This is a genomic window from Thalassobacter sp. HA4-2 (assembly GCF_055693705.1).
In genome coordinates, this window is sequence record NZ_JBVFUK010000001.1 from 900,558 (window position 1) to 1,350,001 (window position 449,444).

The 449,444-nt window shown below is 63.7% G+C and carries 409 protein-coding genes, 7 tRNA genes, 1 other RNA gene and 37 pseudogenes (2 of these 454 cut by a window edge); 217 read left to right on the forward strand and 237 right to left on the reverse strand.

From position 1 onward, the window contains the following. Both ACZ1G0_RS04625 and ACZ1G0_RS04630 read right to left on the reverse strand, forming a co-directional pair. Positions 1-9, reverse strand: partial view of a hypothetical protein gene (locus ACZ1G0_RS04625; protein WP_472735873.1) — the start only. It extends 480 nt beyond the left edge of the window; only the first 9 of its 489 coding nucleotides appear in the window; the start codon lies at positions 7-9; the stop codon falls past the left edge of the window. Positions 10-46: 37 nt separating this feature from the next. Next, positions 47-526: a hypothetical protein gene (locus ACZ1G0_RS04630; RefSeq protein WP_472735874.1), complete on the reverse strand. Its 480-nt coding sequence runs from the start codon at positions 524-526 to the stop codon at positions 47-49. Positions 527-678: 152 nt separating this feature from the next. On the opposite strand from ACZ1G0_RS04630, the gene ACZ1G0_RS04635 reads away from it, so the two are divergent. Both ACZ1G0_RS04635 and ACZ1G0_RS04640 read left to right on the forward strand, forming a co-directional pair. Then, positions 679-1,428: a sulfite exporter TauE/SafE family protein gene (locus ACZ1G0_RS04635; RefSeq protein WP_472735875.1), complete on the forward strand. Its 750-nt coding sequence runs from the start codon at positions 679-681 to the stop codon at positions 1,426-1,428. Positions 1,429-1,492: 64 nt separating this feature from the next. Continuing rightward, on the forward strand, positions 1,493-1,840 hold the full coding sequence (locus tag ACZ1G0_RS04640; RefSeq protein WP_472735876.1) for an Mth938-like domain-containing protein: 348 nt from the start codon (positions 1,493-1,495) through the stop codon (positions 1,838-1,840). A gap of 22 nt (positions 1,841-1,862) precedes the next feature. Here ACZ1G0_RS04640 and ACZ1G0_RS04645 read toward each other — a convergent pair whose 3' ends face one another. The 5 genes from ACZ1G0_RS04645 to ACZ1G0_RS04665 all read right to left on the reverse strand — a co-directional run bounded on the left by ACZ1G0_RS04645 (position 1,863) and on the right by ACZ1G0_RS04665 (position 4,957). Continuing rightward, positions 1,863-2,351: a hypothetical protein gene (locus ACZ1G0_RS04645; RefSeq protein WP_472735877.1), complete on the reverse strand. Its 489-nt coding sequence runs from the start codon at positions 2,349-2,351 to the stop codon at positions 1,863-1,865. Between the two features lie 83 nt (positions 2,352-2,434). After that, positions 2,435-3,133: a DUF1194 domain-containing protein gene (locus ACZ1G0_RS04650; RefSeq protein ID WP_472735878.1), complete on the reverse strand. Its 699-nt coding sequence runs from the start codon at positions 3,131-3,133 to the stop codon at positions 2,435-2,437. Further along, positions 3,130-3,819 (reverse strand): DUF1194 domain-containing protein, encoded by a 690-nt coding sequence (locus ACZ1G0_RS04655; protein WP_472735879.1) that lies wholly within the window; start codon positions 3,817-3,819, stop codon positions 3,130-3,132. Before ACZ1G0_RS04655 ends, ACZ1G0_RS04650 begins: the two co-directional genes overlap by 4 nt. Then, positions 3,816-4,556, reverse strand: a complete 741-nt coding sequence (locus tag ACZ1G0_RS04660) for a DUF1194 domain-containing protein (protein WP_472735880.1) — start codon at positions 4,554-4,556, stop codon at positions 3,816-3,818. Before ACZ1G0_RS04660 ends, ACZ1G0_RS04655 begins: the two co-directional genes overlap by 4 nt. Next, a complete protein-coding gene (locus ACZ1G0_RS04665; RefSeq protein ID WP_472735881.1) occupies positions 4,523-4,957 on the reverse strand; it encodes a VOC family protein in 435 nt (144 codons plus the stop codon). Before ACZ1G0_RS04665 ends, ACZ1G0_RS04660 begins: the two co-directional genes overlap by 34 nt. 126 nt (positions 4,958-5,083) lie before the next feature. Here ACZ1G0_RS04665 and thyX point away from each other — a divergent pair, with 126 nt between their 5' ends. Continuing rightward, positions 5,084-5,998 carry an FAD-dependent thymidylate synthase gene (gene thyX / locus ACZ1G0_RS04670; RefSeq protein WP_472735882.1) on the forward strand — a complete coding sequence of 305 codons (915 nt, stop codon included), beginning with the start codon at positions 5,084-5,086 and terminating at the stop codon, positions 5,996-5,998. A 459-nt stretch (positions 5,999-6,457) separates the two neighbouring features. Here thyX and ACZ1G0_RS04675 read toward each other — a convergent pair. The 7 genes and pseudogenes from ACZ1G0_RS04675 to ACZ1G0_RS04705 form a co-directional block, all read right to left on the reverse strand. Then, positions 6,458-7,647 (reverse strand): annotated as a pseudogene (locus ACZ1G0_RS04675) (DegT/DnrJ/EryC1/StrS family aminotransferase). Between the two features lie 65 nt (positions 7,648-7,712). Further along, on the reverse strand, positions 7,713-8,981 hold the full coding sequence (locus ACZ1G0_RS04680) for an NAD(P)/FAD-dependent oxidoreductase (protein WP_472735883.1): 1,269 nt from the start codon (positions 8,979-8,981) through the stop codon (positions 7,713-7,715). Positions 8,982-9,047: 66 nt separating this feature from the next. Beyond that, a pseudogene (locus ACZ1G0_RS04685) lies at positions 9,048-10,414 on the reverse strand (glutamine synthetase family protein). Beyond that, positions 10,407-11,093 (reverse strand): type 1 glutamine amidotransferase, encoded by a 687-nt coding sequence (locus ACZ1G0_RS04690; protein WP_472735884.1) that lies wholly within the window; start codon positions 11,091-11,093, stop codon positions 10,407-10,409. Before ACZ1G0_RS04690 ends, ACZ1G0_RS04685 begins: the two are co-directional and overlap by 8 nt. Positions 11,094-11,211: 118 nt before the next feature. Continuing rightward, positions 11,212-12,201, reverse strand: coding sequence for a P1 family peptidase (locus tag ACZ1G0_RS04695; protein ID WP_472735885.1), 990 nt, complete (start codon positions 12,199-12,201; stop codon positions 11,212-11,214). Continuing rightward, positions 12,198-12,410, reverse strand: coding sequence for a hypothetical protein (locus ACZ1G0_RS04700; protein WP_472735886.1), 213 nt, complete (start codon positions 12,408-12,410; stop codon positions 12,198-12,200). Before ACZ1G0_RS04700 ends, ACZ1G0_RS04695 begins: the two co-directional genes overlap by 4 nt. A gap of 91 nt (positions 12,411-12,501) precedes the next feature. Further along, a complete protein-coding gene (locus ACZ1G0_RS04705) occupies positions 12,502-13,242 on the reverse strand; it encodes an SDR family oxidoreductase (RefSeq protein WP_472735887.1) in 741 nt (246 codons plus the stop codon). A 347-nt stretch (positions 13,243-13,589) separates the two neighbouring features. Between ACZ1G0_RS04705 and ACZ1G0_RS04710 the strand changes: the two genes are divergently transcribed. Beyond that, entirely contained in the window at positions 13,590-14,471 is an 882-nt protein-coding gene (locus tag ACZ1G0_RS04710) for an SNIPE associated domain-containing protein (protein WP_472735888.1), read from the forward strand. Positions 14,472-14,483: 12 nt separating this feature from the next. Here ACZ1G0_RS04710 and ACZ1G0_RS04715 read toward each other — a convergent pair whose 3' ends face one another. The 6 genes and pseudogenes from ACZ1G0_RS04715 to ACZ1G0_RS04740 form a co-directional block, all read right to left on the reverse strand. Continuing rightward, on the reverse strand, positions 14,484-14,996 hold the full coding sequence (locus tag ACZ1G0_RS04715; protein WP_472735889.1) for a hypothetical protein: 513 nt from the start codon (positions 14,994-14,996) through the stop codon (positions 14,484-14,486). Positions 14,997-15,037: 41 nt separating this feature from the next. Continuing rightward, positions 15,038-16,487 (reverse strand): annotated as a pseudogene (locus tag ACZ1G0_RS04720) (aldehyde dehydrogenase family protein). A 142-nt stretch (positions 16,488-16,629) separates the two neighbouring features. After that, entirely contained in the window at positions 16,630-18,207 is a 1,578-nt protein-coding gene (locus ACZ1G0_RS04725) for an ABC transporter ATP-binding protein (protein ID WP_472735890.1), read from the reverse strand. Then, a complete protein-coding gene (locus ACZ1G0_RS04730) occupies positions 18,204-19,019 on the reverse strand; it encodes an ABC transporter permease (RefSeq protein WP_472735891.1) in 816 nt (271 codons plus the stop codon). The genes ACZ1G0_RS04725 and ACZ1G0_RS04730 overlap by 4 nt, the downstream gene beginning before the upstream one ends. Further along, positions 19,016-19,957 (reverse strand): ABC transporter permease, encoded by a 942-nt coding sequence (locus ACZ1G0_RS04735; RefSeq protein ID WP_472735892.1) that lies wholly within the window; start codon positions 19,955-19,957, stop codon positions 19,016-19,018. Before ACZ1G0_RS04735 ends, ACZ1G0_RS04730 begins: the two co-directional genes overlap by 4 nt. Positions 19,958-20,197: 240 nt before the next feature. Then, entirely contained in the window at positions 20,198-21,481 is a 1,284-nt protein-coding gene (locus tag ACZ1G0_RS04740; protein ID WP_472735893.1) for a DUF3422 family protein, read from the reverse strand. Between the two features lie 376 nt (positions 21,482-21,857). On the opposite strand from ACZ1G0_RS04740, the pseudogene ACZ1G0_RS04745 reads away from it, so the two are divergent. After that, positions 21,858-23,434 (forward strand): annotated as a pseudogene (locus ACZ1G0_RS04745) (Re/Si-specific NAD(P)(+) transhydrogenase subunit alpha). 13 nt (positions 23,435-23,447) lie between these two features. Then, on the forward strand, positions 23,448-24,944 hold the full coding sequence (locus tag ACZ1G0_RS04750; protein ID WP_472735894.1) for an NAD(P)(+) transhydrogenase (Re/Si-specific) subunit beta: 1,497 nt from the start codon (positions 23,448-23,450) through the stop codon (positions 24,942-24,944). A 23-nt stretch (positions 24,945-24,967) separates the two neighbouring features. On the opposite strand, the gene ACZ1G0_RS04755 is transcribed toward ACZ1G0_RS04750, so the two are convergent. Next, entirely contained in the window at positions 24,968-25,501 is a 534-nt protein-coding gene (locus ACZ1G0_RS04755) for a hypothetical protein (RefSeq protein ID WP_472735895.1), read from the reverse strand. A gap of 127 nt (positions 25,502-25,628) precedes the next feature. On the opposite strand from ACZ1G0_RS04755, the gene ACZ1G0_RS04760 reads away from it, so the two are divergent. Next, on the forward strand, positions 25,629-26,825 hold the full coding sequence (locus tag ACZ1G0_RS04760) for an NAD(P)/FAD-dependent oxidoreductase (protein WP_472735896.1): 1,197 nt from the start codon (positions 25,629-25,631) through the stop codon (positions 26,823-26,825). A 5-nt stretch (positions 26,826-26,830) separates the two neighbouring features. Here the strand turns inward: ACZ1G0_RS04760 and ACZ1G0_RS04765 are convergent, their stop codons facing one another. Further along, positions 26,831-27,436, reverse strand: coding sequence for a nucleoside/nucleotide kinase family protein (locus ACZ1G0_RS04765; RefSeq protein WP_472735897.1), 606 nt, complete (start codon positions 27,434-27,436; stop codon positions 26,831-26,833). A gap of 109 nt (positions 27,437-27,545) precedes the next feature. Here ACZ1G0_RS04765 and ACZ1G0_RS04770 point away from each other — a divergent pair, with 109 nt between their 5' ends. From ACZ1G0_RS04770 to ACZ1G0_RS04825, 12 genes and pseudogenes are all read left to right on the forward strand, one after another. Then, a complete protein-coding gene (locus ACZ1G0_RS04770) occupies positions 27,546-28,580 on the forward strand; it encodes a LacI family DNA-binding transcriptional regulator (protein WP_472735898.1) in 1,035 nt (344 codons plus the stop codon). 97 nt (positions 28,581-28,677) lie between these two features. After that, on the forward strand, positions 28,678-29,991 hold the full coding sequence (locus ACZ1G0_RS04775) for an ABC transporter substrate-binding protein (protein ID WP_472735899.1): 1,314 nt from the start codon (positions 28,678-28,680) through the stop codon (positions 29,989-29,991). Between the two features lie 118 nt (positions 29,992-30,109). Further along, positions 30,110-31,015: a carbohydrate ABC transporter permease gene (locus tag ACZ1G0_RS04780; protein WP_472735900.1), complete on the forward strand. Its 906-nt coding sequence runs from the start codon at positions 30,110-30,112 to the stop codon at positions 31,013-31,015. Positions 31,016-31,017: 2 nt separating this feature from the next. Next, a complete protein-coding gene (locus tag ACZ1G0_RS04785) occupies positions 31,018-31,848 on the forward strand; it encodes a carbohydrate ABC transporter permease (protein WP_472735901.1) in 831 nt (276 codons plus the stop codon). 26 nt (positions 31,849-31,874) lie between these two features. Then, positions 31,875-32,879: an ABC transporter ATP-binding protein gene (locus ACZ1G0_RS04790; RefSeq protein ID WP_472735902.1), complete on the forward strand. Its 1,005-nt coding sequence runs from the start codon at positions 31,875-31,877 to the stop codon at positions 32,877-32,879. Continuing rightward, a complete protein-coding gene (locus tag ACZ1G0_RS04795) occupies positions 32,876-33,643 on the forward strand; it encodes an L-iditol 2-dehydrogenase (RefSeq protein WP_472735903.1) in 768 nt (255 codons plus the stop codon). The genes ACZ1G0_RS04790 and ACZ1G0_RS04795 overlap by 4 nt, the downstream gene beginning before the upstream one ends. Before the next feature lie 20 nt (positions 33,644-33,663). Next, positions 33,664-35,130, forward strand: a complete 1,467-nt coding sequence (locus ACZ1G0_RS04800) for a mannitol dehydrogenase family protein (protein WP_472735904.1) — start codon at positions 33,664-33,666, stop codon at positions 35,128-35,130. Between the two features lie 74 nt (positions 35,131-35,204). Beyond that, positions 35,205-37,642: pseudogene (locus ACZ1G0_RS04805) on the forward strand (heavy metal translocating P-type ATPase). Positions 37,643-37,666: 24 nt separating this feature from the next. Next, positions 37,667-38,599, forward strand: a complete 933-nt coding sequence (locus ACZ1G0_RS04810) for an aldo/keto reductase (RefSeq protein ID WP_472735905.1) — start codon at positions 37,667-37,669, stop codon at positions 38,597-38,599. 45 nt (positions 38,600-38,644) lie between these two features. Next, positions 38,645-39,241 (forward strand): histidine phosphatase family protein, encoded by a 597-nt coding sequence (locus tag ACZ1G0_RS04815; RefSeq protein WP_472735906.1) that lies wholly within the window; start codon positions 38,645-38,647, stop codon positions 39,239-39,241. A 12-nt stretch (positions 39,242-39,253) separates the two neighbouring features. Next, entirely contained in the window at positions 39,254-39,742 is a 489-nt protein-coding gene (locus ACZ1G0_RS04820) for an aggregation factor core (RefSeq protein ID WP_472735907.1), read from the forward strand. A 54-nt stretch (positions 39,743-39,796) separates the two neighbouring features. Continuing rightward, positions 39,797-39,872, forward strand: a tRNA-Val gene (locus ACZ1G0_RS04825). 139 nt (positions 39,873-40,011) lie between these two features. Here ACZ1G0_RS04825 and ACZ1G0_RS04830 read toward each other — a convergent pair. Beyond that, positions 40,012-40,095, reverse strand: a tRNA-Tyr gene (locus tag ACZ1G0_RS04830). 112 nt (positions 40,096-40,207) lie between these two features. Between ACZ1G0_RS04830 and rlmB the strand changes: the two genes are divergently transcribed. From rlmB to ACZ1G0_RS04845, 3 genes are all read left to right on the forward strand, one after another. Then, the gene (gene rlmB, locus ACZ1G0_RS04835; RefSeq protein WP_472735908.1) at positions 40,208-40,987 is read left to right on the forward strand and encodes a 23S rRNA (guanosine(2251)-2'-O)-methyltransferase RlmB; all 780 of its coding nucleotides are present in this window, start codon (positions 40,208-40,210) and stop codon (positions 40,985-40,987) included. A gap of 3 nt (positions 40,988-40,990) precedes the next feature. Continuing rightward, a complete protein-coding gene (locus tag ACZ1G0_RS04840) occupies positions 40,991-41,272 on the forward strand; it encodes a hypothetical protein (protein ID WP_472735909.1) in 282 nt (93 codons plus the stop codon). A 180-nt stretch (positions 41,273-41,452) separates the two neighbouring features. Next, entirely contained in the window at positions 41,453-41,926 is a 474-nt protein-coding gene (locus tag ACZ1G0_RS04845) for a CoA-binding protein (RefSeq protein ID WP_472735910.1), read from the forward strand. A 74-nt stretch (positions 41,927-42,000) separates the two neighbouring features. Here the strand turns inward: ACZ1G0_RS04845 and ACZ1G0_RS04850 are convergent, their stop codons facing one another. Then, the gene (locus ACZ1G0_RS04850; protein ID WP_472735911.1) at positions 42,001-42,801 is read right to left on the reverse strand and encodes an ABC transporter permease; all 801 of its coding nucleotides are present in this window, start codon (positions 42,799-42,801) and stop codon (positions 42,001-42,003) included. Further along, a complete protein-coding gene (locus ACZ1G0_RS04855) occupies positions 42,798-43,679 on the reverse strand; it encodes an ABC transporter permease (protein WP_472735912.1) in 882 nt (293 codons plus the stop codon). The genes ACZ1G0_RS04850 and ACZ1G0_RS04855 overlap by 4 nt, the downstream gene beginning before the upstream one ends. Before the next feature lie 75 nt (positions 43,680-43,754). Here ACZ1G0_RS04855 and ACZ1G0_RS04860 point away from each other — a divergent pair, with 75 nt between their 5' ends. Next, on the forward strand, positions 43,755-44,810 hold the full coding sequence (locus ACZ1G0_RS04860; RefSeq protein ID WP_472735913.1) for an NAD(P)/FAD-dependent oxidoreductase: 1,056 nt from the start codon (positions 43,755-43,757) through the stop codon (positions 44,808-44,810). A 57-nt stretch (positions 44,811-44,867) separates the two neighbouring features. Here the strand turns inward: ACZ1G0_RS04860 and ACZ1G0_RS04865 are convergent, their stop codons facing one another. The 7 genes from ACZ1G0_RS04865 to ACZ1G0_RS04895 form a co-directional block, all read right to left on the reverse strand. After that, on the reverse strand, positions 44,868-45,599 hold the full coding sequence (locus tag ACZ1G0_RS04865) for a transporter substrate-binding domain-containing protein (protein WP_472735914.1): 732 nt from the start codon (positions 45,597-45,599) through the stop codon (positions 44,868-44,870). A gap of 24 nt (positions 45,600-45,623) precedes the next feature. Further along, complete coding sequence (locus ACZ1G0_RS04870) at positions 45,624-46,400, reverse strand: ABC transporter ATP-binding protein (RefSeq protein WP_472735915.1); 777 nt, start codon at positions 46,398-46,400, stop codon at positions 45,624-45,626. A gap of 79 nt (positions 46,401-46,479) precedes the next feature. Then, on the reverse strand, positions 46,480-46,956 hold the full coding sequence (locus ACZ1G0_RS04875; protein ID WP_472735916.1) for a hypothetical protein: 477 nt from the start codon (positions 46,954-46,956) through the stop codon (positions 46,480-46,482). Beyond that, entirely contained in the window at positions 46,953-47,231 is a 279-nt protein-coding gene (locus ACZ1G0_RS04880) for a glycosyltransferase family 2 protein (RefSeq protein WP_472735917.1), read from the reverse strand. Before ACZ1G0_RS04880 ends, ACZ1G0_RS04875 begins: the two co-directional genes overlap by 4 nt. Before the next feature lie 49 nt (positions 47,232-47,280). Further along, positions 47,281-47,991, reverse strand: coding sequence for a phosphate/phosphite/phosphonate ABC transporter substrate-binding protein (locus ACZ1G0_RS04885; RefSeq protein WP_472735918.1), 711 nt, complete (start codon positions 47,989-47,991; stop codon positions 47,281-47,283). Positions 47,992-47,998: 7 nt separating this feature from the next. Continuing rightward, a complete protein-coding gene (locus ACZ1G0_RS04890; RefSeq protein WP_472735919.1) occupies positions 47,999-48,439 on the reverse strand; it encodes a tellurite resistance TerB family protein in 441 nt (146 codons plus the stop codon). 80 nt (positions 48,440-48,519) lie between these two features. Next, positions 48,520-49,809 (reverse strand): O-acetylhomoserine aminocarboxypropyltransferase/cysteine synthase family protein, encoded by a 1,290-nt coding sequence (locus ACZ1G0_RS04895; RefSeq protein ID WP_472735920.1) that lies wholly within the window; start codon positions 49,807-49,809, stop codon positions 48,520-48,522. 142 nt (positions 49,810-49,951) lie between these two features. Here ACZ1G0_RS04895 and ACZ1G0_RS04900 point away from each other — a divergent pair, with 142 nt between their 5' ends. Genes ACZ1G0_RS04900 through ACZ1G0_RS04910 form a run of 3 tightly spaced genes read left to right on the forward strand, consistent with a single transcriptional unit; the run spans position 49,952 to position 51,163 of the window. Beyond that, a complete protein-coding gene (locus tag ACZ1G0_RS04900) occupies positions 49,952-50,329 on the forward strand; it encodes an NADH:ubiquinone oxidoreductase subunit NDUFA12 (protein ID WP_472735921.1) in 378 nt (125 codons plus the stop codon). A gap of 19 nt (positions 50,330-50,348) precedes the next feature. Further along, complete coding sequence (locus ACZ1G0_RS04905; protein ID WP_472735922.1) at positions 50,349-50,798, forward strand: MlaD family protein; 450 nt, start codon at positions 50,349-50,351, stop codon at positions 50,796-50,798. Further along, positions 50,795-51,163 carry a DUF2155 domain-containing protein gene (locus ACZ1G0_RS04910; RefSeq protein ID WP_472735923.1) on the forward strand — a complete coding sequence of 123 codons (369 nt, stop codon included), beginning with the start codon at positions 50,795-50,797 and terminating at the stop codon, positions 51,161-51,163. Before ACZ1G0_RS04905 ends, ACZ1G0_RS04910 begins: the two co-directional genes overlap by 4 nt. Here the strand turns inward: ACZ1G0_RS04910 and aat are convergent. The 4 genes from aat to ACZ1G0_RS04930 form a co-directional block, all read right to left on the reverse strand. Beyond that, positions 51,127-51,783 (reverse strand): leucyl/phenylalanyl-tRNA--protein transferase, encoded by a 657-nt coding sequence (gene aat, locus ACZ1G0_RS04915; protein ID WP_472735924.1) that lies wholly within the window; start codon positions 51,781-51,783, stop codon positions 51,127-51,129. The two genes, ACZ1G0_RS04910 and aat, sit on opposite strands and share 37 nt — an antisense overlap. A gap of 3 nt (positions 51,784-51,786) precedes the next feature. Next, positions 51,787-53,007, reverse strand: a complete 1,221-nt coding sequence (locus ACZ1G0_RS04920) for a multidrug effflux MFS transporter (protein ID WP_472735925.1) — start codon at positions 53,005-53,007, stop codon at positions 51,787-51,789. After that, entirely contained in the window at positions 53,000-53,647 is a 648-nt protein-coding gene (locus tag ACZ1G0_RS04925; RefSeq protein ID WP_472735926.1) for a DsbA family oxidoreductase, read from the reverse strand. Before ACZ1G0_RS04925 ends, ACZ1G0_RS04920 begins: the two co-directional genes overlap by 8 nt. An 84-nt stretch (positions 53,648-53,731) precedes the next feature. Then, on the reverse strand, positions 53,732-55,228 hold the full coding sequence (locus tag ACZ1G0_RS04930; protein WP_472735927.1) for a class I adenylate-forming enzyme family protein: 1,497 nt from the start codon (positions 55,226-55,228) through the stop codon (positions 53,732-53,734). A gap of 64 nt (positions 55,229-55,292) precedes the next feature. On the opposite strand from ACZ1G0_RS04930, the gene ACZ1G0_RS04935 reads away from it, so the two are divergent. From ACZ1G0_RS04935 to ACZ1G0_RS04950, 4 genes are all read left to right on the forward strand, one after another. Beyond that, positions 55,293-55,913, forward strand: coding sequence for a helix-turn-helix domain-containing protein (locus ACZ1G0_RS04935; protein ID WP_472735928.1), 621 nt, complete (start codon positions 55,293-55,295; stop codon positions 55,911-55,913). Positions 55,914-56,083: 170 nt separating this feature from the next. Next, the gene (locus ACZ1G0_RS04940) at positions 56,084-57,001 is read left to right on the forward strand and encodes an NAD(P)-dependent oxidoreductase (protein WP_472735929.1); all 918 of its coding nucleotides are present in this window, start codon (positions 56,084-56,086) and stop codon (positions 56,999-57,001) included. After that, positions 56,998-57,957: an aldose epimerase family protein gene (locus ACZ1G0_RS04945; protein WP_472735930.1), complete on the forward strand. Its 960-nt coding sequence runs from the start codon at positions 56,998-57,000 to the stop codon at positions 57,955-57,957. The genes ACZ1G0_RS04940 and ACZ1G0_RS04945 overlap by 4 nt, the downstream gene beginning before the upstream one ends. Beyond that, the gene (locus ACZ1G0_RS04950) at positions 57,957-59,402 is read left to right on the forward strand and encodes an NAD-dependent succinate-semialdehyde dehydrogenase (protein ID WP_472735931.1); all 1,446 of its coding nucleotides are present in this window, start codon (positions 57,957-57,959) and stop codon (positions 59,400-59,402) included. The genes ACZ1G0_RS04945 and ACZ1G0_RS04950 overlap by 1 nt, the downstream gene beginning before the upstream one ends. 98 nt (positions 59,403-59,500) lie before the next feature. Here ACZ1G0_RS04950 and ACZ1G0_RS04955 read toward each other — a convergent pair whose 3' ends face one another. The 15 genes and pseudogenes from ACZ1G0_RS04955 to ACZ1G0_RS05025 form a co-directional block, all read right to left on the reverse strand. After that, on the reverse strand, positions 59,501-60,838 hold the full coding sequence (locus ACZ1G0_RS04955) for a 3'-5' exonuclease (RefSeq protein ID WP_472735932.1): 1,338 nt from the start codon (positions 60,836-60,838) through the stop codon (positions 59,501-59,503). A 3-nt stretch (positions 60,839-60,841) separates the two neighbouring features. Beyond that, positions 60,842-61,342 carry a hypothetical protein gene (locus tag ACZ1G0_RS04960; protein ID WP_472735933.1) on the reverse strand — a complete coding sequence of 167 codons (501 nt, stop codon included), beginning with the start codon at positions 61,340-61,342 and terminating at the stop codon, positions 60,842-60,844. 9 nt (positions 61,343-61,351) lie between these two features. Further along, complete coding sequence (locus ACZ1G0_RS04965) at positions 61,352-63,178, reverse strand: DUF294 nucleotidyltransferase-like domain-containing protein (protein WP_472735934.1); 1,827 nt, start codon at positions 63,176-63,178, stop codon at positions 61,352-61,354. A 71-nt stretch (positions 63,179-63,249) separates the two neighbouring features. Continuing rightward, positions 63,250-65,017: pseudogene (locus ACZ1G0_RS04970) on the reverse strand (sodium:solute symporter family protein). 4 nt (positions 65,018-65,021) lie between these two features. Then, complete coding sequence (locus ACZ1G0_RS04975) at positions 65,022-65,282, reverse strand: DUF4212 domain-containing protein (protein WP_472735935.1); 261 nt, start codon at positions 65,280-65,282, stop codon at positions 65,022-65,024. A gap of 67 nt (positions 65,283-65,349) precedes the next feature. Further along, positions 65,350-66,039, reverse strand: a complete 690-nt coding sequence (locus ACZ1G0_RS04980) for an adenylate kinase (RefSeq protein ID WP_472735936.1) — start codon at positions 66,037-66,039, stop codon at positions 65,350-65,352. Between the two features lie 10 nt (positions 66,040-66,049). After that, positions 66,050-67,996 carry an acetate--CoA ligase gene (acs, locus tag ACZ1G0_RS04985; protein WP_472735937.1) on the reverse strand — a complete coding sequence of 649 codons (1,947 nt, stop codon included), beginning with the start codon at positions 67,994-67,996 and terminating at the stop codon, positions 66,050-66,052. A gap of 393 nt (positions 67,997-68,389) precedes the next feature. After that, positions 68,390-68,722 (reverse strand): monovalent cation/H(+) antiporter subunit G, encoded by a 333-nt coding sequence (mnhG, locus tag ACZ1G0_RS04990; protein WP_472735938.1) that lies wholly within the window; start codon positions 68,720-68,722, stop codon positions 68,390-68,392. Then, positions 68,719-69,048: an MrpF/PhaF family protein gene (locus ACZ1G0_RS04995; protein ID WP_472735939.1), complete on the reverse strand. Its 330-nt coding sequence runs from the start codon at positions 69,046-69,048 to the stop codon at positions 68,719-68,721. The genes mnhG and ACZ1G0_RS04995 overlap by 4 nt, the downstream gene beginning before the upstream one ends. Then, the gene (locus ACZ1G0_RS05000) at positions 69,045-69,527 is read right to left on the reverse strand and encodes a Na+/H+ antiporter subunit E (RefSeq protein ID WP_472735940.1); all 483 of its coding nucleotides are present in this window, start codon (positions 69,525-69,527) and stop codon (positions 69,045-69,047) included. The genes ACZ1G0_RS04995 and ACZ1G0_RS05000 overlap by 4 nt, the downstream gene beginning before the upstream one ends. After that, on the reverse strand, positions 69,524-71,026 hold the full coding sequence (locus tag ACZ1G0_RS05005) for a Na+/H+ antiporter subunit D (protein WP_472735941.1): 1,503 nt from the start codon (positions 71,024-71,026) through the stop codon (positions 69,524-69,526). Before ACZ1G0_RS05005 ends, ACZ1G0_RS05000 begins: the two co-directional genes overlap by 4 nt. Next, complete coding sequence (locus ACZ1G0_RS05010; RefSeq protein WP_472735942.1) at positions 71,023-71,229, reverse strand: NADH-quinone oxidoreductase subunit K; 207 nt, start codon at positions 71,227-71,229, stop codon at positions 71,023-71,025. Before ACZ1G0_RS05010 ends, ACZ1G0_RS05005 begins: the two co-directional genes overlap by 4 nt. A 59-nt stretch (positions 71,230-71,288) precedes the next feature. Then, positions 71,289-71,456 (reverse strand): NADH-quinone oxidoreductase subunit K, encoded by a 168-nt coding sequence (locus tag ACZ1G0_RS05015; RefSeq protein WP_472735943.1) that lies wholly within the window; start codon positions 71,454-71,456, stop codon positions 71,289-71,291. After that, positions 71,457-71,876, reverse strand: a complete 420-nt coding sequence (locus tag ACZ1G0_RS05020; RefSeq protein ID WP_472735944.1) for a Na+/H+ antiporter subunit B — start codon at positions 71,874-71,876, stop codon at positions 71,457-71,459. Further along, positions 71,873-74,143 (reverse strand): putative monovalent cation/H+ antiporter subunit A, encoded by a 2,271-nt coding sequence (locus ACZ1G0_RS05025; RefSeq protein WP_472735945.1) that lies wholly within the window; start codon positions 74,141-74,143, stop codon positions 71,873-71,875. The genes ACZ1G0_RS05020 and ACZ1G0_RS05025 overlap by 4 nt, the downstream gene beginning before the upstream one ends. Positions 74,144-74,274: 131 nt before the next feature. Between ACZ1G0_RS05025 and ACZ1G0_RS05030 the strand changes: the two genes are divergently transcribed. Both ACZ1G0_RS05030 and ACZ1G0_RS05035 read left to right on the forward strand, forming a co-directional pair. Beyond that, on the forward strand, positions 74,275-75,204 hold the full coding sequence (locus tag ACZ1G0_RS05030) for a LysR substrate-binding domain-containing protein (protein WP_472735946.1): 930 nt from the start codon (positions 74,275-74,277) through the stop codon (positions 75,202-75,204). A gap of 31 nt (positions 75,205-75,235) precedes the next feature. After that, a complete protein-coding gene (locus tag ACZ1G0_RS05035) occupies positions 75,236-76,036 on the forward strand; it encodes an alpha/beta fold hydrolase (RefSeq protein ID WP_472735947.1) in 801 nt (266 codons plus the stop codon). On the opposite strand, the gene ACZ1G0_RS05040 is transcribed toward ACZ1G0_RS05035, so the two are convergent. Next, positions 76,033-78,561, reverse strand: coding sequence for an ABC transporter permease (locus tag ACZ1G0_RS05040; RefSeq protein ID WP_472735948.1), 2,529 nt, complete (start codon positions 78,559-78,561; stop codon positions 76,033-76,035). The genes ACZ1G0_RS05035 and ACZ1G0_RS05040 overlap by 4 nt on opposite strands. Then, complete coding sequence (locus tag ACZ1G0_RS05045; protein ID WP_472735949.1) at positions 78,558-79,253, reverse strand: ABC transporter ATP-binding protein; 696 nt, start codon at positions 79,251-79,253, stop codon at positions 78,558-78,560. Before ACZ1G0_RS05045 ends, ACZ1G0_RS05040 begins: the two co-directional genes overlap by 4 nt. Here ACZ1G0_RS05045 and ACZ1G0_RS05050 point away from each other — a divergent pair. Next, on the forward strand, positions 79,252-79,914 hold the full coding sequence (locus tag ACZ1G0_RS05050) for an arylesterase (RefSeq protein ID WP_472735950.1): 663 nt from the start codon (positions 79,252-79,254) through the stop codon (positions 79,912-79,914). The genes ACZ1G0_RS05045 and ACZ1G0_RS05050 overlap by 2 nt on opposite strands. Here ACZ1G0_RS05050 and ACZ1G0_RS05055 read toward each other — a convergent pair. Next, entirely contained in the window at positions 79,898-80,644 is a 747-nt protein-coding gene (locus ACZ1G0_RS05055) for a DeoR/GlpR family DNA-binding transcription regulator (protein ID WP_472735951.1), read from the reverse strand. The genes ACZ1G0_RS05050 and ACZ1G0_RS05055 overlap by 17 nt on opposite strands. A 73-nt stretch (positions 80,645-80,717) precedes the next feature. Between ACZ1G0_RS05055 and glpD the strand changes: the two are divergent. Next, positions 80,718-82,273: pseudogene (gene glpD, locus ACZ1G0_RS05060) on the forward strand (glycerol-3-phosphate dehydrogenase). A gap of 19 nt (positions 82,274-82,292) precedes the next feature. Then, positions 82,293-83,789 (forward strand): glycerol kinase GlpK, encoded by a 1,497-nt coding sequence (gene glpK / locus ACZ1G0_RS05065; RefSeq protein ID WP_472735952.1) that lies wholly within the window; start codon positions 82,293-82,295, stop codon positions 83,787-83,789. On the opposite strand, the pseudogene ribD reads toward glpK, so the two are convergent. The 15 genes and pseudogenes from ribD to ACZ1G0_RS05140 all read right to left on the reverse strand — a co-directional run bounded on the left by ribD (position 83,786) and on the right by ACZ1G0_RS05140 (position 100,084). Next, positions 83,786-84,846 (reverse strand): annotated as a pseudogene (gene ribD, locus ACZ1G0_RS05070) (bifunctional diaminohydroxyphosphoribosylaminopyrimidine deaminase/5-amino-6-(5-phosphoribosylamino)uracil reductase RibD). The gene glpK and the pseudogene ribD sit on opposite strands and share 4 nt — an antisense overlap. A gap of 27 nt (positions 84,847-84,873) precedes the next feature. Continuing rightward, positions 84,874-85,341, reverse strand: a complete 468-nt coding sequence (nrdR, locus tag ACZ1G0_RS05075) for a transcriptional regulator NrdR (protein WP_472735953.1) — start codon at positions 85,339-85,341, stop codon at positions 84,874-84,876. A gap of 248 nt (positions 85,342-85,589) precedes the next feature. Beyond that, on the reverse strand, positions 85,590-85,865 hold the full coding sequence (locus ACZ1G0_RS05080) for an HlyU family transcriptional regulator (protein WP_472735954.1): 276 nt from the start codon (positions 85,863-85,865) through the stop codon (positions 85,590-85,592). 129 nt (positions 85,866-85,994) lie between these two features. Beyond that, a complete protein-coding gene (locus tag ACZ1G0_RS05085; protein WP_472735955.1) occupies positions 85,995-86,438 on the reverse strand; it encodes a hypothetical protein in 444 nt (147 codons plus the stop codon). Between the two features lie 212 nt (positions 86,439-86,650). Further along, a complete protein-coding gene (rpoD, locus tag ACZ1G0_RS05090) occupies positions 86,651-88,636 on the reverse strand; it encodes an RNA polymerase sigma factor RpoD (protein ID WP_472735956.1) in 1,986 nt (661 codons plus the stop codon). Between the two features lie 87 nt (positions 88,637-88,723). Beyond that, the gene (locus ACZ1G0_RS05095; protein ID WP_472735957.1) at positions 88,724-89,263 is read right to left on the reverse strand and encodes a hypothetical protein; all 540 of its coding nucleotides are present in this window, start codon (positions 89,261-89,263) and stop codon (positions 88,724-88,726) included. 68 nt (positions 89,264-89,331) lie between these two features. After that, positions 89,332-90,648 (reverse strand): annotated as a pseudogene (dnaG, locus tag ACZ1G0_RS05100) (DNA primase); the annotation flags it as partial. Between the two features lie 604 nt (positions 90,649-91,252). Continuing rightward, a pseudogene (locus tag ACZ1G0_RS05105) lies at positions 91,253-94,188 on the reverse strand (sarcosine oxidase subunit alpha family protein); the annotation flags it as partial. Next, positions 94,185-94,445 carry a sarcosine oxidase subunit delta gene (locus ACZ1G0_RS05110; protein ID WP_472735958.1) on the reverse strand — a complete coding sequence of 87 codons (261 nt, stop codon included), beginning with the start codon at positions 94,443-94,445 and terminating at the stop codon, positions 94,185-94,187. The gene ACZ1G0_RS05110 and the pseudogene ACZ1G0_RS05105, both read right to left, overlap by 4 nt. An 11-nt stretch (positions 94,446-94,456) precedes the next feature. After that, positions 94,457-95,707: a sarcosine oxidase subunit beta family protein gene (locus ACZ1G0_RS05115; RefSeq protein ID WP_472735959.1), complete on the reverse strand. Its 1,251-nt coding sequence runs from the start codon at positions 95,705-95,707 to the stop codon at positions 94,457-94,459. A gap of 87 nt (positions 95,708-95,794) precedes the next feature. Next, positions 95,795-96,334, reverse strand: coding sequence for a TadE/TadG family type IV pilus assembly protein (locus ACZ1G0_RS05120; protein ID WP_472735960.1), 540 nt, complete (start codon positions 96,332-96,334; stop codon positions 95,795-95,797). A gap of 31 nt (positions 96,335-96,365) precedes the next feature. Next, the gene (locus ACZ1G0_RS05125) at positions 96,366-96,854 is read right to left on the reverse strand and encodes a TadE/TadG family type IV pilus assembly protein (protein ID WP_472735961.1); all 489 of its coding nucleotides are present in this window, start codon (positions 96,852-96,854) and stop codon (positions 96,366-96,368) included. Then, positions 96,851-98,395 carry a TadE/TadG family type IV pilus assembly protein gene (locus ACZ1G0_RS05130; RefSeq protein ID WP_472735962.1) on the reverse strand — a complete coding sequence of 515 codons (1,545 nt, stop codon included), beginning with the start codon at positions 98,393-98,395 and terminating at the stop codon, positions 96,851-96,853. The genes ACZ1G0_RS05125 and ACZ1G0_RS05130 overlap by 4 nt, the downstream gene beginning before the upstream one ends. Positions 98,396-98,599: 204 nt before the next feature. Beyond that, a complete protein-coding gene (locus ACZ1G0_RS05135) occupies positions 98,600-99,106 on the reverse strand; it encodes a hypothetical protein (RefSeq protein ID WP_472735963.1) in 507 nt (168 codons plus the stop codon). Positions 99,107-99,127: 21 nt separating this feature from the next. Continuing rightward, complete coding sequence (locus tag ACZ1G0_RS05140) at positions 99,128-100,084, reverse strand: NAD(P)-dependent oxidoreductase (protein ID WP_472735964.1); 957 nt, start codon at positions 100,082-100,084, stop codon at positions 99,128-99,130. A gap of 160 nt (positions 100,085-100,244) precedes the next feature. On the opposite strand from ACZ1G0_RS05140, the gene ACZ1G0_RS05145 reads away from it, so the two are divergent. Next, entirely contained in the window at positions 100,245-101,159 is a 915-nt protein-coding gene (locus tag ACZ1G0_RS05145; protein WP_472735965.1) for a pirin family protein, read from the forward strand. Positions 101,160-101,366: 207 nt separating this feature from the next. Continuing rightward, positions 101,367-101,510 (forward strand): annotated as a pseudogene (locus ACZ1G0_RS05150) (pilus assembly protein); the annotation flags it as partial. A 469-nt stretch (positions 101,511-101,979) separates the two neighbouring features. On the opposite strand, the gene guaD reads toward ACZ1G0_RS05150, so the two are convergent. Further along, positions 101,980-103,257, reverse strand: a complete 1,278-nt coding sequence (gene guaD, locus ACZ1G0_RS05155) for a guanine deaminase (protein ID WP_472735966.1) — start codon at positions 103,255-103,257, stop codon at positions 101,980-101,982. A 91-nt stretch (positions 103,258-103,348) separates the two neighbouring features. On the opposite strand from guaD, the gene mgtE reads away from it, so the two are divergent. Then, the gene (gene mgtE / locus ACZ1G0_RS05160; protein ID WP_472735967.1) at positions 103,349-104,725 is read left to right on the forward strand and encodes a magnesium transporter; all 1,377 of its coding nucleotides are present in this window, start codon (positions 103,349-103,351) and stop codon (positions 104,723-104,725) included. A 94-nt stretch (positions 104,726-104,819) separates the two neighbouring features. Here the strand turns inward: mgtE and ACZ1G0_RS05165 are convergent, their stop codons facing one another. Continuing rightward, positions 104,820-107,030 carry a hypothetical protein gene (locus ACZ1G0_RS05165; RefSeq protein ID WP_472735968.1) on the reverse strand — a complete coding sequence of 737 codons (2,211 nt, stop codon included), beginning with the start codon at positions 107,028-107,030 and terminating at the stop codon, positions 104,820-104,822. A 154-nt stretch (positions 107,031-107,184) separates the two neighbouring features. Here ACZ1G0_RS05165 and ACZ1G0_RS05170 point away from each other — a divergent pair, with 154 nt between their 5' ends. Continuing rightward, complete coding sequence (locus tag ACZ1G0_RS05170; RefSeq protein WP_472735969.1) at positions 107,185-107,871, forward strand: SIMPL domain-containing protein; 687 nt, start codon at positions 107,185-107,187, stop codon at positions 107,869-107,871. Positions 107,872-107,878: 7 nt separating this feature from the next. Here the strand turns inward: ACZ1G0_RS05170 and ACZ1G0_RS05175 are convergent, their stop codons facing one another. The 6 genes and pseudogenes from ACZ1G0_RS05175 to secG form a co-directional block, all read right to left on the reverse strand. Beyond that, on the reverse strand, positions 107,879-108,172 hold the full coding sequence (locus ACZ1G0_RS05175; protein ID WP_472735970.1) for a DUF1330 domain-containing protein: 294 nt from the start codon (positions 108,170-108,172) through the stop codon (positions 107,879-107,881). Between the two features lie 12 nt (positions 108,173-108,184). Continuing rightward, positions 108,185-108,961, reverse strand: a complete 777-nt coding sequence (locus ACZ1G0_RS05180; protein ID WP_472735971.1) for a 23S rRNA (adenine(2030)-N(6))-methyltransferase RlmJ — start codon at positions 108,959-108,961, stop codon at positions 108,185-108,187. Continuing rightward, positions 108,955-109,811 (reverse strand): annotated as a pseudogene (locus ACZ1G0_RS05185) (PhzF family phenazine biosynthesis protein). Before ACZ1G0_RS05185 ends, ACZ1G0_RS05180 begins: the two are co-directional and overlap by 7 nt. Next, positions 109,808-110,254, reverse strand: a complete 447-nt coding sequence (locus ACZ1G0_RS05190; protein WP_472735972.1) for a tellurite resistance TerB family protein — start codon at positions 110,252-110,254, stop codon at positions 109,808-109,810. The pseudogene ACZ1G0_RS05185 and the gene ACZ1G0_RS05190 overlap by 4 nt, the downstream one beginning before the upstream one ends. 114 nt (positions 110,255-110,368) lie before the next feature. Further along, a complete protein-coding gene (locus tag ACZ1G0_RS05195; RefSeq protein WP_472735973.1) occupies positions 110,369-112,012 on the reverse strand; it encodes a CTP synthase in 1,644 nt (547 codons plus the stop codon). A gap of 138 nt (positions 112,013-112,150) precedes the next feature. Then, positions 112,151-112,513 carry a preprotein translocase subunit SecG gene (secG, locus tag ACZ1G0_RS05200; RefSeq protein ID WP_472735974.1) on the reverse strand — a complete coding sequence of 121 codons (363 nt, stop codon included), beginning with the start codon at positions 112,511-112,513 and terminating at the stop codon, positions 112,151-112,153. 275 nt (positions 112,514-112,788) lie between these two features. Between secG and ACZ1G0_RS05205 the strand changes: the two genes are divergently transcribed. Together ACZ1G0_RS05205 and ACZ1G0_RS05210 are read left to right on the forward strand one after the other, a co-directional pair. Beyond that, on the forward strand, positions 112,789-114,084 hold the full coding sequence (locus ACZ1G0_RS05205; protein ID WP_472735975.1) for an adenylosuccinate synthase: 1,296 nt from the start codon (positions 112,789-112,791) through the stop codon (positions 114,082-114,084). 6 nt (positions 114,085-114,090) lie between these two features. Then, entirely contained in the window at positions 114,091-114,327 is a 237-nt protein-coding gene (locus ACZ1G0_RS05210; protein ID WP_472735976.1) for a DUF2842 domain-containing protein, read from the forward strand. Between the two features lie 169 nt (positions 114,328-114,496). On the opposite strand, the gene ACZ1G0_RS05215 is transcribed toward ACZ1G0_RS05210, so the two are convergent. After that, positions 114,497-116,362 carry a hypothetical protein gene (locus ACZ1G0_RS05215; protein WP_472735977.1) on the reverse strand — a complete coding sequence of 622 codons (1,866 nt, stop codon included), beginning with the start codon at positions 116,360-116,362 and terminating at the stop codon, positions 114,497-114,499. A 151-nt stretch (positions 116,363-116,513) separates the two neighbouring features. Here ACZ1G0_RS05215 and ACZ1G0_RS05220 point away from each other — a divergent pair, with 151 nt between their 5' ends. The 7 genes and pseudogenes from ACZ1G0_RS05220 (at position 116,514) to ACZ1G0_RS05250 (ending at position 123,424) form a co-directional block, all read left to right on the forward strand. Next, on the forward strand, positions 116,514-117,182 hold the full coding sequence (locus ACZ1G0_RS05220) for a thiamine diphosphokinase (protein WP_472735978.1): 669 nt from the start codon (positions 116,514-116,516) through the stop codon (positions 117,180-117,182). Between the two features lie 28 nt (positions 117,183-117,210). Then, positions 117,211-117,999 (forward strand): ribose-5-phosphate isomerase RpiA, encoded by a 789-nt coding sequence (gene rpiA, locus ACZ1G0_RS05225; protein WP_472735979.1) that lies wholly within the window; start codon positions 117,211-117,213, stop codon positions 117,997-117,999. Positions 118,000-118,029: 30 nt separating this feature from the next. Further along, positions 118,030-119,453, forward strand: a pseudogene (gene gorA / locus ACZ1G0_RS05230) (glutathione-disulfide reductase). A gap of 91 nt (positions 119,454-119,544) precedes the next feature. Beyond that, the gene (gene hflK / locus ACZ1G0_RS05235; protein ID WP_472735980.1) at positions 119,545-120,708 is read left to right on the forward strand and encodes an FtsH protease activity modulator HflK; all 1,164 of its coding nucleotides are present in this window, start codon (positions 119,545-119,547) and stop codon (positions 120,706-120,708) included. After that, entirely contained in the window at positions 120,708-121,577 is an 870-nt protein-coding gene (gene hflC, locus ACZ1G0_RS05240; protein WP_472735981.1) for a protease modulator HflC, read from the forward strand. The genes hflK and hflC overlap by 1 nt, the downstream gene beginning before the upstream one ends. Next, entirely contained in the window at positions 121,577-121,774 is a 198-nt protein-coding gene (locus ACZ1G0_RS05245) for a DUF2065 domain-containing protein (RefSeq protein ID WP_472735982.1), read from the forward strand. Before hflC ends, ACZ1G0_RS05245 begins: the two co-directional genes overlap by 1 nt. 232 nt (positions 121,775-122,006) lie before the next feature. Next, a pseudogene (locus tag ACZ1G0_RS05250) lies at positions 122,007-123,424 on the forward strand (Do family serine endopeptidase). A gap of 85 nt (positions 123,425-123,509) precedes the next feature. Here ACZ1G0_RS05250 and ACZ1G0_RS05255 read toward each other — a convergent pair. The 3 genes from ACZ1G0_RS05255 to ACZ1G0_RS05265 form a co-directional block, all read right to left on the reverse strand. Beyond that, positions 123,510-123,935, reverse strand: a complete 426-nt coding sequence (locus tag ACZ1G0_RS05255) for a T6SS immunity protein Tdi1 domain-containing protein (protein ID WP_472737769.1) — start codon at positions 123,933-123,935, stop codon at positions 123,510-123,512. 5 nt (positions 123,936-123,940) lie between these two features. After that, complete coding sequence (locus ACZ1G0_RS05260) at positions 123,941-124,471, reverse strand: peptidoglycan-binding domain-containing protein (RefSeq protein ID WP_472735983.1); 531 nt, start codon at positions 124,469-124,471, stop codon at positions 123,941-123,943. 75 nt (positions 124,472-124,546) lie between these two features. Then, positions 124,547-124,936, reverse strand: a complete 390-nt coding sequence (locus ACZ1G0_RS05265; RefSeq protein ID WP_472735984.1) for an OB-fold nucleic acid binding domain-containing protein — start codon at positions 124,934-124,936, stop codon at positions 124,547-124,549. Between the two features lie 80 nt (positions 124,937-125,016). On the opposite strand from ACZ1G0_RS05265, the gene ACZ1G0_RS05270 reads away from it, so the two are divergent. Both ACZ1G0_RS05270 and ACZ1G0_RS05275 read left to right on the forward strand, forming a co-directional pair. Then, positions 125,017-125,337: a 2Fe-2S iron-sulfur cluster-binding protein gene (locus ACZ1G0_RS05270; RefSeq protein ID WP_472735985.1), complete on the forward strand. Its 321-nt coding sequence runs from the start codon at positions 125,017-125,019 to the stop codon at positions 125,335-125,337. Between the two features lie 92 nt (positions 125,338-125,429). Next, on the forward strand, positions 125,430-126,116 hold the full coding sequence (locus ACZ1G0_RS05275) for an FG-GAP repeat domain-containing protein (RefSeq protein WP_472735986.1): 687 nt from the start codon (positions 125,430-125,432) through the stop codon (positions 126,114-126,116). A gap of 86 nt (positions 126,117-126,202) precedes the next feature. Here the strand turns inward: ACZ1G0_RS05275 and ACZ1G0_RS05280 are convergent, their stop codons facing one another. The 3 genes from ACZ1G0_RS05280 to ACZ1G0_RS05290 are packed head-to-tail and all read right to left on the reverse strand — an operon-like array spanning position 126,203 to position 129,366. Further along, positions 126,203-126,667 carry a CoxG family protein gene (locus tag ACZ1G0_RS05280; protein ID WP_472735987.1) on the reverse strand — a complete coding sequence of 155 codons (465 nt, stop codon included), beginning with the start codon at positions 126,665-126,667 and terminating at the stop codon, positions 126,203-126,205. A gap of 10 nt (positions 126,668-126,677) precedes the next feature. Next, complete coding sequence (locus tag ACZ1G0_RS05285) at positions 126,678-128,096, reverse strand: helix-turn-helix domain-containing protein (protein ID WP_472735988.1); 1,419 nt, start codon at positions 128,094-128,096, stop codon at positions 126,678-126,680. A gap of 46 nt (positions 128,097-128,142) precedes the next feature. Then, positions 128,143-129,366: a multidrug effflux MFS transporter gene (locus tag ACZ1G0_RS05290; protein ID WP_472735989.1), complete on the reverse strand. Its 1,224-nt coding sequence runs from the start codon at positions 129,364-129,366 to the stop codon at positions 128,143-128,145. A gap of 195 nt (positions 129,367-129,561) precedes the next feature. Between ACZ1G0_RS05290 and ACZ1G0_RS05295 the strand changes: the two genes are divergently transcribed. The 7 genes and pseudogenes from ACZ1G0_RS05295 to ACZ1G0_RS05325 all read left to right on the forward strand — a co-directional run bounded on the left by ACZ1G0_RS05295 (position 129,562) and on the right by ACZ1G0_RS05325 (position 136,270). After that, positions 129,562-131,094 (forward strand): acyl-CoA carboxylase subunit beta, encoded by a 1,533-nt coding sequence (locus tag ACZ1G0_RS05295; protein ID WP_472735990.1) that lies wholly within the window; start codon positions 129,562-129,564, stop codon positions 131,092-131,094. A 6-nt stretch (positions 131,095-131,100) separates the two neighbouring features. Next, positions 131,101-131,883: a hypothetical protein gene (locus ACZ1G0_RS05300; RefSeq protein ID WP_472735991.1), complete on the forward strand. Its 783-nt coding sequence runs from the start codon at positions 131,101-131,103 to the stop codon at positions 131,881-131,883. Beyond that, positions 131,865-132,245, forward strand: a complete 381-nt coding sequence (locus ACZ1G0_RS05305) for a DUF6497 family protein (RefSeq protein ID WP_472735992.1) — start codon at positions 131,865-131,867, stop codon at positions 132,243-132,245. The genes ACZ1G0_RS05300 and ACZ1G0_RS05305 overlap by 19 nt, the downstream gene beginning before the upstream one ends. A 205-nt stretch (positions 132,246-132,450) precedes the next feature. Then, a complete protein-coding gene (locus ACZ1G0_RS05310) occupies positions 132,451-132,594 on the forward strand; it encodes a hypothetical protein (protein ID WP_472735993.1) in 144 nt (47 codons plus the stop codon). Positions 132,595-132,672: 78 nt separating this feature from the next. After that, positions 132,673-133,017: pseudogene (locus ACZ1G0_RS05315) on the forward strand (hypothetical protein); the annotation flags it as partial. Between the two features lie 441 nt (positions 133,018-133,458). After that, a complete protein-coding gene (locus tag ACZ1G0_RS05320) occupies positions 133,459-135,456 on the forward strand; it encodes an acetyl-CoA carboxylase biotin carboxylase subunit (protein ID WP_472735994.1) in 1,998 nt (665 codons plus the stop codon). A gap of 4 nt (positions 135,457-135,460) precedes the next feature. Next, positions 135,461-136,270 (forward strand): hypothetical protein, encoded by an 810-nt coding sequence (locus ACZ1G0_RS05325; RefSeq protein ID WP_472735995.1) that lies wholly within the window; start codon positions 135,461-135,463, stop codon positions 136,268-136,270. 91 nt (positions 136,271-136,361) lie between these two features. Here the strand turns inward: ACZ1G0_RS05325 and ACZ1G0_RS05330 are convergent, their stop codons facing one another. Beyond that, the gene (locus ACZ1G0_RS05330; protein WP_472735996.1) at positions 136,362-136,808 is read right to left on the reverse strand and encodes a DUF4174 domain-containing protein; all 447 of its coding nucleotides are present in this window, start codon (positions 136,806-136,808) and stop codon (positions 136,362-136,364) included. A 126-nt stretch (positions 136,809-136,934) separates the two neighbouring features. Here ACZ1G0_RS05330 and scpA point away from each other — a divergent pair, with 126 nt between their 5' ends. From scpA to proS, 6 genes are all read left to right on the forward strand, one after another. Then, complete coding sequence (gene scpA, locus ACZ1G0_RS05335) at positions 136,935-139,061, forward strand: methylmalonyl-CoA mutase (RefSeq protein ID WP_472735997.1); 2,127 nt, start codon at positions 136,935-136,937, stop codon at positions 139,059-139,061. A 152-nt stretch (positions 139,062-139,213) separates the two neighbouring features. Further along, positions 139,214-140,287, forward strand: a complete 1,074-nt coding sequence (locus tag ACZ1G0_RS05340; RefSeq protein ID WP_472735998.1) for an AI-2E family transporter — start codon at positions 139,214-139,216, stop codon at positions 140,285-140,287. Next, positions 140,284-140,955, forward strand: a complete 672-nt coding sequence (locus ACZ1G0_RS05345) for an HdaA/DnaA family protein (RefSeq protein ID WP_472735999.1) — start codon at positions 140,284-140,286, stop codon at positions 140,953-140,955. The genes ACZ1G0_RS05340 and ACZ1G0_RS05345 overlap by 4 nt, the downstream gene beginning before the upstream one ends. A gap of 49 nt (positions 140,956-141,004) precedes the next feature. After that, positions 141,005-143,194 carry an RNA degradosome polyphosphate kinase gene (locus tag ACZ1G0_RS05350; RefSeq protein WP_472736000.1) on the forward strand — a complete coding sequence of 730 codons (2,190 nt, stop codon included), beginning with the start codon at positions 141,005-141,007 and terminating at the stop codon, positions 143,192-143,194. 103 nt (positions 143,195-143,297) lie between these two features. After that, complete coding sequence (locus ACZ1G0_RS05355; RefSeq protein WP_472736001.1) at positions 143,298-144,794, forward strand: Ppx/GppA phosphatase family protein; 1,497 nt, start codon at positions 143,298-143,300, stop codon at positions 144,792-144,794. A 95-nt stretch (positions 144,795-144,889) separates the two neighbouring features. Then, a complete protein-coding gene (proS, locus tag ACZ1G0_RS05360) occupies positions 144,890-146,227 on the forward strand; it encodes a proline--tRNA ligase (RefSeq protein WP_472736002.1) in 1,338 nt (445 codons plus the stop codon). Positions 146,228-146,279: 52 nt separating this feature from the next. Here the strand turns inward: proS and ACZ1G0_RS05365 are convergent, their stop codons facing one another. The 5 genes from ACZ1G0_RS05365 to ccmA are packed head-to-tail and all read right to left on the reverse strand — an operon-like array spanning position 146,280 to position 149,081. Next, positions 146,280-146,795 carry a DsbE family thiol:disulfide interchange protein gene (locus ACZ1G0_RS05365; protein WP_472737770.1) on the reverse strand — a complete coding sequence of 172 codons (516 nt, stop codon included), beginning with the start codon at positions 146,793-146,795 and terminating at the stop codon, positions 146,280-146,282. 58 nt (positions 146,796-146,853) lie between these two features. Continuing rightward, positions 146,854-147,018, reverse strand: coding sequence for a heme exporter protein CcmD (gene ccmD / locus ACZ1G0_RS05370; RefSeq protein WP_472736003.1), 165 nt, complete (start codon positions 147,016-147,018; stop codon positions 146,854-146,856). After that, positions 147,015-147,746: a heme ABC transporter permease gene (locus ACZ1G0_RS05375; RefSeq protein WP_472736004.1), complete on the reverse strand. Its 732-nt coding sequence runs from the start codon at positions 147,744-147,746 to the stop codon at positions 147,015-147,017. Before ACZ1G0_RS05375 ends, ccmD begins: the two co-directional genes overlap by 4 nt. Before the next feature lie 55 nt (positions 147,747-147,801). Then, entirely contained in the window at positions 147,802-148,458 is a 657-nt protein-coding gene (gene ccmB / locus ACZ1G0_RS05380; RefSeq protein WP_472736005.1) for a heme exporter protein CcmB, read from the reverse strand. Then, positions 148,455-149,081 (reverse strand): heme ABC exporter ATP-binding protein CcmA, encoded by a 627-nt coding sequence (ccmA, locus tag ACZ1G0_RS05385; protein WP_472736006.1) that lies wholly within the window; start codon positions 149,079-149,081, stop codon positions 148,455-148,457. The genes ccmB and ccmA overlap by 4 nt, the downstream gene beginning before the upstream one ends. 355 nt (positions 149,082-149,436) lie before the next feature. Here ccmA and acnA point away from each other — a divergent pair, with 355 nt between their 5' ends. The 3 genes from acnA to ACZ1G0_RS05400 all read left to right on the forward strand — a co-directional run bounded on the left by acnA (position 149,437) and on the right by ACZ1G0_RS05400 (position 153,482). Beyond that, entirely contained in the window at positions 149,437-152,142 is a 2,706-nt protein-coding gene (acnA, locus tag ACZ1G0_RS05390; protein ID WP_472736007.1) for an aconitate hydratase AcnA, read from the forward strand. A gap of 112 nt (positions 152,143-152,254) precedes the next feature. Beyond that, complete coding sequence (locus ACZ1G0_RS05395; protein WP_472736008.1) at positions 152,255-152,704, forward strand: methyltransferase family protein; 450 nt, start codon at positions 152,255-152,257, stop codon at positions 152,702-152,704. Between the two features lie 58 nt (positions 152,705-152,762). After that, the gene (locus tag ACZ1G0_RS05400; RefSeq protein WP_472736009.1) at positions 152,763-153,482 is read left to right on the forward strand and encodes a DUF1223 domain-containing protein; all 720 of its coding nucleotides are present in this window, start codon (positions 152,763-152,765) and stop codon (positions 153,480-153,482) included. On the opposite strand, the gene nthA is transcribed toward ACZ1G0_RS05400, so the two are convergent. The 7 genes from nthA to ACZ1G0_RS05435 form a co-directional block, all read right to left on the reverse strand. Then, entirely contained in the window at positions 153,479-154,144 is a 666-nt protein-coding gene (gene nthA, locus ACZ1G0_RS05405; protein WP_472736010.1) for a nitrile hydratase subunit alpha, read from the reverse strand. The two genes, ACZ1G0_RS05400 and nthA, sit on opposite strands and share 4 nt — an antisense overlap. A 77-nt stretch (positions 154,145-154,221) precedes the next feature. Next, a complete protein-coding gene (locus ACZ1G0_RS05410; RefSeq protein WP_472736011.1) occupies positions 154,222-155,412 on the reverse strand; it encodes a FliM/FliN family flagellar motor switch protein in 1,191 nt (396 codons plus the stop codon). Between the two features lie 73 nt (positions 155,413-155,485). Next, positions 155,486-158,164 (reverse strand): ATP-binding protein, encoded by a 2,679-nt coding sequence (locus ACZ1G0_RS05415; RefSeq protein ID WP_472736012.1) that lies wholly within the window; start codon positions 158,162-158,164, stop codon positions 155,486-155,488. A 4-nt stretch (positions 158,165-158,168) separates the two neighbouring features. After that, positions 158,169-158,423, reverse strand: a complete 255-nt coding sequence (locus ACZ1G0_RS05420; RefSeq protein ID WP_472736013.1) for a hypothetical protein — start codon at positions 158,421-158,423, stop codon at positions 158,169-158,171. Next, complete coding sequence (locus ACZ1G0_RS05425) at positions 158,420-158,797, reverse strand: response regulator transcription factor (protein ID WP_472736014.1); 378 nt, start codon at positions 158,795-158,797, stop codon at positions 158,420-158,422. Before ACZ1G0_RS05425 ends, ACZ1G0_RS05420 begins: the two co-directional genes overlap by 4 nt. A 98-nt stretch (positions 158,798-158,895) precedes the next feature. Beyond that, positions 158,896-159,867, reverse strand: a complete 972-nt coding sequence (locus ACZ1G0_RS05430; RefSeq protein WP_472736015.1) for a short-chain fatty acyl-CoA regulator family protein — start codon at positions 159,865-159,867, stop codon at positions 158,896-158,898. Beyond that, positions 159,864-160,184, reverse strand: coding sequence for a helix-turn-helix domain-containing protein (locus ACZ1G0_RS05435; protein WP_472736016.1), 321 nt, complete (start codon positions 160,182-160,184; stop codon positions 159,864-159,866). Before ACZ1G0_RS05435 ends, ACZ1G0_RS05430 begins: the two co-directional genes overlap by 4 nt. Positions 160,185-160,418: 234 nt before the next feature. Here ACZ1G0_RS05435 and ACZ1G0_RS05440 point away from each other — a divergent pair, with 234 nt between their 5' ends. The 6 genes from ACZ1G0_RS05440 to acs (ACZ1G0_RS05465) all read left to right on the forward strand — a co-directional run bounded on the left by ACZ1G0_RS05440 (position 160,419) and on the right by acs (ACZ1G0_RS05465) (position 167,776). Further along, positions 160,419-161,768, forward strand: a complete 1,350-nt coding sequence (locus tag ACZ1G0_RS05440; protein ID WP_472736017.1) for a substrate-binding protein — start codon at positions 160,419-160,421, stop codon at positions 161,766-161,768. Positions 161,769-161,887: 119 nt separating this feature from the next. Then, complete coding sequence (locus ACZ1G0_RS05445) at positions 161,888-162,919, forward strand: branched-chain amino acid ABC transporter permease (RefSeq protein ID WP_472736018.1); 1,032 nt, start codon at positions 161,888-161,890, stop codon at positions 162,917-162,919. A 3-nt stretch (positions 162,920-162,922) separates the two neighbouring features. After that, a complete protein-coding gene (locus ACZ1G0_RS05450) occupies positions 162,923-164,167 on the forward strand; it encodes a branched-chain amino acid ABC transporter permease (RefSeq protein WP_472736019.1) in 1,245 nt (414 codons plus the stop codon). A gap of 12 nt (positions 164,168-164,179) precedes the next feature. After that, a complete protein-coding gene (locus tag ACZ1G0_RS05455) occupies positions 164,180-164,941 on the forward strand; it encodes an ABC transporter ATP-binding protein (RefSeq protein WP_472736020.1) in 762 nt (253 codons plus the stop codon). A gap of 66 nt (positions 164,942-165,007) precedes the next feature. Further along, positions 165,008-165,763, forward strand: coding sequence for an ABC transporter ATP-binding protein (locus ACZ1G0_RS05460; RefSeq protein ID WP_472736021.1), 756 nt, complete (start codon positions 165,008-165,010; stop codon positions 165,761-165,763). Between the two features lie 66 nt (positions 165,764-165,829). Beyond that, the gene (acs, locus tag ACZ1G0_RS05465) at positions 165,830-167,776 is read left to right on the forward strand and encodes an acetate--CoA ligase (protein WP_472736022.1); all 1,947 of its coding nucleotides are present in this window, start codon (positions 165,830-165,832) and stop codon (positions 167,774-167,776) included. A 36-nt stretch (positions 167,777-167,812) separates the two neighbouring features. On the opposite strand, the gene ACZ1G0_RS05470 is transcribed toward acs (ACZ1G0_RS05465), so the two are convergent. From ACZ1G0_RS05470 to ACZ1G0_RS05480, 3 genes are all read right to left on the reverse strand, one after another. Next, the gene (locus ACZ1G0_RS05470) at positions 167,813-168,469 is read right to left on the reverse strand and encodes a hypothetical protein (RefSeq protein ID WP_472736023.1); all 657 of its coding nucleotides are present in this window, start codon (positions 168,467-168,469) and stop codon (positions 167,813-167,815) included. 187 nt (positions 168,470-168,656) lie between these two features. Further along, positions 168,657-172,079 carry a transcription-repair coupling factor gene (gene mfd, locus ACZ1G0_RS05475; protein ID WP_472736024.1) on the reverse strand — a complete coding sequence of 1,141 codons (3,423 nt, stop codon included), beginning with the start codon at positions 172,077-172,079 and terminating at the stop codon, positions 168,657-168,659. Between the two features lie 32 nt (positions 172,080-172,111). Continuing rightward, positions 172,112-172,639 (reverse strand): component of SufBCD complex, encoded by a 528-nt coding sequence (locus tag ACZ1G0_RS05480; protein ID WP_472736025.1) that lies wholly within the window; start codon positions 172,637-172,639, stop codon positions 172,112-172,114. Between the two features lie 189 nt (positions 172,640-172,828). On the opposite strand from ACZ1G0_RS05480, the gene hemB reads away from it, so the two are divergent. Next, a complete protein-coding gene (gene hemB / locus ACZ1G0_RS05485) occupies positions 172,829-173,839 on the forward strand; it encodes a porphobilinogen synthase (protein WP_472736026.1) in 1,011 nt (336 codons plus the stop codon). Continuing rightward, positions 173,832-174,113 carry a DUF5665 domain-containing protein gene (locus ACZ1G0_RS05490; protein WP_472736027.1) on the forward strand — a complete coding sequence of 94 codons (282 nt, stop codon included), beginning with the start codon at positions 173,832-173,834 and terminating at the stop codon, positions 174,111-174,113. Before hemB ends, ACZ1G0_RS05490 begins: the two co-directional genes overlap by 8 nt. Positions 174,114-174,150: 37 nt before the next feature. Here the strand turns inward: ACZ1G0_RS05490 and ACZ1G0_RS05495 are convergent. Beyond that, positions 174,151-176,609 (reverse strand): annotated as a pseudogene (locus ACZ1G0_RS05495) (penicillin acylase family protein). A 77-nt stretch (positions 176,610-176,686) separates the two neighbouring features. On the opposite strand from ACZ1G0_RS05495, the gene ACZ1G0_RS05500 reads away from it, so the two are divergent. After that, complete coding sequence (locus ACZ1G0_RS05500) at positions 176,687-177,559, forward strand: NAD(P)-dependent oxidoreductase (RefSeq protein ID WP_472736028.1); 873 nt, start codon at positions 176,687-176,689, stop codon at positions 177,557-177,559. Here the strand turns inward: ACZ1G0_RS05500 and ACZ1G0_RS05505 are convergent. The 3 genes and pseudogenes from ACZ1G0_RS05505 to ACZ1G0_RS05515 all read right to left on the reverse strand — a co-directional run bounded on the left by ACZ1G0_RS05505 (position 177,556) and on the right by ACZ1G0_RS05515 (position 182,130). Further along, positions 177,556-179,504 (reverse strand): annotated as a pseudogene (locus ACZ1G0_RS05505) (capsular polysaccharide biosynthesis protein). The gene ACZ1G0_RS05500 and the pseudogene ACZ1G0_RS05505 overlap by 4 nt on opposite strands. Positions 179,505-179,583: 79 nt before the next feature. Beyond that, positions 179,584-180,717, reverse strand: a complete 1,134-nt coding sequence (locus tag ACZ1G0_RS05510; protein WP_472736029.1) for a polysaccharide biosynthesis/export family protein — start codon at positions 180,715-180,717, stop codon at positions 179,584-179,586. 135 nt (positions 180,718-180,852) lie between these two features. Further along, positions 180,853-182,130, reverse strand: coding sequence for a capsule biosynthesis protein (locus ACZ1G0_RS05515; protein WP_472736030.1), 1,278 nt, complete (start codon positions 182,128-182,130; stop codon positions 180,853-180,855). 114 nt (positions 182,131-182,244) lie between these two features. On the opposite strand from ACZ1G0_RS05515, the gene ACZ1G0_RS05520 reads away from it, so the two are divergent. Next, positions 182,245-182,844: a riboflavin synthase gene (locus ACZ1G0_RS05520; RefSeq protein WP_472736031.1), complete on the forward strand. Its 600-nt coding sequence runs from the start codon at positions 182,245-182,247 to the stop codon at positions 182,842-182,844. A gap of 21 nt (positions 182,845-182,865) precedes the next feature. Here ACZ1G0_RS05520 and ACZ1G0_RS05525 read toward each other — a convergent pair whose 3' ends face one another. Together ACZ1G0_RS05525 and ACZ1G0_RS05530 are read right to left on the reverse strand one after the other, a co-directional pair. Beyond that, positions 182,866-183,003, reverse strand: coding sequence for a hypothetical protein (locus ACZ1G0_RS05525; RefSeq protein ID WP_472736032.1), 138 nt, complete (start codon positions 183,001-183,003; stop codon positions 182,866-182,868). A gap of 118 nt (positions 183,004-183,121) precedes the next feature. Beyond that, entirely contained in the window at positions 183,122-184,258 is a 1,137-nt protein-coding gene (locus tag ACZ1G0_RS05530) for a lytic murein transglycosylase (RefSeq protein WP_472736033.1), read from the reverse strand. 184 nt (positions 184,259-184,442) lie between these two features. Between ACZ1G0_RS05530 and ribB the strand changes: the two genes are divergently transcribed. From ribB to ACZ1G0_RS05550, 4 genes are all read left to right on the forward strand, one after another. After that, positions 184,443-185,564, forward strand: coding sequence for a 3,4-dihydroxy-2-butanone-4-phosphate synthase (gene ribB, locus ACZ1G0_RS05535; RefSeq protein ID WP_472736034.1), 1,122 nt, complete (start codon positions 184,443-184,445; stop codon positions 185,562-185,564). 3 nt (positions 185,565-185,567) lie between these two features. Next, the gene (locus ACZ1G0_RS05540) at positions 185,568-186,089 is read left to right on the forward strand and encodes a 6,7-dimethyl-8-ribityllumazine synthase (RefSeq protein WP_472736035.1); all 522 of its coding nucleotides are present in this window, start codon (positions 185,568-185,570) and stop codon (positions 186,087-186,089) included. A gap of 8 nt (positions 186,090-186,097) precedes the next feature. Further along, a complete protein-coding gene (gene nusB / locus ACZ1G0_RS05545; protein ID WP_472736036.1) occupies positions 186,098-186,574 on the forward strand; it encodes a transcription antitermination factor NusB in 477 nt (158 codons plus the stop codon). A 224-nt stretch (positions 186,575-186,798) separates the two neighbouring features. Further along, the gene (locus tag ACZ1G0_RS05550) at positions 186,799-187,113 is read left to right on the forward strand and encodes a hypothetical protein (RefSeq protein WP_472736037.1); all 315 of its coding nucleotides are present in this window, start codon (positions 186,799-186,801) and stop codon (positions 187,111-187,113) included. Here ACZ1G0_RS05550 and ACZ1G0_RS05555 read toward each other — a convergent pair. From ACZ1G0_RS05555 to ACZ1G0_RS05565, 3 genes are all read right to left on the reverse strand, one after another. Continuing rightward, on the reverse strand, positions 187,082-188,995 hold the full coding sequence (locus ACZ1G0_RS05555) for a cation:proton antiporter domain-containing protein (protein WP_472736038.1): 1,914 nt from the start codon (positions 188,993-188,995) through the stop codon (positions 187,082-187,084). The two genes, ACZ1G0_RS05550 and ACZ1G0_RS05555, sit on opposite strands and share 32 nt — an antisense overlap. Positions 188,996-189,156: 161 nt before the next feature. After that, positions 189,157-190,764 carry an AMP-binding protein gene (locus tag ACZ1G0_RS05560; protein WP_472736039.1) on the reverse strand — a complete coding sequence of 536 codons (1,608 nt, stop codon included), beginning with the start codon at positions 190,762-190,764 and terminating at the stop codon, positions 189,157-189,159. Further along, positions 190,761-191,213 (reverse strand): D-galactarate dehydratase, encoded by a 453-nt coding sequence (locus ACZ1G0_RS05565; RefSeq protein WP_472736040.1) that lies wholly within the window; start codon positions 191,211-191,213, stop codon positions 190,761-190,763. Before ACZ1G0_RS05565 ends, ACZ1G0_RS05560 begins: the two co-directional genes overlap by 4 nt. 64 nt (positions 191,214-191,277) lie before the next feature. Here ACZ1G0_RS05565 and moaA point away from each other — a divergent pair, with 64 nt between their 5' ends. Then, positions 191,278-192,288, forward strand: coding sequence for a GTP 3',8-cyclase MoaA (moaA, locus tag ACZ1G0_RS05570; protein WP_472736041.1), 1,011 nt, complete (start codon positions 191,278-191,280; stop codon positions 192,286-192,288). 238 nt (positions 192,289-192,526) lie between these two features. On the opposite strand, the gene ACZ1G0_RS05575 is transcribed toward moaA, so the two are convergent. Further along, on the reverse strand, positions 192,527-193,993 hold the full coding sequence (locus ACZ1G0_RS05575; RefSeq protein WP_472736042.1) for an ABC transporter substrate-binding protein: 1,467 nt from the start codon (positions 193,991-193,993) through the stop codon (positions 192,527-192,529). 202 nt (positions 193,994-194,195) lie between these two features. Between ACZ1G0_RS05575 and ACZ1G0_RS05580 the strand changes: the two genes are divergently transcribed. Further along, positions 194,196-194,456 carry a hypothetical protein gene (locus ACZ1G0_RS05580; RefSeq protein ID WP_472736043.1) on the forward strand — a complete coding sequence of 87 codons (261 nt, stop codon included), beginning with the start codon at positions 194,196-194,198 and terminating at the stop codon, positions 194,454-194,456. 22 nt (positions 194,457-194,478) lie between these two features. On the opposite strand, the pseudogene ACZ1G0_RS05585 reads toward ACZ1G0_RS05580, so the two are convergent. Together ACZ1G0_RS05585 and deoC are read right to left on the reverse strand one after the other, a co-directional pair. Then, positions 194,479-196,796 (reverse strand): annotated as a pseudogene (locus ACZ1G0_RS05585) (aldehyde dehydrogenase family protein). 5 nt (positions 196,797-196,801) lie between these two features. Beyond that, a complete protein-coding gene (deoC, locus tag ACZ1G0_RS05590; protein ID WP_472737771.1) occupies positions 196,802-197,809 on the reverse strand; it encodes a deoxyribose-phosphate aldolase in 1,008 nt (335 codons plus the stop codon). A gap of 614 nt (positions 197,810-198,423) precedes the next feature. Between deoC and ACZ1G0_RS05595 the strand changes: the two genes are divergently transcribed. Both ACZ1G0_RS05595 and rpe read left to right on the forward strand, forming a co-directional pair. Further along, positions 198,424-198,903 (forward strand): hypothetical protein, encoded by a 480-nt coding sequence (locus tag ACZ1G0_RS05595; RefSeq protein ID WP_472736044.1) that lies wholly within the window; start codon positions 198,424-198,426, stop codon positions 198,901-198,903. Positions 198,904-198,998: 95 nt separating this feature from the next. Continuing rightward, positions 198,999-199,704, forward strand: a pseudogene (gene rpe / locus ACZ1G0_RS05600) (ribulose-phosphate 3-epimerase). 76 nt (positions 199,705-199,780) lie between these two features. Here rpe and ACZ1G0_RS05605 read toward each other — a convergent pair. From ACZ1G0_RS05605 to ACZ1G0_RS05620, 4 genes are all read right to left on the reverse strand, one after another. Continuing rightward, entirely contained in the window at positions 199,781-200,101 is a 321-nt protein-coding gene (locus ACZ1G0_RS05605) for a hypothetical protein (protein WP_472736045.1), read from the reverse strand. Between the two features lie 113 nt (positions 200,102-200,214). Next, positions 200,215-200,871, reverse strand: a complete 657-nt coding sequence (locus ACZ1G0_RS05610; RefSeq protein ID WP_472736046.1) for a GntR family transcriptional regulator — start codon at positions 200,869-200,871, stop codon at positions 200,215-200,217. Then, positions 200,868-201,887: a Gfo/Idh/MocA family protein gene (locus tag ACZ1G0_RS05615; RefSeq protein ID WP_472736047.1), complete on the reverse strand. Its 1,020-nt coding sequence runs from the start codon at positions 201,885-201,887 to the stop codon at positions 200,868-200,870. The genes ACZ1G0_RS05610 and ACZ1G0_RS05615 overlap by 4 nt, the downstream gene beginning before the upstream one ends. Further along, positions 201,884-202,957, reverse strand: coding sequence for an isocitrate/isopropylmalate dehydrogenase family protein (locus ACZ1G0_RS05620; protein ID WP_472736048.1), 1,074 nt, complete (start codon positions 202,955-202,957; stop codon positions 201,884-201,886). Before ACZ1G0_RS05620 ends, ACZ1G0_RS05615 begins: the two co-directional genes overlap by 4 nt. A gap of 63 nt (positions 202,958-203,020) precedes the next feature. Between ACZ1G0_RS05620 and ACZ1G0_RS05625 the strand changes: the two genes are divergently transcribed. The 7 genes and pseudogenes from ACZ1G0_RS05625 to ACZ1G0_RS05655 all read left to right on the forward strand — a co-directional run bounded on the left by ACZ1G0_RS05625 (position 203,021) and on the right by ACZ1G0_RS05655 (position 209,263). Next, entirely contained in the window at positions 203,021-203,311 is a 291-nt protein-coding gene (locus tag ACZ1G0_RS05625) for a putative quinol monooxygenase (protein WP_472736049.1), read from the forward strand. Beyond that, positions 203,308-204,126: an N-acyl homoserine lactonase family protein gene (locus ACZ1G0_RS05630; protein WP_472736050.1), complete on the forward strand. Its 819-nt coding sequence runs from the start codon at positions 203,308-203,310 to the stop codon at positions 204,124-204,126. The genes ACZ1G0_RS05625 and ACZ1G0_RS05630 overlap by 4 nt, the downstream gene beginning before the upstream one ends. 327 nt (positions 204,127-204,453) lie before the next feature. Continuing rightward, positions 204,454-205,500 (forward strand): TRAP transporter substrate-binding protein, encoded by a 1,047-nt coding sequence (locus ACZ1G0_RS05635; RefSeq protein WP_472736051.1) that lies wholly within the window; start codon positions 204,454-204,456, stop codon positions 205,498-205,500. A gap of 128 nt (positions 205,501-205,628) precedes the next feature. Continuing rightward, positions 205,629-206,447: a TRAP transporter small permease subunit gene (locus tag ACZ1G0_RS05640; RefSeq protein WP_472736052.1), complete on the forward strand. Its 819-nt coding sequence runs from the start codon at positions 205,629-205,631 to the stop codon at positions 206,445-206,447. 3 nt (positions 206,448-206,450) lie between these two features. Next, positions 206,451-207,898 (forward strand): annotated as a pseudogene (locus ACZ1G0_RS05645) (TRAP transporter large permease). A 178-nt stretch (positions 207,899-208,076) separates the two neighbouring features. Beyond that, on the forward strand, positions 208,077-208,652 hold the full coding sequence (locus ACZ1G0_RS05650) for a copper chaperone PCu(A)C (RefSeq protein ID WP_472736053.1): 576 nt from the start codon (positions 208,077-208,079) through the stop codon (positions 208,650-208,652). A 2-nt stretch (positions 208,653-208,654) separates the two neighbouring features. Further along, positions 208,655-209,263: an SCO family protein gene (locus tag ACZ1G0_RS05655; protein WP_472736054.1), complete on the forward strand. Its 609-nt coding sequence runs from the start codon at positions 208,655-208,657 to the stop codon at positions 209,261-209,263. A 26-nt stretch (positions 209,264-209,289) separates the two neighbouring features. On the opposite strand, the gene ACZ1G0_RS05660 is transcribed toward ACZ1G0_RS05655, so the two are convergent. From ACZ1G0_RS05660 to ACZ1G0_RS05700, 9 genes and pseudogenes are all read right to left on the reverse strand, one after another. Next, on the reverse strand, positions 209,290-209,466 hold the full coding sequence (locus ACZ1G0_RS05660) for a hypothetical protein (protein WP_472736055.1): 177 nt from the start codon (positions 209,464-209,466) through the stop codon (positions 209,290-209,292). A 78-nt stretch (positions 209,467-209,544) separates the two neighbouring features. Then, positions 209,545-209,724, reverse strand: coding sequence for a hypothetical protein (locus tag ACZ1G0_RS05665; RefSeq protein ID WP_472736056.1), 180 nt, complete (start codon positions 209,722-209,724; stop codon positions 209,545-209,547). A 108-nt stretch (positions 209,725-209,832) separates the two neighbouring features. Further along, positions 209,833-210,632 (reverse strand): annotated as a pseudogene (locus ACZ1G0_RS05670) (TatD family hydrolase). A gap of 6 nt (positions 210,633-210,638) precedes the next feature. Continuing rightward, the gene (locus ACZ1G0_RS05675) at positions 210,639-211,763 is read right to left on the reverse strand and encodes a DNA polymerase III subunit delta' (RefSeq protein ID WP_472736057.1); all 1,125 of its coding nucleotides are present in this window, start codon (positions 211,761-211,763) and stop codon (positions 210,639-210,641) included. A gap of 102 nt (positions 211,764-211,865) precedes the next feature. Then, positions 211,866-212,480: a dTMP kinase gene (gene tmk / locus ACZ1G0_RS05680; RefSeq protein WP_472736058.1), complete on the reverse strand. Its 615-nt coding sequence runs from the start codon at positions 212,478-212,480 to the stop codon at positions 211,866-211,868. Positions 212,481-212,487: 7 nt separating this feature from the next. Beyond that, positions 212,488-213,642: a D-alanyl-D-alanine carboxypeptidase family protein gene (locus ACZ1G0_RS05685; RefSeq protein WP_472736059.1), complete on the reverse strand. Its 1,155-nt coding sequence runs from the start codon at positions 213,640-213,642 to the stop codon at positions 212,488-212,490. 12 nt (positions 213,643-213,654) lie between these two features. Next, positions 213,655-214,581: an SPOR domain-containing protein gene (locus tag ACZ1G0_RS05690; RefSeq protein WP_472736060.1), complete on the reverse strand. Its 927-nt coding sequence runs from the start codon at positions 214,579-214,581 to the stop codon at positions 213,655-213,657. Between the two features lie 126 nt (positions 214,582-214,707). Further along, positions 214,708-215,949, reverse strand: a complete 1,242-nt coding sequence (locus ACZ1G0_RS05695) for an FAD-binding domain-containing protein (RefSeq protein ID WP_472736061.1) — start codon at positions 215,947-215,949, stop codon at positions 214,708-214,710. Positions 215,950-215,957: 8 nt separating this feature from the next. Next, complete coding sequence (locus ACZ1G0_RS05700; RefSeq protein WP_472736062.1) at positions 215,958-216,779, reverse strand: ArsR/SmtB family transcription factor; 822 nt, start codon at positions 216,777-216,779, stop codon at positions 215,958-215,960. Positions 216,780-216,981: 202 nt separating this feature from the next. Between ACZ1G0_RS05700 and ACZ1G0_RS05705 the strand changes: the two genes are divergently transcribed. From ACZ1G0_RS05705 to ACZ1G0_RS05715, 3 genes and pseudogenes are all read left to right on the forward strand, one after another. Beyond that, entirely contained in the window at positions 216,982-217,605 is a 624-nt protein-coding gene (locus tag ACZ1G0_RS05705; RefSeq protein WP_472736063.1) for an ATP-dependent Clp protease proteolytic subunit, read from the forward strand. Between the two features lie 153 nt (positions 217,606-217,758). Continuing rightward, positions 217,759-219,011, forward strand: a pseudogene (gene clpX / locus ACZ1G0_RS05710) (ATP-dependent Clp protease ATP-binding subunit ClpX). A gap of 123 nt (positions 219,012-219,134) precedes the next feature. After that, positions 219,135-221,102, forward strand: coding sequence for an enoyl-CoA hydratase-related protein (locus ACZ1G0_RS05715; RefSeq protein WP_472736064.1), 1,968 nt, complete (start codon positions 219,135-219,137; stop codon positions 221,100-221,102). On the opposite strand, the gene ACZ1G0_RS05720 is transcribed toward ACZ1G0_RS05715, so the two are convergent. Further along, positions 221,099-221,314, reverse strand: coding sequence for a hypothetical protein (locus ACZ1G0_RS05720; RefSeq protein WP_472736065.1), 216 nt, complete (start codon positions 221,312-221,314; stop codon positions 221,099-221,101). The genes ACZ1G0_RS05715 and ACZ1G0_RS05720 overlap by 4 nt on opposite strands. A 97-nt stretch (positions 221,315-221,411) precedes the next feature. On the opposite strand from ACZ1G0_RS05720, the gene ACZ1G0_RS05725 reads away from it, so the two are divergent. Further along, a complete protein-coding gene (locus tag ACZ1G0_RS05725; RefSeq protein WP_472736066.1) occupies positions 221,412-221,681 on the forward strand; it encodes a DUF2312 domain-containing protein in 270 nt (89 codons plus the stop codon). A 21-nt stretch (positions 221,682-221,702) separates the two neighbouring features. On the opposite strand, the gene ACZ1G0_RS05730 is transcribed toward ACZ1G0_RS05725, so the two are convergent. After that, the gene (locus tag ACZ1G0_RS05730; RefSeq protein WP_472736067.1) at positions 221,703-222,551 is read right to left on the reverse strand and encodes a hypothetical protein; all 849 of its coding nucleotides are present in this window, start codon (positions 222,549-222,551) and stop codon (positions 221,703-221,705) included. Positions 222,552-222,651: 100 nt separating this feature from the next. Here ACZ1G0_RS05730 and ACZ1G0_RS05735 point away from each other — a divergent pair, with 100 nt between their 5' ends. Next, on the forward strand, positions 222,652-223,902 hold the full coding sequence (locus tag ACZ1G0_RS05735) for an aminotransferase class V-fold PLP-dependent enzyme (RefSeq protein ID WP_472736068.1): 1,251 nt from the start codon (positions 222,652-222,654) through the stop codon (positions 223,900-223,902). An 82-nt stretch (positions 223,903-223,984) separates the two neighbouring features. On the opposite strand, the gene ACZ1G0_RS05740 is transcribed toward ACZ1G0_RS05735, so the two are convergent. Beyond that, positions 223,985-224,749, reverse strand: coding sequence for a LamB/YcsF family protein (locus ACZ1G0_RS05740; protein WP_472736069.1), 765 nt, complete (start codon positions 224,747-224,749; stop codon positions 223,985-223,987). Between the two features lie 12 nt (positions 224,750-224,761). Continuing rightward, positions 224,762-226,030: a phosphoribosylamine--glycine ligase gene (purD, locus tag ACZ1G0_RS05745; RefSeq protein ID WP_472736070.1), complete on the reverse strand. Its 1,269-nt coding sequence runs from the start codon at positions 226,028-226,030 to the stop codon at positions 224,762-224,764. A gap of 79 nt (positions 226,031-226,109) precedes the next feature. On the opposite strand from purD, the gene xseA reads away from it, so the two are divergent. Further along, a complete protein-coding gene (xseA, locus tag ACZ1G0_RS05750) occupies positions 226,110-227,651 on the forward strand; it encodes an exodeoxyribonuclease VII large subunit (protein ID WP_472736071.1) in 1,542 nt (513 codons plus the stop codon). A gap of 25 nt (positions 227,652-227,676) precedes the next feature. Here xseA and ACZ1G0_RS05755 read toward each other — a convergent pair whose 3' ends face one another. The 5 genes from ACZ1G0_RS05755 to ACZ1G0_RS05775 all read right to left on the reverse strand — a co-directional run bounded on the left by ACZ1G0_RS05755 (position 227,677) and on the right by ACZ1G0_RS05775 (position 231,815). Further along, entirely contained in the window at positions 227,677-228,396 is a 720-nt protein-coding gene (locus ACZ1G0_RS05755; RefSeq protein ID WP_472736072.1) for a DUF502 domain-containing protein, read from the reverse strand. An 89-nt stretch (positions 228,397-228,485) separates the two neighbouring features. Next, positions 228,486-229,403 carry a pseudouridine-5'-phosphate glycosidase gene (locus ACZ1G0_RS05760; protein ID WP_472736073.1) on the reverse strand — a complete coding sequence of 306 codons (918 nt, stop codon included), beginning with the start codon at positions 229,401-229,403 and terminating at the stop codon, positions 228,486-228,488. A 41-nt stretch (positions 229,404-229,444) separates the two neighbouring features. Next, complete coding sequence (locus ACZ1G0_RS05765; protein ID WP_472736074.1) at positions 229,445-230,317, reverse strand: PfkB family carbohydrate kinase; 873 nt, start codon at positions 230,315-230,317, stop codon at positions 229,445-229,447. A gap of 1 nt (position 230,318) precedes the next feature. Further along, positions 230,319-230,717 carry a hypothetical protein gene (locus tag ACZ1G0_RS05770; protein ID WP_472736075.1) on the reverse strand — a complete coding sequence of 133 codons (399 nt, stop codon included), beginning with the start codon at positions 230,715-230,717 and terminating at the stop codon, positions 230,319-230,321. A 54-nt stretch (positions 230,718-230,771) separates the two neighbouring features. Beyond that, positions 230,772-231,815 carry an alkane 1-monooxygenase gene (locus tag ACZ1G0_RS05775; RefSeq protein WP_472736076.1) on the reverse strand — a complete coding sequence of 348 codons (1,044 nt, stop codon included), beginning with the start codon at positions 231,813-231,815 and terminating at the stop codon, positions 230,772-230,774. A 155-nt stretch (positions 231,816-231,970) separates the two neighbouring features. Here ACZ1G0_RS05775 and ACZ1G0_RS05780 point away from each other — a divergent pair, with 155 nt between their 5' ends. After that, positions 231,971-233,659, forward strand: coding sequence for an NAD(P)H-dependent oxidoreductase subunit E (locus ACZ1G0_RS05780; RefSeq protein WP_472736077.1), 1,689 nt, complete (start codon positions 231,971-231,973; stop codon positions 233,657-233,659). On the opposite strand, the gene ACZ1G0_RS05785 is transcribed toward ACZ1G0_RS05780, so the two are convergent. Beyond that, positions 233,656-234,522, reverse strand: a complete 867-nt coding sequence (locus ACZ1G0_RS05785) for a lytic transglycosylase domain-containing protein (RefSeq protein WP_472736078.1) — start codon at positions 234,520-234,522, stop codon at positions 233,656-233,658. The two genes, ACZ1G0_RS05780 and ACZ1G0_RS05785, sit on opposite strands and share 4 nt — an antisense overlap. A 95-nt stretch (positions 234,523-234,617) precedes the next feature. Here ACZ1G0_RS05785 and ftsY point away from each other — a divergent pair, with 95 nt between their 5' ends. From ftsY to ACZ1G0_RS05800, 3 genes are read left to right on the forward strand one after another with little or no spacing between them, the layout of a single operon-like run. Next, positions 234,618-235,730 (forward strand): signal recognition particle-docking protein FtsY, encoded by a 1,113-nt coding sequence (gene ftsY, locus ACZ1G0_RS05790; RefSeq protein ID WP_472736079.1) that lies wholly within the window; start codon positions 234,618-234,620, stop codon positions 235,728-235,730. Between the two features lie 34 nt (positions 235,731-235,764). Continuing rightward, positions 235,765-236,673 carry an EamA family transporter gene (locus ACZ1G0_RS05795; protein WP_472736080.1) on the forward strand — a complete coding sequence of 303 codons (909 nt, stop codon included), beginning with the start codon at positions 235,765-235,767 and terminating at the stop codon, positions 236,671-236,673. A 44-nt stretch (positions 236,674-236,717) separates the two neighbouring features. Further along, the gene (locus ACZ1G0_RS05800; RefSeq protein WP_472736081.1) at positions 236,718-237,326 is read left to right on the forward strand and encodes an inner membrane-spanning protein YciB; all 609 of its coding nucleotides are present in this window, start codon (positions 236,718-236,720) and stop codon (positions 237,324-237,326) included. Between the two features lie 91 nt (positions 237,327-237,417). Here ACZ1G0_RS05800 and ACZ1G0_RS05805 read toward each other — a convergent pair whose 3' ends face one another. Continuing rightward, positions 237,418-238,752: a pseudouridine synthase gene (locus ACZ1G0_RS05805; RefSeq protein WP_472736082.1), complete on the reverse strand. Its 1,335-nt coding sequence runs from the start codon at positions 238,750-238,752 to the stop codon at positions 237,418-237,420. Positions 238,753-238,815: 63 nt separating this feature from the next. Between ACZ1G0_RS05805 and ACZ1G0_RS05810 the strand changes: the two genes are divergently transcribed. Continuing rightward, positions 238,816-239,265 carry a nucleoside deaminase gene (locus tag ACZ1G0_RS05810; RefSeq protein ID WP_472736083.1) on the forward strand — a complete coding sequence of 150 codons (450 nt, stop codon included), beginning with the start codon at positions 238,816-238,818 and terminating at the stop codon, positions 239,263-239,265. Here ACZ1G0_RS05810 and ACZ1G0_RS05815 read toward each other — a convergent pair. Beyond that, positions 239,262-239,426, reverse strand: coding sequence for a hypothetical protein (locus tag ACZ1G0_RS05815; RefSeq protein WP_472736084.1), 165 nt, complete (start codon positions 239,424-239,426; stop codon positions 239,262-239,264). The two genes, ACZ1G0_RS05810 and ACZ1G0_RS05815, sit on opposite strands and share 4 nt — an antisense overlap. A 286-nt stretch (positions 239,427-239,712) precedes the next feature. Between ACZ1G0_RS05815 and ACZ1G0_RS05820 the strand changes: the two genes are divergently transcribed. From ACZ1G0_RS05820 to ACZ1G0_RS05840, 5 genes are all read left to right on the forward strand, one after another. Beyond that, a complete protein-coding gene (locus tag ACZ1G0_RS05820) occupies positions 239,713-240,927 on the forward strand; it encodes an MFS transporter (protein ID WP_472736085.1) in 1,215 nt (404 codons plus the stop codon). A gap of 169 nt (positions 240,928-241,096) precedes the next feature. Continuing rightward, on the forward strand, positions 241,097-242,800 hold the full coding sequence (gene metG, locus ACZ1G0_RS05825; RefSeq protein ID WP_472736086.1) for a methionine--tRNA ligase: 1,704 nt from the start codon (positions 241,097-241,099) through the stop codon (positions 242,798-242,800). Positions 242,801-242,958: 158 nt separating this feature from the next. Continuing rightward, a complete protein-coding gene (locus ACZ1G0_RS05830; protein ID WP_472736087.1) occupies positions 242,959-243,489 on the forward strand; it encodes a tetratricopeptide repeat protein in 531 nt (176 codons plus the stop codon). Positions 243,490-243,524: 35 nt separating this feature from the next. Continuing rightward, positions 243,525-243,610: transfer RNA gene (locus tag ACZ1G0_RS05835), tRNA-Leu, on the forward strand. Positions 243,611-243,728: 118 nt separating this feature from the next. After that, positions 243,729-243,926, forward strand: a complete 198-nt coding sequence (locus tag ACZ1G0_RS05840; protein WP_472736088.1) for a hypothetical protein — start codon at positions 243,729-243,731, stop codon at positions 243,924-243,926. Positions 243,927-243,929: 3 nt separating this feature from the next. Here ACZ1G0_RS05840 and ACZ1G0_RS05845 read toward each other — a convergent pair whose 3' ends face one another. Further along, positions 243,930-245,381 (reverse strand): cobyric acid synthase, encoded by a 1,452-nt coding sequence (locus ACZ1G0_RS05845; protein WP_472736089.1) that lies wholly within the window; start codon positions 245,379-245,381, stop codon positions 243,930-243,932. 120 nt (positions 245,382-245,501) lie between these two features. Between ACZ1G0_RS05845 and ACZ1G0_RS05850 the strand changes: the two genes are divergently transcribed. Then, positions 245,502-246,071: a cobalamin biosynthesis protein CobQ gene (locus tag ACZ1G0_RS05850; RefSeq protein ID WP_472736090.1), complete on the forward strand. Its 570-nt coding sequence runs from the start codon at positions 245,502-245,504 to the stop codon at positions 246,069-246,071. Then, positions 246,061-246,795, forward strand: coding sequence for a rhomboid family intramembrane serine protease (locus tag ACZ1G0_RS05855; protein ID WP_472736091.1), 735 nt, complete (start codon positions 246,061-246,063; stop codon positions 246,793-246,795). Before ACZ1G0_RS05850 ends, ACZ1G0_RS05855 begins: the two co-directional genes overlap by 11 nt. Positions 246,796-246,801: 6 nt before the next feature. Here the strand turns inward: ACZ1G0_RS05855 and efp are convergent, their stop codons facing one another. Next, entirely contained in the window at positions 246,802-247,365 is a 564-nt protein-coding gene (gene efp / locus ACZ1G0_RS05860; protein WP_472736092.1) for an elongation factor P, read from the reverse strand. 204 nt (positions 247,366-247,569) lie between these two features. On the opposite strand from efp, the pseudogene ACZ1G0_RS05865 reads away from it, so the two are divergent. Continuing rightward, positions 247,570-247,889, forward strand: a pseudogene (locus ACZ1G0_RS05865) (DUF6280 family protein). Between the two features lie 113 nt (positions 247,890-248,002). Here the strand turns inward: ACZ1G0_RS05865 and ACZ1G0_RS05870 are convergent. The 3 genes from ACZ1G0_RS05870 to ACZ1G0_RS05880 form a co-directional block, all read right to left on the reverse strand. Then, positions 248,003-248,746 carry a hypothetical protein gene (locus ACZ1G0_RS05870; RefSeq protein ID WP_472736093.1) on the reverse strand — a complete coding sequence of 248 codons (744 nt, stop codon included), beginning with the start codon at positions 248,744-248,746 and terminating at the stop codon, positions 248,003-248,005. Positions 248,747-248,824: 78 nt separating this feature from the next. Next, positions 248,825-250,216: a TolC family outer membrane protein gene (locus tag ACZ1G0_RS05875; RefSeq protein ID WP_472736094.1), complete on the reverse strand. Its 1,392-nt coding sequence runs from the start codon at positions 250,214-250,216 to the stop codon at positions 248,825-248,827. 30 nt (positions 250,217-250,246) lie between these two features. Further along, positions 250,247-250,900 (reverse strand): protein-L-isoaspartate O-methyltransferase family protein, encoded by a 654-nt coding sequence (locus ACZ1G0_RS05880; RefSeq protein ID WP_472736095.1) that lies wholly within the window; start codon positions 250,898-250,900, stop codon positions 250,247-250,249. 120 nt (positions 250,901-251,020) lie between these two features. Between ACZ1G0_RS05880 and ACZ1G0_RS05885 the strand changes: the two genes are divergently transcribed. Beyond that, positions 251,021-251,094: transfer RNA gene (locus tag ACZ1G0_RS05885), tRNA-Cys, on the forward strand. 68 nt (positions 251,095-251,162) lie between these two features. Here the strand turns inward: ACZ1G0_RS05885 and ACZ1G0_RS05890 are convergent. From ACZ1G0_RS05890 to ACZ1G0_RS05900, 3 genes are read right to left on the reverse strand one after another with little or no spacing between them, the layout of a single operon-like run. Then, positions 251,163-252,110 carry a site-specific integrase gene (locus tag ACZ1G0_RS05890; protein WP_472736096.1) on the reverse strand — a complete coding sequence of 316 codons (948 nt, stop codon included), beginning with the start codon at positions 252,108-252,110 and terminating at the stop codon, positions 251,163-251,165. Then, the gene (locus tag ACZ1G0_RS05895; protein WP_472736097.1) at positions 252,107-252,382 is read right to left on the reverse strand and encodes a hypothetical protein; all 276 of its coding nucleotides are present in this window, start codon (positions 252,380-252,382) and stop codon (positions 252,107-252,109) included. The genes ACZ1G0_RS05890 and ACZ1G0_RS05895 overlap by 4 nt, the downstream gene beginning before the upstream one ends. 23 nt (positions 252,383-252,405) lie before the next feature. Further along, the gene (locus tag ACZ1G0_RS05900) at positions 252,406-252,624 is read right to left on the reverse strand and encodes an Arc family DNA-binding protein (RefSeq protein WP_472736098.1); all 219 of its coding nucleotides are present in this window, start codon (positions 252,622-252,624) and stop codon (positions 252,406-252,408) included. A 60-nt stretch (positions 252,625-252,684) separates the two neighbouring features. On the opposite strand from ACZ1G0_RS05900, the gene ACZ1G0_RS05905 reads away from it, so the two are divergent. Then, positions 252,685-252,999 (forward strand): Arc family DNA-binding protein, encoded by a 315-nt coding sequence (locus tag ACZ1G0_RS05905; protein ID WP_472736099.1) that lies wholly within the window; start codon positions 252,685-252,687, stop codon positions 252,997-252,999. A gap of 802 nt (positions 253,000-253,801) precedes the next feature. Next, positions 253,802-254,014, forward strand: coding sequence for a helix-turn-helix domain-containing protein (locus tag ACZ1G0_RS05910; protein ID WP_472736100.1), 213 nt, complete (start codon positions 253,802-253,804; stop codon positions 254,012-254,014). 441 nt (positions 254,015-254,455) lie between these two features. On the opposite strand, the gene ACZ1G0_RS05915 is transcribed toward ACZ1G0_RS05910, so the two are convergent. Further along, complete coding sequence (locus ACZ1G0_RS05915) at positions 254,456-255,241, reverse strand: MauE/DoxX family redox-associated membrane protein (RefSeq protein ID WP_472736101.1); 786 nt, start codon at positions 255,239-255,241, stop codon at positions 254,456-254,458. Positions 255,242-255,358: 117 nt separating this feature from the next. On the opposite strand from ACZ1G0_RS05915, the gene ACZ1G0_RS05920 reads away from it, so the two are divergent. After that, positions 255,359-255,646, forward strand: a complete 288-nt coding sequence (locus ACZ1G0_RS05920) for a metal-sensitive transcriptional regulator (protein ID WP_472736102.1) — start codon at positions 255,359-255,361, stop codon at positions 255,644-255,646. A gap of 4 nt (positions 255,647-255,650) precedes the next feature. On the opposite strand, the gene ACZ1G0_RS05925 is transcribed toward ACZ1G0_RS05920, so the two are convergent. The 6 genes from ACZ1G0_RS05925 to ACZ1G0_RS05950 all read right to left on the reverse strand — a co-directional run bounded on the left by ACZ1G0_RS05925 (position 255,651) and on the right by ACZ1G0_RS05950 (position 258,857). Next, a complete protein-coding gene (locus ACZ1G0_RS05925; protein ID WP_472736103.1) occupies positions 255,651-256,529 on the reverse strand; it encodes a CopD family protein in 879 nt (292 codons plus the stop codon). Beyond that, positions 256,526-256,870 (reverse strand): copper resistance CopC family protein, encoded by a 345-nt coding sequence (locus ACZ1G0_RS05930; RefSeq protein WP_472736104.1) that lies wholly within the window; start codon positions 256,868-256,870, stop codon positions 256,526-256,528. The genes ACZ1G0_RS05925 and ACZ1G0_RS05930 overlap by 4 nt, the downstream gene beginning before the upstream one ends. Before the next feature lie 12 nt (positions 256,871-256,882). After that, the gene (locus ACZ1G0_RS05935; RefSeq protein ID WP_472736105.1) at positions 256,883-257,347 is read right to left on the reverse strand and encodes a c-type cytochrome; all 465 of its coding nucleotides are present in this window, start codon (positions 257,345-257,347) and stop codon (positions 256,883-256,885) included. After that, positions 257,347-257,814, reverse strand: a complete 468-nt coding sequence (locus ACZ1G0_RS05940; protein WP_472736106.1) for a DUF411 domain-containing protein — start codon at positions 257,812-257,814, stop codon at positions 257,347-257,349. Before ACZ1G0_RS05940 ends, ACZ1G0_RS05935 begins: the two co-directional genes overlap by 1 nt. Positions 257,815-257,872: 58 nt before the next feature. Further along, positions 257,873-258,208 carry a hypothetical protein gene (locus tag ACZ1G0_RS05945; RefSeq protein ID WP_472736107.1) on the reverse strand — a complete coding sequence of 112 codons (336 nt, stop codon included), beginning with the start codon at positions 258,206-258,208 and terminating at the stop codon, positions 257,873-257,875. A gap of 64 nt (positions 258,209-258,272) precedes the next feature. Next, complete coding sequence (locus ACZ1G0_RS05950; protein WP_472736108.1) at positions 258,273-258,857, reverse strand: Spy/CpxP family protein refolding chaperone; 585 nt, start codon at positions 258,855-258,857, stop codon at positions 258,273-258,275. 65 nt (positions 258,858-258,922) lie between these two features. Between ACZ1G0_RS05950 and ACZ1G0_RS05955 the strand changes: the two genes are divergently transcribed. The 14 genes and pseudogenes from ACZ1G0_RS05955 to ACZ1G0_RS06020 all read left to right on the forward strand — a co-directional run bounded on the left by ACZ1G0_RS05955 (position 258,923) and on the right by ACZ1G0_RS06020 (position 269,676). After that, a complete protein-coding gene (locus tag ACZ1G0_RS05955; RefSeq protein ID WP_472736109.1) occupies positions 258,923-259,486 on the forward strand; it encodes a Crp/Fnr family transcriptional regulator in 564 nt (187 codons plus the stop codon). Positions 259,487-259,702: 216 nt separating this feature from the next. After that, positions 259,703-260,275, forward strand: a complete 573-nt coding sequence (locus tag ACZ1G0_RS05960) for a tyrosine-type recombinase/integrase (protein ID WP_472737772.1) — start codon at positions 259,703-259,705, stop codon at positions 260,273-260,275. Positions 260,276-260,556: 281 nt separating this feature from the next. Next, positions 260,557-260,955 carry a BLUF domain-containing protein gene (locus ACZ1G0_RS05965; RefSeq protein WP_340426176.1) on the forward strand — a complete coding sequence of 133 codons (399 nt, stop codon included), beginning with the start codon at positions 260,557-260,559 and terminating at the stop codon, positions 260,953-260,955. 58 nt (positions 260,956-261,013) lie between these two features. Next, positions 261,014-261,565, forward strand: coding sequence for a 2OG-Fe(II) oxygenase (locus ACZ1G0_RS05970; protein ID WP_472737773.1), 552 nt, complete (start codon positions 261,014-261,016; stop codon positions 261,563-261,565). A gap of 411 nt (positions 261,566-261,976) precedes the next feature. Next, positions 261,977-262,330, forward strand: coding sequence for a hypothetical protein (locus tag ACZ1G0_RS05975; RefSeq protein WP_472736110.1), 354 nt, complete (start codon positions 261,977-261,979; stop codon positions 262,328-262,330). A gap of 124 nt (positions 262,331-262,454) precedes the next feature. Next, positions 262,455-263,138 carry a hypothetical protein gene (locus ACZ1G0_RS05980; protein WP_472736111.1) on the forward strand — a complete coding sequence of 228 codons (684 nt, stop codon included), beginning with the start codon at positions 262,455-262,457 and terminating at the stop codon, positions 263,136-263,138. A gap of 133 nt (positions 263,139-263,271) precedes the next feature. After that, the gene (locus tag ACZ1G0_RS05985; protein WP_472736112.1) at positions 263,272-264,396 is read left to right on the forward strand and encodes a DUF1611 domain-containing protein; all 1,125 of its coding nucleotides are present in this window, start codon (positions 263,272-263,274) and stop codon (positions 264,394-264,396) included. Next, positions 264,393-265,514 carry an alanine racemase gene (locus ACZ1G0_RS05990; protein ID WP_472736113.1) on the forward strand — a complete coding sequence of 374 codons (1,122 nt, stop codon included), beginning with the start codon at positions 264,393-264,395 and terminating at the stop codon, positions 265,512-265,514. The genes ACZ1G0_RS05985 and ACZ1G0_RS05990 overlap by 4 nt, the downstream gene beginning before the upstream one ends. Before the next feature lie 382 nt (positions 265,515-265,896). Next, complete coding sequence (locus tag ACZ1G0_RS05995) at positions 265,897-266,178, forward strand: hypothetical protein (protein WP_472736114.1); 282 nt, start codon at positions 265,897-265,899, stop codon at positions 266,176-266,178. A 321-nt stretch (positions 266,179-266,499) separates the two neighbouring features. Further along, on the forward strand, positions 266,500-266,859 hold the full coding sequence (locus ACZ1G0_RS06000) for a hypothetical protein (protein WP_472736115.1): 360 nt from the start codon (positions 266,500-266,502) through the stop codon (positions 266,857-266,859). 267 nt (positions 266,860-267,126) lie between these two features. Next, positions 267,127-267,468, forward strand: a pseudogene (locus ACZ1G0_RS06005) (tyrosine-type recombinase/integrase); the annotation flags it as partial. A gap of 65 nt (positions 267,469-267,533) precedes the next feature. Continuing rightward, on the forward strand, positions 267,534-267,740 hold the full coding sequence (locus ACZ1G0_RS06010) for a tyrosine-type recombinase/integrase (protein ID WP_472737774.1): 207 nt from the start codon (positions 267,534-267,536) through the stop codon (positions 267,738-267,740). Beyond that, entirely contained in the window at positions 267,737-268,681 is a 945-nt protein-coding gene (locus ACZ1G0_RS06015; RefSeq protein WP_472736116.1) for a tyrosine-type recombinase/integrase, read from the forward strand. Before ACZ1G0_RS06010 ends, ACZ1G0_RS06015 begins: the two co-directional genes overlap by 4 nt. Then, entirely contained in the window at positions 268,678-269,676 is a 999-nt protein-coding gene (locus ACZ1G0_RS06020; RefSeq protein ID WP_472736117.1) for a tyrosine-type recombinase/integrase, read from the forward strand. Before ACZ1G0_RS06015 ends, ACZ1G0_RS06020 begins: the two co-directional genes overlap by 4 nt. A gap of 28 nt (positions 269,677-269,704) precedes the next feature. Here ACZ1G0_RS06020 and ACZ1G0_RS06025 read toward each other — a convergent pair whose 3' ends face one another. Both ACZ1G0_RS06025 and ACZ1G0_RS06030 read right to left on the reverse strand, forming a co-directional pair. Then, entirely contained in the window at positions 269,705-269,983 is a 279-nt protein-coding gene (locus ACZ1G0_RS06025; protein ID WP_472736118.1) for a zincin-like metallopeptidase domain-containing protein, read from the reverse strand. Positions 269,984-269,992: 9 nt separating this feature from the next. Further along, positions 269,993-270,361 carry an ArdC-like ssDNA-binding domain-containing protein gene (locus ACZ1G0_RS06030; protein WP_472736119.1) on the reverse strand — a complete coding sequence of 123 codons (369 nt, stop codon included), beginning with the start codon at positions 270,359-270,361 and terminating at the stop codon, positions 269,993-269,995. A 593-nt stretch (positions 270,362-270,954) separates the two neighbouring features. Here ACZ1G0_RS06030 and ACZ1G0_RS06035 point away from each other — a divergent pair. The 5 genes from ACZ1G0_RS06035 to ACZ1G0_RS06055 are packed head-to-tail and all read left to right on the forward strand — an operon-like array spanning position 270,955 to position 281,090. Further along, a complete protein-coding gene (locus tag ACZ1G0_RS06035) occupies positions 270,955-274,227 on the forward strand; it encodes a helicase-related protein (protein WP_472736120.1) in 3,273 nt (1,090 codons plus the stop codon). Beyond that, a complete protein-coding gene (locus ACZ1G0_RS06040) occupies positions 274,224-274,892 on the forward strand; it encodes a DUF4391 domain-containing protein (protein WP_472736121.1) in 669 nt (222 codons plus the stop codon). Before ACZ1G0_RS06035 ends, ACZ1G0_RS06040 begins: the two co-directional genes overlap by 4 nt. Before the next feature lie 27 nt (positions 274,893-274,919). Next, complete coding sequence (locus tag ACZ1G0_RS06045) at positions 274,920-276,863, forward strand: site-specific DNA-methyltransferase (RefSeq protein WP_472736122.1); 1,944 nt, start codon at positions 274,920-274,922, stop codon at positions 276,861-276,863. 4 nt (positions 276,864-276,867) lie between these two features. Further along, on the forward strand, positions 276,868-279,942 hold the full coding sequence (locus tag ACZ1G0_RS06050) for a type III restriction-modification system endonuclease (RefSeq protein ID WP_472736123.1): 3,075 nt from the start codon (positions 276,868-276,870) through the stop codon (positions 279,940-279,942). A gap of 20 nt (positions 279,943-279,962) precedes the next feature. After that, positions 279,963-281,090 (forward strand): DUF4268 domain-containing protein, encoded by a 1,128-nt coding sequence (locus tag ACZ1G0_RS06055; RefSeq protein WP_472736124.1) that lies wholly within the window; start codon positions 279,963-279,965, stop codon positions 281,088-281,090. Positions 281,091-281,152: 62 nt separating this feature from the next. On the opposite strand, the gene ACZ1G0_RS06060 is transcribed toward ACZ1G0_RS06055, so the two are convergent. The 8 genes from ACZ1G0_RS06060 to ACZ1G0_RS06095 form a co-directional block, all read right to left on the reverse strand. Further along, the gene (locus ACZ1G0_RS06060) at positions 281,153-281,350 is read right to left on the reverse strand and encodes a hypothetical protein (protein WP_472736125.1); all 198 of its coding nucleotides are present in this window, start codon (positions 281,348-281,350) and stop codon (positions 281,153-281,155) included. Positions 281,351-281,599: 249 nt separating this feature from the next. Continuing rightward, positions 281,600-282,673, reverse strand: a complete 1,074-nt coding sequence (locus ACZ1G0_RS06065) for a hypothetical protein (protein WP_472736126.1) — start codon at positions 282,671-282,673, stop codon at positions 281,600-281,602. 73 nt (positions 282,674-282,746) lie between these two features. Then, positions 282,747-284,048, reverse strand: coding sequence for a type II toxin-antitoxin system HipA family toxin (locus ACZ1G0_RS06070; protein WP_472736127.1), 1,302 nt, complete (start codon positions 284,046-284,048; stop codon positions 282,747-282,749). A gap of 1 nt (position 284,049) precedes the next feature. Next, the gene (locus ACZ1G0_RS06075) at positions 284,050-284,301 is read right to left on the reverse strand and encodes a helix-turn-helix transcriptional regulator (RefSeq protein WP_024096522.1); all 252 of its coding nucleotides are present in this window, start codon (positions 284,299-284,301) and stop codon (positions 284,050-284,052) included. Positions 284,302-284,440: 139 nt separating this feature from the next. Then, positions 284,441-285,304, reverse strand: a complete 864-nt coding sequence (locus ACZ1G0_RS06080) for a hypothetical protein (RefSeq protein ID WP_472736128.1) — start codon at positions 285,302-285,304, stop codon at positions 284,441-284,443. A gap of 563 nt (positions 285,305-285,867) precedes the next feature. Next, entirely contained in the window at positions 285,868-288,366 is a 2,499-nt protein-coding gene (locus tag ACZ1G0_RS06085; RefSeq protein WP_472736129.1) for an ATP-binding protein, read from the reverse strand. Between the two features lie 37 nt (positions 288,367-288,403). Beyond that, positions 288,404-288,919 carry a putative pterin-binding protein gene (locus ACZ1G0_RS06090; protein WP_472736130.1) on the reverse strand — a complete coding sequence of 172 codons (516 nt, stop codon included), beginning with the start codon at positions 288,917-288,919 and terminating at the stop codon, positions 288,404-288,406. Positions 288,920-289,017: 98 nt separating this feature from the next. Then, positions 289,018-289,905, reverse strand: a complete 888-nt coding sequence (locus ACZ1G0_RS06095) for a UTP--glucose-1-phosphate uridylyltransferase (protein ID WP_472736131.1) — start codon at positions 289,903-289,905, stop codon at positions 289,018-289,020. Positions 289,906-290,133: 228 nt separating this feature from the next. Here ACZ1G0_RS06095 and ACZ1G0_RS06100 point away from each other — a divergent pair, with 228 nt between their 5' ends. The 12 genes from ACZ1G0_RS06100 to ACZ1G0_RS06155 all read left to right on the forward strand — a co-directional run bounded on the left by ACZ1G0_RS06100 (position 290,134) and on the right by ACZ1G0_RS06155 (position 302,309). Further along, complete coding sequence (locus ACZ1G0_RS06100) at positions 290,134-290,748, forward strand: response regulator transcription factor (protein ID WP_472736132.1); 615 nt, start codon at positions 290,134-290,136, stop codon at positions 290,746-290,748. Between the two features lie 198 nt (positions 290,749-290,946). After that, positions 290,947-292,185 carry a SpoIIE family protein phosphatase gene (locus ACZ1G0_RS06105; protein WP_472736133.1) on the forward strand — a complete coding sequence of 413 codons (1,239 nt, stop codon included), beginning with the start codon at positions 290,947-290,949 and terminating at the stop codon, positions 292,183-292,185. Then, positions 292,182-292,526, forward strand: a complete 345-nt coding sequence (locus ACZ1G0_RS06110) for an STAS domain-containing protein (protein WP_472736134.1) — start codon at positions 292,182-292,184, stop codon at positions 292,524-292,526. Before ACZ1G0_RS06105 ends, ACZ1G0_RS06110 begins: the two co-directional genes overlap by 4 nt. A 17-nt stretch (positions 292,527-292,543) precedes the next feature. Further along, complete coding sequence (locus ACZ1G0_RS06115; RefSeq protein ID WP_472736135.1) at positions 292,544-292,939, forward strand: ATP-binding protein; 396 nt, start codon at positions 292,544-292,546, stop codon at positions 292,937-292,939. Between the two features lie 281 nt (positions 292,940-293,220). Beyond that, on the forward strand, positions 293,221-294,687 hold the full coding sequence (locus ACZ1G0_RS06120) for a DUF3131 domain-containing protein (protein WP_472736136.1): 1,467 nt from the start codon (positions 293,221-293,223) through the stop codon (positions 294,685-294,687). Next, the gene (locus ACZ1G0_RS06125) at positions 294,684-295,835 is read left to right on the forward strand and encodes an acyltransferase (RefSeq protein WP_472736137.1); all 1,152 of its coding nucleotides are present in this window, start codon (positions 294,684-294,686) and stop codon (positions 295,833-295,835) included. The genes ACZ1G0_RS06120 and ACZ1G0_RS06125 overlap by 4 nt, the downstream gene beginning before the upstream one ends. A gap of 1 nt (position 295,836) precedes the next feature. Next, positions 295,837-296,784, forward strand: a complete 948-nt coding sequence (locus tag ACZ1G0_RS06130; RefSeq protein ID WP_472736138.1) for a glycosyltransferase — start codon at positions 295,837-295,839, stop codon at positions 296,782-296,784. A gap of 872 nt (positions 296,785-297,656) precedes the next feature. Then, positions 297,657-298,922, forward strand: a complete 1,266-nt coding sequence (locus ACZ1G0_RS06135; protein ID WP_472736139.1) for a DUF3131 domain-containing protein — start codon at positions 297,657-297,659, stop codon at positions 298,920-298,922. After that, on the forward strand, positions 298,880-298,993 hold the full coding sequence (locus ACZ1G0_RS06140) for a hypothetical protein (protein ID WP_472737775.1): 114 nt from the start codon (positions 298,880-298,882) through the stop codon (positions 298,991-298,993). Before ACZ1G0_RS06135 ends, ACZ1G0_RS06140 begins: the two co-directional genes overlap by 43 nt. Further along, positions 298,990-299,646 (forward strand): peptidoglycan-binding domain-containing protein, encoded by a 657-nt coding sequence (locus tag ACZ1G0_RS06145; RefSeq protein ID WP_472736140.1) that lies wholly within the window; start codon positions 298,990-298,992, stop codon positions 299,644-299,646. Before ACZ1G0_RS06140 ends, ACZ1G0_RS06145 begins: the two co-directional genes overlap by 4 nt. 216 nt (positions 299,647-299,862) lie before the next feature. Next, on the forward strand, positions 299,863-300,693 hold the full coding sequence (locus ACZ1G0_RS06150; RefSeq protein ID WP_472736141.1) for a calcium-binding protein: 831 nt from the start codon (positions 299,863-299,865) through the stop codon (positions 300,691-300,693). Further along, a complete protein-coding gene (locus tag ACZ1G0_RS06155) occupies positions 300,609-302,309 on the forward strand; it encodes a calcium-binding protein (protein WP_472736142.1) in 1,701 nt (566 codons plus the stop codon). The genes ACZ1G0_RS06150 and ACZ1G0_RS06155 overlap by 85 nt, the downstream gene beginning before the upstream one ends. A gap of 128 nt (positions 302,310-302,437) precedes the next feature. On the opposite strand, the gene ACZ1G0_RS06160 is transcribed toward ACZ1G0_RS06155, so the two are convergent. From ACZ1G0_RS06160 to ACZ1G0_RS06170, 3 genes and pseudogenes are all read right to left on the reverse strand, one after another. Next, positions 302,438-303,172 carry a proteasome-type protease gene (locus tag ACZ1G0_RS06160; RefSeq protein ID WP_472736143.1) on the reverse strand — a complete coding sequence of 245 codons (735 nt, stop codon included), beginning with the start codon at positions 303,170-303,172 and terminating at the stop codon, positions 302,438-302,440. A 64-nt stretch (positions 303,173-303,236) separates the two neighbouring features. Beyond that, the gene (locus ACZ1G0_RS06165; RefSeq protein WP_472736144.1) at positions 303,237-304,220 is read right to left on the reverse strand and encodes an alpha-E domain-containing protein; all 984 of its coding nucleotides are present in this window, start codon (positions 304,218-304,220) and stop codon (positions 303,237-303,239) included. After that, positions 304,213-305,645: pseudogene (locus ACZ1G0_RS06170) on the reverse strand (circularly permuted type 2 ATP-grasp protein). The gene ACZ1G0_RS06165 and the pseudogene ACZ1G0_RS06170 overlap by 8 nt, the downstream one beginning before the upstream one ends. Before the next feature lie 134 nt (positions 305,646-305,779). Between ACZ1G0_RS06170 and ACZ1G0_RS06175 the strand changes: the two are divergent. Further along, positions 305,780-309,148 (forward strand): transglutaminase family protein, encoded by a 3,369-nt coding sequence (locus tag ACZ1G0_RS06175; RefSeq protein ID WP_472736145.1) that lies wholly within the window; start codon positions 305,780-305,782, stop codon positions 309,146-309,148. Here ACZ1G0_RS06175 and ACZ1G0_RS06180 read toward each other — a convergent pair. Together ACZ1G0_RS06180 and ACZ1G0_RS06185 are read right to left on the reverse strand one after the other, a co-directional pair. Next, positions 309,134-310,279, reverse strand: coding sequence for a CaiB/BaiF CoA transferase family protein (locus tag ACZ1G0_RS06180; protein WP_472736146.1), 1,146 nt, complete (start codon positions 310,277-310,279; stop codon positions 309,134-309,136). The genes ACZ1G0_RS06175 and ACZ1G0_RS06180 overlap by 15 nt on opposite strands. After that, a complete protein-coding gene (locus ACZ1G0_RS06185) occupies positions 310,276-311,202 on the reverse strand; it encodes a hydroxymethylglutaryl-CoA lyase (RefSeq protein WP_472736147.1) in 927 nt (308 codons plus the stop codon). Before ACZ1G0_RS06185 ends, ACZ1G0_RS06180 begins: the two co-directional genes overlap by 4 nt. A gap of 114 nt (positions 311,203-311,316) precedes the next feature. Here ACZ1G0_RS06185 and ACZ1G0_RS06190 point away from each other — a divergent pair, with 114 nt between their 5' ends. Genes ACZ1G0_RS06190 through ACZ1G0_RS06200 form a run of 3 tightly spaced genes read left to right on the forward strand, consistent with a single transcriptional unit; the run spans position 311,317 to position 314,240 of the window. Beyond that, positions 311,317-312,291: a Bug family tripartite tricarboxylate transporter substrate binding protein gene (locus ACZ1G0_RS06190; protein ID WP_472736148.1), complete on the forward strand. Its 975-nt coding sequence runs from the start codon at positions 311,317-311,319 to the stop codon at positions 312,289-312,291. Beyond that, the gene (locus ACZ1G0_RS06195) at positions 312,291-312,728 is read left to right on the forward strand and encodes a tripartite tricarboxylate transporter TctB family protein (RefSeq protein ID WP_472736149.1); all 438 of its coding nucleotides are present in this window, start codon (positions 312,291-312,293) and stop codon (positions 312,726-312,728) included. Before ACZ1G0_RS06190 ends, ACZ1G0_RS06195 begins: the two co-directional genes overlap by 1 nt. After that, positions 312,729-314,240: a tripartite tricarboxylate transporter permease gene (locus tag ACZ1G0_RS06200; protein WP_472736150.1), complete on the forward strand. Its 1,512-nt coding sequence runs from the start codon at positions 312,729-312,731 to the stop codon at positions 314,238-314,240. Positions 314,241-314,308: 68 nt separating this feature from the next. Here ACZ1G0_RS06200 and ACZ1G0_RS06205 read toward each other — a convergent pair. The 3 genes and pseudogenes from ACZ1G0_RS06205 to ACZ1G0_RS06215 form a co-directional block, all read right to left on the reverse strand. Further along, positions 314,309-315,576, reverse strand: a pseudogene (locus ACZ1G0_RS06205) (ABC transporter permease). After that, on the reverse strand, positions 315,573-316,379 hold the full coding sequence (locus ACZ1G0_RS06210) for a taurine ABC transporter ATP-binding protein (protein ID WP_472736151.1): 807 nt from the start codon (positions 316,377-316,379) through the stop codon (positions 315,573-315,575). Before ACZ1G0_RS06210 ends, ACZ1G0_RS06205 begins: the two are co-directional and overlap by 4 nt. An 86-nt stretch (positions 316,380-316,465) precedes the next feature. Further along, on the reverse strand, positions 316,466-317,464 hold the full coding sequence (locus ACZ1G0_RS06215) for a taurine ABC transporter substrate-binding protein (RefSeq protein WP_472736152.1): 999 nt from the start codon (positions 317,462-317,464) through the stop codon (positions 316,466-316,468). Here ACZ1G0_RS06215 and ACZ1G0_RS06220 point away from each other — a divergent pair. After that, positions 317,463-317,891 carry a hypothetical protein gene (locus ACZ1G0_RS06220; protein WP_472736153.1) on the forward strand — a complete coding sequence of 143 codons (429 nt, stop codon included), beginning with the start codon at positions 317,463-317,465 and terminating at the stop codon, positions 317,889-317,891. The genes ACZ1G0_RS06215 and ACZ1G0_RS06220 overlap by 2 nt on opposite strands. 154 nt (positions 317,892-318,045) lie before the next feature. On the opposite strand, the gene ACZ1G0_RS06225 is transcribed toward ACZ1G0_RS06220, so the two are convergent. From ACZ1G0_RS06225 to ACZ1G0_RS06245, 5 genes are all read right to left on the reverse strand, one after another. Beyond that, a tRNA-Gly gene (locus ACZ1G0_RS06225) sits at positions 318,046-318,120 on the reverse strand. Between the two features lie 96 nt (positions 318,121-318,216). Beyond that, complete coding sequence (locus ACZ1G0_RS06230; protein ID WP_472736154.1) at positions 318,217-318,447, reverse strand: hypothetical protein; 231 nt, start codon at positions 318,445-318,447, stop codon at positions 318,217-318,219. Further along, positions 318,444-318,902, reverse strand: a complete 459-nt coding sequence (locus ACZ1G0_RS06235; protein WP_472736155.1) for a hypothetical protein — start codon at positions 318,900-318,902, stop codon at positions 318,444-318,446. The genes ACZ1G0_RS06230 and ACZ1G0_RS06235 overlap by 4 nt, the downstream gene beginning before the upstream one ends. A gap of 97 nt (positions 318,903-318,999) precedes the next feature. Then, a complete protein-coding gene (locus ACZ1G0_RS06240) occupies positions 319,000-319,740 on the reverse strand; it encodes a metallophosphoesterase (RefSeq protein WP_472736156.1) in 741 nt (246 codons plus the stop codon). A gap of 245 nt (positions 319,741-319,985) precedes the next feature. Next, positions 319,986-323,429, reverse strand: a complete 3,444-nt coding sequence (locus ACZ1G0_RS06245; protein WP_472736157.1) for a pyruvate carboxylase — start codon at positions 323,427-323,429, stop codon at positions 319,986-319,988. Positions 323,430-323,636: 207 nt separating this feature from the next. Here ACZ1G0_RS06245 and ACZ1G0_RS06250 point away from each other — a divergent pair, with 207 nt between their 5' ends. Then, on the forward strand, positions 323,637-324,518 hold the full coding sequence (locus ACZ1G0_RS06250; protein WP_472736158.1) for a calcium-binding protein: 882 nt from the start codon (positions 323,637-323,639) through the stop codon (positions 324,516-324,518). Here ACZ1G0_RS06250 and ACZ1G0_RS06255 read toward each other — a convergent pair. Both ACZ1G0_RS06255 and ACZ1G0_RS06260 read right to left on the reverse strand, forming a co-directional pair. Beyond that, positions 324,515-325,567 (reverse strand): quinone-dependent dihydroorotate dehydrogenase, encoded by a 1,053-nt coding sequence (locus ACZ1G0_RS06255; RefSeq protein ID WP_472736159.1) that lies wholly within the window; start codon positions 325,565-325,567, stop codon positions 324,515-324,517. The genes ACZ1G0_RS06250 and ACZ1G0_RS06255 overlap by 4 nt on opposite strands. Beyond that, positions 325,564-325,902 (reverse strand): DUF952 domain-containing protein, encoded by a 339-nt coding sequence (locus tag ACZ1G0_RS06260; protein WP_472736160.1) that lies wholly within the window; start codon positions 325,900-325,902, stop codon positions 325,564-325,566. The genes ACZ1G0_RS06255 and ACZ1G0_RS06260 overlap by 4 nt, the downstream gene beginning before the upstream one ends. 241 nt (positions 325,903-326,143) lie before the next feature. Between ACZ1G0_RS06260 and ACZ1G0_RS06265 the strand changes: the two genes are divergently transcribed. Next, on the forward strand, positions 326,144-327,706 hold the full coding sequence (locus tag ACZ1G0_RS06265) for a bifunctional metallophosphatase/5'-nucleotidase (RefSeq protein ID WP_472736161.1): 1,563 nt from the start codon (positions 326,144-326,146) through the stop codon (positions 327,704-327,706). A gap of 47 nt (positions 327,707-327,753) precedes the next feature. On the opposite strand, the gene ACZ1G0_RS06270 is transcribed toward ACZ1G0_RS06265, so the two are convergent. Next, positions 327,754-328,809 (reverse strand): SEL1-like repeat protein, encoded by a 1,056-nt coding sequence (locus ACZ1G0_RS06270; protein WP_472736162.1) that lies wholly within the window; start codon positions 328,807-328,809, stop codon positions 327,754-327,756. A gap of 68 nt (positions 328,810-328,877) precedes the next feature. Here ACZ1G0_RS06270 and ACZ1G0_RS06275 point away from each other — a divergent pair. From ACZ1G0_RS06275 to ACZ1G0_RS06290, 4 genes and pseudogenes are all read left to right on the forward strand, one after another. Further along, positions 328,878-329,557: pseudogene (locus ACZ1G0_RS06275) on the forward strand (SOS response-associated peptidase). A gap of 242 nt (positions 329,558-329,799) precedes the next feature. Continuing rightward, positions 329,800-329,873: transfer RNA gene (locus ACZ1G0_RS06280), tRNA-Gly, on the forward strand. Positions 329,874-329,928: 55 nt separating this feature from the next. Next, positions 329,929-331,731, forward strand: a complete 1,803-nt coding sequence (locus tag ACZ1G0_RS06285; protein ID WP_472736163.1) for an ABC transporter transmembrane domain-containing protein — start codon at positions 329,929-329,931, stop codon at positions 331,729-331,731. Positions 331,732-331,822: 91 nt separating this feature from the next. Then, positions 331,823-333,709, forward strand: coding sequence for an acyl-CoA synthetase (locus tag ACZ1G0_RS06290; protein WP_472736164.1), 1,887 nt, complete (start codon positions 331,823-331,825; stop codon positions 333,707-333,709). 39 nt (positions 333,710-333,748) lie between these two features. On the opposite strand, the gene ACZ1G0_RS06295 is transcribed toward ACZ1G0_RS06290, so the two are convergent. Next, the gene (locus tag ACZ1G0_RS06295) at positions 333,749-333,955 is read right to left on the reverse strand and encodes a cold-shock protein (RefSeq protein WP_472736165.1); all 207 of its coding nucleotides are present in this window, start codon (positions 333,953-333,955) and stop codon (positions 333,749-333,751) included. 122 nt (positions 333,956-334,077) lie between these two features. On the opposite strand from ACZ1G0_RS06295, the gene ACZ1G0_RS06300 reads away from it, so the two are divergent. Further along, positions 334,078-334,401, forward strand: a complete 324-nt coding sequence (locus ACZ1G0_RS06300; protein WP_472736166.1) for an ArsC/Spx/MgsR family protein — start codon at positions 334,078-334,080, stop codon at positions 334,399-334,401. Between the two features lie 95 nt (positions 334,402-334,496). On the opposite strand, the gene thrS is transcribed toward ACZ1G0_RS06300, so the two are convergent. Continuing rightward, positions 334,497-336,446, reverse strand: coding sequence for a threonine--tRNA ligase (thrS, locus tag ACZ1G0_RS06305; RefSeq protein WP_472736167.1), 1,950 nt, complete (start codon positions 336,444-336,446; stop codon positions 334,497-334,499). A gap of 242 nt (positions 336,447-336,688) precedes the next feature. On the opposite strand from thrS, the gene ACZ1G0_RS06310 reads away from it, so the two are divergent. The 6 genes from ACZ1G0_RS06310 (at position 336,689) to ACZ1G0_RS06335 (ending at position 341,658) form a co-directional block, all read left to right on the forward strand. Further along, complete coding sequence (locus tag ACZ1G0_RS06310; protein ID WP_472736168.1) at positions 336,689-336,895, forward strand: hypothetical protein; 207 nt, start codon at positions 336,689-336,691, stop codon at positions 336,893-336,895. Positions 336,896-337,050: 155 nt separating this feature from the next. Continuing rightward, complete coding sequence (locus ACZ1G0_RS06315; protein ID WP_472736169.1) at positions 337,051-337,740, forward strand: alpha/beta hydrolase; 690 nt, start codon at positions 337,051-337,053, stop codon at positions 337,738-337,740. A gap of 53 nt (positions 337,741-337,793) precedes the next feature. After that, positions 337,794-338,771 carry an alpha/beta hydrolase gene (locus tag ACZ1G0_RS06320; protein WP_472736170.1) on the forward strand — a complete coding sequence of 326 codons (978 nt, stop codon included), beginning with the start codon at positions 337,794-337,796 and terminating at the stop codon, positions 338,769-338,771. Positions 338,772-338,785: 14 nt separating this feature from the next. Continuing rightward, positions 338,786-339,406, forward strand: coding sequence for a hypothetical protein (locus tag ACZ1G0_RS06325; protein WP_472736171.1), 621 nt, complete (start codon positions 338,786-338,788; stop codon positions 339,404-339,406). Between the two features lie 172 nt (positions 339,407-339,578). Continuing rightward, positions 339,579-340,598 (forward strand): LysM peptidoglycan-binding domain-containing protein, encoded by a 1,020-nt coding sequence (locus ACZ1G0_RS06330; protein ID WP_472736172.1) that lies wholly within the window; start codon positions 339,579-339,581, stop codon positions 340,596-340,598. Positions 340,599-340,608: 10 nt separating this feature from the next. Then, positions 340,609-341,658 (forward strand): transporter substrate-binding domain-containing protein, encoded by a 1,050-nt coding sequence (locus tag ACZ1G0_RS06335; RefSeq protein WP_472736173.1) that lies wholly within the window; start codon positions 340,609-340,611, stop codon positions 341,656-341,658. A 66-nt stretch (positions 341,659-341,724) separates the two neighbouring features. Here the strand turns inward: ACZ1G0_RS06335 and ACZ1G0_RS06340 are convergent, their stop codons facing one another. The 6 genes from ACZ1G0_RS06340 to ACZ1G0_RS06365 form a co-directional block, all read right to left on the reverse strand. Further along, positions 341,725-342,066 carry a DUF427 domain-containing protein gene (locus ACZ1G0_RS06340; RefSeq protein ID WP_472736174.1) on the reverse strand — a complete coding sequence of 114 codons (342 nt, stop codon included), beginning with the start codon at positions 342,064-342,066 and terminating at the stop codon, positions 341,725-341,727. A 67-nt stretch (positions 342,067-342,133) separates the two neighbouring features. Continuing rightward, complete coding sequence (locus ACZ1G0_RS06345) at positions 342,134-343,930, reverse strand: aminopeptidase P family protein (protein WP_472736175.1); 1,797 nt, start codon at positions 343,928-343,930, stop codon at positions 342,134-342,136. A gap of 79 nt (positions 343,931-344,009) precedes the next feature. Next, on the reverse strand, positions 344,010-345,881 hold the full coding sequence (cobT, locus tag ACZ1G0_RS06350; RefSeq protein ID WP_472736176.1) for a cobaltochelatase subunit CobT: 1,872 nt from the start codon (positions 345,879-345,881) through the stop codon (positions 344,010-344,012). A gap of 48 nt (positions 345,882-345,929) precedes the next feature. Beyond that, positions 345,930-346,916, reverse strand: coding sequence for a cobaltochelatase subunit CobS (cobS, locus tag ACZ1G0_RS06355; protein WP_472736177.1), 987 nt, complete (start codon positions 346,914-346,916; stop codon positions 345,930-345,932). A 314-nt stretch (positions 346,917-347,230) separates the two neighbouring features. After that, positions 347,231-347,587 carry a hypothetical protein gene (locus ACZ1G0_RS06360; RefSeq protein ID WP_472736178.1) on the reverse strand — a complete coding sequence of 119 codons (357 nt, stop codon included), beginning with the start codon at positions 347,585-347,587 and terminating at the stop codon, positions 347,231-347,233. 210 nt (positions 347,588-347,797) lie between these two features. Further along, positions 347,798-348,424, reverse strand: a complete 627-nt coding sequence (locus tag ACZ1G0_RS06365) for a DnaJ domain-containing protein (RefSeq protein WP_472736179.1) — start codon at positions 348,422-348,424, stop codon at positions 347,798-347,800. A 77-nt stretch (positions 348,425-348,501) separates the two neighbouring features. Here ACZ1G0_RS06365 and ACZ1G0_RS06370 point away from each other — a divergent pair, with 77 nt between their 5' ends. Beyond that, a complete protein-coding gene (locus ACZ1G0_RS06370; protein ID WP_472736180.1) occupies positions 348,502-348,759 on the forward strand; it encodes a BolA family protein in 258 nt (85 codons plus the stop codon). 4 nt (positions 348,760-348,763) lie between these two features. On the opposite strand, the gene ACZ1G0_RS06375 is transcribed toward ACZ1G0_RS06370, so the two are convergent. The 4 genes from ACZ1G0_RS06375 to ACZ1G0_RS06390 all read right to left on the reverse strand — a co-directional run bounded on the left by ACZ1G0_RS06375 (position 348,764) and on the right by ACZ1G0_RS06390 (position 352,757). Next, positions 348,764-349,255, reverse strand: coding sequence for a DUF4177 domain-containing protein (locus ACZ1G0_RS06375; RefSeq protein ID WP_472736181.1), 492 nt, complete (start codon positions 349,253-349,255; stop codon positions 348,764-348,766). A gap of 96 nt (positions 349,256-349,351) precedes the next feature. Then, a complete protein-coding gene (locus ACZ1G0_RS06380; protein ID WP_472736182.1) occupies positions 349,352-350,191 on the reverse strand; it encodes a hypothetical protein in 840 nt (279 codons plus the stop codon). Between the two features lie 252 nt (positions 350,192-350,443). Continuing rightward, a complete protein-coding gene (gene gatB / locus ACZ1G0_RS06385) occupies positions 350,444-351,961 on the reverse strand; it encodes an Asp-tRNA(Asn)/Glu-tRNA(Gln) amidotransferase subunit GatB (protein ID WP_472736183.1) in 1,518 nt (505 codons plus the stop codon). Positions 351,962-352,031: 70 nt separating this feature from the next. Further along, the gene (locus tag ACZ1G0_RS06390) at positions 352,032-352,757 is read right to left on the reverse strand and encodes a hypothetical protein (protein WP_472737834.1); all 726 of its coding nucleotides are present in this window, start codon (positions 352,755-352,757) and stop codon (positions 352,032-352,034) included. A gap of 272 nt (positions 352,758-353,029) precedes the next feature. Between ACZ1G0_RS06390 and ACZ1G0_RS06395 the strand changes: the two genes are divergently transcribed. Next, on the forward strand, positions 353,030-353,887 hold the full coding sequence (locus tag ACZ1G0_RS06395) for a lytic transglycosylase domain-containing protein (protein ID WP_472736184.1): 858 nt from the start codon (positions 353,030-353,032) through the stop codon (positions 353,885-353,887). Here ACZ1G0_RS06395 and ACZ1G0_RS06400 read toward each other — a convergent pair. Together ACZ1G0_RS06400 and ACZ1G0_RS06405 are read right to left on the reverse strand one after the other, a co-directional pair. Further along, complete coding sequence (locus ACZ1G0_RS06400; RefSeq protein WP_472736185.1) at positions 353,884-354,816, reverse strand: AEC family transporter; 933 nt, start codon at positions 354,814-354,816, stop codon at positions 353,884-353,886. The two genes, ACZ1G0_RS06395 and ACZ1G0_RS06400, sit on opposite strands and share 4 nt — an antisense overlap. 3 nt (positions 354,817-354,819) lie before the next feature. Then, a complete protein-coding gene (locus ACZ1G0_RS06405; RefSeq protein ID WP_472736186.1) occupies positions 354,820-355,620 on the reverse strand; it encodes an MBL fold metallo-hydrolase in 801 nt (266 codons plus the stop codon). A gap of 263 nt (positions 355,621-355,883) precedes the next feature. Between ACZ1G0_RS06405 and ACZ1G0_RS06410 the strand changes: the two genes are divergently transcribed. After that, positions 355,884-356,063 (forward strand): hypothetical protein, encoded by a 180-nt coding sequence (locus ACZ1G0_RS06410; protein ID WP_472736187.1) that lies wholly within the window; start codon positions 355,884-355,886, stop codon positions 356,061-356,063. Here ACZ1G0_RS06410 and gltX read toward each other — a convergent pair. Further along, a complete protein-coding gene (gene gltX / locus ACZ1G0_RS06415; protein WP_472736188.1) occupies positions 356,060-357,379 on the reverse strand; it encodes a glutamate--tRNA ligase in 1,320 nt (439 codons plus the stop codon). The genes ACZ1G0_RS06410 and gltX overlap by 4 nt on opposite strands. A gap of 105 nt (positions 357,380-357,484) precedes the next feature. On the opposite strand from gltX, the pseudogene ACZ1G0_RS06420 reads away from it, so the two are divergent. Further along, positions 357,485-358,397 (forward strand): annotated as a pseudogene (locus ACZ1G0_RS06420) (MBL fold metallo-hydrolase). Between the two features lie 50 nt (positions 358,398-358,447). Here the strand turns inward: ACZ1G0_RS06420 and ACZ1G0_RS06425 are convergent. Together ACZ1G0_RS06425 and ACZ1G0_RS06430 are read right to left on the reverse strand one after the other, a co-directional pair. Continuing rightward, on the reverse strand, positions 358,448-358,912 hold the full coding sequence (locus tag ACZ1G0_RS06425) for a YHS domain-containing (seleno)protein (protein WP_472736189.1): 465 nt from the start codon (positions 358,910-358,912) through the stop codon (positions 358,448-358,450). A gap of 163 nt (positions 358,913-359,075) precedes the next feature. Beyond that, on the reverse strand, positions 359,076-362,144 hold the full coding sequence (locus ACZ1G0_RS06430; RefSeq protein WP_472736190.1) for a valine--tRNA ligase: 3,069 nt from the start codon (positions 362,142-362,144) through the stop codon (positions 359,076-359,078). A 117-nt stretch (positions 362,145-362,261) separates the two neighbouring features. Here ACZ1G0_RS06430 and ACZ1G0_RS06435 point away from each other — a divergent pair, with 117 nt between their 5' ends. The 12 genes and pseudogenes from ACZ1G0_RS06435 (at position 362,262) to ACZ1G0_RS06490 (ending at position 372,637) form a co-directional block, all read left to right on the forward strand. After that, the gene (locus ACZ1G0_RS06435; RefSeq protein ID WP_472736191.1) at positions 362,262-363,509 is read left to right on the forward strand and encodes a glycosyltransferase family 4 protein; all 1,248 of its coding nucleotides are present in this window, start codon (positions 362,262-362,264) and stop codon (positions 363,507-363,509) included. A gap of 134 nt (positions 363,510-363,643) precedes the next feature. Continuing rightward, positions 363,644-365,945 (forward strand): annotated as a pseudogene (locus ACZ1G0_RS06440) (xanthine dehydrogenase family protein molybdopterin-binding subunit). A 79-nt stretch (positions 365,946-366,024) separates the two neighbouring features. Further along, positions 366,025-366,927: pseudogene (locus ACZ1G0_RS06445) on the forward strand (DUF2235 domain-containing protein); the annotation flags it as partial. After that, the gene (locus tag ACZ1G0_RS06450; protein WP_472736192.1) at positions 366,928-367,569 is read left to right on the forward strand and encodes a hypothetical protein; all 642 of its coding nucleotides are present in this window, start codon (positions 366,928-366,930) and stop codon (positions 367,567-367,569) included. A gap of 27 nt (positions 367,570-367,596) precedes the next feature. After that, positions 367,597-367,884: an Asp-tRNA(Asn)/Glu-tRNA(Gln) amidotransferase subunit GatC gene (gene gatC, locus ACZ1G0_RS06455; protein WP_472736193.1), complete on the forward strand. Its 288-nt coding sequence runs from the start codon at positions 367,597-367,599 to the stop codon at positions 367,882-367,884. Next, a complete protein-coding gene (gene gatA / locus ACZ1G0_RS06460; RefSeq protein WP_472736194.1) occupies positions 367,884-369,359 on the forward strand; it encodes an Asp-tRNA(Asn)/Glu-tRNA(Gln) amidotransferase subunit GatA in 1,476 nt (491 codons plus the stop codon). Before gatC ends, gatA begins: the two co-directional genes overlap by 1 nt. A gap of 25 nt (positions 369,360-369,384) precedes the next feature. Further along, positions 369,385-370,059: a hypothetical protein gene (locus tag ACZ1G0_RS06465; RefSeq protein WP_472736195.1), complete on the forward strand. Its 675-nt coding sequence runs from the start codon at positions 369,385-369,387 to the stop codon at positions 370,057-370,059. 71 nt (positions 370,060-370,130) lie between these two features. Continuing rightward, positions 370,131-370,717: pseudogene (locus ACZ1G0_RS06470) on the forward strand (N-acetylmuramoyl-L-alanine amidase). Between the two features lie 12 nt (positions 370,718-370,729). After that, positions 370,730-371,195: RNase P RNA component class A (gene rnpB / locus ACZ1G0_RS06475), an RNA gene on the forward strand. 78 nt (positions 371,196-371,273) lie between these two features. After that, positions 371,274-371,690, forward strand: a complete 417-nt coding sequence (locus ACZ1G0_RS06480) for a hypothetical protein (RefSeq protein ID WP_472736196.1) — start codon at positions 371,274-371,276, stop codon at positions 371,688-371,690. A gap of 133 nt (positions 371,691-371,823) precedes the next feature. Then, entirely contained in the window at positions 371,824-371,991 is a 168-nt protein-coding gene (gene rpmG, locus ACZ1G0_RS06485; protein ID WP_011454349.1) for a 50S ribosomal protein L33, read from the forward strand. A gap of 121 nt (positions 371,992-372,112) precedes the next feature. Then, positions 372,113-372,637: a GNAT family N-acetyltransferase gene (locus ACZ1G0_RS06490; protein WP_472736197.1), complete on the forward strand. Its 525-nt coding sequence runs from the start codon at positions 372,113-372,115 to the stop codon at positions 372,635-372,637. A 4-nt stretch (positions 372,638-372,641) separates the two neighbouring features. Here ACZ1G0_RS06490 and ACZ1G0_RS06495 read toward each other — a convergent pair whose 3' ends face one another. Genes ACZ1G0_RS06495 through ACZ1G0_RS06505 form a run of 3 tightly spaced genes read right to left on the reverse strand, consistent with a single transcriptional unit; the run spans position 372,642 to position 375,719 of the window. Continuing rightward, positions 372,642-373,229: a retropepsin-like aspartic protease family protein gene (locus ACZ1G0_RS06495; RefSeq protein WP_472736198.1), complete on the reverse strand. Its 588-nt coding sequence runs from the start codon at positions 373,227-373,229 to the stop codon at positions 372,642-372,644. Between the two features lie 31 nt (positions 373,230-373,260). After that, a complete protein-coding gene (locus tag ACZ1G0_RS06500) occupies positions 373,261-373,875 on the reverse strand; it encodes a MarC family protein (RefSeq protein ID WP_472736199.1) in 615 nt (204 codons plus the stop codon). Beyond that, a complete protein-coding gene (locus ACZ1G0_RS06505) occupies positions 373,872-375,719 on the reverse strand; it encodes an ABC-F family ATP-binding cassette domain-containing protein (protein WP_472736200.1) in 1,848 nt (615 codons plus the stop codon). Before ACZ1G0_RS06505 ends, ACZ1G0_RS06500 begins: the two co-directional genes overlap by 4 nt. 104 nt (positions 375,720-375,823) lie before the next feature. On the opposite strand from ACZ1G0_RS06505, the gene ndk reads away from it, so the two are divergent. Further along, complete coding sequence (gene ndk, locus ACZ1G0_RS06510) at positions 375,824-376,246, forward strand: nucleoside-diphosphate kinase (RefSeq protein ID WP_472736201.1); 423 nt, start codon at positions 375,824-375,826, stop codon at positions 376,244-376,246. A gap of 28 nt (positions 376,247-376,274) precedes the next feature. Here ndk and ACZ1G0_RS06515 read toward each other — a convergent pair whose 3' ends face one another. The 6 genes from ACZ1G0_RS06515 to bhcR form a co-directional block, all read right to left on the reverse strand. Then, entirely contained in the window at positions 376,275-376,613 is a 339-nt protein-coding gene (locus ACZ1G0_RS06515) for a TfoX/Sxy family protein (protein WP_472736202.1), read from the reverse strand. Positions 376,614-377,112: 499 nt separating this feature from the next. After that, positions 377,113-377,949, reverse strand: a complete 837-nt coding sequence (locus ACZ1G0_RS06520; protein ID WP_472736203.1) for a metal ABC transporter permease — start codon at positions 377,947-377,949, stop codon at positions 377,113-377,115. Beyond that, entirely contained in the window at positions 377,946-378,785 is an 840-nt protein-coding gene (locus ACZ1G0_RS06525; RefSeq protein ID WP_472736204.1) for a metal ABC transporter permease, read from the reverse strand. The genes ACZ1G0_RS06520 and ACZ1G0_RS06525 overlap by 4 nt, the downstream gene beginning before the upstream one ends. Next, positions 378,769-379,662 (reverse strand): manganese/iron ABC transporter ATP-binding protein, encoded by an 894-nt coding sequence (locus ACZ1G0_RS06530; RefSeq protein WP_472736205.1) that lies wholly within the window; start codon positions 379,660-379,662, stop codon positions 378,769-378,771. Before ACZ1G0_RS06530 ends, ACZ1G0_RS06525 begins: the two co-directional genes overlap by 17 nt. Next, complete coding sequence (locus ACZ1G0_RS06535) at positions 379,659-380,576, reverse strand: metal ABC transporter substrate-binding protein (protein WP_472736206.1); 918 nt, start codon at positions 380,574-380,576, stop codon at positions 379,659-379,661. The genes ACZ1G0_RS06530 and ACZ1G0_RS06535 overlap by 4 nt, the downstream gene beginning before the upstream one ends. A gap of 159 nt (positions 380,577-380,735) precedes the next feature. Beyond that, on the reverse strand, positions 380,736-381,548 hold the full coding sequence (gene bhcR, locus ACZ1G0_RS06540; RefSeq protein WP_472736207.1) for an HTH-type transcriptional regulator BhcR: 813 nt from the start codon (positions 381,546-381,548) through the stop codon (positions 380,736-380,738). A 164-nt stretch (positions 381,549-381,712) separates the two neighbouring features. Here bhcR and bhcA point away from each other — a divergent pair, with 164 nt between their 5' ends. The 4 genes from bhcA (at position 381,713) to bhcD (ending at position 386,171) form a co-directional block, all read left to right on the forward strand. Beyond that, complete coding sequence (bhcA, locus tag ACZ1G0_RS06545) at positions 381,713-382,894, forward strand: L-aspartate--glyoxylate aminotransferase BhcA (protein WP_472736208.1); 1,182 nt, start codon at positions 381,713-381,715, stop codon at positions 382,892-382,894. Positions 382,895-382,899: 5 nt separating this feature from the next. Continuing rightward, the gene (gene bhcB / locus ACZ1G0_RS06550; protein WP_472736209.1) at positions 382,900-383,865 is read left to right on the forward strand and encodes a beta-hydroxyaspartate dehydratase BhcB; all 966 of its coding nucleotides are present in this window, start codon (positions 382,900-382,902) and stop codon (positions 383,863-383,865) included. Between the two features lie 109 nt (positions 383,866-383,974). After that, positions 383,975-385,138: a 3-hydroxy-D-aspartate aldolase BhcC gene (gene bhcC, locus ACZ1G0_RS06555; protein ID WP_472736210.1), complete on the forward strand. Its 1,164-nt coding sequence runs from the start codon at positions 383,975-383,977 to the stop codon at positions 385,136-385,138. A 67-nt stretch (positions 385,139-385,205) separates the two neighbouring features. Continuing rightward, complete coding sequence (gene bhcD / locus ACZ1G0_RS06560; RefSeq protein WP_472736211.1) at positions 385,206-386,171, forward strand: iminosuccinate reductase BhcD; 966 nt, start codon at positions 385,206-385,208, stop codon at positions 386,169-386,171. Here the strand turns inward: bhcD and ACZ1G0_RS06565 are convergent. The 5 genes from ACZ1G0_RS06565 to ACZ1G0_RS06585 all read right to left on the reverse strand — a co-directional run bounded on the left by ACZ1G0_RS06565 (position 386,168) and on the right by ACZ1G0_RS06585 (position 389,374). Then, positions 386,168-386,524: a hypothetical protein gene (locus tag ACZ1G0_RS06565; RefSeq protein ID WP_472736212.1), complete on the reverse strand. Its 357-nt coding sequence runs from the start codon at positions 386,522-386,524 to the stop codon at positions 386,168-386,170. The two genes, bhcD and ACZ1G0_RS06565, sit on opposite strands and share 4 nt — an antisense overlap. A gap of 23 nt (positions 386,525-386,547) precedes the next feature. After that, on the reverse strand, positions 386,548-387,540 hold the full coding sequence (locus ACZ1G0_RS06570; protein WP_472736213.1) for an endonuclease/exonuclease/phosphatase family protein: 993 nt from the start codon (positions 387,538-387,540) through the stop codon (positions 386,548-386,550). Between the two features lies 1 nt (position 387,541). After that, entirely contained in the window at positions 387,542-388,222 is a 681-nt protein-coding gene (locus ACZ1G0_RS06575) for a TerB family tellurite resistance protein (RefSeq protein WP_472736214.1), read from the reverse strand. A gap of 76 nt (positions 388,223-388,298) precedes the next feature. Next, positions 388,299-388,787: a GNAT family N-acetyltransferase gene (locus ACZ1G0_RS06580; RefSeq protein ID WP_472736215.1), complete on the reverse strand. Its 489-nt coding sequence runs from the start codon at positions 388,785-388,787 to the stop codon at positions 388,299-388,301. Next, positions 388,784-389,374 (reverse strand): VOC family protein, encoded by a 591-nt coding sequence (locus ACZ1G0_RS06585; protein ID WP_472736216.1) that lies wholly within the window; start codon positions 389,372-389,374, stop codon positions 388,784-388,786. Before ACZ1G0_RS06585 ends, ACZ1G0_RS06580 begins: the two co-directional genes overlap by 4 nt. Positions 389,375-389,460: 86 nt before the next feature. Between ACZ1G0_RS06585 and ACZ1G0_RS06590 the strand changes: the two genes are divergently transcribed. The 5 genes and pseudogenes from ACZ1G0_RS06590 (at position 389,461) to ACZ1G0_RS06610 (ending at position 394,010) form a co-directional block, all read left to right on the forward strand. Then, positions 389,461-390,012 carry a 5-formyltetrahydrofolate cyclo-ligase gene (locus ACZ1G0_RS06590; protein ID WP_472736217.1) on the forward strand — a complete coding sequence of 184 codons (552 nt, stop codon included), beginning with the start codon at positions 389,461-389,463 and terminating at the stop codon, positions 390,010-390,012. Between the two features lie 39 nt (positions 390,013-390,051). Further along, positions 390,052-390,870 (forward strand): TIGR00282 family metallophosphoesterase, encoded by an 819-nt coding sequence (locus tag ACZ1G0_RS06595; RefSeq protein WP_472736218.1) that lies wholly within the window; start codon positions 390,052-390,054, stop codon positions 390,868-390,870. Beyond that, complete coding sequence (locus ACZ1G0_RS06600) at positions 390,870-391,775, forward strand: DMT family transporter (RefSeq protein WP_472736219.1); 906 nt, start codon at positions 390,870-390,872, stop codon at positions 391,773-391,775. The genes ACZ1G0_RS06595 and ACZ1G0_RS06600 overlap by 1 nt, the downstream gene beginning before the upstream one ends. A gap of 15 nt (positions 391,776-391,790) precedes the next feature. Further along, positions 391,791-393,573 (forward strand): annotated as a pseudogene (locus tag ACZ1G0_RS06605) (SLC13 family permease). Between the two features lie 11 nt (positions 393,574-393,584). Further along, on the forward strand, positions 393,585-394,010 hold the full coding sequence (locus ACZ1G0_RS06610; RefSeq protein ID WP_472736220.1) for a hypothetical protein: 426 nt from the start codon (positions 393,585-393,587) through the stop codon (positions 394,008-394,010). Positions 394,011-394,142: 132 nt separating this feature from the next. Here ACZ1G0_RS06610 and ACZ1G0_RS06615 read toward each other — a convergent pair whose 3' ends face one another. Continuing rightward, complete coding sequence (locus ACZ1G0_RS06615; protein ID WP_472736221.1) at positions 394,143-395,921, reverse strand: SLC13 family permease; 1,779 nt, start codon at positions 395,919-395,921, stop codon at positions 394,143-394,145. A 21-nt stretch (positions 395,922-395,942) separates the two neighbouring features. On the opposite strand from ACZ1G0_RS06615, the gene ACZ1G0_RS06620 reads away from it, so the two are divergent. From ACZ1G0_RS06620 to grxD, 6 genes are all read left to right on the forward strand, one after another. Next, a complete protein-coding gene (locus ACZ1G0_RS06620) occupies positions 395,943-396,509 on the forward strand; it encodes a YdeI/OmpD-associated family protein (RefSeq protein WP_472736222.1) in 567 nt (188 codons plus the stop codon). Between the two features lie 115 nt (positions 396,510-396,624). After that, entirely contained in the window at positions 396,625-397,365 is a 741-nt protein-coding gene (locus ACZ1G0_RS06625; RefSeq protein WP_472736223.1) for a YebC/PmpR family DNA-binding transcriptional regulator, read from the forward strand. A 152-nt stretch (positions 397,366-397,517) separates the two neighbouring features. Beyond that, on the forward strand, positions 397,518-399,677 hold the full coding sequence (gene purL, locus ACZ1G0_RS06630) for a phosphoribosylformylglycinamidine synthase subunit PurL (protein ID WP_472736225.1): 2,160 nt from the start codon (positions 397,518-397,520) through the stop codon (positions 399,675-399,677). Between the two features lie 127 nt (positions 399,678-399,804). Further along, entirely contained in the window at positions 399,805-400,041 is a 237-nt protein-coding gene (locus ACZ1G0_RS06635; RefSeq protein ID WP_472736226.1) for a BolA family protein, read from the forward strand. Further along, on the forward strand, positions 400,041-400,310 hold the full coding sequence (locus ACZ1G0_RS06640) for a hypothetical protein (RefSeq protein ID WP_472736227.1): 270 nt from the start codon (positions 400,041-400,043) through the stop codon (positions 400,308-400,310). Before ACZ1G0_RS06635 ends, ACZ1G0_RS06640 begins: the two co-directional genes overlap by 1 nt. Beyond that, positions 400,303-400,665, forward strand: a complete 363-nt coding sequence (gene grxD / locus ACZ1G0_RS06645; RefSeq protein WP_472736228.1) for a Grx4 family monothiol glutaredoxin — start codon at positions 400,303-400,305, stop codon at positions 400,663-400,665. Before ACZ1G0_RS06640 ends, grxD begins: the two co-directional genes overlap by 8 nt. Before the next feature lie 76 nt (positions 400,666-400,741). On the opposite strand, the gene ACZ1G0_RS06650 is transcribed toward grxD, so the two are convergent. Beyond that, on the reverse strand, positions 400,742-401,188 hold the full coding sequence (locus ACZ1G0_RS06650) for a hypothetical protein (RefSeq protein ID WP_472736229.1): 447 nt from the start codon (positions 401,186-401,188) through the stop codon (positions 400,742-400,744). Positions 401,189-401,365: 177 nt separating this feature from the next. Between ACZ1G0_RS06650 and ACZ1G0_RS06655 the strand changes: the two genes are divergently transcribed. From ACZ1G0_RS06655 to ACZ1G0_RS06670, 4 genes and pseudogenes are all read left to right on the forward strand, one after another. Then, entirely contained in the window at positions 401,366-401,965 is a 600-nt protein-coding gene (locus ACZ1G0_RS06655; RefSeq protein ID WP_472736230.1) for a LysE/ArgO family amino acid transporter, read from the forward strand. 62 nt (positions 401,966-402,027) lie between these two features. Further along, positions 402,028-402,863: pseudogene (locus ACZ1G0_RS06660) on the forward strand (DMT family transporter). 126 nt (positions 402,864-402,989) lie between these two features. Next, positions 402,990-403,574, forward strand: a complete 585-nt coding sequence (locus ACZ1G0_RS06665) for a thermonuclease family protein (protein WP_472736231.1) — start codon at positions 402,990-402,992, stop codon at positions 403,572-403,574. 91 nt (positions 403,575-403,665) lie between these two features. Continuing rightward, a complete protein-coding gene (locus ACZ1G0_RS06670; protein WP_472736232.1) occupies positions 403,666-403,896 on the forward strand; it encodes a YdcH family protein in 231 nt (76 codons plus the stop codon). 129 nt (positions 403,897-404,025) lie between these two features. On the opposite strand, the gene ACZ1G0_RS06675 is transcribed toward ACZ1G0_RS06670, so the two are convergent. The 8 genes from ACZ1G0_RS06675 to ACZ1G0_RS06710 all read right to left on the reverse strand — a co-directional run bounded on the left by ACZ1G0_RS06675 (position 404,026) and on the right by ACZ1G0_RS06710 (position 411,655). Continuing rightward, positions 404,026-404,100 (reverse strand) — tRNA-Glu (locus ACZ1G0_RS06675). A gap of 106 nt (positions 404,101-404,206) precedes the next feature. Beyond that, positions 404,207-405,952, reverse strand: coding sequence for a single-stranded-DNA-specific exonuclease RecJ (recJ, locus tag ACZ1G0_RS06680; protein ID WP_472736233.1), 1,746 nt, complete (start codon positions 405,950-405,952; stop codon positions 404,207-404,209). Next, entirely contained in the window at positions 405,952-406,911 is a 960-nt protein-coding gene (glpX, locus tag ACZ1G0_RS06685; protein ID WP_472736234.1) for a class II fructose-bisphosphatase, read from the reverse strand. Before glpX ends, recJ begins: the two co-directional genes overlap by 1 nt. Positions 406,912-406,939: 28 nt before the next feature. After that, positions 406,940-408,226 carry a homoserine dehydrogenase gene (locus ACZ1G0_RS06690; RefSeq protein WP_472736235.1) on the reverse strand — a complete coding sequence of 429 codons (1,287 nt, stop codon included), beginning with the start codon at positions 408,224-408,226 and terminating at the stop codon, positions 406,940-406,942. Positions 408,227-408,722: 496 nt separating this feature from the next. Further along, positions 408,723-409,433: an HNH endonuclease gene (locus ACZ1G0_RS06695; RefSeq protein WP_472736236.1), complete on the reverse strand. Its 711-nt coding sequence runs from the start codon at positions 409,431-409,433 to the stop codon at positions 408,723-408,725. Between the two features lie 182 nt (positions 409,434-409,615). Then, a complete protein-coding gene (gene glyA / locus ACZ1G0_RS06700) occupies positions 409,616-410,911 on the reverse strand; it encodes a serine hydroxymethyltransferase (protein ID WP_472736237.1) in 1,296 nt (431 codons plus the stop codon). 157 nt (positions 410,912-411,068) lie between these two features. Beyond that, the gene (locus tag ACZ1G0_RS06705; RefSeq protein ID WP_472737835.1) at positions 411,069-411,512 is read right to left on the reverse strand and encodes a hypothetical protein; all 444 of its coding nucleotides are present in this window, start codon (positions 411,510-411,512) and stop codon (positions 411,069-411,071) included. Further along, positions 411,473-411,655, reverse strand: a complete 183-nt coding sequence (locus ACZ1G0_RS06710; protein ID WP_472736238.1) for a hypothetical protein — start codon at positions 411,653-411,655, stop codon at positions 411,473-411,475. Before ACZ1G0_RS06710 ends, ACZ1G0_RS06705 begins: the two co-directional genes overlap by 40 nt. A 144-nt stretch (positions 411,656-411,799) precedes the next feature. Here ACZ1G0_RS06710 and ACZ1G0_RS06715 point away from each other — a divergent pair. Next, positions 411,800-412,565, forward strand: a pseudogene (locus ACZ1G0_RS06715) (NAD kinase). A gap of 72 nt (positions 412,566-412,637) precedes the next feature. On the opposite strand, the gene ACZ1G0_RS06720 reads toward ACZ1G0_RS06715, so the two are convergent. Both ACZ1G0_RS06720 and ACZ1G0_RS06725 read right to left on the reverse strand, forming a co-directional pair. Further along, positions 412,638-413,381 (reverse strand): laminin B domain-containing protein, encoded by a 744-nt coding sequence (locus tag ACZ1G0_RS06720; protein WP_472736239.1) that lies wholly within the window; start codon positions 413,379-413,381, stop codon positions 412,638-412,640. After that, complete coding sequence (locus ACZ1G0_RS06725) at positions 413,356-413,853, reverse strand: hypothetical protein (RefSeq protein ID WP_472736240.1); 498 nt, start codon at positions 413,851-413,853, stop codon at positions 413,356-413,358. The genes ACZ1G0_RS06720 and ACZ1G0_RS06725 overlap by 26 nt, the downstream gene beginning before the upstream one ends. Positions 413,854-414,141: 288 nt before the next feature. Here ACZ1G0_RS06725 and ACZ1G0_RS06730 point away from each other — a divergent pair, with 288 nt between their 5' ends. From ACZ1G0_RS06730 to murC, 7 genes are all read left to right on the forward strand, one after another. Then, the gene (locus ACZ1G0_RS06730) at positions 414,142-416,415 is read left to right on the forward strand and encodes an NADP-dependent malic enzyme (RefSeq protein ID WP_472736241.1); all 2,274 of its coding nucleotides are present in this window, start codon (positions 414,142-414,144) and stop codon (positions 416,413-416,415) included. Between the two features lie 83 nt (positions 416,416-416,498). Further along, positions 416,499-417,845 (forward strand): 3-phosphoshikimate 1-carboxyvinyltransferase, encoded by a 1,347-nt coding sequence (aroA, locus tag ACZ1G0_RS06735; protein WP_472736242.1) that lies wholly within the window; start codon positions 416,499-416,501, stop codon positions 417,843-417,845. Beyond that, entirely contained in the window at positions 417,842-418,465 is a 624-nt protein-coding gene (gene cmk / locus ACZ1G0_RS06740) for a (d)CMP kinase (protein ID WP_472736243.1), read from the forward strand. The genes aroA and cmk overlap by 4 nt, the downstream gene beginning before the upstream one ends. A 51-nt stretch (positions 418,466-418,516) precedes the next feature. Continuing rightward, on the forward strand, positions 418,517-419,047 hold the full coding sequence (locus tag ACZ1G0_RS06745) for a hypothetical protein (RefSeq protein ID WP_472736244.1): 531 nt from the start codon (positions 418,517-418,519) through the stop codon (positions 419,045-419,047). Positions 419,048-419,178: 131 nt separating this feature from the next. Then, a complete protein-coding gene (locus ACZ1G0_RS06750; RefSeq protein WP_472736245.1) occupies positions 419,179-420,339 on the forward strand; it encodes a peptidoglycan glycosyltransferase FtsW in 1,161 nt (386 codons plus the stop codon). 16 nt (positions 420,340-420,355) lie between these two features. Next, the gene (murG, locus tag ACZ1G0_RS06755) at positions 420,356-421,456 is read left to right on the forward strand and encodes an undecaprenyldiphospho-muramoylpentapeptide beta-N-acetylglucosaminyltransferase (RefSeq protein ID WP_472736246.1); all 1,101 of its coding nucleotides are present in this window, start codon (positions 420,356-420,358) and stop codon (positions 421,454-421,456) included. Continuing rightward, positions 421,453-422,853, forward strand: coding sequence for a UDP-N-acetylmuramate--L-alanine ligase (gene murC, locus ACZ1G0_RS06760; protein ID WP_472736247.1), 1,401 nt, complete (start codon positions 421,453-421,455; stop codon positions 422,851-422,853). The genes murG and murC overlap by 4 nt, the downstream gene beginning before the upstream one ends. A 269-nt stretch (positions 422,854-423,122) precedes the next feature. On the opposite strand, the pseudogene recN reads toward murC, so the two are convergent. The 10 genes and pseudogenes from recN to ACZ1G0_RS06810 form a co-directional block, all read right to left on the reverse strand. Further along, a pseudogene (gene recN, locus ACZ1G0_RS06765) lies at positions 423,123-424,777 on the reverse strand (DNA repair protein RecN). 41 nt (positions 424,778-424,818) lie between these two features. Continuing rightward, positions 424,819-425,643, reverse strand: a complete 825-nt coding sequence (locus tag ACZ1G0_RS06770; RefSeq protein ID WP_472736248.1) for an outer membrane protein assembly factor BamD — start codon at positions 425,641-425,643, stop codon at positions 424,819-424,821. 90 nt (positions 425,644-425,733) lie between these two features. After that, positions 425,734-426,657, reverse strand: coding sequence for a UDP-3-O-acyl-N-acetylglucosamine deacetylase (gene lpxC, locus ACZ1G0_RS06775; RefSeq protein ID WP_472736249.1), 924 nt, complete (start codon positions 426,655-426,657; stop codon positions 425,734-425,736). 211 nt (positions 426,658-426,868) lie between these two features. Beyond that, the gene (gene ftsZ, locus ACZ1G0_RS06780; RefSeq protein WP_472736250.1) at positions 426,869-428,539 is read right to left on the reverse strand and encodes a cell division protein FtsZ; all 1,671 of its coding nucleotides are present in this window, start codon (positions 428,537-428,539) and stop codon (positions 426,869-426,871) included. Between the two features lie 186 nt (positions 428,540-428,725). Further along, on the reverse strand, positions 428,726-430,057 hold the full coding sequence (gene ftsA, locus ACZ1G0_RS06785) for a cell division protein FtsA (RefSeq protein WP_472736251.1): 1,332 nt from the start codon (positions 430,055-430,057) through the stop codon (positions 428,726-428,728). Further along, on the reverse strand, positions 430,054-430,947 hold the full coding sequence (locus ACZ1G0_RS06790) for a cell division protein FtsQ/DivIB (protein ID WP_472736252.1): 894 nt from the start codon (positions 430,945-430,947) through the stop codon (positions 430,054-430,056). Before ACZ1G0_RS06790 ends, ftsA begins: the two co-directional genes overlap by 4 nt. Further along, on the reverse strand, positions 430,935-431,855 hold the full coding sequence (locus tag ACZ1G0_RS06795; protein WP_472736253.1) for a D-alanine--D-alanine ligase: 921 nt from the start codon (positions 431,853-431,855) through the stop codon (positions 430,935-430,937). The genes ACZ1G0_RS06790 and ACZ1G0_RS06795 overlap by 13 nt, the downstream gene beginning before the upstream one ends. 79 nt (positions 431,856-431,934) lie before the next feature. Next, a complete protein-coding gene (gene murB, locus ACZ1G0_RS06800) occupies positions 431,935-432,864 on the reverse strand; it encodes a UDP-N-acetylmuramate dehydrogenase (protein WP_472736254.1) in 930 nt (309 codons plus the stop codon). Next, positions 432,861-433,106, reverse strand: a complete 246-nt coding sequence (locus ACZ1G0_RS06805; protein WP_472736255.1) for a DUF2484 family protein — start codon at positions 433,104-433,106, stop codon at positions 432,861-432,863. Before ACZ1G0_RS06805 ends, murB begins: the two co-directional genes overlap by 4 nt. A gap of 151 nt (positions 433,107-433,257) precedes the next feature. Beyond that, entirely contained in the window at positions 433,258-434,631 is a 1,374-nt protein-coding gene (locus ACZ1G0_RS06810; RefSeq protein ID WP_472736256.1) for an FAD-binding oxidoreductase, read from the reverse strand. Positions 434,632-434,966: 335 nt separating this feature from the next. Here ACZ1G0_RS06810 and ACZ1G0_RS06815 point away from each other — a divergent pair. Next, positions 434,967-435,949, forward strand: a pseudogene (locus ACZ1G0_RS06815) (chloride channel protein); the annotation flags it as partial. Between the two features lie 601 nt (positions 435,950-436,550). On the opposite strand, the gene ACZ1G0_RS06820 reads toward ACZ1G0_RS06815, so the two are convergent. Further along, complete coding sequence (locus ACZ1G0_RS06820) at positions 436,551-437,531, reverse strand: hypothetical protein (RefSeq protein WP_472736257.1); 981 nt, start codon at positions 437,529-437,531, stop codon at positions 436,551-436,553. Between the two features lie 100 nt (positions 437,532-437,631). Here ACZ1G0_RS06820 and ACZ1G0_RS06825 point away from each other — a divergent pair, with 100 nt between their 5' ends. Further along, on the forward strand, positions 437,632-438,261 hold the full coding sequence (locus ACZ1G0_RS06825) for a hypothetical protein (RefSeq protein WP_472736258.1): 630 nt from the start codon (positions 437,632-437,634) through the stop codon (positions 438,259-438,261). 121 nt (positions 438,262-438,382) lie between these two features. Continuing rightward, positions 438,383-439,408: an aldo/keto reductase gene (locus tag ACZ1G0_RS06830; protein WP_472736259.1), complete on the forward strand. Its 1,026-nt coding sequence runs from the start codon at positions 438,383-438,385 to the stop codon at positions 439,406-439,408. 26 nt (positions 439,409-439,434) lie between these two features. On the opposite strand, the gene ACZ1G0_RS06835 is transcribed toward ACZ1G0_RS06830, so the two are convergent. Beyond that, a complete protein-coding gene (locus tag ACZ1G0_RS06835) occupies positions 439,435-440,193 on the reverse strand; it encodes a hydroxypyruvate isomerase family protein (RefSeq protein WP_472736260.1) in 759 nt (252 codons plus the stop codon). Next, complete coding sequence (gene xth / locus ACZ1G0_RS06840) at positions 440,190-440,969, reverse strand: exodeoxyribonuclease III (RefSeq protein ID WP_472736261.1); 780 nt, start codon at positions 440,967-440,969, stop codon at positions 440,190-440,192. The genes ACZ1G0_RS06835 and xth overlap by 4 nt, the downstream gene beginning before the upstream one ends. Positions 440,970-441,100: 131 nt before the next feature. Between xth and ACZ1G0_RS06845 the strand changes: the two genes are divergently transcribed. Continuing rightward, the gene (locus ACZ1G0_RS06845; protein ID WP_472736262.1) at positions 441,101-441,388 is read left to right on the forward strand and encodes a hypothetical protein; all 288 of its coding nucleotides are present in this window, start codon (positions 441,101-441,103) and stop codon (positions 441,386-441,388) included. A gap of 198 nt (positions 441,389-441,586) precedes the next feature. On the opposite strand, the gene ACZ1G0_RS06850 is transcribed toward ACZ1G0_RS06845, so the two are convergent. Then, positions 441,587-441,910 (reverse strand): HesB/IscA family protein, encoded by a 324-nt coding sequence (locus ACZ1G0_RS06850; RefSeq protein ID WP_472737776.1) that lies wholly within the window; start codon positions 441,908-441,910, stop codon positions 441,587-441,589. Positions 441,911-441,991: 81 nt separating this feature from the next. Between ACZ1G0_RS06850 and ACZ1G0_RS06855 the strand changes: the two genes are divergently transcribed. The 6 genes and pseudogenes from ACZ1G0_RS06855 to scpB all read left to right on the forward strand — a co-directional run bounded on the left by ACZ1G0_RS06855 (position 441,992) and on the right by scpB (position 448,437). Then, positions 441,992-443,143, forward strand: coding sequence for a deoxyguanosinetriphosphate triphosphohydrolase (locus ACZ1G0_RS06855; RefSeq protein WP_472736264.1), 1,152 nt, complete (start codon positions 441,992-441,994; stop codon positions 443,141-443,143). 111 nt (positions 443,144-443,254) lie between these two features. Continuing rightward, on the forward strand, positions 443,255-444,997 hold the full coding sequence (gene argS / locus ACZ1G0_RS06860; protein ID WP_472736265.1) for an arginine--tRNA ligase: 1,743 nt from the start codon (positions 443,255-443,257) through the stop codon (positions 444,995-444,997). An 81-nt stretch (positions 444,998-445,078) separates the two neighbouring features. Further along, entirely contained in the window at positions 445,079-445,984 is a 906-nt protein-coding gene (locus ACZ1G0_RS06865) for an SPOR domain-containing protein (RefSeq protein WP_472736266.1), read from the forward strand. A 246-nt stretch (positions 445,985-446,230) separates the two neighbouring features. Then, positions 446,231-446,986 (forward strand): glycoside hydrolase family 3 N-terminal domain-containing protein, encoded by a 756-nt coding sequence (locus ACZ1G0_RS06870; protein WP_472736267.1) that lies wholly within the window; start codon positions 446,231-446,233, stop codon positions 446,984-446,986. A gap of 20 nt (positions 446,987-447,006) precedes the next feature. Then, entirely contained in the window at positions 447,007-447,810 is an 804-nt protein-coding gene (locus ACZ1G0_RS06875) for a segregation and condensation protein A (protein ID WP_472736268.1), read from the forward strand. Beyond that, a pseudogene (scpB, locus tag ACZ1G0_RS06880) lies at positions 447,807-448,437 on the forward strand (SMC-Scp complex subunit ScpB). The gene ACZ1G0_RS06875 and the pseudogene scpB overlap by 4 nt, the downstream one beginning before the upstream one ends. Here the strand turns inward: scpB and ACZ1G0_RS06885 are convergent. Then, on the reverse strand, positions 448,434-448,688 hold the full coding sequence (locus ACZ1G0_RS06885; RefSeq protein ID WP_472736269.1) for a hypothetical protein: 255 nt from the start codon (positions 448,686-448,688) through the stop codon (positions 448,434-448,436). The pseudogene scpB and the gene ACZ1G0_RS06885 overlap by 4 nt on opposite strands. A 159-nt stretch (positions 448,689-448,847) precedes the next feature. Then, positions 448,848-449,444, reverse strand: partial view of a type I glutamate--ammonia ligase gene (gene glnA / locus ACZ1G0_RS06890; RefSeq protein WP_472736270.1) — the 3' end only. The gene runs 810 nt beyond the window's last position; the window shows 597 of its 1,407 coding nt (coding positions 811-1,407); its start codon lies off the right edge, out of view; its stop codon occupies positions 448,848-448,850.

The window sequence follows — 449,444 nt, forward strand, 5'->3', positions numbered from 1 at the left end:
ATGTGTCATGGAATTCTTCCTTTCTTGAGGGGCAGGAACGCTATGGTCACGTGCCGCTTGCGTTGATCGGGCCATATTTCTTTTCGTAGGCTTCCAGAAACTCTGCCGCGTCGATTTTCACCGAACCGCCATAGTTGATCTTGTGCGCCTGCTGTTGGATCAGGATCAGGTTGTCCAGTTCCCCGCCGGTCAGGGTTGCGTTTGCCCCCTCCAGCGCAATCTGGAAATCGCCAACTTCCTGTTCCCAAAGCTTGATCAAGGCGGTGTCTGTGGTGATGGCTGCGATCTCTGAGACGGCATTGTCCCATGACGCGGAATTCAGCGGTGTCCAGGTCGCAAAGGGCAGCCCCGGAAACGCGGTGGAGATGCGGGTGCCTGTCAATTCCGCAGAGATGTCCTTGGACAGGTTTTCCAACCCGTCCGACACGACGGATATCGTCGCAAGGCCCATGCCTGCGACGGCTGCTGTCAGCACAACCCAGTCAACGGTGACTGCGCCGGACTCGTCTGTAACAAAATGAACCATACACCTACCTTTATCTTACCGGGCAGTGCTAACGCCGCAGTACGGCGGATTTATGGCAGGGGCGGGCTAAATTGGTGCTGATTTATGTCTAAATGATGGGTTTCAAGGCGTCCTGATCCGGGCCATGGTCAGGGCGCTGAAAGGGGCCGTTTATGGACCATATCCTTGCACTTGCGCTGTTTCCGGGCTGGCCCGTTGTCGTCGCGGCGGCGGTGGTGGCGGGCCTTGTGCGCGGGTTTTCGGGGTTTGGCACGGCGCTGATCTTCATGCCCGTGGCCAGCACCGTGATGCCGCCCCTGCACGCGCTGATCGTGCTGACGATCATGGACCTGATCGGCCCCATCCCCCAAGTGCCCAGTGCCCTGCGCACGGGTCATCCGCGCGATGTGGCGCGGATCGGGGTGGGGCTGGTGGTGGGGCTGCCCTTGGGCCTGTCTGCCATGGCCGTGCTGGCCCCGGACACGGTGCGCTGGATCATCAGTGCGCTGGCCCTTGGCATGCTGGCTGCCCTGATCACCGGCTGGCGCTATCAAGGCGTGGTGGGGCCGCGCGCGGTTTACGGCATCGGGGCGGCGGCGGGTCTGACGGGTGGGATCGCGGGTCTGCCCGGTCCGCCCCTGATCCTGTCCTACATGGCGCGGCCCTTGCCACCCGCGGTGATCCGGGCGTCCCTGATGCTGGCGCTGTTGATGTTTGACGTGGTCTTTGCCGTGACCCTGACCTTGCGGGGGGACTGGGTGCTGGGCCCTGTCGCCTTTGGTGCCTTGATGACGCCGGTGTTTCTGGTGGCCATCTGGGCCGGCGCACGCCTATTCAACCCTGCGCAAGAGGGGGCCTATCGCCGGGTTGGCTACCTGTTGATCGCCGGGGCGGCCCTGCTGGGACTGCCGATTTGGGGCTAGCGGGTTTTGCTTTGCCCGCGCCCCGGCTATATCCAAGCCGAACCACCCCGCAGGAGGCGCGACGATGAAACTGGTAGATGTTCAATTCGACGAAGGCACCCCGGTCGAGGGCTACGGCCCTGGGTTTTTCCGCGTGGGATCCAATGTGATCGAAGGTGCGCTGCTGCTGACGCCCGAGGCGGTATCGGTCTGGGATGGCGGTACAGAGGCTCTGCTGGCGCTGGCGGGGGACATTGACGTGATCTTTCTGGGTACAGGTGCCGAGATCGCCCATGCGGACCCGGCCTTGCGCGCCGCTGTAGAAGAGGCGGGCATGGGGTTGGAGGTCATGAACTCCCCTGCGGCATGCCGCACGTATAACGTCTTGCTGGGCGAGGGGCGGCGCGTCGCGCTGGCAGCGCGCCCGGTGTAGGGGTGCTGGCAGCGAAAATGGATCAGCTGTTGCGCTTTTTGTAGTCTGCAAGAAGCGCGTCGAATTTCTGCTGTTGCTCGCTGGCGTCGAAATCGTGTGGCTGGGCGTTGATCCAGTCGAGCGAGGCTTGGGCCTTGCCCATGGCGGCTGCGGCGGCCTGCATGCTGTCCGTCTCGGCGAGGAAGCCCTCCGCTTGTTTCAGCGATGCCGCCAGTTCGTCGTAAGCCGTGCTTTTCGGGTCCTGGGCTGCGGCGATGGCGGTGGTGACCTTGTCGTAGCCGTCGTCAAAGTTGGTGCTGTGCACACCGAACTGGCGCGCGATCGCAGAGGCGAAGGATGCTTTGATGATACCGTCCGCTTTCAGTTCGGTTTGAACGTCGGTTGACAGATCTTTCACGCCGCCCGACACCACGCCCATGGTGGCAAGGCCAAGGCCCACGAGGGCTGCGGTCAGGACGACCCAGTCCACGGTGACCGCGCCGGAGTCGGATGTCAGGAAGGAATCAGTCATGGTTGTACCCTTTCGTTGTCAGCGCCGGATGTAACGGTGGATCAGGGCACAATCGTGGCAGCTTTGCGGAGTTCTCGGGCCGTTCAACGCGCGCCAAACACCATGGTCTGCACCTCGCGCAGCAGTTTGCGGGCCATGGCGCGGGCGTAGTCGTCGTAGCCCAGGGCGACCTCGACAAAGGCCCCGGGGCCTTGAATCACGCCACGCCTGTAGTAGGCGGACAGTTCGGCCACGTGGACCTGCCGTTCGTCGCCAGCGCGCAAGGGATCGGCCCCGATGGTCAGGGCATTGATCGTCACGCCGGGCAGGCGGTCACGCCCCCGGGACACGCTGGGCGCGTCGTTGTTCTTGCCATCGGCACTGATGTCCAGCGTGCGCATGGGGCAGTCGGGGCCGCGCGCAAACAGGTCCGCCGCATAGGCCATCGCCCCGCCCAAGGCGGTCGAGCGGCTGTCGGGCCGCCCCCGTGCCGTGGCAAGGGTGGTGGCGATTGCGGGCAGCGTCGCCTCGGTCACGGGGGTCCAGTCGATAACCAGCGTTTGATCCACGGCCCCCGCCCATTCGAACACGGCGATGTGCACGGGAAAGGCCGGGGTGGACAACAGCGCCGCGCGCACCTCGGGTGTGGTCAGGGCGGCGGCCAGCCCTTCGCGTTGCAGGCGGTATTCGGCGGTGTCCACGCTGCCCGATACGTCCAGGGCGAGGACCAGCGCTTGGCGGCAGGTCTGTGCCTGGGCCGCACCGGTCAGCAGCGCCGCGCCAAGGGCCAGTGCGCGGATCATTCCGCCAGCCGCCCAACCACCTGCGTTGCCGTTTCGCGGATCAGTTTGCGGGCCATGACGGCCGGAAAATCCGCAAAGGTCTCGGCCACTTCCAGAAAGGCCAGCGGGCCGTGCAGGACGTTTTCGCGGTAGTACTCCATCAGCCATGCGTCATAGACCAGACTGTCCTGCGCCCCGAGGATCACCAGCCCGTTCACTGTGGCCAGACGCAGGGCACCGGTGCCGTAGACGGCGGGCGGTTCGCGCCCCTCGTTCTGGATGCCATCGCCGGACAGGTCGAGGGTCTGGAACGAACAGGCGGGCGCGCGGGCCAACAGGGCGTCGGCGTAGGACAGCGCCTCGCCCACGGCCGTGGGGAAATCGGCATAGCTGCGGGTGCTGCCCGCGATGATCCCGGCGGCGCGTTCGATATCGGCGGGGCTGGTCAGCATCATCCAGTCCAGCACCAGATCCTGTTGCCAGCGGCCCGACCATTCAAACACCGCCAGCGCGATGGGGTCGCCGCCCAGGATCGCGGCCTGCACGTCCGGCTGGCGCAGCGCCCATGCGATGCCTTGGCGTTGCAGGTCATCCTCTTGCGCGTTCACCGACGACGAGATGTCGAACCCAAGGGCAAGGGCCAGACGACAGGCCTGGGCGGGGGCGGTGGCCAAGGCCAGCAGCAGGGCAAGGACAAGCACTCTCATCTCAGGTCTCCGATCACTTGGACAGACAATTCGCGCAGCAGTTTGCGCTGGAAGGCGTCGGCGAAATCCGTGAACCCGTCGGCGGTTTCCACAAAGGCGCCGGGGCCCTTGATTACCTGGCCTTCGTAAAACCCGATCAGGTCGCGGTCATAGCTGGCCGAGATCATGGGCGTCCCCATGGTGCGGGTGCCAAGGATGGTCAGGGCGTTGACCGTGGCAAAGGACAGCGCCCCTGTGGCGTAGACCTGCGCCACGGCGCGCCCTTCGTTCTGGACACCGTCGCCGCTGATATCGACGGTCTGGTACAGGCATCCGGGGTTGCGGGCCAGCAGGCGGTCGGCGTGGGCCAAGGCCTCGCCCACCGCTGTGGGAAATTCCCGGAAGCGGCGGGGGCTGGCGGCGATGGTGTCGGCGGCGCGGGTGATGGAGGCGGGACTGTCAAGCAGGGTCCAATCCAGGATCGTCACCTGATGGTAGGTGCCTGACCATTCAAACGCCGCCAGGGCCACCGGTTCCTCGGGGCGGGCCAGCAGGGTGGCGATCACGTCAGGGTTGCGCAGCGCCGCCGCCATCCCGTCGCGCTGGATGCGATCCTCTGCGGGTTCCACCGAGGAAGAGACGTCGAAGGCCAGCACCAGCGCAAGGCGGCAGGCCTGCACCGGGCTGCCGCCCCAAAGGGTGAGGGCAATCAGTAAGGCACGGCTTACCAATGGCCCGTGTTTTCCATGGAGGCCCAAGGCTCTGCCGGGGGCAACCGGTCGCCCTTTTGCAACAACTCGATCGAGATGTTGTCGGGGCTGCGCACAAACGCCATGTGCCCATCGCGGGGCGGGCGGTTGATGGTCACGCCGTTGTCCATCAGGTGCTGGCAAGTGTCATAGATGTTGTCGACCGTGTAGGCCAGGTGGCCGAAGTGGCGGCTGTCGCTGGGCAGCGCGTCGTCGCCGTCCCAGTTGTAGGTCAGCTCCACATCCGCGGTGCCGTCCTGACGGCCCGGCGGGCACAGGAACACCAGTGTGAAACGCCCGCCTTCGTGATCCGTGCGGCGTCGTTCCACCAACCCCAGCAATTTGTAGAACGCGATCGAGGCGTCGAGGTCTTTGACCCGCACCATGGTGTGTAGATATTCGATGGGCATGTCGGCTCCTTATATGTCTTAATGGATGGTAGGCCGTTGGTCGCAGGGCGCAAGCACGGGCTTTAGACATGTGCCAAGGGGGGTAGGGTCTCAAGATATTGTGATTCCGAATCTGGAGATCTGCCGATGTCGATGACCGAAGACCAACAGGCCGAGATTGCCGCGCTGCGCGCCGAGACGCAGCCGACCTTACGCGCCGTGGCCCCGGGCATGGAGCAGCATTTGTACACGCCGATCCCCGTGCTGGATCATGGGTTCGTGCGGGTCATCGACTACATGGGCGATGATGCCGCCATCACGCAGGCCGCTAGGGTCTCCTATGGCAAGGGCACCAAGTCGGTGCAGAACGACGAGGGGCTGATCCGCTATCTGATGCGGCACTGGCATTCGACCCCGTTCGAGATGTGCGAGATCAAGCTGCACGTCAAATTGCCCGTGTTCGTGGCCCGCCAGTGGATCCGCCACCGCACGGCGAACGTAAACGAATACTCCGCCCGCTATTCGATCCTGGACCGGGAATTCTACATCCCCGCCATGGACGATTTGCAGGCCCAGTCCGTGGTGAACAACCAAGGGCGCGGCCAGACCCTGCAGGGCGAGGAGGCCGCCCGGGTGCTGGAGATCCTGAAGGCCGACAGCAACCGCGCCTACGACAACTACGAGGCGATGATCAGCCAGGAGGGTCAGGACGGCCTTGCCCGGGAGCTGGCGCGGATGAACCTGCCCGCCAATGTCTACACCCAGTGGTATTGGAAGGTGGACCTGCACAACCTGTTCCACTTCCTGCGGCTGCGCGCCGACTCCCATGCGCAATATGAAATCCGGGTCTATGCAGACGCGATCTGCAACGTGGTCAAGGATTGGGTGCCCGCGGCCTATGGCGCGTTCGAGGATTACCGCATGGACGCCGCCAGCGTGTCAGGACGCGGCGTCGCGGCGCTCAAACGTCTGATCGCGGGCGAGACAGTCACCCAAGAGGACAGCGGCATGTCCAAAGGCGAATGGCGCGAGTTCGCGGCGCAGTGGGGGTTGGACGCCTAGCGCGGGCGCGAAGCGGTCCTGAACCACAGGCGTTCTGGTTTTGTCGTGTGCAAAAGCAGGGCGACTAGGGCTTCAAAATACGTGACCCAGTGAGCAGTGGTTTTGACCCAGCGGACGGCGTAATACCTCTATGGGCACAGCAATGGCCTGTGTTGGGCATTGCGCTCGGGGCGTGGTGCTGTTTCCCTATGGTGACTGAATTGTTTCCGAATCGAGAACTGTGTGGGGAGGGTATCGCATGCCTTTTAAACTAATCGCTGCCTTAGCTTTGATCGCTGCATTGGCGGGATGTGCGCAATTGGGCGAGTTTCGCCGCAGCGCGGATGCGGGCGCTGCCTTCACCGTGATGGCCGTCTAAATTCGGCGGCCTCGGGTGTTGTCTGGGGCGTTGTCTGGGGCGACGTACTTCGCCCCAGCCCGGTTAGCGGTCGTCGACTGTGCCGTTGTGATCGTCAGGCTCTAGGCCGCCTGTGTGGCGCTGCAGGCAGCGTCTAGGGACGCGAGCAAGGTCTGTGCGATGGTGTCACATTCCGTCAAAGTCAGACGGACAGGCAGCCGTACGTCACAGGCGCGCGAGAGCATGGCCCGGGTTTGAGGCAGATCCGGTAGATCCTGCAAGAACTGCCAGTTCCAGAAGGCGCGGGCGTTGTCCTTGGACAGACCGAACACCTGCACCGGCACGCCCCTTTGGGCCGAGGCCGTCTGGAATGCGATGACCTGTGCATCCGACAGGTCCACCAGATTGAATTGGATCGAATCCGGTGCCCTTGTTTCGGGCGGCAGGGCGGCGGGGACATCGATATTGGGATGGCCCTGAAGGTGCGCGGCCACGTGGTTGTGGTTTCGCAGCCCATCGCGCACCCGGCGTGCGAGTTGCGACAACTGGGGCTGGATCACTGCCGCCGAAAGGTTCTGCATCCGGGTGTTGTACAGCGGCAGGCGGTTTTGCCACGCCGCAAAGGCGGCGCGAAGGGGGGCATCAACGCAATCGTGTTTGGCCCAATTATGCTCATATGCGCCGGACATGATCACCATCTGGGCATATAGATCGGGGTCATCGGTGACCAGAATGCCGCCCTCTCCGGCGTTTAGCATCTTGTAGGATTGAAAGCTAAAGCACCCCACCGCGCCCAAGGTTCCGATTTTGCGGTCATGCCAAAGGGTGCCCAGGGAATGGGCAGCATCCTCGAGCACCGGCACGCCGGCGGCGGTGCAGGCGGCAAGGATCGCATCCATGTCACTGGTATGGCCGCGCATGTGGCTGATCAGGACCGCGTCGACACTGCTCAACTTGGCGTGAAAATCAGCCAGATCAATGCGGTAGTCCGCGCCCACTTCGCATAGTACCGGCGTGCAGCCCCCATGGACCACCGCCGAGGGGACGGCGGCAAAGGTAAAGGCGGGGATCAGAACCCGCCCGCCCCGGGGCAGCAGCGCGCGTAAGGACAAAAACAGCGCCGCCGAGCAGGAGGCCACCGCAAGTGCGTAGCGGCTGCCCATCATCTGGGCGAACGCCCGCTCCAACAGAGCGACGGGCGCGTCTTGCGGGGCGGTGTAGCGGAACAAGTCGCCCGAGGTCAGGAGGCGATCAATCTCTGCGCGGGCCGCGGGGGGATGGCCTCGGCGGCGTGTAGGTCAGGTGGGTTCATGAGACGTTCCAACATTGCAAGCTCCCGCCCTGTGTAGGACGGCTCCATGTCGGTTTTGTAACAGATCAGCGCAGGCGGTCCAATGCGGCGGCGCCCGCCATTCCCAAAGTGGTCCATATCCCGCCCAGGGTTCGACCCCCCGGCAGGGGCGGGGCGGGCAGACTGGCCAGCGTGGTCAGGGTGGTGTTGTCCCCTTGGCAGGCGTCTGCGATGGCTTTGCCCGCGATTGCGGTCAAGGCCAAGCCGTGTCCCGAATACCCGCCTGCGCTGAACACACCCGGTGCCACCTCGGCCACGTACGGCAGGCGCGTTGCGGTCACGGCGAGCGTGCCGCCCCAAGCATGGGTAAAGCGGACGTCGGCAAGCTCCGGGTAGACCTGTGCAAGGTTGGCGCGGACCTTGGCGCGGATATCCGTAGGAAAGCGTTTGCCGTAGCTTTCGCCCCCGTAGACCAGCCGCCCGTCTGTCGTCTGCCAAAAGTAGTTCACCACAAACCGGTCGTCCGCCACAGCCACGGGGCGGGCCATGGGGGGCAGGGCTAGGGGTTCGGTGACCGCGATGTAGTTGTTGATGGGCAGGACCCGGGCCGCGGTTTTGACCGTCAGATGCGGGGACAGCCCGTTGGTGGCGTGCAGAATGTGCCGGGCGCGGACACGCCCGTGGTTCGCCCGCACCAGACCGGGAGTAATCCGATGCACCAGTGTTTGTTCGTGGATCGTCACTCCGGCGGCGATACAGGCGCGGGCAAGGCCCCGCGTATAGGCCAAAGGGTTGCAGACGGCGCCCGTCGGGTCCAGCACGCCGCCAGCGTAGGCGGTGCTTCCGATGCGGGCGGATATCTCCTCCGCCCCCAATGCTTGCAGCGGCCAGTCCCATGCGTCCTGCATCCGCGCGGCATAGGCGCCGTGGTCTTGGGCCTTGCGGCTGGCGTACAGGATGCCGGGGCGTAGGCCTGCCTCGGGCGCATGGGTCTGGATCAGGCTGTGGGTCAGGGTTTTGGCTTGGGTGGCCAGGTCCCACAGGGCGCGCGCCCTTGCCGCGCCAAGCCGGGCCGACAGTTTGTCCGGGTCCCAGTTGAAGCCTGTGCCTATCTGCCCGCCGTTGCGCCCCGATGCGCCCCAGCCCACGCGCGCCGCCTCCAGCACGATCACCCGTTGGCCCGCTTGCGCCGCGTGCAGTGCTGCCGACAACCCGGTCAGCCCCGCGCCCACAATACACAGGTCCGCCCCGTGCTGGCCGCGCAAGGGCGGCAGGGGTGCCAGGGGCGGCGTGATGTCGGCGTAGTAGCTGGGCGCGTGGTCGGTCAGCGGGCCGTTGGCATGCAGCCAGGTCATGGGACCTCTGGGGGCGCTGCCCCCAGACCCCCGGGCGTATTTTTGACCCAATGAAGGGGCGGCGTTTTACACATTGAGCAGCAGATGTTCCCGTTCCCACGGGGAGATTTCGGTCAGAAAGCCCGAATACTCCATTTCCTTGACCGCCGTGTAGATTTCGCAGAACCGGGGGTGCAGCACTTCGTGGATGGCCTCGCCGCGTTTGAACCGTTCAATGGCCGCCGTCATGTCCCGGGGGATGCCTGCGCGGCTGTCGTAGGCGTCGCCGATGAACTGGGTGTCGGGGTCGATCTGGTGGATCAGGCCGAGGTAGCCGCAGGCCAGGCTGCCCGCGATGGCGAGGTAGGGGTTGCTGTCCATGCCCGCGATCCTGTTTTCGATCCGCTTGCCCTTGGCGTCCGAGACTGGCACCCGCAGCCCCGTGGTCCTGTTGTCCCGGCCCCATTCGAGATTGATCGGTGCGGCGAAATCGGGGACGTAGCGGCGGTAGCTGTTCACGTAAGGGGCCAGCAGGGCGATCACCTCGGGCAGGTGACGTTGCAGCCCCCCGATGAAGTGGGCAAACGCCGGGGTCTCGGTGCCGTCTGCGGTGGCAAAGATGTTGTCGCCCGTGGCGCTGTCCACCACCGAATGGTGGATGTGCATGGCGCTGCCCGGTTGATCCTGGATCGGTTTTGCCATGAAGGTAGCATAGCAATCGTGGCGCAGGGCGGCTTCGCGGATCATGCGTTTGAAGTAGAAGATCTCGTCGGCCAGTTTCACCGGATCGCCGTGGCGCAGGTTCATCTCGATCTGGCCCGAGCCACCCTCTTGCAGGATGCCGTCAATCTCCAGGCCCATGGCCTCGGCGAAGTCATAGATGTCGTCGATCACGGGGCCGTATTCGTCCACAGCGGACATGGAGTAGGCCTGGCGTGCGGCAGCCGGCCTGCCGGACCGCCCGATGGGGGGACGACGGGCTGGCGCGGGTCGGTGTTGCGGGCGACCAGATAGAACTCCATCTCTGGGGCCACGACCGGGGTCCAGCCGCGTTCGTGATACAGGTCCACCACACGTTTGAGCACATTGCGCGGGGCCACGGGGTAGGGCGCGCCGTCCTTGCCCTTCATGTCGTGGATCACCTGCAACGTCCAATCGGCGGTCCAGGGGGCGGCGCAGGCGGTGTCCCAGTCCGGTTCCAGCACCATGTCAGGCTCCAGAAACGGCTCGTCCCCGTCGTCGGCCCAATCGCCAGTGATGGTCTGCTGAAAGATAGAGGAGGGCAGGTAGAAATGGGTCTGCTTGGCGAACTTGCCCGCAGGCATGGCCTTGCCCCGCGCGATGCCGGACAAGTCCGCGACGACGCATTCCACCTCGTCCAGCTTGCGCCCCTGAAGGTAGTCCTGCGCGTGATCGGGCAGGGAGGTGATCCAGTCTTGGGTGTGGTCAGGCATGTGTTTTGGCCTTTAGGGTGAGAGCAAGGCGGTCCGCCATGGCAGCGCGGTCCAGGGGCGCGTCGGCATGGGCCAGGGCCGCATCGATGCGGTCGTCCTCGTAGTCGAGGGTGCCGCGCCGGGTGCGGGCATAGTCGGCCACAATCGCGCCCGAGAATTCGGGGTGCGGCTGTGTGGTCAGAATGTGGTCGCCGTAGGACAGGATCGCGTAGGGACAGTGATCGTTGCCCCCCAGCACCCTTGCGTCCGGTGGAAGGTCGGTCACTTGGTCTTGATGCCATGCGTTCAGGGCGATGGAACCTTGGTCGGTCTCGTAGGTTTGGCGCCCAAGACCCCATCCCTTGGGCGACTTTTCAACCCGCCCGCCGAGGGCCTGGGCAATGATCTGGTGGCCAAAGCAGATGCCGATCATGGGGATCCGGGCGGCATGGGTGGCGCGGATGAATTCTTCCAGCGGCGGAATGAAGGCATGGTCCTCGTAGGCGCCATGTTTGGACCCAGTAATCAGCCACCCCTGTTGGCTGTGAGGGCTGTCTGGGAACACCATGTTTTCAACATCATAGCTTGTAAATTCAAAGGCATGGTCCGCGAAAAGCCTCTGGAACATATGGTCGAAATCGCCGTGGGTCTGGGCGATATCGGGCGTGGTATGGCCGCACTGCAGGATGCCGATGCGCATGAGGACTCCCCCTGATTTGGCGCGACGGTACGCCTGCGCGCATGCCGGGACAAGTCCTGCTTTCACGGGATCGGGGGTATCAACGCGCCTAACTGCGGGTCGGGTTTTTGGGGTATTTTCAACCCGATGAAGCAGGCAGATCGCGCCAACAGGGCAGTGTGTCGCCCGGGGCAGGGCTCGCGGCATGCACCCCGCGCGCAATGGCGCGGGCCAGCGTGCAGGCGGCAGCGTGGCCAAGGCGCAGCGGGTCCCAAACTGGGTCGGGCAGGGGGCGTGCGCCGGTGCTGGCCGCAAAGATCAGGTCCCCGTCCATGGGCGTATGCGCCGGTATCAGGGCACGGGCCATGCCATCGTGGGCTGTGGTGGCAAGGCGCTGGCATTGCGCTTGGGTCAGATCCGCGTCCGTTGCGATGATGGCGATGGTCGTGGCCTCGCCCATCCGTTTCTCGGGGGCGGGTTCGTGGGCCGGGTCCGGCATTGCGGGGCCAAGGCCACCGAACTCCGCCCCAAATTCCCACGGGGCGGCGTAGAACTGGCGCCCTTGGGTGGCACTGCCGAGCGCGTTGACGGCCACCAGCGCGCCTACGGTGATGCCGTTGTCCAGCGTGGTGGAGGCCGTGCCGAGCCCGCCTTTCAACGTGGCCGTTGTGGCCCCTGTGCCCGCGCCGACGGTGCCCACGGGGCAGGTGGGAGCGGCGGCGGCAAGGGCGGCTTGGCCGAGGGATTTGTAGGGGTTGTCGCCCCACGCTTTGTCACCGCCGTTCAGCAGGTCAAACAGGATCGCACCGGGCACAATCGGCACCTTTTGCCCGCCCACGTCAAAGCCACGGCCCATGGCGCGCAGGGCGTCTGCCACCCCGGAGGCGGCATCAAGGCCAAAGGCGGAACCGCCGGAAAGTGTAATGGCATCAACCTGTTGCACCATCTTGTCGGGGGCCAGCAGGTCGGTCTCCCGCGTGCCGGGGGCGCCGCCCATGATGTGCACGGCGGCGGTGAAGGGCGTGTCGCCCACCACAACCGTGCAACCGGATTTCAACCGGTCATCTTGTGCGTGACCAACGCGCAGCCCCAATATATCGGTGATGGAATTGGTGGGGCCGGGCTTCATGGCAGGGCTGCTCTGGTGATGGTAGCTGGGAAAGTACCAACTTTTTCAAGGTGTTGAGTGGGCGCGATGGGGCCGCCGGACGCGGGCAGGAACGCCACAAGGGTGCCTTGGGGCGTGGCCTCTAGGGTTTGGATGGCTTTGGGGGTTAACCATTGGGCCAAACGGGGCGCAAAGGGGCGAAACAGGACCTCGATGTGGTCGAAATCCAACTGGCTCGAATGATCTAAAAGATGTGCGAAAACAAGAGGTTGGCTGGCGAAATCGCCGCTCATGAAGTGGATGTCGCAGGCTAGTTTCACGTCAGATACACCGCCCGCCGTCAACCTCTAGGCCGACACCGGTGATCATGCTAGCCTCGTCCGAACACAGAAAACATGCAGCGTTTCCAAGGTCTTGCGGGGTCGAGAAGCGCCCCAAGGGGATGGTGGACAGGAACTGCGCGCGCCGCTCGGGCGTGTCTTCGCCCATGAAGCTGGCCAGCAAGGGGGTGTCACCGGCGACCGGATTGAGGCAATTCACCCGTATGTTGTGGGGGGCAAGCTCTACGGCCATAGTTCTTGTGGCTGTGATCATCCAACCCTTGGAGGCGTTATACCAGTTCAGATTGGGCCGCGGGGAGACGCCAGCGGTGCTGGCCACGTTCAGGATATTGCCGTAACCTCTTGATTTCATGTGGGGAACCACGACGCGGGCCGACAGGTAAACGGATTTGGCATTGACGGCGAGGACGCGGTCAAAATCGGCTTCGGAAATATCTTCGAGGGGGCCGGGCATATGGGTGACGCCTGCGTTGTTCACGAGTATGTCCAGATGGCCCCATTCTTGCGTGATCTGGTCCAGAAGGGACGTCCAATACTCGCCCTTGGCGACATCGGCGCGGGCGTGTATCCCGTTGATCTCGTGGGCTATTTCAGCGGCGCCCTCGGCGTTCAGATCGGCCACGAGGACCCGCGCGCCCTCGGCCGCGAACTTGCGCGCGATCCCTGCGCCAAAGCCCGATGCGCCCCCTGTGACGATGGCTGTTTTACCGTCTAATCGCATGTGAAATCCCCCTTATACGCAGCATCAGTATGGTCCCCTTTTCCGCCGTGTTAAAGGAAATTTCGATTGCGTTAATTCGCGTATTTTCGGGCGGTTTTGGCCCGAGTTTGGCGCAAAACAGCGCCGCGACCCGTGCATGAACCCGCACGGGTCGGCCAAAACCCGTGCACGATCCGGCGCAGGTCGGATTTCCCGGCGTACGCATAGGCGCAAAACCCTTGGGCCGTTAAGGATTTCGCGCAGGCGTTTACCAAGTGTTAGGATTTAGCGCTGGGATCCGAGGCTTTTGGTGTGACAAAGGTTTTCGTGTCGGTCTTTCTGATCGGCTTTCCATTATTCTTGGTGCTTTGGTTTTTGGCCCGGCGGCGGGCCAAGGCGGCGGAGGTGGCGCGGGCAGGTGCGAGGCGGCGATTGCGAACACGCGGTGGAACAACGTCGTGGCGATGGAGCGACGGGTTCTAGCAGCGGCCAAGGCGATCAACAAAGAAAACACCTCGATGGGGTTGGAGATTGCGGACAACTTTGTCGTGATGAAAATCGAAGAGCTGCGCCTGACCCATGAGTATCGAGAGCAGCAGAAGGCGGAACGCGAAGAGCGGGTCGAGATGAAGCGTGCGGAACGCGAAGAAGCGCGTCTTGTGGCCGAAGCCGTCAAGGCCGAGAAGGCAGAGACCGAATACCAACGGCTGTTGGACAAGGCGCGGCAAGAGGCGGGCGGTGATGTGCAAACCGATGAAATGCGCGCCCGAATCGCAGACCTTGAGGCCAAGCTGGAGGCTGCGGACAGTGAGGCAGAACGCGCCCGCGCCATGGCCGAGATGACCAAGTCCGGCTATGTCTATGTGATTTCAAATGTCGGGTCCTTTGGTGAGGAGATCGTCAAGATTGGTCTGACCCGGCGGGTTGATCCACTGGACCGTGTGAAGGAATTGGGCGATGCCTCTGTCCCGTTTGGCTTTGATGTACACGCGATGATCTACAGTGACGAAGCCCCGGCGTTGGAACGGGCGTTGCACACGGAATTTGCGAGTGAACGGGTCAATATGTCCAACATGCGCAAGGCGTTTTTCCGCGTCTCGTTGGAGGCCGTTGAAGATGCGGTGGAGCGATTGGCCCCGGAGGCGTCCTTTTTCAAGGATCGAGAGGCGCAGGAATGGTTCGAGACCATGGCGCGGCGCAACGCCATCCTGCGGGACGTGGCACCCGATCGGTTGCCCGACATGATCTAGTGCCGCGCCCGCCTACCCCCGCGTGGCGCGGTGCATAGGCCAGAAGGCGAGGGCCGCGCCCAGCAGGCCTCCGAAGTAGGTCGCGTCGTGCATGGCACCTGCGCGGACGTAGTGTTCGGGGTTGACCGTGGCGGGGATCGTGAAGGGCAGGTCGAGGTCGAAGGCCATCGCCGCCATGCCCACCGCCAGCCCGCCAAAGGCCGCCATGGTGGCCACCAGGATCACCGTGCCGATCGCGCCCAGGCCCCCGGCCCACAGGGCGCTGCCCGTGGCCGCGCGCACCAAACCATAGAGCATCACGGGCACCCCCGCGATCAGGCCCATCCACCAGCTGGCCTGCCAGCCCACGAGGGCCGCTCCGACGCGCGGGGGGCTGTCACCTGCGATGTCGAACTGGGCGAATTTGAAGCCGGTGAAGTACTCTGGCCCGATGGAGTAGCTGAGTTGGTTGTGCAGCGCGCCGAACAGCCCTGCGGCCAGAACCGACAGGGCCAGCAGCAGGGGGAGGGTGGCGATCTTGGACATGTGTCTGCTCCGGCTGACAGGATTGATGTCCAGTATGCCTGCTAGCCGTGGTGTGCCGCAACCGTCTTGAGGGTGGAAAAGCCGTAGAGGGCCTCGAACCCCTTTTCGCGGCCGTGGCCCGATTTGCCGACCCCGCCGAAGGGCAGCTCCACGCCGCCTGCGGCCCCGTAGTTGTTCAGGAACACCTGGCCCGCCTTGATCGCGCGGGCCAGCCGCATCTGCCGCGCCCCGTCCCGGGTCCAGACGCCCGCCACAAGGCCGTATTCCGTGCCGTTGGCGATGGCGATGGCCTCGGCCTCGGTGTCGAAGGGGATGATGACCTGCACGGGGCCGAAGATTTCCTGCTGGGCCAGGGGGTGGTCGGGTGGCACATCGGCCAGCAGGGTGGGGGCGATGTAGGCGCCGCCCTCGGGCAGGGTGTCGGGCAGGGGGGCGGTGGCGGCGATGCGCAGGTCGTGGGCTTGGGCAAGGAAGCCCTCGACGATCTGTTTCTGGCGCTGGCTGACGAGGGGGCCCACGGCTGCGTCTTGGGTCGCCGGGGCGATGGTCAGGGCGCGGTAGCGGTCGGCCATGCGGGCCACTACGTCGTCATAAATGCCCCGCTGCACCAGGATGCGCGAAGCCGCCGAGCAGGTCTGGCCCGCGTTCTGGATGCCCGCGTTCACAAGGAACGGCAGGGCCGCGTCGAGGTCCGCGTCGTCAAACACCAGTTGCGGGGATTTGCCCCCCAGTTCCAGCGTGACGGGGGCGACGTTGCGGGCCGCCCCCTCTTGGATCATCTGGCCCGTGGCCACGGACCCGGTGAACGACATGTGGTGCACGCCGGGGTGGGTGGTCAGGGCCGCCCCCGCCTCGGCCCCCAGACCGGGGATGATGTTCAGGGCACCGGGGGGAAGCCCGCCTCTTGCGCCAGATGGCCGATGGCCAGCGCCGTGAGGGCGGCGTCCTCGGCGGGTTTCAGGACGCAGGCGTTGCCCATGGCGAGGGCCGCGCCGACGCTGCGCCCGATGATCTGCATGGGGTAGTTCCACGGCACGATGTGGCCCGTGACGCCGTGCGGCTCCCGCAATGTGTAGACGGTGAAGCCGTTTTGAAAGGGGATCGTTTCGCCGGTGATTTTGTCGGCGGCCCCGGCGTAGAATTCGCAGTAACGGGCAAGGGCGATGACGTCGTTGCGGGCCTGGGTCAGGGGTTTGCCCACATCCGTCGCCTCCAGCAGGGTCAGTTGGTCGGCGCGATCGAGAACCAGTTGCCCCAGTCTGCCCAGCAGTCGGCCCCGATCCAATGCTGGCAGCTGGCCCCAATCGCCGTCGAGGGCGGCTTGGGCGGCGGTAACGGCGGCGTCCACGTCCGCCGCGCTGGCGCGGGGGATGCGCGCGACCTCGGTGCCATGGCTGGGGTCGATGACGGGGTGCGTTTGATCGGGGGGGGCCATTGGCCACCGATCAGCATTTGGGCGGGGTCGAACCAGAGGGCGGTTTGGAAGGTCATGGGCGTGGTCCTTTTGGCGGGTGGGGAGGGGCCTCTGCCCCCCGGCCTTTGGCCGGATTGATTTATGAGAGGGGGCTCTGCCCCCGGCCTTTGGCCTCCCCCGAGGGTATTTGTGGAACAATGAGGGGCGGTAGGGTGGGATTTATCCCACCGTCCCGGTGCGGGTCCAGTGGGGCGGGATGCGCGGCGCGGCGGCGATCAGGGTTTTGGTGTAGTTGTGGGACGGGGATTGAAAGACTTGTTCCGTGGCGCCCTCCTCGACGATTTTGCCCGACTGCATGACCATCACCCGGTCGGTGATGGCGCGCACCACCGTCAGGTCGTGGGAGATGAACAGGTAGGCCAGCCCGTGACGTTGTTGCAGATCCTCCAACAGGGCAAGGATCTGTGCACGCACGCGGACATCGAGGGCCGAGACCGCCTCGTCCAGGATCAGGACGTCGGGCTTGGTGATCAGGGCGCGGGCGATGGCGATGCGCTGGCGCTGGCCACCGGAAAAGGCGTGGGGGTATTTGGCGGCGTCCTGTGGCGACAGGCCCACGTCCGTCAGGGCCGTGGCCACCCGGGCCTGCCAGTCCGCCGGGCGCCCGGTCAGGTGGAAGGGTTCGGCAATCAGGTCGCGCACCCGCCAGCGGGGGTTGAAGCTGCCGTAGGGGTCCTGAAACACCACCTGTGCGCGGGCCCGTGCGGCGGCGGGCATCTGGGGCGACACCGGGGTGTCGAACAGGTGGATCGTGCCCCCTTGGGTGGGGTCAAGGCCCAGCAGTGCGCGGGTCAGTGTGGATTTCCCGCACCCGGATTCCCCCACAAGGCCCAGGCTCTCCCCCTTGTGGAGGGTGAAAGAGACGCCGTCCACCGCCGTCACCGGAGCCGCGCGCCGCAGGCCTTGGCGCGCGCCGGGATACTGGCGGATGACGCCCCGCGCGGTCAGGACCGGGGCGTGGGGCACCTGTCGCGCGGGGCGCGGGGCGGGGGTGGAGGCCGCCAGCAACGCCCGCGTATAGGGGTGTGCCATGGTGCGGAACAGCGCTTCGGTCGTGCCGGTTTCCACCACCGCGCCGTCCTTCATCACCGCCACCCGGTCCGCCATGCCTGCCACCACGCCCAGATCATGGGTGATCAGCAACAGGGCCATGCCCTCTGCCCGGACAAGGTCGCCCAGCAGGTCGAGGATCTGCGCCTGTGTCGTCACGTCCAGCGCCGTGGTCGGTTCATCCGCGATCAACAGGCGCGGGCGCAGGGCGATGGCCATCGCGATGCAGACCCTCTGACGCTGACCGCCCGACAGCTCGTGGGGGTAGCGGTCCATGGCGATGTGGGGCAGGCCCACGCGGTCGAGCCGGTCGCGGGCCGTGGCCAAGGCCGCGCGCGCGGTGCCGCGGCGATGGATGCGGATGGTCTCGGCCACCTGGGCGCCAATGGTTTTCACGGGGTTCAGGGCGGTCATGGGTTCCTGAAAGATCATGCCGATGTCCTGGCCGCGCAGGGCGCAATACGCGGCGTCCGTCAGGCCCGTCAGGTCGCGTCCGTCCAGCGTGACTGTGCCGGTTGTGGTGGACCCGGGCGGCAACAGGCCCATCAGGGCGAGGGCGGTCATGGATTTGCCCGACCCGGATTCGCCCACCAGCCCCAGCACCTGCCCCGGGGCAATCGTCAGGTCCACGTCGTGCAGGATCGGCGTGCCGTGGATCGACAGGGACAAGCGGTCCAGGGCGATCATTGCGCCACCCGTCGCAGGCGCGGGTCCAGCGCATCGCGCAGCCCGTCGCCCAGCAGGTTCAGCCCCAGCACCAGCAGCACAATCGCCAAGCCCGGCAGGATGGCCAGCTGCGGCTCGGTATAGATCATGGTCTGGGCGTCCGCCAGCATCCGCCCCCAGCTGGCGGTGGGGGGCTGGGCGCCCAGACCCACGTAGGACAGGGCGGCCTCGGCCAGAATGCCAAGGCTGAACTGGATGGTGCCCTGCACGATCAGCAGGTTGGCGATGTTGGGCAGGATGTGTTGTGCGCTGATCCGCGCGCGGCCCTTGCCCGCCACCCGGGCGGCCAGCACGTAGTCCAGCGTCCACAGGGGCAACGCCCCCCGGGCCACGCGCGCGAACACGGGGATGTTGAAGATGCCGATGGCCAGGATCGCGTTGAAGGCGGAGGGGCCGAACACGGCGGTAATAAGGATCGCAATGACCAACGACGGGAAGGCAAAGATCAGGTCGTTGCCGCGCATGATCACCTCGTCCAGCAGGGACCCGCGCGCGGCCGCCGCCGCCAGCCCCAGGGGCACGCCGAACACGATGCCGATGCCCACCGCCACCAGGGCAACGGCGATCGAGGTCTGGGCCCCCTCCATCAACATCGACAGCATGTCCCGGCCAAAGTGGTCCGTGCCCAAGGGGTGCCCGGCAGAGGGGGGCAGCAGGCGTTGCGAGATGTCCAGAACGGTCGTGTCGTGGGGCACCCACACCAGCGAGACCAGCGCGCCCAGCAGTGCCAGCGCCGCAAGGGCGGCCCCGATGATCAGGGGAATGCGCTTCATGGGCGGCGCAACCTCGGGTCAGCGGCGGCATAGGCCAGATCCACCAAAAACGTCACCAAGATCACCGCAAACACCAGCAGCATGGTGACCGATTGCACCACGATCAGGTCGCGCTGTGTGATGCCTTGGAAAATCAAGCGCCCCAACCCGGGCAGAAAGAACACGTTTTCAATGATGATCGCGCCTGCCAGCAGAAAGCTGAATTGCAGCCCCAGGATCGTCAGGACCGGGATCGCGGCGTTGCGCAGGGTGTGGCGCAGGGTGACCTGGGCGCGCGACAGACCCTTGGCCCGCGCCGTGCGCACGTAATCGGCGTCCATCGTGTCCAACAGGGCCGAGCGCAGCACGCGGGCCAGGATCGACGCCTGGGGCAGGGCCAGGGCGATGGCAGGCAGGGTCAGGGACTTCATTGCGGCCAAGGGATCGTCCCAGCCGGCGAACCCTCCGGCCGAAAACCAGCGCAGGTTCACCGCAAAGACCAGCACCAGCAACATGGCGAACCAGAAGTTCGGGATGGCGATGCCCAGCTGCGTGCCCCCCATCACTCCCCAGTCGGCCAGACTGCCCCGGGTGCTGGCCGCCAGCAGGCCCACGGGCACCGCGATCAGGGTCGACAGCAACAGCGCATAAAGAGCCAGGGGCGCGGACACTGCAATCCGGTCCGCCACCAGATCGGCCACGGGCACACGGTAGGTGTAGGACGTCCCCAAATCCCCCGTCAGCATCCCAGCGACCCAGCCGCCATAGCGCTCCAACATCCCGCCCGACAACCCCAGCTCCGCGCGCAGGGCCGCGATCGCCTCCTCCGAGGCATTCAACCCCAACATGAACGCCGCCGGGTCGCCCGGCACCACTTGCAACATGGCGAAAATCACCACGCTTGCCACCCAAAGGGACAGGCCAAGGGACACCGCGCGTCGAAGGACAAACCATATCATGGGCAAAGGCTACCCCTATGGGACGTCCGGGGAAAGGGGGCGCGGAGCGATAGACTCCACCCCAAACGCACCCGGCCCCCAACCCCGGCCATCCCGCGCGCCCCCGCTTCATTGGGTCAAAAATACCCCAACACACCGCCCGCAACAGGCGCGCCACCGGCATGATGCGATAGGGTCCAACAGGGCCAAGGGGGTCCGGGGCGCAGCCCCGGCGCCGCGACGCGCGTCAGCGCGGCGCAATCACTCCATGGACCGGCGGATCCGGCGCACGATGGCCCAGACCCCCAGCACCACGGGCAGAACCGCAATGGCAAACACCCACTCCTTGGTCAGCCCGACCCGGGACGCCACCGGATAGACGAAGGACGCCACAAGGTTCAGGGCGTAGTAGCTGATGGCCACGACGGACAGCCCCTCCACGGTCTTTTGCAGACGCAGCTGCAGGGCGGCGCGCTCGTCCATGCTTTCCAGCAGCTTCTGGTTCTGCTCTGACCGTTCCACGTTGACCCGGGTGGACAGCAGGTCGCCCGCGCGGCGCGCCCGCTCGGCCATGGTTTCCATCCGGCGCTCTACGGACACACAGGTGCGCATGGCAGGCTCGAACCGGCGCATCATGAACTCTGCCAGGGTCTGGCGGCCCATGAACCGATCCTCGCGCAGGACCTCGATCCGTTGCTTGACCAGCGCCGCATAGGCCCCGCGCGCCCCAAAGCGAAAGGCGTTGCGGGCCAGCATCGTCTCCAACTCCGAGGCGATTTCCAGCAGACCGTCCAGGGTTTCCTCGGACTTCGCGCCGCCCCCGCGCATGTTGCCCACCAGATCCGACAGCTGTTGGTCCATATCCCCCAGCGTGCCCCCAAGGGCCCGCACGCGTGGAAGGGTCAGCATGGCCATGGATTTATAGGTCTCGATCTCGCACAGGCGCTGCACGATGCGGCCCACCCGGCTGCGCCCGGTGTCGGCGCGGGTGAAGACGGCGAACCGCATGTGCCCGCCGGAATCAATGCGGAAATCCCCCGCGACAATGGCCGACCCGTCCAGAACGTAACTACAGGCAAGGCTTTCGGGCACGAACCAGTCCTGGACCCGTTTCACCACATCTTCCTCGCCGCCCGGCAGGGGTTCGATCCGGATCAGGGCAGAGGTGATCCGCACGCCGGGGGCGGTGGCCAGCCAATCCTCGGGAAAGACGTCAAAGCCGTCCGCATCATAGGGCCGGCCTTCGGGGATCGGGGCAAAGATGGTGTAGGTCACAAACTCCGTATGGCTTTCCCACTTCAGCATGTGCTTGCCCAACTGCCCGAAGAAGTGCGTGGCGTCCGGGGCCGGGTGATCCGCGCCGAACCGGTCCAGCAGGTCCACAAGGTGGGCCCGGTCGAGGGAGCGGTCACGGTTGGCGGCGTCTACGGGTTGCTTGATCGCCAGATAGGCGGCCTGACACGGGGTCTCGAGGGCCGGGAAGGGGCGGGCGTGCAGCTCGTTCGCAAGGGCATAGCGGTTGGGGTGATCAACAAGGGGTGGCATGGCGAAAGGGTCCAATGCAAAAGTTCTTTCCCCATCAGCTAGCGCGGAAAAGCTAAGGCATAAAGGTATTTAGCGGAATACTTCGGTATGCTGTCTTTGTCAGCGCTATCATCCTTGCGCGTGGTGCATATCTGCCGTGCATTTGCGGCGCGCGGGTCGGAATCTTTGGCGGTTTGGGGCTGAAAAGGCCCTTTGACGGGTGGTGAATCGGCCATTCTTTCGTCATATGTCGCCGCGTGGGCCTTGTGCCTAATTTCGTTTCGTCTGCAATTTGCCTGCGACCGGGGGGCCGATTGTTCAACTTTTGTGCACGGAGTAAACCCGTGCCAATGGCGCGCGGCCTTGGGTCGTGCGCGGTGTCAGAAGGGGAAAGCTCGTGAAAATCGGAGCACCAAAAGAGACTTATGAGGGCGAGGCGCGGGTCGCGATCACGCCTGATTCAGCTCTGCAATTGCAAAAGCTGGGATATGACGTCGCGGTTGAAACCAAGGCCGGGGCGGCTGCGGGCTTTACCGACGCCGCCTACGAGGCTGCGGGCGTCGAGATCGTGAAAACAGGCGCCGCCCTGTTCAAAGAGGTGGACGTGGTTGCCAAGGTGCGCCCCCCAAGCGAGGCCGAGGCCAAGCGTCTGCGCCAGGGGCAGTTGTTGATCAGCTTCTTCTATCCCGCCGCCAACGAGGCGCTGATGGAATTGGCCAAGTCCAAGGGCGCGAATGTCATCGCCATGGACATGGTGCCGCGTATCTCCCGCGCGCAGAAAATGGACGCCCTGTCGTCCATGGCCAATATCGCAGGCTACCGTGCTGTGATCGAGGCGGGCAACAACTTTGGCCGCTTCTTCACCGGTCAAGTGACCGCCGCCGGTAAGGTGCCACCTGCCAAGGTTCTGGTTGTGGGCGCTGGCGTGGCCGGTCTGGCCGCCATCGGAACCTCCACGTCCCTGGGTGCGATCACCTATGCCTTTGACGTGCGCCCCGAAGTGGCCGAGCAGGTCGAGAGCATGGGCGCGGAATTCGTCTTCCTCGATTTCGAAGAGGAGCAACAAGACGGTGCCGCCACCGGTGGTTACGCCGCTGTCTCCTCGCCCGAGTTCGCCGCCGCACAGTTGGCCAAGTTCCGGGAGCTGGCCCCCGACATGGACATCGTCATCACCACGGCGCTGATCCCCAACCGCGAAGCGCCCGAGCTGTGGACCAAGGACATGGTGGACGCCATGAAGCCCGGGTCCGTGATCGTGGACCTTGCGGCGGAAAAGGGTGGCAACTGCAAGCTGACGGTGATGGATGAAAAGATCGTCACCGACAACGGTGTGACGATCATCGGCTACACCGACTTCCCCAGCCGGATGGCGCAGCAGTCGTCGAACCTGTACGGCAACAACATCCGCCACATGATGTCCGACCTGACCCCCGAAAAGGACGGTCAAGTCGTGCACAACATGGAAGACGACGTGATCCGGGGCGCGACCATCGCGTATCAAGGCGAGATCACCTTCCCGCCCCCTCCCCAAAGGTCGCGGCCATTGCCGCCAAGCCCAAGGAAGTGGTGCCAGAGAAGACCCCCGAAGAGAAACGCGCCGAAGAGGTCGCGGCCTTCAAGGCGCAGACCAAGCAGCAGGTCATCCTGCTGGGCGCGGGCGGTGCGCTGCTGCTGGGGCTGGGCATGATCCCGGGCATGCCCGCCAGCTTCATGCAGCACTTCATCGTGTTCCTGCTGTCGGTGTTCATCGGGTTCCAGGTGATCTGGAACGTGGCACACTCGCTGCACACGCCGCTGATGGCGGTGACCAATGCGATCTCGTCCATCGTGATCCTTGGCGCGCTGATCCAGGTGGGGTCCAGCAGTTACCTGATCACCCTGCTGGCTGCCCTTGGCATCTTCATGTGTGCCGTCAACATCTTTGGCGGCTTCCTCGTGACACGGCGCATGCTCGCCATGTTCCAGAAATCGTAAGGAGACGAGGATTATGGAATTCGGATTTACGATTGCGGCCTATGCGGTCGCGGCAGTCCTCTTCATCCTGAGCCTCGGCGGTTTGTCGGGACAGGAAAGCGCCAAGCGCGCCGTGTGGTACGGCATTGTCGGCATGGGTCTGGCGGTTGCCGCCACCCTGATCGGCCCTGCATCCGGCCTGTGGTTCATCAGCCTCGTGTTGATGGCGATGGGGGGCTTTGTGGGCTACCAACTGGCCACCAAGGTCGAAATGACCCAGATGCCGGAACTGGTTGCCATCATGCACTCCCTCGTCGGTCTGGCGGCGGTCTTTGTGGGCTTCAACGCCGACATCATGATCAACGCCATGTCCGCGCTTTATGCAGAAAACGGTGGGGTGCTGGGGGCCGTGGGTCCCGATGGCTACACCGCCATTGGCCTGCCGAAAGAGGCCTATGACGGCCTGTCCACCTTTGGCGCGCTGATTGCCAAGAAATCCGCCGTCGAGATCGGCATCCTGCGGGTGGAACTGGTGCTGGGCATCTGGATCGGTGCCGTGACCTTCACAGGGTCCGTCATCGCCTATGGCAAGCTGGCGGGCAAGATCGACAGTGGTGCGAACAAGCTGCCCGGGGGGCACATGCTGAACATCGCGGCGGCTGCCGGGTCGGTTCTGTTTGCTGCCATGTATCTGGGCGGTGCCGGGTCCTGGACGCTGGTTCTGCTGACACTGCTGGCGCTGTTCATCGGCTATCACCTGATCAACGGTATCGGCGGGGCGGACATGCCCGTGGTGGTGTCCATGCTGAACTCGTACTCGGGTTGGGCAGCGGCGGCCATTGGCTTTAGCCTTGGCAATGACCTGCTGATCGTGGTGGGCGCGCTTGTGGGCTCCTCCGGGGCGATCCTGTCCTACATCATGTGTAAGGCGATGAACCGGTCGTTCGTGTCCGTGATCCTGGGTGGCTTCGGTGGCCCGGCGGGCGAACAGATGGCTGTGGAGGGTGAACAAGTCGCCATCGACAGCGACGGCGTGGCCGCGGCCTTGAACGAGGCCGACAGCGTGGTCATCATCCCCGGCTACGGCATGGCGGTGGCCCAGGCCCAAACGGCGGTGGCCGAACTGGTCCGCAAGCTGCGCGCCCAGGGCAAAGAGGTGCGTTTTGCGATCCACCCCGTTGCCGGTCGTCTGCCCGGGCACATGAACGTGCTGCTGGCCGAGGCCAAGGTGCCCTACGACATCGTGCTGGAGATGGACGAGATCAACGACGATTTCCCCGATACGGACGTCGCCATCGTGATCGGGTCCAACGACATCGTGAACCCCGCCGCCCAAGAGGACCCCAACAGCCCCATCGCCGGTATGCCGGTGCTGGAATGCTGGAAGGCGAAACAGGTGTTCGTGTCCAAGCGCGGTCAGGGCACCGGGTATTCGGGCATCGAGAACCCGCTGTTCTACAAAGAGAACACGCGCATGTTCTACGGCGACGCCAAGAAGTCGCTGGACGAGTTGTTGCCCAAGATCGACTAGGGGGCGGTGGGACAAGTCCCACCCTACCGACACACGAAAAAACGCCCCGCCCGTTGGTGGGGCGTTTTTGTTTGGGTATTTGGGACCCAATGAAGACGGGGGTCAGTTGCGAAATTGCCCGGGCGGCATTTGCAGGCTGATCCGCTCGACCCGGTTGGGGGGCTGCCCGCGTCCGCGCAGTTTGCCGGTGTTGCGGCGATCCGTGCCTCGGTCGGGGCGACGGCGAAGAAGCTGAGGTCCGTCAGGACCGTGCGCCCATCGAACTGGATCTCGGCCTCTTTGATGCGGCGCTGTTCGATTTGGCGCAATTGGGCGTTGGTATAGGCAATGGTGCCACAAATCAGGATGGCGTTGTTCGGCCCGGCCACGGGGGTCCAGCGCAGGGTGTAGCCGCCCGGCAAGCCCGTCCATTTGGATTTGATTTCGTTGAAATCGTCGGTCACGGGGACCTGCTGCACCACGCGGCTGTCTGCCTGGGTCGCGGGATCGCCCGTGGGTGTGCAGGCCGCAAGGCCTACGGCAAGGCCTGCCGCAAGGTAGGGGAGTATGTGTGGCATGGGATCTCCTTTCGGGTTTGGTCAGCATGCATGGTAGCGGCCACGGCATCGCTTGCAACAGGCACTTGCGCGGCAGGGGGGCGGGGCGCTAACGGTTTGCGGCACATCCTTTGCCGTGAGAGACGCCATGACAGCACCTGCCCACACCCAGTACGACGTCGTGATCATCGGCGGGGCCATCATGGGATCGTCGGTGGCGTGGTTTCTGACGGACACCGCGGATTTTGACGGGCGGGTCCTGGTGATTGACCGGGACCTGTCCTATGCCAACAGCTCGACCGCGCACACGAATTCGTGCATGCGGCAGCAGTTTTCCACCGCGCTGAACGTGCGCATCAGCCAGTTCGCCGCCGCATTCGTCAAGACCCTGCCCGAACGGATCGGGGACCCGCGCGTGCCGGCCCAGACGATCCAGAATTTTGGCTATCTGTATCTGGCGGACACCCCGGGCTTTGCCGACACCCTGCGCCGCAACTGGCAGGTGCAGCGCGCCGCGGGGGCCGAGACGGAGTTGTTGTCACCGGACGACATCGCCGCCCGCTATCCGTTCTATGCGTTGGATGATATCCAGCTGGGCTCGATCAACCGCCGGGACGAGGGGTATTGGGACGGGGGCACGGTGTTTGACTGGTGGCGCCGGTCCGCCCGGGCGCGCGGCGTGGAGTATGTCCAGAACACGGTCGTGGCCATCAACCGCAAGGGCGCGCGCGTGGACAGCGTGACCCTTGCCAGCGGCGAGGTCATCAGCTGCGGTCAGCTGGTCAATGCCTCTGGCCCCCGGGCGGCCCAGACCGCGCGCATGGCGGGGATTGACCTGCCGGTGGAGCCGCGCAAACGCTTCACCTATATCTTCACGGCCGAGCGGCCCCTGGACCGGGAGTTGCCCCTGACCATCGACCCCTCTGGCGTGCATTTCCGGCAGGACGGGCCCACGACCTACATGGCCGGGGCCGCGCCGCTGGTGGATGTGGCGGTGGATCCCACGGATTTCGCCATGGATCACGACCTGTGGGAAAGCCACGTCTGGCCCACTATCGCCACCCGCATCCCCCAGTTCGAGGCGATCCGCGTGACCACCGAGTGGACCGGGCACTATGCCTACAACGTCTTTGACCAGAACGCGATCGTGGGCCCCCATACGGAGCTTGCGAATTTCATCTTCCTCAACGGGTTTTCCGGCCACGGGTTGCAGCAATCGCCTGCCATGGGACGCGGGGTGGCGGAATGGCTGACCTACGGGGGCTACCGCACGCTGGACCTGTCGCCCTTTGGGTTCGACCGGCTGGCCGCCCAAGGCCGGGTGGTGGAGCAGGCGGTGATCTGACACCCCTAGCCCTGTTCGATGGTGATATCCGCCGGGCGGCTGTGGGCGGCGCAGGTTTCGGCATTGGGCAGGTCGTTGCCCGTGGCCTTGGCCAGCGCATCGGCGGGCGAGAACCCGTGATCCGCCCAGCGTTGCAGCAGCCGCGCGCGCAACTCTACCATGGGGACCTGTAGCTGGATCGTCAGGTCCCAGTGCGGGGCCAGCCCGTCCCAAGGGGCCTGATCCAACAGCAGGTAATTGCCCTCTACGATGATCTTGGTGATCTCGGGTCCGACCTCGCCCGCCCCTGCGATGGCCGCGTCCCGGGCACGGTCGAACAGGGGGTAGATCACGCGCGGTTCGCGCCGCAGACGTCCGATCAGGTGGGACAGGCCCGCCACGTCAAAGGTCGCGGGCGATCCTTTGCGCGCCCGCAGACCGCGCGCCTCTAGCAGGGCATTGTCCAAATGAAACCCGTCCATGGGCACCACGGCGCAGGACGGATCACAGGCCGCGATCTGCTGGGCCAGGGTGGATTTCCCGCTGGCGGGCGCGCCGGCCAAGGCCACGATCCGGCGCAGCCCGCTGTGGGGCAGGGCGGCTATTTCTTGCGCTATGTCGCTGGGGGTCATGGCCGGTCCTTCCAGGAAAACAACTTTTGTTGGTAATTTTGCCCATATCTTGTAAATATTGACGCGCGGCAATGCTTTCTTTGCCGGTAGTAAACGTCAAGGCCCCCTTATGTCTACCGATGTCCCCACCAAGATCCGCAACATGGAGGAGTTCGCCGCCGTCAGTGGGATTTCGCGCCCGACCGTGTCGAAATACTTCAACGACCCCAATTCGGTCCGGGTCAGCACCCGCCAACGGATCGAGGCGGCGCTAGAGACCTATGACTACCGCCCTAACGTCTATGCGGTGAACCAGAACCGCAAACTGACCAAGAACATCGGGATCGTGGTGCCGTTTCTGGCAGACCCGGTGTTTGGGGAGTTTGCGCGCAGTATCGAACAGATCTGTCTTGATGCCGGTTATCGACCAACGGTGTTTTCCGCCCACGGCGATCCGGCGACCGAGGTGGACATTCTGGAAACCCTGCGATCCATGAAGCCTGCCGGGGTGCTGATCGCGCCACTGGGGCGGGCCTCCGACCGGCGCGCCATCGAAAAGTTCACCAAGAAAGTGCCCACAGTCCTGTTCGACAGCGAACTGGCGGACCTTGGGCTGTCTTTCGTCGGGGCGGACAACCCGCAGTTTACCCGGCTGATGGTGGACTTTTTGTGCCGCACCGGCCAGCCGCCGTGCTTTTTCGAAATGGAAACCCCCGCCAACCCTAACGCCCGCAAGCGGCGTCACAGCTACATCGAGACGATGGAACGTCTGGGTCATGTACCGCAAATCGTCCGGGTGCCCGGCACCGGGTGGGGGTTTGAGCACATTGGCCTGACCGAAGGGGCGCGGGCCTTTGACACCGGTGCCTTCACCTCGCGCACGATCTTGTGCAGTAACGACCGGCTGGCCATCGGTCTTTTGACGGCCGCATTCGAGCGCGGGATCAAGGTCGGGCGCGACGAAGGGGATGGGATTCGTATCGCGGGGCAGGATGATCACCCTTTTTCGCGATATACCTGCCCCCCTCTGACCACCATCGGTCAAGATTTTGACGCAATTTCCCGACAGGCCGCCGAGATTTTGTTTTCCGTGTTGGACGGGGCGCAAACCCCTGTGGAAAAAAGATATATTCCGGGAAACCTGATCATGCGTGCGTCTGCTTGATCGCTAAAAACTTTACGCCCGTAAATATAATAGTTGACGCTTGAAGTGATATAGCTTTACCCAAGCTACAGGCATTCAGACCTAAGGGAGGAATAGAATGTACTTTGGGAACGCACTTCGTGCGGCGACCGCTGTATCTTTGATTGCAGCAACCGGCGCTTATGCAGATGGCCACAGCAAAACGATCACCATCGCCACCGTGAACAACGGCGACATGATCCGTATGCAGGGCTACACAGACAACTTCACCGAAGCCACCGGCATCAACGTGGAGTGGGTCACGCTGGAAGAAAACGTGCTGCGCCAGCGCGTCACAACGGACATCACCACCAAAGGTGGTCAGTTCGACATCATGACCATCGGCATGTATGAAACCCCGATCTGGGGTTCGAACGGCTGGCTGGTGGCGCTGGACGATCTGTCCGCCGAATACGACGCGGCTGACATCCTGCCCGCAATGGCGGGTGGCCTGTCCCATGACGGCACGCTTTATGCGGCACCGTTCTACGGTGAATCCTCCATGGTCATGTATCGCACGGACCTGATGGAAGCTGCCGGTCTGGAAATGCCTGACGCGCCAACATGGACCTTCATCCGCGAAGCCGCGGCTGCCATGACCGACCGCGAGAACGAGATCAACGGCATCTGCCTGCGCGGCAAGGCCGGTTGGGGCGAGGGTGGTGCATTCATCACGGCCATGTCCAACTCCTTCGGCGCGCGCTGGTTCGACATGGACTGGAACGCACAGTTCGACACCGAAGCCTGGGCCAACACACTGAACTTCTTCAAGGGTATGATGGACGAATCCGGTCCTGCCGGTTACGCCACCAACGGCTTCAACGAGAACCTGTCGCTGTTCAACCAAGGCAAATGCGGCATGTGGATTGACGCCACCGTTGCGGCGTCCTTCGTGACTGGCGATGACAGCACTGTGGCAGACAGCGTTGGCTTCGCACTGGCCCCCGACAACGGTTTGGGCAAACGCTCCAACTGGCTGTGGGCCTGGGCACTGGCAATCCCCGCCGGTACGCAGCAGGAAGCCGAAGCAAAACAGTTCATCGAGTGGGCCACCTCCAAGGACTACATCGAGCTGGTTGCAGCCAACGAAGGTTGGGCAAACGTGCCTCCGGGTGCCCGTACATCCCTGTACGAAAACCCCGAATACCAAGCCGTGCCTTTCGCACAAATGACCCTGGACTCGATCCTGTCGGCTGACCCGAACAACTCCACCGTAGAGCCTAGCCCCTACGTCGGTATTCAGTTCGCCGCGATCCCTGAATTCGCTGGCATCGCCACCGAAGTCAGCCAAGAGTTCTCGGCCGCTTACGCCGGTCAGCAGACCGTCGAAGAAGCGCTGGCGAAGGCGCAAGCCATCACCAACGAAGCTATGGAAGCCGCTGGCTACCGCTAAGCGTCTCTCCGAGGGCGGCCTGACCGGGGCCGCCCTCACCTTAACGACCCATCCGAAATTGCTATACATCTGAAGATGGGCCCATCCGTGCTGCCCGTCCATAGGAGAGGTACATCCAATGGCAACCAAAGCGTCCCGCACCGCCGCCCGGATCATGATGGCCCCCGCGGTCTTTGTGCTTCTGGTCTGGATGTTGGTGCCTCTGACCCTGACCCTGATCTTTTCTTTCAAGAAGTTCCTGCCCCTGCGCGGTGACCGGATCGAAAGCGGCTGGGAATGGTTCACCCTTTTTCCGAATTTTGACTGGGTCGGCTTTGACAACTATCGCCGCTTTGTCACCTCCAGCGCATTTTGGCCTGCGGTGCAGACCACGCTGATCATCGTGCTGGGCGTTCTTGCGATCACCATTGTTCTGGGCATCTTCATCGCCATGCTGCTGGACCAGCCCATGTGGGGCCAAGGTGTCGTGCGGATCCTTGTCATCGCCCCCTTCTTCGTGATGCCCACCGTTTCCGCGCTGGTTTGGAAAAACATGTTCATGGACCCCGTGAACGGCCTGTTTTCCCACCTGTGGCGCTTTTTCGGGGCGGAACCTGTCAGCTGGCTGTCCGACGCCTCGCTGCCGTCGATCATCATGATCGTGTCGTGGCAGTGGCTGCCCTTTGCCACGCTGATCCTGCTGACGGCGATCCAGTCGCTGGACAGCGAACAGTTGGAAGCCGCCGAGATGGACGGCGCGCCATGGCACAAGCGGTTCTGGTTCATCGTCCTGCCGCACCTGTCGCGGGCCATCACCATCGTGCTGCTGATCCAGACGATCTTCCTGCTGGCTGTCTTTGCCGAGATCTTTGTGACCACGGGCGGCGCATTTGGCACCCGGACATTGTCCTACCTGATCTTCCAACGTGTGCTGGAAAGCCAGAACGTTGGCCTCGGGTCCGCCGGTGGCGTCTATGCCATCATCCTTGCAAACATCGTCGCGATTTTCCTGATGCGGATCGTCGGCAAGAACCTGGATAACTGATCATGGCGCGCGCTGTTACATCCCGCCGCAAGGCAATCAACACCACGATCGCGTGGGCCATTGGTCTGCTGATCTTCTTCCCGATCCTTTGGACCATCCTGACGTCCTTCAAGACCGAGGGCCAAGCCATCGCCAGCCCGCCCATCTTTCTGGGCTTTGACTGGACGCTGGAAAACTACGCCACGGTGCTGGAGCGGTCCAACTACGGCCGGTTCCTGTGGAACTCGATCTTTCTGGCGGGGGGCTCCACGCTGCTGGGTCTGATTATCGCGGTGCCTGCGGCATGGTCCATGGCCTTTGTGCCTTCGCACCGAACCAAGGACATCCTGCTGTGGATGCTCTCCACCAAGATGCTGCCGGCGGTGGGTGTGCTCTACCCCATCTACCTGCTGTTCATCGAGCTGGGCCTGCTGGACAGCCGCATTGGCCTGATGATCGTGCTGATGCTGATCAACCTGCCGATCATTGTGTGGATGCTGTACACCTACTTCCGCGAAATCCCCGGGGAGATCCTGGAGGCCGCGCGGATGGACGGGGCCACCCTGGGCCAAGAGATCCTCTATGTTCTGACCCCCATGGCCGTGCCCGGGATCGCCTCCACCATGTTGTTGAACTTCATTCTTGCATGGAACGAGGCCTTCTGGACCCTGAACCTGACAAGTGTGAACGCAGCCCCGCTGACGGCCTTTATCGCCAGCTACTCGTCCCCCGAAGGCCTGTTCTTCGCGAAACTCTCGGCGGCCTCCACCATGGCCATCGCACCGATCCTCATCCTTGGCTGGTTCAGCCAAAAGCAACTTGTCCGCGGCCTCACCTTCGGCGCCGTCAAATAAGACAAACGAAATAAGGAACCTGATCCATGGGACAAATCCAACTCAAACAGGTCACCAAAAGCTTTGGCGAGACCCAAGTCATCCCCCCACTGGACCTGACCATCGAAGACGGTGAGTTCACGGTCTTCGTCGGCCCCTCGGGCTGCGGGAAATCCACCCTGCTGCGTCTGATCGCGGGGCTGGAGGATATCACCACCGGCCATATCGAGATCGACGGCAAGGACGCCACCGATCTGGTCCCCGCCAAACGCGGTCTGGCCATGGTGTTCCAATCCTACGCCCTGTATCCCCACATGACCGTGCGCAAGAACATCGCGTTTCCAATGCGCATGGCCAAGATGGATCAGGCCGAACAGGACCGCCGGATCGAGGCCGCGGCCAAGGCCCTGAACCTGACCGACTATCTGGACCGTCGCCCGGGCCAACTGTCGGGTGGTCAACGCCAGCGGGTCGCCATCGGCCGCGCGATTGTGCGCGAACCCTCGGCCTTCTTGTTTGACGAGCCTTTGTCGAACCTTGACGCCGCCCTGCGGGTCGGGATGCGCATGGAAATCAGCGAGCTGCACAAGAAACTCGACACCACCATGATCTATGTGACCCATGATCAGGTGGAGGCCATGACCATGGCCGACAAGATCGTCGTGCTGCGCGCCGGTTACATCGAACAGGTCGGCAGCCCGCTGGAGCTATACAAGGCTCCGCGCAACACCTTTGTGGCCGGTTTCATCGGCTCGCCCAAGATGAACCTGATCGAGGGGCCAGAGGCCGCCAAGCACGGCGCGCACACCATTGGCGTGCGGCCCGAACACTTGACGATCTCGGCCACCGAAGGGCCGTGGACAGGTAAGGTCGGCGTGTCCGAACACCTGGGCTCCGACACCTTCTTCCACATCCACGACACCGGGCTTGCCGACACCATCACTGTGCGTGCAGACGGCGAAGTGGACTTCAAATACGGCGACACGGTGCACCTGACCCCGCGCGCGGACGTGATCCACAAATTCGGCGCCGACGGTCTGAGGATCGAGTGATGCGACTGACCGGAAAGACCGCCCTGATCACCGGGGCCGCCCGCGGTATCGGGTTGGAATTTGCCAAACGCTACATCGCCGAAGGGGCGCGCGTGGCCATCGCGGATATCAACATCGACCGGGCGCGCGCGGCGGCGGCTGACATCGGTGCCGTCGCCATCGAGATGGACGTGACATTGCAAGACAGCATCGACGCGGGCGTGACACAGGCCGTGGCCGCGTTGGGCCAGATCGACATTCTGATCAACAACGCCGCCCTGTTCACCGCCGCCCCGATCGTCGAGATCGACCGTGCGGATTTCCAGCGCGTCTTTGATATCAACGTCGCAGGCACCCTGTTCACGTTGCAGGCCGTGGCGCGGCACATGATCGACCGGGGCATTCGGGGCCATATCATCAATATGGCCAGCCAGGCGGGCCGCCGGGGCGAGCCGCTTGTGGCGGTCTATTGCGCCACCAAGGCGGCGGTGATTTCGATCACCCAATCCGCCGGGCTGGACCTGATCCGCCACGGGATCAACGTGAACGCAGTCTCTCCGGGGGTTGTGGACGGGGAACACTGGGACGGGGTGGATGCCTTCTTTGCCAAGCACGAGGGCAAGGCCCCGGGCCAGAAAAAGGCCGAAGTGGGCGCCGCCGTCCCCCATGGCCGCATGGGCACGGCACAGGACCTGACCGGCATGGCCGTGTTTCTGGCAAGCGATGACGCCGACTACATCGTGGCCCAGACCTATAACGTAGACGGCGGAAACTGGATGAACTGATGGCAGATGGGACCAACACTATGACCACGACACCCCTGTCGAATGCGACACTGTCCGACATGCCGCAGGACGTCCGCGTCCCCACCTACGACCGCGCGGCCCTGACACCGGGCATCGTGCACATCGGCCTTGGCAACTTTCACCGCGCGCACCAGGCGTGGTATCTGCACCGCCTGATGGAACAGGGCAAGGCCCACGACTGGGCGATCATCGGCGCGGGCGTGCGCGCGGGCGATGCGGCCATGCGCGACCGCCTGCTGGCCCAGGACTGCCTGACGACCCTGATCGAACTGGACCCATCCGGCACCCGAGCCGAGGTCTGCGGCTCCATGATCGACTTTCTGCCCGTGCAGGACGGCAACGGCCCCCTGATCGCGCAAATGGCCGACCCCGCTATCCGCATCGTCGCCCTGACCGTGACCGAGGGCGGTTATTTCATCGACCCAGCCACCGGGGCCATGGACGTGGATCACGCGGACATCCAGCACGACGTGGCCCATCCGCAAAGCCCCCGCACCGCCTTTGGCGCCATGGTCGAGGCCCTGCGCCTGCGCCGCCTCGCCGGGCACCCGCCCTTCACAGGGCAAAGCTGTGACAACCTGCAAGGCAACGGCGACCGCCTGCGCGACACCATCGTGACGCTGGCCCGCATGACCGACCCGGATCTGGCGGACTGGATCGCCGGGCAGGGGGCCTTCCCCAACGCGATGGTCGATTGCATCGTGCCCGCCACCGGCCCGGATGAACTGGCGCTGGTCAAAACCTTCGGCATCGACGATCAGGCCCCCGTGACCCACGAGAACTTTCGCCAATGGGTGATCGAGGATCACTTTTGCGCCGGTCGCCCCGCATGGGAAGACGCGGGCGCAACCCTGACCGACGACGTCCACCCCTTCGAGGCGATGAAGATCCGCATCCTGAACGGCGGGCACCAGGTCATCGCCGTCCCCGGTGAATTGCTGGGCACCGAGACGATTGCCGACACCATGGCGCACCCGCTGATCGACGCCTTCTTGCGCAAGGTCATCACCACCGAGGTGGCGCCCCATGTGGCCGCCGTGCCCGGCACCGATCCGGCCGCCTATTTAAATCTGGTTGTCAGCCGCTTTGCCAACCCCAAGATCAAGGATACCACCCGCCGCGTGGCCTTTGACGGGTCGTCCCGCCAGCCGGGCTTTGTCCTGCCTTCGGTGCTGGATGGTCTGGCGGCCGGGGTGCCGGTCGAGGGCCTCGCCCTCGCCTCTGCCCTGTGGGCGCGGTATTGCCAAGGCACCCGCGAGGATGGCACCCCCATCGCGCCCAATGACCCCTTCTGGGACGATCTGACGGCGATTGCGCAACAGGGGCCCAAGGCATGGCTGGGGATGGCGCATATCTACGGCGATCTGGCCCACCAGCCCACCTTTGCCGATGCCTTCACCCAGTGGCACGGGCATATCGTGGCCCACGGCGTCACCTCGGCCCTGACAGCCTACACCAGCGCCTAGCCTAGGACCAAAGCACGCAGTTACAATTCCCCTGGCCCGGGCCTATGTCGAGGTCAGCCAAGAAGGAGCGTGCCATGCCAACCGTAACCTTGCCCCTGACGGGTTTGAACTGCGGGTCCTGCGTGGGCCGTGTGGATGCCATGCTGCGCGCCCGCGCAGACGTGGCCGACGTGGCCGTGAACCTTGCGACTGAAAGCGCGACCTTGACCACCGATGACGTAGCCCCCGTGGCCGCTGCCTTGGCCGATCTGGGCTATCCTGTGCGCGCCGAGACCACGACACTGGTGGTCGAGGGCCTCAGCTGCGCGTCCTGCGTGGCCCGGGCAGAGGCGGCCCTGCGCGCCCAACCGGGCGTCACCGCGGCCAGCGTGAACCTTGCCACCGAGACGGCGACCGTGACTCATCTGGGCGGCGTCACCACGCCCGCGCGCGTGGCGCTGGCCCTTGCGGACGCGGGCTATCCCGCGCACCCCAAGACCGACAGTGCCCCCGTGGACCGCAAGGCCGACGAGGCCCGGGCGCTGGCCCGCCAGACGATCATGGCCGCCTGCCTTGGCGTGCCTGTGTTCGTGCTGGAAATGGGCGGGCATATGATCCCGGCGTTTCATCACGTCATCATGGGCACAATCGGGATGCAGGCGTCCTGGGTGATCCAGATGGTCCTGACCACCGCGCTGCTGCTGGGGCCGGGGCGGACCTTTTTGCGCGCGGGGTGCCGGCCCTTGTGAAAGGCGCGCCGGATATGAACAGCCTTGTGGCCTTGGGCACCGGAGCGGCCTGGGGCTACTCCATTGTCGCCACCCTTGCCCCGCAGGCCCTGCCCGAAGGGTCCCGCGCCGTGTATTTCGAGGCGGCGGCGGTGATCGTCATGCTGATCCTGCTGGGCCGCACCCTGGAGGCGCGCGCCAAGGGCCGCACAGGGGCCGCCATCCGCGCGCTGGTGGGCTTGCAACCGCGCACGGCGCGACTGCTGCGGGACGGCACGGCGCAAGACGTGGACATCGCGGCCCTCGTGACCGGGGACACCGTGCTGGTCCGCCCGGGCGAACGGATCCCCACAGACGCCGAAGTGACCGAAGGCTCCAGCAACGTGGACGAGGCCATGATCACCGGCGAACCCCTGCCCGTGGCCAAGGCCCCGGGCGACGCGGTGACGGGCGGCACGATCAACGGCACAGGTGCCCTGACCCTGCGTGTGACCCGCACGGGCGAGGATACGACACTGGCCCAGATCATCCGCATGGTGGAACAGGCCCAAGGGGCCAAGCTGCCGATTCAGGCGCTGGTGGACCGCGTGACGCTTTGGTTCGTGCCGGTGGTGCTGGTGGTGGCGGCGCTGACGGTGCTGGTGTGGGTGACGGTGGGGCCCGGCGGGACGCTGGCACTGGTGGCGGGGGTGTCGGTCCTGATCATCGCCTGCCCCTGCGCCATGGGTCTGGCCACGCCGACCTCGATCATGGTGGGCACCGGCCGCGCGGCAGAGCTGGGGGTGTTGTTCCGCAAGGGCGACGCCCTGCAATCGCTGGCGGGCGTGGATGTCATCGCCTTTGACAAGACCGGCACGATCACCGAAGGCAAGCCGCAAGTGACACAGGTTGTCCCCATGGGGACACGCTCCGTGGCCGAGATCCTGACCCTTGCCGCCGCCGTAGAGGCCCTGTCCGAACACCCCATCGCCCACGCCATCGTGCAGGCCGCCCCGGGGTCAGTTTCGGGGGATGTGCCCGAGGCCGCAGATTTCATATCTACCACCGGCCAAGGCATATCCGCGCGCGTCGAAGGCCAGACGGTAGTCATCGGGGCCGCGCGCCAGATGCAGGCTCATGGCATCGACACGACCCCGTTGGAGGGCCAAGCCAGTTCCCTCGCCGCCCAAGGACAGACGGTGGTGTTCATGGCGGTGGACGGCGCACTGGCCGCCCTGATCGCCGTGGCCGACCCGATCAAACCCTCCAGCGCGGCGGCCATCCGCGCCCTGACGGATCGCGGCCTGCGCGTCGCCATGATCTCGGGCGATGCGGAGCCCACCGCCCATGCCATCGCCGCCCAGCTTGGCATCACGGATGTCGTGGCCGGTGTCCTGCCGGACGGCAAGGTCGCGGCCCTCGATGATCTGCGCCGGGGGGGCACCATCGCCTTTGTCGGGGACGGGATCAACGACGCCCCGGCGCTGGCCCATGCGGATGTCGGCATCGCCATCGGCACGGGCACCGATGTCGCCATCGAAAGTGCCGATGTGGTCTTGATGTCGGGCGACCTGCTGCATGTTGTGCACGGGTTGGCCGTGTCTCGTGCGACTTTGCGCAACATTCGCCAGAACCTCGGCTGGGCCTTCGGCTACAACGCCGCGCTGATTCCCGTGGCGGCCGGTGCATTGTACCCGGCGTTCGGCTGGATGCTGTCCCCGGGGTTCGCGGCGGGTGCCATGGCCCTGTCGTCCGTGTCGGTCCTGACCAACGCCCTGCGCCTGCGCAAGCTGCGCGCTTCGCATCCTGGCGCGCCTGTGGCATAACCTGCGCACCAGTCAGGAGCGGACATGACACAGATCACCTCCCCCAACGGCGCCGCCCTGTCGCGCCTGTGTTTCGGCACCATGCAGTTCGGCGGAACGGCGGACGCCCAGGCCAGCCGCGCCATGTACGACGCCTCTCGCGCGGCCGGGATCAACTTCTTCGACACGGCCTATGTCTACACCGATGGGGCGTCGGAAACCCTGCTGGGCCAATGCGCAGCGCCTGAACGTGACGACCTGATCATCGCCACCAAGGCCGCTTACACCGGTGGCAGCAGCCGGGATAACATCCTGAAATCATTTGATATCAGCCGTAAGCGCCTGGGCATGGACATGGTGGACGTGCTGTACCTGCACCGCTGGGACGGGGACACGCCGTTGGCGGAAACCTTCGAAACCCTTGCCAACCTGCAAGCCTCTGGCGCGGTGCGGTTCATCGGCGTGTCCAACTTTGCGGCGTGGCAGGTGGTCAAGGCCCAAGGGGTCGCGGCAACCTTCGACACCCGGATCGACCTGCTCCAGCCCATGTACTCGCTGGTCAAACGACAGGCAGAGGTCGAGATCCTGCCCATGGCCCAATCCGAGGGGATCGCCGTCGCCCCCTATTCGCCCCTTGGCGGTGGTCTGCTGACGGGCAAATACGCGCAAGGCGGGCAGGGGCGGTTGTCCAGCGACCCCCGCTACAAGGCGCGCTACAACCCCGACTGGATGCACGCGGCGGCGGGACAACTGTCTGATATTGCAGTGGATTTGGGCGTGCACCCCGCAACGCTGGCGGTGGCCTGGGCCGCGGCAAATCCGGGCGTTACGGCCCCGATCATCAGCGCCCGGGATGCGGATCAACTGGCCCCGTCGCTGGCGGCCATGGCCTACGATCTGGATGCGCTGACCTACGCCCGCCTGACCGCCCTGACCCCAACGCCTGCCCCCGCCACGGACCGTCTGGAAGAGGCCTAGCCCGCCGCGCCTTCGCGGTGTATCCGATGGGGAAAGGAGCCGCCCATGCCATATCCCACGATCTACGTCCTGCGCCACGGCGAGACGGAATGGAACGCCGAGGGGCGCTTTCAGGGGGCACTGAACTCTCCGTTAACGGCTCTTGGCCGCGATCAAGCCGCCGCACAGGGGCGCGCCTTGGCGGCCTTGCCCCTCGATCAGATCGAGGTGCGCGTCAGCCCCCAAGGCCGCGCCTTCGAGACCGCAGCAATTGCTTTGGCAAGGCAAGTCAGTCACTTACGCACCGATGACCGCCTGCGCGAGATCGAGGTGGGCGCGTGGTCGGGACAGTTGCGCGCGGGGCTATCGGCCCCCGGCGTGACGCTTCAAGACACCCCTGACGGCCCGCTGGCCCTGTACGAACACGCACCGGGCGGGGAAGGGTTCGCCGCCCTGCGGGCCCGGTGCACGGACCTGTTGGACAGCTTGACCGGCCCCACGATCCTCGTGACCCACGGCATCACGTCACGGATGCTGCGCGCGGTGGCCTTGGGCTTGCCGTCCTCGGATCTGGGCGATCTGCCGGGCGGGCAGGGGGTTGTCTATGTCATTGAAAACGGGTCTCAATCTGCCTTGCCCACCGTACCTGAGGGGGCACTTTAGCTGCGCTTTTTCATGATCGCCATGGCCCTTTGCGTTGCCACGCCCGCCGTGGCGCAGATCCGCGTCGCTTTCGACGAAGGCGCCCCAACCGACCGATTTACGATCACAAACACGGGCGCTTGCGCAGTGTCTGAGGTAGAGATCACCATTGATCTGACCCCTTCCATCGGTGGATTGATTTTCGACACCACCGATCAGGGCGCCGGTGTGCAAGTGTTTCAGCCTTTAAGGGTCATCGCAGGCGCGCAGGCGCTTGCCGCCGTGCCAACGGTCAGCGATGGCGACCGCAGCGTCACGTTGGCTTTGACGCAGCTGGAGGCGGGCGCAGAGGTCGCGTTTACCACCGATGTGGATGACACCCTCGGCCGGCGTACGATCACGGCCTCAGGTTCCGAAATCGAGGGTACGGCGATCGTTGTGCGCAAAGGCGATGCTGTTTTGTGGCGCGGGTCTTTGGATAGGCAGGGCCGCGGGCAAACGTCGGGCACAACGTGCAACTAAAAGGACGCGAAGGGTCTTGCAAAGGGGGCGTTGCTGGACTATGACGCCCTCGTCGGGTCGTTAGCTCAGTTGGTAGAGCGCTTCGTTTACACCGAAGATGTCGGGAGTTCGAGCCTCTCACGACCCACCATTCCTCCCTCGCAAATGATGCCAGCACTGCCGCGGCAAGCGCCGTGAACAGGCCATGTCAGTCCCGGTGAACCGCTGTATATCCAAGCAACGTCTGGCGGCAGCGTAGTATGCCAACGACCATTAACGAATTTGTGAAGTGGTGGGCGACCCTGGAATCGAACCAGGCGTGCGTCTCCGCGAGGGAGTTACAGTCCCCTGCCACACCTTGCGGCCTGTCGCCCACTGAGCGGCTGATTATCTGGCCCCCCTAACCCCGTCAACCGCAAAAATCACCCAGCCGCTTGCGCATAGCCCGCCCGTGCCGCAAGAGAGAGGGAACGTCAGGAGCCTGCCATGAAAAAGCCCAAGTGGATCGTCGAAAAAGAACAAGCCAAGCGCGCCGCCGCCAATCATACGGTCTGGCTGTTTGGCCTTCATGCCGTGCGCGATGCCCTTGAAAACCCAGCCCGCGAGAAGCTGCGGCTGGTGCTGACCAAGAACGCCGCCGACAAGCTGGGCGAGGCGATCCGGGCCAGAGGTGTGGTTCCCGAAATGGCCGACCCGCGCAAGTTTCCTGTGCCCCTTGATCCCGGGTCTGTACATCAGGGTGCCGCGTTGGAGGTCAAGCCGCTGGACTGGGGCAAGTTGCGCGATGTCTGCCTGCCGGGCCGGGGCCAGACTCCGCGCGTTGTCCTGCTGGACCGGGTGACGGACCCCCACAACGTGGGCGCGATCTTGCGCTCCGCCGAGGTGTTTGGCGCCCGGGCCGTGGTCGCGCCGACGCGCCATGCCGCCCCCGAGACGGGCGCGCTGGCCAAGACCGCGTCCGGCGCGCTGGAACGGCAACCCTACCTGCGCATAGGCAACCTAGGCGACGGGATGGAGGCGCTGCGGGAGCTCGGTTACACCCTGATAGGCATGGATGGCGAGGCCGAGGAAACCCTGACCGAGGTCGCCGCCCGCCTGACCGACCGTCCTGTGGCGATCGCCCTTGGGGCCGAGGGTCCGGGCCTGCGCCAGCGCACCAAAGAGCTGTGCGATCATCTGGTGCGTATCGACCCGGCGGGCGGTTTTGGGTCGCTCAACGTCTCGAATGCGGCCGCAGTGTCCCTATATGGGTTGGGAAAGGGGTAACCGATGGCCCACCAGACCAAGATCGCGACTTGCTGTTATTGCGGCAAACGCACCACGCTGCGCCTGACCGCCCGCCATGGGCACGAGCTGGCCTGCGGGGCCTGCGGCGCGCCCTTGCACGAGATGAAGCCCCTACGCATGGCCCCGGTCAAAGCGCCCAAAGCCCAGCCCACAAGTGCCCCCGCCGCCCGCCCGCCGAAAAAGAAAAAGGTCAAAAAGCGCAAGCCGCTCTGGAAAAAGGCTTTGGGCGAGGCGTTTGACGTCATCGAGGACATTTTTGACTGACCTGCATCGGCACCTTTTTGCCGACGCATTCGGCCCCTCTTTTCTGGCGGCCAATCGTTCCCATTTAACTCCTACGGGCTTGCGGATGTCGGAACCGCCGCGCGGCCCTCACTGTCCCTCGTTCCGCACTTCGCGCCCGTGGCCCTTGCTGCGGGCGTTTTTTTCTGGCCCAATCTGGCCATGACGTTCAATCCTTCTGACGCCCTGCTGCGCGATATCCTGACCCGGCCCAAGACGTTTGCCTGTGTTGGCGTCTCGCCAAATCCGATCCGTCCCAGCCACTACGTGGCGCGATATCTGACGCAAAGGGGCTTTCGGGTGATCCCGGTGAACCCCGGTCATGCGGGTAAAACCCTGTTCGGCGAAACCATCCATGCTGATCTATCGGACATCACGGAGCCAGTGGACATCGTCGACATCTTTCGCCGGCCCGAAGCTGTGCCGCAAATCGTCGAAGACACCCTGACCCATCTGTCCGGTGTCAGCTGCATCTGGATGCAAATCGGCGTGACGCACCCAAAGGCGGCTGCAAAGGCGCAGACGGCCGGCCTGACCGTGATCCAAAACCGCTGTCCCAAGATCGAATATCAGCGCCTGTTCGGAGAGTTGCGCATGGGCGGCTTCAACACTGGCATCATCAGCTCGAAACTCTAACGCCCGTTAAGGTTAACGCGCCCGCCCCTCATTGTTCCCAAAATACCCTCGGGGGTGTGGGGGCTGGCCCCCACTCATCGGATCAGGTTGGGCCGAATTTTCAGTTTCGGGGCCGTCCCCAGATGCCGGTTCAACCGCCGGTTGGCCCAGCCAAACACGGCAATGATCAGCAGGGTCACCAAGATGAAATACATCGCCAGGATCGGGTAGGGCACGAAGGGGTTGAACGTCTTGTCTGCGAAATAGCTGGCGTAATACAGCGCGTCGCCCTGTTGCTGGCGTGCTGGAAAGCCAGTGATGAACACCAGTGTCGTGGAATGGAACAGAAAGATCGCCTCGTTGGTATAGGCGGGCCATGCCAGACGCAGCATGGTGGGGAAGGTGATGCGGCGGAACTTGGCCCAGCCGAACATGCCGTAGGCGTCCGCGGCCTCCATGTCGCCTCTTGGGATGGACCGCAACGCGCCGTAGAAAATCTCGCCCGTGTAGGCGGCCGTGTTCAGGAACAACACGATCAGCGCCCCAAGCCACGCCGCGGAAAACGCATCAAAAACCGGCGAGACGGATTTCAGGGACAGAAAGGTGAAATAGGCAAAGAAGAACTGGATGAACAAGGGCGAGCCCCGGAACACAAAGATGAACCACGCGGATGGGCGCTGCACCCACGGGTTGGACGCGGATTTGCCCACGCCCACCGCCACGGCCAGAAAGAACCCAAGGCACAGGGCGATCAGGCCGAAGTAGATGTTCCAGATCATGCCCGACCCGATCAGGGTGAATTGCTGACACAGGGTGAAATCTGTGCGCGGCAGCAACCGCTCTCCGTATCCGATGGACCGCAGGCCGTAGTCGGTGATCGTTTGCCAACAGCTCATGCCGCTTTCCTTTGCGCGTCACCGCCCGTGGTGGCTTGACCGTGGGACAAGCGCAGCATCAGGCGGTCCAACATCACTTCGGACACGCGGGTGAAGGCCAGATAGAACACCAGCAAAAACAGGAAGTACCACATGCGCCAGTCCCCGTGGGGATAGTCGGTGAAGCGGGGGTTGGCTGTGCCGCCCAACTCTCGCGCCCAATAGACGATGTCCTCCACCCCCAGCAGGAACAGCAAGGGCGTGGCCTTTATCAATACCATCCACAGGTTCGACAGGCCGGGCAGGGCGTAGACCCACATCTGCGGCACGAGGATCCGCCAAAAGATCTGGCGTGTGGTCATGCCATAAGCCTCGGCGGTTTCCAGTTGCGCGCGCGGCACCGCCCGCATGGCCCCGTACAACACGTTGGACGCGAACGCCCCGAACACGATGGCAAAGGTCAGCACGGCCAGCATGAAGCCATAGCTTTCGTGCACCCACTGCGGGGCATTGCCCAAGGGCAGCTTGGCGGCTTGGCACACGATAAAGTCGTTGCCCTGCCGGATCGGTTCGTCCCAGTCGGGGCACTTGACCTTGTGGCGCAGGTACTCGAATGCCTGATCCAGCGCGATGACGAAGAACAGGAAGAACGCGATGTCCGGCACGCCGCGCACCACAGCGATGTAGCCCTTGCCGAACCACCGCACGGGCCAAACCCGAGACCGCGCCGCCGATGCCCCGGCAAAGCCGAAGGCCAAGGCAAGGGGAGCCGTGATCGCCAGCAACAACAGCACCGTGCCGAAGCTGATGTAGAAGTTCATGTGCTTGCCCGTGGTCAGATAGCACGCAAACCACCGCAGGGTGTCCAGGGTCGATGGGTCGGTGCAGAAACTGAACAACGGGTGGCTCTCCTTGTTGCTCCACTTTCCTGCTTGGGGCAGTGTTGTCAACGGACCAAGGGGGCGGGACAGGCGATGGCACAGAAAATCATCATTGTGGGCGGCGGTGTGATCGGTGCGGCGGCCGCCTACCGGCTGGCGCAGGCAGGGGCGGATGTGACCGTTCTGGCGGCGGATGCCGGGGCGACGCCGGCATCGTTTGGATGGATCAATGCCTCCTTCGCGTTGAACGCGGATCACTATCGGCTACGCCTTGCGGGGATGCAGGCCTATGACCGGTTGGCGCGGGATCTGGATATTCCTTTGGTGCAAACGGGGTGCCTGAGTTGGGAGTTTCAGGGCGACGCCCTGCACGACACCGCCCGCGCCCTGACCGAACAGGACTATCCGGTCGATATCCTGACCCGCGCACAGGTCCAAGCCTTGGAACCGGCGGTGGCCGGGTTGCCGGAAGAGGTGCTGCTGTTCCCGACCGAGGCCGCGGCAGAGTCGTCCGAACTGGTCACAGCCTTGTTGTCCGGGGTGCGGGTCGTGTCTGGCACGCGGGTCACCGGGTTTGAAGCCAAGGCGGACACGATCACGGGGGTGCACACGGACGCGGGCATCTTGCATGCCGACGAGGTGCTGGTGGCCGCAGGTACGGGCACCGAAGGACTTTTGGCGACGCTGGATATCCCGCTGCCCATGGTGCCCCGCCCGGCCTACGTCATGGAAACCAGACCCGTCGCACCTGTGTTGTCACACGTGCTGGCCACGGACACCGGCGAAGTCCGTCAACGCCCCGACGGCGTGCTGGTCATGCCGACCGCAGCCTCGCATCAAGGGGACACGTCCGAGGCTTTGGACATCACAGGCCCAGTGGCGGCGGCGGATGCGATCAAACGCCTGCGGGCCCTGTTGCCCGGTCACGATCTGGATTGGGCACGGGTCACACGCGCGGCCCGCCCCGTGCCCGCCGATGGCCTGCCAGCAGTGGGGCGCCTGCGCCCGGGGCTGACCGTGGCCACCATGCACTCCGGCCTGACGTTGGCCGCTGTCATGGGCGAGCTTTTGGCACGTGAGATCAGCATGGGACCCAGCAACGAGAGCACGGCGCTGTTGGCTCCGTTTCGGCCCGGGCGTTTCCAATAGGCCTGCGCAAAAAAAGGGCCGCCCGAGGCGACCCTTTTCCAGTTTATGAAGCGGACCTTAGAAAGGTTCGCCCACGCCCCATTTTGCGATCAGCGCGTTCAGACTGCCGTCTTCCTTCATAGAGGTGATGGCCATGTCGAACTTGGCTTTCAATTCGGTATCAGACTCGCGCAGGCCCATGCCGACGCCGCCGCCGATCAACTCGTTCTGCTCCAACATGGCCAGCTCTGCGTCCGCCTCGACGATCGGGTCAAGGAAAGATTTGTCGGCCAGAACCGCATCCGCTTCGCCCGCTTTCACAGCCGCCACGGTTTCTTCCGGGGTAGCGAATTCGATCAGGGTCGCGCCCATGCTGGCCACGAAGGAGGCCTGAATGGTGCTGGTCTGCGCGGCTATCACGGCCGTTTTCACATCCAGACCTTCGTTGCCAGCGGCCACGACGTAGGACGAGGGGTCAGGCTGGGTGTAGTTCTGGGTGAAGTCGATGACCTCATCGCGCTCGGCGGTGATGGACATGCCTGCGATGATCGTGTCGTAGTTGCCGGACACCAGGTTTGGGATGATGCTGTCCCATTCGTTGGTGACCCACTCGCAGGTCAGCTCGGCCCGCAGGCACAGCTCGTCGCCCAGCTCGCGCTCGAACCCGTCAACCTCGCCGTCATCGTTCAGAAAGTTGTAGGGAGGGTAGGCGCCCTCGGTCCCCATGCGCACGACGGAGTGGCCGTCTGCAAAGGCCATGCCCGCAGTGAAGGCAAAGGCAGCTGTGGTCAGCAGTAGTGTTTTTTTCATTTAAACTCTCCCGGAGTGTTGGGGTCAGTGCCCGCTTGTGGCGTTGAGGAACTGTTGCAGGCGCGTCGATTTTGGCGCGCCAAACAGGGCCGTTGGTGGCCCTTCTTCTTCGATCTTCCCTTGGTGCAGGAAAATCACATGGTCCGAGACGTCCCGGGCCAAATTCATGTCGTGTGTCACGATCAGCATCGTGCGCCCCTCGGCGGCCAGGTCCTTGATCACGCGGATCACCTCTTGCTCCAACTCTGGGTCAAGGGCGCTGGTCGGCTCATCAAACAAAAGGGCCTTGGGTTCCATCGCCAGCCCACGCGCGATGGCGGCGCGCTGTTGCTGGCCGCCGGACAGTTGCGCGGGGTAGACGTCGCACTTGTCGCCGATGCCGACCTTGTCCAGCAGTTTGCGGGCCCGCGCCTCGACCTCTGCCCGGTCCTGTTTGAGGACGGTTAGGGGTGCCTCCATGACGTTTTCAAGGATCGTCATATGGGCCCACAGGTTGAATTGCTGAAACACCATGGACAGGTTGGTGCGGATGCGCCGGACCTGATCGCGGTCGCCGGGGCGGCGGTTGGCCCCGGTTCCGGCCCAGGTCACCGGTTCTCCGCAAAACAGGACCTCGCCCTGTTGGCTGTCCTCCAGAAGGTTGCAACAGCGCAGCAGTGTGGATTTGCCCGACCCAGAAGAGCCGATCAGAGAGATCACGTGCCCCTGCGGGGCCGCCACATCCACGCCTTTCAACACCTCCAACGCGCCATAGGCTTTGTGCAGGTTACGCATTTCAATCACAGGTGTGGAATCGGTCATTCAAATGTCCGCTGGCAGTCGGTTGGCTGGTACTAAGCGCGGGATATTGCGGAATTGCAAGTTCTGTTGGCGTGTTTCCTCAAAGGGCTTTGATCCACTGGCGCAGATATTGAAGGCGGTCGCCCAATTGATCGCCATGCCCATGCTTGGCCCGCATTTGGCGCAGCTCTGCCCGGCGCAGGGCTTTGGTGACACCGGCACTGACCTGACCGTCATGGATGTGATTACCCACAAGCGTTTGCGGCAGGATAGCTGGTGGGCCGTGGGTCAGAGTGAGCGCGCGATAGACGTCCACGTCCATCAACCATTCCAAACCCTCGTCAAACCGCAGGTCGGTCGTGGCGCGGAAGGCCAAGACGGAGGGGCTGCCAACCTTATTCTTGCCGTAGTGCAGGCCGGGGCACAGGTGCGGGACAATTGGATTGGTGACTTGCGTGTCTGGCAGGCGGATGACGCCGGATCCGCAGACCAACCAGTCTGCCGTGGCCAACCCGGCCACAATCTGCGCCAGCGCGTCTGACGTCAGGAGCAGGTCATCTTGGAACAGGGTTTTCACAAGGGGGCAGCCGCCTGTGCGATGGCCGTGTTCGTATTGGCCGAGGCCTGTCTGGCGGCGGACCTACCGTCAACGACACGAATGGCAAGTCGGTCGGCCCATTGTGCGCAGACAGTCCGAATGCTGTCGTCTTTGGCTTGGTCGGACACCACCACCTCGCACGAGACGCCACGCTGCGCGGCCACACTTTCGAGGCATTGGTTCAGAAAACGGTCCCCGGTTCCGTGCATCTCGTAGGCTGGTATGCAGACGCTGATCTCGGGGGGTGCGGTCATTCGGGTCGCCTCGATCTGCGCTTGGGTCTTCGCCTTGGCCACACGAGCCTTAGGAGGGCGTGGGCGGTAGCGGTTCTGCCATGTAATCTGCGTGCGGGATATCTACGAGGCCCTTGATTTGCAAGATATCCCGTTCCGCGGGCGGCAGGGTTGCGATGCCGCGTTTCAGGGCGTCTTGCAGGGCGGGGGCCAGCCCGGGCCGGTTCGTGATCAGGGGCAGGCCCGGTGTAGGCCGAGTGTAGGCCACGATCCGCAGGGGGATGCCGGGGCCGATCATGCGCCAGGTGACGGCATCCACGGCCGCCACATCCGCCGTGCCCGTGGCCACCGCCCGGGCACTGATCGCGTGAGAGCCGCTGAGGAAATGCTTGCCCTGCATGCTGATCCCCTCGGCCATGACCCATTCGTAAAGGGCAGCCCAGCCGGATTGGCTATCAAGTGAGTTTACCGCAAGGCGGGGATGATCCGGCAAGGGGCCGCGCCGGGCCACGATCACCGAATTGTAGTACCCCGGCGGCACGTCAGGCAGGCCAAAGTCCAGCGCGCCCACAAGGTTTGTGCTGATGTGCAGGCGTTTGCGATAGGGCAGACCGCAGGACTGGCTTAGGACGAGTTCGCGATCCCGCCAGTGTTTGGACAGATCCCGCGGCGTGCTCAGCACTTCTGGCCCCATGCCCAGATGAAACCGGGTGCGCGTCCACAGCCGCTGCCACGCAGGGGCGGTGTCCTCGGTCCAGTACATGGGCAGGCTTGCGATCATGGGCTGTCTAGGACGCGTCTTCGGCGCGTTGGCGCGCAAGGTTGCTGTCGCGGTCATTGACGCCCAGCAGGTTTGCCACCAGCCGCATCAGGGTGTTCTCGTCATGGTCCCGGGTGCCATCGGCCAGGACGACGGCCCATAGCGCCTCCATCACCGAAGCGCGGTCTTCCAGCGCCACGGCGTCCTTGATGGCGCGGGTAAAACGCACGGTATCCGGTGCCTCCGCCTCCAGCGCTTCGGCCTGAGCGCGCAGCTTGGCAGCCTCGAACGGGGACAACCCGTGACGCGCGGCCAGCACCTTGTCGATGCGGTCAATTTCGACCTGCGCGTAGTCATCATCACTGCGCGCAATGCGGACCAAAAGCGCGGCCAGCGCCAGCTTTGCATCTGGTTCCGGCAGGCGGGTGGGGTTCGGGGCCGTCAGGCGATTTATCAAATCTTGAAACATGATTAACGATTTAGGAGCCGGGGCAGAGATTTACAGCATCTCTGCCCCAAACGCCTTAACAATCGCTTTAAGCGGCCAAATTATGCGGTCGCTTTTGACAGGGCCTGATCGAGGTCGGCGATCAGGTCGTTTGCATCCTCAAGGCCGATGGACACCCGCACCACGTTGGGGGCGGCGCCTGCGGCCTCTTGCTGCTCGGGTGTCAGTTGGCGGTGGGTGGTCGAGGCGGAGTGGATGATCAGCGACCGCGCATCGCCAAGGTTGGCCACGTGGCTGAAGATCTCCAGGTTATCCACCAGTTTCACGCAAGCCTCGTACCCGCCTTTGACCGCGAAGGTGAACAGGCTGCTGGCCCCTTTGGGACAGATTGTCTTCACACGTTCAAAGTAGGGCGAGGATTCCAACCCGGCGTAGGTGACGTAGTCCACGCGGTCGTCCGCCTCCAACCACTTGGCGATCTTGGTGGCATTTTCCACGTGGCGGTCCATGCGCAGGGACAGGGTTTCAATGCCCATCAGCGTGTAATGCGCCGCCTGTGGGTTCATGGTCATGCCCAGATCCCGCAGACCGATGGCGATGCCGTGGAAGGTGAAGGCCAGCGCGCCAAAGGTCTCGTGGAACTTCATGCCGTGGTAGGCAGGCTCGGGCGCAGAGAGGCTGGGGAACTTGTCCGAGGCGGACCAGTCGAACTTGCCCGAATCCACAACACAGCCGCCCGTGACCGTGCCGTTGCCGGTCAGGTACTTGGTGGTCGAATGGACGACCAGCGTCGCCCCGTGTTCAATCGGGCGGCACAGGTAGGGGGTGGCGGTGGTGTTGTCGACGATCAGGGGAATGCCCGCATCATCCGCGATGGCGGCGATCGTAGGCAGGTCGGTGATGTAGCCGCCGGGGTTGGCCACGGCCTCGCAGAAAACGGCGCGGGTGTCGTCGTTGATGGCGGCCTTGACCGCATCCGTATCGTCGAAATCCACAAAGGTCGCGGACCAGCCAAAGCGCTTGATCGTCTGGCTGAACTGGGTCACCGTTCCGCCGTACAGGCGGGTCGAGACGACCACGTTGCGCCCCGGCTCCATCAGCGGGAACAACGCCATGATCTGGGCCGCGTGCCCCGAAGAGCAGCAGACCGCGCCCACGCCGCCCTCGAGCGTTGCGATGCGCTCTTGCAAAACGGCCACGGTCGGGTTGGTCAGGCGCGAATAGATGTAGCCGACCTCTTGCAGGTTAAAAAGGGCGGCGGCGTGTTCGGCATCGCGGAACACAAAGGCGGTGGATTGGTAGATCGGGGTGTTGCGCGCACCGGTTGCGGGGTCGGGGCGGGCACCTGCGTGGATTTGCAGGGTGTCAAAGCCGTAGGTGGGGTCAGACATGGGTCTCTCCTTGGGATGTGCGTTGGCGCGTTGATAAGCGGTGGCGTTCCGCGCGTCCAGCCGAAGGGGGCGCAGGGTCGCACTGGACCTGCGCGGGCGGGTGGTGCATATGGGTGCCAACCCCTGACCGGAGGAATGAACGATGGCCAATATGATCAAACGCGCCTTGACATGGTGGAACAGCCAAACGTGGGGCACGCAACTGTTCACGTGGCGCAAGGGCGTGCGCGTGGGCGAGGATGATCTGGGCAACGTGTACTACGAAACCAAGGATGGCGTGCGGCGTTGGGTGATCTTCAATGGCGAAGCAGAGGCCAGCCGGGTTGGCCCCGAATGGCACGGGTGGCTGCACCACACCTTCAAGGAACCGCCCACCGAGGCCCCCTTCGTCCATAAGGATTGGGAAAAGCCCCACGACATGAACCTGACCGGCACGGCGCAAGCCTATGTGCCCGCTGGCAGCCTGCGCCGCGCCAAACCGGCGGAGCGTCAGGATTACGAGGCGTGGCAGCCCGAGTGAGACTGGCCGGAGCCCTGTGATGTCCGAGAACCGCGTCGAAGTTTTGGTGGGAGCAGCCGTGCTGGCCGTTGCGGTCGGTTTCTTCGTGTTCGTTGCCCAAGCCACGGGGCTGGGTGGGCAGGGCGGCGCACAGGTGACCTATCAGGCGTCCTTCCGGGCCGCAGACGGGATCGCCGTGGGCACGGATGTGCGCATGGCGGGCGTCAAACTGGGCACGGTTACCGGATTGGACCTGAACACCGAAACCTTCCGGGCAGATGCGCAGATCACGGTGCCGGCGGATCTGGAGGTGCCGGACGACTCGGCGCTGGTGATTTCATCCGAGGGCTTGCTGGGCGGCAACTTCGTCGAGATCGTGCCCGGCGGCTCGCCTTTCGTGTTGGAACCGAACGGACAGTTCGTGGACACCCAAGGGTCGGTCTCTTTGGTGTCGCTGCTGATGAAATTCGTAACCGGGGCAGGCGAATGATCCGCGCGCTGGTTCTGGTCGCAGCGTTGATCGGTGCGCAAGCGCAGGCGCAAGCGGTGTCTGTGCGCACCGAAGACGCGCAGGCGGCGTTACTGCGGACTTTGGACAAAGTGTCGGGCAATGTGATCGACGTGGAAATGGCTGTGGGACAGACCATGGCCTATGGCCCGTTGCAGATCACCCTGACCGCCTGCAAGTACCCGACCAACAACCCCGCAGGTGACGCTTTCGCCCATCTGGTGGTGGTCGACACGCGCGATGCGGTGGATATCTTTCAAGGCTGGATGCTGGCATCTTCCCCGGCGCTGATGGCGCTGGATCATCCGCGCTATGACGTTTGGCTGTTGCGCTGCAAGACTTCGTGAACCGGCGGCATATCCGGGGCTGCGCCGAATTCGGCCTTGATCCGTAGGGCGTCTTCCAACAGGTCGTGATAGGTGGATCGTGGGATTTCCTCGGCCCCAAGGCTTTCGAGGTGATCGGTGATGAACTGCGTGTCGAACAGGGTGAACCCGCCCGCGCGCAGACGGTGGGTGGCATAGGCCAGCGCCACCTTGGATGCGTCCGTGGCCCGGCTGAACATGCTTTCGCCAAAGAACGCGCCCCCCAGACAGACGCCGTAGACCCCGCCGACCAAATCATCGCCGCACCAGACCTCGACCGAATGGGCAAAGCCCGCCCGGTGCAACTGGTTATACAGGGCTGCGATTTCGTCGTTGATCCACGTCTCGTCCCGGTCCGCGCAGCCTTCCACGACGGCCCCAAACGCCTGGTCCGTGGTGACGGTATATACGCCCGATCGCAACCGCTTGGCCAAGGACCGCGAGATGTGGAACCCGTCGAGGGGCAGTACCCCGCGCAACTGTGGATCGACCCAGAAAATCTCCTCCGCGTCGCGCCCCTCGGCCATGGGAAAGATGCCCGACGCATAGGCGCGCAGCAGGGTCTCAGGGGTCAGACGGGGTTGGCGATAGCGCGCAGACATGCCCTAAGGGTAGTCCGCCGCCCCCTCGGGGGGAAGGGCCAGAAACACGATTGCACCCACAAGCGAGCACAGGGCGACCGAGATCATCAGGGGCAGGGGCGTGCCGTCGAACGCCAGCCCGATGGGGGCGGCCAACAGGGCACCGCCCACCGTGGAAAGTGACGTGATGACCGAGGCGGCAAGACCCGCGATATGGCCCATAGGCTGCATCGACAGGGCCGTCAGGTTGCCCAGCAGGGGGGCCGCTTGGTAAAAGATCGAGATTTGCCACAGGACAAACATGGCGAACAGGGCTTGCGGCCCCAACAGGCCCGATGCCCAAAGGCCCGCGCAAAGGGTCGAAAAGATCACTTGGGCGCGCAGGGCAAAGGTGATGATTGCCCGCATCCCAAAGACCCCGACATAGCGTGCGTTCAGCAGGCTTGCGGACATGGAGATCACCGCCACGACCCCGAACCAGATCGCAAAGCTGTCGGCCCGGTCGAATGTGATCTCGTAGATCGGCTGCACGGAGGACAGGGTGCCGAACAACATGGCCGAGGCAAGGATCTGCACCAGGATCGCGAGGGCGACCGTCCGGCTGCTCAGGACTTCGCGGATCGCCGCCCAGATTTCGCGCAGGTTCACGGGGCGGCGTTTGTCCGGCAACAGGGTTTCCGGCTGGCGCAGGCCCAGCCACAGGCTGAAGGTGATGGCGAACAGGATGAAGGCCACGAAGATCGCGCGCCAGTCCGCCACGGCGATGATCTGTTCGCCTATCAACGGGGCGAGGGCTGGTACGAGGGCGAAAATCATCATCACGAAGGACTGGATCTTGGCCATCTCCCGGCCTTCGTAAAGGTCGCGGATAATCGCCATGACCACCACGCGCGGCCCGGCGCCGCCCAACCCTTGGATCAGGCGGGCCAGCAACAGGGTTTCCAGCGTCGGTGCGACATAGGCAAGGGCCGAGCCTGCGCAGAACAGCGCGGCAAAGCCGATCACCACAGGCTTGCGCCCCACGGCATCGGACAGGGGCCCTGCAACCAAGGTGCCAAGACCCAGGCCCAACACAAAGAACAGGATCACGCCCATGGCCAGATTGGGCGCATCGGGCGAAAGCTCTGTCCCGATGTCCGGAAGGCTGGGCAGCATGGCGTCGATGGAAAAGGCTATGTTGGCCGTGATCATCGCCATCAGGGCGATAAACTCGACGCGGCTGAGGGCGCGTAGGTGTCTAGCCATTTTGCGCGGCCAGCTGCGCCGCAAGATCGTCGATGACTTGCAACCACAGCTCGGAGGGTTGCGCGCCGGGCACGACGTGCTGGTTTGCGATCACAAACGTGGGGACAGAATTCACACCGCGTTCCCGGGCATGGGTGTCGCGGGCACGGATTTCCTCGGCATCCTCCTCGGTGGCCAGAAGGCGGCGCACAAGGGCCGGGTCCATCTCGGCCCGTTCGGCCACGCCAACCAGAACCTCTGTATCACCAATGTCCTGGCCGTTGGTGAAATAGGCGTCGAACAGGAATTGCACGACCGGGGTCTGCCGCCCCTCTAGCCCCGCCCAGTGGATCAGGCGGTGGGAGTTCAGGGTGTTCGGCGTGCGGGTGATCTTGTCAAGGTGCATGGGCAGGCCCATCTCCTCGGCGGTTTGGTAGATCGGCGCATAGGCGCGTACCGCGGCGTCCCGGCCCCCGAACTTGCCTTCAAGATAGGCGCGGCGTTCCATTCCGTCTGCGGGCATATCGGGGTTCAGCTGGAACGGGTGCCACTGGATGTCGAACGGATGCTCAGGCCTTTGTTCGAGGGCTGCGAACAGGCGAGACTTGCCGATAAAACACCAGGGGCAAATAGGGTCGGAGAATATGTCGAGCGTTATCATGGCCCCCGATTGGCAGGTGTCGTGTGGGATGGCAAGCCCCGGGGCGCAGCCCCGGACACCGGGGTACGTCCGAAGCCATATGGATCAGGGGCGGCGCAGGAACGCCCGCCACGTGTCGCCCGCCCGCAGGGCACGGCGGTTCACCTTGCCATTGGCGTTGCGGGGCAGGGTGTCCGTGGGCACGTAGATGTGAGGGCGTTTGTAGGGCGCGAGGGTGTTTTCGGCTTGGGCGCGCAGATCCGCCTCGGTGGCGCCTGCGTAAAAACAAGCGATCAAGCGGGCTCCCGTGGGCGTGGCCACTTCGGTCACCGCGATATCCGCGAGGCCGAGGGTGGTGCGTAGCTTGTCCTCCACCTCCAGCGGCGAGACGCGGAACCCGCCTGCGTTCATCATGTCGTCGCGGCGGGCGAGATATGTGACCGCACCGTCCGGGGCCATGACCACCTCGTCCCCCGTTTCGAACCACTCGGGCACAGGGGCGGGGCCGTCGCCGTGCCAGTAGCCCAGCATCAGGCCCGGATCGGTCCGGTGAATGGCCATGACGCCCGGGGTGCCCCTTGGCACCGGCATCCCGTCTTCCAGCACGGCAAGGGTTCGCCCTTGTTGGGGATAGCCTTGGGTGCCCTCGGGCGCGGGGCGGTCGGGACTGCTGGACAGGTAGGTGGAACATTCGGACATGCCCAAAGCCTCGTGGACCTTGGTTCCCGTTGCAACGGTCCAGGCGGCGTGGGTGGCGGGGGCCATCGCCTCGCCAGCGGACAACCCGTGGCGCAGGGCGGGCAGGGGTGGCATGGGTGCGCGCAGCATTTGCCGATAGACACCGGGGGCGGCGGCAAAGATCGTGGCCTTGGCGCAGGCCAGCAGCCTAGGCAGATCGCCGGGTGCTGTGCCCTGCGCAGGGATCAGGGCGGTGGCCCCCCGTGCCCAAGGGTCCATCAGTCCGGTGCCCAAGGTGTAGGTCCAGTTGAAGGCCCCCGCGTGCAGCACGCGGTCCTGACCCGTCAAGCCGTACCATCCGTCCCACATCATCCGCCGTGCCCAAACCGCCCGGTGCGCGTGGCATACGGCGCGCGGTCTGCCAGAGGAGCCTGAGGTGTAGACAATATAGGCCAGCCGGTTGGGGTGCCCTTGGTCCGGGGGCGGGGCGGGACGGTCGTGCATGGCGGCCAGCGCCGCAGCCTCCATCACCGCTCCGCCGCCCGTGGATAGGCCCGCGCTGGCCACGGTCAGGGCTGGGCGCAGCTCTGTCACCATGGCGGCGACCTCGGACGCGGTCAGTCCGGCGGCGGTGGGCACGGGCACAAGGCCCGCCCAGATGCAGGCCAGAAAGGTGATGGGAAAGTCCACGGTGTTGTCCAAACGCATCAGAACGCGGTCCCCGGGGGACACCCCGTGATCCAGCAGACCGCGCGCCACACCGGCCACGGCGCGGCGAAGCTGCCCATAGGTCCACGTCACATCCAGTGCGGCGTCAAGCAGAACAAGGGCGGCTGTGTCATCTGCTCCGGCCGCCAACACATACTCGGCCATGTTGAAGGGCTGGGGCGGTGGGGTCGGGGTGCCGTGTACGATGCTGTCCATCGTCCTGCGCTAGCGGTCTGACGGGGCGCTTGCAAGGCGGCCCACAGACGCGGTATTGGACCCCATGTCCGACGCAGAACCCAGCCTGATCCGCCTTGCCCGTGAAAACGGCGACACCGCCCCCGTGGAACCGTTGGACCTGTCCGCGCGGGTTCGGGACCTTCGGAAATCCAAGGGCTGGACGCTGGAACAGGCCGCGACCCAAGCGGGGCTGGCCCGGTCCACGCTGTCCAAGATCGAGAACGGCCAGATGTCCCCTACGTGGGAGGCGTTGAAGAAACTGGCCACGGGGCTGGAAATCAGCGTCCCGCAGCTGTTCACGCCCCCCAAGGACAACAAGGTGAACGGACGGCGCACGATCACCAAGGCGGGCGAAGGCCAAGCGCATATCACCGCCACCTACGAGCACGAGATGCTGGCCGGCGCCCTGACCAACACCCGCATGATGCCCTACCGCGCGCGCATCCGGGCGCGGTCTTTCGATGAATTCGAAGGTTGGGTGCGCCACGATGGCGAGGAATTTCTGCTGGTCCTGACCGGTGCCATCCAACTGTTCACGGAGTTCTATGAACCCGTGGAGATGCGTCGTGGCGACTCGGCCTATTACGACGCAAGCATGGGGCACAACGTCGTGTCCATTTCCGAGGATGATGCCACGATCCTGTGGGTTACATCCCTGTCGTAAGCCCGTCGCGCCTATTTCTGGTGTCGTGAACGTTTCCGTAACTTGCCTGTGTCAAGGCAAGGACCACCGGAGGTTTGGTCTGCGGATGGGGATCCATCCCATGATAACGATACGAGGGCAGAGCGGTCCGCGCTTTCCGGTCAAGGGACTGATTTGAAGGGAAAGCATCCATGATCCTGATCACTGAAACGATGGACGCGACTTGGGTCGATTGGCTGCGCGGGCGGGCCGAGGTGACTTACGCGCCGGACCTGACCGACCAACCCGAACAATTGGATGGGCTTGCGGGTCGGGCGGATGCCCTGATCGTCGGCAGCCGGACGCAGGTGCACGGCGACCTGCTGGATGCGGGGTTTTCCTGCGTTGGGGTTTTGGGCGAAAGCCTTGATAACATTGATCTTGTCGGGTGCAAGGATGCAGGGATCGAGGTCTTTCCCGCCCATGGGTGCGACACCCGCTCGGTCGCGGAATATGTGGTCACCACCGCCGCGATGTTGCTGCGCGGGGCCTATGACATGCGCGGCGGGATGGAGGCAGGCGCATGGCCCCGTGGCTTGGCCGGGCAGGGCCGCGAGATGGGCGGCAAGACCATGGGCTTGATTGGGTTCGGCCGCATCGCCCGTGTCACGGCGGATATCGCGCGGGCCATGGGAGTGACGGTGATCGCCCATGATCCCAATGTGCCTGCCAGTGATCCGGCATGGGGTGCCACGAAGTCGGTGTCTTTGGCCGAGTTATTTGCACAATCGGACATGGTATCGCTTCATATCCCTTTGACAGAGGCGAACCACTACTTGATCTGCGCGGATACAATCGCAAAGATGAAGAAGGGCGCGGTCCTGATCAACGCGGCGCGTGGTGGGATTGTGGATGAATACGCGCTGGCCTATGGGTTGCGCAGCGGGCACTTGGCGGGGGCTGCTTTGGACACGTTTGAACATGAACCACTGGTGCGCACGGATCGCTTTATCGGCGTGCCGAACTTGATCCTGACACCGCACATCGGGGGAGCGACGGTGGACGCGCGCGCCCGGGTTTCGGAAATGGCGGCGCGCCGAGTGGCCGCGCATCTGGGCTTGCCGGAATGACAGTGCTGAGCCTGTCGGGCCATGGCCTGACGGCGCGGATTATGACATGGGGCGCGGTTTTGATGGACCTGCGCTTGGCAGGGCACGACGCGCCCTTGGTGCTGGGGTTTGACGCGCCCGCACTTTATCCCGACCATTCCCCGTATTTCGGCGCAACCGCGGGACGGTGCGCCAACCGGATCGGCAAGGGGCAGTGGTCCTTGGATGGTGTGACGTATCACACGGACAGAAACTTTCTGGGAAAACATACACTTCATGGGGGGCGGCAGGGTATCGGCAGACGCGATTGGAGCCTGTTGACCGCCAGTGCAGACCGCGCGGTGTTTCACCTGACCGACCCAGACGGGGCCATGGGGTTCCCGGGCAATCTGCAGATCTGGTACGAGGTGCGGATCAAGCCCGGCGCGTGCCTGTCCCTGCGCTACACCGCCAAAACCGATGCGCCCACGCTGGTCAATCTGGCGCACCATTCCTATTGGAGCCTAGATGACACCGGGGGCCTGGATCACCACCACCTTCAGGTCGACGCAGCCCACTATCTGCCCGTGGACGACGAACTGATCCCGACCGGCGACATCGCAGATGTCACCGGCACACGGTTCGATTTTCGGGCCGGTCGACCCGTGCAGGATTCCGCACGCATCGACCATAACCTGTGCATATCCTCGCACAGGTCGCCCCTGCGGCCTATCGGTCGGCTGTGGTCCACGCAGTCGGGGGTGGCGATGGACATCGCCTCGACGGAAAGCGGCTTGCAGGTCTATGACGGGGCCCATGTCGCGCCGAAAGTGCCCGGCTTGGACGGGCGCACCTACGGGGCCTTTGCGGGGGTTGCGTTGGAACCCCAAGGCTGGCCAGATGCGCCGAACCACCCTAGCTTTCCCAGTGCGGTCCTGCGCCCGGGGCAGACCTATGAACAGATCACGGAATTCAGCTTTACCAAGGAAGACACCTGATGAGCTTTGAGACCTACATGCGCCAGTCCAACCTTGTTGCGGGCGAATGGATCACCTCCGACAGCGGCAAGACCATCGACGTGACCAACCCCGCAACGGGCGAGGTCATCGGCACGGTCCCCGCCAGCGGCACCGCCGAGACGGAGCGTGCGATTGCCGCCGCCGCCGCCGCCTTCCCGGATTTCGCGGCCACGTCCCTGATGGACCGCTGCAACATGCTGTGGAAGTTGCACGATGCGCTGATGGACAACCAAAAGTCCCTTGCGGAACTGCTGACGGTCGAGATGGGCAAACCCCTAGCCGAGGCCATGGGCGAGATCGCCATCGGCGCGCAATACGTCCGCTGGTTCGCCGAGGAAGCCCGGCGCGCCAAAGGGGAAATCGTCCCCGCCGGTGTGAACGGGCGGCGCATCCTTGTCACCAAACACCCCGTGGGCGTGGTGGGCATGATCACGCCCTGGAACTTTCCCAGCAGCATGCTGGCCCGCAAGGTGGCCCCGGCGCTGGCCGTGGGCTGTACCATCGTGGCCAAACCCGCGACCGCGACACCCTATTCCGGTCTGGCTTGGGGGGCATTGGCCGAGGAGGTCGGCTATCCCGCCGGTGTGGTCAACATCCTGACCGGATCTGCCCGCGACATCGGCGGCGCGATCATGGCCGCGCCCGAGGTGCGCAAAGTGACCTTCACCGGGTCCACGGACGTGGGCAAAGAGCTGATCCGCCAATCGGCGGACACGGTCAAAAAGGTCAGCATGGAGCTGGGCGGCAACGCGCCCTTCATCGTGTTTGACGACGCCGATCTGGACCGCGCGGTGGAGGGGGCCATGGTCTCCAAGTTCCGCAATGCGGGCCAAACCTGTGTCTGTGCCAACCGCATCTATGTGCAGGCCGGCATCCACGACGCCTTTGTGGCCAAGCTGAAGGCCGCCACCGAGGCCATGAAAGTCGGCAACGGTCTGGAAGAGGGCGTGGAACAGGGCCCGATGATCGACATGGACGCGGTGGAAAAGGTCGAAGAATTCATCGCAGACGCCACCGCCAAGGGCGGCACCATCGTCACAGGTGGCGCGCGGCACGGCAAGGGCGGTACCTATTTCCAGCCCACGGTGATCACCGGGGCCACGCAAGATATGGCCTTTGCCACCGGTGAGATTTTTGGCCCCCTTGCGCCCGTGTTCAAGTTCGACAGCGAGGCGGAGGTGATCGCCATGGCGAACGCCACGGACTTTGGCCTGGCCTGCTATGCCTACACGTCCGACGTGGGGCGCAGCTATCGTCTGACGGACGGGTTGCAATACGGGATGGTGGGGATCAACTCGGGCCTGATCACGACCGTCGAGGCGCCTTTTGGCGGCGTTAAGGAATCCGGTCTGGGCAAGGAGGGCGGCAGCCAGGGCCTGGAGGATTATTTGGACACGAAATACACCTGTGTGGATGGCATCTGAGGGATTGCGCTGCGCGTCGCGCATCGCCGGGGTGGGGGCGCTGCCCCCCGTCGCCTTCGGCGCCTCCCCCCGGGGGTATTGGGGACCCAATGAAGGGGTTAGCCCAGGCGCTTGATCAGCTTGTGGTGCCTGGCGCAGGCGGCGACAACTTTGCCGAATGTGTCGAGGCCTTTGCCTTCTAGGACGGGGATCAGGCGTTCCAGTGCGAGGGCTGTGGCGCGGGCATCGCCCAGGGCCGTGTGGCGCTGGTCTTCGGGGATGGTGAGGTTGAGCCGCTGACACAGGGCGTCAAGCGTGTGGGTTTCCGTGTCGCCATAGACGACCGCCGACAGCAGCACCGTATCCAGCACCGGATGGTCGAATTGTGCGCCGATGTCGCCCTCGCGGCGGCGCAGGAAGGCCATGTCGAAGGGCGCGTTATGGGCCAGCAGGACGGAGCCTTGGGCGTAGCGGTGAAAGCGCGCGAGGGTGGCGGTGACGCTGGGGGCATCTATCACATCGGTGTCGCTGATGCCGTGGACGGCGGTGGAGGAGGCGGGGATCTTGCGGCCCGGGTTGACGAGGGTGTCGAACGCCTCCTCCCGCAGGTGGCCGCCGACGACGCGCAGGGCGCCCAGTTGGACGATCTCGTCCCCGCTGGCGGGGGACAGGCCCGTGGTTTCGGTGTCAAAGACGGTGAAACACAGGTCGCGCAGTTTGGTGGCGGCGAGGTCGGGGCTGGCGATGCGGTGCAGCAGGCTGAAATCGCGTAAGATTTCGGGGTGTTGTGCCTTGGGCAGGTCCACGAAGGTCGCAAGGCGGGCGGGGGTATCCAGCTCGATCGGTTCGACCTTGACCCTTGTGGTGGCGCCGTCCGGCAGGGTGAGTGTATCCGCCGCCAGCCCGTCCAGCGGGCGGCCAAGGCAGACGTGTTCGGGGCCAAGGGCATCGCGAAGGCCGGTGGTATACAGGGCAAGGCGGCCATCCTGGGACAGTACGGCGACCGGGTGGGGCAGGGTGGCCAGCAGCCGTTCCAACTGTGCGATGTCGCTAGACAGGCGGGCGGTTTCGCGTTGGATCGCTTCCGTCAAAGCGGCCTCGCTGTCGGACAGGCGGCCGGCCATGGCCTGGGCCGCGGGGGCCAGATCGCCGAGGTATTTGGCGGCCTCCGGGTCCAGGGTTGCCCCTGCGTCCGTGTGGGCCCGGGCGCGCAGGTGGGCGGCCAGGGCATCGACGGGTTTGGCCACGTGGTCGTCGAACAGGGTCCAGATCCATGTGGTCAGCCCGATGATGGCCACGCAGCCCACCAGTCCCGCGATGATGAACCCGGTGAGGGCGGCCGGGTCGTGCAGGCGGCCGTAGCCCAACCACAGCGCCACCATGAACAGGCCCGCGCCGCCAAACCCCATCAGCGCGAAGAACAAGAAGATGCGCACACGAAGGGAGAGGTGGGCCATGGATCAGTCCTGACAGGCCAGTGCGAGGGTCGGATCGTCGCCCGGCAGGGTGCGCCATGCGGTGTCGGGCGGCAGGCTCAGGTCGCCGGGCACTTGGGCGCGGGCGCCCTTGGCGCAATCGAACAGGGCGGGTATCGGTTGCGGCGGCGCGTGGCGGCCATAGACGAACAGGGGTACAAGGCGTACGTCCGGCGCGTCCTCGCGGGTTTGGATGTTGAAGCGGTCCACCACGATGAACCCGTCCACGAAGGGCCGCGCAAAGGTCCAGGGCCGGAACCATGCGGTGTTTTCGCGGGTGACGGCGACCTCGAACCCCTCGGGCAGGGTGGCGGATTGGCGGGCGAACCAGCTGTATTCGTTGTAGATCGTCATGGCGATCATGCAGGCGGCGACCATTGCGGGGGTGAACCAGCCCGGCAGGCCCGCGATCCAGCGTTTGGCGATGATGGCGAACAGTGCCCCCGCGCCCCCGGCTACGACTGTTGCGATAAGATCCCAGAACATGGCGTCCCCCTAGATGGCCAGGCCGCGTGCCGATTGCAGCGCGCCTTGCATTGTTTTGACCACAACGAAGGCGTCGCGCAAATGGGCGCGTTCCAGATCGGGCAGGTCTTTGGGTGGCAGAAAGTTGTCGGGGGCCGTGCCCGCCTTGATCTGGTTGACCTGGTGGATCAGGCGGGTGTCGGCGATCATGTCGTAGGCGGCCAGCAGGTCGCGGCCCCCCTCGCCCGAGATGACCTGCGCGCTGATGGCGGCCTCCAGCCGGGCGCGGGTGTTGGTGACGGCCAGCTGTCCGGTCAGGGCATAGACGCGGCCAAGGTCCACCACGGGCACCACGCCTGCGTGTTTCATGTCCAGCGTGTTGCGGTGTTCCCCGGACCGGATGGTGGCCAGCCCCCGGATCAGGCCGAGCGGCGGCGTGTGACCCACGGCATTCTTGATCATCTGCGTCACAAAGATCGAGTTCCGGGCCGCCAGCGCAAGGCTGTCGCCCACCATGGCATCAAACAGGGTGGGGTCCCCGCCGATCGGGCGCAGGTCGAACATGACCGAGGCCAACAGCTGCGCGTCGCCATCGGGGGTGTTGATCCAGCCCTCGAAATACTGGCGCCACGTGGACAGGGGCTGTCGCCAGCGGTCGGCCGTGGCCATCATGTCGCCCGGGCAATAGACATAGCCCGTTCGGTCCAGCCCGTCGCAGACGAAGGTGGCGAGGGCCTTGAAATAGGCGTCCATGTCCGGGGTGGCATCGTCGGACAGGATCAGCACGTTGTCCTGATCGCTGACGCCGGTCTGTTCTTGCCGCCCCTGAGACCCGCAGGCGGCCCAGACGTATGGCACGGGGGCCGGGCCCAGTTTCACCTCGGCCAGGGCCAACAGGCGGCGGGTGGTGGCGTCGGCCACGTCGGTGATCAGGCGCGTGGTGATCTGGTGGGGGTGGCCCGCCGTGACCAGTTGCACCAACAGGTCGGGGATGCGGGCAGTAGCGGTGGCAATCTCGGCCGCGCTGGCGGCGTCACGGATGTCTGCGATCAGCCCGCCTGACGACAGGGCCAGCCAGCGCACCAGATCGGTTTGCGTGACGATCCCCGTGGCCAGCCCGCCCGGTCCCGTGATGGGCAGGTGGCTGATGCCCCGTTCCACCATCAGGTGCAGCACGTCCGACACCAGCGCCGTTTCCGGGAGGGTGACGGGGTCGGCGGTCATGATCTGGGCCACGGGGGTGTCACCGGGCACGCCGCCCGCCAGCGCCTTGAAGGTCATGTCGCGCACGGTCAGGATGCCAAGGGGCGCGGCCCCATCCGCCACCAACAATGCACCCACGCGGGCCTTGGCCATCTGCCGGGCGGCGGTTTGTACCGTGTCGTCGGGCGCGCAGGCCATGGGGTTGGGCGTCATCACCGAGGCCACGGGCTGCGCGGCTACATCATCGCGGGGGCGCTCCGTGGCGCGGTCACGGGCATAGAAGCGGGCCACATCCACGTGATCGGCGCGTAGGGCGTCAAACGCGGGCGCGGGGATGCAGAACAGGGTGCAATCGCTGGCAGCCACGGCGCGGGTGACGGCCAGACCGTCGCGCAGCAAACCACGTTCACCAAACTGGTTGCCGTCCGACAGGTGGGACAGCAGATCGCCTGCGGGGTCGAACACATCGACCGCACCGCTTTGGATCAGGTAGAGGCCCTCCAGCGCCTCGCCCACGTCATAGACCGTGGACCCGGCGGCGAACTGCATCACCAGGGTCTGGTCTGCCACGTCCGCGCGCAGCTTGGCGGGCAGGCCCGCAAAGGGCTGCGTTGCGGCCAGCGCGCGTTGCGCAAGATGGGGGGCATGGGGCATGAATTTCGGGTCCGGGTTTAGGACAAAGGGGCCCCGCCGTGGCGGGACCCCCTTGTTTTTCAGGCAGATCGTTAGTGATCGGCGGCGGCTGCACCGGCCCCTTTGGGGACGCGCACGCTTTCGACCAGTTCCACGATCTCGCGCGGGGGCTGCGGTGACGCGGCTGATGCCGATGGCCACTGCAAAGTTCACCATCGCACCGACGGCCCCGAAGGATGTCGATTTGATCGACAGCAGCAGGGGATCCGCATCCGTGAAGGTGTTGGTACCGGGGATGAAGAACCAGCCCTTGTGCAGGAAGATGTAGACCAGGGTCACGATCAGACCTGCCAGCATACCCGCCACAGCGCCCGAGTTGTTGATGCGTTTGGAGAAGATCCCCATCATCAACGCCGGGAAGATGGACGCCGCCGCCAGACCGAAGGCCAGCGCCACGGTTTGTGCGGCAAAGCCCGGGGGATTCAGCCCCAAGATCACGGCCACGACGATGGCCACCGCCATGGAGATCCGCGCCGCCATCAGTTCCGATTTCTCGGACATGTTCGGCATCAGCTGACCCTTCAGCAAGTCATGGGACACCGCCGACGAGATCGCCAACAGCAGACCCGCCGCCGTGGACAGGGCCGCCGCAAGGCCACCTGCCGCCACCAGCGCAATCACCCAGCCCGGAAGCTGTGCAATCTCGGGGTTGGCCAGCACAAGGATGTCGCGGTTCACCACCAGTTCCGACCCGGACCAGCCGTTGGCTGTTGCGGTTGCGGCAAAGGTGTCGGACCCGTCATTGTACCACTGGATCAGGCCGTCGCCGTTCTTGTCCTCGAAGGACAGCAGGCCGGTTTTTTCCCATGTGGCCATCCAGTCAGGACGTTCTTCATAGGCGATGGGGGCAGAGGCCGTGCCCTCGGGGTAGACGGTTGTGATCAGGTTCAGGCGCGCCATGGCACCCACGGCGGGGGCCGTCAGGTACAGCAGGGCAATGAACACCAGCGTCCAGCCTGCGGACCACCGTGCGTCAGACACCGTGGGCACGGTGAAGAAGCGCATGATGACGTGGGGCAGACCGGCGGTGCCGATCATCAGGGACAGGGTGAACAGCACCATGTTCAGCGTATCGGCGTGGTGGCCGGTGTAGCTGTTGAAGCCCAGCTCTACGACCATGCTGTCGAGTTTCTGCAACAGCGGCTCGCCCGAGGCGGTATGCTCGCCCAACAGGCCCAAGGCCGGGATCGGGTTGCCCGTCAGCTGCAGGCTGATGAAGATCGCGGGGATCGTATAGGCGGTGATCAGCACGACGTACTGGGCCACCTGGGTGTAGGTCACGCCCTTCATCCCGCCGAATACGGCATAGGCAAACACCACGCAGGCCCCGATCAGCAGACCGGTTGTGGCGGACACCTCAAGGAAACGGCCAAAGGCAATGCCCACACCCTGCATCTGGCCGATGACATAGGTGATGGAGGCCACCAGCAGACAGATCACGGCGACCATGCGGGCCGTGGGGCTGTAGAACCGGTCCCCGATGAATTCGGATACGGTGAACTTGCCGAACTTGCGCAGGTAGGGGGCCAGCAACAGGGCCAGCAGGACGTAGCCGCCCGTCCAACCCATCAGGAAGGTCGAGTTGTCGTAACCCGTGAAGGCGATCAGACCGGCCATGGAGATGAACGAGGCCGCCGACATCCAGTCCGCGCCCGTGGCCATCCCGTTGGTGACGGGGTGCACACCGCGCCCGGCGGCATAGAATTCAGACGTCGAACCCGCGCGGGCCCAGACGGCGATCCCGATATACAGCAGGAACGAGGCCCCGATGAAGATCCAGTTGAGCGTAAATTGGTCCATCAGATCAGTCCTCCTCTACGCCGTGTTCAGCGTCGAGTTTGTTCATACGCCAAGCGTAGAAAAAGATGATGCCGAGGAACACGAGGATCGAGCCTTGCTGGGCGAACCAGAAGCCAAGATCGGACCCGCCGACAGAAATACCGGCCAGCATGGGCCGCAGTAGTATGCCAAAGCCGAACGACACAAGCGCCCACAATACGAGACACCAGGTCACGATGCGGATGTTGGCCGACCAGTAGGCGTTGTTATCGGATTTATCAGACATATCCGTAACTCCCTTAGGTTGAGGATGGTGCGCCCCTCCTCCGGGGCTGCACCGGGGTGAGTGGTCCCTAAGCGGGGACCGTTACCTTTGCGACGATGGCCGACAGGTCGTTCGCGATCTGATCGATCGCCCCCATCGCCGGAACGCTCGTCAAGGTGCCTTGCGCCTCGTAAAAGGCGATCAGGGGCGCGGTGGAGGCGTGGTAGGCCTCCAGCCGGGACCGGACGGTCTGGGCGTTGTCGTCCGCGCGCCGTTTCATCTGCGTGGACCCGCAGGCATCGCAGGTGTCCGCCGTGGCAGTGGGCTTGAAGGTGTCGTGATACCCCTCGCCGCAATCGCCGCAGGTAAAGCGGCCCGCCACGCGGTCCACCATCGCTTCGTCGTCCACCACCAGCGAGATGGCGGCGTCGATGCGCAGGCCCTTCGCGCCCAGTAGCCCGTCCAGCGCCTGGGCCTGGGCCGTGGTGCGGGGAAAGCCGTCCAGGATCACACCGGCGGCGCAATCGGGCTGGCCCAGACGGTCGGACAGGATGGCGATGACGATGTCATCGCTGACCAGATCGCCCGCTTCCATCACGGCCTTTGCGGCCTTGCCCGCGTCTGTGCCTGCGGCCACCGCCTCGCGCAGCAGGTCGCCCGTGGACAGTTGCACAAGGCCAAAGCGGTCCATCAGCAGGCGCGCCTGGGTGCCCTTGCCAGCACCCGGAGGCCCCAGCAGGATCAGTGTGACGGGGCGGGTCAGGGTTTCGGTTACCATTGGTTCGCCCTCACTTACCGGCGCGGTTGGCGATCAGATCGTCAACAACGGATGGATCGGCCAAGGTCGAGGTGTCGCCGAGGCTGCCAAAATCGTTCTCGGCAATCTTGCGCAGGATGCGGCGCATGATCTTGCCGGACCGGGTTTTCGGCAGGCCGGGGGCCCATTGAATGACGTCCGGTTTGGCGATGGGGCCGATTTCCTTACGGACCCATGTTTGCAGTTCCTTCAGCAGATCGTCGGACGGGTCCTGCCCGTTCATCAGGGTGACATAGCAGTAGATGCCTTGCCCCTTCAGGTCGTGCGGATAGCCAACGACGGCGGCCTCGGCCACGGCCTCGTGGGCGACAAGGGCCGACTCGACCTCGGCCGTGCCCATGCGGTGGCCGGACACGTTGATCACGTCATCCACGCGCCCCGTGATCCAATAGTTGCCCTCGGCGTCGCGGCGGCAGCCGTCGCCGGTGAAGTAGTAGCCCTTGTAATCGTCAAAATAGGCCGACACGTAGCGGTCCGGGTCGCCCCAAAGGGTGCGCATGATCCCGGGCCAGGCGTCGCGCATGCACAGAACGCCTTCGGTCTCTGTCTCGGTCTTTTCCTCGCCCGTGGTGGGGTCCAGGATCACCGGTTGCACGCCAAAGAAGGGCTTGGTGGCGGATCCGGGGTGCAGGGTGGTCGCACCGGGCAGGGGGGTGATCAGGTGGCCGCCGGTTTCCGTCTGCCAGAAGGTGTCGACGATGGGGCATTGGCCCTTGCCCACGACTTCGTTGTACCAATTCCACGCCTCGGGGTTGATGGGCTCGCCCACGGACCCCAGCACCTTGAGGTCGGACAGGTCGTATTTGGTGACGAATTCATCGTCCTGCCCCATCAGCAAGCGGATGGCGGTGGGGGCGGTGTAGAACTGGTTGACCTTGTGCTTTTCACACACGGCCCAGAACCGGCCCGCATCGGGGTAGGTGGGGACCCCTTCGAACATGATGGTGGTGGCACCATTGGCCAGGGGCCCATAGACGATATAGCTGTGCCCCGTGACCCAGCCCACGTCGGCGGTGCACCAGAACACATCCCCGTCTTGGTAGTCGAAGGTGTATTGGTGGGTAATCCCCGCATACAGCAGATAGCCCGCCGTGGTGTGTACCACGCCCTTGGGTTTCCCGGTCGAGCCGGAGGTGTACAGGATGAACAGCGGGTCTTCCGCGCCCACTTCTGCGGGCTCACAGACGGGCGAGGCATCGGCGGCCAGATCGTGATACCACAGATCGCGGTCCTCGACCCAGGCGACCTGCTGGCCCGTGCGTTTGACGACGACGACCTGCACATGGTCATCGCAGTGCAGCATGGCCTTGTTGACGTTGTCCTTGAGTTCGGTGTTGCGGCCCCCACGTGGGGCACCATCGGCGGTCACGACAACCTTGGCACCGCTGTCATTGACCCGGGAGGCCAGCGCATCGGGTGAGAAGCCCGCAAAGACGACCGAGTGCACCGCACCCAGACGCGCACAGGCCAGCATGGCGTAGGCGGCCTCGGGGATCATGGGCAGGTACAGGACGACGCGGTCGCCTTTTTTCACGCCCAGGCCTTTCAGGACGTTGGCGAATTTCCCGACCTCATCGGCCAGCTGACGGTAGGTGATGTGCTGGGCCGCTTCTTCGGTGCTGTCCGGCTCGAAGATGATCGCGGTCTGGTCGGCGCGGGTGGCCAAGTGGCGGTCGATACAGTTGGCGGCCACGTTCAGGGTGCCGTCCTCGAACCATTTCACATGGACGTCGCCGGGGGCGAAGGAGGTGTCTTTGACCTTGGTAAAGGGTTTGATCCAGTCCAGCCGCGCGCGGCCCTGTTCACCCCAAAACCCCTCGGGGTCGGTGACGGAGCGGTCGTACATCGCGTCATAGGTGGCGGTGTCGATATGGGCACCGGGCAGCAGGGGTGGATTGGTTTGAGTGTCTTTCGGCATGGGTCCCTCTTCCCTTTGAAAGGCAAGCCGGTGGCGGTGCGGGACACGCAGGTGTCCAGCCCAGGCGACACCGTGTTGCCCGAGAGCGCGATTGCGCAAATTTTTTCGGATAATCCGCCCCAGTCTCCTACGAGGGCGATCCCTGCCTTACTTTACACCCTGTCAGAGTGGACTGAACAATGTGGCGAAATGAAACCAGTATTTTGTAAAATAATTCGTCAGGTTTGGGTTAATTCTGTAAACAGACTTGACTGTATGCGAAAATATACAATGAAAACAGGGCGCTCACGATTTTGTGAGCGCCCTGTTGGAGGTGTAAAGTGGGTCTGACAGTGCTCCGTAGAACTGGGTAGCGCGTCGGTTGCGCCAGCATGTCGCAGCGGGTGCTGCGACTCACAGACCCAGTTTGTCGCGCGCCTCGGGGTCGATCTTGGTCTTCCACAGGGGCACGCCCGCCCGGAACGCCGCGCGCCCGATCATATGGGCGCCCACGGGGGCGGTGATCAGCAGAAACACAACGATGGCACCGGCCTTGGCCACGGTTGCGATATCGCCGAACTCGATGGCGACCACAGCCATGATCAGACCGGAGGCAAGCGTGCCCGCCTTGGTCGAGGCGTGCATACGGATCAACACGTCCGGCAGGCGTACGATGCCAAGGGCCGCGACGAAGGCGAAAAAGCCCGCAAGGATGATCACGGCGGCAAGGATGTAGTCGACGATCATGGCTTGTCCTCCTGCGCGGCGGCGACTTTGAGTTGTTCGGCCAGCCGTGTCGTGCCCGCCCGCACCACGCGGCGTTCGATGAACCGGGCCAAGGCCACGGTGGCCAGAAAGCCGATCAGGGCCAGCACGATCGCCACGTCCAGGAAGGCTGTGACCCCGCTGTCCAGGGCATACAGGCCGCAGAAGGTGACGATCAGCACTGTCATCAGGTCCAGCGCCACGACCCGGTCGGCCAAGGTCGGTCCCTTGATCAGGCGGATGAACGCAAGGGCCACGGCCAGCATCACCAGCACGAAAGAGATATGGATTGCAGTTTCGATAATCATTCTTCAAAGGCCTCCCGCACCCATTTTTCCATGCCGTTCTCGATGTCCGCGCGGATCTTGTCCGCGTCGTCCGAGAACATGGCGTGTACGTAGAGCGTGTTGCAATCGTCCGTGACGTCCAGCGACAGCGTGCCGGGCGTCAGGGAGATCAGGTTGGTGACCAGCAGCACCTCTGCCTCTCCCTTGGCCTGCAGGGGCACCGCGATGATCCCGGGGCGGGACCGGTGCGTGGGTGTCAGCACGTCGATCACCACCGCAATGGAGCTTGCGACAAGTTCGTAATGGAACAGGACGATCAGCTTGGTCCATTTGCGCACCCGTTTGAAATAGCCCGACCCCTGCGCCTCGAACAGCGGGGAGGCGACCCAGAGCGCGGCAAAGCCCAAGGCGTGCCCGATGGCCAGATTGGTCAGGGTAAAGCTGCCCGTCAGGGCCGACCAACTGACCGCGAGGATGATGTTCACAAGAAACAGGTTCATGGGCGGCGATCTCCCAGCACGGCTTCGATATAGGGTTCGGGGTTCAGCAGTTGATCGGCGGCGGTTTCCGCCAGCACCACGAAGGGCTGTGGGAAGACGCCGATGATGACGGTCAGGGTTGCGAGGAACGCGATGGGCAACAGCAGGGCCCAGCGATCCGTCAAGGGCAGGTCCGACAGGCGCGGCTCTACCCCGTGCGGATGGGGTTTCCAGAACGCCCGGCCCCAGATCTTGGTCATGGAATAGATCGTCAGCAGGCCGACGATCAGGGCGGCGGCGGCGATCCACCACATCTCGACCTCCAGCGCGGCATAGACCAGCACGTATTTCGCCCAGAACCCGGACAGGGGCGGGAAGCCCGCCAGCGAGAACGCGGGGATCAGGAACAAGAAGCCAAGGAAGGGCGCGTATTTGTACAGGCCCCCGATCTTGTCCAGCTCTGTGTCGCCCGCGATCCGCTTGGCCACGCCGGCCACGAGGAACAGGTTGGCCTTCACCACGATGTGGTGGACCAGATAGAACACCGCACCGACGATGGCCAAGGGGGTATAGAGCGCAAGGCCAAGGATCATGTAGCCGATCTGGCTGACGATGTGGAACGACAGGATCTTGCGGAAATCGGTTTGCGCCGCAGCCCCCAAAACCCCGGTGACCATGGTCGCCACGGCTATCCACAGCAGCAGGGTATGGGTAAAGGCAAGGTCCGTCACAAAGACCAGCGTGAACATCCGCAACAGGGCATAGACCCCCACCTTGGTCAGCAGCCCCGCAAAGACCGCCGAGACCGCGAAGGACGGCGTGTGGTAGGACGCGGGCAGCCAGAAAAACAGCGGGAACACCGCCGCCTTGACCCCGAAGCCCACGATGAACATCGTGGCGATCACGGTCACAAGGCCCTGATTTTCCACCTGCGGGATCAGGACCGCCAGCTCCGCCATGTTCAGCGTTCCGGTCAGCCCGTACAGGAACCCGATGCCCGACAGGAAAAGGATCGTCGAGATCAGGTTCAGCGTGACGTATTTGATGCCTGCATCCATCTGTTCCTTGCGGTTGCCAAGGACCAGCAGGCCGAAGGACGAGATCAGCATGACCTCGAACCAGACATACAGGTTGAACAGGTCGCCGGTCAGAAACGCGCCGACAACGCCCGCGATCAGGACTTGGAACAGGGCGTGATAGCCCAGCTCTTCCATGTCGGGGGTGATGTCGGACAGGGCATAGATCGACACGGCCAGGGCGGTGATGGCGGTGATGACAACCATGACCGCCGACAGGGTGTCGGCCACCAGCGTGATGCCAAAGGGTGCAGCCCAGCCGCCCGATTGCATGGCGACGACGCCTTGGTCCATGACGGCGACCATCAGAACGCCCGACGCGATCAACAGGGCAAAGGATCCGATCACACTGATCCACTTGCCCTCGGGCGTGTTGCGGAACAGGTAGGCGATGACCCCGGTGATGAAGGGGATGATCAGGGGGGTGGCAAGCATCCAGCTCATTTGCTCGGCTCCCTTGCGTCTAGGCTTACGTCTGGGCTTGCGTCTGGGCCCGCAACGGGCCCAGCTTTCGGGCCTACACCGGGGCGCGGTTCTGCGATGCGCATCTGATCTGTGTCCAGCGTGCCAAGGCTGCCGTAGCTGCGGAACACCAGCGACAGGGCAAAGGCGAACAGGCCAAAGCCGATCACGATGGCCGTCAGCACCAGCGCCTGGGGCAGGGCGTTGGCGACCAGACCGATGGGGGCATCGGCGCCTTCGGGGATCAGGGGCGGCGCTTGGGGGTCAGGCCCCCGGCGGCAAAGATCACAAGGTTCGCGGCGTTGGACAACAGCACCAGCCCAAAGATGAACCGCAGCACGTTGCGCGCCAGCATCAGATAGACAGAGGCCGCGACCAGAAAGCCCACCATGATTGCGATAAGGGTTTCCATTTACGCCTCCTCTTCCAGGGCGAAGACAAGGGTCAGGATCGACCCCAGCACCACCATGTAGACGCCGATGTCAAAGATCAGGACCGAGGACAGGGGCAGGCCCTTTTCCGTCTCGGTCGCGCCGATGAACAGCCATTGACCCACAAAGAAACCATCCCCAAAGGCCACGGGCATCACACCCGCGAACAGGGCAATGCCAAGGCCAAGTGCGGCAATGGTCTGGGGTTGCAGGCGCAGGGCAATCGCCGCCGAGGCCTGGCCATGGGCCATGGCGTACAGCACGAACCCCGTGGCCCCGATCAGCCCGCCGATGAACCCGCCGCCGGGTTCATTGTGACCCCGCAACAGCATGTAGATCGAGAACACCAGCAACAGGGCCACTAGCAGGCGGGTGGCGGCGCGGACGATGAGGGAGTTCATTGGTCATCCTCTTTGCGTTTGTAGTTGGCCCCGCGCAGCAGCGCATAGGACGACAGGGCGGCGATCAGGACCACGGCAATTTCGCCGAAGGTGTCCAGCGCGCGGAAGTCCACGAGGATCACGTTGACGATGTTGCGCCCGTAGGCCTCGGGCCATGAGGTCAGCTCGAAGTAGTCGGTCAGGCGACGGTCCACCGGCATCTCCATCACGCCCAGCAGGACGATGGCCGTGGTGGTGCCCACGACGATGGCCACAAAGGCGTCGGCCCAGCGGACGGTGCGCACGTTTTCGGTGCTCATGTAGGGCAGGCGCAGCATGGCCAGCGCCACCAGCACGACGACCAGCGTTTCCACCAGCAACTGGGTGATCGCCACGTCCGGCGCGCCGAAGATGATGAAGATCAGGGCCACGGCGATCCCCACCACCCCAAGGGCCGCAACAGCCGTCATGCGGGAGTTGGTCACGGTGGTCGCCGCCGCCCCCACGACGATCAGGATCAGGACGGTCCAGTGCTTGAATTCCAGATCGTGCATGGGCAGGGGCACCTGCCACGCGCCGGTGGCATAAAGCGCATAGCTGACCGTGGCCGCCAAAAACGCGAAGACCACAAAAATGTACCGCCGCAGCACCCCGTGTTGCAAGATGCCGGTCTGCCACTTGGCCAAGGCCGCCACCAGATCCAGGGTCCGGTCCCAGCCGTTGTCGAAATGGATCGGGTTCCGCACCTCGATCGCCGCCAGCAGCGCGCGCAGCTTGCGGTGGCCCAGGTACAGGACGATGCCCACGGCAAAGGTCACCAGCGACAGGATCAGCGCCGTGTTGACGCCGCCCCACAGGTACAGGTCCACCTTCACCGGCGCGCCGAACACGGCGGTGGTAGAGGCGCCGACCAAGGGCTCGATCAGGTCGGGCAGCAGGCCGAAGGCAAGGCCCAGACCCGCCAGCAGGACGGGGCCGACCAACATGGCCAACGGCCCCTCGCGCGGGGCCTTGGGCGTGTCGCCCAGTGCGCCAAAGAAGGGGCGCAGGGCCACGATCCCGCCCACGGCGAACATAAGGGCCGAGGCGGCAAAGGCCGTGCCCGTGACCCAGACCATGGCTTGGGGCAACTCAAGGGAGGCTTTGTACAGGAACTCCTTGCCGATGAACCCCACCAGCGGCGGGATGCCCGCCATGGACAGGGCCGCCAGAACCGCCGCCAGCGCGGTGATCGGCATGGCGCGGGACAGGCCCGACAGCACCTCCGCCTCGCGGGTGCCGGTGCGCAGGTCCACGATCCCGATCATCAGGAACAAGGCGGCCTTGTACAGCGAATGTACGATCAGGAACAGCATCGCCCCCTTGATTGCCGCATCCGTGCCCGCCCCGATGAACAGGGTCAGGGTGCCAAGCGCCATCAGGGTCGTGTAGGCCAGCACCTGCTTGATATCCGTCTGACGCATGGCAAGGATCGACGCGAAAACTGCCGTGAAGCCCCCCGCGATGGTCAGCGCCCAGAACCACAGGTCCGTGCCCCCCAGTGTCGGGTTCATCCGCGCCATCAGGTAGACGCCCGCCTTCACCATGGTGGCAGAGTGCAGGTAGGCCGACACCGGTGTCGGCGCGGCCATGGCACCGGGCAGCCAGAAATGGAACGGAAACTGTGCGGATTTGGTAAAGGCCCCGGCCAGAAACAGGATCGAAATGCCCACGATCCACGGGTGGTCGCGCATCTCGATCTGGCGGATTTCCGACAGCTCGAACGATCCGGCGGCCACGCCCAGCAGGATGATCCCTGCCAGAAACGCCAACCCGCCCGTGCCCGTGACCAGCAGCGCCTGCAGGGCGTTGCGGCGGGACTTGGCCTCGTCCGCGTTGAACCCGATCAACAGGTAGCTGGAGATCGTCGTGACCTCCCAGAACACGAACAGGCCCAGCAGGTTGTCCGACAGAACCAGCCCCAGCATCCCCGTCATGAACGCCATCAGGTACAGGACAAACCGGGGGTAGTGCAGGTGGCGGCCAAGGTATTCAGCGGAATAAAGCGTGACCAAAGTGCCGATGCCCGTGATCAGCAGGGCAAAGGTCAGGGACAGGCCGTCAACCCAGAACGACAGGGCCACGTCCAGCGATGGCACCCACATCATGGACCAGCGCAGCGTCTCGCCCGCGCCTATGGCTGGTAAAAACGTACAAAACCATGCAAAAAGCGTTGCAGGGATGGCGATTGACACCCATCCCGCTGGCCCTCCGAAGGTGCGATCCACCTGCGGTCCCGTGTCTGCCATGACTGTCCCTCGCCGTTGTCTTTCGCGTCTGTGACGATTTAGCATTGAATTTTGATTGTTCAACACTTTCAAAGCGTGACTTTTGATAGTGACACCCTATTTTTGGAGTTGACCTTGGATCGGAGGCCGTCATGCCCACCTTGCAACAGTTTCGCTACCTCGTGGCGGTCGCCGAGACGCTGAATTTTCGGCGTGCGGCAGAGCGCACTCATGTGACCCAACCGACCCTGTCGGCACAGCTGCGGGAGTTGGAGGGCAAACTGGGCGCGCACCTTGTGGAACGCTCCCGCTCCCGCGTGATCCTGACGCCCCTGGGGGCCGAAATCGCGCGCCGGGCCAAGGGCGTGCTGCGCGACGTCGAAGAGATCACGGCCCTGGCCCGCCAAGGCGAGAACCCCCTTGCGGGCACCGTGCGCGTCGGCTTGGTGCAATCGCTTGGCAGCTATTTCCTGCCCCTTGTGATCCCGGCCCTGCACGCGGCCTTCCCTGATCTGAAGTTCTACGTCCGCGAAGGCACCGCCGAGGATCTGCAGTCGCGCCTGAAGGAAGGGACGCTGGACATCCTGTTCTTTCCCATGCCGCTGGACGGCCCGGACCTGCGGTCCGAACCCCTGTTCGAGGAACCGCTCTTGTGCGTGGTGGCCGCCGATCATCGGCTGGCCGGGCAAGACGTGATCCAACGCGCGGATCTGGCCGGAGAGACGGTGATGACCCTTGAACCCGGCCACCGCCTGCACGGTCAAGTGGCCGATATCGCGGCGACGGCGGGGGCAGAGGTGTCGTTGGATTACGCGGGCACCTCCCTCGATACCCTGCGCCAGATGGTGGCCACGGGGCTGGGCATTTCCCTGCTGCCCGCCCTCTATGTCCGATCCGAGGTGGAGCGGGAGGCGATCGTAGTCGCCCGGCCCCTTGCGGGTCTCGCCCCCTCGCGCACCATCGGCATGGTCTGGCGCACAACGGCGGCGCGGGACGAGGCGTTCCAGACCTTGGCCCGGGCGATCCGGGCGGCCCTGCATGACGTAGCGCCCGAGGTGCGGATTTTATCCGACGCGGGTTGAGCACGCGCGCGGTTCAGGCCAACACTGGGCCATGACTGATTTCGCAACCAGTGCTGACGGCACCCGCATCGCCTTTGACGTGTCCGGCCCCGACGAGGGCCGACCGATCCTGTTGATTCACGGCTGGGCGCAGGCGCGCCTGTGCTGGCAGTATCAAGCGCCGCTGGCCGCGCGCCACCGCTTGATCACCATGGACCTGCGCGGCCACGGCGACAGCGACGGGACCGAAGACTACGTCAGCGCACAGGTCTGGGCCGACGACGTGGCAGCGGTGCTGCGGGCCACGGGGTCGCGGGATGCGGTGCTGGTGGGCTGGTCCTACGGTGCCCGGGTCATCGCGTCGTATCTGGCCTGCGGCGGGCACGCGGCGGCGGTGGCGCTGGCCGGGGGCACGCTGGTCATCGGGCAGGGGAGAGAGCCGTGGATGGCCGCCCCCGACAGCCCCGGCTTGAACCGCGCGCTGTATTCCGATGACGACGCGGTGCGGGCCGAGGCGACCGAGGGCTTTGTCCGCGCCTGCACCCACCACCCGCTGGACGCGGGCTTTGCCGAACGGTTGGTCGCGGCGAACCACCGGGTGCCTGCCCATGTGCGGCGCGCCCTGTTTAAGGGGGACATGGATGCGCGCCCGGTGTGGCAGGCGTTTCAGGGGCCCGCCTTGGTCGTGCACGGGGCCCAGGACACCGTGGTGCCCCCCGCCGTGGGGCAGGTGGCGGCAGGGCTGTTTCCCCGTGGGGACCTCGCCCTCTACGATCAAGTCGCCCACGCCCCCTTTGCCGAGGTGCCGGCGCGGTTCAATGCCGACCTGGATGCCCTGATCGCGCGGATCTAATCCGCCGACCGCAGCACCCGGGCAGGGCGCGCGGCCAAGGGGCGCAGGGCAAAGGCCAGACCGGCCAGCAGGGTGGCCAGGGCACCGCCCAGAATGATCGCCGTGGCCGAGACAGGCTCGAACCTGTAGGTCCCCTCCATGACAAAGGTCATCACGCCCCATCCCGCCAGACTGCCCGCAAAGATCGCCACCAACCCGGCGGCCCCCCCAAGGATGGCAGAGCGCAGTGCAAAGGACGTCAGGATCGTGCGCCGGGTTGCGCCCAGGGTTTTCAGGACGGCCGCCTCGAACACCCGGCCCCGTTCGCCCGCAGCGGCCGCCCCGATCAGCACGATGAACCCGGTCAGCAAGGTGGCCCCCGCGCCATAGCTGGTGGCGGCGGCCAGACCCGACAGCGCCTCTGACACCATGGCGATGCCGTCGCGCACGCGGATGGCGGTGACGTTGGGGGCGGCCACGGCCACATCGCGCAGGATTGCGGCCTCTGCCGCCTCTTCGGCGTAGATGGTGGCGATATGGGTGTGGGGGGCGCCCGCCAGCGCATTGGGCGACATGGTCAGGATGAACCCGATGCCAGCGGTGGAAAAGTCCACCTCCTGGAAACTGGTGATGGTGCCCTCGACATCGCGCCCAAGGATGTTGATGGTCAGGGTGTCCCCAAGGGACAGGCCCATCTCCAGCGCCTCTTCGGTGGCAAAGCTGATCTCATTGGGGCCGGTGTGATCGGGGTCCCACCATGTGCCTTCGGTCAGTGTGGCCCCCTCGGGCGGGGTGGCGGCGTAGGTCACGCCCCGGTCCCCGCGCAGGACCCAGTGATCGCCCGCCACCTCGCGCGCGGGGTCGCCGTTGATCCGCGTGATCACCCCGCGCAACATGGGCGCGCTTTGCACACGGGACACGGCGGGGTCGTTCTGCACCCGGTCCAGAAAGGCCGGCAGTTGGGCGTTCTGGATGTCCACGAAGAAATAGCTGGGCGCCTCTTGCGGCAGGTCCTGTTCGATGGCGGCGCGCAGGTTGCTGTCGATCTGACCCACGGCGGCCAGCACGGTCAGCCCAAGGCCCAAGGACAGCACCACGGATGTGGCGTCCCCACGGGGACCGCCCACTGCCCCCAAGGCCATGCGCAGGGCGACGCGGCCCCGCATGATGCGCGCCCGGGCAAGGCGGCGGGCCAGCGTGCGCACGGCCCAAGCGGCCATGGACAGCAGCGCAAGGGCAGCGATGATGCCGCCCGCTGCCCACAGGGCCAGCGTGGGGATGCCCGACAGCCATGCCGCACTTGCGATCAGGGCCACGGACAGGCCCGCAATCAGCGCCATGGCCCAGACGGGCGGGCGGCCCCGCTGCGGGCCACTGCCGTCCCGGTAGAGCGCGGCGGCCCGCACCTCTGCCGTGCGGGCAAGGGGCCACAGGGTAAAGATCAGGGCCGTGAGCGCGCCGTAGAGAGCGGCCTCCAGCAAGGGGGACCCGTGCACGGACACGGCAAGGGGCACGGGCAATTGTCCCTCGATCAGGGGGGCAAGGGCGAAGGGCACCAGCGCGCCCAGGATCAGGCCCAGGGTGATCCCCACGGCCGCCAGCACCCCGATCTGGATCAGGTAGGCGGCAAAGATCACGCGTGCCTCGGCCCCCAAGGTCTTGAGCGTGGCAATCACCGGCAGCTTGCGTTCCAGATAGGCGCGCACGGCGGCGGACACGCCGACGCCCCCCACGGCCAAGCCCGCCAGCCCGACCAGCACCAGAAAGGACCCGATCCGGTCTACAAAGCGCTGGATGCCCGGTGCGGCCCGGCGGCTGTCCCGCCAGCGCATGCCGGTGTCGCGAAAGGCGGCCTCCGCCTCTGCGCGCAGGACACCAAGATCTGTCCCCATGGGGACGGTCATGCGATATTCGCTGTCAAACAGGGTGCCCTCGGTCAACAGGCCCGATCCCTCTAACGACGTCAGCGCCACAATGGACCGGGGTCCAAGCCCAAAGCCAGAGGAGGCCGCATCCGGTTCGCGTACAATGGCGGCGGTCAGGGTCAGGTCGGCGGTGCCAAGACGCACCGCGTCGCCAATCTGCAGCCCCATACGCGCGATCAGGACCGGGTCCATGACGATGCCGCCATTGGCGAGGGCCTGCGCCACGGGCAAAGGCGGGTCCAGTTCTAGCGTGCCGGTCAGGGGGTAGAGGTCATCGACCCCGCGCACTTGTGTCAGGCCCCGATCCTCGCCGCGCACCACCATGGACCGGAAGTCCACGGTTTCGGAAACGCGGGTGGCGATTTGGTCCATGAACGCGCGTTCGGCCGCGTCTGCAAAGCGGTACGTGAAGGACATCTGCGCGTCCCCGCCCAGGATCACCGCCCCCTCGCGCGACAGCCCGTCCTGGATCGACACGCGCACGGACCCCACAGCGGCGATGGCCGCGACGCCCAAGGCCAGACAGGCCAGAAAGATGCGAAAGCCCGCAAGGCCGCCGCGCAACTCACGCCGCGCGATGCGCCCCGAATTGGTCAGTGCATTGGTCAGTGCGCTGATCATTCCGCAGCCTCCGCCACCGTGCCGCTGTCCAGCCGCCCGTCGCGCAGGCGCACGGTGCGGTCACAGCGCGCGGCCAGCTCCGGCGCGTGGGTCACAAGGACCAGCGTGGCCCCGTGGCGGTCGCGCAATCCAAACAGCAGGTCCATGATCGCCTGGCCCGAGGCACCGTCGAGGTTGCCCGTGGGTTCATCGGCCAACAGGATATCGGGGCGCGGGGCGGCGGCGCGGGCCAGGGCCACGCGTTGCTGTTCGCCCCCGGACATTTGGGCGGGGTAGTGGTGGATACGGTGGGACAGGCCCACGGCCTGCAACTCCGCCTCGGCGCGGTCAAAGGCGTCCTTGTGCCCGGCCAGTTCCAGCGGGGTCGCCACGTTTTCCAGCGCGGTCATGGTCGGAATAAGGTGGAAGGATTGGAACACCACCCCCATATGTGCCCTGCGAAAGCGCGCAAGCTGGTCCTCGTTCATGGCGGTCAGGTCTTGGCCCAAGGCCAGCACCTGTCCCCCGGTGGCCCGTTCCAGCCCGCCCATCAGCATCAGGAGAGATGACTTGCCAGACCCAGACGGACCCACCAGCCCCACCGTTTCCCGTGCGCCCACGTCCAGCGTGATGCCGTGCAAGATGTCCACGGGGCCAGCGTTGCCCATCAACGACAGCTTGGTGTCCGACAGGGACAGGACGGGATCGGGCATGGCTAAACTCCTTGGTTCACTTGTTTCGTCATATGGGGCGGTTGTGGTGGCTGCCAAGGGGGCCTTGGTCGCGATGATCGGCATGGCCGCGGCGGATACCGTGACCGTGGCGGCCTTGGGCGACAGTCTGACCCAGGGGTACGGACTTGTGCAGGAACAGGGCTTCGTCCCGCAGCTGGAAAGCTGGCTGGAGGGGCAGGGATTGGACGTGGACGTATTGAACGCGGGCGTGTCCGGGGACACCACCGCCGGGGGACTGGCGCGCGTGGCGTGGACCCTGACGCCCGAGGTAGATGCCCTGATCGTGGCCCTTGGGGGCAATGACCTGTTGCGCGGCATAGACCCGGCGGTCAGCCGCGCGAACCTTGACGGGATTTTGGCCGAGGCGACGGGGCGCGGGTTGCCGGTGCTGTTGGTGGGTCTGCCCGCGCCGGGGAACTACGGCCCGGAGTATCAAGCCGCCTTTGACGCCATGTACCCGGAGTTAGCCGCCGCTTACGGAACCTTGATCGAGCCGAATTTTCTGGCCCCCATCTCCCAATCCGACACCGTCACAGCGCTGATGCAGGGCGACGGCATCCACCCCAACGCGGACGGTGTGAGCGCCGTGGTGGAGCACCTGGGCCCAAAGGTAGCGGAGTTGGTCAGCCTGGTAGAATAACTTGGGTTTTCGCATCCCGCAGGGCGGGTAAGTCGGGGCTTACGTCTGTGTAAAAGGCGTCAAGCTCCGTCAGAGGGCACAGGCGCACGGGGGCCGTGCGGGTCCATTTGACGTGATCGGCCACCAGCACCCGGCGGCGGGCATGGGCCAGCGCGCCGCGGTTCACGTGCACCTCTTGCCGGTCGAAATCCAGCAGATCCCCCGTACCCGACAGACCCGAGGTGCCAAGGATGCACAGGTCCAGATTGAACCGGCCCACGGCCTCTGCCGCTTCCCAGCCTACAAGGCCCCCGTCCGCTGGGCGCAGGGTGCCGCCGGTCACAAACACCTCGGCGTCGGGGTGGGCGGTCAGGATGGTGGCCACGTTCAGGTTGTTGGTCACGACGAACAGGCCCGTACGCTTGGTCAGGTGGCGGGCGACGGCCTCGGTCGTGGTGCCGATGCCAAGGAACAGCGAGGTGCCGTTGGGGATGTCCGCCACGCAGGCGCCTGCAATCGCCTCTTTTGCGGGGGCGCTGGCGGTCTGGCGGTCGCGGTAGGCCAGATTGCGCACGCCCGAGGCCAGCACCGCCCCGCCGTGCACCCGCTCCAACAGTCCCCGGTCGCACAGGTCGGCAAGGTCCCGGCGGATGGTCTGCACGGTCACGCCCAGCCGGTGGGCGAGGTCCTCGACTCCCACGCGGCCTGTGTCTCGCGCCAATGTGATGATCTGATCTTGCCGTTCGCTCACAATTCGCGCCCTCATGATTGACAAAGCGAACCTAAAACGCACAAAAGCGAACCGCAAGGGAAAGGATGTGGATATGAGTCGGACCTACGATCTGTTTGTCATTGGTGGCGGCATCAACGGCTGTGGCATCGCACGGGATGCGGCGGGGCGCGGCCTGTCGGTCGGTCTGGCCGAGATGCACGATCTGGGCCATGGCACCTCCTCTGCCTCGACCAAGCTGTTCCACGGGGGGCTGCGCTATCTGGAGTTCTTCGAGTTCCGGCTGGTGCGCGAGGCCCTGCTCGAGCGCGAGACCCTGCTGCGGGCCATGCCCCATATCAGTTGGCCCATGCGGTTCGTGCTGCCCCTGTCCCCGGACATGCGGTTTGACAGCGAAACGCCCACGTCGCGCCTGTTGTCCCGCGTCATGCCGTGGATGCGCGGGCGGCGGCCCGACTGGTTGATCCGGCTGGGCCTGTTTCTGTACGACAATATGGGGGGCGCAAAATCCTGCCCGGAACGCGGACGCTGGACCTGACAGGCCCCGAGGGCGCGCCTTTGCAGGACCGTTTTGCCAAGGCTTATGAATATAGCGACTGTTGGGTCGAGGATTCCCGGCTGGTCGTCCTGAACGCCCGGGATGCCCAGGCGCGCGGGGCCGACATCATGGTCCGCACCAAGGTCGTTTCTGCCACCCGCACCGATGATCTGTGGCAGGTCGTGACCGAAGGCCCCGAGGGCCGCGCGACCCACCATGCCCGGGCGCTGGTCAACGCCGGTGGTCCATGGGTCGAGGATGTGATCCGGGGCGTCACCCGCCAGAACACGACCGAGGGCGTGCGGCTTGTGCGCGGGTCCCACATCGTGACCAAGCGTCTGTTTGATCACGACAAGGCGTATTTCTTTCAAGGCACAGACGGGCGCATCATCTTTGCGATTCCTTACGAACAGGACTTTACCCTGATCGGCACCACGGATGCGGATCACGACGGTGCACCGGGCACCGCAACCTGCACCCCAGAGGAGGCGGCCTATCTGCGCGCCTTCGCCAGCCAGTATTTCAAGCAAAAGATCGAAGCGGAGGATATCGTCTGGACGTACTCCGGCGTGCGCCCCCTGTACGATGACGGGGCCAAATCCGCCACGGCGGCCACCCGGGACTACACTCTGTCGTTGGATACAAACGGCGCGCCGGTGCTGAACATCTTTGGCGGAAAGATCACCACGTACCGCAAGCTGGCCGATGCTGCCATGGCCAAGCTGGCCCCCCATTTCGACGGGCTTGGGGATAGCTGGACCGCCGGAGTGGCCCTGCCCGGCGGGGATTTCCCCGTGGACGGTGTGGCCGACCTGACACAGCGTTTGCGCGCCCAGTACCCTTTTTTGACCAAGGCTTGGGCGGGCCGCCTGATCCGCGGCTATGGGACCGAAGCCTTTGATATCATGGGCGATGCCCAGACCGCTGCCGACCTTGGCGCGGACTATGGCGCGACCCTGACCACGGCCGAGCTGACATGGCTGCGCGACCGCGAATGGGCGCGGGAGGCGGCGGATGTCGTTTGGCGGCGCAGCAAGCTGGGTCTGCGCCTGACGCCCGATCAAATTGCAACGATTGACGGTTTCTTTGCCGGGGCACAGGCGGCAGAGTAAGACAAAAGGGGAGGGGCATATGACCCACATTCTGGCCATTGACCAAGGCACCACGTCCAGCCGCGCCATCATCTACGACGCCGCGATGCACCCGATTGCCAGCGCGCAGGAGGAATTTACCCAGCATTTCCCAAACTCTGGCTGGGTTGAACACGACGCCGAGGAGATCTGGTCCACGGTCGCGGCCACCTGTCGCGGGGCCATGGAAAAGGCCGGTGTCACCGCCACTCAGATCGCCGGCATCGGCATCACCAACCAGCGCGAGACGACCCTGATCTGGGACCGGAAGACCGGCAAACCCATTCACAATGCCATCGTCTGGCAGGACCGCCGCACCGCCGACACCTGTGCCGCGTTGCGCGGGACTGGGTTGGAACCGATGGTGACCGAGAAAACCGGCCTGCTGCTGGACCCCTATTTCAGCGGCACCAAGGTGAAATGGTTGCTGGATCACGTGGACGGTGCCCGGGGCCGGGCCGCGCGGGGTGAGTTGGCCTTTGGCACCATGGACAGCTATCTGATCTGGCGTCTGACCGGGGGCAAATCCCATGTGACCGACGCCACAAATGCTGCCAGAACCATGCTTTACAACATCCGCGATGGGGTCTGGGACACCGAGATCTGCGAGCTGTTGGACATCCCCATGGACCTGCTGCCCGAGGTGCGCGACTGCGCCAGCCACTTTGGCATGGCGCGGGCGGATCTGTTCGGGTCCGAGCTGCCAATCTTGGGCGTGGCGGGGGACCAACAGGCCGCGACCATCGGGCAGGCCTGTTTCCAACCGGGCATGTTGAAATCGACCTATGGCACCGGGTGCTTTGCCCTGCTCAACACCGGCGACACGCTGGTGCGGTCGCAAAACCGCCTGTTGGGAACTGTGGCTTATCAGTTGGGCGGTAAGACCACTTATGCGCTGGAAGGCTCGATCTTCATCGCGGGGGCCGTGGTGCAATGGCTGCGGGACGGGTTGAAGATCATCCGCGATGCCTCCGAGACGCAAGCGCTGGCCGAGGCGGCGGATCCTGCCCAGCAGCTTTACATGGTGCCTGCCTTCACCGGCCTCGGCGCGCCCTATTGGGACGCAGAGGCGCGGGGGGCGATCTATGGGCTGACGCGTGGGTCTGGCCCGGCAGAGTTCGCAAAGGCCGCGCTGCAATCCGTAGGCTATCAGACCCGCGACCTGCTGGATGCCATGCGTGCAGACTGGGACGGGGCTGGCGACGGGGGCGGGGACGCGGTGCTGCGGGTGGACGGGGGCATGACAGCCAGCGACTACACGATGCAGTTCCTGTCCGACATTATCGGCGCGCCCGTGGACCGGCCCGACAACCTGGAAACCACGGCGCTCGGGGCTGCGTGGTTGGCGGGGATGCAAGCGGGCGTCTACCCGGATATGGACGGGTTTTCAAAGGATTGGGCCCTGCAACGCCGGTTTGAACCGGCGATGGCGCGCGCGCGGGCCGACGCGCTTTATGCAGGCTGGCAGGACGCGGTGAAGCGCACCTTGACCGCCTAGGCCGGCACCCAGCGGTGGAACAGGTCGCCCCCTACGGGGCGGCTTTCAGCCAGATGGAACCGGGGCGCTGCGCCCAGATCGGTAATGCCCAGCGAGGCCAGACCGGGTGTGCCGTCCGCGCCGATGGCAAGGCCTGCGGTGTAGCCGTGCACCTCGTCCACCAGCCCCGCGCGCAGCAGGCTGGCAGCCAGCGCGCCGCCCCCTTCGCAGTAGATGCGGGTCAGACCCCGGGCGGCCAATTCGGTCAGCACGGCGGTGGGGTCCACCTGGCCATTGGTCAGTGTGATGGGCAGCAGGGTGACGTCCAAGGCTGTGAAACGCTCGGGCTGTGCCTGCGCCCCATGGCACAGCCACAGGGGCGCTTGATCCAGGGTTTCGGTCAGCGCCGATGGAACGGGCAGGTTCAGGTCGCTGGACACGACAATGCGCACAGGCTGTCGCCGCGCACCCATGCCGCGCACGGTCAGCGTCGGATTATCTGCCCGGGCCGTGCCCGCGCCCACCATCACTGCATCATGGCGGGCCCTTTGGGCGTGCACATGGGCACGGGCGGCGGGGCCGGTGATCCACTGGGAGTGGCCCGTGCGCGTGGCGATGCGGCCGTCGAAACTGCTGGCCAGCTTGAGGGTCACGTGGGGCCGTCCGCGGGTGATGCGGGACAGGAAGCCTGCGTTCAATTGGCGGGCGGCGTCCTCGCAAACCCCGGTTCTGACTTGGATATCTGCGGCGCGCAGCATGTCTGTCCCGCCCCCGTTCACACGTGGGTCGGGGTCGGTCAGGGCACAGACGACGCGGGCCACGCCTGCGTCGATCAAGGCGCGGGTACAGGGGGCGTTTGGCCGTGGTGGGCGCAGGGTTCAAGGGTAACATAGGCCGTGGCCCCGCGCGCGGCAGTGCCGGCTTGGGCAAGGGCTTGAGGTTCCGCATGGGGCCTGCCGCCGGGGGCGGTCCAACCGCGTCCGACCACGCGGGCATTTTGAACGATCACACAGCCCACTGCAGGGTTCGGCCACGTCTGGCCCAGTCCCCGCGCGGCCAAGGCCAGCGCGTGGCGCATCCACTGTGCGTCGTTGGTCATGGGGGCCTAGTCTTCGGTCGGGGCAGGCGGGCGCAGTTCGGAGACAAAGCTTTCAAAATCGTCTGCCGCCTGGAAGTTCTTATAAACACTGGCAAAACGGACATAGGCGACGGTGTCGATGGCGGCCAGACGCTCCATCACGATGGCGCCGATATCCTTGGAGGCGATGTCGGTTTCGCCCATGGATTCCAACCGCCGCACGATGCCCGAGATCATCTGGTCGATGCGTTCAGGTTCTACAGGGCGTTTTTGCATGGAAATCCGGATCGAGCGTTCCAGCTTGTCGCGGTCGAAATCCTCGCGCTTGCCATTGGATTTTATGACCACCAGATCGCGCAATTGGACCCGTTCGTAGGTGGTGAACCGGCCCGCGCAAGCGGGGCAAAAGCGGCGGCGTCGGATGGCTACGTGATCTTCGGCAGGGCGGCTGTCTTTGACCTGGGTGTCTACGTTTCCGCAAAATGGGCAGCGCATGGGCGTGTCTCTCTTTGGTTCTGCTCGGGATGGCCCTTGGGGCTCTGATTAGGTTATCCACAGGTACTATAGGCAGAACCCCATGACTTGGGTAGGGGGAATTGACCCCGCCAAATGTGCCTGTGCCCCCGGCCTACGCCCCCTTTACTGCCCTTGGACGTGTGGGGGCGCTGCCCCCGGCGCTCCGCGCCTCCCCCGAGGGTATTTGTGGAACAATGAGGGGCGGACGCGTTAACGTTAATGATGGGTTAGAAGAGGCGGTCGCCCATCTGGTCGATCAGCTGCATGGCCTTGGCAATCGCAGCCTCGTTCGCGGTGTCGGCATCGTTCAGTGTGTCGGCGCGGATCAGGTGGTGGCGCTGACCCTCTTTTTCGATGATTGCGGACAACCTGTAGGTCGCGCCCTCTTTCATAAGATGGGGCGTGATGGTGAAGCCGTTGTACTTGGTGGAGGTGGGTTTGGGCGGGTCTTTGGGGCCGCCGAACAGTTTGGACAGCAGGGACATGGGGGCTCCATTGGTCATAGATGTAAAGGATAAGCTATTCTGAAAGAAGGTCCAGTCGCGCGGCGCGGCTGATGATTTGTTTGGCACAAGGCCGGCGTCATGGATGCAACAGATCAGGTCGTTTGATCAACAGCGACTAGATGTCGGTCAAAGCGTTGTGACATCTGGAAAAACATGGTGGATGAAAGGCGTGAGTGCATGCGTGCTGGGCAGGCCCAATGCGGCGTCCGCCTTCTCAAAAGCCGTGCGCCAGGTGTCAGCATCGGTTGGGCCGCTCATGTCGGTATCATTGATAAAATCCACAAAGAGTAAATGTGCGTTCACGTTGTGTTGGCGGAGAAAAAACAGATGCGCGATGCGGTTTGCATATTGGTAATACTTTTGATCCCACGGAGGTGCGGTGTTTATTCCCAGAAAAGCGCGGGTTTGATCGAACGCTCGTTTGATTTTTGCTCTGGACGCGGGTCTGGCTTGTGAACCGGGGGATATAAATTCGCTGAGATGTGCCTTTGCCTCTGCCAAGACGACGCCGCCATCAAACACGGCCAGTGCATCCCATTGCGGTCCACGTTGCGGCCAGAACTCTGCCAAGTGACATGATAGATGCGCAAGGTTCAGGGCGTCTAGAGCATCTGCATCCCGATACTCGGAATAGTTGTCGGACGCGCGTGGCGAGACCCAAGTGAGATGGGGTAAAGCCGGGGGCTGCAGCGCCTTAGGACACTCGTTTGCGCAGTGCTGCATCCACTTGACCGAACCACGCGCGCCTATTTTCGATTGTGGGTGGCGGGACAAGTCCCGCCCTACTGGTCCAAGAACGACCGCAGCTTTCGGCTACGGCTGGGGTGTTTCAGCTTGCGCAGGGCTTTCGCTTCGATCTGGCGGATGCGTTCGCGGGTCACGCTGAACTGTTGGCCGACTTCCTCTAGGGTGTGGTCGGTGTTCATGCCGATGCCAAAGCGCATGCGCAGGACGCGTTCCTCGCGCGGCGTCAGGCTGGCCAGCACGCGGGTGGTGGTTTCCTTGAGGTTTTCTTGAATGGCGCTATCCAGCGGCAGGACCGCGTTCTTGTCCTCGATGAAATCGCCCAGCTGGCTGTCTTCCTCGTCCCCGATGGGGGTTTCGAGGCTGATCGGTTCCTTGGCGATTTTCATCACCTTGCGGACCTTTTCCAGCGGCATCTGCAGCTTGGCGGCCAGTTCTTCGGGGGTGGGTTCGCGGCCGATTTCGTGCAGCATCTGGCGGCCTGTGCGCACCAGCTTGTTGATCGTCTCGATCATGTGCACGGGAATACGGATCGTACGGGCCTGATCCGCGATGGACCGGGTGATCGCCTGACGGATCCACCATGTGGCGTAGGTGCTGAACTTGTAGCCGCGCCGGTATTCGAATTTGTCCACGGCCTTCATCAGGCCGATGTTGCCTTCCTGGATCAGGTCGAGGAATTGCAGGCCGCGGTTGGTGTATTTCTTGGCGATGGAGATCACGAGGCGCAGGTTCGCCTCGACCATTTCCTTCTTGGCTTGGCGGGCCTCTTTTTCGCCCTTTTGAACCTGACCCACGATGCGGCGGAATTCGTTGATGTCAACGCCCACGTATTGGCCGACCTGGGCCATGTCGGCGCGCAGTTCCTCGACCTTGTCGCGGCTGCGTTCGAACAGGGCCTGCCAGCCCCGGCCAGAGCGTTCGGCCATGCGGTCCACCCAGCCGGGATCAAGCTCGTGCCCGCGGTACGCCTCGATGAATTCGCGGCGGTTGATACGCGCTTGGTCGGCCAATTTCACAAGGCCGCTGTCGATGGACATGATCCGGCGGTTGATGCCGTAAAGCTGGTCGATCAGCGCCTCGATGCGGTTGTTGTGCAGGTGCAATTCATTGACCAGCAGGACCAGTTCGGCGCGGGTTTCCTGATATTCCTTTTCCTCGGAGGCACTGAAGGTGTCGTCGTGGTTCAAGGTGGCCGAGATCCGCAGGTCCTGCATTTCGGACAGGCGCGAAAAGTCTTGGCTGATCCGGTCCAACATTTCCAGCACGCGCGGTTTCAGCGCGGCTTCCATGGCGGCCAGCGACATGTTGGCGGCCTCGTCGTCGTCATCATCGTCATCGTCGGCGATGGGGTTGCCGTCGGCGTCCAGTTCTTGCGGTTTTTCCGCGGCGGGCGCGTCGGTCGAATTGGCGGCGGGGGCGACAACGGGCTCTTCCTCGTCGTCGTCATCCATCGCGTTGCCAAAGGTGGTTTCAAGGTCGATGACATCGCGCAGCAGGATGTCTTCGTTCAGGAGTTCCTCGTGCCAGATGGTGATCGCCTGGAAAGTCAGGGGCGACTCGCACAGGCCCGCGATCATGGTGTTGCGGCCGGCCTCGATGCGTTTGGCGATGGCAATCTCGCCCTCGCGGGACAGCAATTCGACGCTGCCCATTTCGCGCAGGTACATGCGCACGGGGTCGTCCGTGCGGTCCAGTTTTTCGGAAGTACCGGAGCCGAGCGCCACTTCGCGCGTGCCGCCGACGGTGACAAGGTCGGTGGGGCCTTTGTCTTCCTCGGCCTCCGCCTCTTCGTCCTCGACGATGTTCACGCCCATCTCGGACAGCATCGACATGACGTCCTCGATCTGCTCGGAGGACACCTGTTCGGGTGGCAGGACCTTGTTCAACTGGTCGTAAGTGATATAGCCCTTGGCCCGCCCTTCGGCGATCATCTTCTTGACCTGAGCCTGGCTTACATCCAGACCGATCTCGCCCTCTTCGCCTTCGGGTTTACGGTCGTCGTTGGTGTCTTTGGCGGCCATGCATGGTCTCCTACGCGCGGGGGCGTGATTCGGTCGATTTCGTTTAATCCGAATCATTAGCGCGAATCAGTCGCGTTGCCACCCGGATCATCTCTCTTTCTTTTCCCAAATCTTACGGTCTAGCAAGCTTTGGAGGTAGTCGGACAAGGCCGCCGCATCCTCGCTGTCGGGGCCAGCGGCGTTCGGAATGGCCCGCTCCGCGCGGCTGCGGGTGGCATTTGCCTCGCGCAGACGTCGGGTCAGGGCTTCGTCCGAACCCAGTCCTGCGGACATGCGCAGGTCTTCAATGGCGTCCATCACCTCTCTGCGATGGCCTCGTCTTGCGTCCAGCTTGGTCAATGCATCGGCGATGCAGGGGGCGGCGTCTGTGGCCGTGGCCCCCGGGCGAAGTGCTGGCGTGATGCGGATGTGGCGTGCCTGACACAAGGTTTCAAGGGCCTGCGCGCCGATAACATCCTCGGGCGTGTCTGGCGGCGTCATATACAGCAGCGCAGCCGCCATGCGCCCGTGATCGGGGCCGGTCCATTCCATCCCTTCCAGCAGGGCGCTGTGCGTCTCGATCAGGTCGGGGTGGCGGGCGAGGGCGGCCAGAATGACGCCCTCCAGGATGGTTTCGGTATCTTCCATGGTGGCAGAGGCCAGCGGAGAGTTCTTGACCGCCGCGGACGGGGCCATGGGGGTGTCCACTTGCGGCCCCCACCCCGATACGGGCCGCCAAAACCACGTGGGTCGGATCCGCCTTGGCCGCCAGTGCCGAACCCCGTGCCAAACAGTTCCCCGCGCAGGCGCGCGATCTCGTCGCCATAGTGCCGCCGGATGTTTGGGTCCTGGATCAGGCGCAGGGTGGCGCGCAGGTCGTGGTCCAGTTTTGCGCGACGTTCGGGGCTGTCCAGCACGCGACCTTCAAGGGCGCGGGACCACAGCAGGCTGACCATGGGGATGGCCCCTTTGATCAGGGTGTCCATCGCCTCGCGCCCCTCGGACCGCAGTACGTCGTCGGGGTCCTTGCCGCTGGGCATCATGGCAAAGCGTACGGATTTGCCCGCCTGCAACAGGGGCAGGGCAAGGTCGATGACCTTATGGGCGGCGCGCACACCGGCGGCGTCACCGTCCAGCGCAAAGATCGGCTCGTCACAAAAGCGCCATAGCATTTGCAGGTGTTGCTCGGTCACGGCCGTCCCCAGAGCGGCCACGGTCCCCTCAAACCCCCCTTGGTGCAGGGCGATCACGTCCATGTACCCTTCGGCCACCAGCACATCCGCGCCCTTGCCTGCCGCCGTGCGCGCGGGGCCTTGATTGTAGAGCGTGTAGGTTTTCTTGAACAACTCCGTTTCGGGAGAGTTCAGGTACTTCGCCGGTTGGTCCGGGTCCAGCGCGCGGCCCCCGAACGCAATGCAGCGCCCGCGGGGGTCGCGGATCGGGAACATGATGCGGCCCCGGAACACGTCATAGGGGCGGCCACCATCGCGGGTCTTCGACAGGCCAGAGGCGGCGATCAGGTCCGGCGACACGCCCTTAGCCGCCAGCGCCTCTTGGAGGGCGGTATAGCTGTTGGGGGCAAAGCCGATCTCGAACCGGTCTTGGGTGGCGGGGTCAAGGCCGCGTCGGTCCAGGTATCCGCGCGCCTCCGCAGCCGCGCCCGTGCCCAGTTGCAGGCGGAACCAGCGGCACGCCAGGTCCATCACCTCGGCCAGTTGGGTGGCGCGGTCCTGCTTGGCCTTGGCCTGGGGATCGGGGGCGGGCATGGGCAAACCCGCCTCGCCCGCCAGGATTTCGACAGCTTCCATGAAGCCTACGTTTTCGCTTTCGCGCACAAAGGTGATCATGTCCCCCTTCGCCTGACAACCAAAGCAGTAGTAGTACCCCTGGCGGTCGTCCACGTGGAAGCTGGCGGATTTTTCCTGATGGAACGGGCAGGGGGCCCACCAGTCGCCCTTGCCCTGATTGGACTTGCGCGTGTCCCACATGACCTTGCGGCCCACAACGTCGGCGATCGACAGTCGGGTGCGCAGTTCGTCAAGGAATCCGGGGGTAGGGCCATTGCGCCAATATCTGTCGCCCGGAGCGGGAAGTCTAGGATTCGCGGATCCAGCGGCTTCGCGCGGCGACCCGGCGCATGGCGTGGTCCAAATCATGCACGGCGGTCGCGGTCATGGATCGGAACACAAAGATCTCCATCCGCGTAGGCGACACCCGGTAGTACAGCGCGTTCATATGGCCCAGCAGGCTGCGCGCGGTGGTGCCGGGTTTGAACACGCCCGCGTTCAGGTCCAGCGGGCACAGGCGGGCCAGCACGTCCGCCATATCGGCGCCCTCCAGGATCAGATGCGCCCAGGCGTCGGACTGATCGGTGACGGCGGCCCCCGGTACGGGTGGGCATTTGCCCAAGACAAAGGCTTGGCCCCGCGCGGACCACAGGATCACCTGGCCCGTGGTGGTGGTCAGGGCCTGGCCGGGTTTCGGGAACCCGCCCAAGGCCATGGATACATCCGCCCCCTTGAACGGCGCGACCGAGGTGATCTGCGTCACCTCTTCGGTCAGGGACACCGTACCGTGGGTGAGGGGCAACAGGCCGTGGCCTGCGGATTTTGCGATCAGACTAGCCACGGGTGCGGCCCCCTCTGGGTCTAGGAATACCGGGTGGCACAGCTCGACCTGCGTGGTCACACCGCGCAGATGATCCACAAGGTCCATGCGTTCGCCGTGCCGGGCGTGGCCATTCCGCACGAAGCCGAGGGCCAGATAGCCGTCCAATGTGGGCGAGTAGCACACAGAGGTCAGATACCCCTGATCATTCGCCCGCGTGGGCGCGTCGCCTGCGGTGAACACATGGGCGCCTGCGTCGATCTTGGTGGCGGGGTCCACGGGGCGGATGCCCACCAGCTCCTCTCGGTTCTCGATCATTCCGGGGCGCGCGGCCATGTCGCGGCCCACGCAGTCCTTCTTGGCGCTGATCATCCGCCCCATGCCGATGTCATGGGCAGTGATGCGCCCGTGGATTTCGGCGTGGGTGATAAAGCCCTTTTCGATCCGCAGGACGTTCAGCGCTTCCATCCCATAGGCGCCGCCGCCCATGGCCTCGGCCCGGGCGACCAGATCACGGAACAGAGCATCGCCATAGCGGGCGGGCACCGCGACCTCGTAGGCGTGTTCGCCGCTGAAACTGATGCGGAACAGACGACCCGGGGTGCCGTGGATGGACACCGGGCCACAGGCCATGAACGGAAAGCTGTCGTTGTCGATGGGCGCATCCAGCAGCCCGTTCAACAGGTCCCGCGACTTGGGGCCGGCGACCGCGAACTGCGCCCATTGTTCGGTGCCCGAGATGATCTGCACGTCCCATTCGGGGTGCAGGCACTGGGTCACAAACTCCATATGCCGCATGACTTGGCCCGCAGCGGCCGTGGTGGTGGTCACCACGTAGTGATCCGGCCCCCAGTGCGCGCAGGTGCCGTCATCCATTACATGCCCATCCTCGCGCAGCATCAGGCCATAGCGCACGCGGTTTGGCTTCAGGGTCGACATCATGCCGGTGTAGACGAAATCCAGCAGCTTGGTCGCGTCGGGGCCTTGGATGTCGATCTTGCCAAGGGTGGAGACATCGCAGACGCCCACGGCCTGTCGCACCATCGTGACCTCTCGGTCGCAGCTGTCGCGCCATGTCGCCTCGCCCGCGCGGGGGAAGTAGCTGGGGCGGTACCACAAACCCGCCTCGATCAGGGGCGCACCGCGTTCCACGGTGGCGGCGTGGCTGGTGGTCAGCCGCTCAGGGGCAAAGCCCTTGCCCGTGGCCCCCGCGCCCATACTCTCGATCGGGACGGGGATGAAGGGGGGCGAAAGGTGGTGGTGCCCGTCTCTGGGATGCCGCGCCCGGTGGCGTCCGCCAGAATGGCCAGCGCGCCCACGTTGGAGGATTTGCCCTGATCCGTGGCCATGCCTTGGGTGGTGTAGCGTTTCATGTGTTCGACGGATTGGTAGTTTTCGCGCGCCGCTTGCCGCACATCCTTGGTGGTCACGTCGTTCTGAAAATCCAGCCACGCGCGGTTGCGCGCATCGGCAAAAGGGCCGCGACCGGGTACGTCCACCGCCCACAAGGGCGTAAGCGAGGACTTACTGTCGTCTGCCTGCGGGATCGCGATGTCGGGCGCGGTCGCCCCAAGCTCTTGCAGCGCTGCGCGGGCCCGGTCGTACCCTTCGGCAAGCGCGCCGTGGGTCGAAAACGCGCCGTTCGCGGCCCCCGCCACGTCCAGCCCGGGCACGGCCCCGGGGGTGGGGACAAAGGCCTGTAGTTCGGCGTTCCACGTGGGCCGCCCACCGGTGTGGCAGGTCAGGTGAAGGGTTGGGTTCCAGCCCCCCGACAGGCCCAACACCTGTGCGGCGACTTCGAATTCCGTGCTGCCCTTGCGCACGGTCAGGGCGTGCAGGCCCAACCGGCCCTTGGTGCCGATGACCTGTGCGCCTGCGTGCAAGGTGTAATCCCCTTGGGCGGCCGCCTCTGCCCGGCTGTCGATCACGGTGGTGTCGATGCCTGCGGCGACAAGATCCAGTGCGACCTTGTGGGCACCGTCATTGTTGGCAAACAGCGCCACCTTCTGCCCAGCCACAACGCCCCAGCGGTTCAGGTAGGACTGGACCGCGCTGGCCAGCATGATGCCGGGGCGGTCGTTCCCCGGGTGGGCGATGGGCCGTTCCAGTGCGCCTGCGCACAGAATCGCGCGGCGCGCGGCGATGCGCCAGAAACAGGTTGTGGGCAGGTCGGGGGAGGAGGGGTCGGCCCCCGGGGCCACCACTTGTTCCAGAGCGCCAAAGGTGCCGCCGTCATAGGCCCCGGCCACGGTGGTGCGGGTCATGATGCGCACGCCGGCCTCCACCAGCTGGGCGACCATCCCGTCCACCCAAGCGGGGGCGGGGGTGCCGTCGAGGTCTTCGGTCGAGGACAAAAGCCGCCCACCGACCCGGTCCCCCTCGTCCGCGAGGATCACGTCCGCGCCGCCCTTGGCCGCTGTCAGGGCCGCCATCAGCCCCGCAGGGCCTGCGCCGATCACAAGCACATCGCAGTGGGCATAGGCGGTTTCTGCAGTATCGCGGGACGCCGCACCGGACAACGCGCCCAGCCCCGCCGCCTTGCGGATCACGGGTTCATAGAGCTTTTCCCAGAACGCCTTGGGCCACATGAAGGTCTTGTAATAGAACCCGGCCCCCAGAAACGGCGACACCAGGTCGGTGACCTGCATCAGGTCGTATTTCAGCGACCCCAAGTGGTTCTGGCTGCGCGCGTCCAGCCCGTCGTAGATCGGCAGGGTGGTGGCGCGGACGTTGGGATCCTGGGTCGCGCCGTGCCCCACTGTGACCAGGGCGTTGGGTTCGGCGCTGTCGGCGGTCAGGGGGCCCCGGGGACGGTGATACTTGAAGCTGCGCCCCATCAGGCGGTGCCCGTTGGCCATCAGGGCCGAGGCCAGCGTGTCACCCGCGTATCCCTGCATCCGCTGCCCGTTGAAGGTAAAGCCGATCTGCGTGGATCGGTCGATCAGACCCTTGCCGTCGATCCTCATGGCCGGTCCCCTGCAAGTGCTGCGCCAAAGACTTCGTGGGTCGTGGTGTCCCGGTCCACGACGATCCAGGCACCGCACCCGGCCTCGTGCTGCCACAGGTCGCGGACGCGGCCCGCCACGTTGTCGCGCAGGTGCAGATAGTCGTCCCATTCTGCCACGGGCGCGCCGCCTACGGGGCGGTTCAGGTAGGTCTCGTGGCCCATGTAGTAGAACTCGCGCCGGTCGCGGGAGCCGCAGAGGGGGCAGGGGATGCGCATGTCGGTCTTCCCTAGTGCAAGTTGTGCTGAGAGCCAGTGGACTCTTCGTCCATCACATGGCCCGTGCGGAAGCGGTCCAGACGGTGGCGCGCAGTGGTTTCGTGGGGGTTCCCGGTGGCCATCAGATGGGCGAAGGCGAACCCTGACCCCGGCACCGCCTTGAACCCGCCATAGCACCAGCCCGCGTTGATGAACAAACCGTCGATATGGGTCTTGTCGTGGATGAAGGACCCGTCCGGCGTCATGTCCATGATCCCGCCCCAGCTGCGCAACAGCTTGGCCTTGCCGATCATGGGCATCAGGGCCATCCCGGCCTCTAGCACATGTTCGGCCATGGGCAGATTGCCGCGCGCCGCATAAGAGGCGTAGAAATCCAGATCGCCGCCGAACACCAGCCCGCCCTTGTCGGATTGGCTGATATAGAAATGCCCCATGCCAAAGGTGACCACGTTGTCGATGACGGGTTTCAGCCCCTCGGTCACGAAGGCCTGCAGGACATGGCTTTCAATCGGCAGGCGCAGGCCCGCCATGGCCGCCACCTGGCCGGACCGCCCCGCGGTCACAATGCCGACCTTGCGGGCCTTGATCGCCCCGCGCGTGGTTTGCACGCCGGTGACGCGGCCGCCCTCGATGTCGATGCCCGTCACCTCGCACTGTTGGATGATGTCCACGCCGCGCTGATCGGCCCCGCGCGCATAGCCCCAAGCCACCGCGTCGTGTCGGGCCGTGCCCCCGCGCGGGTGGTACAGGCCGCCATAGATCGGGAACCGTGCGTTGTCGTGGTCCAGATAGGGCAGCATGTCGCGTACGCCCGCCCGGTCCAAAAGGATCGCGTCGTCGCCCTGGTTGATCATGGTGTTGCCGCGCCGGGCATAGGCGTCGCGCTGCCCGTCGGAATGGAACAGGTTGATGATGCCCCGCTGGCTCATCATGGCGTTAAAGTTGAAATCCTGTTCCATGTTTTCCCACAGTTTCAGGGACATGGAATAGAATTCAGAGTTGCCGGGCATCCCGTAGTTGGCGCGCACGATGGTGGTGTTGCGGCCCACGTTGCCGCCGCCGATGTAGCCCTTTTCCACCACGGCGATATTGGTGATCCCGTGTTCCTTGGCCAGATAGTACGCTGTGGCCAGCCCGTGGCCGCCGCCGCCAATGATGATCATGTCATACTCGGCCTTAGGTTCTGGACTGCGCCAGTGGGGCGTCCAGCCCTTGTTGCCGGTCAGCCCCTCTTTCAGGATACGGAATGCGGAAAAGCCCATGGTGCCCCCTTGCGTCGCGCCCACCTTAGCCAGCGGTATCCAGATGTGCACTGGCAATCCGCGACACCCCCGGGCCAAGGGGCGACGTCAGTCGCACCCGTTGCAGGGCAGCTGTCCGGCAAAGCGGGGGCGCGTGACAACAAGGGACTCTTCGATCCGGGGTTGCAGGCCTACGTTGAACGCGGGGGTGAAGGGCAGGTAGGTCTGCACCACGATCACCCGTTCCGCCAAGGCCAGCGTTGGCAATTCATCGTCAAGATCCAGCACGTCCTGCACCGTCAGATCCGGGTTGCCATCGGTGGCGTAGGACCAGTTCACCCGCATCCCCGCCGCCACCCGCTGGACCGAACTGACCCGGATCCACGCGGCATCCCCGGAGAACGACAGGTATTCAAACACATCCTCCAGCCCGTCGATATCCGCGGTGGAGATGGTGCGGGTCTGGCGGGACAGGATGTCCCCGATGGTGTAGCTGGCCTTGGTCGCCATGTTCTTGCTTTGGTACGCGTCATAGAACACGAAACTGCCCACGTAGACGAAGGCCAGCGCGGGCATGATGATCACCGTTTCCACGGAAATCGCGCCGCCCTCGTCGGCGAGGAACTGGGACAGGCTGGGCATCTTCATATCGGTTCGTTCACAAAGGCAGAGGCGGCCATCATGAACAGCTCCCCCCGGTGTTTTCTGTCAACTCCAATGCGAGGCCAGAGGTGGGGAACATCGGGTCCACCACGAAACAGGCGCGTACGATCATCAGGTCGTTGACGTTGCCCTGATTGAAGGTGGTGACCGGGGTGATGGCGTTGGTGCGGTCCACGCAAGGTGTCTGGTGGCTGGGCAAGACATAGGTGTCCTGAGGCACGATCATCAGCTCAAGCACCAGATTATTCGCGCAATCGGGCAGCATGCTGGTGCGGTTGCAGATGTCGTTCTTGACCATGGTGTGGGTCATCGTGCGGCCTGTGCCAAGGCGCAACTCGCGCACTGTCAGGTCAAGGGTGCGCTCTAGCATGGCCTGCCGGATCAAGAGCATGGACCCCTCGAAGGTGGACAGGAAGATCCCGATGAACACCGGGAACAGGATCACGAACTCCACCGAGGCGGAGCCGCGCACGCGGCGGGTGAATGTGGTCAGACGGTGCATCATTGGGTCAGCTTCAACTGGTTGATGGTGCTGGCAATCTCGCGGAACGCCGTGGCAATCTCGATCCCCGAGACGTCGTAGTAGTCCGCCGGGGTCGAGGCACAGTCCCGCATCAGGTTTTGCCCGCGTGTGGGGGCCTCGAACCCGATGGCGAAAATCCGCAGGTTGGTGCCCGTGGTTTTGGCCGCATTGCAGATCGCCCGGGTGTTGGCATCCGCCCGGGTGGAATTGGCGTAGTTCCACCGTGCGTTGGCAATCGCATTGCGGTCGGCCACCGGGGCATCTTTATACAACTTGTCCCTGACGTAGCTGTGGTTGAAGGTCGCCCACAGCTGCGGATAGGACAGCTGAATGGCATTGGGGAACCCGTGCGGCGTGGTGTATTGCGTGCCCGGAACCGGATCATCCACACGGGTGTAGATGTTGGATGAGGGGCTGAAGATCGAATAGTGCACGTCACCCGCCGGATCAGAATAGACCCAGACGTTTGATGGCCCCGATTTGAAGGCATCGGGCGTGTCATATTGCAGATGGTTCTGACCGTCTGTCATCAGAACGACCACCTTAAGGGTCTCATCATCGGAATACAGCGACGGACGCCCGCGAAACGCATCTGCGACGACTGCATCGTCGGCCATCTCGATCAACTGGGGTGCGGTGGACGGGTCCAGCAGCAGGGACGCCCATTTCATACCCAGATCAATCGCCGTGGACCCGTTGGCGCGCAGGCTGTCGATCTGGGTGCGCAGCGCTGTTGCGTTGTTGGACCACGGGACGATTGCGCCATAGTCGCTGCGTGCGCACAGGGGACTGCGGTTGGCAGAGTTGGAAGAGCCGGAGTAGACGTCAATATTCGAAATCCGCGTCAGGACGGTGCCTGCCAGAAGGTTTGTAGACAGGAAATCGGCGTCGTCAAACCGGGCGCAGCTGGAGGATGTGTGTTCGGTGGTCAGATCGAAATAATTGTCCACGACACTGCCAAGGTTCACAGTGCCGTTGTAGGGGATCAGCGATATGCTGACGAGGTTGACGTGGCTGGGCGGCAACATGGTGTCCACGAATTCCTTGGCCGCATCGCGCAGCAGGGCAATCTTTGTGCTGCCCCCGGATCGTCCACCCATGGAGCCGGAGATATCCAGCACCAAGGAGATTTCAACCCGCAGGATCTTTTCCTCGGCCTGAGAGCGCGAGGGCGCATAGAGCCGCTCGATGCCGACCATGTTCAGGAACATGCTGTCGATGCCGATGCGGGTCTCGGCGCTGACCTGGCGAAAATTCAGGGTTTCGGTCACGTCGATATCAAGGCCGATCGTTTCCAGCCCCGCTTTGGAAAAGTAATCGCGGACCACGTCCTCGGGCGTCGCGGTCTGGTTCAGGGAGGCGGCGGCAAGGACGGCCCGGTCCAGGGTGTATTGGGCCTTCACCCGTTTGGCCTCGTAGCGCATGACGTCGAGGGCGGTGCCCACGGCGGCGATCATGAGGATCAGAATGAACAGGCCAAAAATCATCATGGCCCCGGTCTCGTCACGGACGAAACGGGTCAAACGATCCTGAACTGGTGCACCACTGTGCGTCACTGAAACATCCCACGGCTGCGCCCCATGCGCACCCTTTACCAAGGATCGTGATAGCCTCGGCAGGCGTCAGAAGTTGGACAGACAAATGGCGCAAATATGTGCAATTAAGGGTGTTCGAAGCAGTAAAGAACCGACGGACCTTACACTGTTTCTAAGTAGGTGCCCAATTAACTAGAAATTAGGCGTGCCGTTGCGGGTTGCGACCATCATCGCAAGGGCGTCGGCCACGATCTTGGTCTGCGCGCCAGAGGTGACACCTCCGATGCCGACACGCCGCCCGATCCGCCAATACATCCCCGGCGCCCAGGCACGGCCCAACGGACGCTTCATTTTGATCGAAAACCCGTTGGACGGCTTGTTGGAAAACAGCGCCCGGTCCACCTTTTCGATCTCGTCCAGTGGGGCAATCGCCACACCATCTTGATCGAACAGACCATCCTCTCGCAGGATGATGGCCCCCTCGGTGGCATTCCACGCGCGCACAGTGTTGAACAGGGTCAAGGCCCCCAGCCCGATCAGAAACAGCTGCCACCCGAGGCTGGGCGGTTCTGCAAAGGCGATGTAGACCAGCAAAAGCCCCAGCAAAAGCTGCACGCCGACCCCCATGACCCGCCGCACGGCCGAGGGGCGGATGGTATAAATCGGGTCATCGAAATCGGTCGGGGGCGGTGTGAACATCATGACAACCGCGTAGCGCGCCTAGGCGCGGCGCACAACCACTTCGGCCCCTTTGGCCTCTGGCTCTTCGTCGGCCATTTCTGGCGGGAAACCGGGGGCCGTGACGGATAGGCCGGTGGCATCCTCTAGCCGTTTGATGATGTTGGGCGACAATTCGCGCGGCCCGTATCGGTCTATGCCATCGGCAAAAATACGGTTGATCAGCGGAGAGATTTCGAGGGGCACGCCATGATCCTCGGCCAGTGCCTGGAACAGGCCGATGTCCTTGGCCACAAGATCCATGGTAAAGCTGATGTCCCGCGACCCGTTCAATATCACTTGGCTTTCCGTCTCGTGGACAAAGGACGTGCCGGACGAAATCGCAATCGCCTCATAGGCCGTCGCCAGATCAAGGTTCGCCGCCTTGCATGTCACCAGCGCCTCGGCGCAGGCCACGAGATTGGCGGTGGCCAGATAGTTCGTAACGACCTTCAGCTGGCTGGCGGTGCCGATGGGGCCGGTGTGCAGGACGCGGCGGCCAAGGATCGTCAACAGGGGCAGCATCGTCTCAAATGTCGCTCGGTCACAGCCTGCAAAGATCGAGATGTTGCCGGTATCCGCCCGGTGGCAGCCACCGGACACGGGGCAATCCACGGCCCGGCCCCCGGCGGCCTTCACTAATGCGCCAAGCCGGGTGATCTCGTTCGCGTCGGTGGTGGACATTTCGGCCCAGATCTTGGTGTCCGACATGCCCTGCAACACGCCATCGGGGCCTTCAACCGTGGCGGCACTGATGCTGGGATGGGGCAGGCAGGTGATAATCACGTCCGCATCTCGGGTCATTTGCGCGGGCGTTGTGCCCCGTTTTGCGCCCTGGCCCACAAATGTCTGACATTTGGCGTCATCCAGATCGAGGACGGTCAAATCCACCCCATTGCGCAGCAAACTGCCCGCCAGCTTGCCGCCGACATTGCCCAAGCCGATAAAGCCTACCTTCATGATATTCCTCCCGTTTTCGGGACGTTAACCCATTGGAAACTATTTGGCCCGCCCGTTTGCGACCTGTGCGTGCGTGCACGGATAGCGCGCAGCCTTGCGCAGTTGTGCGGATTGGGCCCGCGCCCTATTTTTCGTGCAACACACTCATCAGGAGACTGCCATGTCCATCCGCCCCGTTCTGGAACACCGCACCGCCCAACCCACCATGGAAGGGGCTGGCGTCCACCTGCACCGCGCCTTCGGGTTCAACGACCCGTCGGAACTGGACCCGTTCCTTTTGTTCGATGATTTCCGCAACGACATCCCGGCCCATTTCGAAAAGGGTTTTCCGTGGCACCCGCACCGGGGAATCGAGACGATCACCTATGTCTTGAATGGCACTGTGGATCACGGCGACAGCCTAGGCAACACGGGCACCTTGGGCGCGGGGGACGTGCAGTGGATGACCGCAGGCTCCGGCATCCTGCACCAGGAAATGCCCCACGGAAACGCCGCCGGGCAGATGCACGGGTTCCAGCTTTGGGGTAACCTGCCCAGCAGCCAAAAGATGACCGCGCCCCGCTATCAGGATGTCAAAGGCACTGATATCCCTGAAGTAATCGATGACGACGGCACCCGCGTCAAAGTCATTGTGGGCGAGTTCTGGGGCAAGCGCGGCCCCGTGGACGGCATTGCCGCCGACCCCCAGTACCTTGACATCTACGTGCCTGCAGGCGTGCGCAAGACGTTCAAGATCGACACCTACCGCCGGGCCTTCGCCTATGTGTTCGAGGGGGCGGCGGCCTTTGCGGATGCCTCCAAACCCAGTGGCGTTCTGCTGGAAAAAGAAGTCATGGGCGAAGAGGTCAACATCCGCGACCTATCCGGCGACCGCACTCTGATCCGGTTCGGCACCGGCGACGAAGTGACCGTGCAGGCGGGCGAGGACGGCGTGCGGTTCCTGCTGATCTCCGGCGCGCCGATCGAGGAGCCCGTGGCTTGGCACGGTCCCATCGTCATGAACACCCAAGAGGAGTTGATGCAGGCCATGCGCGAGCTGCGCAACGGTACCTTCATCAAGCCTGCGGGGCACTGAACCGGCGTGCAGGGGCAGGGGGCGTAAAGGCTAACAGGCGGGAATAACTGCGAAAATATACATAGATTCGCCGTCCACCCGCTGTACCTATGAATTGGCGGAAACCTTTTGGGCCGGGGTGCGCCAAGATGGGTCATTTTTGCTTAACGCCCTAAATTTGCCGCAAACCACGTTCATCCTTGCCTGAATGAACAAAGGAGCGAGCACATGACATTCTTGCGCGACGAGACCGGTGCCGTGACCGTGGACTGGGTGGTGCTGACGGCGGCCCTTGTGGGCCTTGGCCTTGCGGTCATGGGCGTTGTGTCCGGCGGGGTCGAGGACCTGTCCGGGGACATTGACGGCCAGTTGAAAAATGACTTCATCATCCGCAGCTCTTTCGGCTGTCAAAGCGGCGAACCGGGCTGCACCTATTTCTTTCCGCCGCAGCCCGAGGAGGATTGTACCGACGCCATTGCCCAAGGCATTCAGGATTGCGGCGTGAACTGGACGCCGTGGTTGGCCGGCAGCTACACGGCCCCCGATGGAACATCGTATTCTGTGAACGCCGATGACGTGATTATTGATCCGGCGACGGGCGATCCGTTGCCGCTTAGCGCGACGGAGTGTCCAGCAGGCGCGACCGACTGCACGGCCGGTGTGTTTGATGCAGCCGGACGCGAAGTGGGTATGGACGGTGTGCCGCTGACCTAGGAAGCGGCCACAGTGTTTAAGCTTTGGTAAACATTAGGTCAGCGGTTCTGCCGCTGATCTGTGCGTTGCTGCACAGAACCCGTTTCTGGGTTTCCCCCCGAAAGTACCCCCGAAACCCACCCCTATTTTATTGTGCACGGCGGCCCGCCACCCATGTGGCGGCCACGGCGCGGTCGTCGCCCATCATGATGGTCGGGAAGACCGCCTCCCAAAGGTCCTCTGCCCGCGCGGTGCGTTGGGCGATGGCGGGGGTCGAGGCCAGATCGAGGATGCACAGGTCCGCATCCGCCCCCGGGGCCAGCCGCCCGATGGTGCCAGACAGGTGCAGGGCGCGGGCCGATCCTTCGGTGGCCAGCCACAGCAGCTGGGCGGGGTGCAGGGCCTGACCGCGCAGTTGGGCGACCTCGTAGGCGGCGGCCATGGTGCGCAACATCGAAAAGCTGGACCCGCCGCCGGTGTCCGTGGCCAGACCCACGGGCAGGGTTTGGGCCAGTGTCATGTCGAACAGGCCCGACCCGATGAAGGTGTTGGAGGTGGGGCAGTGGACCAGCGCGGCTTGGACGTCGCGCAGGCGGTCGCGTTCGCGCGCCGTCAGGTGGATGGCATGGCCGTAAAGGCCCCGTGCGCCCAGCAGGCCGTGCGCCTCGTATGTATCAAGGTAGTCGCGGGCGCCCGGGAACAGCTCTGCCACCCATGCGATTTCGTCGGTTTGCTCGGACAGGTGGGTTTGCATCAGGCAGTCGGGATGTTCGGCCCAAAGCGCGCCCAAGGCGGACAGTTGATCGGGGGTCGAGGTGGGCGAAAAGCGCGGCGTGATGACGTAGGACAGGCGGTCCACCCCGTGCCATGTCTCTAGCAGGGCCTTGCTGTCGTCATAGGCCGATTGGGCGGTGTCCCGCAGGGTGTCCGGCGCGTTGCGGTCCATGCAGGTCTTGCCCGTCAGCACCCGCATCCCACGGGTCTGGGCGGCTTTGAACAATGCCTCAACCGAGGTGGGGTGGATCGTGGCATAGGCGCAGACGGTCGTGGTGCCATGGGCCAGCAGCAGGTCCAGGTAGGTGGCGGCCACTGCATCGGCGTAGGCGCGGTCGTGAAAGCGGCTCTCCTCGGGAAAGGTGTAGGTGTTCAGCCAATCGATCAGCCGCTTGCCCCAGGACGCGATCATGGCGGTCTGGGGGTAGTGGGCGTGGGCATCCACAAAGCCGGGCAGGATCAGGTGATCGCCGTAGTCGGTGATCTGGGCCTCGGGGTGGGCGGCGCGCAGGGTGTCCGCGTCCCCGATCTTTGCGATCACGCCCCCCTCTACCAGCACCGCGCCGCGGGTGGTGTGCCGCGCGGCACCGGGGCCTGCCACAAAGGGGTCGGCGTCAAAGGTCAGGGTCTGGCCAAGGATCAAATCTGTCATCCTGCAACCCTAGCCGCGCAGATTTTCCCCCGCCAGTCCTGTTCTGCGCCGCAGCAGTGCGCTAGGTATAGGGCAACCGAAGGGGGCCGCCATGACCGACGCCGCACGCCAAGACGACATCAACGATGCGCAATTGGACCGCGCCCGCCGCGCCCTGATCGACGCCGCGATCGAGGCCGGGGACGCCGCCGCCTGCACCACCGCCCTCGACCCCCTGCACCCCGCCGACGTGGCCGACCTGTTGGAACAATACAGCAGCGCGGAGCGGGCCAATCTGGTGGCCCTGCTGGGCGGCATCGACGCCGAGGTCCTGTCGGAGCTGGAGGAAGGCACCCGCGAAGAGGTCGTCTCTCTGCTGCCTGACGCCGTGGTGGCCGAGGCCGTGGCCGAGCTGGAAACCGACGACGTCGTGGACTTCATCGAAAACCTCGAGGATGAGGACCAGGCCGAGGCGATCCTCGATGCCCTTGAAGACGCCGACCGGGTGGCCGTGGAACAGGCCCTGTCCTATCCCGAATACTCCGCCGGGCGCCTGATGCAGCGAGAGGTCGTGATGGCCCCCGAACACTGGACCGTGGGCGATGCCATCGACATGCTGCGCAGCGCCCAGGACCTGCCGGACCAGTTCTACCACCTAATCCTGGTGGACCCGCGCTTGCGCCCGGTGGCCTATGTCACCTTGGGCCGCCTGCTGGCCGCCCCCCGGACGGCCGCCCTGATGAACCTGACCGAGGACAGTTTTCGCACCTTTCAGGTCAGCCAGCCCGAGGGCGACGTGGCCTATACCTTCAACCAGTACCACCTGATCAGCGCCCCGGTGATCGACGAAAACGACCGGCTGGTCGGGGTCATCACCATCGACGACGCCATGGCCGTTCTGGACGAAGAGGCCGAGGAGGACATCCTGCGCCTTGCAGGTGTGGACGCCGAGGGGTCCCTTGGCGACCGGGTCGCGGCCACGGTCAAGCGGCGCTTTCCGTGGCTGTTCGTGAACCTTGTCACCTCTGTGCTGGCCAGCCTTGTGATCGCGCAATTCGACATGGTGATCGCGCAGATCGTGGCGCTTGCGGTTCTGATGCCCATCGTCGCCTCCATGGGGGGGAACGCGGGCACGCAGGCGCTGACGGTCGCCGTGCGCGCCCTGGCCACCAAGGACCTGACCGGGGCCAACGTCTGGCGCGTGATCCGGCGCGAGGTGCTGGTGGGCGCGGTCAATGGCCTGGCCTTTGCCGTGATCATGGGGATTGTCGGCGTGGTCTGGTTCGGCATGCCCATGCTGGGCGTGGTGATCGCCGTGGCCATGGTGGTGAACCTGATCGTGGCGGGCTTTGCCGGGGTGGGCATCCCGGTCGTGCTGGAAAAATTCGGCATCGACCCGGCGCTGGCCTCGGGGGCCTTTGTGACCACGGTGACGGATGTGGTGGGCTTCTTTGCATTCCTGGGTCTAGCCGCCCTGTGGCTGCTTTGATCTCACCCTTCCGCGCCCCCGCCTCATTGTTCCACAAATACCCTCGGGGGTCTGGGGGCAGAGCCCCCAGCGGGTCGCCGCAAGGCGAAACCACTCAAAGTCGGGGCATTTCCAGGGTCAGGTCCCGGCTGCCTTTGCGGTAGCGCAGCTGCTTGTTGCCGATGGCCGTCACGCGCCCGCCGTCCACGCGGTCGCCCACACCCACGCGCACGGTTCGCCCGTTGCGCATGCGCACCAGCGCCTTGGGGTTGGACGGTTTGCCAAACACGCCCAGCAAGCTGACCCGGTTCAGGGCCAACACGTTGGTCTGTGTCGCCGCGCGACTGACCGAGGCGCTGGAGGGGATCGTGCGCGTGGTCGGCGCCGTGGCCGAGGCGGCCGCCGCCGTGCGCGTCGGGGCCGGTTCTGCGGCCCGTTCTGCCCGGGCCACAAGCCGCTCGAAGTTGCGGGGCCGGGTGCGCGGCTTGACCGATTGGGCAATCGCCAGAGTACTGGTGTTCTCGTCCTGGGCCTCAGCCTCCGGCGCGGCCTCGTCGGCCTCCTGCGTCTGGGTCGCAGCCAGACTGGCGGCGGCGGCGGCCTGTGCGGCGGCGGCGGCCTGTTCCTGCACGCTTTGCGGACGCTCCGTGGGGCGGATGCGGCGCAGCTCTGCCAGTGTGACGCCGCCCAGCTGGCTGCGCTCAACGGCATCGTCAAAGCCTTCGGGGCGCGGGGTCGGGCGGATCAGGGCCAGCTCTGCCCGCAAGGCCTCGCTGATATCCGCCGGGGCCAGCACGCGGTCCTCGGGGCGGGGGCGGGTCATCACGTCCACCTCTGGCACGCCCGCAAAGACGCGCACGCCATCGGGGGACAGGGCGCCCTCGGGCGTGGGTATCACCAACCCGTTGTCCCCCACCCGGTACTGCGTGCCGGGCGGCGCGGGGTTCGCGACCCGGGCCGGGGTCGCCAAAGCAAGAAGCCCCGCCGCAGGGGGCAGGGCTACGGCGTCGGAGCTGAGGGTGACGGGTTCAAGGGTCGTGATATGCACCCCGTCGATCTGGTCCGGGGTGACCTCCACCGGCGGTTCGGGGGGCACGATCCACGCCCCCGTGGCACTGTATTCGGCCATGGCATCGCCCAGCGTCGGTCCCCGTGGGGCCACTGGGGCGGCCGCGACAGGCATCGGGGCCAGATCCGCCAAATCGTCCAGCGCCTCGTCTTCCGGGTCACCGGCTGCGGGCAACAGGTCAAGGGCGGGGTCCACCACGGCCACTTGCGGGGCCGTGTCCTGGCCCAGCCAGCGGCTGACGGTTTCGGGGGGCAGGACGAACAGCGACCACAGCCCGATCACGATCAGGATCGCCAACAGCACAAGGGTCATCCACAGGCCCAGCTTGGCCCCGCCGCCACCCTCCCGGGCGACACCGGGCAGGGTCAGGGCCGCCGCCTCGTCCGGGGTGGTCGTGGCGGGGGCCTTGGGCTTGCGCTTGGGCAGGCTGATCTTGGGGCGCGGTATGGCGACCTTGGGGACGGTCACCTTGGGCAGCGCCTTGGCCGCAGGGGGGACCGGAGCGGGCGGCGTTTCGACCTTGGGCGCGGCGGCGGCGGGTGGCACCGCCCCGAACCGAGGCGCGATCTTGCCCAAACGCTCTGCCGCGGCGCGACTGACGTCGTCTACGGCGGCGGCATCCTTTTGCCGCGTGGCAAAGCTGGGCGCCGGTGCTTCGGGCACGGGTTCTGGTTTTGGCTCAGGCTTGGGCGCGGGCGCAGGATCTGCGACCTTGGGCGCATGCAGCGGCCCGCGTTGAAAGGTGCCCCGTTCGGGGTCAAAGGTCGCGCCTGCCAGCAGGCCGTCAGCGGCCCCGGACAGGCCGAACTGGACCACGCGGGGGAACAGATCCGTCCCCGGTGTCGCCACAAAGGCCAGCGGGTTGAACCCGTGTTCGGTGGCAAAGCCTTCGGCCTCGGCCAATGTCTCCAACGCCACGGCGGCCACTTGGGTGCCCCCGCCAAAGGCCGCGTAGTCGAACGCCATATCCGCCACGGCGTAGGGCGTGCGCCCCTCAAGGCTGGCGGCGACGGTGTCGTAGTCGGGGGCGGCATCGGGCAGGGTGTAGTACAACAGCTGGCTGTCGGGGATGATCAGCAGGGTCGTGAACCCCTGGCCCACCTGGTCCAGCGCCTTTTCGCGCAACGCGGCCAGCTCGCCGTTCAGGTCGTCTGTGGTCAGGGCAACAGCGCCCAATTCCCCCCACGTGCCATCGCTTTGGCGGGCCAGAAGGCTGATCCCGTCGTGGGTCAGATCAAGGGCAAAACTCGGTTTCATTCCCGAGGTTTGGCATGGGGGCGGGCGCGCCGCAAGCGGGCGTGTGCGATTGCCAGCGTGCAGGCGCCGGTTTGCCGGATTTCTGCTGGTGTCGAAATTGGCGGGCACCCCGCGCCCGCGCTCGCTATGTAGGGGCAAAACCTAGGAGAGTACGATGCAGATGTTCAAAGCCGCCAGCGTGGCGCTGGCCCTGATGACCGCGCCCGTCTGGGCCACGGAGTTGACTGTCACGGGCCGGGGCGAGGTGTCCGGCGCGCCGGATATGGCCGTGATCTCACTGCAGGTCGAGGCGCAGGCAAATTCGGCCCAAGGGGCCACCCGCGCCATGTCCGAGGATGCACGCGCGGTGCTGGCCGACCTTGCCGATCTGGGGCTAGAGGGGCGCGATGTGCAAACCGGCCAGCTATCCCTAAACCCGATCTATGACCATTCGAACCGCGACGCGCCGCCGCGCATCACAGGCTATCGCGCGGGCACGTCCATTGATCTGCGCGTGCGGGATCTGGACGATCTGGGCGTGGTGCTGGACCGGGTGGTGCAGCGCGGGGCGACGGGGTTCCGGGGCCTGCGCTTTGCCCTGTCCGAACCCCGGCCTGCGGAGGATGCGGCACGCCGTGCCGCCTTTGCCGATGCCATGGCCAAGGCAGAGCTGTATGCCGGGGCCGCTGGCCTGCAAATCGTTGATATCGTTTCGATCCGCGAGGGCGGCGGCCATCGCGGCCCACAACCGATGATGGAAATGGCCATGGCTCGCAGCATGGACGCAGTGCCCGTCGCCGCAGGAGAGGTCACGACCGCCATCGACGTGACACTGGTGATCGAGTTGGGCGTCGCCCCCTGAAGCCCTCCTAGGGATCATACCCTTCGACAATCACAAGGTCGCTTTCGGATATGCCCCGGCGCAGTTCCAGAGCGGCCTGATACCCTTCGGAATGATAGCAATCCAGCGCTGCTTGGTAGCTGGGGAATTCGATGACAACGGTGCGCGGCTTGGCCTGCCCCTCGGGCACCTCTTGCTGTCCGCCGCGCACCACGAAGGTGCCGCCAAACTCGGCCAGCGGGGCGGCATTGGCTGCGCGGTAGGTGTCGTAGGCAGCGGCGTCATGCACCACGCCGTGGGCGATCCAGTATCCTTTGGCCATCTGGCCCTCCTGTCACAATGTGTCGAAACACTGTGACAGGCGCGCGGCCTCGGCGTCCAGCCCCCAAGGTGCGTTGATCACAAACATCCCCGATCCCACCATGCCATGCCCGGGCCGGGCCGGGGGAAAGCGCACCTCGTGGGACAAGGCGTCCGGGTGCCCGGCGCGCAAGCTGCGCACCATGCCCGTCTGCCGGTTGTCGGTCAGGATGGGATACCACAGGGCGATCACGCCGACATTCCACGCCCGGGTGATCTGGGCGATGGATTTGGGCAGGGTCTGGTAGTCCGACTTTACCTCCCATGGCGGGTCGATCAGCATCAGCCCTCGGCGCGGTGTGGGTGGGGCAAGGGACAGGGCCAGTGCCAGCCCGTCCTGCTTGTGCACCCGGCGATCCGGGTGGCGGCTGTTGCGGGTCAGGGCGGCGTGTTCAGCGGGGTGAAGCTCTGCCAGATGCATGGTGTCGTCCGGGCGCAGCAGTGCCTCGGCCACCAAGGGTGACCCGGGATAGCTGGCCTGCCCATGCCAGTCCGCGCACCACGCCCGGGCCCGGGTGTAGGGGTGCTCGGTGTCAAACCACTGTGCCACCCGGGCGATGCCTTGGGCCGCCTCGCCGGTCTTGGCCGCCTCGGCCCCGGTCAGGTCATAGAGGCCGCGCCCCGCGTGGGTTTCAATATAGGACAAGGGTTTGTCCTTGGCGCACATCCGGTCAAGAGCGACCGCGAGCAGGGCGTGTTTATGCACATCCGCAAGGTTACCGGCGTGAAAGGCGTGTTGATAGCTTAGCATCGGGGCACCCGGATCGTGCCGCGGGACACAGGCACGGCGCGGCCTGTGATGCGTACGGCCCGTAAGTCCCCGCTTACCACATCCGCCTCGAACCCGATCTGGCTGGGGCGGCCCATCTGGACCCCTTGGTGCAGGGTCAGGGCGGTCGTCCCCTCGGCCAGGGCGTCATTGGCCAGAAGTTGTGCCGCCAATATGGCGCTGGCACTACCTGTAGCGGGATCCTCGGGGATGCCAGCGGTGGGGGAGAACATGCGGGCGGTGAAATCCGGCGCATAGACATAGGCGCTGTCCACCTGACCTGCGGCCATCAGCGCGTCCCATGCGGGCTGCATGGGGCGGGCGGCGGCAAGGGCCTGGGCATCGCGCACGGGCACATAGGCAAAGGCGGGACCACCGGCAAAAACACCGGGCGCGTGGGGGCCGATCTGGTCCGGGGACAGGCCAAGGGCGGGGGCGCACAGGGCCACGTCAATGACGCCGGAATGGGCATGGGGCACCACGGGTGCGGTGAATTGCGCAAGGCCATCCCGGATGCGCACGGGGACCGGCCCGGCCTCTTCTTCCAGAATGATATCAATGTCTTGGCCCGCCGACAGCCACAGGGCACAACCCACGGTGGGGTGGCCTGCAAAGGGGATTTCGGCGGTGGGAAAAAGATCCGCACCCGTGCCCCATGGGCCGGGTCGCGGGGGGCCATGACAAAGATCGTCTCGGACAGGTTGAACTGCCGCGCGAGGGTCTGCATCTGCGCGGTCGTCAGGTCATCGGCCCCGGCCACGATGGCCAGCGGATTGCCCGCAAAGGGGCGGTCGGTGAAGACGTCCCAGACCTCGAACGACAGATGTTTCATGACGCGGCGACCGCGCGGTCGTGGGCCAATGCGCGGTCTTCGGGGGACAATCCGAGGATGGTTTCGATGACCTCGACCAGCTCAACCTCTTGAATTTGCTCGATTCCATCGGCCAGAACCACGGCCCACAGGGCCTCGGCCATTTCCATGCGGTGGGCGTGATCGACGCCTTCGCGGATCAGTTTTGCAAAGGTTTCGCTGTCCCGCACAGCATTTTCCAAACGCTCGCACATGGCGCGCATCTTGGCGGCCTCCAGCGCGGAGAGGCCCGCCACATGGGACAGCACCCGGTCGATTTGTTCAAGCTCTTCAAACAGATAGGCCTTGTCCGCCTTGGCCACGCGGACCAACAGCACGCCCAGGGCCATATGGGCATCGGGTTTGGCCAAGGGGCGCGGGGCGCTGGCGGTCAGCCAAGCGCGCAGTCGGTCAGGTTGATCCATGGAAGCCTCCGAAAATCGTCGAAACAACTGTGCCACAGGGCCCGCGCCAACCCGTGCACGATGTGCAGCAGATCGGCCCGAGGAGCGCCCAAAAGCGCGCCCCATCCGATCACCCTAGACCAGCCGCGAGTTGTCTTTCGCGGCGCGCACGAAATCCGCAAACAGCGGATGGGGGGCGAAGGGTTTGGACTTCAGCTCGGGGTGGAACTGGACGCCGATGAACCACGGGTGGCCTTCGTGTTCCACGATCTCGGGCAGCTTGCCGTCGGGGGACATGCCGGTGAACTTCAGGCCCTGGGTCTCCAACTTTTCGCGGTACTCGATATCCACCTCATAGCGGTGGCGGTGGCGTTCCTCGATCCGGGTGGTGCCGTATACCTCGGCCACTTTCGACCCTTCGGTCAGCGTCGCGTCATAGGCCCCAAGGCGCATGGTGCCGCCCTTGTTGTCGTCCACCTCGCGCTGGACGCGCTGGCTGCCCTGCACCCATTCCTTCAGGTGATAGACCACGGGAGTGAAGCGTTTGCCGCCCGCCTCGTGGTCAAACTCTTCGGAGCCTGCGTCGTCCAGATCCGCCAGATTGCGGGCGGCCTCGATCACGGCCATCTGCATCCCCAGACAGATCCCAAGGTAGGGCACGCCCCGTTCGCGGGCGAATTGCGCGGCCTTGATCTTGCCCTCGGTGCCCCGTTCGCCAAAGCCGCCGGGCACAAGGATCGCGTGGAAGCGTTCCAGATGGGGGGCGGCGTCCTCGCGTTCGAACAGCTCTGCGTCGACCCATTCGATCTTGACCTTGACCCGGTTGGCCATGCCGCCGTGGGTCAGCGCCTCGGCGATGGATTTATAGGCGTCCTCCAGCTGTGTATACTTGCCGACGATGCCCACGCGCACCTCGCCGTCCACGTTCCAGATGCGGTCGTAGACGTCTTCCCAGCGCGACAGGTCGGGTTTGGGCGCGGGGCTGATCTGGAAGGCATCCAGCACCGCCTGATCCAGCCCTTCGCGGTGATAGGCCAGGGGCGCCTCGTAGATGGATTTCAGGTCCGGGGCGGCGATCACACTGTCGGGCCGCACGTTGCAGAACAGCGCCAGCTTTTCGCGTTCCTTGGCGGGGATCGGCCCCTCGCCGCGGCACACCAGAATGTCCGGGGCCAAGCCGATGGAGCGCAATTCCTTGACCGAGTGCTGGGTGGGTTTCGTCTTTAACTCGCCACTGGCCTTGATGAAGGGCAGCAGCGTGAGGTGCATGAAGATGCACTGGCCGCGCGGCTTGTCCTGGGCGAATTGGCGGATCGCCTCGAAGAAGGGCAGCCCCTCGATATCGCCCACGGTACCGCCGATTTCGCACAGCATGAAATCCACCTCGTCCTCGCCGATCGAGATGAAGTCTTTGATTTCATTGGTCACATGGGGGATCACCTGGATCGTCTTGCCCAGATAATCGCCCCGCCGTTCCTTTTCCAGCACGTTGGAATAGACCCGGCCGGAACTGATACTGTCGGTGTTGCGCGCCGCCACGCCGGTGAAGCGTTCGTAGTGGCCCAGGTCCAGGTCGGTTTCCGCCCCGTCGTCGGTCACGAAGACCTCGCCGTGTTCAAAGGGGGACATCGTGCCCGGGTCCACGTTCAGATAGGGGTCCAGTTTGCGCAGCCGGACCGAAAAGCCCCGCGCCTGCAACAAGGACCCAAGGGCGGCCGAGGCCAAACCCTTGCCAAGCGACGACACAACGCCGCCGGTGATGAAGATGAACCGTGCCATGGGGGCTCCCGCAAGTCAGAAAGTGGGCAGAGAATCTGCGATGCTCACGGGATTTAAGGATAGCCGAAAAAGCGAAGGGGGCGCAAGACGCCCCCCACATTCTGCGGGCCCGGTCCCGCAGATGGCTATGTGTGGTGGTCAGTCGGCCCGGGGTGGCAGGGCCGGTGCGTCGCCGGTGGTGGGCGGCAGCAATGTGTCCAGCGACGGCAGTTCCGGCGCGGATGCGTCGCCTGCCGGTGGCAGGAACCCGTCCACCACGGACCCCCCGGCAGAGTTCTGCGCGGACAGGATCGTCAGAAAGATCGAGGTGCACAGGAAGGCAATCGCAAAGGCCCAGGTCAGTTTGGTCAGCGCCGTGGCCGCCTGACGCCCGGTCATGGCCCCGCCACCCGCGCCCCCGCCGCCGAGGCCCATGCCTCCGCCTTCGGATTTTTGCAGCAGCACAATCAGGATCAGGCACATGGCCAAGATCAAGTGGATCACGAGGATGACGTTTTCCATAAAGGGTCCATCTATTCGGTCTTTGGGCGCGACATATGGTATGGCGTGCCGGGCCGCAAGGCCGTGTCAGTCAAAAGTTCCCAAGAACACCCACACCGAGACTAACCAAACGCAGCCGCCCCTGCCAAGTCTTTTCTGACAGGATGTCGCAGGCGCTTGGGGGTGCGGGCAGCGGGCGAAGTGTCCCGGCCCCTGTTTTGCGGTTTTCACGCCCTGCGCGCGCGGCTATAGGTGCGCGGGTTTCGGATTATGCCGTGCGCGGCAAGGAGGACAGAATGGCAAATGTGGTCGTGGTTGGCGCGCAGTGGGGTGACGAGGGCAAGGGCAAGATTGTCGATTGGCTGAGCGAGCGGGCCGATGTGATCTGCCGTTTCCAGGGCGGGCACAATGCGGGCCACACGTTGGTGGTGGGCGAACAGGTCTACAAGCTGCACGCCCTGCCGTCTGGCGTTGTGCGCGGCGGCAAGCTGTCGGTGATTGGAAACGGTGTGGTTCTGGACCCGTGGCATCTGGTCAAAGAGATCGAGACGGTCCGCGCCCAAGGCGTTGAGATCACGCCCGAAACCCTGATGGTGGCCGAGAACACGCCCCTGATCCTGCCGATCCACGGCGAGTTGGACCGCGCCCGCGAGGCCGCCGCAAACCCCAGTGCCAAGATCGGCACCACCGGGCGCGGCATCGGCCCGGCCTACGAGGACAAGGTCGGGCGGCGCGCGATCCGCGTGGCCGATCTGGCCGACGCCGCCACCTTGGAGGCGCGGGTGGACCGGGCGCTGGCTCACCATGACGCCCTGCGGCGCGGGCTGGGGATGGAACCCGTGGACCGCGCCGCCCTGTTGGCGCAACTGGCAGACATCGCGCCGTCTCTCCTTGAATACGCCGCCCCCGTCTGGAAAGTTCTGAACGAGCGGCGCCGCGCTGGGCACCGGATCTTGTTCGAAGGGGCGCAGGGCGCGCTGCTGGACATCGACTTTGGCACCTATCCCTTTGTGACCTCCTCCAACGTGATTGCGGGGCAGGCGGCCACGGGCGTGGGTCTGGGGCCCAACGCCATTGATTTCGTGCTGGGCATCGTCAAGGCCTACACCACCCGCGTGGGCGAGGGGCCGTTTCCGACCGAACTGGAGGACGCCGATGGCCAGCGCCTTGGCGAACGGGGCCACGAATTCGGCACCACCACCGGGCGCAAGCGGCGCTGCGGCTGGTTCGACGCGGTTCTGGTGCGCCAGACCTGCGCCACCAGCGGCGTGTCGGGCATCGCCCTGACCAAGCTGGACGTGCTGGACGGGTTCGAGACCCTGAAACTGTGCACGGGCTACGAATTGGACGGCGCGGTGCTGGACTATCTGCCCACCGCCGCCGACCAACAGGCGCGCTGTGTGCCGATCTACGAAGAGATGCCCGGTTGGTCCGAATCGACCGAGGGCGCGCGGTCCTGGGCCGATCTGCCCGGCAACGCCGTGAAATACGTGCGCCGGATCGAAGAGTTGATCCAATGCCCTGTCGCCCTACTGTCTACCTCGCCCGAGCGTGACGACACCATCCTCGTCACCGACCCTTTCGCAGACTGAGGTACCATGACCGAGAAACCCAAAGGACTGTCCTACAAAGCCCGCCGCCGCTGGTCCCTTGTGATCCTGCTGCTGGGCCTGCCCCTGTATATCGCGGCCTGCCTTTGGGTGATTTCCCTGTTTGAACGCCCGTCGATCTGGGTGGAATTCGCGGTCTACGTCGTGCTGGGCTTTGTCTGGGCGATGCCGTTCAAGGCCGTGTTCAAAGGCGTGGGTCAAGCGGACCCGGACGCCCGGGATTGATCGCGGTCTGATCGCGGCCAATCGGGGCTGCGGACAAAAAAATGGCGGGAGGTTGTGACACCATCCCGCCAGTTTGATTGGAACGAGCTTCCAAAACCTGAAGCGTGACCTTTCATGTGGCGAAGGCCATCGCAATTCTCCCCCAGCCATGGCAGCCGGGAGAATCCTCTCAACCGGCAGCTTGCTGGGCCACCTCTTTCGCAAAACGCGACGCATCCGTCAATGCAAACTCGCCGCGGTTGACCTTTTTGATCGTCCCTTCGCGCAACATTTTGCCGAAACCGCGCAGGCCGTCTTCGCGGGACATGTCCTCCGCGGCGGCGGCGGCAAGGTGCAGGATGCGCGGGCGCGAGAATGTCTCTTCGCCGGCCACGACCTTGGTGTAGGCGGCAGCGGCCTCCAGAATCTCGCCCAACTCCACGGCACCCAGGTCCTGGGCAAATTCCTCGAAGCTTTCGCCGGTCGCGGGGGTGCGGGCCGGTTTCGCGGGGGCTTGCTGGGCCACCTTGTCGATGGTGGCCGCGTCCTGATCCGCGACCTCTTCGATGGCGCGGCGCACACGGCGCGGGCGCACGGCAGGGGCCTCGGGGGCGGGTGCGGCCTCCTTGGGGGCGTCCACGCGCTGTTCGGACACCAGCACCAGCGGCGCAGGCTGCGGGCGTTCCGTGCGCGGCTTGGCCTCTGCGGGGCGGGCGGGGCGGCGTGGTTTGACCACCTCGGCCAGATCTTCGCGGTAGGCCACGGTGTCGTCCGTTTTCTTTGGCACGTCGCCTGCGGCTGTGTCGGCCTTGCGGGCGGCCACGGCGGCCTTGATGTGCGAGATATGGGCGCGGCGCGTGCTGGCGTCGGCGTCCGACATCTTGCCTTCGGTGGCGTCGAACAACCGTTCCAGCGCTTGGCTGTCCTCGGCGGCGGCGGGGGGCAGGTTGTCGCCCCGGCGCGCTGCGTTCTCTTTCTCGATCTCGGCCAGCTCGGCCATCAGTTCGGCTTCGTCCTCGGGGTCGAGGTCGGAGGCCTCGGGGCTGTTGATCTCTTCGGCGAGGCGGGCGATTTCGGCGTCCCGGTCGGCCTTGGCCACCTTGCGCACGACGACGCGGGGGGCCTGTGGATGCTCTGCCTCTACGGGGGCGGCGGTGGGTGCTGCCTCCGGTTCGGGCTGCGCTTCGGGTTCTGCTTTGGGCGCGGGCGCTGGTGCGCGGTCCGATGCCTCGGGCTGCGCGGTCAGGGTGCGGGCGGCCACGGCGGCGGCGGTGGCAGGGGCCGCGACCTTGGCGACAGCGGCCAGCATATCGTCCGTGCCTGCCTCGGCTTGGTCGGCTTTGGCCCCCGTTTCGGGAGTCTCGGTCACGTCAAAGGTCAATTCGGCCTCATCCCCGTCGATCAGGTCATCGTCGATCAGGTTGCTGGCGTGTTCATCCTCATGCTCGATCTGCGCGATTTCGGTGGGCGCTTCGTCGGTCAGGGCGGCTTGTTGAATACGGGCGAGGCGTTCGGCGATCCCATCCTCTGGCCCATCCTGTGGCGCTTCTTCGGCTTCTGTCTGCGCAGCGTCCTCGGCCCCTTCGGCGGCAGCTGGGGCAGGCGCTGCGGCCACGGTTTCGGTCACATCTGCGGCCACGGTATCGGCCACGGCGGCCATGATGTCGGCGTCATCCACAAGCGGCTCGGCGGCGGGGGCCGGTTCTTCGGCACTCTCGTCGATCCGGGCGTCGTCCTGTGGGGCCATATCCTGCATGTCGTCCGGCACCACGTCCTGAGGCGTGTCGGGGATCACCACCTCTGCGGTGGGGCGCAGGGTCAGGGCGTTCTCGTGCAATTCCGCCGAGACGGTGCTTTGGCTCGAACGCTCTGCGATGGATTGCAGCATCTGCGCGTCCGGTTGGGGCGGTTCGGCCCCGAAGTACCGATCATCGGCGGCCAGATCGCGGAAGTATTCGGCGATATCCTTCATGGTCGAGAAGGGGTCGTCGAACCCCTCCAGCGTGCAGGAGAAAGTCCCGTAGGACACCGTCAGAATTTTACTCGCGTTTACCATTTGCCTCACAACTTTCCCCCCGCACCGGGCGGGGATACCTGTATCATGTCTGCAAACCAGTTAACAAAATGATTCCAGTCAAAAGGGGACGGGACTTGGGCAATTTCGCGGTCTTTGTAGACAACCATGACCGGAATTGGGCAGTAGTGCCATGATTGTCGACAGCGCGGAACCAATCACCCTTGTGGGCGGCGGCGAAGCGCCGGTGGAGCTGGTGCGCGCCTGCGCGGAACTGGCCCCGGTGGTGGTGGCCGCCGATGGTGGTGCGGCACATGCGCTGGCCGCAGGTCTGCCCCCGGTGGCCACGATTGGCGATCTGGACAGTCTGGACGCGGGCGTGCGCGCGGCCCTGCCAAAGGGCAGTATTCATGGGGTTTGCGAGCAGGACAGCACGGATTTCGCCAAATGTCTGCGGTCGGTCGCAGCGCCCTTCGTGCTGGCCGTGGGGTTTACGGGGGCGCGGGTGGATCACACGCTGGCGGCGCTGACGACGCTGGTGCAGCACGCGGGCGCACCTTGCGTGATGGTCGGGCCCCGGGATGTGATCGTGCACGCGCCGCCCGTGCTGGATTTGGATTTACCCGTGGGCACCCGGGTGTCCCTGTGGCCCATGGCGGCTGTGCGCGGCACGTCCAGCGGCCTCAATTGGCCCATCGGGGGGATCGCCTTTGCGCCGGACGGGGCGATTGGCACGTCGAATCACACGACACTGCCCGAGGTGCGCCTGACCTTTGACGGGCCGGGGATGTTGATCCTGTTGCCCAGATCGGCCCTGCGCGCCGCGCTTTTGGCGTGCGTGCCCGGGGCGGGCGGTCTATAGTTACGCCAACACCACCTACGAGGACGCCATGACCGCCAATCTGAACCCCATCGACATGGCCAAATATGTCTCGGCGCGGCGCGCGGTGGATTATGTCGAGGATGGGATGAAGGTGGGCTTGGGCACGGGCTCTACGGCGGCGTGGATGGTGCGCTGTCTGGGGGAACGGGTCCGGACCGAGGGGCTGCGGGTCACGGGCGTGGCCACCTCTGCCCGCACGGCGGATCTGGCGCGGCAGGCCGGGGTGCCCATCGTGGATCTGGACGAGGCCAAGTGGCTGGACCTGACCATCGACGGCGCGGACGAGTTTGACGACGACCTGAACCTGATCAAGGGCGGGGGCGGCGCGCTGTTGATGGAAAAGATCGTGGCGACCGCGTCCGACCGGATGGTGGTGATCACGGATCCCACGAAACACGTGGAACGGCTGGGCGCGTTCCCCTTGCCGGTCGAGGTGATCCCCTTTGGCTGGCAGACCACCAAGGCCTTGATCGAGGAAAGCCTGATCAGCCTGGACGTGATGGGCCGCACCACCACCCTGCGCCTGAACCGGGACGCGCCGTTTCGCACGGATCAGGGGAACCTGATCCTGGACCTGCACCTGCGCCGCATCGACAACGCCCGCCACGCCAGCCTTGTGCTGAACCAGATCCCCGGTGTGGTGGACAACGGGCTGTTCATGGACATTTGTGACGTGGTGATCGTGGGGCAGCCGAACGGGTCGGTCATCGTGCGCGATATCAACGAGGGGTCCGTGGTCACCGAACAGGTGGACCTCGACGGCGCGGACAACATCTTTACCGAGGTTGCGGAATAACGCCGCGCGGGCGGCACGGAAGGACAAGACATGGCATTTGATTACGACCTTTTCGTCATTGGGGGCGGGTCCGGGGGCGTGCGCGCGGCGCGCGTGGCCGCAGGGGACACCGGGGCCAAGGTCGCCCTGGCTGAGGAAAGCCGTTATGGCGGGACCTGCGTGATCCGGGGCTGCGTGCCGAAAAAGCTGATGGTCTTTGCATCCTCCTTTGCCAATGTGGCCGAAGAGGCGGGCGCCTACGGCTGGACCGTGACCCAGGGCGGCTTTGACTGGACCGCCTTCAAGGCCAAGCTGGAGGCGGAGCTGGACCGTCTGGAAGGCGTCTACCGCAAGCTGTTGGCGGGCTCGGGGGTCGAGACCTTTGATCAGCGGGCCACGGTCAAGGATGCCCACACCGTCCTGCTGGCCGATGGCACCGAGAAAACCGCCAAACATATCCTAGTGGCCACGGGCGGTCGCCCGGTGCGGCCCAACACGCCGGGGGCAGAGCTTGGGATCGTATCCGACGACATCTTTCACCTGCCCGAAATGCCCAAGTCGATCTTGATCATCGGCGGCGGCTACATCGCCTGTGAATTCGCCTGCATCCTTGCGGGGCTGGGCGTGGAGGTCACGCAATACTACCGCGGCGCGCAGATCCTGCGCGGCTTTGACGACGAGGCGCGCGGACTGGTGGCCGAGGAAATGCGCGCCCAGGGCATCGACCTGCATGTTGGCACCAATATCATCGAAATGGCCCCCGCAGGGGGGAACATATGGTCACTTCCGTGACCGAGGCTCCGGCCCCCGCCGAAATGCCCGAAGGCTACGACGGTCCCGTCTGGGTCAAATCCACCACAGGGCAGGAACGGACCTATGACAAGGTGCTGTTCGCCACGGGCCGCACGCCCAACACCGATGGCATGGGCTTGCAAGACATCGGCGTCGAGGTGGGTCGGCGCGGCGAGATCGTCGTGGACAGCTACAGCCAGACCGCCGTGCCCTCCATCTATGCCATTGGGGACGTGACCAACCGGGTGAACCTGACCCCCGTCGCCATCCGCGAGGGCATGGCCTTTGTCGAGACGGTCTTCAAGGGCAACCCCACGCAAGTGGACCACGATCTGATCCCATCGGCGGTCTTCACCCAGCCCGAGATGGGCACCGTCGGCCTGTCCGAGGAAGCGGCGCGGGAGATCGAGCCCGTGGACATCTACTGCACATCCTTCCGGCCCATGAAGTCCGCCTTCGCCGGATCGTCCTCCCGCGTGCTGATGAAACTGGTGGTCTCGCAGGCCACGGACAAGGTTCTGGGGTGTCACATCGTGGCCCCTGATGCGGGTGAAATGATCCAACTGGCCGGGGTCGCGGTCAAGATGGGGGCGACCAAGGCGGACTTTGACCGCACGGTTGCCGTGCATCCGACCATGTCCGAAGAAATCGTGACCATGAAAACCCCCATGCGCAGCGCCTGAAAAGTGTGCCGCGCACTTGAATAATCTGCCCCAAGGCACAGGTCTAAGGGCAATCGACACAGACGGTAGAAGACGAAGGGATACCCTTAAAATGGCTGGAAACAACGGCGGCCCATGGGGCGGCGGTGGCGGCAACAATGGTGGCCGCAACAATGGTGGCGGCGATGACCGTGGAAATGGCGGACGGCGCCCCGGTGGCAACGACCCCCAGATCCCCGAGATCGACGAACTGGTGAAAAAAGGCCAAGAACAACTGCGCGTCCTGATGGGCGGTCGCGGTGGCGGCACGGGTGGCAATGGTGCGGGCGGTGGCTCTGGCCCTTTGTTCACCAAGGGCACCGTGGGCCTTGGCATCGTGTTGCTGGCGGGTCTTTGGGTCTATTCGTCCCTGTACACGGTCCGGCCCGAAGAACAGTCGGTCGAACTGGTGTTCGGTGACTTTCAGGGGACCATCGGTGAACCCGGTCTGAACTTTGCCCCATGGCCCGTCGTGCGCGCCGAGGTGGTGCAGGTGACGACGGAACGCACCGTGGACATCGGCGTGAACCGGGGCGGCGGCAATGACGCGGGCCTGATGCTGACCGGGGACGAGAACATCATCGACATCGACTTTCAGGTGGTGTGGAACGTGCGCAACCCTGCGGACCTGTTGTTCAACCTGTCCGACCCCGACCAGACGATCCGCGCCGTGGCCGAATCCGCCATGCGGGAAATCGTGGCCCAGTCTGACCTTGCACCGATCCTGAACCGGGACCGGGGCGCGATTGCGGACCGGCTGCGCGAATTGATCCAGTCCACGCTGGACAGCTACGATTCCGGCATGAACGTGTTGCGCGTGAACTTTGACCGCGCCGATCCCCCGCAAGAGGTATTGGACGCCTTCCGTGACGTGCAGGCCGCCGAACAGGAACGCGACCGTCTGCAAAGCCAAGCGGATGCTTATGCCAACCAAGCCCTCGCCGGGGCCCGTGGTGAAGCCGCCCAGCTGATCGAAGAAGCCGAAGGCTACCGCGCCCGCGTGGTGAACGAGGCCGAAGGTGAAGCCAGCCGTTTCACCGCCGTTCTGGGGGAATACCAACTGGCCCCAGAGGTGACGCGCAAACGTCTGTATCTGGAAACCATGGAACAGGTGCTGGGTGACGTGGACAAGATCATCCTTGACGAAAGCGTCAGCGGTGGCGGCGCGGGCGGTGGCACCGGTGTCGTGCCCTTCCTTCCGCTCAATGAGCTATCTCGCACACGGGGGACAAACTGATGAACCGTTCTGCATTTCTGCTGCCCATTGCAGCTGTCGCCATCGCGGGTTTGCTGTCGTCGGTCTATATCGTGGACGAACGGGAGCAGGGTCTTGTTCTGCAATTCGGCCGCGTCGTGGACGTGAAAGAGGACCCGGGCCTGTACTTCAAGATCCCTGTGATCCAAGAGGTCGTGCGCTATGACGACCGCATCCTGTCGCGCGATGTGAACCCGCTGGAAATCACGCCGTCCGATGATCGTCGTCTGGTCGTGGACGCCTTCGCGCGCTACCGCATCGTGGATGTCGAACAGTTCCGCGAGGCGGTCGGTGTCGGTGGTCTGCGCGCCGCCGAGACACGTCTGGACTCGATCCTGCGGTCAGAGTTGCGCGAGGTGCTGGGGACAGTCTCCTCGAACGACATCCTGTCCACGGACCGGGCGGCGCTGATGGAACGGATCGCAGCGGGTGCGCGGGCGCAAGCCTCGTCCCTGGGTCTGGAAATCATCGACGTGCGTCTGAAGCGCACCGACCTGCCGCCGCAAAACCTTGACGCCACCTTCGCCCGGATGCGGGCGGAACGGGAACGCGAAGCGACCGACGAACGGGCACGGGGTGCGGAAGCCGCGCAGCGGATTCGCGCACAGGCCGACCGGACGGTGGTCGAACTGGTGTCGGATGCCCAACGGACCGCCGAGATCACCCGAGGTGAGGCGGACGCCGCACGGAACCGCATTTTTGCGGATGCTTTCAGCGCCGATCCGGAGTTCTTTGAATTCTACCGGTCCCTGACGGCGTACACCCGGGCGCTGCAAGGCTCCAACTCGACGATGGTGATTTCGCCAGACAGCGAATTCTTCGATTTCCTCGAGTCCGATACGGGCCGCTGATGCTGGAAGCGATCTTGCTGGGCGTCGCCATGACGCTTGTGATCGAGGGGCTGGTGCTTGCACTGGCCCCTTCGCGTTTGGAGCAGATGTTGGCGGCCATCACGGACCTGCCTGTGGAGACCCGCCGCGCCCTTGGCCTGTTCTGTGTGGCCCTTGGTGTCATCGCCGTTGCGGGTCTGCAAATCGTGTTTTCGTAAGGGCTTAGGTCAAATCCCTTGCCGCGGCCCGTTTGCGGTGTACTCTCTTAAGCAAGCCGCCGCCTATCACAGTGATGTGAGCGGCCTTATACATTGAAGCCGCTCAGTGTGATGCAAATATCACATGCATCACGCACCGGGCGTCAGACCCGCCCCAGGGTTTTAGGAGGACCTGAATTTGAAACATGAAACAATCGCTGTCGCGCGCCGCCAGACGCTTGCCCCCGCTGCCATGCGCGGGTTGTGGGCGCTGGCCGTTGGTATCGTGCTGATGCTGGCACAGGCCCTGTCTGCCCATGCACGCGGCGCACCGGACAGCTTTGCCGATTTGGTGGATCAAGTCTCGGGCGCGGTGGTCAACATCACCACGGCCACAACGGTGGAACAGAACGGCGGCCCCCGTGTGCCCCGCGGCTCTCCGCTTGAAGAGTTCTTCGAGGAATTCAACCAACGCCCCGGCGCCCCCCAGCGGCCCCCCGCCGGTCCAGCGCCCTTGGGTCGGGCTTTGTGATCTCGGAGGATGGTTTTATCGTCACCAACAACCACGTGATCGAGGGCGCGGACGAGATCAACATCGAGTTCTTCTCGGGCCTTGAGTTGCCCGCAACGGTCATCGGCACGGATCCCAACACCGATATCGCCTTGCTGAAAGTCGAAAGCGATCAGCCCCTACCATTCGTCCCCTTCGGTGACAGTGCTGCCATGCGCGTGGGCGACTGGGTCGTGGCCATGGGCAACCCGCTTGGCCAGGGCTTCTCGGTCAGCGCCGGGATCGTGTCCGCCCGCGAACGCGCCCTGTCGGGCAGCTATGACGACTACATCCAGACCGACGCTGCGATCAACCGGGGTAACTCCGGCGGGCCGCTGTTCAATGTCGAGGGTGAGGTCATCGGCGTGAATACCGCGATCCTGTCGCCCACGGGTGGGTCCATCGGGATCGGCTTTGCCATGTCCTCGGCCGTGGTCACAAACGTAGTGGATCAGTTGCAGGAGTTTGGCGAAACCCGTCGCGGCTGGCTGGGCGTGCGCATCCAGGACGTGGATCAGGAACTGGCGGATGCCCTTGGACTGGCTTCGACCAATGGGGCGCTGGTGACGGATGTCCCCGATGGCCCCGCCAAGGATGCCGGGATCCAGGCCCGCGATGTGATCCTTGCCTTTGACGGGATCGAGATCGAAGACACGCGCGAGCTGGTGCGCATCGTGGGCAACGCCCCCGTGAATGCCACGGTCCGCGTGCGCCTGTTCCGCGACGGCGAAACCCAGACGATCCGCGTGACCTTGGGCCGCCGCGAAGAGGCAGAGCGTCCCGTGCCCGCCTCCGCCCCCGCCGACGAGGCGCCGATGCAGAACCAAACCGATCTGCTGGGCATGACCGTGGGTGTGTTGACCGACGATCTGCGCGAACAGCTCGGTCTGCCCGCCCGGTCCGAAGGGCTGGTGGTGATGGAAATCGACGAGGCGTCTGATGCCTTCGAGAAGGGCCTGCGCCGCGGTGACGTGATCACCGAGGCGGGCCAGGTCGCGATCGAGAGTGTCGAAGACCTGCAAACCCGCATCGAAGAGGCGCGGGACGCCGGACAGCGCAGCTTCCTTCTGCTGATCCGGCGGCAGGGCGAACCCCGGTTCGTAGCCCTGTCGTTGGGGTAAGCGCCCACACAGAATGACGTAAAGGCGTCCCCGAAAGGGGGCGCCTTTTCCTTTAGGTCAGACAGGTCACGGGGTCATGTCGGGATCAGTCTGTGGGCAAAAGGGCGATGTGCACATCTGTGCCGTCGGGCACCGGCGCCACCTGCCGCGCCAGATGCCCCGCCAGCGCATGGATGGAGGACAGCGTCGAAACCGCGATATTCTCCAGATCATAGGCTCCGCCCAGGACCGAAGGCACGACGAAGTGGTAGCTGTGCCCGGCAGGTGGCGCGCCGTGGTGGGCCAGGGCCTTGGCCGCAAGGGCCTTCATGTTCCAATCCGCGCTGAACTCCGCCACGTGCCAAGGCACGATGGGCAGGCCAAGGGGGCCGCACGACAGATCCTCGGGCGTGATGCGCCACAGGCCCGCGTCCGTATCCTCCACAATCAGATTGGCAAAGGGGCTGACGTGCAAAACCTGCGCGGCCTCCAGCCCGGTCCAGCCCCATGCGGCGGTGACCTGTGCGGCCACAAGGCTCAAGACAGATCGACCTTCAGCAGTCCCAGACGCTGTGCACCGGCAAGGCTGAGGATCCCACTGTCTAGGCCTTGGGGCGCTTGCCACGCCCGCACGGCGGCGCGGGTGCGGCTGTCGTAGACGCCGGAAATCGGGCCCGCGTAGATGTCCCGCGCCGCCAAGGCCCGTTGCAGTTGCTGGATCAGGGTCACGCGCCCCTCCAACCCGCAAGGAATTTCGAACCACAACTCGCGCCGTTCGCGCACGATCTGTTGGCGGGTCTCGGATTTGTAGATCGCAGGGGACAGGACGCGCCCGTCCGTGGCCAGCTCTGCGGGTTGCAGGATGATCTGGTCGGTGACGGTCTCGATGATCGCCGGGGTCACATCGCGCCCGAAACAGGCCCCGGGACGCGCGCCGGGGGGCACCTGTGTCGCGGTGGTGCGCAACAGGTCCGGCTCGCTCAGGCGGCTGACATCCGGGACGGGCAGGGGGCTACAGGCCGCCAAAAAGGCCGCCACCAAGGGGGTGGAAACGATAGGTCTGATCACTGCTCTGCCATCCGGTCTTGTGCCGTTTGTGCCAGTGTAGCCGAAACGGCGCGTCTTTGATAGCCCCGCCTGGCGCTAGGGTTGATCCGCCGCCCGGGCGATGTCGGGGGCAAAGTCTGGGGCCAGCAAGCGGTCCAGCAGGGGCGAGATATCCTCGATCTGTTCCGCGATCACATGGGTCACCTGGCCTTGGCGCTGCACAGGCCCCGTGACGCGCAGCAACCGCCCGGCGATCACCGCCCTGCGGAACCGCGCGTAGGTCTTGGCCCAGACGACCACGTTGCAGGTGCCCGTCTCGTCCTCAAGGGTGAGGAAGATCACCCCCTTGGCCGTGCCGGGGCGCTGGCGCACCAGCACCAGCCCCGCCACACAGATGCGCGCGCCCGCAGGGGCGTTGGTCACATGATCCGTGGGCAGGCAGGGGGGCGTGTGGCGGCGACGTGCATGGAAACAAAAGTAGAACATAAATTCGGATTCGCAAAGGCAATTGCCCCCGGCCCCCTGCGGGTCTACATCACAGGGCAACACTTAAAGGAGCATGGGCCATGGCCAAGATCACCTACATCGAACACAGCGGCAAGGAACACACCGTAGACGTGGCCAACGGCTTGACGGTCATGGAAGGCGCGCGCGACAACAACATCCCCGGCATCGAAGCAGATTGCGGCGGCGCCTGCGCCTGTTCCACCTGCCACGTCTATGTCCACCCCGATTGGGTCGAGAAACTGCCGGCCCGTGATCCCATGGAAGAAGACATGCTGGACTTCGCGTGGGAGGCGAACGAGCGGTCGCGGCTGACCTGCCAGGTCAAGGTCACGGACGCGCTGGACGGCCTTGTGGTGCAAATGCCCGAAAAGCAGATCTGATGCCAACGGGGGCGCCGCGTCTGCCATCCCGCCTATTGCGCGGATGTGCCCGCGGCGCGCTGCTGGCGGCGTGCCTGTGGCCGGCAGGCCCTGTGGCCGCCGACACCGCGCTGACCGTCACCGCGGCGCGGTTTGCGGATGCAACCACGCGCTATGGCCACCTCGTTCTGGGCAAGGATCACAACTGGGCCAGCCTTGTGGTGACGCTGTCAGACGGGACCCAGACCCGTGTCACATGGCCAAAGGGCACAGTGTTCGAAGACACCGCCCCCCGCCTCGTGGACATCACCGGCGATGGCGCGCCCGAGGTGCTGACCGTCGAGGCAGATGCCACCAAGGGCGCCCGCGTCGTGGTCTACGGGATGGCGGACGGCCAGCTTCAAAAGCTCACCGAAACCACGCCCGTGGGCCAAGGCAACCGCTGGTATGCGCCCGTGGGGGCGGCCGACCTTGACGGTGATGGCGCCATCGAGATCGCCTTTGTCGACCGCCCGCACTTGGCCAAGACCCTGCGCATCTGGCGCTACACCGGGGACGGCACGCGCCACGCCCTGACACAGGTTGCGCAGCTGCCGGGGGTCACGAACCACAGGATCGGCGAAGACTTCATCTCTGGCGGGATCCGCACGTGCGGGGGCGGCCAACCGCAGATCGTCCTGGCCTCGGCCAATTGGTCAGACCTGCGCGTGATCACACTCACCGATGGCACCCTTACAGCCAAAACCCAACCCGGCCCTGCGACCTCCGACACGTTCGCAGCCGCCCTGACCTGCGACTGACCGGGCTTCATTGGGTCTCAAATACGCCCGGGGGTCTGGGGGCAGAGCCCCCAGCGTCGCGATGCGGCGCAGCCGCAGCGCAAAACCTATTCCGCCTCAGCCTCGGGCTTTGGCCCCTCGACCGCCTCTTGGAACCGCTCGAAAAACTGATCGGCCATCTTGGTGGCGAAACTGTTGATCAGGCGGCTGCCCAGTTGCGCAATCTTGCCGCCGACCTTGGCCTCTACGACATAGGTCAGCTCCGTGCCGTCCTCGACCTCGGCCAGCACCACCTGCGCGCTGCCCTTGGCAAAGCCTGCCACACCGCCCTTGCCCTCGCCCGAGATGACGTAGCTTTCGGGGGCGACCACGTCGGACAGGTATACCTCGCCCTTGAAGGTGGCCTTCACGGGGCCGACCTTCTGCTTGACCACCGCGGCGAACCCGTCCTCTGGCGACCCGGTCAACGCTTCGCAGCCCGGGATGCAGGCCTGCAACGTCTCGGCATCGTTCAACTTGGCCCAGACGACCGCGCGGGGGGCGGCAATGGTGCGGGTTCCGTTCATTTCCATGGGCGTGATCCTAGGGTTGTTGCCTGTCCGTCTTACGCGGCTCTGGCGACCTGTCAACGTCGTAGGGAAGCACCCCGCGTACATTGGGGTCCAGACGCAACCGCCGCTCCAGCGGCGGGACGGAGCGTTGGTGGCACCCAACCCGTTCGCAGATCCGGCAGCTGATCCCGATGGGGTCAAACCCGCCCTTCAGGTCCATGCCGTCCGCATAGACCAACTGGCCCGCGTGGGCGACTTCGCAGCCCAGCCCAATGGCAAAGCGGCGCACGGGGGCGGTGAAACTGCCCCCCGATTTCGACACATCCCGGGCCAGGCAGAAATAGCGCACACCGTCCGGCGTCTCGGCCAACTGGCGCAGGAACCGGCCCGGGGTCTCGAACGCCCGGTGCACGTTCCACAGGGGGCAGGCCCCGCCGTAGCGGGCGAATTGCAGGCGTGTGGCCGAATGGCGCTTGGTGATCGTACCCGCCTGATCCACGCGCACAAAGAAGAACGGCACACCCTTGGCCCCCGGGCGCTGCAGGGTGGACAGGCGGTGGGCCACCTGTTCGATCGAGGCACCGAAGCGGTCGGCGAGGCGTTCGAGGTCGTGGCGCACCTCCTCTGCGGCGGATTTGAAGGCGCGATAGGGCATCAGGGCGGCCCCGGCGTAGTAGTTGGCAAGGCCGACCTTGGCGATGGCGCGGGCCTCTTCGGTCTGAAAACGGGCCAGATCGAGGGTCGCCTCCAGCAGGGCATCGGTGCCCAGAACCGCGAACTGGTGCAGCATCTGAAAGGTCTGGGTGGGTTTGTCCGCCCGCGCCGACAGGGTCAGGCGACGGTCCGCGAAATGGCGCAAGGGGGCATCATCGGCAAAGACCACCTCCAGGCCCATCTTCTCGAACTGCCGCAGCGCGCCTGCGTGGGCATCGGGGCCGATGGTGCGGGCGAAGGCCTCGGCGCTGCGGTCCACGGCGTCGATATAGTTGTCGCAGTAGTGGAAGAAGTCGCGCACCTCTTCCCATGGGCTTTGGCCAGCGGTGGTGCCAGAGCGGCCCAAGGCCTCGTCCATGGAGGCGAGGCGTTCGTTGGTCTGGCGGTAGGCGCGGTGCAATTCCAGAAAGGCGCGGGCGAACAGGGGCGCGTTGCCCGACACCAGCCGCAGGTCGGCCAAGGGGGGCGGGTCGGTGAACACCGGGTCGGCCAGCGCCTCGGCCAGGTCTGACGCCACCCGGTCCGCGTCACCCGTGGCCAGTTCGGTGACGTCGAACCCGAATTCCTGCGCCAAGGCCAGCACGACCGAGGTTGAGACAGGCCGGTTGTTGTTCTCCATCTGGTTCAGATAGGGCAGGGAGATGCCCAGTTTGGCGGCAAAGGCGGTCTGGGTCAGGCCAAGGCGGCTGCGCTGTTCGCGCAGTTTCGCCCCGGCATAGAGTTTGCGGACGGCCATAGCCCCCTCCTTTGCAGATTTGCAAAGAAGTTAGCAGTGTTTGCATCTAGCCGCTAGGGGCGCGCAGGCGGCGGTCCCGTCGGATGGTCAGCACGATCATGGCGACCCCGCACAGGGCCGAGGCCAGCATCAGCAGGACCAGCGGCAGGGACCCGTTCCCGGCGCGCAAGGCGACCCCGGCCAGCGCCGACAGGGCGGCCCCGCCCCCGATCATCAGCGCCCCGCCCAGGCCCGAGGCTGTGCCCGCAAGGTGGGGGCGCACGGACAACATGCCCGCCGTGGCGTTGGGGATCACCATGCCGTTGCCAAGGCCCACAAACACCATGAAGCCGAAGAACACCCAAGGCGACGACAGACCCGCCGCCGTGATCGCGGCCATGGCGGTCAGACCGCCCGCACACAGCACCGCGCCCGTCAGCACCATGCGGTTGACCCCCACGGATACGGAATACCGCCCCGACGCCCAGTTGCCTGCGAAATAGCCCACGGCGGGCGCACCGAAGGCGACCCCAAGGGCAAAGGGCGACAGGCCATAGACGACCTGTCCCACGTAGGGCGCGCCGCCGAGGTAGGCAAAGAACGCCCCCGAGGCAAAGGCCGACGACAGGGCGTAGCCCCAGAACCGGGGCGATGTCAGCAGCTCTGGGTATTCGCGGAACTGGGCGGCAAAGCTGGCGGATTTCGTCTGCGCCGTCTCGCCCAGATCCGCCCACGACAGGGCGAAGAGCCCCAGTCCGCAGGCCAGCAGCGCCCAGAATGACGCCTGCCAGCCAAAGGCCTGTTCCAGCGCGCCGCCAAAGGCCGGGCCGATCATGGGGACAATGGACATGCCCATGGTCACATAGCCGATCATGGAGGCCGCCTGCGCCTCTGGCACCATGTCGCGGACCACCGCGCGGGACAGGACCATGCAGGTCACGATTGCCGCTTGCCCCATGCGGAAGGCCAGAAAGACTTCGATGGTGGTTGCCATGAGGCAGCCCACCGTGGCCAGACAAAACAGCGCACAACCCCACAGGATCACCGGGCGGCGTCCATAGCGGTCGGATACGGGACCGACGATGATCTGCAAACCCGCGTTCACGACCAGATACAGTGCGACCGATAGCTGCACGACCGCATAGGGGGCGTCAAAATATGCCTCCATCGCCGGGAGGGAGGGCAGAAAGATATTCATGGACAGCGCCGAGATTCCCGCCAACAAAACAAGCGTCAGAATGTGCGGCGGGGTGGAGCGGTCCAGAAAGCGCACTGGTTTCAAGGTGTTCATGGGTCAGACCCTAGGCGGGCTGGTGCGGGGCGTCTATGGTCAAACTCTGCGCAGATGCACAAGGGATGTGCGTTGTTAGCAAATTTGCAATACGCTGGGTCTACTTGAACATGTATTTGCAAATTAGCCAGTTCGGTCTTTCGCACCTGCGGCATTGCCCCTAGGGTGCCGGGAACACGCACAAGGAGCCGCCCCATGAAAGATATCCTGACAGAATTGGAAGACCGTCGCGCCGCCGCCCGGGCCGGTGGGGGCGAAAAGCGGGTCGCAAGCCAGCACGCCAAAGGCAAGCTGACCGCGCGCGAACGGATCGACCTTTTGCTGGATGCCGACAGCTTTGAAGAGTTTGACATGTTCGTGTCGCACCGCTGTACGGATTTCGGGATGGAACAGAACAAACCCGCAGGCGACGGTGTCGTCACGGGCTGGGGCACGGTAAACGGGCGTCAGGTTTATGTGTTCAGTCAGGACTTCACGGTCATGGGCGGATCCGTGTCCGAAACCCACGGGGCCAAGATCTGCAAGATCATGGACATGGCGATGCAAAACGGCGCGCCCGTGATCGGGATCAACGATTCCGGCGGTGCGCGTATTCAGGAAGGGGTGTCGTCCCTGGCCGCTTATGGTGAGGTGTTCCAACGCAACATCGACGCCTCCGGCGTGGTGCCGCAGATCAGCCTGATCATGGGGCCCTGTGCGGGCGGTGCGGTGTATTCGCCCGCCATGACCGATTTCATCTTCATGGTGAAGGATTCCTCTTACATGTTCGTGACCGGCCCGGACGTGGTGAAAACCGTGACCAACGAACAAGTCACCGCCGAGGAGTTGGGCGGGGCGACCACCCACACCAAGAAATCCAGCGTGGCCGATGCGGCCTTTGAAAACGATGTGGAGGCGCTGGCCGAGACGCGCCGCCTGATCGACCTGCTGCCCCTGAACAACCGTGAAAAGCCGCCCGTGCGGCCGTTCTACGACGACCCGAACCGGATCGAGCCCAGCCTTGACACCTTGGTCCCCGACAACGCCAACACGCCCTACGACATGAAGGAATTGATCCTGAAGGTCGCGGACGAGGGCGATTTCTACGAAATTCAGGAAGACTTCGCCAAGAACATCATCACCGGCTTTATCCGGCTGGAAGGGCAGACCGTGGGGGTCGTGGCCAACCAGCCCATGGTGCTGGCGGGGTGTCTGGACATCGACAGCAGCCGCAAAGCCTCGCGCTTTGTGCGGTTCTGCGATGCGTTCGAAATTCCCCTGCTGACCCTGATCGACGTGCCCGGCTTCCTGCCCGGCACCACGCAGGAATATAACGGCGTGATCAAACACGGTGCGAAACTGCTGTTCGCCTATGGCGAGGCGACGGTGCCCAAGGTCACAGTCATCACCCGCAAAGCCTACGGCGGCGCTTACGTGGTGATGTCGTCCAAGCACCTGCAGGGGGACATCAACTACGCCTGGCCCACGTCCGAGATTGCGGTGATGGGGGCCAAGGGCGCGGTCGAGATCCTGTATCGGTCCGAGCTGGACGATCCCGAAAAGGTCGCCGCCCGGGTGGACGACTACGAAGACCGGTTCGCCAATCCCTTCGTGGCGGCTGAAAAGGGTTTCATCGACGAGGTGATCCAACCCCGCTCTACCCGCAAACGGGTCTGTCGCGCCTTTGCGGCCCTACGGGGCAAGCGGGCGCAGAAGCCGTGGAAAAAACACAACAATATACCTCTGTAAGCCATCATGGACGGCGTGGGCACAATCGGAAAGGTGATCCTTGGCGGCTTTGTCGCCGTGGTGATCTTTGTGTGGGCGGTGCCCATCGCGTTCTTTGCCCGCGGCGGCACGGTGGACGAGGCTGTGATGATTGTGGAAAACGCCACCAGCGGTCAGGCGGATATGGTCGTGTCCGGTGGCGTGACCTTCGAGGTGGTCGAGGCCGCGTGGACCCGGCAGGGTGTGGCATGGCGTGGCATGTTTGAGGTGTCCCCCGTGGACGGTGCCGCGCCGCAGGGGCAGGGCGCCTTGGCGGCCCTGTGTCAGCCGATCGTGGCGGACCGGGTCGCGGCCAGTTTTGCCATGGCCAGCGATGCGCCTATCTTTCGGGTGGATGTCAAACTGGCGTCGGATACGGGGCAGGCCGTGCCCGTCGCCGTGTCCGAGGGGCGCTGCGTGACGGATGTCCGCGATTTCCGCCCCACCTATGCCGGGGCCTTGGCGGGCTGGACGTTTCAAGCGATCAGCGAGGCGGACATGGGCGGGCAGGTGGCCCGGATCGCGTCTTTTTCCGCCCCCCGTCAGTCGGAGTTGCGGGTGGAGGATTTCGATTTTGACGCGGCCTGTGCGGCGCTGATGGCCGAGACGGACTGGCATCCCTTTGCCGCGCACCCGGACTTGCCCGCCCTGGACCGGAGCCAACCCCGTTTGCTGATGATCGGGGCAGGGGCCGTGGACGGAAGCGGTGATTTCCAGCGCGATCGCGCGATGTTTGTGGTGGAGGGTGACACATGCACCGCGCAATCCTGACATCCCTTTGTCTTGCTGCGGCCGCGCCTGTCGCGGCGGAGACTGCGCCCTCGGGCCAGCCCCTCGCCCTGTGGGAAGTGCGTTGGGAACGGGTGCAGGGCACCCAGGATGTGCAGTTGATCCTGCGCGCGCTGGCCCCGACCCTGGCCGATGTGGGCTATGACGCGGCGCAAGGGGATATGGCGTGGATCTGCGCGACACATGGCGTGGCGGTCACGGCCCTGCCTTACGCCAATGCGACTCAGGTCGTGGTTAATCTGGCAGACCGCCCCGTACCGCGTGGCAAGGCGGATCCAGAGGCAACACAGTTTTTCAGCGTCTACCGGATCGACGGCCAGACCTGTATTTCGGAGGATTTCTGATCATGGCACTAGATGTTGCGCCCCCCATGGGGCGGTCCCTGCCGTATGATGCAACCCCGCCACAGGTCAGCCCCCTTGGGCGGAAGCTGTATGTTTTCCGCAGTTTATACGCTAAGGTTAACGCTGATTGCCCCCAAGCAATCTATACCTACGGCGGGCCTGACGCACAGCGTTCGGGTCCGTTCAACTCGTCAAGGAGAGCAGCATGTCCAATGGCATCAAACTCGTTCTCGCTCTGGGCTTTGTCACTGTTGTGTCCGCTTGCGGCAACAGCCAGCAACCAGAAGAGATCGTTATCGTCGAGCCCGCACCCATCGCGGCAGAGCCGGTATATTCCAGCAAGTGGTAAGACCTTTGGTCTGACATTTGCGCGGTGGGCCTTTGGGCCCGCCGCACACCCCACCCCCACCGCCGGGTGGGCAGCATCATGCTGAAACACCGCGGGTTCCCGGGCCGTCTGCCCGGCACGGATTTTCAGTTCGTCATTCGCAGGCCCAATCCAAAGGGCGTGACCCCGCTGACCAAGCGGGAACGCTATCGCGACCGCCGCGCACCGGACCGCCGGGCCGATGAACATTTCATGGCGGCCCTGTGGGAACATTTCGGCACGGAACCGTTCGAGCGGGGCAACCTTGATGCGGGCCGCCTGTCGTGGCTGTTCGGGCGCGAGGTGATCGCGGCCGAGGATCCCTTCGATCCCGCCAGCTACGAGGCGTTGTTGCAGATCAATGAACCCATCGCGCGCGCGTCCTTTCCTGATGCGCTGTCGGGGCCCGGGGGCTTTGGTCATGAGCGCGGTCGGCAAGACACCGCTTGGGCCAGTGCCCATGCCTTCGCGGACGCGGATGGCGGTGGTATGCTGCGCCCAGAGCATACTCAGAGCAGGAAAAACAACATGCCTACGATTTTCAAAGCCGCGCTTTTCGGCGCTGTCACCCTTGGCCTTGCGGCCTGCCAGACCACAACCGACACGGAACGCGCCGTGTTGGGGGCGGCCATCGGCTGTGCCGCGGGTGAAATCATTGACGACGGCAAATGCGTCACCGGCGGCGCGCTTGGCGCGCTGGCGGGCGTGCTGGCCGACGACGCAGGCCTCATCCAATAAACTGACCAACACCAACGCGAAGGGTCGCCGGGGGTTCACCCCCGTGCGGCCTTTTTCGTGCCCGCACCCCCTGTCGGGCGCGGCCTCAAGACACAAAGGACCTAAGCGATGTTCGAAAAAATTCTGATTGCAAACCGGGGCGAGATTGCCTGCCGGGTGATCAAAACCGCGCAGAAGATGGGCATCAAGACGGTCGCGATCTACTCAGACGCCGACAAGGGCGCGCTGCACGTCGAAATGGCGGACGAGGCGGTGCACATCGGCCCGCCCCCCGCCAACCAATCCTATATCGTCATCGACAAGGTGATGGACGCCATCAAGCAATCGGGCGCGCAGGCGGTGCACCCGGGTTACGGGTTCCTGTCCGAGAACAGCAAGTTTGCAGAGGCCTTGGAGGCCGCAGGCGTGGCCTTCGTCGGCCCACCCGTGGGGGCGATCGAGAAGATGGGGGACAAGATCACCTCCAAGAAGATCGCCCAAGAGGCAGGTGTGAGCACCGTACCGGGCTACATGGGTTTGATCGAGGACGCCGAAGAGGCCGTGAAGATCTCGAACCAGATCGGCTATCCCGTGATGATCAAGGCGTCTGCGGGGGGCGGCGGCAAGGGCATGCGCATTGCGTGGAACGACGACGAGGGCCGCGAGGGGTTCCAGTCGTCGAAGAACGAGGCCGCCAACAGCTTTGGCGATGACCGGATTTTCATCGAGAAGTTCGTGACCCAGCCGCGCCACATCGAAATTCAGGTGCTGTGCGACAGCCACGGCAACGGGGTGTATCTGCACGAACGCGAATGTTCGATCCAGCGCCGCAACCAGAAGGTCGTGGAGGAGGCCCCGTCGCCCTTCCTCGACGAGGCCACCCGCAAAGCCATGGGAGAGCAATCCTTGGCGCTGGCCCACGCCGTGGGCTATGCGAGTGCCGGCACCGTGGAATTCATCGTGGACGGGGACCGCAACTTCTACTTCCTGGAGATGAACACCCGCCTGCAGGTGGAACACCCCGTGACCGAGCTGATCACCGGCGTGGACCTTGTGGAACAGATGATCCGGGTCGCCAATGGCGAAGAGCTGACGATCAAGCAGGAAGACCTTAAGATCAACGGCTGGGCCATCGAAAACCGCCTTTATGCCGAGGATCCCTATCGCGGCTTCCTGCCCTCCATCGGGCGTCTGACGCGCTACCGTCCCCCGGTCGAGGGGCCCTTGGGCGATGGCATCGTGCGCAACGACACGGGCGTGTTCGAAGGTGGCGAGATCTCCATGTATTACGATCCGATGATCGCCAAGCTGTGCACATGGGGGGAGACGCGAGAGACCGCGATTGAGACCATGCGCAACGCGCTGGACAGTTTCGAGGTGGAAGGGATCGGCCACAACCTGCCCTTCGTGGCCGCCGTGATGGACCACCCCAAGTTTACCAGCGGCGAAATGACCACCGCGTTTATCGAGGAAGAATACCCAGACGGATTTGAAGGCGTGACCCTGGACGAGGCCGCCCTGACCCGTGTGGCCGCCGCCTGTGCCGCCATGCACCGGGTGGCCGAAATCCGCCGCACCCGCGTGTCGGGCCGCATGGACAACCATGAACGGGTCGTCGGGGCCGATTGGGTCGTGAGTGCTCAAGGCACCCAGATGGCGGCGGTGATCGCTGCCGATAAATCCGGGGCAGATGTGACCATCGCGGGCGTCACCCACCGGGTCGAGAGCGACTGGACCCCCGGGGATCAACTGGCTCAGGTCACGATTGACGGCGCGTTGATGGTGCTGAAGGTTGGCAAGATCAGCCAAGGCTTCCGCATCCGGTTCCGTGGCGCCGACCTGAAGGTCCACGTGCGCAGCCCCCGTCAGGCCGAACTGGCCGCCCTAATGCCCGAAAAACTGCCGCCCGATACCTCCAAGATGCTGCTGTGCCCCATGCCGGGTCTGGTGGTGAAGCTGGACGTGGCCGTGGGCGATCACGTGCAGGAAGGTCAGGCCCTTTGCACGGTCGAGGCGATGAAGATGGAAAACATCCTGCGCGCCGAAAAGACCGGTGTGGTGTCCAAGATCAACGCGGGCGCGGGCGACAGTCTGGCCGTGGACGATGTAATCATGGAGTTCGAGTGAGCCTATGATCGACCTTGGCGCCCTTGGCATTGTCGGCTCCATCGTGTTGCTCGCTTGTGCGGGTGGCGCGGTGGTGCTGGCGCTCTATGCTGGGCGCGACGCGGCGACGTCGCGCGGGGTGATCCTGTCGTTTTTGTTCCGCATTGCCCTTCCGGTGATGCTGATCCTCGGGATGCCGCTGTTTGTGCTGTCGCAAGTGACCACCTTGGACGGACGGGTCTTGCAGGCTTTGATAGCCGGGGTTGTGATCGCAGCGGGCTGGCTCACATCTGCGGTCTTTACCGAAATTCGGCGATCCCGCGAAAAGGCAGAGAAGCTGCGCGATTATCACAAAGCGCTCTTTGCAGAGATAGGCGATACGCTCTCGGCCTATTACCTGGATGGCAAGGCGGACGACTATGGGCGCGACTTGCTAACGCGGATGCAGGCGGACGCAGATTTCGTGCCCTTTATACCACGTGAAACCCATGACCGGGTGTATGCCGCCCTTTTGGAAGAGATCGAAGTGCTGCCCCGAGTGACCATTGACCACGTCGTGGCGTTCTACAGCCTTGTGGCGACGATTTCAGCGCTGGCTGAGGACATGCGTTCAGAACGGTTTATGGCGCTGGAGCAACCCCGCCGGATCGCGATTTACACAGACTACCTTGCCCTGCGCCGGAACGCCTGGACATTGGGCACGCGCACTTTGCATCTGATTTCAATTTTCGCAGAGAAGGGATCAGAGGCGGCGGCGGATTTCGTCGCCCGTGCCGTAGCCGTCGTCAGTAACCCGGACGTGGACCTGTCCCACCGGTCAGCGGGATCGGAGTAAGGGGAATGTCAGTCTGCCGTTCCATATCCGTTCCTTTCAATTTGCTGTCCACAGTAAGTGCACAAATCGGTGAAAAACACAAGGCCGGTCCTTACCGCCGCTCGCGGATCTCGCGCTCGCGGATCGGCATTTTGTCGATGCTGCGCGACAACTCGCGCACGTCCCAAGGGAAGGGTTTGCGCAGCTTGACCTGTCCGTCCTTGCCGATCAGCGTCAGCATGAAGGACCGGGGGCGCAGCTGTGTGCGCAGGTCGCTGGGGCTGTCGGGGTCGGTGTCGGTGATGATGACCACGTCGCGTTCAATCAGGCGGTCAATCTCTGCCAGCAGCAGGGCCATCTGTTCGGCAAAAACCGGGTCTTGCGGGGCCTCGCCAAAGACGACGACGGGCCGCGCGATCCACTTGAAGTCCGCGATGTCCACATCCTGCGCCTCCAGCACGATTGTCGGATCGTCCTGCCATTGCATCACGGGCGTCAGCCCTTCGGCATGGGCCCCTGTGGCGGTCAGCAGGGCAAGAGACATGAGTAAACGGCGCATTGGGGCCTCGTGTTCGGTTCCGGTCCTACCAGATATAGGCGCGTGCAGCGCCGGGGCGAAGGTTTGTGCCCAAATTTTTACCAATTCGCGGTGGGTTGGCCCATTGCACGACGAAAGGATGATCCCATGACAGATCGCACCAAGCTTTGGGCAGAACTGGCCGAGAAGGAGCTGCGCGGCAAACCGCTGGACGCGCTGACGTGGGACACGTTGGAGGGGATCGCGGTCAAGCCGCTGTACACCGCCGCTGATGTCGCCGGGCTGGATCTGGATCAGGTGCCCGGGGAGGCGCCCTATATGCGCGGCGTGAAGGCCACGATGTACGCCGGCCGCCCCTGGACGATCCGGCAGTATGCGGGGTTCTCGACAGCCGAAGAGTCAAACGCGTTCTACCGCAAGGCACTGGCCGCCGGGCAGCAGGGGGTCAGCGTCGCTTTCGACCTGGCCACCCACCGCGGCTATGACAGCGACCACCCCCGGGTGGTGGGCGATGTGGGCAAGGCCGGTGTGGCCATCGACAGCGTCGAGGACATGAAAATTCTGTTCGACGGCATCCCGCTGGACAAGGTCAGCGTGTCCATGACCATGAACGGCGCGGTGATCCCGATCCTTGCGAATTTCATCGTCACCGGGGAAGAGCAGGGACATGATCGTAGTGTGCTTGCCGGCACCATCCAGAACGACATCCTGAAGGAGTTCATGGTCCGTAACACCTACATTTACCCGCCAGAGCCTTCGATGCGGATCATTGCGGATATCATCGAATTCACCAGCAACGAGATGCCCAAGTTCAACTCGATCTCTATCTCCGGCTATCACATGCAGGAGGCGGGCGCGAACCTTGTGCAAGAGCTGGCGTTTACGCTGGCGGACGGGCGCGAATACGTGCGTACGGCCATTGCGGCGGGCATGGACGTGGACAAGTTCGCGGGCCGGTTGTCGTTCTTTTTCGCCATCGGCATGAACTTCTTTATGGAGGCCGCCAAGCTGCGCGCCGCCCGCCTGCTGTGGCACCGGGTCATGGCGGAGTTTGAACCCAAGAACCCCAAGTCCAGCATGCTGCGCACCCACTGCCAGACCAGTGGTGTGTCCTTGCAGGAACAGGACCCCTACAACAACGTCGTGCGCACCGCCTACGAGGCGATGTCGGCGGTGCTGGGCGGCACGCAGTCCCTGCACACCAACGCCCTGGACGAGGCGATTGCCCTGCCCACGGAATTCAGCGCGCGCATTGCCCGCAACACCCAGTTGATCCTGCAAGAAGAGACGGGCGTGACCAACGTGGTCGATCCCCTGGCGGGCAGCTACTACGTGGAAAGCCTGACCAATGAGCTGGCCGAACAGGCTTGGGCCCTGATGGAAGAGGTCGAGCAGCTGGGCGGTATGACGGCAGCCGTGAACTCGGGCATGCCCAAGCTGCGGATCGAGGAAAGCGCGGCCAAGCGCCAGGCGGCCATCGACCGGGCCGAGGATGTGGTCGTCGGCGTCAACAAGTACCGTCTGGCCGAAGAGGCCGAGATCGACATTCTGGATATCGACAACGATGCCGTGCGCGAGGCGCAGGTCGCGCGGCTGGCCCGCACCCGTGCGGCCCGCGACGAGGCAGCGGCCACAGCCGCGCTGGAGGAATTGACCCGCCGCGCCGAACATGGCGGCAACCTGTTGGAGGCCGCCGTCGAGGCCGCCCGCGCCCGCGCCACTGTAGGAGAGATCAGCATGGCCATGGAAAAGATTTTCGGACGTCACCGGGCCGAGGTGAAGACCCTCGCCGGGGTCTACGGCGCGGCCTACGAGGGGGACGAAGGTTTTGCCGCGATCCAGAAATCCGTGGAGGCCTTTGCCGAGGAAGAAGGCCGCCGTCCGCGCATGCTGGTGGTCAAGATGGGCCAGGACGGCCACGACCGCGGCGCCAAGGTGATTGCCACGGCCTTTGCGGACATCGGGTTCGACGTGGATGTGGGGCCCTTGTTCCAGACCCCAGAGGAAGCCGCCCAAGACGCCATCGACAACGATGTGCATGTGGTCGGGATTTCAAGTCAGGCCGCAGGTCACAAGACCCTTGCGCCCAAGCTGATCGAGGCCCTGCGGGCACAGGGTGCGGGGGAAATTCTGGTGATCTGTGGCGGTGTGATCCCGCAACAGGACTACGAGTTCCTGAAAGAGGCCGGTGTGAAGGCGATCTTTGGCCCCGGCACCAATATCCCCGAAGCGGCCGAGGATATCCTGCGCCTGATCAAGGCCGCCCGGGCCTGAGGTGTTGCGCTGCGGGCGTGGCCCGCATCGCCACGCTGGGGGAGGCGCTGCCTCCCCCAGACCCCCACCGGGGTATTTGTGACCCAATGAAGCAAGGGGCCGGTTGAAGGTGGGGCCGGTTTGCGCCATGTCCTGAGACAGGAGGGCGCGCCATGGCATTACCGGCAAAGCAGCAATTGACCTATTGGGGGATCGTAACGGCGGTCTTCCTTGTGTTGTTCTGGTGGCTTGGGGACGTCTTGTTGCCCTTTGTCGTGGGCGGGGCGATTGCCTATGGGTTGGACCCCCTTGCGGACAGATTGGAGAGGCGCGGATTGGGGCGCGCGGCGGCCACGACGGTGATCATGCTGTTCGCTTTGTTGGTGATCCTGCTGGCCTTGGTCCTTGTGATCCCTTTGTTGATCGAGCAGACCGCCGCCCTTGTTCGTTTCGCGCCGGAATTGTTTGGCCAGTTGCGTGACGCGTTGACGACGCGGTTCCCGGCGATCCTCGACGAAGGGTCGACCCTTGCGCAGTCCCTGGCCTCGATCGGGGAATTGATCCAGTCCCGGGGCGGGGAGTTGTTCCAGCAGGTCGTGAACTCTGTTGCGGGGGTGGTGAACGCCGTGGTGTTCATTGTCGTGGTGCCCGTGGTGGCGTTTTACATGCTGTTGGACTGGGACAACATGGTCGCGCGGGTGGACGACTTGCTGCCGCGGGACCATGTGGCCACCATCCGCAAACTGGCCCGGGAGGTGGACGAAACGCTGGCGTCTTTCGTGCGCGGTCAACTGACGGTGTGCGGGATTTTGGGGACATTCTATGCCGTGGCCCTGATGACCGTCGGTTTGCAGTTTGGCGTCGTGGTTGGCGCGATTGCAGGGCTGATTTCCTTTATCCCCTACATCGGCGCGCTGATTGGCGGGGCGCTGGCCCTTGGCTTGGCGCTGTTCCAGTTCTGGGGCGATCCCATCTGGATTGCGGCGGTCGCGGCGATTTTCATGGCGGGCCAAGCGTTGGAGGGGAACTTTCTGACGCCCAAGCTGGTGGGCGGGTCCGTGGGCCTGCACCCGGTGTGGCTGTTGCTGGCCCTGTCGGCCTTTGGCGCGGTGTTCGGGTTCGTGGGCATGCTGATCGCCGTGCCGGTGTCGGCCATGATCGGGGTGCTGATCCGGTTCTTTGTAGGCGAGTACAAGGACAGCCGCCTGTACCGCGGCCTTGATACACCGGATCGCGACGACCCATGACCGACGCGCAATTGCCCCTGCCGCTGCCGGGACGCGAGGCCCGGGGGCGCGCTGACCTGTTCGTGTGCCACGTCAATATGATGGCCCTGCGTATGGTGGACCTGTGGCCCGATTGGCCGGACGGGCGGCTGGTGCTGACGGGTCCACGCGGGTCGGGCAAGTCGCACATGGTGGCGGTTTGGGCGGCGGAGCATGGCGGGCGCGTGATCGCGGCCCGGGACCTGACCGAGGCGCGCGTGCCCGATCTGGCCAGCGGGCCAGTTGCGGTCGAGGATGTGGACCAAGGCGTGGACGAGGCGGCCCTGTTTCATCTGTACAACCTGTCGCGCGCCCAAGGGCACACCCTGTTGCTGACCGCGCGCACGACACCGGGGGCGTGGCCCCTGACCCTGCCGGATTTGGCGTCGCGGGTGCAATCCATGACCGTGGCGCAGATTGACCCGCCGGACGACGCCATGCTGGGCGCGCTTCTGGTCAAGCTGCTGTCGGATCGACAGTTGCGGGTGCCGGGCAATGTGGTGCAGTTTCTGGTGCCTCGGATGGAGCGCAGCTATGCCGCGACCCAGACCCTTGTGGCCCGCCTCGATGCCGCCGCGCTGGCGCAGGCGCGGGAGATCACCCTTGGCCTTGCGCGGGAGGTTCTGGACTCTGCCGCGCCCTCTGCCTAGGGTCGGGGCTCGCAATAAATGTGTAACAAAAGGCGGCTAGTACCGCGCCATGACTGATCCCATTGTCCCCGCCTGTGATTTCCTGAATGCCCCCCTGCCAGCGCCGGTGGAGCTGGACGCGGCGCGTGTGACCGGGCCGGGGCGGTTCTTCAATCGTGAACTGTCCTGGCTGGCGTTCAACTGGCGCGTCCTGGAGGAGGCGGCGAACCCGCGCGTGCCCTTGCTGGAACGCCTGCGGTTCCTGTCGATCTCGGCTGCGAACCTGGACGAATTCTACACCGTGCGCGCGGCGGGCCTGCGGGAATTGGCGCGGGCGGGCAGCACCTCGCCCAGCCCGGACGGGCGCACGCCCGCCGAACAATTGCGCCTGATCGACGAGAACGCGCGGCGCTTGCTGGCGGTGCAGCAATCCACGTGGATCGGCCTGCGGCGCTTGCTGGAGGATGCGGGCATCGTGCTGGAAACCCGTGACACGATGACCGACGCGGACCGGACCTTTGTGGATGACTACTTTTTGCGCGCGGTCTTTCCGGTCCTGTCGCCCCTGGCCATTGACCCCGCGCACCCGTTCCCCTTCATCCCGAACGAGGGGTTCAGCCTTGCGGTGACGATGGAACGGCCCACGGACAAACGCAAGTTGCAGGCGCTGCTGCCGATCCCGCAACAAATCGAACGGTTCGTGCGCTTGCCCGACAGGGATGGCAACGTGCGGTTCCTGCCTATGGAGGAGTTGCTGCTGGATCAGATCGACGCCCTGTTCCCGGGTTATGCCCTGAAGGGCGACTGCGCGTTCCGGGTCCTGCGCGACAGTGATCTGGAGGTCGAGGAAGAGGCAGAGGATCTGGTCCGCGAATTCGAGACCGCCCTGAAACGCCGCCGCCGGGGCGAGGTGGTGCGCATGAAGATCACCGCCGGTGCCCCCGAGGCCCTGCGCCGCGAGATCATCGAAGAGCTGCGCGTGCAAGGCGACGAGATCATCGAGATCGAGGGGCTGATTGGCCTTGCCAGCCTCAAGGAGTTGGTGCTCGACGACCGTCCCGACCTGCTGTGGCCGCACTTCACCCCGCGTGTGCCGGAACGGGTGCAGGATCATGACGGCGATATGTTTGCGGCGATCCGGCAAAAGGACATGCTGCTGCACCACCCCTACGAGACCTTTGATATGGTGATCCGGTTCCTGCATCAGGCGGCCCGGGACCCCAACGTGGTGGCGATCAAGCAGACGCTGTATCGGACGTCGCGCAACTCTCCGATTGTCGAGGCGCTGTGCGAGGCCGCCGAGATGGGCAAATCCGTCACCGCATTGGTCGAGTTGAAGGCGCGCTTTGACGAGGCGGCCAACATCCGCCAATCGCGCCGTCTGGAACGGGCAGGGGCCCATGTGGTCTACGGCTTTATCAACTACAAGACCCATGCCAAGATCAGCACCGTTGTCCGGCGCGAGGGGGGCCGTCTGGTCACCTATACCCACTACGGCACCGGCAACTACCACCCGATCACGGCGCGGGTCTACACGGACCTGTCCTTCTTTACCTGCGACGAAAAACTGGGCCGCGACGCCACCAAGGTGTTCAACTACATCACCGGCTATGCCCAGCCCGAGGGGTTGGAAAACCTGTCCATCGCGCCCCTGAACATGAAAGAGACCCTGCTGGAGCGTATCCGGGCCGAGGTGGACCATGCCAAGGCGGGCAAGCCTGCGGTGATCTGGGCCAAGATGAACTCTCTGATCGAGCCAGACATCATCGACGCGCTTTACATTGCGTCCCAGGCCGGGGTCCGGATTGATCTGGTGGTGCGCGGCATCTGCGGGCTGCGTCCGGGGGTGGTGGGGTTGTCGGAAAACATCCGGGTCAAATCCGTGGTGGGCCGGTTTCTGGAACACTCGCGCATCGTGTGTTTCGGCAATGGCCACGGCTTGCCCGCCAAAAAGGCGCGGGTCTACATCAGCAGCGCCGACTGGATGGGCCGCAACCTGAACCGCCGGGTCGAAACCCTGATCGAAATCAAGAACGCCACGGTCAAGGCCCAGATCGTCAGCCAGATCATGGCCGCCAACCTGGCGGATGTGGCGCAATCGTGGACCTTGGGGCCAGAAGGGGCCTTTACCCGCCCCGATCTATCCACCATCGAAAACCCGTTTTCGTGCCACCGCTTCTTTATGGAAAATCCGTCCCTGTCCGGGCGCGGATCGGCGGGGGCCAAGGACGTGCCGGAATTGGCCCATACGTCCGATTGACCCCACGGGTGCGCCCGTTGCAGGGTGGCGTGACGCAGCCACGAAAGACCCATGGACCAAATCGCCCCCCCTTGACGATCTGACCGAACCCTTTGGCGCGCCGTTGTTCAACGACCCCAAGGCGCGGGCCCTGTCCCGGGTGGGGGTGATTGATGTCGGGTCCAACTCTGTCCGCTTGGTGGTGTTCGACGGGGCCGCCCGGTCGCCCGCCTATTTCTACAACGAGAAAATCCTGTGCGGTCTGGGTGCTGGACTGGGCGAGACCGGCCGCCTGAACCCCGAGGGGCGCGCCCGCGCCCTGTCTGCCATCCGCCGCTTTGCCGTGATTGCCGAAACCATGGGCGTATCGCCCCTGTCCGCCGTAGCCACGGCGGCTGTGCGCGAGGCTGAGGACGGCGCCGATTTCGTGGCGGAGGTGCTGGCGCAAACCGGCCTTAGGGTCTGGGTGATCGAGGGCCATATGGAGGCGCGCTTTTCCGCCCAGGGGGTCCTCTTGGGCTGGCCTCAGGCGGACGGTTTGATGTGCGATATCGGCGGCTCCAGCATGGAGCTGGCCGAGATGACCCATGGCCACGTGGGCGCGTGCCTCTCTGCCCGCCTTGGGCCGTTGAAGCTGGCCAGCGTCAAGGGCGGTCGCAAGGCCCGCAAGGCCGAGATCGACAAGACCCTGACCAAGATGCGCGACGCCCTGTCCGGGGATTACAAACGTCTGTACCTTGTGGGCGGCTCCTGGCGGGCGATTGCGCGGATCGACATGGAACGGCGCGGCTATCCCCTGCGGGTGCTGCACGAATACACCATGCGGCCCAAGGATATCCGGGCGACGGCCAAATACATCGCCCGGCAGGACTTCGAAGATTTGCGGAACCGCACGGGCACGTCGGCCGCGCGGATGGCACTGGTGCCCATCGCCTGCGAGGTTCTGGCCCGCCTGTTGCACCACTTTGGCCCCACCGATGTGGCGATTTCCAGCTATGGGATTCGCGAGGGGTTGCTGTACCAACAGATGCCCGACGCCCTGCGCAAACGTGATCCGTTGATCGAGGCCGCCCGCTTTGCCGAAGATAAAGACGCGCGTCTGCCCGGTTTCGGCAAGGCCCTGTTCAAGTTCATCGAGCCGCTGTTTCCACGGGTCAAGGCGGACCGGATGCGCCTGATCAAAGCCGCTTGCCTGTTGCACGATGTCAGCTGGCGTGCGCACCCGGACTACCGCGCCGAGATCTGTTTCGACAATGCCACCCGCGCCAACCTTGGGGGCCTGTCCCATGGGGAACGTGTGTACCTTGGGCTGGCCCTGATGCACCGCTACCGCAACAAGCGCGAGAACACGCGGTTCGACCAGTTGGCCCCCTTGCTGGGCGCGGCCGACACCACCGAGGCCGAGGTCTTGGGCAAGGCCATGCGGTTCGGCGCGATGTTCGCGGCACTGGACACGGACCTGATGGCCAAGATGAAGTGGCACCCCAAGAAACGCCTGCTGCGCCTGACCCTGCCGCGTGGCAACGGCGAGGCATTGTTTGGCGAGGTGGCCGAGGCGCGTTTCGCCTCGCTGGCCAGTGCGCTGGACGCCCAGACCGAGGTGCGCGTCGCCCGGGGGTAGGGCGCAGATTGGCCCGACCTGCGTGCCGGGATCGCTTGCCCCACCGCGCGCCCCCGGCTAAGGCTGGCGCAACAGTTTTTGCCGGAGACCCCGCCATGCGCCTCAGCCGCTATTTCCTGCCCGTTCTCAAAGAAACCCCCGCCGAGGCGCAGATCGTGTCCCACCGCTACATGCTGCGCGCGGGCATGATCAAACAATCCGCCTCCGGCATCTATTCGTGGCTGCCCTTGGGCTACAAGGTCCTGAAACGGATCGAACAGATCGTGCACGAGGAACAGGAACGCGCGGGCCACCACGCCATGCTGATGCCCACGATCCAATCCGCCGATCTGTGGCGCGAATCCGGGCGCTACGACGCCTTTGGGGACGAGATGCTGCGCATCACCGACCGCCACGGGCGCGAGATGCTGTTCACCCCCACCGCCGAGGAACTGATCACCGACATCTTCCGGTCCAACGTCTCCAGCTACAAGGATCTGCCCCTGACGATGTATCAGATCCAGTGGAAATTCCGCGACGAGGTGCGCCCCCGCTTTGGCGTCATGCGCGGACGGGAATTCTACATGAAGGACGGGTACAACTTTGACCTGACCAAGGAAGACGCCTTGCACGCCTACAACCGGCATCTTGTCAGCTACCTGCGCACCTACGAACGCATGGGCCTGCAAGCGATCCCCATGCGCGCGGACAGCGGGGCCATGGGCGGGGACGACACTCACGAGTTTCTGGTGCTGGCCGACACCGGCGAGTCAGAGGTGTTCTACGACAGCGCCGTGACCGACCTGACCTTTGGCGACCGCGAGATTGACTACACCAGCCGCGAGGACTGCGCTGGCGTAATGCGCGAATTTACCGAGCTTTACGCCCGCACGGACGAAACTCACGACCCCGCCCTGTTCGACGCCGTCCCGGAGGATCGTCGCCGGGTCGCGCGCGGGATCGAGGTGGGGCAGATCTTCTACTTCGGCACCAAGTATTCAGAGGCCATGGGCGCAACCGTTCAAGGCCCCGACGGTAAACCCGTGCCCGTGCACATGGGGTCCCACGGCATTGGCGTGTCCCGCCTGCTGGGCGCCATCATCGAGGCCAGCCACGACGACAAGGGCATCATCTGGCCCGAGGGCGTGACCCCCTTCCACTGTGGGATTGTGAACCTGAAACAGGGCGACCCAGCAGCAGACGCGGCCTGCGAGGGGCTGGAGAAAGCCCTTGAGGCCGCGGGCCTGGAGGTGCTGTACGACGACACCAAGGAACGGGCCGGGGGCAAGTTTGCCACCATGGACCTGATCGGCCTGCCGTGGCGGATCACCGTTGGCCCGCGCGGGTTGAAGAACGGTGTGGTAGAACTCACCAGCCGCCGCACGGGCGACAGCGAAGAAATGTCGCCAGAGGCCGCCGTGGCCCGGATCGTCGAGATTTACGCAGGTGTCTGAATGATCGGGCGTGCGCGCAGGCTTCGGTAAGTGGCCTGCGCCGCGACGACCCTCAGCGCGCCGCCGCAGCCTCGATCGCGGGGCGCAGGCGGGTTTCGATCACGTCGTTGGTGATGGGACCGGCAAAGCGCAGCATGATCGTGCCGTCGCCTGCGACCACGAAGGTCTCTGGCACGCCGTACAGACCCCAGTTGATGGCCATGCGGCCCCGGTCGTCGGTCACGATGCCCGCAAAGGGATCGCCCAGTTCCGCCAGAAAGGCCAAACCGTCCGGCGTCTTGTCTTTGTAGTTCACACCGTAGACCGGCATTTCTTGGGCCAGCGCCTCCAGCTGGGGATGCTCTGCCCGGCAGGGCACGCACCAACTGGCCCAGAAGTTCACCAGCTTGACCTCGCCGTCGCGCAGGGTTTCGGCGGTAAAGACCTCCTTGCCCGGCAGCGCGCCCTCGGCCACCGGGGGGGCCATCTGCCCCTCCAGGGTGCTGGGGATCGCATCGGGGTCGTCGCGGAACAACCCGGGCAACAGCAGCGCGCCCACAAGGGCCGCAAACATCGCAACCGGGATCATGGTGATCCAGTTGACGGCTGATTTTTTCGGGGGCGTTTGGGGTGCGGGGTCGGGCGATTTATCTTGGGGCATCTTTTTTCGCGGCGTCCTCTTCGCGCTTCAGGCGCGCTTTGATCTTGCGGGACTGCCATAGGCTTTGACCGACCAACAACACCAGTAACAAAATCGAGATCCCGTAGGCGAGGCCGACTTCGGTCGCGTATTTTCCAAGATCGGGCATCATTGGGCTGCCATCGCGCGGGCGTCGAGGGCGGCAAGGCGGCGGCGGCGGATCTCCATCCGGGTGCGCACCAGCACCAGCGTGATGAACAGACAGCCGAAGCCCGCCATGGATATCACCGCCGGATACCAGAAGACATCCGCGATGTTCTGTTCCTTATCCACCGAAAAGGTCGCGCCCTGGTGTAGGCCCTGGTTCCAGAAGATCGCGGCATAGCGCGACAGTAGGGCAAAGACCGACCCCACAAGGCACATCACGGCCGTCAGGTCGGCGGCGGTGTCCGGGGTTTCGATTGCTTCCCACAGGGCGATGTAGCCCAGGTAGAACAGGAACAGGATCAGAAAGGACGTCAGGCGCGGGTCCCATTCCCAATAGGTGCCCCACATGGGCTTGCCCCAGATCGCGCCTGTGACCAGTGCAATCAGGGTCATAACCAGTCCGATGGGGGCGGCGGCCCGCGCGGCAAGGGCGCTGACGTGGTGGCGGCGGATCACCCAGATCAGCGAACACACCAGCATCATCAGCCATGCGTTGATCGCCATCAGGGCCGAGGGCACGTGCAGGTAGATGATCTTGACCGTGGATCCCTGGCGGAAATCATCGGGCGTGAAGAAAAAGCCCCATGTCAGCCCAGTGACCACAAGGATCACCGACAGGACCGCGAAAGGCGGCAGCAACCACCCAGAGGTGGCCATGAACTTGCGCGGATTGGCGTATTCCCAGAAAGACATGGACGCAAAGTAGGGGCGCGGGCAGGCCGGTACAATACGCGATGCGCGGCGGGCCCTAGCGCAGATTGACGCGGAGGGCGGAGGCCGTGGCGAAGGGCAGCAGCGCAATGGTGCCCAGCGTGATCCCCGCAAGGGCGGCCAACGGGGTGGCGACGGCCTGCCCCTCGGCCCCGCGTTTGACGACCTCGGCCCCGAAAATGAGGGTGGGAATATACAGGGGCAGAACCAGCAGGGACATCAGCAGCCCGCCCCGTTTCAGACCTACGGTCAGGGCCGCGCCGAAGGTGCCCAGCCACGACAGGGCCGGGGTGCCGATGATCAGCGACAGCAACAGCCACGGCAGGGCCGCCGCGGGCAGGTGCAACAACAACCCCAAAACCGGAGAGATCGCCACAAGGGGCAGGCCGGTGGTGATCCAGTGGGCCAGGGCCTTGACCGTGGCGGCCCCTTCCAGGGGCAACGGAGAAGTGGCCAGCAGGTCGAGGGTGCCGTCCTCCCAATCCAGCGCGAACACCCGGTCCAGGGACAACAGGCACGCAAGAAGCGCGCCCAGCCACAGGATGCCCGGCGCGATCAGGGCAAGGGTGTCCGCATTGGGGCCGACGCCGAAGGGGGTCAGGACCACGACGATCAGAAAGAACGCAAGGCCCAGCCCAAAGCCGCCGCCTGCGCGCAGGGCAAGGGCCAGATCACGGCGCAACAGGGCGATCATTCGAACGCCTCCGCAAAGGGGTCGTCCGAGGTTTCCGTGGCTTGGGTGGCGCGGTAGGGGCCTACGTCGAAACTGCGCGCCCCCGGCAGGCCAAGGTCGATATGGGTGGCGATCAGGGCCGACCCGCCGCGCCCAAGGTGCGCGCGCACCGCATCGGCAAAGCGCGTGACGTTGCGGGTATCAAGGCTGACGGTGGGCTCATCCAGCACCCAGATGGGGCGGCCCGTGACCAATAGGCGGGCGAGCGACAGGCGGCGCTTTTGGCCCGCCGAAAGGGCTCCGGCACGGCGATCCAAGAGGGCTGACAGGTCGAAGGCCTCGACCGCCGCCTCTATCCCCGAGCTTTGAAAGACTTTCGACCAGAACATCAGGTTTTCGGCCACGGTGAGTTGCGATTTCAAACCATCCGCATGGGAGGCGTAGGCGATACTCTCTTCGGGCGCGTTCACCCCACCGCGCACGGGCGGGGTCAGCCCCGCAATGCAGCGCATGAGGGTGGTTTTGCCCGATCCGTTGGGGCCACGCAGGATCAGCGCCTCGCCGGCGGCGACGGTGAAGGTGACGCCTTGCAACACGGTGCTTTGGCCCCGGCGGCAGGCGAGATCTGTGACGGACCATTCCATGGCCCCTTGGTAGACGGGCGGGCATTGGGGGGAAGCCGAAAGGTGAAGGTGCGACGAAAACGGGGTGCCCCCTCCCTCGCGCGAACCTTTGGACACAGGTGCGGGGTTTGACCAAACGGAGCGGCTGCGCCGCACGCGATTTTTTGCGGTGCCCGTGGTGGGGGCGCGGCCTTTGATCGACGCTGCGCGGGCTGTGGCGGCGGGTTTGGGTACTTGGGACCCAATGAAGACCGGGGAAGGTGTGGCCGATTGTCCTTTCGTATACACTTGTATGCCGAAGGGCTTGATTGGTGCTGCGGCATTTGGCATTTGGGCGTCAGACTTCCCATTCCTTGAGTCTCGGAGACCGATCACCATGACCATCGTCGTTGGCAAAGATACCGCACAGACCCGCAAGACACTGACCGTCGGGTCGCAGTCTATTGATTACTATTCCATACCCGCCGCGCAGGCCGCTGGCCTTGGGGATTTCTCCAAGCTGCCCGCCGCGCTGAAAGTCGTGTTGGAAAACATGCTGCGGTTCGAGGATGACGGGCGCACGGTGTCCGTGGATGACATCAAGGCCTTTGCGGAATGGGGTGCCAAGGGCGGCAAGAACCCCCGCGAGATCGCCTATCGCCCGGCCCGCGTGTTGATGCAGGATTTCACCGGCGTGCCTGCCGTGGTGGATCTGGCCGCCATGCGCGACGGGATCAAGGCGCTGGGCGGCGACGCGCAGAAGATCAACCCCCTGAACCCGGTTGATCTGGTCATCGACCACTCGGTCATGATCGACGAGTTCGGTAACCCCCGCGCGTTCCAGATGAACGTGGACCGGGAGTACGAGCGCAACCTGGAGCGCTATACCTTCCTGAAATGGGGTCAAAAGGCATTCAACAACTTCCGCGTGGTGCCCCCCGGGACCGGGATCTGCCACCAGGTGAACCTCGAGTATCTGGCCCAAACCGTCTGGACCGACGAAGATCAGAACGGTGTGCAGGTGGCCTATCCCGACACATTGGTCGGCACCGACAGCCACACCACCATGGTCAACGGCATGGCCGTTCTGGGCTGGGGCGTGGGCGGCATCGAGGCCGAGGCCGCCATGCTGGGCCAGCCGATTTCCATGCTGATCCCCGAGGTTGTGGGCTTTGAGCTGACGGGCTCCATGATGGAAGGCACCACCGGCACGGACCTTGTGCTGAAAGTGGTCGAAATGCTGCGCGAGAAGGGCGTGGTGGGCAAATTCGTGGAATTCTACGGCGAAGGTCTGGACCGTCTGCCCCTGGCCGACCGTGCGACGATTGCGAACATGGCACCGGAATACGGCGCGACCTGTGGCTTCTTCCCCATCGACGACGAGACCCTGCGTTACCTGCGCACCACGGGCCGCGAAGAGGACCGGATCGCCCTGGTCGAGGCCTATGCCAAGGAAAACGGGTTCTGGCGCGACGCGGATTACGCCCCCGTCTACACCGACACCCTCAGCCTCGACATGGGCACGATCGTGCCTGCGATTTCCGGGCCCAAACGCCCGCAGGATTATGTCGCCCTCACGGACGCCAAGGCGGCCTTTGCCAAGGAGATGGCCGAGACCTTCAAACGTCCCATGGGCAAGGAAGTCGCGGTCAAAGGCGAAGACTACACCATGGAATCGGGCAAGGTGGTGATTGCTTCGATCACGTCTTGCACCAACACCTCCAACCCATATGTGATGATCGGCGCGGGTCTGGTGGCGCGCAAGGCCGCGGCCCTTGGCCTGAACCGCAAGCCTTGGGTGAAAACATCCCTGGCCCCCGGGTCCCAAGTGGTGTCGGAATACCTGGAGGCCGCGAACCTGCAGGAAGATTTCGACAAGCTGGGCTTCAACCTTGTGGGCTATGGCTGCACGACCTGCATCGGCAACTCTGGCCCGATCCAGCCCGAACTGTCCGAGGCCATTGCCGAGGGCGATCTGGTGGCCACGGCCGTGCTGTCGGGCAACCGCAACTTCGAGGGCCGGATCAGCCCGGACGTGCGCGCGAACTACCTGGCCTCGCCCCCGCTGGTCGTGGCCTATGCCATTGCGGGCACCATGGACATCAACCTGGCCACGGACCCCATCGCCCAGACCCCAGAGGGTAAGGACGTCTACCTGCGCGACATCTGGCCCACCACCCAAGAGGTGGCCGAACTGGTCGAACAGACCGTCACCCGCGAGGCGTTCCAGACCAAATACGCCGATGTGTTCAAGGGCGATGAGAAATGGCAATCCGTCGAGATCACGGATGCCGAGACCTATGACTGGCCCGCGGCCTCCACTTACGTGCAGAACCCGCCCTATTTCCAGGGCATGGGCATGGAGCCCGGCACCATCAGCAACATCGAAGGTGCCAAGGTGCTGGCCCTGCTGGGCGATATGATCACCACCGACCACATCAGCCCCGCCGGGTCCTTCAAGGAAAGCACGCCCGCCGGTCAGTACCTGTTGGAACGTCAGGTGCCTGTGCGCGAATTCAACAGCTACGGGTCGCGCCGCGGCAACCACCAGATCATGATGCGTGGCACATTCGCCAATATCCGCATCAAGAACGAGATGCTGGACGGGGTCGAGGGCGGCTATACCAAGGGACCCGATGGCGCGCAGGCGTCGATCTTTGACGCCTCCATGGCGTATCAGGAACAGGGCACGCCGCTGGTCATCTTCGGCGGGGAGCAATACGGGGCCGGGTCGTCGCGCGACTGGGCGGCCAAGGGCACGGCGCTGCTGGGCGTCAAGGCTGTGATTGCTGAATCCTTTGAACGCATCCACCGCTCCAACCTGGTGGGCATGGGCGTGATCCCGTTCGAATTCACCGGCGGTGACACCCGCAAGACCCTGGGTCTGACGGGCGATGAGACGGTGGCGATTTCCGGTCTGGATACGATCAAGCCCCTGCAAGAGGTGCCCTGCACGATCACCATGGCCGACGGCTCCGTCAAGCACATCATGCTGAAGTGCCGGATCGATACGGAGGTCGAGATCGAGTACATCGAGAACGGCGGCGTGCTGCATTATGTGCTGCGTAACCTTGCCTCTGAGGGCGCAGTCGCGGCTGAGTAAGCCCTGACTCACCGATCAAAGGCCCCTCGCGTTTTCCGACGCGGGGGGCTTTTGCGTTGGTGCGGCCTCGCGTCCCATGGGCGGTGCGGGGCGGGCGTGGTCAGGTTTGGGGATGAAAGGTTTTCCCGATCTTCCGCCCCTGTGGCTTGCGCTGTTTCTCGGCATCGGCTGGACCGTTGTGCAGATCTGGGGGCCGGGGGCCTTGGCCAACCCGACCACCCAAGGGGTGGCCGTGGGCGTCGCGGCCCTGGGGGTCGCGTTGATCGGCTGGTCCGCGTGGTGGTTCCGCCGCCACCGCACCACGATCGAGCCGCACCACGCGCCCACCGACCTGATCACCGGCGGCCCGTTCCGCTGGTCCCGCAACCCGATCTACATCGGCATGGCGGTGATCCTGGCGGGGGCTGTGATCTGGTGGGGCCGCCCGGTGCTGGGCATGTTGGTGCCCCTTTTCGTGGCGGTGATCGAAATCCGCTTTGTCCGCCCCGAGGAAGAGGCCCTGCGCGCGGCCTTTGGCGACCGGGCAGAGGCCTATTTCGCCCGCACCAACCGCTGGCTCTGACACGGTCCTCGCAATTCCTTGATTGGAAGTCGCCGGGCAGGGGGCCTATATTCAAATCATGACATTAACACGCCCCCTTCGCCGCGCCGCCCTGACCGCCGCCCTGACTACCGTCGCGGCCCTGTCGCCCCTGTGCGCCGCCGCCGATCCGGTGGTTGTGGAACTTTACACCTCCCAGGGGTGTTCGTCCTGCCCGCCAGCGGATGCCCTGTTGCACGATCTGGGGCAGGAGGCGGATATCATCGCGCTCGCCCTGCACGTGGATTACTGGGATTTCATCGGCTGGCCCGACACCTTTGCCCGCCCCGAACACGCCGCGCGGCAAAAGGCCTATGCCTATGGCACCGGCAGCCGCGTGGTCTACACGCCGCAGATGGTGATCAACGGCCAGACCTCCGTGCAGGGCAGCCGCCCCATGGAGGTGATGCAGCATATCACCGCGCACCGCGCCGCGTCGATGCCTGTAACCTTGCGCGTGGCCTCCACCCCCGAGGGCACGCAGGTGACTGGATCGACCGAGGCAGCGTTTGAGACTGCGGCAGAGGTGCATGTGGTGTCCTACTTGCCGCCGACCACAGTGCAGATCGGCCACGGCGAGAATGCGGGCAAGGCAATCACCTATAGCCACGTCGTGTCTGACTGGCAGACCGTGGGCACCTGGGACGGGGCACAGGATCTGGCCCAGACACTGCCCGCCGGGGTCGAGGGGCAGCACCGCGTTGTCCTGATCCAAGCCCCGGGTCCGGGGGCGATCCTGGGCGCGGTGCGTCTGGACTAGGGGGCGGCCGGCCGGGCCTGCGCCACGCCAATCATGCTGTCACGGCTGACAAGTGCTGCAAGGTCTGCCTCGGACCAGTTTTCCGTGCCCGCCGGCCGTTGCGGCACCACGATATAGCGCATGTCGGCAGTGCTGTCGTGGACGCGCACCTGTGTCGTGGCAGGCAGGGTCAGGCCAAACTCGGCCAGCACGGCGCGGGGTTCGCGCACGGTGCGGGCGCGGTAGGCGCGGGATTTGTACCAATCGGGCGGCAGGCCCAGCAGGTTGCGCGGATAGCAGGAACACAAGGTACAGACGATCACATTGTGCACCGCGTCGGTGTTTTCCAGCGCAATCAGACGCAGGGGGCCGATGTCATAGCCCATCTCGGCGCTGGCCTTGGACGCATCTGCAAGCAGCCGCGTGTGGAAGTCCGGGTCCACCCAAGCCCGCGCCACGACTGCGGCCCCGTTGGCGGGGCTGCGCGCGTCCATCGCGTCGATCTGGGCGGTCACAGCCTGGGCGGTGGTGACGCCCTTTTCGATCAACAACTCCCGCACGGCGATTTCCATGGTCTGCCAATAGCTCAGCGTTGCATCGTCGTCGGCGCGGGTGGGGTGCCCATTGTCGTCGTCGTGGTCGTCGTGAGGATGGTCGTGGTGGTCGTGGTGGTCGTGGGGCATGTCGGTCTCCGTCCCTTCGCATCGTGCCTATGGGGGCGGCGATGTCCAGTGCCAAGTGCTGGGCACGAAGCGGTGGATCAGTCGAGGGGCGGCAAGTCGGGCAAGTCTGGCAGATCGGGAAGCTCTGGTAGATCTGGAAGGTCCGGCAGATCGGGCAGTGCGCCTGCGTCGGGCAGGGTGGGCAGGTCCGGCAAATCCGGCAGGGCGCCCCCCTCAAAGGCCGCATCCATAGGCGCATCCATGGGGGTGTCCATGGGCACGGACGCTTGCGGTGCGGCGCCGGGCATGGGGGCGGACATCGCGGCGGGCATTGCGGCGGGGGGCGCGCTTGGGTTCGGGGGCGCCGCCATAGCCGGGGCCGCCCCTTCGCCGGACAGGTCCAGACAGATCGCCCGCATCCCGTTCAGCTGGCCCACCCGGCCCTTGGCCACCAGCGCGCCGCCGGGGCCTTCGATCTGGGCCTGTGTCACGCTGGCGCGGCTGACGGGCAGCAGATCACCGGCCTTCAGGGCCATAACCTCGTGCAGCGGCAGGGTCAGACGGGTCAGGACCACCTCCATCCGCATGGGCGCGGGGTCCACGGCCTGGGTCAGTTTCGCCTGCCACACCGGGTCCACGGGCGCGTTTGGGGTCGCGGCGACACCGGGCCGGATCACCGGGGGCGTGGCCCCTGCGGCGGTGGCGGGCAGGATCATCCAGACCGTCCCCTCTTTCAGGCCCGCACCCACGGACACCTCTGTGCGGAGCACGCGGTAGTCCCCCTCCTCCAACATCAGGATCAGGGGGCGGGGGTCCGGCAGGTTGGTGCCGTAGGTATAGCCGCGCGTCCAGCGATCCTCGGCCATCTCGGCGCTGCGTTCGGCAAATCCGGTCAGGATGCCTTCGACGAAATCCCGGGTCAGGGCGGCGTCGATGCGGGTCGTGCGGCGGGGCGTACGCGCGGCGCGGTCCACCCGGCCCATAGTCTGCACTTCGATCACCGCGTCCACAAGGCTGGAGGAGATCACGAGGACGCCGCGCGCCTCGGCCGGGCCATCAAGGACGGAAAACAGGGCGATATCGGGCAGGGCCTTGAGCACCTGCGATTGTTCCAACACCTCTGCGGTCTCGGCGTTGACCAGCAATTCCAGACCCGACAACCCCTCTGCCGATTGCACAAGGGCCTGTCGCAACGCCTTGAGGGGGTTCATCCCGCGCGCAGGTGGCGGCGCGCCGGCCCGCGCACCGGCCTTGCGGCGGATCACCGATAGCTGCTGTTCGTCCGACATGACACAATCCTCGCCCGGGCTGGCCCCCGTTTATGGGCGCAGCAAGGTAAAGATTTCGTTCATGGGCAGGCGGTTATTCCGCCGCGTCCCGCACCTGCTGCGCCAATGGCAGGGTCACGCGAAAGGCGGTGCCCTGTTGGCCGGGCAGATAGTCGATGGACCCGCCCAGACGCTGCATCACTTCGCGGCAGATCGCCAGACCCAGCCCCGCACTGCCCGCCGAGGCCTGATCGGTCAGGCGCGAGAACTTCTCGAAGATCAAATTGCGCGCCGCACTGGGGATGCCCGCGCCGTTGTCGGTGAAATCCACTGTCACCACGCCATCCCCCTGCCGCGCCACGATGCGCAGGGCAGGGGTGTCGTGGTCGCAATACTTCTTGGCGTTGGTGATCAGGTTGATGAACACCTGTGCCAGCCGGTCGCTGTCGGTGTGCAGGGGGATCTCTTCGGCCAAGGGGTCGCGGTACACCTCCAGCGCGTCCCGGGTGATCGACGACGACGAGGCCACGGCCCGGTCCAGCACCGCGCGCAGGGTCGTGGGCCCCGTGTGCAGCACCACTTGGCCGTTTTCCAGCACGCTGAGGTCCAGCAGATCGTCCAGCAAGCGGGTCAGGCGCAGGCTTTCGTCCTGTATGATGCCCGAGTAGCGGTGCAAGTCCTGCGGCGACAGGTCCCCGGACATCAGGATTTCCGAAAACGCCCGGATCGAGGTCATGGGCGTGCGCAACTCGTGGCTGACCTGACTGAGAAAGGCGTCCTTTTGCAAGGACAGGTTGGTCAGCTTGGTGTTGGCCTCGCGCAGTTTGCGGGCGGTGCGGGTCAGCTCTTCTTGCTTGGATTCCAACCGGGCCGAGTATTCCATGATCTGGGCCGCCTCGTCCGCCACGGCCATCAGGTCGTCCACGGACACAGAGGCCCCGCCCGTCAGCTGCCCGATCATGGCGTGGGCGGTGGCGGCCCCCACGGACCCGGCCAGTTCGCGTTCCAACGCTTCGATGAAATCGGGGGTGGGGTCGGGCAGATAGCCGTCCTTGCCTTGGGCCTGCGCGCCGGTCTGGAACAGGGCCTGTGCCTCGCGCGCGCCAAGGATGCGTTGGGCCATGATCAACAGGTCCTCGGACGCGGCCTTGCCCCCGCTCCAGCCGCGCGGGGCGGTGGAGTATTCGAACACGTTGACGAATTGCACGCCCTGCAACCGCTCCAGCGGGGTGGGGAAGGACAACAGGGACGCCGTGCAGAACGCCAAGGTGTTGACCCCCAGCGACAGCACCAGCGTGGTCAGCAGCGGATCTGCCGAGGGCAGGTTGAACAGGTGCGTGGGCCGCAGCCAGTCGATGCCAAAGGGGCCGTCCACGATCAGGCTGGTGGGGACCACGACCCCCTCCAGCACCGGCAGCAACATGGTGTAGCCCCAGATGCCAAACCCCAAAGAGATGCCCCAGGCCGCCCCCGCCCGCGTGGCCCCGCGCCAGAACAGACCGCCCAGCAGGGCCGGCAGCACCTGCGCCAGTCCCGCAAAGGCCACCAGCCCGATGGAGGCCAGCGCCACCGTGCCCCCGGTCAGGCGAAAGTAGAAATATCCCATGGCCATGACCGCCCCGATGGACACCCGCCGGGCGATCAGGATCACGTGGCGCACGTCGCCGGACACGGTCGCGCCCTGGCCCCGCGTCGCCAGCCATAGGGGCATGACAATGTGGTTCGACAGCATCGTGGCCAGCGCCACGGAGGCGACGATGACCATGGATGTGGCCGACGAAAACCCGCCCAGAAAGGCCAGCGTGGCCAGACCGTCCTCGCCCATGGCCAAGGGCACGGTCAGCACGAACAGATCTGGGTTCGACCCCGCAGGCAACAGGTCCAGCCCCACCACGGCGATGGGCACCACGAAGATGGAAATCGCCATCAGATACAGGGGAAAGGCCCAGCTGGCGGTGGCCAGGTGCCGTTCGTCGCTGGCCTCGACCACCATGACCTGAAACATGCGCGGCAGGCAGATCACCGCCGCCGCCGACAGGAACGTCAGCCCGACCCACCGTCCCGACGACGAGGTCCAGTCGGCGATCGGGCTGGCCTCGATCCGTTGGATCATGTCCGCAGGGCCCATGGCCACGCCCCAGACCACAAAGACGCCAACGGCCAGCAGGGCGGCCAGCTTGACAATCGCCTCGACCGCGATGGCGGACACGATGCCGTCGTGGCGTTCGTTGGTGTCCAGATTGCGGGTGCCAAAGAGGATGGTGAAGATCACCAGACCGATGGCGATCCAGAACCCGGTCTGCCCGGTGTCATGGGCAACCCCCTCCAGGTCGGCAAAGACCTCGATGGACAGGGTCACAGATTGCAGTTGCAGGGCGATATAGGGGGTGGTGCCGATCACGGCGAGGATCGTGACCAGCACCGCCAGCCCGTTGGACTTGCCATATCGGCTGGAAATCAGGTCCGCGATGGAGGTCACGCGCTGCGCCCGGCCCACCCGGACCAATTTGCGCAGCAGCCACCACCAGCCCAGAAACACCAGTGTCGGGCCCAGATAGATCGTCAGATACTCCAGCCCCGACCGGGCCGCGGACCCCACCGCGCCGTAAAAGGTCCACGCGGTGCAATAGATCGACAGGGACAAGGTGTAGACAAGCGGCGAGCGCAGCAGCCGCAGCTGCCCCCGCGCGGCGCGCCGTTCGGCCAGAAAGGCGATGACGAACAGGGCGGCGACATAGGCCAGACTGACAGCGATCAGACCGTTCAGGGACACCGTGTCAGTCCTTGTCCGTGATGGCGCGCGACGTGCGCGCCAGCCACAAGGCCAGCCCGATCAACAGCAGCCATGCCGAAAAGAAATAGGTCAGCCACGGGGCCGTCGCCCCCCGCGCATTGTCCGGATCTGACAAAATGATGTCCGGAAACAGCAACAGAACCGCCCCAAGGATCGGCAGCAGGCGCGCGGCATCGGCCACGCGGTTCTTGCGATAGGTCTCGCGTTCCAGAAACAGGGCGCGGGATTTCGGGGTCACGAGGTGGCGCCTTCGTACAGAGTCTCGACCGCCTCCAACACATCTTGGTTGGCAAAGGGTTTGGTCATGAACCGGGTGACGCCCAAGGCCTCGGCCCGGGCGCGGTCCTTGGTCTGGCCCTTGGCGGTCAGCATCAGGACAGGGGTCTGGCCCACGGCGTCATGCGCGCGGATGTCCGCAAGGATGTCAAAGCCCGAGCGCCCGGGCAGCATCACATCCAGAATGATCACATCCGCCGCTTCGCGGGCCACGGCCTCTAGGGCGGTGGTGCCATCGGAATGGGTTTTCACGCGCCACCCGTCGCGCTGCAAAATGAAACTGATGGCGACGATGATATTGGGCTCATCCTCGATCAGCAGAACCGTCTTGGCCATGTGGTCTTCCTCCCGGCGGGTTTGCCCCCGCGCATGGGGGCCAGTATGGGCGCGGGACGGGGGGCTGTCAAAACCAGATACGCCAAAGGCCAGATCCGCTAGAGGGTGTTTGCTGCCACCAGCGAGGGTTCGCGCCGCGCCAGACAGTCCCCACGGGGACACACCCGGCACGAGGGGCCGACGTGCAAGGGGGCCGGCAGGGGGGCCGCGCTCCGCTCGCCTGCGGACAGGCGGATCAGCATGGTGGCCTGCACCACGTCCCGAAGGTCCGGGTGGACGGGCAGGGCGATGGCCCAGGTGTCGAACTGCGTCCCGTCGGGCATCTGCACCCGGGTGTGCAGGGGATAATGCGGGCGGGTGATGGCCTGATACAGGGGCAGCAGGGGACAGCCCGGCGTCACAAGGGTGACGTTGAACCCGTCGATGGGCCGGCGGTAGGTCAGCGCGCCTGCGCTGTCGGTCTGGATCAGGCCCGCCTCGGGCAGGCCTTCGGTGCCGCCCAGCACCGCAAGGCGGCGCAGCACTTGGTCCAGGGGGCGGCCCGTGGCGTGGGCGATGGCAAAGGGATCGGCGGTGCCAAGGGCGGCAAGCTCGGGGGCGGGCAGGGCCTCTGCATCCGCGATATAGCCGCGCAGGTGCCGTTCCAGCACGAAGCGCAACATGGGGGCCTCTGCCGCCTCGGCCAAGATATCCGCGAGGGCCTCGGCCCCGCGCTGTTCCAAGGCGGGCAGGTGGTGGGCGTGGGCGTCCATGAAGGCGGTCAGCGCCTCGACCGGGGCGACGTAGCCTTCGCCCTGTTCCACCTCGGCCTCGAAATAGCTGACCATGTTTTCCGCAGCCTCGGCCAGACGGCGGCTGTCCTGATCCAGATTGGTGTGAAACCGGGCCAGCCAGTTGGGGTCAATCTCGGGGGTGCCTGCAAGGATCGACGCCGTGGAGCGGACGGCGGACACCGTCGACAACACCTCGTGCATGGCCGTGGACAGGGCGGGGTCGTGGGTCAGACGGTCGTTGAGCACGTCGATGGTGCGTTCCAACTGACCGATGCGGGCGGCCTGATCCCGGATCAACCCGGCCCATGGGGGAAGCGGCGGATCACCTCTTCGGCGGTGGCAAGGGCCTCGGGCGGCAGGCCGTGGCTGTCGGCAGCGCTGCGCATGGTGCCCAGCAGAACCTGATCCGCGCCCTCGACCAGTTCGGCGTGATCCACCTGCAAGGTCGCGGCGATCCGGGTCAGCAATTTGCCCGCGATTCTGCGCCTGTTGTGTTCGATCAGGTTCAGGTAGCTGGCAGAGATGCCAATATGTCGCGCCAGATCCGCCTGTCGCAGACCACGGGCAAGGCGGTGTTCACGGATGCGCGATCCGACGGGAAGGGATTGTACCAAGGGCGCCTCTGTTAACTCTTTAGCATTTCCAAGGGCTTTCTGCACATGCAAGAAAATCCGTTTACAGTTTGTGCGGTTGCAGCGTGTATTTGTTTACAGAATAGTTGTTTCCCCGCATAGGGTTGTTGCGCAGTTTTCTTTCTATCCGCGATACTGGGTATGTCTTGTAAAAGGACTGAGAACCGCGCCTTGGAGGAGGAGCAGGTCTCACATCTTAAAAAAGGGAGGGACTTTATGTCCAAATCTAACTTCTCGCGCCGCGGCGTTCTGAAGGCTGGTGCCGCTGGTGGTGCCGCGCTGACCTTGCCCACATATCTGCGTGCCGACGGCCACGCTGGCTTCACCAACGCGCCCACGGGCGACACTGTCACGCTGGGCTTCAACGTGCCCCAGACCGGCCCCTACGCGGACGAAGGCGCAGACGAGCTGCGCGCGTTTGAACTGGCCGTGGAACACCTCAACGGCACCGGCGCCGACAACGGGATGCTGGAAACCTTCAGCTCCAAGGCGCTGACGGGTCAGGGCATCCTTGGCAAGAAAGTCGAATACGTCACGGGCGACACCCAGACGAAATCCGACGCCGCCCGCGCATCGGCCAAGTCGATGATCGAAAAAGACGGCGCTGTGATGATTTCCGGTGGATCAAGCTCGGGCGTGGCTGTGGCCGTGCAGGCCCTGTGCCAAGAGGCAGGCGTGATCTTCATGGCCGGTCTGACCCACTCCAACGACACGACCGGTAAGGACCGCCGTGCCAACGGGTTCCGCCACTTCTTCAACTCCTACATGACAGGCGCGGCCCTCGCCCCGGTTCTGGCGGCCAACTACGGCACCGACCGAAACGCCTATCACCTGACCGCAGACTACAACTGGGGTTACACCACCGAAGAAGCCATCCGGTCCTCGACCGAGGCCATCGGCTGGAACACGGTCAACACCGTGCTGACACCGCTGACACAGACCGACTTCTCGGCCTATATCACGCCCGTTCTGCAATCGGACGCAGACGTTCTGGTTCTGAACCACTACGGCGGCAACATGGTGAACTCCCTGACGAACGCGGTGCAGTTCGGCCTGCGCGACCGTATGGTCAACGACAAGAACTTCGAGATCGTGGTGCCCCTGTATTCGCGCCTGATGGCCAAGGGTGCGGGCGCCAACGTGAAGGGGATCTTCGGCTCCACCAACTGGCACTGGTCGCTGCAGGACGCAGGGTCCCAGGCCTTCGTACGCTCCTTCGGCACCAAGTACGGCTTCCCGCCCTCTCAGGCGGCGCACACCTGCTACGTGCAGACCCTGCTCTATGCAGACGCCGTGCAGCGTGGCGGGTCGTTCAACCCCTGTTCCGTGGACGAGGCCCTTGCGGACTTCGAATTCGACGGTCTGGGCAACGGCAAGACCCTCTACCGTGCCGACGACCACCAGTGCTTCAAGGACGTGCTGGTCGTGAAAGGGAAAGAGAACCCGACCTCCGAGTTCGACCTTCTGGAAATCGTCGAAGTCACCCCGGTCGAGCAGGTCACCTACGACCACGACCACCCGCAGTTCGCGGGCGGCTCTCTGGGCACATGTAACCCCGGCGCATAAGCCTAGGTTACCGGTGGGGGCGCGTGCGTCCCCACCACCCCTCTCTCTTTGCTATCGCATCCCGGGCCAGGCCACGGGTGCATCCGCGGCAGCGGCACCAACTCTCCGAAGGTGGGACAATGGACGCAATTATTCTGCAAATTCTAAACGGGCTCGACAAGGGCTCTGCCTATGCGCTGATTGCGCTTGGCCTGACGCTGATCTTCGGCACGCTGGGTGTGGTGAACTTTGCCCACGGCGCGTTGTTCATGATCGGTGCCTTCTGTGCGGTGACGCTCAGCAACATCCTGACGCTGTCCCACACGGTGATCGACGAGACGCGGACCGACTTTCTGGGCAACCCCCTGAAGGTCGATGTGCCTTACATCTATGACATATTCGGCGAGGTGACGGGGGCGGCCATCATCGACTGGGCCGTGCCCCTGTCGATCCTGTTCGCCATTCCGGTCATGATCGCCATCGGCGTGATCATGGAACGGGGTCTGATCAAACACTTCTACAAACGCCCCCACGCGGACCAGATCCTTGTGACCTTTGGTCTGGCCATCGTGTTGCAAGAGATCATCAAGTACTACTACGGTGCGAACCCGATCCCCACACCGGCCCCGTCCGCGTTCATCGGGTCGTTCGACTTCGGCGCGATGCTGGGTCTGGGCGAGGGGTCGATCATCTATCCCTACTGGCGGATCGTCTACTTCTGCTTTGCCGCCGTGATCATCTGCGCGATCTTTGCCTTTCTGCAGTTCACCACCTTTGGGATGGTTGTGCGCGCGGGCATGGCCGACCGGGAAACCGTGGGCCTGCTGGGCATCAACATCGACAAACGCTTTACCATCATGTTCGGGATCGCGGCGGCGGTCGCGGGGCTTGCGGGGGTGATGTACGTGCCCATCAACAGTCCGAACTACCACATGGGCATGGATTTCCTTGTGCTGTCCTTCGTGGTGGTCGTTGTGGGCGGCATGGGGTCGCTGCCGGGTGCGGTTCTGGCGGGCTTCCTGCTGGGCATCCTCGAAAGCTTTGCCTCCATGTCCCAAGTCATCGACATCATTCCCGGCATCAATCAGGTGATCATCTATCTGGTAGCCATCATCATTCTACTGACACGTCCCCGTGGCCTTATGGGTCGCAAAGGCGTGATGGAGGACTAAGCCATGCTCGGTCTCAACAAAAAAGACGTGCGTCTTTTGATCTTGGTCGGGGTCCTTGTGACCTTCGCCCCCTTCTTCCTGAACCCCTTCCCCGAGGGCAGCGCCATGGCGCAGTTCAACGCGGGCTATCCTGACCTGATGCAGCGGTTCGTGATCTTTGGCATCTTTGCCATCGGGTTCAACATCCTGTTCGGCCTGACGGGGTATCTGTCCTTTGGCCACGCCGCGTTTCTGGGGGTGGGGTCCTATTCGGCCATGTGGATGTTCAAGCTGCTCGGCATGAACGTCCTGCCCGCGCTGGCGCTGGCGATCATCGTGTCGGGGCTGTTTGCGGTGCTGATCGGCTATATCAGCCTGCGCCGCTCGGGCATCTACTTTTCGATCCTGACGCTGGCGTTTGCCATGATGTCCTACTCGCTGGCCTATTCGGTTCTGGCCACGGACATGGACGGCCCGGACAAGCAGGGCCTGCTGCAAAAGGGGCTGACGGGGGGCGAAACCGGCCTGCAACTGACCCTGCAAGACCCGCGTATCCTGGGCAGCGTCGCGGCAGAGGATGGCAACATCCCCGTGCCCAGCCTGTTTGGCCTTGAAATGCGCTCCAGCACGGAATGGGCCGTGGGCGACTGGCTGTTCACCTTCTCGGCGGGCTACTACTTCTGCGCGGTGATCATGCTGTTGGCGTTCTATCTGTCGATCCGCATCTTCCGGTCGCCCTTCGGGTTGGTGCTGAGGTCGATCAAGTCGAACCAGCAACGCCTGTCCTACACGGGCATGAACCCCAAACCCTACATGCTGGCGGCCTTTGTGATCTCGGGCATGTATGCGGGTCTGGCCGGGGGCCTGATGGCCGCCATGGATCCGCTGGCAGGCCCCGAACGGATGTTCTGGACAGCAAGCGGAGAGGTGGTCCTGATGACCATCCTGGGCGGTGTCGGCACCCTGATCGGGCCGGTTCTGGGCGCGGGCGCGATCAAGTACATGGAAAACATCCTGTCCAAGATCAACTCCGAGATCCTGCACCAATGGTTCGCCTTCATGCCCGACGGCATCGAGAACTTCATGGTCGCCATCGTCTATCCCTTCATCGGCAAGGGCTGGCACCTGACCTTGGGCATCATCTTCATGCTGGTGGTGATCTTTCTGCCCGGTGGTCTGGTCGAGGGCGGTCAACGCATCGCGGCCCGGTTCCGCCGCAAGAAAACCGCCGAGGCTGACGCCGACGCCAAAACAACCCCCGCAGAATAAGGAGAGGATGCAATGGGTATTCTTGAAGTCAAAGGGGTTGGGAAACGCTTCGGCGGTCTGCAAGCCCTGGGTGATGTGAACCTCAGCATCGAGGACAACACCTGCCACGCGATCATCGGCCCCAACGGGGCGGGCAAGTCCACGTTGCTGAACTGTCTGGTGGGCAAACTGATGCCCGACACCGGGTCGGTCAGTTTCAAGGGGCAATCCGTGCTGGGCCGCTCCCCGCACGAGATCAACCAGATGGGCGTGTCCCGCGTGTTCCAGACGCCCGAGATCTTTGGCGATCTGACGGTGCTGGAAAACATGATGATCCCCTGTTTCGCCAAACGCGACGGGATGTTTCAAATGAACGCCATCGGCAGCGTGACGGGCCACCGGGACATCGTGGAACGGGCCGAGGCCATGCTGGAGGAAATGAACATGGCGGACAAACACGCCATGCAGGCCTCCTCCATGTCGCGCGGCGACAAGCGGCGGCTGGAAATCGGCATGTGTCTGGCGCAACAACCGTCCCTGCTGTTGTTGGACGAACCCACCGCCGGCATGGCGCGGGCGGACACCAACAACACCATCGACCTTCTCAAACAGATCAAGGACGAGCGCGACATCACCATCGCGATCATCGAACACGACATGCACGTGGTGTTCAGCCTTGCGGATCGGATCACCGTTTTGGCCCAGGGCACGCCCCTGGTCGAAGACACGCCGGAAAACATCAAGGGTCACCCCAAGGTGCGCGAAGCGTATCTGGGCGAGAACTCTGGCCAATAGCGTTTCTTGACCGTGCCTGGCCCGCAAGGGCCCGGCGCGAAAGTCGAGGAAGCAAAGGATAAACTCATGAATGTGAAACCCGATTTCAACAAAAACGCCAATGCGGCGGCCACGGCGCCTGCGTTCCTGTCGGTCTACGACATGCACGCCTACTACGGGGAAAGCTACATCGTTCAAGGCATCAGCTTCAACGTGCACGAGGGCGAGATCCTCGCCCTGCTGGGCCGCAACGGGGCGGGCAAGACCACCACCCTGCGCGGCATCGCCCGTCTGGACGACCCGCAGGTGACCCGGGGCGAGATCTGGCTGGACCACCAGCCCCTGCACAACATGTCGTCCTATCAGGCGGCACAAGCGGGCCTTGGACTTGTGCCCGAGGACCGGCGCATCATCCCGGGCCTGACGGTCGAGGAAAACCTGCAACTGGCGCAAATCGCGCCCCCCATCGGCTGGTCTATCGAGCGTGTGTTCGACCTGTTCCCCCGCCTCAAGGAACGCCGCACCCAAGAGGGCACGACCCTGTCGGGCGGCGAACAGCAGATGCTGTCCATCGGCCGCGCGCTGTGTCGTGACATCAAGGTGCTGCTGCTGGACGAACCCTACGAAGGCTTGGCCCCCGTGATTGTGGACGAGATCGAAAAGACCCTCATCCACATCAAGGAACAGGGCATGACCACCATCCTTGTGGAACAGAACGCCGTGCGCGCGCTGGAACTGGCCGACCGTGCGGTGATCCTGGACACCGGCGGCATCGTCTATGACGGTCTGGCCAAGGACGTTCTGGCAGACGCCGAACTGCGGGCCGAATACCTCGCCATCTAAGCCCATGCAGGGCGTCCGCGTGAACCGGGCGCCCTTTTTCCATTCCGTGATCCGAAAGGCCGCCCGATGACCGATACGTCCTATCCCCCCAGTGCCGACCTCGCCGCCAAGGCCCACGCCGACCGCGCCACCTATGACGCCATGTATGCCGCCAGCGTGGCGGACCCAGAGGCGTTCTGGGCCGAACACGGGCAGCGGGTGGACTGGATCAAACCCTTCACCAAGGTGAAGAACACCAGCTTTGCCCCCGGCAACATCTCGATCGAATGGTTCCGGGACGGCACCCTGAACGTGGCCGCCAACTGTATTGACCGCCATCTGGAGACGCGCGGCGATCAAACGGCGATCATTTGGGAACCCGACAGCCCCGACACCCCGGCCAAACACATCACCTACCGCCAGCTGCACGCCGAGGTCTGCAAAATGGCCAATGTCCTCAAGGGGCAGGGGGTCGGCAAGGGCGACCGGGTGGTCCTGTACCTGCCCATGATCCCAGAGGCCGCCTATGCCATGCTGGCCTGCGCACGCATCGGGGCGGTGCATTCCATCGTGTTCGCGGGCTTTTCCCCCGATGCCCTGTCCGCGCGGATCAACGGGTGCGACGCGAAACTGGTGATCACGGCGGACGAGGCACCGCGGGGCGGGCGCAAGACGCCCCTGAAATCCAACGCCGATCAGGCGATGCTGCACGTCATCCATCCGTGCAAGGTGCTGGTGGTCAAACACACCGGCGGCCAGACCACCTGGACCGACCACGATCTGGACTACTACGCGCTGGCCGAAGGGGTGGCCGAGGATTGCCCGGCGGAGGAGATGGGCGCCGAAGACCCGCTGTTCATCCTGTATACCTCAGGCTCTACCGGACAGCCCAAGGGGGTGGTGCACACCTCGGGCGGCTATCTGGTCTATGCGTCCATGACCCACCAGTACACCTTCGATTACCACGAGGGCGATATCTTCTGGTGCACGGCGGACGTGGGTTGGGTCACCGGCCACAGCTATATCGTCTACGGGCCCCTGGCCAACGGGGCGACCACCATCATGTTCGAAGGCGTGCCCACCTATCCCGACGCGGGCCGGTTCTGGCAGGTCTGCGCCAAGCACAAGGTCACCCAGTTCTACACCGCCCCCACCGCCATCCGCGCCCTGATGGCCCATGGCAACGATTGGGTGACAAAACACGACCTGTCGGACCTGCGCATCCTGGGCACCGTGGGCGAGCCCATCAACCCCGAGGCATGGAACTGGTACAATGACGTGGTGGGCAAGGGGGCGTGCCCCATTGTCGATACCTTCTGGCAGACGGAAACCGGTGGTCACCTTCTGACACCCCTGCCCGGGGCGATTGCCACCAAACCGGGGTCGGCCACCCTGCCGTTCTTTGGGGTGCAACCGGTGATCCTGGATCCGCAATCGGCGGAAGAACAGACCGAGACCGAGGCCTCGGGCGTATTGTGCATGCGCGACAGCTGGCCCGGGCAGATGCGCACGGTCTGGGGCGATCACGCGCGGTTCGAAAAGACGTACTTCAGCGACTACAAGGGCTACTACTTCACCGGCGACGGCTGCCGCCGGGACGCGGACGGGTACTACTGGATCACAGGCCGCGTGGACGATGTGATCAACGTCTCTGGCCACCGTATGGGCACGGCCGAGGTGGAAAGCGCCCTTGTCGCCCACGCAAAGGTGGCCGAGGCCGCGGTCGTCGGCTACCCCCACGAGGTGAAGGGCCAAGGCATCTATGCCTATGTCACCCTGATGGGCGGCGAGGAATACACCGACGATCTGCGCAAGGAGTTGTCCGACTGGGTCCGCAAGGAAATCGGCCCCATTGCCAAACCCGACCTGATCCAATGGGCCCCGGGCCTGCCAAAAACGCGGTCTGGCAAGATCATGCGCCGGATCCTGCGCAAGATTGCCGAGGATGATTTCGGGGCTTTGGGGGATACCTCGACCCTGGCTGACCCTTCGGTCGTGGATGACCTGATCGAGAACCGGATGAACCGGGCCTGATTGGGTAGGGCGGGACTTGTCCCGCCCTTCACCGCTTTACTCGCAACCGTTCAGAACAAAATCCAGCCGATCCCTGTTGGCTTGCAGGCCATCGAAGGTCGCTAGATGCGTTGACCCACGAAAGTCCGTGACTTCAAACAGGACCTTGTTGCCGCTTTTCAAGCCGTGAAGAAAATCCTGGAAGCTGCCCGGAAGAAAGGCAGCCGTTCCATTGGTCGACTCATGCCATCGCTCCGTGACGGGGGCCTCGTCGTCAAACTTGTAGCGAACAGGTATCCGGTCGTTCTTGCCACCCAAGTACCCATCCGCGACGACAAACACATCTTTGCCGCCGTTTCCATTGCAACGCACGACCAGCGATACCGGTGCATCACGTCCGCGGCGTGTGTCACTATCGCTGCCAATATACACAAAAGATGTATCCTTGCCCGAAAACGCATCGTTCTCTTCGACCATGACCCAGCCGCCACGTTCGGCGGCCGGTGGAGTTGGTGTGTCTTCCTGCACCGGCGTGATACCGGCCAAGGCATCGTAACACGCCAGCCGGGCAGTATTGTCTTCCAGTCCTGCGCAGCCATTGAGCGCATCCCGTGCAGCGTCATCGGCAAGGGCGGGGCCGCTCCAAAACAGGACCCCGCACAGGACCGTCATGAGATGTCGCGTCGCGGCGTTGAATTTCTGTGAACGGCTCATGTCTCGGCTCTCCTCGTGTCATGGGTGTTGCAGACAGAGGGTAGCAGACGCGGATCAAAACGCGCCGCGCGTCATGTCGCAGAGCATCCGAAATTTGGGTCCGAAACTGGACGACCTGCTGGACATCTTGCACGGGTTGGCCGCGACCCGTGCGGGAACGTGCACGAGTCGAATTGGTAAGGGGTGGCTAACCCTTGGCGGCTTGCGCCAAATCCTTGGCAAGGGCAAAGGCGGTCTTCACCCGGTCGCCTTCTTTGGGGTAGTCGCCGGGCACCACGATCTTGGTGTCCTTGATCCGGGCGGCGTGTTTGGACACGAAATCCATCAGCCCCGCCGGGTTGGCAAAGGTGTTGCCGTGGAATTCGATCGTGGCGCCCTTGGCCCCCAGGTTCAGCTTGGCGATGCCCGCGATCTTGCACATGGCCTTGATCCGCACCACGGATGTCAGGATCGTCACCTCGCGGGGCAGGGGGCCGAATCTGTCAATCATTTCAGCGGCAAAGCCCTCGACCTCCACCTTGCGGGACAGACCCGACAGGCGGCGATAGAGGCCAAGGCGCACGTCCAGATCGGGCACGTAATCCTCGGGGATCAGGACCGGCACGCCCAGGTTGATCTGGGGCGACCACTGGTCGTCGGTGTCCACAAGGCCCGCCTCGCCCTTCTTGAGCTTGTTGATCGTTTCCTCCAACATGCTTTGGTACAGTTCAAAGCCGACCTCCTTCATGTGGCCGGACTGCTCCTCGCCAATCACATTGCCGCCGCCCCGGATGTCCAGATCCTGGGACGCGATGTTGAAGCCGGCCCCAAGGCTGTCGAGACTTCCCAATACTTTCAATCTCTTAGAGGCGGCAGGCGTCAGTTTCGCCTTGGGTTTGGTGGTCAGATAGGCGTAGGCCCGGGTCTTGGCGCGGCCCACTCGTCCGCGGATCTGATAAAGCTGTGCCAGCCCAAACATATCCGCCCGGTGGATGATCATGGTGTTGGCGGTGGGGATGTCGATGCCGGATTCCACGATTGTCGTGGCCAGCAGCACGTCATATTTGCCGTCGTAAAAGGCGTTCATCCGGTCATCCAGGTCCCCGGCGGCCAGTTGCCCGTGGGCCAGGACGTATGTGACCTCGGGCACCTGTTCGCGCAAAAACTGTTCCATTTCAGAGAGATCGCTGATGCGGGGGACCACCACGAAGGACTGCCCACCCCGGTAGTGTTCGCGCAACAGCGCCTCGCGCAAGGTCACAGCGTCAAAGGGGCTGACGTAGGTGCGGATCGCCAGACGGTCCACGGGGGGCGTGCCGATCACGGACAGATCACGCACCCCGGACAGGGACATTTGCAGCGTGCGCGGGATCGGCGTGGCTGACAGGGTCAACACGTGCACGTCGGATCGCATTTCCTTGAGACGTTCCTTGTGCTGGACGCCGAACTTTTGTTCCTCGTCGATGATCAGCAGGCCAAGGTCCTGGAATTTCACGGTTTTAGCCAACAGGGCGTGGGTGCCCACGGCGATATCCACGGTGCCGTTGGCGATGCCTTCGCGGGTTGCGTTCGCCTCTTTGGTCGAGACGAAGCGCGACAATTGCCGCACGGTGATCGGAAAGCCCCGGAACCGTTCCATGAAGGTGGCGGCGTGTTGACGGGCCAGCAGGGTGGTGGGCGCGATGATCGCCACCTGTTTGCCCGCGCTGGCGGCGACGAAGGCGGCGCGCATGGCCACCTCTGTCTTGCCGAAGCCCACGTCGCCCACCACCAATCGGTCCATGGGCATGCCGGATTTCAGGTCGTTGATCGCGTCCTCGATGGCGGCCATCTGGTCGTCGGTTTCGGTGTAGGGGAAGCGCGCGGCGAAGTCCGACGCCATGTCCATGGGCGGCTCCAGCACGGGGGCCTTGCGCAAGGCCCGTTCGGCGGCGATGCGCATCAGGCGTTCGGCAATCTGGCGGATGCGTTCCTTGAGGCGGGCCTTGCGGGCCTGCCACGCCCCGCCGCCCAGTTTGTCGAGGATCCCTTCGCCACTGCCGTAGCGCGACAAAAGTTCAATGTTTTCAACGGGTAGGAACAGGCGGTCGCCGCCCAGATATTCCAGCGCCAGACATTCGTGGGGCGCGCCCGCCGCCGTCACGGTTTCCAGCCCGATGTAGCGGCCCACCCCGTGATCCACGTGCACAATCAGGTCGCCCGGGGACAGGGCCTGCGCCTCGGTCAGGTAGTTCTCGGCGCGGCGCTTTTTCTTGGCCCCCCGGATCAGGCGTTCGCCCAGCACGTCTTGTTCGGAAATGACGACCAGATCGGGGCCTTCAAACCCTTCCTCCAGCGGCCAGACGATCAGGCCCACGTCGCCCTTGGCCACATCGCTGCGGCGTTTGATCAGCTTGGTGTCGTCCAGCCCCTCGTCCGCCAGCAGCCCCTGCAACCGTTCCCGCGCGCCCGAGGAATAGCTGGCGATCACCACGGCGCGGTCGGTGCGCAACGTGCGGACGTGGTTGGCCAGCGCCTCGAACAGGTGCAGATCCTCTTGCTGGCGTTCGGGGGCAAAGTTGCGCCCCTTTCGCCCGCCCAGATCAATCACGCCGGGGCCTGTGGCCTGGCCAAAGGGGGTCAGTTCCACCACCCGCCGCCCGTCCACGGCGGCGTCCCAGGCGGTGGCGTCCAGATACAGCTGGTCCACTGGGACGGGTTTGTAGACCGTGTCCACCCGCGCCTTGGACCGCATCGCCTCGCGCCGGTTGTCGTACATGTCCTGCACGGTGTCCCAGCGTTCGGCGCGGATCACCTCGGCCTCGGGGTCGACGACAAGTGTCCCCGTGGGGACATACTCCATGATCGTCTCAAGTTTTTCGTGAAAGAACGGCAACCAATGCTCGATCCCGGCGTGTTTGCGCCCGGCCGTCACCGCCTCGTAAAGGGGATCGTCGGTGCCTGCCGCGCCAAATTCCACGCGGTAGTTCTGGCGGAACCTAGTGATTGCGGGGCCGTCCAGCAGGACCTCGGACACGGGCGCAAGCTCGATCGCCTTGAGCTGTTCGGTGGTGCGTTGGGTCTGGGGGTCAAACCGGCGCAGCCCGTCCAGCGTGTCGCCAAACAGGTCAAGGCGCACGGGCCGTGCCTCACCGGGGGGCCAGATGTCGATGATGCCGCCGCGAAAGGCGTAGTCGCCGGGTTCCATCACGGTCGAGGTCTGGGAGAACCCCATGCGCACCAGAAAGTCGCGCAGGGCCTTTTCATCCAGCCGCTGGTTCAGACGCGCGGCAAAGCCGGCCCCGCGCAGGGTCTCGCGCGCAGGCACACGTTGGGTCGCGGCGTTCAGGGTGGACAGGATGATGACCTTTTCCTGATCGAACCCATGGGCCAACAGGGTCAGGGTCGCCATGCGTTCGGCGGCCACCTCGGCATTGGGGGACACCCGGTCATAGGGCAGGCAGTCCCACGCGGGGAACTTCAGCGTGACGGTCTGGGGGGCGAAGAACCGCAGGGCACGCGCCATGGCGTCCAGTCTGGCATCGTCGCGGGCCAGATACAGGACCGGGCCCTTGTCCGCCTCGCGCAGAAGAGCCGTTGCGTCAAAGCCTGCGGGCGCGCCGCCTGCGATCAGTTTTGTGTGTTGTGCCATGACGCCGGGACGTAACCTGTGGTGCGGTCAAGTCAACCGCCCAGGACGTTGACATTCATATTCGTCCACATGCCCCACATGGAGGTGCAGAAGATGGCAAAGACACCCACCAGTTGGACCTTTTTGCGGTGCCATGTGAGGTGTTTGAGCAGCTCGACCCCCTCGCGCGTGGCCACGCCCCGGGCCGTGTGCACGGAAAAGGCACCGACGATGGACATGGGCAGGCCCAACAGGAACAGGGCTTGGGCAAATTCGAGACCGTAAAAGAACCCTGCCAGCGCCAAGGCCGTCAGCAGGAAGAAGGTGAAGCCCGTGATCCAAAGGCCCGATACATCTGCAATGTAGGTCAGGCGGCGGGATTGGACCCCGGCCAACAGGTGCACATCGGCCATGGCTTGGGCGCTGCCTTTCTTGGCCCGGGTGATCAGGTCAAAGGGGATGCCTAGGACGTAGTGGGACGCGGTGGACCAGATCACGGCAAGGGCGATCCAAAACCAAAGGTTTGAAAAGGACCGCAGGTCGATGACTTCGAATGCGGTCTTGAGCCAGAAATGATCCACTGCGCGGCCTCGTGCGGAAGGTTTTGCGCGTTTGTGACCGAGGGGGGCGGGGGATGCAAGGGCGGTGGGGGCGCTGCCCCCGGCCATGTGGCCTCCCCCGAGGGTATTTGCGGAACAATGAGGGGGGCGGGGGTTGTCGCCGTGGCGGCGGGCGTGTCAGATGAAGTTGACACATTAAAGGAGGCCGTGATGCGCCCGACCCAAGCCCCGTTTCCCCTTTCCCGCGCCCGGCGCACCCGGTCCACGCCTGCCTTGCGGGCCTTGGTGGCAGAGGATCGGTTGTCGGTCAAAGACTTCATCTGGCCTTTGTTTGTGCGCGAAGGGGTGGGCGTGCGGGAGCCTGTGGCGTCCATGCCCGGCGTGGAGCGACGCTCCGTGGATCTGATGGTCGAGGCGGCGGAGGAAGCGCGCGAACTGGGCATCCCTGCGATTTGCATCTTTCCCTACACCGGGCCAGAGGCGCGGACCGAGGATTGCGCCATGGCGTGGGACCCCCAGAACCTGCCCAACCAAGCGATCCGCGCGATCAAGGCGGCCGTGCCCGAGGTGGCGATCATGACCGACGTGGCCTTGGACACCTACAACATCAACGGCCACGACGGCTATGTGGTGGACGGCGAGATCGTAAACGACGAAACGGTCGAGGCGCTGGTTAAAATGACCGTGGCACAAGCCGAAGCCGGGGCCGATATCATTGGACCGTCGGACATGATGGACGGGCGGATCGGGGCCTTGCGCAGGGGCCTAGAGGACGCGGGCCACCGCAACGTGACGATCATGTCTTATGCCGCGAAATACGCCAGTGCCTTCTATGGGCCGTTCCGCGATGCGGTGGGGGCGTCGAGCGCGCTGACGGGGGACAAGAAGACCTATCAGATGAACCCCCTGAACAGTGACGAGGCTTTGCGCATGATCGAGCGGGACCTGTCCGAGGGGGCAGACATGGTCATGGTCAAACCGGGGATGCCCTATCTGGACATCGTGCACCGGGTGAAAACCGCCTTTGGCGCGCCGACCTTTGCCTATCAGGTGTCGGGTGAATACGCGATGGTGCAGGCCGCAGCACAGAATGGCTGGATCGACCACGATCGGGTGATGATGGAAAGCCTGATGTCCTTCCGGCGCGCGGGCTGCGACGGGGTGCTGACCTATTTCGCGCCCGCCGCTGCGCGTCTGCTGAAGGCAGGCTGGGATGGCTGACCGCCCGAGCGAGCGTGAGACTCTGGAGGCGATCGAGCGTCTGACGGCAGAGGTCGCGCGTCTGAACGGCCACCGGTTCGTGCGGGTCCACAACTCTCTGCCCCGGCTGATCGCCTTTCAACTGGCGCGGGGGCTGGCCTTTGGTCTGGGCACCCTGATGGGGGCGACCGTGCTGGTGTCGATCTTGGCGTGGTGGGTCAGCCAGATGGCCTTTGTCCCGGTGCTGGGCGACTGGCTGACTACGATGATGCAGCAGATCGAACAGGGCCGCTAGGGGGCGGTGGGACAAGTCCCACCCTACACGCTAAACCCTACGGTGCGGGCATCAACGTAGTGATGCCGACGTTGCCCGCGCGGGCGAGGTCCGGGTCGAGGGTCATGGGGATATATTCCCCCTGCGCCACAGCTCGCCCAGGTCGTCGTAGTGGCGCGACAGGGGATGGCCCGATTGCCCGGTCGAGATGATGAACACGCTGCTTTCGGGATCTGCAAAGTCATACACACCGCGATAGCCCGCCCCGTGCACATTGGCGAAAGGGTCCGGGTCCTCGCCGCTGGTGCGCCCGCGCAGCAGGGTGTTGTCCCCGCCCGAGGTGGACTGGCGTATGTTGACGATGAAGCCCAGCCCCGGCGCCTCGCCCAGCACGGGGTGGTCGTGCCGCGCCTCGTGGGCGTCCCCCCAACGCCACGCCTGCACCGTGGGGCCATAGCGGTCCTCTAGCCACTGTAGGGCGCTGTCCAGCGCAAGGCGCGCGATCTCGGTGCAGGTCTCGGTGGTGGTGGATTGCACCACGTCGCACCACACCCCGGCACCGTCCACGTCGCGGTAGATGCGTTCGATCAACAGCGGCTCCACGTGTTTGTATTCATCCGCGAGGGGGCCGATTTCGTCCCGGATCAGGCGGTCTTGCAGGTGGCGTAGCCACGTGGCGTAGATCAGGGGTTCGGGCAGGTGTTCGGACATCTCGCCGTTCCACGCCGCCAGCAGTTCCAGCGCGATCTGGCGGCGGCGTTCGGGGGTGTTGGGGGCCGCAGCCTCGCCAGTGAACCACAGGTCGCGGGCGATCAGGGGCAACAGGGCGCGGGCGGTAAAGCTGACATCGTCCAGCTGCGCCTCGATAAAGCTTTCGCGGGTATGGACCGCGCGCGCCTGCATCAGGTTGCGCCAGCGGTTGATCCGCTGGCTGTCGCCCCAAAGGTGGCTGATGTGGTCGGGGAAGGGGGCGTCGATGATCTTGTTGTTGGTGTTGCCAAGGATGCCGCCCGCAGGGTCCGCAAAGGTCGGGTTGCGGGCGTAGTCCATCACGCCGTTCCAGCGGTTTGCGGCGATCCATCCGGGCGCGGGGATGCGCCCCTGAGACTGGTGCGCGGCGTCCCGGTCGGGCTGGTGGCCGATGACCTGCATGGCGATCCGGGTGCTGTCCACCACTGTCAGGTTCTGGGCGGGAGCGACGAAGTGGCGGCCTGCCTTAAGGGCGGCGTCCAGATCAGGGGAGCGCATCAACTCCAGTCCCGTGCGCAGAGAGGTGTTGGCATCGGTCAGCGCCGTCCACGACAGGGCCGCCACATGGCCCGGCGGGGTGACGGTGCCCAGGTCATACAGCCCCCCGGTCATCACCGGCCCATTCTCGGTCCAGCGGAGTTTCAGGGTCACGGGGGCGCCGTCCTTGACCTGCACGATGCTGTCGCGCACTTGCATGTCGACCCAGCCGTTCGGTCCGCGCACCTGGTTGGGGTTCTCGGGGTTCACCTCTTCGATGAACACATCCTGATCGTCGAGGTAGGTGGAGGTCAGGCCCCATCCCAGATCCTGGGACCGACCCGCAAGGATGATGGGCATGCCGGGGATGGTGCCGCCGATCACGCCGCCCGTGGCCAGTTCCAGCCGCGCCAGATACCAGATCGAAGGCGCGGTCAGGCCTAGATGCGGATCGTTGGCCAGCAAGGTGCCCCCGGCAGCCGCCCGCGACGGATCAGCGGCCCATGCGTTCGATGCCCCGGCCAGCCCGCGCGGGGCGATGGGGGACAGAAAGCCCGGCTCTGCCCGCGCGAATTGTGTGGGGCGCAGGGTCGGGAACAGCTGACTGATCTCTGGCAGTTTCACGACGCCGTCGCCGGGGATGTCCGGGTGCAGATCCGCCAGACGCGCGTTGGGCAGGATCAGGGCGGCGCGGGCGCGCTGCACTTCCTCTTGGACGTGGCCTGCCAGTTGCAGGGCCATGATCTTGACCACGGCAATGCTGTCGGCGGGAGTCCATGGCGCGATTTCGGGGGTGAACAGGAAAAACTCCGGCGCGCCGCGTCCCAAGGCCCCTTCGTTGATCGAGGCAATGCGCGCGTTCACACCGGCCGCATAGGCCTGCAACATCGCCAGCGTCTCGGGGTCTTGGGCGGCCACGGACCGGCGCGCATGGCCGTACAGGTCCAAGCGGCGCAACAGCTCGTCCGTGCGCAGGGTGCGCGCGCCAAACAGTTCTGACAATCGGCCTTGGGCCGTGCGTCGCAACAGCATCATCTGCCACAGGCGGTCCTGTGCGTGGGCATAGCCAAGGCCGTAGAAGACATCCGCGTCACTGTCCCCAAAGATGTGGGGTACATTGTGGGTGTTTCGCACGATCTGGACGGGGGCGGTGATCCCGCGCACGGCGACCTCGCGGTCATAATCCGGGATCGAGTTCGAGGCGAACCAATAGACCCCGAAGGCCGCCAACAGCGCCAGTGCCAGCACGGCGCTGATCCCGCGCAAGGTCCACCTGAATATCGTGATCATGCCCCATCCCCGTTGACGCGCCTTTGTAACCCGTTAGCTACTGTGCGCAGAGACAATTTGCAAAGGGAGCATGTCCAATGGCGAAGGTGGCGTTTTTGGGACTGGGGGTCATGGGCTATCCGATGGCGGGGCACTTGGCAGCGGCAGGACACGATGTGACGGTCTACAACCGGACACAGGCCAAGGCACAGGCGTGGGTGGACCAGCACGGGGGCACCATGGCCCCGACACCGAAGGCGGCCGCCGAAGGGGCAGAGTTCGTTATGGCCTGCGTCGGCAACGACGACGATCTGCGCGGCGTCTGTCTGGGCGATGACGGGGCCTTTGCGGGCCTGTCCAAGGGCGCGATCTTTGTGGATCACACCACGGTGTCTGCGGATGTGACCCGCGCGTTGTATGCCGTGGCCGCCGATTTGGGCGTGTCCTTCGTGGATGGTCCCGTCTCCGGCGGGCAAGCGGGGGCCGAGAATGGCCAGCTGGTCGTGATGTGCGGCGGGGATGTGGCGGCCTATGACGCGGCAGAACCCGTCATCAACGCCTACGCCAAACTGTGCCAGCGGCTGGGCGACAGCGGCGCGGGACAGTTGACCAAGATGGTCAATCAGATCTGCATCGCCGGGTTGGTCCAAGGCCTGTCCGAGGGGCTGCACTTCGCCCAGAAGGCGGGGCTGGATGGCCGCGCCGTGGTGGATGTGATCGCAGGCGGGGCCGCCGGGTCGTGGCAGATGGCCAACCGCTACACCACCATGCTGGACGACGAATTCGACCTTGGGTTCGCCGTGGACTGGATGCGCAAAGACCTTGGCATCTGCCTGAACGAGGCGAATAACAACGGTGCCTCTTTGCCGGTCACGGCGCTGGTGGATCAGTTCTACAAGGACGTACAAAAGATGGGTGGCAATCGCTGGGACACGTCATCCCTGATCAAACGGCTCAACGCGCTCGGCTAGGGGCCCTTGGCCAGGGGCCAGCGCCACAGCCAAGGGGCCGAGCTGAACAGTCCCTGCACCTTGGCCAAGCTGCGCAACGCTGGCCCGCGGGTGTGGCACGCCCCGCGCGCCAGCAGATCGACGATGGCCTCTGGCGGGCAGGGTGCCTGGGTGTCGGGCGTCCAGTACCGGGGGTAGTCGATCAGGACCGCGTGCACCAATTGATCCAGCGTAGGCCGGGCGCGGCGGCGGGCCGGAAGGCGGCCCTTGTCCGTGCTCAGTCCCCATCCCGCATAGAACGGCGTGCCGTATGTCGTCACAGGCACCGCGCGCAACAGCGCCTCGAACCCAAGCCCAGAGGTCATGGTGCAGACCCGGTCTGCCCGGGCCAACAGGGCGACAGGGTCGGCATCTGTGGCGATCAGGTCGGCCTCGGCGGCGTCGATGGCCCCGGATCGCAAGCCCGCCTCCACATCCGGGTGGGGTTTGTAGACCACAAAAGCGTCCGGGTGATCCACGCGAACAGCCCGCAACAGCGCCCCATTGTCCGCGACCCGGTCCGTGCCCCGCCGGATGGAGGCGTCATCGGCGACTTGCCCCGGGACCAAGATGATCTCGCGGTCCTCGGGCAGGTCGGGCAGGGGCCGGGCGTCGAGGTTGTACTTGCTGAGCCCGGCCTTGACGATGGCGCCGCGCAGACGGGCGGCGCGGGATACGGCGGCATCGGACAGTTTGACCGACCGGGTGATATGATCCTCCAACGCGCTTGGGGCGGTGGGGTCGTAGTAGATGCCCTTGGGGTCAAGGCACAGGGACACCGGCGGCACCAGATCCGCGCCCAACCCCTTGGACCGCAGGAACCCATCCTCGACCCGGATCAGCGGTTGATCCGCAGCGGCGCAGCTTTTGCGTAAGTCGTCGGTTACGGTGCTGGACCATGCCAGAACAGGGCGGTCGGGGGCGGTGGGCATGGCAAAACGCACGCGCATTTCGCGCCCCAGCATCCGTTGCAGGGGCCGCCGTTTCCACAACCGCATGCCGCTGGCGATATAGCCCGCGCTGTCCTCGCGCCATGCGCGGGCCTGCGCCTCCAGCAGGTTCTGCACGTCCTCCAGCTGGCACAGGGTGTCGCGGATCGGGTCGTACCACTTGGGATACAGCATCATCGCCCCGGCAAACAGCTGCGCCCGGGTCAGAGGGCGTCCCCGCCGGGACAGGGGCGCGCGGTCCTCCGTCAGGCCCCATCCGGCGTAGAACGGCTGGCCGAACACCTGGGGTTTATGTCCCGCCAAGATCGCCTCGAACCCCAACTGGCTGGTCACGGTGTAGACGGCAATCGCCCCCTCCATCAAGGTCCAAGGGGACAGGGGGCGGTCTTCGAGCGTGATCAAGGCGCTGGTGTCTTCGGCCCCGAAGTAGCCCGGGCGCAAGCCGCCCGCCGTTTCAGGGTGGGTCTTTATGACGATGCGGGTGTGGGGGTGCTCCTCGCGCGCGAACAGCAGCATTTCGCGGAACGTGGCCGCTGTCGCGCCGCCCAGCCGGACAGAGGCATCCCCGCGCGTCTGATCAATCACCAGCACATAGCCCGGGGCGGGCGGGGCCGCTGCGGTATCTACGGCGGCGTATTTCGTCAGATGCGCGTCGCGCAGGCGGGCCATGGCGTGATGGGCGCGGGCAATCAGGGCCCCGTCGTCAAATGCATGCGTGGACAGCAGGTGTTCAAGGTCCGACGGCTGGCGCGCGTCAAAATACGCCCCCTGTGATCCAGCGTCAGGCCCAAGGTCGGCTCTCCGGCGCGGCCCGGGTGCAGGGATCGCAGAAACGCATCCTCGACGCGCAGGATCGGCGCGCCTGTTTTTGCGGCCACAGCCTCGCCCCGATGGGCGGTGCCTGCATGGCCCCAGATGGCGATGTGGTCGCCGTCTTTCACTGGCCCGAGGGACAGGTCCACGCCAGCCAGCGCCATGATCCGCCGCACGCGGCGGTCCCGCAGAAAGCCGCCGTTGAAATAGCGCGCGCGTATCCGCGACCCGGTCACGCTTTGCCTATTCGGCCAGCGAGGTGATGGCGTTGATGGGGGTCAGCGTACCGGTCAGGGCAGACACGGTCTTGTTCCACGTCACGAACGGGGCCTCGGTCACATAGACCAGATCGCCGTCCCGCACGACGAAGTCCCGTGCGAGGAACAGACCATTGGGCTGCGTCAGGTCCAGCACATAGGCGAACCGTTGCGCGCCGATCAAATCTGTGCGTCCAAGGACCTGTTCCGCGATAACCTCGGGTTCGGTACGCAGGATGAAAATTCCCTTGGGATCCGCGAGGTTGGAGTTCAGACCACCCACCTGCGCAATCGCCTCAATCGCAGAAAGTGTCTGGGATTCAAAGGGGATACGGTTTTGGGTGCCGGTCGCGCCGAGGGCGGTGAACGACCGCGTATCCTCTTCGACAAAGACGCGATCCCCGTTGCGCAGGGCAATGTCGAGGTCGGGTTGCCGGTAGAGATCGGCCAGCCAAATCTGTTCGCGCCGGTCGCCGCGCACCACCGTGACCTTGGCGATTTCCGTGGGCACCGCGACGCCACCAGCAGCGGCCAGCATGGCGGACAGCATCCGGGTCGGACGCTCGATCGGATAGACGCCTTGGGCACCGACACCGCCTACAAGGCTGACGGTAGCCCCGTCACCGGCCAAGCGACGCACGATGACCTGGGGGTCGGGCGTTTGCGCATCCAGCCGTTCGGTGATGATCTGGCGCAGGCGTTCGGGCGTGTTGCCCGCGGCGCGCAGACGACCGGCGTAGGGGATGAAAATGAACCCGGCAGAATCGACTTGCACCTCTTGAATGACCGAGGCGTTCTGCCCCTGACCAGCCAAGAGGCCATCTTCGACGTTCTCCCAAATGGTCAGCCCAAGGGTGTCGCCGGGCCGGATCGTGTCCGCCCCGATGGGCGAGGCATCCCGCAGTTTGGACGAAAAGCCCAAGGCCGGCACCACAGCTGTGGCCCGGGTCACGCGGTCATTCACGGATACGATGAAGGCATCCCCTTCGCGCAGGACCGAGCCCGAGAAGATCTCGCGCTTGTTGGGTCCGGTGCGGGGGAGGCCGCAGGACGCGATGAACGATACGATCAACAGGCCCGCCACAAGACGGACCCCGCGCGAGGCGGATTTATGGGTCATGGAAGGCGTCATTTCTGCTCAACTGCCTTATTGTTTTTTGCCAGACTACCGTCTTTTGCGGTATTTTGCCAGCTTTTCATTTATTTCTAGAGGGTTGCGGATCAATCTTCATGTACCCCCTAGGTTTAGTGTGCGTTATTCCACCACCCGCAAACTGTGCCGTGGTGCCGGGGTGCCTTGGTCCAAGGCATCGTAGGGGTCAAGGTCGGCCAGCATCATATCGACGACCTGTCGCAACAACTGCCTGCGCCCGCGTGACGAATAGAATCCCCCGGTGATCTGCGACGTCTCCAGCAGGTAAGCCCGGTAGTCGCGGTAGGCGGCGGCGTCGGGGCGGCGCGGGGTGGCAAAGAACTCGGGCAGGGGCTGGGTCGTGACAAATTCGGGCTTGTTATAGACCGCCGAGCCGAAGGCGCGCAGGGGTAGCCCACGCCACAGGGCCTGCTGCGCAGCGGTAGAATTGACGGTGATCGCAGAGCGCGCGTCATTGAGCAGCCGAGCAAGCTTGCCGCCGCGCACGTAATGCACACGGCCCTTCACGCCATGGTCGCGGATCAAACGGCGCAGTGTGGCGCGCACGGGGGCGCGGCCATCTTCCAGCGGGTGCGCCTTGAGCACGAGGTGGTGGTGACTGGGCGCGCCCTCGGCAAACCCCTTGACCACAAGCTCCAAGAACTCGGTCATGGACGAAAAGGGCGAGTGTTTCTGGAAACTCGCGTCATGTTCCAGCTGCATCAGCACCAGATGATAGGGGAAGCCACCGTGGGTGATCCGCAGCTGCGCTACACGGCGTTCCAGCGCGGTGAAGGGCATCATGATCAAGCGACGCAAATAGAGCAGGAATTCGCCAGCGACCGTCCTGTCCCTGTGGGGACGGAAGTTGCGATAGCGCAGGTTCATGCACATCACGAAAAAGTGGTAAAGCGCGCCGTAGAAGATGTGTTGGCGCATGTCGCCCCAAAGGGCGGGCGCGTGGGGTTGATCGCTCTCCATCCCCTCCAACGCGCGGCGCATGGCGGGCACATCTGTGTGCATCAGGCGCGAATGGCCGTTGGCCCCACCGCGTTCGTAGGTGACCCAATAGGGGCGCAGATAGCCTTCCTCAAATACATGGACGGTAAGACCCCGTTCCCGCGCGATTTCAACAGCTTGCGCATGAATGGGCCGTGTGTCGCCATACAGAACGATGTCGGTCGCGCCCTTGTCGTCAACCAGACGCGCAAAGGTCTCGGGCCAGTCTTTGGGCGTGCCGGTAAAGGGAATGTAGCTGGCGCGGTGGTGCCAAAACGCACTGTCCCCTTGGTTGAACCCGACGCGCCACACCTCCGCGCCAGCGGCCCGCAACATGCGGCCAAGGCGATGAAAGAAGGGGCCGTGGGGGCCTTGCAGGAACAAAAAGGTACGTTTGGACATATCAACACTCGTTTACCCGATCACAGTCGTTCAATCCCATGGCGCAGGCAAGGCAGAACTGTGGCAGCATTGTGGCACCCTTGTTTTGACAAACGGTAAAGGCTAGCCCGGGGTATGTTTACCGGAATCATTACAGATATGGGCCACATTCGCGCCCTCGAACATCGCGGCGACCTGCGCGCGCGGATTGGCACAACCTACGATGCGGCGGGCATTGATCTGGGCGCATCCATCGCCTGCGACGGCTGCTGCCTGACGGTGGTTGATCGGGGCACGGATAGCGACGGCCATTGGTTTGATGTGGATATCTCCGCCGAAAGTGTCGCCAAGACCGCCATTTCCACGTGGGCCGAAGGGCGGCGTATCAATTTGGAACGGGCGTTGAAAGTCGGGGACGAGTTGGGCGGGCATATCGTGTCAGGACACGTGGACGGCGTGGCGCAGATCATCGAGATGCGCGACGAGGGCGACAGCACCCGCTATGTCTTTGATGCGCCCGCGGGTTTGGCGCGGTTCATTGCGCCCAAGGGGTCGGTGGCCCTCAACGGAACCTCCCTGACGGTGAACGAGGTGTCGGGCACGCAATTCGGCGTGAACCTGATCCCCCACACCAAAGAGGTCACGACTTGGGGCCAATCGGCGGTTGGCGACCCTGTGAACCTGGAGATCGACACCTTGGCCCGTTATGTCGCGCGGCTGGCCGAGGCGAGCTAACCCGCCTCTCACCTTCTGAAATCACGCGATTTCGGCGTCCGGTGCCGTCTGTTCGGCGGCGTCTGTCTTGATAGCGCTCAGAGCGGCGGCCACCAACAAGGGAATGGAGGCGGCCATCAGCGTGCCGCTGTTGATCAGGGGGCCTGCTTGTTCAGCCAAGAAACACATTTGACTTCCTTTCGTTGTTCAACTGCTAGCTTTCGTAAGTGAAGAAAGTGACAACAATAGGGCCGTTTATCGGGTTATTTTTCGCAGCCTTCGCGCGCGGAGTCCAAGTTTAACTCAGCAAAGCCAACAGGTTGCGCGACGGGCGTCCTGTGACGGGCAAACCGCGTGCGCGCTGGAACTCCTCTACGGCCGCAATTGTCTGCTTACCAATGATCCCGTCAGCGTCACCTGCGTCGAAGCCCGCGCGGGTCAGGCCCCGTTGCAGGGCCATTCGGTCCGATTTCAACAACCCGAATTCGTCCGGTGGAAAGGAGCCACGCAAAGGGCCCCCACCGGCGATCCGGTCGGCCAAATGACCAACGCCAATCGCGTAAGCTGTTGAAGGATTGTACCTTTTTATGACGGTAAAGTTGCGTGTGACGCGAAACTTTGGCCCGCCCACCTGCGGTTCGATGAGGTCGCCAGCGGGGGCGCGGGGGCCATCTTCGGCGCCCCATTTCAGGCCAGCTACCCAGCCCCGTTTGGCAAGGTAATTGGCGGTGCTGGCCAGCGCATCACCGGGATCGTCGCCCCAGATGTTCCGGCGGCCATCTTCGTTGAAATCAACGGCATAGGTGGTAAAGACCGAGGGCATCAGCTGCGTGTGGCCCATGGCCCCGGCCCAACTGCCGACCATCTGGCGCGCAGGTATGTCACCGGCCTGAACGATGCGCAGGGCATCCATCAACTGTGCTTCGAAAAGGCGGGCGCGGCGACCCTCCCATGCGAGGGTTGAAGTAGCTGATATTACGGGGATTTCGCCGGTGCGGGTGCCGTAGAAACTCTCTAGCCCCCAGACCGCGCACAGGATGTGGGCGTCCACGCCGTAAGCCGCCTCCAGCGCGCGCAGGGTGCCCCGGTGCCGGGCAAAGGCCGCGCGCCCCAGCCGCACCCGTTCATCGCTGGCGGCAATGGACAGGTAGTCCTCCAGGGTGCGTTTGAACTCTGTCTGGTTGCGGTCGCGGTCTACGACGCCGGGTAAATATCCGGCGTTTGCAAAGGCTTGATCCAAAGTGGCCACAGTGATCCCGCGCCCCTGAGCCCGCCCGCGGAACGCCGTAACCCATGCGTCATAGGACGCATTCGGGGTGGGCCGCAGGTCCGGCGGTAGACCGCGCGAGGGTGCGACAACGGGTGCCACGGCTCCGCCACAGGCCGACACGGACAGGGCTGACAGCCCAAGGGTGAACAAACGTCGAGAAATCATAACAAAGCGCCCTGTAGGGTGGGATTTATCCCACCTCATCACGGGGCGCGGGTGCTGCCAAGGGGCAATTGGTTCATGTGTACTCCGGCGTGCGATGAAACTGTGCGCCTGCTCAGACCCTCGTGTGCACTGGCCAAGTCCCTCCAAAGGGGCTATGTCGCGGGCGACACGGATAGGACACGCCATGAACGACGCATTGCCCTTTGAAGCCCCCGGACCCGTCGAGGCTGCCAACTCGGACGTGATCTCGCCCATCGAAGAGATCATCGAGGACGCGCGCAACGGGCGGATGTTCATTCTGGTGGACCACGAGGACCGCGAGAACGAAGGCGATCTGGTGATCCCCGCGCAGATGGCCACCCCGGATGCGATCAACTTCATGGCCACCCACGGGCGCGGGCTGATCTGCCTGACCCTGCCCTCGGACCGTATTGAGGCCTTGGGCCTGCAACTGATGGCCACCCAGAACTCCAGCCGTCACGAAACCGCCTTCACCGTCTCCATCGAGGCGCGCGAGGGCGTAACCACCGGGATCAGCGCCCATGACCGTGCCCGCACCGTGGCCGTGGCCATTGATGCGGCAAAGGGCGCGGCGGATATCGCCACGCCGGGCCATGTCTTTCCTTTGCGCGCCCGCGATGGTGGCGTGCTGGTGCGCGCAGGCCATACCGAGGCCGCCACGGATATCAGCCGCCTCGCGGGGCTGAACCCCTCGGGGGTGATCTGCGAGATCATGAACGACGACGGGTCCATGGCGCGCCTGCCGGATTTGATCGCCTTCGCCCAACGCCACGGTCTGAAAATCGGGACCATCAGTGACCTGATCAGCTACCGCCGCCGCCACGACAATCTGGTCAAGATGACCGACAGCGGCACAGTGCAAAGCGCACATGGCGGGACTTGGGACATGCGCGTGTTCACCGATGAAACGGAAGGCGCGGAACATGTGGTCCTGTCCAAGGGCGACATTGCCAATGGCGACCCGGTTCTGGTGCGGATGCATGCGCTCAACCCCATGGAGGACGTGCTGGGCGTAGGCCCCTCGGACCTGCCCGGGGCGATGCGGGTGATTGCCGAGGCCGGGCGCGGCGTGGTTGTGTTGCTGCGCGACACGGCCATGAAGCTGGACACGGAGGGCAAGGCCAGCCCTCAGAAGCTGCGGCAATACGGGCTGGGGGCGCAGATTTTGGCGGCCCTTGGCATCGGCCAGATGGAGTTGGTCACGAACTCCGGCACGCCCAAGGTGGTGGGCCTGGAGGCCTACGGCCTGGCCATCACCGGCACCCGCCCCATCCCACAGGAGTAGATCATGGCATCCAGCGTAGAACACAACATCCTGCCGCGCGCGGAATTTGACACACCCGTCAAGGTCCTGATCGTGCAGGCGCCCTATTACGCGGGCGTGGCCGAGGGGCTGCTGGCCGGGGCCACTGCCGAGCTGGAGGCCTCGGGCGCTGCGTTCGAGGTTGTGGACGTGCCCGGCGCGCTGGAAATCCCCACGGCCATCGGCATCGCCCACCGCCAGTCCAACTATGACGCCTATGTCGCCTTGGGCTGTGTGGTGCGGGGCGGGACGACCCATTACGAGACCGTGTGCGAGGAAAGCAACCGGGGCCTGACCATGCTGGGCCTGTCGGGGGCCTGCATCGGCAACGCCATCCTGACCTGCGAAAACATGGAGCAAGCCGAGGAACGCGCTGACCCTGCGCGCATGAACAAGGGCGCGGGGGCGGCTGCGGCGGCCCTGCATCTGCTTGCGCTTTCGCGCCGGTTTGGTAAGCCCGCGCGCGGCGTCGGCTTCAAGCCCGCCGGTTCCTTCGATATCGCCTGAAAGCCCTCATGACCGACCAGACCGACAAACGCGCCCAGAAGCGCCAGATGAAATCCGCCGCCCGCCTGTTCGCGGTGCAGGCCCTGTTCCAGATGGAACAGTCCAGCCAGACCGTGGACAAGGTGCGCGTGGAGTTTGAGGACCACAGGTTCGGCACCGACTACGACATCGGCGAGATGGCCGAGGGCGACCCGGACCTGTTCAAGACCCTGCTGGAAGGTGCGGTGGACCATCAATCCAAGATCGACCAGATGACCGACCGAGCGCTGGTGGCCAAATGGCCCATCGACCGGATCGACCCTACCCTGCGCGCCCTGTTCCGGGCGGCGGGGGCCGAATTGGTGGCAGGCAATACGCCCCCCAAAGTGGTGATCGTCGAGTTCGTGGACGTGGCCCGGGCCTTCTTTCCCGACGGGCGGGAGCCGAAGTTCGTGAACGCCGTGCTGGATCACATGGCGCGCGCGGCGCAGCCGGAAAAGTTCTGAAGGGTTTGCGCCGGACCTGCGGTCCGTCGCCCGACTGGGGGCGCTGCCCCCAGACCCCCGGGAGTATTTTTGACCCAATGAAGATGGGGGGATCGGCGGCTTTGCACAGCACGGGCGCAGGCCCGGATGCTGTTGGCGTGGTCCCGCCCTCTGTGCCTGTTTTGGCCAAGGCCGTTGGGATTCCGGTCAAAGAGGCCTAGGTTGTGGGGTGAAGGAGAGTTCTGATGCCCAAGCACATTTCGTTTTTGTTGAAACACGCAGCCTTTGGGGCCTTGGCGGCGCTGGTCTTTGTGGGCTTGCTGTTGTGGTTTGACGTAGTGGGACTGCGCGGGCTGGTCATGGGGTCTGCGGATGGATTTGTGGCGCTGACCGTCATGACGGTCCTGTTCGTGATCACCTTTGGATCCGTGCAAATGGGCGTCGCCATCATGGGGCTGGCCAAGCGCGAGGATCCGCCGTCGGGCGGCAAGGGCGATGATCTACCTGCGACCGGGCGCCTGATCCCGATTAGGGCGCAGGATCCTTCCCGCCGTCGTTGAAGCGTCGCACAAGGGCTGTCTCAAGATCCTTGTTCAGGTCCCGGGCCCGGGCAACGTAGGCCTCGTTTTGTGAGATCGGGATATCCGGATCCCAAAGCTGGGCCAATTCGCGCAGGGCGTGGCGGTCGAGTTTGTAGAACTGCGCCTCCGCCTCTGCGGCTTCGTATTCGGAAAACCCCATGTTTTCCAAGACATAACGCCCGGCGCGCAAGCTGCTGTCGAACATTTCACGCACGATGTCGCTGGCCCCTGCGGCGTAGAGTTCATAGACATGGGTCCGGTCATAGGCCCGGGCGATTATGTGCAGATCGGGGCGGTGGCGGCGGGCGTATTTGACCAGTTGCACACAGGCCTTGCGGTCGTCCATGGCCACCACCAGCACCCGCGCGTGATCGAGGCCTGCGGCGTGGAGCAGCTCTGGCCGGGTGGGGTCGCCAAAGTAGCCCTTGAACCCGAACCGGCGCATCAGCTGGATCGTGGGCAGGTCGTTGTCCAGAACCACCGTGGGGATGTCGGCCATCTGCTGCATCCGGTTCACGACTTGGCCAAAGCGGCCGATGCCCGCAATGATCACAGGCTTGTCTTCGTCGATCTGATCGTGGGGCGTGGCCTCGGACGTGTCGGTCAGGCGGTGCTGGATCCTGTCATAGAGGATGAACAGCAGCGGCGTCAGCAGCATGGACAGCGCAATGGACAGCAGCAGGATTTCCGACAGGGCCGATGCCATCACGTTCTGCTGCACGGAAAAGGCGGTCAGGACAAAGCCGAACTCCCCGGCTTGGGCCAGAGACAGGGTGAACAACAACCGGTCGCGGCGGGGCAGGCGGAAGGCGAGGGCCAAAGCGAACAGGATGATCCCCTTCAAGGCCATCATGCCAAGGGTCAGCGCGAGGATCAAAAGGGGCATCGCGGCCAGCGTGCCAAAGTTGATCCCCGCCCCCACGGTGATGAAGAAGAGCCCCAAAAGCAGGCCCTTGAAGGGTTCGATGTCGGCTTCAAGCTCGTGCCGGAACTCCGAGTTGGCCAGTACCACGCCCGCCAAGAACGTCCCCAAGGCGGGGGACAGGCCCACAACGGTCATCAAGGCGGCCACGCCCACAACAAACAGCAAGGCCACGGCGGTGTACATTTCACGCAGGCCCGCCATGTGGATGTAGCGAAAGATGGGCCGGGTCAGGTAATGGCCGCCCAGCACCACGGCGATGACGGCGCCCAGGGTGACGGCGGTGACACCCCATGCGGGCAGGCTGTCGATGAAGTGGCTGACGGCCATGGTGTCGCCGTGGTCTGCTCCATGACCCGCCCCATGACCCGCCCCGTGATCCGCCCCATGACCCGCGCCATGACCGACCGCATCGTTGTGCAGGTCCGGCAGGATCAAAAGGGGGATCACCGCCAGCATTGGGATCACGGCGATGTCTTGGGCCAACAGCACTGTAAAGCTGGACCGCCCACCGGCGACCTGCATCAGCCCCTTTTCCTGCAATGTCTGCAACACGATCGCCGTGGACGACAGGGCAAAGATCATGCCCACCGCGACGCTGGTCTGCCACGGCAGGGCCATCGCGATGGACAGGGCGGTCACGGCCCCCATGGTCAGGACGATCTGCAGACCGCCCAGTCCCAACAGCTTGGCCCGCATGGACCACAGGGCGCGGGGGTCCAACTCTAGCCCGATGAGGAACAGCATCATCACCACGCCGAATTCCGCGAAGTGTTGCAGGTCTTGGGTTTCCGCCCCCACCAGCCCCAGCACGGGGCCGATGAAGATGCCTGCGATCAGGTAGCCCAGCACGGAACCGAAGCCCAACCGCACAGACAGGGGCACGGCGATCACTGCGGCGCCGAGGTAGAGGACAGCGTTTAGAAGGAAGGATTCCATGGTGGCAGATTAAGGGCGGGGGCAGGGGGGCACAACCGCAGTTGGGGGGCGCGGCCAATCGCGGCGTCGGGATTGGGTATTTGGGACCCAATGACGCAGGGCGTGGGTGAGGTGAACGCCAGTTTGGATCTGCTGCGGGCGCCGGCGCATCCCCCGAACCTCTAGCGGTACAGCCCGGCGTAGGTGTCACGCAGGACCCGTCGTTGCACCTTGCCCGTGGTGGTCATCGGCAGCGCGTCCAGCATGATCACCCGACGCGGGGCCAGATGCGGGGACAGGCGGGCGCGGACCAGTGTGATCAACTCGGCCTCGGGCACCTCGCGGGTGGTGACGACAAAGGCGGTGACACTTTCCGTCCGGGCCGGGTCGGGCAGGCCGACCACGGCGGCCTGGATCACATCCGGGTGGGTGATCAGGCAGGTCTCAATCTCCGAGGGGCCGATGCGGTAGCCGGACGAAGTGATCACATCGTCGTCGCGGGCGGCGAAGGTGATCGTGCCGTCGCCCTCCATCACCCCCAGATCCCCCGTGCGCAGCCAGCCGTCGCGGACCTTGGCCGCCGTCTGTTCGGGCTTGTTCCAATAGCGCAGAAAGGCGTTGGGGTTGGGCAAGCGTACGCAGATCTCGCCCCGTGTCCCCGTGGGGACGGGCGCGCCGGCGTCGTCGCGGATGGTCACGTCATAGCCCGGGACCGCGCGGCCCATGGACCCCGGGCGCGCATCCATGGCGCTGGCGCAGGTGGCGACCACAAGGTTGCATTCGGTCTGGCCGTAAAGCTCGTTGATCGCGGCCCCCAGGGTGTCGTGCCCCCAGGCCAGCAGGTCGGGGCCGAGGGCCTCGCCCCCGGAATTGACGGCGCGCAGGCGGACGGTGTCGGGTACGGGGACCTTGGACATCAGTTTCAGGGCCGTGGGGGGCAGAAAGGCGATCGTGACGCCGTGCTGGGCGATCAGGTCCCACGCGGCGGCGGCGTCAAATTTGCGCATCCGGTCCGCCACCAGCGGCACCCCGTGATAGAGGCACGGCAGGGCCAGATCCATCAACCCGCCGATCCACGCCCAATCCGCCGGGGTCCAGCCCACGTCGCCCGGTTGCGGCATCCCCTCCAGGGTGGTTTCGACGCAAGGCAGGTGGCCCAGCAAAAAGCGGTGGGCGTGAAGCACGCCTTTGGGGTCGCCCGTGGTGCCGGAGGTGTAGATCATCACGCCCGGATCCTCGGCCCGTGTGTCCACGGGGGCGGGCAGGGGCGCATGGGTCAGTAGGTCGTCCAGGCGCAGGGCAGGGCCGGTGCCCGTGGTCACAAGGGTGTGCAGGGCGGGCAGGTCCAGCGCGCGCACCTTGTCCAGATTGGCGTCGTCGGTGATCACCACCGCCGCCCCGCTGTCGGTCAGGCGGTAGGCCAGGGCGTCTGCACCGAACAGGGTGAACAGGGGCAGGGCGATGGCGCCCAGCTTGTAGGCGGCAAAGTGGGCGATCAGGGTCGCCGCCCCTTGGGGCAGCAGGATGCCGATGCGGTCGCCCTGTTGCACACCACGCGCAGCCCAGGCCCCCGCCAGCCGGTCCGAGGCATCGCGCAGGGCGCCGTAGGTCCAGTCGCGGCCCGTGGTGCGGTCGATGACGGCGATGCGGTCCGGTTGCGCCCTGGCCCAGATGTCGCAGCAGGCCTGGGCGATGTTGAAATGCTCGGGGATGTGCCAGCGGTGGCCCGCGCGCAGATCGTCCCAAGGGCGTAGGGCCGGGATGGCGCGTGGATTGGGCGACCGGGTCATGGCAGTGCGACGAGGGTGACTTCGGTCAGGCCGGTGATCGGCAGGCTGAGTTCCTGCAGTGCGGCCAGAGAGATTTGCGTGCCGCCGGTGCTGCCCTCGGCCAAGGGGCGCAGGGTCAGGGCGAGGGTGACGCCGGTGTCCGTGATCACCCGCCCGGGCGTCTGGGTCGCCACCAGCGGCGTCTTGATCCAAAGCCCCGGATCCGTGGGGTCGCCCAGGGTGACGATGGTTTTGCCCAGCGTCCGCTCTGTTGGTTCTGTTGTCTCGGCTATGGTTACGGACGGCTCTACGTCGTCTGGGGTGTGCGAGTCAGTCTCCTCCGCCACCGTCACTTCGGTCGGGGCCTGAGGGACCACGGGGGCCGGCGCCCCCCGGTCAAAATGGGGCAATTGCCCGCAGGCGGACAGGGCAAAGCTGGACAAAATGAGGCAGGCAAGGGGTGCGCGCATGGTTGTTGACCTCCGACGACGGGTTGGACTTGCGGGACCTTAGCGCGGCCTTTACTTCTAGGCCATGACCCAAACAGCCCCCCTGATTGATCCGTTCCAGCGCGCGATTTCCTACCTGCGGGTGTCGGTGACCGACCGCTGCGATTTCCGCTGTGTTTACTGCATGTCCGAGAACATGACGTTCCTGCCGAAAAAGGAACTGCTGACCCTGGAGGAGTTGGACCGCATGTGTTCGACCTTCATCCGCATGGGGGTCCAAAAGCTGCGCATCACCGGCGGAGAGCCGCTGGTGCGCAAGGGGATCATGACCTTTTTCAACAGCATGACCCGGCATCTGGACAGCGGTGCGCTGCAGGAGCTGACCCTGACCACCAACGGCAGCCAGCTGGAGAAGTTTGCCAAGGACCTCTATGCCGCCGGTGTGCGGCGGGTGAACGTGTCGCTGGATACGTTGGACGAGGCCAAGTTCGCCCGTGTCACACGCTGGGGTCGGCTGCCCCAGGTCCTGCGGGGGATCGAGGCGGCGCGGGCGGCGGGCCTGCGGGTCAAGATCAACGCCGTGGCCCTGAAGGGGTTCAACGAGGACGAGCTGTTCACCCTGGCCGAATGGTGCGCACGGGACGACATGGACATGACGTGGATCGAGGTCATGCCCATGGGGGACCTGGGCAACGAGGACCGGGTGGGCCAGTACTGGTCCCTGAAGGACCTGCGCGCGGCCCTGCGCACCCGCTACACCCTGACTGACCTGTCTGAGCGGACGGGCGGCCCCGCGCGCTATGTTCAGGTCGAGGAGACGGGCCAGAAGATCGGCTTCATCACACCCCTGACCCACAATTTCTGCGAAAGCTGCAACCGCGTGCGCCTGACCTGCACCGGAGAGTTGTATATGTGCCTTGGCCAAGAGGACATGGCCGACCTGCGCGCGCCCTTGCGGGGCAGCGAAGGGGACGCGGCGCTGGAACAGGCGATCCGGGAGGCGATCATGCGCAAGCCCAAGGGCCACGACTTCGACTATTCGCGCCAGCAAGCCGACGGCCAGGTCTCGCGCCACATGTCCCACACCGGGGGTTGACGCGGCCTGACCTAAAGGACGCGCGTGCCGCGCGACGCTATGTTTTGTCTGGTGCCCGTGGATGGGTCGGCCACTGCGTCATGGATTGTGCATGTTGAGTGGTCGCACTTGGGTATTTGGAACCCAATGAAGCACAGGCTTATTCCTTCATTGGGTTAAAAGTACCCCGGAGGTTTGGAGGCAGAGCCTCCAATGAGGGTGTGCCCCCCTCGATGGGGGGACACACTCACCCCGTGTTCTAGTCCGTCCAGCGTACGTCTGTCAGGTCAATGGCCTGTGTGGGGGCGTTTTCCCACAACCCTTCGATCTTGGCATTGGCCACCCCGGTCTTGGCCAGTTGGAACAGGTAGCCGTTAACGTAGTCGTTCGCGATGGTTTCCTGGGCCTGGCGCAACAGGGCGCTGCGCTGTTCGGGGTTTGCGGTGGCTGTCAGCTCTTCCATCAGGGTCTGGAACGCCGGGTTGTCGTACTGAAAGTAGTAGTCGGGCCGGGCGTAGATGTTGATGTCGGCGGGTTCGGTGTGGCTGACGATGGTCAGGTCGAAATCCTTGCCCCGAAACACCTGTTCCAGCCAGCCGGCCCATTCGAGGTTGGTGATCTCGGTCTCGATCCCCACGGCGCGCAGCTGGCTGGCGATGATCTCGCCGCCGCGCCGGGCGTAGCTGGGGGGTGGCAGCATCAGGCGCAGGGTCAGGTTCTCGGCCCCTGCCTCGGCCAGCAGTTGGCGCGCCAGATCCGGGTCGTGGGCGGAGTTTGCCGTCAGGTCCACGTAGTCGGGGTTGTGAGGGGCAAAGTGGGTGCCGATGGGCGTGCCGTAGCCGAACATGGCTCCGTCGATGATCGCCTGGCGGTCGATGGCGTGGGCGATGGCCTTACGCACGCGGACATCCGTGATTGTCTGGTTGTTTGTGGACAGGATCGTCTCGCCCTCGGTGCTGCCGACGATGACGGTGAACCTTGGGTCGGCCTCGAAATTGGCCAGGGTTTCGGGGGCGGGGAACACCGGAAACGCGTCCACGTCCCCGGCCATCATGGCGGCGAAGGCGGCGTTGGGGTCCGAGATGAATTTGAACGTCGCACTGGCCAGCGCCGGGGCCTCGCCCCAATAGGCGTCGTTGCGCACCAGTTCGACCCGGTCGCCCTGTACCCAGTCGCTGAACCGGAAGGGACCTGTCCCCACGGGGACGGTCGCGTTGGTGGCGGCACTTTCCTCGGCCACGATCACCGCATCGCCCCATGCCAGGTTGAAGGCGAGGTTGCCGTTGGGCTGGCCAAGGGTCAGCACGACCGTGCCCGCGTCCGGCGTGGCCACGTCCGTGATATCGGCAAAGAGGGCTTTTTGGGCGTTGGTGCTGTCCTCGGCGCGGGCGCGGTTCAGGCTGAAGGCCACATCGGCACTGTCCATGGCGGTGCCGTCATGGAACGTGACCCCATCGCGCAAGGTGAAGGTCCATGTCAGTCCGTCTTCGCTGACGGTCCAATCGGTGGCCAAGGCGGGCACGATGGACCCATCGGACGCGAACTGCGTCAGCCCTTCGAAGATATTGGCATAGGTGACCTCGTCGATGGCCGCCGCCGCCCCGCCCGTGGGGTCAAGGTTCGGCGGTTCCAGCTGCATCCCGATGGTGATGCTGTCCTGGGCGGCGAGGGCGCCGAGGGTGCTGGTGGCCAGAAGGGCCGCGGCGAGGGGAAGACGGTTGAGCATGGAGGGCCTCCGGTTGGTCTGTACCCGGGACTATGGCGGGGGGCTGGCCTTTTGCCAAGGGCATTGCGGGGCCCACCTGTTGCGCGTGCTTGTAAATCAAGAGTTACGTCAAAAAAGTTTACACTGCGACTGGACGCCGCAGTTGGCCGCCCTAAATCGCGGATCATCCCAGGCGGTACACAAAGGGATACCGCGCCCGGGTGTGGAAGTGGAAGACAAGGAAGGACAGGACATGCGGTCAACAGAGCTTAGGGAAAAGCTGGCGCAGGTCGTTATGGGGATCATGTTGCCGGCGGTGCTGCCCGAGGCACCCGCCCGCCCGATGGCGCAAGATGAGCAGATCATTTTTGCCCAAATGGTGACCGAAAGCATGGTCCACCGGAGTATGGCAGGCACGGATGCGCCGACGCCGGGGGATGCCGCCATGACCGTTCCCCAGCATCAGGACCGGTTGCGGGCCTGATCCGTCTCGTACCCGGCGGTCGCTATTCCCCGTAGGGCACCCAGATCGTGCGGGTTTCGGTGGCCTCGGCCCGCAGGCGCGCGGTGTCGGTCCAGTCGGTCTGGCGGCCCCCGTTCACCCATGTGCGTTTCAGGTTGTGGGCGGCCTCCGCCTCGATCACCGCGTCGAGATCGGCGCTGGAGAACGACCAGACCGCATCCACATCCATGTGGCCCGCCATCTGTGGGGCCAGCGTGGCGTGGTCCCCGGTGATCAGGTTCACCACCCCGCCGGGCACATCCGAGGTGTCCAGCAGCTGGGTCAGGGGCGCGATCAGCAGCGGCGCGCTTTGTGGCATCACGGCGATCAGGCGGTTGCCCATGGCCATGGAGGCTCCGATCACCGCACACAGGGCAACCAGCGGGCGATCCTCGGCGCAAAAGACGCCGAGCGTCCCCACGGGGACAGGCATGGCCAGGGCCACCCCGCGCAAGGGCACGCCCACGGCGCGGCCATCGTGTTTGTCGGCCCAGGCGGCCCAGGTGAACAATGTGTCCAAGGCCGCGTCCAGATCCCCGTCCTTGCCGGTCTGCGCCCGCACGCTGTCGGCAATGGCGCTTTGGGCCATGTTTTCGGCCAGGTAATACAGGATTTGCGCGCGCAGGTGGCCGGGGGCCTTGGCCCAGCTGGCGGCCTTGTGCGCGGCCTCCACGGCGTTGCGGATGTCCTTGCGGCTGCCCTCGGCCATGTCCCCGACATAACCCTTGGGGCCGAACACCTGTCGGGTGTAGCCGCTGTCGGGGCGGGTCTGTTTGCCCCCGATGTAAAGCTTGGGCGTGCGGTCGATCCCCGTGGCCTCTGCCGTGCCGCTGTAGGTCTTGACCGCGCTGACCGCCTTGCCCGGGGCGGTGCGGGTGTAGGCGCGCAGGCCCTCCCACCCGCCTTCGCGGCCAAACCCGCTTTCCTTCATGCCGCCAAAGGGGGCGGCGGCGTCGAACATGTTGGTGCCGTTGACCCAGATCACGCCCGCCTCCAGCTTGGGCGCGATATCAAGGGCGAGGTTCACGTTTTCGGTCCAGACGCTGGCCGCCAGCCCGTAGCGGGTGTTGTTGGCAAGGGCCACAGCCTCGGCCGGGGTGCGGAAGGTCAGGGTGACGAGGACGGGGCCAAAGATCTCTTCCTGCATCAGGGGGTCGGCGGTGCCCAGCCCGGTGATCAGGGTGGGGGGATAGAAACAGCCCCCTTCGGGGACAGCGCAGGGGGCGTGGTAAACCTCGCCGTTGGTTTCGCCCACCAGCGTCTTGATCCGGTCCAGCTGCACCGGGTCCACGATGGCCCCCATGTCGATGCATTTGTCCAAGGGGTCGCCCATGCGCAGCCCATCCATCCGCGCGCGCAGGCGGGCGTGGACGTCCTCGGCCACAGCCTCGTGCACCAGAAGGCGCGCGCCTGCACAACAGACCTGCCCTTGGTTGAACCAGATCGCGTCCACCAGCCCTTCGATGGCGGAGTCGATGTCGGCGTCGTCAAAGATGATGTAGGGGGATTTGCCGCCCAGCTCCAGCGTCAGGGCCTTGCCTTGTCCGGCAGTGGCGCGCCGGATCGCGCGGCCCACATCGGTGGATCCGGTGAAGGCGACCTTGTCCACGCCCGGGTGCGCGACAAGGGCCGCGCCCGTGTCCCCGTCCCCGGTGATGATGTTGATCACGCCCTTGGGCACGCCCGCCGCGAGGGCCAGTTCCGCAAACATCATGGCCGAAAGAGAGGTGTATTCCGCAGGTTTCAGCACCACGGTGTTGCCAGCGGCCAGCGCAGGCGCGATTTTCCAGGCCAGCATCAGCAGGGGGAAGTTCCAAGGGATCACCTGCGCGCAGACGCCCACGGGGCCCGCGCCGGGCATCTCCGTGCCCATCAACTGCGCCAGACCGGCGTGGTGGTAAAAGTGGCGGGCGACGAGGGGCACGTCGATGTCGCGCGACTCTCGGATCGGTTTGCCGTTGTCGAGGGTTTCCAGCACCGCCAGGGCGCGGGCATGTTTTTGCACCTGACGGGCCAGCGCATAGAGCACCCGGGCACGGCTATGGCCCCCCTCCTTGCCCAGCCCTTTTGGGCCCGGCGGGCGGCGGCCACGGCGGTGTCCACATCCGCCGCGCTGCCTTGGGTCAGGGTCGCCAGCACCTCGCCCGTGGCGGGGTTGCAGCTGTCGAAGCGCGTGACGGTCCCCGTCCCCGTGGGGACAAAGGCCCCCCCGATGAAATGCCCGAAGGTGCGGTCGTGGCGGTCCAGCCAGGCGTCCACCTCGGCCCGGCTTTCGGGGGCGGGGGCATAGTCGAGGCTGTCGAAATAGTCTTTGACGGTCATCTGGTTTATCCCATCGGGTGGCGGTGACTGGCGGAATAGCGGCCCGTGACGTGGTGTTCCAACTGCCGCTCTATGTCATTGAGCAGGCTGGAGGCGCCGAAGCGGAACAGGTCCGGCTGCAGCCAGCGGTCGCCCAACTCGTCCTTCAACAGGGCCATGTAGACAAGGGCGTCCTTGGCCTTGCTGATCCCGCCTGCGGGTTTGTAGCCGACCATGTGGCCCGTGCGGGCGTGGTAGGCGCGGATCGCGCGCACCATGGTCAGGGTCACGGGCAGGGTGGCGTTGACGGGTTCCTTGCCGGTGCTGGTCTTGATGAAATCGGCCCCGGCCATCATGCACACCAGCGACGCGCGGGCGACGTTGCGCAGGGTGCCCAGTTCCCCGGTGGCCAGGATCGCCTTGACGTGGGCCGCGCCGCAGGCCGCGCGCATCTGGGTCATCTCGTCGTAAAGGGCCGTCCAATCCCCCCGCAGGGCGTGGCGGCGGCTGATCACGATGTCGATTTCCGTGGCTCCGGCGGCCACGCTTTCCTCGATTTCCCTGATCCGCAGGTGCAGGGGCGACAGCCCGGCGGGAAAGCCCGTGGACACAGCCGCCACCGGAATGCCGGTGCCGGACAGCGCGTCCACGGCGGCGGGCACCATGTCATGGTAGACACAGACAGCGCCCGTGGTCAGGTCCGGCAGGCCAAGGGCGCGCAGGATGTCTGCGCGCACAGGGGTGCGGGCCTTGGCGCACAACCGGCGCACCCGGGCCTCGGTGTCGTCGCCCGACAGGGTGGTCAGATCGATGCAAGTGATCGCGTGGGCCAGCCACGCAGCCTGTGCCTGTCCCTTGACGGACCGCCGTCCGGGCAGGGTGGCGCAGCGCCGCTCGATCGCGGAGGTGTTGGCCTGTACCGCGGCCACCCAGTCCAGATCCAGCGCCATGCCGTCGTTTCGGGGCAGGCTGACTTGGGGCAGGCCGGGGGTGGCGGTGGTCTGCGTCGCGGTGGTGGTTTGGGTGGCGTCCATGGGGCGAACTCCGTCTTTGTGCCCCAAATCCGTTGCACGGGGCGGTCGGACATGCAACCAAAGTCCAACCCTGACGTGAGGCTCCCGATGTCCCAAACCGGCCTGACCACCGGCGCGCTGAAACAGTTGACCCTGTCCGTGATGGGCAGCGCCGTGGCCCAGATCAGCGCCCCCGGGGGCCGGGATCGCCAAAGCCTGCGCGTGCATCTGGAGGATGGGCGCAGCGTCATCGTCACCCGCCGCGTCAGTCCCGCGCGCGCTGAACACGAGGCGGCGTTTTTGACGGCGCTGAACCGTCTGGGCGCGCCGGTGCCACAACACTACGCCTATGCGGACGGGGTGATGTTCAGCGCCGATGCGGGACGGGATCGGCTGTCTTACCGGCTGGTGCAGGCGGAAAAGACGGACCAGCGTGCAGACCTTTGTGCGGACCTTTGTGTGGGGGCCGTGGCCAGCCTGTGCGACATCCGCGCCCGGGTCGAGGGCGACCGTGCCCTGATGGCCAAGTTGCCCACCTTGGGGGCGGGTCAGGCGTGGCGCGAGGATTTCGTGGCGCGGCCCGTGTTCCTGTCCCATTCGCTGGGCATTGCCCCCCGGTGGTGGACGCGGGCCACATGGCGGACTGGCTGGTCGCGCCCGTGGATCGGTTCACCCGCTGGGACGCGCGCTGCGGCAATGCGGCGGTGCAGGCGGACGGCTCGATCCTGTGGTACGACTGGGAGGTGTTCGGCAAGCGCGGCGGGTTCGAGGATCTGGCGTGGCTGGTGGCCGACGACTACTGGCCCCTGGACGCGGCCGCGAGCGTCCATCTGCTGGCCGCCCATGCGCCCGGTGCCGACCCCGATGCCATCGGTCTGTGCGTGGTCCTGATCCTTGCGCGCCGGTTGCAACTGGTGCTGGCGCGGGTGGGGGCCAAGGGCTGGGCCGAACCGCAGGTCGCCTTGCGCGAAGACCGCCTTGGAGCCACGCCACAGATCGTGACCCGTATCACCGGGCACGGTGCGACATGGGCGGCGCGGGACGCGCGGCTGGCCCCCTTCGTGCCGTGGTTCGAGGCGGTGCGCGCAGCCCTGCTGGCACGCGGGGCCCCCTGATCGGAGCGTGGCCCAGTTGTGTGGCGCGGTCTTGGCCCGTTGCACGAAAGGGCGGACCGGGGTAGGGGGTGCGCAACTGAAAGGACCCCTACGCCATGACCTTTGACCGCTCCCTCAAAATCGCCCCCTCTATCCTGTCTGCGGATTTCGCCAATTTCGGGGCGGAGTGTCAGGCGATCGAGGCCCAGGGGGCCGATTGGGTCCATGTGGATGTGATGGACGGACACTTTGTCCCCAACATCACCTTTGGCCCCGCAACCTGTGCCGCGATCCGGCCCCATATCAAGACGGTGATGGATGTGCACCTGATGATCGCCCCCGTGGACCCCTATATCGAGGCCTTTGCCAAGGCGGGGGCAGATGTGATCACCGCCCATGTGGAGGCCGGCCCCCATATCCACCGCACCTTGCAGGCCATCCGGGGCGCGGGGGCCAAGGCGGGCGTGGCCCTGAACCCCGCGACCCCGGCCAGCGCGGTGGAGTACCTGCTGGACATGGTGGATCTGGTCTGTGTGATGACCGTGAACCCCGGCTTTGGCGGGCAGAAGTTCATCCATTCCCAAGTCGAAAAGGTGCGCCAGCTGCGCAGCCTGATTGGCGACCGCCCCATCCATATCGAGATCGACGGCGGCATCACCCCCGAAACCGCGCCCCTGATGGCGGCGGCGGGGGCGAGACGTGCTGGTGGCCGGATCGGCGGTGTTCAAGGGCGGGTCCGTGTCCGATCCCGCACCCTATGGCGCGAACATCCGCGCCATCCGCGAAGCGGCCGAGGGGGCAGTCGAGGGGGCGGCGGGATAAATCCCGCCCTACCGCGGCCCGTGACCCCACGCGCCCTGCGCGTTCCCCCCAATGCCGTTACAGCCCAAAGGCGCGGTTAGCGCAGGAAGTAATCATCCTCCGCCCGCCAATAGGCCAGCAGGTCTGTCCCCGTGGGGACAGGATTGCCCCGGTCGCCCAGTTTGTCGATGTCCGCCTGCACAAGAATGGCGAGGCGGCGGGCCATGTTCGCCTCGTGGGTGGCGCGGCCATTGTCGGCGACATTGCGCTCGATCGCTTCGGCCGCTGTCGTCAGGGCCTGAACGACCGAGACGGCCTGCGCCGCCTCGACCACCAAAAGCCGCACCATGGTCCGATAGGCATCGGGGTCTTTGTGCAGGGTCTCAATAATTTCAATCACAGCGCTGTCTTGATCCATATCCCGAATCCCGGTTCAACGCCCCCGGGGATGGGATAGGTGTCACGGCCTAACGTGATGTAAATGCGCGGTTTTTAGGAAAATCAGAGGCCCTTGCGTTACAGGCCCTTGCGTCATAGGCCCTTGAGGCTGTGGCGCTCCATCAGGCCGACCAGCATGTCGCGCGCGGCCCGGCGGTGGCGGGCGTGGGCGTGGTAGGCGGTGTCGGGGTCGCCAGCGGCAATCGCCTGCAGCACCTCGAAATGGTCGGCGTTGGAGGCGGTCGGCGCGGGGCGTAGGTGCAAGGTCATGCGCCGGGCGCGGCGGACCTTGTCTGCGTGGGCGGCGACGATTTCCGCGATGTAGGGGTTGCCGCCCAGGGTCACAAGGGCGGCGTGAAAGGCGTCGTCGGCTTCGGCCCAGGCCTCGCGGTCGCAGGCCTTGAGGGCGGCATCCATGGCGTCGATGGCAGCGGCCATGGGGGCGAGCGCGGCGCTGTCTGGTTTGCGGGCGGCGGCGCTGGCGGCACTTGTGGCCTCAAGCGCGCCCAGCACTTCGTAGATGTGGGCCATGTCCGCGGCGGACAGGGCGGTGACGCGAAAGCCCTTGCGGGGGCGGATCTCGACCAACCCCCGGGCGGCCAGTTGCAGGGACGCTTCGCGCACAGGCGTGCGAGACATGGCCAGCCGCTGTGCCATCTCGACCTCGGTATGGTCGCTGCCCGGGGGCAGGTCGCCTGCAAAGATCAACTCGCGCAGGATCGACAGGGCGCGGTCGGTCTGGCCGGTCATAGGGCGATCCGTGCACCGGTTGCGGCGCTGTCGTAGGCGGCGGCCTCCATCCGGCGGACGGCCAGATAGTCCCGGGCGGTGTTTTCCAGTGGCGCGCCCGTGGTCAGTGCGGCCACTGCGTGGGATTGCAGGGCGTGCACACAATCGCCCGCAAAGCCCATGTCGTCCCGGGGCGCAAAGACCACCTCCGCCCCGCGGCTGCCGTGGGCGCGGCGGGTGACGGTGCCACAGCCGGTCAGGGTCAGGGTGGCTCGGGTGCCCTCGACCAGCGCCTCACCAAAGGTGCGGCGGGGGCTGTCGGTGTCGTGGTCCAGAAGGCGGTTCCCGTCGAACAGGGCGCGCGTCCCCGTGGGGAAATCGAGGATCACATGGCCCGCATCCTCGCCCGCGATCACCGGGTTCAGGCGGCGCAGGTCCGCATAAAGCCCCGATGGCGCGCCCAGCAGGTAGCGGAAGGTGTCAAGGTAGTGCACCCCGGTCTCGTGGATCAGCAGGCGCGGCATGGTCTGGAAATAGGGCTGGCGGGCGAGGTAGGCGTCCGCGCCCTGCCCATCGCCCGTGCGCAGGCGGAAGGTCAGGTTCAGGACGTCGCCCAAGTGGCGGCCGTCGATCTGGGCCTTTATGGCGCGGAACCACGGCTGGAACCGGAAGTTTTCGTGGATGATCAGGGGGACGCCTGCGGCCTCGGCGATTGCGGTCAGCTGCTCTGCTTCCTCCAGCGACGAGGCGAAGGGTTTTTGGCAGATGATCAGCCTGGGCTTGGCCGCAAGGGCCGATGCGATGGCCCGGGCGTGGCTGGGGGGCGGGGTGATGATGTCCACGATATCCGGGGTCTGCGCCGTCAGCATGGCCGACAGGTCGGTATAGGGGGCCACGCCGGGCCCACAGGCGCGGGCGGCGGCGACCGGGTTTTGGTCGGCCACGGCCACCAGCTCTGCCCCGGGGATGCGGCCCCACGCCTCTAGGTGGAATTGGGCGAAGTAGCCTGCTCCGAGGGCGGCCACGCGCAGGGTCACAGCAGGGCCCCCACGGCGGCGGCGGCCTGCACTGTGCCGGCTGTCCCGCCAAGATCGCGGGTGGTGCCCTGACCGCTGGCCACGACACTGTCCACGGCAGCTTGCAGACGTTTGGCATCGGCGCACATCTGGTCGACCCCGTGGCGGTCCCCCAACCAGTCCAGCATCATGCCCGCCGACAGGATCATGGCAAAGGGGTTGGCCACGCCCTGACCCGCGATGTCGGGGGCCGAGCCGTGGCAGGGCTGGAACACCGCGTGATCCGTCCCGATATCCGCCGACGGGGCAAGGCCCAGGCCCCCCATCAGCCCCGCGCCCAGATCCGACAGGATATCGCCGAACATGTTTTCCGTGACCATGACGTCAAAGATCCATGGGCGTTCCACCATCCACAGGGCGGTGGCGTCCACGTAGGCGTGATCGGCCGTAAGGGACCGCTTACCGGCCTCGGCATAGAACAGGTCCCGCCAATAGGCGAAGGCGCGAAAGACGTTGGCCTTGTCCACGCTGGTCACGCGCCCCGGGTGGCCTGCGGCGCGGCGGCGTTCGGCCAGATCGAAGGTGAACTTGAACAGCTTTTCGCAGGTGGGGCGGGTGATGCGCAGGGTTTCTTCGGCGTAGTCCTCGGTCACAAGGCCGGTGCCCTGGGTGTGGAACAATCCTTCGGTGGATTCGCGGATCAGGACGAAATCGACGCTCTGCCCGCCCTCTAGCTTTAGCGGGGTGCGCATGCCCGGCAGGATGCGCACGGGCCGAACGCCCGCGAACAGGTCCAGCGCCTTGCGCAGGTCAATCTGGGGGCTGATTTCGGTGCCGTCCTTGTAGCGTACGTTCGGCAGGCCCATGGCCGACAGCAAAATGGCGTCGGCGCGGCGCGCGATGTCCATGGATGCTGCGGGCAGGCTGTCGCCGGTCTTGGCATAATGGGCCGCCCCGGCGGGGCAGGGGGTGAAGGACAGGGCGTAGCCGCCCGCCTGCGCCAACCCTTGCAACAGGTCCACGGTGGGGGCCATGATCTCTGGGCCGATGCCGTCGCCCTCGAAAACGGCGATGTTGAAGGAATGGGTCATGGACAGGCTCCGGTTGTGTATGCATTAGTGTATACATTAAATGATGCGTAAGGAAACACGATAATGTTTGCAGTGGTGGTAAGCTTCGAGACCAAGCCGGGCATGGGGGACGCCTTTCTGGCGTTGATGCAGGAAAACGCAGCCGCGTCCGTGCGGGACGAACCGGGGTGCCAGCGGTTCGACGTGTGCACCGACCCCGCGCGGCCCGATCATTTGTTCCTGTACGAGCTGTATGACGACGCAGCCGCCTTTGCGGCGCACCAGCAGATGCCGCACTATGCGGCCATGAACGCCAAGGGCGGCGACATGATCGCGGCCAAGGACGTGCGGACCTACAGCACGGTCTGGCCGTGAGCCGCGCGGACGCAGACGCAGGCCCGTGGGAGGTTCTGGCCGTCAAATACGCCGAACGGAACGCGCGGACCCGGGCCGACAGTTTCATCTTTGACGACAACCACGACGCGCCCCATGCCATGGACTACTATCTTTGGGTGCTGCGCCGGGGCGACGCGGTGATCCTTGTGGACACCGGGTATGACGCGCCCGAGGGGCAGCGCCGCAATCGCCCCATCGCCACGGATCCGCGCGCGGCCCTGGCCCCCTTGGGCCTACGGGCCGAGGACATCACGCAAGTCATCGTCACCCATCTGCATTATGACCACGCAGGCGGGCTGCACCTGTTTCCCAATGCCACGATCCACCTGCAAGCCGCCGAAATGGCCTTCGCCACGGGGCCCTGCATGTGCCACGACACGCTGGCCATGCCGTTCACGGCGGATCATGTGTGCGAGGCGGTGCAACGGCTGTTCTCGGGCCGGGTGCGGTTCTACGAGGGCGAAGGGCAGGTGGCCGATGGTGTCACCGTCCATCTGGTCGGCGGGCACAGTCGGGGCCTGCAGGCGGTGCGGGTGCGCACCCGTGCCGGGTGGCTGTGTCTGGCCAGTGATGCCGCGCATTATTACGAGAACTTCGTGGCGCAAAAACCGTTTCCAATCGTGGTGGACCTGCAGGACATGCTGGACGGCTTTGCCACCCTGCACCGTCTTGCCAGTGCCCCGCGCCTGATCGTGCCGGGACATGATCCGATCGTGCGCGCGGTTTTCCCGCAGGTGGGGCCTGATATCTGGCGACTGGATCAAGGGCCGGAGCGGGACCCGACCGCAGGATGATTCGCACGGGTCGCGCAGAGGGGCGCAAAACCGCCTCCGTATTACTGCGTAGGAATACCCGCTATGCGCTGGACACAACCCGAGCGTTAGCGTTAACGTTTCAGCGGGGGAAGGTTCTACTTGCACTCTTGGGCGCAATAATGTTGCCTGACACGACTGCCAGCAGGCAAGTTACGTCCAAAGGGGAGGGGATGTGCGCACAATTGCTGCACTGCAGCATGCTCGGTACGCAATGCCGCAGGGTAAACGCCGAAGTCTCTCTGGGCACAATCAATCCACACAGGTAAACAAAGTTGACCACTAGAACTCCATGGGAGGAGTAAATACATGAAACTGAAATCACTCGCACTGGCCAGCGTCGCTGCCATCGCAACCACCGGGGCCGTCCAGGCCCAGGAAACGATTGAGATGACCTCGTCGTTCGGTAAGAACCTGCCGATCCTCGGTACTGCCGCCATCGACTTTGTCGAAAAGATCAACGGCATCTCCGAAGGCGTGGAATTCGAACACTTCGATCCGGGCGAGCTGGTCCCAACACTCGAAGCGCTGGACGCTGTGTCTGCGGGTTCCGTGGATGCGTCTTATGCCACCGCCGGTTACTGGCAGGGCAAGATCACGGCAGCCTCGCTGTTCGCCGCTGTGCCTTTCGGCCCCGAAGCGGGCGAATTCCTGGGCTGGATGTTCTACGACGATGGTCTGGAACTGTATCAGCGCATGTATGACGAAGCTGGCTACAACGTGCACGTCTTGCCCTGTGGCATCATCGCGCCAGAGACATCCGGTTGGTTCAAGAACGAAATCAACTCTGTCGAGGACCTGCAGGGTCTGAACATGCGCTTCTTCGGTCTGGGTGCCGAAGTGATGCAGCGTCTGGGCGTATCCACATCGCTGCTGGCCGCTGGCGACATCTTCCCCGCGCTGGAGCGTGGTGCGATTGATGCGACCGAATTCTCCATGCCCCGCATCGACGCGCGTCTTGGCTTCCACAACATTGCGAAGTTCAACTACTTCCCCGGCTGGCACCAGCCCGCAACCATGTTCGAACTGCTGATCAACCAGGACCGTTGGGACGATCTGGACGAGCGCAGCCAGAAGCAGATCGAAGTGGCCTGCCAAGCCAACATCACCACCAACTTGGCCGAGGGCGAAGCCACGAACTTTGCCGCCATGGTCGACAACGTGGAAAACAACGGTGTGACGATCAAGCAGTGGTCGCCCGAGATCCTGGACACCTTCGAAGCCACATGGAACGAAGTGGCGCTGGAACTGGCCGCAGAGGACGCATACTTCGCCGAAGTCTGGGCAGACCTGCAAGAGTACCGCGAGGGCTACAAATCCTGGGGCAACACCATCTATCTGCCCCGCCCCCGGTAAACCCGGCGACACTGTCACGTAGCACCCGGACGGACCCCGGGTTCTAGGACCAAGACCAAAGCCGGGCGGTGCGATCCGCATCCGCCCGGCTTTTCTGATCGACATACCCGCAATACATGGAGACCCCGATGGACAGCACAGAGCCGGTGGCCGTGGCCATCTCCGACCCCGGAGAAGTGGGTCGGGCCGAGCACAACAAGGGCGACCGTATCGTCGTCCAGATCGCGAATTTCTTTTCCTGGCTGTATCCTGCCCTGATGGTGATCATCTGCGCCCAGGTGATCCTGCGCACCTCGGGCCGGGCCGGATTTGGTCCCGGCAACCAAGCCTGGATGGACGACCTGCAATGGTGGATCTACGGCATGGCCGTGTTGATCGGCATCGCCTATGCGGTCACCACCGACAGCCACGTGCGCGTGGACATTTTTTACGACGAATACTCCAAGGAAAAGCAGGCCAAGATCGACTGCTTTGCGCTGGCATGGTTGTTCCTGCCCTTTGTGATCATGTCGTGGGACATCACCACCCAATATGCGATTTCGTCGGTGGTGGCGGACGAGGGATCGGACAGCCCGAACGGGTTGCACAACCTTTGGATCCTAAAGGTCTTCATGAACCTTTCGTTCCTCGTGATCGCCTACGCCACGTGGTCGGCCTACAAACGCCGCCTTGCCACGCTGATCGAACCGGTGATGTGGAAAAAGCTGTTGTATGCCTTCCCGTCGTTCGTCTTCGTTCTGAACATCGCGATTTACTGGGCGATGATCGGGTTTTTCTACGTCACGGGGGATCACGACAACATCCGGTCCGTCACGCGTCTGGACGCCTTTGACGAGTTCGAGTGGATGTACGAACACTTCGAGACGGCCCCGGCTGTTCTATATGCGCTGATCGCTGGCGTGCTTATCATCGGCGCTCTGCGCCTTCTCGACAAAAAGGAGGCCTGATCCATGTTTCTGTTAGAAGCGATTGGGCACGTCATGACCCTGAATGAGGTCATGGTTCTGCTGATGTTCATCATGTTCATCTTCATGCTGTTCCGGGGCATCCCGGTGGCGATGGCCCTTGTGGGTGTGTCGCTGGTGTTCGTGCTGGTGTCCGACATCGCGCTGGACCCCTTCCGGCGCGAGCTGCAGGAGGTGATCGAGTTCGACCGCGTCGGGCTGGAGTATCAAAAACTGGGCGCCCTTGCGGGCCGTCTGTTCGGGTCGGTGGTCAAGAACCCCGTCCTTGTGGCCCTGCCGATGTTCATCTTCATGGGACTGATGCTGGATCAATCCGGCGTGGCACAGCGGATGATGCATTCTATGCAAAAACTGTTCGGCGGTCTGCGCGGCGGTCTGTCCCTGACGGTTCTGCTGATCGGGATCATCCTTGCAGCCTCGACCGGTGTGATCGGGGCATCCGTCACGCTGCTGGGCGTCATGGCCCTGCCTGCGATGATGAAACAGAACTACTCCAAACCCATTGCAACGGGCACGATTGCCAGCGCGGGGACCTTGGGTATTCTGATCCCGCCGTCCATCATGCTTGTGATCATGTCGGATCAGTTGGCGATCTCATTAGGTGACCTGTTCATGGGGGCCCTGTTCCCCGGGCTGATCCTGGGAGGGCTTTATATCGCCTTCATCGTGATCTTCGGCATCCTGTCCCCCAACTCCATGCCTGCGCCCGAAAAGACGGACGAGGTTGGCATGGACGTGGTGATCGACGTCTGTAAGGCGGTTGTTCCGCCGATGTTCCTGATCCTGCTGGTTCTGGGGTCCATCTTTGGCGGCATCGCCACCCCGACCGAGGCGTCTGGCCTGGGCGCCTTTGGCGCGACCCTGCTGGCGTGGTTCAACGGCAAGCTGAACTTCAAGGTCCTCAAAGAGGTCTCGCGCTCCACCATGAACACCGCCGGTTACATCGTCGGTATCTTTCTGGCGGCGAACTTCTTTGCCTATGTGCTGCGCCGCTACGGCGGGGACGAGATCATCGAACATCACATCCTGGGTGTGTTCGAGAACCCCTACCTGATCGTGATGTTCATCCTGTTCCTTGTGTTCCTGCTGGGCTTCCTGCTGGACTGGATCGAGATCACCATCATCATCATGCCGCTGATGCTGCCCATCATCATGGGCCTGGAGCTGGCGGTGCCAAGCTACGGTCAAGTGGCCGATCCGCAGGTGGTATGGTTCGCGATCCTTGTGGCGGTGACGTTACAAACGTCATTCTTGACGCCGCCGGTGGGCTTCGCGCTGTTCTACCTGAAGGGCGTGTGCCCCCCGGCGTGTCCCTGTCGCACATCTACAAAGGCGTTATCCCCTTTGTGCTGCTGCAGATCACCGGGTTGGCCATCGTGTTCTACTTCCCCGGTCTGACGACTTGGCTGCCCTCGGTGGCTTACGGGAACTGACCTGATTAAAATTCGACGGAAAAGCCGCGCCCCCGGGTGCGGCTTTTTTGCTTTGGGGCTTGTTCTGGGGGGCGGCGCACGTATCTGTTGCGCATCCGGGCGTGGTGCCTACCACCATCGCGCGACCGGGGATCTGCGCCCCTTGGACACGGGCGCTGCTACATAAGGGAACGACCCAATGTTGAAATCCACGTCTTATGCGCTGGCCGTGCTGGCCTGCGTTACCGCCCCCGCCTTTGCGGAGATGCAGCACAGCCATGGCGCCGATGGCCACAGCTTTGAAATGGACAGCGCGATGCTGGGCGATCTGATGATCGAAATGCCAATGATCCGCGCCACGCCCCCCAATGCCCCTGCGGCGGGCGGCTATGTCAAGATCACCAACACGGGCGATGCGGATGACACCCTTGTTGCCGCCTCTATCGCGGGGGATGTGGCCAGCAAGGTCGAGCTGCACACGATGGAAATGGACGGCGACGTCATGCGCATGTTCGAGGTCGAGGGCGGCATTGCCATCCCCGCCGGCGAAACCGTGCAACTGGCCCCCGGTGGTCTGCACATCATGATCATGGGCCTGAACGAACCCATGGCCGATGGCGCGCACCATGACATCACCCTGACCTTTGAAAACGCCGGGACGGCGACGCTGGACTTCGCGGTGATGGACCTTGCAACGGTGCGCAAGCTGACCGGCGGCATGGCCCATGGCGGGCATGGTGGGCATGGCGACGATCATTCTGGCCAAGGGCATTAGCCATGACACCCAAGGTTCTGACAGTCCTTCTTGCGATCTCGGTCGGGGTGCTGGCCATTTCGGCGGGCCTGTTGTTGCGCGTCCTCTATGACGGGCAGCAGGGGGGCGGCAGCACGCTTGTGGCTTCGGTGGAGTTCGGCGCTCCGTTCGAGTTGACCGATTACAACGGCGATCCGATCACCGAAGCCGCCTTTGAAGGACAGCCCAGCCTGCTGTTCTTCGGCTTCACCCATTGTCCCGACGTCTGCCCCACGACCGTGTTCGACATGGAAACATGGTTCGAGGATCTGGGGCCCGCAGCGGACGAGGTGGCGGCCTATTTCGTCACCGTGGACCCGGAACGGGACACGCCGGAATTCCTGTCCGACTATCTCAAGCCCCAGTCCGACCGCGTGATCGGCATCACCGGAGAGCCGGAGGCGGTCTGGGACATGGCGCGGTCCTGGCGGGTCTATTGGTCCAAGCGTCCCCTTGGGGACGGCGACTACACGCTGGACCACTTCGCCTCGATCTACGTGTTGGACCGGGACGGGAATTTGTTCGAAAAGATCAGCTACGGCGAAAACCCCGAAACCGCCAAGGCCAAGATCATGGCGGCGATCAACAGCTAGCATTGAGGGCCCCATACGGGGCCCTTTTACCGTCCGGTGAACTGGAATTCGGACACGGGCAACCTCTTGTCGTCGCTCAGGTCCATCTGGCCCACGGGCGCAAAGGTCAAGACGGCGATCACAACGCCGCAAAGCCCCGCGCACAACACGACCCAATCCACGCGTACCGCGCCTGATGTCTGAGTGAAGAATGCTTTGGCCATGGTGACGTCCTTTCTGAACGCACTCAAGCTAGCACCCCATCATGGCAACATTAGGGCAAGGTTAACGGCGCTGGACGCCTAGAATTGCCCGGCCTTCATTGCCTCTTCGGCCATGGCCTTGGTCATATCCTCGGACTGGTCCTGCGCTCCATTTGCGATGACCGCCATCACGGCAAGGCACAATGATACGACCCCCGCAGTCAACAGCACCCATTCCACGGTGACCGCGCCGGAGGTTTCGGCGATAAAACTGTTCATTGTGCACATCCTACTCTGACACTGAATAACACGTGTCACGATCATGGCAGAACAGGGCTGGGGTAGGGCGAGATTGCGGCGCAACCGTTTCGGGACGCGGGGCAATCTTCAGGTGGTGGCGGGCATTGTCGCCTTCCAGAACAAACGTTCGAAGTTCGCCTCGGTCTGGGCGGCAAAATCCGCATAGTCCATCCCGAACACCTCCGCCCCCTTGCGGGCGGTGTGTGCGACATAGCCCGGCTCGTTCCGCTTGCCGCGATAGGGGGCGGGGCAAGGTAGGGGCTGTCGGTTTCCACAAGGATCCGGTCCACGGGCGCGCTGGCAAAAATGTCCCGCACGGCCTGGCTTTTGGGAAAGGCGGCGATGCCGGACATGGACATGTAGAACCCCAGATCCAGCGCCGCTTGGGCCAGTTCTGGTCCGCTGCTGAAACAATGCATGACGCAGGTGTAGGCGGCTGCGCGGTGTTCTTCGGTCAAGATGCGAGCCATATCGGCGTCGGCATCCCGGGCGTGGATGATCAGGGGCAGGCGGGTCTGGCGTGCGGCCTCGATGTGGATGCGCAGGCTGTCTTGCTGAACGGCCTTGCTGTCGGCGGTGTAGTGGTAGTCCAGCCCGGTCTCGCCGATCCCGACCATCTTGGGGTGTTGGGCCAGCGCGACCAACTCCTCGACCGTCGCCAGCGGTTCATCCGCGGCGGACATGGGGTGGGTGCCCGCGGCCCAGAACACGGGCCCATGCGCCTCGGCCAATCCGCGCACGGTATCGGCGTTGCGCAGGCGGGTGCAGATCGTGACCATCCGGTGCACCCCGGCCTGTCGCGCGCGGGCGATCAGATCCCCGTGTTCGCCGTCAAAATCGGGAAAGTCGATGTGGCAGTGGCTGTCGGTGATCAAAGGCTCGGTCATAGGTGTCTAGCCCTGCGCCCGGGCCTCCTTGTCAATGCTGTGCAGGATATCCAGCACCAGCGTCCCGGGGTCAAGGTTCACTGCCCGCCCGTGGGCCGCCCGCGCCGACAGGTCCGATTGCAGCGCGGCCCAGCCCCGGGCCGCGCGGTCATGGGGGGACAGGCGCGTTAGCACCTGAGCCTCGCCCGGTGCGGCCTCGGGCGTAGGGGGACCCATCAGGCCCGCGCGGGCAAGGCGGGCGAGGAAAGTGTTGATCAACTCCAGCACAAGGGCGTAGTGATCCGCCTTGGCAGCCCCCGCGCAGCTGTCCGCAAGGGCCAGCGCGCGGGACCGGTCCATGGGGCCAGAGGACCACAGGGACACAAGCGCCGCGTAGCTCTCCGCGCCGCCCTGATCCACCAACCGCAGGGCCGCGCCCGCCGATCCGCCCGCCAGCGCCGCGATCCCCTCGGGCACCGGGGTCGGGTCGCCCGTGGCCTGGGTGATGGCCGCGCTCAGGTCGTGGGGGGACAGCGTGTTCAGGCGCAGGGCCCGGCACCGGGACCGGATCGTGGGCAACAGGCGCGCAGGCTGGTGCGCGATCAGGAACAGGGTGGTGCGTTCGGGCGGTTCCTCCAGCACCTTCAGCAGGGCGTTGGCAGCGGCGGTGTTCATCTCGTCCGCCGCATCCACGATGACCGCCCGGCGCCCCCCGTCCACAGCGGACATGGAGAAGAAGCCATGCAGCTTGCGCACCGCGTCCACCGTGATCTCGGCGCGCAGGCGTTTGGTTTTTTCGTCCCAAGGCCGGCGCAGCAGGAAAAGGCCGGGTTCGGACAGGGCGGCCGTACGGCGGGCCACGGGGTGGTCGGGGTCCGTGTCCAAGGTCACGGGCGGGGGCGGTGCCCCGAACAGCCCATCGCCGGTATCCAAGGGCTGCGACAGCAGGAACCGCGCCGCGCGCCACGCGAAGGTCGCCTTGCCGATGCCCTTGGGACCAGACAGCAGCCAGCCGTGGTGCAGGCGATCGCTGGAAAACGCGTCGATGAAGGCGGCCTCAGCCTCTTGCTGGCCGTAGAGGGTCAGGGTGTGGCGCGGATGCGGGGCAGTGCCGGATCGGTCCGGTTCCGGGATGTCGACGTCGTCTTTCATGGCCAAAGCCCCTTGGTGCAGTGACGGGCGGCAGCGGGCGTATGCCCGACGCCGCCCCCCGGCGATGCGCGCAGGCGCAGCGCAAACCCCTTGGCCGCCCCGTCATGCGGGCAAACGCGGTGCGATGGCGGTCCAGACACGCCCTGCCACATCCTCGGCGGTGCCTTGGCCGTTGATCCGGGTCACGCGGTTCGGAAAGTCCCGGGCCAGCGCCTTGAAACCTGTGTGCAACGCCTGTTGAAACGGCAGGCCAAAATCCTCGAACCGATCCTCGCCGCTGCCCCGGGCCAGTCCGCGCGTTAGGGCCTGTTCCGGGTCCAGCTCGATCACAAAGGTGCGGTCCGGCTCCACCCCGATCATACGGGCATGCAGGTCATCCACCATGGACCGCAGGTCGCCGCGCGTGGCCCCCTGATAGACTCGGGTGCTGTCGGCAAAGCGATCGCTGACCACGATTGCGCCCCGATCCAGCGCGGGCTGGATGGTGCGTTCCAGATGGTCCCGGCGCGCGGCGGTGAACAGCAGGATCTCGGTTTCCGCAGACCAGCGGTCCGGGTCGCCTTCCACGAGCAGGCGGCGGATATCCTCGGCCCCCGGTGCGCCCCCCGGCTCTCGTGTCAGGACGACATCGCGGCCCTGGGCGCGCAGGCGGTCTGCCAGCAGGCGCGCTTGGGTGGATTTGCCGGACCCGTCGATCCCCTCGAAGGTGATGAACATCGGGTGGCTACTCGGCCACTTGGGACAGGACGGTGCCCAGAACCGCGCTGCCTGCGGTCTGGATGCGCCGGATCACCCCGCCCTTGGCCACATCCTGGGCCACGACCAAGGGGGCGGTGACCGGTGTCATGTCCGCGACTGTCAGGGTGATATCGCCCACTTCGGTGCCCGCTGTCAGGGGCGCCTGCAGCGGGCCGTTGAACCGGATGCTGGCCTGCACTGCTCCAGCGCCGCCCAAGGCGGGCAGCAGCATGGTGACATCCTCGGCCACCGCAAGACCCACATCGGGCGCGGCCCCCATGAACACCTCGGCCCGCGTCACCTCGGCCCCGGCGTCCAGAACGGTTTCGGTCACGAATTGGCGAAACGCCCAGTTGACGATCCGCTCGCTTTCGCGGGCACGGGCGGCATCACTGGGCAGGCCCGAGATCACGAAGGTCACGCGGCGATCCCCTTGGACGGCGGATCCCACAAGGCCATAGCCCGCCTCTTGGGTGTGGCCGGTTTTCAGGCCGTCCGCCCCGATGTTCAGGCGCAGCAGAGGATTGCGGTTGCGGGTGTTGGCGGGCGCGCGCCCGTCGAATTCAAAGACCCGCTCTGCGAAATAGGGGTAGTATTCGGGGAAATCCGTGATCAGGCGTTCGGCCAGAAAGGCAAGGTCCTTCATGCTCATCACGTGGCCCGGGGCGGGCCAGCCGCTGGCGTTCATGAAGTTGGAGTTGGTCATGCCCAATTCCTGCGCCCGGGCGGTCATCATGCGGGCGAACCCATCCTCGGTGCCGTCGGGGGACAGGGCCTCGGCCAACACCACGCAGGCGTCATTGCCCGACACGACGATAATCCCGCGGATCAAATCCTCGACCCGGACGCGGTCGCGCGGGTCCAGAAACATGGTGGAGCCGCCGTAGCTGGCCGCATGGGGGCTGACGGGCAGGACCGTGTCCATGGTCAGACGCCCGTCGCGCAGGGCCTCGAAGGTCATGTTCAAGGTCATCAGCTTGGACATGGAGGCAGGCGGCAGGGGGATATCCGCGTTCTTGGACAACAGGACCTGACCGGTATTGTGATCAATGACGACCGCACTGGTGGCCTCGGTCTGAAACACCTGCGCATGCAGGGGCGCTGTGGCAAGGACAAGGAGGGTGGCAAGCAGACGGATCATAGGGGCGTCCTATCAGTTGGTCACGGCGTAGGCGTCGGCGAAGCCCAGACGCTTGATGGTGCGCAGGACTTGCGCCTGCTCGCCGCTGGTTTGGGCGGGGCCGACAATCACGCGCCAGAACTTCTTGCCCCGGCTTTCCTGCGCCAGAACCGTGGGCACGATGCCGGCCCCGCGCAGGGCGGTCGCGGTGTTGCGAGCGTTGGCTTCGACCGAGAAGATGCCGACCTGCACGAAAGGCCGCGCCAAGCTGCTGGAGGTGGCGACGGGCACCGGGCTGGCCGCGCGGTCCGGCCGCGCTGCGGGGCGGGCGGCAGGTCTGCTGGGGGACGGCGTGCCCTCGGCGCGGTCGATGGCTGCGGCGGCTGCGGCCAGCGGATCGCTGGCGGGCGGGGTTGGATCGTCCAGCTCGGACGTGGCGACTTGGGCCGCCGGTGCCGCCTCGCCGCCCGCGGCATCGGGGGCGGTGCCCACGGCCACGCTGGGGGCGGCGGCGGGATCCGGCACCTCTTCACGGCGCAGGGCTGTGACGTTGATGCTGGTGGGTTGCCCCGCAAGGATGCCAAGGGCGGCCGCCGCGTCAGAGGACAGCTGCAAGGGCGGGCCCACGGTCTCGCGTTCCTTGCGGAACAGCGCGCCGATCACGAACTTGCCATTGTCGGGGTTGCGGATGATCACCCGCTCGGGGTCGCGCACACCGGGGGCCGCCACCCAGACCCCGCCCAGGGAGGGGCGACCATCCCACAGCGCCGGGTCCGTGGTCTGATAAACATCGGGCGCCTCGACGTCCCGTTCGATCAGGCGCACGGTGTCTGATGCCGCTGGCGTTTCCGGTTCTGCGCCGTTGCCCAAATTGCCCAGCAGGTCCGCCGGATCACAGGCCGACAGGGCCAGAACGGCCCCGAAGGCCAAAGCGGTTCGCGTGTAAGGATTGCTGCCCATGGTCTGCACCTTTTTGCCCGAGGGTGCGCGGCGGTCTGTGCCCCCGTCACACGTTTGCCCGACCTTAGCGGGACCAGCCCCCCATGGGAAGGCCGCCCGCCCGCCGCGCGCGCCTTTTTGCCAGCCTCAGGCGGCGGTGTCCTCGGCCACCGTTTCAAGCAGCTGCGGGATCTTGGCCTTGAACTTGAAAAAGCCTGCGGTGGCGTGGGGCAGGGCGGCGCTGTCCCAGGCTCGGATCGGCGCGATCACGGGGATGTCGAGGACCGCGCGCAGACGGATCAGGGCGTCATGGGCGGGGCCAGTGGGGGTGTAGGGCACAACGATCTGCTCAAACCCCCGCGCCCAGTCGGCCAAGACGTCGATATCATCCGTCACAGGCCCCGTGTCCCCCACGCGCCCGGCCCAGCGGGTCAGGGCATCGGTGGCCAGATCATGGGTGAACTGTCGGACCTGGGGTGCCACCGCCAGTGGCGAGCGTCCGGCGCTGGCGGTCAAAACAGCGCCCGACACAGGCTGCAACCCGCGTGCGAACAGATAGCCCGGTGACAGGTCGTCTTCGGTCATAAGCAGCCCCGTGCGTAAGGATCGGTCCCACGCCTGATCCTCGGGGATGGCGCCTGCGGGTGGGTTGGGTGGCCCGTCCAGCGGTGCGACCTGGTCGGAATTGGCCAACTGATGGAGGGGGTTGAAACGCCCTTCGGTGTATTTCGCGATGTTGGAGGCGCGGGCGGCATAGGTCTTGCCCCGGGTCTGCAGGCCAGCCACCCACCGCCAGCCCAGCGTGTTGGACGCGGGGTCCCCATCCAACAAATGGCGCAGGAAGAAATCCGCTCCCAACTCCCACGGCAGGCGCAGGGTGAACACCCAGATCGAGGCGAACCACATCCGCGCATGGTTGTGCAGATAGCCCGTCTCGACCAACTCCCGCGCCCAGTGGTCAAAGCCGTCGATGCCGGTCTCGCCATTGCACGCGGCCTCCCAATCGGCGCGCATCCCGCCTTCGGTCGCAAGGCGGTTCTGCGCGGACCGGACCCCGTTCTGATAGTCCAGCCAGACGGATGGGCGGCGGTCGAGCCAGCATTTCCAATAGGTGCGCCAGCAGACCTCTTGCAGGAATTTCTCGGCGGATCCGGGCGAAAACCGGCCCAGCACGGCCTGCGCCACCTCGGCCTCGGTCACGACCCGGTGGCGGATATAGGGCGACAGCTGGCTGACGTGGGGGTGGCCGGGCAGGTCGTAGTTGCGCAAGGACGCGTAGTCGCGCGCGGCTTTGGGGACGAACGCGGACAGGCGTTCAAGGGCGGCGGTGCGGGTGGGGGGAACAGGTCTGCCATGACCCGCGAGGTAGGGGGCGCGCCCCCTCGTCAAGCGGCCCCTTAGTCAAACAGGCGCGAGAAAAAGGGCATCGGCCCGCTAGAGAAATTGTCCATGGCAGACTCGGCCGAGGCAGCGAAGCGGTCCACGAACACCGCGTCCCAGCCTTCGTCGTATTGATCCCGGGTCGCCTCTGCCTCCGCGCCCATGGTGGCCCAGCCATCATGGATCAGCGTGACCTTGGCTCCGCGTCCCGTGCTGTCAAAGCGGACCGACAGTTTGGTTGCTGCGTCCCGGGTCAGGCCCACGTGCCAGTCGAACGCGATCGCCTTGCCCTCGTCCCATGCGGTGATGGTCGCCCAGACCTCCGCCCGCCCGTCCATACGGGTTTCCACGATCTGTCCGTCCTTGCGCGGGTCCAGCACCACGGACATGGGCAGGGCTCCGTCCGCCCCCGACAGCGAATGGGTCGAGACCGGCCACCACAGCGCCATGTCGTGGGTGAAGTGGTGGAACGCGCGTTCTGGGGGTAAGGTGACGTGAACCACCTTGGTCACGGGGGGCAACAGGTCCGGGGTCTCGGCGGCGGCGACCTCTGCTTCGCGGGCGAAGCTTTGCATCGCGTCCTGCCATAGATCGTCCAGCCAGTCGCGCAGGGTGTCCAACCCGGTGGGCGCCAGGGAATACAGGTTGCGCGTGCCCTTGCGTTCCACCGTCACCAGCCCGGCGGCCAGCATGGTTTTCAGATGCTGCGACACGGCGGGCCGGGACACGGGCAGGTCCTTGGCCAGATCGCCCACGGCCAAAGGCCCCGGGCGCAGGCGGTCCAGGATCATGCGGCGGGTGGGGTCGGCAATGGCGACCAGCGCGGCTTCGTAAGTCATGGCTAACCTATACGCCTGCCGATTCCGCGCCGTCAACACTCGCGGCGCGGACCGGCAAATCTCTGCGCGGTCACGATGGGTTAATCTTTCGGTGGCATGGCAGAGTCGAATGTTTGCCCGGTGCCCTTGCAGCCCCCCGCACACAGACCTAAGATTCAAGGATACAAGGGCGCACCCCGCGCCCCGAGCAGAGGCCGACGACATGCAAGACCCTATTGATCATTTCACCAACAACCTTGTGCCGATGGTGGTCGAACAGACCAGCCGGGGCGAGCGTGCCTATGATATCTTCAGCCGCCTGCTGAAAGAGCGCATCATTTTCATCAACGGCCCGATCCACAGCGGCATGAGCCACCTTGTCGTGGCCCAGTTGCTGCATCTGGAGGCGGAGAACCCGTCGAAGGAAATCAGCATGTACATCAACTCTCCGGGTGGTGAGGTGACGGCGGGCATGTCGATCTATGACACGATGCAGTACATCCGCCCCAAGGTGTCGACGCTGGTATGTGGCATGGCGGCCTCGATGGGTTCGGCCATTGCGATTGGCGGCGAAAAGGGCATGCGCTTTGCCCTGCCAAATGCGGAACTGATGGTGCATCAGCCTTCGGGCGGGGCACGGGGCATGGCGACCGATATCCTGATCTCTGCCCGCCATATCGAGCGGACGCGGGAGCGGCTGTATCAGCTTTACGTCAAGCATTCCGGCCAAGACTACGAAACGGTGCAAAAGGCGCTGGACCGCGACACATGGCTGACCCCCGAAGAGGCGAAGGATTGGGGCCACATCGACGAAATCGTCGAAAGCCGTGGTGCGGTTGAAAGCTAAACCGGCTTGCCAAGCCGCGCCCGGCGCGCGGCTTGGTTTTCCGATTGTGGATGGTGGCCCGCTGGCCTAAGCTGTCCGAAACAGACGTTCCGCTGCGACTTTGTGGCGGTCCAACGACCGTCCGGGCGCGCGGATGGGTCAAGAGGTGACACGATGGCGAACAATTCCGGTGATAGCAAAAACACCCTGTACTGCAGTTTTTGCGGCAAAAGTCAGCACGAGGTGCGCAAGCTGATCGCGGGTCCGACCGTGTTCATCTGCGACGAATGTGTTGAATTGTGCATGGATATCATCCGCGAGGAAACCAAATCAGCCGGGCTGAAGGCCACCGATGGGGTGCCGACGCCCTTGGACATCTGTCAGGTGCTGGATGACTATGTGATCGGGCAGGCAACGGCGAAACGGGTTCTGTCCGTGGCGGTTCACAACCACTACAAACGTCTCAACCACGCCTCCAAGACCGATATCGAACTGGCAAAATCCAACATCATGCTGATCGGCCCCACGGGCTGCGGCAAGACGTTGTTGGCCCAGACGCTGGCGCGTATTCTGGATGTGCCCTTTACCATGGCCGATGCGACGACGCTCACGGAGGCCGGTTATGTGGGCGAAGATGTCGAGAACATTATCCTCAAACTGCTGCAAGCCTCTGAATACAACGTGGAACGTGCGCAGCGCGGCATCGTCTATATCGACGAGGTGGACAAGATCACGCGCAAGTCCGACAACCCTTCGATCACCCGGGACGTCTCGGGCGAGGGGGTGCAGCAGGCGCTGCTGAAAATCATGGAAGGCACCGTGGCCAGCGTGCCGCCCCAAGGGGGCCGCAAGCATCCTCAGCAGGAATTCCTACAAGTGGACACCACGAACATCCTGTTCATCTGCGGCGGGGCCTTCGCGGGTCTGGACAAGATCATCGCGCAACGGGGCAAAGGCTCTGCCATGGGGTTCGGTGCCGATGTCCGCGACCCCGAGGGGAAATCCGTCGGCGAGTACTTCAAGGACCTCGAACCCGAGGATCTGTTGAAATTCGGCCTGATCCCGGAATTCGTGGGCCGCTTGCCCGTGATCGCCACGCTGGAGGATCTCGACGAAGACGCGCTGGTCACCATCCTGACCGCCCCCAAGAACGCGCTGGTCAAACAGTACCAACGCCTGTTCGAGTTGGAGGACGTCACCCTGACCTTCACTGACGAGGCGCTGACCGCGATTGCCAAACGCGCCATCGAGCGCAAAACCGGTGCCCGGGGCCTGCGGTCGATCATGGAAGACATTCTGCTGGATACCATGTTTGATCTGCCCGGCATGGACAGCGTCGAAGAGGTCGTCGTCAACGAAGAGGCTGTGCGCCGCGACGCCGCCCCCTGATGATCCACGCAGACAAAAAGAAGGAAGAGCCTGCGTAAGGTTTGTTCCCATCTGACAAAGGGGCACCTTCGGGTGCCCTTTTTTGTATCTGGCCCAAAGACTTGCCATGTTCCGCGCCACGGGCCACACTGCGGGCCAGAACAAGGCTGGGGGTAAACGGCATGGCGGATCTGGTACAGATCACACGGGCGGGGTCGGTCGCGGTCCTGACCCTGAACGATCCCCCCTACAATACGCTGACCCTGCGTATGCGCCGTGCTTTGGACCGGCGCTTGGACCACGTGTTGGCCGATCCGGCCATCGGGGCGCTGGTCTTGATGGGGCGTGGGCGCGGCCTCGCATCTGACCTGCCGTTGACGATCACGGACGAGGACGGGGGGCCCAGCCTTGGGGACCTGTGCCTGAAACTGGAGGATGCGGACAAACCGTCGGTCGCGGTGATGCACGGCGTGACTGTGTCGGCGGGCTTGGATCTGGCACTGGCGTGTCACGCCCGCGTAGCGGCCCCGACCGCGCGGATGGGCTATCCGGATGTGCGGTTGGGCGGCATCCCCTACGCGGGCGGCACGCAGCGTTTGCCCCGCGTCGTGGGCGGTGCGGCGGCCCTGTCCATGTTGCTGTCTGGCCGGATCATGGGGGCCGAGGCAGCGCGCGACGCGGGCCTTGTGGATGCGATTGCCGAAGACAAACTTCTGGCCCGGGCGGTGACCTTGGCCCACGGGCTGTCCCCGCGCCCCACGCGCCGGCGGACCGATGCGATCCACCGCCGGGATCAGGACCAAGCCGCCCTCACCGAGGCCCGCGCCAATGCCGCGCAGGCCGCCACACCCGCGCCCGAGGCGCTGATCACTTGCGTCGAGGTGGCGTTGCGCGGGGAGGTTGCCGATGGATTCGACGCAGAGGCACGCCTGGCCGCCGAATGTCACGCCCACCCCCATGCCGCGGCCCTGCGCCATCTGTTCGTAGCCCGTCGGCGCGCCGCGCAGCCTGCTGCGCCCGTGGATGTCGCCCCGTTCGACAGCCTTGGCCTTGGGAACGGATTGGCCAGCGTCCCCTTGGCCGTCAGCGCTTTGCGCGCCGGAATTGCCGTGACCATCCACGACGCCACGGCCGAGGGGCTGTCCCGCACCCTGTCCGCGATCCGCGACGGCGTGGATGCGGCGGGCCTGAGCGACCAGATGCGCGATGCCTGTCTGGTGTTGCTGTCCGGCTCGCAAGATCCGGCGGCCATGGCCCACGCCGAGGTGATCGTGACAGACGACGCGCAGGCCGCCCCGGTCAAGCCCGGCGGCGCGGTTGTCACCGGTGTCCCCATGGGGACAAACGCCCTGGCGGTGCACGGCATGTCCCAAGCCGCGCCCTTGTGGGAGGTTTGCCCGGGCACCGAGACCGGCGACGCCCCCTTGGCCACCGTACTGGCCTGCGCCCGGCGCTTATCCCAGCAGGTTGTGCTGATCCCGCCGGGCCAGCCGTCGGTGCTGGACCGTTTGGAACTGGCTTGGTTCACCGCCGCCGATCATCTGATGGAGGCAGGCGCGGACCCGGCGCAGATCGACGCGGCCCTTGTGGCCTTTGGCGTGACCGAGGGGCCTTATACGCGCCTTGACCGCTTGGGCCTGTCACACGGCTTGGAATTGGCGAACCGTCTTGGCCAGCTCGGCGCGCGGCGCGTCGGCTTGACCAAGGCACTTGTGGCCGAAGGGTTCGAGGGGCAGTCCACGGGGCACGGGTTCTACGTCTGGGATGGGGACAGTCAACTGGGGGCCAGCCCGTCCGCCACCGCGCGCCTGCAGGAACTGCGCGCCGCCCGGGGCATCGCACCCCGCGTGATCAGCGACGCCGATATCGTGACCTACTGCCTGACAGCCCTGCAAAACACAGCTGCCGCGATCCTGGGGCAGGGGGGCGTGCACCGGGCCAGCGATCTGGACCACGCTGCCACGGAACACCTGGGCCTGCCGCAAACATGGGGCGGCCCGATCCATGCGGCACAGGCCGAGGGGCTGGGCATGGTTCTGACCAGGGTGTGGACCTATGGCACCGACGACGTCCTGTTCTGGGCACCGGCACAGGCCCTGCAAGACGCCGTGGCGCAGATGTCCGACCATCTGGAACGCGGCACGCCCTAGCCCAGAAAGACCCCGATCACGACCATCATCAATCCGATGGCCGACACCATCAGCGCGCCCAAGTTCAGGGCCACGACGCCGCGCAACCGGTCCTGCATGGCCTCACCCTCCAGCCCGTCGCGTTTGGCCCGCATGGCGATCAGGACGCACCATCCCAAACCCAACAGGCCCATCAGGGTCAAACCCGCACCGATCCACACCAACCATTCCATGTCGCACCTCCTGTTTCGCAAGGGCTAGCGGTGAAATCGCCGTTGCGCAAGCGGTCGCCCCGGGCTACGCCATGGGTCCCAAGAGCAGGAGAGCCCCATGTCCGATGAAACGCCCAACGCGACACCAGACAGCTATCGCGTGACCGCCGACGAACTGCGCCAGTTTATCGAGCGGATCGAACGTCTGGATCAGGAAAAGAAAGACATCGCCGAGCAGCAGAAGGAAGTCATGGCAGAGGCCAAGGGCCGCGGCTACGACACCAAGGTGATGCGCAAGGTCATCGCCCTGCGCAAACGCGAACCTGACGACATCGCCGAGGAAGAGGCGGTGCTGGACATGTACAAAGAGGCGCTTGGCATGCGCTAGGCCTCGATCAGGGTCACACCTTCAATTGCGGCGCAGGCCTCTAGGTCGGCGTCGTAATTGCCCGACAGGAATTCGACGACCTTGTCGGTCCAACCGGGCAGGGCGATATCCTCGTCCAATGCCGCTTCGTCCACGTATTTGTCCAAGAACGCCGTGATCGCCTTGCGTCGGGTTTCGGCGTCGGCGGGGGTGTTTGGCAAGCCAATCCATCATCCGTTTGAACCCGTTGGGCACCATGATGGATTGCAGAATATCCTCGGTGCCCTGCAGGGAAAGGCCCTCGGAATGGCCCGCAACCTCGGCCAGAATATCCGGCCAGATCATAGGCGTGTCTTCGTTGGCCCAGATCACCACTTCGGCATCCGGCACGGCGGCGCGCATCCGGGTGATCAGGCTGGCCCAGCTGACCTGACGCAGGTCGCAGACGCCCATGAAGTCCTTGAAGTCCTCGACCCGGCTGGCGTGAAAACAGGCGGGCAGGAAGGTGGCCAGGTCGCGCAAGCCCAGATGAAACTCGACCTGATGATCCGGGAACAGGCTGCGCATGGCGCGCAAACGCTCCCCCGCTTGGGGATAGATCATGTTGTTGTAGACGACCTTGCCATAGGTGCCCATGAATTGGTCGTTGGACAGGATCAGGCGGCCCACGCCCTCGCCCTCGACAATTGCATCCAGCAGCACGTCCTGCGCCTCGGTCCCGGCGGGTTGGCCGCGCAGGCGCTGCAACGTCTCGCGGATCAGGGGTCGATAACGGGACGGACCGGGAACCGAGATCCCCTCGGCCAGCAGGGCATCGCGGTTCTTCAGCAAACAGCGCAGCAGCTTGTCGTCATCGGTGCAATGCACGCCTAGGTGAATGGCAATTTCCATGGAACCCTCTTTGGTTGCGTCCAGACTACCCCGGTCCGGGGGCGGGGTAAACTGCAATCACAGGCTTGACGGCACGGGCGCGGCACGGCCAACTGCCGCCATGATAAACGACACGCTTTTGACCCAGATCCGCGACCGCTTTGCCCATGTGGAGGCCTGCCCGTTTTCGGGGCCTCGGGTGTTTTTCGAGAACGCGGGCGGGGCGCTGACCCTGAAATCGGTGGTAGAGACCTCGGGCCTTTACGCCGCCATTCCAGACAACGCGGGCCGGGCCAATGCGGCCGGCCAAGGGTTGATGGATGTGATCGCCAAGGGCCGAACGGACGCCCGACTGTTGTTGGGCGCGCCGGACAGCGGGCAGGTGATCGTGGGCGAATCCGGGACCGAGTTGATCTTTCGCCTCGTGCGCGCCGCCTGCATGGGGGCAGCAGCGGGGCCGGTGTTGGGCACCACGTTGGAGCATCCCGCGACCCGGTCAGCCGCGGCCAAATGGGCCGAGGTCAGTGGGCGGGACCACATCTTGGTGCCCCACGACGATGAGACAGGCACGGTCAGCCCCGCAGCCTTTGCCGCCGCCGTGACGCCGGACACAGCCGTGGTCACCTGCGTCCACACTTCGCCCGTGACCGGCATGTCCGTGGATATCGCAGGTGTCGTGGCCGCTGTGCGCGCCGTCGCCCCCGGGGCGCTGGTCATCATTGACGGCATCCAACACGCCTGCCACGGCGGGATGGATATCGCGGCGGCGGGTGTGGATGGCTATGTTGTGTCACCCTACAAGGTGTTTTCCCGCCACGGCTATGGCATCGCCTGGATGTCCGACGCGCTGGCCGCCATGCCCCGTGACGCCCTGCTGGACGGGCCAGAGCACGCGTGGGAGCTGGGCACGCGGGACGCTGGCGCCTACGCGACCTTTTCCGATGTCGTGGCCTATTTCGATTGGCTGGGCGGGCAGGTGTCCGACGCCCCGGACGCACGCGCCCGGATCGAGGCGGCAGGTGTTGCGATCCATGACCATGAGACCGCCCTGACCGATGCCATGCTGCACGGGGTCGGCAACCTGCGCGGGTTGGCGGATTATCCCGGTGTGACCATCCTTGGGGGCGTGCAAAACACTGCGCGCGAGGGGTTGGTCAGCTTTGCCCTTCACAGCATCGGGGCCGAGGACATCGTGGCCGGGCTGAACGCGCGCGGCGTACGGACCCACGTGCGCAAGGCGGATCACTATTCGGGCAACGTGCTGCGGCCCTTGGGGATGGAGGCCTGCGTGCGCGTGTCCATGGCGCATTACAATTCCATGGCCGAAGTGGCGGCGTTCCTGACCGCCATGGCCGAGGTCGCCCCTGATTGAGGCAGGGTTGGGGGCGCTGCCTCCGGCGCGGCGCGCCTCCCCCGAGGGTATTTAGGGAACAATGAGGGCGGGGGCGTTAACCTTAATGACCCGTGAACGCCCGGGTTGGGATGCCTGCGGTTTCCAAGCCCTTGCGGGTGATGCGGGCGATCTCGACGGCCTCGGCGGTGTCGCCATGGCAACAGATCGTGTCGATCTGGCAGGGCAGGCGGGTGCCGTCGTGGGCGGTGATGGCCCCGTCCTGGACAAAGGCCACCATGCGGGCGGCGGCGGTTTGGGGGTCGTGGATCACCGCGCCGGGCTGGCTGCGGTCTACAAGGGTTGCGTCCGGGTTGTAGGCGCGATCGGCAAAGATTTCGGCCACAAAGGGCAAACCCATGGATGCCGCCGCGCGCTGTTGGGCAGTTAGGGCGATGACCATCATGGGGACACCGGGGGCCACAGCGCTGGCCCCGGTGTAGGCCGCGCGGGCCAGCGCCTCGTCCTCCGACGCCATGTTGGCGAGGGCCCCATGCAGTTTCACATGAGTCAGGTCCATGCCTTGGGCGCGGGCGATGCCTTGGGCCGCGGCCACCTGATACATGACCATGGCGGTGACGTCCGCCGCGCTCATCTGGATACGGCGGCGGCCAAAGCCCTGTAGGTCCGCGAACCCTGGGTGCGCGCCGATCCCGACACCGGCGGCCTTGGCCTGCCGCACCGTTTCGACCATGACGCTTGGGTCGCCTGCATGAAACCCGCAGGCCATGTTGGCCGAGGTGATCACCTGCATGATCTCTGCATCCCGGCCCATGGGCCAGTGGCCAAAGCTTTCGCCGAGGTCAGCATTCAGGTCCACTGATTTCATGCCGCCCGCCCCTTATGTCTTGAGGGCGCGCCAGCCGATGTCACGGCGGCAGAACCCTTGGGGCCAATCGAGCCTATCGACCATGCCGTAGGCGCGGGCGTGGGCCTGTTCCAAGGTGTCGCCTCGCCCGGTGACGGCCAGCACGCGGCCCCCCGTGGCGGTGATCGCCCCTTCCCGGGCGGTGGTGCCTGCGTGAAACACCATGTGCTGGCTGTCCTCGGGCAGGGCGTCTAGGCTCCCGATCACGCTGCCTTTTTCATAAGCCCCCGGATAGCCCTGGGCCGCCATCACCACCGTCATCACATGATCGTCGGCCCAGTTCACCTGCGCTTGGGCTAGCCGCCCCTCGGCACAGGCCAGCATCACGTCCAGCGCTTGGCCCCCCAGACGCATCATCAGGCACTGACATTCGGGATCGCCAAAGCGCACGTTGTATTCGATCAGGCTGGGCTGGCCCCCTTCGATCATCAGCCCCGCGAACAGGACCCCTTGGTAGGGCGTGCCGCGCCGGGCCATTTCGGCCATGGTGGGTCGGATGATCTGGTCCAGGGTGGCCTGCACCATGGCGTCGGTCATCACCGGGGCGGGGGAATAGGCCCCCATGCCGCCAGTGTTGGGTCCGGTGTCGCCCTCGCCCACGCGCTTGTGGTCCTGGGCGGTGCCAAGGGGCATCAGGTCTTCGCCATCCACCAGCACGAAGAAGGACGCCTCTTCGCCAGTCAGGAACGCTTCGATCACCACCTCGGCCCCGGCGGACCCGAAGGCCCCGCCAAAGATGTCGTCTACGGCGGCCAGCGCCTCGGCCTCATCCATGGCGACGATCACGCCCTTGCCTGCAGCCAGACCGTCGGCCTTGACCACGATGGGGGCCCCTTGGGCGCGCACGTAATCCCGGGCCAGGGCGGCGTCAGTGAACCGGGCATAGGTGGCCGTAGGCGCGCCGGCAGCTTCGCAGATTTCCTTGGTAAACGCCTTGGAGGCCTCTAGCTGGGCGGCCCCCTGGCTGGGGCCAAAGGTGGCAATCCCGGCGGCGCGCAGGTCATCGGCCACGCCCACGGTGAGGGGCGCCTCTGGCCCGACGATCACGAAATCCACGGCGTTTTCCACGGCAAATTCCACCACCGCCGCGCCATCCATGATATCGAGGTCCGCATTCCACGCAATCGCCGCTGTGCCCGCGTTGCCCGGTGCCACGATCAGGCGGTCGCACTTGGGGTTCTGTTTCACCGCCCAGGCAAGGGCATGTTCGCGCCCGCCAGAGCCAAGGATCAAGATGTTCATAGGCGTCCCTTTCGTCTTGCGATGGGTGTAGGGGCGTGGTCGATTGGGGAAAAGTGTTTTTTCACCGCTGGAGGGTGCAATGGACCTGTTGGACGACGATCTACCGGCCCCGGGCGGCAATCTGCCGGAATTTTCGGTCTCGGAACTGTCGAACGCGATCAAACGTACCTTGGAGGGAGAGTTTGCCCGCGTCCGCGTGCGGGGTGAGGTGGGGCGCGTGTTCAAGGCCCGCTCTGGCCACCTGTACTACGACATCAAGGACGACAAGAACGTGGTCGCCTGCAACACATGGCGGGGGCAGGTCGCGTCCTTGGGCGTGGAGCCGGAAGAGGGCATGGAGGTCATCGTCACAGGCCGCCTGTCTGCCTTTGGCGCGCAATCCAAGTACAATATGAACGTCGACACCATGGAGGTCGCGGGCGCCGGTGCCCTGATGGCCATGCTGGAGAAGCGCAAGAAACAGCTGGCCGCCGAGGGGTTGTTCGATGCGGCACGCAAGCGGCCCTTGCCCTATCTGCCTGGTGTCGTGGGGGTGATCACGTCACCCTCTGGGGCAGTGATCCGCGATATCCTGCACCGCCTGCGCGACCGCTTTCCGCGCCATGTGCTGGTCTGGCCCGTGGCGGTGCAGGGCAAATCCTGCGCGCCCGAGGTGGCCAATGCGATCCGAGGGTTCAACACCCTGCCTGCGGGCTATCCCGTGCCGGACGTTCTGATCGTGGCGCGGGGCGGCGGGTCGATGGAGGATCTGTGGGGCTTCAACGAGGAAATCGTCGCCCGCGCCGCCGCTGACAGTCGCATTCCCCTGATCTCAGCCGTGGGGCACGAGACGGATACGACCCTGATCGACTTTGTCAGCGACCGACGTGCACCCACCCCCACAGCCGCCGCCGAAATGGCGGTGCCCGTGCGGCTGGACCTGATCGGGGCGGTGGACAATTTCGCGCGCCGTCTGGATCAAGGGCTGCGCGGGGGGCTGGCCTACCGTAAGCAGCGGCTAACGGATCTGGCGCGGGGGCTGCCCCGGCCCGAAGTGTTGGTGAGCCCCGCCCGGCAACGGTTTGACCTGCGCGCCGATGGGCTGGATGCGGCCCTGCGCCGCGCCGTAGAGGTCAAGCGCACCCGACTGGACAGGGCCAGCGCCCGCCTGACCCCGTCAGGGCTGCGGGGCCAGACCGGGCGGCATGCGGATCGCCTTGCGGCCCTGTCAGCGCGCTTGCAACAAGCGCCCGAGCGTCGGTTGATGCAGGCCCGCGAACGTCTGGCGGGCCGTGCGGATCGGCTGTCGGCGGCCCCGATCCAGCGCGCGACGCGGGGCGGTCAGACCCGTCTTGAGGGCCTGTCCCTGCGCCTGTCCACCGGGGCCCGCACGCGTCTGGCCAAGGTGGCCGCGCGGCTGGACACCCTGGGGCGGCTGCACCGATCCCTTGGGTACGAAGAAACCCTGAAACGGGGCTATGCGGTTGTCTGGGACGGGGCGGAGCTGATCACGGACAAGGCGGGGGCGAAGGGGGCCGCGGCCTTGGAGATCCAGTTCAAGGACGGGCGGCACAAGGTCAACACCGCACCCAGACGCGGCAAATCCGCGCCGTCCGATGATGATCAGGGGTCGCTGTTCTGAATGGGGCGGCGGGACAAGTCCCGCCCTACCGGCCCGGACCCTCGGTCACGCCGCCTTGCCCGTTGGGATAGACCAACCCCGCAGAGATCACCAGTTTCGCGGCATCCTCCACAGTCATGTCGAGAATTTTCACATCCTGTTCCGGAACGAACAGCAAGAACCCGGATGTGGGGTTCGGCGTGGTGGGCAGAAAGACCGACACCATATCCTCGGGCGCTTTGGCTGCGATTTCGCCCTTGGCGTTGGTCGAGATGAAGGCAATCGCCCAAATCCCGCGCCGGGGGTATTCCACCAGACAGGCCTTGTCGAAACTGGTCTCTGTCTGCTGAAAGATCGTCTCGGCGATCTGTTTGACACCGCCATAGACGGACCGGACGACGGGCACGGACAGCACCACACTTTCGGCCCATGAAATCAGGGACCGCCCGATCAGCCCCTTGGCGATCCAGCCCACGAGGATGGCGAAGACGATGAAGACGACCACCCCCACACCGCGCACGTTGACCTCGATCCGCTCCACGTAGCCCATGCGTTGGGCGATCTGGTTGATCAATTCATCCGGGTGATAGGCCCCAGGCACGAAAGGCCAGACCACCCCGTCGATCCAGCCCACCACGGTCCAGATCAGCCACACCGTCAGCCCAATGGGCGCGATCACGATCAACCCCGTCAGAAAGTTGTTGCGCAGGCGGGTGAACAACCCGGTTCGGGGCATCTTGGGCGCGGGATCGTCGGGCAATTGCATCGGGGTCTACTTCGGTTGGGTGCCTAGCATGTAGCCCCCGCACAAGGTGTGCACAAGGTGACAAGCAACGTGCCGGGGGGCGCGGGGGCCTAGGTGCGCGGCAGGTGCACCAGGGCGCCTGCGATTTCAGCGGCCAACCGGGCGTTGTTCAAAACGAGGGCAATGTTGGCGGTCAGGCTGGCCCCTTGCGTCAACTCGAACAGGCGCGCCAGGATGAAGGGCGTCACCTCTTTGCCGGCGATCCCTTGGGCGGCGGCCTCTGCGTTGGCTTGGGCGATCAGGGGGGCGAGGGTGTCTGCCGCGATCTCTGCCTCTGCGGGGATGGGGTTGGCGACCAACTGCCCGCCGGTCACGCCAAGGGCCCCGCGCAGGCGGTGGCTTTGGGCGATCTGCAGGGCCGTGTCGGACCGGATCGGCGCCGCCATGCCGGAGCTGCGCGACCAGAACGCCGGAAAATCGTCGGATTGATAGCAGATCACCGGCACGCCCTGGGTCTCCAGCACCTCAAGGGTTTTGGGCAGGTCAAGGATCGCCTTGGCCCCGGCCCCCACCACGGTGACGGCAGTGCGCGCCAGTTCGGTCAGGTCGGCCGAGATGTCAAAGGACTGCTCTGCGCCCTGATGCACGCCCCCGATGCCACCCGTGGCAAAGACTTCGATCTCGGCGGCGCGGGCGCAAATCATGGTGGCCGCGACCGTCGTGGCCCCGGTTTCGCCCGAGGCGAGGCACTGCGCCAGATCCGCACGGCTCAGCTTGCGGACGTTTTGCGTCTGGGCCAGGGCGTCCAGATCGGCGGCCTCCAAGCCCGCATGGATTGCGCCGCCCATCACGGCCATGGTCGCGGGCACGGCCCCGGCTGCACGCACCTCAGCCTCGACCGCGCGGGCGGTTTCAACGTTTTGCGGGTAGGGCATGCCATGGGTGATGATGGTGGATTCGAGTGCGACGATCGGGCGGCCCTCGGCCTGCGCCTGTGCAACCTCGGAACTTGGTTTGACGTTCAACATGGTTTGTCCTTCCTTGGGTCGATAACTGCACGCCCGTGCGATCAATAGGTCTCGCCGCTTACGTAGGTCGCCGCTGCCTGCAAGGCCCGGTCCAACGCGGTTGCATTGTCTGCGCCGCCGGCCTCGGCTGCGATATGGGCGGCCATGAAGGTGTCGCCCGCCCCGGTGATCCGGGTCACCAGCACCTCGGGCGGGGTTTGGGTCCAGGCGGCGGTGCGGGTGGCTGCCGTCGCGGCCTTGGACCCGGCGGTGACAATGGCGCGGTTCAGGCCTTGGGCCACCAGCGCCCTGGCCGCCGCCTCGGTGTCCGGGTGATCGGCGTGCAACAGCAGGTTCGCCTCTTCGAGGTTCACGTAGATCGTGGCGCGCGAGTGGGTCAGAAATGGGCGCAGGCGTTCGGCCTTGCCCGGCGAGGCGGGGGCGATGCGCAGATCCGCGCGGGCGAAATCGGGATCGGCGGCGATGTCCGACAACAGCCCTTCGGTCAGGTTTCCGTCCAGCGCGATCAGACCGTCCCATCCGGACAGGGCCGCCCCCGCGCGCAAAGGGCGCAGGATCTTTTCGCCCGCCGCCTCCAGGCTGTGGGCATCGGCGATGGCCGCGATCAGGCCGTTGCCCCCCTCGACCGCCATGTAGCAATCCGTGGGCAAATCGTCGGAGCGGTAGAGGTGGTCCATCCCCAACCCCATGCGCGCGCAGGCGGCGATCAACTCTTGCCCCTCGGCGTCGCGGCCCACCACGGACAGCAGGCTGGGCTGCATCCCGTAGGCCTTTAGCGCCATGGCGATGTTCAGGGCCACGCCGCCGGGGATGCGTTTGATCCGCCCGGGCACGTCGGACCCCTGCCGCATGTGCGAGCCGGAGCGGCCGATGATGTCCCACAGGACGGACCCGATGCACAGGATGTCGGCCATGTCAGACCCCCGCATCCGGCAGGGGGCAGTCGATGAAATCCTCGGTGACGGTGCCGGCGGTCAACTCTTGCGACAGGTCCGCGCCTTCGGGGCGGACGGTCACGCGGTTTGCGCCGTCCCGGTAGGCGTCCCAGCACTGGCTGCCGTCCTGGCCTTCGTAGGCAAAGCAGATCTGGCCGTCGTCATTGGGGAACCAGATGCCGAACTGGCACTGACCCGAGGTGAAGGCCCAGATCACCCGGCGATCCTCGAAATACTGTTCCTTGCCAAAGGGTTGCCCGTTGCGGGTGAATTCGACCGTCTTGCCTGCGAACAGACGCTCGAACTCTTCGGGGGTGACGGCTTGCTGGGCGGTGGCGGGGCTGGCGGCAAGGCACAGCAGAAGGATCAGGGCGCGCATGGAGGGACCTTTCGTTTGGCCCAATGTGCCAAGGTGCGCGGGCGGTGGCCAGACCTATTCGGCGGCCTGCACGCGCTGCGCGGCCACGGCAAGGGCGCGCGGTTTCATCACGCGCCGCCACAGGCCGGGCCACAGGGCCAGCACGGCCATCACGGGCAGCGGGTGGGGCAGGCGGGGAGAGCCGGAGGGCAGGGTCAACGCCTCGAACCCGCGGCAGGGGTGCATGTGATGGTCTGCATGGCGCGGCGCGTTCAGCATCAGTGCTGACGACGCCCAATGCGGTGCGTCCCAACTGTGCTGCGGGCCAAGGGGTTCAAACTTGCCCGGGGCCACCTCTGCGCGGCGCAACCCGTAGTGCTGGACGTAGTCGGACACGATCAACTGGCTTTGGGCAAAGAAACACAAAGCGAGATAGACCCAAACCCCCGTCCAACCGGCGATCAGGGCCACCAACAGCATCGCGGCTAACGCCCCGCCCACATATTGGTAATAGGGGTTCTGGTCGTGCCACGGGGACAGGCCCTTGTGCCGCAACCGTTTGTTTTCCAATGCCAACCCGGCCCGCCACGCGCCGATCCAACAGCGGGGCAGAAATTTCCAGTACCCCTCGTTCAGGCGGGCAGAGTTCGGGTCCAGCGGGGTCGCCACATGAACATGGTGCACGCCCGGGTGGGCCGTGGCGTGGTGGCCATACAACAGGGTGATGTAGTTCCAGCGGCCCAGACCGCGGCGCAACCGGTCCGGGGCGTGGATCAGCTCGTGCGCGTTGGAATTACTGACCTGTCCCAGATAAAGACCCGCCGCCGAGAACAGCGCGACCTTGGCCAACAGGCTGTGATCGGTGAAGGCGATGGCAAGGACCGCGCCGAACAGCACGACGAAATGCACCCCGCCCAGGGCCGTGGACAGCACGCGCGCCTCTGCCGCATGCCCGTCTTCGGCCAGATCAAAGGCGGTGAATTCGTCCAGCGCCGCGATGCCAAGGGTGATGTAGGCCAGCGCCGCCGCCGCCCACAGCCCGCCCGATGCGGCCGCCATCAGCAGCAACAGCAGGGCCAGACCGATCACGCCCAGAAATGTGAAAAATGCGCGGCTCATGATCTACGCTCGTTTCCTATCCTAAACCTTCATGCCGTGTATCCGACCAATATGGCACAAAAAAGGTCGTTCTGCGCGTGTTGTCGCGGGTCCAGCCGCGCTACCAAACTGCAACGACAGGGGTAAAGATTTCCCCAACACGACAGGAGGGTGCCATGGCGCTGGACGACAAAAAGGGTGTTTGGAAATCCGGGCGCGGCAAGGGGCGCGCGACGCCCAAGGGTCGCCAGTACGACGACGCCGCCCTGGCCGAGGTGCAGGCCCTGCTGGGCGACCGTCCGCGCCGCCGGGATTTGTTGATTGAATTCCTGCACTTGATCCAGGACGCCTATGGCCATCTGTCCGCAGCCCACCTGCGCGCGCTGGCCGAAGAGATGCGCCTGTCCATGGCCGAAGTGTGGGAGGTTGCGACCTTTTACGCCCATTTCGACCCCGTGCGCGAGGGCGCGCCGGTGCCGCCGGCGCTGACGATCCGGGTGTGCGATTCCCTGTCGTGCGAGCTTGCAGGATCGCAGGCCTTGTTCGCCGCATTGCGAGACGGCTTGGACCCTGCGCAGGTGCGTGTGTTGCGCGCGCCCTGCATGGGCCGCTGCGACACGGCCCCGACGCTGGAGTTGGGGCACAACCACATCGACCACGCCACCGTGGACAAGGTCGAGGCCGCAATTGCCGCCGGGGACACGCACCACAAAACCCCGCAATACGAAGGGTTTGCGGACTACTGTAAAAGTGGCGGCTACAAAACACTTCAAAATTTACGGGACGGCGGCGATTGGGAAGCCGTGCAGGATCAGGTCCTGTCCTCGGGCTTGCGCGGCTTGGGCGGTGCGGGCTTTCCATCGGGCAAGAAATGGGGCTTTGTGCGCGCAAATCCCGGCCCCCGCTATCTGGCCGTCAATGGCGACGAGGGGGAGCCGGGCACCTTCAAAGACCGCTACTACCTGGAACGCACGCCGCACCTGTTTCTTGAAGGGATGTTGATCGCCGCCTGGGCGGTCGAGGCCGAGACCTGTTTCATCTACATGCGCGACGAATACCCGGCCGTGCTGGATATCCTTGCGCGCGAGATCAAGGCCCTGGAGGATGCGGGCATCGTCGCCCCCGGCCACATCGACCTGCGCCGCGGCGCGGGGGCCTATATCTGCGGCGAGGAATCCGCGATGATCGAATCCATCGAGGGCAAGCGTGGTCTGCCCCGGCACCGCCCGCCCTTTGTGGCGCAGGTCGGCATCCACGGACGCCCGACCCTTGTGCACAACATCGAGACCCTGAAATGGGTGACACGCATCCTGCGCGAAGGCCCCGAAATCCTGTCATCGGTGGAAAAGAACGGCCGCACAGGCCTGCGCAGCTATTCGGTCTCGGGGCGCGTGGCCGCCCCCGGGGTCTATCTGTTGCCCGCAGGCTCCACCATCACCGACATCATCGCCGCCGCCGGGGGCATGGCACCGGGGCATGTGTTCAAGGCCTATCAACCCGGGGGGCCATCCTCGGGCCTGTTGCCTGCCTCGATCAATGACGTGCCGCTGGATTTCGACACGCTGCAACCGCTTGGGTCGTTCATCGGCTCGGCGGCGGTGGTGGTTCTGTCGGATCAGGACAAGGCGCGGGACGCGGCGCTGAACATGCTGCGGTTCTTCGAATCCGAATCCTGTGGCCAGTGCACGCCCTGCCGGGTGGGCTGCGAAAAGGCGGTCAAGCTGATGCAGGCCGACTCCTGGGATCAAACCCTGTTGGAGGATTTGTCACAGGCCATGGTCGACGCCTCGATCTGCGGGCTGGGGCAAGCGGCCCCGAACCCGATCCGCCTGACCATGAAGCATTTCCCGGACGAAATCGCCTAGTTTCGGTAGACCGCACACCGACACCCCGCCGCGCGGATGCGGCCACACAGGGCCGACGCCGTGCGCCGGTTCGTGGCCTGTAGACGCGCGGCGATGTAGGTCTGGTTGCGTCGCGCCTTTTGCGCGATGAAATCCACCGCCACGGGGCGGCAGGCGCGGGGCAAGGCGGCCAACTTGGCCCGCGCATTGGCCGGCGACGTGCCGTAGGTCACCTGCACGCCCCACGGGGCAAACTGCGGCTCGGGCGGTGTGACGCGCAGGGGGGTGACGCGGCGGGTGCGGGCCATGGCGATGCAGGCGGGCACGAACGGGGTCGCCCCGTCCAGCCGCAGGTCGGGGGCGGCGTCGGGGGCCTCGCGCCACTGCTGTGCCGTCAGCCCGGTGATGATCTGCACGTAGTTGCGCGTCTCGGTGGGCAGGCGGTTGGACCCGTCGATCCACGCCAGCGCGCGCCGTTCACCGCCGTTGTATCCGATGGCCGCGAAGCCGAGGTTGCCGAAACGGGCGGTCATCTCGGCCAGATATTGGGTCGATTTCTCGATCGCCTCGGCGGGGTTGTAGCTGTCGCGCAGGCCGCGCAGGGCGGCGGTGCTGTCGATGAACTGCGCCACCCCGCGCGCATTGGCGAGGGACAGGGCGTTGGGGTCAAACCGGCTTTCCTGCCACAACAGCCGCGCCATGAAGTGCGGGTCGATCCCGTGCACCCGCGCCTCGGCGGCGATCTGGTGGCACAGGTCATGGGCATAGTGGGCGGCGCGGATGCATTGGGTGTGGGCCCACCGCCCCTCCGAACACATCCGCCCGGGGCCGTCCTGGGCCCCGGCGGGCAGGGCCCACAGGACCAGAAACAAGAAACGCCACATGGGTCATGGGTGCGGTAGGGCGGCGCGTCTGTCAATGCGCACCTTCCAAAGCGGCCCCTGGGGGGTTAGGTGAGGGGGCAAGGAAAGGGTCGTCCATGTCGTTCTTCAATAAGCTGAAAAGCAAGATGTTCAAAAGCTCCGCCAGATTGGAGGAGGGGTTGGATGCCATCGTCGAGGATGGCGGCACGGCGGAGGCAGAGGCCCCCGTCCCCACGGGGACGCCCGAAACAACTGTCCCCACGGGGACGCCCGAAACAACTGTCCCCACGGGGACGGCGCAAGACACTGTCCCCACGGGGACATCGGACCCGGCCCCCGCCAAGCCCGGCCTGCTGGGCCGCCTGATCGGGCGCGGGGGCGAGGCGACGGTGGTGCGCCGCGCGCTTGACGACGAGATGCTGGAACAACTCGAAGAGCTGCTGATCACCTCGGACATGGGCGTGGACACGGCCATGCGCGTCACCGCCAATCTGGCCGAGGGCCGCATGGGCAAGAAGCTCTCTACCGCCGAGATCAAGGCGCTGCTGGCCGCCGAGGTGGCGCGGATCATGGAACCTGTGGCCCGCCCCCTGCCGATCTATCCCAAGCGCCCGCAGGTGGTGCTGGTTGTGGGGGTCAACGGGTCCGGCAAGACCACGACCATCGGCAAACTGGCCAGCCAGTTTCAGGGCGCGGGCAAAAAGGTGGTGATCGCGGCGGGCGACACCTTTCGCGCGGCGGCTGTGGAACAGTTGCAGGTCTGGGGCGACCGCGCGGGCGTGCCCGTCCTGACCGCGCCCGAAGGGGCCGACCCTGCAGCGCTGGCGTTCGATGCCATGACCCAGGCCGAAGAACAGGGCGCGGACCTGTTGATGATCGACACCGCGGGGCGCTTGCAGAACCGTCAGGACCTGATGGAGGAGCTGGCCAAGATCGTCCGCGTGATCCGCAAGAAGGACGACAGTGCGCCCCACAACACCCTGCTGGTGCTGGATGCGACCACGGGCCAGAACGCCCTGTCACAGGTGGCCACCTTCCAGAAACTGGCGGATGTGTCGGGCTTGGTCATGACCAAGCTGGACGGCACCGCGCGCGGCGGTGTGCTGGTGGCGCTGGCCGACAAGTTCGGCCTGCCCATCCATGCCATCGGTGTGGGCGAACAGATCGACGATCTGGCCCCCTTTGACCCCGAAGACTTCGCCGCCGCCCTGATCGGCGTGGAGTCCTAGCTTCATTGGGTCCCAAATACCCCAATACCGCCCCATGACGGAGTGGATCCTATCCATCGAAGGCACACCTGTGGGCCATCACGTGGCCATGGTGCTGGCCCTGATGTCGGCGGTCCTGCATGCCTGTTTCGGGGCGCTGCAAAAAGGGCGGCACGATCCCTGGACCTCCCGCGCGGCGATTGATGCCAGCATCTTCGTCATGGCCGCTCCCTTGGCCCTGTTTGCGGTGCCGTGGCCCCAGGGGCGGGAATGGTGGATCCTGCTGGGGGCTTTGGGGCTGCATTTCGTCTACAAATGCGGCATGGCACTGGCCTACGAGCGGGGCGCCTTCACCGTGGTCTATCCGGTGGTGCGCGGCATGGGGCCGCTGTTCACGGTCATCGGTGCGGGCCTGATCTTTGACGAGCTGTTTACGCCCACCCAATGGCTGGGCCTTGGAGTGCTGTTGTGCGGGATCTTCGGCCTTGCGGTCTACAACTACATCTTTCTGGTGCAGGACCGCGCGTCCTTGACCCCTGCGCTGGCCATGGCGGTGTTCACCGGGTTCATCGTGGCCGTCTACACCACCTATGACGCCTATGGCATCCGCACCACGCCCGACCCGTTCACCTTTCTGGCGTGGTTCTTTTTCATCACCGCCATCGACATTCCCCTGCTGTGGCTGTGGCTGCGCCGCATTGGCCATGTGCCGGTCGTGACGGACGCGCCGCAGCTTGCCTTGCGCGGGGTCGTGGGGGGCGTGATTGCCTTTGGGTCCTTTGGGTTCGTGATCCTTGCCACCCGGCTGGACAAGGTGGGCGAGGCCGCGATCCTGCGCGAGACCAGCACGGTCTTTGCCGCCTTCATCGGCTGGCTGGTTCTGCGCGAAACCGTGGGGCCGCGCCGCATCGCCCTGATGTCCCTGATTGCCCTGGGGGCCGTGATCGTAGAGGTCGGGGGCTAGACCCCGGGGCCGCCAAGGCCTACATCCGCCAAAAGGGGAACCCAATGGCACAGCAAAAAGACATGTCCCAAGGCCTGAAGACCTTCATCGACCTCGTGCCGGTGCTGGGGTTCTTCGTGGCCTACATGATCCTGAAGGACAACATCTACACCATCGGCGGGGTGGAGTACGAAGGCTTCATCGTCGTCACCGCCGCCTTCATCCCGGTGATCCTTGCGGCCACGGGCCTGACGTGGTGGCTGACGGGGCGGCTGTCGAAGATCCAGGTCGTCACGGCGGTGCTGGTGGTGGTCTTTGGCGGGCTGACGGTCTGGTTGAACGACGAGCGGTTCTTCAAGATGAAACCCTCGATCGTCTACGGGTTGTTTGTGCTGATCCTTGGGTTCGGCCTGCTGCGCGGGCGCAGTTACCTGCAATGGGCCATGGGCGAGATGATGCCCCTGACGCAGACCGGCTGGATGATCCTGACCAAGCGCCTGACGGTGTTCTTTGCGTTTCTGGCCCTGTCGAACGAATTTGTCTGGCGCACCATGACCACCGAGACTTGGGTGACCTTCGAGACCTTTGGCCTGCCGATCATGACGTTTGCGTTCTTTATCCTGCAAGCCCGGTTCTTCGAGGCCCACGCCCCGGACGAGGATGACGCGGCCTGACCCAAAGGCGGCTGCGCCACGCGATTTTTGGGGGCGCTGCCCCCGCGCTTGCGCGCTCCCCCGGGGGTATTTTCAACCCAATGAAGCGGGGTTAGCTGCGCGTGCGGGGTTTGAGCTTGGAGCCCTTGGTTTTCAGGGGCCTTGGTTTTTCGCCCGGTTTGCGACCGGGGGCGGGTTTGGCCCAGTGTTTTTCGCCCTTTCGGATTGACCGGGAGGGGTCCATCAGGCCGCGTTTCTTGGCCTCTTCGGCGCGTTCCTTGCGTTCGGTCTTGTAGTCCGGTGCGCCGTCGCTGCCCCGGTCGTCCCGGCGTTTGTCCTTGAACCCGCCCTTGCGGTCGTCGCGCCCGCCCTTGGTGCGGGCGGCAAGGCGATCCTGAGCGGCCTTGCGGGGATCGTCGTCCTTGAAATCCGTGGGTGGGGGCAGGGCGGTGTCGGCCAGCGTCAGGCCGTCGGACAGGGCGCTGCCCAGCTGTTCGGCCAGAATGCGCGGGCGGATTTCCTCGGTGGCGCCGACTTCAAGGTCGCCCAGTTGGAAGGGGCCATAGCTGATGCGGATCAGGCGGTTGACCATGAAGCCGATCGCCTCCATCGCGCGGCGGATCTCGCGGTTCTTGCCTTCGCGCAGGCCCATGGTCAGCCAGGCGTTCGCGCCCTTTTGAGAATCGAGGGTGACCTGCATGGGCGCAAAGGTCTCGCCGTCGATTGTGATGCCCTCGCGCAGGGGGGCCAGTTTTTCGTCCGCCACGTAGCCGTTCACGCGCACGCGGTAGCGCCGCATCCAGCCGGTGTCGGGCAGCTCCAGCCTGCGCTTCAGCTCGCCGTCGTTGGTCAGCAGCAGCAACCCTTCGGAGGTCAGGTCGAGCCGGCCCACGGTCATGGTGCGGGGCAGGTCCCATGGCAGGGCGTCGAACACCGTCTTGCGGCCCTTTTCGTCCCGGGCGGTGGTCACCAGCCCGCTGGGCTTGTGGTACATCCACAGGCGGGCGGGGGCAGCGTCGGCCAGTTGTTTGCCATCCACGAACACCTTTTGGTGGCCCTGGATGTTCAGGGCGGGGGTGTCGATGGTCTCGCCGTCCACGGTCACGCGGCCCGCCGCGATCCAGGCTTCGGCGTCGCGGCGCGAACACAGGCCCGCGCGGGCGATGACCTTGGCGATCCGCTGGCCCTTGGGTTTGTCGTTTGGTTTGTCCTTAGGGGTGTCCCCATGGGGACGCGCGGCGGGTTTGTCGAAACGTTTGGCGCCCGGTTTGCTGCCGGGTTTGCCCGCCGGTTTGCCGCCAAACTTGCCCGCCGGTTTGCCACCGGGTTTCCCGCCAAAGCCACGGTCGGGGCGATCCCCGTCCCGGCGCGGGCCTTTGGGGCCCCCGGCAGTGCGGCGTGGACCATCGGAGGCGGAGCGGGGGCGTTTGGGGCGATCATCAGACATGTCGCGCGTGTAGCGAAGGGCGTGGCGTCTTGCAATGGCTGGCCGCCCGGGCCATGGCTGGGCATGACCTTTCGCAGCTATATGTCCCAGGCCCTGGAGGCCGCGCGCGCCGCGGGCGCGCTTGACGAGGTCCCCGTGGGGGCCGTCATCGTGCGGGCCGGAGAGGTGATCGCCACCGCCGGGAACCGCACGCGCGCCCACAACGATCCCACCGCCCACGCCGAGGTGTTGGCGATCCGGGCGGCCTGTGCGGCCCTTGGGCAGGATCGGTTAACGGGGTGTGATCTGTATGTGACGCTGGAACCCTGCGCCATGTGTGCCATGGCGATCAGCCACGCGCGGATCGGGCGGCTGTACTTTGGCGCCAGTGATCCGAAATCCGGTGGCGTGCAGCATGGAGCGCGAGTGTTCACCCATCCCCAGACCCACCATGTGCCGCAAGTCTTTGACGGGATAAACGCGCAAGAGAGCGAGACCCTCTTGCGCGATTTCTTCGCCGGTCGAAGGGGTTAGCCGCCGAACAGGCTTTGCAGGAAGCCGAAGGGATCGCGCTCCCCCTTGTCGGATTTCGTGGTGACGAGGGTGGACGAGGTTGTGTCCTGAGCGGCGGCCGTGTGGGGCAGGGATGTCGCGAGGGCAGCAACCACGAGGGCCGATGTGATAAGGTGTTTCATGTCAGTCTCCTATTGAGGTTGGCCTTGGATGGGTCGGTGATGTGACCCGGTATGGGCTGTATATGGCCCACTGCGCGCTCACTCTCAATGCACGCTGCCGTGACTTTGGTGGAAAAAGGGTGCGTGTGCGCACATTTGTTCCGCCGTTTCGCACAAGGATCACGGGGGCGTGAACCGTTGTCAGCTGTGGCTCTTGGGGACAGGGGACCGGGATATGTCGTGAACGGGGATGCGTCGGGCCAAAAGGGGCGCTAGCGTTGGGACAGACCCGAATGGACCGGACCCCATGCGCCTGATCATTTCCTTTGCTGCCCTGTTCTTGTCTGTGATCCTGTTGCAGATCTCGTCCGGCGGGGTTGGGCCACTGGACGCGCTGTCGGGGTTGGAACTGGGGTTCACACAGACCCAAATCGGCTTTCTGGGTTCTGCCCATTTCATCGGGTTTTTCATCGGCTGCTGGTGGGCCCCGCGCCTGATGGGCAGTGTGGGGCACAGCCGCGCCTTTGCCGCCTGTACGGCCATGGGGGCCATCGGATTGCTGGCCCATATGATCGTGATTGACCCTGTTGCATGGGCGGTGTTCCGGGTGGGGACGGGCATTTGCGTGGCGGGGTGCTACACGGTGGTGGAATCGTGGTTGCAGGCCAAGGTCACCAACGAGACGCGCGGCCGGGCCATGGGCACCTACCGGGTGATCGACATGGGGGCCAGCATGGCGGCGCAACTGGTGATCGGGGTCTTGGCGCCTGCGTCCTACGTCTCTTACAACCTGTTGGCGATCCTGTGCTGCGCGTCCCTGCTGCCGCTGGTCCTGACCAAGACACCGCAGCCCGAGACCCCCGCCGCCCCCCGCCTGCGCCCGAAATTGGCGTTGCATCGCAGCCCCTTGGCCGTGGCGGGGGTGGTTGTGGCCGGGGTGTCCTCGGCCGCGTTTCGGATGGTGGGGCCGGTCTACGGGCAAGAGGTCGGCCTGCGCGCGGATCAGATCGCGGGCTTTTTGGCGATTTTCGTCCTCGGTGGGGCCTTGGCGCAGTATCCGGCGGGTTGGCTGGCGGACAAGTACGACCGCCGCTGGGTGCTGATCGGGCTGTCCGCGGCCTCTGTGCTGGCCTGCGGGTTCACGGTCGCAACGGCGGGGGCGGGCCTGTCCATGGTTCTGTTGGCGGCGGCTTTCTTCGGGTTCACCACCTTTCCGATCTACTCGGTCAGCGCCGCCCACGCCCATGATTTCGCGGACCCTTCCGAACGGGTGGAGCTGTCGGCAGCGCTGATGTTCTGGTTCGCGGTGGGGGCGATCGCCTCTCCGGCGGTGTCTGCGCAACTGCTGGAAAACTATGGCCCTGCGTCGCTGTTTACCATGATCGCCGTGGCCCATTTGATCTTGGCCGTGGTGGGGGCCTTGCGGATGACCGTGCGCCCCACGGTCGAGGATCGCACGGCCTATGTCTGGACCCCGCGCACCACGTTTACCATGGGCCGCTGGCTGAAACGCAAACGGTGACGGGGCTAAAAGGACCTGTTGCTTGGCATGTCCGGTTGCGCGTTTAGCGATCCTTAGGTCTTGCCCGCCGCGCCCATCCCAGAGGTATTTTTGACCCAAGGATGGGGGCGGGGTGGCGTGCTGCGCCGGGCTGCGCTATCGGAGGCGGAACGCGATATGGAGAGACTTGATGGACCGTATTCTGATCACCTCGGCCATTCCCTACATCAACGGGATCAAACACCTTGGGAATCTTGTGGGCAGTCAGCTGCCTGCCGACCTCTATGCCCGCTACAACCGGGCGCGGGGGCGCGAGGTGATGTTCATTTGTGCCACAGACGAACACGGCACCCCCGCCGAGCTGGCCGCCGCCAAGGCCGGCCTGCCCGTGGCGGAGTTCTGCGCACAGATGCACGAGACCCAGGCCGAGATCGCGCGAGGGTTTGGCCTGTCGTTCGATCACTTCGGCCGGTCCTCCAGCCCTCAAAACCACGCCCTGACCCAGCACTTTGCCGGGCGGCTTGCCGATGCGGGCCTGATCGAAGAGGTTGAGGACGAACAGGTCTATTCCCACGCGGACGGTCGGTTCCTGCCCGACCGCTATGTGGAGGGGACCTGCCCCAACTGCGGCTACGACAAGGCTCGCGGGGATCAGTGTGAAAACTGCACCAAACAGCTGGACCCCACGGACCTGATCGACCCGCGTTCCGCAATTTCGGGGTCCACGGAGTTAGAGGTGCGCGCAACCAAACACCTGTTCTTGCGCCAGTCGGCCATGCGCGACAAGCTGGACGCCTGGATCGACAGCAAAACCGATTGGCCGATCCTGACGACCTCCATCGCCAAGAAGTGGCTGCATGACGGCGACGGGTTGCAGGATCGCGGCATCACCCGGGATCTGGACTGGGGCGTGCCCGTCAAGCGCGGCACCGAAGATTGGCCGGGCATGGAGGGCAAGGTGTTCTACGTCTGGTTCGACGCCCCCATCGAATACATCGCCGCCACCCGCGAATGGGCGGACAAGACGGGCGGCGACTGGGAACGGTGGTGGCGCACGGACAAGGGTGCCGACGACGTGCGCTATGTGCAATTCATGGGCAAGGACAACGTGCCCTTTCACACCCTGTCCTTCCCGGCCACGATCATGGGATCGGGCGAGCCGTGGAAGCTGGTGGATTACATCAAGTCCTTCAACTACCTGACCTATGACGGCGGGCAATTCAGCACCTCTCAGGGGCGGGGTGTGTTCATGGATCAGGCGCTGGAGATCCTGCCCGCCGACTACTGGCGCTGGTGGCTAATGAGCCATGCGCCCGAAAGTTCGGACAGCGAGTTCACATGGGAGAATTTCCAGGCATCCGTGAACAAGGATCTGGCCGATGTGCTGGGCAATTTTGTCAGCCGGGTGACCAAGTTTGGACGGTCCAAGTTTGGCGAAGAAGTGCCGGGGGGCGATTTGCCCGCGGGCGCGCTGGACCGTCTGGCGGGCTTCGATGCGGGGTTGGCGGATTACGTCAAATGCATGGAGGCCATGGAGGTCCGCAAATCCGCCGCCGCCCTGCGCGCGCTGTGGGCCATGGGCAACGAATGGCTGCAAGAGGCGGCCCCCTGGTCGGTGTTCAAGGAGGACCCGGAGGCCGCAGGCGCGATCGTCCGCGTGGCCCTGAACCTGATCGCGGTCTACGGCGTGATCTCGGCGCCCTTCATCCCCGAGGCCGCTGCCAAGATGCGCGACGCCATGGGCACAGGGGACACGTGGCCCGAAAGCCTTGAGGCGGGATTGGCCATGTTGGAGCCGGGGGCGGCGTTCACCGTGCCCGACAACCTGTTTGCCAAGATCAGCGACGACGACCGGGAGGCCTGGGCCGCGCGGTTTGCGGGTGTGCGCGACTGAGGGATTGCGCCGGGCCTGCGGCCCGTCGCGACGCTGGGGGCGCTGCCCCCAGACCCCCGAGGGTATTTTTGGAACAATGAGGCGGGGTTCTTGTGGGACCCGGTGTGTTGTTGAGGACCCCTCTTGACGGGGCGGGCGCTTGGGCCATCCTTTCGTCCATGAGAACCCTCGCCGCCCTTGCGCTGATGTGCGCCCCCGCCTTTGCCGAGACCTGTTCGGAACCCCTGCCCATCGAGGCGGAGATGGACCGGATATTCGCTCAGATGCAGGTGGTGCCGGACCCCATGTCGGCGCGGGTGCTGAATGGCGCATTGTGGGAGTTGTGGCTGACGCCGCCGGACGCGGCCTCTGGTCAGATGTTGCGCGAGGGCATGGCGCGGATGCGTGTGGCGGATTACGCAGCTGCGGAGGAGGCATTGACCGCGCTCGTGTCCTTTTGTCCGTGGTATGCGGAGGGTTGGAACCAGCGGGCCTATACCCATTATCTGACGGATCGGTTTGATCTGGCACTGGCGGATCTGGACCGTGCGTTGGCGATCAACCCCCGGCACCTTGGCGCACTGACCGGCAAGGCGCTGACCCTGATCAAGGCGGGGCGCGGGGCCGAGGCGCAGCCGGTCCTGCGCGCGGCCCTCGCGCTGAACCCCTGGCTGTCGGAACGGGCGCTTTTGACCGATCAGGACTTGTGAGCCGGGCGCGGTTTGCGTAGCAAAGGTCCAGTTTCGCGGGCGTGGTGGAACGGTAGACACATGGGACTTAAAATCCCTGGGGCGAAAGCCCGTGCGGGTTCAAATCCCGCCGCCCGTACCACCGGTTGTTTTGCCGCCCCCCACCCGATGCAAAGTGTCTAAATTCGTACGAGCATCGCCCTATTCGTGCCGGATTGTTGCGATAGCCGTGTTCCACACCGCCTTTCAGGAGCACGAAGATGGCCAGCACCAAACCCAACACCAAGAAACACATCGCGAATCTAAACAAGGCGATTGCAGACCAGAAGAAGGTCGCCAAAGAGTTGAAGGCCGATCACAAGGACAGCGCGCCTATTAAAAAGGTGGTGGACGAGCTTGTTGCCCTGACCAAGGCGCAGGAAAAGACGTTGGACAAGCTGCAAAAACTGGCCAAGTAGGCCCTAGACCGCGCCCATCAGGCGCGTCAGTGTGCCCAGGTCCAGCGACCGGTCCATGTGGTCGGCCAAGGCGTCCAACGTTTCGTCCACGGTCTGATCGTAGTTTGCTGTCTGGGACACTGCGCCCAGCTCTGCCAGAAAGGCGGCGCGGAAGGTGTCGGCGGTGAACAGGCCGTGCAGATAGCAGCCGCGCACAAGGCCGCTGGCGCTGGTGGCCCCGTGGGCGGTGCCCGCGATATCCAGCCAAGGGCGGGCGGCGTCCGCACCGTCTGTCTCGCCGATGTGAATTTCGTAGCCCCGCACGGGGGCACCGCTGGCCAGATGGCGCGCGGCCACCCGGGTCAGGTGTTTGTGCGGGGTCATGACCGTGCGCACGTCCAGGTGGCCCAGGCCGGCCACGGTGCCCGGCGGCCCTTCGATCCCTTGCGGGTCGGCGATCTGCGTGCCCAGCATCTGATACCCGCCGCAAATGCCCAACACCCGGCCACCGCGCCGGATGTGGGCGTGCAGGTCCACGTCCCAGCCTTGGGCGCGGAAGTGCGCCAGATCGGCGATGGTGGATTTCGAGCCCGGGATCAGGATCAGGTCGGCATCCCCGGGCAGGGGATGTCCGGGCTGGATGATCTCGACCGACACGCCGGGGTCCACGGACAGCGGGTCCAGATCGTCGAAATTGGCGATACGGTTTAGGCGCGGCACGGCGATCTTCAGGCCCTCACCCCCATGGGACCGGATGTCCATGATATCTTCGGCGGGCAGTTTCCACGCATCCGCGAACCACGGCAGCACCCCGACACTGGTCCAGCCTGTGCGGTTGGCGATTTCGGTCAACCCATCGTCAAACAGAGTCACATCGCCGCGAAACTTGTTGATCAGGAAGCCTTTGATCCGGGCGGCGTCCCGGGGGTCCAGCACCGCCTTGGTGCCCACAAGCTGTGCAATCACGCCGCCCCGGTCGATGTCGCCTGCGAGGATCACGGGGATGTCTGCCGCCTCTGCAAAGCCCATGTTGGCGATGTCTCCCTGTCGCAGGTTGATCTCTGCCGGGCTGCCCGCCCCCTCGACCACCACCAGATCGCAGGTGGCGGCGAGGCGGTGGAAGCTGTCCAGGCAGGCGTCCAACAGGGTGGGTTTGAGCTGCGCGTAGTCCCGGGCCTTGACCGTGGTCAGGCGCTTGCCCTGCACGATCACTTGCGATCCCACGTCGGTTTCCGGTTTCAACAGCACCGGGTTCATGTCGATGGCAGGCTCCACCCCGCAGGCGCGGGCCTGCAGGGCTTGGGCGCGGCCAATCTCGCCCCCGTCGTGGGTGACGGCGGCGTTGTTGGACATGTTTTGCGGCTTGAACGGGCGCACCCGCAGGCCCTGGCGCGCGTAGTGGCGGCACAGGCCCGCCACCAGCATGGATTTGCCCACGTTGGAGCCTGCGCCCTGGATCATGATGGCTTTGGTCATGGCGCTATGTTGCGCGGGTCTGTCCGGGCGGCAAGGTCGGATTTGGGTATTTTTCACCCAATGAAGGGGGCGCGTGCGCTTTGGGGGTGACGGCCGCGCGGGGTGCGATAGGTGTAGGGCATGAACACGCCCGCCCATATCGTTTTCGGCCTTGCCGCCTTTGGCAAGCCCGGGGACCGCAAGGTTACTTGGGCCGCGGGGCTGGGGGGCTTGGCCCCCGATCTGTCATTGTACCTGCTGGTGGGCTGGGCCCTTGGGGTCGCGGGCATCCCGGCGCAGGTGGTGTTCGGCGAGCTGTATTTCTCGGACACGTGGCAGACGATCTTTGCAGTGGACAATTCGGTCTTTGTCTGGGGCGCAGTGTTGGGGCTGGGCCTGTGGGCGCGGCGGGTCTGGATCATCGCCTTTGGCGCGGCGGCCCTGTTGCATCTGGCGCTGGACCTGCCCCTGCACCACGATGACGGGCGGCCCCATTTCTGGCCCCTGACGGCCTGGGTCTATCAAAGCCCGGTCAGCTATTGGGACGTGGGCCATCACGCGCGGCTGGTCGTGCCGATCGAGGCGACCCTGACCGTGGCGCTGGCCGCGTGGACGGCGTGGCGGCACCGCAGGCCGGCCATGGTGGCGTTGCTGTTGCTGCTGGCGGCGGCGCAGCTGGGGGTAGGGGGCGTCTGGGCCTATGTCTTTTGATCTGGCATCGCAGCGCCACCGGGTGTGGCTGACCTACGGGCTGGTGCTGGCCAATCTGGCGGTGCACCTGCGGCTGGGGCTGAACCCGCCGCCAGAGGGCTTGCCGCCCGGGTTCGAGGGGCTATCCCTTGTGCCCGCGCAGGTCCTGGCGGGGGAAGGGACGTCGACCCTGTTCACCTATATGTTCCTGCACTACGGCTGGCTGCACATCGGGTTGAACATGGTGATCCTGCTGGCCTTTGGGGTGCGTCTGGAACGGCGCATCGGTGCGGGGTGGTTCGGCGCGATCTACCTGCTGGGCGGGCTTCTTGCGCCCTTGGCCCATATCGTGGCCAGCGGCGGGGGCGATGTGCCCATGGTCGGGGCCTCTGGCGCTGTTGCGGCGGTGCTGGGGGCGACGCTGGTGTTATTCCCACGCGAGGAGGTGGACCTGCTGTTCGTCTTTGGGATCGTGCTGCGCGTGGTGCCCGTGCCAGGCTGGGCCGCGCTGGTGTTCTGGGCCTGGATGCAGGTGTTCAGCGGGCTGGCATCGGGGGCCACGGGCGGCGGTGTCGCGTGGTGGGCCCACGCCGGGGGCTTTGCCGCCGGCATGGTGCTGGCCCTGCCCCTGTGGCGCCGGTGGGGCGGGACGGCCCTGTGGCGCAAGCCCGCGCGGTCGGTGACGCAGGTGCCCCTTGTGCGGCGCGGCGCCCCCGTGGACCCGGACGATCCCTGGGGGCGCTAGGTCCGGTCAGGCCCGTTCGGAGTATTCCATCGTTTCGGTGTTCACGATGATCGCCTCGCCCGTGCCCACGAAGGGCGGAACCATGACGCGCACACCGTTATCCAGAACGGCGGGCTTGAAGCTGTTGGCGGCGGTCTGGCCTTTGACGACCGGCTCCGTCTCTTCGATCACACAGGTGACTTTCTGGGGCAGCTGGGCCGACAGGGCCTCGGCCTCGTGATACTCGATCACGGCGGTCATGCCGTCCTGCAGGAAGGGGCGGCGTTCGCCAAGGATATCGGCGGGCAGTTCGATCTGTTCGTAGGTTTCAAGATCCATGAACACCAGCATGCCGTCGGTTTCATACAGGAACTGCTGATCCTTTTGTTCCAGCCGCACCTTTTCCACCTTGTCGGCAGAGCGGAAGCGTTCGTTCAGCTTGGACCCGTTGCGCAGGTTCTTCATCTCGACCTGAGCGTAGGCCCCGCCTTTCCCAGGCTTGACGTGGTCCACCTTCACCGCGGCCCAAAGATGGCCATTGTGTTCCAGAACATTTCCGGGGCGAATTTCGTTTCCGTTAATTTTGGGCATGTGGCAAAACCATGGCAAAAGGTTGATGATAAGTTGACCGACCCTATATCTTGCGAGTGCGACCGGGACAACCTTACGATATGCAGATAGAGCCAAGGCAGAAATGCATACCGGGGTTGCAAAATACGCATAGCCGAATCGCGGCGAATAGGCCATACACAGGTTCACGCCGAAAAACGCAAGAGCAATAAATAGGACGACGCAATGAAGGATTTTGTTGATGGTACAGCCTTCAACTTTGAACAAGGTCAGCGCGCGCGCAAACTTTTTGCTGCCGTGGTTCTTGCTGCCTTGGACGATGCAATCGCTGATGACAAGAAGTATGGCAATGGTCCTGAACAGATCGCCCGCTGGGCCCGCTCCCGGGATGGGCGCGAGGTTCTGTCGTGCTCCGGTATTGACCCCAACGAACGGGTTGTGGCCGGTCTGATGGAGTTTGTGGGCCGGGGGTGCGGACATCCGTAGCCCTGTCGCGCGAAGAAAGCGAACGCCGCAATGCCGCCGAGGCTGCCGAAGCGGCCTAGGCCAAAGCGAACGCTGCCATACGTAAGCTGCCAATTGAAAAAGCCCTCGCAGATGCCTGTCTGCGGGGGCTTTTCTTATCGGGATGCGGCCAGCGGGTGCGGCGGGCGCGGGCCTAGGACGTCAGGTCCTCGCTGGCGAGCATCTGGCGAATTTCCCGGCGCACCATCTTGCGCACGTTCCTGGTGATCCGTTCGCCCAGGGCCCCGGCCAATTCTTCGCGGACAACCTCTGCGATCAGGTCGCGCAGGGCGTCTTCGTCCAAGGGCAGGGCGTCCTGGTCCGCCGCCGTCTCGTCCGGTTCGGCGGGCGGTGCGGTGGTGGGGCGGGGGCGCTGCGTGTGGCTGAACAGGGCCTTTGTCTCTTCGCTGGCGGGATCAAAGACTTGGTCTTCCTCCGTATTCTCCTGTGTCAATGACACGACCTCGGCAGGGGCGTCGGACGTTTCAACGTCATCTACGACCGGTGCAGGGGTCGGCGGCGTGGCAAGAGACAGGCGCCGCGCCTTGGGTGGCTCCGACTCTTGGGGGGCGACCTGCGGCTCTGGATCAACTTGCGGGGCAGAATCTTCGTCGGCGATGTCGGTCGCATCGGACACGTCAACCGCTGCGTCCTCGTCCGTGGCTTCCGCCTCGGTCAGGGTGCGGATCATCTGATAGGGGTCTTCGGGTTCCGTGACGCGCAACTGCGGCGTCAGCAACAGCTTGCTACCCTCGTCACCCGGTGCCGCAACCGCCGCATCCGGCGTCGGCACCGCCAAAGAGGTGCGCGGCCTGCGTGGCCCGTCCTCTTCGCTGACCAGACGTCGGATAGAGGATAGGACATCTTCGATGTCCTGCGTTTTCGATTGATCTGCCATGCCCGCGCCCACTTGAGGTGTTTGACACACCTTAGCGCGCCAATCCTTAGCGTTCAATGAAAGACGCGCGTGGCGGGCCTAGTCCTTGCCGTAGCCACGTTTCAGCAGGCTGTTGATCCGCGTGCCATATTCGCTGGACTGTGCAGGTGCGTTTGACACGGCGTTGTAGTAGGTCGTCACGTCTACCTTTTGCACCCGCAGACCCAGATGGTCCGTGGTCAGCAGGCCCATTTCCGCGAGCACACCGTAGGCCGCGCTGTAGGCCGACGATTGCGCCGACAGCAGGGCCGTGCGCGCGTCCAGCAACTCCTGCTCCGCGTTCAGCACGTCCAGGGTGGTGCGTGCGCCCAAGGTCGCCTCTTCTCGGACCCCGTCAAAGGCCAGTTGGGCGGCGCGGACCTGTTGGCGCGACGCCTGCACCTGCGCCTGCGCGATCTGCAGCGTGGCCCATGCCCGGCCCACATTGTTCGAGACGATCATCCCCTGTTGCGCCAATTGCGCCCGGGTGGCGTGCAGTTGCGCCTGTGCCTGCCGCGACAGGGCGGACAGACGGCCCCCAGTGTACAGGGGTTGATTGAATTGCAGACCAAGGGTGGCGTTGGTGCTTTCGGTGTCGATGTTCACGCGCCCGGTGCTGAGTTGACCGGTCAGGCTGGTGCGGCCCAGACGATCCTGATCCGCGGCCCGGGCGGCCAGCTCGTTCGCGCGCACCTGATGTTGCAGGGACGCAATGGACGGATGGCTGCGCAGGGCGACCTGTTTCGCCGCCGCCTCCGATGCGGGCAGGCTTGGCGCGGGGGGCAGGGCAGAGGTGCCGTGGGGCGCCTGGCCGATGGCCAGTTGGTACAACTCCCGGTCCACTTCGACCTGACCGCGCGCTGCCGCCAGCGCAGAGCGGGCCTGCGCCAGACGGGCCTGCGCAATGGCCACGTCGGTGCGGGTGACTTCGCCCACCTCGAACCGGTCCTCTGCGGCGCGCAGCTGCTGGGTGATCAGGCGCAAGTTGTTTTCGCGCAGGCGCACGGTGTCCATGCTGGTGCGCAGGCCGACGTAGGCCTGAACGGCTTGCAACAGAACCGATTGTTCAACCCCGTCCAGACCGGCGCGGGCGGCCAGGACAGCCTCCTTGGCGGCATCCCGGCGCGAGGACCGTTGCCCTGCATCCAGGATCGTCCACTGCATCTGCAACCCCAAGGTCGCGGACAGGGTGTCGTTGGTGCCGTTTACCCCGGACTGGGACGCTTGGCCGAAAAACTCGATCGTGGGGCGAAAGGCGGATTGGGCAATCGCCACATTCTCGTCCGTGGCGCGCAGCAAAAAGCGCTGCTGTTCCAAAAGTTTGGAATTGTCATAGGCATGGACCAAGGCGTCGGACAAGGTATGCGCCGCACCCATGAGGGGGGCCGTGGCCAAACCGACCGCCAAGGCCACCGCGCGCCCGAATTTACCCTGCATCACTGTCTTTCCCACCGTGTTTCGTGCGACCTGATGCCAAGGCAGTCAAAGCGCGAATTGCTGTTCTGTCTCATAGCCGGGCAGGACGGGCAGGGCGGTGTTAAACGCCGCCCGCCAGCTGACCCTGCCGTTGGATTTATAGCCGATCTTGCAGGTGCCAAGGGGACCGTCGACGAAAATGGCGGCGATGCGCCCACCCTCTGCCAGTTGATCCGTCAGGGCGTCCGGCACCTGCTGCACCCCGCCTTCGACGATGATGACGTCGTAGGGGCCCGATTTTGGCGCGCCTGCGGTCAAAGGCGCCTCCAGCACGGCGACATTATCGTAGCCGCGTTCGCCCAAGGTGGCCTCCGCCTCGCCGGCCATGGTTGCGTCTTCCTCGATGGCGATGACGCTGTCCACCATGCACGACAGCACCGCCGCCGAATATCCCATACCCGTGCCCACATCGAGGACGGTCTCGCTGCGTTGTAGATCAAGGGCGTCCAGAAGTTTGGCAAAGCTGCGCGGATCCATCAGCACGCGGCCCGGAGCCAAGGGTATGACCTCGTCCATATAGGCAACGCTGGTGCGATCGCTGGGCACAAACGCCTCGCGCGGCACGGACAGCAGGGCGTCAATGATCGGGAATTTCGTCACATCGGAGGGTCGGACTTGCGTGTCTACCATCATGGTGCGGAGCGTGGTCGTGTCGGTCATGGTGCTAAACTCATCGGTCTAGTTGTTGGGTCTGTGATGACATAGCCTGAATAGGAGCGCAACTGAAAGTGGTGTTGCACAGGCTGCGGCGTTGGGCTACATCGCATCCACACCATCGGCGGCGAGTTGGCGGAGTGGTGACGCAGCGGATTGCAAATCCGTGTACACCGGTTCGATTCCGGTACTCGCCTCCAATAAAATCAGTGACTTGCGTCATCCTTCCTCTCCTTCACTGCCTTTTTTGAAACAACCGTTGAAACTTTCACGTTTCGGTCTTGCTTCGTTCCATTTGATTTCTTGCCTCTTGAGCGCGCTTCGCGAGCTCTCTTTGCCGGATCGGCCCACCGTACTTTTTCAGCATCTCAACGCCTGAGTGCCCGGTGACAGCCTTGACCATCTCGTCATCACATCCAGCCAGATACAGCTCGATCGTCGCGTTTTTCCTGAGCCCGTGCGTTTTGTAGTAGCATGCCTTGTCGTGCTTCATCTTCTTTTTGATAGTGCGCATTTCCTCCGCAACGATCCGGTAACTCACCGGTCGACCCTTGGCGTCGGTCACAACAGTACCGTCTGTTCGTGCGAGCCCGTCGAGATGGGCTTTCAGGCGGTCGGTGAGCGGGATCCAAAGAGGCTTGTCGGTTTTGCCCTGCGTGAAATCGAAACCCTCATCGGAAAAGTGCTCCCACTTCATCTTCACGACATCGCCAATCCGTTGGCCTGTATCAATGCAAAGCTCATAGACCAGCCGTGCCCTCTTTGAGGCCAGCACTTCGAACTCGGCCCGAACATCATCTGGCCACGGCTCCCAGCCGTCGCTCTGCTGCTTGAAAAGCGGAATGCCCTTCGCCGGATTGCCGTGCTCCTTCTTGATGAAGCCGATCAACCGGGCGTGATTCATCAAGACGACCATGACCTGGACAAGATAGTTGGCTTGCCGCCAATGATCCGCATTGGCCCGGTGCAATTCATAAATGTGATGGGTTTCGATCCTTGCCGGGTCTTTGTCTGCCCAGATCTCAAGAATGTGGCTGATGTATCGCCGATAGTCGGATCTCGTACGGGGCTTCAGCTTCTTGTAGGCGTCGCTCTCGTAGTAACTGAGAATCAAAGCCTCAAAATTGCGCTTCACCGGCGCTGGCGCTGGTTTTCCCTTCAGCAGACGATTGTAATGATCCCAAAACTCCGGCGTGCCCGCTTCCTCGTGCATCATGACCGAGATACCGCATGAACGCCGGATGAACCGGAGATACCCCCGGTCATTGTAGACGTATTTGGGCAAACTCTTGCGAGTCTTTCGCCCATTCTCAGGTCACTGTTGAGAAAGTCGTCTGCCGCCTCTGGCGCGACCATGTTGGCATCGACAATGACGCTGCCATCGGGCTTGATCTCGAACTTCGCGCGCTCCCAACCTGCCTCCCGCGCCTCGCGGATGAAGGCGGAGGCTGCCTGTTTCGCTTTTGTCTGTATACTTGCTTTGGTCATAGTATCGGCACCGCTCTTACTCGTTAACAACGCGCATTATCACTCTGATCCATAGTGGTTTTTCCAACTGATCCGAACGTGGATCGCCTGTCTCGCGCTGCCCGAATGGCACGGATCACTTCTGAATTTTGGGAATTTCCATTGCGATCTGACTCCGCCTTTATCCACTCCTCGAGCTCTTGCGGAAGTCGAAGCTGCATTGGTTTACGACTGTTCATGAAACGCCTCCAGGTTGAAACCATAACCTGCTAGAGGCATTTAGCCAGTATTGCGTCAATTGTTTTTTATGGCACAGTGCCACCATGTCAGAACAAAGCTCTCAAAATCAGGATAAATTCATCGTGCGTCTGCCAGATGGCCTGCGCGATCGAATACGCCTCGCGGCCGAGTCCAACCATCGCAGCATGAATGCTGAGGTCGTTGCCCTCCTCGAAGAAAACTACCCAGCTCCTGTGCCGGAAAAACTGGATGACCCCGCCGCGAGGTTGCTCTTCTGGCTCGCCAAACGCATCCGTCGAAGAAACCCAAAGCCTGGGACGCCAAGGGACAAACAAGCCGCCCTGTATGAACGCATTGCGGGTGATATCGCGGAACGTATGAAAGACATCGGTGAATAGCCTTAGTAGGCCACCCACTCATATCCGTGGTTGCCCTCGTGATCTTCCCATTCGACACCTACTCCTCGCCGCCAACTCGATGACGAACAGCGTCGCGATGGCAGCACCCATTGCGGAGCGGCCGCTGGTGTCGTGCGTTGCCAGCCGAATTCACCCTGCGTGCCGTAGGTCCCGAGACGCATGCTGTAGCTCTCAGAGCAATCATCGTCGCGACCGCGCTCGCGATGGCTGTAGTGCCGCACATCCCAGACGCGGATCGAGCGTACGAAATCGAATTCCAAGCCACTGATGTCGATATCGGCACCGCCTTCAGCTACCTGAGCCTGAATAACTTAGGCGAGTGCCTGACTATTGTGATTGCTGGCCTCCCAGATCTTCGGGACCGTGCTTTGCAAAGGCGCGCGCACAGAAACGCCCATAGGGCAGCGCCAGATCTGCAGCGGCGGCTCAATCGGCCAAGGCGTGATCCTGCGGATAAACACGGCACGGGCATGGGCACATTCTGCTGACGCAGGCCACCCACCAGCCAGGCAAAGCAGAATTGCGCAGTCAACCTGATAGGCCTTAGCCGCCTTCGGGGCCGCGGTTGAAAGCAGAGCCACTACAGCTCCAGCGGCCCAATTTCTGATAAGTCTACACCACATAACAATAAATGCCTTATGACAACATTACTGCATTATTGACACCCTACCTCCAACCCTGACCATCACACCATATGCGAGCATAGTGTTTGTGATGCTCGCGCGCGTTTTGTGGAATATATTCCGTAGAGCGGTTCTTGTGATCTGGCCGAATACAGGCCATGAAATTACGGGAACGAGTAGGGTTAAATGTCCGGAGTCTAAGAAGTTCCAGAGGATTGAGCCAAGAACAGCTAGCTTTGGCCGCGAACATCGATCGCAGCTATATCAGCGAGATTGAACTCGCCAAGAATTCAGCATCAATCGATGTTCTGGAGCGCATCGCGGATGGCCTCGAGGTCGATCCCAAGGAATTGTATAACGAGAGGGGCTAGTTTTGCCCAAACTTGAGAGTGTTCGCACAACGGCCGAAGCCATCGGCCGTATTACTTGTATCAAGACTGGCAACGAAATCGGGCTGCTGTATCAGTAAGACAACGGCGAGACACAAGCAGCGCTATACAATGACAGCCGCACTAAGACACTACTCTGCTCGGATCATTCCCCTGAACCGGGCCTTGGTGCAAAACGCAGCTAACGACCAGAAAGAACCCAACTTGTGAATTCAGTTTTCTCGCTGCGAGCGCGCGCAGCAAGAAAATCTCAGCATCTACAAAGATTCGAATATTGCGACGCAGCGGCAACATCGGTCATTCGAGCATCGTGCAGAATTTTTAAGTGGGAAGGACAGGCTGCTGGCAAAACCTGCCAAGACAGTCTCGCTTCAGATGTCTGCTTTTTGGCCTGAAGTCTGCATAAATCGAAGGCCGCATCACTCACACCATCGTCCAAAGCATCACGATCGCCATCCCGACCATCATCAGGTTTTCGGTGAGGCTCACAAACCCAAGCGGGACGTTTGAATTTCCACCAACGCAGGCGCATTTGAGCTCGCGCTTGTCGATGTAGACGGCTTTGAACACGCTGATGGCACCGATGCTCGCGATGAAAAGTGCCGCGGGAACTGACACCCAGGTCAGGATCATGCCGGTCATGAGGATGCCCGCGCCGGTTTCCACAAACGGATAGATGTATGCGTAAGGTACCCACTTTCGCGCAAGAAGGTCGTAGTTGAGGAACATTGTGGAGAACCCCTCGATATCGCGCAGTTTTTGCATGCCGAGAAGGATCATCGAGACAGAGATGAACCAGCCCAGTGTTTGCCATGTGATTGCGCCGAGGAACCCAACGGAGAGCGCGATTGCAGTGAATGCGGCGACGGCGAAGAGATAAAGCACTGGCCGATAGGTGTTTGCCTTCGGGTTCCAGCCGGTCAGCTTTTCACGCAGGTCCGTATAGCCGCCAACGCGTTCGCCTTCGATCCATGCTTGGGGCGTCGTCTTTACGTCGTGCTCGACCTTAAAGGCGTCCACTTCGGCGCGAGTTCGGAAAAGCCTGTCATCGACATCATATCCCTGACGTTCGAGAAGCCAGCGAGCCTTTTGTCCAGAAGGGCATAGATGATCCGGCAGGGCCATACGGTAAAGCACAGCCGTTTTGCCTAACGCCACTTCCTCCGGGTTTGTATCGATGTTGGCAACGTCGCGCGTGTCTTTTGGCATTGGCTTCTCCGTCAATCTACTTGCGTGAGCATTTCTCATTTCTATATACCCCCATGGGGTATATAATCAAGAGTGCGGGCTTTGGTTCCGCACTCACTCGACATTTTGTCTGCGACCATGCGAATAGAAACTATGCACGAACACCGCGAAGCCACTTTGAAACGTCTGAAACGCCTTGAGGGTCAGGTCCGCGGGATCGCTCGGATGGTCGAAGAGGACCGCTATTGCGTTGATGTCCTGACGCAGATTGCGGCGGTGCGGGCCGCTCTCAAAGGCGTCGAAAAGCTCGTGATTGATGATCACGCGTCGCATTGTATTGAGGATGCACTTGCTTCGGGCGATCGGGAGGATCAGCGGGCGAAGTTCACAGAACTCCTTGAATTGCTCGATAAAGCGCGCGGCTAAGCTGTCATAGATTGACGGGTGGCGTCGTGACACTGGTGACGGTTGCAGTTGCAAGCAGGATTAGAACAACGGCCAGCGTTTCCACTGAAATCGAACGCTGGAGGGCATGGGCGGCCCCGGGTTTGTTAGCGCGTAAGGCAGGGACCAGCCTGAACTTATTGAAAGCTGCAAAGCCTAGGAGCAACGCAACAATCGCGATCTTAAGCAAAAGTGCTAAGCCATAGGCTGTTCCAAACACGGCAGCGACCGAGCCTGATAGGAGCCAGGCGAGCGTTGTGCCTGCAATGATCAGGAGGGCCACACCGAAAGCGGCGACATTGCCAAAGTGGTGCAACAGTTCAGCACCATCAGAGCTGAGTGCCGCCCGCCGCAAAGGTATCAGAGCACCAACCCAGAAGGCAGCGGCTAGAAGATGGAGAACAATCAGGACTGCAAGGGCCGTTCTGGGCTCCCCAAGTGCGTGGCCGACCTGCGCGAAAGATGTAGCTATGGCGACGCTCCCCACCAGAGCGATCCATTGCCCAAAGCGGGGCAGCAGGATTGCAAGTATCGCAAGTTCGCCTATCCCGCGCCAAATCGCGGCGGTTCCAAGTGGACTTTCCCAAACGAAGCCAAGCATCATTGGGTCGGTCGCGCCGTCGAAGCCCATCCCGGATATCCGCGCAGCACGAATGCCGAACCGGACAGCCAGCACAGCGAGACCGACTAGCGCCGCACCGACAGCGAGCTTCCGTGCCAGTTGGAGGACAGACCCCTCAGCACGCTTTGCGAAGATGACCGAAAACAGCACGCCTCCCATCGCGAGCAAAGCCGCACCATAGCCAATTGCCTTGGCCAAGATGGCCAGAACGACAAGACCGTTGATCGGTGCGAGTCCGGTCACTCAGCAACCGTGAAAGAGAAGCTGCCCTGCATCGGGTGGCCGTCCGACGCCATACCGCGCCAGTCGAAGCGATAGTTTCCAGCCGGAAGCTCTTCCAAAGGCATGGCTCGAAACTCATTCACGGGGTCCATGCCTGTCTCGCGTTCGATTTCGACGTCGACATCTGAAGAGGTGAGCGTAACTGAAATGATGCGCATCGGATCATCGAATCGCATCGAGAGTTCCGGCACTTCCGTGATTGTCGCACCGTCGGCGGGTGTTGTGGCCTCAGATTTCGAATGGGCGAAGGCTAGAGCGGGAGCAACTTTAACGGCCAAGCCGAGAAGAGTTTGTTTGATCATCTGAATTTTCCTTTATTCGGACTCGGCATTTAGTTCGTCGTGATACTCACGAAGGTCATCTGGCCAAGTCGACTTGATGAAGGACAGCACCGCAATGATCTCGTCATCGGTGAGCACACCCTCATAGACAGGCATGCCTGATGGTGGCGCGTTCTCCATCAGACCGGCAAGCCCATATTTGGTCAGGGTAAAAAGCGTTTCATCATCATGGTGCCACGTATGGCCTGTTGCGTTATGTGGCGGTGCTGGCAGCAGTCCATCTTCTCCACGTATCCGCCAATTTGGCTGCCCCTCTAGGCGCGCACCATGGCAAGCGGCGCATTGGTCTGCGTAGATGCCTTGGCCCACGGCGATCACTTCGGCGTTGTCAGGCATCAAAATACCAACCGTTTGGGAAGGTTGCGCCAGAATAAATGCGGCTGCGAAACCGGCGAGTGTGAGCCCGCCGGTTAGCAAAACGGCTTTCCGACTCACCATCAGGTGTCGAACGGCTGGGCGGTGCCAGCGCGGTAGTACACCGTGGCTGTGCCAGCCTCCCCACCAAATGCAATGACGTCGTAGCGGGCGGACGGGTCGTCGCCCATGCCAGGAGAACCCATCGGCATGCCCGGAACAGCAAGCCCAGTGATGTCTGGGCGATCCTGCAAAACAGCTTCCAAGGCTTCGAACGGCACATGTCCTTCGAAGACATATGCATCCACTTCGATGGTGTGACAGGAGGCGAGCTCAAGCGGAATGCCACGCTCTGACTTCTGCGCATCGGGGTCGGTCAGTTCCTCGACGGTGACGGCGTAGCCGCGTGCGCGAGCTAGATCAGCCCAGGCGTGACAGCACCCGCAGCCTGGCGAAGCGAGAACGCGCATAGGTGTGCCCGCACGAGCAGGCAGGGCAGCCATGACAAGAGCCGTTGCGGATAGGGTAGTGAAGTGACGACGAGTGATCATATCTGTCGGTCCTTTGATTTGAAAATTGAATGGATTGCGGGCTAGCGCCCGTTGCCGCTCAGACTTTCGGAGGACCGGTTGGGACAGCCAGCGTCAGGTTTGCAAAGTCGAAATCAGTGTACAGAACACTAACAACCGATCTGCTCGCGGGGATGACCTCCAAAATAGCAGAAGTGGCCGCGAGATCGCCAAAACAGGGCATTGACCCCATGCCGCTGGTCGCGTCGCAGCAGTCCGCGAGTGCCTTCTCAGCATCGGCCAAAGGATCGCTTTCTGACATTTGGGCGTGGTGGTCGGCGTGATCCGATCCGTGGTTCAAGCCATGCATCACAGATGCGGTGGATGCACCAGCGAATGCAAAAACAAGAATGATCGACAGAACTAAACGAAACATAACAAATACCTACTGGGGGTATATGGCTTTGACAAGTCACGAGGATGTGTCGCCGTAATCGAGCCTAATTGCATCCGTTATGGCTGCGCCACATCTCCGGGTCATGCCCCTCAGGAACAGAGGCATAGGGATCATCTGAATAACCGCGCAAGACCGAGTACTGACTGACTTGGGCATCTGTCAGAAAAGGCAAAGTCAAAAGATGCGCATTTAGATGGACGAGGCGGAGAGCTGCCCGCGCTTGACCGGCTTGTGCAACCAACCGTTCAAGCGCCTCGGCATCTGGTGCTCCTTGTTGAAAGGCTGTGTCTAACGCTTGTTCCGCAGCCACGAAACGCTCCCCGGCCGTTATGGCGTCTGCCTGCATCTGCGCCCGGATCGCCTCAATGTCACTGCGCTGCTGTTCGGTCAGACCGATGTCACCGGCAAGCTCAAGCAGGTGCGTCGGTCCCGGCACACCATTGAGTTCGGCAGCACGCGCAAGCCCCCATCCGCCGCCACGTGCGATTTCCTCTAAGTCCTGTCCCGACAAGGATTTGATCAGGCGCGTTTCTTCGCCCACGTAATCCGAGGGCAAAGTGCCATGACTCTGCGCAATGGCGATGGTGGGCAAGAGCACCATGACAAGTGCAAAGCGCATCGCTGTCATAATTTAAGTCCTTGATTGATCAGGCGTTGGCGCAAAGGGATTGCATGGAGTGAGCAGTACAGAACATGATAGAAATCATGTATGATCATTGGCTTCATTGTTTTGACGGCGCGCCTAAGAGAACGCTGGCGGAAGGCGAAACGCTATTTCGGCGAAGCGATAAAGTTGACTGGGCATTCCTGGTCCGTGAAGGGCGTATTTCCCTTCGGCGGGCGCTCCAAGATGGCGGGCTCCTGACCCTTCACAGCACCGGTGCTGGTGATCTGGTCGCCGAAGCATCCCTCTTTGCGGACAGGTATCACTGCGATGCAATGGCGGGCACGGCGACGACGGTCGTTTGGTTGCCCAGAGCGAAATTGATGGCGCATTTGGAAAATGCTGTTTCATCAGATCAACTTTTGATCAGAGCGTTCGAAAGAACAGCGAGAGAGTTACAGACCTTGCGGACCCGCGTTGAGATTATGCGTTTGCGCAAAGTCGCAGATCGGCTGGACGCCTATCTCGAACTGTACGGTCCCCCTGAGGAAGGCGGATGGGTACGGGTCGCGGATTGGATCGGTGTGACACCCCCTGCGTTATATCGAGAACTGGCGAAGCGTCGAACGAAGAACGAAAACGCGCCGTCCTGAAGCAACAAGGTAGGAAGGGTTCTGAGACACCCAATGGGCTTGCAGAGAGGCCATGTTTCAGGTTCTTCGGAAAACTGCAATTCAACGCCATGCTAAGCTCTCTGCGTGAGCGAGGTGCTGATGACTGGGTATGGAGGGAGGATTGGAGGGCAAAATATGCCAAGAGTCCAACTTCCCGCAGTCACCCCAAAGCGCAAAGCCTAGAACAAGGGGCGTATCATTGGCCAGAAGCGGCCGCTGCTTCCCAGACAGGTTTGGGCTATCCGTGCGCGGCTCGAACTTGCGGGCTATCTTCGCGACCTTGCACTGTTCAACGTGGCGATTGATAGCAAGCTAAGGGGCTGTGATCTGGTCAAACTCGCCGTCAGCGATTTGGTCAAAAATGATCGCGTTCGCGAAAGAGTTTCGGTGATGCAAAGCAAAACCAAGAGGCCAGTCCAGTTCGAATTGACTGAAAACACAAGAGATACTGTCACTGCATGGGTAAGATCACCAGAGATGATCGGATGCCATTTCATGTTCCCGAGCCGCTTCCACGATCGCCCGCACATCTCAACCCGTCAGTATGGTCGGATTGTTCGCGATTGGGTGACGGCGATCGGATTGGAACCGAGTGGCTACGGCACCCATTCGCTGCGATGGACCAAAGCTGCGGAGATCTACCGCAAGACAGGCAACCTCCGCGCCGTCCAACTGCTGCTTGGTCACACCAAAGTGGACAGCACCGTTCGATATCTGGGTGTCGAGCTTGAAGATGCTCTTAGCATTGCAGAGCGCATTGACATCTGACTTGCCTTGGCGAGCGGCTCCGCCGTTCGCCATTTCGAAGGGGTTATTTATCTTTCGGGAGATGATGGGCCGTATTGCGCCCACCCTCTGAGTTCACAGGGCAAGAACCTCAATCTTGAAAGGAATTTCGCCAAATTGGCCGTTCGTTCACTTTGGTAGAGACTCAGCGTCGCCGAAGCCGTACGGTCCTCACCTGAAGCGATGTGATCGTGCCTCTACCATAGTACTTTCATGAATCGCTCAATCCCGCAGGGAGCCAATTCATCAAAAATCTCATTCAGATCGTTTATGCGTCACAGCCGTTTGGATACGATGAGCCGACACTGGCAGGCATTTTGCTCGATGCCAGACGCTGTAATAAGCGGGATGACGTGACCGGCGCGCTTGTTTGTAGACATGACATCTACCTTCAACTGCTGGAAGGACCGGAAGATGCAGTGCGCGCAGCCTATGCTCGGATTTGTCGCGATGACCGTCATGCTGGGGTCAAAGAACTCCTGAATCGCAGGATACAAACCCGATTGTTTGCAAGTTGGGCGATGCTTCATGATCCTGCGAAGACTTGGATTTGGACGGAAGAAGAGATCGCAAATGCCGCACTTGATCGCGCAGAAACAGCAGAAATCATAAAAGTATTCAAAGACCTATCGGATCGATCCGGGATACCGGCTGTACATTGATGCAGATCCTTCTCGCATCGATGCAGACGCGAACCATGACCTGTAAATGGTGGGCGGCATGATGGGGGTGCACTCAGTGCCCGATGCGTTCACGACGTGGGAATGTGAAGGCATCGTTGCGGCAATCGACAAAATGCCCACCGATGACGCGCTGCTTGTGGGCCGCAAGCGGTATCACAATCTGCGTAATGCGGAACTCGTTTGGATGGACGATGTCGGAGACCTCAGCTGGGTGATTAACCGGTTGATTGAGCTTGTCAGTCATTCCAACAAGCACCGGTTTGATTTCGATGTGCGCGAATTTGCGGAAAGCCCGCAACTAGCCAAATATGATGCAGCCAAAGGTGGCCATTTTGCCTGGCATTCTGACATCGGCGATGGTCCTGCTGCTGGTAAAAGAAAGCTCACGCTTGTGCTGCAATTGAGCAACCCGGACACCTACGACGGGGGTGACTTGGAAATCAGGCCGAGCGCCCACATCCAATTGGCCAATCGGGCGCAAGGGTCTGTAAGTGTGTTTCCGAGCTTTGCACTGCATCAGGTGACGCCGATCAAGCGGGGCATCCGGCGCTCGTTGACCGTCTGGGCGCATGGCCCCGCGTTTCGCTGAAGGCGGCTCAAAGAGGTCAAGAGCTAGAAACCACGGGCTTTGTTCTGAAAAGGGGTCAAGTCAGCCACGATTGTAAATTGGGTTCTGGGCGACTACATAAAGATACAAAGTTCTGGTCTCCTTCGGCAGAGGTGCATCGCCTGCCAGAGCCAGCTGCAACTATCTATCACTAGAATTCGACTGTGGCGTGCCTTTACAGGGACTTGACGCTTGGGACGGTTGCCGACTGATGGCGCACGACCGCATCACCCATGCGTCATGACTTTCCGTCATGGCGGCCTGACGGACCAGCGATTTGCGCCCGGGCATGGATTGCGTGTTGTCGATAAATCGATCTCGATGCCGCTCTGACAAAATGTTTTGTCAGCGCAAAAACAGCGTGGCGGCGCTTTCTCCGTCAAAGGATCAAAAATGACTTTTCCAGAATGGACGAAACCCGGCCTCTACGGTGCTTTCGGTGGTGCGATTGCGGTTTCTATAATTGGCTTCGCTTGGGGTGGCTGGACAACAAGCAGCAACGCCCAAACCATGGCACAGGACTTGGCTGCTGACGAGGTGACTTTGGCGATGGTGCCGGTCTGCCTCAATATGTCAGCGGCTGATCCGGAACGCACAGAGAAGCTCGCAACTCTTCAGGATCTCAATAGTTTTGGCCGCCGCAATGCATTGATGGAAACGGGCTGGGCCACGCGCCCCGGTACAGATACGCCAGATCGTGACCTAGCGGCTGCTCGCCTCGCGGGGCTTGAGTTGGATGGATCATAATTCGAAAGTACCGCCGCAATCGTCAGAAACAGTTTGCGGGACATCGATTTTGGCGGACGCTCGGCTACTTTGGGCCGTTTTCATAGGCCCCGTCTTTGCTCTGCTACTCCTTGCAATGCCCGCCATGGCCCAGACCATGCCGGAAAACGCCAGCGCAAAAAGCTATGGCGACGGTTGGGAATGCAACGTCGGGTATCGGCTCATGGACGAGAACTGCGCAGCTATTGTGGTCCCTGAAAACGCCTATGAGACAAACCGCACCTATGGATCCGGCTGGGAATGTCATTACGGATTTCGCAAGGTCGACGAGGTGGCCTGCGTTGCGGTGGTTGTCCCCGATGGTGGGTTCCTCGACCCATCAGGCAAACGCTGGCGCTGCCTGCGCGGCTTTCTCAAAGTCGACGATACCTGCCAAGAGGTTGTGGTGCCTGAAAATGCCTATCTAGAGGATGGGTCCGCATGGGAATGTGGACGTGGGTTTGAGAAGGTGGACGACAGTTGCGCTGCCATCGTGGTGCCCGCCAACGGATATCTGAACGGGTCGCGCTACGGTCAACCCTGGTCATGCGAACGTGGGTTTTTCGAACAGGACGGTCTTTGCGAGGCCGTCGCGATCCCGGAATTCGCATATTTTGACGATGCACCTTACGGCGACGGATGGAAATGCCAGCGGGGATATGAAGTTTCGGGTGGAGGCTGCCAAGTAATCGAAATCCCCGCAAACGCCCATCTCGACATGTCCGGCAACCGTTGGGAATGCAATCGGAACTTTCAAAAGTCCAAGGGTATGTGCGTTCTGAATAACTAGGCGCGTGCGCCAAGACGTCCGCCTCAACACCTAGTCGAACGACAGTCTCACCACCAAAAGGAAGACAAGATGAAAACCGAAATCCAGACGGTAGATACCGTTCGCCGCCCGTCAGGGGCGCTCAAGCGCCCCCGTGATCCTTGAGGCACCAGCGCAATCATTTTCGCTCACTCAAATCCCAACCGCGGTTGTCTACTGCGAAGGCAACTTCGCCAAAATTGACGGTAAGACGGCCAACAGCCTGGTACGTCATTCAGAGGCCTACAGGATCGTCTCGGTCATCGACAGCACCCATAGCGGCGAGAACGCCGGGCTGGTTCTTGATGACGTAATCAACGATATACCAATCCTCGAAAGCTTGAACATCGCTATCGCCCGCGAATCCTCCATACCTGATACTTTCATCTACGGCATGGCCCCCTCAAAAGGACGGCTCTCGCCCGCGGATCGTGGCGTAGTGCTGGACGCAATCGCGCGGGGTATGAGCATCGTCAGCGGCCTGCATGAATATCTCAGTGACGATGCCGCAATCGCGCAAGCCGCATCGGACAGCCAGGTCACCATCCGCGACATCCGCAAACCCAAAGCCAGCAAAGACATGCGCTTGTTCGACGGCAGCGTCGCGAATGTCCATGCGCTACGCATCGCAGTACTGGGAACCGATTGCGCGATCGGAAAACGGACCACTGCGACCGTCTTGGCACGCGCCCTCAATGCAAAGGGCATCAAGACTGTGCTGGTGGGCACGGGCCAGACGGGCCTGATGCAGGGGGCAAAATATGGTGTGGCCATGGACGCCGTCCCGCCCCAATTCTGCTGCGGCGAACTTGAGGGGGCGATTGTCGCCGCCTCAGAGGCGGAACAGCCCGATGTCATTTTGATCGAGGGCCAAGGTGCGCTCAGCCATCCAGCGTTCTGCACATCTGCCATTATCATGCGCGGCAGCCAACCCGATGCCGTCATCCTTCAGCATGCACCAAAACGCGCCCATCGCTGCGATTTTCCCAATATGCCAATGCCTACCCCGGCACGCGAGATTGCTTTGATCGAGGCCTTTTCTGACACCAAGGTCATCGGTGTCACGCTCAATCACGAGGGGATGTCGGAAGCCGAGATCACAAAGACGATTGCAGCCCAAAGCGAAAAACTGGGGCTGCCCGTCACTGACGCGCTTAGCAGACCAGCGGCACATTTGCTGGCAATGGTTGCTGCGGCCTATCCCGGCCTGCAGCAAGGAACACCCATGGCCGCGGTTTGAACTGCCCTCGGATAGAAGTTGATCTGCACAAATTGCGGCACAACACACGAACAGTTGTCGAGCGCATGAAAGGGCGTGGCATACGGGTGACTGCGGTGACCAAAGCGGTATGTGGGCATCCGGCCATGGCACAGGCCATGCTTGACGGCGGCGCCGAGGGTTTGGCCGAGGCGCGTTTGAGCAATGTAAGACGGTTGCGCCAGGCTGGCGTGACGAGTCCGATCACCTTGATCAGAACACCATTGTTGAACCAGGTCGATGACATCGTGCAAGTCTGTGAGGCGAGCTACAACACAGAGATACCTGTGATCGCAGCATTGGCGGCTGCTGCACTCCGACAAAACAAGGTTCACGGCGTCATCTTGATGGCCGAAATGGGTGAATTGCGCGAAGGGATCATGCCACAACACATTGGACGTATAGGACAGCAAGTTGTGGACATGCCCGGTGTAGCGCTGAAAGGCATCGGTGCCAATTTCGCCTGTCTGAGCGGCATTGCCCCTACAGCTACCAAAATGCAGGCCTTGACCGCACTTGCCAATGAAGTCGAGGGGCGGTGTGGCCCATTCCTTCAAACAGTATCTGGCGGCAATTCTGCAAATTTGCCTTGGGCGTTCGGCTCGCGTGCGACCGGCCGGATCAACGATCTGCGCATTGGCGAAGCCATACTGCTTGGCATGGATCCGATCACAGGAGTTCAGATTGGTGGTTTGTTTCGAGACAGCTTTACGCTTGTCGCCGAAGTTATCGAAACCGACACCAAGACAGTGAGCTCACCCTTGGGTACCGCAGATCACGCACCGGCAATCATTCGGCTCGTTCCAGCCACCCTCGAGACGACAAGGATTATTCCTGCCCTTGGAAACCAAGACGTGGATGTGGCCGGGCTTTCGATGCCTGCTGGCAGTACACTTATCGGTGCGACAAGCGATCATCTCGTCATTGGCACGACAGATCAGAAGCTCCGCGTTGGATCGGAAATGCGGTTTCAGATGAACTATAGCGCATTGATGCGCGCCATGGCCGCGCCTGACATTCAAACGAGTCTACACAATGACCGGCCTCGGTCACAGGAAAACGATGCCCATGGTCCAAAGAAACACCTGGCATTGGTTTGACCGACAGTGTTGGGGCCTGGCAAAGCGCAATCAAGAAGGAAATGATCACTTGGCAAAACTAACAAAGACAAGCGTGTTTAAGGCTCAAGGCTCAAGGCTCAAGGCTCAAGGCTCAAGGCTCAAGGCTCCAAAGCGGAAACACCATTGGACAAGACAACCCGCATCGTTCGCAAGATGGTCGCAGAAGAGGCTGAGCAGCGCCAAGCCAAGAACGACCGTCTTCGCAACGCGCGCCTTGAACGGGAGGCCAACACTCCGACAAAGCCGTCGCGCCAGGGGCGCAGGAATGGTTGAACCCAGGCTACTACATCGCAGCACCCCACGTTTCGCCTGCGTCTTTCAATCTGCCTGAGCGACCGGACACACCAGAAGGAGTTTGCTAATGACGCACGCAGACGAGAGCACAACAAAAGTTCACTATATCTGTCAGACATACGTGGAACAGAAGCCAAGGCGCGACGGGCAAACGAGTCTGAAGATTGGCAAGCAATTTCAGTATTCCACGGCAGCAGAAGCTCAGAACAGAGCAGAACGGGAAGCCCAGTCTGAGGAGTGCGCCGGTGCCGATGCCTATATGATTAGTGAAGACCCCGAGAGTGGCGAGGTTGGATCACCGAGCTTTCTTGTTAGGCTCGGGAATGTTCCGGAAACTGATGATTTCTAGAACCACGCCTCTGGCAACGTGCCTCCCAAAAGACGTACCCCCACCATGGGCCGAGTAGTTAGAAAAACGGCTATTGGCGCAGCCGCTGCGAAAAGCTGGTGTCGACCGGCTCAAAACCGAAGGTTTGAATGACGGCTTCGATGACGTCAGCTGCATCGCAGCTACAACGATGGTGTGACTGCGAAGAAATGCTGCGTCAGCAATAGCTGCACCTGCACAAGTCCGCTTTGTCCGCATTGTGTCGATCTATCCTCGCCCCGTGAGCGTCCGCTTCGGTGATCTGGCATAAGCACAACCTTCAACCAACTGAAGGAAAAGCTTATGAAAACGCAACCATCTCGCGCGAACGGATCTCTACCAAACCGGATCAACCATGCTGACCACTTCGCCGAAGTCATCGAATCTGAAGGGTACAGCAAGGGGTCGATTGCGAAATACAGGTCGAATGCAAAAGCGCTCACGGAGGCCCTGGTATCGGCAAAACTCACCCCTGCTGAGTTAACTGATGAGCTTATGGACCAGCTTGCGCGTCCAATCGTCGACGCCGCGTCGGCGAAAGACAAGAAGCATTGCCTATACCGACTTAATCGGTTCAGGGATTACCTGATCGAGAATGCATCCGCTCCTGCGCGTCCTATACCGCCGCTCGACATGTCGCCAAGGGCTGTGCTCAAACGATAGTACGAGACGTACCTGCGCGTCCAGCGCGGTCTGTCCGGGGACACAATCTACCACTGCCTGCGGTTCTATGACCGGTTCCTGACCGCGAAGTTCGGGACCGGTTTAGGCGATCTCAACAAGATCAAACCCCGCGACATCACTGGGTTTATCCTTCGATTGCGTGAGGCGCAAAATGCGCCGCGCGACAAGACCGGTCCGTCACATCTGCGTAACCTGTTCCAGTTCCTGTTTTGGGGCGGTAAGACGGAGCGAAACCTGAGCAGCGCCGTGCCGAAGGCGCGGCAGCCGAAGCCGACAGGCATTCCGAGGTATCTGGAGCCGGAACAGGTCAACCGGCTCATTGAGGCGGTGCGTGGCCACAAGAAAACGGGCCGACGCAACTATGCAATGCTGATGCTGATCGCCCGGCTGGGCCTTCGGCCCCCAGAGGTGACGGCGATAGAACTGGACGATATCGACTGGCGTGCTGGTGAAATCCTGATCCGTGGCAAAAGGCAATTGCATGATCGGATGCCAATGTCGGCGGAGATTGGTGAGGCGATTGTCGATTACATCAAGAACGAGCGCCGGGGCCCGGACCGCGCGCTGTTCGTATCAGTCAAACCGCCGTTCAAGAGGTTCAGGACGCGCAAATCCTGCGCTGGATTTTACGGGATGCATATGCTGCGACCGGCATTACTCCGCCGCAAGCCTATATCGGCACGCACATTCTGCGGCACAGCCTGGCCAACGACATGCTGCGAAGAGGCGCGTCGCTTGCCGAGATCGGGGATGTGCTTCGGCACCGGTCTGCAATGAACACGACAATCTATGCGCAACATGATGTCGATGCCTTGCGCTCGATCTCGCGTTCCTGGCCCACGGCGGAGGAAAAGCAATGAAGCCGCTTACCCAACGACTTGATGAATACCTGGCCCTGCGGCGTTCGATGGGCTTTGACCTCTCTTTCGAGGAACGGGTTTTGCGCAAGTTCGCGATCTATGGCGACGAAAACGGGTTCGACCGGATCTCGACGCCCTTGTTCCTTGGCTGGAAGGGAAACTATGGCAGCGCGGACAACAACACATGGTCTCGTCGCCTTGGCATGGTGCGCCGGTTCGCCTTTTGGCTTGCAGAGCACGACGATCGGACCGAAGTCCCGTCCAGCCAACTCGTCATAGGCCGAAACCGAAGACGTGTCCCCTACATCTATGCGCCCAGTCAGATCGCGGACATTGTCGATGAAGCCGGGCGGCTGCCGTCGCCCTACGGCCTGCGTGCCGCTTTGTGCCAGACCCTGTTCGGCTTGATCGCGGTGACGGGCATGCGGGTGAACGAAGCTTTGTCTCTGGACCGGCAAGACGTCGATCTTGACCGTGCCGTGCTTACGCTCAGAAACACGAAGAATGGTAAGGATCGGCAGCTGCCCGTCAAGGACGACACCGCCCATCGGCTCGCCCACTATGCCGAGTTGCGGGATCGGCTGGTAGCGCACCAGTCGTCGGCGTTCTTCATCAAAGAAGATGGCAAGCCGGCGGGAGATTGCGGGGCCCGCTACAACTTCGCGCAAGTCAGCAGAAACATCGGTCTTCGCTCACCGCAAGCCTTTAACCGACACGGCGATGGACCGCGCATCCATGATTTGCGGCACACATTTGCCGTCCACACCATCCTGGACTGGTTCCGCGATGGCCGAGACATCGAGGCAGAGATGTACAAGCTCAGCACCTATCTCGGCCATTCCGAACCAAAGCACACATTCTGGTATGTCGAAGCCGTGCCCGAGCTGATGCAGCTGGCTGCGGCGCGGGCCGAACGACGGGTACTGGAGGGCGCATCATGATCGCGACCTATCCATTGCCAATCTACGTGCAACGGTTCTTCACCGAGCGGCTGTTGACCCAGATGCAGGCCAGCCCAAACACGATCGCCAGCTATCGCGACACCTTCCGGCTCTTGCTGAAATACGCGACAGCAGAGACCAGGTTGCCGCCGCCTGAGCTGCATGTAGCCCACATCGATGCCGACATCATCGGGCGGTTCTTGACGTTCTGCGAGGATGAACGCGGCAACAGCGCGCGAAGCCGGAACACGCGGCTAGCCGCGATCCGTTCGTTCTTCAAATATGTCGTGGGCTGTGAACCTCAGTTGCTGCATCATTGCCAGAAGGTGCTGGCGATGCCGTCCAAACGGCACGAAAAACGCGTCGTGGACTTCCTCACCCGTGACGAGATGGAGGCCTTGCTGAAGGCACCTGACCAGACGACCTGGTTTGGGCGGCGTGATCGGGTGTTGCTCCTCACAATGCTACAGACGGGTTTGCGCGTATCAGAGGTGATCGGCCTGCGCGTCGGCGACGTCGAGCTCGGCACCGGAGCGCCCCTCAGATGTATGGGCAAAGGCCGAAAGGAATGCGCGACGCCGCTTCGCACAGACAGTCGGGATGCATTGAAGGCGTGGCTCGCGCAGAGCCGGGCTGAGCCCAACGAGCCCCTGTTCGCAACCATCAGTGGCAGGCCGCTCAGCAGAGATGCGGTCGAGCGAATTGTTCGGAAACATGCGGCCACCGCTGCCTCGACCAACTCGAAGTTCAGACTGAAGCGCGCCACACCCCATGTCTTGCGCCACACCGCTGCAATGCAGCTTCTACAGAGCGGACTTGATCGGACAATCATTGCCCTTTGGATGGGCCATGAATCGATTGATACGACAGAAGTCTACATCCACGCCGATATCGAACTGAAAGAAAGGGCTATGGCTCTGACAAAGCCACTTGGCCAGGCGAGCGGACGATATCGACCGGGTGACGAACTCTTGGCATTCCTAGAAGCGCTCTGAATTATGCCGACCTGCCGCGCCGATCTAACTACAACACAACAGGAGCTGGATATCGGCGCGGCATAATCCGAACCTCGGCATTATGGATCACCTCATGGGCCAACGTCCCATAATAGCCTGCCGCATCGTGAAAGGTGGTAATCGGCGGCATGTGGATGTGATCTTTGGCGGGGCTGTAATAGGCGCGCGGATCATCACTGGTAATGATCTCCGCCCCTGTCCGGCTAAAAAACGCCTCGAGCTTAGGGTCTTCCGCCGTGCCGAGATCGCGCGGAGCCTCGGGATGGATGTAGTACTCCTCCGGCAAACCCTCGATCTAATCCGCGTTAAACACGCGATAGGCGCGCGCATAGGGCAGCTCCTCCTCGATGCCCAATTCGTTTTCTCGGGTAAACGTCCCGTATTTGACCACGGTCGACGACGTTTCGCTTTTGCGGACTTGGCCACCCAGTTCCTGCGCCTGTTTGTAGGTCATCCAGCGGCTGGACACATAGCCATGCTTGGCCGCCATGACCCAGAGCATCAGGACGTTAATTCCGCGATACTCCTCCCCGTTGTGTCGGGTCGGCAAGGCAATGCCGGACGCGCTCCCTGTCCACGGCTTGCGCCATGGCGGCGTGCCCGCCTCGATCTTTGCAATAATGGTGTTGGTGACATGGGCATAAACATCAAACTTCGGTGCCATTTGTGGCCTCCTCGATCAAAGTGACGCGGGTGAGGCTTCGCGCCCCCTTCCGCCGTTGGGCTGCGCCTCGGCCACCTGATCTGACCGAATACGCATGTATTCGGCGGAACAGAGTGGGAGAGGGCAAAGCCCGACCCACGGCCCTGAACGGGGCTGTCAATCGGCCACATTTGCGAAGAAAATGTCTGCGCCCAAATCAGACGCCAATTTGCCGCGCGAGGAATGGCTCGCCCGCGAGACAGGGGAAATTGGTGGCTGATTTTGGGGATGGACTAAGGTTGACCGCCACGGTCAGGGATGTTGGGCGGACCAAACAAAAGGAATGGTGTCTGGATCGGGGTGAGCGGGCCAAAGGCCCGTTGAGCCTCGGTGCAGTCTACTGGGAGATGTTGCCCGCGCGATTAGACGTGGGCTCGAAACAAGACGAACATCAGCTTGGCGTGTCGCAGCGACCTGTTGCGGCACTTCTGATCGTCAAACAGCCTTGGCGATGATCCGAAAGATAATCCGTGTACATAGGTTGAATTTGGGCTGTGAACACAGGCCGTTACGCGATACGTTTACAAAAAACCGTTCGAATTCAGGGCAATCTTTTGAAAATCATCGACAACATTTCTGTCCTCTTGGGAGATGAACTGAAAGCAGGGTCTGAAGCCGGTGCGAAAATACGGGTGGCGGCCAGTTGCTTCTCAATCTTTGCATATGAAGCACTGCGGAATGAACTGGAAAGCGTCAAAGAGCTCGAGTTCATACTGACAGATCCGACGTTTATTCCGAACGAAGCTCTCGGGCGTTCGCGCAAAGAGAAACGAGAGTTCTTTATCCCGAAACAGCTCAGAGAAACCGCGCTGTACGGCACAGAATTTGAAATTCATCTTCGGAACAAATTGACCCAAAAGGCCATTGCAAAACAGTGCGCGGACTGGGTGCGAAGGAAAGCTACGTTCAAATCTAACGTGACTGACGCCCCGATGCAGCAATTCGCGACTATCGAAGCGCGCAAAGGCAACATGGTTTTCTTGCCTATTAGTGGGTTTTCAGCCGTCGATTTGGGGTACCAGCCAGGCAACGCCGTTTCGAATTTGACCCATGCTTTAGAAGATAATCTGTCCACAAAAACCTATCTTTCTTTGTTTGATCAGGTATGGGCAAACCCTGCAAACGTTCAAGATGTAACAGATCGAGTCCTTCAGCACATAGAGGCCGTTTACCAAGAGAATTCGCCGCAAAGGATTTACTTTCTAATCCTTTACAACATCTTCCAGGAATTCCTTGAGGAGGTCGACGAGGATGTGCTGCCCAATGATCAAACAGGGTACCTCGACAGCATCGTCTGGAACAAGCTGTTCAACTATCAACGAGACGCTGCCACTGGGGTAATTAATAAGCTGGAAACCTATAACGGCTGCATTCTTGCAGACAGCGTCGGCTTGGGAAAGACCTTCACCGCGCTCGCGGTGGTCAAATATTATGAGTTACGGAACAAATCTGTCCTGGTTCTCTGTCCGAAAAAGCTTGCTGACAATTGGCGGAACTACAACACGAACCTCAAGACAAACCTCTTTGCAGCCGACCGCTTTAACTATGATGTCCTCTGCCACACCGACCTTTCCAGAACATCGGGCGAGTCCCTGGGCATCCCACTCGATCGGGTCAATTGGGGCAATTATGATCTGGTCGTCATCGATGAGTCTCACAACTTCCGAAACAACGACGTCTACAAGGATCGGGAAACTCGGTACCAGAAGCTGATGAACAAGGTCATCAGATCCGGCGTAAAGACAAAAGTTCTGATGCTTTCCGCGACCCCCGTTAACAACAGGTTCACCGACCTTCGCAACCAGCTCGCATTGGCATACGAGGGGCATTCGGACACGTTGAGCCGCAATCTGAAAACCAAATCCAGTGTTGAAGAGATTTTCCGGAAGGCTCAAACCGCCTTCAACACCTGGTCAGAGCTCCCTCCAGCGGAACGCACAGCACAATCCATTCTCAGAGCGCTGGATCTTGATTTCTTTGAGCTCTTGGACTCGGTGACGATCGCACGTTCTCGCAAGCATATCGAGCAATTCTACGATACGGCCGACATCGGGCAATTCCCCGAGCGTAAAAGGCCCATTTCCCATCACCTCCCGATCACTTTCCGCGAGGATGTCGTGGGGTTCGACGAGATTTATAGCGACCTATCGCTTCTCAAAATGGCGGTCTACGCGCCGGTGAACTACATCCAACCGAGCCGCCTTAGAAAATATGAAGAGCTCTACGACACCAAGACGGAGGGCTCCAAAGGTACCCTGCGCCAGGCCGATCGCGAGCGCAGCCTGCAAGCGCTGATGACTACGAACCTTTTGAAGCGCCTTGAAAGTTCAGTAGAGGCATTCCGCCTCACATTGGGTGCGCTAGACCGAAACATTGGCGCTATGCTGGAGGCCATCGACCGGTTCGAGGCAAGTGGCGGCAACGGCAGGATCGAAGACGTTTTCAATGACGTGGACAACTTGGATACCGACGATGATGACCTGTCGGGACTTGGCGAGTTTACTATCGGCAAGAAGATCCAAATCGACCTCGTTGATATGGATATTCCGACATGGAAAGCTGACTTGGGCGGCGACCGCGAGATCATTCAGGGCCTCTTGGCTGAGATGGATAAGGTTGGCGTTGAAGAGGACGCCAAGCTGCAGCACCTGATCGACGTCATCAAACAGAAGATGACCTCGCCCCTGAACCCAGGCAATCGCAAGGTTCTGATATTCACCGCTTATGCAGACACCGCCGAATATCTTTATCGCCACGTCGCGCCCGCCCTCAAAGGCGCGATGGGATCCGAGACAGGCATCGTCACGGGCTCAGGGAACCCTAAGACTACGTTGAAATCTCATTACGACTTCCAGTCAGTGCTTACACTCTTCGCCCCCAAGGCGAAAGAGAAGGCGCTGATCATGCCGGAGGTGCCAGAAGAGCTGGACATCTTGATCGGCACCGACTGCATTTCCGAAGGGCAAAACCTTCAGGATTGCGACTACCTGATCAACTACGACATCCACTGGAACCCGGTTCGTATCGTGCAGCGCTTTGGCCGGGTTGACCGGATCGGCTCGCCCAACACCGCCATTCAGCTGGTCAACTACTGGCCCGACATCTCGCTCGACGAATACATCAACCTCAAGGAACGTGTCGAAAATCGGATGCACATCGTCGACCTCACTGGCACCGGCGAAGACAACGTGCTGACGGCGAAAAGCAGTGACGTCGCCTATCGCAAGGACCAGTTACAGCGCCTGCAGGAAGAAGTGATTGAGCTCGAAGATGTCAAAACCGGCGTTTCCATCACAGATCTTGGCCTGAACGACTTCCGCATGGACCTGCTGAACTACACCAAGGAACATGGCGATCTGGCGGGCCAGCCCAAGGGCCTGCATGCCATCGTCCCATCCAACCCCGCGAAAGGCCTGCAGCCTGGCGTGATCTTTGCCCTGCGCAACATCCACCAGGATGTGAACGTCAACCAACAGAACCGGCTGCACCCCTACTACCTGATCTATCTCGACAACGACGCCAACGTCATCGCTGACCACACCGAGGTTAAACGCCTGCTCGACCTCATCCGCTCCAGCTGCAAGGGTCTGGACCAGCCGATCAAGGCACTGTGCGACGCCTTCAACGCGGAAACCATAGACGGGCGTGAGATGGGCAAGTATTCCGAATTGCTCAGCGACGCGATCAAATCCATGATCGAGGTGAAAGAAGAACGTGACCTCGACAGCCTCTTTTCCGGTGGGCACACCACGGCGCTGACCCACACCATCGCCGGGCTTGATGATTTTGAGCTTCTGGCCTTCATCGTCGTACGAGACCCTGTATGACGGCGCTCTTCGACTACCCCAAAGCCACGGTCCTGAAACGCGTCGTGCCCAAGACGCGGATCTATGACCGGGTCCAGGCCTTCACCGCGCTGAAGGACAAATTCGTCGCCCAGGTTGATCAGATCACATGGCGCGCCAAGCTGGCCCCGGAAACCATCAACCTGCCCGCCACCAAATCCGTGCCGGAGATACAGGTCTTCCGCGTCACACTGAAAAGCGACGCGGTGCAGGACGACGTGCTGAGGGCCATCGACCGCGCCATTCCCTTTCCGATCCTGTTCGAACTGGAACAGGACGGCCAGATGCAAATTGCAGCCGCCCACAAACGGCCGTCAGAGGCGGACGCGGCCAAATGGGTGCTGTCGGACTATCTCCGCTCGGAATGGCTGCCCGCTGATACGCCCCGCAGCCCATTGCCAGTGGCGCTGAACCTTGGCGTGCTTTATGAACAGATCCTGACAGCGCTCATGCCGATTGTGCCGCAGACGGCGGAATCCTTGGGCGCACGGATGGACCGGACGCACGCCCTGAAAACCAAAGAGCGTGAGATCAGCCAGCTGAAATCCAGGTTGAAACGCGAGACGCAATTCAACATCAAAATGACACTGCACGGTCAGCTGCGCGAGGCGCAGGCGGACTTCGAGCATCTGAAAAAGCCGGAATAGGCCCAAGAAAAGAACACGGGGACGAGAATGAGTGACGAGATCGAAAAGCTGAAAATGCACAGCCCGGACCTGACGCAGGACAACATCGCCAAAATCCGCGCGCTGTTCCCCGGCTGCGTGACCGAGGCGGCGGGTGAGGATGGCAAACTGCGTCTGGCGGTGGATTTTGATCAGCTGCGTCAAGAGTTGTCGGACAGCATCGTCGAGGGGCCGCAGGAACGTTATCACCTGAACTGGCCGGGCAAGCGCGAGGCGCTGATCACCGCCAACGCCCCCATCGCCAAAACCCTGCGCCCCGCGCGGGACGAAAGCGTGGATTTCGACACCACCCAGAACCTGTTCATCGAAGGCGACAACCTTGAAGCGCTGAAGCTGCTGCAAGAGACCTATCTGGGCAAGGTCAAGATGATCTACATCGATCCGCCGTATAACACGGGGAATGACTTTGTTTATGATGATGATTTTGCGGAGAGCTCGGCGGAGTTTTTGGAGCGGTCGAACCAGAAGGATGATGAAGGGAACCGATTGATTGCGAACATGACGTCAAATGGTCGCTTCCATTCAGATTGGTTAAGCATGATTTATAGCCGTCTTCGTCTATCAAAAGCGCTTTTGGCGGATGATGGAGTAATTTTGATTTCGATCAATGACGCTGAACAAGCTAACCTCCGAAAGCTATGCGATGAAACGTTTGGTGAGGATGCATTTGTTGCGCAATTTGTCTGGAATAACGACGGAAATGTCGACCAGCAGAGCAAAATAAAGGGCGTTCATGAGTACATTCTTTGTTACTGTAAAGGCGGGGACAATTTGCAGCGCCCAAAGGTGATTGACCCAAATATCGAAGAAACGAGCAAGCTATACAACGATACTATCGAAAATTCTATCACTAAGAACGGTCCGGCGAATCCACCATCGAAGGTTTTGTTACCATCGGGTTTCCCAGCCTCGTCTGAGAGCTTTGTCGTTGAAAAGCGTTTGGATAGTACTCCTTTTGTACACGATCGTATAGTTGTGGAGAGCGGAAAGGTCGTTTCGGACGCTTATGTTGAAAGCGGGTGGAGTTCGCTAAACTTATTGCAGTTATTCATAAAAAATGGCTTCCAGCCTATCAAAGATAGCGAAGGTAAAGAGACATGGTTTGCTATAACGAAATCAGGCGCCATATACGGATATAAGCGCCGGTCTTCCGATCAGGGACACGTTCTAACGGTGATCAGAAATGTTGGAACAACCAAACAAAACAGTTCAATGCTTTCTGGATGGGGTTTGGACTTTTCTTACCCAAAACCAGTATATTTAATTCAATACCTTGTCTCTATTTTTTCTCATAGCACTGCCAACGAACTCGTATTGGACTTTTTTGCTGGTTCTGGAACCACTTCACATGCAGTTTTTCAACAAAATTGTTCGGATGGCATGAACAGAAGGGTCGTCTCAGTACAGCTAGCTGAGAAAACTGGAGAAGAACGTTTCGGTACTATCGCCGAAATCTCCAAAGAACGCATCCGCCGCGCGGGGCAGAAAATCCTCGAAGGAGAGTGTCACCCCGATTGGAACAAGGATGTCGGCTTCCGCGTGCTCAAAATCGACAGCTCCAACATGGCCGATGTGTTTTACACGCCGGATCAGACCGCGCAGGCCGATCTTCTGTCCCGCGTGGACAATATCAAACCCGACCGCACGGCCGAGGATCTGCTGTTCCAGGTCCTGCTCGACTGGGGCGTTGACCTGACCCTGCCCATTCGCCGCGAGACCGTGCAGGGCAAAACCGTCTTCTTCGTCGCCGACACCGCCCTGATGGCCTGTTTCGACGATGGCATCTCCGAGGACCTCGTAAAAGAGCTGGCAGGTCACGCACCGCTACGGATCGTGTTCAAGGACACCGGCTTTGCCGACGACCAGACCAAGATCAACGTGAAACAGATCTTCAAAGCCATGTCGCCCGAGACCGAAGTAAAGGCGATTTGACCCCATGAAGATCAAGTTCAAGTCGCAACCCTATCAGACAGCGGCGGTTGAGGCCGTGGTCGATTGTTTCGAGGGCCAACCCAACACAGCGGCCCAAGTCTATCGCATTGACCCCGGTGTCCGCGCGCAGATGCGGGCCGATGAAGACGGCTTTCGCAACGCGGATATCGCGCTGCCTGCGAGCCAAGTTTTGGAGAATATCCGCAAGGTGCAGCAGCGCCAGAATCTGCCGCTCTCTGAAAGCCTAAGCAGGTTTGTCGATGACAAGGGCAAGCCAAAGAAGGCCAGCTACAAGGCGGGCGCGGCCATCAACCTCGACATCGAGATGGAGACCGGCACAGGCAAGACCTATTGCTATATCAAGTCCATCTTCGAGATGAACAAACGCTATGGCTGGTCCAAGTTCATCATCATGGTGCCGTCGATTGCGATCCGCGAAGGCGTGGCCAAGTCGCTGGAGATGACCGCCGAGCATTTCGTCGAAAGCTACGGCAAGAAGGCGCGGTTCTTCATCTACAACTCCAAGCGGCTGCACGAGCTGGAGAGCTTTTCCTCGGACGCGGGCATCAACGTGATGGTGATCAACGTGCAGGCGTTTAACGCCTCTGGCGCCGACAACCGGCGGATTTATGAAGAGCTGGATGATTTCCAGTCCCGCCGCCCCATCGACGTGATTGCCAAGAACCGCCCCATCCTGATCCTTGATGAGCCGCAGAAGATGGAAGGCACGGCAACCCAGAACGCGTTGCCCAAGTTCAACCCGCTGTTCATCCTGCGCTACTCTGCAACCCACAAGACGATCCATAACAAGGTGCACCGTCTGGATGCGGTCGATGCGTTCAGCCAGAAGCTGGTCAAAAAGATCGAGGTGCGCGGCATTCAAGCAAAGGGTCTGACGGGAACGAATGCGTATCTCTATCTGGAAGGCATCCAGATTTCCAAAAGCGACCCCGTGGCGCGGGTGGAGATGGAGGTCAAGACCAACTCGGGCATCAAGCGGGTGCTGCGCAAGTTCGAGAAAGGTCGCAACCTGTTTGATCTGTCCAAAGGGCTTGATCAGTATCGAGACTTTGTTGTTTCGGACATCGACGCGCGTGTGGACGAGGTGCATTTCACAAACGGCGCGGTCCTGAAGGCCGGTGAGGCCAGCGGCGACATCACCGAACGCGACATCCGCCGCATTCAGATCCGCGAGACCATCGCGGCTCATCTGGAGCGCGAAAAGCAGCTGTTCGCGAAGGGTATCAAGGTGTTGTCGCTGTTCTTCATCGACGAAGTGGCGAAGTATCGGGACTACGACGCTGAGGACGAAAAAGGTGAATATGCACGTGTGTTCGAAGAGGAATACGAAGCGCTGAAAGCCGAGTATCTTGGCGAGTTGCCCTTGGAGGATGAGGCTTACCGGAAGCATCTGGAGGGCATCGACGTCGGAGCGACCCACAACGGCTATTTCTCGATCGACAAGAAGGGCAAGCTTGTTGATCCAAAGGTCAAAGCGCGCGGTGAGTTCGCCGGTTTGACGGATGACGTTTCGGCCTACGACCTGATCCTAAAGGACAAGGAGCGCTTGCTTTCCTTCGAAGAGCCGACGCGGTTCATCTTCTCCCACTCCGCGTTGCGCGAGGGCTGGGATAACCCGAACGTCTTTGTAATGTGCATGCTCAAGCACAGCGACAACACCATCTCTCGTCGTCAGGAAGTTGGCCGGGGCCTCCGCATTTCGGTCAACAAGAACGGCGACCGTATGGATCACGCAGCAACCGTACATGACATCAACGTCCTGACCGTGGTGGCCAGCGAAAGCTACAAAGACTTTGTTGGCGGGCTTCAGAAGGAAATCGCTGAAAACCTGTCGGAGCGCCCACGCCGGGCGAACGCCGAGTACTTCGAAGGCAAGTCGATCACGGTCAACGGCATTGAAACCACTGTGTCCAAGGACATGGCCAAACGCATCGAGCGTTATCTCGTCAAGAACGATTACATCGATGACAACGACGGTATCACGAAAGCGTATCATGAGGCGCGCGAGGCGGGCACGCTGGCTGAATTGCCTGAAGAACTACTCGATCATCAGGAACAGATCCTGCAGCTGATCGATACCGTCTTTAACGGAAGCCAGCTCGAGCACATGATTGGCGATGGCCGCAAGCCCAAAGCCATCCCGCGAAACAGGAACTTCGAAAAGAAGGAGTTTCAGGAACTTTGGCAGCGCATCAACCGGAAGGCTGTTTACCAGGTCGAGTTTGACTCCAACGATCTGGTCCAACGCTGCGTCAATGCTTTGGATCGGGATCTCGTTGTCTCGCCTCTGCAATACGTTGTCACCGAAGGCAAACTATCTGATGAGCTGACTGAGGCTCAGCTTCGAACCGGAGCTGCGTTCAAGCAATCGGGTATACGGAGTGAGGAAAGCAGCTCTGCCCACTCGCTTGTTTCATATGACGTCATCGGAAAACTTGCTGAGGGAGCGGAATTGACGCGCGGGACGATCGGGAAAATCCTGACCGGAATGAACGCTGCGAAGTTCTCGACGTTCCAGGCGAACCCTGAACAATTCATCTCTGAGGCCTCACGCATAATCAAAGAGCAGAAGGCCACGACTGTCATCGAGCATCTGACCTATGATGCAACTGCCGACGTATACGACACCGATATTTTCCCCGCGACCCAGAGTGGCACTGACCTGACACAGGCTGTCGGGAAGTTGCGAAACCACATTTACGACTATGCGGTGGTCGACTCCGGGGTCGAACGCAAGTTTGTCGAAGACCTGGATACAAACGATGAAATCGTCGTCTATTCGAAGTTACCGCAGGGGTTTCTCATTCCCACGCCTGTCGGTGACTACAATCCCGACTGGGCGATAGCTTTCAAAGAGCAATCCGTGCAGCATATCTATTTTGTTGCGGAAACAAAGGGCTCTCAGCCGTCTCTCAAGTTCCGCGAGTTGGAGCGCGAGAAAATCAAGTGCGCCAGAAAGTTCTTCGCGGAGATCGCGAACAGCGTTCCGAATGACCGGGTGAAGTATGATGTCGTGTCAGACTTTTCTGAGCTCATGTCTGCAGTTCGGGGCACTTAGCGATGCTTTGGAGATAGCCCATGTTCCGTGTTGATCTGAGCCAAAACCGTTTGTCCCGCCTGTCACAGAAGCGCTTCGCCGACTTGAACCTGCGCGAGCGCGACCATTTGCAGGAGTGGCTGGCCAATCAACCTGACGCCCTCGGTGAGGAATTACTGATCATTCAGAAAGAGTTTGACGGGTTTGATGAAACCCGCGAACGCCTGGATCTCTTGGCGCTCGACAAGGACGGCAACCTCGTTGTGATCGAGAACAAGCTTGATGACAGCGGCAGGGATGTAACCTGGCAGGCGCTGAAATACACCGCCTATGTCTCGGGCCTGACAAAGACGCAGATCGTCGACATCTATCAGCAATACCTCGACCGCTATGCGGGCGGTGGCAATGCGGCCGTGCGAATCTGCGAGTTCATGGAGGTAGAGGAGTTGGAAGAGACCGTTCTCAACCCCGGCAATGACCAGAGGATGATCTTCATCGCAGCCAATTTTCGGCGCGAGGTCACGGCAACGGTGCTATGGCTCCTCAGCCGCGGAATTCGCGCACAATGCTTCAAGGTTACCCCGTACTCGTTTGGCGACGAGCTGATGGTCGACATTCAGCAGATCATACCCACGCCTGAGGCAGCTGACTTCATGATCGGAATGGCCGCGAAAGACATTCAGGAAAACTCGGAAAAAACTGCCCAAAGGCGCAGCCATCAGGTTAGGCGCGAATTCTGGACCAGCCTCAAGGAAGCATTCGCGCAAACACCTTGCCCAGTGTTCCCAACGATAACGGTAACCAAGGACAACTGGAACATATCTCCAGTTGTTGCAGGCACACACTACGATATCGTGCTGACCCAGAAAGCTGCCTTTGTGAAACTAAGTGTCGAAAGGCCTGCTGCTGCAGAAAACAAGGCGATTTTCGATCACATTTACTCGCATCGAGAAGAAATTGAAGCGGACTTTGGAGCTCCGCTTGATTGGCGCAGGCTTCCACAGAACAAGGTAAGCCGGATTGAAGCATCACTGCCCTGCGATGGTTTTAACCCTGACAGCTGGCCAGAGGTCCATGATTGGATCCGCGAGACATCAACGAAAATGGCCGCCGCTATGGAAAAACACCTCAACGAAGCCATCGGTATAGCACGGTCTCATGACGAATAGCGGTCGTGAACCGCGCATCATGACAAGATTGCCAGAGCGGGAGACCCGCCCTGGCGCTAAGGTCACTCGGTGACCGGTTCTTCATCGCGGCGTGGGAAGGCGACCATCTCAACTTCAGGAAACATGCTGTGCTTGACATTGATCGACGTGATGTTGCCGTTGTCGTCGGTGTTGACGAAGAGGACGCCGCAGCGGTCCCAGAAGTTCTTGCCGTCTTTTTCGCCGGATTTGACGTTCAGTTTCAGAGTTTGAGTAGCCATTTTTTGATCCTCACTTTGAGTGTTTCGATGAACACGACCAAAGCTGGCACCAAGGGGCTGTCAGCGAGAAACTTGCCTCGCGAGGAATGCGCTGGCGCAGGGGAATTTTCTTGTTGAAGCGGAGCTTGCCCCGCGTCTGCTACGGCTGCCCGCTTATGTTCAGCAGTAGGAAACACGGCACTGAGAATGAAAAACCGGCAACCCCAAAATACTGCTGCGTAGATTTCACAAACCCCAAAAGGACCAGAACTAGAGACTACGGCCTGGCCAACTGAAACCAAAATGACGGACGTAGTATTTGTCATGCATGTACTTCAGATAGTCTTCCCAATCCGAAATCGCATCGTCGTAGCCGCGTGACTGCATTTTTTTGAAGTTTTTCGCTAGACCGGCAATGTGATAAGCGATTTTTCTAAGCCTCAAAGCAGACTTTGGTTCGCCCCACATACGAAGCGCCGAAATCCCTGCGACTGGTGGAAGATGTCCCGAGAAGCAGCGGTCCAGGATCAACTGCCGTGTTGATGCTGGCAAGCCATTTGTTTTCCCGACGGTATATCCGAGCACTTTCAGAAAACTTTCTTCAGCCCGCTCAAAATCACTGCCAACATGACCACTTCCAACATCTGTGGTAGGCCATTTGAAGGCTTCCACCTCGGGCAAATCTCGGACCCTTCGCCTCCACTCCTTTTCGACAGCTGAAACAATCAAAAGGTGTTCGTTTTTCTTTTGGCCTGTCGAATTGGCTGCACGTGATGTGTTTGCCTTCCACAGGTTTAAGAGTTGCTCATTGTTTGACTTGGACAGGGAAGAGCGAATTCTTTTTCCGCTTTCGACGAGTGATGACATTTCTCTCTTCTGACGAGCTTTTGCTTGCCGCTTCACCTCTTCTTTTCTGCGAGCTTCTTTTGATTTTTCCTTTTCCAGCCTCTTTTGGACTTTTTGCTCTTTGGCTGCCCGTTGTTGATCGATATGCCGCTGCTTTCTAGCAGCTGTTTCGATAGTCTTTGCCCATGAATGAAAGTGTCGCTCGTAGATCAAGTCTATTTCCGCCTCGTGGCGGATGACGGTTTGCCCTTTGAAGGTCAGGCCAACCGTGAATTTCGGTCCTTCTTGCGGAAACCCGACCCACATTTCATCTCTCATCACAGTGAAGAGGCGCACGAAAACCTGGTTGAAGATCGGATCGTCGCCAAAGCCGTGCAGTTCCTGATAAGCCTTACCGACAGCAATCCACTCTTTTGGCTGATCAGCCAAGCTGTTCAAAACGAAAAGCGACAATTTTCGAACGGTATCGAGATTAAGTTCAAATTTGGATCTGCTCACTAGCATCCGCCTGTAAAAATCAATTACTTAAGCTCCGTCGAAGATTGCTCTTAAAGGGGCATTTCTTGTGACCCTACTTCAAAAGAGGTAGGCGACTCCTCAGTGCGCCATCGATCGAAGCAAGCAACGCCTCAGGGAAACCTTCCGGAAGCTGATTGAACGTGGCCTCAATGATCGCGTGCGACGTCTCCTGCAGCTCTTCGAACAGGCGCTGCACGACTGCGCGGGAAAAGCCGGATTTAACTCCTGTCTCCACGATGTGGCGGCCGACTATATTTGCCACTTTGTAGTGGTTTGAGTTTCCGAAATTCATAGCGAGCTTGAAGTATTTCCGCTCGATCTGCCGGGCGTCGACGGTCGGCTGCACCGTCAGCACGTCGTAAAGCGGTGTCATGCGGAAACGGCCGCCGGGTAAGAGGCTGACGCTGAAGTTCTTTCCATGACCATCTGTTGCACCCAGCAACCAGAAAAGGACATTCGCTTTGAAAAAATCGTACCGGTCTTTGTTGGGGTCATCACTTCCCAACAAGAGATCCATGATATCCGGGATCCCTGGACCGCCCTCGTTCTGGTACTTTTGCGTGGGCACAATGGATAGTGCTTGGCAGCAATCTTCCTGTGGCAGACGGATCAAGCGGCCATCGGACGTCCAGCGCCGATCAAAACGTTCAACCACTAAGGCTTTTTTGTCGCCAAACTGTGCCATTTCGACATTCGCAACTCTAAGCCCAAATGCCTCCATCAGCTTGAGGCATAAGTATTCATTTTCAACGCTGTCGGACAGGTCCATGCCGTTGGGCAGCCTGCCAATTTGCGGCTTTATGATGTGCGTGGTTGGCGTCGTACCGGTTGGTTCAATCCACTGGCCGTCTTTACGAAGCAGCGCCGTTTTTTCTTGCGCGCCCGCGACAGAAATTCGGAAGTCATTCTCACGACGAATCCCCAGTGGTGCTAGATCGAGGTCGCTCAAAATGGCCCCGATCTGCGCCTCGTCAACAGGTTCTCCCGTTAACTCGGACATTGGCTGGGGCTCTTGCCCATCGGGCAGAAACTGCAGCGCGCCAATGCAATCGCGCCCGATTTGTGACAGCAAGCTGAAGGCATCGACGCCTTCGGCCCCGACACGTTCCGCGACCCTTCGGCGGATGACATCGCTGTCGGGCAACAGGTTGTCAAAGACGGCCATCACAGGTGCGCCGCTGTAGCGGTTTTCCTGCAATGGCAACGACAACGAGACCGGCATCCGGTGCTCCCAATCGAGCCAATCACGCGCATAGGCGAAACTGACGCCGCCCGAGGGCTCACGCATCAATTGACCCACGAGCCGCGAGTTCAGGAAAACGTTCAGCGGTGTGTAGCTGCGTTTGCGGCCCATGTCAGAAGATGTCCTCTAGCCCGTCTGATGTGCCTTTACTACGCTCGGTCACCGTTATTTCGAGCTCCAAGGCCGCGATCAAATCGAATACCGTTTCCAGCTTGGTGCCCCCACTGCCGTTCTCGATCTTGGAAATTGTCTCTTGCCAGACACCGCTCATTGAGGCGAGTTCCTTTTGGGTAAGGTTCTTTGCCTTCCGAGCCTGTCGAATTGCGTGGCCCAAGTTTTTTGATGTACGAACGAGGTGCTTCATGGCGGTTCTCCTGCCACTCCATATGACCTCTGGATCATAAATTGTCAATATGATCTCCAAATCATAAGTGCGCAGTATGACCTGAGCACCATAAAGCTCGACGACATTGGTGGCTGTCTCCCAAACTTAGCGAATGCACTCACACCTGCAGCCCCGCAGCGCGCACCTGCTCGGGCGTCACCAGCTTTGATGCGATCAAATCCTCGATCTGCCGGTTGGTGATGTGGCGGCAAAGAGGATGGCGCTCGTGGACCCACTCGGCGAGGCTCGCTCGGCCTTTGGCTTCGGCCTCTCGCGCCTTCTCGCGGTCGGCCTGGATCTGGGCCAGTCCCTTCTCCCACCGGCGCATTTTGAACCAGTTGTCTGAGAAACAGACCTTGCTGCGCATGTAGCCCTCGCTTTCCTTGGCATAGGCTTTGACCGCCTGCCTCAGATCATCGGGCTTCACTCCGGCCTTCACAGCTGCTGCGATCAGGCGCAGACTGGTCTGCCGGTCTCGGATCCTGTCCTCGGGATAGGCTGCCAAGATCTTCTCAGCTTCAAGATCTTCAACCTCCTCCGCCGCCTCGCGCTTGCGCGTAGGTGGTTTATGGATGGTTTTAGGATGGTTTGGGGTCCACCGTGAACCCCGTACCCCGTTCACCGTGGACCCCGTGCCGGGTTCAGGCTGGACGGGGTTCACAGTGACCCCCGTCTCAATATTCGGCTCGGCAGTGGGTTCGAGCGCGGCCACGCGCTCCAGAACAAGGCGGTAAATGACGGTGTAGCCGTTCTTGCAGTGCCGCCGTCCTGTCTCGATCAGAATGCCTTCTCGCAAGAAGTCGATGATGGTGCGCTTCACCGTGCTCTCGCTGAGCTCTGTGTGGCGCTGGATCGTCCCCTTGGAACACCAGATGCCCGAGCCGTCATCGCTCGCCTTGTCGGCCAGGAACATGATGATCTGCTTGCGCGCAGCGCTACCAAAGCGACGCTCGGCGCATTCATTTGCGATGCGCCAGCTCATTGGATCGCCTCACCGGTCAGAGGCCATGAAAAAGCCGACTGAGCGTTTGCGGTGTGGCGCTTGCTCATGCTAACATACTGTGAAAGCTGACAGGCTTTTTCTATTTGGCCCCGGTTCACAGTTGCCGCTGTGACGGGGCTTTTTTCGTTTTGAACCGGCGAATTTGGCTTTGAAACTTTCGCTTTTTGTTCACTTTTTGTCAGGGGGTGTTTTGCACCCTTAAGTCGTTGTTTTCGCTCGCACTCATTCTGGATTGCAAATCCGTGTACACCGGTTTGATTCCGGTACTCGCCTCCAATCATTCCAACAGGTTGGATGAACTTGGATACGGGGCAACAATGCCCTGTGGGTTTTGTTTGTTATCACAGCGCTTTTGCCAAACTCAGTGACGTGTCATGAAACGTTGGCGATAATACTAAAGGCAGGTCGCCCTGTTTACATTGCTTGGGACGCTCGCGGCATTCGCACTTTTTGTGTTTGGGCTCTGTTTTGCGATTGTGTTGTAGGATTTGGTGAACGGGGAAGGAGAGACCCTCTGGGGCCTCGGCCCAGACAGTCGCGGCCTAAGCGAGTGCATCCTTGGTGGCGGCCCAGATCGGGCCTAGCTGCGTCAACTGTGTTTGCAGCCCCGCATCCTCCGCGTTCTGGGCATGGGTCTGGATCGCCTTCAGGCAGTCTGCCAGCCCAACCGCACCGAATACAGAGGCGCTGCCAGCCACCTTGTGTGCGCGGGCGGCCAGATCGGAATGGTTTGGTGCGTCCTGCGTGATCCAGATCATAAGGTCATCCACCTCTTGGACAAAGCGCGCGGTCAACTGGGTAAAGGCATCTGCGCCCAAGGCGGCTTGTGTTTCTTTTCTGTGGGCGTGGTCGATATAGCTTGCGCCATCGGGTGCTGCGGCCTTGGCCGGTGTTTCGTGCAACAGGGCGCGCAGGGCATCGCGTGACAGGGGTTTGGTCAGAATCCCATTCATCCCGTCGTGCAGGAATTTTTCCTGCTCTTCCGGCATGGCATTGGCCGTCAGTGCATAAATCGGTGTGTCGCGACAGGGGCCTTGGGTGCTGCGGATCCTGCGTGTCGCCACGCGTCCGTCCATCACGGGCATGCTGATATCCATCAGGATCACGTCGAAGCTTGTGCTTTGCGCCTTGTCCACGCCTTGTTGTCCGTCAAAGGCTTCGACCACCGTGTGCCCCTCGGCCTGCAACATCTGGGATGCCACAATGCGGTTGATTTCGTTGTCCTCGACCAACAGGACATGCAGGGGCTTGGCCGAACTTGCGGCGACCGGCGGCTGGATTTCCGCAGCGGGCTTTTGCGCGGCCTCGGTTGGCAGTTTGACCCAAAAGCTGCTGCCCTTGCCCAAGGCACTGTCCACGCCGATTTCGCCGCCCAGAGCTGTGACAAACCGTTTGGCAATACTTAGCCCCAGCCCAGTGCCACCGACATCGCGGTCATAGGCGGTATTGCCCGTGACAAAATCATCGAAAACCCGTGTGGTCAGGTCCGTATCCATGCCGGGTCCGGTATCTGTGATACAGATCAACAGATGTGTGGCCCCTTCGGCACCGGTGTTTTCAATCGTCACGGCGATACGGCCGTGTTGGGTGAATTTCACAGCATTGCCGATCAGGTTCATCATGACATGCTGCATCTTGTCGTGGTCGGACAGGATCCAGTCCTGCGCGCGCCCGATCCACGTCAAATCCAGAGAGGTGCCATTTTTCTGGGCCATGCCGCGTTGGTTGTCGACAATATCTTGCAGCAGAGCCGTGATGTTCATCGGCTCTGACCGCACGCTGAGTTTGCCCGCATCGTAGCGCGTGATATCCAGAACGTCGGAAATGTGCCGCATCAATAGACGCCCAGAGGTTTCCATGTGACTGACATGGCGGTCCTGATCGGGCGTCAGATCCGTATCGCGCAGCAGGTTCATGTTCCCAAGCAAGCCGTTGAGCGGGGTGCGGATTTCATGGCTCATGGTGGACAGAAAGTCCGTCTTCAACTTTTCACCGGCCAGCGCTCGGTCCCGGGCTGCGATCAACTCGGCCTCGGCGGCGACACGGTGTGAAATATCGCGCAGATACGCGATGTAGATTTCGCCCTGATCGGTGGTGGCGGATTGGATCGCCAGTTCGACAGGAAAAATGCTGCCGTCGCTGCGCTTGGCGTCCAGTTTGACGCGACCGTGGCCCACGACCCGCTTTTCGCCGTTGGCTCGCATCCGTTCCATGCCGGCATCATGGGCCCCGCGCAGATGATCGGGGACGATGACCGCGCCAATATCCATGCCCCGGACATCCTCGGCGTTGTGTTTGAAAATCTCTTCGGCAGCGGGGTTGAATTCCAGAATGCGCCCTTTGGCATCGCTGATGATGACGCCATCCAAAGACGTATTGATCACCGTGTTCATGCGCTTGGCCGTCTGCAAGTTCTCCCGTTCCCGGCGATAGATCCGGCGGTTCAGGCGGTTGAGATAGACAATCACAAAGGCCAACACACCAATCAGCGCCACCAAGGCGATGGCAAGTTGGGTCATGGTACGGGCGACCGCCCGACGTTGGCCGTCCGCGGACTTTGCAAAGAGTTCCAGACCAGAATTGCCCAAGGCCCGTACGGTGGGCGCAATGGCCCGCGCGTTTTCGTGCAGGGTCGGGCGTGCTGCCAGAAGGGTGGCGTCATCGGCATCAATCACGGCGACACTGTCATTCAGGAAAGCGCGGATCTCGTCCAGTTTGGCGTTGAAGTGTGGATCGGCCCGCAGGTCTGCAAACACGGTGGCCTTTTCCAGCGTTTTGGCCCGGCTATAAAAGATATCGAATTCTTGCCGGATTGCGTCGGCGTCAGCGGGGTCTTTTGAGGCCTCGTGGGCGAATTCCAAAAACTCCACATGGGCCTGCGCCAAGGACCACTGTACATTGTCGGAGCTGGCGGAGCTGAGCAGTTCCAGCTGGCGGGCGACTTTGTAAGACAGCAAGGCGATCGCACACACGGCGATAAGACCGGCCAGGCTACCAAAGGTCCGGCCGGTCTTTTCCCGCGCAGGGGTGATCATCGCCATATTTCTATCCCTTCAAGGATATGCATCCCTCTTGGGGTTACCTCTGGTACTCGATCCTGTCGAGTTGCCAGATGCTGCGCGAATAGACCAGTTCGGACCGGTAGTCCGCGCTGCTGTCATAGGGGTAGATGATCCACAGGGGGCCTTTGTCGCGCACGGACATGGGCGCGCCATCCATCAAATAGGCGATGATTGGGCCGCCCTCGACCGCGTCCGACAGCGGGATTTCCACCGTATAGTCGTTGATTGCGCTGGCCAGAAAGGTGCCGCCTTCGGCTCCGATCACGTCTGCCAACACCTTCAGCGAGACACCTTCAAAGGTGTGGATACCATCGGTCCAGATCGTGCTGGTGTTGAACGCGGTGGCCGTCAGCGCGGTCAAGGCATCGCGGTCAAAGACGAGGGCATCGCCCATGTTGGTCTGGGAAATGTCACCCGAGACGGTCAGCAAGACATCGTCTTGCGGCGGGGCGACCGTCTGGGCCATGGCATGCGTTGAAACGACGCCTGCCAAAACCAAGCCGAGCGAAAACTGGACAAAACGTGTGAACATGAGGGGCCCCCTTATATGATTGACCATGTTTGTCACACACCGAGGGCATCTGCACCCGGGCATCGGGATGGGGACCTATCCGTTCGGATAGGGTCCGCCTAGGCCACAAGCGAAATGGCAGAGCGGCGCGCATCGACAAAGGTGCCGAACTCCGCACTCAGGTCGGCGCGATCCAGGGCAAAGGCCGCGGTCGCTTGGACAAATCCCTGCACCGACCCGCAATCAAACCGTTCGCCCGCAAAACGATAGCCAGACACGCCGACAGTCTCCACATCGGCGCTGATGGCATCGGTCAGTTGCAATTCGCCCCCGGCGCCGGGTCCCAGATTGTCCAGACGGTCAAAGATCGCACTGTCCAGAATGTAGCGCCCAATGACCGCCTTGGTGGAGGGCGCAGCCTCGGGGCGGGGCTTTTCGACCATGCCGCGCGCGTGGGATAGGCGCCCCGCCTCATGTGCAATGTCCAGAACGCCGTACTTGCTGGTCTGTGCCCGGGGCACATCCATCGTGGCCACCATATGTCCGCCCGCCGTGCGGTGGGCCTCGACCATCTGCGCCAGCGCGCGGGGTTGGCCCTTGATCACGTCATCGGGCAACACCACCGCAAAAGGTTCATTGCCAATATGCCGCTTGGCCTGTCTGACGGCGTGGCCCAGACCCATGGGGCGGCCTTGTCGCAGGATGGTCAGGGCACCTTCCGGCATGCGCGTGGGCTGCAACGCGTCCAGCGCATCTGTCTTGCCTGCGGCCTGTAGGCGATGTTCCAGGGCGGCGGCGGTGTCAAAGTAATCCTCCAGCGCGCCCTTGCCGGCGGCAGAGACGAAGATGAATTCTTCGATCCCGGCCTCGCGCGCCTCGTCCACGGCGTATTGGATCAAGGGGCGATCCACGAGGGTCAGCATCTCTTTGGGGATGGATTTTGTTGCGGGTAGAAAACGGGTTCCCATACCAGCGACGGGAAAGACTGCTTTGCGAATATGGGCCATGATCTGTGTCCAGTGTTTACGATTGCTTGGACGTTTGATCCCCTGAATTAACCATGTTCCGCAACGGAGCAGGGGGACAGGCCCCGCGCCCCTTGGGGCGGCGACCTCACCCAAGGGGCCATGTAGCCTATCCAAATGGATCAAACGTATCGTCAGATTCTGCATGACTTGCCCCGGCAACACCCATACATCTGTCACCGGGTGCAGGCGCAGGAGAAAAAGTTGAGCATGAGAGTTTTAATCGCAGACGACCACGACCTTCTTCGGGATACGCTTGTGCTGTTCTTGGAAAACGAAGGTGGGATCGAGGCCCAAGCCGTCGGCACATTGTCCGAGGCGGTGGACCAGATTGATGCCTCTGCGCCATTTGATCTGATCTTGCTAGACTACAATATGCCCGGGATGAACGGACTGGACGGGTTGAAGACCACGCTGGCGCGCGGCGCGGGGCAGCGTGTCGCCCTGATGTCGGGCGAGGCGACGAAACAAATCGCCGAAGATGCATTGAACGCCGGGGCTGCTGGGTTCGTGCCCAAGTCACTGCCCGCGAAATCCTTGGTCAATGCCGTCAAATTCATGGCCATGGGCGAACAATATGCACCGCTGGACTTTATGACGGCCGTGGAAGAGGCGCCAAGCAACCCGCTGGCCGACAAACTGACAGAGCGGGAGATGCAGGTTCTCAAGGGTTTGACAGAAGGCAAGTCAAACAAGGAAATTGCCCGGGATCTGGATATTCAGGAACCCACGGTAAAGCTGCATATGAAGACGCTGTATCGCAAGGTCGGGGCGGCCAACCGGACGCAAGCCGCCATGATCGCGCGCGAGGCTGGATTGTTCTGACCTATCCGTTCGGATTGGTGTCGCCTCCGTTTGCCACGCCCGGCTAGCCGTAGGGCCGCGTGAAATAAATTCCGCGCCATGGGATAGGACGCCGCGAGAAGAAATCTCGGTCCCTATGGATGGCGAAGCCCATGAACACGATCTACAGCACGCGTCTGCCTGCACAGGCCCCTTCGGCTCTGGTTGCCGTTAAGGTTAATGCGCCAGCGCTGTGTGGTGTCCGTCATGGGTAACTGCGCGCCTTTCGTCATGGCCGAGGCCTCCTGCAAGATCATCATCGCTGAAGATGATGATGTGCAACGGGATTACCTGTGCCACCTGATCAAGGGGCTGGGTTACGACGTCATTCCAGCCAGCAACGGTCAGGACGCTCTAGAGGCCGTCCGCGACACAGGCGCTCAGATCGTGATCAGCGACCTGTGGATGCCCAAGCTGGACGGGATCGCATTAACCCGTCGTATCCGCGCAATGGGGTCCGAGGCCTACATCCATATCTTCATGATCACCGGCAGTGATGAAACCGACATCCGCAATCAGGCGCTGGCCGCCGGGGTGGATGACTTTCTGACCAAAGGCGGCAGCCCCGCGCTGCTGAGTGCGCGCATCCAGACGGCCACGCGTCTGGTCGGTCACGCCGCCGAATTGGCACAGCGCAGCCGCATTCTCAAAGACTACAATGATCGGATCCAAGCCGATTTGCGGGCGGCTGCGGCGGCGCAACGGCAATTGCTGCCGGACCTGCAACGGGACATCCTGGGCTTCAGCATTGCCTCGGCCTTTGTGCCCTCTGCCATCGTGTCCGGCGACATGTTCAATTGCTTTGCCTTGGATCAGGACCGGATGGGCTTTTATGCCGTGGATGTCTCGGGGCATGGGGTGCACGCATCGCTCTTGTCCGTGGCCATCGGGCACCTGATCACCCCTGAATTCTTTCGTACCAAGGCGTTGGCGGTGGGTCACACACCAGACCCCGCCGCCCTTGTTGCTGCGCTGAATGATCGGTTTGGACAGGCCGACAACGACGATTATTTCACGATGTTCTGCGGTGTGATCGACACTGCGACCGGGCAGATGGATTACTGTCAGGCCGGTTACCCATCGCCCCTGTACGTCACCCCGGGCGGGCAGGCTGACCCAGTGGGGCAGGGGGGCTACCCGGTGGCCCTTCTGCCCCAGGCGACTTACACGAACTACACGCACACCCTGTGCCCCGGCAGCTCTCTGATTGTCACGTCTGACGCCGCCCCCGAGGCCGCCAATGCCGTGCAACAGGCCTTCGGCACGGATCGTCTACGCGCGGTGGTTGAAACTGCCCCCGCGGTGGGCCCCCAGAATATCCCCGACCGTATCGTAGACGCATTGAACGACTGGCGAGGCGCGCAGCCTCTGGATGACGATCTGACCGTCCTCGCCCTGACAAGGAAGAAATCCTCATGATCCACACAACCCATTACGATGCCGAAATCGTCGCTGTGCGCCCCGGCGTGGAACGCCTGACCGCGTTGCATGCCCGCACCTTCAAGGACGAGGTCATTGCCCTGATCAACCAAGGCACCAGCCAGTTGGTCATCGATTTTCAAGACGTCACCTTTCTGGACTCCTCGGGTCTGGGCGCGTTGGTGGGGGTGTTGAAGAAGATCGGCAACCGCGGAGAGGTCGCCGTGGCGGGCCTGAACAGCGATGTCCAGCAGATGTTCCGCATTTGCATGATGGAACACGTCTTTGCCAGCTACCGCGACGTGGACGCCGCCGTTTCCAGCCTGAGCGAGAGCCTGTGACCCGGCATACCTTTCATATGCGCAACCACCTGACGGAGGTTGATGCCATGGCGGTGTCCCTGCGGGGTGTCGTCGCGGGCGCGTTGGATCGCCAACAGGCGTTCCGGTTCGAGGTCTGCGTCGTCGAGGCGCTGACCAACCTTGTCCGCCATGCCGACGCGGCCCGCGCAAATGCCGCCATCGAAATCACCCTGTCCGAGGAAACGGACCGTGTGATCGTGGCGATCTGTGACCCCGCAGGCGCCGCCCCCTTCGATCTGACCCGTGCCGCGCCATCGCTGGCGGATGTGGATGTGATGGTCGAGGACGGGCGCGGCATCGGATTGATCAAACACTGCGCAGACGACGTCACATACGGCCCTCACGCGGGGCGCAATCAGCTGCGGCTGACACTTATGAAAACAGGAACCTAGTCCCATGATGCCTACAAATGTCGTGACACTTGCCGCACTTGGTGTTGCCGCCTGTCTGATGATCGGCCCCACAAGCCCTGCAAACGCCCAAACCGTGCCGGATGCCGCGCGCGCCGTCACCCTCGATGCCGTCACCCTTGAGTACGTCACCTTGGGGGAGAGACCTTTCAAAGTGTGACAATCCAGTCCGACTCCCCCTGCGCATCTCGGTGTCCGAGGGCGCGGGCCCACAGACCTGCGCGCGCAGTCTGCGCAACCAATCGTCCGCACACTCCGGCCGCATGGGCCAGCTGACAGCGCGCGAATTCGAGATGGCCAAGACCGCTTGGTCCTACTTCGAATTGCGCTATCAGCCAGAGACCGGCCTTGTGAACGCCGTGGGGGCGTTTCCCTCCACGACCCTGTGGGACACCGCATCCTATCTCAGCGCGCTGGTGGCGGCCTATGAATTGTGTGTCATCGACAAACGCACCTTCGACGCCCGGGCCAACAAACTTCTGAATACCTTGCGCAATCTGGACCTGTATCGCGGCGAAGCGCCGAACAAGGTCTACAATGCCGCGACGGGCGCCAAGGTAAACTACGCCAACGAGCCGGGCGAGGTTGGCATGTCCGCCAATGATATCGGCCGCATGTTGGTCTGGCTGAAAATCCTGAAAGAACGTCACCCGCATCTGGCCAATGGGGTCGACAACGTGCCCATGCGCTGGAACTTTTGCAATCTTGTCAGTGACGACGGGCGCATGTTCGGATCGTTCAAGCAGAAGGACGGCACCACCCGCTACGTCCAGGAGGGGCGTCTGGGCTATGAGGAGTATGCCGCAAAGGGCTTTGCGCTTTGGGGATTCAACGTGGACCGTGCCCTTGCGCCGCAACCTTTGGAATACGCCCATATCTACGGTGTGAAGGTGCCCTATGACGGGCGCGACCCCCGGGTCTTCAAAACCAAGAACTATGTCCTGACCGAAGGCTATATCCTCGAAGGGCTGGAGCTGGGCTGGGACCTGCCCACGGACCACACGAACGACAACATGGTGGCCAGCAACGGGTGGCGCGCCGAATTCGCCAATCGCATCTATCTGGTCCAGCAGCGCCGGTTCGAGCAGACGGGGATCATCACGGCCCGGTCCGAACATCAGGTCGAGGGACGCCCCTACTTCGTCTATGACAGCATCTTTGCCGATGGCTATGCGTGGAACACGCTGGATCCCACAGGCGCGTATCAGCCCGACCGCGCCGCCGTATCCGCCAAGGCCGCCGTGGGCATGTGGGCCCTGTGGGACACGCCTTACACCGACCTCTTGTTTGAAACTGTCGCCGACCTGTCGGAACCAGATCGCGGCTTTTACGAAGGCGTCTATGAAAATGGCAACGGGTTCATCCCCTTGCAGACGGCCAACAACAACGGGATCATTCTGGCCGCTTTGTTGTACAAGGTGCAGGGTCCCATCCTGCAACACGTCAACCAGAACACCCAAGTCTGGGATACCCTGTATGTCGGGACGGATATTCGCGGCAACAAGTGTCACCCGAACCCCGCCGAAGTGGTCGTGCCGTGCTGCGCCTGCGCCAACCGCACCAAGCTGGACCCGGTCATCCCCGTGGAAGACTTCCTGTATTGCCGTCCGGTCGAGGGGGCAGAGGAGTTCGGTGCCACGAATTGCAGCACCGTAGAGCATAAACTGGCCCCGCCCAAACCACGTCAGGTCTTTGGTCAAAGCTGCCCAGCCCTGGGGCTGGCACAATGAGCGCCGCATCCCAGTCCCGTCTCGTCTGGTTTGATGCCAACCGGGTGTTCGCAGCCTTCGGCGTTGTGTTGATCCACGCCTCTACGGATTTTGGCGGCAAACCGTTCCAGGGGGCCGCGCAAGACGAACGGATCGTGCCCCTGTTGCTCCGCTCCATCGGGGAGTTTTCGGGCTCGGAGATGTTCTTCATGTTCTCGCTGTTTCTGATGGCGATGCGCGTGGACAAAAAGATGCCGTCCTATGGGGCGGCCATTGCCCAGCAGGCCAGCCGCCTGTTGATCCCCTTTGCCTTTTGGGTGGTGTTCTATGCCTTCTTCCGCCTGATCAAGGCAGATGCGTTCAACTACGCGCCCTATATCTGGGACCAGCTGGGGCAGGTCCAAAGCTGGGTTGGGTATTTCGTTCTGGGCAAGTCGCAGTATCACATGCACTTTTTGCCCACTTTGTTTGCGCTGTTCCTGTTCTACCCGGTGATGCGCACCGCCACCCGCTATCCGATCCTTGGGCTGACAGTGGTCATTACGATTGGGGTGATGAACAACACCCATGCCTTTCTCTGGAGCCTCGATCTGGATCCGGTGCTGCGCGATTACCTCGTGCGCGCGATCAAGGTGTTTGGCTATGTGGGCTATGGCATGGCGGCCTTTGCGATCTACGGGCTGTGGAATGACGGCATCCCCCGGGGCGAGTCGCGCCTGATCCGCAAATGCGGGTTCTACTTTGCGGGATTGGCCTATCTGGCCACGCTGCCGTTCTATTTCGCGGCTTATGAAGCGGGCACTTGGGCCGTGCGCGGGGGATGGGATTTCTACGGGCACTTTTTGATGCCGATTTTCATCTTCTTCATCTTCATCGGGGGGCAGTTCCTACAGTGGTCCCCCCGTTGGAGCGTGCTGGCGCGTTACTCCTTCGGGGTGTATCTGGTCCACCCGCTGTTGATTGACGTATTTGATGTGATGATTTTCAAATCAGGTCTGTCACAGATGATGGCGCCGTGGCTGATTGTGCTGACCCGTTTTGCCTTTGCGCTGCCATGCTCCTTCCTGCTGGCCGTTGGCCTGTCGCGGGTCACATATTTTGCATGGACGATTGGCCTTGGCCCTTACCCTTGGCACAGGCGCGATGCCGTGCAGACGGCGGGAACATAGCTTGGACGACTACTTTACAAAATTCGAGGACCGGATCCCACCAGCCCCCTTGCCCTATTCCGCAACACGGGAATTGATTTGGCAGTTTCTGGCGGTGGTCACCTTGGTCTTGGGGGCGTGGTATATCGCGTGGCGCTGGACCGGGTCCCTGAACCCGGACGCCTTGTGGTTTGCGGTGCCCTTGGCCTTGGCCGAGACTTGCGCCTTTGGGGGCATGATCCTGTTTGTCTTCAACCTTTGGAAAGACGATCCCGTTGACATCAAGGACGCGCCCGCAACCCTTGGCGATGTGACCACCGCGCACCCCGAGGCCGCGCGCCCCATCGCGGTGGACGTGATGTTCGCCACCTACGACGAAGACCCGGACCTTGTGCGCCTTGGCATCATGGACGCCAAGAAAATGACCTATCCCCATCCCATAGATATCCGAATTCACGTGCTGGACGACGGGCGGCGCGACCAGATGCGGGCGGTGACGCTGGCCGAGGGGGCAAACTATATCTCGCGCACCACGAACGAGGGGTTCAAGGCGGGCAACCTACGCCATGCGATGGAACAGACCAGTGGCGATTTTCTTGTGATCTGCGATGCCGACACCCGGCCTTTCCCGACCTTGTTGCAAAACACGCTGGGGTATTTCCGGGACCCCAAGATGGCGTGGGTGCAAACGCCCCAGTGGTTCTATGACCTGCCCGAGGGGCAACGCCTGCCCGACGCCCTGAACCGCCGTTTCGGGGGGCGCCGCCGCCTTGGGGCGGGCCGTGGAACGGATCGCGGGGCCCATTCAGGTGGGCCAAGATCCTTTCGTCAACGACCCGCAAATGTTCTACGACATCATCCAGCGCCGCAGAAACTGGGCCAATGCTTCGTTTTGCTGCGGGGCAGGGTCCATCCACCGCCGCGAAGCGGTGATGGAGGCCGCCCTGCGCAGCTTTGGGGCCAAGGTTGAACAACGGACCCTCGCCGCCGAAGAACGGATCACCGTGTCCAGCAAGGAGCGGACCATCGCCCCCGCGCTGGTGGACGCCATCCGGACACAGGCCGTCACCACCGAGATCTTGACCCCGTACCGGTTCCACGTCTCCGAAGATATCTACACCTCGATCGTGCTCCATTCCGACACGGCGCGGGGCTGGAAATCCAAGATGCACCCCATCGTCGAAAGCAAGATGCTCTCGCCGCAGGATCTGCTGACATGGACCGTGCAGCGTTATAAATATGCGGGCGGCAGTCTGGACATCTTGTTCAAGGACAATCCCCTGTTTCGTCGTGGCCTGACGCTGGCACAGCGCGGCATGTATGCGACGACGTTCTATTCGTACCTGTCGCCCCTGTGGAACATCGTGTTTCTGGCAGCCCCGATCCTTTATCTGTTTACAGGTACTTCCCCCGTATCGGCCTATTCGACCGAGTTCTTTATGCGGCTGATCCCGTTTCTGGTCTCGCTGGAATTGGCAATCATGGTGGGGACGTGGGGGGTCGCGGGCTATGCGTCCAAGGCCAGCTACCTGGCCTTTTTCCCTGTCGGGATGCGCGCCCTGTCGTCGGTGCTGCGCGGCCAAAAGATATCCTTCCCCGTCACCCCAAAGGTGCGCCAATCGGGCAACTTTCTGGGGTTGGTCAAACCACAGATCGCCGTGGTCGCCCTGACGCTTGTGTCGGCGCTCTGGGCGTGGGGCAGCCTGACCTTCGGGGACAGCCCCCATTCGGTCACGGGTGTCGTGGCCAACGTCCTGTGGGGATTCAACAACTGCCTTGCGATGGCAGGCATCATCGGCGCGGCCCTCTGGACGCCCGAAGACGAAACAAGGAACGCCTGAAATGAGTTTCCGTGAAAATCTGATCAAAGCCCGCAGCCACATCATCTTTCTGCTGGCGCTGGGGTGCGGCTTGGCCTTGGTCTTCTTTATCGAAGGCAAGACTGGCACGCCGCCGCTCACGGCCCAAACCCCGCAACAAGGACCTGACGCCATGGATACGTTCAACGCGCTGGTGCCCTTGCCATTGGCGGACACCGGCACCCCCGGACCCCAGGATCTGGAGTTCGCGCGCATCGCCTGGACATACTTTGAAAACAACACGCACCCGGACACCGGGCTGGTCAATTCGGCGGATCAATACCCCTCGACCACCATGTGGGAAACCGGGTCCTATTTCGTGGCCACGATTTCAGCGGACTTGCTGGGCGTGATCGACAGCCAGCAGGCCCAGACCCGCATCGACACGGCGCTGGAGACCCTGATCGAAATGCGCCTGTTTGACGATATGCTGCCCAACAAGGCCTATAACGTGGGCACGGGGGCCTTGGTGAACTATGCCAACCAACCCGTGGAACGGGGCCTTGGCTGGTCCGCGCTGGACATCGCGCGCATCGTGGCCGCCCTTGGCGCGGTCGAGGCACATTACCCCGCATTGGCCCCCAAGGTCGCCCAGTTGATTGGACGCTGGAACTTGGACGCCATGATCAAGGACGGGCAACTGATCGGCGGCAATATGATTGACCAGACCCTGCGCCACGATCAAGAGGGCCGCGTGGGCTACGAACAATATGCGGCCAAGGCGATGATGCTGTTCGGCTTTGACACCCATCGGGCCTTTGATGCGGAAAAGAACCTGATGATCCGACAGGTCGAGGGGCAACCGATCCCCGTGGACACCCGGATGCACCGCAACACGATCCCGGCCTTTACCGTCAGCGAGCCCTATCTGTTCGACGGGCTAGAGTTCGGCTTTGACACCCGGTCCCACCGTTTTGCCACTGCGATCTATGGGGCCCAAGAGGCGCGTTTTCGCAACCATGGCATCCTGACCGCCGTCAGCGAGTCGCACCTGGATGTGGCGCCGTACTTTGTCTACTCCTCCGTGTGGGGCGGTGGGGCCGATTGGGCGGTTCTGTCCTTCAGGGGCGAACGTCTGGACAGCAAGCGCACCATCACAACCAAGGTGGCCTTTGCGTGGGACGCGCTGTTTGACACGGATTACACGCAGGAACTGATGGACGCCATTGCCCCCTTGGGGATCCAGATCGCGGCTGGCCCGAGGGGATCTATGAACGCGATGGCACCACGAATTCCTCGGTCACTGTGAATACGAATGCGACCGTCTTGGCCGCGCTGTCGTTCCGCGCCCATGGGCCATTGTTGCAGGCGGCACGATGATCAAGACGTCCGCTGTGGTCCTCGGTCTGGGGTTTTGCGCGTCCGCCGCCTTGGCGGAGCCTTGTGTGACCGACACCTTCGACACGCCAGTGTCCGGCGCCACAGATGTTGTGGCCCATGTCTCTGACACGCCTTCGGTGCAGTTTCCGGCGTTCTGGCAAGAGGGGGCGGTGCAGGGCGTGCGCTATCAGATCTTTGCAAATGGCGAGGGGACAGTGGGGCCAGCAGACCCTCAGGCCCCTTGGCGGATTGCCATCACATGCGGCGCGGCCTGTGACGTCTCGACAAAAGGCACACCGCCCGAAATTGCCCATGTCGTTGCGCGGGTCTTGGGCCGGTGCCTGTTGGGGCAGGCGATTTCGGCCACCGATTTCGACCCGCCGGCGGTGCAGGCCCCCGTTGCCCCAGCCGTCCCCGTTGCACCGCCGCCCCCTGTGGCGTGCGGCAAGGACACCGTGCAAGAGCCGTCCAAAGTCGCCACCTTGCAACGTATGCTGATGCGCGCGGGACAGAACCCCGGGCCTGTGGATGGGCTGTTGGGACCCAAGACCCTTGGTGCGCTTGCGGCCTTTGTGCCTGGTGCGACCTGGGGCACGTCCATAGACCAAGCCATTGATACCCTTGATCAATACCTTTGCGCGCAGGCCGAATAGGCCTGCGTCACGCCCGCCCGCGCGGCCCCTGTCCACGTCATAACCATCCGCGCCCGCCGACCTATCCTTTTGAGACTTGAGTTATCTTTTTGCCCTTTCGCACCCGGCCTCGCGATCTGCGATGCCCGGTCCAGCAAAACGCTGAAAACCAATCAAAGCATCCCGGACCGCACCAGAACGTCGGTCCCGCTTTGTGCACCAAAAGGTCGATAAGAAATGAAAGATACGATTAACAGTCCTGTGTTTGATGTCTTGGGCACGGCCCTTGATGACCGGATTGTCGAAGGGTTCGAAGGCACCGACGGCACCCCCATGTCCGAACTGAAAGACCAAGTGGCCAAGGCCAATGGTCTGGAAGGGGACGACACCATTTCCACAGGTGCCGCCAATGATCTGGCTGCGGGCGATATGGTCGGGGACGAATGGACCTTTGTGGATGGCAAGTGGACCTATGACCAAAAGGCGGTCGTTGTGTCCGACTATGGCCAAGGCAAATCCTTTGACGATCTGATCCAGACCGGCAGCGGCGATGACGTTTTGCTGGGCAACACCGGCAATGACACGCTGCTGGCCGGGGCCGGGGACGACATCGTGAATGCGGGCCAAGGCAACGACGCGGCCTATGGCGGCAGTGGCGATGATCTGTTGAACCTTGAGGGCGGCAACGACTTTGCCGAAGGCGGGCACGGCAACGATGTCATCAACGGCGGGGCCGGCAATGATGTGATCTATGGCGACCTGCAAAACGGCAACCTGCTGGACACCGGGGCCACGCCCGCCGCGACCTTCAAGGATCTGGCCAAGGCCGGGGGCTGGACCATGACGGACAGCTTTGGCGTGGAAACCATTTCGCAGTCCGCACAGACCGTCGCGGGCGAGACCTACACGATTTCCTTCAATCTGGCGGCGAACCTTGCGGGGGGCACGCAACAGGTGTTGTCGAGGTCATTTGGAACGGCACCGTGGTGGACACCGTCAAGGCCACCTCCGGCGCGTTCGAGACCTTCGAGGTCGAGGTCACCAGCACCGGCGAACAGGGCGATCTGACCTTCCGCGCGCTCGAACCTGAGGCCAACACCGATTATAATTTCGACGGCCCGATCATCTCGGTCGATCAGGACATGACCATCGGGGGCGAGACCGTCACCGTCAAAGCCTTCGCCGCGGGGCAGGCCAAACTCTATCAGGTCATCGACGGACAGCTGAACGTCTTTGATGTAGAGAACAAGGAATACGTCGCCGTGGGCGAGGCTCCGGGCTTCAAGATCAACGCGGTTGGGTTCAACGTCGAGGATGGCCTGATCTACGGCGTTGCCAAATCAGCGGGCAAGGACGCGCTTGGCCACGACGTGTCCACCAGCGATATCGTCATGTTGGATGCCGATGGCGCCGCCTACCGCATCGGCGAGGGTTTTTACGGCGATTACGTGGGCGACTTTGACCAAAGCGGCAACCTGTGGACATTCCACAGCGCCCTGAACCGGGTCAGCGTTGTGGACGTTGACCAGTTGGACGCGGACGGCAACCCGGAAATCCAGCATTTCAAGTTTCCCGCCAACATGTTCACCGACCGGACCTACGACATTGCCTACAACGCGCAGGACAACAGCTTTTACGCCGTTGTCTCGCCGGGGGCCAATGGTCAGGCGGGCAAGGTCGTCAAGATGGACCTCAGCACCGTGGCCGACGGCGGCCGTCCCACCTTTTCCGAGGTGGCGATCACGGGCACGCTTTATGGCGACACCATGCAGAACGGCATGGCCAAAGGCGCCTATGGGGCCGTGTTCATGGACGGCGAAGGCAACCTTTACTTCGGCCTGAACCGGGGCGACCACGATCTGGATCAGACCACGGGGGCCCAAGGCGCGATCTTCAAGGTCAATGTCGATTGGGATGCAGGCCAGGCCTACGCGGAGTTCATGTCCGAGGCCCCCTCGACCGGGTCCAACGATGGTGCCGTGGATCCGCGCTCCACTGATGCCTTCACCCAGATTGACGCCGATGCGGCGGTCCTGATCCAGGATCCGGCCCTTGTCCGCGTGGAAGGGGGCAACGACACCCTCAACGGGGGCGCTGGCGACGACGAGATGCACGGCAACGAAGGCGACGACGCCCTGAACGGCGGCACCGGGGACGATGCCCTGTACGGGGACGCGGGCAACGACGCGGTCAACGGTGGACAAGGTAACGACGTGGCCATGGGCGGGGCAGGCAACGACAGTCTGCGCGGTCAGGACGGCAACGACATGCTGGATGGCGGCGCGGGCACGGATTATGTCCACGGCGGCGCAGGCAGCGACAGCCTGTCCGGCGGCAGCGGCGGTGACAAGCTTGTCGGCGGCACCGGCAGCGATACGCTGAAAGGCGGCGCAGGGAACGACCACCTGTGGGGCGGCGAATGGCGCGCGGACGGTACGGCGGATACCTTCGTGTTTGTCAGCGGTACGGGCAAGGACTACGTCCACGACTTCGAGGCCGATCTGGACGTCATTGACCTGACGGCCTTCGACACGACCTTTGACGCGGTCCAAGGTGTGACCACCGATCTGGGCTGGGCCACGGTCATTGATCTGCAACAGCTGGACGGGGGACAGTCCGGGGACCGCATCGTCCTGACCAATGTCGAGGCGACGGACCTTGATTACGAGGCCTTTGTGTTCTGATTCAACATCGCGCAGGGCGGCTTCTGGTCGCCCTGCGCACTTTTCGCTTTTGCGTCAGGTCTGCCGCCACAGGCCCTCCCGACGCAGGGCACCGGCTTGTCCGTCTACTGGCCCGTTTACTGGCCCGTTTACTGGCCCGTCAGGTGCATCATGTCGTCAAAGGCGCGGCGCAGGGCCGCGGACCACGCCGTGGACAGGGTCTGGAAATCAGGGTCGTTGTCCTCGATCCGGCGCTTTTGGGAAAAGGCCAGCTGGTCCACCTCCAGCACGGTCAAATCAAGGGGCATGCCCACGGACAGGTTCGACCGCAGGGTGCTGTCCATGGACAAAAGCGCCGCCGTGACGCTGACGTTCAAGGGGGTCTCGGGGGTGACGACGCGGTCCAGAATGGGCTTGCCGTACTTGTGCTCTCCGATCTGGAAATAGGGGGTCTCGTCCCCGGCCTCGATGAAGTTGCCCGCAGTATAGACGTGGAACAGGCGGTGCGCCCCACCGGCGCGCTGTCCACCCACAATGATGGAGCTCATGGTGCTTTCGCCCGATTGTTGCAAACCCGGCCCGTAGCGCGACTGCACCACACGCATGGCGTCGCCCACGATCTCGGCGATGCGGAACATGGAGGGGGCATCAAGGATGGTCTCGAACCCGTTTTCCGGGTGGTCGATGTTTTCCTGCAACAGGGAAATCACGGCCTGTGTGATGGCCAGATTGCCCGCCGTCATCATGGTGATGCAGCGGTCGCCCGGCACCTCCCACGTGAACATCTTTTTGAACTTGGCGATGTTGTCCATGCCCGCGTTGGTGCGGGTATCGGACAAAAAGACCAGCCCGCTGTTGAGTTTGATGGCGACGCAATATGTCATGTGGGTTCCAAGGGTTCGGCAGGTTCACGCTGTTCCTAGGCCCATTGCTGCACCGCCGCAACCGTCACTGCGTCGGCTGACCCTGCGTTTGCGGGGCAGGGGCGCCAAAGCCGAAGACATCGGCGGTCTGGGTCGCCATGGCGTTCACGTCCTCGATGAACTCGGTCAGCCATTCGTGCAGGCCCGCGCGAAAGATGTCATCCACATCCGTGTCCATCAGGGCGGTGTATCTCGACCGCACCCGCTGGCGCAGGCCCTGCTGGCCATAATCCGTGGGCGAGATCAGGGTGTCGATCTCGCCGTAGATATGGCTGAGCGCGGTGCGCAGGGACCGGGGGCTGTCACGGTTCAGGACCAGCAGGTCCACGACCCCTTCGGCATCCAGATTGCGGCCATAGATATGGCGGAACGCCGTGGCGGAATTGGCCGCGCGCAGGATCTGCAACCACTGCATGTAATCCAGACCGCCGCCCACATCCGTGGCTTGGGGCAGCAGGACATGGTATTTCACATCCAGCAGGCGCGCGGTGGCGTCGGCCCGTTCAAACCACTTGCCCAGTTGCACAAACCCGTGGCGATCGTTGCGCAACATGGTCTCGGAGATGGTGCCGCCGATCATGGCGGTGCGGCTGCGGACCCAGTCCAGAAAGGCGCTCAGGTTCTCGCGGTCCAGCTCGCGGGTCAGGTGCTGGCCCAACTCGGCATGGGTCTGGTTGATCGCCTCCCACACCTCGGAGGTGAGCGAGGGGCGCACGGCCTTGGCGTTCTGGCGCGCCGCCGACACGCACGACACGATGGACGAGGGGTTGGCAGTGTCGCGGATCAGGTGTTCGGACACCCCCGCCGCGTCCGCATCCTCCGGCGTGCCGGGATAGGTGGCCGAACAGCCCGAGGCCACGACCACACTGGTCCATTCGCTGTGCACCAGCGTGTCCCGGCGGGGCAGGGCGTCCAGCCTGCGGCCCGCGTCCAGCAGGCGTGCGGTGGTGTCCATCCGCTCCACATAACGCGACATCCAGAACAGCCCTTCGGCGGTACGACTAAGCATCGGTGCTGTCCCCCTTGGTGGTGTCGCCGGTCAGGACCCAAGTGTCCTTGACCCCGCCCCCCTGACTGGAATTGACCACCAGGGACCCTTGGGTCAGGGCCACCCGGGACAGCCCGCTGGGGATCAGGGAGGTGGTCTTGCCCGAAATCACGAAAGGTCGCAGGTCAACGTGCCGGGCCGAGGGGCCGTCGGGCGTCAAGATCGGGGCCTCGGACAGGGCCAGCGTCGGCTGTGCCACGTAGTTTGTCGGGTTGGCCGCCAGCACCTTTGCAAATTCGGCCACCTGCTTTGCGCTTGAGGTCGGGCCGACGAGCATACCGTACCCGCCAGAGCCGTGTACCTCTTTCACCACAAGCTCTGCCAGATGGTCCATCACATAGGCCAGCTCGTCGGGGCGGTCGCAGCAATAGGTCTGTACGTTGGGGATGATCGGGTCCTCGCCCAGATACAGGCGGATCATGTCGGGCACATAGGTGTAGATCGCCTTGTCGTCGGCAATGCCCGCCCCCGGCGTATTCACCAGCGTGACGTTGCCCGCCTTCATGGCCCCGATGATGCCCGGCACCCCAAGGGCGCTGTCGGGGCGAAAGACCTGGGGGTCCAGAAAGGCGTCGTCGATCCGGCGGTACAGCACATCCACACGCTGGGGCCCATGGGTGGTGCGCATGTACAGCACGTCGTCGGCGACAAACAGGTCCGTGCCCTCCACCAACTCGATCCCCATCAGATCGGCCAGAAAGTAATGCTCGTAATAGGCAGAGTTGTACTGCCCCGGCGTCAGCAGGGCCAGGGTCGGGGTGCCCGCGCAATTGGCTGGCGCGCAGTCCTGCATGGCCGAGGCCAGATGTTCGCCGTAGCCATCCACGGACCGCACCTGCCCCCCTTGAACAGACCCGGGAACATGCGCGCCATGACCTCGCGGTTCTGCAACACGTAAGACACGCCGGACGGGGTGCGGCAGTTGTCCTCCAGCACGAAAAACGCATCCTCGCCCGTGCGCACGATATCCACCCCGATGATATGGGACCAGATATCGTGGGGCGGGCGGTAGCCGTTCATCTGCGGCAGGTAGGCGGGGTTCCTGAGGATCATCTCCTCGGGCATGATCCCCTCGGCCACGATGCGCCGGTCGCCGTAAACATCGGCGATAAAGGCGTTCAGGGCGCGGGCACGCTGTTTCGATCCGCGATCCACGATATCCCATTCGGCGCTGTTGAAGACCCGGGGCACCATGTCAAAGGGGATCAGGCGGTCCGGGTCGCCCCCTTCGGTATAGACGGCAAAGGTGATCCCGATGCGGCGAAACAGGGCGTCCGCCTCGGCCTGCCGGTCCAAAAGCGCCTCTGGCCCGTGGCGATCCAGCCAGTCCTGAATGGCGGCATATTCGGCGCGGACCTGCCCGTCGCGGTACATTTCATTATACATTCGGTCGCTCGTCCTTGGGGTTAACCCTTGTGGGTCAATGGGAATTCGTGTCCCGTGGTTAGGACAGCACAATCGACGCCCAAGCGCAAACGAACCCGCGTCTCACACAGACTCTGCAAGGAAAAGAGGCACTTATGTCTATAAAAGTAGCACTTTCCCACACCACGACCTACACCTATGATCGGCTGGTGACGCTGGCCCCCCATGTCGTGCGCCTGCGCCCCGCGCCCCATGCGCGCACCCCGATCCAAAGCTACAGCCTCACCGTCAAGCCCGAGGGGCACTTCCTGAACTGGCAGCAAGACGCCTTTGCCAACTGGCAGGCGCGGCTGGTCTTTCCCGAACCCACGCGCGAACTGTCGGTGACGGTGGATCTGGTGGCGGACATGGTGGCGATCAACCCGTTCGACTTCTTCCTCGACGCCTCGGCCGAACAGGTGCCCTTTACTTACGACAAGGCGCTGTTGAAGGACCTGCGCCCCTACATGCGCAACGTCACCCGCAGCAAGGTCTTCGAGGATTTCGTCGCAGGCGCGCCCGTGCAGCAGGGCGTGACCAACGATTGGCTGGTGGCGGTGAACCAATACGTCGCCAACGCCATCGAATACACCATTCGGATGGAACCGGGGGTTCAGACCCCTTCGGTCACGATCGGCCGCCGCCTTGGGTCCTGCCGGGACAGCGCGTGGTTGCTGGTCGCCCTGTTCCGCCGTCTGGGCTACGCCGCGCGGTTCGTGTCTGGCTATCTGTTGCAACTGACAGCGGATCAAAAGCCGATCACCGGCCCCGGCGGCCCAGAGGAGGATTTCACCGACCTGCACGCCTGGACCGAGGTCTATATGCCCGGGGCCGGTTGGGTGGGGATGGATCCCACCTCTGGCCTGTTCGCAAGCGAGGGGCACATCCCGCTGGCCGCCACCCCCGAACCCAGTTCCGCCGCCGCGATCACCGGGGCGCACGACCGGGCCGAGGTGACCTTTGGCTTTGACATGAAGATCAAGCGGATCGAAGAGCCGCCCCGCGTCACCCGCCCCCTGACCCCGGAACAATGGGCCGAGATTGACCGCGCGGGCGAGGCCATCGAGACCAAGCTGAAGGCCCAGGACATGCGCCTGACCATGGGCGGAGAGCCGACGTTCATCTCTGCCTCGGACCGGGATGCGCCGGAATGGAACACCGCCGCCGTGGGTCCGACCAAGCGCGCCTATGCCGATGATCTGTTGCGTCGGCTGCACACCCGCTTTGCCCCCGGCGGTGTCCTGCACCACGGGCAGGGCAAATGGTATCCGGGCGAACCGCTGCCCCGCTGGGCCTATTCGATCATCTGGCGCGGCGATGGCCTGCCGCTGTGGACGGACGTGGACCTGATCGCCAAGGAAGGACAGGGCCGCGCGACGGTCGAGACGGCCGAGGATTTTGCCGTCAAGCTGGCGGACACGCTGGGTCTGGAGGACGAGAACGTGCACGAGGTCTACGAGGACCCCATGCACTTTGTCGGGACAGAGGCGCTGTTGCCCGAAAACGTCACCGCCGAAGACAGCGAGTTGGAGGACCCCCAGGAACGCGCCCGCCTGATCCGCATGATGAACACCGGTCTGGGCGCCCCGGCGAGTTTTGCGATCCCCTTGCAACTGGCTCAGGCCAAGGCGGGCGGCAAGCGGCGGTTCAAATGGGCCTCGGAACGTTGGACCACCCGGCGGGGCAAATTGTTCCTGACCCCCGGCGACAGCCCGGCGGGCCTGCGCTTGCCGTTGGCCACTTTGCGCAAATCCGAAAAGGACGAAAAAGGCGCGCGCCGTCGGATGGAAAAACCCATCGTCCGGGACCCGATGGTGCGGGCCAAACCCGCCCCCGCCCGGTGGGTCTGGCAGGACGCCTCCAAGGGGGCATCTGCTCCGATTCATGCACGTGACAGGGACGACGCGTGCGGGAATGTGCACGAGTCGGACGATTGGGTCAGCAGCGGCCTGCCCATGTGGTCCGACGGCGATCCCGTGCGCACCGCCCTGACCGTAGAGCCGCGCGACGGTATCCTGCATGTGTTCATGCCCCCCACGGGATCGGCGGATGAATATCTAGATCTGGTAGAGGCCGCGGAGGATACAGCCAAGGACTTGGGGTTGGCCATCCGCATCGAAGGCTACGAGCCGCCCCGCGATCCCAGCATCAACGTGATCCGCGTCACCCCGGACCCCGGCGTGATCGAGGTGAACATCCATCCCGCCAATTCCTGGGGCACTTTGCGCGAAATCACCGCCGCCCTTTATGAAGAGGCCCGACAGTGCGGCCTTGACAGCTTTACGTTCATGGTCGACGGGCGGCTGACCGGGTCGGGCGGGGGCAACCATATCGTCGTGGGGGGCGAGACGCCCGCCGACAGCCCGTTCCTGCGCAGGCCCGATCTGGCCGGGTCCGTCATCCGGTACTGGCAACGGCATCCGTCGCTTTCTTATTTGTTTTCAGGGACTTTCATTGGCCCCACCTCGCAGGCACCCCGCTTTGACGAGGGGCGGTCCGGCAATGTCTACGAGATGGAAATCGCCTTGGCCGAGCTGAAACGGATGCAGGACGAGGGGCAGGGCGCGCCGTGGCTGTCGGACCGAATCCTGCGCCATCTGCTGACGGATATGACCGGAAACACCCACCGGGCCGAGATTTGCATCGACAAGATGTTCTCGCCCGACAGTGCCACGGGACGTCTGGGTCTGGTGGAGTTTCGGGGCTTTGAGATGCCGCCCCACTGGCAGATGTCCATGGCGCAAGCCCTTGTTATCAGGGGGCTTTTATCGTGGTTCTGGGACAAGCCATACGAGGCCCCCCTACAGCCGTGGGAGGGGGAGTTGCACGACCGCTTCCTGCTGCCCCACCACGTTTGGTCAGATTTCAAGGAGGTCTTGGGCGACCTGTCCCGCGCCCACAACATGCCCTTCCGCCCCGATTGGTACGACGCCCAGTTCGAGTTCCGTTTTCCCGAAGTGGGCCACACGGAAATCGAAGGCCTGCGCCTGTCCCTGCGCAATGCCATCGAGCCTTGGTTGGTCTTGGGCGAGGAAAGCACGGGCGGCGGGACGTCGCGTTACGTGGACAGTTCGCTGGAACGGGTCGAGGTCACAATCGACGGCCCGTGGTCCGATCGCTATACTCTGACCTGCAATCAAGTCGAGGTGCCCCTGAACAGCTACGGCCCCGACAAACGCGGGGCGGGCATCCGTTTCCGCAGCTGGCAGCCGTGGTCCTCCCTGCACCCCACGATCCCCGCCCATGCGCCTTTAGTCTTTGATCTTTATGACAAAAACGCTGGCCGGTCCGTGGGGGGTATGACCTATCACATCGTCCACCAAGGGGGCCGTGCCCATGAAACCCGCCCCGTGAACGAGTTGGAGGCCGAGGGCCGCCGCCGCGTCCGCTTCGTTCCCGGCCAGCACACGGCAGGGGATTTTGTGCCAAAGGCCGCCCGGTTCAACCGGTATCTGACGTGGACCACGGATCTACGCTTCGTCTAGGGGGCCGAGTTCGGCCATGATTTCGGCCCGGTGCTGATCCAACAGCGGCGCGCCTTCGCGGATGTGGGGCGCGCTGTGGGTTTGTTTGAGGGGCGTGCCCAGCACATCCATGGTCCCGCCCAAGGGCGTCGGGGCCTGTGCGACCATGTTCCGGTGCGTTGCGTGTGGGCTGGCCAAGGCGTCCTCCACGGTCAGAACCGGACCCGCCGGCACGCCGCCCGCGTTCAGGATCCGGGTCCAGTCTGCGGTGCTGCGCCCGTGGAAATAGGCCTGCACCTCGGCCCGCATCGCATCCCGGTGCGCCACCCGCGCCGCATTGGTCGTAAAGCGGGGATCGTCCAGAAGGTGGGTGCAGCCCAAGATCGTGAACAGCTTGTCCAAGATACCATCGTGGGACACGGCCACGGCGATGTTGCCGTCGCTGGTTTCATACAAACCGTAAGGCGCGACTAACGGATGGTCGTTGCCCACCCGGGGCAGGGATTGGCCGGTCACAAAGGTCTCGGTCGCCATATAGGCCAGCAAGGCCATCATGCTGTCGGTCATGGCAATGTCTATGGCGTTGAATCTGCGGGCTTCTTTAGGTGTGGCCAGCGCCGCCGTGATCCCGATGGTGGCGTATAGCCCCGCCACAAGGTCAGAGATCGGGACGCCGGAGCGCAGGGGCGGGCCGTCCTCGAACCCGTTGGTGAACATGAACCCGCTCATGGCTTGGGCCACAAAATCAAAGGCGGGGCGGTCGGCATAGGGCCCGTCCTGCCCAAAGCCCGAGATATGGCAGGCAATCAGCCGGGGGTTCAGGGCGGCGAGGTCTGCGTCTGACAGGCCCATCTTGGCCATGGTGCCGGGTTTGAAGTTATCGACCACCACGTCCGCCCCCGCAATCAAGGCGCGAATGGTCCGCATGTCCACCGCGTCCCTTGGGTCCAGCGCGATAGAGCGTTTGTTGCGGTTGAAGGACGCGAAATAGCTGCTCATCCCGTCGACCATGGCCCCTTGGGCACGCAGGGGATCGCCCTTGGGCGTCTCGACCTTGATGACATCGGCCCCAAGATCAGCCAACTGCTGGGTGCAAAAGGGGCCAGAGATCACGCGCGTCAGGTCGATGACGCGCACACCTTGCAGGCTCATCCCGTGGCCCGCGCGATGCTGTCGAGGGGAATGGTCGTGCCGATGGGCGGAGCGGCTTGCAGCCGGGCAGGGACCGCATGGCCAAGCGCGTCGGACAGCCACCGGCCTGTCTCGATACAGGCGGTCAGGTCAAAGCCGGTGGTGTGGCCTTGGGCGTGCAGGAAGTGGACCAGATCCTCGGTCGCGACATTGCCCGTGGCACCGGGCGCAAAGGGACAGCCGCCGATGCCGCCCACGCTGGATTCGTAGCGCGTGATCCCAAGTTCGATCCCGGTCAGCACATTGGCCAAGGACAACCCGCGCGTGTCGTGCAGGTGCAGGATCAGGTCCAGCCCCGGCACCTCTGCGCGCAGGGCGGTGACCATTTCAGTGATCTGGGCCGGGGTGGCGGTGCCGATGGTGTCGCCCAGTTTCAGCTCCTCAAAGCCCAAGGCGTGCAGGGCGCGGCCGACTTTGACCGTCTGTGCCGTGGGCGTGACCCCTTCGAAGGGACAGCCGAAGGATGCGGCGACGGCGACCACGGCCCGCTTGCCCTCGGCCCGGGCCAAGGCGATGACAGGTTCGAACCGCGCCACGGCCTGATCCACGCTGCAATTGCTGTTGGCCAGCGAATGGCTCTCGGTGGCGGACATGAAGCACACCCATTCCTGCGCAGCCGTTGTGGCCGCCCGTTCCGCCCCGCGCAGATTGGGCACAAGGGCTTGCAGGGTCACGTCTGGGCCTGCGTCCAACCCCGCGATCACCTCGGCGGCATCCGCCATGCGAGGCACCGCGCGCGGAGAGACGAAGCTGGTGATTTCGAACCGGCGCGCGCCTGCGGCGATCATCCGGCGGGCCAATTCGATCTTGGTCTCTGTGGACACAGGCTCTGGCCAGTTCTGCAAACCGTCCCTTGGGCTGACTTCGGTGATCTCGATGTGCATGGCGTTCCTCCGGGCTGGGTCAAATCGTACCGCGTCAAATTGGCATAGCCAATCCCGAAACAGGCGCTAATGTAACCAACACTGGCAGGGAGCCAGTGTAAGGGAGGAAATATCATGCGTCGTATGACACTTGTAACAACAAAGCTGGGTCTGGTTGCGGCCTCGTTCATGGCGGTGTCCGCTGTGTCCGCACAGGCCACCGAATGTATCGCGCCATCCAACCCCGGCGGCGGTTGGGACTTTACCTGCCGCACCATCGGTCGGATCATGACAGAGCTGGATCTCGTGGATGGCAACGTACAGATCACCAACATGCCCGGTGGGGTGGGCGCCGTGACCTTTGCCATGGTCGCCAACGAGCGGCCCGATGACGCCAGCCTTTTCGTCGCCACATCCACCGTGGGCATCACCCAAATCGCCCAAGGCCGCTATCCCGCGCCGTTGGATGCGATGCGCTACATCGCGATGCTGGGGGCGGACGTGGGAGTGATCGCCGTGGACAACGACAGCCCGATCCAATCCTTGGCAGAGCTGAACGAGATCATGGTCAACGATCCTCGTTCGATCACCACCGCAGGCTCTTCCTCGGCCGGGGGCTGGGACCACCTGCGCCTGCTGATGGTCGCGCGTGAGGCGGGGCAAGAGAACCTGGGCGACCTGCGTTGGGTCCAGTTCGATGGCGGCACCGATGCGGTGACACAGATGATGGGCGGCCAGATCGACGTGGTGTCCACGGACATTGGGGAAATTGCGGGCTTTATCGAATCCGGTGACATCCGCGTGCTGGCGGCCCTGTCGGACGAACCGATCCCCGCCTTCCCTGATATTCCTACGGCCAAGAGCCAGGGGATTGACGTGACCGGCTACAACTGGCGCGGCGTCTACACCGGGGGTCAGATCACGGATGCAGAGTACGACAAATGGGTGTCCGATCTGGAAACCCTGTACAACTCCGAGAACTGGCAGACAGCGGCCGTGGACTTCGGTCTGGTGCCAATCTGGCGAGGTGGCGCGGATTTCGAGGCCTACGTGCGCGAGCAGCGTGACGTGATGGAGCAGATCTCGCGCGATATCGGCGTGATCGAATAATGAGCATGAGGCTCGGTGGCGTCGCGATCTTTATGATCGCGGCGCTGTATACCTATTACGGCAAGGATTATTCCGCCCCGTTTGGTGACGTGTTGGGACCTGCGGTGTTCCCGATGATGGTGGGGATCCCACTGATGGTCCTGTCCGCCTCGCTGGTGGTTTTTCCATCGGGGCAGGTTGTTTGGGCCGGGCGCAGGTATGTGGCGCGTCAGGTCGCAGCGCTGGCTGTCCTGATCGGCTATGCCCTGCTGTTGGTGCCCCTTGGCTTTCCCCTTGCGACGTTTTTGTTGATCGCCCTGCTGGGCATGGTCCTTGGCGGTGCGCCGGTCAAAGCCCTGATCCTAGGGGCCAGCATGTCACTTGGTCTGTGGGTGCTGTTTGACCAACTTCTGGGCCTTCCCTTGGCCTTTCTCGGTTCCTTATTCGGAGGGCGCTAGGTGGAAACCCTATCCCTACTTGCGGGCGGCTTTGCGGTCGCCCTGACGCCCCTCAACCTGTTGTTGCTGTTTGCGGGCTGTTTCTTTGGCACGCTGATTGGCGCGCTGCCGGGCCTTGGGCCTGTGAACGGGATTGCGGTCCTGATCCCGCTGACGTTCGTGTTCGGGTTTGACCCGACCTCGTCCCTGATCCTGCTGTCGGCGGTTTACTTCGGGACGATGTTCGGGGGGCGGATCAGCTCGATCCTGTTGAACATTCCGGGCGATGAGCCTGCGATCATGACCACCCTCGACGGCTATCCCATGGCGCAAAAGGGCCGGGCGGCGGATGCTTTGGCGATCTCGGGTGTCGCGTCTTTTGTGGGGGCCACGATTGCGGTGATCGGGCTGTCGTTGTTCGCACCGCTGCTGGCGCGCGCCGCCATCCATTTTGGCCCTGCGGATTACTTCGCGCTCTACATCCTGGCCTTTGCCACCATCGGCGGCATCTCTGGTGTGGACCCGCGCAAGACGCTGATTTCTGCGCTGCTGGGGCTGATGATTGCGACGATCGGCATTGATCCCATCTCGGGCATTCCACGGTTTACCGGGGGCAATTTCCACGTCTACGACGGGATAGAGCCGATCGTGGCCCTGGTCGGTCTGTTCGCCATTTCCGAAATTCTGTTTTTGCTGGAAAAGACGGTCAAAGAGCGGACGAAGGCCATCCATGTGGAAAGCTGGTTGCCATCGTGGAAGGAGATCTGGCTGACCCGCTACGCCATGCTGCGCGGGTCCTTCGTGGGCTTCATCGCTGGGGTTCTGCCCGGGGCGGGGGCGTCCTTGGGGTCGGTCATGGCCTACACCACGGAAAAGCAGAAATCGAACCGGGACGGCACCTTTGGCAAGGGGGATCCCCGGGGTGTCGCAGCGCCCGAGGCGGGCAACAACTCTGCCTCTGGTGGGGCGTTGATCCCCATGCTTTCGTTGGGCGTTCCGGGGTCCGGCACCACGGCGGTGATGTTGGCGATGCTGATCTCTTTGAACGTGCAGCCGGGGCCGTTGTTGTTCGAACGCCAGCCAGAGCTGGTTTGGGGCCTTGTCGCCTCTCTCTACATGGCCAATGTGGCGCTGTTGATCTTGAACCTGCCCATGATCGGCCTGTTCACGCGCCTTATGGCAGTGCCCACCTGGGCGCTGATGCCCATCGTGGCCGCCGTCAGCTTTGTGGGTGTGTTCGCGATTTCGAACTCCACCTTCGACCTAGAGATGATGGTGGCCTTCGGCATCATTGGGTACATTCTGCGGAAAATGGATATCAACCTTGTGCCGCTGGTACTGGGCTTGCTGCTGGGCGGGGATATGGAGCGGAACCTGCGCCGGGCGATGTCCATCTCGGACGGTGACTGGAGCGTGTTGATCGCAAGCCCAATCTCGATTGGGTTGTACATTCTGACCGCTGGTTTCCTTGCCCTGTCCATCTATCTGACACGGCGCGAGGCGCGACAGGATCGCGCGCGGGCCGAAGGCTAGGCTCCGGCCGTAGAAACGAAAACAGGCCCCGCTTTGGGGCCTGTTTTTTGTCGGATTGGTCTGGGCGGTCAGGCCTTGCCTTTCCAAGGCACCAGAAACTTTTCGGCCATGCGCATCAACACGTCGATGCCAAACCCGATGGCACCGATCAGGATGATGCCCAAGATCACGATATCGGTGTTCTGGAACTTGGACGCGACCATGATCATCATGCCCGCCCCCTTTTCCGCCGCGACCAATTCGGCCGCCACAACCGTGCCCCAACAGACCCCCATGGCGACGCGCGCTCCGGTAAAGATCTCGGGCAGGGAGTTGGGCACGATGACGTGGCGCATGATCTGCCACTTGCTGGCCCCCAGCGAATAGGCGGCGTGCACCTTGGTGATGTTGACCCCCGACACGCCGGACCGGGCCGCGATGGCCATGATCCACAGGGCGGCGAGGAACAGCAGGATGATCTTGCCGACCTCGCCGATGCCCGCCCAGATGATCACCAACGGGATCAGGGCAAGGGGCGGCACGGGGCGCATGAATTCCACAATCGGGTCAAACCAGCCCCGGAACCAGTTGCTCAGGCCCATGGCATAGCCCAGCGGGATCCCCACCAGCGCGCCAAAGAAGAAACCCACGACCACCCGGAACAGCGAATAGCCAAGGTGTTCCCACAGCGTAAAGTTGCGAAAGCCCTCGGTGGCGATTTCGCCCACGCGGCCCACGACATCCTCGGGGGCGGCAGCCAGATGGCCTCCATCTGCCAGCCGGTGTTGGGGACCACGTTGAGGGTGCCCTTGGGCGACATACCGATCCGGGCGAAATCGGTGAACACTTCGCCACCCGGTGCAATCGGTTCGCCGTTCACCGCCGTCACGACCATGCCCGCGTCGCGGCCCAGTTCGTCGTTTTCATCCACACGGATCAGTTTGGAGCGGAACTTGACGATGGACATCGCGTCGTTCTTGGCAAAGCCCTCGCCCGGCTCCACTGCAGGCACCGTGGCATCGCCGTCCGTTTCATGGACGTTGACGGTGACCGTTGCATCGTCTGATTGCGTGCCGTCTGACACGGTGTAGGTGAATGTGCCCTGACCCGCGAACGGACCGGGCGCGTGTAGGAACGAGGGTATCAACGAGGACCCGGTGAAGGCCCCCCACAGCACAAAAATCGACAACACAGAGATGATTGAGGCTGTCCGGTTCGGGCGCACCGCGCTTTCATCCCCGAAGGTCACGGTTTTCAGGGACGTATAGTCGGTGACGCCCGCAGCGGTCTTCGAGATGAATTGCACCGCAAAGTAGGCACCCACAAAAATGGCCAGATAGATCAGTAAAATAATCATGCGCTTTCCTCCGAGCGGCCCATAATCTCCTCTTCCATGTCCCAGATCATGGCGAGGATTTCCTCGCGGGTGGGGGCATAGTCGGGGTGTTTCTTCACTTCACGCAGGTCTTGGCCCACGCCCATATCCGCAAAGGGCAGGCGGTATTCTTTGTGGATGCGCCCCGGGCGCGGCGCCATGACCAGCAACCGTTCGCCCAGCAACAACGCCTCTTCCACAGAGTGGGTGATCAGGATGATCGTCTTGCCCGTCTCTTTCCACAGCTTCAGCACAAGGCTTTGCATCTTTTCGCGGGTCAGCGCATCCAGCGCGCCCAAGGGTTCGTCCATCAGGATCACGTCAGGATCATTGGCCAGACAACGGGCAAGGGCCACACGTTGCTGCATCCCGCCCGAAAGCTCGTAGATGGCCTTTTCCTTGAAATCCTGCAGGCCGACCACGTCCAAAAGGTGATCGACGTTTGCGCCGTATTGGGCATTGCTTTGCCCCTTCATGCGCGGGCCAAAGGCCACGTTCTCGCGCACGCTCATCCATTCGAACAGCGCGCCTTGCTGGAACACCATGCCCCGTTCGGCGTCAGGCCCCGTGACGGTATGACCGTTCATGGCGATTGTGCCGCCCGTGGGGGCCAGAAAGCCTGCCACGATGTTGAGCAGTGTGGTCTTACCGCAGCCTGAGGGGCCGAGCACACTCATCAATTCGCCTTGTTTGAGGTCGAGTGAGACATCTTGGAGCGCTTGGACAGAACTGCCGTTTGGCAGGTCAAAGCGCATGGATAAATTGTCGATTGTAAGGCCGGACATGGCTGCCCCCTTGGTCATTGGGTCACCGAAAAGAAAAAGGGTGGCGCAAGTCGGTCCCGCGCCACCCCATAATCAGAACAAAGGTCCTACATCGCGCCAGCGGCTGCCAGAGGTCCCGTATTCACGGTCGCCTCGTAGCTGTCGAGGGCCGCGTCGATGGAGTTCGCGTTCACGAACACATCTGCCACACCCTTCATGAAGTTGGCCGCCGCACCGCCCAGCCATTTTTCGCTCAGCTGCTCTTCGATGGTGGGGAAGGTGAAACCGGCCAGCGAGGCTGCGGCGTCTGCTTCGTCCATACCAGCGTCCTGTGCGATGACAGGCAGCATCTTGGCGTGGTTGGCTTCGTCAGCCCACATGGCGTTGGCGTCTGCGGTGACCTTCAGGAACTTGGCCAGCATGTCGGACTGCTCGGCCACGACATTTGCAGGGGCAGAGGTGACATCGAACACCAGAATGCCCAGCTCTTCTTTCTCGGCACCGGTCAGCAGGATGTTGCCCGATTCCTTCATGCGGCCCAAGGCGCCGCCCCAGCCACAGGCCATGTCCACAGACCCCTGTGCCAGTGCAGCCGCACCTTCAGCAGGGGCCATGTCGACCACGTCCATAGAGGCCACGTCCACGCCAAAGTGGTTCATCTGGCTCAGGAAACCGTAGTGCGCAGCGGTGCCCAAGGGCACGGCGGCTTTCTTGCCGGCCAGTTCGCCTGCGGACATTTTGTCGATTTCCAGACCGGCGGCGACAACGCAGTTGTCATTCTCGGAATAGGACACGGCCACGTCGAGGATCTGAATGTCCTGTCCTGCAGACGTCGCCACAACGAAGGGGGGCACGCCTTGGCTGACAGAGATCTGCACATCGCCAGACGCCATGGCCGCCGACATTGCGGTGCCGGTGTCGAAGGACACCCAGTTCACAGGCGCGCCGAGCGCCTCGTCATACATGCCGTTCACTTTGGCGAACTGGAATGGCATCGGCCACTCAAGGAAATAGCCAACCGTGATGCTGTGGCCGTCGGCCAATGCGGTGGTTCCAGACAGCGCAGCAATGGCGGTTGCCACGATCCCAAATGTCGTTTTTTTCATGATTGTCTCCCTGACACGTTTCTTTGGGTTCGACAAATCAGCGCCGGACCCTTGTTTTGTGCGACGGCTGCTTTATTTGCTCCATCGTCGAATAAAGTTAGGCACAAAGGATGTGGTCGCGCAACAAGGCTGGCGGCTGCATTTCGGGTTACTGCGTCAGGCCATTTGCTCTCAGACATTGAAAACAAAAGGCTTTACAGTGCTGGCACGTGCATTTGCGATCATGCTGGAACAGTTTGGCTCTATGGCTGTGATATTTTTGGACTTATCAAGTGCTGTCTGCGCAGGCAGTTTGCGAGATAAGCGGGCAGTCTGTGGCGATGCAGGTCGGTGGATCACAATGCTTTGGGTGCTGGATCGTTTTACGGGACGGGGCACCTGGTCTTACGACACGCAACCGCAGGACCTAGCCTGCCGCCATATTTGAGTCCGCAACGTAGAAGAGCCAGCCAGCGCTTGCCGAAAGCCCGACAGTCAACCCGGCCTTCGATGGACAACTGTGAAGCAAGCACTGATCACAAAAACACAAAAGGCCACCTGACGGTGGCCTTTGCATGTTCCGCTTGGGTGGGCGGACTAACTGGAGCGGGCGAGGCGATTCGAACGCCCGACCCTAACCTTGGCAAGGTTATGCTCTACCCCTGAGCTACGCCCGCATCCGTTAGTGCGCCTGATCTACCCATCGCGCTCTGAGCCTGCAAGGGAAAAAATGCCTGAAAGTCAGATTTTTTTCGGATGGAATTTCGGCCTGTTCAACGGGCGGAAAAAACCACATCGTCCACGCCCCAGGCCCCCGTGTCGACATGAGTGATGGCTGTAGACCCAATGCCTAAGCGCAGGACCTCTTTGGGATCTGCAACAGTGATCCTAAGCTGTGCGATTGCGTCAGGACGTTCCGGTTTGCCGCCCAGCATTTCTGCCTGTGTCAGGGTGAAAATGTCGACCTTCACGCGCTCCAGCCCGTCCATGGGCATGTAGGTCAATGCGCCTTCAAAAGATTTGATCCGTGCAACCACAACGCCGTCGATGAAAATCTTGGCCTGCCCCCCTCCAGATCATCCATCGACAGCAGGTCGAATGTGATCAAAGCCTCGCGCGCCCCGTCCGGTACATCGAAAGTGGCCGTGACGGCTTCCAAGCCTTCCGTTCCCGCGATCGGGCCGAGGATGTCGCCAAAGCCCTCCACGTGATCGGCCCGCGCTCCGTAGAAGGGACCTGCATCTTGGCTGAAACTGTGAGCCACGGTGACGGCTGCGTTGGCCAAGCCCAATTGCAGCGGCGTGTCGGCCAGCTCGTTCTGAACCCGCTCTGCCACTGTGCGCAGGCCGGGCATGACCGCAGAGGTCACGCTAAGCCCCAGTGCCGTGGCCATCGCCGCCAGCACCACATAGTCTACCGATACCGCGCCCCCTTCGTCCGTGGCGAAGGTCCGTCCCATGCTGTCCTCCGTGTGTTGGGCATGGTGTACAGGTGATGGGGGTCAGGAATTGAGGCAGCCAAGCGCCATAGTGCATCAGCTTTTATCGGTGTTTGCGTCAATCCGTAACGGAAGCCGGGTCGAGGCCGAGGCGCGGTACCTGCGTCGCGACATCCTGCGTGTGGGCGATGACCTGTCCATCCTCCTGAATCAACAGCAGGCCATAGGCGCCGGGTTCGTCCACCGACGATCCGCTGCTGCTGGCCCCCAAGGTCAGGGGCATCTGGTGGCAAGGGCTTTTGAAAATCACCACGGGCGTGCCGCCCACGTGGCCCGTCATGGTGCGATGGATGTGCCCTGCAACGATCATCGTCGGATTGGGCAGGTCTGACAGCGCCGCGCAGACCTCGGCCCGGTTGGTCAGCCCGATCCGATCCATACCGTCAAAACCGGTCAGGATCGGCGGGTGATGCAGGAATACGATCGTTGGCCGGTCTGTCTGTGCGGCTTGGCCCAACCAAAGCAGCCGATCCTTGCACAGGTGGCCACTGTGGCGCGGCTTGGCCATCCGGTGCGACGTGTCCAGCATCACAAGGCGCGCAGGGCCCACATCGGCCGTGGATTGCACAAAGCCATGCTCATCCACCTGCGCCTCTGGAAACACGGCGCGGAAGGTGTCGCGGTCATCATGATTGCCCAGCATCCATGTGACTGGGCAGGGCAGCTGCGGCAGCGCCTCGCGCAGGCGGATGTATTCCTGCGCCGTGCCATAGTGGGTCAAGTCCCCCGTCACCACGATCCGCGCCGCGTCGGGATGATCCGCAAGGGCACGGCCCAACACCGACAGAAACCGCGCCATCGGATCAAGCCCGATGATGGTCTCGCCCGGGGGGTGATGTGCAGGTCGGTCAGGACAATGATCTTGTGCATGGGCCTGTTGTGCCCCTCGTGGCGGCACGTTGCAACCATCTGCGACGCGCAGCCGTCGGCGGGTCCACCCGCGATCCTTGCGCAAAGAGCGTGCCATCGAGCAGATCTTTGTGCGTCTTTGGGCCCTAGATACCGAAAGAGAGGCCGCAGGCCGGGGGCAGAGCCCCCGACCCCCTATTCAAACTCGACCAGCAGGTCCTTTGCGTCGATCTGACCGCCGGGGGTGACGTTGACCGCCTTGATCACCGCATCCCGGTCCGCGTGGATGCCGGTTTCCATTTTCATCGCCTCGATGGTCAGCAGAAGGTCGCCTTCCTTGACCGATGCCCCGACCTGGGCTGCGACCGAGGCTACGACACCGGGCATGGGCGCGCCGATGTGGTTGGGGTTGCCCAGTTCCGCCTTGGGGCGTTTGGCACTGGTGGCGGCAACCTTGCGGTTGGGCACGCGGATCACGCGGGGCTGGCCATTGAGTTCAAAGAAGACCTTGGCCTCGCCATCCTCGTTGGTCTCGCCCTCGGCCTGCATACGGATCACAAGCGTCTTGCCGGGGTCAATCTCGGCCTCGATCTCTTGGCCCGGCTCCATCCCGTAAAAGAACACGGGCGTGGGCAGGGTGCGCACGGGGCCGTAGGTCTCATGGCGTTCTGCATAATCCATATAGACCTTGGGATACATCAGATAGCCGTTGAGGTCCTCGTTATCGATCTCAGCCCCGTCCAGCTTGGTGGACAACTCGGCCCGGATCGCGTCCAGATCGGCGGCGGGCAGGTGCGCGCCGGGGCGCTCCAGATTGGGCTTTTCACCCTTGAGCGCCTTGTCGATGATTTTCGACGGAAAGCCGCCCTTGGGCTGGCCCAGATTGCCGCGCATCATGTCGATCACACTGTCGGGGAAGGAGACGTCGGTCTTGGGATCCTCCACCGCCTCGCGGGTCAGGCCCTGGCTGACCATCATCAGCGCCATGTCGCCCACCACCTTGGAGCTTGGCGTCACCTTCACGATGTCACCGAACATCTGGTTCACATCCGCGTACATCTGCGCGACCTCGTGCCAGCGGTCCTCGAGCCCCAGAGAGCGGGCCTGGGCCTTGAGGTTGGTGAACTGTCCGCCGGGCATCTCATGCAGGTAGACCTCGGAGGAGGGGGCCTGCATGCCCGACTCGAACGCCTTGTATTGGCCCCGCACCGCGTCCCAGTAGTCGTCGATTTCGCGCACGTCCGCCATGGCGATGCCGGTGTCGCGCTCACTGCCCTGCAGGGCGGCCACGATGGTGCCAAAGGTCGCCTGAGAGGTGTTGCCCGAAAAACTGTCCATGGCCACGTCGGCGGCGTCCACGCCCACTTCGGCCGCGGCAAGGATCGTGGCAGACGCGATGCCAGCGGTGTCGTGGGTGTGCAGGTGGACGGGCAGGCCGACCTCTTCCTTCAGGGCTTTGACCAGCACCCGGGCGGCGGCGGGCTTCAAAAGCCCCGCCATGTCCTTCAGCCCGATGATATGGGCGCCTGCGCCCTTCAGCTCCTGGGCCATGTCCACGTAGTATTTCAGGTCATACTTGGCGCGATCGGGGTTCAGGATATCGCCGGTGTAGCACACGGTCCCTTCGCAGACCTTGTTGGCCTCCAGCACGGCATCCATGGCCACGCGCATGTTTTCCACCCAGTTGAGGCTGTCGAACACGCGGAACACATCGACGCCCGTGTCGGCGGCTTGGGCCACAAAGGACTGCACCACATTGTCGGGGTAGTTGGTGTAGCCCACGCCGTTGGAGGCGCGCAGCAGCATCTGTGTCATCAGGTTGGGCATGGCGGCGCGCAGGTCGCGCAGGCGCTGCCACGGGCATTCTTGCAAGAACCGGTAGGCCACATCAAACGTCGCACCGCCCCAGCATTCCATCGAGAACAGCTGCGGCAGGTTGGACGCATAGGTCGGCGCCACACGGATCATGTCGATGGACCGCATGCGTGTTGCCAGCAACGACTGGTGCCCGTCGCGCATGGTTGTGTCGGTCAACAGCAGTTGTTTCTGTGCGGCCATCCAGTCTGCCACGGCCTGGGGGCCTTTTTCTTCCAGCAGATTGCGGGTGCCGTAGGGCGCTGTGTCAACGCGCCGCTGCGGGGCACGGGGGACCCGGACGTCTGCGGCGGGGCGCGGGCGGCCCTCGGTCTCGGGGTGCCCGTTCACAGTGATATCCGCGATGTAGGTCAGGATCTTGGTGGCCCGGTCCCGGCGCGGCTTGAAATCAAACAGCTCGGGCGTTTCGTCAATGAACTTGGTGCTGTATTCGTTGCTGGTGAATTTCGGGTGTTTCAGCAGGTTTTCCACAAAGGCGATATTGGTCGCCACGCCGCGAATACGGAATTCGCGCAACGCCCGATCCATCCGCGCAATCGCGGCCTCGGGCGTGGGGGCCCATGCGGTCACCTTGGTCAAAAGGCTATCGTAGTAGCGGGTGATCACGCCCCCCGCATAGGCCGTGCCGCCGTCCAGACGAATCCCCATGCCCGTGGCCGACCGGTACGCGGTGATGCGGCCATAGTCTGGGATGAAGTTGTTCTGCGGGTCCTCGGTGGTCACGCGGCACTGCAGGGCATGGCCCGACAGGGTCACGTCGTATTGGCTGGCCACGCCCGTGGCCTCGGTCAAGCTCTTGCCCTCGGCGATCTTGATCTGGGCCTGTACGATGTCGATGCCCGTGACCTCTTCGGTGACGGTGTGTTCGACCTGCACGCGGGGGTTCACTTCGATGAAGTAGAACTCGCCGCTGTCCATATCCATCAGGAACTCAACCGTGCCTGCGCATTCGTAATTCACGTGTTCGCAGATCTTTTTGCCCAGGTTACAGATGTGCTCGCGCTGCGCGGGGCTGAGGTAGGGGGCCGGGGCGCGTTCCACGACCTTTTGGTTGCGCCGCTGCACGGAACAATCCCGCTCCCAAAGGTGATAGATGTTGCCCATGGTGTCGCCGAGGATCTGGACCTCCACGTGGCGGGCGCGGGTGATCATCTTTTCCAGATAGCCCTCGCCGTTGCCAAAGGCGGCCTCGGCCTCGCGCCGGCCTTCCAGCACCTTTTCCTCGACCTCATCCTCGGAAAAAATGGGCCGCATCCCGCGCCCACCGCCGCCCCAGGACGCCTTGAGCATCAGGGGATAGCCGACCGCCGCCGCCTCTTTCTTGATGGCTTTTATATCGTCGCCCAGCACCTCGGTGGCGGGGATCACGGGCACGCCCGCCTCGATGGCCACGCGCCGGGCGCTGGCCTTGTCGCCAAGCGCGCGCATGGTTTCGGCCCGTGGCCCGATGAAGCGGATGCCGTTGGCCGCGCAGGCATCGACGAAATCGGGGTTTTCCGACAGCAGGCCATAGCCTGGGTGGATTGCATCCGCCCCCGCCAGCTTGGCCACCCGAATGATCTCCTCGATCGACAGATAGGCCGCCACCGGCCCCATGCCTTCGCCAATCTTATAGGCCTCGTCGGCCTTGAACCGGTGCAGGCTCAGCTTGTCCTCTTCAGCATACACGGCGACGGTTTTCTTGCCCATCTCGTTGGCCGCGCGCATGACGCGGATGGCGATTTCGCCACGGTTTGCAATGAGGATTTTCTTGAACTCAGCCACGGTTTTTTCCTTGTCATGGGTGGGGGCGGGGCCCCTATGGTCTTGGTCGGGGTGGTAAAGAGAGTGAACCACTGCCGCAATACCCGACACTGCGTAGATCGTCGCAGGGGCCTGGGGCGCATCGCCGCTTTTTTAGCATTTGGCCTCAGATGGGCCGCGATGTGGGGGTGCTTGGGGTCCATCAAGATCGAATTAAGGATGAATGACATGTTGGGGATTTTGTTGGCCTTGGGCCTGTCCGTGGGCTTGGCTGCGATGACAGGACTGTTTGACGGCGATGATGGGGCAGGGCCTGCGCCCTCCGATCCAGACCCGGAGGATCCGACCAACGGCGATGACGTCATTTCCGACACCGTCAACAGTGACACGCTGGACGCGCTATTTGGCGACGACATCGTGGATGGCAATGATGCCACGGACCGTATCGCGGGCAACGCAGGCGAAGATGTGCTGATGGGCAACGGCGGCAACGACGCCCTGCGCGGTGGCTCGGGCGACGACCTGCTGCTGGGGGGCGCGGGCAAGGACCTGCTGGAGGGCGGCAGCGGCAACGACACTCTTGTGGGCGGGTTCACCATTGCAAACCTTGACGGCCCCGGCGGGATTGATCTCAACGCGCCGCAGTTCGAGGCCTTCCAGGACTTGGACCCCGAAGAGTTCGATACCTTGGACAGTCTCACCTCGGACGAAGCGTTGCAGTTTTTCGCGGATCGCGGCATTGACACCGGCATGCTGGCCGATGGCGTCACGGATCCCGACTGGTCCGACACCTTGAATGGCGGTGCGGGCGATGATGAGCTTTATCTGGGGGCCAATGACCGCGCTACCGGTGGCGCCGGGGCCGACAGCTTTATCGTGGGGCCCCTGCAAAGCGCGGGTGTCGCAGTGATCAACGACTACAACCCGCTAGAGGATAGCATCGAGCTGGAGTACTTCGACGAAGAGCAGACCCCAACCCTATCCGTGACCCTGAACGGCGACGATGCCGTCTTGCGGCTGGACGGCGTGCCGCACCTGCGTGTGGTCGGCGGTGCCGCCATGGACTTTGGCGACGGGGCGGTGCGCCTGACCTTGGTGGCGCAAAGCTAACGCCAGGCGTCGCGCCCTGTCCCCACGGCGTCGGCCACATTGGCAAACCCGTCACGGGCCAGCAGATCGTCCAGCCCGCGGGCGATCCGTTGGGCCAGGCTGACACCCTCGTAGACCATGGCGGTGTAGAGTTGCACCGCGCAGGCCCCGGCCTTGATCTTGGCATAGGCTTGGTCTGCATCGCCCACGCCGCCCACACCGATGATGGGCAGGCGACCGTCGGTCAGGTGCGACAGGCGCGCAAGGGTGCGGGTGGATTTCTCGAACACAGGTTGGCCGGACAGGCCGCCTGCCTCGCCCTTGTGGCCAGACACCAGCCCTGCACGGTCCAGGGTCGTGTTGGTGGCGATGATCCCGTCGATGCCACTGGACAGGGCGACCTCTGCCACGTCCTCCATCTCGGCCACGGACAAGTCGGGGGCGATTTTCAGGAACACGGGGCAGGGGCCGGGCAGACCTGCGCGCGCCTCCAGCACGCCCGCCAGCAGGGCCGACAGGGCCGCCTTGCCTTGCAGGTCGCGCAGCTTTTCGGTGTTGGGGCTGCTGACGTTGACGGTGGCGAAATCCACATGCGGCCCGCAAGTGGCCAATACCGTGGCAAAGTCCGCCGCGCGGTCGGCACTGTCCTTGTTGGCCCCAAGGTTCAGCCCCACGGGGATGCCACCGGGCCGGGCCATCAGGCGGTCCGCGATCTGGTCCATGCCGTCATTGTTGAACCCGAACCGGTTGATCGCGGCGCGATCCTCGGTCAGGCGGAACAGGCGGGGCTTGGGGTTGCCGGGCTGCGGGCGCGGGGTGGCGGCACCGACCTCCAGAAACCCAAAGCCCGCGCGCATCAGCGGGGGCAGCGCCTCGGCGTTCTTGTCAAAGCCTGCAGCAAGGCCCACGGGGTTGGGCAGGTCCATGCCCGCCACGGTGGTGGCGAGGCGCGGGCTGGTCACGGGACCGGGCGATCCGGCCAGCCCCATGTTCAGCGCGCGCAAGGCCAGACCATGGGCGGTTTCGGGATCAAAGGCGCGTAGGACGCGCAGGCCAATCGCCTCGATCATACCATGGCCTCTGGAAAGTCGTGGACGCCATCGACAAGGGGCAGGGGCGCGTCCCAGATCACATCCGTAAGGCGCAGATTGCGGTACAGGTGCGGGAATTCCGCGCCGCCCCGGGACACCTCCCATTTCAGGGCCTCCCCGCAGGCGTCGGCGTCCACGGCCAGCAGGACCAACCCTTCGGCGCCTGCGAAATGCTTGGCCGCTGTCGCGCGTGCCTGATCGGCGGTGGAAAAGTGGACATAGCCATCGGCCACATCAATCGGCGCGCCTTGCGTTTCACCATCGGCCTGCAAGGCGGCCCATTCATCTTTGCGGAAGATTTTGTAAATAAGCATGCCGCCTAATCGCCCGGCACTGCCCTGCCCGTCAAGGTGTTGTCCCCATGGGGACACAGGGTGTTGTCCCCATGGGGACGGGGTGTCCGTTACTGTCCCCACGGGGACGCGGGGGCCGTTGGTGTACCCACGGGGACACAGGGTTTTGTCCCCATGGGGACGCTAGGGCAGCGACCATCCGACTCGACATAACGTCCAATGCCGCGCAGGCTGTCGCCATCCAATCTGGGGAGATTCCATAATGAAAAAACTGCTCACCTCCGCCGCCGCGCTGGCCCTGTCCACGGGCGTGGCTCAGGCGGACTTCACGCTGCACATCCTGCACATCAATGACCTGCACAGCCGGATCGAACCGATCAGCCGCTTTGACGGCACCTGCAGCGCCGAGGACGACGCCGAAGGCAAGTGTTTCGGCGGCGTAGCGCGCCTGAAAACCCACCTTGATGCCAAACGCGGGGCCCTATCTGGTGAAAACGTGATCACGCTGGACGCGGGCGACCAGTTCCAAGGGTCGCTGATGTACACCACCTACAAAGGCACGGTCGAGGCCGAGATGATGGAGGCCATCGGCTTTGACGTCATGGCTGTGGGCAACCACGAATTTGACGATGGCCCCGAAAAACTGGCGGAGTTTGTGGACGCCGTGTCCTTCCCCGTGATCTCGGGCAATCTGGATCTGTCCAGTTCCAACCTGCTGAACGGCAAAGTCGCTGATCACGTGGTGCTGGACATTGGCGGTGAAAAGGTCGGGATCATTTCCGCGCTGGCCGTGGATACCTCCGAAACGTCCAGCCCCGGACCCAACGTCGTGTTCCAGAACGAGATGGACAGTCTGGCCGCCGATGTCGCCGCCCTGGAGGAGATGGGCGTGACCAAGATCATCGCCCTCAACCACGTGGGCGTGTTCAAGGATCTGCAAATCGCCACCATCCCCGGCATCGACGCCGTGGTGGGCGGGCACAGCCACACCCTGTTTTCCAACACCGACGAAGACGCGCCCTACGCCTACCCCCATATGGTCGATGGCACGCCCGTGGTGCAGGCCGGGGCCTATTCGAAATACGTGGGTCATTTGACGCTGACCTTTGACGATGCGGGCAATGTGACGGCGGCGACCGGGGACACGGAAATCCTGGACGCAAGCGTGGCCAAAGACCCTGCGATTGACGCCCGCGTGGCCGAGCTTGCAGGCCCCATCGAAGAGTTGAAGGCCCGGGTCATCGGGGACGCCAGCGCCTTTATCGAGGGGGACCGTTCGGTCTGTCGCGCGATGGAATGTGCCATGGGCAATCTGGTGGCCGACGCCATGTTGGACCGTGTCGCCGATCAGGGCATCCAGATCGCCATCCAGAACGGCGGCGGGGTGCGTGCGTCCATTGATGCAGGCGAGATCACAATGGGCGAGGTGCTGACGGTTCTGCCGTTCCAGAACACGCTGGCGACCTTTACAGCCACCGGCGCGGATATCGTGGCGGCGCTGGAAAACGGTGTGTCGGCCATCGAGGAAGGCGCGGGCCGCTTCCCGCAAGTGGCGGGCATGTCCTTTGCCTTTGACGCGTCTGCCGAACCCGGCAGCCGGATTTCCGACGTGAAGGTCGGTGGCGAACCCATTGATATGGCTGCGTCCTATGGCGTGGTGACCAACAACTATGTGCGCAACGGCGGGGACGGCTACGCCATGTTCTCGACCGCCGCGGACGCCTATGACTTCGGTCCAGGCCTGGAGGTGGTGATCGCCGACTACATCGCCGATCTGGGCGGCAGCTACACGCCCTACACCGATGGGCGCATCATGGCCAAGTAAGTCACGGCTTACGGCATCAAGGGGCGGCCCACGGGTCGCCCTTTTCGTTAGCGGGGGCGGTGTGCCTTGGCCAACTGCTCTGCCACCAACCGGGTCACGGGGCCCGCCATGCGGTCACGGGTGCAGATCGCACCACCGTCTGCCCCTTTGCAAATCGCGCCCATTGCGCGGTCTGTCTTGCGGTTGAACCGCCCGGTGATCCGCCCGTCAAAATGGCCCGCGCGGGTCAGGGCCGATTGGACGGCGACGACAAAAGCCCGCTCGTTGATCCAGCGCAGTTCTGTCAGGGCGCGACGGTAAGCGGGGGCTGACGCTTGCTCGATCTCTGCCACCATAGTGAAGTGTTTGTTGCGGTCCCCACTGGCCTGCAACTGGTGCAACCGCTCGATCAACAGGTCCGCCTCGGGCAGGGTGACGGCACCGCCCGCCAGTCGCGCGCGGATTGCCTCCGCGTCGCGCACCAGATCGGGGCGCTTGCGCAGGAAGGTGGTCAGGGTCGCCGCCGCCTGCGCGTTGCCGTCGTAGGCCGCGCGGGTGACAAGGTCCGTGGCCGCTTGGGTGGGATAAGGCCCCTTTGCTGCGTTGCCGACCTGCCGCAGCACCTCGCGCGCGGCGAAGAGATCCCCACCCGCAACAGCGGTATCCAGCAGCGCGCGACCCGTTGCAGGATCCGCCCCCGGGATTAGGCCGTCCAGATGCCCCCGGGCGCGGGCGGCCACGGCCCCCTGTGCGGTGCCGGCGCGGTCGAGGTACGTGACGGCCAAGGCCCCTTGGCCAAGGGTCATCGCCACCTCGGCGGCCTTGACCGCAGAGCGCGCCTCGCCCACATCTGCCGCCGCCCTGTAGAACGCCAGCGCCTGTGGCAGGTCCCGCGCAGTGCCGCGCCCCACTTCGTAGGTAAAGCCGATCAGGTGCAGGGACGGGCCGTGGCCGCCCTGACCCAAGCGTTGCAGGGTGGCAAAGGTCTGTGGGGTCGGCCCGGTGTCGGAATAGACCGCGCGCTGTGCCTCGCGGAACGCGGCACGGTCCGTGCGGGACAGGTCGGCCCACGCGGGCAGCGCCAGCACGGCGCACAAGGCGATGGTGGTGGTGAAACGGATCATCGGTCTGCTCGTCTTGTTTTTGCGCAGTATGCCTGCAAACATGAGGGCTCGCAACGAAAGGCAGCCTGATGTGCGGACGCTTTGCCCTGACCCTTCCCGCGGATGCCATGGCGCAGCTGTTTCAGGCGGTCCCGGCCAATGACCTGCCCGAGGTGCCGAATTTCAACATCTGTCCCACGAACGCGGTCGCGGCCTGTGTGGCCGAGGGCGGCACGCGGCGGTTGGTGTCCATGCGGTGGGGGTTCATCCCGGCGTGGTACAAGGCGCCCAATGACGGGCCGCTGTTGATCAACGCCCGGGCCGAGACCATTGCCGAAAAGCCCGCCTTTCGGGAGGCGTGCCGGGCGCGGCGGTGTCTGATCCCGGCCACGGGGTTCTATGAATGGACCAAGGATGCCGACGATCTGCGCTGGCCGCATTATTTCCACAACGCGGACGGCAGCCCCATGGTCTTTGCGGGGATTTATCAGCGGTGGCAGGACATCACGACCTGCGCGATCGTGTCCTGCGCCGCCGGTCCCGGCATGGACGCCTTGCACCACCGCGAACCCGTAACCCTTGCGCCCGAGGATTGGGCCAAGTGGTTGGGCGAGGCGGGGCACGGCGCGGCCCCCTGATGCGTGCGGCCCCTGCGGGACGCATCGCCCGCCATGCCGTGGACCGGGCGGTGAATTCAAATCGGGCCTCAGGGCCGGGGCTGATCGAACCGACCCAAGAAAAAAGGGCCAACCCGAGGGTCGACCCTTGAAAGTTCAGGGAGGAAAAACGAACGCCAGGACCGAGGTCGAAGGGGGAGGAGATCAATTTCGGCCCTGGCTTCGTTCTATTCACAACAGATACCGGGCAAATGTGGCACAAAAGGGGCAGGGGCGTGCCGGAACTAAGGTAATTGGTTAATGCGCCCCTGATTGTCGCCCCGACGGAAACAAGGATTTGCGGCAAGGTGCCCCTTGCCAAGGACGCGCTGTCACGGCAAAAGGGCGGGGCGAGGCGGGTATAGCTTAATGGTAAAGCCCCTGCCTTCCAAGCAGATTATGTCGGTTCGATTCCGTCTACCCGCTCCACCTCGCACACCAGACCTTAGGCCAGACCGCCGCCCACCAGACCGACCCGGAGCCTATGGCAGACACCCCTACGACCCCGAAACCTGCCGAGGAAGAACGCGCGAAGTCCAAAGACGTGGGCGCCTTGCGCGCGCTGTGGCCGTTCGTGTCCCCCTACCGCGCGTTGATGATTGCCGCGATTGCAGCCCTTGTTCTGACGGCCTGTGTGTCCCTTGTGCTGCCCTTGGCCGTGCGCCGGGTGGTCGACGGGTTCCAGACGGGTACGACCGAACTGCTGGACCAGTACTTCATGGCCGCCCTCGGGGTGGCTGGGCTCTTGGCCCTTGGCACGGGGCTGCGCTACTACCTTGTAACCCGGTTGGGGGAACGGGTTGTGGCCGACATCCGCAAGGCGGTCTTCGGGCGCATGATCACCATGTCGCCTGCGTTCTTTGAACGGATCATGACCGGCGAAGTCCTGTCGCGGATCACCACTGACACGACGCTGTTGCTGTCGGTCATCGGGTCCTCTGCATCTATCGCGTTGCGCAACCTGCTGATGTTTGTGGGCGGCTTGGGCCTGATGCTGTGGACCTCGCCGAAACTGGCCGGGATGGTGCTGTTGATCGTGCCTGCGGTGATCGTGCCCATTGTGGTGCTGGGCCGTCGCCTGCGCCGCTTGTCCAAGGAAAATCAGGACTGGATCGCGGAATCTTCTGGCAAAGCGTCCGAGAGCCTGCTGTCCGCGCAAACTGTCCAGGCCTTCACCCACGAACGGCAATCGGCCAAGCTGTTCAATGATGTGACCGAGGCCAGCTTCGAGTCCGCGCGTCTGCGTATCTTTACCCGTGCCATCATGACCGTGATCGTCATCAGCCTTGTGTTCGCCGGGATCGTTGGTGTGCTGTGGATCGGCGCGCGGGACGTGCGGGCCGAGGTTATGACAATCGGGGAACTGATCCAGTTCCTGATCTACGCCATCCTTGTGGCCGGTGCCGTGGGTGCCCTGTCCGAAATCTGGGGCGAGGTCCAACGCGCGGCCGGGGCCACGGAACGTCTGGTCGAGTTACTGGGCACGGACGACACCGTGCAAGACCCCGCTGCCGGCAAACCGCTGTCCCAAGGCGGGCGCGGGGCGATTGCCTTTGACGACGTTGTCTTCCGCTATCCCGCCCGGCCCGAGACCGCCGCGTTGGACGGGGTGGCCTTTACGGTGCAACCGGGCGAGACGGTGGCGCTGGTCGGGCCATCGGGGGCGGGCAAGTCCACCATTATCCAGTTGTTGCAGCGGTTCTATGACCCCACGTCCGGCGCGATCACGCTGGATGGTGTTGACCTGCGCGAGATGGACCGCGCCACCTTCCGCGCCGCCATGGCGATGGTGCCCCAGGACCCGGTGATTTTTGCGGCCAGTGCGCGCGAGAACATCCGCTTTGGCCGCCCCGATGCCACGGACGCCGAGGTCGAGGCCGCCGCCAAAGCCGCCGCCGCCTACGACTTCCTGTCCGCGCTGCCTCAAGGCTTCGACACCTATGTGGGCGAGCGGGGCGTGATGCTGTCGGGCGGGCAAAAGCAACGTATCGCCATCGCCCGGGCGATCCTGCGGGACGCGCCGATCTTGCTGTTGGACGAAGCGACCAGCGCGCTGGACGCGGAATCCGAGCGGGCGGTGCAGGACGCGGTCGCGGACATGTCCCAGGGGCGCACCACCCTGATCGTGGCCCACCGTTTGGCCACCGTCAAACAGGCCGACCGTATCCTCGTGTTCGAGGCGGGACGGATCGTGGCCGAAGGCACTCACGATGCGCTGGTCGCCCAAGGGGGCCTCTATGCCCGTCTGGCCCGCCTGCAGTTCACGGACGGTATGGCCGCCGAATAGACGCGGCGTTTCGTTTGCATTGGGCGCGCCCTGTCGCCACACTTTCCAAAGACGCTGACAAAAAGCGCGCTTTAGGGAAGGGAGATGGCACATGGGAATTTTTGCAAATCGAGAGGACATCAAGACGCTGGAAGCGGCGGAGCCTTGGCCCGCCGCGGCCCCGGCGCGCACGCTTTACGAACTGCTTTGCGGGACAGCGGATGCCCATGGTGCCCGACCCGCCATCACCTTTCAGATGTTCTCGGACGATGGGGCGCGCACGGATACCATGACGTGGGACAACGTGCGTGCCGAGGTTACCCAAGCCGCCAATCTGTTCCGATCCTTGGGCGTGGGCGAGGGGGACACCGTTGCCTATGTCCTGCCCAACTGCTTGGAGACCGCGATCACCTTGCTGGGCGGCGCCGTGGCCGGGATCGCCAACCCGATCAACCCCTTGTTGGAGGCGGAACAGATCGGGTCCATCCTGCGCGAAACCAAGGCCAAGGTCGTGGTCAACCTGCGCGCCTTTCCCAAGACGGACGTGGCGCAGAAGGTGGATGCGGCTGTGGCCCTCGCGCCCAACGTAGAAACCGTCCTAGAGGTGGACCTGCTGCGCTACATCTCGGGGATCAAGCGGCTGATCGTGCCCCTGATCCGCCCCAAGGTGCCCGTGTCCCACAAGGCCCGCGTCCTGTCCTTTGGGACAGAACTGGCCAAGCAACGCGCCGATGCCCTCGATTTCCCGGACAGCCCCGGCGACCGGGTCGCGTGTTATTTCCACACCGGCGGCACCACGGGCATGCCCAAGGTGGCGCAACACACCTACGAGGGGATGATCTACAACGGGTGGATCGGAAACCGTCTGTTGTTCACGGAACAGGACAACGTGATCTGCCCGCTGCCTCTGTTTCACGTCTTTGCCTGCCACGTGATCCTGATGGCCATGGTCGCCTCGGGCGGGCACATGGTTTTGCCCACGCCGCAGGGCTATCGCGGGGACGGCGTGTTCGACAATTTCTGGAAACTGGTGGAACGTCACAAGATCACCTTCCTGATCACCGTGCCCACGGCCCTATCCGCCCTGATGCAGCGCCCGGTAAATGCCGATATCAGCAGTGTGAAAACCGCCTTTTCCGGCTCCAGCCCTCTGCCGGTCGAACTGTTCAACCGCTTTGAAAAGGCAACGGGCGTCAACATCATCGAAGGGTACGGCTTGACCGAGGCGACCTGCCTTGTCAGTTGCAACCCCGTGGATGGCCAGAAAAAGGTCGGCAGCGTGGGCATCCCCTTCATGCACACCGATGTCAAAATCCTGACCCAGAAAGACGGCGCGGTGGTGGAATGCGACACCGACGAGGTGGGCGAAATCTGTATCGCAAACCCCGGTGTCTACGCGGGCCGCACCTATACGGAGGCCGCCAAGAACGCGGACCTGTTCCACTATGACACCCACCTGCGCACAGGCGATCTGGGGCGGGTGGATGCGGACGGTTATCTTTGGATCACCGGGCGCGCCAAGGATTTGATCATCCGGGGCGGGCACAACATCGACCCCGCCGAGATTGAAGAGGCGTTGGCCGGGCACGAGGCCGTGGCCATGGTCGGCGCCATCGGCCAGCCCGACGCCTTTGCGGGCGAGCTGCCCTGCGCCTATGTGCAACTGGTCGCAGGGTCCGACGTCACGCCCGAGGATTTGATGGCCTATGCCAAGACCCACGTGCATGAACGCGCGGCCCATCCCAAACACATCGAGATTTTGGAGGAGCTTCCGACGACCGCAGTGGGCAAGGTTTTCAAACCGGATCTGCGCAAGCGGGCCATCACGCGCGTCTACAACGCGACCCTCAAAGATGCCGGTCTAGACGTGCGCGTGGTATCGGTGGTCGAGGACAAAAAGCGCGGGCTGGTCGCGCAGCTTGATGGGGCAACCGGGAAAGACGATGCTGCGGTTGCAAAAACCCTAGGCGAGTTCACGCGCCCATGGGAATGGGCGTAAGCGGGGCGGGGCAGGCACGGTGCGCTTGCCCCAGATGTGCTACATCGTGGTGATGTTGTCGGCCAGCTTGCGACCGTCACGACCTTCGGTCAGGTCAAACTGAACCTTCTGGTTGTCTTCCAACCCGGTCAATCCCGCGCGTTCCACCGCAGAGATGTGGACAAACACGTCCGAACCGCCCTCATCGGGTGCAATAAATCCATAACCTTTGGTTTGATTAAACCATTTCACGGTGCCAGTGGCCATAACCGTGGTCTCCTTCTTGACGTCCTGTGGTATCGACGCCGCTGGCCCTTGCGGGGCCGCACCGTAGATGTATCTTGGAAGTATGCCGCAAATGCAAAAAGGCAAATCGAAAAGGAAACCCGATGATCCTGTATGGTATCAAGACCTGTGACAGCTGTCGCAAAGCCCGCAAAGCGCTTGAGGGCGTAGGACACGCGGTCACCTTCCACGACGTCCGCGAAACACCTTTGGATGTGCTGGCACTGGCAAAAATTCACAACCAGGTGGGCGAGGGGTTGTTGAACAAACGCTCCACCACATGGAAGGACCTGACCGAGGATCAGCGCGCCGCACCGCCCCTGAACCTGATCGCAGACCATCCCTTGTTGATGAAACGCCCGGTCATTGAACAGGGTGACACCTATCACATGGGATGGACCAAAGCGGTGCAAGCCGCACTGCTCTAACGGCTTCTTTAGGCCAAAAGTACCCTCGGGGCAGCGCCCCCGAAATGACGTCGCGAGGGGTCACCCCCTCGCGTCCGCAAGGTCAGGCGCGCAGGTTAGACGCGTAGATCGGGGGCCAGCGCGTCGTTGGCCAATTCGGGGATCAGGTCGGCCAATGGCACCACCTGCGTCTGTTTTTCGCCCAAGCGTCGCACGGTGACGGTGCCGTCCTCCACCTCCTTGCGGCCCACGGCCAGGATGACCGGTACCTTGCCCAAGGAGTGTTCGCGCACCTTGTAGTTGATCTTTTCGTTGCGCAGGTCCAGCTCTGCCTTGATGCCCGCCGCTTGCAACTGGGCCACGGCCTGCGTGCAAAAGTCATCTGCATCGGACACGATGCTGGCCACGACGACCTGACGCGGGGCCAGCCAGAAGGGCAGCTTGCCCGCGTGTTCCTCGATCAAGATGCCGATGAAACGCTCGAACGATCCAAGGGTCGCGCGGTGCAGCATCACAGGCCGGTGCTTGGCCCCGTCCTCGCCGATGTAGGTCGCGTCCAGCCGTTCAGGCAGGTTCGCATCCACCTGCAGGGTCCCGCATTGCCAGTTGCGGCCAATGGCGTCGGTCAGGGTGAATTCCAGCTTGGGCCCGTAGAACGCGCCTTCACCGTCCAGTATTTCGAACTCATAGCCCGCCGCGCGGCAGGCATCCCCAAGGGCGGCCTCCATCTTGTCCCAGCTTTCGTCGGACCCGATGCGCTTTTCGGGCCGAGTGGACAGTTTGATCGTCCAGTCGTGGAACCCCAACTCGCCATAGATCTTGGACAGGAAGGCGATGAAGATCGCCGTCTCGGATGTGATCTGATCCTCGGTGCAGAAAATGTGCCCGTCGTCTTGGGTAAAGCCCCGCACCCGCATGATCCCATGCAGCGCGCCCGATGGCTCGTAGCGCGCGCAGGACCCGAATTCTGCCATCCGCAAGGGCAGGTCGCGGTAGGATTTGATCCCTTGGTTGAAAATCTGCACGTGGCAGGGGCAGTTCATGGGTTTCAAAGCGTTGACGGCCTTCTCGCGGGCGTGGTCCTCGTCCACCTCCACGATGAACATGTTGTCTTGGTACTTGTCCCAGTGGCCCGAGGCTTCCCACAAGGCGCGGTCCACGACCTGCGGGGTGTTGACCTCTACGTAGCCGCCCGCGCGTTGGTTGCGGCGCATGTAGTCTTGCAGGTCAGTGTAGACGCGCCAGCCATTGGGGTGCCAGAACACCTGTCCCGGCGCCTCTTCCTGCATGTGGAACAGGTCCATCTCGCGGCCCAGACGGCGGTGGTCGCGCTTGTCGGCCTCCTCCAGGAAGGTCATGTATTTCTTCAGGTCTTCGCGGTTGCGGAAGGCCACGCCGTAGATGCGTTGCAGCATGGGCCGGGTGTTATCCCCAAGGAAATAGGCAGCCGAGACGTTCATCAGCTTGAACGCATCGGCAGGGACTTGACCCGTATGCAACAGGTGCGGCCCCCGGCAAAGGTCCATCCAGTCCCCGTGCCAATACATGCGGATGTCCTCGCCCTCGGGGATCTTGTCGAGGATTTCGACCTTATAGGGCTCGTCGTTGTCGATGTAGTGCTGGCGGACCTTCTCGCGGGACCACAACTCCGTGCGCACGGCGTCGCGGGCGTTGATGATCTCTTTCATCTTCTTTTCGATCACGGCGAGGTCTTCGGTCGTGAAAGGCTCTGCCCGGTCGAAGTCATAGAACCAGCCGTTGTCGCGTACGGGGCCGATGGTGACCTTCACCCCGTCGAACAGCTCTTGCACCGCGCGGGCCATGATATGGGCCAGATCGTGGCGGATCAGTTCCAGCGCCGGGGTCTCGTCGGCCATGGTGTTGATGGCGATCTTGGCATCGGCCTCGATGGGCCACTGCAAATCCCAGTGCTGGCCGCCCACGGTGGCGCTGATGGCCTTTTTGCCAAGGGATTTGGAAATGCCCTGCGCGACCTCCAGCGGCGTCGTGCCAGCGGGCACCGCGCGTGTGTTGCCATCGGGAAAGGTGAGGGTGATATCGGCCATTGTCGGCTCCCTATCGGTTTGGCGCCCACGGAACGCCCGGTTGCGGGTTGTATGTCGGTGCGGTTTTGGCGGTCGGGGCAGGGCGTGTCAACGGCTGCGCCGTCTGCATTTTGCGTTGTGTGCCAATGTATGCACAAAATGGCTGGTAAATTCATGAAAATCATGAATTTTTTGCCTTTGACGCGGTGCAGCATTTTCGGGCACGTTTCCGATACGAAACAGAATCTGGATCGGAGAGCCTGATGCCCGCATACAACCGCACGTTCGATTTGTCCGTCGAAGACCTCGACCTGATCGAAACCGCCCTGCGGCGCAAAAAACGGGACTTGGTCGCGGCCGCGCCCGAAGGCACCGACGAGACCGTCCGCGACATCCACGAATTGCTGGGCCGTCTGCACAATCAAAAGCAATTTTACCGCCCCAAATCAGGCGTCTACGTGGGTGGCTAGCCGTCCGTCCTGACGCCTCGGACGCGAATTTGGCGGCCGACCTTCTTTTTGGGTTTACAGGGCGAAATTCCTTTCTACGTTGCTTTAGTCAGCAAGGAGGATCGGCCTATGCAACGAATGACTACCCCCAAGGAAGACGCGTCGCGTTCAAGCAAGTGATTGGCAACGGCCAGGGCGTCGTGTTCCTTGGTGGCTACAAATCCGACATGGAAGGGTCAAAGGCCCAGTACCTGCACAGTTGGTGCGATCGGACGGGTCGACCCTTCACGCGATTTGATTACTCCGGGCATGGGGCCAGCCTTGGCACCTTCGAAGACTTTGCCATCAGCGATTGGTTTGAGGATGCCATCGCCGTGATCGAGGCCTGTACCAAGGGGCCGCAGGTGCTGGTCGGCTCCTCTATGGGCGGTTGGATCGCCCTGTTGATCGCTCGCGACCGTCCCGACCTTGTGCATGGGCTTGTCACTGTGGCCGCGGCGCCGGATTTTGCCACCTCAAAGTGGGACAGCCTGACCGAAGCGCAGCGCAAGGCGGTCGCGGAAAAGGGCTATCACCAAGAACCCAGCGACTACGGCGAAGACTATATCTTTACCAAACGCCTGTTCGAGGATGGGGCTAAGATGCGCGTCATGGACAAACCTTTGTCCCTGCCGTTTCCCGTGCGCATGTTGCAAGGCACCGAGGACAACGCCGTGACGGCAGAAACGGCGACGGCGTTGCTGGGCCACGCGGACAGCCCGGACATGTCGCTGACCTTCGTGAAGGGCAAGGACCATTCCTTCAGCGATTCGGAGTGTCTTGATCTGTTGGGACGCAGCGTCAAAGAGGTCATCGCGCTGGCATAATCCCTTGACGCGCTGACCCAAGTGCCGCCCCATGTCCCAAAGGGGAGGCACCTATGCTGACATTTCTGACGTGGACCGCGCGTGTGCTCGCCGGGCTGGTCGCCGTGGGGGCGGCCCTTTGGGTGTTTGGACCCTACGAACCCGTAGACGCAGAGGTCGCCTTTGACCCTGCCGCCTTGGGCACGGACCTTGATGCCGATCTGGCAAGCGCAGAGGGCGATGTGCCCGGGATCACGCCCGGCACCGAAAAACGGATCCTATGGGCGGGCGAGGTTGGGGCGCAGACTGATATCGCGATCGTTTACTTGCACGGCTTTTCCGCCACCTCCGAGGAAATCCGCCCCGTGCCTGACCGTGTGGCGCAGGCCCTCGGCGCGAACCTGTATTTTGCGCGGCTGACGGGGCATGGGCGCGATGGTGCCGCGCTGGCCTCTGCCACGGCCGGCGACTGGATCGAGGACGGGGCCGAGGCGCTGGCCATCGGGCAGCGTCTGGGCCAGCGGGTGATCGTGATGGCGACCTCCACCGGTGGCACGTTGGCCACCCATATGGCCAGCCAGCCCGCTTTGCGCGAGGGCGTGGCAGGTATGGTGATGATCTCGCCCAACTACGAATTGGCCAATCCCGCCGGTGCCCTGTTGTCGTGGCCCGCGGCGCGGTACTGGGTGCCGCTGGTGGCGGGGGCGGATCGGTCCTTTGACACGGTGAACGAAGACCACGCGCGGTTCTGGACCAACGCCTATCCCACGGTCGCCACCCTGCCCATGGCCGCCCTGATGAAACATGTCGAGGGGGCGGACCTCGCCGATGCGCCGCCCGCCCTGTTCCTGTTTGCCGATGCAGATCAAGTCGTTTCTGCCACGGCCACCCGCGCCGTTGCGGACCGGTGGGGCGGGGCGGTGACCCTGAACCCGGTGACAGTGGGGCCGGGGGACGATCCCTATGCCCACGTCATTGCGGGGGACATCCTGTCGCCCGGCATGACCGACAGCACCGTGGCCACCATCGTGGATTGGGCGCGGGGCCTGTGAGGAAACCGGCCAGCATGTGGTCCCTGGAAACCTTGGGCCGCGTGCGCCTGTCGCCCTACTTTTTCATGCGGGAGTTTCTGTATTCCGAAATCGGGAATTTTCACCGGATCCAGAACATCCCCGACGATCCCGATACGGCGATCAAGGCAGGCCGCGCCCTGTGCGAGACCTTGCTGGACCCGCTGGTGGAAACCTTCGGCATCGTGTCCATCCGCTCTGCCTATCGGGCGCCCGCGCTGAACCAATTCGGCAACGAGAACGGCTTGAATTGCGCGCGCAACGACTACAACTGGGGCCGCCGCATCTGGGACGTGCCCGACGCCGAGGGGCGGCTGGGGGCCTGTGCCACGGTGGTGATCCCGTGGTTCGCGGATCAATACGCCCAAGGGCGGGACTGGCGCGATCTTGCGGGCTGGCTGGATGCGCACCTGCCATTTCACGACGCGTGGTTTTTCCCCAAGCTCTGCGCCTTCAACCTGACCTACCGCCACGACCCGGAGCATCGCGTGTTTTCCTATGTTGCGCCCAAGGGCGAATGGACCGGCCCCAAGGACCCCGAGCGTTGGGCAGATTTCCCGGCCTTCCGCGCCCTTGATCTGCCGCGCGCGCCCATCCCGTGGACGTGTGATTCTTAGGCATTCACCATCCGTGCAGGGGCTAAGCCCCTATGGCACAAGCATATGTCGTATTCGTGTTGAAATGTTGCGAGAGTATGTGATTATACACCCAATATCTTGGGGGATATCACATGAAACTGACGACGACTCTGACGGCGGCACTGGGCCTGTCGTTGATGGCAGGGGGGCAATGGCCCAATCCTGCGGCGGAAACTACACGGTGCAGCCGGGCGACAGCCTGTCTGTGATCGCGGACAAACTTTACAAAGACGTAAGCAAATGGTCCGCCATTTACCAAGCCAACGTCTCCACCATCGGGGACCGGGCGGACCGGATCACCGTGGGCATGCGCCTGCGGATGACCTGTATCGACGGTCTGCCCACGGGGCTGGATGGCGGTGTGGACGTGGCCCGGGTGTCGGCCCCGACGGCCCCCCTTGTCGTGCCTTTGGGCGACGCCTCTGTACGGCAACGGATCAACCTGCTGACGGCGGACGATTATGCACCCTTCACGGACCGGGACCTGCCACAGGGCGGCATGTTCACGGACGTGGTGGAAAAGACCATGCAGGCGGTAAACCCCGACGAGGGCTTTGCGATCCACTGGGTCAACGACTGGTCGTCCCACCATGAACCGCTGCTGTCCAACGCGCTGCTGGACCTTGGGTTCCCGTGGTTCAAACCCGACTGCGAGGCCCAGCCCGATACCTATCGCTGCGTGAACCTTGTGTTCTCGGATCCGGTGTTCGAGCTGTTGACCCTGCTGTTCGTCTCGACCGCGCAGCCGTTCTCCTTCACCCGGGATCAGGACATCTACGGCAAGACAATCTGTCGGCCCGCGGGCTATTCCACCTTTGCCCTGGATCAGGACGGTCGCAACTGGCTGGCCGATGGGCGCATTCAGCTGTCCCAGCCGCAACAGATCGACGATTGCTTCCGCCAGTTGGTGGACGGCGAGGTGGATGCGGTGATGCTCAACGAATTCACGGGCCGCACCAAGATCAAGGAGCTGGGTCTGGACGGTCAGGTTCAAGTGGCCGGTGGCTTGCCCATCGCCATTGACGGTCTGCACGTGATTGCCCACAAATCGCACCCTCAGGCGGACGCGATGATGGCGATGATCAACGATGGCCTCGATCAGATCAAGGCCAGCGGCACCTATCAGCAGACCATCGACGAACACATGGCCCGCATCTGGGCCGAGTTCTAGGAGGGGGCCGATGTCACACACACGCCACCTCACCCTTGCGGCCCTGTCCGCCACCGCGATGATCCTGGGCGGCACCACCGCCCAGGCGCAAGCCACCTGCGAGCCGCTGAAATACGACGTGAAACCCGGGGAAACCGTGTTCCAGATCGCCGAGACCTTCTACGGCAGCCTGGAACAATGGTCGCTGATCTTCTATTCCAACAGCTCGGCCCTGTCGAACCCGCTGGAAATCCCCGCCGGTACGACCCTGACGATCCCCTGTCCGCCCAATGGCGCGGGCTTTGCCGTGGCCGACGCGACCCCCCTGCGGGTCGAAAACGCCGAGATGAAGCTGGTCACAGGCTCCAACTACTCGCCCTTCACGGACCGCAGCTGGACGGGGCAGGGCATGGTGACCGAACTGGTCAACGCCGCGCTGGAGGATATGCCGAACCCCGTCACCTATTCCATCGCGTGGGAGGATGACTGGTCCAAGCACCTGTTCCCGATGCTGGACGAGAAAGAAGTGGACATGGGCTTTCCCTGGCTCAAGCCCGATTGCGTGGCGACGCCCGACAACGAGCGTTGCGCGAACTTCCACTTCTCTGAACCGCTGGTGGAAATGCTGGTTCTGATGTTCCAGCACCGCGACCGCCCCGTCACATTCGAGACGGATGCCGATATCGCGGGCGCTACCCTGTGCCGTCCGGCGGGTTATTTCACCCACGATCTTGACCGCACAGACCGCCGCTGGCTGACCAATGGGACAATCAATCTGGTGCAACCCGACAGCCCGGACGAGTGTTTCCGTCTGCTTATGGCGGGCGAAGTGGATGCGGTCACGGTCAACGAATTCCTCGGCCTGACCAAGATCCACGAACTGGGCCTGAAAGACGTGGTCACCCCCGTGCGCCGCCCCCTGTCCATCGAGGGGCTGCACGTCATCATCTCGAAAAAGCACTGGCGCGGGACGACATTCCTTTATCGGTTCAATGCGGGTCTACAGGCCCTCAAGGCGTCAGACCGGTATGACGAAATCGTCTCCAAACACCTTGGCCTGTTCTGGCAAACCGTGAACTAAGCCAGAGCCCGAACATGCAAACGGCCCCGCAGGTGATGCGGGGCCATTTCGCGTTTCAGGCAGGGGTCAGACCCGTTCGACAAAAACCTTAGAGGTGTAAAACGCGATGTGATCCGCGATTTCGGTCACATCTTCAACGGGCGCGTCATAGGACCAGGCGGCATCCTTTACCCGTTCGCTGGCCCCGACCAGATCGTAGTGGGTGGCCGTCCCCTTGTGGGGGCAGCGGGTCTGCGTCTGCGACACCTCCAGAAACGCCATGCCGATGTCCGACTTGGGAAAATAGATCACGGGCGGGTAGCTGCCCTCGGACAGTTCCAGCGCGGATTTGCTTTCTGCCAGCACGCCGTCGTCGGTGCGCACGACCCACGTGCCCTCGGCCTTGGTGATGTTTATCAATTTTTGCATGTTGTCTTCCTTTCGGCAAAACATAAGCCCAAAGGCGCACAGGTCCACTGCCAAGTTCGCTTGACAGCTAAATCGGGGCGCAGGCCTGTGCCAGCCAGCTGCGCGCGGCCCCCTCGATCCTTGGGCTGATCTTTTCCCAGACCTCCGCGTGATAGGCGTTCAACCACGCCCGTTCCGCACGGGACAACGCCTCTGCGTCGATCAGGCGGCGGTCAAAGGGCACGAAGGTCACGGTCTCGAACCCCAGCTGGTCGCGGTGGTCATCCCCGCCGGGCAGCTTGGGGGCCGGTTGCACCACGATCAGGTTTTCCAGCCGGATGCCGTAGTGCCCGGGCACGTAGTACCCCGGCTCGTTCGACAGCATCATGCCCTGTTGCAGCGCCAGATTGGACACCCGCGACAGGCGCTGCGGCCCCTCGTGGACGGACAGATAGACCCCCACACCGTGCCCCGTGCCGTGGTCGAAATCGCGCCCCGCCGCCCAAAGGTGCTGGCGTGCCAAGGCATCCAGATGGGCCCCCGCAACCCCCGAAGGGAAACGCGCGCGGCTAATGGCGATCACCCCTTGCAGAACCTGGGTATAGGCCGCGCGGTGTTCCTCCGCGGGCGGTTGCAGGGCCATGGTCCGTGTAATGTCCGTGGTGCCGTCCAGATACTGCCCGCCACTGTCCACCAGCATCAGGGCATCCCCGGCAAGGGCGCGGTTGCTGTCCTGGGTCACGCGGTAGTGCATGATCGCCCCATTTGGCCCGCTGCCTGCGATGGTATCAAAGCTGATGTCACGCAGGGCGTTGGTCTCGCGCCGGAACCCCTCCAGCGCGCGGACCACGTCAATCTCGGTCAAATCGCCCGGGGCGTTCGCGTCCAGCCATGCCAGAAACCGCACCATGGCCGCCCCATCGCGCAGGTGCGCCTCGCGCGTGCCCGCGATTTCCGCGTCCGTTTTGCAGGCCTTGGGAATCGCGCACGGGTCGCGCATGTCGCGTGCCTCGATCCCCGCCGAGGTCAGCGCCCGGTACACCCCCAAGGGTGCTGTGCCGTAGTCCACGCCGACGGGACCTGACAGGGTGCACAGGGCGGCCTCGAACGCCGCCCAGGGCAGCAGGGTGATGGCAGGATCCGCGCCCAGCCCGTCGAACTTCGCCGGGTCCGAAAACAGGTCCACCCGGCCATCGTCGTAGACAATCGCCAGCGCTTGCACGACGGGGTTGTGAGGGATGTCACTGCCTCGGATATTCAGCAACCAACAGATCGAGTCCGGCTGGGTCAGCACCGCCGCCCGCACACCTGCCTCGCTCAGGGCTGCAGCGATCTCGGCGCGCTTGGTCTCGTCGCCCTTGCCCGCAAGCTCCGGGGGATAGGCCTCGGCGGGCTCGGACGGGCGGGCAGGGCGGTCGGCCCAGATCCGGTCCACAAGGTTGTCTACATCGCGCAAGGCGCAGCCCCGCGCCTCCAACGCATCGGCCAAGCCCAGCCCCTCGCGCACGGTGTGCAACCACGGGTCCAGCCCCAGCACATCGCCCGCCACCAGCCGCGCGTCCAACCACGCGGCAAGGCCCACCTCGGGCCAGTCCACCGGGGTGAAGGCCTCCAGCGCCACTTGGCCTTTGACTTGCGTGCGGTAGCGTCCGTCCACGAACACCCCGGCCTCGTCCACAAGGGCCGCGCAAAAGCCAGCCGACCCGGTGAACCCCGTCAGCCAGGCCAGACGCGCATCGCAATCGGCCACATATTCGCCCTGATGGATGTCCGCGCGCGGGATCAAAAATCCGGCCAACCCCTCCTTGGCCATCTGCGCGCGCAAGTCCGCCAATCGCGCCGGTCCCGCGCTGCCATCCGCTGTGGTGTCGAAACTTTGAAACATGGCCTATCCCTCATTGTTCCACAAATACCCTCGGGGTCTGGGGCAGCGCCCCAGCGGGTCGCCGCAAGGCGAAACCCGATTATGCCCGGCGCGTCCCCATGACCCGGGCGCGTGCGCGCGGGTCACTGTCAAACAGGGACGCCAGTTGCTCGGTCATGGCCCCCGCCAGCTGTTCCACATCCGTGATCGTCACGGCGCGGTCATAATACCGGGTCACGTCATGGCCGATGCCAATCGCCAGCAGTTCCACCGCCTTGCGCTTTTCGACCATGGCGATCACGTCGCGCAGGTGCTTTTCCAGATAGTTGGCGGGGTTGGCGGACAGGGTGCTGTCGTCCACGGGCGCGCCGTCGGAAATCACCATCAGAATCTTGCGCGCCTCGGGCCGTCCCATCATCCGCTTATGCGCCCATTCCAGCGCCTCGCCGTCGATGTTTTCCTTCAGCAAGCCCTCTTTCATCATCAGGCCCAGATTGTCCCGGGACCGCCGCCACGGGGCGTCCGCCGATTTGTAGATGATGTGGCGCAGGTCGTTCAGGCGACCCGGCTGCTGCGGGCGGCCCTCTTTCAACCACTCCTCGCGGCTTTGTCCGCCCTTCCACGCGCGGGTGGTAAAGCCGAGAATCTCTACCTTCACGCCGCAACGCTCCAATGTCCGCGCCAGCACATCCGCACAGATCGCGGCGATGGAAATCGGGCGCCCCCGCATGGAGCCTGAGTTGTCCAGCAGCAAGGTCACGCAGGTGTCCCGAAACTCCGTGTCCCGCTCCATCTTGAAGGACAGGGGCGTGGTGGGGTTGGCCACCACACGGGCCAGACGGCCTGCGTCCAGAATACCTTCTTCCAGGTCGAACTCCCAGCTGCGGTTCTGTTGCGCCTGCAACCGGCGTTGCAACTTGTTGGCCAGCCGCGACACGGCGCCCTTCAAGGGTTCCAACTGCTGGTCCAGATAGGCGCGCAACCGCTCCAACTCCGGCGGCTCTGCCAGATCCTCGGCGGCAATCACCTCGTCGTATTCGGTGCGGAAGACCTCGTAATTGGGGTCGGCGTCGGACACCGGCGGGGGCGGCGGAGGGTCCATGTTTTCGTCGGCGTCCGGCATCTCCGCCTCTTCGGCGTTCTCCATCTCTGCCATATCGTCCATGGACACGCTGGCCTGTGCCGCGTCCTGCTGCTGCTCCTGGGATTGCTCGGGGGCCGCTTCTTCGTCCTGTTCGGTGTCGTCGTCGTCATTGCCGGTGCTGTCGGGCTCTTCCTGCTCGTCCGACTGGCCCTCGTCCTCCTGATCCTCGTCCTCTTGGTCGGGATCATCGCCCAGCTGATCGCCGTAGCCCATGTCCTCGATCAACTGGCGCGCCAGCTTGGCAAAGGCGGTCTGGTCCGCCAGCACATCGTTGAGGTTTTCCAGCGTGCCGCCGCAGCTTTCCTCGATAAACCCGCGCCACAGGCCCATCACGTTGTCGGCGGCGGGCGGCAACGCGCGCCCCGTAGCGAGGTGCCGGATCAGATAGCCCGCGGCCGTGGACAAAGGCGCCTGTGCGGCATCGCGAATCTCGCCATAGCCGCGCCGGGTCGCCTCGGACCCGATCTTGGCGTCGATATTGCCAGCGGTGCCGGGCATGGCCCGCGCGCCCACGGCCTCGCACCGCGCGGTCTCCATCGCCTCGTACAATTCGCGCGCCATGTTGCCCTTGGGCAGATAGCGCGCCGCTGTGCCCGCATCATGGTACTTGTGCCGCAAGGCATAGGCATCCGCCGTCCCACGCGCCAACAACACCTCGTCCCGGGTCATCCGGCGGCTGACCTGCGGCAGACGCACCGTGTCATTCGTCGCCCCCGGAGGGTCCACGGAATAGGTGATCCCCAGATCGGGATCATCCGCCATGACCTTGGTCGCCTCGGCCAGCGCCTTCTTGAACGGATCAGCGGGGTTGTCGGTGGGTTTGTTCATCACGGTCCCTCCCGGGCTGGTGTACGAATTTTCGTACGAAAATTCGCCCTAGCCCAACGCCATGCTCGCCGCACTTTCAGGCAGCTCTTCGTCGAAACAGCGCTGGTAGAACTCGGCCACGGTCTGGCGTTCCAGCTCGTCACACTTGTTCAGGAACGACAGGCGGAAGGCATAGCCCACATCCCGGAAAATCCGCGCGTTCTCGGCCCATGCGATCACCGACCGGGGCGACATCACCGTGGACAGGTCCCCGTTCATGAACGCGGTGCGGGTCAGGTCGGCCACGGTCACCATCTGGCTGACCTGCTTGCGGCCCGCTTCGGTGTTGTAGTGGGGGTTCTTGCTGATCACGATGTTCGTTTCGGCGTCATGGGACAGATAGTTCAATGTTGCCACAAGGGACCAGCGGTCCATCTGCGCCTGGTTGATCTGCTGGGTGCCGTGGTACAGACCCGTGGTGTCGCCCAGACCGACCGTGTTGGCCGTGGCAAACAGGCGGAAATAGGGGTTCGGCGTGATGATCTCGTTTTGATCCATCAGGGTCAGCTTGCCATCCGCCTCCAGCACGCGCTGGATCACGAACATCACATCCGCCCGGCCCGCGTCGTATTCGTCAAAGACGATGGCCACGGGGTTGCGCAGGGCCCAGGGCAGGATCCCCTCGTGGAACTCCGTGACCTGCACGCCGTCCTTCAACTTGATCGCATCCTTGCCGATCAGGTCGATCCGGCTGATATGACTGTCCAGGTTTACACGCACGGCGGGCCAGTTCAGACGGGCCGCAACCTGTTCAATATGGGTCGATTTGCCCGTGCCGTGGTAGCCCTGGATCATCACCCGGCGGTTGTAGCCAAAGCCTGCAAGGATCGCCAAAGTCGTGTCGGGATCAAACTTGTAGGTCGGGTCGATCTCGGGCACCCGCTCCGATGGCGCGGCAAAGCCCTTGACCGTCATATCGCTGTCGATGCCAAAAACATCGCGCACCGAGATATCCTCGGTAGGTTTCATGTCGTTGTTCATGCTGCCGTCCGCCATTTTCGTCTCCCGATGCCGTGTTGGACCCTCGGGCCACGGGGTGCAACATATATCAACGAAGGGCAAGGGGAAGGGGAAGGAGTGCTACCACACACCCCTTCCCGGGGGCGCCCTGCGCCAAGATGGCACAAGGGCGCAACGCACATCAGGGGGCACCTGCCGGGACAGGGCCTGCGCCGATCCATCTGTGCGAAACAGGACAGATCGGAATGCAAAGGCGCGCCCATGGGGCACGAATGTATAAAGAGGGTTGCATCCAAATATCCGTGTTTGTCGTGAAAGACGCCGCCCCAAACAAACGGGGCAGCAGGCAATCAGACGGTCACGGGCGGGGCATGGGCCGGCGGGGGCAGGGCGGTGGACACAGGCGCGCGCAGTTGTGGGGCCAAGCCCAGACGCACCACATCGCCCCACGCCGCCGCGCGCCACGCAGGGACAATCGCGGCAGGGGTCAGGTCCACAAGGGTCAAGGCGCAGGGACGCTCGCTGTCCTCGCCCACCTCGACGGCCTCGCCACTGGCATCAATCATGATGGTTTTCAGGCTGGACCCGGTACAGATCACGATGGTGTCCACACCGGGCACCACCTCCGCCAGTACAGCGACACCGCGCGGGGCAAGGATACCCAACGTCACGGCAAGGATCAGCAGAGTGCGCAACAAAGCAGCCATACCTTGTCGTACCGTCCCCGCCCTGCGCACACAAGACTGACCTCGCCCCAAAGGACGGCGCCCCGCTTCATTGGGTCAAAAATACCCCAACACGCCATTTCCCACAGGCACGCCGCCCGAATGATGCCGCGCTTGGCCACAGCCAAGCGCCCGAAATATCACGTGATTGGCCACGGGGCCAATCGCATTTTGGTCAAACCACGGGCGCGGTCACTTGAACAGCTTGCTGTCCTTGATCTGGTCCCAGGCCCAAACGACCTCGCCCAACTGTTCCTCTTGGGACCGGTCGCCGCCGTTCATATCCGGGTGCAGCACCTTGATCAGTTTCTTGTAGGCCTTGCGGATCTCGGCCTTGTCCCAATGGTCCTTGGCCTCCAGGATCTCGATGGCGCGGCGTTCCTGCGCCGGCAGCTTGCGACCACCGCCCGCGCCCTTGCCCTTGTTTTGGGTGGCATTGCCCCCCAGCACCTGATGGGCGTCATCCACACCCAGCCGGGCCCAGGCCCGCTCTTCGGCGCTTTGCTTGAACGGCTTGGTGGGACGGTCGCCCACTTTGTCCCGCTCCATCTGCGCTTCCATCTCCGCCTCGGTGGTGCCTTCAAAGAAGTTCCACTTCAGGTTGTACTCGCGCACGTGGTCCTTGCAGAACCACAGGTAGTCGTCCAGCACATCGGGCGCGCGGGGGGCACGGTACTGGCCGCGTTCTTCGCAGCCGGGCGCTTCGCACACCCGCTGGCTGGTCTCGAACGCGCCGGACATGCCGCGCCGCCCGCGGGTGTTCTTCTTTTTCGCGGTCGAGACACGCATGTCGAAATTAAACGGATCACTGCTGGACATCTGCTCGCCCCTTCTGTTCCAAGGGTGCATACTTTAGCCGAACCAGCACAGAGGTGAAGGGGTGGAGGCCCAAAAACATGACCAAAGCAGATAAAATTGAACAGGCCCTGCGCGCGGCCCTCAACCCCACGCGCCTGGAGGTCATCAACGAATCCCACAAACACGCCGGCCATGCGGGCGATGATGGCACCGGCGAGACCCATTATCAGGTGATCATCCGCGCCCCAGCCTTTGCCGAGATGTCGCGGATCGCGCGCCACCGGGCCGTGCATGATGCTCTTGGCAAGGACCTCGTGGCGCAAATCCACGCCCTTGCGTTGGATATCGCGGCGTGACCGGCTACTCCGCCGCGCCCTGACGCCGGATCGCCGCCGGAGAGGGCGAGACCTCCCGGTCCTTGCGCGCCTCCAACAGGCTGATCACGGCCGGGTCCGCATCGTCGGCATGGGCCGTGTCTGATGTGTCCATGTCGTACTTTGCCCAAGGGTCCAGGGCCGGGTTCAGTGCGGCGACCGCAGCGGCCACTTCGGGCAGCAACATTGGCGGCACAGGCGCCTGTGTCACCGCATGGACCGAGGGCGTCGCCGCGATCTGTGCCAATCTGGCCCGCCGGAACACCAGCACGTTGTAGTAATTTGTGGTCCGCTTGGTCAGGCCCACGCGGTCCTCGCAGGGCAGGGTATCGGCGCGGACATACTCCCACCCCTCGGCCCCCATCTCGTTCATCAGGCTGGCCATGGCATGGGCAAACTTGGCCTCGTTCCCCTTGACCCCCTTGCCGCGCAGCCCGCGCTTGGGGGCAGGCACTACCTTGTATTCAAATTCTTGCATAACGACCCATCCCATTCTGGATTGTTTACACTATCCCTGCAGATTGTGGCGAAGGTGCGGAAGGATTGGGGTTTCCGATGGGAGGTTTGAGGGCATTCAGGGGGACGGGTGCCCACAGGCCCGCGACAGGGACAGCGCCGATTTTTCTGTCCGGGCCTCTTCCTCGCTTGGCAGATAGCCCAGACGCGACACCTCCATCAGGACCTTGTCGAGGTAGCGCAAATTCCAACGGGCCGAGTCGTGCGGCGTTGCAAGGGGCTTGCAGGGGGCAGGCGCGCTGTGCATCAGGGGATTGTCCGGCGCGCGGGCCTGTGCCGCCCAGAACTCAAGTAGTTCGTCCGTCGGTCCGATCTTGCGTCTGGTCAGAAACCGATGGGTGCGCAACAGGTGGATATCGGGCTTCACCGCCAGACCCAGATCCGCCAGTCCATGCAGCACGGATGTCTCTCCCCATCCCGTGCCGAGGGTCTTGGCCGCCGCGCGCACGGCTTGAATGCTGAACCCCTCCTCCCAGATCGAGGGCAAATGGCAGGGCAAGTCGTCCACCGCCGCCGCAAGGGTCTGGATTGCAAACAAGCGCCATGAGGCCACGGTGATCAGCGGTGTGTCGCAGGGACGATTGAAGTTGTTTGGGGACGACCATGAGGTGCTGACGCCTTTGGTGTGTGTGATCCCAAAAGGGTCAGCGCCGCAGACCACATAGGCCCGCAGGGTGTCACTCGTGCGGTCCGCTTGTGGCAACAGCTCAATGATCTGATTGGACCACCGCGTCCCCGTGGCCACGCGCGTGTTGGCAAACAGCGGTTTGGACCAAAAGGCATCCCACAGGCAGTCGGCACAGTCGGGAGAGCGGGCGACTGCTGCATCCGCTAGGGCGGCCGCCTCCCTGTGGGCGGCGGGCGGCAGAGCCTTGATGAAGCCGATAAGCTGGGTCAAGCGTTCAAGTTGGATTTCGGGCATCTCGCAGCGTTATGGGCGAACAAGTTGCGGTATAAATGCACCGTTACACAGGGCGAGGAACCCGTCAAACGCGCGCCGTGTGCGCGGGGGGTACAGGCGAAGTTCGGGCGATTTGGATTTATCACCCAAAAACAAAACCCACCGCCTTTCGGGGTGGGTTTCGGGGGTGTTTTCGGGGGGATTCCCAGAGGGCCGTTTTGCCCCCGGGGCGGCGGGACAAGTCCCGCCCTACAGGGCCTTCAATTTCGCCGCGATCAACTGGTTGACGACCTTGGGGTTCGCCTTGCCACCGGACGCCTTGATCACCTGACCCACGAACCATCCGGCAGTCTTGGGGTTTTCCTTGGCCTTGGCGACCTGATCGGGGTTGGCGGCCATGATTTCGTCCACCGCAGCCTCGATGGCACCGGTGTCGGTGACCTGTTTCATGCCGCGCGCCTCGACGATCTGTTCGGGGTCGCCGCCTTCGGAATAAACGATTGAAAACAAGTCCTTGGCGATCTTTCCGCTGATCACATCACCCTTGATCAGACGGATCACCCCGGCCAGTTGCGCCGGCGTCACGGGGCTGTCGGTGATGGCGGTGTCGTCCTGTTTCAGGCGGCCGAACAGCTCGTTGATGACCCAGTTCGCGGCCATCTTGCCGTCACCGGCCTCTGCGGCCACGGCCTCGAAATAATCTGCGTTCTCCACCTCGGCCGTCAGCACGCTCGCGTCGTAGTCCGACAGGCCGAAGTCATTGATAAAGCGCGCTTTCTTCGCATCAGGCAGTTCCGGCAGCCGGGTTTGGATATCGTCCACCCAGCCCTGTTCGATCTCTAGGGGCAGCAGGTCGGGGCAGGGGAAATAGCGGTAATCATGGGCCTCTTCCTTGGACCGCATGGACCGGGTTTCCTGCTTGTCCGGGTCGTACAGGCGGGTTTCCTGATCCACCGATCCGCCCGCCTCGATGATGGCGATCTGGCGTTTTGCTTCGATATCAATGGCTTGCTGGATGAACCGCATGGAGTTCATATTCTTGATTTCGCAGCGCGTGCCCAAGTGGCCGAAATCGCCGGTCTCGCGGTACTTCTCATAAGCCCCGGGCAGGCAGACCGAGACGTTGACGTCCGCGCGCAGGTTACCGTTCTGCATATTTCCGTCGCAGGTGCCCAAGTAACGCAGGATCTGGCGCAGTTTCACGACATAGGCCGCCGCTTCCTCTGGCCCGCGGATGTCGGGGCGGGACACGATTTCCATCAGCGCCACGCCCGTGCGGTTCAGGTCCACGAAGGACATCGCAGGGTCCATGTCGTGGATCGACTTGCCCGCGTCTTGTTCAAGGTGGATGCGTTCGATCCGGACCAGCCGTGCCGTACCGTTGCCCATTTCCACCAACACCTCGCCCTCGCCCACGATGGGGTGATAAAGTTGAGAGATTTGATAGCCTTGCGGCAAATCGGGGTAGAAGTAGTTTTTGCGGTCAAAGGCCGAGTTCAGGTTGATTTGGGCGTTGATTCCCAGCCCAGTGCGCACCGCCTGTTCGACGCAGAATTCGTTGATCACGGGCAGCATCCCGGGCATCCCAGCGTCCACGAAGGCCACGTTGGAATTGGGTTCCGCGCCAAAGGTGGTGGAGGCGCCGGAAAACAGTTTCGCGTTGGAGGACACCTGGGCGTGCACCTCCATCCCGATAACCAATTCCCAGTCGTGCTTGGCACCGGCGATGGTTTTCACTTTGGGCGTGTCATAAGTCAGATCAAGCATGGGGGCCTCCGGGTTGTCGATCCCGGTTTAGAAGAGGCATGCGACGGGGGCAAGGTCGGTTGCGCGCGCCTTAGGGCCGGCGGTCTTGTTCCGCCTCAATCATGTTGATCCAATCCTGTGCAACGACCGGGTCAAACAGGGTATGGGTGCTGCGCTCTGTCCAGTCGTCCAAGTTGTTTTGCAGGGTCGCGTCGTCCATCGCCGCCAGCAGACGCGGAGCGTCGTCCATGGACAATCCGCGATCCTCGACCACCTCTGTCCAGATGGAGGCGCGGGCATCCGCGCTGCCGCCCGTGCCTGCGCTGACGTGGGACTGCCACATGGATTGATCCCGCAGCGCGCGGAAATCCGTGATATGAGCCGAAGAGACATCGGCGGCGGAGGCGCCGGTGATGCCCTTCTCGTGGGCCACGATCGACCACACGGCCGCCCGGTCCACATAGACCGCGGCACCATTGGTGTCGGCCAGGGCCGTGTTCATGCGATGATTGTGCAAGGCCCAAAAATCCGAGTACCCGCGATACTCCGCCAGCATCGCGGCCGCCTGTTCGTCGGAGTAATGCGTGAAGGTGTGATCGGCCAGTGTATGGATCACCGCCTGTCCAAAGTTCAGGCCGCGCGCCACGATGGAGGTCTGCATCTGACCATTGATGTCGCCGGACAGATCTTCGACGCCCGCAGAGACGACGGACATCGCCGCCAGGCCCAGGCCCACAGTGGCGGCGGTCAGCACGACCCAATCCACCGTGACCGCGCCTGTGTCATCTGTCCAAAAGCTGTGCGTCGTTGTGCTCATGCGTTTTGCTTTGCCGCGTGAATGTGGCGCTCTTTTGGCATTTGTGGCGCATTTTGTGATCGCGATGCTGCGGGTGCGAGCGTGGCGGATTTGCATCTGTCCCCATGGGGACAGGGGCGGGCATGGGGCGCGCGGCACCGCGCCGCTTGAGGCCCCCCGATCTGTGATGTATCAGGACGCAAGCCTTTGGGGGGCACGATGTACGACTTACGCAGATTTGTGGCGACCGCCAGCGTCGCGGTGGCCGCTTGGGCCGGGATCGCCCTGCCGGTATGGGCCGAGGCCGCGCCGGTGCACCGGGGGGCTTCATCTCGGTCCTGTCCCTGTATGGTGATGTGATGGCGCCCGACCCCGAGCCCGTACCGGCCGAGGCCAAAGTCCAAACCCTGCCACCCTTGGATACAACGCGACGCGGCCTTGTCAGCGCGCTTTACGCGCCGCGCGGGGCGATGGCGGCCCCGATTGAACCCTCGACCCGGCCCATTGCGCGCCCCACGATCGAGCGGCCTGCGCTGCGGTGGGATCATGTGGCGGGCGCGCAGTCGTGGACAAAGGCGGTTATCGGCGCGCTGAAAGGCCACGGTGCGCCGCTGTATCAATCGGTGCCGCGCGACATTGCCAACTGGTGCCCCGCCTATACCCAGAACGACGCACGGGATCGGCGCGCCTTTTGGGCCGGTCTGATCAGTGCACTGGCCAAGCACGAAAGCACGTGGCGTCCCCGTGTGGCAGGCGACAACGGCAAGAGTATTGGCATGTTGCAGATCCGTCCCGGCACGGCGCGGGGCTATGGCTGCGCCGCGCGGACCGCGACGGACCTCAAGAACCCGGAGGCGAACCTGTCATGCGCCGTGCGGATCATGGCCAAGACCGTGACCCGGGACGGCGTGATCAGCGAAGGTTGGGACGGAGTGGCCGCTGATTGGGGGCCGTTCCACCAGCGTTCCAAGCGCGAGGATATGCGGGCGTGGGTCCGGTCCCAAGCGTATTGCAAGCTGCCACCCCTCGCCGTGGCCATGCGCCCGGTGGCCCGTCCGCAGGTCAGTCGCGCCGCGCGGCAGCCGATGTTGGTCGTGACCGGGTCCAGCCAGAACGCCACGGCCCCGCGGCCCGTGCAGCGCCCGAATTAGGCGCCCAGCACCAACAACCACGCAGAGACCGTGACGACCGACGCCGCCGTGCCCAGCAGCACGCTGGACGCCGTGACCCGCATTGCCCGTCCGTAGACGGCTGAAAACAGATAGGCGTTCACGCCCGGTGCCATGGCGGCGGTCAGGACGGCGGCCTTGAACTTCTCCGGTTCCAACGCAAGGGCTGTGCCCACGGTGTAGGTCACCAAGGGATGCACCAGCAGGGCGATGGTGACCAGCATGGCAATGGTGCGCCCGTCCCCTTCGGGACGGTAGCGCACGAGGACCCCGCCCAGACCGAACAGGGCCGCGGGCAGGGCGGCGCGGATCATCAGGTCCACCGCCTCGGTCAGGGGGGCGGGCAGGGGTAGGCCGGTCAGGTTCACCACCAGCCCAAGGGCCACGCCGATCATCAGGGTGTTGCGGAACATGGCGCGGGCCACCAGCCCAAGGGTGGCGGGGCGGATGCCCCCTTCGGCCCGGACCAGTTCCATCGTGGTCAGCCCCAGAAGATAGCAAAAGGCCGCGTGGATTGCGATGATCGCATACATCGGTTCCAGCACCGTTGTGCCAAAGGCGCGCTCCGCAATGGGCAGGCCCAGAAGGACGGTGTTGGCGAACATGGCGGCAAAGCCGATGGCCACAGCATCGGGGCCGGAGCGTTTGAAGATCAGCCGCGCCCCCGCGATTCCCAGCACAAAGCAGGTCAGCGAGCCTGCGTAGAAGCTGAGCAGCAGCCTCCAGTCGAAGTTCTGTGCCAGATTAAGGCCCGAGACCGCCGAAAACAGCAGGCAGGGGATGGCGAACTTCTGGGTGAATTGCATCAAGCCTTCGACGTGGGCCTCTGCAAACAGGCCCCGCCACGTGGCCAGATAGCCCGCCCCGATCAGGATGAACACGGGCAGGGTGACGGCAAGCACGTCCCCCATGGGTTACAGGGGCAGGTCGATCACCATGCCGTCATAGGCCGGGGTGACGTGGTCGGGGGTCTCGGCTGCGACGGTGTCGTAGTCCAGATCGTTGTGCATGTTGGTCAGCACCGCCCGGGTGGGGGCCATGCGGGCAATCCAGTCGAGGGATTTGTCCAAGTGAAAATGGCTGCTGTGGGGCGCGCGGCGCAGGCTGTCGAGGATCCACAGGTCGAGGTTTTGCAGCGCGGGCAGGGCGCTGTCGGGAATGTCGGACACATCCGGCAGGTAGGCCGCCGATCCGATGCGAAAGCCAAGGGCGTCTATCCGGCCATGGGCAACGTCGAACGGGGTCAGGGTCAGAGGGCCGCCGGGGCCGTCCACGGTCACGTCCCCGTCGATCAGGTTCATGTCGAGGATGGGCGGGTAGTCCGAGCCCGGGGGCTGCACGAAGGTGTAGCCGAATTTGGCGGTCAGGTCATTCAACGTCTCGCGGTCCGCCCAGACGGGCAGGCGGGCGCGCATGTTGAACACGATCATCCGCAGATCGTCGATCCCGTGGCAGTGGTCCGCGTGGCTGTGGGTAAAGAATACGCCGTCCAGGCGGCCCACGTCGGCGGCCAGCAACTGCTCTCGCATGTCGGGGGAGGCGTCGATGAGGACGGTGGTGGTGCCTTGGGTGCCGATCCGCTGGACCAGCAGCGAGCAGCGGCGGCGGCGGTTCTTGGGGTTGGCGGGATCACAGTCGCCCCAATGCCCGCCCAAGCGCGGCACCCCGCCCGAGGAGCCGCAGCCAAGGATTGTAAGGCGCAGGGTGTCTGACATGGGTGCTACATGCGCTTTTCTGATCCGGTGGGCAAGGGGTCTGACCAAACGGAGCGGGCTGCGCCCGCACGCGATGTTTTGTCTGGAGCATGTTGCCGGGATCGTGCGAAAGGGGGCCAGCCCCCATGGGGACGGTGGGCTGTGTGGCGGGGCTGGTTTTGGCCCCCCGGGGTATTGGGAACCCAATGAAGATGATCTGGATCAAGGTGGCGGGGTGCTGCCCGGGATAGGGTTTGACTGCGCTGAATTGAAAGGACCGCACCATGTTACGTTTGGCATCCATGATGTACGCGATTGTTGGAACAAGTCTGGCGGGGGCCGCTGTGGTGGCGGCACTGGTCGCCGGGCTGGACACATGGCAGCACTTGCTGGCCGCCGCCGTCGTTGGTGCCGTTGCGGCCTTGCCCGTCACGTGGATCGTGACAGGCAAGATCCTGGGCTAAAGCGTCGGGGTCTTTTGCAGCAGGGCCATGACCTGGGACATATCCGGTCCCCGGTCTTGGCCCGTCAGTGCCCGGCGCAGGGGCATGAAGAGGCCGCGGCCCTTGCGGCCTGTCGCCTCTTTCACGGCCCTGGTCCAGACGCCCCAGCTGTCTGCGGTGTAGGGGGCGGGGGGCAACATGGTGAAAGCCTCGGCCACAAAATCAGCGTCTTCATCGGCCACGACCGGCGTTGTGCCGTTTTGGAACAGGTCCCACCACTTGGCGATATCGGCGCGGGTGGTGATGTTTTCGCGGATCGTGTCCCAGATTGGCGCCTGTAGGTCTTGGGGGATGCCAGCGGCCGCGAGGTCCGGGGCGATGTCGGTCAGATCCATGGCCGCCAGCGCGCGGGCGGTCAGGCTGTTCAGATCCTCGGCGTCGAATTTGGTGGGGGCGGTGCCGAACTGGCCGATGTCGAAACCTGCGATCAACTCTTCCATGGTGCTGCGCAGCTCGATCGGCTCGGACGCGCCGAGGCGGGCCATATGCGACAGCAGGGCCATGGGCTCCACTCCGGCGGCGCGCAGGTCGCGTAAAGAGAGGGTGCCCAGACGTTTGGACAGCGCTTCCCCTTGGGGACCGGTCAGCAGGGAGTGGTGGGCAAAGCTGGGATGATCGTGCCCCAAGGCGGCCATGATCTGGATCTGGGTGGCGGTGTTGGTCACGTGGTCTGACCCGCGCACCACGTGGGTGACGCCCATGTCCGTGTCGTCCACAACAGAGGCGATGGTGTAGAGGACCTGCCCATCCGCGCGGATCAGAACGGGGTCCGACACGCTGGCCGCGTCGATGGACATGTCGCCCAGGATACCGTCGGTCCAGGTGATCCGCTCCTGATCCAGCTTGAACCGCCAGACACCTGCGCCGCGCTCTTCCCTCAGGGCGGCCTTGGCGTCGTCGGTCAGGGCGAGGGCGGCGCGGTCATAGACCGGGGGCTTGCCCATGTTCAGCTGTTTCTTGCGCTTGAGGTCCAATTCCACCGGGGTTTCCCAGGCCTCGTAGAACCGACCCTCGGTGCGCAGGGTGTCGGCGGCGGCGGCGTAGCGGTCGAGGCGGGCGGATTGCGTCTCGATCCGGTCCCACGTCAGGCCCAGCCACTCCAGGTCCTGCTGGATCGCATCGGCGTAGGCTTGGGTGGAGCGTTCGGGGTCCGTATCGTCCAGCCGCAAGATGAACTCCCCGGCCTTGCGGGCGATCAGGTAGTTGAACAGGGCGGTGCGCAGGTTGCCCACGTGCAGAAATCCGGTGGGCGAGGGGGCGAAACGGGTGACGGTCATGGCAGGCTCCTGATGGTTGGGGTGGGGGTGCCATGACGGGATCGTGATGGCAAGGGCCGCAGGGGCGCTATGTTGGAGGGGACAAGACACTGACAGGAGAGACCCATGACCCAATTGACACGACGTGGCGCCCTTGGTGCCCTTGCCACCGCCCCCTTGCCGCCCCCTTGCTGGGCGGTGCGGCGCAGGCGGCAGCCCCCTGCAAGGCGTGCAGATGCCGACCCACCACACCATCAAGGTGGGCGGGTTCGAAGTGACGGCCCTGCTGGCAGGCTCCGCCACCCGCGAAGAGCCTCAGGGCATCTTCGGCATGAACGTCGGACAGGAGGAGTTTGAGGCCGTGTCCGAGGCCAACTTCATCCCCGCCGACAAGGTGCAGTTCTTCTTTACGCCCACGCTGGTGAACACCGGGTCCGAGCTGATCCTGTTCGACACCGGCCTGAACGCAGAACGGTTGGCGGCCGCCATGGGGGCGGCGGGCTATACCCCTGATCAGGTAGATAAAGTTGTGATCACCCACATGCACGGCGACCACATCAACGGGATGATGCGCGAGGGGCAACCGGCCTATGCCAACGCGTCATACTACACCGGAGCGGTGGAATTCGACGCCTCGGCGGGCAACGAAGGGTTCGAGGAAAACGTCGCCCCCATGGCCGAAAAGATGACGATGCTGGACGATGGCGGCTCGGTCGCCTCTGGCATCACGGCCATGGCGATGTTCGGCCACACCCCCGGGCACATGGGGTACATGCTGGAAAGCGACGGGCGGCAGTTGGCCCTGACGGCGGATTTGGCCAACCACTATGTCTGGTCCTTGGCCTACCCCGATTGGGAGGTGCGCTTTGACCGGGACAAGGCCGCCGCCGCCGCGACCCGCCGCCGGGTTCTGGGAATGCTGGCCGCCGATAAGGTGCCCTTTATCGGCTATCACATGCCGTTCCCGGCCATTGGATATGTCGAGGAGCGGGGCGATGGTTTCCGCTACACCGCGGCCAGCTATCAGTTCATGCTGTAACCGGCACGGGGGCTGTCCCCACGGGGACAGTCCTGCGCCTGAGGGGCGGGTCAGCTGTTCGCCAAGCCCGGCCAATTGGCGTCTGCGGCGGCGATGTTGCCGGGGATGTCCTTCTCCCAGCGACGCCGTACGCCCTTGGAATAGTTGAGATAAAGCTTGTCCTCCACGATGGTCCACGCATCGGGCACGGTGCTGGCGGTGTAGCCCTTGGCCACCGCAAACGCACAATTGCCGCCGTATTGCGGGGCATAGCGTTCGGGGTCGGCGGCAAAGGCATCGCGGTTGGCGGCGCTGGCAAAGTGCCAGGTCGCCCCGTTCCAGTCGTGGCTGTGCTCGGCGGTGCCAATCACGGGGGCCCCTTCGGTGAAATAGGCCACCGGGTCCGCGCCGCGAATGGCCACGCCACGGTGGGTGAAGACCCCGCCCTTGACCGCTTGGGCCAAGGTGATTTGGGGCAGGGTGGCAAGGGCGCTGAGGCCAACGGAGCCTGCGAGAAGGGTGCGACGATTGAGCATAGTGAAGTCCTTTGTTCCAGTTGCCCCCAACATGGGCACAAATCAGCGCACGCGCAAATCAAACCGGATCACGGCCCAGTCATAGATGTTACAAACAACGCGGGCGGCCCGCTTGGGACCGCCCGGTGTTTTGGGGTATTTTTGACCCAATGAAGCCGGGGGCCTAGCCCAGTTCCGCCAACCGTGCGAGGGCCGTGCGGATCACCTCGGCCTCGGCCTCGCGGGCGGCGAGGTTAGCCTTGGTCTCTTCGACGACCTCGGGAGGGGCGCTTTCGGCGAACTTGGGGTTGTTGGCACGACCGGACAAGCCTTTGATTTCCCTTTCCAATTTGGCAAGGTTTTTCTCGAGGCGACCCCGTTCCTTGTCCACGTCGATGATGTCCGCAAGGGGCAGGGCGAATTCCGACGCGCCCACCACGACCGACACAGCGCCCTTGGGGGCGGCGTCCGCGTCGGCCATGCTGTCGATGCGGGCCATGCGGTTGATCAGGGTCTGGTTGGCGGCATAGGCCGCGCGGGACGCAGGGTCGGAGGTGACGCAGACCACAGGGATATACAGCCCCGCGGGTACGTTCATCTGGGCGCGGGCGGACCGCACCCCTTCGATGAAGGAAATCACCCACGACATTTCGGCATCCGCTTTTTCATCAATGATATCAGTGCCTAAGGTCGGCCAATCCGCGTGGACACACATCTTGGCGCGGTTGCCTGTTGTGGCCCACAACTCTTCGGTGATGAAGGGCATGATGGGGTGCAGCAGGATCATGCACTGGTCCATGACCCAAGCCATGGTGGCTTGCGTTTCGGCCCGGGCGGCGGAATCTTCCCCTTGTAACAAGGGCTTGGAGAATTCCACGTACCAGTCGCAGACCTTGCCCCAGACAAAGGCGTAAAGGGCACCCGCCGCGTCGTTGAACCGGTAGTCGGCCAGTGCGGCGTCCACGGTGTGCACGGTGCGGGCGACCTCGCCCACGATCCATTTGTTGACCGTCTGAGACAGGTTTTGGGGGATCTGGGACTCTCCCCCGAAACCACCCCCGAAATCCCCCCCGATTTTGATCTGACCGCTCACGGCGTCATTCATCTCGGCAAAGCGGACGGCGTTCCACAGCTTGGTCCCGAAATTCCGGTAGCCCTTGATCCGTTCAAGGTCGAGTTTCAGGACCCCGCCCAGCGAGGCCATGGCGGCGGAGGCAAAGCGCATGGCGTCGGCGCCGTATTCGTCGATGACCTCCAGCGGGTCGACGACGTTGCCCACGGATTTCGACATCTTCTTGCCCTTGGCGTCGCGCACCAGCCCGTGCAGGTAGACGTCCGTGAAGGGGACCTGATCCACGACCGCCAATTGCATCATGATCATCCGGGCGACCCAGAAGAACAGGATGTCCTGACCGGTGATCAGGACGGAGGTGGGGAAGTATTTCTCCATCTCGGGCGTTTGCTCGGGCCAGCCCAACGTGCCGATGGGCCAAAGGCCTGAGGAGAACCATGTGTCGAGGACGTCGGGCTCGCGGGTCAGTTGGATTGCCTGCTGGCCGCCGCAAAACCTAATCGTCTCTTCTCCTTCAGCGGTAATGAAATATTCACCTTGATAATATTCGTAAGCAAGGTTCCGGGCTTCTTCTGGCGTAGCTGCACAGAAGGTTTTGGTCCCGCCGATCAGGTCCCAGGAGCCGTCTTGCGGCAGGTCTTCGAAGGTCATTTCGGGTGACCTTTCAGCGGGCCCATACCACACCGGGATCTGGTGCCCCCACCAAAGCTGGCGCGAGATGCACCACGGCTCGATGTTTTCCAGCCAGTGGTAGTAGGTCTTTTCACCGCTCTCGGGGACGATCTTGATATCGCCGTTCCGCACGGCGTCCAGTGCGGGGCCGACGATTTTTTCGGCGTCCACGAACCACTGGTCCGTCAGCATCGGTTCGATCACGACCTTGGACCGATCCCCAAAGGGCTGCATGATGGGTTTGTTTTCGACCATGGGGACGGTGCGGGTCTGCGCCTCCCCGTCCTCATCGGTGTAGGTCTCGGTCGTCATCACGGCGAGGCCTTCGGCGGTGATCGCCTCCACCACCGCTTTGCGCGCCTCGAACCGGTCCATGCCGCGGTATTCCTGTGGCACGAGGTTCAGAGCGTCCGTCTCGGCTTCGGTTAGGGTGCGCTTACCGTCCGCAACCTCTTGCGCGATGGCGGCAGCCTCGGCGTAAGGCGCACCATCGGCGCGCATTTGTGCCTTGGTGTCCATCAGGCGATAGCAGGGGATGCCCCCGCGCTTGGCCACGCCGTAGTCGTTGAAGTCATGTGCGCCGGTGATCTTGACTGCACCCGAGCCGAAATCGGGGTCGGGGTAGTCGTCGGTGATGATCGGGATCAGGCGGCGGTGCTCCTTGGGCCCAACAGGAATTTCGCAGAGCTTGCCGACGATGGGCGCATAGCGTTCATCGGACGGGTGCACGGCCACGGCCCCATCGCCCAGCATGGTTTCGGGCCGAGTGGTGGCGATGGAGATATAGTCGCGTGTCTCGCGCAGGGTGACGTTTCCGTCCTCGTCCTTCTCGACATATTCATAGGTCGCCCCGCCCGCCAGCGGGTATTTGAAGTGCCACATGTGGCCGGGGGTCTCGATATTCTCGACCTCCAGATCGGAGATCGCAGTCTCGAAATGCGGGTCCCAGTTCACAAGGCGTTTGCCCCGGTAGATCAGGCCCTTGTTGTACATCTCGACGAAGACTTTGATGACCGCATCGTGGAAATTCTGTTCGGTTGGGTCGGGGTCGCCGGGCGCGCCGCCCATGGTAAACGCCTCCCGGTCCCAATCGCAGGACGCGCCCAGACGTTTCAGCTGGCCGATGATGGTGCCGCGCGATTTCTGTTTCTGCTGCCACACCCGTTCCAGAAACTTGTCACGGCCCATTTCGGCGCGTGTTTCTTCGCCGTTCGCGGCCATGTCCCGTTCGGTGACCATCTGGGTGGCGATGCCTGCGTGGTCCGTGCCCGGCTGCCACAGCACATCATAGCCCTGCATCCGCCGCCAGCGCACCAGAATGTCCTGTAACGTGTTGTTAAACGCATGGCCCATATGAAGGGAGCCGGTGACATTTGGCGGAGGAATCACGACAGAGAACGTCTCGGGGCGGCTGGCATTGGCGCCCGCGCGAAAGGCACCGGTGTCTTCCCACGCTTGGGAAATGCGGGCCTCTGCCTGCGCTGCGTTGAAGGTTTTTTCCATGGCCATGGGTCGTGTTCCCTCGTGTGTGTGGTGGGGGTCAGATAGCGTGAAGGGCGCGGGGTCACAAGCGTGCTTGCCATGGGGGGCGGGATGGGCGATTCTGGCCAAAAAGCAGAGGCAGTCATGAAGATCCTATTCATCCACCAGAATATGCCGGGCCAGTACCGCGAAATGCTCAATTGGCTGCGGGCAGAGGGCAGCCATGACCTGGTGTTCCTGACGCAGCGCAAGAATTACCCGGACCTGTCGGGGGTCAAGAAGGTGATCTATACCGCCCACCACCGGCCCAAGAAGGACGCCTATGGTCTGTCCAAGGTCTGGGAAGAGGCGGCCGGGGTCGGCTATGGGGCCGCACTTGCATGCCGCGCGCTGGAGGCCGGCGGCTGGCGGCCCGATGTGATCTTGGGCCATACGGGCTGGGGCGAGATGCTGTTTCTGAAACAGGTCTGGCCCGATGTGCCGGTGCTGGGGTTTTTCGAGTATTTCTACCGCGCCGAAGGGGGCCCCGTGGGGTTTGACCCCGAACAGCCCCCCGGGGATCACACGCCCTATCTGCTGCACGCGCGCAACGTGGTGCCCTATACCAATCTGGATGTGGTGGACCGGGGCATCGCGCCGACCCAGTGGCAGAAGGATTGTTTTCCAAAGATCTTTCACGAAAAGATGTATTGCTGTCACGATGGCATCCGCACGGACAAGCTGGTGCCGAACCCGGACGCAGAGATCACCTTGGGTCGTCTGGACCGCCCCGTGCGCGCGGGCGACGAGGTGCTGACCTACGTGGCGCGGAACATGGAACGCACGCGGGGCTTTCACATCTTTATGCGCGCGCTGCCCAAGATCATGCGCGAACGCCCGAATGCGCGGGTGCTGCTGGTGGGGGGATCGGGCGTGTCCTACGGTAAGGAAAGTCAGGCCGAGGGCGGTTTCCGCGCCGAGATGGAGCGCGAGGTGGGCCATCTGTTGGACTGGGACCGGGTGCATTTTCTGGGCCAGGTGCCGTACCCCGATTTCCAGAAGGTCGTGCAGGTCAGCCGCTGTCACGTCTATCTGACCATGCCCTTTGTGCTGTCGTGGTCCTTGTTGGAGAGCATGTCCATGGGGGCCACGGTGGTGGCCAGCGACGTGGCGCCTGTGGCCGAGGCCATCACCCATGGCGAGACCGGGTATCTGGTGGACTTCCACAACCCCGAGGCGCTGGCGGATCAGTGCATCGACGTGCTGGCCAACCCCGCCGCCCACGCCCACATCGGCCCCGCCGCCCGGGACCACGTGGTGAAAACCTACGACTTTCTGGACGTCTGCCTGCCCGAACACATCCGTCAGATCAACGCGCTGGTGCCCCCGGACAAGGCGATCAAACTGCCCTGATCGGGGCAGGGGCGTTGCCCCGGGACCCTCGGGGTAATTGGCGTCCAAAGACGCCGGAACAGTGTAAGGTGGTGTAAGGTCTGGACGCGCGCGCGCGGGTCGCTACTGTTTGCATAAACCAAGGGGAGAGCACCATGTCGAAATTTGGAACCAGCCAAAGCCTGCGCCGCCTAGAGGACAGCCGTTTTCTGACCGGTGCGGGGCGGTATGTCGACGACATCGCGCCCGAGGGGGCCTTGCGGTGTTATGTGCTGCGCTCTCCGATGGCCCATGCCACGATCACCGCCCTGGAGGTGGAGGAGGCGCGCGCCGCCGACGGCGTGCACGCCGTGATCACCGCCGCCGATCTGGTGGCCGCCGGGCGCGCCAACCGGATCAACGCCAGCATCATCACCAACCGCGACGGGACCGAGGCCGCCGATGTGGGCCGCCCGATCCTCGCCGAAGGGCGCGTGCGCTTTGTGGGGGAGCCGATCGCCTTCATCGTCGCCGACACCCTGGCCCAGGCCAAGGACGCCGCCGAGCTGATCGACTTCGATTTCGACGAGTTGGACGTGAAGCTGGACCTGACCCCCGGGGGCGCCACGATCCACGATCAGGCCACCGACAACATCGCCTATGACTGGGACATGGGCGACGCGGCGGCGGTGGATGCTGCGCTGGGCGGGGCGGCCCATGTGGTCACCCTGACCGTAGACGACAACCGCGTCATCGCCAATTCCATGGAGCCGCGCGGATCCTTCGCCCAGCCAGAGGGCGACCGCCTGCACATCTGCGTCAACGGGCAGGGCGTCTGGGGCACCAAGCGGGACGTGGCCAAATGGCTGGGCCGCCCGGCGGACGATCTGCGTGTGACGAACCCCGACGTGGGCGGCGGGTTCGGGATGAAGGCCTTCAACTACCCCGAGACGTTCCTGTGCGCCTTTGCCGCCCAGACCCTTGGCCAGACCGTCCACTGGATGGGAGAGCGGTCCGAGAGCATGGTGTCCGACAACGCGGGCCGGGACCTTTTGTGCACGGCGACGCTGGGCTTTGACGCGGATCACAAGCTGGTGGCCTACAAGATGGACAGCCTGTCCAACATGGGGGCCTATAACTCTGGCTTTGGCCAGTTCATCCAGTCGGAGCTGTTCTCCAAGGTGCTGCCCGGAGTCTATGACATCCAGAACGCCTACATGCGCAACCGGGGCGTCTATACCAACACCACGCAGGTGGATGCCTACCGGGGCGCGGGGCGGCCCGAGGCGATTTATGTGCTGGATCGGGCCATGGATTATGCCGCCCGGACCTTGGGGGTGGATCCGCTGGACCTGCGGCGCAAGTCCTTCATCCCGGCACAGGCCTTCCCCTATACCTCGGCCACGGGCGAGGTTTACGATGTGGGCGATTTCCACAAGGTGCTGGCCCGGTCAGAGGTCGAGGCGGACATGGCAGGCTTTGCCGCCCGCCGCGCCGAGGCACAGGCGAAAGGCAAGCTGCGCGGTCTGGGGATCTGCTATTACATTGAGTCGATCCTGGGCCAAGCCCATGAGCACGCAGAGGTGGAGTTTGCCGACGACGGCATGGTGAACCTTTATGTGGGCACCCAGTCCAACGGGCAGGGGCACGAGACGGTCTATGTGCAATTCGTAAACACCTACCTTGGCGTGCCGCCCGAAAAGGTGCGGGTGATCCAGGGCGACAGCGACAAGATCAAGGAGGGGGCGGCACCGGCGGCTCCCGCTCTGTGACGACGCAAGGGTCGGCCACCAAGGCCACCTCCGAGAAAGTGGTGGAACGGTTCACGCCCTTCGTGGCCCAGCAGTTGGACGTGGCCGAAGATGCGGTCCGTTTCGAGGAGGGCGCTTTCCGTGCCGAAGGGTCCAACGTGGTGATGACCATTCTGGAGGCCGCAGAGGCCGCCCGGGACGCGGGCCGCACGGACCTGTTGCGCACCCGCGAACGGGCCGATCTGCCCGGGCGCAGCTTTCCCAACGGCTGTCACACCTGCGAGGTGGAGATTGACCCCGACACCGGCGTTGTGCAGGTGGTCAAATACACCGTGGTCGATGATTTCGGGAACCTGATGAACCCCATGCTGGCCGAGGGGCAAGTTCATGGCGGCGTGGCCCAGGGCCTGGGCCAGGCGATCAGCGAACGGGTGGTCTATGATGACGATGGGCAGCTGCTGTCGGCGAGTTTCATGGACTACGGGATGCCGCGCGCCGATGACCTGCCGATGATTGCGTTTTACTCCGAACCCGTGCCGTCCACCGCGAATGTGCTGGGCATGAAGGGCTGTGGCGAGGCGGGGACCGTGGGGGCCATGGCCGCCGTGTCCAACGCCGTGCAGGATGCGGTCTGGGATCTGGGCGTGACCCAAGTGGACATGCCCTTCACCCCCTGCGCATGTGGGAAATGCTGCAAGAGGCGCAGGCGACCGTTGCCGCCGAATAGGCCGTGGTTGCAGTGGCTGCGCGGCTGGGCCACCCGGCCCGACCCGGCCCCTGCGCAAGCGCCCCCGCGCACGCTGGTGGTGCTGCTGGACGGGACCATGTCGTCCCTGACCCCGGGCACCGAGACGAACGTGGGCCTGATCTACCGGCTGTTGCAGGACCACGGGCAGGCCTGCGTGTACTATGAGCCCGGCATCCAATGGCGCGGCCCCGCCAGCGCGCTGGAGGTGATGGCGGGCATCGGGATCAACCGTCAGATCAAACGCGCCTATGGCTGGCTCAGCGAAAGCTACCGACCGGGGGACCGGATCTATCTGATCGGCTATTCGCGCGGGGCCTATGCCTGTCGCGCGCTGGCGGGAATGGTGGGCAAGGTGGGCCTGTTGCCCCCGGACCAGGCCAGCCAAGCGGGGATCGGGCAGGCCTATGCGGACTACCGGGACGGGCGCGCCCGCGACCACGACCCGATCCCGATTGCCGCTGTGGGTGTGTTCGACACCGTGCGCGCGGTGGGCCTGCGCTGGCCGGTCCTGTGGCGCTTTGTGCCGCCCATGGACGTGTTTGATGACTGCGTGCCCCCGCGCGCGGTGCAGCGCGGCTTTCATGCCCTGGCCGCCGACGAGACCCGCGTGGCCTTTGAGCCGATGCTATGGGACGTGCCCGCCGCGCGCGCGGCGGCTTTCGAACAGCGGTGGTTTCGCGGCACCCACGGGGACATCGGCGGTCACTTGACCGGCGACTGGACCGCGCGCCCGCTCAGCAACGTGCCGCTGGTGTGGATGCTGGGGCGGTTGCAGGATACGGGGCTGGCGCTGCCCCACGGCTGGCCCGCGCGGTTTCCGGTCGATCCAGACGGCCCCTCTGCGGGCAATTGGCGGGGCTTTGGCGCCTTGTTTCTGTGGCGCCGCCGTCGCACCAGCGCGCCTGTGGAGCGGGCGGGTTTGGGTATTTTGAACCCAATGAAGACCGGAGACAGCACCTAGATGGAGTTCACCCGCGCCATTGACGCCTATTGCGAACGTATGGACCCCGGATATTGGGCGGAGCCTGTGAACGCCGTAACAAACGCGGCCTTTGTGGTGGCGGCGCTGATCATGTGGCGGCGCGCGACCTTTGGGATCTGCCGGGTCCTGTCGGTCCTTTTGTTCCTGATCGGGGTGGGCAGCTATCTGTTTCACACCCATGCGCAGGTCTGGGCGGCGATGGCCGATGTGGTTCCCATTGCCCTGTTCGTGCTGACCTACATCTGGGGGGCGAACCGGTTTTTCTGGGGCCTGTCGCCGGTCTGGGCCACGGTCGCCACGGCGGGCTTTTTCCCGTATGCGGCGGCCACGGGGGCGGTCTTCGCCGCGCTGCCGTTTTTTGCCGTGTCTGCGGCCTATTGGCCTGTGGCGCTGTTGATCGCGCTTTACGGGCTGGCCCTGCGCGGCCCCACGGGGCGCGGTCTGGTGATCGGGGCGGCGATCCTGTGCGTGTCCCTGACGGCGCGGTCCGTGGACGAGGCCCTGTGCGCCCATATCCCCTTTGGGACCCACTTTCTTTGGCACATCCTGAACGGCGTCATGTTGGGCTGGATGATCGAGGTGATGCGCGCCCACCTTGCACGCGCCCACACCCCCGGCTAAACGGGGCCAAACAGGTTAGGAGCGCCCATGTCCATCGACACGAGTACAGCCCGCAAGGTCGCCAAACTGGCCCGGATCAAGGTCGATGAAGACCACCTTCCGGCGCTGGCAGAGGAATTCAACGCCATCCTCGGGTTCATCGAACAGCTGAACGAAGTGGATGTGGAGGGGGTGGAGCCCATGACCTCTGTCACGCCCCAACGCCTGAAACGGCGTGCCGATGTCGTGACCGATGGCAACCAGCAGGCCGCCGTTCTGGCCAATGCGCCCGATGCCCGCGAGGGGTTCTTTGCCGTGCCGAAGGTGGTGGAATAATGACCGATCTGAACACACTGACCATTGCCGACGCCCGCGACGCCCTGCGCAAAGGCGACACCACCAGCGCAGAGCTGACCGAGGCCTGCCTGACGGCCATCGACGGCGCGGGGGCTTTGGGGGCCTTTGTCCACAACACCCCGGATCTGGCCCGCGCGCAGGCGGCGGAGGCCGACAAGCGGATCTCGGCGGGTGACGCGCCGTCACTGTGCGGCATCCCGCTGGGCATCAAGGACCTGTTCTGCACCAAGGGCGTGGCCAGCCAGGCCGCCAGCCGGATCCTCGAAGGGTTCAAGCCGGAATACGAATCCACAGTCTCGGGCCAGTTGCTGGACCGGGGTGCGGTGATGCTGGGCAAGCTGAACATGGATGAATTCGCTATGGGCTCGTCCAACGAGACCAGCGTCTATGGCAACGCGGTGAACCCGTGGAAAGTGGACGCGCCCCTGACCCCCGGTGGGTCCTCGGGCGGCTCCGCCGCCGCTGTCGCCGCTGACCTGTGTCTGGGGGCCACGGGCACCGACACGGGCGGGTCGATCCGCCAGCCTGCGGCCTTTACGGGCATCGTGGGCATCAAGCCGACCTACGGACGGTGCAGCCGCTGGGGCATTGTGGCCTTTGCCTCGTCTCTCGACCAGGCGGGCCCCATGACCAAGACCGTGCGCGACGCAGCGATCATGCTGGAAGGCATGTGCGGCCACGATCCCAAGGACAGCACCAGCGCCGATCTGCCCGTGCCCGATTTCGAGGCCATGCTGACCGGTGACATCCGGGGCAAGGTCATCGGCATCCCCCGCGAGTACCGCATGGACGGTATGCCCGCCGAGATCGAACAGCTGTGGGCCGATGGCACCGCGATGCTGCGCGATGCGGGGGCCGAGATCCGCGACATCACCCTGCCGCACACCAAATACGCTCTGCCCGCCTATTACGTGATCGCGCCGGCGGAGGCGTCGTCGAACCTTGCGCGCTATGACGGGGTGCGCTTTGGCCACCGCGCGGACATGGCCGCAGGCGACGGCATCACGGAGATGTACGAAAAGACCCGCGCCGAAGGGTTCGGCGCCGAGGTGCAGCGCCGTGTCATGGTTGGCACCTATGTGTTGTCCGCAGGCTTCTACGACGCCTATTACAACCGCGCGCGTCGGGTGCGCAGCCTGATCAAGCAGGATTTTGACACGGTGTTTGCCGATGGGATCGACGCGATCCTGACCCCCGCAACCCCTTCGGCGGCCTTTGCGTTGGGGCGCAAGGTGGATGATCCGGTGGAAATGTACCTCAACGATGTGTTCACCGTGACCGTCAACCTTGCGGGCCTGCCGGGCATCAGCGTGCCCACGGGTCTGGACAAGCAGGGCCTGCCCCTTGGCCTGCAACTGATCGGCAAGCCGTGGGAGGAGGGCGATTTGCTGAACACCGCCTATGCCTTGGAAACGGCCGCCGGGTTTGTGGCGAAGCCGGGCAAATGGTGGTAAGTGGATCAAAAGAGCAGAGGCTGACATGCGCATATACCTGATCCCCGCCGCCCTTCTGGCCCTTGCGGCCTGCGAGCCGACCATTCCCGACAGCGGTGTCGGCTTTGGCGATTATCAGGAATATCTGGCCGAGCGGGAGGCGCAGTTGCAAGGCACGGCCCCGGCCGCCCCCCAGCCCACGACGATCCAGCCCCCTGCGCCGGATGCCTTGGACCGGGCCGAGGCCGCGATTGCCCAGGCAGAGGCCGCGCCGGGCGGTGTGGCCCCCACGGCGCTGCCCGCGCCTGCGCAGCCTTTGGATCTGAACAATCCCGGGATTTCGTCCGAACAGGACTTTGACGCCGTATCCGCCGAACGCGATATCGCCGCCGATGCGGCGCGCATTGCAGCCGCGCGTCAGCAGTACGTGTTGGTGCAGCCGACCGAGCTGCAGCGGGCCGGGGATACGGGGCCAAACATCATCCAATATGCCCTGTCCACCAGCCACCCCGTGGGACAAAAGGTGCACCGGCGCCCCAACGTCTTTGCCCGGGCGCGGGTGGATCAAAAATGCGCGGGCTACCGCACGCCGGACGTCGCGCAAGAGGAATTCCTTGCCGCCGGTGGGCCTGCGCGGGACCGTCTGGGCCTTGACCCCGACGGGGACGGTTATGCCTGCGGCTGGGACCCCGCGACCTATCGCACGCTGGTGCGCAACTGATCCTGTCCCCCAATTGCGGGCCGCGCAAGGACGGGCTGCGGCCTGATCTGATTGTCCTGCATTACACGGCCATGGCGGATACGGATGCCGTGATCCGGCATTTGTGTGCGTCCGAGGCGCAGGTGTCGGCCCACTACGTGATTTCGCCCATGGGGCAGGTGACGCAGCTGGTGGCCGAGGAGGGCCGCGCGTGGCACGCCGGGGCCGCCAGTTGGGGGGCGAGGGGGACGTAAATTCCCGCTCCATCGGGATCGAGATGGTGAACGACGGGTTTTCGCCCTTCGCCGCGCCTTTGATGGCCGCCCTTGAGGGGCTGTTGCCCGGGATCATGGCGCGGTGGAATATCCCGCCCAAGGGGGTTGTGGGCCATTCCTGCGTGGCCCCGGGGCGCAAGATCGACCCGGGCCCGCGGTTCGACTGGGCCCGGCTGGCGCGTCAGGGGCTGGCGATTGGGCCTGTTTACGGCGCGCCCGGTGATTTCCACCGAGATCTCAGAACCTTCGGCATGACAGCTGATGTGCCGGATGAAGTAAGGTTAACGGCGTTCCGGTCCCGGTTCCGTCCTTGGGCGCGCGGGCCAGTGGACGATGTGGACCGTGCCCTTGCAGCCGATCTTGCCAGACGCTTTGCCGTTGATCCGCCGCGCCGACAGGCGTAAGGGGGCTGGGCGCGGAGGGTTGGATGGCCGCGGCGCTGTTGCACCTAGAATAGCATGGGTGCCGTTCTCGGGAGCTTTTCATTCGAAAAGCCCCTGTCACGGCGCGCTGCGTTCTCGGTGAGAACGCAGCGTCGAGGAAAGTCCGGACTCCACAAGGAAACGGTGCCGGGTAACGCCCGGGCGGAGCGATCCGACGGAAAGCGCCACAGAAAACAGACCGCCATCCTCCGGGGTGGTCAGGGTGAAACGGTGGGGTAAGAGCCCACCGCCGCGCTGGCAACAGGGCGGGCACGGCAAGCCCCACCGGGAGCAATGCCAAATAGGAACCGCGTGCCGGGCGACCGGCGGGACTGCCTTGGTCCCAGCAGGTTCGGGTTGGCAGCTAGAGGCGCGTGGGCAACCACGGGCCAAGAGGAATGGTCATCTCGGGGCGGTTCGCCGCCCTAGACAGAATCCGGCTTATAGACCCTCCGCGCATTTTCGCCGCATAGGCGCAGGGTACATTTCAACCTAGCGTTGCGGTGGGAGTGCGGGGCAAGCGGGAAGGGTCGCTGCCATGTCTTTTGAATCTCACAGCCTTTACGATGGGGTTCGTTATGGGCTTGCTCTGGGTTGCGGCGGTGGTGTGCCGCCCGCCGCACAGGCCGCTATGAGCGCAGAACAGGATGTATGCAGCGTGCTGATCTGCGCCCAAGGCTTTGTGAGACAGGTCAATTGGAAGGCACTGACCCTTTTGGGTCTGACCGATACGCCCCTGCCGGAAGAGCTGCTTTGGACGCATCTTTGGCCTGGTGTATCCCGCCAGTCCGTGGCCAGCACGTTTGCCCGCGCCCGGGCCGGACGTACAGGGTACTGTCGCGCGCGGCTGGGCTATATCAATGCGCCGGATCTGTGTTGCGAGATTACAGTCGCGCCGATTCCATCCGATGATCCCGTGCGCCGGCACGTCTTGGCCACTCTTCACGCGCTATAGGCATGATTATCCTCAAAGGCGGTTGACTCCGCCCGGTCAGTCCTTAAAAGCCAACAGAGTATTTCACGGGCGCCCGCCTGACACTTTTGGGGGCGCCTGTTTCCGTCTTAAGCCGCTGCCCAGGAGAACACCCATGGCGAAGCCAACCACGATCAAAATCCGCCTGAACTCCTCGGCGGGGACCGGCCACTTCTACGTGACCAAGAAAAACGCACGCACGATGACCGAAAAGATGGTCGTACGCAAATACGACCCCGTTGCGCGCAAGCACGTCGAGTACAAGGAAGGCAAGATCAAGTAAGATCGCCTGACATGACCAGACAAACGGCCGCGCAGCACACCCTGCGCGGTTGTTTTCGTTTGTGACATAGATGAAACCTCGCCACGCCCCGGGTGCGCTGCCTTACGAAAGGAAGTGACCCATGGCCCAAACGACCCAAGACGTAGCGCCCAAGCTGACCCTGCGCCCCGCCCGACCGGGGGATCAGGCGGCGGTGGATGCGCTGTTGCAGCGCAGCTATCCCACACTGCTGGCCGATGATTATGCGCCGGGCGTGTTGGCCAAGGCCTTGCCCTTCATGACGACCGCGCGGCCCTCGCTGCTGAGAAGTGGCAGCTATTACCTGCTGTTGGTGGGGGCGCAGCTGTGCGCCGCCGGTGGCTGGACCCGCGGTGATCCCTTTGGGGGTGCGGGGGGCGAGGACGTGGGCCATATCCGCCATGTCGTTACCTGTGCCGATCACCAGCGCCGGGGATACGGCGCGCTGGTTTTGCAACATGCCATGCGGGCCGCCCATGAGGATGGCGTGCGGCGGCTGGACTGCTATGCGACACTGACGGCCCGCCGGTTCTACGCCGCGTTCGGGTTCGAGGAGGTGGCAGAGATTAAGATGACCCTGCGCCCCGGTGTCGCCTTTCCCGCCGTGCACATGCGGGCCGTGTTGTGATGGGCTAGCGGATCAGGCGCAGGGTGTTCTGGGCGATCTCGATCCGGCCAAAGTGCTGCAGATAGGACATGCCTAGCAGGCTGCCGGGCATATCGCCTTGGTTGACCACGGCGCGCACGCCTGTTTCGGTCTTGTCGCCAAGGCGCACCTCGGCCAGTCGAACTTGGGCCGTGCGCACCTCGCCGTTGGCGGTATAGGCGCGACCTGTGAAAGGCAGGGCGTCGATGTCGATCCCGGCCCGGGCCGCGTCCTGCTTGGACAGCACAAGGTCAGAGGCGCCGGTGTCCATCACGAACTGCACCGGCACGTCGTTGATGGTCAGGGTGACGTAGTAGTGACCATCGCGGGCGCGGGGCACCTCGACCACCGTTTGGCCCGCGTCGATCGAGACCGACTGCCGGGGCATCACGGTTTGGGTGATGTCGGACCACATGCCCGCCACCACGATGGCGCCGATAAAGATGAACGCCCAAATCGCGCTTTGTTGCAGCATCTGGTTCAGGCGGTGGCGGTTGGCCAGCACGAAATAGCCGCCAATCACGCCAAGCAGCAGGGTCAGGTAGATCAGGTTGCCAAAGTCATCTGTGTCCATGCCCTAGACATAGGCGGCGGGGCGTGGATTTCTAGGCGGGCCAGATTTGCAGCAGCCCGTTCAGGACGAATTGCACCGACAGCGCCGCCAGCAACATGCCCAACAGACGCGTGACCACGTTGATCCCCGTGGCCCCCAGCAACCGTTCCAGAGGGCTTGCCAGAAGGAACAGGACGAACACCACCGCCAGAACGCTGATCATGATCGCGAATACCATGGCGGCGTGCAGCGGGTCGCCCTGTGCCTCGCCCATCAGCAGGATCATGGTCGCAATGGCCCCGGGGCCTGCGATCAGGGGCATGGCAAGGGGGAAGACCGATGGATCGTCGGGCACCTCTTGGGTCTGATCCTCGCGCCGTTTGGTCCGTTTCTCGAACAGCATTTCGAGGGCGGTCAGGAACAAAAGCAGCCCGCCCGCGATCTGGAAGGCCGGCAGCGAGATGCCGAGGAACGTCAGCAGCGTGTCACCGGCAAGGCCGAAGGCCGCCAGGATCAGCGCCCCGATCACCACCGCCCGGACGCCGATCGCCCGGCGCGCGTCACTAGGCGTGCCTGCGGTCAGGGCGACGTAAAGGGGCGTCAGGCCGATGGGGTCGATCACGACAAACAGGGCCACGAAGGCTGTGATGATTTCTGCGCTGGTCATCCCTTGGCCTTCTCCAACCGGTCTTCGGCGGCTACCCACATGGCCTCGGCCTTGTCCAGCGCCTCCATGACTTCGGCGTATTTCTTGTTCCAGGTCTCAAGCTCGCCCACGCGCGATGCCTCGTAGAGGGCCGGATCAGCGAGCTTCTTGGCCAGCTTGTCCTGCATCTCCTGGATCTTGGACACGCGGGCCTCGCACTTGCGGACCTCGGATTTCAGAGCCTGCAGATCTTCCTTGCTGACTTTGGGTTTTTGTGTGGGTTTCTTGGGCTTTGCGGGGCGATCTTCACGTTGCAAAAGTAGGTTGCGATAGCTTTCCAGATCGCCCTCATAGGGTTGCACCGTGCCGTCTTTGACCAGCCACAGGCGGTCCGCCACCAGGCTGAGAAGGTGCATGTCGTGGCTGACCAGCACCACAGCGCCGGAATAGGCGGTAAGGGCCTCGACCAGCGCCTCGCGGCTTTCGATGTCCAGGTGGTTGGTGGGTTCGTCCAGGATCAACAGGTGCGGCGCGTCGATGGTGGCCAGCAGCAGGGACAGGCGGGCCTTTTGCCCACCCGACAGGCGGCCGACCTCGGTGTCCGCTTGATCCGCACCCAGGCCAAAGCTGGCCAGACGGGCACGCAGGCGGGGCGGCATTTCCTTGGGTCGCAGGCGTTGGACGTGCTGCAAGGGTGTCTCGTCCACGTGCAGCTCATCCACTTGATGCTGGGCGAAATAGCCGATCCGTAACTTGCCACTTGCGGTCCGGTGCCCGGCCATGACGGGCAGTTTGTCGGACAAGAGTTTGGAAAGCGTGGACTTACCCTGGCCGTTCTTGCCCAACAGCGCGATGCGGTCGTCCTGGTCGATGCGCAGGTCCATGCGGCGCAGCACCTCGGTCTGGCCGTAGCCTGTGGTGGCCGCCTCCAGCCGCAGGATCGGGGGCGACAGCCCCTCGGGCGTGGGAAAGGTGAACACCATCTTGGCGGCCTCGGCGGGGGCGGTGATGGGGGTCATCTTTTCCAGCATCTTCACGCGCGATTGGGCTTGCTTGGCCTTGGAGGCCTTGGCCTTGAACCGGTCCACGAAGGATTGCAGGTGCGCGCGGCGGGCGTCTTGTTTCGACGCCTCGGCCTGAGCCTGCATCGCCTTTTCGGCCCGTTGCTTGGCGAACAGGTCGTAGGGGCCGCCGTAGTAGGTCAGCTTCTTTTCCGACAAATGCAGGATGCCGCCCACGGCGCGGTTCAGCAGTCCCCGGTCGTGACTGATGATCAACACGGTGTGGGGGTACTTGGCGATATAAGCCTCCAGCCACAAGGCACCTTCAAGGTCCAGATAGTTGGTCGGTTCGTCCAGTAGCAACAGGTCAGGCTGCGCGAACAGAACCCCCGCAAGGGCCACACGCATCCGCCAGCCGCCCGAGTAGTCCGAACAGGGGCGTTTCAACTCTTCGGCCCCAAACCCAAGGCCGCGCAGGATCGTGGCCGCACGCGCCTCGCCGGACCAGGCGTCGATGTCGGTCAGGCGAGACTGGATGTCTGCGATCCGGGCGGGGTCGGTGGCCGTGTCCGCCTCGGCCATCAGGGCCGCGCGTTCCTCGTCCGCCTCCAGCACCGTATCCAGAATCGAGGTTTCGGAACTGGGCACCTCTTGGGTGATTCCGCCGATACGGGCGGCCGCGGGCAGGGTGATTTCGCCTGCATCCAGCACCAATTCCTTGCGGATCAGGCGGAACAGGGTGGTCTTGCCGGTGCCGTTCTGGCCCACCACACCGACCTTGTGGCCCGCTGGAATGGTGGCAGAGGCCTCGACCAACAGGGGGCGACCGGCGACGGAGTAGTTTATTTCGGAGATGCGCAACATGGGCGGGGTTTGGACCCCGGGGGACCCAGTGTCAATCGCGGGCTTTTCATCAATCCATAGGGGTGGTAGGGGCTGCGCAAACCGCAAACCCTAGGAGAGTTCCAATGGCGCTAGAACGCACATTCTCGATCATCAAACCCGATGCCACCAAACGCAACCTGACCGGCCAGATCGTCGCCAAGTTCGAAGAGGCCGGCCTGCGCGTTGTCGCCTCCAAGCGGATCCAGCTGACACTGGCCCAAGCGCAGCAGTTCTACGGCGTCCACTCCGAACGCCCCTTCTTTGGCGAACTGTGCGAATTCATGATCTCCGAGCCGATTGTCGTGCAGGTCCTCGAAGGTGAAAACGCCATTGCGAAAAACCGCGAAGTCATGGGCGCCACCAACCCAGCTGACGCTGCCGAGGGCACCATCCGCAAGGAATTCGCCCTGTCCATCGGCGAAAACTCCGTCCACGGATCGGACGCCCCAGAAACCGCAGCCGAAGAAATCGCATTCTTCTTCTCCGGTCTGGAACTGGTGGGCTGATTTTCTAAAAAATTCTGACGGCGGCGCCTTAGGGCGCCGTTTTGCGTTTGAGGACCCCGATGGCGTCCAGCACGGCCTCGAAGTGGTCCAGATCAGTGTCAAAATGTTTGGATTTCAGCGCGTCGAACCGCGCGCGCAGGGCGTCTTTTTCCGCGCCTTTGCAATCGTTCCACGGGCGCCCCTGCAAGGACATCTCGAGCGCGTAGAACATGATGAAGTGGGGTTTGGTGCCCTGTGCCATCATCTTGGCATAGGCCCCATCGGTGCCCAGTTCGCGCAGGGTCTCGGCGGTGGTGATGCCGACCTCGTTCAGCGCGGCCTCCACGGCCGGTCCGATGTTGCGCAGGCTGGTCAAGGGCGTTCCCATGCCCCCAGCATCGCAGGAATTCTGCGGATCGTCTAGATCGCGGCCCAGTCGTCGAATGTGACTGGGGGGCTTGCGTCTTTCTTGGGTTCTTTGGGGTCTTGCGGTTCGGTCGGCATGGCCGTTGTCCTTTCCTCAACAATGCCCAAGGCTTGCACGGAATTTTGCCGAGGCGAGGGCAGGTTTGTGGCAGCAATGGGGCAGGGTTTTCGCACACTCGGTGCCTGAAACGAAAAAGCGGTCCTGACAAAGGGAGGAGAGTCAGGACCGCAGGTATTTTCAGGCTCACGACCGGCTAAGGGAGGAGGAGAAAGCCGTGTCGTTGCTTGTGGTACCTATATCGTAGCCGCTTTGGGGATCGTCAATGCTGCAGATGCAAAAAAAGATCACGCGCGTCAAGTTGCCACCTAAGGTTGCAAAGTGCGGTGCCTAAACGGTCTTGATGCGGAGGATTTGTGCGAAGTGCAAACAATCGCAGGCCATCCGGTCCGGCAATGGCGCTCTATGGTGCTGCCGCATGTTCCGCTTTTCTGCGTGTGCGAAGGGTCTGGATCAGGCAGGCCACGAACACGGCCGTCAGGATCACCACGATGGTCGGTGCGGGCGCGCTGTCAATCCAGAACGACAGATAGACCCCCGCAACCCCCGAGGCGACGGCGATGCCGCCCGATAGGAGTAGCATCCTGCCGAACCGTTTGGTCAGCAGAAAGGCAATGGCGCCCGGTGTGATCAGAAGTGCGATGACAAGAATCAAGCCCACCGCCGACAGGGCCGCCACCACCGCCGCCGAGATCATGGCCAAAAGCCCGTTGTGGATCAATCCCACCCGCAGGCCCACTGCGCGCGCCTGTGCCGGGTCAAACGCGTGCAGCATCAGGTCTTTCCACAGCACGGCAATCACGCCCGTGATCCCAAGGCCAATCAGACCAGAGGTCCACAGGTCTGCCACGGACAGGCCCAGCATGTTGCCAAACAGGATGTGATCCAGATGGACGCTGGTTTCAATCTTGCTGATCATGACGATACCCGCCGCGAACATGGCCGAAAACACCACCCCCATCAGCGTGTCTCGTTTGATCCGGCTGTGGGTGTCCAGCCACCCCGTCAAAAGGGCCGACCCCATACCGGCGGCAAAGGCCCCGATGATCAGGGGCAGGCCCATGATGTAGGCCAGCACGACCCCGGGCAGCACCGCGTGACTGATGGCGTCGCCGATCAGAGACCAGCCCTTGAGGACCAGCAGCGCGGACAACAGCCCGCAGGGCAGGGCGACAAGGATCGTCACCATAAATGCGTCCTGCATGAACGGCAGTTGGAAGGGCAGCAGCCAGTCGCTCATACCCGGGCCCTCGCGCGTGCGGCCAGCAGCCCGTGTTTGGGGGCGAACAAGAACGCGGCGGCAAAGACCAGCGACATCAGGCACACGATGATGCCCCCCGTGGCCCCGTTCAGGAAATAGGACAGATAGGCCCCCAATCCCGCGCAAACCGTGCCTAGGCCGCCTGCGATGCACAGCAGCACCCCGAACCGGTCTGTCAGCAGATAGGCGGTCGCCCCGGGCGTCACCACAAGGGCGATGACAAGAAAGGCCCCGACGGTCTGCATCGCCGCCACACAGGCCGCGGACAGCAGGGCAAAGAACAGCACCGTCAGCCCGCTTGTGTTCAGGCCCACCGTGCGCGCGTGACGCTCGTCAAAGAAAGTGACCATCAGGTCGCGCCATTTGACCGCCAGCACCCCCAGCACCACCGCCGAGATCAGGACCAGTTGCGCCGTGTCGGCCGCCGATACGGCCAGAATGTTGCCCATTATGATCGACTGCAGATCCACCGACGTGGGCTGCAACGAGACCATGAACAGCCCCAATCCAAAGAACCCGGTGAAGATGATCCCGATGATCGCATCCTCTTTCAACCCGGCGGTGTTGCGCAGGGCAAGGATGGCGGCGGCGGCAAGGCCCCCGGACAGGAACGCCCCGATCGCAAACGGCAGGCCCAGCATGTAGGCCCCCGCCACCCCGGGCACCACCGCATGGGACAGCGCGTCGCCAATCAGGGACCAACCCTTGAGCATCAGGAACGCCGACAGCAGCCCGCAGACCCCGCCCACCAGCGCGCTGACCCAGATGGCGTTGACCATGTAGCTGTAGGCAAACGGCTCAAGCACGGCTGTCATCGGTGTCCTTCTCGTGGTCGCCATAAATCACGAAGGGCCGCTCGTCGTCGGTCAGGACGGTCACACGGCGGCTGTCGTCGTCGTCGTGCAAATCCGCGCCGCCCAGATCAAACCGGCGCAACACGCCACCAAAGGCCTGTTCCAGATTGGCGTGGGTGAACACGTCGCGGGTCAGGCCGTGGGCCAACACGGTGCCCTTGATCAGGACCGTCCGGTCGCAGAATTCGGGCACGGATCCAAGGTTGTGGGTGCTGACCAGCATAACGCGCCCCTCGGCGCGCAACTCGCCCAGCAGCTTGATGATGGCAGCCTCGGTCTTGACGTCTACGCCCGTGAAGGGTTCGTCCAGCAAGATCACCTGACCATTTTGTGCCAGACTGCGGGCCAGAAAGACCCGCTTGCGCTGGCCGCCCGACAACTCTCCGATTTGGCGGTGCTGGTAGTCGGCCATGCCCACGCGGTCCAACGCCTCGGCCACGGCGGTGCGGTCGGCGGGGGCAGGGCGTCGCAGCAGGCCCATGTGGCCAAAGCGTCCCATCATCACCACATCACGCACCAGTACGGGAAAGGACCAATCGACCTCTTCGGCTTGGGGCACATAGGCCACGAGGTTGCGTTTCAGCGCCTGTTTGACCGGCAGACCCATCAGGTTGATCTCGCCATGGGCCGTGGGGACAAAGCCCATCAGCGCCTTGAACAGGGTCGATTTGCCCGCCCCGTTCACCCCCACCAGCGCAGCCGTTGTGCCGCGCGGCAGGCTGAAGCTGGCGTTGGTCAGGGCGCGGTGGCCGTTGCGGTAGGTGACGCTGAGGGCCTTGACCTCCAACCCGGGTGTGGCCGTGTCAGCCTTGGTGAATGTCAGGCCCTCGGCATTCATTCGGTGTTGCCTGCGGTCAGGCCGGTGACGATAGTGCTTACCGTGACCTCCAACAGGTCAAGGTAGGTGGGGACAGGCCCGTCCTCGGCCGACAGGCTGTCCACGTACAGGATGCCGCCATAGCGTGCGCCGGTTTCGCGGGCGACCTGTCGGGCGGCGTCATCGGGGACGGTGGATTCGCTAAAGACGACGGGGATGCCTTCGGCCCGGACCGTGTCGATCACCGTGCGCACCTGTTGCGGTGTGCCCTGTTGGTCGGCGTTGATTGGCCACAGGTACAATTCGTTCAAGCCCATATCGCGGGCGAGATAGCTGAACGCGCCTTCACTGCTGACCAGCCAGCGTTGATCCTCGGGCACGGTGGCCACCAGATCCACAAGCGGCTCCAGCGTTGCGCGGATGTCGGACTTGTAGGCTTCGGCGTTGGCTTTGTAGGTGGCCGCGTTGTCCGGGTCATGCGCGGCCATGGCGGCAGCGATGTTGTCCACGTAGGTCAAAGCCGGGTTCAGGCCCATCCAGGCGTGGGGATTGGGGGCAACAGCGGGATCCCCGCCGCCGATGGCAATGGGTTCAATCCCATCGCTGACCACGGCCGAGGGGATATCGCCCAAGTTGCGCAGGAACTGTTCAAACCACGCCTCCAGGTTCATGCCGTTCCAAAGGATCAGATCCGCGTCCAGCGCCCCGCGGATGTCGCCGGGTGTGGGCTGGTAGAAATGGATTTCGGCGCCTGGTTTGGTGATCGAGACGACTTCGGCAGCGTCACCGGCCACGTTACGGGCCATGTCGGCAATTATGGTGAACGTGGTCACGACCTTGAAGTCATCCGCAGCGGCTGTGCCGGGCAGGGTCAGGGCGGTGGTGGCGAGGAAAGCGCCCGCGAGAAAGGCGCGTATGGGTAGAGTCAGTGGCATTGCAGAAAACTCCTATGTTGCAAGGTGCATATGAAAATCACTCGCAAAAAGTCAAGGGCAGTGGTTGCCGATGTATTGTCAGACATTCGATTTACGGGGCGTTAATTGTCGGACACTGGTTGTCTGACAATTGATTTACGCTCTGTCAATTGTCGGACATTACACCTCTGCCCACCCCAAATCGCGCGAAAGCTGCCGTGCGGCGGTGCGGACATGGTTGCCAATTTCTGCAACCCGTTCCGGTGTCACGCGGCTGACAGGCCCAGAGATGGAGAGGCCCGCGATCACCTGCGCCTCGGCACTATAGACAGGCGCCGCAATGCAGCGCATCCCCAAGGTGCGTTCCTCGTTGTCGAGCGCATAGCCGCGTGTTGCTGCGGTCCGCAGGTCGGTCAATAGGTCGCCGATGCTATCGTAAGTGAACTCGGTAAAGCGGTCTTGACCCTGATCGGCCATGATTGCACGCACCTCCCCCTCGGGCCGTTGGGACAGGATCGCCTTGCCGATGCCGCTGGCATGCATGGCGCCTTGGGTGCCGGGAGGAAAGAAGGCGCGGATGCTCTCGTGTGTCTCGGCCTGCGCCAAGAACAACACCTTACCGCCACGCTCGACGCCCAAGTTGGCGGTTTCGCCGGTCTGACGCATCAACCGTTCCATGATGGGGCGTGCGCGTTCGACAAGGGATGTGCGCCGCAAAAAGGCAGATCCGACCCGAAACGCGCCAGGACCGATGTGCCACGTCTGCTCGGAGGGATCCATTTCGACCATGTCGTGACCCTCCAACGTGACCAATACGCGATACAGGGTGGCCGGGGACTGATCCAACTGACCCGCGAGGTCTGACAAACTGTGCCCGGCCCCTTTCGACAGGTGGTCCAGCACAACAAGGGCGCGGTCCAGCGCCTGGATGGTGTTTTGGGCGGTCTTGTCCCCCCACGCCCGGGGGCGTCCGCGTTTGGGTTGATCGGTCATCTCGGTCCTTTTCCATTTATGAAAATTATATTCACCAGATGAAAAATAGCAAGTGTTTGAAATACATGCTTTTCACTGCCTTTTTCATCTTGCGAAATTCTTTTTCAAAAAAATTGGCCTGCGACATCCCGTCCGATAGACCTAGCGGCAGAGGAGGACACCACATGCAAAACCCAGTTTTTATTCCCGGTCCCACAAACCTGCCCGAAAGCCTGCGCAAGTCCGTTGATATGCCAACGATGGATCACCGCTCTGCCGCGTTTGCGGATATACTGCACCCGGCGCGTGCGGGCGTGAAACAGGTTCTGGCCAGCGCGACCGCAGAAGTGTTCATCCTGCCCGGCACCGGCACCCTCGGCTGGGAGGCTGCGATCACCAACACGCTGTCCCCGGGCGACACGATCCTGATCGGGCGCAACGGCATGTTCTCACACAAGTGGATCGACATGTGCGAACGGCACGGGTTGGATGTGATCGTCCTGCAAGCCCCGTGGGGCGAGGGTCTGCCAGTGGACCGCTACGCCGAGGTTTTGGCCAGCGATACACAGCACCGTATCAAGGCCGTGCTTGCCACCCACAACGAAACCGCCACGGGCGTTGTCAGCGATATCAAGGGCGTGCGCGCCGCGCTGGATGCCGCCAACCACCCGGCGTTGTTCATGGTGGATGGTGTCAGTTCCATCGGGTCGATGCCGTTCGAGATGGACGCATGGGGTGTGGATATCGCCGTGACCGGCAGCCAGAAGGGTTTCATGCTGCCTGCGGGTCTGGCCATTCTGGGTGTCAGCCCGCGCGCCCTTGGGGCGATGGCCACGGCGAAACTGCCCCGCACCTATGCGGACCTGAACGACTTGACCAAGGGCTATGCCGCCAGCGCGTTCCCCTACACCCCGCCTGTCGGCCTGATGAACGGGCTGAAGGACGCCTGCGCCATGCTGCTGGACGAGGGGATGGAGAATGTCTTTGCCCGCCACACGATGATGGCCCGGGGCGTGCGCGCCGCCGTGGCCGCGTGGGGCATGGAAACCTGCGCGACCCGGCCCGAATGGCAATCCGATACCGTTACGGCAATCCTGACACCCGAAGGGTTTGACGCGGGGCGCATCGTGACCCACGCCTCTCAGGCCTATGACATGGCGTTCGGCGCGGGTCTGGGCGAGGTTGCGGGCAAGGTGTTCCGCATCGGGCACTTGGGCCAATTGACCAAGGCGCAGGCCCTGTCCGGCATTGCCATTGCCGAAATGTGCATGCACGACCTAGGATTGCCAATGACCCTTGGCAGCGGTGTTGCCGCCGCCCAAGCCACCTGGGCCACGCCCACAGAACTGGCCCTCGCAGCGGAGTAAAGCAGATGAAAGATATCCTCGACATTCCCAACTATGACGACGTGATCGCGGCCCACGACCGGATCCGCCCTCACATCCACAACACGCCCGTGCTGACCAGCAGCTATTTCAACGATCTGGTTGGTGCGGAGATCTTCTTTAAGTGTGAGAATTTCCAAAAGGCGGGGGCATTCAAGGTGCGCGGTGCCTCGAACGCGGTGTTCGGCCTGTCGGACGAGGACGCGGCGAAAGGAGTGTGCACACACTCCAGCGGGAACCACGCGCTGTCATTGTCCTACGCGGCCGGTCGTCGCGGCATCCCGTGCAACGTGGTCATGCCCCGCACCGCGCCTGAAGCCAAGAAGGCTGCCGTGCGCGGCTATGGTGGGATCATCACGGAATGTGAGCCCTCTACCACCAGCCGCGAGGCTGTTTTTGCCGAGGTGCAGGCGGCCACGGGTGGGAATTTTGTCCACCCCTACAACGACCCGCGCGTGATCGCGGGGCAGGGCACTTGCAGCCGCGAGTTCATGGAACAGACCGGCGGCGTGGATATGATGGTGGCCCCCATCGGCGGCGGCGGCATGATCTCGGGCACCTGTCTGACCCTGTCCAACATCGCCCCGGAGGTGCAGATCATTGCGTCCGAACCCGAACAGGCCGACGACGCCTATCGCAGCTTCAAGGCGGGGCACATCATCGCGGATGATGCGCCTGTGACCATCGCGGATGGTTTGAAGGTGCCGCTGAAAGAGCTGACGTGGCACTTTGTGTCCAACCACGTCACGGACATTCTGACCGCGTCCGAGCAGGAGATCATCGACGCCATGAAACTGACATGGCAGCGCATGAAAATCGTGATGGAACCCAGCTGCGCCGTGCCTTTGGCCACGATCCTCAAGAACAAGGATCGGTTCGCGGGCAAACGTGTGGGCGTGATCGTCACTGGCGGCAATGTTGATTTGGCAAAACTGCCCTGGATGAACGGCTAGGCCCTTTTCCTTACTGCGTGTTTCCGATACGAAACACGCGTCACTATCGGGGACCCGGGCCCGCTGAACCGGCCCATCCCTCGCAGCCCCTCAATCGTGGAGAGATCCGATGAAAGACATGACAAACCTAGACCAATACGAAGTTGGTTTCGACATTCCAGCCCTGCCCGGCATGAAGGAATCCGAGGTGCAAACCCCTGCACTGGTTCTGGATCTGGACGCGCTGGAACGGAACATCAAAAAGATGGGCGACTACGCCAAATCCAAGGGCATGCGCCACCGGGTGCACGGCAAGATGCACAAATCCGTCGACGTGGCCTTGTTGCAGGTCGAACTGGGCGGGGCCTGCGGCGTCTGCTGTCAAAAGGTCTCCGAGGCCGAGGTGTTTGCCCGCGGCGGCATCAAGGATGTGCTGGTATCCAACCAGGTGCGTGAGCCGCAAAAGATCGACCGTCTGGCCCGCATGCCCAAGCTGGGTGCGCGCACCATTTGCTGTGTCGATGATCTGGCCAACGTGGCCGACCTTTCCGAGGCCGCCGTGCGTCATGGCACCGAAATCGAGTGTCTGGTGGAAATCGACTGTGGCGCGGGCCGTTGCGGCGTGACCACCACGCCAGCTGTTGTAGAAATCGCCAAGGCCATTGACGCCGCTGAGGGCCTGAAATTTGCTGGCATCCAAGCCTATCAGGGCGCGATGCAGCACATGGACAGCTACGAGGATCGCAAGGCCAAGATCGCCGTGGCCGTGGCTCAGGTCAAAGACGCCGTGGACACGTTGGCGGCAGATGGGCTGGAATGTGATATCGTCGGCGGTGGTGGCACCGGATCCTACTATTTCGAAAGCACCTCGGGCGTGTACAACGAATTGCAGTGTGGGTCCTACGCCTTCATGGACGCGGACTACGGTCGTATCCTTGACAAGGACGGCAAGCGCATCGACCAGGGCGAGTGGGAGAACGCGTTGTTCATCCTGACCTCTGTCATGTCACATGCAAAGGCCGACAAGGCCATTGTGGACGCCGGGCTGAAGGCGCAGTCCGTGGACTCTGGTCTGCCGGTGATCTTTGGCCGCACGGATGTTGAATATGTGAAATGTTCGGACGAACATGGCGTGGTCGCAGACCCCGATGGTGTTCTAAAAGTGAACGAAAAGCTGCACCTTGTACCCGGTCACTGTGACCCCACCTGCAACGTCCATGACTGGTATGTCGGCGTGCGCAATGGTGTGGTCGAATGTGTCTGGCCTGTGTCCGCCCGTGGGCGCGCTTGGTAAGTTTCCACTAACGCTCTGCGGTGCCCGACATCGGGCGCCGCACCTCTCTTTCTAAGGAAATCATAAGATGTGGATTGTTCCAGAACGTGAGATTGCCGATCTCATGACCAGAGAAGCTGCGTTTGATGCAGTGGAAAAGGTCTTTGCCGCCATGGCCGCCGAAGATGCCTACAACTTCCCTGTCGTGCGCGAGGCGATTGGCCACGAAGACGCTCTTTATGGGTTCAAGGGCGGCTTTGATCGGGCGGGCCTGACGCTAGGTCTCAAGGCCGGGGGCTACTGGCCGAACAATCTGGAAAAGCGCGGGCTGATCAATCACCAGTCCACGGTGTTTCTGTTCGATCCCGACACAGGCAAGGCGTCGGCCATGGTGGGTGGCAACCTGCTGACGGCGTTGCGCACGGCGGCGGCGTCCTCTGTCTCGATCAAACATCTGGCCCGCGAGGACGCCAAGGTCATTGGCATGATCGGCGCAGGGCACCAAGCGACGTTCCAGCTGCGCGCCGCCCTAGAACAACGCAAGTTCGACAAGGTCGTCGGCTGGAACTATCACCCTGATATGCTGCCTAATATCGAAAAGGTCGCGGCCGAGGCGGGTGTCCCGTTTGAGGCGGTCGATCTGCCCGGCATGGCCGAGGCGGATGTCATCATTTCGATCACCTCTGCCTTTGCGCCGTCCCTGATGGCCGATCATGTCAGTCCCGGCACGCACATCGCCTGCATGGGCACCGACACCAAAGGTAAACAAGAGGTTGAGGCAGCCCTGTTACAACGGGCCAAAGTGTTTACCGATGAGGTGGCCCAGTCTGTCACCATCGGCGAGGCGCAGCATGCCATTGCCGAAGGCTTGATCGTTGAAAGCGACGTGGCCCAGGTGGGGGCCGTGATCAACGGCACCAACCCCGGTCGCACCTCGGCTGATGATATCACGCTGTTTGATGGGACTGGTGTCGGCCTGCAAGACTTGGCCGTCGCGGCCTCTGTCGTTGATCTGGCCATTGCCAAGGGCGTGGCCATCAAGGTCGACTTCTAAAGATCAATAGTGCCGTCGGGGTTTGCCTCGGCGGCCTCCTTGTCCATCTGCGGCTGCTTGCGACGTAGAATGATGTCCCCGTTTTCCAGCAGCTCAGGCGGGTGATAGGCGTTAAGTCCTTCAAAAGCCTCTCCCAATTCGGACCGTAGGTTTTCTACGAAGGGCCGAAGATCGTCGCCCAGATCCTCCATCTCGTCCAGGAAGGGTGCCAACTGGCCCATCAATCCTTCAAACAAGAGGCGGGACCCTTCGTTCAGTTTTTCGAGACCCTGATCTAAAGGATCGGCCTCCTGTGACGTGGCCGGGCTGGCCAATAGGGCGGCGAGGCAAAGGGCGACAGCAGTGTTCTTCATCTTCAAAACATGGGGGCGTCCCCCTAGATGTCAATTTCCACAAAAACGGGAAAGTGGTCCGAGGCGTCCAACAGGGCCTGTCGCAACGCCGGATCGTCAAAGCACGCCGGGTCGTCGAACGGGTGCCAAATCCGCCAAGTCGCACGCGGTCTGAGCTTCGGCGACACCATCACGAAGTCCAGCAAAGCGTTAAAATAGCGCTGCGTGTCGCGGTCATAAAAACGTGCGGTGGCAAATTGTACCGCGCCCGGACGGTGGGGGGCGGCGGCATGAGGATCAAAAAGGGGAATGTCATCGGGGCCGCCTGCCACGATCTCGACCCCGGACTTGCCAAAGAGCGCCTCAAACTCGTCCAGCCCGGGCCCATCGTTGAAATCGCCCAGCACGATCACGTCCTCGTCCGCCGCCAAATGGGCATTCACCCGGGCGCGCAACCAGATGCACTGTGCCAACTGCTTGCGTCTGTTGGCGATGGCAAGGCGGGTGGCGTCGGCGTCGTTCTGTGCGCCATAAACGGCCTTTGATTTCGCATGGACTCCGATGACGCGCAGGTCCCGACCCTTGTACGTCAGGGCCAATTCCAGCGGTGGCTTGGACCACGTGACCGGGTCAGGTTCTGCGTCCGTATCCAAGTCAATGGCAAAGGCCGTATCAAATCGCGGCGTGTCGGCTGTGTCCTTGGGATCGTGCCTGACGGTGATCACATCCGGGTCATAAAGGCAGGCAATCTCTTGCCGGGTGCCATTGGTAAAGCCCGTGATCGCCCGCCGGGCGCGGAGGCCCGCAAAACGCGCAAAGGTCTGCAGCGCGTCCGTCGTCGTGCGGCGCTCCGTGGTGTCCGGTGCCTCGATCACCATGATAGCATCTGCATCTAAAGCATGAAGAACGGTCTTTATAGCATTGATTTGTTGTGATTTAATTATCCCATGACGCCGTGACCATGCGTCCGACATCGCAAGGCCAGTCTCGTCAAACAGCGCGTTGAACCACTCCACGTTATAGGTCGCAATCCGCATGTCAGGGGTGCTTGGCCTGAATGTTTTCCCATGCGCGGTTGATTGCGATCAGGCGTTTTTCGGCCAGCTTCACGGCCTCCTCGGGCAGGCCACGGGCCATCATGGCATCGGGGTGCGTGTCGCGGACAAGGGTGCGCCACGACTTACGGATTGTGTCGAGGTCATCTTCGGGGCTGACGCCCAACACGTCGTAGCAATCCATTTCAGTGCCGGGGACAAAGCGCGCGCGCATGGCCCGAAACTCCCGGTCAGACAGTCCAAAGATCTGGGCCACCTGATGCAGAAAGTCGTCTTCCTTGGGGTGGTAGATTCCGTCAGCCAGCGCGATATGAAACAGCCCGTCCAGCAGGTCGCGCAGAGTGTCGGATGTCCCCTCGAACATGGCGGCGATCTGGCGGGCGTAGGCGTCGAATCCGGCCACGTCCGTGCGCGCCATGTTGAAGACGCGCGCGGCGTTGTCGGTTTGCGCATCAGGGATGGTAAAGACCTCGCGGAAGGCGGCGACTTCGTCCCGCGTGACCTCTCCGTCCGCCTTGGCCATTTTCGCGCCAAGGGCGATGACGGCAATTGTGAACGCGATGGAGCGTTCGGGGGGCGTGGACAGGCGGGCGAGCACGTCACGGATCGACTCGCCCTTGGTCAGGGCGGCGAGGGCGTCAGCGATGCGGGACCAAATGGACATGGGGCGCAGTATGGACCGGTGCGAGGTGAGGGGCCAGCCCCTGCCGCGCCCAGAGGGGATGTGTGGATCAATGCGGTTAGGGGTGGGGACGGTCGTCCAGGCGTTTGACCATCAGGATCAGGTCCTGCCATTGGCCTGCTTTCTGGCCGACCTGGGGCAGGGTGCCCGCGTGGGTGAACCCAAGGCTGGTGTGAAACGCAACGGCGGGCGGGTTGGCGGCCGAGATGCCTGCGACCATGGTGTGAAAACCGGCCTGCGCGGCGTGTGCGATCAGGGCCTGCATCAGGGCGCGGCCTGTCCCTTTACGTTCGGTGCCGGGAGCCAGCGCGATGGAGTGTTCGATGCAAGATGCATAGCCCTCGCCGCTGCGAAAAGGCCCCCATGTGGCGTAGCCTATGACCGCGCCTGCGTCGTCAGCCACAAGGACAGGGGCCGCCTGTAGCATGGCGTGGATGTCTGCCTCGGTGCGGTGCAGGCTGCGGAAGGTGACGTCCGGGCGGTCCACCACGGCGTTGATTATGGCGCAAATCGCGGGCACGTCGGTGGCGGTGGCCGGGCGGATCACAGGCTGCGCTGCCCGGTTGGAGTGTCGAACGTGGCCGAAAGGCCGGGTGGACCCGCGACGATCCGAACCCTTGGATCCGGCAGGGGGAGAGCGTTCAGCAGGTCCGCCGCTTGCGGGTGGTGGACCGTCAGTGTGCTCAGGGTCACGCCACTGGCGGGCAGTTTCGGTGGGTCCGTGTCCCATGACAGGATCGCAGGGTGCACATCGTCGAACGGCAGGCGACCTGTGGCCGGTATCGCAAAGCGCCAGCGCAGGTGGGCGCGGGACAGGGCCTTGGGCGTGCCGATGGCGGGCAGGGCTGCCACGGCAGCGGGCAGGTCGTCGGTGCGGCAGGCCCAGTGGGACAGGCGCGGTTCCGTTGGGCCGCTGTCCAGATCGAACCAGCGTTTGATCCCCGGGTCGGTGCCACCGGGCTGGATCGCAATGACCTCGATGTAGATGTCCCCAAGCCCCAGTAAGCGGTTGTGGGTGCCCATGTCCAAGTGCTGACCTCCGGGGCCAAAGGGCACGCCAAGGGCGGCTTCGGCCCAAGCGGTGCCCGTGTCCAGATCGGGGGCGGTGATGACGAGGTGATCGAGCGTGTACATGGTGCCAGACAACACCAGCGGGTCAAGGTGGGCAAGGGGTGGTGTGGGGCGTTGTGTCCGGGCGGGCGGCGCGGTAGCGGTTGTCCATGGATATGACAGACCACAAGGCGCAGCTGCGCAAGGCCGCGTTTGCCGCACGCAAACAGGCCCATGTTGCCGGGCTGGATGCGGCAGCGCAGACGCGGCTGTTGGATTGGATCGGGCCTATGACGGGGCAGGTCATTGCGGGTTACATGCCGATCCGGACCGAAGTGTCGCCCCTGCCTGTGATGGAGGCCTTGGCCGCTAGCAACCGCATCTGTGTCCCGGTGATTGATGCGGCGGGCGCGCCCCTGCGCTTTGCCCTGTGGACACCCGGCTGTGAGATGCAGGCCGGGCCGTTCGGTGCCGCCGTCCCGCGCGATCCGCAGTTCGTCACACCTGATCTGATCATCGCGCCCTTGGTTGCCTTTGACAAAACCCGTGCCCGGTTGGGGTATGGCGGGGGGTTCTACGACCGCACACTAGAGGGGCTGCGCGCCCGTGGCCCGGTGCGCGCAGTCGGCTTTGCCTATGATGCGCAAGAACTGGCCCAAGTGCCGCAGGAACCGACGGACCAACCCCTTGATGCGCTGGTGACCGAGACCCGCGTGCTTTAGTCCCTTGCGGCCCGCGCGCCGCTGGCCTAGCGAAGCGGGATGAAACTGCTTTTTCTAGGTGATGTGATGGGGCGCGCCGGGCGTGCGGCCATCGTGGAACAGGTGCCCCGTCTGCGCGCGGCGTGGGGTCTGGATTTCGTCGTGGTCAATGGCGAGAACGCGACCTCGGGCGCGGGGCTGAGTGCGTCCCACGCCAAGAGCCTGTTGGAGGCCGGTGTGGACGTGCTGACCCTTGGGGACCACGCCTTTGACCAGCGCGACATGATGCAAGCGATTGATGGGGAGCCGCGCATCCTGCGGCCGCTCAACTTTGCCAAGAACGCGCCGGGGCGTGGGCACCGGATTTTCACTGTGGGCGGGCGCAAGGTGTTGGTGATGCAGGTGCTGGGTCAGGTCTTTATGAAACGGCCCTTCGACGATCCGTTCAGCGCATTGGATCAGGTGTTGAACACCCACCGCTTGGGCGCCGCCGTGCAAGCCACGATTATTGATGTCCACGCCGAGGCCACGTCCGAGAAGATGGGCATGGGGCATTTCTGCGACGGGCGCGCGTCCATGGTGGTGGGCACGCACACCCATGTGCCCACGGGGGATGCGCAGATTCTGCCCGGCGGGACGGCGTTTCAGGCAGACGCGGGCATGTGCGGCGACTACAATTCCGTGATTGGGATGGACAAGGCCGAACCTTTGCGCCGTTTCGTAACTGGCATGGGCAAGGGGCGCTTTACTCCGGCAACGGAGGAGGCGACGGTGTCTGGCCTTTACGCCGAAACCGATGATCGTACGGGCAAGGCCAAGCGGGTCGAGATGGTGCGCGTGGGCGGACGATTGCAGTTTTCCGGGCCCGCACCCCTCTGATGCCGCTGCTGCTGGTGCTGATGGCCTGTGGGGCCGCTTGGGGCCTGTCGCAGCCTTTGGCAAAAATCGCCGTCAGCACGGGTTACGGTACGCTGGGTATACTGGTCTGGCAAAAGGCGATCATGGCCACCGTGCTGTGCGCGATACTGACCGTGCGGCGCAAGCCTCTGCCATTTGTGTGGCGGAACGTAAAATTCTACGCGGCGATTGCCCTGCTGGGGACGCTGCTACCCGGTCTGGCCAGCTACGAGGCGGCGCGGCATCTGCCTGCGGGCATCATCTCGATCCTTCTGTCGACCGTGCCCATGGTGGCCCTGCCCATCGCCATCGTCCTGGGGATGGAGCGGCCAGAGCTGCGCCGCCTGTTGGGCCTTGGGCTTGGCTTTTGCGGCGTGCTGCTGATCGTGGGCCCAGAGGCAAGCCTGCCGGATCGTGCCCTGCTGGCCGTCATCCCCATCGCCCTGATCGCGCCGCTGTTTTACGGGTTCGAGGGGAACTTTGTCGCCAAGTGGGGCACGGGAGGCGTGGACGCGGTGACCTTGCTGGCGGGCGCGTCCGTGGTGGGGTTGATCCTGGTGCTGCCCGTGGCCCTGATCGCGGGCCAGTGGATCACGCCGACGATGGCCGCGCCGGATCTGGCTCTGCTCGGATCCTCTCTGCTTCACGCCTTTGCCTATGTCACCTACGTCTGGCTTGTGGGTCGGGCGGGCAGCGTGTTTGCGGCGCAGGTCAGCTACTTTGTCACCGGGTTCGGCGTAATCTGGGCAATGATCCTGCTGGGAGAGCGGTTCGGGTGGAGCGTCTGGGCCGCGCTCGTCGTGATGTTGGCAGGCGTCGCGCTGGTGCAGCCGCGCCCGAAATCCGTGCTTGCGCCACACGCCCGCCCGCAGGACAGTAACCTGTAACCAAAGGCACCGCCCATGGACCTGATCGCGCAACTGATCCCACAAGACGCCCACGCCATCGTCGCCCTTGCCACGGTGGGGGTGATGTTTGCCCTGTTCCTGCGTGAGGTTTTCCCGGCCGAGGTTACGGCGATCCTTGGCGTCAGCGTCCTGTTGATCACGGGCGTGCTGCCATACGACGCCGCTGTGGCCGTTCTGTCCAACCCGGCCCCCTGGACCATCGCCGCGATGTTCATCGTCATGGGGGCCTTGGTGCGGACGGGGGCCCTTGAATGGTTCACAGGCTATGCGGAACGGCAGGCCGATATCTCGCCCCGCCGGGCCATTGCCGCGCTGATGGGGTTTGTGGTGGTGGCCAGTGCCTTTGTGTCCAACACCCCCGTTGTCGTCGTGATGATCCCGGTGTTTGTGCAACTGGCGCGCAAGCTGGGAACGGTGCCGTCCAAGATGCTGATCCCGCTGTCCTATGCCGCAATTCTGGGGGGCACTCTGACCTTGATCGGGACCTCGACAAACCTGCTGGTGGACGGCGTCGCCCGGGCCGAAGGCTTGGGGGCGTTTACAATCTTTGAAGTGACGCCTTTGGCCGTGGTCCTTGTGGCGTGGGGGATGGCGTACCTGTACTTTGTTGCGCCCCGGCTGTTGCCTGAACGCGCGTCCATGGCGGCGATGCTGGGGGGACCGGTCCCGGATGAAGTTTTTACCGAGGCCGTGATCCCCCCGAAAGCAACCTTGTGGGCCGCGACGTGCTGGGGGTGCAGCTGTTCAAACGCGAAGGCGTGCGCCTGATCGACGTGATCCGTGGGGATGCGTCTTTGCGCCGGAACCTTTCGGGCGTGACTCTGCAAGTGGGCGACCGGGTCGTGCTGCGCACCCCGATGGCAGAGCTGTTGACCCTGCAACGCACAAAATCCCTGAAGCGTTTGGATCAGGTGGATGCCAAAGAGACCACGACCGTGGAGGTCCTGATCTCCCCGGGTGCGCGTATGGTGGGCCAGAAGCTGGGCCGTTTGCGGCTGCGGCGGCGCTATGGCGTTTATCCGCTGGCCGTGCATCGGCGGAACCAGAACATCGGACAGCAGTTGGATGATCTGGTGGTGCGCCTGGGCGACACCCTATTGATCGAAGGCGCGCCAGATGACATCGCGCGGCTGGCCGCAGACATGAACCTTGTGAACGTGGCCAAGCCTGAGGCGAAGGCCTATCGTCGGGAAATGGCCTGGGTGCCTGTGGTGGCCATGGCCGCCTTGGTCGTGCTGGCCGCCCTTGGGGTGGCGCCGATCTTCTTGTTGGCGGTCTTGGCGGTGGCCATTGTTCTGGGCACCCGCTGTATTGATGCGGAAGAGGCCTTTGGTTTTGTGGAGGGGCGCCTGCTGGCCCTGATCTTTGCAATGCTGGCCATTGGGGCGGCCCTGCAAGCCTCGGGCGCGGTGTCGCTGATCGTGGGGGCGGTGGCCCCCTATCTGGCCGGGCTGCCGCCGTTTTTGCTGGTCTGGGCGATCTATCTGCTGACCAGTGTTCTGACAGAGTTGGTGTCGAACAATGCCGTGGCCGTGGTGGTCACACCGATTGCCATTGGGCTGGCCATGTCACTGGGCATCGACCCGCGCCCCTTGGTGGTGGCGGTGATGGTGGCGGCCAGCGCATCCTTTGCCACCCCGATCGGATATCAGACCAACATGCTGGTCTACGGGCCCGGGGGTATCGGTTTACGGATTTCATGAAGGTGGGCATTCCGCTAAACCTGTCTGTAGGGATTCTGGCCAGCCTGCTGATCCCGCTGATTTGGACGTTTTGAAAGGACCCGCTATGCGCAAACTTTGGACCCTCGGTTTGGCCGTTGTTGTTGCGGGTTGTCAAAGCACCCTGACCCCCGTCGCTGTACAGCCTTCGGACAAGGCGCGGATCGCAGACGTGGAGATCCGAGTTGAGCAGATCAGCATTCAGATGACAGACGGCGCGCGCTGCGTGGCGAACCGGCCCGAGGGCGTGACCTCTGGCTGGTCCGGGGTGACGGACAACTGCGGCTATGCGTTGCCCTATGAGGTGATCTTCCGGCTGGGCAACACGAACCCCGCGCGGTTCTTGGTCGAAGAGAGTTTTGGCGTCGTCGGCGCAGACGGGGCCCTGCGCCCCCGGGCCGAGGTCTATGTGGTCGATGTGAACGGAGTGCGGCGCCAATTCATCTCGCCCTTGTCTGAAAGTGCCGTGATCCGGCCTGCCGGCGAAGTCTGACCAAAAGGCGCGGCTGCGCCGCACGACATGTTTTGTCTACTGCTTGCGCGGCCTCGGTTTCATTGCGAACGATCTGAGTGTTGCCCGAACGGGATTGGGTATTTTTGACCCAATGAAGCTGTGGCGTCTGCGCTAAAGTGGCCAGACCAGAAGGATCATGGGGATCGAGACCGCGACCACGATGATTTCCAGTGGCAGGCCCATGCGCCAGTAGTCGCTGAATTTGTAACCGCCCGGGCCGAGGATCAGGGTGTTGTTCTTGTGCCCGATCGGGGTCAGGAACGCGCAAGAGGCTGCGACGGCCACGGCCATCAGGAACGGATCCGGCGAGACGCCAAGGCTGTTTGCCATGGCGATCCCCACGGGGGCTGCGACGATGGCCGTGGCGGTGTTGTTCAGCACGTCCGACAGGGTCATGGTGACGACCATCAGAACCGTCAGGATGGCCCATGCAGGCAGTCCCTCGGTCAGGCCGATCAGTGATCCTGCGATCAGTTCGGTTCCGCCCGATTGCTGTAGCGCGGCCCCCAGCGGGATCATGGACCCCAAAAGGACCACCACGGGCCATTCGATCTTGTTGTAGATTTCCTGCAAGGGGACGACGCCCATGGCGATGTAGCCGATGCAGACAACGCCCAAGGCCACAGGCAAGTAAACCAGACCCAGAGCTGCGAGGGCTACGGCCCCGGCGAACAGCGCGATTGCGGCCCATGTCTTTTTGTCTTGGGTCAACGCCAGCCCCCGATCGGCAAGGGGCAGGCAGCCCAGCCATTCGGTCACATCGTCGGCGGTTTCCGTGGGTGCGAGCAGCAGCAGGATATCGCCCGGCTGGACTTCGGTCTTGCGCAGCAGTTTGGTGATCTTCGTGCCGCGCCGCGACAAGCCCATCAGCACGGTGCGCCGCCGCCAGCCCAGCCCGATGGATTGCGCGGTTTTGCCAGTGATGCGGCTTGTCTCGGTCGCGACGACTTCGATCAGGGTCAGGCCTTGGCCCTCTGCGTTCAGCAGGGTTTGGCGTTTAGGATCGGCAAAGTCGAGTTTCAGGGCCGTGCGGAATTCGTCCAGCGCCTCGGGTGTGGCTTCCAGCACGATGGCGTCTCCGGCCCGCAGCGCTACGTTGCGGGCGGTGCCAAAGCGGCGGTTGCCGTCCCGCACAAGACCCAGGATCGCCACGTCCACCTTTTCGGCATCGTCATAAAGGTCGCGCAGCCGTTGGCCCACCAGTTTGCTGCCCTCGGGCACGGTTAATTCTGCGATGTAGTCGGCCATGTCGCCCATGGGATCTGCTTGGTCGCCGCCCTCAGGCGTTGGGATCAGGCGCCAGCCGATGAGCGCCACGAACGCCAGCCCCACCAGCGCGGTGACCCCGCCCACAGGCGCAAAGTCGAACATGGCAAAGGGCTCACCCAGCATATCCTCGCGGATGCCTGCGATGATTATGTTGGGGGGCGTGCCGATCAGGGTCACCATGCCGCCGAGGATCGTGCAGAACGAAAGGGGCATCAGGGACAGGCCCGGCGCGCGGCTCGCCTTGCGTGCGGTGGCGATGTCCACGGGCATCAGCAGGGCGAGGGCCGCCACGTTGTTCATGAATGCCGACAGCACGCCGCCCACCGCGCCTAGTATTGCGATGTGCGCGCCCAGCTTGCGGCCTGTGTCGATCAGTGTCCGGGTGATCAGGATTACCGCACCCGAGCGGACCAACCCGGCCGAGACCACCAGCACCAGCGCCACGATGATTGTCGCAGGGTGGCCAAACCCCGAAAAGGCGTCACCTGTGGGCACGGCCCCCACCAATACGCCCAGCATCAGCGCCGTGAACGCCACCAGGTCATACCGGAAACGCCCCCACAGCAGCATGGCGAACACCCCACCGAACAGGGCAAACAACAGTGTCTGGTCTTGGGTCATGGGCGGCCTACCTGTTGGATCATGGCGACACCAAAGACCCATCCCTCCGTTGAAGTCCAGAGCGTGCAGGCGCTGTGGGAATGGCTTTCGGTGCACTATGCGAGTGATGGCGCGATCCTGATTACCTGGAAAGCGGCGCATCCGGACCGCTATGTCAGCCGCGATCAGGTGCTGGATGCGCTGGTCGCTCACGGTTGGATTGATGGGCGCAGGTTCACCGTGGACGCAGACCGCACGGCCCAGCTGATCACGCCGCGCCGGGTGCAGCATTGGTCGGCCAGCTACAAAGACCGCGCCGCGCGTCTGACGGCGGACGGTCGGATGGCGGCCCCCGGTCTTGCGTCCGTGGTGGAGGGGCAGGCGAATGGCCTTTGGGATTTCATGGCAGACGTAGACGCCTTGATCGTTCCCGAGGATCTGAACGTGGCTTTAGGGGATCTGCGCCCAGCGTGGGAGGCGATGGCCCCAAGCTACCGCCGCAATGTGCTGCGCTGGATCAAACTGGCCAAAACTGCGGCCACGCGCGCCAACCGCATTGCCAAGGCTGCATCAGCCACGCGGGCGGGGGAAAAGTTGCCGCAGATGTAGGGAATGCCCGGGGTGCAGGGTGATCTGCGGGACTTTCATGGGGGTGCGCCTTGCAGGGGGGCAGGCTCCTTCTGTATAGCAGGCCCAACACGCATTTACGAAATGGAGACGACCCATGGCAGGGCACTCAAAATGGGCCAACATCCAACACCGCAAAGGCCGCCAGGACAAGATCCGCGCCAAGCTGTTCTCGCGGTTCTCCAAGGAGATCACCGTGGCCGCCAAGATGGGCGACCCCGATCCCGACAAGAACCCGCGCCTGCGGCTTGCGGTCAAAGAAGCCAAGTCGAACTCCATGCCCAAGGACAACATCGAACGCGCGATCCAAAAGGCGATCGGCGGCGATGGTGAAAACTACGATGAGATCCGGTACGAAGGCTACGGCCCCGGCGGCGTGGCGATCATTGTGGAAACGATGACCGACAACAAGAACCGCACGGCATCCAACGTGCGCTCCACCTTTACCAAGAACGGCGGGAACCTTGGCGAAAGCGGCTCGGTTGCTTTCATGTTCGACCGTAAGGGGCAGGTGATCTATCCCGCGTCCGTGGGGGATGAGGACACCGTTATGATGGCCGCGCTGGAAGCGGGCGCCGAGGACGTGGAATCGGATGAGGAGTCCCATGTCATCTGGACCGAGGCAACCGACCTGAACGCCGTCTCTACCGCGTTAGAGGCTGATCTGGGCGAGGCGGAAAGCCAAAAGCTGGTCTGGAAACCCCAAACCACCACGCCTCTGGATCTGGAGGGCATGCAAAGCCTGATGAAACTGATCGACGCCCTCGAAGACGACGATGACGTGCAAAACGTCACCGCCAATTTTGAGGCGTCGGACGAGGTCATGGACCAGCTCTAGGCTTCATTGGGTCCAAAATACCCCGGGGGAGGCGCGCATGCGCCGGGGGCAGCGCCCCCACCCCCGCGGCGCGCGACAGCGCGGCGCAACACCTCACTTCCACCGACCGCCTGACCCGACTACACACTGCCCATGCCACCTTGGGGATAGACATGACCGAACCTGCCATCACACCCGACCTGATCGACGCCCATGGGCTCAAACCGGATGAATACGCCACCATCCTTGATATCATCGGGCGCGAACCGACCTTCACGGAACTCGGCATCTTTTCGGCCATGTGGAACGAGCATTGTTCCTACAAATCCTCCAAGCTGCATCTGCGTAAACTGCCCACCGATGGCCCTCAGGTGATCTGCGGTCCCGGTGAAAACGCCGGTGTCGTGGACATTGGGGACGGGCAGGCGGTGGTGTTCAAAATGGAAAGCCACAACCACCCCAGCTACATCGAGCCCTACCAAGGGGCCGCGACCGGTGTGGGTGGCATCCTGCGGGACGTCTTCACCATGGGCGCGCGCCCCATTGCGGCGATGAATGCGTTGTCGTTCGGGGAGAAAGACCACCCCAAGACGCGCCAACTGGTGCACGGCGTGGTCGAAGGCGTGGGCGGTTATGGCAACTGCTTTGGCGTGCCCACCGTGGGCGGCGAGGTGCGGTTCCACCCCGCCTACAATGGCAACTGTCTTGTGAACGCCTTTGCGGCCGGCTTGGCCGACGCGGACAAGATTTTTTATTCGGCGGCCAGCGGGGTCGGAATGCCCGTGGTCTATCTGGGGGCCAAGACGGGTCGGGACGGTGTCGGCGGGGCCACCATGGCCAGCGCAGAATTCGACGACACGATCGAGGACAAACGCCCCACGGTCCAAGTGGGCGACCCGTTCACTGAAAAACGCCTTATGGAGGCCACGCTGGAGCTGATGCAAACCGGCGCCGTGATCTCGATCCAGGATATGGGGGCGGCTGGCCTGACATGCTCAGCCGTGGAAATGGGCGACAAAGGCGGCCTTGGCGTGCGCCTTGATCTGGAACGCGTGCCCGTGCGTGAACAAGGCATGACCGCTTATGAAATGATGCTGTCGGAATCACAGGAGCGGATGCTGATGGTCCTGAAGCCCGAGTTGGAGGCGGAGGCCAAGGCGGTCTTCGACAAATGGGACCTCGATTTCGCCATCGTCGGCGAGACCATTGCCGAGGACCGTTTTCTGATCCTGCACAACGGCGAGGTGAAGGCCGACCTGCCCCTGTCGAAACTCGCCTCTACAGCGCCGGAATACGACCGGCCCTGGGTGCCGACACCCGCCGCCGATCCGCTGGACGACGTGCCGGGGATTGACCCCATCGACGGGCTGCGGGCGCTCTTGGCTTCCCCGAACTATGGTCATCGCGGCTGGGTGTTTGAACAATACGACACCCAGGTCATGGGCGACAGCGTGGTGACACCGGGGGCAGGCGCGGGCTTGATCCGGGTGCACGGAACCGACAAGGCCCTTGCCTTCACCGCGGACGTCACACCGCGCTATGTCAAGGCCAACCCCGTTGAGGGCGGCAAGCAGGCCGTGGCCGAGGCGTTCCGCAACCTTTGCGCCAAAGGGGCCAAGCCCTTGGCCACCACGGACAACCTGAACTTCGGCAACCCCGAAAAGCCCGAGATCATGGGCCAGCTTGTGGAGGCACTGGACGGGATCGGACAGGCCTGCATCGCGCTGGACATGCCCATCGTGTCGGGCAACGTCAGCCTGTACAATGAGACCGACGGGCAGGGCATCCTGCCCACACCGACCATCGGGGCCGTGGGCCTGTTGAACCATCTGGACGACGCGATCATCGGCGACGTGCGCGACGGTCACCTTGCGATCCTTGTGGGCGAGGGGGAGGGCCACCTTGGCCAATCTGCCCTGCTGGCCGAGGTGTTCAACCGTGAAGAGGGGGATGCCCCTGCCGTGGACCTGGTGGCTGAGCGCCGCAACGGCGATTTCATCCGCGACAACCACGCCATGATCAACGCCTGCACGGATCTGTCGGATGGTGGCCTTGCCATGGCCGCGTTCGAACTGGCCGAAGCGGCGGGCGTCGGTGTGATCTTGGACGCAGAGGACACGCCAACCCTGTTTGGCGAAGATCAGGCCCGCTACCTGATTGCCTGTTCCTTCGACAAGGCCGAGGAGTTGATGATCGCCGCGCACCAAGCGGGCGTGCCGATCGCCACAGTGGGCCGGTTCACCGGGGATATGGTATCCTTTGGGTCCGTCAGCGCCCCCTTGTCCGAACTCTCTGACGTGTACCGCAACAGCTTTGCCGGTCACTTCGCCTGACGGCGACCCGCCGGAGGGGCCAGCCCCTCCGGATCTCCCCGAGGTATTTGTCGCCCAAAGCAGGGGGTGGCCTTGTGAGGGGGGCAGTGGGGCGCTATGTTTTGTCCAAACCAGACGGAGACTGCCCATGCCCATGCAAGCCAACGAGATCGAGGCCCTTTTGCGCGAGAGTTTTCCCGACGCGGAAATCCAAGTCTCTGGCGATGATGGGGTGCACATGGCGGCCATGGTGGTCGATGCCAGCTTTGCGGGCAAGAACCGGGTGCAGCAACAACGCGCCGTCTATGCGGCCCTGAAGGGCAAGATGGATGGGGCCAACGGCGAGCTGCATGCACTGGCCCTGACCACCCGCGCGCCCACCTGATGTCGTTCTACGGGTTCATGGCTTTCGGGGGCGCGGTTGTGCTGATCCTGCTGGTGCTGCGCGCTATTCAGGCCGTGCACTATGAAACCAAGCGCACCCGAGGGGCCGAACCCGGCACAGGCTACGAAACGGTGGAGGTGGTCTATACCTCTGGCGGGGGCGGGGGCGGCGATACGGCCCGTTTCCACGTGCCCCGCGATCCCCAGGAATACGCCCGGGCCTTTGTGCCCCGGGACCACTCTTTCAAAAAGGAAGACAACGATGTCTGATGCAAAAACCCAAATCGAAGAAACGGTCAAATCCAACGACGTCGTGCTGTTCATGAAGGGCACCAAGACGATGCCCCAGTGCGGCTTTTCCAGCCGTGTGGCGGGTGTGCTGAATTTCATGGGGTTGGAGTACAAGGACGTAAACGTCCTAGCCGACGATGCGATCCGTCAGGGCATCAAGGACTATTCCGACTGGCCTACCATCCCCCAGCTTTACATCAAGGGGGAGTTCGTGGGCGGTTGTGACATCATCACCGAGATGACCCTCTCGGGGGAGTTGGACACGATGCTGGAGCAAAACGGCGTCGAATTTGACAAGGCAAAAGCCGACCAGATCCGCGAAGCAAACGCCTGATCTTTGATCTGGCTGATCCACACGCCGGGGGTGATATGCGTCGTTCCCGGCCTTTTTGCGCGTAAATTATGCGCAGTTAATCGGGAACGGTGATGTTGCGCCGGTCCGCTTCCCACATCAGCATGTTCAAACTGACAGTCTTGTATTCGTAGTCGCGCGAGTCTTTCCGTTTTTCGTCAATCGCAGACAGAATGGCAGCCTCGCTCATTCCACTGATCTTGGCGGCGTCGCTGTCAAAGTCCTGTCGGGTGAGTGTCTGTGGCACGAACGTGGTTCCGTCCGGCGTCGAGATCACCGCATCCGGCATTCCGATGCCGTCGCGCCAGAAATCTGACAGCGAGGTCGGCCCGAAGGACGCTTTGATAATGTCGTTGGATCGAAGTTGCGTTTCGATATCTGTCGATAGGTCCTTGGTGCCAGTGTTGATCACACCCATCGTGGCCAAACCCAAACCGACGAGCGCTGCCGTAAGAACAACCCAATCCACTGTCACCGCGCCACATTCATCTTTTAGGAAATGCATTTTAGCCTCCATTTTTTGCAGGCATATCCGAAAGATGAGGCACGATTGTGACGTGCGCGGGACGTTTGTTGGACCCAAACCCTGTGTTTTGGGGCGTTTGCCGCCCTTTGGGGACGATCTTTTGTTGGTCTTTGCGGGAACGACAGAGTAGGGCACGTAAAACACGTCCGAGGGCCCATGGACCACACCGCTTTCATCGCCGGCTTTTCCCTGAGCCTGTCCCTGATTTTGGCCATCGGGGCGCAGAATGCCTTTGTCCTGCGCCAAGGGATCATTGGCCAACACGTGGGCCCCGTGGTGGCGGTCTGTGCCCTGTCCGAGGTGATCTTGATCTCGGTGGGCGTCAGCAGCTTTGCCATTATGTCAGCGGCCTTGCCGTGGTTGGTGCCGGTGTTCAAATTTGGCGGTGCAGCCTTCCTGCTGGTTTACGGGGCGCAGTGTTTCCTGTCCGCGTGGCGGGGCGGGGCGCAGATGCAGGCAGCGGGCGAGGCTGGGTCATTGTGGGCCGCGCTGTCGACTGTAATGGCGATGACGTGGCTGAACCCCCATTGCTATCTGGATACGGTGATCCTGATCGGGTCCGTGTCCACGCAATACGCGGCCCCTTGGGTGTTCGGCGTTGGGGCTATGTCTGCCTCGATCCTGTTCTTTCTGATCCTCGGCTACGGCGCGCGGATCGTCCGCCCCCTGTTCGCCCAGCCCCGCGCGTGGCAAGTGCTGGACGCGGTGATGGGTGTGGTCATGTGGGCATTGGCCGGAAAACTGTTGTTGCTATAGCGCGCGGCGCCTGCCACCAACAGGCCATGACAGACCCACGCCCCCTTGCCGGAATTGGATGGATGCTGCTGACAGGGGTGCTCTTCGTGGCCGTGACCGCCGTGGTCAAACACGGCGCTCAGGACCTACCTGCGGCACAGGCGGCCTTCATGCGCTACCTACTGGGACTGGTGTTCCTGATCCCCGCTTTGCCCGCCTTGCGCGCGGCACATTTGGGCGCGCGGGAGTGGCGGCTGTTTTCCCTGCGCGGGGTGTTCCACACAGGCGCCGTGACCCTGTGGTTCTATGCCATGACCCAGATCCCGATCGCCGAGGTCACGGCGATGAACTACCTGAACCCGGTCTATGTCACCCTTGGGGCCGCGCTGTTCCTTGGGGAGCGGTTGGCGGCGCGGCGCTTGGCGGCCATCGGCTTTGCGCTGCTGGGGGCGTTCATCATCCTGCGCCCGGGGTTCCGAGAGATTGAGCCCGGCCACATTGCCATGATCTTCACGGCGATTCTGTTCGGGGGGTCTTACCTTTTAGCTAAGAAGATGAGTGGGGAGGTCCCGGCCTCGGTCGTGGTGGGCATGCTGTCGATCACGGTCACGGTGGGGCTGGCACCACTCGCCTTTGCGGTCTGGGTCCCCCCTCCGCGACGGAGTGGTTCTGGATGGCCATCGTCGCCTGCTTGGCCACCGCAGGACACTACACCATGACCCTTGCCTTTGCAGCCGCCCCGGTGTCCGTGACGCAGCCTGTGACCTTCCTGCAACTGGTCTGGTCTGTTCTGGTGGGCTGGGCCCTGTTCGACGAGGCCCCGGACATCTGGGTCATCACGGGTGGCACGGTGATTGTGGCCGCCGTCAGCTTTATCGCGTGGCGCGAATCCAAGTTGAAGCGGGCGGCCCAAAGCTGATTAACCAATCGTTCACGTTTGTTCTTGCACCGCTCAAAGGCCGGGCGGTACACTTACAATATGTTGAGGTATGTGCTGCTTTTTTTACTTTTTGTTGGAACCGCGCAGGCGGAAACCGTTACCGGGGTGTTAACCTTTGGGGATGGTGACAACGTGCGGATCAATGGCGGTGAAAGCCTGCGCCTGGCCGGTATCGACGCCTATGAACGGGACCAGACCTGCCTGACAGATCAGGGCACATCTTTCCCCTGCGGCCAATGGGTCATGCGTCATGTGCAAAACCTGTTCGATGGCAGCCAAGCGACGTGCCACTGGACCCGCCGGGGCGGCTATGGTCGCCCGCTGGCAACTTGTACGGTCAACGGACAGGATCTGGGTGCTTTTCTGGTCTCCGAAGGGTTTGCGCGCACATATCGCGACAGCCAGACCTATGCGACCGAGGAAAAGGCAGCGATCCTGCTGGAACGGGGGCTATGGGCTTTCTCGGGAACTGACCCGGCCTTGCACCGCGCCGCCAAACGCCGGGCAGGGACCCCCGCGCCCGACGCGGCTTGCGCGATTAAGGGCAACATCAGCAGCGGCGGCCGCATCTATCACCGCCCCGGGCAGCGGGATTATGCCGCCACCCGTATCAATCCCGCACGGGGCGAGCGTTGGTTCTGCAGCGAAGCCGAGGCGCGCCAAGCCGGTTGGCGTCCCGCGCGCAGATAACTTGCCTAAAAAACGTGTCATTTGATGTCCGTCAAAGCACGGCCTGTCCCGGCGTGGCAGCCTTAGGCATAACCAATCAGAGAGGGCTACCATGTCGCACACACCGCACGAACTCCACGAGGAATTTCCGCAGGCGGTTGCCAAGATCAGTGATCTGAAAACCAGTGACGCGCATTTCGCAAAACTGGCAGAGGCGTATCATACCGTGAACCGGGCGATCCATCGGACCGAAACCGGGGTGGAGCCTGTGGCGGACAGTGCCGAGACACAAATGCGCCGGGAACGGATGCAGTTGAAAGATCAAATCGCCGCATATCTCTAGCACCGACGGCCATGTGCTGACCCACGCATAAACCTGCCCGCGCGCGTCCCGTCCGCGGGCAGATGCCGAACGCTGCCGCACTTCGCGCCGAACCCAAGGTCAGAGTGCGCTATGGCAATGTTTCGAAAGTGGCAGCCCGTAGGGGAATCGAACCCCTCTTTCCAGGTTGAAAACCTGGCGTCCTAACCGATAGACGAACGGGCCACTCTGTGAGGGGGTGATTAAGGAAAGCGGCCTGCTGCTGCAAGGGAAAAATCACCCTGATGCGGTTTTTCTGAACCGCTTCGGCCCGGTCGTCCAATCCGTCCGTTTAGGCCACGCTGGCGTCTTCAACGCGCAGTTGCGGGGTCTGGCGACCGCCCCATGTGTTGATCTCTAGTCGCCCGGCAAAGTGCATGGGCGCGCCCTTGGCAGCCCCCACAGCCGCAGCGATTCCATTGTCGGCAGCGCCAAAGGCGATGGCGTCCAGCCGGGTTGGGCCACCGTCCGATAGGGTCAGCTTCAGGTGGCCTTGGCCCACGGGTTTGGCGAATTTGACCCGCACGTCGGGAATGGCAAAGCGGGGGGCGCGGGCGCCTTGGCCGAAGGGGCCTGCAAGCTCAAGCTGGGTGATCAGGTCTGGGGTGATGGCCCCGGGCATTAGCACGCCATCCAGCCGCAGGTCGGACGGTCCCGCGTCCCCGGCGCCCTGTCGGGCCAGAAGGTCGGCCAGTCGGTCCATTGCGGCCTCCAGCTTGCCCTCGGCCACGGTCAGGCCGGCCGCCATACGGTGCCCCCCGCCTTTGATCAACAGCCCCTCGGCGGCGAGGCGCTGGATGCTGGCCCCAAGGTCCACGCCTGCGATGGACCGGCCAGAGCCCTTGCCTTCGCCGTCCGCCATGCCGATGACGACAGCGGGGCGATTTGTGGCCTCTTTCAAGCGGCTGGCGACGATGCCGACCACGCCCGGGTGCCAGCCATCCCCTGCGGCCCAGACAAGGGGCGCGTCCAGCCCGCGTGCCTCGGCCTGTGCGAGGGCCGCGTCGCGGACCCGCGCCTCGATGTCCCGGCGTTCTGTGTTCAGTACATCCAGCCGTTCGGCCAGTGCCGCCGCCTCGTGCGGATCGGCGGTGGACAGCAGACGCGCTCCAAGGTCCGCTGCCCCGATGCGCCCGCCTGCGTTGACCCGTGGGCCCAGAAGGAACCCAAGATGATAGGGGGTCGGGGCCGTGTCCATGCGTGCCGCGTCCGAAAGGGCGGTCAGGCCGGGGCGGGCACGCCGGGCCATGACGGTCAGGCCTTGGCGCACCAGCGCGCGGTTCACGCCGGTCAGGGGGGCCACATCCGCCACGGTGGCCAGCGCCACCAGATCCAGCATCGCCATCAGGTCCGGCCCGCGTGCGCCCGCCGCGCGCATCTGGCGGCCCGCCTCGACCAAACACAGGAACACCACCGCCGCGGCGCACAGGTGGCCCAGATCGCCCGTCTCGTCCTGTCGGTTGGGGTTTACCACGGCCAGCGCGGGGGGCAGTGTCTCGCCGCCAAGGTGGTGGTCCAGCACGACGACATCCGCCAGCCCCGTGGCCGCCGCCAACGCCTCGTGGGACAGGGTGCCGCAATCCACGCATAGGATCAGGTCGTGGTCGCGGGCCAGTTGGCCGATCGCCTCGGGGTTGGGGCCGTAGCCTTCGTCGATACGGTCGGGCACATAGAGCGTCGCTTGGCGATCCAGCGCCCGCAACCACCAGATCAGCAGCGCCGCAGACGACCCGCCGTCCACGTCATAATCGGCAAAGATTGCAATGCGTTGACCCTTTTGCGCGGCCTCCACAAGGCGGGCGGCTGCAGCCTCCATGTCGCGCAGGGTGCGCGGATCGGGCAGCAGGTCGCGCAGCTTGGGCTCCAGAAACGCCTCCACCTCTGACGCGTCGACCCCGCGCCGGGCGAGGTGACGGCACAGGGCGTGGGGCAGGTCGGTGACTTGGCGCAAAGCCTCGGCGGCGCGGTCCTGTTCGTCGGTCAACCCGACCCAGGCCCGCCCCGTGGCCGATGCGTCAACGCCAAGAACGTGCGTCATCACACGGGGTTGCGGTAGGTCATGCGCCGCACGGATCCGGTCTTGGAGCGCATGAGGATCGTCTCGGTGGTTAGATAGCCGACCTCGCGCTTGATGCCCCGCACGATGGAGCCGTCCGTGACGCCGGTGGCGGCAAAGATCACATCTTGCGTCACCATCTCGTCCCGGCTGTAGATCTTGTCGAAATCGGTGATCCCGATCTTGGCCGCGCGGGCCCGTTCGTCGTCGTTGCGAAAGACGGGGCGGCCCCACATCTGTCCACCCATGCATTTCAGCGCGGCGGCCGCCAAAACGCCCTCGGGCGCGCCGCCTTGGCCCATGTACATATCAATGCCGGTGATGGCCGGTTCGGCGCAGTGCATCACACCCGCCACGTCCCCATCGGTGATCAGGCGGATGGCGGCACCGGTGGCGCGCACCTCGGCAATCATGTCCTCGTGCCGGGGGCGTTCCAGAATGCAGACGGTGATGTCCGACGGCTTGCCGCCCTTGGCTTTGGCCAGCGCCTCGATCCGTTGGGTGGGGGTCATTTCAAGGCTGACCACATCCGTGGGATAGCCCGGGCCAATGGCCAGCTTGTCCATGTAGGTGTCGGGCGCATGCAGCATGGACCCGCGGGGCCCCATGGCGATCACGGTCAGCGCGTTGGGCATGTCCTTGGCGGTCAGTGTTGTGCCCTCCAGCGGGTCAAGGGCGATGTCCACGCCGGGGCCGTTGCCGGTGCCCACCTCTTCGCCGATGAACAGCATGGGGGCCTCGTCCCGCTCTCCCTCCCCGATGACGACGACGCCCGCGATGTCGAGCTTGTTGAGCTGTTCGCGCATGGCGTTCACGGCGGCCTGATCGGCGGCCTTCTCGTCCCCGCGTCCGATCAGTTCGGCGCTGGCGATGGCGGCTTGTTCCGCCACGCGGGCCAAACCAAGAGAGAGCATGCGGTCGTTGAAATCGGTCTTGGCCATGGGGTCTTCCTTTGGTGTCACGCCTTGATCAGACGTTTTGAATTTTCAATGCGACTGGGGTGTCCGCCACTTCGGCGCGGCCTGACAGCACGTCGAGCGCTGCGGCCAGATCGGTTGGTGCGCAAGGATGCGTGACGATTAGCACGGGGGCGGTGGGTTCTTCGTGCCCGTATTGGCGCATCCGGTCGATAGAGATCCCGGCCTCCCCCAGCACCGTCGCAACAGAGGCCAGCGCCCCGGGTTGGTCGTGCAGGTGCAGGCGCAGGTAGTAGGCACTGGCGGTCTGGCTGGTGGCGGTGGACATAGGGGTCAGGTCTGCGGCGGGTACACCGAACACCGGCAAGGACAGCCCGCGGGCAAGGTCGCATACATCGCCCATCACAGCGCTGGCCGTAGGCCCTTCGCCAGCCCCGGCACCGCGCAGCACGATCTGTCCCACGGCGTCGCCTTCCAGCACCACCATGTTGGTGCCGCCCTCCAGCTGTCCCAGCGGGGACGTGGCGGGGACAAGGCAGGGGGTCATGGATTGCTCCAGTCCTGCGTCGGTCAGCTGCGCCACCCCCAACAGTTTGATCCGGTAACCCATGTCGCCCGCGCGGGTGATATCCTCGATGGTCACGGCGTCGATGCCCTGCAGGGTGACGGCGTCGAAATTGACTTGCGTTCCGAAGGCGATGGCCGACAGCAGGGCCAGCTTGTGGCCCGCGTCGATGCCGCCCACATCCAAGGTTGGATCCGCCTCTACGTAGCCCAGACCGTCCGCCTCGGCAAAGGCCTCGTCATAGGTCAGTCCGGCCCCTTCCATGCGCGTCAGGATGTAGTTGCATGTGCCGTTCATCACGCCCGCCACCCGGGTAATACGGTTGCCCGCCAGCCCCTCGGTCAGGGATTTGATCACCGGGATGCCGCCTGCCACGGCCGCCTCGAACCGGATGGTCGTTCCGTTTTCCTCGGCCAATTCAGCAAGGTGCTGGCCATGCACCGCCAGCATCGCCTTGTTGGCGGTGACAACGGGGATACCGCGCGCAAGGGCGGCCTCGGTCGCGGCCTTGGCGGGGCCATCGGTGCCGCCCATAAGTTCGACAAACAGGTCCACGTCGTCGCGTTTGGCGAGCGCTACGGGGTCGTCTTCCCATGCGTAGCCCGACAGATCCACACCCCGGTCGCGGCCCTTGGTCCGGGCGGACACGGCCGAAATCGCGATCCGCTTGCCGCTGCGCGCGGCCAGCATATCCCCATGATCCTGAACGATTTTCACAACGCCAATGCCCACGGTGCCCAGACCTGCAATCCCAAGGCGCAAGGTGTTCGTCATATCGGTCTCTCCGGTTGGGGGGTGGTGTTGGCTCTTGCCTTACCCCATGGCCGCGCGCGCTGCAATGCGACCCCGTGGGGTCACGGCTGCTGTTTGCGCAACCACGCGGCGCGCGCCTGCAACCGGGCGACGCGGGCGGCGAGGGAGGGGGCGTTTGCGCGGTGCTGGCGGGCAGGGTGGCCAGCAAGGGGGGAGGGCGACCAGTTCGGGGTAGGGGGCATCCTGGGCCTGCGCGGAAACGGTGCCGTCCACATCGGGCAATTCGGCGCAAGCGCTCAGCACCAAAAGCCCCAGACCCGCTGCCCATTGCGCTGCATTCATGCCGTCCTCGCCCCAAAGGTTTGCGTCGCAACAGGGGTACACCCCCGTACACCTCCTGTACACCCCCGTAGATGCACGGGGGGCTTTGGGCTCAAAAGCGGATTATGGGGCGCGGCGTGTTCAAATAGGATAGGCAGGGTGCGTTAGCGGAACGTCTTCAGGGCACCGAGTGCTATTAGAGTAAAACAGGTGGGCGCACATCCGCACCTTTCCCGCGATTGCAATCGAAACAGAGTGTTTGAAGGTTGTCCAAGTCATCTGTGCCACCTTTTGAAACCGGCACAATGTGATCGACCTCCAAAACGCCGTTTTGCTTTGCCGAGATGCCGCAGATCACGCACCTGCGACTATCTCGTTCTAACACTTCAAATCGACGTTTAGGATTGAGACCAGATCGGCGTGCGGTTGAGCGTATCTTGCAAGGGTACTCTTGTGCGACTGGATCACCCCAATCAATTGCATTGCGCGGGTGCAGTTCAGCCCGACGCCAGCGGTTCACGTTTTGCGCAAGTTCATCTAATTGATCGCAGGCCTTTGCGTTGTGTTGGAGCAGCGCGCGTGCAGCGTGCAAGCCATGATCGTAACCACGTCGGTAGCACTGTTCTTCGGCCGGAGTATTCTCGCCTCCCGCATCGCTTTTGTACTCTGCGTTTTTGGGACGTAATTTTGATGCGCGGAACGTCAGCTTCGTATCCTCAGTTTCCCAAGGAACAGTCCAATTGTCTGATCGGCAGACATCGCGCAACAGGTCTTCAAGCCGGTCCTCCGTCTCAAAGTCTACGCTTAGGCCCACGAGTTTATCAAAATTCTGCACCACCGTGTCTGGCGGAGCCAAGGCCATCAAGTTTTTGCGAAATTGCGAAATTTGCTTTGCAGTCAAAGGCATTTGTGGAGTGCTCCTTCTAGCCGATGAATGTCAGGTGCGCCAGACTTAGAGGTGTAGACATGCCGGGGGTTTGTTTTGCGGTGTTCACGTCATAACTTTGGACGGTGTTACACTCAATTAAAAACGCCCCGACCGTCGGGCCGGGGCGCGGATCAGTAGGGTGGGACTTGTCCCACCGCCCCCTACAGATCGGGGTAGATGGGGAAGCGGTCGCACATCGCTTGCACGCGGGCGCGGACCGATGCCTCCACCTCGGCGTTGCCGTCCTCGCCATTGGCGGCAAGGCCGTTTACGACCTCCACGATCAGGTCCCCGATTTCGCGGAACTCAGGTTCCCCGAACCCGCGTGTGGTCCCTGCGGGGGACCCAAGGCGGATACCGCTGGTGACCATGGGGCTTTCAGTGTCAAACGGGATGCCGTTCTTGTTGCAGGTGATGTGCGCGCGGCCCAAAGCCTTCTCGGTGGCGTTGCCCTTCACGCCCGCCGGGCGCAGGTCCACCAGCATCAGGTGCGTGTCGGTGCCCCCCGTGACGATATCAAGGCCGCCCTTGTGCAACTGATCGGCCAGGGCCTGGGCGTTGGCGATCACTTGAGTCTGGTAGTCCTTGAAGCCCGGCTGCAACGCCTCGCCAAAGGCCACGGCCTTGCCGGCGATGACATGCATCAGCGGCCCGCCCTGGATGCCGGGGAAGATGGCGGAGTTGAATTTCTTGGCCAGCGTCTCGTCATTGGTCAGGATCATGCCGCCGCGGGGGCCGCGCAGGGTCTTATGCGTCGTCGTGGTGGCCGCATGGGCGTGGGGGAAGGGCGAGGGGTAGTGGCCCGATGCCACCAGACCAGCAAAGTGCGCCATGTCCACCAGAAGGAAGGCGCCCACGCTGTCGGCAATCTCGCGCATCCGCGCAAAGTCGATGACGCGGGGGATGGCGGACCCGCCGGCGATGATCATCTGGGGTTTGTGTTCGGCGGCTAAGCTTGCCACCTGATCGTAGTCCAGCAGCAGGTCATCCTCGCGCACGCCGTATTGCACGGCGTTGAACCATTTGCCCGACTGGTTGGGCTTTGCGCCGTGGGTCAGGTGCCCGCCTGCATCAAGGGACATGCCAAGGATGGTGTCACCGGGTTTCAAGATCGCCTGAAACACACCCTGGTTGGCTTGAGAGCCAGAATTGGGCTGTACATTGGCAAAGCCGCAGCCGAACAGATCTTTCGCCCGGTCAATGGCAAGGTTCTCGGCCACGTCCACGTATTGGCACCCGCCGTAGTAGCGGCGACCCGGATAGCCTTCGGCGTATTTGTTGGTCAGGACAGAGCCTTGGGCTTCCATCACCGCGCGGGATACGATGTTTTCCGAGGCGATCAACTCGATCTCGTCGCGCTGGCGGCCCAGCTCGTGCGTCATGGCGGCAAACAGCTCTGGGTCGCTGTCGGCAATGGGCGTGGTGAAGAACCCGGGGGTGCGGTGCGGGGCATTCATGGCAGTCTCCTCAACTAGGCTTGAGCGCGGTATAGTGCCCGGCCTATGCCATGGGAAGGGTGGAAAGCGTCATGATAATCATGTGACGCGTCACTTTCGGCTGCAATCGGAGCGGATCGGAACGCGCCGGATGCAAAGTGCGCGACACGCCGCCGCGTCAGAGCAAGCCGCGGTCGATCATTTCGCTTTCATAGACATCCACAGTCGCGATGAAACGGTCGCGTTCGTTTTGGAGGAACGTAATATAGGCCCCCGCGTCGCCGCCCAGGCTGTCGATTGCGTCTTGGTTCTGTTGCTCGGAGAAGCCGAAGATGGCCGTGAAATCGGCTGCGGTGGCGGTATTGGGGTCAAGGGCGCTCAACTGCGCCTTTTCGCTTTCCCACCGCGGGACGCCGGTTGTCAGTTGCCAGTTGTAGGAGCTGATGAGCGAGTCGTCCGTACGATCTTTTGCGGCATCGATAATGCCCTTGCACAGCTCTTGCCCGGAGGAGAAGGCATTGTGAACATTGTCCGGCTTGGAGTTGAACATCGTTTCCACCGTTCCGCAGAACTCCCGATGGTTCATCGTCTCGAAACTTGTGAGGATGATCTGGTTTGACATCGCGTTCGCTGTGTCCGTCGAGACGTCCTCCACCCCCCGGAGATCACGACGTTTGCCGCAAGGCCGAGGCCCACAACGGCCGCCGTCAGAACGACCCAGTCCACAGTGACGGCACCGCTCTCGCATGTCAGAATATCATTCATGGTGTGGCTCCTGTGTTTTTTCCACTCATCGGCATCAAATGAGGCCAAAGTTGGGAAGGGGCCGGGCAAAATCTGGCCCGCATAGTTCCTTGTCAGGTTGGCCTGTTTGTGGTCTCGGGGTAGAAGGCCAGAAAGGAAACCACCATGCCAGCCGCCCGCAACATCTGTTTTCTGGCCTCCAACGCCCCCGATGCCCAAGAGGCATTGGCCGCGCTGACCGCGCGCTATGGCCAGCACCCCCTCGGACGCCGATGTGATCGTGGCGCTTGGGGGCGATGGGTTCATGCTGGAAACCCTGCACGGCACCATGGGGCTGGACGCGCCGGTCTACGGGATGAACCGGGGCACGGTGGGCTTTCTGATGAACGAATTTGCCTTGGACGGTCTTGTCGCGCGGCTGGAGGCGGCGGAGGAGGCGGTGACCAACCCGCTGGCCATGCGCGCTTGGGACAAGGACGGGGGCGAGGTTGCGGCGCTCGCGATCAACGAGGTGGCCCTGCTGCGCGAGGGGCCGCAAGCCGCCAAGTTGCGGATCAGTGTGGATGGCCGCGTGCGTATGGAAGAATTGGTCTGCGACGGCTGTCTGGTGGCGACGCCTGCGGGGTCCACGGCCTATAACTACAGCGCCCACGGCCCGATCCTGCCCATTGGGGCGGACGTGCTGGCCCTGACGGCGATGGCCGCATTCCGGCCCCGGCGCTGGCGCGGGGCGCTGCTGCCCAAACGCGCGGTGGTGCGGTTCGACGTGCTGGACGCGGACAAACGCCCCGTGCGGGCGGATACGGATTCGGGATCGGTCAGCGATGTGGTGCGCGTCGAAGTCCGCACAGAGCCTTTGGTCGCCCACCGCCTGTTGTTCGACCCGGGCCATGGTCTGGAAGAACGTCTGCTGCGCGAACAGTTCACCTGACCAAACGGAGCGGCTGCGCCGCACGCCATGCTTGGGTTTGGCACCCCTTGGCGGGCGATTGTACGCAGGTCCCTAGGGGTCGCGGAAATCCAGACCGGTGCGGCGATGGGTGACATACATGTTGTCGATGCCGATGGTCTCGTCGCCGTGGAAATGCTCGCCCCGCATCTCGAAGGTGTCCACGTCGCCCAGCACTTGCGCCATGGCCACATCCGTGACCGGATCGCCGTTCAGGGTCCAGCCCGGGGTGTCTGCGGTCAGGGTGACGTTGAAGGTGGTCCATGTCCCGGATCCCGGGGTCTGGGCACTGGTGTAGGTCAGGACATCGCCATTGCCGGCGGTGATTTGAAACAAGGGTTCCGTCGCGCCGTGGGCGGATTGATTGCCCCCGGCAAAGACACCCAGATCAAAGGTGATGCTGTCGCCCATCAGCGCGGTCTGATCGCCTTGGAAATCCACGCCCAGATCCAACATGTCCAGAACGCCTGCGTCATCCACAAGCTCGATATACCCCGGCGTGCCGTCAGACCCGCCCGTGGTGCGGAAGGTGACGGTGCCGCCCAGGGACATCTGCATCTGCCGGTGATCCACAAGGGTCTGATAGGTCGGCCCGTCGTCCCCGTAAAACGAGGTGGCGATGCCGTTGCGTTTGAGCTGGGTGGTGATGGCCTCCGACTGTACGGACAGACCGCCAGACACGACGCCCGCCGTGGCCAGGCCAAGCCCCACAAGGGCGGCCGTCAGCACGACCCAGTCAACCGTGACCGCGCCGCTGTCGGAGGTGAAAAACTTAGCCCTGTGGGTCATCAACGACATTTCCATCGCCATCGGTCCAGATGGTCTCCCATTCACTGTTCAAGCCGATGGTGTGCTCGGAGCCGTCGTAGTGCACCTCGGTGCGGTAGGGTTGGCCGCCGTTGTGCACGATGGATTTGGTCCATTCGGTGCCGTCCGACATCTGGTAGGTAAAGGTGGCGCCCGCCTTTTGGATATCGCAACTCGACACCACGGTGTCGCCGGGTTGAGGTTCGATAAAGGCCTGCGTGGGGGTGCACAGTTCATAGTCGACGCCATCACCGATCATGATGATGTTGCCGACCTCGGGGGCGTGGTTGAAGCTGGAGTTGATGATGTGATGGCTCGACAGTTGGTCCTTGATGTCGGTGGTGGTGTCTTCGACGCCGCTGGACACAGTCGACAGTGTCGCAAGGCCAAGGCCCACAAGGGCGGCCGTCAGAACGACCCAATCGACCGTAACGGCACCGGAGTCGGATTGTACGAAAGACATGTCAAAGATCCTTTGGGTCGCGGTTTTCCAGAGTAAACCGGCAAATTTGGGCAAATTTTAGGCAAAGGTCGGGGTGTGATTTGCCGGCTTTTGCAGAAAGTCTTGGACGATTTGCGATGAAATCAGCGCGGCGCTAAATTTTCTTGCATTTTTACAATGGCTTAAGGCGAAAAGATCAAGGCCCGGGTGGGGCGAGAGGTCGCGTACACCCATCTGGTGCGCAGGCAACGTTTCCCTTAGGAAACGCAAGTGATTTAACGTTGAACTATCTGCTGGGAGGCACGGGCCATGGACGACGCACAGACGAATTTGCGCCAAGCGGCGCTGGATTATCACGCCGAGGGCAAACCCGGAAAGCTGGAGATCCGCGCCACCAAGCCGCTGGCCAACGGCCGCGATCTGGCCCGCGCCTATTCCCCGGGCGTCGCCGAGGCCTGCACCGAGATCGTCGCCAACCCCGCCGACGCGGCCAAATACACCGCACGCGGCAACCTTGTGGCCGTGGTCACCAACGGCTCGGCGGTGCTGGGGCTGGGCAACATCGGGGCGCTGGCCAGCAAACCGGTGATGGAGGGCAAGGCCGTCCTGTTCAAGAAATTCGCCAACATCGACTGTTTCGACATCGAGTTGAACGAAAGCGATCCCGAACGTCTGGCCGATATCGTCTGCGCGCTGGAGCCGACCTTTGGCGCCATCAACCTTGAGGACATCAAGGCCCCCGATTGTTTCATCGTCGAAAAGCTGTGCCGAGAGCGGATGAACATCCCCGTGTTCCACGACGACCAGCACGGCACGGCGATTGTGGTGGGGGCCGCGGCCCTGAACGCCCTGCGCGTGGTGGGCAAGGACTGGGCCGATATCAAGGTCGTGTCCACGGGCGGCGGGGCGGCGGGCATCGCCTGTCTGAACATGCTGCTGGCCCTCGGTGTGCGGCGCGAGAATGTCTGGCTGTGCGACATCGACGGGCTGGTCTATCATGGGCGCGAGGCCTCCATGACCCCGCAAAAGGCCGAATATGCCCAAGGCGATCGCCCTGCGACCCTGGACGATGTGATCGGCGGCGCGGATCTGTTTCTGGGCCTGTCGGGGCCCGGGGTGCTGAAGCCCGAGATGGTCGCCAAGATGGCCCCGCGTCCGATTGTCTTTGCCCTGGCCAACCCCATGCCCGAAATCCTGCCCGATGCGGTGCGGGCCGTGGCCCCGGATGCCCTGATCGCCACGGGGCGGTCGGACTTTCCCAACCAAGTCAACAACGTGCTGTGCTTCCCGTTCATCTTCCGCGGCGCGCTGGACGTGGGCGCGACCGAGATCAACGAGGCCATGAAGATCGGCTGCGTCGAAGGCATCGCCGCCATGGCCCGCGCCACCACCAGCGCCGAGGCGGCGGCGGCCTACGCCGGTGAACAGCTGACCTTCGGGGCGGATTACCTGATCCCAAAACCCTTTGACCCGCGCCTGATGGGCGTCGTTGCCAGTGCCGTGGCCAAGGCGGCGATGGAATCGGGCGTGGCGACCAAGACCCTGGACCTGGAGGCCTACAAGGCGCAGCTGGACGGGTCGGTGTTCAAATCCGCCATGATCATGCGCCCCGTGTTTGCCGCCGCCCGGCAGGCCAGCCGCCGCATTGTCTTTGCCGAAGGGGAGGATGAGCGCGTGTTGCGCGCCGCCCAGGCGGTGATGGAGGAAACCACCGAGCAGCCGATCCTGATCGGGCGGCCCGACGTGATCAATGCGCGGGTGGAACGGGCCGGGCTCAGCCTGCGCCCGGGCGAGAACATCGAGGTGGTGAACCCCCAAAGCGACGCGCGTTACCGCGACTACTGGGAAACTTACCACACCCTGATGGCCCGCCAAGGGGTCGCCCCGGATCTGGCCCGGGCGATCATGCGGACCAACACCACCGCCATTGGGGCGGTGATGGTGCAGCGCGGTGATGCCGACAGCCTGATTTGCGGCACCTTCGGGCAGTTCCTGTGGCACTTGAACTATGTCCAGCAAGTGCTTGGAACCAATGATCTTCATCCCGTAGGCGCGCTTAGCCTGATGATCCTTGAAGACGGCCCGCTGTTCATCGCCGACACCCATGTGCATGCCGAACCTACCCCGGCCCAGATCGTGGAAACAGTCATCGGGGCCGCGCGCCACGTGCGTCGGTTCGGGGTCGCGCCCAAGATCGCCCTGTGCTCTGGCAGTCAGTTCGGCAACCTCGACAGCCGGTCTGGCCGGGTGATGCGCGAGGCCATGGCCCTGCTGGACGCCTCCGGTGTCGATTTCGAATACGAGGGCGAGATGCATGTGGACAGCGCGCTGGACCCGGACTTGCGGGCCCGCTACCTGCCATGTTCGCGCCTGACGGGGCCGGCCAATGTGCTGGTCTTTGCCAGCACGGACGGGGCCGGGGCCGCGCGCAACATCCTCAAGGCGCGCGCCGGGGGGCTGGAGGTCGGGCCGATCCTGATGGGCATGGGCAACAAGGCCCATATCGTCACCCCCTCGATCACCGCGCGCGGGCTGCTGAACATAGCCGCCCTCGCGGGCACCCCGGTGGATCACTACGGCTAGCGGCCCGATTTTTCGTACGAAAAATCGCACTGGCGCGCGCGGCGGGGCGTGGGTATCACAGGCCAAACGACAGGAGGCCCGACATGTCCGCCCATGGTGACCCCAAACCGATGACCGCGCGCGCCAGCGGGCCCTTGACCGGCACCGCTGACGTGCCCGGTGACAAATCCATTTCCCACCGCAGCCTGATCCTAGGCGCCATGGCCGTGGGCCACACAAGGGTCGAGGGCTTGCTGGAGGGCCAAGACGTGCTCGACACGGGCCGCGCCATGGCTGCCCTTGGGGCCACCGTTGAGCGAGACGACGCGGGTGTGTGGCATGTCCACGGCGTCGGCGTGGGTGGGTTCATGGAACCGGATCAGGTGATCGACTGTGGCAACTCGGGCACCGGGGTGCGGTTGATCATGGGGGCCGTGGCGACCCACGATATCAGCGTGACCTTCACCGGCGACGCCTCTTTGAACAAGCGGCCCATGGCGCGCGTCACGGACCCGCTGGCCCTGTTCGGCACCCAGGCCGTGGGCCGGTCCGGGGGGCGCCTGCCCATGACACTGGTGGGGGCGGCCACGCCCGTGCCCGTGACCTACGAGGTGCCTGTGCCCTCGGCCCAGGTCAAATCCGCGGTCCTGCTGGCCGGGTTGAACGCCCCGGGGCAAACCGTTGTTATCGAACAAGAAGCGACCCGGGATCACACGGAACGGATGCTGGCCGGTTTCGGCGCGGACATCACCGTGGAGGAGGTGGATGGCAAACGGGTGATTACCCTCAACGGTCAGCCGGAACTGACGCCCCAGCATATCGTGGTCCCCCGCGACCCCTCCAGTGCGGCGTTTCCGGTCTGTGCGGCGCTGATCGTGCCGGGCTCCGATGTGCTGGTGCCCAATATCGGCCTGAATTCCACCCGCGCCGGGCTGTTCTATACCTTGCAGGACATGGGCGCGGATCTGACCTTCGAGAACCTGCGTGAAGAAGGCGGCGAACCCGTGGCCGACCTGCGCGCCCGCTATTCCCCGGACATGCGCGGCATCGACGTGCCCCCGGAACGCGCCGCCAGCATGATCGACGAATACCCGATCCTGTCCGTGGTCGCCGCCAACGCCACAGGGCGCACCATGATGACCGGCGTGTCGGAACTGCGGGTGAAGGAATGTGACCGCATCGACGCCATGGCCAAAGGTCTGCGCGCGGCGGGTGTCACCGTGGACGAAGGCCCCGACTGGTGGTCGGTCGAGGGGGTGGGTGCGGGCAACGTGCCCGGCGGATCGTCGGCGCAGGTGTTTCTGGATCACCGCATCGCCATGTCCTTCCTGTGCTGCGGCATGGCCGCCAAGGCCCCTGTGACAGTGGACGATGCAGGCCCCATCGCCACGTCCTTCCCGATCTTCATGCCTTTGATGACCGCCCTTGGCGCGGTGATGGAGGACGCGTGACCGACGCTCCGGGCCAAAGCTTTTGCATCGCCATCGACGGCCCTGCGGCGGCGGGCAAGGGCACGATCAGCCGTGCCGTGGCCGATCATATGGGGTTTGCCCATCTGGACACGGGGTTGCTGTATCGGGCGGTGGGCAAACGCACGCTGGCCGGGGACAGGGCCGTGGCCGCCGCGCAGTCCCTGACCGCGGCTGATATCGCCGCCCCCGACCTGCGCACCCCCGCCGTGGCCCAAGCCGCCAGCAAGGTCGCCGCCGACCCGCAGGTGCGCGCGGCCCTTGTGGATTTCCAGCGCGCCTTTGCCAAAAGGGCCGGGGGCGCTGTGCTGGACGGGCGGGACATCGGTACCGTGATCTACCCCAACGCGCGGGTGAAGCTGTTTGTGACCGCCAGCCCCGAGGTGCGCGCGCAGCGCCGCTTTGCGGAACTGTCGGCCCAAGGACTGGCCCAAAGCTACGACGAAGTGCTGGAGGATGTGCGCGCCCGGGACGCCCGCGACATGGGTCGGGCCGATGCGCCCCTGCGCCCGGCGCAGGACGCTGTGACGCTGGACACAACCGCCATGGACATCGACGCGGCCATCGCCCGCGCCCTGGAAATCATCGCCGCGCGATCGTGATTTGGGAAACTTGACCTCGCGCACTAGGCTGCGGGGTAGGAGGGCCGTTCCATGATCAAACACGCCATCTTCGCCCTGTGCCTTGCCGCAGCCCCCGTGACCGCCCAAGAGGCATCTGGTCGGGCAGAGACGCCCATGACCCTGGACCGACTGGGCCAGATCATCGCCAGCGTGGACCCCGAGGCCCGGGCCGCCGGCACCCAGTTCCAACTGATCTTGCAGGATGTGCCGGTGCTGGTGGTCACGGACCCAGGTGCTGACCGTATGCGCGCCATGGTCCCCATCGGCAGTGCAGACAGCCTGACGCCCGAGGATCTGACACGCCTGATGCAGGCCAATTTCGACACCGCGCTCGATGCCCGCTATGCCGTGGCCAACGGGCGGCTGTGGGCGGTCTATATCCATCCACTGGCCGCGCTGGAACACGCGCAGTTCCTGTCCGGCTTGATCCAGACCGTGAACCTGGCCCGCACCTATGGCACCTTTTATTCCGGCGGGGCCATGTCGTTCGGCGGCGGGGACAGCGGCGCGCTGCACCGGGAATTGCTGGAGGATTTGTTGGACAAGGGCGAGGATATCTAAGCCCGCCCGAATTTTCGTACGAAAATTCGCACACCGCCTGGGTGTCAAACCTTTGTCTTTCCCTGCACGGCCTGATTCGCTATGCTCAAGCCAAGAGCGCAAGAGCGCCAGAGCAGCATAGAGGCAGGCCCATGACCGAAATGGCCCATGGCACGGTGATCGTGCAAGACGGCGAAGCCATTGTTTCGCGGTGGTGGCGGACGGTGGACCGCGTCACCCTTTCGTGCATCTTCATCCTGTTTGCCATCGGGCTGATGCTGGGCTTTGCCGCCAGCCCCCCGCTGGCCGAGCGCAATGATTTGATGCCGTTTCACTACGTCACCCGCCAAGGGGTGTTCGGCATCATGGCGCTCAGCGTGATGATCGTCGTGTCCATGATGTCGCCTGCCATGCTGCGCCGCCTTGGGGTTCTGGGCTTCTTTGCGGCCTTTGCCGCCCTTGCCCTTTTGCCCATCCTTGGCACCGATTTCGGCAAGGGGGCGACGCGGTGGTATTCGCTGGGCTTTGCCAGCGTGCAGCCGTCGGAGTTTCTTAAACCCGTCTTTGTGGTCCTTGTGGCGTGGCTGATGGCCGCCAGTCAGGAAATCAACGGTCCCCCGGGCAAGACGATCAGCGTCTTTGTCACCGTGGTGATCGTGGGCCTGCTGGCCGCCCAGCCCGACTTTGGCCAAGCAGCCCTGATCATCGCCGCGTGGTCCACAATCTATTTCGTGGCAGGCGCGCCCATGTTCATTCTGGCAGGCTTTCTGACCCTTGTGGGGTTCGGGGCCATGGTCGCCTACAGCAGTTCGGAACACTTCGCCCGGCGGATCAACGGCTTTCTGAACCCCGAAGTGGATGCCACCAGCCAGATGGGCTTTGCCACCAATGCCATCCGCGAGGGGGGCTTTTTCGGCACCGGCGTGAACGAGGGCACGGTGAAATGGTCCTTGCCCGATGCCCATACGGATTTCATCATCGCCGTCGCCGCCGAGGAATACGGGCTGTTTCTGGTCCTGATCGTCGTGGGCCTGTTCAGCCTGATCACCGTGCGGTCCCTGTTCCGCCTGATGCGCGAACGCGACCCCTTCATCCGCTTGGCCGGCACGGGGCTGGCGACACTGCTGGGCCTACAAGCCTTCGTGAACCTTGGCGTGGCGGTGCGCATCCTGCCGGCCAAGGGCATGACACTGCCCTTCGTCAGCTACGGCGGGTCCTCGCTGATCGCCATGGGGGTCTTGACGGGGATGCTTTTGTGCTTCACCCGGACCCGGCCCCAGAACGAACTTTCCGACGCCTTCCGCAGGCGCTAACCGCCCGAGGTTTTCCATGTCAGACGCCCCCCTTTTGGTCATCGCCGCTGGCGGGACAGGTGGCCATATGTTCCCGGCCCAAGCCTTGGCCGAACAGATGCTGGCCCAAGGCTGGCGGGTGATCCTGTCCACAGACGAACGCGGCGCGCGTTATGCAGGCGGCTTTCCAGACGCGGTGGCGCGGCAGGTCGTGCCGTCGGCCACCTTTGCGCGCGGCGGGGCGCTTGCCAAGCTGGCGGTGCCGTTTCGGATCGCGGGCGGTGTGCTTAAGGCCGCGTGGCGGTTTCGCAAGGATCGCCCGGCGGTGGTCGTGGGCTTTGGCGGCTATCCGTCGATCCCGGCTCTGGGGGCGGCTTGGCTGCTGGGCCTGCCCCGGGTGCTGCACGAACAAAACGGGGTGCTGGGACGCGTGAACCGGGTCTTTGCCAAACGCGTCTCGGCGGTGGCCTGCGGGACTTGGCCCACAGAGCTGCCCGAGGGGGTTGAGGGCATCCACACCGGCAACCCCGTGCGCGGGGCCATCGCGGCGCGCGCGGGCGCGGGCTATATCGCGCCCGGGGACTACCCGATGAAGCTGGTCGTCTTTGGCGGCAGCCAGGGGGCGCGGATCATCAGCCAGGTCGTGCCCGCCGCCGTGGCCCTGTTGCCCGAGGACCTGCGCCAGCATATCAGCGTGGTGCAGCAAGCCCGTGACGAAGACGCTGCCGCCGTGCGCGCGGCCTATGATGCGGCGGGCCTCCGGGCCGAGGTCTCGCCCTTCATCACCGACATGGACGCACAACTGGCCGAGGCGCAGCTGGTGATCTGCCGGGCGGGGGCCAGCTCTGTCGCGGATCTCAGCGTCATTGGCCGCCCCTCGATCCTGATCCCCTTTGCCGCCGCCACCGCCGACCACCAGACCGCAAACGCGCGCGGGCTGACGGAGGCGGGCGGCGCGATCCTGATCCCCGAAAGCCAGCTGACGCCCGAGGCGCTGGCCCAGCAGATCCACACCATCCTGACACAGCCACAGGGCGCCAACACCATGGCCGCCGCGGCCCTGTCCCAAGGGGTGCCCGACGCCGCCGCGCGTCTGGCCACCCTTGTCCAAACCACCGCCGAAGGAACGACCCCATGAACGCCACCAAACTGCCCACCGCGCTTGGCCCCATCCACTTTGTCGGGATCGGGGGCATCGGCATGTCCGGCATCGCAGAGGTGCTGTTGAACCACGGGTATCAGGTGCAGGGGTCGGACCTGAAGGCGTCGAAAATCACCGAACGGCTGGCAGATCTGGGCGCGCGGATCTTTATCGGGCAACAGGCCGAGAATTTGGCCGATGCGGCGGTGGTCGTGATCTCCAGCGCGATCAAACCGGGCAACCCGGAATTGGACGCCGCCCGCGCCCGTGGCCTGCCCGTGGTGCGCCGGGCCGAGATGCTGGCCGAATTGATGCGCCTGAAATCCAACATCGCCGTGGCGGGCACCCATGGCAAGACCACCACGACGACCATGATCGCGGCCCTGCTGGACGCAGGCGACATCGACCCCACGGTGATCAACGGCGGTATCATCCACGCCTATGGCTCCAACGCGCGCATGGGGCAGGGGGAATGGATGGTGGTCGAGGCCGATGAAAGCGACGGCACCTTCAACCGCCTGCCTGCCACCATCGCCATCGTCACCAACATCGACCCCGAACATATGGAACACTGGGGCACCATCGAAAACCTGCGCCAGGGGTTCTACGATTTCGTGTCCAACATCCCCTTCTACGGGCTGGCGGTGTGCTGCACCGACCACCCAGAGGTGCAGGCGCTGGTGGGCCGGATCACCGATCGCCGCGTGGTCACCTTTGGCTTCAACGCACAGGCGGACGTGCGGGCGGTGGGCCTGCACTACAAAGGCGGCGTGGCCCACTTCGACATCCAGCTGCAGGCAGAGGGAGCCGTGATCGAAGGCTGCACCCTGCCCATGCCCGGGGATCACAACGTGTCCAATGCCCTGTCCGGCGTGGCCGTGGCCCGGCATCTTGGCATGAGCTTGGGCGACATCCGCAAGGGGTTGGCAGAATTTGGTGGCGTGAACCGCCGCTTCACCAAGGTGGGCGAATGGAATGGGGTCACGATCATCGACGACTACGGCCACCACCCGGTTGAAATCGCAGCCGTGCTCAAGGCCGCGCGCCAATCCGTGGAGGAGGGCGCGCGGGTGATCGCCGTACACCAGCCCCACCGCTACTCGCGCCTGCACTCGCTGTTCGAGGATTTCTGCACCTGCTTCAACGACGCGGACGTGGTCGGGATCGGGGATGTGTTTGCCGCCGGGGAAGACCCGATCGAGGGGGCCAGCCGTGACGATCTGGTCGCGGGCCTGATCCGCCACGGCCACCGCCACGCGCGCACGGTGACAGACGAAGGGGACCTCGCCCGCCTTGTGCGCGAACAGGCCCGCCCGGGCGATATCGTCGTGTGCCTTGGCGCGGGCACCATCAGCGCATGGGCAGGCGGCCTGGCCCAAGCCCTCGAGGCCTGACCAAAAGGCGCGCCTGCGGCGCATTCCATGTTTTGGGGGTGCCCGTTGCCATGATGGCGCGTCAGGGGGCCAGCCCCCATGGCAACACCTGTTTGGTTGGAAAGATCTGTCTATCCCCCCGCGGTATTTCAGGAACAATGAGGTTGGGGTGTTCGTCCTCATTGTTCCAAAAATACCTCGGAGAGCGCGAGAGGCAGCGTCTCTCGTTTGATCCCAAGGGGCTCGATGCCCCTTTGGATCAAGCCACCGGGCACAGGCGTTTGACGTTGCTAACGCGCGGCGTCCAGCAGGGATTGGGCGGCGGCTTTGGCGGCGTCTGTGATCGTGTCCCCGGCCAGCATGCGGGCGATTTCCTCGACCCGTTCATGGTGGGACAGGGGTGTGACCGTGGACAGGGTCATGTCGTTTTCCACGTGTTTGGCCACGCGCCACTGGTGCGCGCCAAGGGCGGCCACTTGCGGCGAATGGGTGACCACAAGGACTTGCCCGCCCGCCGCCAGGGCCTTGAGCCTGCGTCCCACGGCGTCGGCGGTGGCCCCGCCCACGCCCCGGTCAATCTCGTCAAAGATCATCGTGGTGGAGCGGTCGTTGCCCGCAAGGCACACTTTGAGGGCCAGAAGAAAGCGCGACAGCTCCCCGCCCGAGGCGATCTTGTTCAAAGGGCCGGAGGGGGCGCCGGGGTTGGTGGCCACCTCGAAGGCGACCAAGTCCGTGCCCTCTGGCCCCGGGGGGCGTCGGTGACGGTGGTGGTGAAGACCGCGCGTTCCATTTTCAAAGGGGCCAGTTCTGCCGCCATGGCCGTGTCCAGCCGTGCGGCTGCGGCGGTGCGGTCCGCGCGCAAGGCGGCGGCGGCGGTGTCATAGGCGGTGCGGGCGGTCTCTACGGTGCGGCGCAGGGCGTCCAGATCGGCCGCGCCTGCGTCCAGCTGGTCCAGCTTGGCGCGGAAATCCGTGGCCAGATCGGGCAGGTCCTCGGCCGTGACGCCGTGTTTGCGCGCAAGGCCGCGCATGGTGAACAGGCGGTCTTCGACCATCTCCAGCTCTGACGGGTCGAAGGCCAGTTGGTCCAGACAGGCCTCCACGCCCGCTTGCGCCTCGCCCAGTTCCACCTGCGCGCGGGCCAGTGCGTCAAGGGCCCCTGTCAGCGCGCCCTCGGCGGCGTCGGCTGCCCCGTCCAGCCAGCGGGTGGCATCGGTCAGCAGGCCCTCGGCCCCTTGCAGGCCCAGGGCCTGGCCTGCGCGCATCACGTCTTCGCGGATCTTCTCGGCGGCCTGCATCATGCGGCGGCGGGTGTCGAGGCTGGCCTCTTCGCCCGGTTGCGGATCCAGTGCCTCCAACTCCGAGGCCGCGTGGCGCAGGAAGTCCTCTTCGGCGCGGACCTCGGCCAGACGCGTCTCGGCGGTGGTCAGGGCGGTTTCGGCGGTGTGCCGGGCGCGCCACGCGGTGCGGACCTGCGCGCGCAGGGCCTCGTTCCCGGCGAAGGCGTCCAGCAAGGCGCGGTGGCCCTTGACGTCCAAAAGGCCCCGGTCGTCGTGTTGGCCGTGCAGCTCGATCAGGGTGTCGGACAGGGCGCGCAGCACCTCGCCCGAGACCCGGACGGAGTTCACCCAGGCGGTCTTGCGGCCAGAGGCATCGTTGACCCGGCGCAGGATCAGCTCGCCCTCGGGCGCAATCCCGGCCTCCTCCAACACGGCCCCTGCGGCGTGGCCCTCGGGCAGGTGGAACACGGCCGTGACCTCGCCCCTGTCTGCCCCTTTGCGCACCAGATCGGCGCGCCCGCGCCAGCCCAGCACGAACCCGAGGCTGTCCAGCAAGATGGACTTGCCCGCCCCGGTCTCCCCGGTCAGCACGTTCAGACCCGGCTGGAACGACAGGTCCAGACGGTCGATGATCAGCATGTCGCGGATGTCGAGGGAACGCAGCATCGTCTTCCTTCTGCCCCGTCAGGGACGCGCGCGGGGTAGGGTCAGAGCCATTCGCCCTTGATCGTGCGGCGGTACACATCGCGTAGCCAGCCGGTTCCGCGTGGACCCACGTCCAGCCCCTGACCGGTCAACTGCTTGAACGCATCCTCGTAGAAGGGCGAGGACTGGAAGTTGTGGCCAAGGATCGCGCCTGCGGTCTGCGCCTCGTCGGTCAGGCCAAGGGCAAGGTAGGCTTCGACCAGCCGCATCAGCGCTTCGGGCGTGTGGGTGGTGGTTTGGAAATCCTCGACCACGGCGCGGAAGCGGTTGATGGCAGCGGGGTAGTGTTCCTTTTTCAGGTAGAACCGCCCGATCTCCATCTCCTTGGCGGCCAGATGGTCGAAGGCCAGATCGAATTTCAGGATCGACGAACGGGCGTATTCGCTGTCGGGATAGCGTTCAATGACCGTGCGCAGGGCTTGCAGGGCTTGGAACGTCAGGCCCTGATCGCGGCCCACCTTGTCGATCTGGTCGTAGTAGGACAGGGCCAGCAGGTATTGCGCATAGGCCGCATCTTCGTCCGCGGGGTAGAAGTCGATAAACCGCTGGGCCGCCGCGCGGGAGTTTTCGTAATCCCGGTCCTCGTGATAGCTGAACGCGGCCATTATCAGCGCGCGTTTCGCCCATTCGGAATAGGGGTAAAGGCGTTCGACTTCGTTGAACAGAACCGCCGCATCGTCGGGATCGCCGCTGGCCAATTGCAATTCGGCGCGCTGGAAAATCTGTTCTGGTCCGTCCTCTTGCGTGGCCTCGTCCGTGCCCGCGCCGCAGGCGGCGAGCAAGGCGGTCAGGCTGAATGCCAGAACTGTGGATTTTCCGAACGTCATGCCAAATGGCCCCACTGCAAACTTGGCCTGAAACTAGCGGTCCGGTGGGCAAGGGTCCAGTGCCAATGCGCACCCGTGGCGCAAGGGCGCCTAGGCAAGATGGGCGATATCGGTCGCGTGCAGGTCCGCCCCGGGCAACAGGTGCAGCTGATCGGGGGTGCAGGTCACGATCCGGTAGGCCAGGGGGTCGTTGAACAGCTGGCGCAACAGCTCGTTCGTCAGGCTGTGACCGGCGCGGTGCCCTTGGTAACAGCCCAGAATCGGCGCACCGGCAAGGGCCAGATCCCCAAGGGCATCCAGCATCTTGTGGCGCACCGCCTCGTCCGCGTGGCGCAGACCGCCGGGGGACAGCACCTTGTCGCCCTCGACCACAACAGCGTTTTCATAGGTCCCGCCCAGGGCCAGACCATTGGCGCGCATGGTGTCCACGTCCGACTGGCGGCAAAAGGTGCGGCTGTCCGACAATTCGCGTACAAAGGCCCCGTTGGACAGTTTCATGGACTTCTGCTGCTGCCCGATGGCCGCGTCGTCAAAGTCGATGGCAAAGTCGATTTCCAGCGTGGGCGCAGGCGTCAGGCTGGCCTCGCTGTCGCCCCGGCGCACGGTGACCCGGCGCAGGACCTCGACGGCAAACAGGGGCGCGTCCAGTTTCACCAGCCCGGTGCGCAGGATCCCGGCGACAAAGCGGGCGGCGGACCCATCGAGGATTGGCACCTCTGGCCCGTCAATCTCGATCAAGGCGTTGTGCACGCCACAGCCCGCGAGGGCGGCCATGATGTGTTCCACCGTGCCCACCTCGACCGCATCATCGTTGAGCACGCGGGTGCACAGGGGCGATTGCTTGACGGCGTTGTAGCGGGCGGGGATCAGCGTATCGCGGCCATCGTCGATGTCCGTGCGGCGAAACCAAAGACCATAGAAAGCAGAGGCCGGGTGCACGGTCATGCGCGCAGGCTGGCCAGAGTGCAGGCCGACGCCTTCGAAGGTCACAGGTTTCTTGAGTGTTACTTGCACGGGCGGCCCCTTGGATGGTGTGGGGGTGTTTTAGAAAAGCGTTAAGGGTCTGCGCAATTAACGCTTTGTGACGTGCTGCAACAAAGGGGGCGGGGTCGGCGGTTCTCTGCCAATGGCCCGTAAGCCGTTGTTTGCAAAGAAAAACCGACCAAGCGGAACTTGGCCGGTTCAGGGACATGACCCAAGGATCATGTCACTTTGTTGCAATTCGTCAGTTGGCCTGACGGCGCAGGAAGGCGGGGATTTCGATCCGCTCGTCGTCGCCATCAGCGTCTGCCGCCGGGGCTTGGGGGGCCAGTGCCGGCTGCTGTGCGGGCTGCGGTGCTGCGGCGCGGGGCTGCTGCGGCGCGGGTTGATCGTCCGCGTGGCCGGTCATCCGGTTGATCAGACCCCCGATCCCACCAAACCGCGCCTTATCCGATGGCGCAGCCGGGGCTGGCGCTGCGGGGGCGGCAGGGCGACCTGCGGTATCGCGCCCCTTCATCACGGCTTGGCGCAGCTTGGCCATCTGTTCGGGCGAAGGGCCCGAGGTTGGCTTGGGGGCGATGAACTCTGGCTGTGCAGGTTCAGCCGCCATGGTGGGCTGTTGCGCAGGGGCCGGGTCATAGGCCGGTGCGGGCACCTGATCGTCAAAGCCATAGGCAGGCTGTTGCGGCGCGCTGTCAAACAGGCTGGCGGCGTCGCTTTCGTCTTGGCTGCCATCGTCCATGGCGTCAAAAAAGTTCGGCTCTGCGGCGGGGGCCGGTTGCGGCGCGGGCGCGGCAGTGGCGGGCGCAGGGGCGGCTTGGGCCACCTCTGGTTCGGCTTGGTACACAGGCTCTGCCACGGCTTCGACAGCGGCGGCGGCACCGCCCGCTTGGGCCAAAGGTTCCGCCAGACGACGGCGCGGCACGGGCATTTCAAGGTTCACGTCCGAGGCGTCGATGCCGGTGGCAACGACAGACACACGCATGTGCCCTTCCATGTTGGGATCAAGGGTGGAACCCACGATGATGTTTGCGTCTGGGTCCACCTCTTCGCGGATCCGGTTGGCCGCTTCGTCCAACTCGAACAGGGTCAGGTCGTAGCCGCCGGTGATGTTGATCAGCACGCCCTTTGCGCCGCGCAGGGAAATCTCGTCCAGCAGCGGGTTGGCGATGGCGGCCTCGGCGGCTTGGACCGCGCGGGTCTCGCCCTCGGCCTCGCCGGTGCCCATCATGGCCTTGCCCATCTCGTCCATCACGGCGCGCACGTCCGCAAAGTCGAGGTTGATCAGCCCGGGGCGCACCATCAGGTCGGTCACGCCCTTGACGCCTTGGTACAGAACATCGTCCGCCAGGGCGAAAGCCTCGGTGAAGGTGGTTTTTTCGTTGGCCAGCCGGAACAGGTTCTGGTTGGGGATGATGATCAGCGTGTCGACGACCTTTTGCAGGGCTTCGACACCCTCTTCGGCCTGACGCATCCGCTTGCCGCCTTCAAACTGGAACGGTTTGGTCACGACACCCACGGTCAGAACACCCAGCTCGCGCGCGGCTTGGGCGATGATGGGGGCGGCCCCGGTACCCGTGCCGCCGCCCATGCCAGCGGTGATAAAGCACATGTGCGCGCCAGCGAGGTGATCCACGATTTCTTCGATCGATTCCTCAGCCGCCGAGGCGCCAATGGCGGGGCGTGCGCCTGCCCCCAGACCTTCGGTGACGCGGATGCCCATCTGGATCCGGCCCGAAGATTTATTCTGTTGAAGGGCCTGCGCGTCCGTATTCGCAACCACGAATTCGACGCCCTCAAGCTCTTTCTCGATCATGTTGTTGACGGCGTTGCCCCCGGCACCACCGACGCCGAATACGGTAATACGCGGTTTAAGCTCTGAGTCTGCCCCGGGCATGCTGAGGTTCAATGTCATGTCTTTGTCCACCTGCTTTTTGACTGTGCCCAACACTGCCTCATGCGGGCCAACACGGTTTTCCTGTGGATAAAGGCTAATGGTTTTAGGCCCGGACGTCACGGAAAAAGTGCAAAAAAGCCACAAAATCTAGGCGATTTTGTGGCTTTGTAAGCGAGGTTTCGCGAGTCTTGCGAAATATGGGGGCTACCAGTTGTCCTTGAACCACCGCAAGATGCGTTTGAGGGACTTGGAATGGCTGCCCTCGGGCATGGCGTCAAAGTCCCACCATTCGTCTTGCGGGCTGGCCGCCGACAGGCACAGGCCCACGCTGGCCGAGAAGGCTGGCCCCGTGGCCGCCTGTGGCAGGCCCTGCACCCGCAGGGGCCGGCCAAGACGCACCTGATTGCCTAGGATGCGCGCGGCCAAACCGTCCAGACCTGGGATCTGGCTGCCACCGCCCGTCAGCACGATGCGCTGGCCGGGCAGGTGGTGGAAATCGGCGTCGTCCAGGGTGGCGCGCACCTCTTCCAGGATCTCTTCGACGCGCGGGCGCATGATGCCGATCAATTCCGTGCGCGTGATGGACCGGCGGTCGTGGTGCCAATCGCCCGTGTCGGCCTCCAACTCGATCATCTCGCGGTCGTCCATGCCCGTGGCCATGACGCCGCCGAACCGGGTCTTGATCTTTTCCGCCAGGGTCGAGGGGATGTGCAACCCCATGGAGATATCGCCGGTGATATGCTCGCCCCCCATGCGCACGGTGTCCGCATAGATCATGTGTTTGCGCATGAAGATCGACACGCCCGTGGACCCGCCGCCCAGATCGATGCAGGCCGCACCCAGCTCCTGCTCGTCCTCGACCAGGGCTGCGTTGCCGGACATATAGGGCGCGCTGGCCACGCCCGCGACCTCCAGATCGCAGCGGTGGATACAATGCATCATGTTGGCAATCGCCGAGGCCTCGACGGACAAAAGGTGCATGTCCACGGACAGACGGTTGCCGTTCTGCCCGCGCGGATCGTTCAGGCCTGTGCGGTGATCAATGGCAAAATTCACGGGCTGTGCGTGCAGCACCTCGCGCCCTTCGCCCAATGGGGGCATGTCGCAGGCCCCCATGACCATGCCGATGTCCCGTTCGGACACGGTGCCGGTTTCCAGGGGCACATCCCCCGCCAGGCCATAGCTGCGCGGCCCGCCACCGGCAAAACAGGCAATCACGTGGTCCACCCGCACACCGGCCATTTTCTGGGCCGCCTGCACCGCCGTGCGAATGGCGCGTTCGGTTTCCTGCATCGTGTTCACTTCGCCGAACCGGACCCCGCGCGACCGGGTCGTCGCCGCCCCGATCACCCGGAACCGCGCCTGTCCGGCCATGGCCCCGATCTGGTCGTCCGAAGGGTCCAACGCCTCGTCAAAGCGCAGCACAAGGCAGGCGGTCTTGAACGTGCCCACGTCCAGAATGGCGATCACCCCGCGCCCCATGGCGGCCTGTCGGGCCCGGCGCATGGCGCGCTGTGTCTCGTAGAACCCCGTCATCTTTCGTTGTCCCTTCCTGCAATCAGCTCGATGTCTTTGATGCGCCGCCATTCTGTCCGGGCGGCCTCGGTCATGCGCACAACGGGGCGATGCCCGTTGCGAAAATCCAGATGGGTCACATCGCGCGCCAGCACGTTCTGCGCCGCGTGCAGCGCCAGCGCACGGTCCATGGCAAGGCCTGGGTCCTGTTCAGGCAGCATGATGCGCGTCCCGTTCAACAAGACCATGTCCCAGCGGCGCGCGCCGATACGCTGCAACCCCTTGATCTGATCCGCGATGGGGGCGGCGGCCGCGTAAAGGCGCAGGGCCTCGGGCACGTGATCCTCGGCCCCTTCGCCCGCGATATGGGGCAGGGCGGGATATTGCGCGCGGGTCATGGCGGACGAGACGCGGTGCCCGTCCGTGGCCAGCACCTCCAACCCGTCCGCATGACGCCACAACACGGCAGGGCGGCGTTCCTCGATGGTAAGGGTCAGAAGGCCCCCGGGCTTGATCCGCACCTCGGCCCGTTCCACGGGGTCCAACGCCTCCAGGGTGGATTTGATCTGCTCCAACTCAAGCGCGAACTGGCTGATCGGCAGGTCGATGGGCAGCACCTCGCGGATGTCCTCGGACAACTCGGGCGAGGCCCCTTCGATGGTCATCAGCTTGACCAGAAACTCGGGCCGATCCTCGATCTGTTGGCGGATTTCGGCGGTCTTGTTCAGGATCGCCTCCAGCCGCGCCGGATCGCCGATGTACCACGTCACCGCGATCACCACGGAAAACGCGGGCACGCCGGTGCGGATCAGGGCCTTGAACAGGGGCGTCAGCCACAGCCGTTCAAACCGGTAGGCCCAGCGACTGGGGGCGGGGTCAGGGGCGGCGGGGCGGCGGCCTAGCGGTCGCATGACGCATCCTCCACCATCCAGCGGCACAGATCGCCATAGGTCATGCCCGCCGCCTGCGCCTGTTCCGGCGTCAAAGAGGTCGGCGTCATCCCCGGCTGCGTGTTGGTTTCCAGCAGGATCAACCCGTCCACGCCGCGCGTCTCGTCCCAGCGGAAGTCCGTGCGGCTGACGCCCCGGCACCCAAGGGCGCGGTGGGCGCGCAGGGCATAGGTCTCGCACAGGGTGGCGATCTTGGTGGGGATCTCGGCGGGGCAGGTGTGGCGCGACCCGCCCGCGGTGTATTTCGCGGCATAGTCGTACCAGCCGTCGGTGTGGATTTCCGTGACCCCAAGGGCGCGGTCGCCCATGACGGTGGTCGTCAACTCGCGCCCCGGGGCATAGGTTTCCACCATCAGGCGCTCCGGCATGTCCGGGGAGAGTTGCGGCGGCCCGTTCGCCGCTTCGTGCACGATATAGACCCCGACCGAAGACCCCTCGTTGATCGGCTTGACCACGTAAGGCGCGGGGATCACGTGACCGCCCATGATCTGGTCCCGGGTCGCCACGACGCTGTGCACCACGGGCAGGTCATGGGCGCGGTAGACGTCCTTGGCCCGTTCCTTGTCCATCGCCGTGGCCGAGGCCAGAACGCCCGAATGTGTGTAGGGGATGCGCAGCCATTCCAGCAGGCCTTGCACGCAGCCATCCTCGCCCCACCGCCCGTGCAGGGCGTTGAAGGCGACATCGGGGTTCAGGGTGCGCAGGCGTTCGGCCAGATCCGCGCCGCAGTCCAGACGGTGCACGGCATAGCCCTCAGCCTCCAGGGCCGCGGCACATTCCGCACCGGACGAGAGGGACACCTCCCGTTCCGCAGACGGACCGCCCATCAGGACGGCTACAAATTGGGGCGTCCTGCTCGACATTCCCAATATCCTGTGTGTGACCCCGTGCATTTTGCATCTTGGGTCGTGACTGCCGTTGCGCGGGCCATCCCGCGTCTTGCTTATTTCAGGTATCTCGCGCGGGATCGCCCACGCGTAACACTTCCCACTGTAACTCTATTCCGCTGTTTTTGAAAACCTCTTTTCGGACATCCTCGCCCAATCCTTCCAGATCCGCCGCCGTGGCGTGCCCGGTGTTGATCAGGAAGTTGGAGTGTTTCGGGCTCATCTGTGCGCCCCCGCGCGTGGCCCCGCGCATGCCCGCATCGTCGATCACCTTCCACGCCTTCAGGTCGTGGGTGTCGTCCGCCCGACCCGTGGACGAGTATCCGACCGGGTTGCGAAAGGTCGACCCGGCGGTCCGGTCCTTGGTCGGCTGGGTGGCGTCGCGTTTGGCCAGTTGTTCCTCCATCTGCTGCGAAAGGTGCACGGGTTCGGCGCGACCCGTGCGGAAAGATGCACGGGTCAGGACCCACCCGTCCGGCAGGGTCGAGGTGCGATATCCGAATTTCAGGTCCTCCGGGGACAGGGTCACAAGTGTGCCGTCCCGGGTGACGGCTTGGGCTTCGACCAGATGATCGGAGACGTAGGTGCCATAGCATCCGGCGTTCATGCGCACGGCCCCGCCGATGGCCCCGGGGATGGTGCGTAGGAACGTCAGGTCCAGCCCCGCCTCTGCGGCCCGGCGCGCCACATGGGCATCCAGCGCGGCGGCGCCTGCGTGTACGATGTCGCCCTCGATCTCTATACCATTGAAATTGCGTCCCAATCTGATGACCACGGCGCGCAGACCACCGTCCCGCACGATCAGGTTGGACCCGACGCCCATGGGGAAAACGGCGATTGTACGGGGCAGGGCCGCCAGAAAACCTTGCAAATCGGACAGGTCGGCGGGCTGGAACAGCGCGTCCGCGGGCCCGCCCACGCGCAGCCACGTCAGCTCCGCCAAAGGGCGGTCCGGGGTTAGAACGCCGCGCACGGGGGGATATTGCGTCATGGAAAGACCCTTTGCTTCAACCAGCGCACCGCGTAAACCAGCGGCCACCGCAACACAAGACACCCCACGATCATACTGATTGCAAAGGCAAAAAACCCGGCCTCAAGGTACAGCCAGACCAACAAGGGCACGCCCAGGGCGATCAACCCATAGGCGGCGGGCCAGCTTTGCTTGGCGGTCAAAAAGCTTTGCAAAACAAAGGCCAAGACCACCCACAGACAGGCCGCTATCACGGAATACATCGCACATCCCCCTTCATTGGGTTCCAAATACCCCGGGGGCAGGCCCGGTATCAACCACAAGCGCACCCGCACCATGGGGGCTGGCCCCCACCGCAAAACGCCGGCCAAGGGGCCCACCAAAAATCGAACGCGGCGCAGCCGCACCGCTGGATCAGGTCTGTCGCACCAGCTTGCCGGGGTTCATGATGTTGTCCGGGTCCAGCGCCCGTTTGATCTGGCCCATGACGTCCCATGCGGCGCCGTGCTCGGCCTCCATGTAGCCCAGCTTGCCGAACCCCACGCCATGTTCTCCGCTGGCGGTGCCACCAAGGGCCAGCGCCCGGTCCACCATGCGCCCCGACAGGGCCTGTGCCTGTGCCAGTTCCGCGCGGTTTCCCGGCTCTACCAGCAAAATCGCGTGGTAGTTTCCGTCCCCCACATGGCCCAGGATCGGCCCCGGGATGGGGCTGGCGGCGATGTCTGCGCGGGTGGCCTCGATCGCCTCGGCCAGGCGCGAGATAGGCACGCAGACATCCGTCACCAACGCCGTGGCCCCCGGGCGCAAGCCCAGACAGGCGTAATAGGCGTCGTGGCGCATGGCCCACAGGGTGCGGCGGTCCTCTTCGCGCGTGGCCCATTGGTATCCGGTGGCACCATACTCGGCTGCGATTTCGCCAAAGCGTTCCGCATCCGCCCGCGCGCCCGCCTCGGACCCGTGAAACTCCAGCATCAGGTGCGGCACCGCAGGCATGTCTGCCCCGCTGCGGGCGGTGCAGGCGGCCACGGATGTGGCGTCCAACAGCTCGATCCGCGCCATGGGCACGCCTATCTGGATCGTGGCGATCACCGCATCCACCGCCGCCCCCACGGACGGAAAGGCGCAAACGGCCGCAGAGGTCGCCTCTGGCACGCCATGCAGTTTCAGGGTCAGTTCCGTGATCAGGCCCAGCGTCCCCTCAGCCCCCACGAACAGGGCGGTCAGGTCATACCCGGCAGAGGATTTGGGCGCGCAAGTCCCGGTGCGGATCACCCGACCGTCCGCCAGCACGACCTCCAGCCCCCGGACCTGATCGCCCATGGTGCCATAGCGCACCGCGGTGGTCCCGCTGGCTCGGGTCGAGGCCATGCCCCCCAGTGACGCATTCGCGCCGGGGTCCACGGGGAACATCAGGCCCGTGGCGCGCAGTTCTGCGTTCAGGGCCTGACGGGTCAGGCCGGGTTGGACCCTAGCCACCATATCCTCGGCCCGCACCTCCAGCACGGCGGCCATGCGGCTGAAATCCACGGTGACGCCCCCGCGCGGGGCGCTTGCGTGGCCTTCCAGCGCGGTGCCCGTGCCCCAGCCGATGACCGGCACGCCGTGCTGCGCGCAGATGCGCACGATTTGGGCGACCTCCTGTGTCCGCTCGGGGTAGGCCACGGCATCGGGGGGCATCTCGGGCCAGTGCGTCTCGGACCGGCCATGGATCGCCAGATCGGACTTGGACAGGGACAAGCGTTCCCCTAAGACTGTGGCCAAGGCCGCGCGTGCTGGTTCTGGTAACATGGGTCCCTCCGCTTCGCCCGGACCCTAGCCAGCGATTGCGGCTTGGAAAAGAGGTCGCGGTGCCACAACCCAGTTTGCATCCTGTCAAGGCCGCCCTTTCGGGCGGGGTCGCGGGCTGCAAGGATGCATGGGGCGTGATCCGGGACCGGGGGCCCAGTCAGATCCAGTTCTGGTTCATCGCGCTTATGGTCGGGGTCGCCTCGGGCTACGCGGCCGTCGGGTTCATGCTGGCCATCGAGCATTTGCAGGCCTTCCTCTATGGCACGGACGATGTGCGGAACCTGCACTCCTTCGCGGCCTCCCTGCCGTGGTGGTGGATCCTGATCCTGCCCTGCATGGGCGGTCTGCTGGTCGGGGTGATCTTGCACAAGTTCACCCCCGATGGCCGTGTGCGGGCCGTGGCGGACGTGATCGAGGGGGCGGCCATGCACGATGGCCGGGTCGAGACGAAGGCGGGCCTGGCCTCTGCCGCGGCCTCGATCATCACGCTGTCCTCGGGCGGATCCTCGGGGCGCGAGGGGCCGGTGGTGCACCTGGCGTCTGTCATATCCACCTGGGTCAGCAACCGGATTGCCGCCGATGGCATCACCGCGCGCGACCTGTTGGGCTGTGCCGTGGCCGCCGCCGTGTCGGCCAGTTTCAACGCCCCCATCGCCGGCGCACTGTTCGCGCTGGAAGTCGTCTTGCGCCACTTTGCCGTCCACGCCTTCGCCCCCATCGTCATCGCCAGCGTGTCGGGCACCGTGATCTCGCGCAGCTACTTTGGGGATGTGACAGAGTTTTCCTTGCCCCCCGACGGGTCGGAACTGGCGTTTTACGTGGAACTGCCCGCCTTCCTGATCCTGGGCTTGCTGGCTGGTGTGGTGGCGGTGGTCCTGATGCGAACGATCTTCTGGGCCGAGGATCTGGGCAACAGTTTTCAGTCCCGCACGGGCATGCCCCGTTGGCTACGCCCTGCGGTGTCGGGCCTGATGCTGGGGGGCTGGCGATCTGGTTCCCACATATCATCGGCGTGGGCTACGAGACGACGTCCGCCGCCCTGACGGGCGAGCTGCTGCTGCACGAGGCGATCATCTTTTGCATCCTCAAGGTGGCGGCGGTGGCGATCACCATGGCTGGGCGCATGGGCGGCGGGGTCTTTTCCCCCGCCCTGATGGTGGGCGCGCTGCTGGGGCTGGCCTTCGGCTACGTGGCCACCCCGATTTTCCCAGAGGTGTCGGGCACCGTCCCTCTCTATGCGCTGGCGGGCATGGGGGCGGTGGCGGCGGCGGTCCTTGGCGCACCGATCTCGACCACCCTCATTGTGTTCGAGCTGACAGGCGACTGGCAAACGGGCCTGGCCGTCATGGTGGCGGTGTCGATGTCCACGGCCCTGTCGACACGTCTGGTGGACAGGTCGTTCTTCCTCAGCCAGCTTGAACGGCGCAACATCCACCTCGCCGCCGGGCCACAAGCCTACCTTCTGGCAATGTTCCGCGTGGCAGGCATCATGCGCGCCCCCAGCCACCCGCGCGCCGCCGACCCGGACCGCGCGCGCACGGTGGTCAACGAAGGGTTCTACCTTCTGCCCGAGGCAACGCTGGAGGCCGCCATGCCCCTGTTCGACAAGGTGAGCGTCGATTTCATCCCCGTGGTCCGCTTTGCCAACGATGACACGCCCCCCGAAATCCTGGGCGCCGTGTTCCATGTGGATGCGCTCAAGGCCTACAACCGGGCCCTCGCCGCCACCGCAGCCGAAGAGCATTCATAGACCCAACGCCTGTCTTCATTGGGTCAAAAATACCCCACTACATCACTCGCCAAGGGCACGATACCAAAAGGTCTTGCGCCACCTTCGGTGTCGCCACGCCGCCAGGGGCCGCGCCTTCGGCGCGGCCCCCTGGCGGCGGATCGGTCGCGCGTCAGCGCGGGCGAAACCCCTAGCGCACCCAAAGGCCCGCGCGTTTGATCTGATTGCGGATCTGCTGTTCCTTGCGGGGCAGGTCGGCGCGGTCGAACATGGCGCGGACCTTGTCGCCCTTGTTCTGATAGACCATGCGCTTGAAGGGCTCGTATTCCTTCAGCACCTTCTTGATCTTGTTGGGGGTGATCACCTCGCGCAGGGCCGCGATGGCCGCGTCGCTTTCGCGGGCGAACATAAGGGGCATCAGGCGGTAGTGACAGCTGTGGCTGCCGTCCAGCCACCCTGCGGGCAGGGCATCCCGGGCCCCGCCCAGGGAATGGATGACAAGGGGAAGGGCCACCTGGTCCAGCCAGGGGTTCAGCGCCTGACACACGATCTCTTCGGGGCCGTCGTCGCGGATGGTCAGGGCGTAGTTCAGGAACCGCTTGCCAAACACCTTTGGGTCGGATCCGTAGAACCAGCCTGCGTTGAAATAGAGATACCTCTCCCAGTGTTCATCCGGTTGCGACAGGTCCAGAGAGCTTTCGAACGCCAGCCCGAACCGATCATAAAGCGACTTCCACGTGGCCCCATACCCCGGACCATAGAGCTCGATCTCGGGCCATGTGTTCTCGCGTTTCATGGACGCACTGGGCCGGTCAAAGTCAAAGGGCACCTGCGTCAGGTCCCCCGTGATCAGGGTGTCGGTGTCAAAGAACACGAAGGGCTCTGCGGCGGGCAGGCAGGCCAGCGCCTCGATCTTGTTGCCCTGGGGGTAGGATTGGCCGAAATGCCGGGCCGTGAAGGGCACGATCTCGGCCCCCAGATCGGTCAGGGCGGCCCGGGCGGCGGGGCTGTCCATGCGCGGATCGTCCGGCCATGCGCCGCCGGGCTGCGGCTCGGCCACGATCAGGCGGCCCGCAAAACCGGGGCTGAAGTGGCGCAGGCTGGCGGCGAACAGGACCGCCTCGTACTGCAAACGGCCCGCTTGGGCGACGATCAGGATGTTGAAGGACATGGGCCTGCCTGTTGTTGTTTGGCACGACCATAGGCGGTTTGGCGGGCTGGGGGAAGATTGGGATATTGAGAACAAAATAAGAACATGCTAAGACGCACCCATGGATATGACCCTGACCCGCAGCGGGCGCACGGCCCGCCCCATGCACCGCACCCTTGGTGCGCTGCCCGTCCCTCTGGCCCGGGTGCACGAACTGACGGGGGCCGCGCGACGGCAACTGGCCCTGCACTGGGTCGCCCCGCGCGAGGGGCCGGTGATCTGGATCGCGCCCGCCTGGGGCAAGGACCGCCTGCACGCCCTTGGGGTGCAGCGCTGGATGAACCCCGCACGCCTGATCCAGGTAAACCCCACCCGGGGCGAAGACCTGCTGTGGTGCGCCGAAGAGGCGATCCGCGCCGGTGTCGCCGCGGGGGTGGTGGTGGACCTGCCGGAGCCGCCGGGCCTTGTGGCCGTGCGCCGCATGCATCTGGCCGCCGAGGCGGGGGCCAAGGTAGGACCGCGCGTGCCCCTGCCCATGCTGCTGGCGCCGGGGCAGGGCGGTGCGCCGGGGGTCGAGACCCGCTGGCACATGGTGCCCGTCCACGGCAAGGATCACGGCACCCTGCCAGAGGGGTACGCGCCCCACCGGCGCGGAGAGGAGCGGGTCTGGCGTCTGTCGCGCACCCGCGCCCGCATGGCCCCCCGCGCAGTTGGTGGCTGCGCAGCCCCGAGGGGACGCGCCTGCACCTGACCCCGGCGGGGGACGAGTGGGCGGAGGCTTGCACCCCGGGGGCCACGGGGTAAGGTGCGCCCCAAACAGCACTGCGCATCACACCGCGCACCATACCCCGAACTCCTCCAAGGGCAGACACATGCAACACATCCCCCTCGGCCGCACGGGCCAGACCGTCGAACACCTGATGCTGGGCACCATGACCTATGGCGTCCAGACGCCCGAGGCGCAGGCCCATGCCCAGATGGATCTGGCGCGGGAGCGGGGGATCACATGGCTGGACACGGCGCACCTGTACCCCGTGAACCCCGTGCGCAAGGACACCATGGGCGAAACCGAGGCCATCATCGGACGCTGGATCGCCAAGGCCGGGCAAGGGGCCATGAAGGTGGCCACCAAGATTGCGGGCACTGGCGGTTTTGCCCCTGACATCACGGGCGAGACGATCCGCGCCAGCGTCGATGCCTCTTTGTCACGGTTGCAATCGGACACCATCGACCTGTTTCAGCTGCACTGGCCGAACCGGGGCAGCTATCAGTTTCGCCAGAACTGGCGCTATGTGCCCAAGGGGGACCGGGCGCAGATCCTCGACAACCTGGCCGACTGCATGGCGGCACTGGATGCGCTGACCCGGGCCGGAAAAATTCAGGCCTGGGGCACCTCGAACGAAAGCGCGTGGGGCATGGCCCAGTGGATCGCCCTTGCAGACGCAGGCCTTGGGCCGCGCCCGGCGGCGATCCAGAACGAGTACTCCCTGATGGCGCGCCTCTACGACACCGATCTGGCAGAGCTGGCCCATCACGAGGATGTCACCCTGCTGGCCTTCTCGCCCCTCGCGGCGGGTTTGTTGACGGGCAAGTATGTGGGCGGCGCGGTGCCCGAGGGGTCGCGCCTGTCCCTGAACGGCGATCTGGGCGGGCGCTGGACCGACCGCGCCCGGACCGCCGTGCAGGCTTATCTGGCCGTGGCCGACACACATGGGTTGGACCCGGTGCACATGGCGCTGGCGTGGTGCCAGACCCGGCCCTTTCCGGTGTCTGCAATTTTCGGGGCCACGACCCATGACCAGTTGGTGCGGATCCTCGACGGGGCCGATCTGGTGCTGGACGCTGCCGTGGTCGAGGATCTGGAGGCCGTGCACTTCGCCCACCCGATGCCCTATTAGGGGGCGCCTTGCCCGACGAGGGACGGTCAGCCCGCAGCCGGGGCCAGCCATCCCAGAGTGTCTTCGGTGGTTTGACCCGCCGGGACCTTGTATTCGGCGCCCAGGGGCGTGGTCCAGCCAAGGGCGGCGATCCGGGGCCACAGGGCGGTGTAGTCCAGATCCCCATGATCCGGCGCGCCCCGGTCGGGCAGGGCGGCGAACTGGATATGGCCGATGTGGGGCAGGTGCTGTTCGATCATGGGCAGCACCGCTTCAGCCCCTGCGTTCCGCCCGGCGTGATAGCAGTCGAACATCAGTTTCAGGTTGGGCCGGTTCAGCGCGCCGATGATCTCGGCGGCCTGATCAAATTCGCGCAGGTGATAGGCGGGCATGTCGATGCGGTTCAGCGGCTCAATCAGGATCGTCAGGTCCGGGTTTTCGTCGCAGGCATAGGCCAGCGTGTCACGGAAATCGTCCTCGGCGGATGCGCTGTCGGTCACCCCCGCCATGACGTGCACCCTGGGGCAGCCAATGGCCCGGGCGTAGGCCGTGGCCTGATCCACGGCGGCGCGCGCGGCCGTGCGGTCGGGCAGGGCGGCCCAGCCGAAGGTCTGCCCGGGGTCGGTGTTCAGGCCCAACATGGGCAGGCCCGTATCCGTCAGCGCGGCGGCCACATCCGCCGGGGCATGGGCGTAGGGGAAATGACATTCCACCGCGTCGAACCCGTCGCGCGCGGCGTCCCGGATCGCCTGGGGCAGGGGGCGGTCGGTATACAGAAACCCAAGGTTGGCAGAGAATTGCGTCATAGGTCCAACTCCACCCAGACCGGCACATGGTCGGAGGGTTTTTCAAGCCCCCGCACGTCCTTTTCGATCCAGGCGTCGGTCATCAGATCCGCGCAGGCCGGGGACATCATGAAATGGTCGATGCGGATGCCGTCGTTGCGGTTCCATGCGCCCGCTTGATAGTCCCAGAAACTGTAGTGGCCCGGCCCTTGGGTCTTGGCCCGGAACGCCTCGGTCAGGCCAAGGTTTTGCAACCGGCGAAAGGCGGCGCGGCTTTCGGGTCGGGCCAGCGCGTCCTCTTGCCAGGCTTCGGGGCGGGCGGCGTCCTCGTCCTGGGGGATGATGTTGTAGTCGCCCGCCATGAAGAACGGTGTCTCCTCGGCCAGCAGTGCTTCGGCCCGGGCCTGCAACCGGGCCATCCATGCCAGTTTGTAGTCGTACTTGGGCCCCGGTGCTGGGTTGCCGTTGGGCAGGTAGAGCCCGCAGATCCGCAGGGCGGTTTTGCCCACGACCGTGGCCTCGATATAGCGGGCCTGTTCGTCCCCATCGTCCCCGGGCAGGCCGGTGGTCACATCTTCCAGCGGGACCTTGGAGAAGATTGCCACTCCGTTGAACCCCTTTTGCCCGTGGGTGTGCACGGTATAGCCCAGATCCTCGAAATGCTGGCGGGGAAAGGCCTCGTCCACGGATTTGATCTCTTGCAGCAGGGCGATATCGGGCTGGCTGTTTTGCAGCCAATCGGTCAGCGCGCCGATCCGGGCCTTGACCCCATTGATGTTGAACGTGGCAATTTTCATCTCGCACTCCCCTGTTGGTCCTCGTTCTAGGGGGGCATCGGCGGGAAGTCACCCAAGGGGAGAAAATTTTGCCTCTCCCCCTGCATTTTTCCGCGCCGCAGCATAGTTTAGGCGAAACGAAAGGGACAAAAATGCTGAAATTTCTATTCGGAAAGAAGGAAGAGGCCGCCAAGGTCGAAACCAACCGCGAAAGCTTTGCGCGTGTGATGGGCGAGCTGAACGCCTTGATCGAGGCGCAACCCGTCAAGCCCAAGATCGTCTGGGATCTGGAAAGCGGCACATTTGATCTGGACCTGCCGGAGCAGTTGGCCGACGAGGCGCTGGCCCTGCCCAAGCCCGCGCAGACCTTGTCAGACAAGGCAGAGGAAACCGCCCCGGACGAGGACGCACCGGCCACCGCCGAAAAGCCCGCGGCCTAGGGTCGGTGCGGCGTCCCCACGGGGACGCTGTTGCCCCTGTCCCCATGGGGACAGCCTGTTGGAGACTGTCCCCATGGGGACAACCTGTTGGAGACTGTCCCCATGGGGACAATCTACTGGAAAACTGTCCCCGTGGAGACGGCCTAGCCTGTGTGTCCCCATGGGGACGGCACCACAAACCTGTCCCCGTGGGGACGCCTACATGGAGAAGCTGACGCCGCAGCCACAGCTGCTGGAAGCGTTGGGATTGTCGATGACGAAACGCGCGCCGATCAATTCCTCGGTGAAGTCGATGGTGGCATCCGCCAGAAACGGCAGGGACACGGGGTCCACCAGAACCGCCTCGCCCTCGCCCTTTAGGATCAGGTCGTCCTCGCGCGGGGCGTCCAGCGTGATTTCGTACTGAAACCCCGAACACCCGCCGCCATCCACGGCCACCCGCAGGGCCTTGCCATCGGCGTTTGCGCCAATCTCTGCCAGTCGGGCAAAGGCGCGGTCGGTCACTTTGGGGGGGATCGTCAGGTCCATGGCGCGTCTCGGTCTGTGCAATTGCGGTTGCACACAATATAGAGAGCCCAGCCCCCCACACAAGACGAGGCCCCCATGACCGCCCCCTATGCCTGCGACCCCGCCGCCAGCCGTGGCCGTCTGTACCCCGAGGATGAAAGCGCGCACCGTTCCTGCTTTCAGCGCGACAGGGACCGGATCATCCATGCCAGCGCGTTTCGGCGTCTCAAGCACAAGACCCAGGTCTTTGTGGAGCATGAGGGCGATTACTACCGCACCCGCCTGACCCACAGCATCGAGGTGGCCCAGGTGGCTCGCACCATCGCTGCCAGCCTTGGCCTGAACGTGGAGTTGACCGAGGCTGTGGCGCTGGCCCATGATCTTGGCCACACCCCCTTTGGCCACACGGGCGAGGATGCCCTGAACGCCCTGATGGCGCCCTACGGCGGGTTTGACCACAACGCCCAGGCCCTGCGGATCGTGACCGCCCTGGAACGGCACTATGCCGAATGGGACGGGCTGAACCTGACGTGGGAGACGTTGGAGGGCATCGCCAAGCACAATGGACCTGTGACAGGCTCTGAGGCGGGCGACATCCCCTACGCCCTTGCGGACTACAACGCGCTGCATGATCTGGAACTGCACACCCATGCCAGCGCCGAGGCGCAGGTGGCGGCCCTGTCCGACGACATCGCCTACAACAACCACGACGTGTTGGACGGGCTGCGGGCGGGGCTGTTCACCGAAGACGACCTTTTGGCCCTGCCGATCCTGCGCGACTGCTTTGCGCAGGTCGATGCCAAGTATCCCGCGCTGGAACATCACCGCCGCCGGCACGAGGCCCTGCGCCGGTTCTTCGGCGTGCTGGTCGAGGATGTGCTGGCGGTCAGTCAGGCCAACCTCGCCGCCCTTGCCCCGACCACCGCCGCCGACATCCGGCACGCAGGCCGCATGATGGTGCAATTCTCGCCTGCGCTGTTCGAGGACCTGAAACAGATCCGCGCCTTTCTGTTCGCGCGCATGTACCGCGCCCCTTCGGTGGTCGAGATGCGGGCCCGGGTGACGCGGGTGGTCGAGGATTTGTTCCCCCACTACATGGCCCACCCCGACCTGCTGCCCGACAAGTGGCAGGACCGCATCCGCGCCGCGCCGACCGAGACGCAGCTTGCCCGCCTTGTGGCCGACTACCTGTCGGGCATGACCGACCGTTTCGCGCTGCAGGAACACGACCGCTTCTTTGGTACCTGATCCTCGGTGCGCCCCAAATGCCGCCGCGGTGTGGGGGCTGGCCCCAGCCCGACCTTGCCACCCGCACGTACCGTGGCTACACCGCAGCCAAGCCGATAAAGGACCCGTCTGATGAACCTGTTTGCCGAACTGCGCACCACCGTGATCGCCGCCCTGACCGATATGACCGCCGAAGGGCTGCTGCCCGAGGGGCTGTCGTTTGACAACGTCGCCGTCGAGCCGCCCCGCGACCCGGCCCACGGGGACATGGCCACCAACGCCGCCATGGTGCTGGCCAAACCCGCCAAGATGAAGCCGCGCGACATCGCCCAGACCTTGGCCCTGCGCCTGACGGCGGACGCCCGGGTGGACACGGCCGAGGTGGCAGGCCCGGGGTTCCTGAACCTGCGGCTGGCCCCGTCCGTGTGGCAGGGCGTCGTGGGCGCGGTTCTGGAACAGGGCGCGCGTTTCGGCACCTCCGCAACCGGGGCGGGCAAGCGGGTCAACGTCGAATACGTCTCGGCCAACCCCACGGGGCCCTTGCACGTGGGCCACACGCGCGGGGCGGTGTTCGGGGATGCGCTGGCCAGCCTGCTGGCCTATGCGGGCTATGACGTGACGCGGGAATACTACATCAACGATGGCGGCGCGCAGGTGGATGTGCTGGCCCGGTCCGTCTATCTGCGCTACCTCGAGGCACATGGCCAGCAGGTGCAGTTCGAGGATGGCACCTACCCGGGCGACTACCTTGTCCCCGTGGGGACAGCCCTGAAGGACAAGGTCGGCGCGGCCTATGTGGACCAGCCCGAGGATGTCTGGCTGGAAGTGATCCGCACCTTTGCCACCGAGGCCATGATGGACCTGATCCGCGACGACCTTGCGGCGCTGAACGTCACCATGGATGTGTTCTACAGCGAAAAGTCCCTCTATGGTACGGGCCGGATCGAGGCGGCGATTGCGGACCTGAAATCCAAGGACCTGATCTATCGCGGCACCCTTGAGCCGCCCAAGGGCAAGCTGCCCGAGGATTGGGAAGCGCGGGAACAGACCCTGTTCCGCTCTACGGTTTACGGGGACGATGTGGACCGGCCGATCCAGAAATCCGATGGGGCCTGGACCTATTTCGCCCCCGACATCGCCTATCACTTCGACAAGGTGGAGCGGGGGTTTGACCACCTGATCGACGTCTTTGGCGCGGATCACGGCGGGTATGTGAAACGGATGAAGGCCGCCGTGGCCGCCCTGTCCGAGGAACGGGTGCCGCTGGACATCAAGCTGTGCCAATTGGTGAAACTGTACAAGAACGGCGAGCCGTTCAAAATGTCCAAGCGGGCAGGGACCTTTGTGACCTTGCGCGATGTGGTGGCCGAGGTCGGCCCGGACGTGACCCGCTTTGTGATGCTGACCCGCAAGAACGACGCGCCCCTTGATTTCGATTTCGCCAAGGCGGTGGAACAATCCAAGGAAAACCCGGTGTTCTATGTGCAATACGCCTCTGCCCGGGTCCATTCGATCCTGCGCAAGGGGGCCGAGGCGGGCGTGGCCACGGAGGATGCCGCCCTGCGCGGCGCGGATCTGACCCTGCTGGATCATCCGTCCGAACACGCCCTTGCCGCCAAGCTGGCCGAATGGCCGCGCATGGTGGAACTGGCCGCCCGCACCCACGAGCCGCACCGCATCGCCTTCTACCTGTACGACCTCGCATCGGACTTTCACGCCCTGTACAACAAGGGCAATGACGTGCCGTCCTTGCGGTTCGTGCAGGACGACACCGCCGCCAGCCAGTCGAAAATTGCCCTCGCCCGTGCCGTGTCGGTTGTTATTTCGGCAGGATTGGGTATTCTAGGGGTGGAACCGGCGACCGAGATGCGCTGAGCACCCGCAAAAGGGGCCAGTCCGCCCGCGTTCCGAGCAGTACAGTCATGAGACCCACACCAGTGGGCAAAGGATACGGGCATGGCAGATATAGAATACTATGACGAGCCGCGTGCGGCTCCGGCCTCTGGATTCGGCGTGGCACAATGGGTCGGCGCGGCCTGCTCTGTCGGGCTGGTTGTGGGCATGATCGTCTGGGGTGTGCAGTTGACCGTCCGCGATGTGGCGGCTGTTCCTGTGATCCAAGCGCTGGAGGGGCCCATGCGGGTCCGCCCCGATGATCCGGGCGGCGCGCAGGCGGCCTATCAGGGTTTTGCGGTCAATGACATCAAGGCGGGCGGTGCGGCGGCCCCGGCCCCCGAAAGCATCGTGCTGGCCCCGGCCCCCATCGACCTTGCGGCCCCTGCGCCTGCGATCCGCACAACCACCTCGACCCAGACGGGCACCCCGGCCCCCGATCTGATCGATGAAAACGGCACCCTGTCCACCGCCGGACTTGAGAGCCTGCTACTGGGGACGGAGCCTTTGGCCCCCGTAGTTCCGTCGCAAACCGCCCAAGCGGAAACGGATGTGATCCCGGCGGATGTGCCGGGGGTTTCGACCTCGACCAGACCGCTGCAACGGCCCGCAGGGTTGGCCCGGGCCACCGCCAGTGCCGCGCCCGCAGATGTCCCCACGGGGACCGGGACGGGGACCCCCACCGCAGGGCTGGACGTGACCGAAGCCTCCGTCCCCTCGGGCGCGCGGCTGGTGCAACTGGGCGCCTTCGACGACGAGGCCAGCGCCCGGCGCGAGTGGGACCGCCTGTATTCGCGCTTTGGCGACTACATGGAAGGCAAGCAGCGCCTGATCCAACTGGCACGCTCCGGCGGGCGGGACTTCTACCGCCTGCGGGTCGTGGGCTTTGGCGACGCCAATGACGCGCGGCGCTTTTGCTCTGCCTTCCTGGCCCAGAATGCGGCCTGCATCCCGGTCGTCTCTCGATGATCCCTGACGCGACCGGTGCCTTCATCCTTGGATGCGAGGGGCCGGTGCTGACCCCGGACGAGGCGGGCTTCTTTCAGGAGGTCGCCCCGTGGGGCTTCATCCTGTTTGCCCGCAACATCGAGGACCCAGACCAACTGCGCCGCCTGACCGCCGACCTGCGCCTGTGCGTGGGGTGGGATTGCCCCATCCTGATCGACCAGGAGGGGGGCGGGTGCAACGCATGGGTCCCCCCATTGGCGGCAATGGGTGCCTGCCCTGGATCAAATCGCGCGCCTGCCCGCCAGCCACGTCGCCCGCGCCATGCGCCTGCGGTCCCGCCTGATCGCGGCCGAGCTGCGCGAGGTGGGCATCGACGTCAATTGCGCGCCCTTGGGCGACCTGACAACCCCCGACACGCACCCCGTTTTGCGCAACCGCACCTACGGGGACGCCGTACCCGTGGTGGTGGGGGCCGCCCGCGCCGTGGCCGAGGGCCAGTTGGAGGGCGGGGTTCTGCCGATCCTGAAACATATCCCCGGGCACGGGCGCGCCGTGGCCGACAGCCATGTGGACCTGCCCCGGGTGGACACGGATCTTGCCACCCTGCGCGCCACGGATTTTGCTGCGTTCCGGGGCCTGCGCGACATCGCCATGGGCATGTCCGCCCATGTGGTCTACGGCGCGATTGATGCGGACCTGCCCGGCACGATCTCGCCCAGGGTGCACCGGGAAATCCGGGAGCAGATCGGCTTTGACGGGTTGCTGATGACCGATGATCTGTCCATGGGCGCGCTGCCCGGCTCCATCGCGCAGCGCACCGCCGCCGCAATGGGGGCGGGCTGTGACATGATCCTGCACTGCAATGGCGACCGCGCCGAGGCAGAGGCCGTGGCCACCACCGCCCCCCGCCTGACCGGCGCGGCCCTGCACCGGGCCACCCGCGCCCTGTCCCAACGGATCGCGCCGCCCGCCCTTGACATCAAGGGCCTTGAGGCGGAATTTGCCAGCCTAACCGGGTCCTGACCCGCCGCGCCGGGGGCTCTATGTCTGACACCGATACCGAATGGCCCGAGCCTGTTCCGGACGCCATGTCCGTGGCCGACCGCCTGCAGGCCGAAGCGCTGATCGTGGATGTGGACGGGTTCGAGGGGCCGCTGGACCTGTTGTTGACCCTGTCGCGCACCCAAAAGGTGGACCTGCGCCGGATCAGCGTACTGGACCTTGCGCGCCAGTATCTTAGCTTCATCGAACAGGCCAAGGCCCTGCGGATCGAACTGGCCGCCGATTATCTGGTCATGGCGGCGTGGCTGGCGTTTCTGAAATCCCGCCTGCTCTTGCCCCCCGACCCCAAGGAGGACGGCCCGACAGGCGAAGAGCTTGCCGCGCACCTGGCCTTCCAGCTTGAACGGCTGGAGGCCATGCGCAACGTGGCCGCCCGCCTGATGGCGCGGGATCAGTTGGGACGCGACCGCTTCGTGCGCGGCGATCCCCAGACCATGACCCGCACCCGCAAGGTGACCTACACCGCCAACCTGCTGGACCTGATGCAGGGCTACGCCCGCATCCGCACCCGCGACGATTTCCGCCCCTTCGTCTTTGACCGCGACAGCATCTACACCATGGAAGAGGCATTGGAGCGGTTGCGCGGCATGATGGGCTACGTGGGGGACTGGACCGACATCATGGCCTATCTGCCCCCGGGGTGGGAGGATGATCCCAAGCGCCGCCGGTCCGCCACCGCCGCCACCTTTGCGGCGACACTGGAACTGGCCAAGGGCGGGCGGCTGGAATTGCGGCAGGAGGAGACCTTTGCCCCCATCCAAATCCGCAGTAAGACCGCCCCATGATGGATGAACCCGAAAGCCTGTTCGAAGCGCCGCCCTTGGCCGAACAAGAACGCATGGTCGAGGCGATCCTGTTCGCCAGTGCCGAACCCGTCACCGTGGCCGAGTTGCACGCGCGGCTGCCCCATGGCTGCGACGCGCCCACCGCATTGGCGTCTTTGCGCAAACGGTATGATGGGCGGGGTGCAGGTGGTGCGCGTGGGCGAGGCCTGGGCGATCCGCACCGCAGGCGACCTTGGCCATCTGATGACCCGCGAGGTGGTCGAGACGCGCAAATTGTCCCGCGCCGCCATCGAGACCCTGGCCATCATCGCCTATCACCAACCCGTCACCCGGGCCGAGATCGAGGAAATCCGCGGTGTGTCCGTGTCAAAGGGCACGGTGGATCAGTTGATCGAATTGGACTGGGTCAAACTGGGCAAGCGCAGGCAGACCCCGGGCCGCCCCGTGACGTTCATGGTCACGTCCGGCTTTCTCGATCACTTCGGATTGGAAACCGCCCGGGACCTGCCCGGCGTCAAGGAATTGCGCGCGGCGGGCCTGCTGGAAAGCCGCCCGGCCCCGGGCACGCTGGAGGATCCGTCCGACGCGCCAGAGGATCAGGACGACCTGTTCGAGGACGAGGACTAGGTCAGCATCCCGTAGCCAAGCGCCACGAAGGCCGCGATCCAACTGACCACGGCGGCTGTGGACAGGGGGGCACTGACCCGGCGCTGGACCCGGTCCGATTGTGCGCGCAGTTGCGACAGATACATATGTTGGACATTGGGATCCTCCCACGCGCTGTTGGGCACATGGGGAAAACGGGCGGCCAACTGGTGCGGACCCACGCGGCGCGAGGTCTGCGGTGCGGAAGCGGGTGCGTTGTATGCAGTCATCATTTTCATAATATTTGACTAAACGCGAAGCTGGGCAGCAGTTTGATCGAAATGGGGCCTATTGGTTCGTGTGCGTGCGCAATCCGGCAATGCGGCCGCGATTGTCGCCAAACGCAAAAAAGGCGACCCGAGGGCCGCCTTTTCCGATGCTGTGTGCCGCGATCAGCAGCTGTAGTACATGCCGAATTCCACAGGGTGCGGCGTGTGTTCGTAGGTGATGACCTCTTCCATCTTCAGCTCGATATAGCCTTCGATCTGGTCCTTGGTGAACACGTCACCGGCCAGCAGGAAGTCCATATCCGCTTGCAACTCGTCCAGCGCCTCGCGCAGGGAGCCGCAGACCGTTGGGATCTCGGCCAGCTCTTCGGCGGGCAGATCGTACAGGTCCTTGTCGGACGCTTCGCCCGGGTGGATCTTGTTGGTGATCCCGTCGAGGCCAGCCATCAGCAGGGCGGCAAAGCACAGGTAGGGGTTCGCTGCCGGATCGGGGAAGCGGGCCTCCACACGTTTCGCCTTGGGCGACTCGGACCATGGGATCCGCACGCAGCCCGACCGGTTGCGGGCCGAATAGGCGCGCAGAACGGGGGCTTCAAACCCGGGGATCAACCGCTTGTAGCTGTTGGTCGAGGGGTTGGTAAAGGCGTTCAGGGCCTTGGCGTGTTTCAGGATGCCACCGATGAAATACAGCGCCTCGTCGGACAGGTCGGCGTATTTGTCGCCTGCGAACAGGGGCTTGCCATCTTTCCAGATCGACATGTT

Excerpts from the sequence above, each read along its gene's own strand:
- ACZ1G0_RS04630 (WP_472735874.1), bottom strand. The coding sequence starts at position 526 with ATGGTTCATTTTGTTACAGACGAGTCCGGCGCAGTCACCGTTGACTGG.
- ACZ1G0_RS04635 (WP_472735875.1), top strand. The coding sequence starts at position 679 with ATGGACCATATCCTTGCACTTGCGCTGTTTCCGGGCTGGCCCGTTGTC.
- ACZ1G0_RS04640 (WP_472735876.1), top strand. The coding sequence starts at position 1,493 with ATGAAACTGGTAGATGTTCAATTCGACGAAGGCACCCCGGTCGAGGGC.
- ACZ1G0_RS04645 (WP_472735877.1), bottom strand. The coding sequence starts at position 2,351 with ATGACTGATTCCTTCCTGACATCCGACTCCGGCGCGGTCACCGTGGAC.
- ACZ1G0_RS04650 (WP_472735878.1), bottom strand. The coding sequence starts at position 3,133 with ATGATCCGCGCACTGGCCCTTGGCGCGGCGCTGCTGACCGGTGCGGCC.
- ACZ1G0_RS04655 (WP_472735879.1), bottom strand. The coding sequence starts at position 3,819 with ATGAGAGTGCTTGTCCTTGCCCTGCTGCTGGCCTTGGCCACCGCCCCC.
- ACZ1G0_RS04665 (WP_472735881.1), bottom strand. The coding sequence starts at position 4,957 with ATGCCCATCGAATATCTACACACCATGGTGCGGGTCAAAGACCTCGAC.
- thyX (WP_472735882.1), top strand. The coding sequence starts at position 5,084 with ATGTCGATGACCGAAGACCAACAGGCCGAGATTGCCGCGCTGCGCGCC.
- ACZ1G0_RS04680 (WP_472735883.1), bottom strand. The coding sequence starts at position 8,981 with ATGACCTGGCTGCATGCCAACGGCCCGCTGACCGACCACGCGCCCAGC.
- ACZ1G0_RS04690 (WP_472735884.1), bottom strand. The coding sequence starts at position 11,093 with ATGCGCATCGGCATCCTGCAGTGCGGCCATACCACGCCCGATATCGCC.
- ACZ1G0_RS04695 (WP_472735885.1), bottom strand. The coding sequence starts at position 12,201 with ATGAAGCCCGGCCCCACCAATTCCATCACCGATATATTGGGGCTGCGC.
- ACZ1G0_RS04705 (WP_472735887.1), bottom strand. The coding sequence starts at position 13,242 with ATGCGATTAGACGGTAAAACAGCCATCGTCACAGGGGGCGCATCGGGC.
- ACZ1G0_RS04715 (WP_472735889.1), bottom strand. The coding sequence starts at position 14,996 with ATGTCCAAGATCGCCACCCTCCCCCTGCTGCTGGCCCTGTCGGTTCTG.
- ACZ1G0_RS04725 (WP_472735890.1), bottom strand. The coding sequence starts at position 18,207 with ATGATCGCCCTGGACCGCTTGTCCCTGTCGATCCACGGCACGCCGATC.
- ACZ1G0_RS04730 (WP_472735891.1), bottom strand. The coding sequence starts at position 19,019 with ATGAAGCGCATTCCCCTGATCATCGGGGCCGCCCTTGCGGCGCTGGCA.
- ACZ1G0_RS04735 (WP_472735892.1), bottom strand. The coding sequence starts at position 19,957 with ATGATATGGTTTGTCCTTCGACGCGCGGTGTCCCTTGGCCTGTCCCTT.
- ACZ1G0_RS04740 (WP_472735893.1), bottom strand. The coding sequence starts at position 21,481 with ATGCCACCCCTTGTTGATCACCCCAACCGCTATGCCCTTGCGAACGAG.
- ACZ1G0_RS04750 (WP_472735894.1), top strand. The coding sequence starts at position 23,448 with ATGGAATTCGGATTTACGATTGCGGCCTATGCGGTCGCGGCAGTCCTC.
- ACZ1G0_RS04755 (WP_472735895.1), bottom strand. The coding sequence starts at position 25,501 with ATGCCACACATACTCCCCTACCTTGCGGCAGGCCTTGCCGTAGGCCTT.
- ACZ1G0_RS04760 (WP_472735896.1), top strand. The coding sequence starts at position 25,629 with ATGACAGCACCTGCCCACACCCAGTACGACGTCGTGATCATCGGCGGG.
- ACZ1G0_RS04765 (WP_472735897.1), bottom strand. The coding sequence starts at position 27,436 with ATGACCCCCAGCGACATAGCGCAAGAAATAGCCGCCCTGCCCCACAGC.
- ACZ1G0_RS04770 (WP_472735898.1), top strand. The coding sequence starts at position 27,546 with ATGTCTACCGATGTCCCCACCAAGATCCGCAACATGGAGGAGTTCGCC.
- ACZ1G0_RS04775 (WP_472735899.1), top strand. The coding sequence starts at position 28,678 with ATGTACTTTGGGAACGCACTTCGTGCGGCGACCGCTGTATCTTTGATT.
- ACZ1G0_RS04780 (WP_472735900.1), top strand. The coding sequence starts at position 30,110 with ATGGCAACCAAAGCGTCCCGCACCGCCGCCCGGATCATGATGGCCCCC.
- ACZ1G0_RS04785 (WP_472735901.1), top strand. The coding sequence starts at position 31,018 with ATGGCGCGCGCTGTTACATCCCGCCGCAAGGCAATCAACACCACGATC.
- ACZ1G0_RS04790 (WP_472735902.1), top strand. The coding sequence starts at position 31,875 with ATGGGACAAATCCAACTCAAACAGGTCACCAAAAGCTTTGGCGAGACC.
- ACZ1G0_RS04800 (WP_472735904.1), top strand. The coding sequence starts at position 33,664 with ATGACCACGACACCCCTGTCGAATGCGACACTGTCCGACATGCCGCAG.
- ACZ1G0_RS04810 (WP_472735905.1), top strand. The coding sequence starts at position 37,667 with ATGACACAGATCACCTCCCCCAACGGCGCCGCCCTGTCGCGCCTGTGT.
- ACZ1G0_RS04815 (WP_472735906.1), top strand. The coding sequence starts at position 38,645 with ATGCCATATCCCACGATCTACGTCCTGCGCCACGGCGAGACGGAATGG.
- ACZ1G0_RS04820 (WP_472735907.1), top strand. The coding sequence starts at position 39,254 with ATGATCGCCATGGCCCTTTGCGTTGCCACGCCCGCCGTGGCGCAGATC.
- rlmB (WP_472735908.1), top strand. The coding sequence starts at position 40,208 with ATGAAAAAGCCCAAGTGGATCGTCGAAAAAGAACAAGCCAAGCGCGCC.
- ACZ1G0_RS04840 (WP_472735909.1), top strand. The coding sequence starts at position 40,991 with ATGGCCCACCAGACCAAGATCGCGACTTGCTGTTATTGCGGCAAACGC.
- ACZ1G0_RS04845 (WP_472735910.1), top strand. The coding sequence starts at position 41,453 with ATGACGTTCAATCCTTCTGACGCCCTGCTGCGCGATATCCTGACCCGG.
- ACZ1G0_RS04850 (WP_472735911.1), bottom strand. The coding sequence starts at position 42,801 with ATGAGCTGTTGGCAAACGATCACCGACTACGGCCTGCGGTCCATCGGA.
- ACZ1G0_RS04860 (WP_472735913.1), top strand. The coding sequence starts at position 43,755 with ATGGCACAGAAAATCATCATTGTGGGCGGCGGTGTGATCGGTGCGGCG.
- ACZ1G0_RS04865 (WP_472735914.1), bottom strand. The coding sequence starts at position 45,599 with ATGAAAAAAACACTACTGCTGACCACAGCTGCCTTTGCCTTCACTGCG.
- ACZ1G0_RS04870 (WP_472735915.1), bottom strand. The coding sequence starts at position 46,400 with ATGACCGATTCCACACCTGTGATTGAAATGCGTAACCTGCACAAAGCC.
- ACZ1G0_RS04880 (WP_472735917.1), bottom strand. The coding sequence starts at position 47,231 with ATGACCGCACCCCCCGAGATCAGCGTCTGCATACCAGCCTACGAGATG.
- ACZ1G0_RS04885 (WP_472735918.1), bottom strand. The coding sequence starts at position 47,991 with ATGATCGCAAGCCTGCCCATGTACTGGACCGAGGACACCGCCCCTGCG.
- ACZ1G0_RS04890 (WP_472735919.1), bottom strand. The coding sequence starts at position 48,439 with ATGTTTCAAGATTTGATAAATCGCCTGACGGCCCCGAACCCCACCCGC.
- ACZ1G0_RS04895 (WP_472735920.1), bottom strand. The coding sequence starts at position 49,809 with ATGTCTGACCCCACCTACGGCTTTGACACCCTGCAAATCCACGCAGGT.
- ACZ1G0_RS04900 (WP_472735921.1), top strand. The coding sequence starts at position 49,952 with ATGGCCAATATGATCAAACGCGCCTTGACATGGTGGAACAGCCAAACG.
- ACZ1G0_RS04905 (WP_472735922.1), top strand. The coding sequence starts at position 50,349 with ATGTCCGAGAACCGCGTCGAAGTTTTGGTGGGAGCAGCCGTGCTGGCC.
- ACZ1G0_RS04910 (WP_472735923.1), top strand. The coding sequence starts at position 50,795 with ATGATCCGCGCGCTGGTTCTGGTCGCAGCGTTGATCGGTGCGCAAGCG.
- aat (WP_472735924.1), bottom strand. The coding sequence starts at position 51,783 with ATGTCTGCGCGCTATCGCCAACCCCGTCTGACCCCTGAGACCCTGCTG.
- ACZ1G0_RS04920 (WP_472735925.1), bottom strand. The coding sequence starts at position 53,007 with ATGGCTAGACACCTACGCGCCCTCAGCCGCGTCGAGTTTATCGCCCTG.
- ACZ1G0_RS04925 (WP_472735926.1), bottom strand. The coding sequence starts at position 53,647 with ATGATAACGCTCGACATATTCTCCGACCCTATTTGCCCCTGGTGTTTT.
- ACZ1G0_RS04930 (WP_472735927.1), bottom strand. The coding sequence starts at position 55,228 with ATGGACAGCATCGTACACGGCACCCCGACCCCACCGCCCCAGCCCTTC.
- ACZ1G0_RS04935 (WP_472735928.1), top strand. The coding sequence starts at position 55,293 with ATGTCCGACGCAGAACCCAGCCTGATCCGCCTTGCCCGTGAAAACGGC.
- ACZ1G0_RS04940 (WP_472735929.1), top strand. The coding sequence starts at position 56,084 with ATGATCCTGATCACTGAAACGATGGACGCGACTTGGGTCGATTGGCTG.
- ACZ1G0_RS04945 (WP_472735930.1), top strand. The coding sequence starts at position 56,998 with ATGACAGTGCTGAGCCTGTCGGGCCATGGCCTGACGGCGCGGATTATG.
- ACZ1G0_RS04950 (WP_472735931.1), top strand. The coding sequence starts at position 57,957 with ATGAGCTTTGAGACCTACATGCGCCAGTCCAACCTTGTTGCGGGCGAA.
- ACZ1G0_RS04955 (WP_472735932.1), bottom strand. The coding sequence starts at position 60,838 with ATGGCCCACCTCTCCCTTCGTGTGCGCATCTTCTTGTTCTTCGCGCTG.
- ACZ1G0_RS04960 (WP_472735933.1), bottom strand. The coding sequence starts at position 61,342 with ATGTTCTGGGATCTTATCGCAACAGTCGTAGCCGGGGGCGCGGGGGCA.
- ACZ1G0_RS04965 (WP_472735934.1), bottom strand. The coding sequence starts at position 63,178 with ATGCCCCATGCCCCCCATCTTGCGCAACGCGCGCTGGCCGCAACGCAG.
- ACZ1G0_RS04975 (WP_472735935.1), bottom strand. The coding sequence starts at position 65,282 with ATGTCTGATAAATCCGATAACAACGCCTACTGGTCGGCCAACATCCGC.
- ACZ1G0_RS04980 (WP_472735936.1), bottom strand. The coding sequence starts at position 66,039 with ATGGTAACCGAAACCCTGACCCGCCCCGTCACACTGATCCTGCTGGGG.
- acs (WP_472735937.1), bottom strand. The coding sequence starts at position 67,996 with ATGCCGAAAGACACTCAAACCAATCCACCCCTGCTGCCCGGTGCCCAT.
- mnhG (WP_472735938.1), bottom strand. The coding sequence starts at position 68,722 with ATGATCGTCGACTACATCCTTGCCGCCGTGATCATCCTTGCGGGCTTT.
- ACZ1G0_RS04995 (WP_472735939.1), bottom strand. The coding sequence starts at position 69,048 with ATGATTATCGAAACTGCAATCCATATCTCTTTCGTGCTGGTGATGCTG.
- ACZ1G0_RS05000 (WP_472735940.1), bottom strand. The coding sequence starts at position 69,527 with ATGAACCTGTTTCTTGTGAACATCATCCTCGCGGTCAGTTGGTCGGCC.
- ACZ1G0_RS05005 (WP_472735941.1), bottom strand. The coding sequence starts at position 71,026 with ATGAGCTGGATGCTTGCCACCCCCCTGATCATCCCCTTCATCACCGGG.
- ACZ1G0_RS05015 (WP_472735943.1), bottom strand. The coding sequence starts at position 71,456 with ATGGAAACCCTTATCGCAATCATGGTGGGCTTTCTGGTCGCGGCCTCT.
- ACZ1G0_RS05020 (WP_472735944.1), bottom strand. The coding sequence starts at position 71,876 with ATGAACTCCCTCATCGTCCGCGCCGCCACCCGCCTGCTAGTGGCCCTG.
- ACZ1G0_RS05025 (WP_472735945.1), bottom strand. The coding sequence starts at position 74,143 with ATGGCAGACACGGGACCGCAGGTGGATCGCACCTTCGGAGGGCCAGCG.
- ACZ1G0_RS05030 (WP_472735946.1), top strand. The coding sequence starts at position 74,275 with ATGCCCACCTTGCAACAGTTTCGCTACCTCGTGGCGGTCGCCGAGACG.
- ACZ1G0_RS05035 (WP_472735947.1), top strand. The coding sequence starts at position 75,236 with ATGACTGATTTCGCAACCAGTGCTGACGGCACCCGCATCGCCTTTGAC.
- ACZ1G0_RS05040 (WP_472735948.1), bottom strand. The coding sequence starts at position 78,561 with ATGATCAGCGCACTGACCAATGCACTGACCAATTCGGGGCGCATCGCG.
- ACZ1G0_RS05050 (WP_472735950.1), top strand. The coding sequence starts at position 79,252 with ATGGCTAAACTCCTTGGTTCACTTGTTTCGTCATATGGGGCGGTTGTG.
- ACZ1G0_RS05045 (WP_472735949.1), bottom strand. The coding sequence starts at position 79,253 with ATGCCCGATCCCGTCCTGTCCCTGTCGGACACCAAGCTGTCGTTGATG.
- glpK (WP_472735952.1), top strand. The coding sequence starts at position 82,293 with ATGACCCACATTCTGGCCATTGACCAAGGCACCACGTCCAGCCGCGCC.
- nrdR (WP_472735953.1), bottom strand. The coding sequence starts at position 85,341 with ATGCGCTGCCCATTTTGCGGAAACGTAGACACCCAGGTCAAAGACAGC.
- ACZ1G0_RS05080 (WP_472735954.1), bottom strand. The coding sequence starts at position 85,865 with ATGACCAATGGAGCCCCCATGTCCCTGCTGTCCAAACTGTTCGGCGGC.
- rpoD (WP_472735956.1), bottom strand. The coding sequence starts at position 88,636 with ATGGCCGCCAAAGACACCAACGACGACCGTAAACCCGAAGGCGAAGAG.
- ACZ1G0_RS05095 (WP_472735957.1), bottom strand. The coding sequence starts at position 89,263 with ATGGAAGATACCGAAACCATCCTGGAGGGCGTCATTCTGGCCGCCCTC.
- ACZ1G0_RS05110 (WP_472735958.1), bottom strand. The coding sequence starts at position 94,445 with ATGCGCATCCCCTGCCCCCTCTGCGGCTCCCGCGACCGGCGCGAGTTC.
- ACZ1G0_RS05115 (WP_472735959.1), bottom strand. The coding sequence starts at position 95,707 with ATGGGCTTTTCCGCATTCCGTATCCTGAAAGAGGGGCTGACCGGCAAC.
- ACZ1G0_RS05120 (WP_472735960.1), bottom strand. The coding sequence starts at position 96,334 with ATGAAGATGCCCAGCCTGTCCCAGTTCCTCGCCGACGAGGGCGGCGCG.
- ACZ1G0_RS05125 (WP_472735961.1), bottom strand. The coding sequence starts at position 96,854 with ATGATGCACCGTCTGACCACATTCACCCGCCGCGTGCGCGGCTCCGCC.
- ACZ1G0_RS05135 (WP_472735963.1), bottom strand. The coding sequence starts at position 99,106 with ATGTTCACACCGCCCCCGACCGATTTCGATGACCCGATTTATACCATC.
- ACZ1G0_RS05140 (WP_472735964.1), bottom strand. The coding sequence starts at position 100,084 with ATGAAGGTAGGCTTTATCGGCTTGGGCAATGTCGGCGGCAAGCTGGCG.
- ACZ1G0_RS05145 (WP_472735965.1), top strand. The coding sequence starts at position 100,245 with ATGTCCATCCGCCCCGTTCTGGAACACCGCACCGCCCAACCCACCATG.
- guaD (WP_472735966.1), bottom strand. The coding sequence starts at position 103,257 with ATGACAGATTTGATCCTTGGCCAGACCCTGACCTTTGACGCCGACCCC.
- mgtE (WP_472735967.1), top strand. The coding sequence starts at position 103,349 with ATGACCGACGCCGCACGCCAAGACGACATCAACGATGCGCAATTGGAC.
- ACZ1G0_RS05165 (WP_472735968.1), bottom strand. The coding sequence starts at position 107,030 with ATGAAACCGAGTTTTGCCCTTGATCTGACCCACGACGGGATCAGCCTT.
- ACZ1G0_RS05170 (WP_472735969.1), top strand. The coding sequence starts at position 107,185 with ATGCAGATGTTCAAAGCCGCCAGCGTGGCGCTGGCCCTGATGACCGCG.
- ACZ1G0_RS05175 (WP_472735970.1), bottom strand. The coding sequence starts at position 108,172 with ATGGCCAAAGGATACTGGATCGCCCACGGCGTGGTGCATGACGCCGCT.
- ACZ1G0_RS05180 (WP_472735971.1), bottom strand. The coding sequence starts at position 108,961 with ATGCTAAGCTATCAACACGCCTTTCACGCCGGTAACCTTGCGGATGTG.
- ACZ1G0_RS05190 (WP_472735972.1), bottom strand. The coding sequence starts at position 110,254 with ATGGATCAACCTGACCGACTGCGCGCTTGGCTGACCGCCAGCGCCCCG.
- ACZ1G0_RS05195 (WP_472735973.1), bottom strand. The coding sequence starts at position 112,012 with ATGGCACGGTTCATCTTCATCACCGGCGGCGTTGTGTCGTCGCTTGGC.
- secG (WP_472735974.1), bottom strand. The coding sequence starts at position 112,513 with ATGGAAAACGTCATCCTCGTGATCCACTTGATCTTGGCCATGTGCCTG.
- ACZ1G0_RS05205 (WP_472735975.1), top strand. The coding sequence starts at position 112,789 with ATGGCAAATGTGGTCGTGGTTGGCGCGCAGTGGGGTGACGAGGGCAAG.
- ACZ1G0_RS05210 (WP_472735976.1), top strand. The coding sequence starts at position 114,091 with ATGACCGAGAAACCCAAAGGACTGTCCTACAAAGCCCGCCGCCGCTGG.
- ACZ1G0_RS05215 (WP_472735977.1), bottom strand. The coding sequence starts at position 116,362 with ATGGTAAACGCGAGTAAAATTCTGACGGTGTCCTACGGGACTTTCTCC.
- ACZ1G0_RS05220 (WP_472735978.1), top strand. The coding sequence starts at position 116,514 with ATGATTGTCGACAGCGCGGAACCAATCACCCTTGTGGGCGGCGGCGAA.
- rpiA (WP_472735979.1), top strand. The coding sequence starts at position 117,211 with ATGACCGCCAATCTGAACCCCATCGACATGGCCAAATATGTCTCGGCG.
- hflK (WP_472735980.1), top strand. The coding sequence starts at position 119,545 with ATGGCTGGAAACAACGGCGGCCCATGGGGCGGCGGTGGCGGCAACAAT.
- hflC (WP_472735981.1), top strand. The coding sequence starts at position 120,708 with ATGAACCGTTCTGCATTTCTGCTGCCCATTGCAGCTGTCGCCATCGCG.
- ACZ1G0_RS05245 (WP_472735982.1), top strand. The coding sequence starts at position 121,577 with ATGCTGGAAGCGATCTTGCTGGGCGTCGCCATGACGCTTGTGATCGAG.
- ACZ1G0_RS05265 (WP_472735984.1), bottom strand. The coding sequence starts at position 124,936 with ATGTTCTACTTTTGTTTCCATGCACGTCGCCGCCACACGCCCCCCTGC.
- ACZ1G0_RS05270 (WP_472735985.1), top strand. The coding sequence starts at position 125,017 with ATGGCCAAGATCACCTACATCGAACACAGCGGCAAGGAACACACCGTA.
- ACZ1G0_RS05280 (WP_472735987.1), bottom strand. The coding sequence starts at position 126,667 with ATGGAAATGAACGGAACCCGCACCATTGCCGCCCCCCGCGCGGTCGTC.
- ACZ1G0_RS05285 (WP_472735988.1), bottom strand. The coding sequence starts at position 128,096 with ATGGCCGTCCGCAAACTCTATGCCGGGGCGAAACTGCGCGAACAGCGC.
- ACZ1G0_RS05290 (WP_472735989.1), bottom strand. The coding sequence starts at position 129,366 with ATGAACACCTTGAAACCAGTGCGCTTTCTGGACCGCTCCACCCCGCCG.
- ACZ1G0_RS05295 (WP_472735990.1), top strand. The coding sequence starts at position 129,562 with ATGAAAGATATCCTGACAGAATTGGAAGACCGTCGCGCCGCCGCCCGG.
- ACZ1G0_RS05300 (WP_472735991.1), top strand. The coding sequence starts at position 131,101 with ATGGACGGCGTGGGCACAATCGGAAAGGTGATCCTTGGCGGCTTTGTC.
- ACZ1G0_RS05305 (WP_472735992.1), top strand. The coding sequence starts at position 131,865 with ATGCACCGCGCAATCCTGACATCCCTTTGTCTTGCTGCGGCCGCGCCT.
- ACZ1G0_RS05310 (WP_472735993.1), top strand. The coding sequence starts at position 132,451 with ATGTCCAATGGCATCAAACTCGTTCTCGCTCTGGGCTTTGTCACTGTT.
- ACZ1G0_RS05320 (WP_472735994.1), top strand. The coding sequence starts at position 133,459 with ATGTTCGAAAAAATTCTGATTGCAAACCGGGGCGAGATTGCCTGCCGG.
- ACZ1G0_RS05325 (WP_472735995.1), top strand. The coding sequence starts at position 135,461 with ATGATCGACCTTGGCGCCCTTGGCATTGTCGGCTCCATCGTGTTGCTC.
- ACZ1G0_RS05330 (WP_472735996.1), bottom strand. The coding sequence starts at position 136,808 with ATGCGCCGTTTACTCATGTCTCTTGCCCTGCTGACCGCCACAGGGGCC.
- scpA (WP_472735997.1), top strand. The coding sequence starts at position 136,935 with ATGACAGATCGCACCAAGCTTTGGGCAGAACTGGCCGAGAAGGAGCTG.
- ACZ1G0_RS05340 (WP_472735998.1), top strand. The coding sequence starts at position 139,214 with ATGGCATTACCGGCAAAGCAGCAATTGACCTATTGGGGGATCGTAACG.
- ACZ1G0_RS05345 (WP_472735999.1), top strand. The coding sequence starts at position 140,284 with ATGACCGACGCGCAATTGCCCCTGCCGCTGCCGGGACGCGAGGCCCGG.
- ACZ1G0_RS05350 (WP_472736000.1), top strand. The coding sequence starts at position 141,005 with ATGACTGATCCCATTGTCCCCGCCTGTGATTTCCTGAATGCCCCCCTG.
- proS (WP_472736002.1), top strand. The coding sequence starts at position 144,890 with ATGCGCCTCAGCCGCTATTTCCTGCCCGTTCTCAAAGAAACCCCCGCC.
- ACZ1G0_RS05365 (WP_472737770.1), bottom strand. The coding sequence starts at position 146,795 with ATGATCCCGGTTGCGATGTTTGCGGCCCTTGTGGGCGCGCTGCTGTTG.
- ccmD (WP_472736003.1), bottom strand. The coding sequence starts at position 147,018 with ATGATGCCCGATCTTGGAAAATACGCGACCGAAGTCGGCCTCGCCTAC.
- ACZ1G0_RS05375 (WP_472736004.1), bottom strand. The coding sequence starts at position 147,746 with ATGTCTTTCTGGGAATACGCCAATCCGCGCAAGTTCATGGCCACCTCT.
- ccmB (WP_472736005.1), bottom strand. The coding sequence starts at position 148,458 with ATGATCGCCCTGTTGCGCCGTGATCTGGCCCTTGCCCTGCGCGCAGGC.
- ccmA (WP_472736006.1), bottom strand. The coding sequence starts at position 149,081 with ATGGAATGGTCCGTCACAGATCTCGCCTGCCGCCGGGGCCAAAGCACC.
- acnA (WP_472736007.1), top strand. The coding sequence starts at position 149,437 with ATGACCATCGTCGTTGGCAAAGATACCGCACAGACCCGCAAGACACTG.
- ACZ1G0_RS05395 (WP_472736008.1), top strand. The coding sequence starts at position 152,255 with ATGAAAGGTTTTCCCGATCTTCCGCCCCTGTGGCTTGCGCTGTTTCTC.
- ACZ1G0_RS05400 (WP_472736009.1), top strand. The coding sequence starts at position 152,763 with ATGACATTAACACGCCCCCTTCGCCGCGCCGCCCTGACCGCCGCCCTG.
- nthA (WP_472736010.1), bottom strand. The coding sequence starts at position 154,144 with ATGCCCCACGACCACCACGACCACCACGACCATCCTCACGACGACCAC.
- ACZ1G0_RS05410 (WP_472736011.1), bottom strand. The coding sequence starts at position 155,412 with ATGTCGGACGAACAGCAGCTATCGGTGATCCGCCGCAAGGCCGGTGCG.
- ACZ1G0_RS05425 (WP_472736014.1), bottom strand. The coding sequence starts at position 158,797 with ATGGCCAAGACGGTTCTGCTGATCGAGGATGAGCCCAATATCATCGTC.
- ACZ1G0_RS05440 (WP_472736017.1), top strand. The coding sequence starts at position 160,419 with ATGTCCAAATCTAACTTCTCGCGCCGCGGCGTTCTGAAGGCTGGTGCC.
- ACZ1G0_RS05445 (WP_472736018.1), top strand. The coding sequence starts at position 161,888 with ATGGACGCAATTATTCTGCAAATTCTAAACGGGCTCGACAAGGGCTCT.
- ACZ1G0_RS05450 (WP_472736019.1), top strand. The coding sequence starts at position 162,923 with ATGCTCGGTCTCAACAAAAAAGACGTGCGTCTTTTGATCTTGGTCGGG.
- ACZ1G0_RS05455 (WP_472736020.1), top strand. The coding sequence starts at position 164,180 with ATGGGTATTCTTGAAGTCAAAGGGGTTGGGAAACGCTTCGGCGGTCTG.
- ACZ1G0_RS05460 (WP_472736021.1), top strand. The coding sequence starts at position 165,008 with ATGAATGTGAAACCCGATTTCAACAAAAACGCCAATGCGGCGGCCACG.
- acs (WP_472736022.1), top strand. The coding sequence starts at position 165,830 with ATGACCGATACGTCCTATCCCCCCAGTGCCGACCTCGCCGCCAAGGCC.
- ACZ1G0_RS05470 (WP_472736023.1), bottom strand. The coding sequence starts at position 168,469 with ATGAGCCGTTCACAGAAATTCAACGCCGCGACGCGACATCTCATGACG.
- mfd (WP_472736024.1), bottom strand. The coding sequence starts at position 172,079 with ATGGCACAACACACAAAACTGATCGCAGGCGGCGCGCCCGCAGGCTTT.
- hemB (WP_472736026.1), top strand. The coding sequence starts at position 172,829 with ATGCGCCCGACCCAAGCCCCGTTTCCCCTTTCCCGCGCCCGGCGCACC.
- ACZ1G0_RS05490 (WP_472736027.1), top strand. The coding sequence starts at position 173,832 with ATGGCTGACCGCCCGAGCGAGCGTGAGACTCTGGAGGCGATCGAGCGT.
- ACZ1G0_RS05500 (WP_472736028.1), top strand. The coding sequence starts at position 176,687 with ATGGCGAAGGTGGCGTTTTTGGGACTGGGGGTCATGGGCTATCCGATG.
- ACZ1G0_RS05510 (WP_472736029.1), bottom strand. The coding sequence starts at position 180,717 with ATGACCCATAAATCCGCCTCGCGCGGGGTCCGTCTTGTGGCGGGCCTG.
- ACZ1G0_RS05515 (WP_472736030.1), bottom strand. The coding sequence starts at position 182,130 with ATGTCCAAACGTACCTTTTTGTTCCTGCAAGGCCCCCACGGCCCCTTC.
- ACZ1G0_RS05520 (WP_472736031.1), top strand. The coding sequence starts at position 182,245 with ATGTTTACCGGAATCATTACAGATATGGGCCACATTCGCGCCCTCGAA.
- ACZ1G0_RS05530 (WP_472736033.1), bottom strand. The coding sequence starts at position 184,258 with ATGATTTCTCGACGTTTGTTCACCCTTGGGCTGTCAGCCCTGTCCGTG.
- ribB (WP_472736034.1), top strand. The coding sequence starts at position 184,443 with ATGAACGACGCATTGCCCTTTGAAGCCCCCGGACCCGTCGAGGCTGCC.
- ACZ1G0_RS05540 (WP_472736035.1), top strand. The coding sequence starts at position 185,568 with ATGGCATCCAGCGTAGAACACAACATCCTGCCGCGCGCGGAATTTGAC.
- nusB (WP_472736036.1), top strand. The coding sequence starts at position 186,098 with ATGACCGACCAGACCGACAAACGCGCCCAGAAGCGCCAGATGAAATCC.
- ACZ1G0_RS05550 (WP_472736037.1), top strand. The coding sequence starts at position 186,799 with ATGCCCAAGCACATTTCGTTTTTGTTGAAACACGCAGCCTTTGGGGCC.
- ACZ1G0_RS05555 (WP_472736038.1), bottom strand. The coding sequence starts at position 188,995 with ATGGAATCCTTCCTTCTAAACGCTGTCCTCTACCTCGGCGCCGCAGTG.
- ACZ1G0_RS05560 (WP_472736039.1), bottom strand. The coding sequence starts at position 190,764 with ATGACCCGGTCGCCCAATCCACGCGCCATCCCGGCCCTACGCCCTTGG.
- ACZ1G0_RS05565 (WP_472736040.1), bottom strand. The coding sequence starts at position 191,213 with ATGCGCGCACCCCTTGCCTGCCTCATTTTGTCCAGCTTTGCCCTGTCC.
- moaA (WP_472736041.1), top strand. The coding sequence starts at position 191,278 with ATGACCCAAACAGCCCCCCTGATTGATCCGTTCCAGCGCGCGATTTCC.
- ACZ1G0_RS05575 (WP_472736042.1), bottom strand. The coding sequence starts at position 193,993 with ATGCTCAACCGTCTTCCCCTCGCCGCGGCCCTTCTGGCCACCAGCACC.
- deoC (WP_472737771.1), bottom strand. The coding sequence starts at position 197,809 with ATGGACGCCACCCAAACCACCACCGCGACGCAGACCACCGCCACCCCC.
- ACZ1G0_RS05595 (WP_472736044.1), top strand. The coding sequence starts at position 198,424 with ATGGCGGACTGGCTGGTCGCGCCCGTGGATCGGTTCACCCGCTGGGAC.
- ACZ1G0_RS05605 (WP_472736045.1), bottom strand. The coding sequence starts at position 200,101 with ATGGATCAAGACAGCGCTGTGATTGAAATTATTGAGACCCTGCACAAA.
- ACZ1G0_RS05610 (WP_472736046.1), bottom strand. The coding sequence starts at position 200,871 with ATGACCGGCCAGACCGACCGCGCCCTGTCGATCCTGCGCGAGTTGATC.
- ACZ1G0_RS05620 (WP_472736048.1), bottom strand. The coding sequence starts at position 202,957 with ATGACCCATTCCTTCAACATCGCCGTTTTCGAGGGCGACGGCATCGGC.
- ACZ1G0_RS05625 (WP_472736049.1), top strand. The coding sequence starts at position 203,021 with ATGTTTGCAGTGGTGGTAAGCTTCGAGACCAAGCCGGGCATGGGGGAC.
- ACZ1G0_RS05635 (WP_472736051.1), top strand. The coding sequence starts at position 204,454 with ATGAAACTGAAATCACTCGCACTGGCCAGCGTCGCTGCCATCGCAACC.
- ACZ1G0_RS05640 (WP_472736052.1), top strand. The coding sequence starts at position 205,629 with ATGGACAGCACAGAGCCGGTGGCCGTGGCCATCTCCGACCCCGGAGAA.
- ACZ1G0_RS05650 (WP_472736053.1), top strand. The coding sequence starts at position 208,077 with ATGTTGAAATCCACGTCTTATGCGCTGGCCGTGCTGGCCTGCGTTACC.
- ACZ1G0_RS05655 (WP_472736054.1), top strand. The coding sequence starts at position 208,655 with ATGACACCCAAGGTTCTGACAGTCCTTCTTGCGATCTCGGTCGGGGTG.
- ACZ1G0_RS05660 (WP_472736055.1), bottom strand. The coding sequence starts at position 209,466 with ATGGCCAAAGCATTCTTCACTCAGACATCAGGCGCGGTACGCGTGGAT.
- ACZ1G0_RS05665 (WP_472736056.1), bottom strand. The coding sequence starts at position 209,724 with ATGAACAGTTTTATCGCCGAAACCTCCGGCGCGGTCACCGTGGAATGG.
- ACZ1G0_RS05675 (WP_472736057.1), bottom strand. The coding sequence starts at position 211,763 with ATGAAAGACGACGTCGACATCCCGGAACCGGACCGATCCGGCACTGCC.
- tmk (WP_472736058.1), bottom strand. The coding sequence starts at position 212,480 with ATGTTCATCACCTTCGAGGGGATCGACGGGTCCGGCAAATCCACCCAA.
- ACZ1G0_RS05685 (WP_472736059.1), bottom strand. The coding sequence starts at position 213,642 with ATGATCCGTCTGCTTGCCACCCTCCTTGTCCTTGCCACAGCGCCCCTG.
- ACZ1G0_RS05690 (WP_472736060.1), bottom strand. The coding sequence starts at position 214,581 with ATGGGCAGCAATCCTTACACGCGAACCGCTTTGGCCTTCGGGGCCGTT.
- ACZ1G0_RS05700 (WP_472736062.1), bottom strand. The coding sequence starts at position 216,779 with ATGACTTACGAAGCCGCGCTGGTCGCCATTGCCGACCCCACCCGCCGC.
- ACZ1G0_RS05705 (WP_472736063.1), top strand. The coding sequence starts at position 216,982 with ATGCAAGACCCTATTGATCATTTCACCAACAACCTTGTGCCGATGGTG.
- ACZ1G0_RS05715 (WP_472736064.1), top strand. The coding sequence starts at position 219,135 with ATGGCGGATCTGGTACAGATCACACGGGCGGGGTCGGTCGCGGTCCTG.
- ACZ1G0_RS05720 (WP_472736065.1), bottom strand. The coding sequence starts at position 221,314 with ATGGAATGGTTGGTGTGGATCGGTGCGGGTTTGACCCTGATGGGCCTG.
- ACZ1G0_RS05725 (WP_472736066.1), top strand. The coding sequence starts at position 221,412 with ATGTCCGATGAAACGCCCAACGCGACACCAGACAGCTATCGCGTGACC.
- ACZ1G0_RS05730 (WP_472736067.1), bottom strand. The coding sequence starts at position 222,551 with ATGGAAATTGCCATTCACCTAGGCGTGCATTGCACCGATGACGACAAG.
- ACZ1G0_RS05735 (WP_472736068.1), top strand. The coding sequence starts at position 222,652 with ATGATAAACGACACGCTTTTGACCCAGATCCGCGACCGCTTTGCCCAT.
- ACZ1G0_RS05740 (WP_472736069.1), bottom strand. The coding sequence starts at position 224,749 with ATGAAATCAGTGGACCTGAATGCTGACCTCGGCGAAAGCTTTGGCCAC.
- purD (WP_472736070.1), bottom strand. The coding sequence starts at position 226,030 with ATGAACATCTTGATCCTTGGCTCTGGCGGGCGCGAACATGCCCTTGCC.
- xseA (WP_472736071.1), top strand. The coding sequence starts at position 226,110 with ATGGACCTGTTGGACGACGATCTACCGGCCCCGGGCGGCAATCTGCCG.
- ACZ1G0_RS05755 (WP_472736072.1), bottom strand. The coding sequence starts at position 228,396 with ATGCAATTGCCCGACGATCCCGCGCCCAAGATGCCCCGAACCGGGTTG.
- ACZ1G0_RS05760 (WP_472736073.1), bottom strand. The coding sequence starts at position 229,403 with ATGTTGAACGTCAAACCAAGTTCCGAGGTTGCACAGGCGCAGGCCGAG.
- ACZ1G0_RS05765 (WP_472736074.1), bottom strand. The coding sequence starts at position 230,317 with ATGGCCGACATCCTGTGCATCGGGTCCGTCCTGTGGGACATCATCGGC.
- ACZ1G0_RS05770 (WP_472736075.1), bottom strand. The coding sequence starts at position 230,717 with ATGCGCGCCCTGATCCTTCTGCTGTGCCTTGCCGCCAGCCCCGCCACC.
- ACZ1G0_RS05775 (WP_472736076.1), bottom strand. The coding sequence starts at position 231,815 with ATGAGCCGCGCATTTTTCACATTTCTGGGCGTGATCGGTCTGGCCCTG.
- ACZ1G0_RS05780 (WP_472736077.1), top strand. The coding sequence starts at position 231,971 with ATGGCGCTGGACGACAAAAAGGGTGTTTGGAAATCCGGGCGCGGCAAG.
- ACZ1G0_RS05785 (WP_472736078.1), bottom strand. The coding sequence starts at position 234,522 with ATGTGGCGTTTCTTGTTTCTGGTCCTGTGGGCCCTGCCCGCCGGGGCC.
- ftsY (WP_472736079.1), top strand. The coding sequence starts at position 234,618 with ATGTCGTTCTTCAATAAGCTGAAAAGCAAGATGTTCAAAAGCTCCGCC.
- ACZ1G0_RS05795 (WP_472736080.1), top strand. The coding sequence starts at position 235,765 with ATGACGGAGTGGATCCTATCCATCGAAGGCACACCTGTGGGCCATCAC.
- ACZ1G0_RS05800 (WP_472736081.1), top strand. The coding sequence starts at position 236,718 with ATGGCACAGCAAAAAGACATGTCCCAAGGCCTGAAGACCTTCATCGAC.
- ACZ1G0_RS05805 (WP_472736082.1), bottom strand. The coding sequence starts at position 238,752 with ATGTCTGATGATCGCCCCAAACGCCCCCGCTCCGCCTCCGATGGTCCA.
- ACZ1G0_RS05810 (WP_472736083.1), top strand. The coding sequence starts at position 238,816 with ATGACCTTTCGCAGCTATATGTCCCAGGCCCTGGAGGCCGCGCGCGCC.
- ACZ1G0_RS05815 (WP_472736084.1), bottom strand. The coding sequence starts at position 239,426 with ATGAAACACCTTATCACATCGGCCCTCGTGGTTGCTGCCCTCGCGACA.
- ACZ1G0_RS05820 (WP_472736085.1), top strand. The coding sequence starts at position 239,713 with ATGCGCCTGATCATTTCCTTTGCTGCCCTGTTCTTGTCTGTGATCCTG.
- metG (WP_472736086.1), top strand. The coding sequence starts at position 241,097 with ATGGACCGTATTCTGATCACCTCGGCCATTCCCTACATCAACGGGATC.
- ACZ1G0_RS05830 (WP_472736087.1), top strand. The coding sequence starts at position 242,959 with ATGAGAACCCTCGCCGCCCTTGCGCTGATGTGCGCCCCCGCCTTTGCC.
- ACZ1G0_RS05840 (WP_472736088.1), top strand. The coding sequence starts at position 243,729 with ATGGCCAGCACCAAACCCAACACCAAGAAACACATCGCGAATCTAAAC.
- ACZ1G0_RS05845 (WP_472736089.1), bottom strand. The coding sequence starts at position 245,381 with ATGACCAAAGCCATCATGATCCAGGGCGCAGGCTCCAACGTGGGCAAA.
- ACZ1G0_RS05850 (WP_472736090.1), top strand. The coding sequence starts at position 245,502 with ATGAACACGCCCGCCCATATCGTTTTCGGCCTTGCCGCCTTTGGCAAG.
- ACZ1G0_RS05855 (WP_472736091.1), top strand. The coding sequence starts at position 246,061 with ATGTCTTTTGATCTGGCATCGCAGCGCCACCGGGTGTGGCTGACCTAC.
- efp (WP_472736092.1), bottom strand. The coding sequence starts at position 247,365 with ATGCCCAAAATTAACGGAAACGAAATTCGCCCCGGAAATGTTCTGGAA.
- ACZ1G0_RS05870 (WP_472736093.1), bottom strand. The coding sequence starts at position 248,746 with ATGGCAGATCAATCGAAAACGCAGGACATCGAAGATGTCCTATCCTCT.
- ACZ1G0_RS05880 (WP_472736095.1), bottom strand. The coding sequence starts at position 250,900 with ATGACCGACACGACCACGCTCCGCACCATGATGGTAGACACGCAAGTC.
- ACZ1G0_RS05890 (WP_472736096.1), bottom strand. The coding sequence starts at position 252,110 with ATGATGCACGAGGAAGCGGGCACGCCGGAGTTTTGGGATCATTACAAT.
- ACZ1G0_RS05895 (WP_472736097.1), bottom strand. The coding sequence starts at position 252,382 with ATGACCAAAGCAAGTATACAGACAAAAGCGAAACAGGCAGCCTCCGCC.
- ACZ1G0_RS05900 (WP_472736098.1), bottom strand. The coding sequence starts at position 252,624 with ATGGTTTCAACCTGGAGGCGTTTCATGAACAGTCGTAAACCAATGCAG.
- ACZ1G0_RS05905 (WP_472736099.1), top strand. The coding sequence starts at position 252,685 with ATGTCAGAACAAAGCTCTCAAAATCAGGATAAATTCATCGTGCGTCTG.
- ACZ1G0_RS05910 (WP_472736100.1), top strand. The coding sequence starts at position 253,802 with ATGAAATTACGGGAACGAGTAGGGTTAAATGTCCGGAGTCTAAGAAGT.
- ACZ1G0_RS05915 (WP_472736101.1), bottom strand. The coding sequence starts at position 255,241 with ATGCCAAAAGACACGCGCGACGTTGCCAACATCGATACAAACCCGGAG.
- ACZ1G0_RS05920 (WP_472736102.1), top strand. The coding sequence starts at position 255,359 with ATGCGAATAGAAACTATGCACGAACACCGCGAAGCCACTTTGAAACGT.
- ACZ1G0_RS05930 (WP_472736104.1), bottom strand. The coding sequence starts at position 256,870 with ATGATCAAACAAACTCTTCTCGGCTTGGCCGTTAAAGTTGCTCCCGCT.
- ACZ1G0_RS05935 (WP_472736105.1), bottom strand. The coding sequence starts at position 257,347 with ATGGTGAGTCGGAAAGCCGTTTTGCTAACCGGCGGGCTCACACTCGCC.
- ACZ1G0_RS05940 (WP_472736106.1), bottom strand. The coding sequence starts at position 257,814 with ATGATCACTCGTCGTCACTTCACTACCCTATCCGCAACGGCTCTTGTC.
- ACZ1G0_RS05945 (WP_472736107.1), bottom strand. The coding sequence starts at position 258,208 with ATGTTTCGTTTAGTTCTGTCGATCATTCTTGTTTTTGCATTCGCTGGT.
- ACZ1G0_RS05950 (WP_472736108.1), bottom strand. The coding sequence starts at position 258,857 with ATGACAGCGATGCGCTTTGCACTTGTCATGGTGCTCTTGCCCACCATC.
- ACZ1G0_RS05955 (WP_472736109.1), top strand. The coding sequence starts at position 258,923 with ATGATAGAAATCATGTATGATCATTGGCTTCATTGTTTTGACGGCGCG.
- ACZ1G0_RS05970 (WP_472737773.1), top strand. The coding sequence starts at position 261,014 with ATGATGGGGGTGCACTCAGTGCCCGATGCGTTCACGACGTGGGAATGT.
- ACZ1G0_RS05975 (WP_472736110.1), top strand. The coding sequence starts at position 261,977 with ATGACTTTTCCAGAATGGACGAAACCCGGCCTCTACGGTGCTTTCGGT.
- ACZ1G0_RS05980 (WP_472736111.1), top strand. The coding sequence starts at position 262,455 with ATGGCCCAGACCATGCCGGAAAACGCCAGCGCAAAAAGCTATGGCGAC.
- ACZ1G0_RS05995 (WP_472736114.1), top strand. The coding sequence starts at position 265,897 with ATGACGCACGCAGACGAGAGCACAACAAAAGTTCACTATATCTGTCAG.
- ACZ1G0_RS06000 (WP_472736115.1), top strand. The coding sequence starts at position 266,500 with ATGAAAACGCAACCATCTCGCGCGAACGGATCTCTACCAAACCGGATC.
- ACZ1G0_RS06015 (WP_472736116.1), top strand. The coding sequence starts at position 267,737 with ATGAAGCCGCTTACCCAACGACTTGATGAATACCTGGCCCTGCGGCGT.
- ACZ1G0_RS06020 (WP_472736117.1), top strand. The coding sequence starts at position 268,678 with ATGATCGCGACCTATCCATTGCCAATCTACGTGCAACGGTTCTTCACC.
- ACZ1G0_RS06030 (WP_472736119.1), bottom strand. The coding sequence starts at position 270,361 with ATGGCACCGAAGTTTGATGTTTATGCCCATGTCACCAACACCATTATT.
- ACZ1G0_RS06040 (WP_472736121.1), top strand. The coding sequence starts at position 274,224 with ATGACGGCGCTCTTCGACTACCCCAAAGCCACGGTCCTGAAACGCGTC.
- ACZ1G0_RS06045 (WP_472736122.1), top strand. The coding sequence starts at position 274,920 with ATGAGTGACGAGATCGAAAAGCTGAAAATGCACAGCCCGGACCTGACG.
- ACZ1G0_RS06050 (WP_472736123.1), top strand. The coding sequence starts at position 276,868 with ATGAAGATCAAGTTCAAGTCGCAACCCTATCAGACAGCGGCGGTTGAG.
- ACZ1G0_RS06055 (WP_472736124.1), top strand. The coding sequence starts at position 279,963 with ATGTTCCGTGTTGATCTGAGCCAAAACCGTTTGTCCCGCCTGTCACAG.
- ACZ1G0_RS06060 (WP_472736125.1), bottom strand. The coding sequence starts at position 281,350 with ATGGCTACTCAAACTCTGAAACTGAACGTCAAATCCGGCGAAAAAGAC.
- ACZ1G0_RS06070 (WP_472736127.1), bottom strand. The coding sequence starts at position 284,048 with ATGGGCCGCAAACGCAGCTACACACCGCTGAACGTTTTCCTGAACTCG.
- ACZ1G0_RS06075 (WP_024096522.1), bottom strand. The coding sequence starts at position 284,301 with ATGAAGCACCTCGTTCGTACATCAAAAAACTTGGGCCACGCAATTCGA.
- ACZ1G0_RS06080 (WP_472736128.1), bottom strand. The coding sequence starts at position 285,304 with ATGAGCTGGCGCATCGCAAATGAATGCGCCGAGCGTCGCTTTGGTAGC.
- ACZ1G0_RS06085 (WP_472736129.1), bottom strand. The coding sequence starts at position 288,366 with ATGGCGATGATCACCCCTGCGCGGGAAAAGACCGGCCGGACCTTTGGT.
- ACZ1G0_RS06090 (WP_472736130.1), bottom strand. The coding sequence starts at position 288,919 with ATGTTCACACGTTTTGTCCAGTTTTCGCTCGGCTTGGTTTTGGCAGGC.
- ACZ1G0_RS06095 (WP_472736131.1), bottom strand. The coding sequence starts at position 289,905 with ATGGCCCATATTCGCAAAGCAGTCTTTCCCGTCGCTGGTATGGGAACC.
- ACZ1G0_RS06100 (WP_472736132.1), top strand. The coding sequence starts at position 290,134 with ATGAGAGTTTTAATCGCAGACGACCACGACCTTCTTCGGGATACGCTT.
- ACZ1G0_RS06105 (WP_472736133.1), top strand. The coding sequence starts at position 290,947 with ATGCGCCAGCGCTGTGTGGTGTCCGTCATGGGTAACTGCGCGCCTTTC.
- ACZ1G0_RS06110 (WP_472736134.1), top strand. The coding sequence starts at position 292,182 with ATGATCCACACAACCCATTACGATGCCGAAATCGTCGCTGTGCGCCCC.
- ACZ1G0_RS06115 (WP_472736135.1), top strand. The coding sequence starts at position 292,544 with ATGCGCAACCACCTGACGGAGGTTGATGCCATGGCGGTGTCCCTGCGG.
- ACZ1G0_RS06120 (WP_472736136.1), top strand. The coding sequence starts at position 293,221 with ATGGGCCAGCTGACAGCGCGCGAATTCGAGATGGCCAAGACCGCTTGG.
- ACZ1G0_RS06125 (WP_472736137.1), top strand. The coding sequence starts at position 294,684 with ATGAGCGCCGCATCCCAGTCCCGTCTCGTCTGGTTTGATGCCAACCGG.
- ACZ1G0_RS06135 (WP_472736139.1), top strand. The coding sequence starts at position 297,657 with ATGAGTTTCCGTGAAAATCTGATCAAAGCCCGCAGCCACATCATCTTT.
- ACZ1G0_RS06145 (WP_472736140.1), top strand. The coding sequence starts at position 298,990 with ATGATCAAGACGTCCGCTGTGGTCCTCGGTCTGGGGTTTTGCGCGTCC.
- ACZ1G0_RS06150 (WP_472736141.1), top strand. The coding sequence starts at position 299,863 with ATGAAAGATACGATTAACAGTCCTGTGTTTGATGTCTTGGGCACGGCC.
- ACZ1G0_RS06160 (WP_472736143.1), bottom strand. The coding sequence starts at position 303,172 with ATGACATATTGCGTCGCCATCAAACTCAACAGCGGGCTGGTCTTTTTG.
- ACZ1G0_RS06165 (WP_472736144.1), bottom strand. The coding sequence starts at position 304,220 with ATGCTTAGTCGTACCGCCGAAGGGCTGTTCTGGATGTCGCGTTATGTG.
- ACZ1G0_RS06175 (WP_472736145.1), top strand. The coding sequence starts at position 305,780 with ATGTCTATAAAAGTAGCACTTTCCCACACCACGACCTACACCTATGAT.
- ACZ1G0_RS06180 (WP_472736146.1), bottom strand. The coding sequence starts at position 310,279 with ATGAGCCTGCAAGGTGTGCGCGTCATCGACCTGACGCGCGTGATCTCT.
- ACZ1G0_RS06185 (WP_472736147.1), bottom strand. The coding sequence starts at position 311,202 with ATGCACATCGAGATCACCGAAGTCAGCCCAAGGGACGGTTTGCAGAAC.
- ACZ1G0_RS06190 (WP_472736148.1), top strand. The coding sequence starts at position 311,317 with ATGCGTCGTATGACACTTGTAACAACAAAGCTGGGTCTGGTTGCGGCC.
- ACZ1G0_RS06195 (WP_472736149.1), top strand. The coding sequence starts at position 312,291 with ATGAGCATGAGGCTCGGTGGCGTCGCGATCTTTATGATCGCGGCGCTG.
- ACZ1G0_RS06210 (WP_472736151.1), bottom strand. The coding sequence starts at position 316,379 with ATGTCCGGCCTTACAATCGACAATTTATCCATGCGCTTTGACCTGCCA.
- ACZ1G0_RS06220 (WP_472736153.1), top strand. The coding sequence starts at position 317,463 with ATGATTGTCTCCCTGACACGTTTCTTTGGGTTCGACAAATCAGCGCCG.
- ACZ1G0_RS06215 (WP_472736152.1), bottom strand. The coding sequence starts at position 317,464 with ATGAAAAAAACGACATTTGGGATCGTGGCAACCGCCATTGCTGCGCTG.
- ACZ1G0_RS06235 (WP_472736155.1), bottom strand. The coding sequence starts at position 318,902 with ATGGGACGGACCTTCGCCACGGACGAAGGGGGCGCGGTATCGGTAGAC.
- ACZ1G0_RS06240 (WP_472736156.1), bottom strand. The coding sequence starts at position 319,740 with ATGGCGCGGTTTCTGTCGGTGTTGGGCCGTGCCCTTGCGGATCATCCC.
- ACZ1G0_RS06250 (WP_472736158.1), top strand. The coding sequence starts at position 323,637 with ATGTTGGGGATTTTGTTGGCCTTGGGCCTGTCCGTGGGCTTGGCTGCG.
- ACZ1G0_RS06255 (WP_472736159.1), bottom strand. The coding sequence starts at position 325,567 with ATGATCGAGGCGATTGGCCTGCGCGTCCTACGCGCCTTTGATCCCGAA.
- ACZ1G0_RS06260 (WP_472736160.1), bottom strand. The coding sequence starts at position 325,902 with ATGCTTATTTACAAAATCTTCCGCAAAGATGAATGGGCCGCCTTGCAG.
- ACZ1G0_RS06265 (WP_472736161.1), top strand. The coding sequence starts at position 326,144 with ATGAAAAAACTGCTCACCTCCGCCGCCGCGCTGGCCCTGTCCACGGGC.
- ACZ1G0_RS06270 (WP_472736162.1), bottom strand. The coding sequence starts at position 328,809 with ATGATCCGTTTCACCACCACCATCGCCTTGTGCGCCGTGCTGGCGCTG.
- ACZ1G0_RS06285 (WP_472736163.1), top strand. The coding sequence starts at position 329,929 with ATGGCAGACACCCCTACGACCCCGAAACCTGCCGAGGAAGAACGCGCG.
- ACZ1G0_RS06290 (WP_472736164.1), top strand. The coding sequence starts at position 331,823 with ATGGGAATTTTTGCAAATCGAGAGGACATCAAGACGCTGGAAGCGGCG.
- ACZ1G0_RS06295 (WP_472736165.1), bottom strand. The coding sequence starts at position 333,955 with ATGGCCACTGGCACCGTGAAATGGTTTAATCAAACCAAAGGTTATGGA.
- ACZ1G0_RS06300 (WP_472736166.1), top strand. The coding sequence starts at position 334,078 with ATGATCCTGTATGGTATCAAGACCTGTGACAGCTGTCGCAAAGCCCGC.
- thrS (WP_472736167.1), bottom strand. The coding sequence starts at position 336,446 with ATGGCCGATATCACCCTCACCTTTCCCGATGGCAACACACGCGCGGTG.
- ACZ1G0_RS06310 (WP_472736168.1), top strand. The coding sequence starts at position 336,689 with ATGCCCGCATACAACCGCACGTTCGATTTGTCCGTCGAAGACCTCGAC.
- ACZ1G0_RS06320 (WP_472736170.1), top strand. The coding sequence starts at position 337,794 with ATGCTGACATTTCTGACGTGGACCGCGCGTGTGCTCGCCGGGCTGGTC.
- ACZ1G0_RS06325 (WP_472736171.1), top strand. The coding sequence starts at position 338,786 with ATGTGGTCCCTGGAAACCTTGGGCCGCGTGCGCCTGTCGCCCTACTTT.
- ACZ1G0_RS06330 (WP_472736172.1), top strand. The coding sequence starts at position 339,579 with ATGGCCCAATCCTGCGGCGGAAACTACACGGTGCAGCCGGGCGACAGC.
- ACZ1G0_RS06335 (WP_472736173.1), top strand. The coding sequence starts at position 340,609 with ATGTCACACACACGCCACCTCACCCTTGCGGCCCTGTCCGCCACCGCG.
- ACZ1G0_RS06340 (WP_472736174.1), bottom strand. The coding sequence starts at position 342,066 with ATGCAAAAATTGATAAACATCACCAAGGCCGAGGGCACGTGGGTCGTG.
- ACZ1G0_RS06345 (WP_472736175.1), bottom strand. The coding sequence starts at position 343,930 with ATGTTTCAAAGTTTCGACACCACAGCGGATGGCAGCGCGGGACCGGCG.
- cobT (WP_472736176.1), bottom strand. The coding sequence starts at position 345,881 with ATGAACAAACCCACCGACAACCCCGCTGATCCGTTCAAGAAGGCGCTG.
- cobS (WP_472736177.1), bottom strand. The coding sequence starts at position 346,916 with ATGGCGGACGGCAGCATGAACAACGACATGAAACCTACCGAGGATATC.
- ACZ1G0_RS06360 (WP_472736178.1), bottom strand. The coding sequence starts at position 347,587 with ATGGCTGCTTTGTTGCGCACTCTGCTGATCCTTGCCGTGACGTTGGGT.
- ACZ1G0_RS06365 (WP_472736179.1), bottom strand. The coding sequence starts at position 348,424 with ATGTCCAGCAGTGATCCGTTTAATTTCGACATGCGTGTCTCGACCGCG.
- ACZ1G0_RS06370 (WP_472736180.1), top strand. The coding sequence starts at position 348,502 with ATGACCAAAGCAGATAAAATTGAACAGGCCCTGCGCGCGGCCCTCAAC.
- ACZ1G0_RS06375 (WP_472736181.1), bottom strand. The coding sequence starts at position 349,255 with ATGCAAGAATTTGAATACAAGGTAGTGCCTGCCCCCAAGCGCGGGCTG.
- gatB (WP_472736183.1), bottom strand. The coding sequence starts at position 351,961 with ATGCTTGATCTGACTTATGACACGCCCAAAGTGAAAACCATCGCCGGT.
- ACZ1G0_RS06390 (WP_472737834.1), bottom strand. The coding sequence starts at position 352,757 with ATGAGCACAACGACGCACAGCTTTTGGACAGATGACACAGGCGCGGTC.
- ACZ1G0_RS06395 (WP_472736184.1), top strand. The coding sequence starts at position 353,030 with ATGGGCCGAGGCCGCGCCGGTGCACCGGGGGGCTTCATCTCGGTCCTG.
- ACZ1G0_RS06400 (WP_472736185.1), bottom strand. The coding sequence starts at position 354,816 with ATGGGGGACGTGCTTGCCGTCACCCTGCCCGTGTTCATCCTGATCGGG.
- ACZ1G0_RS06405 (WP_472736186.1), bottom strand. The coding sequence starts at position 355,620 with ATGTCAGACACCCTGCGCCTTACAATCCTTGGCTGCGGCTCCTCGGGC.
- ACZ1G0_RS06410 (WP_472736187.1), top strand. The coding sequence starts at position 355,884 with ATGTTACGTTTGGCATCCATGATGTACGCGATTGTTGGAACAAGTCTG.
- gltX (WP_472736188.1), bottom strand. The coding sequence starts at position 357,379 with ATGACCGTCACCCGTTTCGCCCCCTCGCCCACCGGATTTCTGCACGTG.
- ACZ1G0_RS06425 (WP_472736189.1), bottom strand. The coding sequence starts at position 358,912 with ATGCTCAATCGTCGCACCCTTCTCGCAGGCTCCGTTGGCCTCAGCGCC.
- ACZ1G0_RS06430 (WP_472736190.1), bottom strand. The coding sequence starts at position 362,144 with ATGGCCATGGAAAAAACCTTCAACGCAGCGCAGGCAGAGGCCCGCATT.
- ACZ1G0_RS06435 (WP_472736191.1), top strand. The coding sequence starts at position 362,262 with ATGAAGATCCTATTCATCCACCAGAATATGCCGGGCCAGTACCGCGAA.
- ACZ1G0_RS06450 (WP_472736192.1), top strand. The coding sequence starts at position 366,928 with ATGGAGTTCACCCGCGCCATTGACGCCTATTGCGAACGTATGGACCCC.
- gatC (WP_472736193.1), top strand. The coding sequence starts at position 367,597 with ATGTCCATCGACACGAGTACAGCCCGCAAGGTCGCCAAACTGGCCCGG.
- gatA (WP_472736194.1), top strand. The coding sequence starts at position 367,884 with ATGACCGATCTGAACACACTGACCATTGCCGACGCCCGCGACGCCCTG.
- ACZ1G0_RS06465 (WP_472736195.1), top strand. The coding sequence starts at position 369,385 with ATGCGCATATACCTGATCCCCGCCGCCCTTCTGGCCCTTGCGGCCTGC.
- ACZ1G0_RS06480 (WP_472736196.1), top strand. The coding sequence starts at position 371,274 with ATGTCTTTTGAATCTCACAGCCTTTACGATGGGGTTCGTTATGGGCTT.
- rpmG (WP_011454349.1), top strand. The coding sequence starts at position 371,824 with ATGGCGAAGCCAACCACGATCAAAATCCGCCTGAACTCCTCGGCGGGG.
- ACZ1G0_RS06490 (WP_472736197.1), top strand. The coding sequence starts at position 372,113 with ATGGCCCAAACGACCCAAGACGTAGCGCCCAAGCTGACCCTGCGCCCC.
- ACZ1G0_RS06495 (WP_472736198.1), bottom strand. The coding sequence starts at position 373,229 with ATGGACACAGATGACTTTGGCAACCTGATCTACCTGACCCTGCTGCTT.
- ACZ1G0_RS06500 (WP_472736199.1), bottom strand. The coding sequence starts at position 373,875 with ATGACCAGCGCAGAAATCATCACAGCCTTCGTGGCCCTGTTTGTCGTG.
- ACZ1G0_RS06505 (WP_472736200.1), bottom strand. The coding sequence starts at position 375,719 with ATGTTGCGCATCTCCGAAATAAACTACTCCGTCGCCGGTCGCCCCCTG.
- ndk (WP_472736201.1), top strand. The coding sequence starts at position 375,824 with ATGGCGCTAGAACGCACATTCTCGATCATCAAACCCGATGCCACCAAA.
- ACZ1G0_RS06515 (WP_472736202.1), bottom strand. The coding sequence starts at position 376,613 with ATGGGAACGCCCTTGACCAGCCTGCGCAACATCGGACCGGCCGTGGAG.
- ACZ1G0_RS06520 (WP_472736203.1), bottom strand. The coding sequence starts at position 377,949 with ATGAGCGACTGGCTGCTGCCCTTCCAACTGCCGTTCATGCAGGACGCA.
- ACZ1G0_RS06525 (WP_472736204.1), bottom strand. The coding sequence starts at position 378,785 with ATGACAGCCGTGCTTGAGCCGTTTGCCTACAGCTACATGGTCAACGCC.
- ACZ1G0_RS06530 (WP_472736205.1), bottom strand. The coding sequence starts at position 379,662 with ATGAATGCCGAGGGCCTGACATTCACCAAGGCTGACACGGCCACACCC.
- ACZ1G0_RS06535 (WP_472736206.1), bottom strand. The coding sequence starts at position 380,576 with ATGCCACTGACTCTACCCATACGCGCCTTTCTCGCGGGCGCTTTCCTC.
- bhcR (WP_472736207.1), bottom strand. The coding sequence starts at position 381,548 with ATGACCGATCAACCCAAACGCGGACGCCCCCGGGCGTGGGGGGACAAG.
- bhcA (WP_472736208.1), top strand. The coding sequence starts at position 381,713 with ATGCAAAACCCAGTTTTTATTCCCGGTCCCACAAACCTGCCCGAAAGC.
- bhcB (WP_472736209.1), top strand. The coding sequence starts at position 382,900 with ATGAAAGATATCCTCGACATTCCCAACTATGACGACGTGATCGCGGCC.
- bhcC (WP_472736210.1), top strand. The coding sequence starts at position 383,975 with ATGAAAGACATGACAAACCTAGACCAATACGAAGTTGGTTTCGACATT.
- bhcD (WP_472736211.1), top strand. The coding sequence starts at position 385,206 with ATGTGGATTGTTCCAGAACGTGAGATTGCCGATCTCATGACCAGAGAA.
- ACZ1G0_RS06565 (WP_472736212.1), bottom strand. The coding sequence starts at position 386,524 with ATGAAGAACACTGCTGTCGCCCTTTGCCTCGCCGCCCTATTGGCCAGC.
- ACZ1G0_RS06570 (WP_472736213.1), bottom strand. The coding sequence starts at position 387,540 with ATGCGGATTGCGACCTATAACGTGGAGTGGTTCAACGCGCTGTTTGAC.
- ACZ1G0_RS06575 (WP_472736214.1), bottom strand. The coding sequence starts at position 388,222 with ATGTCCATTTGGTCCCGCATCGCTGACGCCCTCGCCGCCCTGACCAAG.
- ACZ1G0_RS06585 (WP_472736216.1), bottom strand. The coding sequence starts at position 389,374 with ATGTACACGCTCGATCACCTCGTCATCACCGCCCCCGATCTGGACACG.
- ACZ1G0_RS06590 (WP_472736217.1), top strand. The coding sequence starts at position 389,461 with ATGGATATGACAGACCACAAGGCGCAGCTGCGCAAGGCCGCGTTTGCC.
- ACZ1G0_RS06595 (WP_472736218.1), top strand. The coding sequence starts at position 390,052 with ATGAAACTGCTTTTTCTAGGTGATGTGATGGGGCGCGCCGGGCGTGCG.
- ACZ1G0_RS06600 (WP_472736219.1), top strand. The coding sequence starts at position 390,870 with ATGCCGCTGCTGCTGGTGCTGATGGCCTGTGGGGCCGCTTGGGGCCTG.
- ACZ1G0_RS06610 (WP_472736220.1), top strand. The coding sequence starts at position 393,585 with ATGCGCAAACTTTGGACCCTCGGTTTGGCCGTTGTTGTTGCGGGTTGT.
- ACZ1G0_RS06615 (WP_472736221.1), bottom strand. The coding sequence starts at position 395,921 with ATGACCCAAGACCAGACACTGTTGTTTGCCCTGTTCGGTGGGGTGTTC.
- ACZ1G0_RS06620 (WP_472736222.1), top strand. The coding sequence starts at position 395,943 with ATGGCGACACCAAAGACCCATCCCTCCGTTGAAGTCCAGAGCGTGCAG.
- ACZ1G0_RS06625 (WP_472736223.1), top strand. The coding sequence starts at position 396,625 with ATGGCAGGGCACTCAAAATGGGCCAACATCCAACACCGCAAAGGCCGC.
- purL (WP_472736225.1), top strand. The coding sequence starts at position 397,518 with ATGACCGAACCTGCCATCACACCCGACCTGATCGACGCCCATGGGCTC.
- ACZ1G0_RS06635 (WP_472736226.1), top strand. The coding sequence starts at position 399,805 with ATGCCCATGCAAGCCAACGAGATCGAGGCCCTTTTGCGCGAGAGTTTT.
- ACZ1G0_RS06640 (WP_472736227.1), top strand. The coding sequence starts at position 400,041 with ATGTCGTTCTACGGGTTCATGGCTTTCGGGGGCGCGGTTGTGCTGATC.
- grxD (WP_472736228.1), top strand. The coding sequence starts at position 400,303 with ATGTCTGATGCAAAAACCCAAATCGAAGAAACGGTCAAATCCAACGAC.
- ACZ1G0_RS06650 (WP_472736229.1), bottom strand. The coding sequence starts at position 401,188 with ATGCATTTCCTAAAAGATGAATGTGGCGCGGTGACAGTGGATTGGGTT.
- ACZ1G0_RS06655 (WP_472736230.1), top strand. The coding sequence starts at position 401,366 with ATGGACCACACCGCTTTCATCGCCGGCTTTTCCCTGAGCCTGTCCCTG.
- ACZ1G0_RS06670 (WP_472736232.1), top strand. The coding sequence starts at position 403,666 with ATGTCGCACACACCGCACGAACTCCACGAGGAATTTCCGCAGGCGGTT.
- recJ (WP_472736233.1), bottom strand. The coding sequence starts at position 405,952 with ATGACGCACGTTCTTGGCGTTGACGCATCGGCCACGGGGCGGGCCTGG.
- glpX (WP_472736234.1), bottom strand. The coding sequence starts at position 406,911 with ATGGCCAAGACCGATTTCAACGACCGCATGCTCTCTCTTGGTTTGGCC.
- ACZ1G0_RS06690 (WP_472736235.1), bottom strand. The coding sequence starts at position 408,226 with ATGACGAACACCTTGCGCCTTGGGATTGCAGGTCTGGGCACCGTGGGC.
- ACZ1G0_RS06695 (WP_472736236.1), bottom strand. The coding sequence starts at position 409,433 with ATGCCTTTGACTGCAAAGCAAATTTCGCAATTTCGCAAAAACTTGATG.
- glyA (WP_472736237.1), bottom strand. The coding sequence starts at position 410,911 with ATGAATGCCCCGCACCGCACCCCCGGGTTCTTCACCACGCCCATTGCC.
- ACZ1G0_RS06705 (WP_472737835.1), bottom strand. The coding sequence starts at position 411,512 with ATGTCAAACCAGATCATCCTCACAAGTTTCGAGACGATGAACCATCGG.
- ACZ1G0_RS06710 (WP_472736238.1), bottom strand. The coding sequence starts at position 411,655 with ATGAATGATATTCTGACATGCGAGAGCGGTGCCGTCACTGTGGACTGG.
- ACZ1G0_RS06720 (WP_472736239.1), bottom strand. The coding sequence starts at position 413,381 with ATGTCGTTGATGACCCACAGGGCTAAGTTTTTCACCTCCGACAGCGGC.
- ACZ1G0_RS06725 (WP_472736240.1), bottom strand. The coding sequence starts at position 413,853 with ATGTCTTTCGTACAATCCGACTCCGGTGCCGTTACGGTCGATTGGGTC.
- ACZ1G0_RS06730 (WP_472736241.1), top strand. The coding sequence starts at position 414,142 with ATGGACGACGCACAGACGAATTTGCGCCAAGCGGCGCTGGATTATCAC.
- aroA (WP_472736242.1), top strand. The coding sequence starts at position 416,499 with ATGTCCGCCCATGGTGACCCCAAACCGATGACCGCGCGCGCCAGCGGG.
- ACZ1G0_RS06745 (WP_472736244.1), top strand. The coding sequence starts at position 418,517 with ATGATCAAACACGCCATCTTCGCCCTGTGCCTTGCCGCAGCCCCCGTG.
- ACZ1G0_RS06750 (WP_472736245.1), top strand. The coding sequence starts at position 419,179 with ATGACCGAAATGGCCCATGGCACGGTGATCGTGCAAGACGGCGAAGCC.
- murG (WP_472736246.1), top strand. The coding sequence starts at position 420,356 with ATGTCAGACGCCCCCCTTTTGGTCATCGCCGCTGGCGGGACAGGTGGC.
- murC (WP_472736247.1), top strand. The coding sequence starts at position 421,453 with ATGAACGCCACCAAACTGCCCACCGCGCTTGGCCCCATCCACTTTGTC.
- ACZ1G0_RS06770 (WP_472736248.1), bottom strand. The coding sequence starts at position 425,643 with ATGACGTTCGGAAAATCCACAGTTCTGGCATTCAGCCTGACCGCCTTG.
- ftsZ (WP_472736250.1), bottom strand. The coding sequence starts at position 428,539 with ATGACATTGAACCTCAGCATGCCCGGGGCAGACTCAGAGCTTAAACCG.
- ftsA (WP_472736251.1), bottom strand. The coding sequence starts at position 430,057 with ATGACGGGGTTCTACGAGACACAGCGCGCCATGCGCCGGGCCCGACAG.
- ACZ1G0_RS06790 (WP_472736252.1), bottom strand. The coding sequence starts at position 430,947 with ATGCGACCGCTAGGCCGCCGCCCCGCCGCCCCTGACCCCGCCCCCAGT.
- murB (WP_472736254.1), bottom strand. The coding sequence starts at position 432,864 with ATGACGCAATATCCCCCCGTGCGCGGCGTTCTAACCCCGGACCGCCCT.
- ACZ1G0_RS06805 (WP_472736255.1), bottom strand. The coding sequence starts at position 433,106 with ATGTATTCCGTGATAGCGGCCTGTCTGTGGGTGGTCTTGGCCTTTGTT.
- ACZ1G0_RS06810 (WP_472736256.1), bottom strand. The coding sequence starts at position 434,631 with ATGTTACCAGAACCAGCACGCGCGGCCTTGGCCACAGTCTTAGGGGAA.
- ACZ1G0_RS06820 (WP_472736257.1), bottom strand. The coding sequence starts at position 437,531 with ATGTCCTTCAACATCCTGATCGTCGCCCAAGCGGGCCGTTTGCAGTAC.
- ACZ1G0_RS06825 (WP_472736258.1), top strand. The coding sequence starts at position 437,632 with ATGGATATGACCCTGACCCGCAGCGGGCGCACGGCCCGCCCCATGCAC.
- ACZ1G0_RS06830 (WP_472736259.1), top strand. The coding sequence starts at position 438,383 with ATGCAACACATCCCCCTCGGCCGCACGGGCCAGACCGTCGAACACCTG.
- ACZ1G0_RS06835 (WP_472736260.1), bottom strand. The coding sequence starts at position 440,193 with ATGACGCAATTCTCTGCCAACCTTGGGTTTCTGTATACCGACCGCCCC.
- xth (WP_472736261.1), bottom strand. The coding sequence starts at position 440,969 with ATGAAAATTGCCACGTTCAACATCAATGGGGTCAAGGCCCGGATCGGC.
- ACZ1G0_RS06845 (WP_472736262.1), top strand. The coding sequence starts at position 441,101 with ATGCTGAAATTTCTATTCGGAAAGAAGGAAGAGGCCGCCAAGGTCGAA.
- ACZ1G0_RS06855 (WP_472736264.1), top strand. The coding sequence starts at position 441,992 with ATGACCGCCCCCTATGCCTGCGACCCCGCCGCCAGCCGTGGCCGTCTG.
- argS (WP_472736265.1), top strand. The coding sequence starts at position 443,255 with ATGAACCTGTTTGCCGAACTGCGCACCACCGTGATCGCCGCCCTGACC.
- ACZ1G0_RS06865 (WP_472736266.1), top strand. The coding sequence starts at position 445,079 with ATGGCAGATATAGAATACTATGACGAGCCGCGTGCGGCTCCGGCCTCT.
- ACZ1G0_RS06875 (WP_472736268.1), top strand. The coding sequence starts at position 447,007 with ATGTCTGACACCGATACCGAATGGCCCGAGCCTGTTCCGGACGCCATG.
- ACZ1G0_RS06885 (WP_472736269.1), bottom strand. The coding sequence starts at position 448,688 with ATGATGACTGCATACAACGCACCCGCTTCCGCACCGCAGACCTCGCGC.